Raw genomic sequence first — 446,029 nt, 5'->3', positions numbered from 1 at the left:
ATGCGGTCGAGGCGGCGGCGCCATTCGGCGAGCGTGCGAGTGAGAAAGGCGCGCTTCTGGCGGAGGATGCCCTCCGCAACCCATTCGTTGATCACGCTGCCGCAGATGCTGATCTGCTCCTTCGCGGCCAGGAATAGTTCCTGGAGCGCGGGGTCGGAATTGATGATCCAGCCGACCCGGATGCCCGGTGCGCCGAAGGCCTTGGATAGGGATGACACGCTGATGACGTGGCTGCCGAGGCTGGCGGCGATCGGGAGCGGTGTCGCCAGCGACAGGTCGCGGTAGGTCTCATCGACCAATAGCAAGACTCCGTGCCTGGCGGTGATCTCGACAATCCGCCGAAGCTCCGCCTCGGCGATGCTGGTGCCGGTCGGATTGTGCGGGCAGGTGATGCTGACGAGCTTGGTCGATGGCGTGATCGCCTGTTCGATCCGGTCGGGATCGAGTGCGAATCCATCCTCGAAGGCGAGGTCGATCAGCGCGATGCCGCAGCCGATGGCTCGCGGGGTCTCTAGGTTCGTCGCATAATTGGGACGCACAACGACCAGGTGATCGTCCTTTCCCAATACGGCCGTCGCAACGATGAAGAGGGCCCCTGCCGCGCCGCCGCAGATGAGGACATCATTGATGCCCAGCGACGGGTCGACCGACGCGATCAGCTCGCGCAGTCCGGGACTTCCGCGATGTTCGCCGTAGAGCAAAGTGAGGTCGGGTATCTCCAGCCCGAAGCTGGCCAGCGATTGGTCGGCGATCGAGCTTTCCGACAGGTTGAAGCGGATGTTGCCGTAGCCGTACTCTTCCGGGGATTCGACCTCGATCGGCATCCGGCTGTAGCGCATGGCCGGACTCATGAACCTTCGAGCGCTTCCCGCCGCATCTCCGCTTCATTGGTGAATTCGGATTCGGTTTCCTCGCCATCGACGACCGGCGCGCGAACGCATTCACCGTAGATGCCGCGCGCCTTATCGAGAAGTTCCGCCATCTCGCTTTCCGGCAAGGGCATGCCGTTCTTCTTCAGCCGAACGAGCACCAGCTTCGATTTTGAGGCGAGCTTTGCGTTCACCCGGCGAAGAGACGCGGCCGTGCGCTGAAACTGGTGCAGATCTTCCCTCGACAAGTCGCCCGAGATCGGAAGGCCCTCCTGCAATTCGGTGACCAGTTCGCTTTCGAGCTGGCTCCACTGGGTCATGATGGGGAAAAGGCGATAGGGCTCCGACCAGTCGACCAGCCGGGCGGGGTCCATGTGGCTCGCGACGTCGGAAGCGAGCAGCGCCTTCCAGGCTTCGGTGTCCCAGGTTCTGAAGGGCGGGGCGTAGGCATGAGCGAGCTTGCGGAGCTCGGGTGCCGAAGCCGTTTCCGCAGACTCGTGAATTCTCGAGATACTGCTGTCGAGGCATTTGGCGATCGCAACTCGGACGAACGCTTGCGGGCCATTGTCCGCGAGCAGCTCCAGCTTCATCTCCTCTTCGGCGTTCGTGACCTTCTCGCGCCAGCGATAGCCGTCGACGAGACTTTCGCCGATGAGCGCGATGCTGACGCCCAGCACGATGACCAGGATCTCGCGCGGGAGTTCCTTTATGCTTTGGATCGCCTTCGGCGGATGGAAATCCATCAACGTCCCCTGCCTACGAGAACAGATGCGAAGCATGCTGCGACAGCTCGTGCTCCACATCAACCGTAACGATACGCGGCGCGTTCGCATCGCAATTTCGGTCGTACGTCGAGTTTGCGTGGCACGCGCCGGAAGTAAGGCATACCCTCAAGTTCGTTTGAGGGGAGACGAATTGCTTGCGTACCGCCTCGCTATGATCGCCATGGCGTTTGCCGTCCCGACGGCAACGGCGCGGGAGGTCACATCGGCGGAGCCGGCCAAGGTCGGCAAGCCGCGCCCGGTTCCTGCGGACGTCGCGCCGAACGTGCTTCCGTTGCCGCCTGCGAAGTACGATCCGACGCTGGCCATCGAGGGGCAGGATCTCAAGGCGCGCAAAACGGAGACGCGGCTTAGCGTGCAGGTCTTCGTGAACAGCCGGGGTCCCTACAATTTCATCGTCGACAGCGGAGCAGATACTTCGGTGGTTGGGCTGCGCATCGCCAACAATCTTCAACTTCCACTCGGCGAACCGGCCATCCTCAACGCCATGACGTCGCGCAATATCGTCGACCGGGTGAAGGTGGAGCAGCTCACGCTTGGAACGACGACCTTCAACAATCTGCTGCTACCGGCGCTCGCCGAGAGCGACCTTGGCGGCGATGGAATGATCGGCATCGATGCTCTGAACGAGCAGCGGCTGATGATGGACTTCGAAAAGAAGATGATCAAGGTCGAGGACGCGCGGATTCCGTGGAAGCGAATCCCCGGCGAAATCGTCGTCGTCGCGCGAAGGCAGCGCGGCCAGCTGATCCTGACCCAAGTCCGCGCGGCCGGCCTTCCGCTCGATGCCGTGATCGACACCGGGTCCGAAATCACGATCGGCAACCTCGCGCTGCGCGACAAGCTGATCAAGCGCAACCGTGGAAAGTTCGTCACTGTTCCAGTGACCGGCGTCACCGGGGAGGTCGCCAAGCTTCAGATCGCGAAGATCGCGGAGCTTCGGCTCGGGCCGGTCGTGCTCCACGACGTCCCGATGGCCTTTGCCGACGTTCCGCCGTTCAAGGTGTTCGGGCTGCAGAATCAGCCGGCGCTTCTGCTCGGAACGGACCTGCTGGAATCGTTTCGACGCATTTCGCTCGACTTTCGTGCCCGAAAGGTCCGCTTCCAGCTCAGGAAATGCACCAGCCAGGGCATCATGATCCGAACATCGCCAGACAGCTTCACCCGCATCTCATCGACTGGCGGCGCCGATGTCTGTGGGCGATAGTTACAGTTGAGGGGGGCGACATGAAGAAGTCGACGCGGGCATTGGTGGGGCTAGTCGTAATCGATGCCGTGATCATTCTCGGCGCGGCATGGATGATCTGGCAGACCAAATCCGGCGCCTGGCGTGCTCCTGACGAAGCTGCGGCCATATCCGCAATTACGACGACGGCCGGCGGAGCGATCGGCATCGTGACCGTGCTGCTGCTCATGGCGTCGTGGATGCACCGCAAGCGGGGCAATTAGAAACTCCGAGGCTGCTGCCTGACACGAAAATGAAACGAGATTGGGGCCGCACCTCCTGACCGGCGCGGCCCCTACTGCCTTAGCAGTTGCAGGTCTTGCAGGTGCAGGGGCTGCAATGACATCCGCTCTTCTGGTCAGCTACCGCCTTGTCGTTGGTCTTTTTCATCGAGATTCTCCTCTTGCCCGTCATGGGGCTCATCACATATGGCATCCGTACCATGGTACGGAATCAAGCGAATAATTCGGACACGATCGGCGGGCTTGCGAAAGCGGCCGGAGTGGGCGTCGAAACGGTGCGCTATTATCAGCGCCGCGGGTTGCTGGCGGAGCCGCCAAAGCCGCACGGGGAGATCCGCCGCTACAGCGATGAAGACGTCAGGCGGCTTCAGTTCATCCGTTCGGCTCAGGCGGCGGGCTTCACTCTTGCGGAAATTGCCGAGCTGCTCGAGCTTAGTGAATCGGACGACAGGACCCGGATTCGCGCGCTGGCGACGGCCCGCGTGGCGGCGCTGGATGCGAAGATCGCCGAACTAAGCGATGCGCGGACAGCGCTGTCGGGTCTCGCAACCGCCTGCCAGAACAAGCGCGGCGGAGCTTGCCCGATCCTCTCGGCGTTCGACCGCGCATAACGAAAGGGCGCCGCCTTCCGGCGACGCCCTCTCCTGCTTTCCCCACTCTGGTTAGAACTGAGGCTCTGGTTGCTTCTGGTGGCTCGGGGCGCCGCTGAACATGAAGTTCTTGGACTGCGGCGCTTCCGCCCGAGGCAGCGTGGCCGGCCCAGCCGGAACGTTTCCGTTCAGCCGTTCGCGCCGATCCAGCTCACCTGCGATTTTCAGGCGCTTGCGGAGCGATAGCGAAGGGTTCTCGGGCGTCGGGCCCGCATAGGCGGCCTGAACGTGACGGCCAAACTTCGAGGTGTCGAAATCGTCCGACACTTCGGTGGTCGCGATGACCGGCGCCGCTTTGGGCTCAACAATGGGCGGATCCCAAACAGGCTCCGGCTCCTGCGCAACGTCGGCCTCCACCGCGCGCTCCTCGGTCCAGCTCTGCTCGAACTCTTCCTCGTCTTCACGGCGCTTGCGACGACGAACCGCCATCCCTGCGCCGGCAAGAGCCAGGATCACTGCACCGGCGCCGCCGGCGAGCGGGACGGCTTCGTCCAGGTTCGGCTTGTCGGCCGCTGTCGCATCGGCGACCTGAGCGCTCGGTTCGGCGACCGGCTCGGGCGCCGGAGCGGCGGGAACTGGAGCAGCCGCAATCTCGGCGGGCTCATCGACAGCGGTCACCGCCGGCGTCCTGACCGACGAGACCCTCGTCGAGGGCGCTGGCTTGGGCGCCGACTTCTTCGCTACCGTCTTCGCCGGAGCCGCTTCGGTAGGTTCAGCGGTCGAGGCCGCAGACTCGGTGTCGCTCGTGGTCACCTCAGGCTCCGCCGCCGGAGCGAGTGGATCCACAGTCGTCACCGGCTCGGTTGTCGTCGGGGCCGTCGTCGTGACCGTCGGCGTTTCGATGACTGGCGCCTCGGTGGCCGGAGCCTCCTGCGCAGCCACTTGGGTTGCAGAAAGGGCAAGGACCGCGGCAATCGCGGTGGTGCCCAGGCGATACGTCTTGCGTGTACTCATCATGCCAGACCAACCCGCAGTCCGGCTGTTTCGACGAACCGTTTCCGATGAGTTGAACTGTAACGGCGACGAATCGAAAAACGTCTACATTTTCCGATAGTTAACTGAGTTCCATTCATTGCGGGCTGGTAACCAGCCGCCACCCTACTCGCCGTTAGAGGTCTCGGCCGAGTTTGCCTCACCGGTCTCGTTCAGCTGGTTGAGCTGATTGCCAAGCGTGTCCGTCGCGCCGGTCGCTCCGGAAGCATTGGACGGTTCCGCTGCCGATGCTTCGGCGGTGGACTCGGCGCCCGCCGAGTTGTCCTGACCGCTCTGGCTGCAGGCCGCGAGTGCGGCGAATCCGACAGCAGCGCCGATCCTCATGGTGAGCCTCATCGCGCGTTTCCTCTTTGAATTGGTAACGAGCGGCAGAAGCGCTCGAGGGGCGGGCCGGGTTCCCTTACAACGAAGGGAAGCTCTGCTTCAGGCCGTCGATGATGAATTGCGCGGCCAAAGCGGCGAGAATGACTCCGAGGATGCGGGTAATCATCGCCTCCAGCTTCTCACCGATCAGCCGCATGATCGAGCCGGCGGCCAGAAGCGCCAGCAGCGTCAGGACCATGACACCCGTGATCGCGGCGAGGACCGCGAGGACCTCCACCGTGCCTTCGGTGCGAGAAACCCACAGCATCGCGCTCGCGATCGAGCCTGGTCCGGCGATCATCGGGATGGCCATCGGGAAGACCGAGATGTCCTCGGCCTCGGGCGTCCCCTCGATCGATTGCGCGCGGGACGAACGGCGCTCGGTCCGGCGTTCGAAGACCATGTCGAGCGCGATCATGAACAGCATCACGCCGCCAGCGATCCGAAAACTCGCTAGGCTGATGCCGAGCGCATTGAGCATCGGTCGCCCGAGGAGGGCGAAGAACATCAGGATCGACCAGGCGATCAGCGAGGAGCGGATCGCCATGGATCGGCGGAATGCGGGATCGTCCCCGCGCGTCAGGCTGGCGAAGATCGGGGCACAGCCGGGCGGGTCGATGATGACCAGGAAGGTGATCAGCGCATGGCCGAAGACCTCCATCATTCGGAGGGGGCGCTCACGTGCTGGTCGAGGATCGTGCGATAATCGCGCCCATTCCAGATCTTGGCTTCGAAGCGGCGCTCACCGCTTGCAGCGACGCGCCATTCGTAAATGAGAGTGCCGTCCGCCGACCGGCCCTGGCCGGCATCTGCGGGCGGCTTGCCAGCAATGCGCGCGGTGGGCTTCACCTCTTCGCGATATTCTCCCGGAATTTTCTCGCGGCCGGTGCAACTCGCGCGCTCGACCTTGGGCTGTTTCGGAAGCGGCATCGGCTTGGCCAGGCTGTCGCCGCCGTCATAGGTCCATTTCCAGCCCTTGCCGTCGCGCATCCAGACAGTCGTGAAGTAGCCGTGGGATTTCCCGGAAGCGGAGGTCCACGGCCCGCGATTGATCGCGGTTCGGCCGTCGCAGGAGACCCAGCTGTCGGACGGTCCCCAGCCGATGGCCTTGGGCGGGTCCTTGAGCGGTGCGAGGAATTCCGATGCCCAAACCGCCTGCGGGTTGAACATGACGGCGGTATCATCGGCGTATTTGCGAAACGCCGTCCACTGACCGAGCTTCTGCGCGTCGGCGGCGAAGGCTCGTTCGGCATCGACGGCGGTGACCGACGCGGCTGCAAGCAGGAGTCCAAGCATTACAAACCCTCCGGATCGGGCAGGCCCTCGCGGCGATGAGCCGCGACAACCGTGTTGCGAAGCAGACAGGCGATGGTCATCGGACCGACACCGCCCGGAACCGGTGTAATGGCTCCCGCCACTTCAGCCGCTTCGCCGTAAGCAACGTCTCCCAACAGCTTGCGGGTCCCATCCGGCTGTTCGACGCGCTCCTGGCCGACATCGATGACGATGGCTCCCGGCTTCAGCCAGCTGCCGCGAATGAGTTCGGGACGGCCGACGGCGGCGACGACGATGTCGTTGCGACGGACTACGCCGGGCAGATCCCTCGTGCGCGAATGCGCGACCGTCACTGTGCAATTTGCCTGCAGCAGGAGCTGCGCCATCGGCTTACCGACAATATTCGAGCGGCCGACGACCACCGCGTCCATTCCGCTGAGATCGCCGAGCTCGCCCTGAAGGAGCTTGAGGCATCCGAGCGGCGTGCACGGGACCAATGCGTCAAGGCCGATCGAGAGACGACCGACGTTGACCGGATGGAATCCGTCGACGTCCTTGGAGGGGTCGACGCGCGTCAGGACGGCCTGCTCGTCGACATGCTTCGGCAGGGGAAGCTGGACGAGGATGCCGTCGACCGTCGCATCCGCATTCAATTGGTCGATGAGGCCGATGAGATCGGCTTGCGAAGTCTCGGCAGGAATGCGGTGCTCGAAGCTTTCCATCCCGGCTTCAAGCGTGGCCTTGATCTTGGAGCGAACATAAGCGGCGCTTGGCGGGTGCTCGCCGACCAGCACAACCGCCAGGCCGGGTGCGCGGCTCCGGGTTTCGCGAAATCGTGCGGCGACCTGGCCGACCCGTTGCCGGAGGTCCGCCGCTGCGGCCTTTCCGTCAATGATCCGTGCGGTCATGCGCCCGCGTTGATCAGGTCCACCGCGACACCGCTCAGCAGCATGCGCAGGATCTGGATAACGAGCAGCAGCACGAGCGGCGAGAAGTCGATCCCGCCGAAGTCGGGCATCACCCGCTTGATCGGGCGATAGAGCGGCTCGGTAATCCGCTCGAGCGCTCCGACGAACGCGCGAAGGCCCTGCGAGCTGGTGTTGAGCACGTTGAAAGCGATCAGCCAGCTCAGGATGACCTGGATGATGACGATCCAGCCGAGCACCCGCAGCAGCAGGTCGGCGATCTGAAAGAGGGCGAGCACCATGGCTGGGGCTTAGCCGCAGGTCAGCCGGGCCGCAATCTACGGCGCAAAGCGGTTCGGAAGCGCCTCGGCGAGAATGACAGAGAAGTCGCCGGCGGGGTCGCTCCATTCGGCGAGGGGCGTCCATCCCCCGGCAAGGAGGAGCACACGGGAGCCCCGAGGGCCATATTTGTGGCTGTTCTCGGTGTGGATCGACGATCCTTCGGCAAAGGAGAAGGACTGCCCGCCAACGGTGAAGGTGACATCGCGAACCGCAACCAGATGCATTTCGATCCGGGAGAGGATGTCGTTCCAGCGCGCTTCGTGCCGGAACGCGTCGATCGGAATGTCGCCGTCCAGCTCCCGGTTGATGCGCTCGAGCAGGTTGAGATTGAAGGCGGCGGTCACACCCGTCGGATCGTCGTACGCTGCAATCAGACGCTCGACCGGCTTGACCTTGTCCATGCCGATGAGGAGCTGGGAGCTGCAGCCGAGCAAATCGCGGAAGCTGCGGAGCAGGTCCGTTGCGGTGCGCGGAACGAAGTTGCCGATCGTCGAGCCCGGGAAGAAGCCGAGCTTAGGATGGCTTGCGATGCTGTCCGGTAGGTCGAAGGGGCGCGCAAAGTCGGCAATCACGGGCTCGACCGCGATGGACGGGAAACGCTCCGCAACCTCCGCTGCGCTGTCGCGAAGATAGTCACCGGAAATGTCGACCGGGATGTAGGCGACGGGCTTCACCGCATCGAGCAAGAGCGGTGTCTTGGTCGCCGAGCCGGCGCCGAATTCGACCACTGCAGAGTTCGGGCGAACGCGCTCTGCGATTTCGGGCAGGACGCGCTCCAAGAGTGCGGTCTCCGTCCGCGTCGGATAATAATCGGGGAGACGGGTGATTTCGTCGAACAGCTCAGACCCACGCCGGTCGTAGAGCCAGCGGGCCGGCACCGCCGGGATCGGTGCGGACAGGCCAGCCAGGACATCGTCGCGGAAAGCGGGATCGGTCGCCTCAATTGTCTTTAGCAAGCCTCAACCCCGTGAACTGCCAGCGCGCGCTGGGCGGAAAGAAATTGCGATAGGAGGCGCGGCTGTGCCCGCGTGGCGTGGCGCAACTGGCGCCCTTCAGGACGAATTGTCCGCACATGAATTTGCCGTTGTACTCGCCGACCGCGCCCTCGGCGGGAGCAAAGCCGGGAAAGGCGAGATAGGCGCTGCCTGACCATTCCCATGCGTCACCGAAAATGTCGCCGCCGGGCGTTGGCAGGACGGCCCCGGCGTCGTCCAGCTGGTTACCGAGGAATGGATCGGCGCCAGCGGCGAAATCCTCCCATTCGGCCTCGGTCGGGAGCCTGGCGCCGGCCCAGCGAGCGAAGGCGTCGGCTTCGAAGAAGCTCACATGCGCAACGGGCGCGGCCAAATCGATCTCGCGGCGGCCGGCGAGCGTGAATTCACTCCCGTCGTCATGCCAGTACAGCGGAGCGCGGATGCCCTCACGCTGAACCCAGTCCCAACCTTCGCTGAGCCAGAGAGAGGGGGTCGAATATCCACCGCCGACAATGAAGTCCGCCCATTCGCCGTTGGTCACCTTTCGGCTGGCAATGGCGTGGCCTTGCAGGAAGACCCGGTGGCGTGGCCCTTCACTGTCAAAGGCAAAGCCCGAGCCGGTTGCGCCGATTTCGACGATTCCGGAGCGTCCGGGATGGAAGCTTAGAGGCTCGACCGCGTGGCACGCCGCCGGGTCGAGCTTCGCATAAGCAGGCTCAAGCGGGTTCTCGGCAAAGGTCGCGAGGATGTCGGTCAGCAGGAGCTCCTGATGCTGCTGCTCATGATTGATACCGAGCTCAACCAGCTCCAGTGCCTGAGTCGATAGGGTTGGAAATGCCTTTTCGAGTGCTTGATCGACGCTGGCGCGCCAATCGCGGATTTGATCGAGAGTCGGCCGGCTCAGCATTCCCCGCTTGGGCCGCGCATGGCGCTCGCCCTCGGCATTGTAATAGCTATTGAACAGGTACGCGAAGCGCTCATCATGGGCCTGATAGCCGGGCACATGGTCGCGAAGGATGAAGGTCTCGAAGAACCATGTTGTATGGGCGAGATGCCACTTGGCCGGAGACGCATCAGGGAAAGGCTGAACCGTCGCGTCGGCGTCGGAGAGGGGTAAGGCGAGGTCCAGGCTCAGCGCACGCGTGGCGCGCAGGCGATTGGCCAGCTCGTCCGGCCGGCCGGTGCCGTCAAGGATCGGCGCTGTGCTCACTTGGCTTGGTCGACTCCCAAATACCTCTCTTGCTTTAGCAGCTTTGCAAGGTGAGCGGCATTGGACGCAAGCATGGCCGCGCCCTGCCGAACGGCATCCGGGACGTTGGGGAGATCCTTGAAATCGGTCTTCTGCATCGCTTCGCCGACCCAATAGTTCGATGCCGAGGCGGGAATGGTCCAACCCACGTCATTGAGCGCCTGGAAGAGCCCGGCAGTAGTCGCATGGGTCCCGTCCTCATTGCCGACGATGGCGGCGACAGCGACCTTCCCGAAACTCGGCGTGCGTCCATTCTCGTCGGTTTCGCTGAGAAAGGCGTCCATCCGCTCGAGCACCTGCTTGGCAAGGCTCGACATTTGTCCCAGCCATATTGGCGTTCCGAATATCAGGATGTCGTGGTCCAGAATCCGTCGGCGGACGTCGGGCCAGGCGTCGCCACTCCCTTCGTCGGAGGTCACCCCGGGTCGAACATCGTGGTCCGCGATCCGGATCGTTTCGCCGAGCGTGACGTCATGTTTGCCCAGCTCGGTCCCAAGCAGCCGGATCATGGCGTCGGTCGAACTGGGCTCCGCCGAGCTGCGCTTGAGGCTGCAATTGATGGCGATGGCCTTGACCGACAACGAAAACTCCGAGTCTCTGGAGGTGAAGACAGAACGTCACCTGCCTCGGAAAGTGCCTTACCGACTTTGGTCTAGGTGCGAGTGGCGCCCGGCTTCCAGAGCACGTCCCCGCCACTGATCCTGGCGAGATAGCGACACGCGACGAACAGGTGGTCCGAAAGGCGATTGAGATAAATAAGGGCGAGCGGGTTCAGCAAATGCCGCTGCGACGCCTCGACCGCGCTGCGCTCGGCACGGCGAGCGATCGCACGCGCGAGGTGCAACGGGGCAGACCCACCCTGCCCGCCGGGGAGGATGAAGCTTCGCAAAGGATCGAGATCCTCGTTCATCAGGTCGATTTCCGATTCCAGCCGATCGATCTGCGACTGGACGACGCGCAGGGTCATTTCCCCAGGTGTGAAATCCGCGCCGGGAGTGGCCAGATCGGCCCCGAGATCGAACAGTTCGTTCTGAATGCGGCCGAGCATCGTCGTGACTGCGGTGTCCTTAATGGACTGGAGAGCGACCCCGATCGCGCTGTTCGTTTCGTCGACGTCTCCGATCGCCTGCGCGAGCGGGTCGTCCTTACGGATACGCGAGCCGTCGACAAGCCCGGTTTCTCCGGCATCGCCAGTCCTGGTGTAGATCTTGTTGAGCTTGACCACTCAGCCGCGCGAGGCGCCGGCGGCGGCCAGGATCAGGACAACGAGGATGATCGCGATCGCCTGGAACAGCACGCGCTTGCGCATGTAGTCCTGCTGCCGCTCACCGCTGATGTCCTTGCCGGAGGCCATGGCCATGACGCCGCGGACGAGGACGTAGGCGGTTGCGCCCATCGCGATGATCAGCAGAATGACGAGGATGATGCTCATGGGTGGGATTTAGGCTTCCGAGAATGCGAAACCAAGGGGAAGCTGGCCTTTAGCCAGTAAGGCGGCGAGCTCTTTTCCGCCCATGCCCGAAGTCCGCATCGCCAAGAGGGTCGGTGCCTGGTCGCGCTTGGCCAAGCGCCGGCCGCCCTGGTGAGTGACGAGCGGATGATGGAGATAGGTCGGCTCCGGCAATCCAAGCAAGGTCTGAAGCAAGCGCTGGACCGGCGTGGAGGACCTGAGATCGGCACCACGGACGACCAGTGAAACCCCGCTGGCGGCATCGTCCACGACGCAGGCGAGATGATAGCTCGCGGGAGCATCCTTCCTCGCGAGAATGACGTCGTCGACTTCGGCAATGGCGGAGGTGAAGCGCTGCCCGCCGTCTTCGCGCCAGGATGGGGGCCCGCCGATCCGGATCGCTTCCGCAGACCTGAGCCGCCAGCTGTGAGGCGTGGTCGCTCTGCGGTCCGGATCGTCGGGGAGTGACCGGCACGTGCCGGGATACGCTGCGTGAGCGTCCCCATGCGGGGCAGTCAGCGACTGCGCGATGTCGGCCCGGGTGCAGAAGCAGGCATAAACCAGACCAAGCTCCCGCAGATGGTCGAGCGCGGTTCGATAGGCTTCTGTCCGGCCGGACTGGAAGATCACCGGTTCCGACCAATCGAGACCGAGCCATGCCATGTCCTCGAAGATGCCGTCGACGAACTCGGGCCGGCCGCGTCCCTGGTCCAGATCCTCGATCCGGAGAAGAAAGCGATCACCTTTGTCGCGACCGAGAACTGCACTGAACGCGTGGCCGAGGTGGAGCCGTCCAGTCGGCGACGGTGCGAACCGCGTCACAATCATTTCGAGTGTGACTCAAAGGACTCTTGACGGCGATTCAGCAATCTTCGATTCTTCATGCTGTCACATCGGGTTGGCATCCGGTGGGCAACAAGGGAAGACGGGCCCGACGCGACCCATCTCCACCTTGAGTGCGACGGGGCCGGAGACTTGTTCGTTGCGGGCGGACAGGAAAGGCCATTGCCCGCGTCATGTATCACCCCGACATCATTCGCCATCCCGAAAGCTGCCCGGCGCTGGTCCTCAACGCCGACTATACGCCGCTATCTTATTATCCGCTGAGCCTGTGGCCGTGGCAGACGGCAATCAAGGCCATGTTCCTGGAGCGTGTGGACGTCGTCGCTCACTACGACCGCGAGGTGCACAGCCCGAGCATGGCGTTGAAGCTTCCGTCGGTGATCGCGCTACGGCAGTTCGTTCGGCCCAGCGAGTATCCGGCCTTCACGAGATTCAACCTGTTCCTCCGGGACAAGTTCAGCTGCGTCTATTGCGGTTCTCGCAAGGAGCTGACGTTCGACCATGTCGTGCCGCGCGCACAAGGCGGGCGGACCACCTGGGAAAATGTCGCGACCGCCTGTGCCCCGTGCAACCTTCGCAAAGGCGGGCGCACGCCGCGGCAGGCCGGGATGCACATCGAGCTGGAGCCGATCCGGCCCACCAGCTGGCAGCTGCAGGATCACGGTCGCAGCTTCCCGCCGAACTACCTGCACCAGAGCTGGCGCGACTATCTCTACTGGGACATCGAACTGGAGCCATGAGGCGTTGGGCGGGGCGTTAACCATTTTCCGGTAACCCCGGTCTCATGGAATTTGAGTTTCCGATTGAGGACGAAGCATCGCGTGCGGCTGCCCCGCGCGTCCTCATCGTGCAGCCGAAGAGCGCGTACCTCGGCGTCCTGGCGCGACGGATTTCGGAAGGTGGCTATCGCGTCGCCACGGCCGAGACCGTCAGCGCGGCCATTGTCGAGCTTCACCGGCTGCCTGTCGACCTGATCCTGTCCGAGCTCCGGATGCCGCAAGTCAGCGGACTGGAGCTGGTGCAAATGGTTCGCGACGATCCCGTTCATCGCGATGTCCCGATCTTCCTCTTGACCGGAAAGCATGACGCGGAGGGCGCAGTGCTCGCCTACCGGAGCGGAGCCGACACCGTCATTGCCAAGCCTTTCCACTTTGAAGTCCTGATCGCTCGGATCGGACGCGAAATCGAACGGTCCCGCGTGCTTGCCAGGTTACAGAGCGACAATGCGACGCTCGACGCACGCGTCGTCGGCCGGGCCATTGAGCTCGGAGAGATGCGCCAACGCTGGCTTGAGACTGAAGCCGAGCTCCGCCGCCTGCAGGCCCTCGTCGAGCCGTCGGAAAACTAAGCCCGGTCCAGATACTCGCGGATCTTGGGGCTGATGTCGTCGCGCTCCAAGGCCAGCGCCAGGTTCGCGATCACATAGCCCGCCTTGTCGCCGCAATCGTGTCGAACGGCGTCGACCTTGATGGCGTGGAATGGCTGCTTGCCGATCAGTTGGGCCATCGCATCGGTCAGCTGGATTTCACCGCCCGCGCCGACATCCCCACGGTCGAGGATACGCATGACGTCGGGTTGCAGGATGTAGCGCCCGATGACTGCGAGGTTGGATGGAGCCTCTTCGGGTTTCGGCTTTTCGACGAGACCGAGCACCTCGGTGACGGCTCCATCGGTCTTTCCAGGCGTAATAACGCCATAGCTGCCCGTCCGGTCCTGCGGCACCTCTTCGGTGGCGAGCATGTTGCCGCCGACCTTCTCCCAGGCCTCGACCATCTGCTTCAGCGCACCGGGCGTACCGGACATCAGATCGTCCGGGAGGAGCACCGCGAATGGTTCATTGCCAACGACTTCGCGGGCACACCAGACCGCATGACCAAGGCCGAGCGGCTGTTGCTGCCGGACGGAGACGAGCTCGCCGAAATGCACTCGCGACGGCTCCAGCGGGTCGAGGCTTTTGCCTTTCTCGCGCATCGTCGTTTCAAGCTCGAAGGCTGCATCGAAATAGTCGACCAGGGCAGACTTCCCTCGGCCGGTGACGAAAATCAGCTGCTCGATGCCCGCTTCGCGTGCCTCATCCACCGCATATTGGATCAAAGGCCGGTCGACGACGGTCAGCAATTCCTTCGGAATCGCCTTGGTCGCGGGCAGCAGGCGCGTGCCCAATCCGGCCACGGGAAACACGGCCTTTCGAACTCGATTGGTCATTGCGGTGTCGCTGGTCCTGTCTGGTTGGTGTCCTGGTCCGCGCCGGCAGGAGCTGCAGGTGCCGCTCCCCCGCCAGCAGGTGGAAGGTCGAACGGGTCGACCTGCCGCGGTTGCGATTTCTTGATCAGCTCATCGACGCGCTGGGGATCGGCGATGGCCGGCCTGGTCAGCAAATCGTCGGCCGTCGGTGTGGTTTGCGCCATCAGCGGCTTCACCGGTAGCGGCTTCCCCTGCGCCGGGGAGAGCGGCGACACGCGACCACAGGCGCCAAGCGCCACGATCGCCACCAAGACTGCGAGACGTCGAAGCATGATTTCCGCCTAGCCGCTGATCCCTGCGAGCGCCAGACGCTCGAAGGCCGTGGCGGTTGCGGGGACGGCGCCGAATTCCTATCCGCACGGGATGCGAGCCCTGCTTCCACTCTTTGCCATCGCTTTAGTCCTGCCTGCCTGCGGACAGCAGCAGGATGCCGCCAATAACGATGCGGCGGACGACGCCATCGGAATTCCGGTGAAGGGTGTCGATCGCGGCCAAAAGGGGCAGCCCGCACCGGATGCGAAGTTCCTTGATCCCGACGGCGGTGAAATTTCGCTGGCCGATTTCAAGGGCACTCCAGTCCTCGTCAACCTGTGGGCGACCTGGTGCGCACCGTGCGTCAAGGAACTGCCGACGATCAACGCGATCACTCGCGAGCATGACAAGGATGGGACTCTTGGCGTCATTGCCGTCAGCCAGGATATGGGCGAGCAAGGCTCGGTCGAGGCTTTCCTTGCCAAGCTGAAGGTCGACGACCTTGGCGCCTATCACGATCCAAAGATGGCACTTTCCGGCGCGCTGAACGCGCAGGTCCTGCCGACCACGATCCTGTACGACGCGGACGGAAAGGAAGTCTGGCGTTACGTCGGCGACCTCGACTGGACCAGCGACGAGGCTAGGAAGCTGCTCGCCGAGGTTCCGGCCGCCGGAAAAGGTTGAGGAGCCGCCCGTCGATGGCCGCCAGGCCCAAGGCGATGAAGCCGAGACCGGCGAAATCGCGCGGTTCGATCACTTCACCCAGGATCAGCGCGCCCATGACGATCGCGACGGGCGGAACCAGCAGGGTGACCAGTAGCGCATTGGTCGCGCCAGCCGAATCGATCAGGCGGAAATAGAGGATGTAGGCGTAAGCGCTGCAGATCACGGCCAGTACGGCGATTGCTGCGAGGGCATTGAGGGGCGGGATGGCTTGCACCCAAGGGCGATCGAAGATCAGTGCCACGGGCAGCATGACGATGGCGCTGGCGGTCAGCTGACCGGTTGTGACGGATAGGGGCGAGACGCCCTGCCGCTTGAAGCGGCGCGCCCAAACACCAGCCAGCGCATAGAGCAGCGCTGCCGTCACACATGCGAGCTGGGCAAGGACGTTGTTGCCGATCGAGCCGAGCAGGTCCGGGCCGATCATCAGTGCGACGCCCCCAAAGCCAAGCAAGACGCCGGCAATCTTCCGCGGGGTCATGCGCTCGTCTTGCGTGAAAACGTGGGCGACGATGACGCCCCAGATCGGCGTGGTGGCATTAAGGATCGAGGCGAGCCCACTGGCGATGTGGGTTTGCCCCCAGCCGAACAGGACGAACGGAATGACATTGTTGAGTAGTGCCAGGAGAATCATCGAACCCCAGACCGATTTCGGGAGGCCGGCCGGTTCCCTGCGCCAGGCAAGATAACCCCAAAGCGCGGCTGCCGCGATCGTGACACGCAGCCAGACGTAAGTGAGCGGCGGCACCGAATGCACGGCGACGTGGATGCAGAAGAATGCGCTTCCCCAGATGACCGCGAGGCCGATCAGGGTCATCCAGTCGCTACGATTCATGACGCTGCGGATCATCGGCTGATCATGCGATCCAGCCTGCTCCGCAGCTTCCCGGAGCTTGCTCTCAAACGCTTCCTGATCGAGCTTCGTCATCTCCGGATTCTGACTGACGCCGGGCCGGGCCGCCAACAAAAGGGCGGTTTCAGATCATAAGCTCAGCTTATCAGTCGCGGAGAAGCTCGTTGATGCTGGTCTTCGACCGCGTGCGCTCATCGACGCGCTTCACGATCACCGCGCAGGCCAGCGAGGGACCGCCGTCCTTGCCGGGCAAGGCGCCGGGTACCACAACCGAGTAGGCGGGAACGCGGCCGTAGACGACCTCGCCCGAAGCGCGATCGACGACTTTCGTCGAAGCGCCGAGGAACACGCCCATCGACAGCACTGCCCCCTGTTCGACGATCACGCCTTCTGCGACCTCGGAGCGAGCGCCGATGAAGCAGTCGTCCTCGATGATAACGGGCCCGGCCTGTAGAGGCTCGAGCACCCCGCCAATCCCCGCGCCGCCGGAAATGTGGACGTTCTTGCCGATCTGAGCGCAGCTTCCGACCGTCGCCCAGGTGTCGACCATCGTGCCTTCGCCTACGCGCGCGCCGATGTTCACGAAGCTTGGCATCAACACGGCGCCCGGTGCGATGTAGGCGCCACGGCGGACAATGCTCCCGGGCACCGCACGGAACGCCGCGGCTTCAAAATCCTTGTCGCTCCAGCCGACGAACTTCGACGGAACCTTGTCCCACCAGTTCGAGCCGCCGGGTCCGCCCGCAATATGCTCCATCGGATTGAGCCGAAAGGAAAGCAGGACGGCCTTTTTCAGCCACTGATTGACGACCCATTCGCCATCGACCTTCTCGGCGATCCTGCGGTCCCCGCTGTCGAGCGCGGCGATGGCGCCGTCGACCGCCGAGCGAATCTCGCCCTTCGTATCCGGTCCGACCGAATTGCGGTCTTCCCAGGCGGCGTCGATTGTCTGCTGCAGGCTGTCGCTCATCGATCGTCCTTCAAGATACTTTCGAGCCATTCGCCGACGTCTGTCACCCGAACGTCGACGATTGCGTCGTCATAACCGTGGTTGCCGCGCTCCGACCCATTGTCCACCCAGACTGTCGTCATTCCGAGCGATTTCGCGGGGCCCAGGTTGCGAACCATGTCCTCAACCATGACCGCTTGCGTCGGGTCGATCCCGAACTGGTCGAGCAATTTTTGATAGCCGTGTAGCTCGGGCTTGGGGGTCAGGTCCGCCGCGAAGATATCGTGCAGGTGATCGACGACAGCAGCGATGCCAAGGCGGTCGAGTACCTTCCACGCATATTCGGCATTGCCATTGGTGTGGATGAACTTGCGGCCGGGCAGCCGGCTCAGCGCCGTGACAAGCCGGTCGTCCCGGGTGAGACGGTCGAGCGGGATGTCATGTACGTCGCCCATGAAATGATGGGGATCGACGTCGTGATCTCTCATCAGTCCAGCGAGCGTAGTGCCGGATCCATGGAAGTGCATCTTCTGGACCCGTCGCGCTTCGATCGCATCGACGCCGAGAAGCCTTTCGATGTAGGCGGTCATCCGCTCGTCGATCAGCTCGAACAGCTGGCTCCCCGCTGGGTACAGGCAGTTGTCGAGGTCGAAGATCCAGTCGCGAATGTGGCTGAATTCGGCTGAGACGCTCGCGGGCATGGCGAGCGCCTAGCCCCTTTCCGCATTCTCGCAAATGGTCAGGGCCTGGGCGGCCGCACCTCACGAACGTCGCGGTAGAGAATGGGCACCGCACAACCGTCGACCAGGCGATAGACCGCGGCATAGGATTGTGCGTCGGGAAGCTCCGTCAGCTTTCTCGGCTTGGCTGGATCGCCTTTGAGAGCCGCCGGATCTCCGGCCTGGCGACTTGTGGCATTGGCGCATTTGTCCTTGCCCAGCGGACCGGGACTGAGCGGAGACGGCGGAGTGACGACGTGGGCCGAGGCGGCTATGCCGAGCAGGGCTAGCAGAGACATGGGCGCGCTCCCTTCATCGGGGAGAATAACGCCTTTGGATCAGACGGTGAAGCTTTCGCCGCAGCCGCACGCGCCCTTCGCATTCGGATTGTCGAACACGAAGCCGGCGGCAAAGTCGTCTTCGCGCCAGTCCATGACCGATCCAACCAGGTAGAGCACCGAGGCTCCATCGACATAGAAGGTCCCGCCGGGCGTCTCGATCTTCTCGTCCATCGCGCTGGCCTCGGTCACATAGTCGACCGAATAGGCTAGGCCCGAGCAGCCCCGACGCGGAGTCGAAAGCTTCACGCCGATGGCGTCCGCCGGTGCACGGCTCATCAGGTCGGCGATCCGGTCGCGCGCGGAATCCGTCAGTGAGATCGCGGCCGGACGCGGGGCGCGGACTTTCGTTTCCCTATCCATTACACATACCGCTCACAGCATACCCAGTTCTAGGCGGGCCTCGTCGCTCATCTTCGATGGGTCCCATGGCGGGTCCCAGACCAGTTTCACTTCCGCATCGCGGATGCCGGGCACCGAGAGCACGCGAAGCTCGACTTCGTTCGGAAGCGACTCCGCCACCGGACAATGCGGCGTCGTCAACGTCATGGTGACGACCGCATCGCCATCCTCGCTGATCACGACGTCGTAGATGAGGCCAAGCTCGTAGATGTCGACCGGGATCTCCGGGTCGTAGATCGACTTCAGTGCGTCGATGACGTTGCTCGTGAGATCCTCGTTCGCGGGCGGTTCGTCGACTGGCTTGGTCTCGCCAGACAGGAAGCCGGTCAGATAGTCGCGCTTGCGCTCGAACGTCTCGGTAACGCGGGCGCGCGGCGGCGGCGTTACCGCTTCCACTTCTTCCGCCTCGATCTTCCGTTCCTCGTTCACCCGAAAATCCGTTTCACCTGTTCGATCCCGCACACCAGTGCCTCGATGTCCGAGCTGTCGCTGTGCGCCGCGAAGCTCGCCCGAGCGGTCGCCGGAACGCCAAGGACATCCATCAGCGGCTGTGCGCAATGATGCCCGGCGCGGACGGCAACGCCCACGTCGTCCAATATGGTGGCGGTGTCGTGCGGATGCACCCCGTCGACGTTGAAACTGACGATTCCGGCGCTGTCCTCCGGTCCGTAAAGCGTTACGCCATCAATGCCGGACAGGGCCGCACGAGCCTCGGCGACCAGCGCCGATTCGTGCGCATGGATGGCCTCGAGCGAGAGACCCTCGACCCAGTCGATGGCGGCATGCAGCCCGACCGTTCCGACAATGTGCGGCGTCCCGGCCTCGAAGCGCATCGGTGCGTCGAGGAAGGTCGTTCGCTCGAAAGTGACCCGGTCGATCATCGATCCTCCGCCCTGCCAGGGCGGCAGCGCATTCAGCAGGTCGTACCGGCCCCAGAGGCAGCCGATGCCGGTCGGGCCGTAAAGCTTGTGGCCGGAAAAGGCGTAGAAGTCGGCGCCGATCGAAGCGACGTCGACAGGCAGTCGAGGGACGGCCTGGCAGCCGTCCAGCAGCAGCAGGGCGCCTTTCGCGTGGGCGATCTCCGCGGCGCGCTTCGCGTCGAGGATCGAGCCGAGCACGTTTGAGACATGTGCAAACGAAATCACGCGATGCTCGTCGGTGACCATCACTTCGGCAGCGTCGAGGTCGATGCAGCCGTCGGGAGTCAGCGGCACGGCATCGACTTCATATCCGGCGAGCTGCCACGGCACGATATTGCTGTGATGCTCGAGCTGCGACAGCAGCACGCGATTCCGGCCGTCCTTCGGCAACTGGCGAGCGACAAGGTTGATCGCTTCGGTTGCGCCGCGCGTGAAGACGAGCTCGTTCGGCTGACCGCCAACCAACTTCGACGCGGCCGTGCGCGCGGCTTCGTAGCGGCCGGTCATTTCACTCGACCGCTGGTACACGCCGCGATGCACCGTGGCGTAATCGCGCGCATATGCCTCGGTAATCGCGTCGATCACTGCCTGCGGTTTTTGTGCAGTCGCTGCGCTGTCGAGATAATGCCAATCGCCGACCGCAGGAAATTGCGATCGCACGTCCAATGCGCTGTTTGGCGAAAGACGCACTGGAGCAGTCACGCGACCCTCCGCAGGGCATCCCGAGCAGCGCAGCAAATCGCTTCATGCTGCGCAGCATTTTTTACGTTGTCCCAGAGGCCCATGACGAAGCCTTCGAGCAACAGTGCGCGTGCGCTTGCGGGATCGAGACCCCGCGATTGCGCATAGAACATCTGCATCGGATCGAGTTCACCGACGCTTGCCCCGTGCGCGCATTTCACGTCGTCCGCGTAGATCTCCAGCTCGGGCTTGCAGTTCGCCGTCGCGCCGCGGTCCAGCAGCATCGCCTTCACCGATTGTTCGCCGTCGGTCCGCTGCGCACCACGCGCCACCTCGACCTTGCCGAGATACGATCCCACGCCCTTGCCGCCGAGCACCGAACGAACCGTCTGGCGCGACCTCCCGCGCTCGCCGAGATGGCGCACGTTGGTGACGATTTCGTTGGTCGACTGGCCGTCTCCGATGTTCGCCGCAAACAGCTCGAAATTGGCGTCCGCTTCGAGGCTCACTTCGATTTCGACGCGACCGTAGACCGGCGCGGTGTTGAGCACGAAAATGCGTGCATCTGCACCCGCTCCCAGCGCAATCGCAAGGCGCTTCAACTGGACGTCGTCGCCGGAAGGAAGCCACACTTCTTCCGCGCTTTCGCCTGCAGCAATTGTCAGCGTGCGCGGCTCGGCGAACTGGTCCCAGACGGGCTTCAGCGCGTCGAGATCTGCGTAGCGCCATTCTTCCTGTTTGCGGGTGGGAAAGGGTGCCGTCATGCGCGCCTCTTCATCAACCGCCGCAGCTTCTTGTCGCGTCGCTTTTGCCGTTCGGGCGCAAGCAATCCGTACAGCGCGTCAAGCGCGAATGCTGCGGCAAACGCGATCGCAATCGACTTCGCAACGAAGCCCGTGTCGATGAATTGACCGAGCACGAAATGGACCAGCGCGATTGCTCCCAGGATCATCACCAGGATCGTCGTATCCGCAATCGCGCGGCCGGGATTGCCGCGCACGGACGCGACAACGATCATGAACACGATGCATCCCAGGATGATCGCGAAGCTGGTCACGCAACCGCCTCCGCATAGCCTTCGCGCTCAAGCTCGTGCGCAAGCTCGGGTCCGCCGCTGCGAACGATTTCGCCGCGATACAAAACGTGCACCTTGTCCGGCGTCACATAGTCGAGCAGCCGCTGGTAGTGCGTGATCAAAAGCACGCCCTTGTCGGGTGCGCGCATGATGCGGTTGATGCCTGCGCCGACGGCGCGAAGTGCGTCGATGTCGAGCCCGCTGTCGGTTTCGTCGAGCACCGCGAACTTCGGGTTCATGATGCCCATCTGGACCATCTCGGCGCGCTTCTTCTCGCCGCCGGAAAAGCCGACGTTGACGGGGCGCTTCAGCATCTCGACGTCCATGCCGAGCAGCGACGCCTGTTCGCGCGCAAGCTTGATGAACTCGCCGCCGGTCAGCTCGCTTTCGCCGCGCGAACGGCGCTGTGAATTGAGGCTTTCGCGCAGGAATTGCAGCGAGGAAACGCCGGGGATTTCGACCGGATATTGGAAGCCGAGAAACAGCCCCGCCGCTGCACGTTTGAACGGTTCCAGCGCGAGCAAATCCTGGCCTGCAAAGGTCACGCTGCCATCGGTTACGTCGTAGCCTGGGCGCCCCGCCAGGACGTAGCCGAGCGTCGACTTGCCCGATCCGTTCGGACCCATGATCGCGTGCACTTCGCCCGCCGGAACGGATAGCGAAATGCCGTTCAGGATCGGCTTGTCGGCGACGGTCGCGTGAAGGTTGGAAATCTCGAGCATATTACTTGTCGGTTCTTCCGGCCGGGCAATTCATGAGGAAGTAGCGGCGCATTGAATCCATAGTGTCCTGGCGAATGCCTTCGAGCATGCGCTGATCGTTGAGCGCGCGCTGGCGGTCCTCGATCGCCGCTTCTTCCAGCGACAGTTTCTTCTCGTCCGCGCTCTTGATCGCGCCGGCATCGCGAAGTGTGGCGCGGCGTTGAGAAAGATCGAGGCGCGCCGCTACGATCGCCTCCTGCTCTCGATACGTCTGAAGCAGGAACGCCGAGCGCCGACCAGCCTCCGCCGAGAATGCAGGATTGGCGGTGCCGCGATCGCAATGCGCGACTGCTTGGTCGAGCGCATCCAGGTCAGCGGACATCGCGGCGAGGAAGAACAGCGGCATCATTGAACAGGCTCCGCGCGATGTGGGGCATCCAAGACGTGGTTTTCCACGGCGATCAAAGTTCTCTCGACGTAGTCGGATCTTTCTGCCCGGCGGACATCGGAATTTCGTAGTGCCTTCACTGCTGCGGCTTTCGTTGAAGCCCGCGCAGTCTGACAACCTGCGATGGCGACTCTCTTGATTTCCGGAAATTTCTCTTCTGTGGCACCGCCCATCGCTTTTAACTGAGCGTTGGATTGCTCGATCAAGCAGTTGAGATAGGGCTGCATTTCCCAGAAGATTGGCTGCGGGATGGAAAGTCTCCTCGTAGTATCGACGAGTTCCACTGGATTTGGAGTGACCAAGGCTGCCACAAGAGCAAACGTCATCATCCGACACTGCCCTCTAGCGAAATCCCCAGCAATTTCTGCGCCTCAACCGCAAACTCCATCGGCAGTTGTTTCAGCACCTCGCGCGCGAACCCGTTGACGATCAGCGCGACCGCCGCTTCCTGATCGAGGCCGCGGCTCATCGCGTAGAAGAGCTGGTCTTCGCTGATCTTCGACGTCGTCGCTTCGTGCTCGATCGTTGCGGTTGGGTTCTTCACTTCGATGTATGGCACGGTGTGTGCGCCGCACTTGTCGCCGAGCAGAAGGGAATCGCACTGCGTGAAATTGCGCACGTTTTCCGCGTTCGGGAGGACCTTCACCAACCCGCGATAGGTATTGTTCGACTTGCCCGCGCTGATGCCCTTCGACACGATGGTCGAGCGCGTGTTGGCGCCGATATGCACCATCTTCGTGCCGGTGTCGGCCTGCTGGCGGTTGTTTGTCAGCGCGACGGAGTAAAACTCGCCGACACTGCCTTCGCCCTTGAGGATGCAGCTCGGATATTTCCAGGTGATCGCGCTGCCGGTCTCGACCTGGGTCCAGCTGACCTTCGACCGCGCGCCGCTGCAAAGCGCGCGCTTGGTGACGAAGTTGAAGATGCCGCCCTTGCCCTCGGCGTCTCCCGGGTACCAGTTCTGGACCGTCGAGTATTTCACCTCGGCGTCCTCGTGCGCGAAGATCTCGACCACCGCCGCATGCAGCTGGTTCTCGTCGCGCATGGGCGCAGTGCAGCCTTCGAGGTAGCTGACGTAGCTGCCCTTGTCGGCGACGATCAGGGTGCGCTCGAACTGGCCGGTATTCTCCGCGTTGATGCGGAAATAGGTCGACAGTTCCATCGGGCAGCGCACGCCCTCGGGGATGTAGACGAAGGTACCATCGGAAAAGACCGCGCTGTTGAGGCAGGCGAAGTAATTGTCGCGCTGCGGAACGACCGAGCCGAGATACCTCCTCACGAGCTCCGGATATTCGCGGATCGCCTCGCTGATGCTGAGGAAGATGACGCCCGCCTTCTTCAGCTCCTCGCGGAACGTGGTCGCGACCGAGACACTGTCGAACACCGCATCGACCGCCACGCGCGGCGCACCTTCGACGCCGGCGAGCACCTTCTGCTCTTCCAGCGGAATGCCGAGCTTCTCGTAGGTGCGGCGAATCTCCGGATCGAGCTCGTCGAGCGAGGCCAGCTTCGGCTTCTGTTTGGGCGCCGCGTAATAATAGGCGTCCTGGTAGTCGATTTCGGGGATCTCGAGCTTGGCCCAGTCGACCTCCTCCATCTCCAGCCAGGCGCGATAGGCCTTGAGGCGCCAGTCGAGCATCCATTCCGGCTCGTTCTTTTTGCCGGAGATGAAGCGGACGGTGTCCTCGTTCAGGCCCTTGGGCGCGAACTCCTGCTCGATCTCGGTGCTGAAACCCCACTCGTACTCGGCGAGCTTTTCAGCAGCCGCATGGGCTTCCTGGTTTCGGACGGCGGTCTGCTCGGTCATTGCGCGAGCTCCGTCAGGCTGACCGCGCCAAGCGCACCGCGGATGGCATTGCCAACGACGCCCATGTGCGGCTTGACCTTGCAATGAGCGTCGAGCGCGCAGTCCGATACGCCCTCGTGCCCGGAGCAGACGGTCATTGCGATCGGCCCTTCGACCGCCTCGACGACATCGGCGAGGGAGATCGCCTCGGCGGGCCGAGCGAGCGTGAACCCGCCGGCCGCACCTCGGACGCTGGTCAGCAGCCCTTCGGCAGCGAGGCGGCCCATCAATTTCTGGGTGGTCGGCAACGGAACTCCGGTCTCCTGAGCCAGCTCGCTCGCGCTCAGGCGCGCACCAGCCTCCCGGCGGGCGGCGGCAGTCATGATCACGACCGCATAATCGGCGAGATGGGTCAGGCGCATATCAATTCGGACTATTTGCGTCCGATTTAGTGCGTTGCGCGCGAAAACTCAACCGGATTGGTGACGATGCATCGGGGAGAGCCTAAGCAGCAAAGGTGCGCCTTTACCCTCTCATCAGGCCTTTGGCCTTCGCTCTCGATGCCGAGAGGGCCCACCGCCTCACCATTACCGCACTCAAGATGACGCCCAAGCTGGATCCGGCGCGCTTCCCGGATTCTCTGCGGACGTCGGTCGCAGGCCTCGATTTCCCGTCGCCGGTCGGGCTCGCGGCCGGCTTCGACAAGGACGGCGAGGTGCCGGAACAGATGCTTGGCTTGGGCTTCGGCTTCGTCGAGGTTGGAACGCTCACGCCGAAGCCCCAGAAGGGCAATCCGAAGCCGCGCCTGTTTCGGCTGGTCGAGGATCGAGCGGTGATCAACCGCATGGGCTTCAACAATGGCGGACAGCTCGCCGCGCTCGATCGGCTCCGGCACACGACACACCTTCACGGAGTGATCGGCGTCAACATCGGCGCGAACAAGGACAGCGAAGACCGCATCGCGGACTATGCCCTGGGCGTCCGGCGAATGGAGCCGGTTGCACGCTTTCTGACGGTCAATATCAGCTCGCCGAACACGCCCGGGCTGAGGGGATTGCAGGAAGAAGGCGAGCTCCGCGAGCTGCTGGCGGCGGTCGACGAGGTCCGAACGTCGAAGCCGGTCTTTCTGAAGGTCGCGCCCGATCTCAATACGGGCGATCACGAGCGCATCGTCCGCGCGGCACTCGACCATCATGTCGACGCGCTGATCGTGTCCAACACGACAATATCCCGGCCGGCGTTGAAGTCACGGCACGCGAACGAAACTGGCGGCCTGTCGGGCGAGCCGTTGAAGGGCCTCGCGCTTGCTGCGCTGCGCACGTTCAGCAATGCGAGCGGCGGTGAGATCCCGCTGATTGCGGTGGGCGGAATCGCCACTGCCGACGACGCGTGGGAGAGGATCGCGGCGGGGGCGAGCCTCGTGCAACTCTACTCGGCAATGGTCTTCGACGGCCCTGACATCGGCCGAGTCATTGCGGGCGGCCTGGCCGAACGGCTGCAGCGCGAAGGCTATTCCAGCATTTCCGAAGTGATCGGAACCGCCGCCTAGGGCTGTGGCAGGCTCAGGACCACGCCTTCGCGGCGCGGGTCTGCGGCGCCGTCGATTCGCCCATCGCGAATGATCACGCCGGTCAGTCCCGAATCCTCACCCTGGCCCGGCTTCAAGTCGATGCCGCGCTGGCGAAGTCCGTTGAGAATCTCGGGCGAAAACTTGGTCACCTCGCCCTGGAAGTTCGCGCCGCGGGCGACGAGGTTCGGCGCCGCGAGCGCTTGGCTCATCGGCATGTTCCACTCGATCGCGGCAACCAATGACTTGGCGACGTAGGCGATGATGGCATTGCCGCCGGCCGATCCAATCGCTCCGGCGAACTTGCCGTCAGGGGTCAGGAGGATGGTGGGCACCATCGACGAACGGGGTCGCTTGCCGGGCGCTACCGCGTTGACGGCTGGGCGCCCCTGATCGTCGACCGGCCTGAATGCGAAGTCCGTCATCTGGTTGTTGAGGAAGAAGCCGTCGACCATCCGGCCCGAACCGAAAATGCTCTCGACGGTGGTGGTCATCGATACGACATTCCCGGCGGCGTCGCGAACGATGAGGTGGGACGTGCCGGTCGGCTCATATGTACCGTCGTTCGCTGCAACCAGCGCGCCAGCCGGCATGCCGGCACGGGGCGGAGGCCCGGCGACCGGGCCGATCAGCTTTGCGCGCGACGCGATGTAGGCCGGGTCGAGCAATCCCTCGACGGGGACGTTTGGGACGTCACCGACATACCGGTCGCGATCGGCGTACATCAGCCGGCTGGCTTCGGCGAACAGGAACCAGGACTGGGGATCCGCTGGTCCGCGCGCGCCGATGTCGGTGAGTTCCAGCATCTTCATCAACTGGATCAGGCCGACTCCGCTGGACGGAGGTGGCGGAACGCACATTTCGTAAGCGCGGTAGGGGCGGCAGATCGCCACGCGCTTTACGGGACGATAGGCCGCGAGATCGGCCATGGTCAGCGACCCCGGCAAGGCGCCCTGCCGGACCTTTTCGACGATCCTGGCGGCGGTCGATCCCGAATAGAGAGCAGCGGGCCCCTGCGCCGCCAGCCTACTCAGGAAGTCGGCGTAGGACTTGTTCACCAGCCGGTCGCCCGCGTTCAGGAGCGTGCCGTCAGGCTTCGAGAAGTAAGCGATGACGTCTGGCGCGCGATTTTCGGCGAAGTTGGCGTGGATCATCCTCGCGAGCCTCGGGCTGACGATGAAGCCTCCGCTTGCAGTTCGCTCCGCATCGCCAAAGAGGCTGCTCCAGGGGAGCTTGCCGTGGTCGGCATGCGCGACGGACAGCATCTTTACCGCCCCGGGAACGCCAGTCGCCCGGCCGCTGACCACCGCCTCGTCGAAGGGTAGCGGCGTCCCGTCGGGGCGCAGGAACATGGTCGATGTCGCCTGCGCGGGTGCGACTTCGCGGCCGTCGTAGATAGTGATCTTGCCGGTGGACGCGTCGAAGTAGTTCAAGAATGCGCCGCCGCCGACTCCGGAGCTCTGCGGTTCCACCAGCGACAGCATGGCCTGGACGGCGATTGCCGCATCGACCGCGCTGCCGCCGCGCTTCAAGACGTTCAGTCCCGCCTGCGCCGCGAGGGGATTCGCGGCGATGACGAACGGCTCGGCCGTTTCCGCCTTTGGCTTGGCAGCCGCCTCGGCCACGGGAGCTTGCGCAGTGGTCGGAGTCGCGCACGCCGGAAGCCAGACGCAGGCGAGAAGCGGAAGTAACAGGCGGGTCAGGCGCATCGGGGCTCGCTAGCCGAACGACCGGGAATCGTCCACGCGCTGGCGCTCACGGCCGTTTCAGCTAAGAAGCGCTTCCGCAATCGTGAAGGGGAGTCATGGCGCGGCAGCTCGAACAGTTCCCGAACCTCGTGACGATGTTTCTCACGCGCGCTCGCGAGAAGGGCGACGCGCCTTTCCTGTGGGCGAAGCGAGAAGGCGAGTGGCGACCGATTAGCTGGAGCGACACCGCTCGCCAGGTCGGTGCGTTCGCCGATAGCCTCAAGCGCATCGGCGTCGAGCCTGGCGACCGGGTCATGCTGGTCAGCGAAAATCGTCCTGAGTGGTTGATTGCCGATCTCGGAATCATGGCTGCGGGAGCTGTTACCGTTCCGGCTTACACGACGAACACGACACGAGATCACACCCACATCCTTGGCAATTCCGGGGCCAAGGCGGCGATCGTGTCGACCCAGAAGCTTGCCCGCAATCTCATTCCCGCAGTGCTTTTCAGCTCCGAATGCCACCACATCATCGGCATCGAGGACCTTCGGACCGGGCAGGCGCCGGGGACGGTCGATTTCCATCACTGGGACGAACTCGTCTCCGGCGATGCCGACCTCCTGGCGCTTGAGAATGACATGCAGACGGTGAAGCGAAGCGACCTTGCCTGCATCATCTACACCAGCGGGACCGGCGGCGCGCCGCGCGGGGTGATGCAGCATCACGGCTCGATCCTCGCCAACATTGAAGGTGCGGCCGACGTCATCTCGACCGACTTCGGCTGGGACGACGAGATCTTTCTGTCGTTCCTTCCCGCGAGCCATGCCTACGAGCACACCGGCGGCCAGCACTTCCCCGTCGGGCTCGGGGCGCAGATCTATTATGCGGAAAGCCTCGAGAAGCTGGCGGCCAACATCGAGGAAGTGCGCCCGACCATCATGGTCGTTGTGCCGCGCCTATTCGAAATGCTGCGGGCGCGGATTCTCAAGACGATCGAGTCGAGCGGCAGCCTCTCCAATTATCTGCTGCGTCGCGCGCTTTCGATCGGTGCCAAGAGGTACGAGGGCCGCAGCAATCCGCTCGACCTGCCCATGGACGGCATCCTGTCGCTCACCCTGCGCAAAAAGGTGAAGGCACGCTTCGGCGGCCGGATCAAGGCGATGGTGTCCGGCGGCGCTCCGCTCAATCCGGAAGTCGGCCTGTTCTTCCAGTCGCTCGGTCTAACCTTCCTCCAGGGATACGGCCAGACGGAAGCCGGCCCGGTGATCAGCTGCAACCGCCCCGCCGCCGGAATCCGCATGGATAGCGTCGGACCGCCGGTGAAAGGCTGCGAAGTCCGCATCGCCGAGGACGGCGAGATCATGGTTCGCGGCGAACTCGTGATGCACGGCTATTGGAACAACCCCGACGAGACCAAGCGCGTGCTCGGTGAGGACGGCTGGTTGGCCACGGGCGACGTCGGCCATCTCGACGAGAAGGGCCGTATCGTCATCACCGATCGCAAGAAGGACCTGATCGTCAACGACAAGGGCGACAACATCTCGCCACAGCGCGTCGAAGGCATGCTGACCCTGCAGCCGGAGATTGCCCAGGCGATGGTCTACGGCGACCGCCGTCCATATCTGATCGCGCTGCTGGTTCCGGAAGCCGAATTCGCCAGGAAGGCGGATCTCCAGCAGATCCTGTCAAAGGCGGTCGACCGGGTGAACGGCGATACGTCGGTGATCGAGCGGGTTCGTCGGTTCATCATCGCGGACGAGCCGTTCACGACGGACAATGAGCAGCTGACCCCGTCGCTGAAGATCCGGCGCCATGTCATCAAGAAGGTGTACGGCGAGCGCCTCGACGCGCTCTACCACTGATCAGGGCCGGGGCGTGCTGTAGGGGATGAAATCCCCGAGTGCACAGGCGCCGACCGTAATTCCATTCGACAGGTCGCGAACCTGGGCGATGTCGCCGTTGCACAGTCCCATTCCGTTCCCTCGCGTGACGAGCGCGTAGAAGCTGCTCTTGAGGTTCGAGCATTCGCCGTTCAGATGGTTGACGAACACCGTGCTGCCTTGGCGGAACGCGATCGTGCGGTCGTCGATCCGCACCATGTCGTCGGCCCGATAATGCGGCAGGCACGTGATGGGCTTGCCGGCCACCTTGCCGCCGATCAGCTTCTGGAGCTCTGCCTGCGACTTCGCGATTTCCGTCGGGCTCGGCGGCTGGGCCGCGCAGGCGGCGAGGGTGGCGCAGGCGGCGATGGCGAGGACGCGCAAGTCGACCTCTCTACTGCTGCCTGTAGGGAACGAATTCGCCCAGCGCGCAGCTCCCGGCGGTCATGCCGGTGCGGACGTCCGTAACGTCGGCGATGTCTCCGCTGCACTGGCCCGATCCGCCGCTGCGGACGACCAATGTGTAAAATCCAGACTTCAGATTACTGCAGGAGCCGCGCAAATGGTTGACGTACAGGCGCGAGCCCTCGCGGTAGGCAATGGTGCTGTCGTCGATGATTTCCATGTTCGCCGAGCGGAGACCCGGCGGCAGACAGGTGAGCGGCTGTCCCGCAACCTTTCCGGCGGTCAGCGAGGCCAGCTTCGCCTGGGATTCGGCGGCCTCGGTCGGGGATGGCGGCTGCGTGGCACAACTCGCAAGGGCCGCGGCGGAAAGAAGGAGCGATAGTGCTCGCATGGCATGACTCCCCGAGAGTTTGTGTCTTCCTTGAGCGCCTGTCGAGCTTAACGGAAGCTGTCTTTGTCACCGCGGCGGCGTGCGAATTCTGCCACGTCTGATGCGCGAACGAAGGGGTTGGTGGCCCGTTCCTCGGCGACCGTCGTCGGGAGGGTGATGACGCCGCGCTCTCTGAGTGCCTCGACCGCCTGCAAACGCTGCTGGACGGCAGTATTCTCCGGTTCCGAATGCAACGCGAAGCGAGCATTGGCGAGCGTATATTCGTGGCCGCAATAGATGCGGACGTCATCGGGGAGCGAGGCGATCCGCTGCATGTTCGAATACATCTGCTCCGCCGTCCCCTCGAACAGGCGGCCGCACCCCATGGCGAACATCGTGTCGCCGACGAAGATCATGCCTTCGTCCTCGAAATAATATGCGATGTGACCGTTGGTGTGCGCCGGGATGTTCCAGACGACCGCCTCCGTTCCGGCAACCGTGACGCGGTCGCCTTCGGACACGATCCGGTCGAGCTTGCTCACGCGTTCGGCCTCGGCCGGACCGGTGACGGTGCAGCCGGTCGCGTCCCGGATGCCGTCGTTTCCTCCGGTATGATCGGGGTGCCAATGGGTGTTGAGCACCTGCGTGATCTTGAGGCCCGCTGCCGCAGCAGCATCCAACACCGGTTCCGAAACTGAGGGATCTACCGCAGCGGTCTCGCCGGTATCCGGATCGGAAATCAGCCAGACGTAATTGTCGTTGAGGACAGGGACTGCGGTGACTTTCAGACGGCCCATCACCACTCGCCCGTGTTCGGCATCGACGCCCACGGCTCTGCCGGTGCCAGGCGCTCGCCCTTCTGGAGCAGCTCGATGGAGATGTTGTCGGGCGAGCGGACGAAGGCCATGTGCCCGTCGCGTGGCGGACGGTTGATGGTCACGCCATTCTCCATGAGGCGCTGGCAGGTCTCGTAGATGTCGTCGACCTGATAGGCGAGGTGGCCGAAATTGCGGCCGCCGCCATAACCGATCTCGTCCCAGTTGTGAGTCAGCTCGACTTCCCCGCCGGGATCGCCCGGAACGCCGAGGAAGATGAGCGAAAAGCGCCCAGCCTCATTGTCCATTCGCCGGCGCTCCTCGAGTCCGAGCAGTTGGAAAAATGCAACAGTGTCGTCGGGATTCGACACGCGGATCATGGAATGGAGAAATTTCATTTTGGCCTCACTCAACTCATCGCTATAAAAGCACGGTTCGTCGACGATACTGACCGGCGATGGTGTCCGGTGATCGTCAGCTTTACGACGAACGCAGGGTAACTTTCCATGATCCAGAAGCTGCAGGACAGCCGCGCCGTCCTTTTGGGCGCGGTGGGGATATTTGCTTTGGGTTTGACGACTGCTGGCTACGCGTTGGGCGACGGCCTCCGCCGCTACAAGCTAGCGGAGCACCGGACGGTCACCGTCCGCGGCGTTTCCGAGCGCAACGTGACCGCCGACCTGGCTACCTGGTCGGTCAATTTTTCGCACCAAGGGACGGAGCTCGCGCCGGTCCAGCAGGCCGTAGATCAGCAAGCGCAGTCGGTGCGCGCCTTCTTCCAGCGCTCCGGGTTCAAGCCGCAGGAGATTACCGACTACGACGTGTCGATGAGCCGTGAGCAACCGACGGATCGCGACGGCGAGCCGGTCGGCCCGCAAAAGCTGACGGTCAGCCGCTCGATCCAGCTGCGAACGAACGACATTGCGAGGGTCCGCGCCGCCTATGCACGCCAGGCCGAGCTACTGCGCGACGGCGTCGAGCTGGTGGGCAGTGGAAGCAACGTCAGCTTCACATTCACCAAGCTGAATGACCTGAAGCCGGAGATGATTGCCGAAGCCAACAAGAACGCCCGCCAGAGCGCCGAACAATTCGCGCGCGATAGCGGTGTATCGGTCGGCAAGATGAAGACGGCCAGCCAGGGCTATTTCTCGGTCGGCGCCCGTGACGGCGAAGACTGCGATGACTGCGAATCGTCGGGCGGCAGCTCGCCGTTCCAGAAGGTCCGCGTGGTGACGACGATCGACTACGACCTCGGCTGATCGGGAACCTTCGTCACGGCCGGCGCGGGGAGCATCTTGAGCGCTTCCCGCGCCGCTTGTCCCGACTTGCCATTCGGGTCTACCGCCGACGCCCGCGACCAATAGTCGCGCGCAGCCGCAAGGTCCCCGGCGAACTGGTAGACATGACCGGCCTCGAACAGGATGGTCGGATTGTTCGGCTCGAGCGTGAGTGCTCTGCCGATCGCTGCCTTCGCGGTGACGGCGTCGTTCTCGCGGATTCCGAGAGCCGCGGAAAAGTACCACAGGAACGGGTCGTCCGAGATCGTTCGGGCCGCCTCGGTGACCTTCGAGCGAGCGGTTGGCAGGTCGTTCTGCGCTTCGGCAGCCCGCGCGCGATCAAGCAGCGCCTCGCCCCTCTGCTCGGCCTGGAGGCCAGTGCCCGTCAGAGCCTTGTCGAGCGCTAGCGCGGCCTTCCCCGGCTGATTCGCCGCGATCCACATATTCCCGGCCGCGGCCCAGGATTTCGCCTTTTCCGCCTCGTCGGTCTGGGCCGCCGCAGCCTGTTCGAACGCTTGCGCGGCCGCATCCGGATTGCCGGCATTGCTCGCCTGAAGCGCGCGGCAGACGAAAGCCTGCGGAGTCACCAGATTGGGACAAGCCGATGGCGCCTGGGCGGCAACGGCGGCAACGAAGGCGAGGATCATTGGGGGCGCTCCATCAAGGCGCCGACGGTCCGCAGGATCGCGTCGATCTCGTGCGGCTCCGACAGGCGATGGCCGCCGCCCTTGATGACGGTCACCTGCACATCACGTGAACGCAGCCGATCCTTGAGGCGGAACGCGATCTCCACAGGTACAACATCGTCGCAGTCGCCATGGATCAGCCGGACCGGACAATCGATGGCCAACTCGGACCCGAGCAATTGCATCTCCTGGCCGGATTGCCAGAAGCCCGCCGTCGTCACCTGGGCACTTCCGTCGGGAAGCTGACGCCTCAGCGTTTCGCCCGCAGACATTCGATCCTTCAGATGTTGGGGGAAGGCCCATTCCGTAAAGTCGGGTGCTGCGGCAATGCCGACCAGCGCAGTGACCCTCGTCGGCATCCGCAGCGCAAGATGAAGGCCGATCCACCCGCCCATGGATGAGCCGAGGACGATGATCGGCCCGTCCGTCAATCGGTCGATGACCAGCAACGCATCGTCGAGCCAGCGCGCAAGCGTGCCCCCTTCGAAAACGCCTTCGGACGCGCCGGTCCCGGAGTAATCGAAGCGAAGAAGGTCGAGACCTTGCTTCGCTGCGAAGGCGTCGAGCGCGACTGCTTTCGATCCTTCCATGTCCGAGGCATAGCCGGGCAGGAAGACAAGAGTCGGCCCGCGACCATCCCGCTTGCGGTACGCCAGTCGTTGGCCGTCGCCGGCATCGAGAAACTGAAGGTCTGCCATTGGCGCCGCCCTAGAGGGTAATGCGGTAGATGAGAAAGCCGGATCGCTCCGCGATGCGATCGTAAAGCGCCCTGGCGCGTTGGTTGTTCTCGTGTGTTTGCCAGTAGACGCGCTGCGCGCCCTGCTCCTTCGCTGCTCTTCCCACGGCATCGATCAGGGCCGAAGCGACCCCTCGTCCGCGCGCCTCCTCCAGGACGAACAGGTCCTGAAGGTAGCAGTTGGGTCCGATCGATGTCGTGCTCCGATGGAAAAGGTAGTGGGTGAAGCCGACGAGGCGGCCCTCGATTTCAGCCACAATTGCATGCACCGGTTCGTTCTCGTCGAAGGATCGGCGCCAGGTGGTTTCGGTGACCTCATCCGGCAAGGCGGTCGGTCCGTGCCTTTCGTAGAAGCGGTTGTAGCCGTCCCACAACGCAAGCCACTGCCGCTTATCGTCGGGCCTCGGGAGGCGAATGATCATGACCCTAACTCGCGGAAGGCACGGCGGCTTGCAACTTGAGCGACGTTCAAACGTCCCACTTTTCTTCTAAGGGAGCGACTGAAAGGACTCGGTCCATGCAATATCGGCAGCTTGGCGACAGTGACCTCAACGTATCGGAAATCTCCCTGGGGTCTTGGCTGACCTACGGGGTCGGCGTGGAGGCCGACAAGGCGCGCGCCTGCCTCGATGCCGCGTTCGACGTCGGCATCAACTTCATCGACACGGCCAACGTCTACGGCCGCGGCGCTGCCGAGACCTTCCTCGGCGAAGCACTGAAGTCGCGGCATCGCGACAGCTATGTGCTCGCAACCAAGGTCTATTTCCCGATGTCGGACACGGACTTCGGCCTGTCGCGGGCTCAGATCGAAAAGCAGCTCGACGCGTCGCTGCAGCGGCTGCAGACGGATGTGATCGATCTCTACCAGTGTCACCGCTACGACAGCGGATCGCCGCTCGACGAGACGATGGATGCGCTCAACCGTGCCGTCGAAAGCGGCAAGGTGCGCTACATCGGCTTCTCGGAATGGCCAGCCGACAAGATTCGCGAAGCCCTGGAGATTTCGAGTTCCCGCGGTCTCGCCAAGTTCGTGTCCAGCCAGCCGCAATATTCGCTGGTCTGGCGCGAGCCGGAGGACGAGGTCATTCCGCTCTGCGCCGACAATGGCATTTCGCAGATCGTCTGGTCGCCGCTCGGGCAGGGTGTGCTGTCAGGCAAATACGATCCGGACAAGCCGCCGCCCGCTGGCACTCGAGCGACGAGTGAAGAAATGGGTGGGTTCATCAAGCGCCTGATGGAGCCGGGCCTGCTGCGCGCCGTTCAGCGGCTGAAGCCGATAGCCGAGGAAGCGGGACTGACGCTGCCGCAATTTGCACTCGCCTGGATTCTTCGTGAGCCGAATGTCGCGTCCGCCATCATTGGCGCTTCGCGGCCCGAGCAGGTTCTCGAAAATGCTCATGCGTCGGGAGTCGTTGTCGATACGCAGCTTTTCCTCCGGGCCGAAGCGATCATCAACGAAGCGATGGCGGGCGCGAGCGAGCCCGCCTAGATCGCTCCCGAGCGCCGCCGGCTCGGGCTTTCGAACACCTCCTCGATCGTCAGGCCGAACAATTCGGCGATCCGAAAGGCGAGCGGAAGCGACGGATCGTACTTGCCCGTCTCGATCGCGTTGACGCTCTGGCGCGAGACGTCGAGCCGCTCGGCGAGGTCGTTCTGGCTCCAGTTGCGTTCGGCGCGGAGCACCTTCAGGCGGTTGTTCACGCGCCCCGGATCCTGGCAATGCAGGCACTGACGCCCTGCACGGCGATCCAGAGTACGGCGATCCAGTAGGTCGCGATCGGCGGCGCCCCACCAAGGTCGGTCAGGAAGCCCCAGAAGACTGCGCAGACCATCGACACGGTTGTCGCAACGAGAATCTGGTTCACCACCAGCATCCGCACGTACTCGTCTTTCTCCTCCGACAAGTAGCGAGCGTAGCTTCCGAACATGAAGGCGACCGGCATCGCCGGAAGAAGCGCGAGCGGTATGCGCCAACCGTCGGTGACGAGCCCGTGGCGCACCACGTACACGACCGGCAGAAGGGCGGCGACATAGGCCAGCGAAGCAATGATCACGCGGCGGTTGTGAGCGCGCTGGGCAGGCGTCCAACACGACGGAGAACGCTTTAACGAGTCGATCATGACAAGCATCCTTATCCTTAAGGCAAGGACGCTTTACTCACCTCAAGCCGGTAAGTCAATGACGCTTGACTACATGTCAAGCTCGCCAGACTACTGAAGGACGAGCTCTGCCTCCCGCTCGACGCCCGACAGGAAGTTCCACAATGCGCCGGCAAGTTCTTCGCCCGCAGCCACAGCCTCCTCACGCTCGCCCTGTGGCAAGCGGTCGAGGAGCTGGCGACAGACCTGACTGTGCTCGACGTCGGCGCTTTCATGGACGCGGAAGAAACGAAGCGTCTCCTCGTCCTTGATGTCGTAACGCTCGATCAGTCCCTCGATCTTGGCGCTGGCTACCCCCGGGAATTGGCTCTCGTAAGCATAAAGCGCGCCCAGGCCCGAGGCGTAGGACCGCTTTGTCAGAGCGCGGAAAGTCGTGATGAGCGCCAAGGTTTCCGGGTTGAGCTTCTGCCCGCGAACCGCTGTCTCGCCTTCGCCAAGTCCGCAGGCGAACATCAGCCACAGGCTGGCGTGATCCTGTTTGCCTGCTTCAAGACCTTCTTCCTCGGCGAGGTTCTCTGCCAGCATACGGCGACCGTCGCGATCGGGGCAGGCGCTGTGAACGGCGCTGACCGCGCGCGGAAAGGCTTCGACGTGGTGGAAATACTGCCGCGAATAGGCGCGCAGCGTGTCGAGCGGCAGCCGGCCCTCGGTCCAGGCCTGGTAGAAAGGATGGCTGAGCATAGCCCGCTCCGCGACCTTGGCATCGATTCGGGACGAAACGGTTTGGGTGGTCATGCTTGGCCTCCTGAAATGTGCGTTTCAGCCGATAGCTTGCGCTCCGAACGTCGGCAAGGCGACTTCAATTCAGACGAGCGCGAGCGCGGAGAGGCGCCCGTAAAGTCGTGGTGGAAGCTCGCCCAGGCCGGACTCGTCGGCGGCTTCCGAAGCATCCATCTCCAGGTAGCGCCAGCCCTGGTGTGCCCGGCGCGGCATCGGCACTACCGCTTCCAGCTCGCTTGAACAGACAATGTTGATGCGCGCGTCCTCGCGGTCCTCGAAGGCGAGGATGCGGTTGCTGCCGATGATCCGGTGCTTGACGATCCAGTAGAGATTGCCGCCGACCAACTCGGCCGCGCGCTTCGGCCGCATCCGCGTTGGCACGCGCAGCTCGCCGCCCTCCGACCGCGCCGATATGCGCGTCCGAAGCATGTCGAGGTCGCGGCAACCGAATGCGACCTTGGACAAATGAAGCTGCGGCATAGCCCGCATTAGCGCCTGAAACCGTGCCAGATCAACGACATCCGGGTGTAGGAAGCGGGCACGAAACGTTTCGACCCGCCGCAGGAAAATCCGCGGAACCTTGCCAAGAGGCGATGCATTTGCGAACGAACCGCCGGTTTCCCGCACGGAGCTTCATTTGCCAACCTCGACTGCCCGGACCCTTAAGGGCCCCCGCCGCCTCGCTCGCCGTTCCGCACGGCGCAGTCCAAGCCCGCGCTGGCAATTCCTCCGTGGCTTCCTGAAGCACCCGGTGATGGTCGGTTCGATCATTCCGTCGAGCAAGATCCTGATCGACAAGATGCTCGGTCGCGTGGACTGGGAAAACACGAAGCTGTTCGTCGAATACGGCCCGGGCGTCGGCACCTTCACGCGCCCAATTCTCGAGCGCATGGCGCCGGACGCGAAGCTGGTGACGATCGACACCAACCCGGAATTCACCAGCTACCTCAAGGAATCGATCGACGACGAAAGGCTGGTTCCGGTCACCGGTTCGGCCGCAGACGTCGAGAAGATCCTGTCGGATCGCGGCCTTCCCGATGCCGACTTCGTCCTTTCAGGCCTGCCTTTCTCGACCCTCCCCCCCGGTGTCGGCGACGCGATCGCCGAGGCGACGGCGCGGGTGATTCGTCCCGGCGGCGCCTTTCTCGTCTACCAGTTCAGCCCGAAGGTGCTCGACTTCATCAAGCCGCACTTCGACAAGATCGACCGCGGCTTCGAATGGATCAACGTGCCCCCCGCGACCCTTTTCTGGGCCTGGAAGAACGGGTCGGCAAACTAGCCTTCGTTGAAGTTCAGCCTCTTGGTGACGGTGTAGTCCATCGACGTCACCAGCCAGTGCGACACCGTCCACTTGAACCGCCGCCACAGCGTGGCCCGCTTGCGATGCAATGCGAGCGTGATCTGCTCGCTGTCCGCGCGCTCGCCATCGAAATAGCGCCGCATGCTGGCCGCGAAGTTCGCGTCGTCGATCCGCAGCATGATCTCGAGATTGATGTAGAGGCTGCGAAAGTCGAGGTTGGCCGAGCCGATGTGGACGACGTCGTCGACAATGGCGAGCTTGGTGTGGAGCTTGGCCGGCCGATACTCGAACATCTCGATCCCGCGCTTCAGCAGGCGTGAATAGGTGTGGCGTGCAGCACCGATCGTCGCAGTGTTGTCGGACTTGGACGCGGTGATGATCTGGACCTTGCCTCCGCCGCGAGCGATCCGGCCGAGCCGCCGCATCACCGACCAGGGCGGCGAGAAATAGGCGGCGATGATGCCAATCTCCTTGGCGCCCGACATCTCCCGCGACAGTGCGGCCGGCCAGCTATGCTTGCGGCTGAGTGGCCCGCTGAACTTCCACTGCAAAACGCCGCGGTGCTGCGTGTGCCGGGCAACGATCCGCCGTAATTGCCGTAGCTTCGCGTTCTTCCGCTTGGTCCAGCGGAAGACCGAATCGAAATATTCTCCCGCCGGTGCCATCGCCGGACCCTCGATCCGCACCCACAAGTCCCGCCAGCGCTTGTCGCCCTCGTCGGTGAGGTAGCTGTCCTGGATATTGGCCCCCCCGATCAGGCCGATCCGGTCATCGGCAACGACCAGCTTCTGGTGATTGCGGACGAGGTAGCGCGACCCGTATCGCGGGTTGAACACGCAGAAGTCGCCCCCTGCGTCCTTGAGCGGCTGGAAGAAGTCGGGTTCGGCCGTCGAGCAGCCGAAGCCGTCGACCAGCAGGTGGACGGTCGCTCCCCGCCCGGCGGCCTCGACCAGCGCGTCGCGGACGCGGCGGCCCGAATCGTCACTATCGAAGATGTAGAAGAGGATCCGGACGCTTTCCTTCGCTTCTGCGATGATCTGGAGAAGGGTCTCGATCCGCTCGGTGCCGGACTCGATCAGCTCTAGCTGGTCGCCGCCGACGGTCGCATGCACCCGGTCGGCGGTCGCGGTCGCGGGTTTGGGCTGGTCCGCCATGGCATCGCTGTGCCGGTGCGGCGGGGACGGCGCAAGCCGCGCCGACTCTGGAATCCTTGACTTTTGGACCCCCCAACCCCTAATCGCACCTCTCTTCCAACCCGCTTACAAGCACATTTCGGAGCGCACATGGCTCGCGTCACGGTCGAAGATTGCGTCGACAAGGTCTCGAATCGGTTCGACCTCATCCTTTTTGCAGCGCAGCGCGCTCGCCAGATCTCGTCGGGTGCCGACCTGACGATCGATCGCGATCGCGACAAGAATCCGGTCGTCGCTCTGCGCGAGATTGCCGAAACCACCATCCGTCCGAACGAGATGGAAGAGGCGATCGTCAATGGCCTGCAGCGCGTCCGCATCGACGAGGAGGACGAGACGGAAGAGCTGTCCTCGCTCAGCGACGCCGCCGAGGCTCTGCGCCTGACGGCAGCCGCTCCGCCCCGCCCGACTCCGAGCGGTGGCGACTACGAGTAAGGCTTTCAGCCGAACGAAATTGGGAAGGGCCGGTCCGCCGGCCCTTTTCTCTTAGGCCGCCTTACCCTTGCGGGCCGCGACCTCGGCTTCGCTGCGCGATGCCCAGACGATATCGTCATGGCGGAGCCGCTGGCCGTCTTGGGACTGAACGCAGATTTTTTGCACCGGAATGCCGGTGTTGCGGTCGACCAGCACGATGTCAGCCGGTCCACTTCCCCAATCTTCGCCCCATTGCCGAAGCGCCAGGACGACGGGCATCAGCGCTTCACCCTTGGGCGTCAGCGAATAGATGACCTTGCGCCGGTCGGAGGGGTCGGGCGTCCGCTGCATGATCCCGCCGGCGACCATCTTCGCGAGGCGATCTGACAGGATGTTGCGCGCGATCCCGAGGCCGGCCTGGAATTCCTCGAAATGCTGAAGCTCGTTGAAGGCGCCGCGAAGGATCAGGAACGCCCATTTCTCGCCGATGAGCTCAACGGCAGCAGGGAATGGACACTTTAGTGCCTGTTCGCGGAACTGATCGACCGCCGATACGACCTTACCCTGGGGCAATCCTCGCGCTCTCCCCTCAACGAATCCAAGTAAGCACAAACATTTGCAAAAGAATAGTTCTCGCCCCGACACATGAGAAAGCCCTTTCGCGCTTGCACAATAAGGGTGCCGTCGCCCATCTTAAGGCTGTGCTGAGGCAGTATGAGCTGATCGAGAAAGTCAGGTCCTACGATCCCGATGCGGACGAGGGCCTGATCAATCGCGCTTACGTCTTCTCAATGAAGGCGCATGGTACGCAGACGCGCGCGAGCGGCGACCCCTATTTCAGCCATCCGATCGAGGTCGCAGGCATCCTCACCGACCTCAAGCTCGACGACCAGACGATCGCGACCGCGATCCTCCACGACACGATTGAGGACACGATCGCGACCCCGGAGGAAATCGAGCGGCTGTTTGGCAAGGACGTTGCCCGTCTCGTCGACGGGGTGACCAAGCTCAGCAAGATCGAGGCGCAGTCGGAGAGCGAGCGCGCCGCTGAGAACCTGCGCAAGTTCTTCCTCGCCCTTAGCGACGACATCCGCGTCCTGCTCGTGAAGCTCGCCGACCGTCTGCACAACATGCGCACGCTCCATCACATCAAGAATGATGAGAAGCGCCGCCGCATCGCCCGCGAGACAATGGATATCTACGCCCCGCTCGCCGAGCGGATCGGCATGTACGAGATGATGAACGAGATGCAGACCTTGGCTTTCCAGGTTCTGGAGCCGGACGCCTACGCCTCGATCATGCGCCGGCTGAAGCAATTGACCGAGGTCGGCGGCGATCTCGTCAGCCGGATAGGGCTCGGCCTCCAGCTCTACCTTTCCGACCATGGCCTGAACGTCGAGGTCATGGGGCGGCAGAAGCACCCCTTCTCGATCTGGAAGAAGATGGCCGAACGGCACATCAGCTTCGAGCAATTGTCGGACGTCATGGCGTTCCGCGTGATCGTCGATAGCCAGGACGATTGTTACCAGGCGCTTGGCCTGATCCATCAGCGCTGGCCGATGGTTCCGGGTCGCTTCAAGGACTATATCTCGACGCCGAAGCGCAACGGCTATCGCTCGCTTCACACCTCGGTGATCCACGATTCCAAGATGCGGATCGAAATCCAGATCCGCACGAAGGAGATGCATGAGCAGGCCGAGCGCGGGCTCGCTGCCCACTGGGCATACAAGGAAAACAAACCGAGCGCCGACTTGAAGGTCCCGTGGATCGACGACCTCGTCGAGATCCTCGATCATGCCGCTTCGCCCGAGGAGCTTCTCGAGCACACGCGCATGGCGATGTACCAGGACCGGATCTTCGCCTTCACCCCCAAGGGCGAGCTGATCCAGTTGCCCAAGGGTGCGACGCCGGTCGACTTCGCTTATGCGGTGCACACCGATCTTGGCGATCGCACCGTAGGCGCCAAGGTCAACGGCCGCGTGGTTCCGCTGCGGACGATCCTGGAGAACGGCGACCAGGTCGAGATTCTCGCGTCCGAGGCCCAGCATCCGCAGCCGTCATGGCTCCGGTTCGTAGTGACCGGGAAAGCGCGCTCCGGCGTGCGCCGTTTCGTCCGCCACAAGGAGCGCGACGAGACTGTCGAGCTTGGCCGCAAGATCTACGACGAGATCGTCGAGCGGCTCCCGGCAGTGCTCGACAAGGACGCGCTGAAGCAGGCGCTGAAGCGGCTCAAGATCGAGAGCCAGGACGAGCTCATGATCGCCATCGCGCGCAAGCGCGTGACCGACGAGCAGGTCATGGAAGCGCTGATGCCCGGTTCCGCGGGCGGCGACGTTGCGCCACGACCTTTGGCTCAGCGCACCGCCATTTCGATCAAGGGCCTGACCCCCGGCGTCGCCTACCATCTCGCGCAATGCTGCCACCCGATCCCGGGCGATCGCATTGTAGGGCTGCGCCGCGAGGATGAGGAGATCGAAGTCCACGTGATCGGCTGCGACACGCTGGCGAGCGGAGTGGACGCGGACTGGCTCGACCTTGCCTGGGGCGAAGGTTCAGACGGCGGCGCGGCCCGGCTGACGGTTATCGTCCGCGATGTCCCCGGTGCGCTCGGCGCCATGGCTAGCGTGCTCGGCAACAAGCACGCCAACATCATCAACCTGCATCTCGTCCACCGCGACGGCAGCTTCATGACCTTCCAGGTCGATATCGAGGTTCACGACCTCGCCCACTTGCACGCAATCATTGCCGCGCTGCGCGAGAACGATCTCGTCAGCTCGGTCGAGCGGACCTAGCGCTTCTTCGCGCGACCGCGCTCGCGCACGCCTCGCGCCGCCAGCACCGCCAAGGTCACCAGGTCCGATGCCGTCGCCGTCATCGGCGCGATCTGCACCGGCTTTTCCAGCCCGAGCAGGTACGGCCCCATGATGCTCTCGCCGCCAAGCTCACGCAGCAGCTTTGAGGTCAGGCTCGCCGACTGAAGTCCAGGCATGACGAGCACGTTCGCGGGTCCGCTCAGGCGGCTGAACGGGTAGAAACGCTGCTGCATGTCGTGGTTGAGCGCGACGTCCGGCCCCATCTCGCCTTCGTACTCAAAGTCGACCTTGATGCTGTCGAGCAGCTTCACCGCGCCGCGAAGGTCCTCGATATGCACGCCGGGGGGATTGCCGAACGTCGTGTAGGAGATGAAAGCGATTCGGGGCTCAATGCCCATCCACCGCGCGAAGCCCGCCGACCGCAAGGCAATCGCCGCCAGCTGCTCGGCATCGGGCCGTTCGGTTACGGCGGTATCGGCGATCAGCACCGTCTGGTGTCGCGCGACCACCACGCTGATCCCGAACGGGGTGGCCTCAGGCTCATCGTCGATCACGATCCGGATCTGCCGCAACGACTGGCTGAACGGCCGCGTCGTGCCGGTGATCATCGCATCCGCTTCCCCCAGCGCCAGCATGGCCGCTGCGAAATAATTGCGGTCCTGGTTGACCAGCCGCTCGACCTCGCGGCGGAGCATGCCGTGGCGCTGGTGCTTCTTGTAGATGTAGTCGACCGCGCGCCCGACCAGCGGTGAGTTGCGGCTGTTGAGGACCTCATATTCGCGCGGGTTCTCGACGCCATGCTCCTTGAGCAGGTCATACGTTTCCTCGCGGCCGACGAGGACCGGCGTTCCGTAACCGGCCTCCTTGAACGCGATCGCGGCGCGAAGGACGTTTGGCTCTTCCCCTTCCGCGAACAGAACCCGCTTCGGGTTGGCCTTGGCCGCTTCATAGGCGAGGCTGAGTACCGATACGGTCGGATTCTGGCGAGCGCGAAGGGCGGCGCGATAATCGTCGATATCCGCGACTGGCTTCTGCGCGACCCCGGTCCGGCCGGCAGCCTCCGCAACGGCGGAAGCAACAACTTCCATCAGGCGCGGATCGAACGGAGCCGGGATGATGTAATCGCGGCCGAAGCTCTGCATGCGTCCCCCGTAGGCCGCCGCGACCTCGTCCGGGACCGGCTCGCGAGCCAGTTCGGCCAGAGCCTCCGCCGCCGCGATCTTCATCTCCTCGTTGATGCGCGTCGCACGGACGTCGAGCGCGCCGCGGAAGATGAAGGGGAAGCCGAGGACGTTGTTGACCTGATTCGGGAAGTCGGACCGGCCGGTGGCGACGATCGCATCGGGGCGAACGGCTTTTGCGTCCGGCGGCCAGATCTCCGGATCGGGATTGGCCATGGCGAAGATGATCGGCTCCTTCGCCATCTTCTCGACCATCTCCGGCTTCAACGCGCCGGCCGCGGAAAGGCCGAGGAAGACGTCGGCGCCAACCAGCGCATCGTCCAGCGTGCGCTTGTCGGTCTCCACCGCGTGCGCGGACTTCCATTGGTCGAGGTCGGTGCGGTCCTTGCTGATGACGCCCTTCCGATCGCACATGATGACATTGTCGCCGCGCACGCCCATCGCCTTGATCAGCTCGGTGCAGGCGATCGCCGCGGCGCCGGCGCCGTTCACGACCACGCGGATGTCCGAGAACTTGCGGCCGGTCAGGTGGCAGGCGTTGATGAGGCCGGCGGCGGTGATGATCGCGGTGCCGTGCTGGTCATCGTGAAAGACCGGGATATTCATCCGCTCGCGCAGGGTCTGTTCGATGACGAAGCAGTCCGGCGCCGCAATGTCCTCCAGGTTGATCCCGCCGAAACTCGGCTCGAGCAACTCGACCGCATCGATGAAGCGCTGCGCGTCCTCGGTCTTCACTTCGATGTCGATCGAATCGACGTCGGCGAAGCGCTTGAACAGTACGGCCTTGCCTTCCATCACTGGCTTCGAGGCGAGCGCGCCAAGGTTGCCGAGGCCAAGGATCGCAGTGCCGTTCGAAATCACTGCAACCAAATTGCCTTTCGCCGTGAGGTCGTAGGCTTTGCCCGGATCCTCGGCGATTGCGCGGACCGGAACGGCGACGCCCGGCGAGTAAGCAAGGCTGAGGTCGCGCTGGGTGGACATCGGCTTCGATGCGATGATCTCGATTTTCCCGGCGCGCCCGCGCGAGTGAAACTCCAGCGCTTCCTGATCCGAGAATGTGACGTTGCTCTCCGACATGGGATGGGCCTTAGCGGACGGGGTCGCGCCCGTCATCCTGATGAAAGCCAGGATCCATGGACACGGCTCTCGCCGAAAAATCAGGAAACCGTCGCGATGGATGCCGAAACAAGTTCAGCATGGCGTCTTTAGAGGTTACGGCTTCAGAATGGCGCGCGCGGACGCACCCACACCGATGATGCAGCAGTACCAGCGGCTCAAGGCCGAAGCTGGCGATGCCCTGCTGTTCTATCGGATGGGCGACTTCTTCGAACTGTTCTTCGAGGATGCAAAGGTCGCCGCCGGCTGTCTCGACATCGCGCTCACCAAGCGCGGGGAGTCCGAAGGCGAGCCGGTGCCGATGTGCGGCGTCCCAGTCCATGCCGCCGAATCCTATCTCGCCCGGCTGATCCGCGCAGGACATCGCGTCGCCATCGCCGAACAGACCGAAAGCCCGGCGGAAGCACGCAAGGCGCGCGGCTCCAAGGCCCTGGTCGATCGGGCCATCATCCGGCTCGTCACTCCGGGTACCCTAACCGAGGAAACCTTGCTCGAATCGTCCGCTGCCAACTGGCTGGCGGCCATCGGGCGGGCAGGGGAGGACTGGGCGATCGCCGCGGCCGACATTTCGACGGGCCGGTTCGAACTCATCGCCTGCGGCACCGGCGAACTCGCCGCGGAACTGGCGCGCTTGTCGCCGGCGGAGACGATTGCAGATTCATTTATCCCCGGCATCCGCACTTCCGCTGGCAAAGGGGGGTTTGACAGCATCGCAGGCGAGCGAGCGCTCAAGGCGCGTTTCGGTCTCTCGACGCTGGATGGCATCGGCAGTCCTAGCCGCGCCGAACTAGCGGCGGCAGGGGGATTGCTCGCCTATCTCGACGCGACCCAGAAGGACGCAGGCATCCTGCTCGATGCGCCGAAGCGGGTTTCGCGATCGGCCCACGTGGCGATCGATGCCGCGACCCGTGACAGCCTGGAGCTTTGCCGCTCGGTGTCCGGAAGCATAGCCGGCAGCCTGCTCGGCGAGATCGATCGTTGCCAGACGGCGGCCGGCCGCCGCCTTCTCGCATCCGACATTTCCGCACCGCTCACGGACCGCCAGGAGATCGAACAGCGCCTCGCGCTTGTCGCCTGGCTCCACGAAAATGCGCTCAGGCGCGAGCGCACCCGAGTCGCACTCAAGGCCATGCCGGACTTCGCGCGGGCGCTTGCTCGCCTCACGGCTGGGCGCGGCTCGCCGCGCGATCTTGCGATCCTACGCGACGGCTTGGCGGCCGCCGAAGCGCTGCGCCAGGAAATGCTCGGGGGGCCGGACAAACCGAGCCTTCTCGAAAGTCTGCTGCCGCTTCTCGGGGGTCATGATGCGCTGGTGGATCATCTCCGCCGCGCTTTGGTCGAGTCCCCGCCGATTGACGCAAGCAAGGGCGGCTACATCGCCGAGGGCTATGATGGCTCCCTGGACGCGCTGCGCTCCGCGGCTTCGGACGGCCGCCGGGCGATCGCCATGCTCGAAGCCCGCTACCGGGATGCGACGGGCATCTCGTCGCTGAAGATCCGGCACAATAATGTCCTCGGCTATCATGTCGAAGTCGCCGCGCGCCATGCCGATCGCCTGATGACGCCGGACAGCGGCTTCACGCATCGCCAGACGCTCGCCGGAGTCGTCCGCTTCAACTCCCCGGAATTGCACGACGAGGCGAGCAGGGTCGTCGAGGCGGGCGCGCATGCGCTGGCCGCCGAGGCCGCGCATGCGGAAGAGCTGACCCAGCTCGCCATCGCATCGACGGCCCGCATCGTCGCCACGGCGGAAGCGATCGCGCGGATCGATGTCGCTTCCTCCCATGCCCAGCGTGCGGCTGAAGGTGGCTGGACCAGCCCGAACATCACTGACCAGCCCTGCCTGGAGATCGAAGGCGGGCGGCATCCGGTTGTCGAGGCGGCTTTGTCCGAATCGGGTGAGCGCTTCATTGCCAATGATCTCAGTCTCGGGCCGGACGACCGGCTGTGGCTGATTACCGGTCCGAACATGGGAGGCAAATCGACCTTTCTTCGCCAGGCCGCGCTGGTTGCCGTGCTCGCGCAATCGGGGAGCTTCGTACCGGCCAGCAGTGCGAGGGTCGGCATCGTCGACAAGCTCTTCAGCCGCGTCGGCGCTTCCGACAATCTCGCCCGTGGCCGCTCAACCTTTATGGTCGAGATGGTCGAGACCGCCGCCATCCTCAGCCAGGCGACCGCGCAGAGCCTCGTCATCCTCGACGAGATCGGACGAGGCACCTCGACCTACGACGGCCTCGCCATTGCCTGGGCTGTGGTCGAGGCAATGCACGATCAGCTGAAGTGCCGGACCCTTTTCGCGACCCATTATCACGAGCTGACGCGGCTCGCCGGGCGGCTCGACTGCCTTTCGCTTCACCACGTCCGCGCGCGCGAGTGGAAGGGCGATCTCGTTCTTCTCCACGAAGTCGCCGACGGGGCGGCCGACCGCAGCTACGGCATCGCCGTCGCGAAGCTGGCAGGGCTCCCCCCGATGGTGGTTGCTCGCGCCAAGTCGGTGCTCGCCAAGCTGGAAGCGGGACGCGATGCCACCGGCGGAATCGCCGCCGGTCTGGACGACCTGCCCTTGTTTGCAGCGACGGCGGAGCCGGAGGTCGCGGCTGATCCGCTGGTGACGGCGCTCGAGGAACTCGACCCGGACCGCATGAGCCCGCGCGAAGCTTTAGAGTCGCTCTATCGCCTGAAGAGCCTCTTGCGACGTGACTGAGCCGCCGTCGGGCTGATCCAGCGCGGTCGCCTCACCCGCAGCTGGAAGCTCTTCCGTGCTCTCGACCCGCAATTTCTGAACCGCCAGCTCGTCGATCTCGATTCGCTTGAACCGGGCCTTGCCGACCGAGAGCCGGCCGATCGCAACGGCGCCGATGGCAACCGCCCCCATTGCGATGGCGCCGAGGGCGAACGAACCCAGTGCCAATGTGGCAATCGCACCGGCTCCGACTGCTCCTGCTCCAGCCGAGGCCGCCTTGGCGGAAACGCGTGCTTTGTCTTCAGTCATTCTCGCCTCGAACCTTGCCGCTGGCGTCATGCCGGACCGGCACTTAGATTAGCTCCATGCCGACCGACAGACATGTGAAATCGTGACGCGCAGCCTTCACGATAGCGTTCCGGACCGGCGCGCGATCATCGATCGCCGCGGGATTGCCGATGGCCTCGCCGCTTTGCCGGCGGGCAATGAGCGCAATGGCTTCGCGTTAAAAATCCTGCGCGGTGCATTGGAGCAGGGCCGCGCGGAGGTAGCGCGGCGGCTCTCGCTTGACCCGGATCGGGGACGGGCGGCTGCGCGGGCGACCGCTTATCTGCACGACCAGATCCTGCGCCTCGCTTTCGATTTCGTCACCAATGGCTCTGTGCCGGAACCGATGTCGATCGTCGGATTGGGCGGCACCGGACGCGGCGAGATGGCGCCGTTCAGCGATTTCGACCTGATGTTCCTGACCGCGGCGAAGCCGACCCAGAAGCAGGAAGCGACGGTTCAGGCCGTCCTTCACCTGCTATGGGACCTGAAGATCAAGGTCGGCAATTCGATCCGGTCGATCCCGGAACTCATGACTATCGCCAGAGCAGATATGACCGTTCGAACCGCCTTTCTGGAGGCGCGGCTGATCTGGGGCGAGCGATCTATCTTCGACGAGGCCGTCAAGCGCTTCCGAACGAAGATCGTATCCGGAACCGCCGCCGAATTCGTCGCGGCCAAGCTCGCCGAACGCGACGAGCGCCACCGGCGAATGGGCGATACGCGATACGTCGTCGAACCCAACGTCAAGGACGGCAAGGGTGGTCTGCGCGACCTCCACACACTCTACTGGATCGGCAAGTACGTTCACGGAGTCGAAGAGCCGTCGGACCTCGTCCGTGTCGGCTTGTTCACCGCCGCCGAGTTCAAGAAGTTCGAGCGCGCCGAGCGCTTCTTCTGGGCAGTTCGCTGCCACCTCCATCTCGCCGCCGGCCGGGCCGAGGAGAGGCTGGGCTTCGATCACCAGAAGCAGATCGCCGAAGTCATGCGCTACGCCGACCGGCCCGGAAAATCCGCGGTCGAACGCTTCATGCAATTCTATTTTCTGAACGCGAAGACCGTGGGCGACCTCACCGGCATCTTCCTTGCGCAGCTCGACGAGCAGCTTGCGAAGAAGGGGTTTCGCTTCGCCCTTCCCACCATTCGGCGAAAGCCGCGGCGGCTTTCAGGCTTCGTCGTTGACCGCGGAAGGCTGTCGGTTCCGGACGACCGCTTCTTCGCCGAGGATCCGTGCCGGCTGCTGGAGCTATTCGCTCTGGCGGCGCGCGAAGGCCTCGAGATCCACCCAGCCGCCATGCGGGCGGCCGCCCGGGACGCCAAGTTGATCGATGACGAGGTCCGTAAGTCGGCGCGCGCAAACGCCTTGTTTCTCGACGTGCTCACCTGCGTGAACTCGCCGGAGCTGGTGCTTCGGTGGATGAACGAGGCCGGCGTGTTCGGCCGCTTCGTTCCCGATTTTGGCCGCGTCGTCGCGCAGATGCAGTTCGACATGTACCATCATTATACGGTCGACGAGCATTCCATCCGGGCGATCGGCCTGCTGGCGGCGATCGAGCGCGGCGAGCTCAAGCAGGATCACCCGCTGTCCACCGCAATCATGCAGAAGCAGGTCGGTTCACGTCGGACGCTCTACGTCGCGGTCCTGCTGCACGACATCGCCAAGGGAAGGGGCGGCGATCATAGCGAGATCGGCGCTGCGATTGCGATGAAGCTCGGGCCTCGCTTCGGCCTTGATCCCGCCGAGACGGAGACGGTGTCGTGGCTGGTTCGACACCACCTGCTGATGTCTGCGACGGCGTTCAAGCGCGACCTTGCCGATCCCAAGACAGTCGAAGACTTCGTTCAGATGGTGCAGAGCCCGGAGCGGCTGCGTTTGCTGCTCATCCTGACTGTGGTCGACATTCGCGCTGTAGGCCCCGGCGTCTGGAATGAATGGAAGCGCGCGCTCCTCAGTACTTTGTTCGAAGCGGCCGAGGAGCGGCTTCGCCTCGGTCACAAGCAGCGGGGGCGGCAGGAGCTCGTCGACGAGCGGAAGCTCGAACTGGCTCAGGCGCTCGGCTGGAAGAGCAGCGCGGCGAAGGCCTATTCGAAGCGTTTGCCCGACAGCTACTGGCTCGCCGAACCGCCGGAGTGGCAGCTGTCGAATGCAAGGCAGGTTGCTTCCGCCGGAGCCCATATCGGCGATGCGGTTCCAAACGTCGTGATCGAGGACGACCCCGTCAGCCGCTCTTCGCGCGTCAGCGTGTTCACACCGGATCGGGAGGGGCTGTTCTACCGCATTTGCGCGGGCTTGGCGGCGGCGGGAGCGAACATCATCGACGCTCGGATCCACACGACGCGTGACGGCATGGCGCTCGACAATCTGCTCGTGAAGGACGGTCAGGGCCGCGCCTATTCTGACCGTCGCATGCGCACCCGGCTGATCCGGTCGGTGGAAGATGCCCTCGCCTCGCACTCGCCGCCGACCGTTCCTCGCGGAGCTGGTCCCGGGCGCGCCGCCGCCTTCCGCGTTGCCCCCTCGGTAGCGATCGCCGAGCGGGCTTCCACGCGAACGACGGTGGTCGAGGTCAATGCCCGCGACCGGCCCGCGCTGTTGGCGGGACTTGCCCGCGCAATCCATGATTGCGGCCACATCATCCACTCCGCTCATATCGCGACCTATGGCGAACGGGCCGTCGACGTTTTCTATCTGACCCGGGCCGACGGCAAGCGCCTGGCAAGCGACGAGATCGATCCGCTAAGGGCAGCACTGCTTGCCGCGGCGCGAGACACCGGCGAAGCGGCCGCCGCCGCATAGAAAAAGGGCCCGCCGTTTCCGGCGAGCCCTTCCCCCTTTTGACTGATGAACTGGCTTAGCCGCGTTCCGGCGCCGGCGGCGGCGGTGGCGGTGGCGGCGGCGGGGCCGGGCAGGCCTCGGTCGCCAGGATCACCGAACCGTCCGCGCAGGTCTGCGTGGCCGGCGGCGGCGGTGGCGGAGGCGGCGGGGGCGGCGGCTCGACAGCCGGAGCCTTGGACGCAGCGAACCGCCCGCGGAGGGTCACGCCGAAGGTGCGCGGCTCCGCAAGGTAGGACGAAAAGATCTGGCGGCCACCCGGGAACTGCGGGTCGGTGAACGGAGCACCGGTCGCGCCTTCCTGGAACGGCGAGTTGAACGCGACCTGCTGATAGTTCTTGTCGAACAGGTTCTGCGCCCACAGTTCGACTGCCCAATGGTCGCCCGGGCCGGAGATCCCGACGCGGCCGTTGACCACCGTGAAGCCGTCCTGTGACTTCTGCGGGAACAGGTCGGAGCCGGTGTTGTAGCCGCTGCTGTAGCGTGCATCGAGGTAGAACAGGCCGTGCACGCCGCCTCCGCCGATCGCCGGGGTCCAGGACGCGGATCCTGTGACGACCGTCGACGGTGCGTTCGATACGCGGCGGCCCGGCAGGCGGCGGAGCGCCTGGTTGAGCGGAGCGCCGTCGTCGGTGCCGACGAGGTTCTTGCGATATTTGGTGTCGGCGTAAGTGAAGCCGGCGGTCAGGTGAAGATCGCGAGCCATCCTGTATGACGCCTCAAGCTCGACGCCCTGAGAGCGGACACCCCAGCCCACGTCGTCCTTGTTGCACGAGCCGGTCGTCGAAGCGGCCGGATCGTAGTTGGGCGCGGTCGGGAACTTCGACTGGTCCTGGTCGGCACCGGCAAGATCCGTCTTACAGCCGTTGATGTTCTGCACGATGAAGACCGTGCCGTCGAACGTATTGAGCTGGAAGTTGCTGAAGTTCTGGCGGAACAGGGCGACGTTGAAGAGGAAGCCGCCGGCCGAGTATTTGCCGCCGAGTTCAAATGCATCGACGCTTTCCGGGTCGAACTGGAGCCGGCTGACGAGCGCCTGAGCACCACCCTGCGACGCGAAGGTGAAGATCGGGATCTTCAACGCCGATCGGTCGAGGTTGAAGCCGCCCGCCTTATAGCCGCGCGAGAAGCTGGCGTAGATCAGCGAGTCTTCGTTCGGCTTGTAGGACAGCACACCGGTTCCCGTCAGCTTGTGCTCGGACCGTTTGTCGCTGATCGACACGCCGTTGAGCTCTGCCGTGCTGTTGCCCTGGCAGCTGAGGCCGAGGATCGCCTGGATCGTCGGAGCCAGAGCGGCATTGCCGATCAGCGGAAGCAGCGACGCCTGGTTGAGCGTGCAGGCCGTGTTGTCGTTGCCGAAGGTCGCATCGAACTTCTTGCTCTCGTGAGTGTAGCGAAGGCCGATGGTCGCATCGAGATGGTCGGTGATATGGAAGATGTTGTGCGTGAACAGCGCCCAGTTCTTGCTGTTCTGCTTGTACGTATCCCCCGTCGAGCCCACGTCCGCCATCTGGTCGAGGCGATCAATCGCGGCGTAGATCAGCGGGCTCGCAGCACCGAACGCCGGTGGCCGTGCGGCCAGACAGCCGGCGGCGGCGGGGTTGAACAACGGTGACAGCGGGCTGCCAGTGACCAGGCGGCAGGTTGCGAAGCGGCCATACTGGTCGCCGAAGCGCAGCTGGTCCTTCAGCGTCAGGTCTTCGTTGGCGTAGTAACCGCCCACGAGCCAGTCGAGCTTGTCGTTGAACAAGGTGCCGTTGAGCCGAATTTCCTGGCTGAATGTCTCGAACTTGCGTGACGAGGTGCCGTCGTCCGGCCGGTAGAGGATATCGACCGTGCCGTAGTCGAAGTCGCCGCCCTGGTCGGCCTTGTAATAGCGCCAGCCGGTGATCGAGGTCAGTTCCGCTCCGCCGAGGTCGAACTTGCCCTCGAGCGAAACGCCGCCGTCCTTCGTCTTGCCGTTATAACCACGGCCCGGAGTGACCGATACGTTGCGGTTGAAACCGTCGGTGAAGCCGGCCGGATCCTGTCCGAGCGCTTCGAGAACGCGGATAATGTTGTTCTGGGTCGGGTCGAGCAGGCCGTCGACCTTGTCGTTCATCTTGTCGTTGACATAGACGGCGGCGCAGCAGCGCTCATCGCGCCAGGTGTAATCCCCGATCAGCCGGAAGCTGATGGCGTCGGTCGGCTCGAACAACAGCTGGCCGCGCGTGAAGATGCGGTTGCGATTGTTGATCGTCGTGTCGTTCGCAGCGTCGTCGTAGAAGCCGTCACGCTTGACGTAGACGACGTCCAGGCGGGCCGCCAACGTGTCCGTGAGCCCGCCGGTAACGCCACCCGCGAGGCGGCGCAGGTCGTAATTGCCGAGCGTCGCTTCGCCATAAGCCTCGAAATTGTACGAAGGCTTCTTGCTGATGATGTTCAGGAGGCCGGCGGAGGCGTTGCGGCCGAACAGGGTGCCCTGCGGTCCGCGAAGAACTTCCACGCGGTCGAGCTCGCCCATCTCGTTGAGGCCGATACCCGAACGCGAGCGGTAAACGCCGTCGATGAACACCGCGACCGAGCTTTCGAGGCCGGGGTTGTCGCCGACCGTGCCGATGCCGCGGATACGGGCGGAGCCGTTGGCTTCCGTACCGGTCGAGGAGACGAGCAGCGAAGGGGCAAGCTGGTTTAGCTGGCGGATATCGGTAACGCCTGAGTTCTGAAGCTCGCCGGCGCCGATCGCGGTCACGGCGATCGGAACGTCCTGGAGAACCTGGCGGCGGCCCTGCGCGGTGATGATGATCTCGCCCGAGTCGCCGGTGTCGTCGGCGGCAGCCTGAGCCTCGTCGGTGACGCCCGCCTGCTCGGTTGCTGACGGTTCGGTCGGCTGCGGTGCCGCCTGGTTATCCTGCGCGTAGGCGGGACATGAAAGGGCGACGAGGCCAGCCGATAGCAGCCACACGGACTTGCGCATGTATTTCCTCCCCTGTGCGCCGCTCTCCCTGCGGCGTGGATGGGGCAAGCTAATCCAGCAGCAATTGCAAGGAAAGCATGACTGCAACAATCACACGGCGTTGCTGCACAATTGCAACAGACCGGGTCGGTCAGCGAGGATGCCGTAGCGTAAGCTTAGCTTGGCAAATCCGAATCAGGCATAGCTTTCCAGGTAACCGCAACGCCTGCAGCGGTAGGTCGTCACCTCCAGCTTGTCTTTGCCGCGAATCTTGAGGCCCGTCCAAATGCTGGTCTCGGCTTCGCCGAGCACCCAGCGAGGGACGGTGCGCTTTCCATAGCCTTCGTCGATGATGAAGCCGCGCTCCATCGTCCCCTGGCAACGGATGCAGGTAAGCGAACCCGGCCCGGCCATGCTTATTTGGGCGCCAGCACCATCAGCATCTGGCGGCCTTCCATGCGCGGGTGCGCTTCGACCTTGGCCATTTCGGCGGTTTGCTCCTGGACCCGGCGGAGGACGTTCATCCCCAGCTCACCGTGCGCCATCTCGCGGCCGCGGAAGCGCATGGTAACCTTCACCTTGTCGCCTTCCTCAAGGAACTCGAACACCTTGCGCATCTTCACGTCATAGTCGTGATCGTCGATGTTCGGACGCATCTTGATCTCCTTGATCTCCTGCGTCTTCTGCTTCTTGCGCTGCTCGTTGGCCTTCTTCTGCGCTTCATACTTGAAGCGGCCGATATCGAGGAACTTGGCGACGGGCGGATCGGAATTCGGAGAAATCTCGACGAGGTCGAGGCCGACCTCTTGAGCCTGCTCGAACGCTTCGCGCGTAAACATCACGCCCAGGTTTTCGCCGTTTTCGTCAATCACCCGGACCTTCTGGGACTGGATGAATTCGTTGTAGCGAGGGCCGGTGAATTGCGGCGGGGTCTGCGCTCGGCGCGGATAGGGCGGGGGTATAGTCTAATCTCCGAATGTTGGTTGAATTCGCGCGACGTAAGCATTTCGCGCCCGCTTTGAAAGTGCGAGCGCCCGGAGCGCGTCATTTTTGCCGCCACCTGTGGCGAAGAGTCGTCAGGCGGCTCAACGCTTCAGATCGGGCGGAATCGCTTCTTCGGCGATCATCGCGATCGCCTCGTCGACAGACATGACAAGCTGCCTTTCCTCGGATCCTAGACGGCGAATGGCGACCGTTCCCTCCTCGGCCTCGCGCTTTCCGACGACTAACAGCAGCGGAACCTTCTTCAGCGAATGCTCGCGCACCTTGTAGTTGATCTTCTCGTTGCGAAGGTCGGTCTCGATCCGGATCCCAGCCGCTTCAAGCCGGGACGCCACCTGCTTCGCGTAATCGTCGGCGTCCGACACGATAGTTGTGACGACCGCCTGCACCGGCGCCAGCCAGAGCGGGAACTTGCCGGCATAATGCTCGATCAGGATTCCGATGAACCGCTCGTACGATCCGAAGATCGCCCGGTGCAGCATGATCGGACGATGCTTGGCACCATCCTCGGCAATGTAGGTCGCGTCGAGCCGCTCGGGCAGCACGCGATCCGACTGGATTGTCCCGACCTGCCAGGTCCGCCCAATAGCATCGGTCAGGTGCCACTCGAGCTTGGGAGCGTAGAACGCGCCTTCTCCGGGCAGCTCTTCCCAGCCGAATTCTTCGGTTGCCATGCCGGCCGCGACAACGGCGTCTCGAAGCTCGGCTTCGGCCTTGTCCCAGTCCTCGTCGCTTCCGAACCTCTTGTCTGGGCGTAGCGCCAGCTTCACGCCATAGCCTGAGAAGCCGAGGTCCTTGTAGACGCGGTCCGCAAGCTCGCAGAACGCGCGAACTTCCTCGACGATCTGGTCCTCGCGGCAGAAGATGTGCGCATCGTCCTGGGTGAATTGCCGGACGCGCATCAGCCCATGGAGCGCGCCGTGCGGCTCGTTCCGGTGGCAGCTGCCATTCTCATAGAAGCGGATCGGCAGCTCGCGGTAGCTGGTGATGCCCTGCTTGAAGACCAGAACGTGGCCCGGGCAGTTCATCGGCTTCAACGCCATCAGGTCGGCTTCGCCTGACAGGATCGGAGCCTCGTCCTCCTGTCCGTCCTCCGGCGCGTGCGGGATTTCGTCCGGCACGACGAACATGTTCTCGCGATACTTGCCCCAGTGACCGGAGCGCTCCCACTGCCTCGCGTCCATCAACTGCGGAGTCTTGATTTCCTGGTAGCCCGCCTCGTCGATGCGACGGCGCATATAGGCTTCCAGCGCGCGCCAGATGACGAAACCGTTCGGATGCCAGAACACGCTGCCGTGCGCCTCCGCCTGCAGATGGAACAGGTCCATCTCCTGGCCGATCTTGCGATGGTCGCGCTTAGCCGCTTCCTCCAGCCGGACCAGATAGGCATCGAGCTGCTTCTTGTTGAGCCACGCCGTTCCGTAGATGCGGCTGAGCATCGGGTTCTTGGGGTCGCCGCGCCAGTACGCGCCCGACACGCGGGTCAGCTTGAACGCGTTGGGATCGAGCTTGCCGGTCGACGCGAGGTGCGGCCCGCGGCAAAGGTCGATCCAGTCGGCCGGCCCATGTCCGGTCTTGTACATGGTGATCGGCTCGCCCTCGGGAAGCTCCATCACCCATTCGGCCTTGAACGTCTCACCATGGTCGATGAAGAACTGGCGCACACGTTCGCGGTCCCAGACTTCCCGGACGAGCGGCTTGTCGGCGGCAATCACGCGCCGCATTTCCTCCTCGATCGCGGGCAGATCCTCGTCGGTGAACGGCCCGCGCCCCGGCGCTGGAGCAAAGTCGTAATAGAAGCCGTCGTCGGTCGCCGGGCCGAAGGTAATCTGCGTGCCCGGGAAGATGTTCTGCACCGCTTCCGCAAGCACGTGCGCGAAGTCGTGCCGCACCAGCTCCAGTGCGTCCTTTTCATCCCGCGAAGTGATCAGCGCGAGGTTCGAATCTCCCTCGAACGGGCGCATGATGTCGCGCACTTCGCCATCGATCTTGGCGGCAAGCGCGGCCTTGGCCAGCCCCGGTCCGATCGCGGCAGCAACGTCCGCGGGCGTCGAACCCTCGGGCATCTCCCGCACCGAACCGTCGGGAAGCGCGATCTTGAACATCTTGGTCATGCGCCGTGCATGTAGCGATGCTGCGCTGCACCCTCAACCGCAGGCCAAAGTGCAACTTGCCAACCGGCGAAACTTGTTTCAGCTTGCCTGCGCTCGGGGGACAAACGGGGGTTTAGTTCCATGGACGCGCCGGCTTCTGCGGCGGCCGATAACGGCCGTGCGATTGAGTTTACTGGAACTCTTCGGGAGTTCATTCCGATCGCGGCGTCCAACGCCGCACTCACTATCGTCACTCTGTTCGTTTACCGATCCTGGGCGAAGGCTCGCGAGCGACGCTACCTTTGGAGCAGGACTCGTTTCATCGACGATCAGCTTCAATGGACCGGCTCCGGGTTGGAGATGTTCATCGGCTTCGTGATCATTGCCCTGCTGCTTGGCCTCGTTGGACTGCTTTTTGCGCTCGGCCTGCCGGCGATCGCCGTCCGTGTTGGGCCAGGCTGGATGTTCGCGGCCGTCCTCGCTCTATATATAGGGGTTTCTTTCTCTTTGGGCTCGCCCGGTTCCGGGCCATTCGGTACCGATTGTCGCGGACATGGTGGCGTGGAATTCGCGGAGGAAGCAACGACGGCGGGTGGAACTACGCCCGAAAGGCGATCGGATATTATCTCGTCACCTTTCTACTGGGCGGAATTTTCTACCCTTGGGCACAGGCCAAATTATGGAACGAGCGCTGGCGTAAGATGTCGTTCGGCCCCTACGACTTTCACTCCGATATGACTCCGGAAGACACGAAGGGACCATTCTTCATCTTCTGGGCGGTGATCGTGATCGGAAGCCTGATAAGCGGCTTCGCTGCGATAGCGACCGCGAGGGAAGGCACGCCTGGCGGCTCCCCGATTATTACCCTGTTGTTCTATTGCGCGGTGGGAGTGGCGTACGTCAACTTCCTTACGCACTATTACAAGGCCGCGGTCGAATGGATGAGCATTGGTGACATCACGTTCCAGTTCGACGCCGACTTCAAGGACTGGATGGGGTTCTACTTGCGGACGATCGGTCTCACAATCGTCACGATCGGCTTCGCCATTTTCGTCTACAATTTTCGCAAATGGCAGTTCATCACCAGCCATTTGAACGCGTTCGGTACGGTTGACGTGGACCAGTTGATCCAGTCGCAGACCGTCGCGCCGAGAGAAGCCGAGGGATTCCTCGACGCTCTCGATATCGGCGCCTTTTAGGTCCGGGGCGTGTCGCAGCAGGCGTCCCTGTTCGACGGGACGAGTGCTCGATCCTATGCGGTGACCGTGGCGGCGGGTGACGGCGTTCTCAAGCTAAGCCGCGATAGCGGATGGGACGACGAGGTCCCGCTTCGGCTTATCGGCAAGCTCAGCGAGGATCCGCAGCGCATCCGGCTTGGCCGGAATGACGCGCCCGGCTGGTCCCTGATCCTCGACAAACCGGTCGAAGACGACCTCCTTGCCCTTATCCCCAAGGGCGATGGCTACGGAAGATGGATCGATCGGATAGGGCTGATGCCGGCGATCGCCGTTTGCGCCGTTGTGACCGCGGTCGTTGTCGGCATCGGATACGTCGCCCCGCACTGGGTCGCTCCGTACGTTCCGATGAGCTGGGAGCGAAAGCTCGGCAATGCAATGGTTGGGGATTTCGGATCCAGCAAATGCGACGATCCGGCAGGTCAGGCAGCGCTCGAAAAGCTTGCGGAAACGCTGGAGCCGGGCGCTACTGAGGGGCCTGATCGGGTCAGGATTGTTGCGCTCGACTTTCCGATCTTCAATGCGGTGGCCTTGCCGGGGGGAAACATCGCCGTCTTCAAGGGTGCGCTTGATGATGTCGATGATCCTGATGCGCTCGCCGGCATCGTTGCCCACGAAATCGCTCACGTCCGCCGACGGCACGTGACGGAAGCGCTAATCCGCCAACTCGGCATCGAAGCCCTGATCAGCATGTTCGCTGGAACCACTGTCTCCAATGCCGAGCAACTGCTTTCGCTCAGCTATAGTCGTGCTCACGAGACGGAAGCGGACAGCGACGCCATTGCAATGCTCGGCAGAGCAAGCATTTCACCAGGGCCAACCGGCAATCTATTCCTGAAGCTCGCTAAGGAGCAGGGCGAGGAACCGGGCCTCACTGGCGAATTCCTTGACAGTCACCCGTTGAGCCGAACTCGGGCCAAGCGCTTCATCGATTCCGTGCGAAAAGAGACAACCTATCGTCACGTGCTGTCTGAGGAAGACTTCAACGTTCTGAGGAGGATGTGCGATCCGAAGGACGGCATTTCAAAGTGAAGGCACGGCCGTTACGAGACGGCCGCGCCTAAGTTTCCAGTCGAAATTCTGCGCTGTTCCCTAGAACAGGACGATCAAAAGGATGATCAACAGAATGAGACCGCCGATACCGATATACATCGCTTCGCTCCCATGTTCTTGGCTTGGGAGGGGTAACGAATTGCAGGCGAGTGAAGTTCCGGATCGGTTGAAGTCAGCAGCCTGAAATCACCGCCGAGCCCTGTGTCGTTACGGTGCATGCGGCGCCTCCCGACAAGTCGACGGTCGACACCCCGCGCGCGTCAATCTTGACGCTATTGCTGACGTTGACGCGGACCTGGGCGGGGCCTTCGGCGCCCACCGTCGCGTCCTTCACGGCGAGGCCGGAAGCGTCGAGCGATGAAGTTCCGCGGACGATGGCCGTCAGCTTCGGAGCCGTCCCGGCGAGCGAGACTGTGCCGACCCCGCTGATCCCGACCTTGAGCTGGTCGACGTTCGCGTTGGCGATGGCGGCCGATCCCGACCCCTGGATGGAAATGTCGAGGCTGAGGCCCTTGACCTTGTCGACCGAGAGCGCGCCCGGCCCGTTGACCCAGATCGCCGCGAGGTCCTGCGTCCCAACGCTGATCTCGACTGGACCTGTCCCCTTCCCGGGATAGCCGCCCCACGACGAAGGATTGCCGCGCACGACCAGGGTCTGCCCCTGTTGGTCGATGGACACGGCGTCGATCGCCGCTGCTGAACCGCTGACCGTCGCGAACGGCGACACGCCGGTAGTGAGCCGTACCTTGTACGGCCCGTCGATCCGGATCTTGTTGAAGCTGGTGACGCTGAGCGTCCGGTCCGCGGCCAGCGCCGGCTGGGCGATGGCTGCAGCGCAGATGGCGAGAATGGCGGTCTTCATGCCGCCACTCTCGCCCGACATGGTTAAGATGTCACTATGAGCAGCGAGCGTTTCCGGAACCCGCCTTGGAAATGGTGCACTTGGCGCCGCCAGTCAGGTCGACGTCGCCCGATCCCATGATGCTAACCGATGCGGTGCCGGTGGCTTGCGCCTGCACGCCGCCGGAGCCGGCGACGGAAACCGAAGCAGTTTCCGCGGCAACGCCTTTGGCGTCGATCCCGCCCGACCCGGCGATTCCGTAATCGGCACTTTTTGCGCGGCCGCCGCTGGCCCGTGCATTTCCCGACCCGGCAATGTCGAGCTTCAGGGTGCCAACCTCAACCTGGCCGACTTGCAAATTGCCCGAGCCCGCAATCGCGCCCGAGAAGCTGTCGCCGGCGACCTTGTCGATGTCGATGTTCCCCGATCCGGCAAGCTCTGCGGCGCGAAGGCTTGGGACCGTTACCGTCAGCGCAATCTTGCCATGATGCGATCCCCAGCCCCAGCTCATCTTCTGCTTGGGGCGGACGACGAGTGATCCGTTCTCGACGGTGATTTCGAGATTGTCGATGGCCTTCTGGTCGCCGCGCGCGTGTACGCTCGGCGCGCTGCCGGTCGTCACGCTAGTGTCGTACGAACCGGCCAACTCGATCCTGTCGAAGTTTCCGACCTGGTAATCGCGGTCGATGACCGGACCGCCGTCGGCGCTTCTCGCCGCGCTGCATCCGGCCGCTACCAGCGCCGAAGCCAAGACACCAAGAGCAATCGCGCGTCGCATCTGATCCTCCCATTTTTGCCGTGTTAGCGACCTAATACACCAATGCACGCCGATAGAGCAAGTCCAAAAGAAAAGGGCGCGCCCGGAAGGACGCGCCCTTGTTCTTTCAGCGGAAGCGAAACGCTTTAGGCGTTCGCGACTTCCTTCGGCTTGTGGTGGATCACCGCAGCTTTGTTGAGGATGTCGAGGATCTTCGCCAGCGCAGCCTTTTCATCGGTCTGCTCCATGGCGCCGAGCTCACGCGCGAGGCGCGAGGAGGCGGCCTCGAAGATCTGACGCTCGGAATAGCTCTGCTCCGGAGCATCGTCCGGGCGGAACAGGTCGCGGGTCACTTCCGCGATCGAGGTCAGGTCGCCGGAGTTGATCTTCGCTTCGTACTCCTGGGCGCGGCGCGACCACATGGTGCGCTTCACCTTGGGCTTGCCCTTCAGGGTTTCGAGCGCGTCCTTCATGGTCTTGTCGGACGACAGCTTGCGCATACCGACCGAGTCCGCCTTGAGGACGGGAACGCGGAGGGTCATCTTTTCCTTTTCGAAACGCAAAACGTACAGATCCAGCCGGGTGCCGGCGATCTCGGTGCTTTGCAGTTCGACAACGCGGCCAACACCATGCTTGGGGTACACCACATAATCGCCAACATCGAAGCTGAGCGCTTTCGCTGCCATTGCTATCCTTTCCGTTGCGACACTGTGAGCCGACACGTCTCTCTCGTATCGTCCCCCATAACGACCCGTCGCGGTCGCGGCTCCGTGCCTGATTTCGGTCCTGCAAAAATGGCCTCCGCCGGTCGCGGGGGCCTCTGTTACAATTTTATATCACAACTTATCTGGAAAAACCACCCCAACGCCTTTTGTTAACCCAATCTATCCCCAGCTAAATCGCCAATCCGAGCTGCCTAGGCGGTTCGACTTCTCCCTCGACAAGATTGTGTAGGCCAAGACCCAGTAACCGGATGCCTTTGGGCACGGGAAACAGGGCTGCCAGCAGGACCTGGCCGGCTTCAGTAAAGCTCGACAGTTCCTCGATCGGCGCTGGGAAGCTTTTCGAGCGAGTGATGTTGGTGAAGTCGCCGAATTTGACCTTGAGGGTCACCGTCCGGCCCGTGACATCGGCGCGCTCGACCCGCGCCCAGGCGTAACCGGCGATGCGCTCAAGCTCACTTGCGAGCCTATCGGGATCGGTCAAATCCTCGTCGAACGTTCGCTCCGCGCTGACCGACTTGTAGGGGCGGTCGGAGCAGACTTCGCGATCGTCGATCCCTCGGCTGATCCGCCAGTACCAGTGTCCCGAGCTGCCGAACCGCAGCTCCAGTTCGGCTAGGCTACGCTCCTGCAAGTCGGCGCCGGTCATGATGCCCATGCCTTCGAGCTTGCGTGCAGTCACCGGGCCGATGCCGTGGAACCGGGAGACGGGAAGCGCGGCTATATAGGCCTGTGCGCGTTCCGGCGTGATTACGCACAGGCCGTCTGGCTTGTTCTGGTCGGATGCGAGCTTGGCGACGAACTTGCAGTAGGACACGCCGGCCGAAGCCGTCAGCCCGGTCTCCTCGCGAATGCGCCGGCGAATTTCCTCAGCCGTCGCCCGGGCGGTGCCGAGACCTAGCCGGTCCGCGGTCACGTCGAGATAAGCTTCGTCGAGGCTCAGCGGTTCGATCAGGTCGGTGTAATCGGCGAAGATCGCGCGGATCTGGTGCGACACCTCGCGATAGACGTCGAAGCGGGGCTTCACGAAAATGAGGTCGGCGCACCGGCGTTTCGCCGTGACCGATGGCATGGCAGACCGAATGCCGAACTTGCGCGCCTCGTAGCTCGCCGCCGCCACGACGCCGCGATGCCCGCCGCCGACCGCCACCGGCTTGCCCCTCAGCTCCGGATTATCGCGCTGCTCGACCGACGCGTAGAAGGCGTCCATGTCGATATGGATGATCTTGCGGACGGGCTTGTCGGACTCGGACACGGCCGGAAACTTCTGTCTTACAGGCGCGACCTGAGTCTAGCGTGTCTTCACGTGCAAAGTACGGAACGACGAAAGCCAGAAACGACCGCCGTTACTGCGAACATTGGGAACATTCGGGCGAAAGGCCGACTTTGCATCGGCAGGCCCAATCTGCTTAAGGGCGGCGCGAAATGAACATCCACGAGTATCAAGCCAAAGAGCTGCTTGCGAAGTTCGGCGTGCCGGTTCCCGCCGGCTACGCCGCCATGTCCGTTGATGAAGCGGTCGATGCCGCGAAGAAGCTGCCGGGACCGCTCTGGGTCGTGAAGGCTCAGATCCACGCCGGCGGCCGCGGCAAGGGTAAGTTCAGCGAGCTCGGGCCCGATGCCAAGGGCGGCGTTCGCCTCGCCAAGTCGGTCGAGGAAGTCCGCGCCAATGCCGAGGAAATGCTCGGCAAGACGCTCGTCACCATCCAGACCGGCGCGCAAGGCAAGCAGGTCCAGCGCCTCTACATCACCGACGGCGTCGACATTGCGAAGGAATTCTACCTCGCTCTGTTGGTCGATCGTGAAACCGGCCGCATTGCCATCGTCGCCTCGACCGAAGGCGGCATGGACATCGAGAAGGTCGCTCACGACACGCCCGAGAAGATCGAGACGCTGACGGTCGATCCGGCGACCGGCCTGATGCCGCACCACGGCCGCGCCGTTGCTGCCGCGCTCGGGCTCAGCGGCGATCTCGCCAAGCAGGCGGGCAAGCTTCTTCCGCAGCTCTACAATGCGTTTATCGGCACCGACGCATCGCAGATTGAGATCAACCCGCTCGCCGTTACCGAGGACGGCAAGCTGTTGGTGCTCGATGCCAAGGTCGGCTTCGACAACAATGCCGAATTCCGCCACCCGGACATCCAGGAACTGCGCGACCTCACCGAAGAGGACCCGATGGAGATCGAGGCGTCGAAGTACGACCTCGCCTACATCAAGCTCGACGGGAACATCGGCTGCATGGTCAACGGCGCGGGCCTCGCCATGGCGACGATGGACATCATCAAGCTGAACGGCGCGTTCCCGGCAAACTTCCTCGACGTCGGCGGCGGCGCTTCGAAGGAAAAGGTCACCGCGGCCTTCAAGATCATCCTCAGCGATCCGGCCGTAAAGGGCATTCTCGTCAACATCTTCGGCGGGATCATGCGCTGCGACATCATCGCCGAAGGCATTGTTGAGGCGGCCCGCGAGGTCGACCTGAAGGTGCCGTTGGTCGTTCGTCTCGAGGGCACGAACGTCCAGCAGGGCAAGGACATCTTGGCGATGAGCGGGCTTCCGATCATCGCTGCCAACGACCTTGGCGATGCGGCGAGGAAGATCGTCGCCGAGGTCAACCAGGCGGTTCCCGCCTGAGCATTCTGGGAGAGTGAAGCGATGAAGGTGCTGGTCGCCGTAAAGCGGGTGATCGACTACAACGTGAAGCCGCGCGTCAAGATGGACGGCACGGGCGTCGATCTCACCAACGTCAAGATGAGCATGAACCCTTTCGACGAGATTGCCGTCGAAGAGGCGATCCGCCTCAAGGAAAAGGGCGTCGCGACAGAAATCGTCGCGGTGTCGATCGGTCCGGCCAAGGCGCAGGAAACGCTCCGTACCGCGCTGGCGATGGGCGCCGACCGGGCCATCCTCGTCCAGACCGACGAAGAGGTCGAGCCGCTCGGCGTCGCCAAGATCATTGCCAAGATTGCCGGCGAAGAGCAGCCGGAGCTGGTCATCCTCGGCAAGCAGGCGATCGACGACGACAATAACGCCACGGGCCAGATGCTGGCCGCGCTGCTTGGCTGGCCGCAGGGCACGTTCGCTTCGAAGCTCGATCCGTCGGGCGGCGAGGTCAGCGTCACACGCGAGGTCGACGGCGGTCTCGAAACCGACAAGCTGAAGCTTCCGGCGGTGATCACCACCGACCTTCGCCTCAACGAGCCGCGTTACGCCTCGCTGCCGAACATCATGAAGGCCAAGTCGAAGCCGCTGGCGACGAAGACGCCCGAAGAAATCGGCGTCGACATTGCGCGCCGCCTCGAAACGCTGAAGGTCGCCGAGCCGGCCAAGCGCCAGGCCGGCGACAAGGTCGGCTCGGTGGACGAGCTGATCGGCAAACTCAAGACGTTGGGAGTGGTGGCATGAAGACGCTCGTTTACGTCGAGCACGAGGGCGGCCAGATCAAGGATGCCACGCTCGCAGCCGTCACCGCCGCTTCGAAGCTCGGCGAAGTCCATGCGCTCGTCGCCGGCAGCAATGTCGGTGCCGTAGCAGAAGCAGCGACCAGGATCGCCGGCGTCGGCAAGGTGCATGTCGCCGACGGCGCACATTTAGACCACGGCCTCGCCGAGAACGTGGCGCCCGTCGTCGCAAAGCTCATGGAGACGCATGACGCGTTCGTTACTCCGGCTACGACCACGGGCAAGAACCTCGCCCCGCGCGTCGCCGCTTTGCTCGACGTGATGCAGATTTCCGAAGTGCTTTCGGTCGAGGACGAGAACACCTTCACCCGCCCGATCTACGCCGGCAATGCGATTGCGACCGTGCGGTCGAAGGACGCCAAGAAAGTGCTGACCGTGCGCGGCACCGCTTTCGAGAAGGCTGCTCGCGAAGGCGGCAGCGGCTCGGTCGAGAATGTCGACGCTGGCAGCGATTCCGGCTCCAGCAGCTTCGTCGGCGTCGAAGAGTCGAAGAGCGATCGGCCGGAACTGACCAGCGCCAAGATTATCGTCTCCGGTGGCCGTGCATTCGGTTCGTCGGAGCAGTTCCACGCTCTCCTCGATCCCCTCGCTGACAAGCTCGGCGCAGGAGTCGGCGCCAGCCGCGCGGCGGTCGACGCGGGCTATGCCCCGAACGACTATCAGGTCGGCCAGACCGGCAAGATCGTCGCTCCCGAGGTCTACATCGCGATCGGCATCTCCGGCGCGATCCAGCACCTCGCGGGCATGAAGGATTCGAAGGTCATCGTCGCCATCAACAAGGACGAGGAAGCCCCAATCTTCCAGGTCGCGGACATCGGTCTCGTCGGCGACCTCTTCAAGATCGTCCCGGAACTGACCGAGAAGCTCTAGAATCCGCTGAGGAACCCCCCGACGTTGTCGCCGAGCGCATCGACCGCGTAGCCGCCCTCCATCACAATGACGGTGGGCAGTCCGAGCGAAGCGATGCGTTGCGCCATCGGCGCATAGTCACTGGTCTTAAGCTTGAAATGACTGATCGGATCCTCCTCGTAGGTGTCGGCGCCATAGGAGACGACGAGCAGCCCAGGGTCGTGGCTCGCTATGCGTTCAAGCGCGGCGGCGAGCGCGGGCTGGTACCCACTCCATCCGGTTCCTCGCGGTAGCGGGAGGTTGAGGTTGGCGCCTTCGCCAAGACCCGATCCGGTCTCATCGGCGTGACCCCAGTAGTACGGATAGTCCATCACCGGATCGGCGTGGATCGAGACGTAAAGCACGTCGGATCGCTCGTAGAAAATGTCCTGCGAGCCATTGCCGTGGTGATAGTCGACATCGAGGATCGCCACGCGTGCCTCACCGGCCGCGATCGCATGCTCGGCGGCGATGGCGGCGTTGCTGAGGTAGGAATAGCCGCCAAGGTAATCGCGGCCGCAATGGTGACCCGGCGGGCGGCAAAAGGCGAAGGCCGAACGCTCGCCGCCGAGCACTGCCTCGGTTGCGGCAAGTGCGGTTTGCGCCGCCCAATAGGACGCCTCCCAGGTTCCCGGGCCGATCGGTGTCGACGTGTCGAAACTGTACCGCCCGAGCAGGGCATCGATGCGGCTGAGTTGAAGCGGCCGCCGCCGGACGACCGGGAAGGTGTAAGGAAAGGCGTCGCCTTCGCGGCCTGCCTGCAGCCACTGGTCATGGGCCGACTTCAGGAAGTCGACATAGTCGACGGAATGGACCCGCAGGATCGGATCGAGACCGAAATCCGCTGGCGCGCGGGTTGAACCGATGGGTCCCAGAATTGCGGTCACCCGTCCTTCGTGTTCCGCGGCCGGATAGACGGCGCCGTTGAAGAACTCCCCTGTCGGGACATGCGCGCGTTGCCGATCGTCCCAGATGCATCTCATTGTTCGTCCTCCGGCTGGTCGCCGCCGAAGATCTCCCGGGCTTCGGAGGACTCCGCTTCGTCGGCCGCCTGATGGGCGGTGAAATGCAGCACGGCGTAGCCGAGCAGGGCCGACAAGAGCGATCCGGTCAGCGTTCCGATCTTCGCTGCCTCGACCTCCGCAGGCGACGACGGGAAGGCGAGGGCGCCGATAAAAAGGCTCATCGTGAAGCCGATGCCGCAGAGTACCGAGGCCCCGTAGAGCTCGGACCAGCGGGCATGATCCGGCTTCGAGGCGGCGCCCGCCTTGATCGTGATCCAGATCGCGCCGAACACACCAATCTGCTTGCCGAGGAACAGGCCTGCGGCGATTCCGATCAGAACCGGGTTAGCAAGGTCGACGCCGCGCAGGGCTACACCCGCGCTGGCCAGTCCGAACAGCGGCATGATCCCGAACATCACCCATGGATGCAGCCCATGCTCGAGGCGCTTGAGCGGCGATCGCTTTTCGCCTCTGCCAAGCGGTATTGTAAGAGCCGCGAGCACGCCTGCGACCGTCGCGTGAATTCCCGACGCAAGCATGAAATACCACAGCAGCGCGAAGCCGATCAGGTAGGGCCAGAGCCTGCGCACGCCGAACAGGTTCATGGCGGCCATGCCTGCGAGGATAACCGCCTCGGTGCCGATTGCGATCGCGCTCAGGTCAGCGGTGTAGACGAGGGCGATGATGATCACGGCGCCAATGTCGTCGACGACGGCGATGGTGACGAGCAACAGCTTGACCGCTGGATTGGCCCGGGCGCCCAGCAAGGCAAGGGCGCCAACGGCAAAGGCGATGTCGGTTGCGGACGGGATCGCCCACCCGCGCATCAGCGCCGGCTCGAAGCCGGTGACCAAGAGGTAGATGAGAGCCGGAACCGCCATGCCCGCTGCCGCGGCAACAAAGGGGAGACGCCTTTGCGCAGCGGTAGCCAGGCGGCCATCGTACCACTCGCGCTTCACCTCCAGCCCGACGAGCAGGAAGAAAATCGCCATTAGCCCGTCTGATATCCAATGGTGCACCGACATCACGCCGACGTGCGGCATCGGCGGCCCGACCTTCGCATCGAGGACGGCATGATACGCATGGCTTGCGCCGGAATTGGCGAGGACCAGCGCCACCGCCGCCGCCGCGATCAGCAGCAGGCCGGCGAATTTTTCCTGTCTCTGGAGGGCACTCGGGTCTTCGGCCATCGCCGCTTAATGGGCGAGCGGCCGAGCCTTGGAAAGAGTCAGGCGAAGGCTACGGACTTGCGTAGAAGCTGGTAAGCCTCAATCACCTCGCCGAGCCGCGCTTCGTGGCTTCGGTCGCCGCCATTGCGATCCGGATGGAAGCGGCGGACCAGCCTCGAATAGCGGCTTCGAACCGACTTCAGATCGGCGTCCTCGCCAAGGCCGAGCACGGACAGGGCCCGCTGCTCGCCTTTCGTGAAACGTGACGCCGCTTGGGGCTGCGACCGGCGGAATCGCCCCGAAATGGCGTCGAGAGGGTCCGCGAAATCGCTCCACGACGGCGCCGGATCGGAACCGGCATGCGCGAAGGCCCTCGTCGCGCGTTCCCATCCCGCATACGGCGTCTGCGCCTCGGCGATCTCCTCGGCGCTCATCCCGTCGAAGTAATTGTACTTGGCGTTGTGCATGCGCACGTGCTCGAGGCACAGGAACCGCCAGGTCCCCGGACCGTCGAAATTGGCCGCTTGCAGCGGAGCCTTGAATTCGCCTGGCTGGTCGCATCCGGGAACCGCGCAACGGTCCCTCGCGCCTTCGACCCGGCCATGCATTCTGGGATGATTGGACGCCACTCACTTCCTCGTTCGATCAGCCGTCATATATAGGAGCGATGGACACGACCGCTACCGGACCCGTCGCAACTGAAATGCTGGCGCGGCTCAATTCGGCGCTTTCGCCGACTTTCATCCAGCTCACCGACTACAGCGAGAAGCATCGCGGGCACGGCGGCTACAATGCCGCGGGCGAAAGCCACTTCTCGCTTGAGATCGAAAGCGCCGCCTTCGCCGGCAAGTCACGGGTCGATCGGCAGCGGCTGGTCTACAAGGCGCTTGGCGACCTGATGCGGGAACGGGTGCACGCGCTCCAGATCAGAGCGCGCGCACCCGGTGAGGCTTGACGAAGGCTAGAAGCTGAACTGAAGCCCGAGCCGGCCGCCAAGCGAGACCTTGTCCTGCTGGTCCTCGGCGTTGAGTTCGCCGGTGACCGCCAGTCCGTCGCCGCCGCCCGTCAGCCTGAAGCCGGCCAGCCAGCCGCTGGTCCGATCTTCCGGAGTCAGCGTAAACGGCGTGCCATTGGCAAAGTGAGCGGTGGTCGCGCCGAGCTTGCCGCTCAGGATCTGGCGATGCCCGCCTTCCAGCTCGACACGGAGGAAGCCGTCGCCGGCTTCACGCGCCCGGACGATCTCATAGCCCAGCGCCACGGTTCCGCTGGCCGCGGTCTCGTCGCTCTTTCGGCTGTCCACGATCAGGTCGAACGCGGTTCCGCCGCCGGTCTCGGTGTAGCCCTTCTCGCTCAGCGAAAAATGCTCGATCGTTGCGGTTGGGCGGATCGAGAAATTGCCGAACCGGGCGTCGTAGGAGACGCCGGCTGCGACCGAGTAGAGGGTGCCCTTCCACTCGCCCTGCGCTTCACGTGTGACGGTCTGGCCATTTACCACACCGCTGAAGAACCGCGTCCCGTCGAAGTCCAGCCTGCCGAGCGTGCCGCGCGCATAGGCTCGGATCGGGCCCCAGGTGCCGCGCCAGTAGACGCCGCCTTCGTACTGGCTGCTGACCAGCTCGTCATTGGCAACGTCGCGCTTGTCCCTCCCGGCAAGGTAAGCGAGCGATCCTCCGACGTTCCCGAATGACCCAAGGCTCGTCTCGACTCCGCCCGATGCGCCCCAGCCGCTGACATCGTAGGACGACGTGGCGCCGATCGACTTGCTGCTGCCCCAGGCAACCTGCTGCAGCCAAAAGCCGAGTGCGCCGCGCTGAATGACAGGCGCTTCGGGGTCGGTGAAGATCTTGTTGGTCAGGCGCGAGCCCTTGGTCGCGGTCTCGAATGCACCGCCGCTGTGATCGGGCAACATCTGTTGAAGCGACGTCCGAAGCTCGGTGCTGTTGCTCGCTCCGAGGAAGACGCCGGCGACGCCCTGATCAGAGTCCGCTGCGCCAAGGACGGCGTTGAGCACCGAACCTTCCGACGCATTGAGGCCGAGCTCGCTCGCAGTCTTCTGGCGGATGGTCACTGACACTTCGTTGGGCGTCGTCGTGACCAGGCTGCTGTCGAAGAGGAACGGGATCGAGTTGACCGAAGTCACCAGATTGCCCGCGCCGGTCAGCGTGCCTGCCTGGATAACCTTGTATGTCCCCGCGACGCCGCCGAGCGACAGAAGCTTGACGTCGAGGGACGTGCCCGCGCCGAAGTTTGCTGCTCCCGTGATGTTGTAGAGGGTCGATTGGTGGGTGGAGGAATCGATCGTCACCCCGATCCCTGAGCCTGCACCGGTCGTCAGCGATGCCAGACCGACGGTCCCGAGGTTCGTCGCCTGCAGCTTGGTGCCCGCGCCGAGATTTACCGCGAGACCAGCGCTTCCGCTGAGCTGACCGGTGAAGATCGACGTGCCGGTGAGGGTCAGAGTATCGGCACCGCCACCGAAATTCACGTTGCCGTTGAAGGCCGACGTTCCGCTCAGCTGGAGCGTGTCGGAGCCTGCGCCAAAATCGACCGCCCCGTTCATGACCGCATCGCCCGACAGCAGCAGCTGATTATTGCCGGCGCCGAACTTCGCTGTGCCGTTGACCTTGCCGTCCGCGATATCGAAGACGTCGTTCCCATTTCCGAACAGCATGGTGCCGTCGATCGTCGGCGCGGACGCGGTGGCCGCGACGGCGAGCTGACGGACCGTCACGCCGGAACCATTCGCTCGAAGATCGAAGGCGATTGCCTTGTCGCCGAGCGTCGCCGCATTGCCGACGCTGATCGCGCCGCTGTTTTCGATCAGCGAGACGGTGCCTGCATTATCGATGATCGCGGTTGCCGTTCCGTCCGATCCGCCACGGCCGGCAAGGATCGCGCCGCTGTTTTTGATCGTGCTGACGTTGGCGCCGGCATCGATCGCGATCGCCGTTGCACCGGTGGATGCGGTGCCGCCGCCAGCCGCCGCGACCGATCCGGAAACCTCAATCACCGGCACCGTCGCTCCGGATCCGATGCGAATGCCGGTGGCATTGGCGTTGGTCGCGCTGGCACCGACCGATCCGGAGATGGTCATTCCGCCTGTGACGTTCACCGACTGGCCAAGTCCGCCGATCACGATGCCGTTGCCGGCGACGCCGCTGTAGAGGCCGTTTGCAGTCACGGAGCCCTTCATGACGAACCCGCGCCCGCCCGAATTCGCGACGGCGCCGATGGTCGTGGCCTGGGTCGACGATCCGACGACGACCGCCGGCGCCGCTCCGAGCGAAATGATCGTCGCGGTGGTTTCTTGCGCGTCGGGAACGCCGTCGGCGTCCTCGTCATCGTTGTTGGGGATGTTGTCGGCGGGCTTCTTGTCGAAGAGGATTCCACCCGCGACGTTGCCGCCAATGACGAGGGCCGACCCGCCCTGAAGCAGGTCGTCGGCATCGAGCTTCGACGTGTCGTTCGGAACGGTGGTGTAGCGGTAACCCGTGGTCTGGATCGTGTTCTGAATGACCAGCGCGCCGCCGATATTGCCGTTCAGCGCGACGCCGACGCTGTTGCCGCCCTGGACCGTGATCGTACCCTTCGAAAGGGTGACGTTGCCGCTGACGTTCCCAGCCTTGATGCCATAGCTGTCGTTGCCGAGGATGGTGATCGAGCCGCTGCTGACCAGGTTGCCTGTCAACGGGCCGTCGAGAGCGATGCCGGCCGACTGATTGCCTTCGATGGTGATCGATCCGCTATTGGTGATGTTGCCGGTGAAGGCGCCAAGCGCATGGATGCCGAAGCGGCCGGACCCTTGTGCGAACAGTCCGTCGATGTCGCCGTCATTGTCGGTGTCGGTCGCAGTGTACGTTTCGTCGATGGTGATCGAGCCGCTGTTGGTGATTTCACCAGTCACGCTCGGGTTGGCGACGATACCTGCGCTATTGTTGGCGCCAGTGATCTGGATCGTGCCTTCGTTGCGCACGTAATTGTTGCTGTTGAGTGTGACTCCGATGCCGCTGGTTGGCTTGACCGAACCGGTTGACGAGATGCGGATGTCGCCGGAAGCGCTGGTCGACTGCGGCGTCGTGACTGCAGTGGAGATGACCGTTTCAGCGTTGGCCGGGACTGCCGCCGTTGCGGCTGCGATTGCCCCCAGACCTGTAGTTGCAAGAAGAAGACGCATGCGGAAATTGCCCTTTTTTCTTGCCGCGGCGCACGAACCCCGGCGTGTCTTTCGAACGTGAGTCAGCGATCCGGGAAACGGGGTTTCCCGGCACGAGCCAAACGGAATGAAAGGGCCAAGCGGCGGCCGCCGCCTGTCGCCCCCCAAGCAGCGTGGGTCTAAGCCGTGGCCGCCTGAAGGCCACATGAACAATCGTTAAGGGTATGAAATGACTTGCAAAGTTGCGCGGGACTTCTCCGCGACGGCTTGGAAGCGTAGGGCGGGAGGCATGGACGACACGCTCGATTCAGCCATTGCGGCGACGATTGCCCCGGTCACCCACGACCTGGGCGGATTCAAGGTCCACCGGACGCTTCCGAGCAAGCAGCGGACGATGGTCGGGCCCTTTATCTTCTTCGACCAGATGGGCCCCGCACGGCTCGGCGTCGGGGACGGCATCGACGTTCGTCCACACCCGCACATCAACCTGGCAACGGTGACCTATCTCTTCGCCGGCGCGATCGATCACCGCGACAGCCTCGGCACGTTTCAGCGGATCGAGCCGGGCGCCGTGAACCTGATGACAGCCGGACGCGGAATCTCGCATTCCGAGCGGTCGCCGGCCGAGGAGCGGGCCGCCGGACCTTCGCTCGACGGGATCCAGACCTGGCTGGCGCTCCCGCAGGCGAAGGAAGAAGTGGACCCGGGTTTCGAACATACCGCCGCAGGGGCGCTGCCGGTCGCGGAGGGCGATGGCGTCCGCCTGCAGCTGATCATGGGCGAGGGCTTCGGCCTTGCGTCTCCGGTGACCCAGCATTCGCCGACGATTTACGCCGCGATCACTATGTCCCCGGGCGCGGCGCTGATGATCGATCACCCGGCGGACGAGCGCGGACTGTACCTGATCGAAGGCGACGCGACGATCGACGGAGAGCCGCTTTCGCAACGGTATATGACCCTGCTGCGACCAGGCATTCTTCCGCTGCTGACGTCGCAAGGCGGCGCGCGGCTGATGCTGTGCGGTGGCGCGCCGATGGACGGTGAGCGCCACGTCTGGTGGAACTTCGTTTCCTCGCGTCGCGACCGGATCAACGAAGCCAAGCGGGCCTGGCGAGCAGGCGAGTTCGCGCTTCCGCCCGACGACCACGACGAGTTCATTCCGTTGCCCGAGGTGCCGCTGACGGTCAGCTATCCGTGACGGAGATTCGGCGGGTCGGCCTGTCCACGGGCGTGACGCTCAACGTCGCTTTCGCGGGTCCGGAGGACGCGCCGGCGGTCATTCTGCTTCACGGCTTCCCGGAATCGCACCGGACCTGGCGCGAGGTCGCGCCACGGCTGGAAGACACATTCCGGCTGATCATGCCGGACCAACGCGGGTTCGCCGGGTCCGACCGGCCAATGGACGCAAGCGATTATGCGACCGACAAGCTGGTCGACGACATCTTCGCCCTTGCCGAGACGGTGGGGCTGGAGAGCTTTGCGCTCGTCGGTCACGACTGGGGTGGGGCAATCTCCTGGCCCGCGGCTCTGCGCAACGACCCGCGGCTGACCAAGCTCGCGATCGTCAACGCGCCACATCCCCTGATCTTCCAGAAGAGCGTGATCGAGGATGCCGGTCAGCGCGCCGCGTCCCAATACATCACCTGGTTCCGCACGCCCGGCGCGGAGAAGGCGATCGAAGCGATGGGCAACGAGGCGTTCTTCGAGAAGAGCTTCGCCAAGCACGCCGACCTTGGCCTGATTTCGGAGGAAGAGAAGCGGCGGTACATTGCGGATTGGTCGCAGCCGGGCGGCATGTTGCCGATGCTGAACTGGTACCGGGGCAGCAAGCTGATCATCCCGCCGACGGACGCTACGATGCCGGTGCCGGATTTCCTGCTCCGCGCGTTTCCGAAGATTCACGTTCCGACCTTGGTCATTTGGGGGATGAAAGACTCGGCTTTGCTTCCGCTGCAGCTCGAGGGGCTCGATGACCTCGTCGACGACCTGCGGGTCGTGAAGCTCCCCGAGACCGGCCATTTCGCGCCGTGGGAAGCAAGCGAGCAGGTGGCGGCCGCGCTTCGGGACTTTCTCGCCTGAGCCAGCACCGCTAAGCGCAAGAAATGAATACGACCGCTCGATCCCGTTCGCGCTCCGCTGCGCGCCTTGCCGCCGTGCAGGCCCTGTACCAGCAGGAGATGGAGGGTACCCCAATCGCGCGGCTGCTGCGCGAATTCCACGATCATCGCCTTGGTGCCACCATCGAGGACGCGGAATATTTCGAGGCGGAGCAGAGCTTCTTCGACGATGTCGTCAGCGGTGCCGATGCACGGCGCGAGGAAATCGACCAGGTCATCGCCGGCAAGCTGGCTGAGGGCTGGAGCCTTGAGCGGCTCGACCGTCCGATGCGAGCGATCCTGCGAGCCGGAACCTATGAGTTGCTGGCGAGGAGCGACGTGCCGGTCGGCTCGGTCATCTCCGAGTACGTTGATGTCGCCCATGCCTTTTACGACAAGCGCGAGAGCGGCTTCGTTAACGGGCTGCTGGATGCGGTGGCCAAGCAGGCACGGCCCGCTCGCGCGGAGTAAGCGCAAGTGCGTGAAGCCCAGGCGATCCAGCGGCTGCGGCGGATTGCAACCAGTCCCGCCGCGCTTGGCCTGAAGGACGACACGGCAGTCCTCGACGGCCTCGTCCTGACCCATGACAGCATTGCCGAGGGCGTTCATTTCCTGTCGACGGACACGGCGGCAAGCGTGGGTTGGAAGCTGGTCGCGGTGAACCTGTCCGACCTCGCCGGGAAGGGCGCCACTCCCGCTGGCGCGCTTCTGTCGTTGGCCCTGTCGGGAGACGATGCGTGGGACATGAGCTTCCTCGACGGTGTCGAGGCCGCTTGCGAAAGCTACGGCCTGCCTTTGCTCGGCGGCGACACGATCGCGCTCCCGCCGGGTGCGCCGAGGGTGTTCGGACTCACTGCAATTGGCCGCGCGGGTGAGCGGGTCCCGTTGCGGTCGGGAGGCAAGGCAGGCGATGTCTTGTGGGCGATCGGAACATTGGGAGATTCGGCGGCGGGCCTCGAATTGCTGCGCCTCGATCCGGCTTCGACCGGGCCGTTGGTGGACGTCTATCGTCGCCCCGTTCCATTGATCGCGCTTGGCCAGGCCTTGGCGCCGTTAGCCAACGCGATGATGGACGTTTCCGATGGCCTGCTGCTCGACGCGATGAGGATGGCTGAGGCAAGCGGACTCAGTGCGGAAATCGATATCGATGCGATCCCGCTGTCCAGGGCGTTCATCGCGGAACGGAGCGGCGACCTCACCGCACGCCTGTTCGCAGCGACCGGCGGTGACGACTACGCGCTCCTCGCGGCGATCCCGGCGGACATCGATCCCTTAAGACTTTCTTTACCTTCAGGAACGACGATTGCGCGCATCGGGTGCCTCGTCGCTGAAGGGCCGCGTCTTGCGCTTTCCAGCGGCGAATCCCCGGTCCCTTTGCCGGAGCATTTAGGCCATGAACATCGCAGCAATTCCTCTGCGCCAATGGCTGATCGCAGCTAGCGGTTTGCTGTCCGGCGCCTTCACCGCACTGCTGCTTCACTAGCATCCAGACCGAACGCGGTTGCCAGCCGCGGATTCGCTCCATAAACACCTGCCCCGTTCGCCGCCTGTGTCCTGCAGGGGGTTCGGCATAGCCGCGAAAACGGGGAAGAATTTTCGATGAACCTCATTCTTATCGCGATCGGGTGCGGCTTCATCGCCGTGCTTTACGGTCTCTTCACGAGCCGCCAGGTGCTTGGTGCGCCGGCCGGCAACCAGCGCATGATCGAAGTCGCTGGCGCCATTCAGGAAGGCGCTTCGGCCTACCTTCGCCGTCAGTATACGACGATCGGTATCGTCGGCGTCGTTGTCGCCGTGCTCGTGGGCGTGTTCCTTGGACTGACCCAGGCCGCCGGCTTCGTTCTTGGCGCCGTCCTGTCGGGCGCCGCCGGGTTCATCGGCATGAACATTTCCGTCCGGGCCAACGTGCGTACAGCTGAAGCGGCGCGAAGCAGCCTGCAGGGCGGTTTGACGATCGCGTTCCGCTCCGGCGCCATCACCGGCATGCTTGTTGCCGGGCTCGCTCTGCTTGCGATTTCAGCCTTCTTTTACGTTCTCGTTGACGTTCAGCACATCGCTCCCAACGACCGTCACGTGACCGACGCGCTTGTTGCGCTCGCGTTCGGCGCTTCGCTGATCTCGATCTTCGCGCGTCTCGGCGGCGGCATCTTCACCAAGGCCGCAGACGTCGGAGCCGACCTGGTCGGCAAGGTGGAAGCAGGAATTCCCGAGGACGATCCTCGCAACCCCGCCGTGATCGCCGACAACGTCGGTGACAACGTCGGCGACTGCGCCGGCATGGCCGCCGACTTGTTCGAAACCTACGTCGTCACTGTCGGTGCAACGATGGTTCTCATCGCGCTTCTGATCCAGGGCGCGGGTGACCGCATCGGCAGCCTGATGACGCTCCCGCTTCTGATTGGCGGCGTGTGCATCATCACGTCGATCATCGGCACTTACTTCGTTCGTCTCGGCAAGAGCGGCTCGATCATGGGCGCGCTGTACAAGGGCTTCTGGATCACGGCGATCCTGTCGGTCCCGGCGATCTACTTCGTCACGCAGTTGGTGCTCGGCGACCTCAACGCTCCTGTCGGGGGCGAACCCGCCGGGCTCGATATCGGCGCACAGGCAGGCGTTGGTGAATTCAGCGGCGCTTTCACCGGTTGGGACCTGTTCTACTCGATGCTCGTCGGCCTCGCGGTCACGGGCCTGCTCGTGTGGATCACCGAATATTACACCGGCACGAGCTATCGGCCGGTGAAGAGCATCGCCAAGTCGTCCCAGACCGGCCACGGCACCAACGTCATCCAGGGCCTGGCCATCAGCCTTGAATCGACTGCGCTGCCGACGCTTGTCATCTGCATCGGCATCATCGTTTCGTACCAGCTCGCAGGCCTGATCGGCATCGCCTTTGCGGCGACCGCCATGCTTGCCCTGGCCGGCATGGTCGTTGCGCTGGACGCGTACGGACCAGTCACAGACAACGCCGGCGGAATTGCGGAAATGTCGGGCCTCGAGGACGACGTACGCAACCGCACCGATGCCCTCGACGCGGTCGGCAACACGACCAAGGCCGTGACCAAGGGTTATGCGATCGGTTCGGCGGGCCTCGGCGCGCTGGTGCTGTTCGCGGCATACACGACCGATCTCCGCACATTCGCGGGCGACCTCGGCGTGGCGTACGAGAACATCAACTTCACGCTCGCCAATCCGTACGTGATCGTCGGCCTGCTCCTTGGAGCGCTGCTGCCGTACCTGTTCGGCGCGATGGGCATGACGGCCGTCGGACGTGCAGGCGGCGCGGTGGTTGAGGAAGTCCGTGAGCAGTTCCGCGACAATCCGGGCATCATGAAGGGCGAGTCCCGTCCGAACTACGCGCGGACCGTGGACCTCGTGACCCGTGCGGCGATCAAGGAAATGATCATTCCGTCGCTGCTCCCGGTGTTCGCACCGATCGTGGTCTTCTTCCTGATCCGCGCCGTTGCGGGTCCGGAGAACGGCTATGCGGCGCTTGGCGCACTGCTGATTGGCGTGATCGTCTCCGGCCTGTTTGTCGCCATCTCGATGACCTCGGGCGGCGGCGCATGGGACAACGCCAAGAAGTACATCGAGGACGGAAACTACGGCGGCAAGGGCTCTGAAGCCCACAAGGCCGCCGTGACCGGCGACACCGTTGGCGATCCCTACAAGGACACCGCCGGCCCCGCCGTGAACCCGATGATCAAGATCACCAACATCGTCGCTCTGCTTCTGCTTGCGGCGCTTGCTGGACATGGCGCTATCGGCTGATCCCGACGGCATCGAAAGATTGGCCCCGCCCGGCACTGCCGCGGCGGGGCTTTTCTTTTTATTGATGCGAATTAGGTTCGCCCCTCGGATTGAGAGGGGGACTCAATGCGTTTGATCGGGCTTGCCCTGGCCGCCACTATTGCCTGCGCGGCTCCCGTGCATGCCGAGCAAGCTGTCCCCAAACTCCCAACGACGGTGTTCGCGCAACTTCCCGCGATGCGGAAACCGGTGCTTTCGCCCGACGGTCATCGGATCGTTGCCCGGGCTACGACGAATGGGCGTGGACGGCTCGTTCTCCTCGACGCCGATCAGCCGGAGGCCAAGCCGAAAGTCATCGATATCGGCACTGCCAATGTCGCGGCCCTGCAGTGGGCCGGGAACAAGCGCCTGCTGATGCAGGTGCTGTCGACGGATTACATCTACGGTGTAGTCCCGGTTCCGATCCTGCGGCTGCTTGCGATCGACACCGATACCGGCGGCTCACGGGTCGTCGATAAGAAGAGCGACGGCCTCTACGCGGGCGACGTTCTTTACGCAGACCCGACCGGCAGCTGGGCGCTCGTCGCCAGCCAGGACGACATCTATTCCTATCCGTCGGTCAAACGAGTCGATCTCGCGACCGGCAATGCCACGTTGGTCGAGAAGGCGAGGCCCGACGTCTGGGACTGGTATGCCGATGACGAAGGCGTGGTTCGAGCGGGAATCGCTTACGAGGGGCGCAAGTGGACGGTCTGGTACCGTGACAAGGCCGGCGACCCTTTGAAGAAGACGCGCGGGAAGTTTGCCAAGGACGACGACAGCGCGGTCGACCGGGTCATGTTTGGGCCGAACAACAACGGCTGGATCGTGACCAACGAACGTACCGGTCGCTTCGGTCTCTACCGCTACGACTTCGTCACGGGTGCCGTCGGCGAGGCCATTTTCGAGAACCCCGAAGTCGATCTGGACGACGTCAGTTACGATCCGACCAGCGGGACGATTTACGGCATCAGCTATCAGGACGATCGCCCGCGGGTGAAGTGGATCGACCCTAAGTGGCAGGCGCTTCAACAGAAGCTCGACAAGGCTCTGCCGAACGCAACCAACTCGATCGTCGATACGTCGGATGACGAGAAACGGTACCTGATTTGGTCAGGTGGAGCTTCGGATCCGGGACGCTATTTTCTGCTCGATACCGCCAACTGGCGAATGCACCCGGTGGTGGAGCCATACTTGATGGATGCGTCGCAAATGGCGGAGGTCCGCTCTGTCCAATATCAGGCACGCGACGGTTTGAAGATTCGGGCTTACCTGACGACGCCGAAGGGTCGCGATGCGAAGAGCCTGCCGCTCATCATCCTTCCCCACGGCGGTCCATTCGCGCGCGATGACTGGACGTTCGATCCGATTGTGCAATTCCTCGCCAACCGCGGATACGCGGTGCTCCAGCCACAATTCCGGGGCTCCACCGGATACGGGAAGGACTTCGCGAGCAAAGGCTATGGAGAATTCGGCAAGAAGATGCAGGATGACCTCGACGACGGCGTCGACTGGCTGGTGAAGACCGGCCAGGTCGATGCCAAGAGAGTCTGCATCATGGGGATGTCCTATGGTGGCTATGCGGCTCTGTGGGGCGCCGTTCGCAACCCGGACCGCTATCGCTGCGCCGTTAGCTGGGCTGGCGTGTCCGATCTCGATGCCTTGATGAAGTATGACCGCAAGAGCTTCTCGGCGATCCGCTACTTTCGCGAGTGGCGAGCCAAGGTCGCAGGCGATGCCAAGGATCTGGGGTCGGTCTCGCCGATCAAATATGCCGACAAGGTGAAGATCCCGGTCTTCATCAGCCACGGCGAGAACGACGCCCGCGTTCCTGTGAAGCAAAGCCATTCGATGGTCGACGCGCTGACCAAGTCGAAGGCCGACGTCACGTCCGTTTTCTACAAGAGCAGCAGCCACGATTTCGACAGCGGCGCCGACTTCTACGATTGGCTTCAGCGGCTAGACGCGTTTCTCGCCAAGCATAATCCCGCCTGACCCCTTTCAATCCCGGATAACCGAGAGCAGAGGCCGTCGATGGCGCAGGCAATCCGAATCCACAAAACTGGCGGCCCCGAGGTTCTCAACTGGGAGGAGATCGAAGTCGGCGATCCCGGCCCCGGCCAGGTCCGTGTTCGGCACGAAGCGGTCGGACTAAACTACATCGACGTCTATCACCGCACCGGACTCTATCCTCAGCCGCTTCCATTCACGCCCGGCGTCGAGGGTGCCGGCACAGTCGAGGCGGCCGGAGAGGGCGTGGCCGGAGTCCGGATCGGCGATCGCGTCGCTTACGCCGGTCCCGTCGGCAGCTACTCGGAAGCGCGGCTGATCGATGCGGACCGCCTCGTGAGGCTTCCGGACGCGATCGACTTCGAGAGTGCGGCGGCGATGATGCTGCAGGGCATGACGGTCCGCATGCTGCTGCGCGCCGTCCATCGTGTCGAGCCGGGCGATACGATCCTCGTCCACGCTGCGGCTGGCGGCGTCGGGCTGATCATGTGCCAGTGGGCAAAGGCGCTGGGGGCGACGGTGATCGGAACCGTGTCGACCGAGGCCAAGGCCGAGCTCGCCCGCGCGCACGGCTGCGATCATCCGATCCTCTATACGGAGCAGGATTTCGTCGCGGAGGTCGGTCGCCTTACCGGCGGGGAGAAGCTGCCGGTCGTCTATGACTCGGTGGGCAAGGATACCTTCCTGAAGTCGCTCGACTGCCTTCATCCGCGCGGGGTGATGGTCAGCTATGGCAATGCGTCAGGTCCGCCGGACCCGATCCCGCCGGGACTGCTGGCGCAGAAGGGTTCGTTGTTCCTGACTCGCCCGACTCTTTACCATTACATCGCCAAGCGCGAGGAGCTGGAGCAATCGGCGACGGAGCTGTTCGACCTGGTGCTCTCGGGCAAGGTCAAACTCAAGATCGGCCAGGGTTTCAGCTTGCGTGAAGCAGCGGATGCGCACCGCGCGCTTGAGGCCCGCGAGACAACTGGCTCGACCGTTTTGACGGTCTAGGAGCGGCTGCTTCCCATTTTACTGCCCTGTGTTAGCTTCCGCCCGCCGGAAGTCAGGGGGGAGTGACATGGTTCGGTCGTACTTTTGGGGGGTGCTGGCGCTTGCCGGCGGCACTGCAGCCTTCGGCGCGACGCCGTTGCCCGATGCTGTTCCTGTCGAGGTTTTCGCCGCACTGCCGGGAATTGAGAGTCCCGAGCTTTCTCCCAACGGTGAGAAGGTCGCGGCGAAGATCGCCATCGATGGCCAGCAATATCTGGTCGTCCAGCCCCTCTTCGGCGGCAAGACGAGCGCCTTGATGGAGGACAAGTCCGACATCAACTGGTGGCAATGGGTCAACGACGACTGGCTGGTCGTCGGTGTCGGGGACAATGTCAGCCTTTACGGCATGGACTTCTACGCGACGGCGATCGTCGGCGTCAGCGCGGACATGAAGACGGTCAAGCGGGTCGACCCATTCCGCAACGGCGTCGAGGCCGACGACGTGATCTGGTACGCCAAGGACGGTTCGCCGAGGGTGCTGCTCTCCAAGGAGACAGGCATCGAGACTCCGATGGAATGGCAGCCGAGCGTCTGGGACGTCGATGTTTCGACCGGCAAGGGAAAGATGGTCACGCGGGCGATGGACGACGTCTGGGAGTGGGACGCCGATCCGTCAGGAATGGTTCGCTATGGGATCATCTGGCGCGACGGTAAGCGCGCCGGAATCTATTATCGCGGTCCCGATGGCGGCAACTTCCAGAAGATTTCCTTTGCCAAGCGCCAGGAAGCATCCGTGCCCCTGCCCGTGGCCTATCGAGCCGACGGCAATGCCATCGCGATCGACGACAGTGATGGACGGGACAGCGTCTACGAGCTCTCGCTGCCCAGTTTCACTCTCGGCAAGAAGCTGTTCGGCGATCCCAAGTATGACGTGGACGCCGTCATCCTCAACGTCGCACTCAACGACGCTGCGGGTTTCCGGGTCGTCGGCAAACGCTCTCGGATCGAATGGCTCGACGAAGACTTGAAGGACATCCAGAAGGGGCTCGACCAGACGCTGGGCAGCGGAAATGCCCGGATTGTCTCCTGGAGCCGCAACCGCAAGCAACTGCTGGTCGAGGTGGGCAAGCCGTCACAAGCCGGCGGTCTCTATTACTGGGATACCAACGGCGCGACGATGCAGCGGATCGGCTGGAACAACTCGGTGCTCAAGGACCGAAATCTCTCCGCCGTTTCGACAGTTCAATACAAGGCGCGGGACGGGGTGCCGATCGAGGCCGTCCTCACGCTCCCACGCGGCCGCGAGGCGAAGAACCTGCCGCTCATCATGATGCCGCACGGGGGGCCCGAGGCGCGAGACAGCGAGGAATATGACTGGTGGGCCCAGTATCTGGCGGAGCTTGGCTACGTCGTGATCCAGCCGAATTACCGCGGATCGAGTGGGTACGGGACCGAATTCGTCGACCGCGGACGGGGCGAATGGGGCCTGAAAATGCAAGATGACCTGATCGACGGAATCGATTGGCTCGCGGCGCAGGGGGTGGTCGATCCGAAGCGCGTGTGCATTATCGGCGCGTCCTACGGTGGGTATGCGGCCATGCGCGGAGCGCAGCGCGATGGCTCCCGCTACCGCTGCGCCGTGTCCTATGCAGGCGTCTCGGACCTCAACGTCATGCTCAAGTACGACCGGAGCATGATGGGGAAGGGCATGGTCGAATATTGGAAGGCCAGGGCCGCCGACCTCGATGCTGTTTCGCCCAGATATCATGCGGCAAGCTTCGGCGCGCCGATCCTGATCGCGCACGGGGTCGAGGACAAGCGCGTTCCGGTGAAGCAGTCTCGGATGCTGGTCAGCGAGCTACAGAAAGCCGTACGAATATCTTGAGCAGAAGAAGGGCGATCACCATTTCAGCAGGGCCGAGGATCGCCTGGAATTCCTGAAACGGATGAAGGCCTTTCTCGACAAGCATAATCCTGCTTGAGCCTATCCAGGGGACGCGCCTTTCATTTTAGGCAGCGCGCTTGTAAGGCCACGCGACTTTTAGCCGAAGGAAGAGAGAACGCTTGGCCAAGGAAGAATTGCTCGAGATGCGGGGGCAGGTTGTGGAATTGCTGCCCAATGCGATGTTTCGCGTGCGGCTCGAGAACGGCCATGAGATCCTCGGCCATACCGCCGGCAAGATGCGCAAGAACCGGATTCGTGTGCTGACCGGAGACGAAGTCCTCGTCGAGATGACTCCCTACGACCTGACCAAGGGCCGGATCACCTATCGGTTCATGCCAGGCCGCAGCGGGCCACCACCCCGCCCGTAGGGCGGCATGCGCCTGGTCCTCGCTTCCGCAAGCCCGCGTCGGCTCGACCTGCTGGCGCGCATCGGCGTCGTGCCTGATGAAGTGGCGCCCCCAGATATCGACGAACGTGTTCCGGCCGGAGAGCTGCCACGTGAGCACGCGCTTCGCCTGGCGGTCGAGAAAGCGGAAGCGGTTGCCGCAAGCCGTCCCGACGCGCTGGTCCTCGCCGCCGACACCGTTGTTGCCGTCGGGCGGCGGATCCTCCCCAAGGTCGAGGACGAAGCGACACTACGCGCCTGTATGAAGCTACTATCCGGTCGCCGCCACCGCGTCCTCACCGGGGTCGCGCTCGCCGCTCCCGGTCACGCAATCCGAACGCGGCTCGGAGAGACGATGATCGCCATGAAGCGCCTGTCCGATGAGGAGATCGACTATTACGCCGGTCATGGCGAATGGCGGGGAAAGGCCGGCGGCTACGCACTCCAGGGCTATGGCGAGGTCTACGTCCGGCAGATCGCAGGCAGCTACTCGAACGTCGTCGGCCTGCCGCTGGCGGAAACGCGCCTGCTGCTGAAGTCGGCGGGCTATCCGCTTGCCTGACTGGATCTGCGAGCGCGGGATCGGCGAGATCCGCTTCGCTCGGATCGTGGATGGCGAGATCGTCGAAGCGCGCATCCTGCTTGAAGGCACGGTCGCGGCCGGGACGGTCCTGGACGGCAGGCTGATCGAGGTCGGTATACCGGCGCTCGCTGATGCCGGCGGCCAGCAGTACTTGCTTCCCAGGGGCGCACCCGGAGTGACTCAAGGCGCCGCGATCCGGATCGAAGTGACGCGGGAGACGATTCCGGGCGCCGAACCGTGGAAGCGGCCGTTCGCCCGCATAGCGGAACGGGCGGAGGGCGTCTCGAATGCACTTGAGGCGGAGATCCTGCCGTTCCCAGCTCCAATTGATCGGCTGGAGCAGGCGGGATGGTCCGACGTACTCGAAGAAGCGCGGAGCGGGATCGTTCGTTTCGAGGGCGGTGAGCTTCGCCTTTCGCTGACCCCCGCGATGACGTTGATCGATGTCGACGGACGCCTTGCCCCTGCCGAGCTCGCGTTGAAGGCCGCAAAGGTCGCCGCGCGGACTATACTGCGGCATGCGGTAGGCGGATCGATCGGAATCGACCTCCCGACCATTTCCGGAAAGGAGCAACGGCAGGCTGTCGGGGCCGCCATCGACGCGACCCTGCCGCAGCCATTCGAGCGAACGGCAATGAACGGATTCGGATTCATACAGATCGTGCGTCCGCGCGCGCGCGCGTCTCTGTTCGAACTCGCGTCTGACCGACCGTCGTTCGAGGCTCGCAGCTTGCTTCGGAACGCCGCAATGTCCGTGTCGGGCGCCACAGTTCTCGTTGCTCATCCGTCCGTCTCGGCCGTCCTCGAACGCAATCCAGCGTGGCTGGAAGACCTCTCGCGGCAGGTGGGCGGCCCGGCCACCTTGCGGAGCGACCCGTCGCTCCCCATCCATGGGGCCTATGCGCACAACGCTTGATACCAAGTCCTGCCCCGTTTGCCGGAAAAAGCCGTCGGCCGAGCACGCTCCGTTCTGTTCGCGCGGGTGCAAGGACCGCGACCTGTTGCGCTGGCTCGACGAAGGCTATCGGATTCCGGGTCCGAAAGCCGATGCTGGGGTGGACAGCGAAGATAGCGGCGGTTAGTGAGCGCGGCGCCCCTCGACGTCGCTTTGCGGCGTCGCTCGGGACAGGCTTGGAGCGGGCGATCTGCCCGGCCCCGAGAGCCCAGGTAGCTCAGTTGGTAGAGCACGTGACTGAAAATCACGGTGTCGGTGGTTCGATCCCGCCCCTGGGCACCATTCCCATTCATCGCTGAAACCCGCGTTTCGACCGAGAGCGTTGCTTTCTTAGCTCCGCGAACCCCTTTGCTAGGGACACGCGACCGCGGCGGACCGGCAACTTTCCGTTAATCGCGCAATCCAGCCGTTAACTCTAAGCGTTCGTTTGGGCCTGCCTTAAGCTGCTGATTTGCGTCGAGCGAGCGTTCGGCGGCTCAGTCGAATCCGTTAATGGCACATGTTGTTTCGGCGCTACACTATGCTCAAAAAGCGGCTGAAAACCGTTGCGCAGCCTTGTTCTGTTTCAGTTATCGGACAATGAAAGCGCCCACGTGCACCCAGTAAATGGGCCGAAACGTGTGCCCGGAGTAGCGGGCCGAACAAGGGGACCAAAATGAAGACGAGCTTCCGTCAAAACCTGCTCGCATCGACCTTGCTGGTCGGTACGGCTGCGCTGGCAACGCCGGCGTGGGCACAGGACACGCAGTCAGCGGATCAAGCGGCCTCGACGCCGACCGGACCAGTCGAAGCTGTTGCGACTGACGAACCCGCATCGAGCGGACAAGACATTATCGTTACCGGCTCGCGCATTCCGCAGCCGAACCTGGAATCGGCCGCACCGGTCACGGTCGTGTCCGACCAGGACGTGAAGCTCTCCGGTTCGACCAGGATCGAAGACGTCCTCAACCAGCTGCCGTCCGTCGGCGCCGCGCAGACGTCCGGCGTGTCGAACGGCGCGACCGGTACGGCCGAAGTCGACCTTCGCTACCTCGGCTCCAAGCGCTCGCTGGTTCTGATCAACGGCCGCCGCATGATGCCGGGCGATCCGAACAGTGCGAACCTGTCGGCCGACTTGAACGTCATTCCAGCCGCGATCATCAAGCGGGCGGAAGTCCTTACCGGCGGCGCGTCGTCGGTGTACGGTGCTGACGCGGTTGCGGGCGTCGTCAACTTCATCATGGATACCCACTTCGAGGGCATCCGCTTCGACGGCAACTTCAGCATCTGGCAGCACAACCAGGACAATCCATTCGTCGGCACCTGCAATCGCGTGCAGGCAAGCTCCGGCTGTACGGCGGTGGATCAGCGTCTGCACATGAGCGACATCATCAACGCTCGTGGCTATCCGCTGCCCACTGGCAGCACGACTGACGGACGTTCGTTCGACGGCACCGTCACGATCGGCGCCGGCTTCGATGACGGCCGCGGCCATGCCGTTGCCTATTTCGGCTATCGCAACACCAAGCCGGTTCTCCAGCGCGACCGCGATTTCTCGCACTGCGTGATCCAGAACCAGACCAATCCCAATCCGCGTTGCGGTGGTTCGGCGACTGCGAACCCGGGCACCGCAATCATCTTCACGAGCGGAACCTCGACGGTCGCGGCACTTGGGCCGGGAACCATCACTCCGAACGCTCAGAACCTCTACAACTTCGCGCCGCTGAACTACTTCCAGCGGCCGGACGAGCGTTACATCGCCGGCGCGTTCGCCGATTACGAGATCAGCCCTGCGCTGAAGCCGTACCTCGAGTTCATGTTCATGGACGACCGGACGCTGGCGCAGATCGCTCCCTCGGGCGACTTCGGCAACACGCTGACCATCAACTGCGACAACCCGTTCATGTCAGCGCAGCAGTTCGCGGTCATTTGCGGCAACCCGCAGAACGTCATCAACGGCTTCGTGGGGAACTTCCCGCTGGCCCAAGGCGCTCCGTACAACCCGAACCCGGGTGCGGCGCCGCTGACGTTCTTCGACGCCCGCGGCAACACTTACAACAATGCGTTCTTCCAGCTTCTCCGTCGTAACACGGAAGGCGGCCCGCGTATTTCCGACCTTCGTCACCAGGCGTGGCGCGGGGTCCTTGGAACCAAGGGCGACCTGTCGAGCATCTTCTCGTACGACGCCTACTTCCAGTACGGCCGCACGAACTACACGCAGGTCTACAAGAACGAGTTCTCGATCGCTCGCCTGACCCGCGCGCTCAACGCCGTGAACGTCGATGCCAATGGCGTCGCGGTCCCGGTCGGAACGCCTGGTTCGTCGATCGTCTGCCGCTCGGTTCTCGACGGTAGCGACCCGAATTGTACGCCTTGGGATCCGTTCGGCGCAGCTCCGTCGGCCGCGTCGATCAACTACCTGAACGTCTTCGGCGTCATCCAGGGCATCACTTCGGAACAGATCGGCCACTTCGACATCACCGGCCTGCTTGGCGATGCCGGCATCAAGACGCCGTGGGCGGAAGATGGCGTGGGCATCAACGTCGGTGTCGAATACCGGCGTGAATCGCTCGAGCTGAACCCGGACACGTCGTTCCAGACGGGTGATCTTGCCGGTCAGGGTGCACCGACGCTTCCAGTCAGCGGCAACTTCCGCGTCTGGGACGTGTTCGGCGAAGCCCAGATTCCGATCATCCAGAACCAGGGGATCGAGGAGTTCACGATCGGTCTCGGTTACCGGAAGTCCTGGTACGACATCAGCAGCGGCGGTGGCTATGACACCGACACGTACAAGATCTCGGCCGAGTTCGCTCCGGTGAGCGACATCCGGTTCCGCGGCTCGTACAACCGTGCAGCTCGTGCCCCGAACATCCAGGAGCTGTTCGCTCCGCAGTTCGTCGGCCTCGATGGTTCGAACGATCCTTGCGCCACTGGCACGCCAATCACGGCGACCGATTATGGCTGCCTTGCGCAGGGCCTCGCCATCGGCCAGTCGCCGACTGCCAATCCGGCCGGCCAGTACAACGGCCTGCTCGGCGGCAACCCGAACCTCAAGCCGGAGAAGGGCACGACCTGGACGATCGGTACGGTCATCCAGCCGCGCTTCATCCCGAGGTTCGCGCTGACGGTCGACTGGTGGAACATCAAGCTCGAGAACGCCATCCAGGGCTATGGTGGAGATGCCATCATCAACACCTGCGTTGGTGACTCGACCGCGACGTTCACTTCGCCGGCCTGCGCTCTCATCCAGCGCGACCCTGCAGGGTCGATCTGGCTGACGTCGGGTGGCTACGTGATCGACCTTCCGCAGAACACGGCAACCATCAAGGAAGCCGGTCTCGATGTGGCGGCGTCCTACTCGCACCAGCTGTTCGGCCTCGGCAAGCTCGGCTGGAGCTTCGTCGGGACGTACATGGACAAGTACGACGTCAACAACGGCCTGTCGCAGCCTTACTCCTGTAAGGGCCGCTTCGGCCCGGTCTGCTCCGGCGGTACGGTTGCCGCCTCGGCGCCGATCCCCGAGTGGAGGCACAAGCTGCGGACGACCTGGACGTCGAACTTCGGCCTCGGACTGTCGCTGCAGTGGCGCTACATCGGCAAGGTCTCGGCTGAGACCCTCGATGCCAGCAACACCGTCAACGGCGCGTTCACCTACGACCCGGGTCTTCACGTGAAGGCGCAGAACTACCTCGATATCTCGGCGACCTACACGCTGATGGATCGGATCAACCTGCGTGCCGGTGTCAACAACCTGACCGACAACGATCCGCCGCTGATCACCAGCGGTAACGGCAACCGTCCGGGCTCGAACCTTTGCCCGGCTGGTCCGTGCAACGGCAACACGTACCCGGGCACCTGGGATGCGCTCGGCCGTCTCCTCTGGGTAGGCGCGACGATCGACTTCCTGCCGCCGAAGCCGGCTCCGGCTCCGGTTGCACCGCCGCCGCCGCCTCCGCCGCCGCCCCCGCCGCCGCCTGCCACGCAGACGTGCCCGGACGGCTCGGTGATCCTGGCGACCGAGGCATGCCCGGCTCCGCCGCCGCCGCCTCCGCCGCCGCCGCCGGCGCCAGAGCGCGGCTAAGCGGAAACGCTAGCTCGAAGAATGGGGCGGTGGACCGAATGGTCCGCCGCCCTTTTCTTTGTTCGCTCCGTCTGCCGCCAAGGCTGTCACTTGCCGGCAATTGCGCTAGACAGCCGCCATGACTGCCGTTTCGACCCTTGACGACCGCACTGTCGCTGCGATCCGCGACGCCATTTCCGCTGCTCGCTCGGGCCGTGTGTCGGAGGCGTTCAGCATCGGCGAGCGCGCGCTTGCAGAAGGCGGAGACACGGCCGCGCTGAGCGCAATGCTCGGCTCGATGTATTGCCAGAGCGGAAATCTGGAAGCCGGAGTCCGTCACCTCCGTGCTGCACGTGCAGCACGACCTGACGACGCCGTCATCGCCGGGAATCTCGCTTCGGCCCTGGCGCAAAGCGGCGATCATCCGGCAGCGCTCGACATCCTCACCGCAGAAGTCGCAGCCGCGGACCCATCGCTCAACATGAAACGCCTGCGGGCCTTTCTGGCGCAGGAGACGCAGCAATTCTCGATCGCCGTCCCGACCTACGAAGAGGTGGTCGCGGCGGCACCGGCCGACTGGGAGAGCTGGAACAACCTCGGCAATGCGCGGCGACTTGCGGGCGATATTGAAGGAAGTGTCGCAGCCCTCGAACGCGCTGCGGAACTCAATCCCAATTCCCCGCCCGTCCGTCTCAACCATGCGATGGCGCTCGCGGCGCTCGGTCGGGTCGATGAGGCAATCGAGAAGCTGCGCGGTATGGCCGACGAATTCCCGTCCGATACGCGGGCGTTGGCGGAGCTCCATGCCGTCCTTCGTGAACTGGGTCGCGAGGACGATGCTCTCGATGCAATCGAAGAGGCGTCCGCGAGAAGTCCGGATGACATCGAACTCCTGCTCGCAACGGCCAGCCAGCGCTTGAACCAGTTGAGGACCAGTCCTGCTGAAGATTCATACAGCCGGGTCGTTCAGCTGGAGCCCGGAAATGCACTCGGGAACCTCGGCTTGGCCGTGGTTTATGAACTCACCAACCGGACTGCCGAACTGGCTGAGCTGGTGACGAAGGCGCAGGAGCGAGGCGTTGGGGATGACGTTCTCAACTTCATCCGCGCATTCGATCATCGCCGAGGGAAGAGGTTCGCCGAAGGTGTCTCGGCACTCGACAAAGTGCCTGACGAACTGGAAACGCCGCGGCGCAGTCATCTGCTTGGACAGCTCAAAGAGGGCGTCGGGGCGTATGACGAGGCGTTCGCGGCGTTCAAGCGGATGAACGAAATCCAGTTGGGCGACCCGACGCGGCCGGGAGAGCGGGCCGAGGCATACCGAAACCTCGTTCGCACGCTTTCGGCGACGGTCACGCCGGAGTGGATTGGAAGCTGGCGGGAGGAGACTGAGCCCTATTCGGGACCGACGCCGGCATTTCTGCTCGGCTTCCCAAGATCGGGAACGACCCTGCTCGATACCATGCTGATGGGTCACGACGGCGTGGAGGTTCTGGAGGAAGAGCCGACGCTGCTGCGCGCATCGAAGATCCTTCCGTTCGAGGATATTCCAGTTGCAAGCGACGAGCAGATCCGACTGGCGCGCGAGGAATATTTCCGCGTCGCGAAGCTTCACGCTCCGTTGACGCCGGGCAAGCTCCTGGTCGACAAGAATCCGCTCTCGCTGAACGCACTGCCGATCATCAAGCGGCTGTTTCCGAAGGCGAAGATCATCCTCGCATTGCGGCATCCGTGCGACGTCGTGCTCAGCTGCTACATCACCAACTTCAAGCTGAACGATGCCATGTCGAATTTCCTTCGGCTGGATACGACGGCGGAGTTGTACGACCTGAGCTTCGACTTTTTCGAAAAGGCGCACCAGCTGGTCGACTTGCCGGTTCACACGGTGATCTACGAGAATGTCGTCGGCGACAGGGAAACGGAACTCCGGGCGCTTCTGGATTTCCTCGAACTCGACTGGAGCGACGAAGTCCTCGACCATGAGGCCACGGCGATGAATCGCGGGCGCATCAAGACCGCCAGCTATTCTCAGGTCGCGGAGCCGATCTACAATCGGGCGGCGGGACGTTGGCAGAACTATCGCAAGCACCTCGAGCCGGTCATTCCCGTACTTGAACCCTGGATCGCCAAGTTCGGCTACAGCTTGTGAACGCATGGCTGGCGCGGGGCTGATCAACGAAGCGGACCAGGCGGTTGCCCGTGGCGACCTTCGAACCGCGGTAGGCCTGCTCAGCCAGGCGGCAGAAGCCGAGCCCGGCAATGCCGACCTGTGGATGAAGGTCGCAGCCTTGCATCGCGCGACCGGTCATCCGCGCAATGCGCTTCATGCCGTCCACCGCGCGCTCGCCGTGTCGCCGCTGGATTTCACCATGCTGCTGATGAAGGCGAGCCTCATGCAGCGGCTCGGAGATCCGGAGGCGGGGCAAGCCTGGGGTCATGCCATTGCCCAGCGGCCAGACCACGAACTTCCGCCCCAACTCGCCGCCGTCATGGTCGAAGGAGAGCGCCAGCACGCCGCCTGGATCGACTCGCGCGAAACGCGGCTCAAGGCGGCCACGCAAGCGGCCGAGGCCGCGGCGGGCAAGGAAGAGCGCAAGCGGATCGAGCGTTTCCGCAACAATGCTCTCGGCCGGACGAAGGTCTTCCACAGCAGCCCGACCCACTTCCAGTTCCCGGAGCTCGCCGAGCGCGAGTTCCATCCGCGCAGGCTGTTCCCCTGGATCGCCGACCTCGAAGCGGCGACCGACATGATCGCGGAAGAGCTGCAGGCCGTGATGGCGGCCGAACGGGCCGAGCTCGTGCCCTACATCCAGTACGACGAGCACCTGCCACTCGCCCAATGGCGTCCGCTCAACCGTAACCCCGACTGGACCGCGATCCACCTGTGGCGGAACGGCGAGCGGGTCGACGCCAATGCGCGACATTGCCCCCGCACGCTGGAGTTGCTGAGCGGATTTCCGCAGCCGCAAGTGGGCGGCTCCGGCCCGAACGCTATGTTCTCGCTGCTCGCACCCAACACCGCGATCCCCCCGCACGTCGGTGTGAACAACGCCCGGCTCGTCTGCCACCTGCCGCTGATCGTGCCGGAGGGATGCTGGTTTCGCGTCGGCGCGGAGACGCGTTACTGGAAGCGCGGCGAGGCCTTCGTCTTCGACGACACCATCGAACACGAAGCAATGAACCCGAGCGATGAGCTTCGTGTCGTCTTCATCTTCGACGTCTGGCATCCCGATCTGACCGATACGGAGCGAGCCGCGGTTGCGGCCCTGATCGGAAGCGAAGGCGGGGTCGGGGCGCTGTGAGCCAAACGGCGGCGATGGCGGCGAACCTGTCGACGTCGTTCAATGCCGATACGCTTGCGGACCTTGCAGGCAAAGCGCTGGAGGAAGGCGAGGAAGAGCAGGCGCTGCCGTATCTGGAGCGTGGAGCGAAGCACTTCGCGAGCCCTTTGCTGTGGCAGTGGAAGGCACTTCTGGAGCGTTCACTCGACGAACATGAAGCCGCGTTGGCTTCGTTCGAGCAGGCGGCTCGGCAGGCGCCTGGCGACGTGAGCATTGCCCACGGCCATGCACGGACAGCCATGGAAGCAGGTCTCGACGCGAGGCCGATCTATGCCCGTGCCTTGGCCTTGGCGCCCCGCAACGGTCAGATCATGGTCGGCGCCGCTGCCGCCAGGGTGGCGATGGGGGAGGGCGAGCGGGCGATCGAAGATCTGATGGCGACGCTCCGCGGTGCTCCGGCCTGGATCTACGGTCATGAGCAACTTGCACAGATCATGGCCACGCAGGGCCGAGCCTCGGAAGCCACGGCGTCGCTGGACCAGGCGCTTGCGAGTTTTCCGAAGGCGCAACCGCTTTGGGAGGCGCTGCTGAACGTGCAGCTGCGGCGGGGCGCTTACGAGACGCTCCTGCCGATCGTCGCGAAGGCGAGGAGCGCGGGCGTCGATTCGCCAGAGTTCGCGATCTACGAGGGCATTCACGCCGCGGAGTTCGAGCAGGACGTGCGTCCGCCGGCCCTGTTTGGAGCGTTTCCGGAGGCGGTTGATCGCGCGCTTGGCCGCTGGCGGGTCCGTCACTTGCTTCGTGCCGGTGCCATCGACGCACTGATCCCGCTGATCCACGAAGAAATGCAGCGTGACCGGACGGCGGAGCTTTGGGCCTATGCGGCCACGGCCTGGCGCTTGGCCGGCGATCCGCGATCACAGTGGCTCGAAGAAGACGAGCGCCTCGTCAGTGTCGCCGACATCACGGCCGACCTGCCCCCGGTCGACAAGCTCACTGCGACGTTTCGTGCGCTGCACGTCGCCCGAGGAGAATATCTGGACCAGTCCGTTCGGGGCGGGACGCAGACCGACGGTCCGCTGCTCAGCCGGATCGATCCCACGATCCGTCACCTGCGCCGGGCCATTGTCGGTGCGGTGGAGCGTCACGTCGCGCAGCTTCCAGGCCCTGACCCGAGCCATCCAATGCTCGGTCCCCGACGCGACCGCCGGGTCCGGTTCTCGGGAAGCTGGTCGGTGCGGCTTCGCTCGCATGGGCATCATTCCAATCACGTCCACCCGCTAGGCTGGATAAGTTCGGCGCTCTACCTGGCGTTGCCCGAACGCGGGCACGAGGAACGCTCGGACGCGGGGTGGTTCACGCTCGGACAACCCGACGAGAAGCTCGGCATCGAGCTCGAACCCTGGCGAAAGATCCAGCCGAAGGTCGGCCAGCTCGTCCTCTTTCCGTCGTGGATGTGGCACGGGACCGTCCCATTCGAGGAAGGCGAGCGGATGACGGTGGCTTTCGATGTATCTCCACCGGTTTGAGCGTCTGTCGAAAATTCATTGCGCAGCAATCGCCAAGCGCCAATAATTGCCGCACTTCCGAGAGAGGTTTTCGTATGTTGAAGCTCATTCATGCTTGCGTGCCGGTTGCCCTAATCGCCGCGCCGGCAATTGCTCAGGCTCCTGCGGCGGCTCCGGCACCCGCCCAGACGCAAACGAAGCCGAACGACCCGAACGAAAAGGTCTGCGTCAAGCAGGAAGTCATCGGGTCGCGCCTCGGCAACAAGAAGGTGTGCATGACCCGCGCCGAATGGGCTGACCGGAAGCTTCAGGATCAGCAGGAACTGACCCGCGTTCAGACGCAGCGCAGCGGACCGACGGGCAACTAGGCCTCCCGCGGCGGGAGCCGCGTCAGCCTTTCCAATATTGCGGGTAAGCCCTCTTTAGCTTCGCCACCTTCGGCTCGTCGTTGATGACGATGTAGGGGTGCTGCGGATGTTTGCGGGCGAAGTCCTGGTGATAGGCCTCGGCTGCGAAGAAGGGGCCGCCTTCGATCTTCGTGGCAATCGGCCGCTGCGCGTTCAGCTGCCGGATGAAGCTGGCGGCGACCTGCTTCTGCGCCGGGGTCTGAGGGAAGATCGCCGACCTGTAGCTCGGCCCAACGTCGGGGCCCTGGCGGTTCACCTGCGTCGGATCGTGCGCCACGGAGAAATAGATTTTCAGCAGTTGGGCGTAGCTGACTTGCCGCGGGTCGAACGTGATTTTGACGGCTTCCGCATGTCCGGTCCGCTCGGTGCTGACCTTGTCGTAGCTCGCATCATGCGCCTGGCCGCCCGCATAGCCTGACACGACGTTGTGAACGCCCTTCACATGTTCAAAGACTGCTTCCATCCCCCAGAAGCAGCCGCCTGCCAGCACAGCCGTCTCTGTGGGCGCCTGGGCGGATGCTGTCGATGCCAGTGACAGGCAGAGGGCAGGAACGGTCAGGAAAGCGGTCAAGCGGCTACGCATCGGTATGGCTCCAAACGGGACTATGTCCTTTATCCGCGATCTGGACCGGTATGGTTACACGCCTAATCGCGGTCGGGCGCGCCGAGCGGAAAGTAATGCCGATACGGACGGCCCTCGTCGACCGCGCGCGCGACGACCGGGTGCGCCAGCAATCGGGAGCGATAGGCGGATAGCCGGGGACGGTCTGGTCCGATCTCTTCCACCCAATCCGCGTAAAAAAGGCTGGGGGCGGCCGCACAGTCGGCCATGGTAAAGCTATCGCCGGCCGCCCAAGGCCCGTCGCCGAGATTGGCTTCGAGCCAGTCGTAGGCCGTCAACAGGTCCTTGCGCGACTTCTGGACGCCGTAGGGGTCGCGGTTGGCGCCCTCCGGTCGAATGATGTCGGACACCGGCCTTTGCATATTACCCATGACGTAGAGGTCGAAGAAGCGGTCGAGGAAGCGAACCTGCCGGCCCAATTCTCCGTCGGGAATCCAGTCGTTTGGTCCCCGGTGATGCGCGTGCAGGTGCTCGATGATTGTCGAGCTTTCCAGAACCGGCCGGCCATCGTCGATCAGGACCGGAAAGAGCCCGTACGGCGAGTGCCGCTTGAGTTCTTCCATGTTCGCTGGATCCTCCACCATGAGATAGGCGAAGTCGGTGCCGTCGGCCCAAAGGGCGATGAGAACCTTCTGCGTGTAGCTGCTGAACGGATGGCCGAAGAACTGCAGGGTCATGCGTCCTCCCGCGCCCAACTTGCGCGGCGTTCGAGCTCGGCTTCGCTCGGCTCCGTGCTCGCGAAGTTGCCTGTCTGGACCTGCCCGTTCGGCTCGTAGGCGGCAATCACCACACCCTTGGGGGAAACGAAGCTCTCCACCATCTTGAGCGCACCCGGCTGCTGCGTGCCGTCGAAGATGCGCTTTCCGGTCCCAAGCACGACCGGAAAGGTGATCAGAACCAGCCTGTCGATCAACCCGGCCGCAAGCAGTGGCACGTACAGCGTGCTGCTGCCCTGAATGAGGAGATCGCGGCCGTCGCTGTCCTTGAGACCAGCGACCGCCTGCACGAGATCGCCGGATAGCTTCTCGCTATTCTCCCAAGTCAGCGGCGCATCCGAATGAGTGACGACATACTTGTTGATGCGCTGGAATTTCTCCCCGATCGGATTGTCCTGATTGTACGGCCAATAGGCGGAGAAGATGTCGTAGGTTCGCTTGCCCAGAAGCAGGTCATAATCCGCCATGATCAGCTTCTCGAACGGTCCCATGTCTTCGTCCCAGTAGGGCGCGACCCAGCCGCCAAAGCGGAAGCCGCTGGTCGGATCTTCCTCGGGACCGCCCGGCGCCTGCATGACGCCGTCCAGGGATACGAAAACCGAGCCGGTGAGCTTACGCATTGACCGGCTCTCCGCGAACGGCGGCTTCGATCGTCGCGATGTCGATCTTGCGCATCGTCATCATCGCCTGGAATGCGCGCTGGGCGACCGCCTTGTCCGGGTTGGTTGTTGCGTCAAGCAACGCCCTAGGGGTGATCTGCCAGGAAAAGCCCCACTTGTCCTTGCACCAGCCGCACATGCTTTCCTCGCCGCCGGTCTTGGTGATCGCGTCCCAATAGCGATCCGTCTCTTCCTGGCTTTCCGTAACCACCATGAAGCTGACGGCCTCATTGGCCTTGAAGTTCGGGCCGCCATTGAGGCCGACGAAAGACTGGCCAAGCAAGGTGAACTCGACCGTCAGCTCATCGCCCTCCTTGCCGCCGGGGTAATCGGACGCGGCCGAATGGGGCGCTCCGACATGCGTGTCGGGAAAGACCGAGGCGTAGAATTCCGCGGCCTTCCGAGCTTCGCCTTTGTCGAACCACAGGCAGGTGGTCAGCGTGTTACTCGCCATTGTCCTCTCCTCAGGCCTTGCCGACGAGCGCGAATTCCGCGCCCTGCGGATCGTTGCCGATGATGATGTGATCGCCGCCGGGAACTTCGTGCGGGCCCATCGCCACCTCGCCGCCGCCTGCCTTCACGGCCTCGACGGCTTTGGTGATGGACGGAACCCGAATGTAGAAACGCCATTTGCTGTTGCCGCTGCCCATTTCCTTGCAGACGGCGCCGAACGTCTCGCCGCTTCGGGCGAAGAAGCGATATTCGCCATTCTCGCCCATCGGCATGAAGTCGTCGCTCGTCCAACCGAACAAGTCGCCGTAGAATTGCCGGGCGGCCTCGGGGTTGGAGGTCATCAACTCGTTCCAGCCCACCCGCTGCTCGGCCTCCAGCGAAAAGACATCACTCTGCGCGTCCGGGTCGCCCTCGGGCGGAATGGGCGTCATCACGTAGAATGGAAGGCCTTGCGGGTCCGCGACCATCGCGATGCGGCCTTGCGGGATGTCGAAGGCGGGCATCAGGACCTTGCCGCCTTTTTCTTCTGCTGCGGCGACTGTCGCGTCGACGTCGTCGACGCCGAAATAGCCAAGCCAGATCGGCCGTGCGCCCTCCTGCCGCATGCCGTCGGTGAGGCCCAGCACGCCGCCGGCCGAGCCGCCGTCGCTACGGCCGATCATCCGATAGTCCTGCTCGCCGCCAATCGGATCGCTGATCGTCCATCCGACGACGGAGCCGTAGAATGCTCGCGCTCCGTCCGGATCAGGGGTCATCAACTCGTACCAAACGTTGCTTCCCTGCAGCGGGCGGCGGGTTGCGTCGGCCCGTGCGGGCGCGTCAGTCACTTCGGACATTCTGGTTCCTTCCGTTTGAGGCAGTTGCGCGGTTCAGGCGCTTGCCGGCGTCTTGGCGACTTCGTCGACGATCGGCTCAAACCCGCCCCAGAACATGCGCTGGCCGTTGAACGGCATGGGGTCGCTCGGCTTCATGCTTTCGTCCTGCATGATCTTCGCCCAGGCATCGTCGCGGGCCTGCTTGTCGGGCCATTCGATAAAGCTGAACACCACGGTTTCACCATCTTCCGCCTTCACCGCGCGGTAGTAATCGGTGACCTTGCCGTGCTCGATGTCGTCGGCGATCGCCTCGACGACCCGGCTGGCGCCATGCGCGCGGAAAACCTTGGCCATCTTGGCCGCGAGTTCGCGGTAAGCCTCCTTCTTGTCGTCCGGCACGGGGACGATGAAGCCGTCGGTGTAGCCACCGCGCTCACTGCCTTCCTCGACGATCGCCTTGAAGCCTCCGTAGATCATCCGCTTGGCATCGAACGGCATTGGCGATGCGGCCATTTCCGCCATGCGCGGATCGGACCGGAATTTCGCGTTGGCGGCATCGCGCGCGGCCCGGTCGGGGTATTCGAACCAGGCGAAGACGACTTTCTCCTCCGGCGTCGCATCGACGGCCTTGCGGAAGTCGGTGACCTTTCCTTCCGGGACATCGCTGTCCCAAGCTTCGACGTGGCGGCGAACGCCGAGTTCATGAAAGATCGGCGCCCCATCGGCAGCGTGCTTGCGATACTCTTCCTTCTTGCTCTCGGGCACCGGGACCAGGAAGCCTTCGAAATAGGTCATCGTCTTTCTCCTCCGGAATTCAGGACGTCGCAGGGTTCGCTCAGGCGGGCTGCGGCTCGTTTTCAGCGAAGACCGCAAGCTGGTCGGCCAGCGCGCGCTGGAAGGCGGGCCGGGCCTCGCCACGCGCGATGTGGGCCGCGAGATTGGGATACTGATCGACGACCTCGCCGCCGCGAAGCTGGCGAAGCACGGTCACCAGCAGCAGGTCCGCGATGGTGAAGCGGTCTTCCAGCCATTCCTTGTCCCCAAGCGCGTCGGACACGCACTTCAGTCGGCCGTTCAGGCGTTCCATGAATTTTGGCCGAGCTTCCTCGGTCCAGGGCTCGCCCTTGTTGAAGACGTTGATCATGAGCAACGGGAAAATCGCGGGCTCGACGCTGTTCAGGGCAGCGATGACCCAGGCGATCGCCCGCATCTGCCGCGCATGATCGGCCGGCATCAGGCGATCGTCCTGCATGCCGAGATGGATCAGGATCGCTCCACTCTCGAACAGCTGGACCTGGTCGTCGCGATAGGCGGGGACCTGGCCGAACGGCTGCTCGCAAAAATATTCCTCGGGCCGCGGCTTGGTCACGTCCAGCAGGCGGACGCGGTAGGGCCGTTCGATTTCCTCAAGCGCCCAGCGAACGCGAAGATCGCGAACCAGACCCTGCGCGAAGCCCGGGACCCAACGATAGGCGGTGACTTCGGCGGTTGCAGTCGAATCGACTGGCATGGCGTTCTCCTTAGTCTTTTCAGTTGGAAACAGCGGTGGCGGATTCGACAGGGTGTGCGCCCGCTTCGGCCATCTGCGGGTCCATCCACATCGGCTCCCAGTGGTGGCCGTCCGGATCCTCGAAGCTGCGACCGTACATCATTCCGCCGATGTCCTGCTTGGGGCCAGGATCGGCCTTGCCGCCATTGGCAGAGGCCGCTTCAACCAGCTGGTCTACTTCGGCCGGGCTCTCACAGGACAGGCAGAGCAAGACCTGGCTGCTGCTGTGCGCGTCCGCAATCCGCTTGCTGGTGAAGGTGGCATAGAACGGCTTGGTCAAGAGCATCAGGCTGATGGTGTCGGACAGGACCATCATCGCCGCGGCCTCGTTGGTGAACTTCGGCTCGTTCCGGGCACCGATGGCTTCGTAGAAACGCTTGGAGCGATCCAGGTTCTCCACCGGCAGGTTCACGAAGATCATTCGAGACATTCCACTCTCCCTACTAGCTCGATTCGCTTGCCTTTTGGCCTTAGCCGTCATAAATTACAACTGACTCGTTAGAAAAAATAACTTAGATGGCCAAGGTAGAGACAAAGAGACGCTACGATGATGCCTGTGGGACTGCTCATGGGCTCGAGCTGATCGGCGAGCGTTGGGCGCTCCTGGTCCTGCGGGAGCTGATGCTCGGCGCGCGCCGCTTCTCAGACCTGAGGGCGGACTTGCCCGGGATCAGCGCAAATGTGCTGACCCAGCGCCTGTCCGAACTGGAGGAGCGCGGGCTCGTTCGTCGCCGCAAGCTGCCGCCGCCTGCGTCCGTTCAGGTCTACGAGGCAACGGAGTGGGGCTTGGAAGCCGAACCGATCGTCCAGTCGCTGGGTCGCTGGGCCGCGCGTTCGCCCGCTCACGACCCGACCCTTCCGATCAGCGCTACATCGATGATGCTGAGCCTCAAGACGATGATCGACCGCAAGAAGGCCAAGAATTTCGAGGCGCGTATTGGCTTCAGGATCGGCAATGAGAGCTTCGTCGGCCGTCTGCGCAAGGGCCGGTTCAAGGTTGCCCGAGCGGAGCCCGAAGACGTGGATTTCGGTTTCAAATGTACCGGCGCACAGCTCGCGGCGGTCATCTACGGGGGTGCGCCACTCGAATCGGCGGGGTTCGAGGGCGACAGCAACCTCGCACGAAAGTTCGTGAGCTTCTACACGCTCCCCCAGAAAGCGGAGATCTCGGCTAATCCCTATTGTTGAGACGCTCGACGCCTTGCCTTAAGGCAATCCCGATGACCGAATTATCCAACGTGAACAGCGAGAGCCGCTCCGACACGGTTCTTTCGGCGCCCGACAAGATGGCCAAGATCCGCGACCTGTTCGGGATCGACAGCGACATGGAAGTCCCGGCGTTCAGTGAGGCGGACGAGCGCGTGCCGGATCTCGACCCGGCCTATGTGTTCGATCCGGACACGACGCTGGCGATTTGCGCCGGCTTCGCGAAGAACCGCCGCGTGATGGTCCAGGGCTATCACGGGACCGGCAAGTCGACCCATATCGAGCAGGTCGCGGCGCGCCTCAACTGGCCGCTGATCCGCATCAACCTCGACGCCCACATCAGCCGCATCGACCTCGTCGGCCGCGACGCCATCGTCCTCAAGGAAGGCCAACAGGTTACGGAGTTCCGCGAGGGCCTGCTCCCATGGGCGCTTCAGCACCCCGTCGCTCTGGTGTTCGACGAATATGACGCGGGCCGGCCGGACGTGATGTTCGTGATCCAGCGTGTGCTCGAGACGGAAGGCAAGCTGACCCTGCTCGACCAGAACCGGGTGATCCGCCCGAACCCCTTCTTCCGGCTGTTCGCGACGACGAACACGATCGGCCTCGGCGACACGACCGGCCTCTATCACGGCACCCAGGCGATCAATCAGGGCCAGATGGACCGCTGGAACATCGTTACGACGCTCAATTATCTGCCGGCGGCGGTCGAGGCGCAAATCGTCCTCGCCAAGTCGGGCGAATATGACGATCCCGACGGCAAGCAGACGGTCGAGAAGATGATCAAGGTCGCCGATCTGTCGCGGCAGGGCTTCATCAACGGCGACATATCGACCGTCATGAGCCCGCGGACCGTCATCAGCTGGGCGCAGAATGCGCTGATCTTCGGCGATGTCGGCTTCGCTTTCCGGGTGACCTTCCTCAACAAGTGCGACGAAGCCGAGCGACCGCTGATTGCCGAATATTTTCAGCGCGTCTTTGGCACGGACCTTCCCGAAAGCGTCGCCTCGAAGGCCAGCTGAAGGCCGATGCGTGAAATCGCTGTCCTACAGCGCCAGGCTCATGACAAAGGACAGGGAATGGCCCTGATTGGTGTGCGACGGCTGAGCCGGACTATCCCCGTCAGTGCGAACATTGGGAACATTCGGCTCCTCCGGTGTGCCCGTTTTGGCTGAGCCGATCGACCTCTTCCGACGTGCTCTGGCCGGGGCCGCGCGAGCGATTGCCCGCGACCCGGAAGTTGAGGTGGTCTTTGCGACGGAGACCGCACCGCCGTCCGGGAAGACGGCGCGCGTGCCTTCGCCCGGTGCCAGCCTGCAGCGAAAGCTGGTTGCCGAGGCGCGCGGTGCCTCCGATTCGCTGGCGCTTCGCCTCCGCTATCATGACGACTCGCTTCACGCCGCGGCGGCGCCTGTCGATCTGGAGGCGCGGGCCGTCTTCGATGCGCTGGAAACTGCCCGCTTCGAGGCGCTCGGCGCGCGCACCATGTCCGGTGTTCGCGCCAATCTCTCCGAGCTGACCGAGGCGCGCATTCGGGGCGACGCAATCCTTCGCGCCAGGAGCGAAGACGAGGTTCCCCTTGCCACGGCGATCGGTCTGCTGGCCCGGGAGCGGCTCACTGGCGACGCCCCGCCGCAGTCGGCCAAAGCAGGCCTCGACCTGGTTGCACCCTGGATCGAAGAAAAGGCCGGTGTCGATCTCGACGCCCTCGCCATGACCATCGACGATCAGGCTGCCTTCGCGAAGATCGCTCGAAGATTGCTGGAGGACCTCGATCTGGCGGCCGGCGCTGACGAGGCGCAGGAACCGCCAGAAGCCGGCGGCGATGAGGACGAGGGCGACGACGGCACTGGCGAGGACGGCGACGACGAGACTGAAAGCGGCGCCACATCCGATCAGACGGAAATGCGCGCCGAGCAAGTGGAAGAAGAGGGTGACGGCGACACCGCTCCGCAAGACATGGAGCTTGGCGAGGACGAGCTCTCCGACGGCGACGATACAGCCGAGGACGCCTTCTCGATCCCGGACCGGCGCAACTGGGATCTCTCTCCGCAGACCGACTACAAGGCGTTCACGACCCGCTTCGATGAGGTGGTCGAGGCCGAGGAGCTTTGCGATGAAGAGGAGCTGACGCGCCTCCGCGCTTATCTCGACCAGCAGATGGGCGGACTTCACAATGTGGTGACGCGGCTGGCCAACCGCCTCCAGCGCCGGCTGATGGCGCAGCAGGCGCGAAGCTGGGATTTCGATCAGGAAGAAGGGTTGCTGGACGCTGCCCGGCTGGCGCGAGTGATCGTCAATCCGATGCACTCGCTCAGCTACAAGATCGAGCGGGACACGGAATTCCGCGACACGGTCGTCAGCCTGCTGATCGATAACAGCGGGTCGATGCGCGGCCGGCCGATCGCGATTGCCGCAATCTGTGCCGATATTTTGGCGAGGACCCTTGAGCGGGTCGGCGTCGCGAGCGAGATTCTGGGCTTCACAACACGCGCCTGGAAGGGCGGCCAGAGTCGCGAGCTATGGCTTAGCGATGGCCGTCCGGCGACGCCCGGTCGCCTGAACGACCTTCGGCATATCGTCTACAAGCGCGCGGACGAGCCCTATCGCCATGCCAAGCGCCATCTCGGCCTGATGATGCGAGAGGGGCTCCTCAAGGAGAATATCGACGGCGAGGCGCTGCTGTGGGCGCATAATCGATTGATTGCGCGGCCCGAAGAGCGCCGGATCCTGATGGTGATTTCAGACGGCGCGCCGGTCGACGATTCGACCGCTTCGGCCAATGGCGGTGCCTATCTCGAGAGGCATCTGCGGCAGGTGATCGAATGGATCGAGCGCCGCTCCACGGTAGAACTGGTCGCCATCGGTATCGGCCACGACGTGACCCGCTACTACAGCAGGGCGGTCACCATCATGGATGCGGAGCAGTTGGGCGGGGCGATGATCGAGCAGCTCGCGAATCTGTTCGAAACAGCCTGAGGCTGAAAGAATTAGGGCCCGACGCGGTAAGGCGTCGGGCCCCCCTCGTAACGCGACGCGAGGGACAGTTGGTGACGAGGAAAAAGGGGGAAACCTCGGCACTTGTTGGGCTTATGTCCGATTCGCGCTTCACCGAAGCTGAATGACCCTGGCAACGTCTGTTCAGGAAACAGCATGACTATTGCGAACGCTTCGCAACAAGCTAATGGCGGTTCATGAGCCCGAAAATGATTCGCCTTCGCCGTGCGTGGTTCCAGTTGCACAAGTGGATCGGCCTGATCCTTGCGATCCTGATCATTCCGTTGTCGCTCAGCGGATCGGCGCTGGTCTGGCGCGGTTGGCTGGACGCGCAGGTCAACCCGCACCGTTATCCCGTCGTGAGTTCGCCTTTGGCCACGCCCGGCACCTACGCTGAAGCCGCCAACTCGCTTCTCAAGCCAGGTGATCGCATCGTGTCGATGGCATTTCCGGACAAGGCCGGAAGCGTCCAGGTCACGATCACCAAGGCGCCGCTTGGCGATTCCAGGCCGCAGCGGGCGTGGATCTGGCTCGACCCGACGAGTGCCGAACCGCTCGACCGCGCCAATATGAACGAGGGGGTCGTCCGCGTCCTCCACACCTTGCACGGGAACCTGATGTACCCCGGCGTCGGCCGAAAGGTCGTAGGCTGGATCGGCGTCGCGATGTTCATCTCGTCGCTCACCGGCATTTGGCTGTGGTGGCCGCTGAAAGGCAGCGTCACGCGGGGCCTGCGCTGGAACCGCCGGCCTGACTTCAACTCCAACCTTCATCATCTGGGCGGGTTCTGGATTGCGATACCGCTCGCGATCATGTCGGGGACGGGCGCCTGGATCTCATTCCCCGGCGCATTCAGCGTGCTCTCAGGCTCACCCGTCGGGCACGTCGGTCCCGGGTCCCAAGGCCAGCCGCTGACGCTCCCGCGCCAGAGCGTGGATCAGGCGGCGACCTCTGCCCAGAAGCTGGTGTCGGGCCGGCTTACGAACGTCGCCTGGCCGACCGACAAGTCGCCGGAGTGGACGGTAAAAGTCACCGCCAACGGGAAAGCATCTGAAATCAAGGTTCGCGACCTTGACGCAACGGCCACGTTGGCGCCGGAAAGGCCGCAGACGGTCGCGCGAACGATGGAACGGATCCACGATGGCAGCGACATGCCGCTCTGGTGGCAGATTGTGATGTTCATCTCGGGAATCCTGCCGGCCATCCTGGCGGTGACGGGAATCCTGATGTGGCTGCGCATGCGCCGGCGGCGCGAACGGCACCGTCGCGGCGCGGCGGCGATGGCGGAATCGGAAGCTTTGGAGAGCTAGCGGCCCGTTCGGGACCGCTGACGGGTCAGGCCGCGGCCTGACCCTTCTTGACGATCTCGCGCTTCAGCTTGCGGACCTTCGGCGACAGCTTGTCATCGCTGGTCTTCAGCAGCCAATTGTCGAGGCCGCCGACATGCTCGACCGAACGCAGGCCGTGCGTCGAAACGCGCAGCTTCACGCTCTGCCCAAGGGCGTCGGAGATCAAAGTCACGTTCTGCAGGTTCGGCAGAAACGTGCGCTTGGTCTTGTTGTTGGCGTGGGAAACATTGTGTCCCACCTGCCGGCCCTTGCCGGTCAGCTCGCAAACGCGCGACATGTTGTTCGTTCCTGATTCGTTGAAGCGGGCCGCTCGCGAGAGGGCCCGGAAAGCCGCAGCCCGATACCCATAAGGGTCTTGCGCGTCAACACTTGCGAGGAAACCTTGGCAGCCGCAATGACGTTATGTCGCTTGGACTACGTTAGATCGGAACAGGGATGCGCGCAGTTCTTTTACTTTTGATCCTCGCCGTGGTGGCGTTGATCGTACTCGTCGCCACCGGGCTCATCGACATCAATCAGACGCGACCGGCAGAAGTGCCGCAGGTGTCCGTGAACTCGAACGGCATTACGGCGACGGGCGGTCAGACCCCGGCTTTCGACGTCGAAACGGGAACCGTCAGCGTCGGCGCCAACCAGGCGAACGTCACGGTCCCGGTGCCTTCGCTCAAGGTCAATCCGGCCGACGGCAACCAGGCACAGCCGGCCACCAACACCGCTCAGTAATCGACAGGAGGAGCGGCCTGCACTAGCCGGCTGGTGTGAGCTTTCCGCTTCCATCGCCGATGCGTCGCGCGCTCGACCTTGCTAGAGAGGCCGCGGCCGATGGCGAGGTACCGGTGGGCGCCGTCGTGACCAAGGGCGAACAGATCATTGCCGAGGCCCGCAATGCGATGCGCGGAAGCCTCGATCCGACGGCGCACGCTGAAGTTGTCGCGATCCGGCATGCGGCCGTGACCCTGGGCCAGTCCCGGCTCGACGGCTGCACCCTCTGGGTGACGCTCGAACCCTGCGCCATGTGTGCGGGAGCGATCGCACTGGCGCGGCTGGATGGGCTCCGATTTGGAGCTGAAGATCCGAAAGGCGGCGGGGTCGTCCATGGCGCGCGCGTGTTCAACCAGCCAACCTGCCACCATCGCCCGGACGTTCTCGGTGGGATTGGTGAGGCGGAATCCGCGGAGCTTCTCCGCGATTTCTTCGGTGACAGGCGCTGAAATTGACCAACGCTTGTGAACAAATGCGCGCGCGGGCATTTAACAGCCTCACGCAATGAGCGATCCTTCCCCCATTCCCTGGTTCGACGTCGTCATCATCCTGGCCTTGGTGATGCTCAACGGCGTCCTGTCGATGAGCGAGCTGGCGATCGTGTCCTCCCGCGAAGCGCGGCTGAAGGCGATGGCCAAGACAGGCAGCGCCGGGGCGAAGTGCGCATTGCAGCTTGCCGCCAATCCCGGCCGGTTTCTCTCGACCGTCCAGATCGGCATCACCCTCGTCGGAATCCTTGCCGGTGCATATTCAGGCGCCACGCTCGGTGAGCCTGTCGGGGAGAGAATCACGCTGCTGGGCCTGGAGCCGGATACGGCGCAGACGGTCGGGTTCGCTATCGTAATTATTCTCACGACCTTCGCCTCGGTTGTGGTCGGCGAGTTGGTGCCGAAGCAACTTGCCCTGCGATCGCCGGAGCCCATTGCCGCAGCCATGGCGCGTCCGATGCGCTGGCTGTCAGCCTTGACGGGCCCGATTGTCTGGCTCCTAGACCGGACTAGTGGCCTTATCTTCAAGCTGTTGGGTCTCAACCGCGAATCCGAGAATACGGTGACCGCGGAAGAGCTTCATCTGGTGGTGGCCGAAGCACAGACTGCCGGAGTCCTCGAAGAAAGCGAGCGGGCGATCATTTCGGGCATCGTCCGTCTTGCCGACCGGCCCGTACGCGAGGTCATGACACCGCGGACCGATGTCGACTGGGTCGATGTGAGCGCGACCAAGGAAGAGTTCCGCAACGCGCTCAAGGAGACGCCGCACAGCCGGATCCCGGTGGCGGACGGTTCGGTCGATGACATCATCGGCGTGATCCAGGCACGCGACCTCCTCGACGCTGTGCTCGACGGCCGCGAAATCGATCTGCGCGAAATGACCCGCACGGCGCCAGTCATTCCCGATCTGATGGACGCGATGGACGCCCTTGTAGTGCTCCGTTCGGCCGAGGTTCCGCTGGCGCTCGTTCACGACGAATATGGTCACTTCGACGGTATCGTGACGCCCGGAAGCATCCTTGCGGCCCTGGCCGGCACGTTCGCCCACGACGTCGAGGAAGGTGATGAGCCCGACTTGTTCGAGCGTGACGACGGCAGTTGGCTGGTGTCCGGGGCGGCAAGCGCCGACCTGCTGGAAGACCGGTTAGGCGTGAACATGCCCAACGACCGCGATTATTCGACAGTTGCCGGCTTCGCGCTTTCGGTCCTGAAGCGGCTTCCGCAGACCGGCGAGACCTTCACGCACGATGGCTGGCGATTCGAAGTCGTCGACATGGACGGGCGCAAGATCGACAAGCTGATCGCGTCGCGACCGAAGCGCAGGTCTCGGGACAGCGAACCGGCAAAAGCCGAGGAAAATTGAAATCCACAGGGGGGACGATGCTTAGGACGCTGATCGCCGCGGTCGCAGCTTCATTGCTGGCTTTGGTTTCGCAAGCGCACGCGCAGTCTGCGCCCGCACCGGAGTTGAAGCGAGGCGTCAACGTCCTTGGCTACGACCCGATCTGGACCGATCCGGCGCAGGGCCGCTTCCAGGAGCGGCACTTCACGGAGATTCGCAAAGGCGGGTTTGACTTCATCCGCGTGAACCTCGCGGCGTTCCGGCACATGGATTCGAGCAACACGCTCAGCCCGCGCTTCCTCGATCGGCTCGACTGGATCGTCAACAAGGCCGGCGCAGCGGGATTGTCGGTCATCCTCGACGAGCATGATTTCAATGCCTGCTCCGAAGATGTCGATACCTGCCGGACGAGGCTTTCCGCGTTCTGGAGCCAGATCGCGCCGCGATACCGGAATGCGCCGCCGTCCGTGATATTTGAACTATTGAACGAACCGCATGCGAAGCTCGACGCCGACACGTGGAACGCCTTGTATCCGGAAATCCTCGCGGTGGTGCGCAAGTCCAACCCGACCCGAACGGTGATCATCGGCCCGACGCAGTGGAACAGCCGCGAGAAGCTCGACACTCTCAAGCTTCCGGCGAACGATCCGAACATCATCGTCACGTTCCACTATTACGATCCCTTCCGCTTCACCCACCAGGGTGCGGGCTGGGTGCCCGAAATGAAGGATGTTCGCGGAGTGACCTGGGGCTCGGATGCCGATCGGGCCACGATTGCCGCCGACTTCGGCAAGGTCGCCGCCTGGGCGAAGGCGAACAACCGGCAAATCCTGCTCGGTGAGTTCGGCGCATATGATCGGAGCGGCACTCCGATCGAGCTGCGCGCGGCTTACACGGACGCCGTTGCCCGTGAGGCAGAGCGGCACGGTTTCAGCTGGGCCTACTGGCAGTTCGACAGCGACTTCATCGCCTGGGACATGAAGCGGGACGGATGGGTCGAGCCCATTCACAAGGCCCTGATCCCGACCGCGCCGTAGCGCGTCAGAGGCGGCCGAAGCTGGCTTCGAACCCCGCGGTGTCGCCGCGGGCGAGAAGATCCGCCTGCTCGACGACGCGGTCTCGCTCCAGCCTGCCGGCGAACGCTCCGAGTTGCGCGTCGATCTTGCCGATGTCGGCCGGCGTCAGCCGCGCGAGTTGATCGAAGCTGTGGTAGCCGAGCCCGTTCAGCGTCTGCGCAAGCTTTGGGCCAACGCCTTTGAGCCTGGTCAGATCGTCCCGCTGATCACCCTCTGCCAATGCGCGGTGGACTGGTGCTCCAATAATCTCGCCGACGACGTCGCTGGCCGCTGCGGCTGCTTCTCCGTCCAGCCCTCTGCCTTCAGCCTCAGCCTTCGGGTTGGCCATGTGCGGGCGAATCGGCGTGGTGTCGGTCAGCTGCACGCGCTGCCTCGGGCGCAGCAGGAGGAAGGCGATCAGCGCGACAACGACGACCGCGACGATGATCAGGACGAGATTATTCTGAAGATCCATCACCAACTCCACTGCGCATTATACCGCCGCCGAAGCTCCAGCAGATAAGCCAACAACAATCCAAGGCCAAAGCTGATCAGGGCCGCAAGTTCCACTTCCAGAAGCAGGGGCAAGGCGAAGCCGGAGCCGCTATCCGCCCAGTGCACTTCGCCTACGCCCGGTACGTCATTCAGGATGCGCACAAGCTCGGATCGCTGGAAGGCGTCGGCCGGGCCTGACAGGACGAGGCTTCGCTTGAGCGGCGAGCGAACGACTGCCGCCTGAACTGGAGCCATTTCCCAATCGATGAGGACTTTGCGCGTGAACTGCTCGGTCGAGCTGGCGAAGCGCTCGCCGGTCCCGACCGGCCCGTGCCAGACCCACGCGATGATCAAGACGGCTGCGGTGGCAATGAGCACCGTCAGTGAGCGCTTTCGCTTGTAGGCTTCGCGACCAACGGCTTTGTCCTTGCGGAAGCCGATGCGTCCGGCGACGACTCCGATTACCACGGCGGCGGTGATGACGGGCCAGTAGAGATCCCAAAGAAAGTTCATTCGCCAGCCAAAGCGTTTTCACCGCTTCGTTCGAGTTCTCGCCAGCCGATGTCACGGCGATGGAAGCCGTCGGCAAAGTCGATCTGATCGACGGCCCGATAGGCGCGAGCCCGCGCATTGGCGAACGTGTCGGCAACTGCCGTCACTGCGAGCACGCGTCCGCCCTTGGCCACCAGCGTGTCGCCGCTGCGCGCAGTGCCCGCGTGGAAGACGGTTACTCCGGGCACCTGCTCGGCGGCCTCGATCTCGCGGATCAGGCCACCCGACGCGGGCGTACCGGGATAGCCCTGAGCGGCGACGATGATTGTCATCGAGTGGTTCGCGGACAGTTTCGGATGCGCCTCGCCGAGCCGGCCGGTCGCAACCGCGAGGAGCAACTCCGCGAAATCCCCCTCAATCAGCGGCATGATCGCCTCGCACTCGGGATCTCCGAAGCGGGCGTTGTATTCGATCAGCTTCGGGCCATCCGCGGTGAGCATCAGTCCCGCGTAGAGCACGCCGGAAAAGGGCGTGCCGGCATCGGCCATCGCCTTCGCCGTCGGGATCACGATTTCGTCCATGGCCCGCTGCTGCAGTTCGGCGGTGAGTACCGGGGCGGGGCAATAGGCGCCCATTCCGCCGGTGTTCGGCCCGGTGTCGCCTTCGCCGACCCGCTTATGGTCTTGCGCCGAGGCCAGGGGCACTGCGGTCACTCCGTCGACGAGAGCGAACAGGCTGGCCTCCTCGCCTGAAAGAAACTCCTCGATGACCATTGGCCCGTCGCCGGCGGCATCGATGGCCGCCTCGGCTTCCTCTCGCGACATGGCGACGGTCACGCCTTTGCCCGCCGCCAGTCCGTCCGCCTTGATCACCACGGGAATGCCGAACCCTTTCAGCGCGTCGTGCGCAGCGGCTACGGTCTCGACCCGAACGTATCCTGCGGTGGGGATAGCGTTTGCAGCGCACAGGTCCTTGGTGAAGCCCTTGGAACCTTCGAGCTGCGCTGCGGCGGCATTCGGCCCGAATACGGCGAATCTTGCATTGCGGAGGGCGTCGCCAACACCAGCGACAAGCGGAGCCTCCGGCCCAATCACGACGAGGTCGATGGCGCGCCCTTCGGCGAGCGCGATGACTGCAGCCGGATCGCAGGGATCGACCGGGACGCACTCGGCCCATCGCGCAATCCCCGGATTTCCCGGCGCGGCGATCAACGTTTCGCAGGTCGGCGATTGCCTCAGCCGCCACGCGAGCGCATCTTCGCGTCCACCCGAACCCAACAGCAGGACGTTCATGGATCTCCCCGAAGACAGCGGCGGTGGCCTGTTAGCCGAGGCCAAGGCTGGCGACAACGCGCCAGCGCTCACAGTGACCGAGCTGTCGATGTCGCTCAAGCGGACGATCGAGACGTCCTTCGGCCGGGTGCGCCTCCGTGGCGAGATTTCCGGGTTCAAGCGGCATGCCTCCGGCCACTGCTATTTCAGCCTGAAGGACGAGGGCGCCTGCATGGACGCGGTCGTCTGGCGGACCAGCGCCCAGACGCTGGCGTTCCGGCCCGAGGACGGCGCCGAGGTCATCGCGACCGGGAAACTCACCACATATCCGGGCCGGTCGAAGTACCAGATCGTCGTCGAGAGGATGGAGCTGGCGGGCGAAGGCGCGCTGATGGCGTTGCTCGACAAGCGCCGGCGAGCGCTGGCCGCCGAGGGACTCTTCGAGGGCTCCCGCAAGCGGAAGCTGCCGTTCATGCCGCGCGTGATCGGCGTCGTGACGTCACCGACCGGAGCGGTAATCCGTGACATTCTCCATCGTCTCGAGGACCGCTGCCCGACCCGCGTTATTGTCTGGCCGGTGCCGGTTCAGGGGGAAGGCGCGTCGACGAAGGTCGCGGCGGCCATCCGCGGGTTCGGAGCAATCGAAGCCCGCGGTCCTGTACCGCGTCCCGATCTCATCATCGTCGCGCGCGGCGGCGGCTCGATCGAGGACCTATGGGCTTTCAACGAGGAGGAGGTCGTTCGCGCGGCGGCCGAGTCGCCGATTCCGCTGATTTCCGCGGTTGGGCATGAGACCGACACAACCCTGATCGACTTTGCGTCCGACATGCGCGCGCCGACCCCGACAGCCGCGGCCGAGCTGGCTGTCCCGGTCCGCGCGGAGTTGATGGCCCTAGTCGACGATCTAGGACGCCGTTCGGCGTCGTGCCTAACTGTCCAGGCGAGGCGAGCGCGCGAGCGGCTCGACTTGACCCTCCACCGCTGGCCGCAGCCCGAGACCTTGTTCGCTCCAGCGACCCAAAAGGTCGATGACCTCACCGGCCGGCTGCCAAGGGCACTTTCCGCTCGTGCCGCCCATGCGCGGGCCGACCTGAGTGCCGTCGCTCCACGCCTCCGGCTCGAGCTGCTGAGCGACCGTGTGCAGCGGGCGCAGGATCAACTCGCGTCGCTGTGGCGGCTTGCCGAGCTCGCGCATCCAGACCGGCCGTTGAAGCGAGGCTTTGCGCGGGTCACCGATCGCGAGGGAAAGACACTGACGCACGCCGCGGAAGCCGTCGCCGCTCGCAATCTCCAGCTGCACTTCGGCGACGGTACGGTCGATGCGACGACGGGCCTGGAGCCGAAGGCACCGCAGCGGGTTGAGAGGAAGGCCAGCCGCCCTTATGTCGGCTCGCAACGGGGGCTGTTCGATGAGCCTGAGGAATAGCCAATGCTGATGAGCGGATCGGGTCGCGCCGCGCGCCTCCATTACCTTGCCGGGACCTTCCGTGTGCTGTCGAACGGCGACCACGTCATCTGTGCGGTGACGGGCACGCGCATTCCGCTCCATGAGCTCCGCTATTGGAGCGTCGATCGGCAGGAAGCTTACGTTGACGCCGATGCCAGCCTCCAGGCGGAGAAGAAAGCCGGCGCTTAGCGCCAGCTGGCCGTTGGTCGAATTGGCCTTGCGCCGGAGCTTGAGCCGGGTTCACAGACCATATTGGCGCGCTTGCGAGAGCGTTCGCGAGCGCAACGCGACAGAATGGAGGCGGTCCATGCATGTACGCCTGTTGATGTTGGCAATTGCCGCGACATTCCCGGCCCCTTTACTGGCAGCGCCTGAAAGCAAAGTGAGTTCGGCGACTGATGCCAATGAAAAGGTCTGCGAGAATGTGACGCAGATCGGCAGCCGGCTTGCAAAGAGGAGGGTCTGCGCGACTCGCGCCGAGTGGGAAGAGCGCAACCGGCAGGATCGCGAAGCGGTGTCCCAGGCGCAGAAGCAGATCGGCGGGCCCTGCTCCACGGTTTCGAACAAGACGGGTGGGGTCACATGCTGATGCGGGTAATCCCTGCGGCTGCACTTTTGGCGGTACTGGCGTCCTCGCCGCTGCTTGCAGGCGAGCCCGCTCAGAGCGTGCCAGCGACCAACACCAACGTCGGCCCCAAGGACGAGAAGATCTGCGAAAACATCACGCCCATCGGCAGCCGGCTCGCGACCAAGCGGTTCTGCGGCACTCGCGCCGAGTGGGAAGACCGCAAGCGCCAGGATCGCGAGGCGATCGAGAATGCACAAAGAAGCCCGTGCATGCTCACGCATAACAGCGGAACCGGGCGCCCTTCCTGTTAGAAACGGAGGCGATCATGCATACGAGTATCGTGCCGATCCTCACTCTGGTGCTCGCGGCCGCGGCGCCGGAAAGCGCTCCACCTCCGCCGGTTCCGGCGACGAACACCAACGTCGGCAATCCCAACGAGAAGATCTGCGAGAACATTACTCCAATCGGGAGTCGCCTCGCGACCAAGCGCTTTTGCGGGACGCGGGCGGAATGGGCCGACCGCAAGGCGCAGGAGAGGCAGGCGCTGGAGGACGCGCAACGCGCCCCTTGTGTCCACAAAGCCGGGTGCCCTTGACCGCCGCTGACAGGTAGGTCTCAATCCCCATGTGGACGGGGGCACCATCCAGCAACACCTCACGGAGGCAGATCGGGCGCTGAAGGCCGGCGCCAACGATGTCGCCCGCCACCATCTCGACGCCGTTCTCGCGTTCGACAGCAGCCATCCGGGCGCTCGCAACTGGCTTGGCCTGAAGGCGCTCGAACGGAATGACCCGCGCGCCGCCATCGAGCATTTCACGATTGCATGTGAGCGAGACCCCAAAGGGCAGCCGTTATGGATGAACCTCGCTCGCGCCTTTCGTGAGCTTGGCGACGCGGCTGGTGAGCGCAATGCGCTCGAGCAAGTCCTGGCGCTGGATCGCCGTGACCTGCTTGCGCTGATCCGACTCGCCGAGCTTCACGAGCGGCTGGGCGAAGCAACGCTCGCGGCGAAGCACTGGAGCGCCGTCATCGCGCTCTCGAAGAACATTCCCAACCGCTCTGCGGAGTTCGAAAAGCTGATCGAGCGTGGCACCGCCTATGTCCAGGATCAGCAGCGGAGGCTGGCGGACGCGATCGCTGCGGACATGGCCGATGAACTCGCTGTAGCCGGCACTCGCGACCGGAGGCGGATGGCGGCTGCCGCCGATCACTGGCTCGGGAAGCGGCCGATTTACGCCAATCATTGCGAGGGGCTGCATTACCCTTTCCTGCCTGCGGACGAGTTTTTCGACCGCGCGCACTTCCCGTGGCTCGAGCAGTTGGAGGCGGCGAGCCCCGCGATCCTCGCCGAACTGCTCGCAATCCTCGCTGATGGAGAGTCCGGTCTGGAGCCGTACATCGCGATGGAGGATGGCGTTCCGCAAAGTCAGTGGTCCGCGCTCGACAAGTCGCTCGACTGGGGTGCCTTTCACCTCTGGAAGGAAGGCGACCGGATCGGCGCCAATTGTGCCCGCGCGCCGCAGACCGCCGAGTTCGTTGAATCACTGCCGTTGTGCCGGATCCCCGGACGTGCGCCCGCCGTCTTCTTCTCCATCCTCAAGGCCGGAAGCCATATTCCGCCGCATACTGGCGCCACCAACGTCCGCAGCATCGTTCATCTGGGGCTGATCGTGCCCGACGGATGCGGATTTCGTGTCGGGGGCGAGACACGGGATTGGCGCGAGGGCGAGGCCTTCGTGTTCGACGACACCATCGAGCATGAGGCGTGGAACCGCAGCAACAAGGATCGCGCGGTCCTGATCATCGACACCTGGAACCCGCACCTCAGCGAGCATGAGCGGGAAATGGTCTGCCGCTTCTACGAGACGGCAGACCGGCAGCGCGGGATGGTGCTTTAGGGCCTACTCGGCGGCTTCGCGGACATTCTCGTCGGCAGGCAAGATGACGAGGCCGCCGTCGCCCTCGTCGACGTGCACCGCCTGTCCGTCCTTGATCTTGCCGGCGATGATCATGTCAGCGAGCGGGTCCTGCAGATACTTCTGGATCGCGCGCTTGAGTGGCCGCGCGCCATAGACCGGATCGTAGCCCACGCGCCCGAGCCAGGCACGTGCGGCAGGAGTCAGATCGATCCGGATCTTGCGGTCCTCAAGCAGCTTCTGGAGCCGCGCGACCTGAATATCGACGATCGGCCCCATGTGCCCTGCCGACAGGCGGTGGAACAGGATGATCTCGTCCAGCCGGTTGAGGAACTCCGGCCGGAAGTGAGCCTGGACGACCTCCATCACCTGCGGTTCGACCTTGTCGGCCGGTTCGTCCTCACCGAGGCCCGCCAGATATTGCGAGCCGAGGTTGGAGGTCAGGATGATGATCGTGTTCGAGAAGTCGACGGTGCGGCCCTGGCCGTCGGTCAGGCGTCCGTCGTCCAAAACCTGCAGCAGGACGTTGAACACGTCGCCGTGCGCCTTTTCGACCTCGTCGAAGAGAACGACCTGATAGGGCCGGCGGCGAACGGCTTCGGTAAGGACTCCGCCCTCTTCATAGCCGACGTAGCCCGGAGGAGCGCCGATCAGCCGCGCGACCGCGTGCTTCTCCATGAACTCCGACATGTCGATGCGGACCATTGCCGAGGCGTCGTCGAACAGGAATTCGGCAAGCGCCTTGGTGAGTTCGGTCTTGCCGACGCCGGTGGGCCCGAGAAACAAGAACGAGCCGAGCGGCCGATTGGGGTCTTGCAAGCCTGCGCGTGAACGGCGGACAGCGGCGGCCACGGCCTTCACCGCATCTTCCTGGCCGATGACTCGGGCGCCGATGAGCTTCTCCATCTGGAGCAGCTTTTCGCGCTCGCCTTCCATCATCCGTTCGACCGGAACGCCGGTCCAGCGGCTGACGACGGAGGCGATGTCCTCGGCGGTGACTTCCTCGCGAAGCATCGCGCCCTTTACGGCCGCCTGAGCTTCTGAAAGTTGCTTCTCCAGCTCGGGAATGCGCCCGTATTGCAGCTCACCGGCCTTGGCGAGGTCGCCGTTGCGTTGCGCCTGCTCCAGCTCGATGCGGACCGCGTCCAGCTGCTCCTTGATCTTCGCTTCGGCGCTGATCTTGTCCTTTTCGGCCTGCCAGCGCTGAGTGAGCTCCGCCGACTGCTGTTCTAAGTTCGCCAGCTCTTCTTCGAGCTTGCTCAGGCGTTCCTTCGAGGCCGCATCCTGCTCCTTTTTCAGTGCCTCGCGCTCGATCTTGAGCTGGATGATCCGCCGGTCGAGGTTCTCGATTTCCTCGGGCTTGGATTCGACTTCCATGCGGATCCGGCTCGCGGCCTCGTCCATCAGGTCGATCGCCTTGTCCGGTAGGAAGCGGTCGGTGATGTAGCGGTTGCTGAGCGTCGCCGCCGCGACCAGCGCGCCGTCGGTGATCCGCACGCCGTGGTGAAGCTCGTACTTTTCCTTGAGGCCGCGCAGGATCGAGATGGTGTCGGGAACGCTCGGTTCGCCGACGAACACGGGCTGGAAGCGCCGCTCCAGCGCCGCATCCTTCTCGATATATTTGCGATACTCGTCGAGCGTCGTCGCGCCGATGCAGTGCAGCTCGCCGCGGGCCAGAGATGGCTTGAGAAGGTTCCCGGCGTCCATCGCGCCTTCGGCTTTGCCGGCGCCAACCAGCGTGTGCATCTCGTCGATGAACAGGATGATCTCGCCCGCGGCCTGCTTCACTTCGTCGAGCACGCCTTTCAGGCGCTCCTCGAACTCCCCACGATATTTCGCGCCGGCGATCAGCGAACCCATGTCGAGCGACAGCAGCCGCTTGTCCTTGATGCCGTCGGGCACGTCGCCATTGGTGATGCGCAGCGCGAGACCCTCGGCGATGGCGGTCTTGCCGACGCCCGGCTCGCCGATCAGCACCGGATTGTTCTTGGTCCGGCGCGCGAGCACCTGGATCGTGCGGCGGATCTCCTCGTCGCGGCCGATGACCGGGTCGAGCTTGCCTTCGCGTGCTGCCGCCGTGAGATCGCGGGCGTATTTCTTCAGCGCGTCGTAGCGGTCCTCGGCGCCTTGCGTGTCCGCCGTTCGCCCGCCGCGCAGCTTCTCGATGGCGGCATTCAGGTTCTGCGGGGTAAGGCCCGCCTTCTGCAGGGCGTTGCCGACGTCGGTGCCCTTGGCGAGCGCCATCGCCAGCAGGATGCGTTCCACCGTGACGTAGCTGTCGCCGGCCTTCTGAGCGACCTGTTCGGCCTGGTCGAGGATGCGGATGGTGTCGCCATCCAGCGCGGGCGCCTGTGTCGCTCCGCTGCCGGTGACAGCCGGAATCTTTGAAACGAGGGCGTCCACCTCGCGCTGCGCGGTTTTCGCGTCTCCGCCTGCCGCGTTGATCAGACCCGCGGCCATACCCTGCTCGTCATCAAGCAATGCCTTCAGCAGATGCGCCGGCGCGATCCGCTGATGGTGCTCGCGAACTGCGATGGTTTGCGCCGCCTGAAGAAAGCCGCGGGCGCGGTCGGTGAGCTTTTCCAGATCCATTTCCTACCCCTGTTCAGCAGGCCGGATATGGTGTTGCTTCAGCGCAACACAAGGTGCCGCTCAATGCTGTTGCGGCTGTGAATCGGAAGAACCTGTCGGGGCGGCCGAAGGTGCGAAGACGACCTTCGGTCCGGCGGGCTCAACCGGTGTGGTTGCGATCACTGGCGCAGCGCCAGAGCTTGCGGCTGAAATGGTGGGAAGCGGCTGCGCGATGGTGGCGATGTCCGTCGACTTGGCGATCGGCGGGCAGAGCGAAGCCACGGTCGGATCCATGTTCCACCGGCGATACTTGGTGGTGTCCACGTGGAAACGCAGGAACGCGTAGAAGCCGAGCCCGACCTGGTAGTCGGGGCCGCGCCGCGCCTGAACTCGGCATAAGGTGCGCATCAGGTCTTCGCGCGTGGTCTGCCGCAGCGGAACCATGTCGATCGCGGAATAATGCTTGTGGGCGCTCTCCGGGGCACCACCCGCACAGGCGTTCAGCGCCGGGTTGCGATATGCGGACACCGGCTCGACCGGCCCGACCGCCGGGATCACGTAGTCGCGGACGTATCGCAATGTCTGCACGATGTGCGGCCACTCACTGGTGGGCGGAACCTCGAACGGCTGGCCGCCGCAACGTTGCCAGGACGTGGCAGTTCGAAGCAGCTGCCAGGTCGGAAAGACTCCGCCGACGTCATACTGCTCGAGGTAGGCATTGAACGCCCTTACGGAGTTTCCATGCGCCGGTGCCGCCGCATACCAGTTGCGGTAACCGGGCTCGTCCTGTCCGACCGTGATGTAGTCCGCCGCCGGATTGAACGTCGCGGCGCCGGGCGCGTACACGACGGAGCCCGACGGCGGAGCAGGAAGCACAACCTGGGCCGACGCCGAAGCGGCCAAACCAAGCAAGGGAAGCAAGAGCCAGCGCATCGGCGCATGATACTCCACCCCGGTGGGTTGAAAAGCTCGTCTTTCCCGCACACTGTCGCAGCCATGGAGCGCCCGATCGAAGTCGAGCTACCGCACAAGCTGGGCCGCGACGAAGCGCACCGGCGGATCGCGGACAACGTTCACAAGCTTCGCGACCATCTTCCGGGGGGCGCCGCGGCCCACGTCCAGTCGAATTGGTCGGGCGAGACGCTCAATCTCGATATCACCGCCATGGGCCAGACGGTCGCAGCGCGGCTGGATGTCGAGGAGACGAAGGTTCGCGTTCGGGTCGCCCTACCGGGCATGCTCTCCTTCTTCGCGGGACCGATCGAGGCAGCGTTGAAGGCGAAGGGCGGCGATCTTCTACTCGAAGACAAGAGCAAGAAGAGCTGATGCGCCACTTCGCCATCGTCGGATCGGGGCCTGCGGGCTTCTACACGGCGGAGGCGCTCGCCAAGGCCTATGGCGACCAAGCGCGAATCGACATCCTCGATCGCTATCCTGTGCCCTACGGCCTGATCCGCTTCGGCGTGGCGCCCGATCATCAGTCGCTGAAGGCGGTGAGCAAGCGCTACGACAAGGTGACGGACGAGCCCGGTGTCGACTTCATCGGAAACGTGACAATCGGCGGCGACGTCTCGGTCGAGGAACTGCTGGCCCTATACGACGGGGTCATCCTGGCGATCGGCGCTCCGCATGACCGCAAGCTCGGCATCCCGGGAGAGGACTTGCCGGGCGTGGTCGGTTCGGCGGAATTCGTCGGATGGTACAACGGCCATCCCGATTTCGCCGACCTCGACCCTCCGCTCGACGGGACGCACGCTGCCGTCATCGGCAATGGCAATGTCGCGCTCGACTGCGCGCGCATCCTGTCCAAGACCCAGCGAGAGTTCGAAGGCTCCGACATTGTCGGCCATGCCCTGCAGGCGCTTGAAAGTTCGGCGATCAGGACCGTCACCATCCTCGGCCGCCGCGGGCCGCACCAGATCGCCATGACGCCGAAGGAACTCGGCGAGCTTGGGCATCTGGAGGAGTCGTCGCCGGTGGTCGAGGCGGCAGACTTCCCGCCGGTCGAAGCAGACGATGCGCTCGAACCGGGCCATCGCAAGTCGATCAATATCCTCCGCGAATTCGCCGCCACGCCACCCGACGCATCCAAGCCGAAGCGCCTCGTCTTCGATTTCTTCGCCAAGCCGGTGCGGGTCGAAGGCGACGGCAAGGTGGAGCGGATCGTCGTCGAGCGGACCGAACTCGACGAAAATGGCGCCGCTCGGGGGACGGGCGAGAGATATGAAATCAAGGCCTCACTGGTCATTTCCGCCATCGGATATTCGACGCCGCAGATGGATGGCGTTCCTTACGATGAGCGTGGGGGCAAGTTTCAAAATAAGGGCGGGCTGATCGCCGATCGGCTGTACGCGGTCGGCTGGGCCCGGCGCGGCCCGACAGGCACCATCGGCACCAATCGGCCCGACGGCTACGAGGTTGCCGAGCAGGTCGCCGCCGCAATGCCCGCAGGAAGTGGCAACGACCGCGAAGGCGCGACCGGACTCAAGCGCCTGTTAGCCGAGCGCGGCGTGATGGCGACAGACTATGACGATTGGCGGAAAATCGAGGAAACCGAGGTCGGCCGCGCCCGTCCCGGCAGCCCCCGCGAAAAGTTCGTCCGCGTCGAGGAATGGCTATCCGCGCTCGGCCGCTGATTCGCGGGTTGCGCTTACAGGATACCCCATCTATCTAGCCGCGGCCTTGGCTCCCGCAGCGACCATTGGTTGCGGCAAAAGCGGGTTCCGGTCGGGGAGTAGCTCAGCCTGGTAGAGCACTGTCTTCGGGAGGCAGGGGCCGGAGGTTCGAATCCTCTCTCCCCGACCACTTACTTGCGCTAGCGACGATTAGTCCGCGCCCCCCGCCACATCATCAGAGCTCGCGTGAGTCCGCTTGACACCGACCGAATGGCTGGGATGTTAGCGCTCACAAAGAGGGACCGTGCATGGGGAGTATCGAGCGCGCGCGGGTCGTCGTTACCTGCCCCGGCCGCAATTTCGTCACGCTCGTCATCGAAACCAGCGATGGAGTTCGCGGGGTCGGCGACGCGACTCTCAACGGACGTGAGTTGTCCGTCGCAGCCTATCTCAACGACCATGTGATTCCGTGCCTGATCGGCCGCGATCCGCACCGGATCGAGGACATCTGGCAGTTTCTCTATCGCGGCGCCTATTGGCGGCGTGGCCCGGTCACAATGAGCGCAATCGCCGCGGTCGACACAGCCCTGTGGGACATCAAGGGCAAGGTCGCCGGCCTGCCGCTCTATCAATTGCTCGGGGGCGCAAGCCGTGAAGCTGTCATGGTCTACGGCCATGCAAACGGCGGGACGGTCGAGGAGACGGTCGATAGCGCGCTCGATTACCAGGCGCAGGGGTACAAGGCGATCCGCCTGCAGAGCGGTATTCCGGGCCTGGCCTCGACCTACGGCGTGTCGAAGGACCGATACTTCTACGAGCCGGCCGACGCCGACCTTCCGACCGAAAACCTTTGGTCGACGGAGAAGTATCTGCGGTCGGTGCCCGAGCTTTTCGCCGCCGCGCGCGAAGCTCTCGGCTGGGACGTCCACCTGCTGCACGACGTCCATCACCGCCTGACGCCCATCGAGGCCGCGCGCCTCGGAAAGGACCTCGAGCCGTATCGACCGTTCTGGATGGAAGACGCGGTCGTGGCCGACAACCAGGAGAGCTTCCGGCTCGTTCGGCAGCATACGACGACACCCCTCGCTGTCGGGGAGATCTTCAATAGTGTCTGGGATGCCAAGACGCTGATCCAGGAACAGCTGATCGACTATATTCGCGCGACTGTCGTCCACGCTGGCGGCATCACCCATCTGCGGCGGATCGCGGCCTTTGCCGACATGTTCAACGTGCGCACCGGCTGCCACGGCGCAACGGACCTGTCGCCGGTGACGATGGCTGCGGCTCTCCATTTCGACCTGTCCGTGCCGAACTTCGGCATCCAGGAATATATGCGGCACACCGAGGAGACAGACGCCGTCTTCCCGCATGCCTACACCTTCGAAAAGGGTGCAATGCATCCGGGCGATGCACCTGGCCTGGGCGTGGACATCGACGAGGAGGCCGCGGCGCATTTCCCCTACAAGCGCGCTTACCTGCCGGTGAACCGCCTCGAAGACGGCACGATGTTCAACTGGTGACCGAGGCGCTGGCCCTGCATCCAGACCGGTTGTTTCCGGCGGAAGAGCGAACGCGAGGAATAGCGCGCGACCTGTACGACAGTGTTCGCGACCTGCCGATCGTAAGCCCGCACGGGCATACAGATCCCGTCTGGTTCGCAAACAACGATCCGTTCGCCAATGCCGCCGAGTTGCTCCTCACGCCGGATCACTACTTGTTGCGGATGCTCTACAGCCAGGGCGTCCCGCTCGACCGGCTCGGAGTGGCCACGGTTGACGGTAAGACAGCATCTGACCCGCGCGAGGCTTGGCGCTGCTTCGCCGAACACTACTACCTGTTCCGCGGAACGCCCTCGAGGCTTTGGCTCGACTGGATCTTCGCCGAGATATTCGGATTGGAGATCCGGTTGTCGGCCGAGACCGCCGACCTCTATTTCGATCGTATCGATGCGGCGCTGCAGACGGCGGAGTTTCGGCCGCGCGCCTTGTTCGATCGCTTCAATATCGAAGTGCTGGCGACCACCGAAAGTCCGCTGGACACGCTCGAGCATCATCGCGCGATCAGGGAGTCCGGTTGGGACGGCAGGGTGATCACCGCCTATCGGCCGGACCCGGTGGTGGATCCCGACTTCCCTGGTTTCAGCGATAACCTTCGCCGGTTCGGGGAGATGACCGGCGAAGACGTCTCGAACTTTGGCGATTATCTGCGTGCCCACGAAAAGCGCCGCGCTGCCTTCCGGGAAGCGGGAGCGACCTCGACCGATCACGGCCATCCGACCCCGTTCACCGCCGACCTGTCGCGGCCGGAGGCGGAGTCGCTGTATTCGACGATCCTTGGCGGTGATTTCTCCGCGCAAGATGCAGAGCTGTTCCGCGGGCAGATGCTGACTGAAATGGCGCGGATGAGCCTCGATGACGGAATGGTCATGCAGATTCATCCGGGCGCCCATCGCAGCCACAATCCCTGGCTGCTGCAGGAATATGGACGCGACAAAGGCGCCGACATTCCGATCCCGACGGAATACGTTCGAAACCTGAAGGCGCTGCTCGACCGCTTCGGCAATGAGGCGCGGCTGACCATCATCCTCTTCACGCTCGATGAGACGACCTATTCCCGCGAGCTGGCGCCATTGGCCGGCCATTATCCGGCACTGCGGCTCGGGCCGCCCTGGTGGTTTCATGACAGTCCGGAAGGGATGCAGCGTTTCCGCGAGCAGGCGACGGAGACCGCTGGCTTCTACAACACGGCCGGTTTCGTCGACGACACGCGCGCGTTTCTGTCGATTCCCGCGAGGCACGACGTCGCGCGCAGGATGGATTGCGCCTTCCTTACCCGCCTCGTGGCCGAGCATCGGCTGGACGAAGACGAAGCGTTCGAAGTCGCACGGCAACTCGCCTACGATTTCGTCAAGCAGGCGTACGCGTTGTGACGGAGCGCCTTCGAAACGCCACGATCGCGAACCTGCCCGCTAGCATTCGTCGGCCGTCTTTCGATAGACGCGCGCTGAAGCCCGGCGTCGTCCATGTTGGCCTGGGCGCCTTCCATCGGGCGCATCAGGCGCCGGTGTTTCAGGCGCTTGCCGAAAGGGGCGACTTGCGTTGGGGCGTGGTCGGTGCGTCTTTGCGGTCGCCCGCAGTACGCGACACTTTAGTGCCTCAGGACTGCCTCTACACGCTGGCCGTCGACGATGGAGCTGAACGTGGGATCAGCGTCGTGAGCGTCATTCGCGATGTGATCGTGGCGCCCGAAGATCCGGCTCGGCTGGTCGAGGCCATTGCTGCGCCGGAGACCGGGATCGTGACGGTGACCGTAACGGAAAAGGGCTATGATCTTCCGCGGGCCACGCTCACCTCGCCGAAGACGACGCCAGAGCATCTCGCTGCCGGCTTGCTCAAGCGGCGCGAGCGGGGACTTCGTCCGCTCACGATCATCTCGTGTGACAATCTTGCGGGCAATGGCAGCAAGCTGAGGGCACTGGTTAGGGAAGCCGCAAACGCCAACGATCCGGCGCTCGGCGAATGGATCGAGCAGGAATGCGCGTTTCCAGCCACGATGGTCGACCGCATCGTACCGGCCACGTCCGAGCGCGACATCGAGCGAATATCGGCGGAGCTGGGCGTGCTCGATCGCGCCACGGTGCGAACCGACGGCTTCTGGCAGTGGGTGATTGAGGACCGCTTTGCCGGCGAGCGGGCCGACTTCGAAAGCGTCGGCGTGCAGGTCACCAAGGACATCGCGTCCTGGGAACAGGCAAAGCTCCGACTGCTCAACGGAGCGCATTCCGCAATGGCCTATCTCGGCGCTTTGGCGGGGATCGAGACGGTCGACCGCTTCGTCGCGGAGGGGTGGGGAAGGGCGCTGGTCGAACTGCTCTGGGATGAGGTGCAGCCGACGCTCAGCCCTTCGTCGGAAGTCGATCCGGCGGCTTATCGCGACAGCCTGATGGCGCGGTTTCGAAACGCTTCGCTTGGCCATCGGCTGATGCAGATCGCCATGGACGGATCGCAGAAGCTGCCTCAACGATTGGTCACTCCGGCCGTCGAGCTGATTGACCGCGGCAACCAGCCATCGGCGATCGCTCTTGTCCTCGCGGCGTGGATGCATTTCCAGTCTGGACGGAGCGACGCCGGTGAAAAGGTGCAGGTTGACGATCCGTTGGCTGCGACAACTTCGCGCCTGGTTTCCGAGGCGCGAAATTCGACCGACCAGGTCACGGCGCTTCTCGGTCTTGACGCTGTCTTTCCGCGCCGTCTCGTAGCCGATTCGCAATTCGCGGCGCTCGTGGCCAGCCATCTCGACAACATCCGGCATCTCGGCGCGCGAGCGGCAGTCGAGCATTTCGTGGAGGTCCGCGTATGAAGCTCGACCGTCCCGGCCCGATCCTGTGCTTCGGCGAAGTGATGCTTCGCTTGAGTACGGCGCCAGGCGTACGGCTCGCGAATGCGCAGTCTCTGGCAGTGCACGCTGGAGGGTCGGAGGCGAACGCCGGTGCCCTGCTTGCGCAACTCGGTCGTCAGGTGGAAATGATTACCGTCCTGCCGGCCTCACCGCTCGGCGACCAGTGTGAAGCGTCGCTTCGAAGCGTCGGGCTCGATACCCGGCACGTCAGGCGAAGCGATGGCCGCATGGGTCTCTACTTTGTCGAAGGCACCGCAGGCGCCGGCCGCATCGTCTATGACCGGGCGGTATCGGCCTTCGCCGAGAACGCCGATGCATCCGACTGGCCTGCCCTGGCTCGCGATGCCTCCTGGTTCCATATGTCCGGGATCAATCTCGCGCTAGGCGGAAAGCCCGCCGAAGCTGCGTTGGATGCTGCTCGGGCGATGGTGGATGCGGGTGTTCCGATCTCCTTCGACGTCAACCATCGCGCATCGCTGTGGGAAGATCGTTCGGAAGCGGATGTCCGCCGGGTCAACGACCTGTTGGGCCTGACGGACGTGTTGTTCACGAATCCGCGGCATATTGCTGGCCTCGCTGACGAAGATGCAATCGCTGGAGCCTTCGCCGCATTCCCCAAGATCGCCGTGATCGCCTGGACGGAGCGATCAGTCGAACACGGGCGATTGTCAGCCAACGTCACCACTCGTGACGAGTCTTTCGAGACTGATGCAGCGTCCCTCGCGAATGTCATCGATCGGATAGGATCCGGCGATGCGTTTGCCGGTGCAGTGATCGACGCGATCCTGCGCGGAGCAGCAGCCGAGGAATGCGTGAAGGTCGGTCTGGCCGCAGCAGTGATGAAGCACGGGATCGCGGGGGATCGCTGGATCGGCACGCGCGAGGACCTCGAGGCTTTCGATCCCTTCGCGCCGGAGGACGTCCGGCGATGATGGAGATCGGGGAAATCATGCGGCTGTCGCCGGTGATTCCGGTGCTGATTATTCACGATCCGGCACAGGCCCGGCCGGTCGGCGAGGCGCTCGTTCGAGGTGGCCTGCGGGTTCTTGAAGTCACATTGCGCACGCCTGCCGCACTCGACGTTATCCGGGAGCTGCGCGGGATCGATGGGGCGGTGGTTGGCGCCGGGACAGTCCTCACCGAAAAGCAACTGGACGACGCCCTCTCGGCAGGCGCGGAGTTCGCGGTCTCCCCGGGCATGACGGCGCCTTTGGCAACGGCCGCCATCACCCGCGGCATTCCTTATCTGCCGGGAATCGCGACCGCGGGCGAGATCATGCGCGGCTTCGAACTCGGGCTTCGTCATTTCAAGTTCTTCCCCGCGGAGGCCGCCGGAGGGAGGGCCGCGCTGAAGGCCCTTTCAGCTCCGTTCGGCGACGCGCGCTTCTGCCCGACCGGAGGTGTGACGGAGGAAACGGCGCCGCAGTGGCTTGCTCTCGAACAAGTACTTTGCGTGGGCGGGAGTTGGCTCGGTCCTAGCGCCTCGACCGACCTCGCCTCGATCGAGGCCGCGGCGCGGCGCGCCAGCACATTTCATTCCTCACCATCGGAGATCCAGTAGCCATGAGCGTCACTCGCCGACGAACCCTGCTTAGTGCCGCAATGCTTTTGGGCGCGGTCGTCGCTTCCGGAGGGAGCGCAGCAATTCCACCGCTGATCCCGGAAGGGAGCGAGCCGGCGGTCATCGCGAGCGGCTTCAAGTGGTCGGAAGGACCCGTCTGGATTGCGGACGGCGGCTACCTTCTCTTCAGCGACGTTCCGAACAATCGCATCCATCGCTGGTCGGGTGGGACAGAAGCCAAGATCTTTCTCGAACCATCGGGCGGAACGGCGACGACGGGGTTCCGCGAACCCGGCTCGAACGGCCTCAAGCCGGGCCCGGCCGGCTCGATCATCATCGCCGACCAGGGCAACCGGGGCGTTGCCCTGCTCGACCTGAAGACTCATGCGAAGCGGGCGCTTGCCCAACAATATGGCGGGAAGAAGCTCAACAGCCCGAACGATGTCGCGGTCGGGCCTGATGGGGCGATCTGGTTCACCGATCCGCCCTATGGCCTCGAAGGCATCAACGATTCCCCGCTGAAGGAGCAGCCCGCGAACGGCGTTTACCGCATCGGGATGGACGGCACCGTTACGCTGATCGACGGCGAACTGACATTTCCGAACGGACTGGCTTTCTCACCCGATGGACGCACCCTGTACGTGTCCAGCTCCGATCCGGAGAAGGCCGTGATCATGAAGTATGCCGTCGGGCCGGACGGGAGCGTCAGCGGCAAGACCTTGTTCGCGGACTTCACGTCGGACGCGAAGGCCGGCAAGCCCGGCTTGCCCGACGGAATGACCGTCGATGAGCATGGTAACCTGTGGGCGACCGCTCCGGGCGGTATCCGGATCCTGAGCCCGGACGGAAAGGCGATCGGCCGGATCGACCACGACAAGCCAATCTCCAATGCCGCATTCGGAGGACCAGACGGACGCACTCTATTCATGACCGCGTCTGACCAGATCCTTGCATTGAAGACCAACGTTCGCGGAGCGCCGGCTCGAATGCCGGTCCTGCCAAGTGGGAGCAACAAGCCATGACGATCGAGTTTTCCAGGCGCGACCTGATTGGCGCGGGCGTCGGTGCCGCACTGCTCCCATCGATCGCAAGGGGGCAGACCCCGCCCGCCAAAGGTAGCGTCGGCTTCGCCATCGTTGGCCTCGGGAAGCTTTCGCTGGGCCAGCTCGTGCCCGGTTTTCGGAACTGCAAGAAGGCGTATCTCGCGGCTCTCGTCAGCGGAAGCGAGGAGAAAGCGAACCGTGTCGCCGCCGAACAGAAGCTGCCGTCGCGCGCGATCTACAATTACGCCGATTTTGACCGCATCGTCGCCGATCCCGGCATCGAGGTTGTCTACATCGTGCTGCCGAACTTCATGCACGCGGAATATACGATCCGCGCGCTGAAGGCTGGAAAGCATGTGCTGTGCGAGAAGCCGATGGCGACGACCATCGAAGACGGCCAGCGGATGATTGCAGCCGCCAAAGCGGCCAACCGGCACCTGATGATCGCCTATCGCTGTCATTATGAGCCGATGAACCTGGTGGGTATGCGGCTGCTGCGTTCGGGCAAGCTCGGCAAGCCGCGCATCGTCGTGACCGACATGGGGCGTCAGTCGGATCTGTCGGATCCCTCAGATGCCTGGCGCCTGGACATGAAGAAGTCGGGCGGCGGGGCTCTCACGGACATGGGCGTGTATGGCGTCAATGGCGCACGCTATCTGCTCAACGAGGAACCGACCGAGGTCCAGGCCTGGTCGCGTACCGACCGCAACGATCCTCGCTTCAAGGAAGTTGAAGACCTCTACGCCTGGCAATTCCGTTTCCCGTCCGGCGCGATCGCCAACGGCTCGACGTCGTTCAGCTACGCCGGGACGATGTCGTGGCACGTCATGTGCGAGAACGGGAAGATGACGGCCGATCCGGGCTGCTTCTACGGAGGCAACCGGCTGACGGTGACCGGCAATGGCGTCGAGACTCCGCAAATCACGGAGATCGACCAGTTCGCGCGGGAGATGGACTGGATGGCCGACGTCGTGCGCGGCCGGGCGCCGATGGTCTCGACCGCTGAAGAGGGCGTTCAGGACATGCGCCTGATGGAAGCGATCATGGAGTCTGCCGCGAAGGGCGGCGCGACCGTTGCAACCAATTTCGGGTTCCGCAGGCCGGTCGATCCGGCGGCGGTCGTGGACGTGCCAGCAGCCTGAATTCGATAGGGGGCTAAGATGCGTGTTGTAAGTGCTTTGATGTTTGGCGCCATGACGGCGCTTGCTGCTGTTCCGGCCTCGGCGGACGAAGTCGATGCGCTCATCGCCAAGATGACGCTGGAGGAGAAAGCGGCGCAGCTGCAGGATAGCGCGCCTGCGATCCCGCGGCTCGGCCTGCCCGCTTACACCTATTGGAACGAAGCGCTCCACGGCGTCGCTCGCGCAGGCGAAGCGACCGTCTTTCCGCAGGCGATCGGGATGGCGGCGACCTGGGACAAGTCACTCCTTCGAGCCGAGGGCCAAACCATCGGCATCGAAGGCCGGGCGAAATACAATCAGGCGCAGAAGGAAGGGCGCACCGGCCGCTATTTCGGCCTCAACTTCTGGTCTCCGAACATCAACATCTTCCGCGACCCGCGCTGGGGCCGGGGTCAGGAAACGTTGGGGGAGGATCCATTCCTTACCGGCGTGCTCGCCACCGAATTCATTCGCGGCGTGCAGGGAAACGATCCGAAATATCTGACTGCGGCGGCGACAGCCAAGCACCTGGCGGTGCACAGCGGCCCCGAACAGGACCGCCACCATTTCAACGTCAATCCGTCACGCCAGGACCTGACTGAAACCTATCTTCCGGCGTTCCGGCGCACGATCATCGACGGCAAGGTCGAGATCGTGATGTGCGCCTACAATGCGGTCGACGGAAAGCCGGCGTGCGGGAGCGAGGAGCTGGTCAACCAGACCCTTCGCAAGGACTGGAAATTCGCGGGCCACGTGACATCCGATTGCGGGGCGATCGACGACGTCACCACCGGCCACAAGTTCACCAAGACGAACGTCGAGGCGGTCGCGGTTGCCGTGAAGGCCGGCACCGAGATGAACTGCGGCTTCAAGAACGAATATCTTGACCTGCCAAAAGCCGTCGCTGCCGGGTTGATCACGGAGAGCGAGATCGACGTAGCGTTGAAGCGCGTGCTCGGCACCCGCGCCAAGCTCGGCATCCTTCCGGCGGGAACCATCACTCCGTGGTCGGACACGCCTTATTCGGCGAACCACTCGGCGGCGCATATCGATGTGGCATTGCGCGCCGCCCGAGAATCGATCGTCTTGCTCAAGAACGACGGGATCCTGCCGCTGAAGGCTGCTCCGGCGCGCATTGCTGTCGTAGGACCGGGTGCAACGTCGCTTATTTCGCTGGAGGGCAATTACAACGGAACGCCGACGGCGGCCGTTCTTCCCCTGGATGGCCTGAAGCAGGCCTATCCCAGTTCGAATATTAGCTATGCGCAAGGATCCGCATTCGTCGAAGGGGCCTCCGTCCATGTCCCCCGCACGGCGTTCACCGACGGGGTGACCGCCCAGTTCTTCAACAACACTACGTTCGAAGGGCCAGTGGTCGCGACCCGGCGCTACGACGAGCTCGACCACAATTGGAACTGGATCGCACCGGCCGAAGGCGTGAACCCGCGTGATTTCTCCGTGCGATGGACGGCGTCACTCAAGCTTCCGGCGGCGGGCGATTACCGCTTCGAGCTTCAGCGCCGCCGTTGCGACGCCACCTCGGATGTCGAGCGCTACGTCATCACGATCGAAGGCGCCGAGCCGCTCAAGGTGGAAACGCCATGTTCGGCCCGCGACGCTGGTGAATCCCCGGCGGTCGTCATCCATGCCGCCGACACCAAGCCGAGAAAGCTTGTGGTCGAATATGCTCATCGGTCGAAGGATTACGCGCCGGTCGTGACGCTCGCCTGGCAGGCTCCGTCGCAGGCCCTGCTGGACCAGGCATTGGCGGTTGCAAAGCCAGCCGACGTCATCCTCGCTTTCGTGGGGCTGAATGCCTGGCTCGAGGGCGAGGAAATGCCGGTCGCGGTGCCGGGCTTCTCGGGAGGCGACCGCACGGACATCGGCCTGCCTACCACGCAGCGAAGAATGCTTCAGGCTCTTCAGGCGACCGGCAAGCCGGTTGTGGTCGTGCTTCAGACGGGCTCCGCGGTGTCACTGGGCGACGACGGCCAAAAGACCCGCGCGATCCTCAACGCCTGGTACGGCGGGGAGCAGGGCGGAAAGGCCATCGCGGATGTGATCTCGGGCAAATACAACCCGGCCGGGCGGCTTCCGGTGACCTTCTACACCGCCGGTGAAAAGCTGCCTGACTTCGCCGATTATTCGATGCGCGGGCGCACCTACCGGTATTTCTCCGGCACCCCCGAGTATCCGTTCGGTTACGGGCTAAGTTTCACCAGGTTCGGTTATTCCGACGCCAAGGTCGAGGCTCCCGCAGTCGCCGCAGGTGCGAAGCAGCGGGTAACCATCAAGGTCCGCAACGACGGCAAGGCTGCGGGCGACGAGGTCGTCCAGCTCTACATCTCGCCGGAGCGGCGGGATGCACCTTTGCGCTCGCTCAAGGGTTTCGAGCGAATCCACCTCGCTCCGGGCGAAGAGCGCACGGTGGCGTTCGATCTCGTCCCGCGAGACCTCGCCTTCGCCGATGCAAACGGCGTGATGCGGATCGTGCCGGGGACCTACAAGGTGTGGGTCGGTGGAGGTCAGCCAGGAACTGTGGCGCCCGGCCAGGCGACGGCCTTCCAGGTGACCGGCGAACTCACGCTGGATCCCTAGGCTTCTGCGGGTGGCGCGAACTTGGTGACCGGCTGATAGCGCGGATTGATCAGGTGCACGACGAGGAGGGCGATCAGATAGGCTGAGCCTGCGATGACGAAGATCGGCGTGTAGCTGCCGAATTTCTCCAGCACCCAGCCCGCATATTTCGCCATCAGCATCCCGCCGAGCGCGCCCGCGAAGCCTCCGAGGCCGACCACCGATCCGACGGCCCAGCGCGGGAAGAGGTCGGCGGGCATGGAGAAGAGGTTGGCGGAGAAACCCTGGTGGCCGGCGCAGGCGAGACCGATCAGAAGAACTGCGATCCACACGCTTGGTGCCGATACGGCGAAGGTTACCGGGACGACGATCAAGGCGCAGAAAAGCATCGCCCGCTTGCGCGCGCGACCGACGTCGATTCCGCGTCCCAACAGCTTCGAGCTGTACCAGCCGCCAAGGACCGACCCGACGTCCGCCAATATGTAGACCGCGACCAGAGGAGGGCCGAAGGACTTGAGGTCGAGGTCGTACCTCTTGTGGAAGAAGTCCGGCAGCCAGAACAGGAACGTCCACCAAATCGGGTCGATCAGAAAGCGTCCGCTCATGTAAGCCCACGCTTGGCGCGTGGTGAGCAACCGCCTCCACGCGACCGGCTTCTGCGGCTCCACCTTGTCGGATTCGATGTACGCGAGCTCCGCGGCGCTGACGCTCTTATGCTCTCGCGGGCTGCGGTAGAACAGGAACCAGGCCGCGATCCAGACGATGTTGATGAGGCCCGTCACGACGAAGGCGGACTGCCAGCCCATCGCCAAGGCGATGGCCGGAACGATCATCGGGGTCAGGATCGCTCCCAGATTTGCGCCGGCGTTGAAGATGCCGATCGCCAATGCTCGCTCGCGGCGTGGAAACCACTCCGACGTTGCCGCGAGGGCGGCGGGATACGTCCCGGACTCGCCGAGCGCGAGCACGATACGCGCAATCGCAAAGCCCCTCGTCGACGTAAAAAATGCGTGCGCAATATGCGCAACCGTCCATACGCCCATCGCCAGCAGATATCCGGCGCGGGCGCCGATGCGGTCGATCAGGCGCCCGAAGAAGAGGAAGCCAATTCCATAGGCGGCCTGGAACCAGAAAACGACGTCTCCGTACCCGCTCTCCGACCAGCCATAGAGTTCCTGAAGCGTCGGCTTGAGGACGCTAAGGACAAGCCGGTCGATGTAGCTGAGGACGACGGCAGCGAAGAGCAGGCCGCAGATCAGCCAGCGTACGCGTGCGCCCTTACCCGGGGGCGCAACCACGTCGACTGCCGCGACGTCGCTCAACTGATCCGAAGCCAACCGCTCATGATAGCGTTAACAAAGCTGTTGCTGCCGCATTGGTCAAGCTGACTGACGGTTCGCCCCATCTAACGTTAGCGCCGGTCGATGATCGCCCGACCGATGTCCGTGATTTTCGTGCAGCCGGTCAACGCCATCGCGACACGCATTTCCGCTTCGAAGAGCTTCAGGACATGCGCGACACCCGCCTGGCCGCGGCCTGCCAACGCGTAGGCCCAGGCGCGGCCGACCAGGACGAAGTCGGCCCCGAGCGCGAGCATGCGCACGACGTCCAGCCCTGAGCGCACTCCTCCGTCGACGAGGACAGGAAGCTTGCCGTCTACCGCATCGGCAATCGAGGGAAGGGCGCGAGCGGTGGACGAAACGCCATCGAGCTGACGGCCGCCATGGTTCGAAACGACGATGCCATCCACACCGTTGGTCACGGCCGCTCTGGCGTCATCTGGTTCGAGGATACCCTTGATGACCAGTGGCCCATCCCAATTCTCGCGGACCCAGGCGACATCGTGCCAAGTGATCGATGCATCGAAATTGGAGCCGATCCAGCCGAAATAATCCTCCAGGCCGGTGTTCTTGCCGAGCACCGGTTCGAGGTTGCCGAGGCTGTGCGGACGGCCGTTCAATCCGACATCCCACGCCCAGCCTGGCCGAGCCAAAGCTTGAAGACCCCTCTGGAGACGGGTGCCGCCCGACAGTCCGGAACGGTAATCGCGGTAGCGGCTGCCCGGGACGGGCAGGTCTACCGTTAGCAGCAGGGCATCGCATTTGGCCTCGCGCGCCTGCGCGAGGAGGTCGCGGACGAAGCCGCGATCCTTGATGATGTAGAGCTGGAGCCAGAACGGCGATTGCAGCTTGCGAGCGATTTCCTGCACCGGGCAGACGCCGAGCGAAGACAAGGTGAAAGGGACGCCGGCGGCACGCGCCGCCCTCGCCGCCTGAACCTCGCCGCGGTTGGCGTACATGCCGGCCAGCCCGATCGGGCCAAGTCCGATGGGCAACGACCACGTCTTGCCGAACAGCTCGGTTGAAAGATCGAGCGTCGAAACGTCGCGCAGGACCTGCTGCCGAAGCTTGACCTCCCGAAGGTCGCCCACGTTCGCGGCCAGCGTAACCTCGTCGTAAGACCCGCCGTCGAGATACTCGAACAGGAAGTGCGGGAGCCGTCCGCGTGCAAGCTCGCGATAGTCGCTGACGTTCGCCGCTTTGCGCATTCAGCCTTCAGGTCGCGAAGCTGGGGTCGAGGCGATGCGCCTTCCGCTTGAGCGCCGGCCACGCGAGCAGGTTCGCCGCGAGCGGAAGTCCGACCTCGCCCTGCTGGGCAGTGATTTCAGGCGCGCCCTGTGGCGGGTGGCTAAGATTGGTGCCCGCCGACAGCGCCATGATCTGCGCCTGGCAGGCACGCTCCAGGAAGTAGAGGCGGATGAAGCATTCGCCGACGTTTTTGCCGACGGCCAGCGTACCGTGATTGCGAAGGATCATGGCGCTCTTGGTACCAAGGTCCGCAACGAGCCGTTCGCGTTCCGCGAGGTCGACGGCCACACCTTCATACTCGTGGAACGCAATCTCGCCGCGGATCAGCATCGCCGTTTGGGTCAGCGGCATCAGTCCTTCCGAATGTGCGGAGACCGCCTGCCCGGCGGGCGTGTGGACGTGCATCACCGCATGCGCATCGTCGCGCGCCATGTGGATTGCGGAATGGATGGTGAAGCCCGCCGGATTGGTGATGAACGGCGTCGGCTCAACCGGGTTGCCCGTGACGTCGACCTTGACCAGTGAAGAGGCCGTCACCTCTTCGAACATCAGTTGGTAGGGGTTGAGCAGGAAGTGATGCTCCGGTCCGGGAATGCGCGCGGACAAATGCGTGAAGATGAGGTCGTCCCAGCCGTAATAGGCGACCATCCGATAAGCGGCGGCGAGGTCTTCTCGGATTGCCCATTCTTCGTCGCTCACCTTACCCTTCAGAGAGGGGATTTCGACCGAGTCCAGGCGGGTAGTTTGTGTCATTCCGCGGTTGATCGCATCGACGCGGCTCATTGTGGAATCTCCTGCCGGTCCGGATGGGCGGCTGCGAAGGCCTCCAGCCGGTTCGCATTTTCCTCGGCTCGCATCAGCGTTGGGTAGTCGTCAAGCGGGACGTTGAACCGGCGCGCATTGTAGAGCTGCGGGACCAGGCAGATGTCCGCTGCAGTTGGAGCATCGCGGAACAGAAATTTGCCGGCTCTTGGGGCTGCCATGTCCTCGAGCGGACGAAGCCCTTCCGTGATCCAGTGCACGTACCAGGCGTCGACCTCTTCCTGCGAATGTCCAAGCTCGCTCTTGAGATATTTGAGGACCCGCAAATTGTTGATGGGATGGATGTCGCAGGCGATCAGCATCGACATCGCAACGACGTGCGCCCGTTCCGCAGCCGAGGCCGGAATCAGCGGTTGGGTCGGAAACCGGACGTCGAGGTAATTGAGGATAGCGAGGCTCTGCGTCAGCCTGTGCCCGTCAATCTCCAGCATCGGTACCAAACCCTGCGGATTCAGGGCCCGATATTCGTCAGATTTCTGCTCGCTTTCCAGCACGTTCACCTGCCGGGTCTCGTAGTCGACCCCCTTCATCTTGAGGGCGATGCGGACCCGGTAGGCAGCGGACGATCGCCAATAATCGTAGAAGATGGCTTGGGGCATCGTGCGGGCTTAGCTGCTGAGCCGAGGATGCGGCAAGGTCGCGATTTGATGCGTTACCGCTGAATGCCTTCAACCGTCATCCGCCGGTTCCTCTATGTGCCCGAGACGAGGGAGCTGACGATCGAGTTCGTGACTGGGCGGCGCTACCTCTATTCCGACGTTCCGGACGAGGATGTGCAGGCGTTCCGCGCAGCCTTCTCCAAAGGCGTGCACTTCAACCGGCACATCCGCGACCGCTTTCGCTGTCGCGAGCTGACACCCGCGATCAGTTAAGGACTATTCGCCTTCCTCGGTCTGGAAGATGCTTTCCACGGCATCGATCCGGGCCGACAGGCGGACGGTCTCGCCCTCGACATCGGCGACGAGGCCGGCCGGGATGAAATGATGGTGGCCTTCGTGCGACCCTTCACCGCTGCTGTCGCGAGTCAATTTGATGCGGTCGCCTTCAACTCGATCGACCTTGCCCAGCGGCGTGCCTTCGGCGTCGATGACCTGCATATGCTCGCGGACGTTTTCCAGGCTGCTCATTCTGATCTCCTCTTGGCGGGACTCGAACGGATGGACCGATATACGCCGGTCCGCATGTCGTGTCTGTGACTGCTGAATGCCGAAGCCGCGGGTGGGACAAAGGTTCCGCGCGCCGGAACCGCATTCGCGAAGCTTCGTTCGTTACGCCACGACAACAGGTGCCAACAGGGAGTTCAGAGTATGGCCGACGATCGTGAAACCGTAGACCGGACCACCATCGTGGAAACCAACGGCGGTGGCGGAGGCGGCGGAGTCCTTGCCGTCGTGCTGCTCATCGTCGTGATTCTCGTCCTCTTGTTCCTCTTCCGCGACCAGCTCGGCTTTGGAAGCAGGACCACGGAGGTCAAGGTCCCGGACAAGATCGAAGTTAACGTCAACTAATCGGCTCAAACGCGCGGTAGGCGAGTCCCGCGCGGTTCGGGCGCAGTTCCAACAGGGGCTGCGCCCGTTTGAGTTTGTGGCGTCCAGGTTCTAACGCGGCGGCATGCAGGGAACCGAACTTCGCTACATGAGCGGCTTTGGCGGTCATTTCGAAAGCGAGGCCGTCGACGGCGCGCTTCCCAAGGGCCGAAACAGTCCGCAGCGGCCGGCTTTCGGGCTGTACGCCGAGCAGCTCTCGGGCTCCGCATTCACCGCTCCTCGGCATGAAAACAGGCGCAGCTGGCTCTACCGGTTGCGCCCGACCGCGGACCATCGGCCATTCGTCCGGTATGAAGGCGCCAGGCTGTTTGCGCCGGGTACAGTGAAGGAGCCGCTTGCTCCCAATCGGCTGCGCTGGAATCCGCCGTCCGATATCCCCTCCGGGGCAGACTTCGTCGACGGCATGGTGACCATGCTCGCTAATCGCGACCCTGCCGACCTCGAAGGCGTGGCTGTGCATCTGTATCGCGCGCAGAAAAGCATGGAGAACCGCGTCTTCGTCGACGCGGACGGCGAATTGCTGATCATCCCGCAAGACGGCGCAATCGAAATTCAGACCGAGCTCGGCCGGATCGAAGCAGGGCCCGGCGATGTCGCCCTCGTGCCGCGCGGAGTGAAGTTCCGGGTCAACCTGATTGCAGGAGAAGCTCGCGGTTATGTTGCGGAAAACCACGGCCTGCCGTTCCGCTTGCCCGACCTCGGTCCGATTGGCGCGAATGGCCTCGCCAATCCCCGCGATTTCGAGGTTCCGATGGCTGCTTACGAGGATCGGGACGACAAGACCGAGGTCATCCAAAAGTACCTCGGCAGCTTGTGGACAACGACGCTCGACCATTCGCCGCTCGATGTCGTCGGCTGGCATGGCAACTACGTGCCTTGGCGCTACGACCTTAATCGCTTCAATACGATCGGGACGGTCAGCTTCGACCACCCGGACCCGTCGATCTTCACTGTCCTGACCAGTCCGAGCAACGTGCCGGGCCGGGCCAATGCCGACTTCGTCATCTTCCCGCCCCGCTGGATGGTCGCTGAAGACACGTTCCGCCCGCCCTGGTTCCACCGCAACGTGATGAGCGAGGCGATGGGCCTGATCCACGGCGCTTACGATGCCAAGGCGGATGGCTTCGCTCCCGGCGGCCTTAGCCTTCACAATCTGATGAGCGGGCACGGTCCGGATGTCGAAAGCTGGCAGAAGGCGAGCTCGGCTGACCTGAAGCCGCACAAGATCGAGAACACGCTCGCCTTTATGGTCGAAACCTGCTGGCCGTATCGTCCCACCCAGTTCGCGCTCGACCGCGCGCAGCCTGACTACGACGAAGCCTGGGCCGGTTTCCCGAAGGCAAAGCTCCCCGAATGACGCTCGACGAAACGCACAATCCCGATCGAATCTCCTGGGTCGATGGCTCTGAACCGGGCAGCGATTTCCCTGTCCAGAACTTGCCTTTGGGGATCTTCTCCGAAGGGAGGGGCCTGAGGCGGCCGGGTGTCGCAATCGGCGACTACATCCTCGACCTTTCCGCCGTGGCCGATCTTCTCGACGAAGACTGGCGCGAGGATCTGTCGCAACCCATCCTCAACGCATGGCTCTCGCGCGGGCCGGACCTTCATCGCGCCTTGCGGGAACGATTATCCGAAATCCTGACTGACGTGCGCTACCGCGACGCCGTCGAAGTCTGCCTGATCGGGCAAAGCGAAGTGCGGATGCACGTGCCTTGCCTGATCGGCGACTACACGGATTTCTATGTCGGTATCCACCATGCGACCAACGTCGGCAGGCAGTTCCGGCCCGACAATCCGTTGTTGCCGAACTACAAATATGTGCCGATCGGCTACCACGGCCGCGCCAGCTCGGTCCGCCCCTCGGGAGAGCCTGTCGTGCGGCCATCGGGCCAGCGGAAGGCTCCAGATGCCGAGCTGCCTGAATATGGGCCGAGCCGCCGTCTCGACTACGAGCTCGAACTGGGCATCTGGATCGGTCGCGGCAATGAACTTGGGCAGCCGATTCCGATCGGCGAGGCAGGCGATCACATCTCCGGTTACTGCCTGCTCAACGACTGGTCGGCCCGCGACCTGCAAGCGTGGGAGTACCAGCCGCTCGGGCCGTTCCTCGCGAAGAATTTCCTGACCAGCGTTTCGCCATGGGTCGTCAGCGCGGACGCCCTGGCGCCGTTCCGCTCGCCGATGCCGCCACGCCCGGAAGGCGATCCACAGCCCCTGGCTTATCTCACTGATCCGGTGGACCGGCAGTCGGGCGCCCTCAACATCCAGCTCGAGGTGACGCTCCTGACGGACAAGATGCGGGAGGCGGGACTCTCTCCGCACGTGCTCTCGCAGGGTTCAGCCGACGCCGCGATGTATTGGAGCGCTGCCCAGATCGTCGCTCATCACAGCAGCAACGGGTGCAACCTCCAGCCCGGGGACCTCATCGGCACCGGCACACTCTCGACTGAGAGCGATCAGGGATTGGGTTCGCTGCTCGAAATCAGCCGCGGGGGGAAGCAGCCGATCCAGCTCGCAAGCGGCGAAACTCGCAGCTTCCTGGAGGACGGCGACGAGATCGCCTTGCGGGCGTGGTGCGAGCGGAAAGGCGCGGTTCGAATCGGTCTTGGCGAATGTACGGGGCGGGTTGTCTCAGGCGGCGCTTGAGCAGGGCTTTGAATGGCGCCGGACGTGTAACCATCTTGGGCTGCCCTGCGAATGATGGTCCATGACGAACGAAACCAGTAGCCGCCGCAGTTTCCTCGCGCTTGGTGCCGGGTGCCTTGCCACCGCACTGATCTTCTCGCGCACGGGGAAGGCAAGCGCCGAACCGCAATTCGAAATCCGCAAGGCACCCGCGCAATGGCGTCAAAGCCTGGGCGATCAGCGCTATCATATCCTGCGTGAGGCGGGGACGGAGCGTCCATACTCCAGCCCGCTCAATTCCGAGCATCGCCGCGGCATATTCTCGTGCGCCGGCTGCGCGCTGCAATTGTTCAACTCGTCGACCAAGTTCGATAGCGGAACCGGCTGGCCAAGCTTCTATCGCCCCCTGCCCAAGGCAGTCGTCACGAGAGAAGACAATTCGCTGCTGATGCACCGCACCGAGGTGTTGTGCCGCCGGTGCGGAGGGCATTTGGGACATGTCTTCGACGACGGCCCGAAACCGACCGGGCTTCGCTACTGCATGAACGGCCTCGCGCTGACCTTCCGGGCGGCCTGAGCCCATGCTGATCGCGCTGCTCGCCTACCTTGGCGGTATGCTGACTATCGTCAGCCCCTGTATCCTGCCGGTCCTGCCCTTCGTGTTCGCCAACGCGGGCCGCAGCTTCACGCGCGGTGCTTTGCCGATGCTTGCGGGAATGGCGCTGACCTTCGCGATCGTCGCGACATTAGCCGCGATTGGCGGAAGCTGGGCGGTTCGCGCGAACGAGATCGGACGGTGGGTCGCGCTCCTGCTGCTCGCCTTGTTCGGGCTCGCGCTGATTTTCCCGGCGCTGTCGGACCGGGCCACCCGGCCTCTCGTTGCACTGGGCTCACGTCTGTCGGAACGCCAGGGACAGGATTCGATCTGGTCGTCAGTAGTTCTCGGTATCGCGACCGGCCTGCTGTGGGCGCCCTGTGCCGGGCCCATCCTCGGCATCATTTTCACTGCTGCTGCCCTTCAAGGGGCGACGCTCGGAACATCCCTGCTGCTCCTCGCCTACGCACTCGGCGCTGCGACCTCGCTTGCACTTGCACTGCTTGTCGGTGGGAAAGTGTTTCAGCGCATGAAGGGCTCGCTTCACGCCACCGAGCAGGTCAGGCGCGTCCTTGGCGTTCTCGTCATTGCTGGCGTGGTCGCGATCGCGCTCGGTCTCGACACGCGCGTGCTGTCGAAGGTCTCCAGCGCGCAGACCGCCTCGCTGGAGCATGGAATTGCGCAGAAGCTCGGCCTCGGCGGTACGGACCAGGTCACGAAGATCGGCCCGGGTGGGAAGCTTCCCGTCGAAGGCGAGATGCCCTCGCTGGACGGCCTCGGTCCGTGGATCAACAGCGGGCCGCTCACGCGCGAGCAGCTCCGCGGGAAGGTCGTGGTGATCGATTTCTGGACCTACAGTTGCATCAACTGCATCCGCTCAATCCCCTACGTCCGCGCCTGGTATGAGACGTACAAGGACGACGGCTTGGTCGTGATCGGGATCCACGCGCCGGAATTCGCTTTCGAACGCAGTCCCGAAAACGTCCGCAAGGCGGTCGCCGATCTCGGGATCAAGTATCCCGTGGCGCTCGACAACAAGCTGGTCGTATGGTCGGCGCTCAAGAACCGCTACTGGCCCGCACACTACTTCTTCGATGCGCAAGGGCGTCAGCGCTATCACCACTTCGGCGAAGGCCGGTACGGCGAATCCGAGATGGTTATTCGCCAGCTTCTGGCGGAGGCCGGGCGCGCACCCAAGGCGGGCGGGATGGCCAAGGCCAATGCGCAGGGCGCTGAAGCGGCTGCGGCGCTAGCCAGCATCGGTTCGCCGGAAACCTACATCGGATATAGACGGGCGGACCGCTTCGTCTCTCCAGGCGGGCAGGCCCACGATGCCGCAAAGACCTATGGGCCAGCAGCGTTGAAGCTCAACGACTGGAGCCTCGAGGGCAATTGGACGGTTGGGCGGCAGAGCGCGACGCTGAATGCGGCGCCCGGCGCGATTGCCTATCGCTTCCATGCTCGCGACCTGCACCTCGTGCTCGGGTCGGCCAAGCCGGTACGTTTCCGGATTACGATCGACGGCAAGGCGCCGGGCCCGGACTCGGGCGTGGACGTGAAGCCCGACGGAAGCGGCGTCATTCAGGAACAGCGGCTGTACCAGCTGGTCCGGCAGCAAGGCGACATTCGCGACCGCACCTTCCGGATCGAGTTCATCGATCCCGGTGTCGAGGCGTTCGCCTTCACCTTCGGCTAGGGCTCGCAGCCTCGGCAGTTTCCTCGCTGACTCGTGTCATGGCCAGCGCTGCCAGCGCCATGACGGCGGCCGCGAATGCCATGGTGTAGATCGGCTCGTCGGGGAAAAAGGCCTTCATGATCGAACCCATCACCGTTGCAACCAGAAGCTGCGGGACGACGACGAAGATGTTGAACAGGCCCATGTAGATGCCAAGCTTCTTCTGCGGGAGGTTTGATGCGAGGATCGCGTAGGGCATGGCCAGGATCGAAGCCCAGGCGATGCCGACGCCGATTTCCGCGATCAGCAAATGGTTGGCGTCCTTGAACAGGAAAAAGCTCGCGTAGCCAACCGATCCGCAGAGCAAGCCGACGATGTGCGTTCTCACCTTGCCGATACGCTTTGCCAGGAACGGCAGAAGCGTGAGCGCGGCAATTGCCGCAACGCCGTTGTAGGTGGCGAAAAGGACGCCGACCCAGTTGCCGCCCTCCTGGTATGCGGCGCTGGTCGCATCCGCGGAGCCGAAGAAATACTGGGCGACCACCGGCGTCGTGTTGATCCACATGATGAACAGAGCGGACCAGCTGAAGAATTGCGCCAGCGCGAGCTTCTTCATCAGGGGCGGCATTCCGGAAAAGTCACCGACGATGCTCGAAAGCATGTTCGACGATTTGCCACCCTTGGCCATCTGAATGCCGGCGACGGAGGCGAGGCCATAGGCGATCAGCAGACCGCCGAGCAGGTAAACCTCCTTCTCGAGGCCGAAAGCGTCGGTTCCCGCGACGACCGCAGCGCCCGCCGCAATCCAGGCGAAGCTGGAAGTCAGGGTGCGCGCTGCCAATGCGCGGATGGTGACCGTCCCGTCGTCCTCGGCTGAGTCGCCGCCGAACGCTCCAACTTCCTCGGGCGAATATTCGCGGGTTGTCAGGATGGTCCACATCACGGCAGCGAACAATGCGAGACCGCCTGCCCAGAAGCTGTAACGGACCGTATCGGGAATGTTACCAGCGGCCGCTTCGTTGGCGACGCCCCAATGTTCTAGCAGGTAGGGGAAGATCGACCCGACGACGGCTCCGGCGCCGATGAAGGCGGTCTGCACCGCATAGCCAGCGGTGTGCTGGTCGCGCGGGAGCATGTCGCCGACGAAGGCTCGAAACGGCTCCATCGAAATGTTGAGGCTCGCGTCGAGCACCCAGAGCAGAAGGGCCGCCATCAGCAAGACGTGCGATAGAGGCATGATGAGTAAAGACAGTGCAGCGAGGATCGCTCCGGTCAGGAAATAGGGCCGGCGTCTGCCGAGCCTTCCTAGCCAGGTCCTGTCCGACATGTGTCCGATGATGGGCTGCACCAGAAGGCCCGTCAGCGGCGCGGCCACCCACAGCGCCGGCAGGTCGTCGAGGCTCGATCCGAGCGACTGGAAAATCCGCGACATGTTCGCGTTCTGAAGCGCGAAGCCGATCTGGATTCCGAAGAAGCCGAACGAAATATTCCAAAGGCCGGCAAGACTTTGCCGAGGTTTCTCACTGACGGGCATGCTCTCTCCCCCATGCGCTCGCGCGCAAGCTGGCAGATCGAATCACGTTGGACAATTCGCCTGTCAGGCGGGAAGGCTGGACTCGCGGACGACCAGCTTGACCGGAAGAAGCATGGTCTGTGCACTGCCATATTCGATCGCTTCAACGGCGGCTTCGACCAGTGCTTCGCCTGCCCGGCGCGAATCCTGGCGGACCGTGCTCAGCGGTGGGCTGGACAGGCTGGCAGCCGGAATATCGTCGAAACCGACAATCGCGACTTCCGATGGAATTGCCCGGCCGAGGTGCTGAAGCGCGTGCATCGCGCCGATGGCGGCAACATCGCTTGCCGCGAATACGGCGTCGAACTCCGCGCCCCTTCGAGCCAACTCCTCGATCGCTTCGCGACCGTCCTGCTCGCTTGGTTCGGCCTTCACGCAAAGGCGGTCGTCAGGTTCGATTCCGGCAGCGCGCAGGGCGCGGCAATAACCCCGCCAGCGGTCGTAGACTTCCTGGTAGCCTGGCTCCGCCGTTCCGATAAACGCAATGTTCCGACGGCCCGTTTGCAGCAAGTGCTGCGTGGCATCGAACCCGCCTTGTTCATTGTCCGATCCTACCGAGGCCCCGAGCTGGCCATCCGGCCCCGGGCAGCCCCAGCGAACGAAATGCGTGCCCCGCTCGACCAGTCGCCGCAGGGCGGGCTCCGACTGGAAGAAGTCGCCATAGCCGAGGAGGATGATCCCGTCGGCCTTGTGCGTGTCGGCATAGTCGACGTGCCAGTCTGACGAGAGTTGCTGGAACGAGATGAGGAGGTCGTAGCCGGTGTCGGCGCACTTGCGGACCATCGCGCCCAGCATCGACAGATAGAACGGATTGATCAGGCTGGCGTCTGCCGATGCTTCTTCAAACAGCAATGCCAGGGTTCGGGAGCGGCTTCGGCGCAGCCCGGACGCATTCTTGTCGACCTTGTAATTCAGCTGTTCGGCCGCAGCGAGAACACGCGCCCTCGTCTCCGCGCTGACCGACGGGCTGTTGTTCAGCGCGCGGGACACCGTCGGCTGCGAAACGCCCGCCAAAGCAGCGATATCGAATGAGGTCGGCCGCCTCTGCATCTCTCCCAATGCGAGATTAAGGCTCCTGAATACGTATGTATAGCCGTTCACCCCCATTCCGCCCGCGCCGAGGACTGATATTCGTAAGTCCATTGAGGAGAGAGACGCCCGCGCTGCTTGGGGCACTTGCCGGCCGGGTGTGAAATAGGGGAACACAAATGGCAAAGTTGACTACGCGTTCGCGGCTGGCGGCAGCGGTGAGCCCGCTCGCGTTCGGTATCGCATTATTCGCCGGTTCGAGCGCGGCATGGGCGCAGGATGCTGCAGCTCCAGCCGATCCGAACGCCGCGGCCGCAGCTGCCGCGGCACAGGATGCCGCCGATGCTTCTGGCGACCAGGCCGATGCCCAGCCGAGTGAAGGCACGATCGTCGTCACAGGCTTCCGCGCCTCGCTCCAGAACGCGGTCAACACGAAGAAAAGATCCGAGCTCGTCGTCGAGTCGATTTCGGCCGAAGACATCGGCAAGCTACCCGATGCATCGATCGCAGAGTCGATCTCGCGTCTGCCGGGCCTGACTTCGCAGCGACTTTCTGGTCGTAGCAACGTCATCTCCATTCGCGGCTTCTCGCCAGACTTTTCGACGACTCTCTTGAATGGTCGCGAGCAAACCTCGACCGGCGACAATCGCGCGGTCGAATACGATCAGTATCCGTCGGAAATCATCAACCAGGTGAACGTCTACAAGACTCCGATGGCGAGCCTTATTGGACAAGGCCTCTCCGGCACTGTGGATCTCCGGACCATCCGTCCGCTCGACATCAAGGAGCGGATCATCTCGGTCGGTGGCCGTGGCGTCTATACCGACGGCAAGCGCCTCAACCCGGACGTCGATCGGGTCGGCTGGCGCGTCAATGCGCTTTACGCGGACAAGTTCGGCGATGGGAAGTTCGGTATCGCCCTTGCCGCGTCCTACCTGAACGAGCCCTTCCAGACGGAGGAGTTCAACGCCTGGGGCTATCCGGGAACCGGTGCGGGCGGCAGCGCCCCCTACGTGATTGGCGGGTCGAAATCGTACAACACGTCGACGAATCTCAAGCGCCTCGGCTTGATGGGCACCCTGCAGTTCCGCCCGACGCCGAACTTCACGTCGAGCCTCGATGCGTTCTACTCCGACTTCAAGGACGACTCGATCAAGCGCGGCGTCGAGCTTCCTTTGTACTGGGGCGGCGTTCCGCTCCTTAATCCAGTCGCGAACGGAAGCCTGGTGACGTCCGGCACTTTCGGAGACGATCCGGCCACGACGCCCGTTGAAGGCGTGAAGGGCGTCGTTCGCAATGACGTTTTCCAGCGCCACGCCAAGCTTTACGCCTTCGGCTGGAACAACGAATGGCACAGCGATGACGGCTGGCGTGTGTCGACCGACATTGCGTTCTCCAAGACGGATCGCAACGAGCTCAACATCGAGAGCTATGCGGGCACAGGCCGCGCCGGAGTTGGCGCCGTCGACGACATCGGCTTCACCAGTGGAAACAACGGAAGCCGCTTCACCCACAATCTGGATTACTCCGACTGGAACACGATCCTGCTGACCTCGCCGCAAGGCTGGGGCGGCACGCAGATCGCAGTCGATGGAACCACCATCGTCGGGGGCCAGGACGGCTATTATAACAACCGCATCATCGAAGATAAGCTTTGGCAGCTGCGCGGTGACGTAGGAAAGGAATTCGAGAACAGTTTCATCAGCGGTGTCCAGGCCGGCATCAACTACACGCATCGTTCGAAGGATCTCGTCCCCGACGAATACTTCCTCGGTCTGGCCGCGAACACGACCGGCACGGTCAGCATTCCGGTGCCTGACCAGTTCCGCCTTGGAACGGCCAACACGTTCTTCGGCCTCGGTCCGATGATTGCGTACAACCCGCTCGATCTTATTGCCGCCGGCATCTACAACCTGGTTCCCAACCCGTACGGCGACGTGGTCGTTAAGAGTTACTCGATCGACGAGCGGCTAATCACGCCATACATCCAGGCGAACATCCGCGCCGATCTCGGAGCAACCCAACTCACGGGCAATGTCGGCGTGCAGGCTGTTTTCACCGAGCAGCGATCGGTCGGTGCGTCCGCAGTGTTCCTCGGAACGAATCCGAACGGCTCCCCGAACATCGGTGCCAACGTCAACGATACGAAGGCGACCTACACCGACGTTCTACCGAGCTTGAACCTGTCGTTCCGTATGCCGAACGATTTCGTCATTCGCTTTGCGGCGGCACGCGAGATCATTCGGTCGAGGCTCGACGATCTCAAGAACTCGCTGAGTTGGAGCTACACGCTCATCACGCCTCCGGGCGGCTCGAGCGTCGCGTTCGTCACAGGCTCTTCGGGGAATCCCAACCTGCGCCCATGGCGCGCGAACGCCCTCGACCTGACGTTCGAGAAGTACTTCGGGATCAAGGGTTATTTGGCGGCACAGTTCTTCTGGAAGGACCTCAAGAGCTACGTCTATAATCAGGACGTTCTCATTCCGGTAACGGATCTTGCTCTCTCGCCACCGGCGAACAACGTGCCGTTCGCTCCGCTTGCGCAGCTCAATATTCCGATCAACGGCAAGGGCGGCAAACTGTACGGTGTCGAGCTTGCGGGCACACTTCCATTCGAAACCTTCACGCCGGCCCTGGAAGGCTTCGGCCTTACCGGTGGTGTCAGCTATACGAAGTCCAGGATCCGGCCGAATCCTGGAGCTCCAACATCTGCGTTGCCGGGGTATTCGAAGTGGGTCGTCAACGGCACGGCGTACTACGAGCGGAATGGCTTCAACCTTCGCGGAAGCATGCGCTATCGCTCGAGCTTCATCGGCGAGGTTTCCGGGTTCGCCGCAAACCGCGTTCGCCGAAACGCAAGGGCCGAGACGATCTTCGATGCTCAGGTTGGGTACGACTTCCAGCCGGACAGCTTCCTGCGCGGACTGTCGGTCTATCTTCAGGGCCAGAACCTGACGAACGAGCCGTTCGTCACAACCAACCCAGGAGCGAACGACCAGATCATCGATTACCAGACGTACGGCCGGCGCTTCCTGCTGGGTGCGACGTACAAGTTCACGCCGCCGCCGGCCCCGCCAGCGCCGCCGCCGCCACCTCCGCCGCCGCCTCCGCCGCCTCCGGCGACGCAGACCTGCGCGGACGGATCGGTGATCCTGGCAACCGAGGCCTGCCCGGTTCCGCCGCCGCCTCCGCCGCCACCGCCGCCGGCGCCGGAACGCGGCTGATCTGGAAGCGGACCCGGCGACGCGATGATGGCGCCGCCGGGTCCCGCCTCGTAAGAGATCGATATGAGTGAGGGACCTCAGCGCCGGATCGTCGTCGTAGGCGGCGGCACGGCCGGGTGGATGACGGCTGCGGCGCTTGCGCGTTTTTGCGTTCCGCAATTTTCAGTGACGCTGGTCGAATCCGACGAGATCGGCACTGTCGGCGTCGGCGAAGCCACGATTCCGCACATCGTCCTGTTCAATGAGGCGCTGGGCATCGATGAGGCCGAGTTCCTCGCTGCGACGGGCGCGACGTACAAGCTAGGCATCGCCTTTGAAGGTTGGGGCGCGAGCGACCAGGCCTATGTGCACGCATTCGGTCAGGTCGGACGCGGCATCGGCCTGCTCCCGTTCCATCATTACTGGCTGAGAGCCCGGTCACTCGGGTTCGCCAAGCCGTTCGGTCATTATCTCCTCAACACCATCATCCTTGCCGGGGATCGCTTCGCGCACATCAGGCGCGAGCCAGGCAACCCGCTGCCGCCCGTGCCATACGCCTTCCATTTCGATGCCTCGCTCTATGCCCGCTTCTTGCGTGGTTATGCCGAGCAGCGCGGCATCACCCGCCAGGAGGGGCGGATCGTTGCCGTCAACCGGCATCCAACCAGCGGCGACATCAGCTCGGTGACTCTCGCGAACGGCGCGCAGATCGAAGGCGATTTGTTCGTCGATTGCTCTGGCTTCCGGGGTTTGCTGATCGAGCAGGAACTGGAAGCGGGATTCGACGACTGGACCCAATGGCTCCCATGCGATCGGGCAACAGCGGTCCCCTGCAGCAGTGTTCAGCCGGTCACGCCCTACACCAGGGCGATCGCTCGCAAGGCAGGATGGCAATGGCGGATTCCATTGCAGCACCGGATCGGAAATGGCCACGTACACTGTTCGCGCCACATCAGCGAAGATGAGGCGACTGCGATCCTCTTGTCCAATCTCGACGGAGAGCCAATGGCCGAGCCGCGCACCTTGCGGTTCACGACCGGGCGCCGGCGCAAGGCATGGGTCCGAAACGTCGTCGCCATCGGTTTGTCTTCAGGCTTCATCGAGCCGCTGGAGTCCACCAGCATCCATCTTATCCAGACGGGAGTGAACCGCCTTCTGGAACTGCTTCCGGCCGGCGAGATCAGTGAGACCGCGAGGGACAGCTTCAACGCGCGCTCCGCGTTCGAGATGGAGCGGCTGCGTGACTTCGTCATCCTCCATTACCATGCCAACGGACGCCAGGACGAACCGTTCTGGGACGAGCTTCGGACCATGGAGCTCCCTCAAAGCCTGCGGCAAAGGATCGACCTGTTCCGTCAGTCTGGCGGGGTCTTTCCCAGTCTCGACGAGCTGTTCGATCTTCGCGGTTGGGTTCAGGTGATGATCGGTCAGGGCATCATTCCCGAGCGTTGGCATCCGCTGGCCAATCAGATCGAGGAAGAGAAGCTTCGCCAGTTCCTCGAAATGACCGAACAAGCCTACATCCGCGAGGCCGAGGGACTGCCGGATCATGGCGCCTATGTGTCAAGATTCGCGCCTATGGCATCCAATGAAATTCCTGCAGGAGCAAACGCGTGAAGAGGAGTTTGTTGCTTCTATGCTTCGGAATCGCCGGGCTTTGCGGCGGCCAGGCCCAAGCCCAGACATATCGTGACCGCTTGCCAGAGGACGAGGTCATCTACTTCGTCCTTCCCGATCGGTTCGAGAACGGTGACACGACCAATGACAAAGGCGGTCTCAAGGGCGATCGCCTGGCGACAGGTTTCGATCCGGCCCACAAGGGCTTCTTCCACGGGGGTGATCTCAAGGGGCTGATCAAGCGGCTCGATTACATTCAGGGGCTCGGGGCAACCGCGGTCTGGGTTGCGCCCATCTTTCAGAACAAGCCGGTCCAAGGCCCACCGGGGCAGGAAAGCGCCGCTTACCACGGCTATTGGATCACTGATTTCACGCGGGTGGATTCTCATCTTGGCAGCAACGCCGACTTCAAGGCGCTGGTCGACGCAGTCCATGCGCGCGGGATGAAATTCTACATGGACATCGTCGTGAATCACACGGCCGACGTCCTGTATCCGGCCGAGTGCGCGGGGCAGGGGCAATGCCCGTATCGAAGTATCGCTGATTATCCCTACCAGCGGCGCGGCGGCATCGCTGGCGCAGCGATCAACTCGGGCTTCGACGGGATCAACTTCGATGCCCTGAAGGATCCGAACTACGCCTACACGGTCCAGGTGAAACCGGCGGAGAAGGACATCAAGGTTCCCGCCTGGCTGAACGACCCCATCTATTATCACAATCGTGGGGACACGACGTTCAGGGGCGAGTCCAGCCAAATGGGCGACTTCGTCGGTCTCGACGATGTCTTCACCGAGCACCCGCGCGTCATCGATGGCATGATCGAGATCTACGGCGCCTGGATCGACAAATATGGCGTCGACGGATTCCGCATCGATACGGCGCAGCACGTCAATCCGGAATTCTGGCAGAAGTTCGTGCCGGCGATGCTCGAGCGCGCAAAGGCGCGAGGCATTCCGAACTTCCACATCTTCGGCGAAGTCGCGACGAGCGAAATGGACCCGGCTCATACCGCAGTGAACACGCGCGTGGACAGGTTGCCGAGCGTCCTCGATTTCCCGTTCGCGCGTGCCGTCGTCGATACGGTTGCAGGCAAGGCCGGAACCGACGAACTCGCCAGGCTATTCCGGGGCGACGCGCTCTACGAAGGCGGGCCTTCGGCAGCGCTGCAGCTGCCGACGTTCCTTGGCAATCACGACGCCGGCCGGTTTCCGATGCTGCTCAAGATGTTTGGATACCAGGGCAGTGACGATGAGCTTCTGAAGCGCTCCATGCTCGGCCATGCGATGCTGCTGACCCTGCGCGGCGTTCCGACCATCTACTCAGGCGACGAGCAAGGGTTCGTCGGGAAGGGTGGCGACCAGGATGCTCGGCAGGACCTGTTTGCCTCCAAGGTGACGACCTACAACGAGGGTAAGCTTCTTGGCACGGCCGCGACGACTGCGCAGGTGAACTTCAATACCGATCACCCGATTTACCGAGAGATCGCGACACTCTCGCGCATCCGGACCAGCAACGCCGCGCTGACCCGGGGGCTGCAGACGATCCGTTATGCGCAAGAGAAGCCAGGGCTGTTTGCCGTGTCCAGGTTCGATCCGGCCTCCGGCCGCGAGATGCTGCTTCTGTTCAATACATCGAACGAGCCCGTGGAGCAGAATGTTCGCGTCGAAACCCGGTCGGCGGAGTTCGAAACACTGGCCGGAACATGCGCTCCCAAGGCATCCGCGCCCGGAAGCGTTCGCGTGACCCTGCCTGCACTCGGCTATGCGGTGTGCAATGCTCGCTGACGAGGCGCGTACCGAAAATCGGGTTGCAACGTCGCAGCCGTGGTGGCGCGGCGCCGCGATCTATCAAATCTATCCGCGCAGCTTCGCGGATTCGAACGGTGACGGTGTCGGCGACCTGCCGGGCATCGCGGCCAAGCTCGACTATGTTCGCGATCTCGGCGTCGATGCGATTTGGCTGTCGCCCTTCTTCACCTCGCCGATGCGCGACTTCGGATATGACGTTGCCGACTATTGCGATGTCGATCCGGTGTTCGGGACTCTTGAGGACTTCGACGATGTCGTCGAGCGGGCGCATTCGCTTGGCCTGAAGGTCATCATCGACCAGGTCTATTCGCATACGTCCGACCAGCACGGCTGGTTCAAGGAAAGCCGGTCGAGCCGCGAGAATCCGAAGTCCGACTGGTACGTCTGGGCCAACGCTAAGCCCGACGGTTCGCCTCCGAGCAACTGGCAGTCGGTGTTCGGCGGGCCGGCGTGGACCTGGGACGGTCGCCGCGGTCAGTATTACCTGCACAATTTCCTGACCGAGCAACCGGACCTGAACCTGCACAACCCGGCGGTGCAGGATGCCATTCTCGATGCCGCGCGTTTCTGGCTCGATCGAGGGGTCGACGGCTTCCGCATCGACGCAATCAATTTCGCGATGCACGATCCCGAGCTACGCGATAACCCGCCAGCGCCGAACGGCACGAAGCGGACGCGGTCGTTCGATTTCCAGCAGCACCTCTACAACCAGTCTCACCCGGACATCGTGGGCTTTCTCGAGCGCTTGCGCCGGCTGACCGATGGATACGGTGACCGCTTCACGCTTGCTGAAGTTGGCGGCGATCACGCATTGTCGGAAATGCGCGCATTCACAGAAGGCGATGCGCGTCTGAACAGCGCTTACGGCTTCGACTTTCTCTATGCCGAAGCGTTGACCCCCGAACTCGTCGCGCACGTCGCCCGGGACTGGCCGGAGGGCGCGGGCTGGCCAAGCTGGGCCTTCGAAAATCACGATGCTCCGCGCGCCATCTCACGCTGGGCAACGGACGAAAACCGCGACCAGATCGCCCGCTTGAAGATGCTGCTCCTCGCGACGCTGCGCGGATCGATCATCCTGTACCAGGGTGAAGAGCTGGGACTGCCGCAGGTCGACGTCCCGTTCGAACGGCTTCAGGATCCGGAAGCCATTGCCAACTGGCCGAACACGCTTAGCCGCGACGGCGCGCGGACACCGATGCCCTGGACGTCGAACGCACCGCAGCTCGGCTTCTCGACGGGTGAGTCTTGGCTTCCAGTGGGCGATGCACATCGTGAGCTGGCCGTCGATCGGCAGGAATCGAACAGGGGATCGCTTCTTCAATTCACCCGCGACTGCCTGAAGCTCCGCCATTCCCATCCGGCGCTGCGCCATGGGTCGATGAAGATACTGCGGGCGGACGAGCAACTGCTTGTATTCGAGCGAGCGAAGAATGGTTCGCATATCCGCTGCACTTTCAACTTGTCTGAAAAGGAATTGAGCCACGCTTCCGCCGGCAAGGGGATTGCGCTCGCTGGCCATCTCGACGCCGGAACCCTTGGTGCTTACTCGGGGGTGGTCGAGGAGATTTCATGACCCTGTTCCGTCTGGCTTTTGCGTTCCTTCTCTGCCTCATCGCCATTCCAGCCGCCGCTCAGGACGTGGCCCAGGCCGCGTCAGGTTCAAAGATCGTCGCCAGTGCGACGTCTCCGTCCAAAGTCCTGCAGGTCGACGTGACGCTGAGCCCGGAGGGCCGCGTCGGCTATGTAATTTCGCGGTCGGGCAAGCCGGTGATTTCCGACAGCCGGCTCGGCTTTCTCTTCACCGATGCACCCGAGATGCTGCGCAACTTCGTGTTTGCAGGGCAGTCGTCGCGAAGCTTCGACGAGACTTGGGAGCAGCCGTGGGGCGAGTACCGGACGATCCGCAATCGCTACAACGAACTCACAGTCAGCTTCGATGAGAAGAACTGGGACAAGCGGCGCATGAGTGTCGTGTTCCGGGTCTTCGACGACGGCGTCGGCTTCCGTTACGCACTCCCGCAACAGGCGAAGCTCACTCGCGCGAACATCGCCGAGGAGCTCACCGAGTTTACCATCGCCGAGCCGGGCGAGGCCTGGTGGGATCCCGCGTTCGAATGGAACCGCGAGGAATATGTCTACAACCGAACGCCGATCGAGCAGATCGGTACGGCGCAGACCCCGTTGACGATCCGCACTGCGAGCGGGCTGCACTTGTCGTTCCACGAAGCCGCGCTGGTCGACTATTCGGCGATGAACCTGCGCCGCGTTGGCGGCCGTACGCTGAAAGCGGTGCTGACGCCGTCCTCGATGGGTCCAAAGGTCAGCCGCGACACGCCGCTTGCGACGCCTTGGCGGGTGATCTTGATCGCACCCGACGCTCCGTCGCTTTATCGCTCCGCGCAGATCATCCTGAACCTCAACGAGCCCAACAAGATCGGCGATGTCAGCTGGTTCAAGCCCGAGAAGTATGTCGGCATCTGGTGGGACATGCATCTCGACCGGAAGACCTGGGAGTCCGGTCCCAAGCACGGCGCGACGACCGAATATACGAAGCGCATGATCGACTTCGCCGTCAAGAATGGCTTCGGCGGCGTCCTCGTCGAAGGATGGAACAAGGGGTGGGACAAGAACGGCGACTATGAATGGTTCGCCAACGGGTCGGAATTCAGCTTCACCGAGGCCTACCCCGATTTCGATATCGAAGAGCTGGCGCGATACGCGAAGTCGAAGGGCGTCGGTCTGATCGGTCACCATGAAACCGCCGGCAATATCGTGAATTACGAGAAGCAACTCGGGCCGGCGCTCGACCTCTACCAGCGCCTCGGCATTCACGCGGTGAAGACCGGCTACGTCGCCGATGCGGGCGGCATCCAGGCGCTTGGGCCCGACGGCAAGACCCACTTCGAATGGCACGAAGGCCAGACGATGGTGAACCATCACCTGAAGGTCGTCACCGAAGCCGCCAAGCGGCAGATCGCCGTCAATCCGCACGAGCCGGTCAAGGACACCGGCCTTCGCCGTACCTATCCCAATTGGGTCTCCCGCGAGGGCCAGCGCGGCATGGAATACAACGCCTGGGGCGAGCCCAAGAACCCGCCGGAGCATGAGGCGAACCTGGTGTTCACGCGGCTGATCGGCGGACCGATGGATTTCACGCCGGGCGTGCTGAGCCTGACCGGCAAGAACAACACGCCGATCCTCTCGACGCTGGCGAAGCAGCTGGCACTGTATGTGGTGATCTACTCACCGATCCAGATGGCGCCGGACCTCATTGAGAATTACGAGGCCAATCCAAAGACCTTCAAGTTCATCAAGGACGTCGCTGTCGACTGGGACGACACGCGGATGCTTGCAGGCGAGGTCGGGGATCTCGCCGTGTTCGCCCGCAAGGCGCGGGGCTCGGACATGTGGTTCATCGGAGCGGTCGGCGATGAGCAGGAACGCCGCTTCGACGTTGCGCTCGATTTCCTGAAGCCAGGCAAGACGTACCGCGCGGAAATCTACCGCGACGGTGACGATGCCGATTATCGAACGAACCAGCGTTCGATCGCGATCGAACAAAGAATTGTCACAGCCAAGGATCGCATGGCACTGCGGCTCGCCCCGGGCGGCGGCGCGGCAGTCCGGTTCGTCCCGCTCCGCTGATGCTCCGCGTTCTTGCCACGGCATTGCTATTGCTGGTTAGCGCGCCGGCGATCGCGAAGGTCGGTGCAGGGACTCTCGTCGAACTGGGCAGCGTTCAATCCCGATATTCCGACCCTCGCCGAGTCACCGTCTGGCTGCCAGACAGCTACCGTCCGAACGGCCCCCGCCATGCTGTGCTCTACATGCACGACGGTCAGAACCTGTTTGATCCGGAAACCGGCTACGGCGGTTCGGAGTGGAAGGTTGACGAGGTTCTCGATCGCCTGATCCGGGAGAAGAAGGTTCGCCCGACCATCGTCGTCGCCATCTGGAACACGCCGAAGAGGCTGCGCGAATATGTGCCGTCCAAAGCGTTCGGACGCCTGCCGGCGCAATATATGGACCGGGTTCGCGGCCTCTACGGCGGGGATCCTCTGTCGGACGGCTACCTGCGATTCATCGTCCAGGAGTTGAAGCCGGCGATCGACAAGAGATTCCGCGTGAAGACCGACCGCGTGAATACGGCGATCATGGGGTCGTCGATGGGAGGGCTGATCTCGCTCTACGCGATCGACGAGTATCCCAAGGTGTTCGGCGGAGCTGGAATGCTGTCCACGCACTGGCCGCTGTTCCTGCCCGCCGATGGCGGCAAGTCGATCAGCGATGACGAGTATGAGATCGTCTCGTCAGCCTTCGAAGGCTATCTCGCGGCCGCTTTGCCGAACCCGAATACGCATAGGCTGTACTTCGACCATGGCAGCGAAACGCTCGATGCCATTTATGCGCGCTATCAGAAGCGCATCGATGCAGTCGTCGCCAAGCGCGGCTACCGGCGTGACCGCAACTGGATCAGCAGGAACTTTCCCGGCCAGGCGCACAACGAGGCCAGCTGGGCATCCCGCGTGGAGATTCCTCTCCAGTTCCTTTTGCCAGCGGAGAAATGAAGGCTGGTGCCGCTTGGGGGACTCGAACCCACGACCCCATCATTACGAATGATGTGCTCTACCAGCTGAGCTAAAGCGGCATGCCGTCTCGTCAGGCCGAACCCGGCCTCGGAAGCGGCGCTCGCCCTAACAGCGCGTTCCGAGCGCGGCAAGCCCGAAGCGCCCGGCGCTTACCTGAACAGATAGGGTTAACGTTTTCTTCAAGCTTCACCCGCATTTTCCGCCTTGCCGAATTGTGGGGAGTAGGCCGAGGGGCATGGACAGTTATCGCGAGCATCCGAGCGACTTCGACACTTCGTCGATGTCCGAGGACTCATCGTCCGATCAGGCGAACGTCGACATCGGTTCCGATGAGCGGCGGATGCACGTCCGCGCTTACAACTACTGGGTCTCCCTGCTCGACGGCCGTGACTATCCTTCCATCGAGGACCTCGAGCCGGGCGAAGTCAGCGACTTTGCCGCCAATAGCGTCCTCCTCGATTTCACCGCTGGCCGCGACAACCCGGCGACTCCCTACATTGGCGCTGCCGTGCGCGAGGAGTGCGGGCTTGGCGAGGGCATCCAATCGATCTCTGAGGTTCCCAGCCGCTCCCTGCTGTCGCGCCTGACCGATCATTACCTTCAGATCATCGCCAACCGCGCGCCGATCGGCTTCGAGGCCGAGTTCGTGAACCAGCGCGAGGAGCCGATTTGCTATCGCGGCATCTTGATGCCGTTTTCATCCGACGGCGACACGATCGACTTCATCTACGGCGTCATCAACTGGAAGCGCGCTGCAATCGCGTTGGACAAGCAGCCGATCGCAGCCGCCGTTGCAGCGAACGACTTCGACCTGGAAGAGGACGACGAGCTCCTCCTCGAAGAAGCTGTCGAGAGCGACGAAGAGCTGGTTCTCGAAGAGACTTATAGTCCGGGCGAGGAGCCTGCTCCGGAGGCGCCGACCGGCCGAATCCATTTCGCCTGGGAAGACGGCCCGCTCCATGATCCGGATTCGGACGAGGACATGCCGGAGATCGTCCTCGACGAAAATGCAGGGCTGGCCGATCGCCTGTGGGCCGCGCGCGAGACCGCCGATGCGGTTAAGGCCGCGGACGGCCGCAGCCGCTCCGCGCTCTATCAGGCGCTGTCGAAGGCCTACGACTTTGCCCTGGCTGCCGAGCGCGAACCGGACGACTATGCCGAGCTGCTGGAGGAATCCGGCATGAAGGCGCAGGCGCGGGCGCCGATGACGCCGATCGTGAAGCTCGTCTTCGGAATCGACTACGACAAGGCGCGTCTGACGGAGTTCGCCGCAGCCCTGGCCTACGGCCGCCGGCAGGACGTCGAGCAGGGAGGCTTCCTCAAGTTCATTGAGAGCCAGGTCGGCGGCCTCAAGGCCCTCGTTGCCGCCGAACGCCAGGCGAAGCGTCCGGAGCCGAAAGTGGACACCAGGTCCGAAGCGGCGAAAGCGAAGCTTCGCGAAGCCACTCCGATTGCGCTCGAGACCGTCGCGTCCGAATCCGAGTTCGCACTGGTGCTCACCCGTCGCCGCGTCGATGGCGGCGTCGATCCGGTGGCGTTGGTCGACGACGAAGCGATGGTCGAAAAGGCCATTCGCCGCGCCGGCCTCTGATTTTCCAGACTTAGTTCAAGATCAGGACCAGCCGGGGTTGTCCCCCTTGGAAGGGCAGGTCTATAGGCCGCGAGCATCGCACGTCTGCGGAGCCAACCGATTTCATGACCGCCCATATGCGCCTCGCGAGGCCTCTTGTTTCGTCCATTCGTAAGGCGCTGACGCAGAATGCGTTGCCGGAGGAAACGGAGGGCCTGACCTCCGCGACAGAGCGGGATGCTGCCGAGTTCCTCGCCGCCGTGGGGGCGCGCCGCAAACGCGGCGAAGTCGCGATTTCCATCGAATCGACGGGCGGTGAAGCTGGGCACAGGCGGATGCGGATCGGCATCGTCAACGACGACATGCCGTTCCTGGTCGATTCGGTCGCCAACGCGATTGCGCGGCAACAGCTGACCATTCACCGCTTGTTGCATCCCGTCGTCTGTGTGGAACGCGACAAGGACGGAAAGCTGAAGTCGGTCGAGCCGCTGTGCGGCGACAAGGATCGCCGCGAATCCCTGATGTATATTGAGCTCGACCGTACCCACGCGCGCGGCCGGCGCGAGCTTGTCGATGACCTCAAGACCGTGCTGTCGGACGTCAAGGCCGCAGTCCGCGACTGGCCGAAGCTACAGGCCAAGATGCGCGAAGACGCGGCGAAGATCGAAGAGCCGGAAGGGCGTGCGCTCCTCGAATGGTTCGCCGACGGAGCCATGACTTTGCTCGGCTACGAGGTCGAGCGCGCGACGGGACAGCCGACCGATGTGCTCGGCATCTTCAGCATCCCCGGCGCGCCGACCGATGAAGGCGGCGCGCTTGGTGCAATGCGCTATTTCGAGGCCGGCGGCTCCGTTCCCCTCATGGCGAAGGCCGAGCGCAAGTCGAGCGTGCACCGCCGCGTACCATTGGACCTGGTTGTCGTGCCGATCCGAGAGAAGGGCAAGGTCGCGGGAATCGGGGTCCATGCCGGCTTATGGACGAGCCAGGCGCTGACATGGCCCGCCGAAGAGGTGCCGCTGGTCCGTGAACGGCTGCTGCAGCTGGACAAGGACTTCGGCTTCGATCCCAAGGGGCATAGCGGCAAGGCCCTGCGTCATGCCGTATCGTCGCTCCCGCGCGACCTCCTCGTCAGCGTCGACTGGGACTCGCTTCGAGCGCTGGTGATGATGGCCATGTCGCTGGCCGATCGGCCGCGGCCTGCGCTGCTGCTGGTCCGGAGCATCCTTAAGGGACAGCTGTTCACCTTCGTCTGGCTGCCCAAGGAAGACCTCAACACCCAGCGCCGCGAAGCGATCGCCGCGATGATGGAGGAAGTGGTCGGCCGGGCGATCACCAGCTGGTCGTCGGAGACGGGGGAAGGCGACCTCGCCCTGATCCGCTACACCCAGTACATCGACAATGACGCCCCGACGCCGGACGCGCGAGCGCTCGACGACCGGCTCAACCAGATGGTGCGCGGCTGGGCGCCGGCGGTCGAAGAGGCGCTCATCGCAAGCGTTGGAGCGCCCAGGGCGACCCGGCTCACGCTGACCTATGCCGGTGGATTCTCCGACAGCTATCGAACGCGCACGCGCCCGGAGGAGGGCGCGGAGGACATCATGCGCCTGGCGGCGCTTGGCGGTTCCGACGATCGCGGCGTGCGCCTGTTCCGCCGGCCGAACGACGAGCCCGGCCAGCTGCACATCAAGACCTACCGCCGCGGGTCATTGATTCCGCTTTCGGAAGCCGTGCCCGTGCTGGAGAATTTCGGCTTCCGGGTGCTCGAGGAAATGCCATCCCAAGTCGGCACCGAAGGGTCGCTCAGCTTCATCCACGACTTCCGCCTGGAACTGCCCGAGGGCGATATCGACGCGATCCTGGCAAGGGCGAGTGAGATCGAAGCCGCAATTTCCAGCGTCTTTAGCCGGGAGGCGGAGGACGACGAATTCAACCAGCTCGTCCTCTTTGCCGGCCTCGATACGCAGCCGGTGGTCTGGCTCCGATCCTGGTTCCGCTATCTGCGCCAGACGGGGAGCTCCTTCGGCTTGGTCACGGTCGTCGATGCGCTTCGCCGCGCGCCCCGAGCGACAGCCGCGCTGGTCGGTCTCTTCACCGCGCTTCATGACCCGACCGCCAAGCGGAATCGTGTCACCAAGGCGGACAACCTCCGTCAGCAGTTCGACCAGGCCCTGACCGCGGTGCGCTCGATCGACGACGATCGCATCCTTCGCCGCCTGCGAGCGCTGGTGGAGGCTGTCCTTCGCACCAACGCCTTCTCGCAGAAGGCCGACGAGGCGCTGGCGTTCAAGATCAACTCGTCGTTGGTCCCCGGACTTCCTCGCCCGGTGCCGTGGCGCGAAATCTGGGTGTACAGCCCACGCGTCGAGGGCGTTCACCTGCGCGGCGGCCCGGTCGCCCGCGGCGGTCTTCGCTGGTCCGATCGCCGCGACGACTTCCGCACGGAAATCCTCGGCCTGATGAAGGCCCAGGTGGTGAAGAATGCGGTCATCGTTCCGACCGGAGCGAAGGGCGGCTTCTATCCCAAGCAGCTGCCGCCCGCTTCCAACCGAGACGCCTGGTTCGCGGAAGGGACGGAGAGCTATCGGATCTTCATCCGGTCGCTTCTGTCGATCACCGACAACATCGTCGAAGACAAGGTCGTTCACCCTGAAGGCGTGGTCATCCACGACGGCGAGGATCCATACTTCGTCGTCGCGGCCGACAAGGGAACGGCAACCTTCTCCGACGTCGCCAACGCGCTTGCGCTGGAGCGCGGCTTCTGGCTCGGCGATGCCTTCGCGAGCGGCGGCTCCTATGGCTACGATCACAAGGCGATGGGCATTACGGCCCGCGGCGCATGGGTGTCGGTCCAGCGCCACTTCCTCGAAATGGGAATCGACGTCCAGACTGATCCGATCACGGTCGCTGGAGTCGGCGACATGTCGGGCGACGTGTTCGGCAACGGCATGCTGCTGTCGAAGGCGATCAAGCTGGTGGCGGCCTTCGACCACCGCCACATCTTCATCGACCCCGACCCCGACCCGGCGTCGAGCTGGGAAGAGCGCGACCGGATGTTCAAGCTGCCACGGTCCAGCTGGGACGATTACGACCGCAAGAAACTCTCCAAGGGTGGCGGAATCTACCCGCGCACCCAGAAGTCGATCGAGCTCAGCGCGGCGGCCAGGCAGGCCATCGGGATCGATTCTTCGATTACCGACCCCGCCGCGATCATGAACGCGATCCTGAAGGCGCAGGTCGACCTGCTGTGGTTCGGCGGCATCGGCACCTATGTGAAGTCGTCGCTGCAATCGAACGTGGATGTCGGCGATCCGGCTAACGACGCGATCCGCGTTGATGGCATCGAAGTGCGGGCAAGGGCGATCGGCGAGGGCGCCAACCTCGGCATCACGCAGGCCGGACGCATTGAATTCTCGGAGAAGGGCGGCCGGATCAACACCGACTTCATCGACAATAGCGCGGGCGTCGACTGCTCCGACAAGGAAGTGAACATCAAGATCCCGCTCAACCGGGAGATGAACGAAGGCCGGCTGGCGTTTGAAAAGCGCAACGCCCTGCTCGTGAAGATGACGGACGATGTCGCCGAGATCGTGCTGGAGGATAACCGCCTCCAGACGCTGGCGCTTTCGATCGCCGAAAGCGGCGGCGCTCGCGCGCTGCCCGGTTACGTGCGGACGATCGAGTTGCTGGAGTCTGCCGGCCGCCTCGATCGCAAGGTTGAGGGCTTGCAGGGCAGCGAAGAGTTGCTCCGTCGCGGCCAGGAGAACCGCGGCCTGACGCGGCCGGAGTTGGCCGTCGTTCTGTCGATGTCGAAGCTGGCGCTCCAGGACGCCGCAGAAAAGCTCAAGCTCGCTGACGACAAGGTCGTCGAAGGAGAGCTTTACGAAGCCTTCCCGGCACCGATGCGCAAGGCGCACGCCAGCGCCATTCGCGCTCACCGGCTCCGCAACGAGATCCTTGCGACCCGGGTCGCCAACCGGCTCGTCAATCGCCTTGGCCCCAGCGCAGCGCTCGACCTCACCGAGGAAGAGGGCGCGTCGCTTGCGCAAGTGGTCGCGGCTTTCCTGGTTGCCGAGAAGCTTCTCGATCTGCCCAAGCTGTGGGCCGAGATCGAGGAGACGCCTTTGCCGGAGATGGTTCGCGTCGAACTGTTCTCGATCGCGGCAAGCAGCGTCCGCAATCACATTTCGGACATCCTCCGCTCGGTCGGTGCGGAGACAAGCGTGTCCGCCATGTGCAAGCTGCTCGAACCGGGGGTTCGCAAGATCTCCGCGGCGGCGGCAAAGCTGATCCGGTCGGAGGTGCGCAACGAAGCGGCGGCGCGGCGCGAGCGGCTGCTTTCGCTTGGCGCGACCGATGACATCGTGAAGGGTCTCGTTCGCCTGTTCGAGCTGGACGGCATCTTCGGCCTGGCCGCGCTCGCTGCGCGCAAGAAGCTCGACGAGCTTGCCTTGGCCCGGGCTTACACCACGCTCGGTGAAGCGTTGGGGATCGACTGGGCGCAGCAGCAGATCGCGCGGTTCATGCCCGCCGACCAGTGGGAGCGCTTGCTGACGGCCGGGCTGGCTCGCGACTTCGAGCAGCTTCGGATCGACTTCCTGTCACGCATGCGCAGCAAGGATTCGGATGCGGCGGTCGAGGAATGGGTCTCGGCTCAAGGCGCCAGGCTGGAGCAGTTCCGCAACCTGATCGCGCGTGCTCGGACCGAGGGCTCTGTCAGCGCGTCCATGCTGGCGCAGATTGCGTCCCAGGCGCGGATCCTGCTCGCCCGCTAGCGAGCGTTGACGAACAGCCATTGCCTGACCGCCGAGGTCAGGTTCGGAATGGGCCGCGTTTCCAGCCGCGAAGAGTCGATCTCGGCGATCAAGGCGCTGAGCGGCTGTCCTGCCTCGGCCGCGGCTTGCTCCAGCGCGGCCCAGAACATGGGTTCGAGGCTGATGGAGGTCTCGTGCCCGGCGATCGTGACTGATCGTTTGACGGGGCGACCGAAACCTCCCGCCTCGGCCATCAGTACATGTGCTGCCCGCCGTTGATCGACAACGTCGATCCGGTGATGAAGCCGCCATTCTCGTCGACCAGGAAGGACACGCCGCGAGCAATTTCGTCGGCGCGGCCAAGCCGGTTCACCGGGATGCGGGCGACGATCTTCGCAAGCACGTCCTCGGGAACCGCAGCGACCATGTCGGTGTCGATATAGCCAGGTGCGATGGCGTTCACCGTCACACCGGAGCGCGCGCCTTCCTGTGCCAGCGCCTTGGTGAATCCGTGAATGCCCGACTTGGCGGCGGCATAATTGACCTGCCCGTACTGGCCGGCCTGCCCGTTGATCGAGCCGATGTTGACGATGCGGCCGTAACCGCGGCCGGTCATGCCTTCCCACACGGCCTTGGCCATGTTGAAGCAGCCGCCGAGGTTCGTATCCATCACCTCCTGCCACTTCTGGTGGTCCATGCGCTTCATCGTTGTGTCGCGGGTGATGCCGGCGTTGTTGACGAGCACGTCGACCGGGCCGACCTCGGCCTCGACCTTGGCGACGCCTTCCTGGCAGGCTGCGTAATCGGAAACGTCCCATTTGTAGGCGGGGATTCCGGTGCGCTCCGTAAACTCGCGAGCGCGCTCTTCATTGCCCGCATAATTGGCAGCGACTTTCATGCCCTGGTCGCGAAGCGCGACGCTGATCGCCTCGCCGATGCCACGGGTACCGCCGGTCACAATTGCAACGCGCGCCATCTATCTCTCCCTGTCTCTCTCCGGGACCGGGCTTATGATTCTACGGTCCAGCCTGCAAGTTCACGGCGGACCAGCGCTTCGAGCATGTCCATCGATTCAGGCGCATCGTTGAGGCAGTCGAGCCGCGCGAAATGCTCTCCGCCCGCGGATAGGAACGTCTCCCGCCCCCGGATTCCAAGCTCTTCGACCGTCTCTACACAATCGGCGGCAAAGCCCGGCGCTGCGATCGCGATCCGCGTGACGCCCTCCTTCGGATAGTCGGCGAGCACCTTGTCCGTTGCGGGTTCAAGCCACTTCGCGCGCCCGAATCGCGACTGGAAAGCAATGTCGGTCGGGATGCCCAGTTGCTCGCTCAGGAGACGCGCGGTCTTCTGGCAATGACAATGATAGGGATCGCCGCGCTCGAGCGTCCGCTGCGGCATTCCATGAAAGCTGAGCAACAGGCGCTGGGGTTCGAAACCCAGGGCGGCAAGCTGACGTTCGAGGCTGGCTTTCAGCGCATCGATGTGGAGTGGATCGTCGTAATAGGGCGGTAGCGTTCGCAGGGCCGGCTGCCGCCGCATCGAGGCGACCTTGCCAAACACCGCGTCGAGCGCGCTGGCCGTCGTTGCTGCGCAATATTGCGGGTAGAGCGGCGCCGCGAGAATTCGCTCGCAGCCGAGCGCGGCCAAATTCTCGATGGCCTTGCCGATTCCGGGATTGCCGTAGCGCATCGCGAAATCGACAATGACGTCCTCGCCGAGGCGCTTCGCCAAGGCCTCTGCCTGGCGCCTGGTAATGGCCGCGAGCGGTGACCCTTCTTCAGTCCAGACCTGCTTGTACGCGTGCGCGGACTTCTTCGGCCGGGTGCGCAGGATGATGCCGTGAAGGATCGGTAGCCAGGCAATGCGCGGTATCTCGATGACCCGCGGGTCGCTGAGGAACTCGGCGAGGTAGCGGCGCACGGCGGCTGCTTCCGGTGCATCGGGTGTGCCGAGATTGATCAGCAGTACGCCGACGCGGCCGTGTGCAACTTGCGGGTGATTGGCAGGCTTCAACGGCGGTACTGCGCCTTGATGGCAACGCGGTCGATCTTGCCCGTCCCGAGCTTCGGCAGCGGATCGTCGACAAAGATGAACCGGGCCGGGATCTTGAATGCGGAAATGCGCGGCTCAAGGAAAGCCCGAAGCTCGGCATCGTCGAGCTGGTTGCCCTCCTCCACATAAACGACCGCGACCGGAACCTCTCCAAGCCGTTCGTCAGGCATCCCGAACACGCTGGCTTCGGCGACGGCCGGGCAGGCGTAAATTTCCGCCTCGACTTCGGCGCAGGGGATGTTCTCACCGCCCCGGATGATGATGTCCTTCTTGCGGTCGACGATAAAGAGGTAGCCGTCTTCATCGAGATATCCGATGTCGCCGGTCCGCACGTAGCCGTCGTCCGTAAACGCCGCCGATGTCGCTGCGGGGTCATCCCAATAGCACTTGATGTTGGCGGCCGAGCGAATGGCGACTTCCCCCCGCTCGAAAGGCGGCAGATGCGCATCGCCCGCTCCGAGGATCGCAAGATCGACGAATGGCTTCTGCGCCCGTCCGGTGGAATCCGGCTTGGCCGCGTAATTGCCCCAGAAGTTGGAGCAACCGACGGCATTGGTCTCCGTCAGTCCATATCCGAGCGCAGGCTGCGCCTTCGGGAATTCTTTGCCCAACCGCTCGACATGACTCACCGGCCGCGGTGCGCCGCCCGCCGCGATGTCTGTCAGTGACGACAAATCGTATTTGTTGCGGTCGGGGTGATTCATCAGCTCCAGGCTCATTGTCGGCACACCGACGAAGTAGGTGATGCCTTCCTTCTCGATCAGCCGGAGCGCCTCGCCCGCATCCCACTTCGCCATCATCACCATCGTCCGGCTGATCACGAAGCTGTTGAGCATCACCGGGACTTCGCCAGTGACGTGGAAAAGCGGGACGTTGATCAGGGTCCGCTTCGATGTCGGCGCGCGGTTTTCCTCGGTCATGATGCCGAGGAGCACGATCAGGCCAGTCGCATAGGCATAGACGCCAGTCGTAACGGCCCGGTGGGTGGAAAGCGCACCCTTGGATTCGCCCGTCGATCCCGACGTGAACAGGATCGTCGCATCGTCGTCGGGCTCGACCTCAGGCAGGCTAGCCCCGGCCTCGACGCCATCGAGGAGCGGCGTCAGTGCAGCCGAGAGCGGCTGTTCGATCGGCAGCGTCACCAGCTTGCACGATCCGCAAACGCCTTCGATCCGCTTCGCGCGCGGCGCGTCGGCGATGATCAGCTTCGGGCTGACCATGTCGAGCGCATGTTGCATCTCGTGCGGCTGCCACCAGCCGTTGAGCAGGGTCGCAATCCCTCCGGCCTTGGCGATGGCCATGTAGCTGACGACCCAGGACGGGCAGTTGCGCATCGCAATGCCGACGCGGTCGCCTTTCGCGATACCGCGCGACGCGAGTGCGTGGGCTAGCTGTTCGGACCACTGGTCGAGATCGGCGAAGGTCAGTCGCTCATCCCCTGCGACGATCGCTTCGACCTGGGCATTGAGTGCGCAGAACGTTCGGAAGAAGGACGGCAACGTTGCCGGGAAATTTGTGACGATCGACCGGCCCTTTTGGTCTTCGCCAATGATCAGCCGCCCGCCGGGCCCGACGACCCTCGCCAACATGTCATCGAACTTAAGGTCGAGCTCCGACGGCATCCCTTCTCCTTTGCCTTTCCGCTTCGCAACCTTATGAGGCGCTGTCCATAATCGGGGAAGACCTTGGCGATACAATCCGTAATCGGCGCAATCGTTTGGAACGATCTCGGCCTCAATCCAGTCGCGCTCGACCTCGGGTTCTTCCAGCTGCGCTGGTACAGCCTCGCCTATCTGGCCGGCATCTTCCTTGCCTATTGGTACCTGCTGAAGCTGATCAAGCAGCCCGGCGCGCCAATGGCGCGGCGTCATGTCGATGATCTCGTCTTCTACGGCGCCCTTGGCGTCATCCTCGGCGGCCGCATCGGCTACGTGCTGTTCTACAACCTCAGCTATTACCTTCAGCACCCTCTCGACATCTTCAAGCTGTGGGACGGCGGCATGTCCTTCCACGGTGGGATGATCGGGACGGTGCTCGGCATTCTCTATCTCAGCCGAAAGGAGAAGCTGCAGTGGCTTCGCGTGCACGATTATGTTGCTTGCTGCGTGCCGTTCGGACTGTTCTTCGGCCGGCTCGCCAATTTCGTGAATCACGAATTGTGGGGCGCACCGACCGACGTGTCTTGGGCAGTACGCTTTCCCGAGGTGGTTGCAGGGGTGACGGTTGATGGCCCGCCGCGCCATCCGAGCCAGCTATACGAAGCGGGCCTGGAAGGAATCGTCCTGTTCCTGATCCTCTGGGTCATGTTCTGGAAGACCAAGTCGCGATACGAACCGGGCAAGCTCGTCGGTGCCTTCACCTTCTTCTACGGCTTGTTCCGTTTCCTCGTCGAATTCGTGCGCGAACCCGATGCGCAGCTCACCGGATTTGCGCAGGCAACTGGCCTGCACATGGGACAGTGGCTGTCGCTGCCGATGATCATTCTCGGCGCGTGGCTGATGTGGACCGCGAAGGGCCGACGCGAGCGTGTCGAACCCATCGCCGGGTCGGAGAGCGTGGCCTGACTCCGCTGGAGCGGGCGCTTCGGGAGCGAATCCAGGCTGAGGGCCCGATTACGGTCGAGGCCTACATGGAAGCCTGCAATTCCTATTATTATGCGACGCGCGATCCGCTCGGCCGCGACGGCGATTTCACGACCGCTCCGGAGATCTCCCAGATGTTCGGAGAGATGGTCGGCGCGGCGCTTGCGGACGTCTGGGTGAATGCCGGGAAGCCTGCCGATGCGATCTACGCCGAGCTCGGCCCCGGCAGAGGCACGCTGGCGGCGGACGCGCTTCGTGTCCTTCGCGGTGCAGGCTTTTCCGGCGAGGTCCACCTCGTTGAGATGAGCCCCATTCTGCGGGATCATCAGGCACGAAACGTCCCGGATGCCCAGTGGCACGACTCACTACAGGATCTTCCTGCCGCTCCCCTCCTCCTCGTCGCCAACGAGTTCTTCGATGCGTTGCCGGTGCGGCAGTTCGTGTCGGGCGTTGAACGGAAGGTGACGATTGCGGCGGGCGGCCTGGCATTCGACCGCGACGGGGAAATCGTCGAAGACTCGCCGGTGCAGGAGGCTGCCGTTTCGGCGATCGCCACGTGCCTGACGCAATGTGGCGGTGTCGCTCTGGTCATCGACTACGGCCACGACCGCAGCGCTCCTGGCGATACGCTGCAGGCCGTTCGTGGCCATCGCTATGTGCCCACGCTGGTCGACCCGGGTGAGCAGGATCTGACCGCCCACGTCGATTTCGAAGCGCTCGGCCGCGTTGCAAAGGATGCGGGGGCGGCCGTGACGAAAGTCGTCACGCAGGGTAGCTGGCTGAACAGTCTCGGCATCGGCGCGCGCGCGGCAGCTCTTGCAACCGCGAACCCCCAGCGCGTCGAGGAGCTCGAGATCGCGGTCGACCGGCTTTGCCACGAGGAGCAGATGGGGCAGTTGTTCAAGGTCATGGCAATCCGTTCACCGGACTGGCCAGTGCCTGCAGGATTCGGGGAATGAACCTTAGCTATCGCAGCGCCGGGCTCGAAGATGCGGAAGCGGTGGACCGCGTTTTCCGCGCAACGTTCATCGATACGTTCGCGCACCTTTATCGGCCGGAAGACCTGGAAGCGTTCCTCGCCAAGTTCACCCTCGAGGCGTGGAGGGCGGAGCTTGCCGACGACCGCTTCGTCTTCCGTCTTGCCGAATCCGACGGCCAGCCGATTGGCTTTGCGAAGATGGGGCCGCCCGAACTTCCGGTCGACACGAACGAGCCCTGGGTCGAGCTGCGTCAACTCTACGTCATGAACGAATGGCGCGGGGCGGGGGCGGCGCGGGAGTTGATGGACTGGGTTCTGGCCGAAGCGAAGGCGCGCGGGGCAACCGACCTCTATTTGACCGTCTACACCGACAATCACCGGGCCCGCCGCTTCTACCAGAAGTACGGCTTCGTCGAGGTCGGGCCCTACGCGTTCATGGTCGGCGAACAGGCCGACGAAGACCTCATCATGCGCAAGAGCCTGTGAGCGTCGAACCCTTCCGGTCCGAACTGCTCGCCGGCATTCCGCACGGCTTTCTCGGGCGCCAGGGCGGCGTCTCGGAAGGCGAAATGTGGGGCCTCAACGTCGGTTATGGCAGCGGCGACGTTCCGGAGCACATCGCGGAAAACCGCCAACGAGCCATCGAAGCGGTCTTCCCGTCGGCCGCTCTGGCGACCGTCCATCAAATCCACTCGCCGACAGTCGTGTATGCCGCCGAGCCATGGCCGCAGGACGAGCGGCCTCATGCCGATGCCATGGTGACCGACCGGCCCGGCTTGCTGCTCGGCGTGCTGACCGCCGACTGCGCGCCGGTTCTGTTCGCGGACGAAGCCGCGGGGATGGTGGCCGCCGCGCATTCCGGCTGGCGGGGTGCATTCGGTGGGGTGAACGAAGCGACCATCAACGCGATGGAGTCACTGGGCGCGAGCCGCGACCGCATCGTCGCGGCGATCGGGCCCACCATCGCGCAGTCATCGTACGAGGTCGACGAGGCTTTCCGGGAACGCCTCGCAAAAGATGACGGCGAGAATGCGCGCTTCTTCGTTGCGGGGCCTGGCGGAAAGCCGCATTTCGATCTGCCCGGCTATATCCTCCATCGGCTTTCGCGGACCGGCATTGCACGGTCGGAGGCGCTTGCGCTCGACACGTACGCCGATCCGGAACGCTTCTTCAGCTATCGCCGTTCGACGCACCGGAATGAGCCATCCTACGGGCGCCAGATCGCCCTGATCGGCCTTCCGACGAAAAGCTGAACTTATGGGCAGGCTCCGCGGACTTGATTGGCCTCTTGCGCGGTGACGCGCTAAGGCCCGCCGCGAACAGGAGACGAATTTTGCCTACCGAAGACGAGATTAGCGGAACGTCCAAGCGCCGCCCGAAACAATCCCCCACCAGCATCGGCAATCACAAGCTGAAGCCCTCGACCCTGATGCTCGGCTACGGCTTCGACCCGGCCTTGAGCGAAGGCTCGCTGAAGCCGCCAGTGTTCCTGACCTCGACCTTCGTGTTCGACAGCGCCGCGGACGGAAAGCGGTTCTTCGAAGGCGTCACCGGCAAGCGCCCGGGTGGCGCCGAAGGCCTGATCTATTCGCGCTTCAACGGGCCGAACCAGGAAATCCTCGAAGACCGCCTCGCCGTCTGGGAAAGCGCGGACGACGCGCTCGCTTTCTCCAGCGGCATGTCGGCCATCGCAACATTGCTCCTGACCTTCGTCCAGCCCGGAGACGTCGTCGTTCACTCCGGCCCGCTCTACGCGGCGACCGAGACTTTGATCGCCAAGATCCTCGGCCGTTTCGGCGTGTCTTACCTCGACTTCCCGTCGGGTGCGTCGCGCGAAGAAATCGATGCGGTGATCGCCAAGGCGAAGGAAAAGGGCCGGGTCGCGCTCATCTACCTGGAGAGCCCGGCCAACCCGACCAACGCGCTCGTCGACGTCGAGGCGGTTGCTGCTGCCCGCAACGCCGCTTTCCCTGAAGCGCAGCGCCCGCCGATCGCGATCGACAATACCTTCCTCGGTCCGCTTTGGGCGCATCCGATCCAGCAGGGTGCGGACATCAGCGTCTACAGCCTCACCAAATATGCCGGCGGCCACAGCGACCTCGTCGCGGGCGGCCTGGTCGGGCGACAGGGCCTGATCGACCAGATCCGTATGATGCGGAACACGATCGGCACCATCTGCGACCCGAATACCGCCTGGATGCTGCTGCGCAGCCTTGAAACGCTCGAACTTCGCATGGAGCGTGCGGGTGAAAATGCCGCCAAGGTCTGCGCCTTCCTGCGTAATCATCCGAAGGTGGAAAGCGTCGGTTACCTCGGCTTCCTGGACGAGGGCTCGAGCCAGGCGGACATCTATCGGCGTCACTGCCTCGGTGCCGGCTCGACCTTTTCGCTGTACCTCAAGGGCGGCGAGAAGGAGGCCTTCGCGTTCCTCGATGCCTTGAAGATCGCGCATCTTGCCGTCAGCCTCGGCGGGACCGAGACGCTGGCCAGCGCTCCGGCCGCCATGACCCATTTGTCGGTTCCGGACGAGCGCAAGCAGGCGCTCGGCATCACCGACAATCTGGTCCGCATTTCCATTGGCGTTGAGGATCCCGACGATTTGATCGCCGATTTCGAGAACGCGTTGCGCTCGGTCTAGCGGGCGTCGAGCTCGCTCAGCAGGGTGTTGGCATAGCGGATCGCGACGGTAATCGCGGTCCCGAAGACGAAGCCTTCGAAGGCGCCAAAGCCCATTTGAGCGATGATCCCGAAGTGCGTCTCGCCGAACCATCGGCCTAGTGCATCGATGTTGAGCGGCGACTCCGGAAAGGTCGCCGCCAGCGAGTCCAGGCTGGCGCCCATCAGCCTGCCGCCAATGAGGGGAAGAACGGCGCCCATCGCGCCACCCGCCAGCGCCGCTCCCGAGATCGACGGCCACGACCGGACGCGTGCGAGCGAGAGGTGCGACCCAAGGCCGACCGCGCCGCCGAGGAGCATCCCCTCGAACCCGCCGGCGATTCCGCCTGGTGTCTTGCCGAGCAGCACGCTGAAGGCGTCGGCGCCAACCATCTTGACCGCGCCGCCGATCACGAGGCCACCGATCGCAGCTCCAGCGGTCGTCGAGATCCAGCTCCTGCCGGCAGCGCGGTGGGCCGCGGCCATACCGCAACCGATCGCGAAGCCGCCGATGGCGCCGGCCAGGATGTTGATCGAGAGCATGACCATCAGGAACGATGCTGCGCCGACTGCAGGCCGGAGCGGGTCGGGCGTCGCTCCAAGCCCGTAGACAAAACCACCAACGACGCCAGCGAGCGCGCCCCCGATGGCGCAGGCTGCAATCAACGAAGCGCCGCCCAGCCAGTCCGCCGGGAAGGTGATCTGGCGCCCGATGCGAGTCTCGACATGCTTGCCCTCGACGGGCGCGATGAAGCGGTAGCCGTGCTTCGGAACCGTCTCGATGAAACGCGGCTTGCTCGCCTCGTCGCCAAGCAATCGGCGAAGGTTGGTGATGCACTGGCTGAGCGCTTCATCGGTGACCGGAACGCCCTTCCAGACGTCGTCGAGGAAACGATCGCGCGTGATCAGCTGCCCAGGATTGCGAAGCATCAGGATCAACGCATCCAGGTAGCGGCTGTTGACCTCGATCGGATCGCCGCCGTTGGTCAGCCGTCGCTGATTGGCGTCGACCTCAAATCGGTCGAACTTGAACCGCGTGCTCACCTCAGTTCCAGTCCTCGATGGCCCAACCGCGCGTTTTCGCGAGCTTTGCCAATCGGTCGTGCGGGTTCACCGCGACAGCCTCGTCGGACCATTCGAACACCGGCGCGTCGCTGGCATGGTCCGAATAGAAGCGCACATGACCCCGCTCGAAACCGCTCTTCGATAGCCAGTCGGTCACCATCCGCAGCTTCGCCGGACCGTAGCAATTCTCGCCGTCAATCTTGGCGTGGACGCGTTCGTCGAGGCCGATGATCGAGCCGGTGCCGATCACATCGTCGAAGCCAAGACGGTCCCCGATCGCCTGTGCGTAAAGGCGATAGCTGGCGGTTGCCATGACCACACGCCGTCCTTCCGCCTTGTCTCGTGCGATCGCCGCGCGCGCCCCGGGTCGGACATTCGATGCGGCGGTCTTTTCGGCGAAACTGTCGACGAGCGGCTTCAACTCGTTCGGATGCCGCTTCGACCCAAGCAGCAAGCGATGATTGATCTCCTTCAGCCGGCCGCGATCGATCAGCTTCAGGACGTAGGCGAGCATCGACGCGATCACGAGCGGGATGAGCACCAGCCGCCACGGCGCGCGATGCAGGGCGCAATGGATCAGGAATGGCGTGTAGGTCGCGTGGCGCGTGACGGTCCGGTCCATGTCGTAGATCGCGAAGTCGGTCATGCGCGGCCTTCGAGGATCGCCGTGACCAACTCGTGATCGGCGGGCTTGTCGACGTCGACTGCCGCCAGCGGGTCGGACAGTTCGACCGCTTGGACGTTGAGGCCGAGCTTGCGCCCAACGCCATCAAGTGTCTGCTGCAACGTGCGGAGACGGAACAGCGCTCCGAGGAACCCGAAGACGCCGAGCGTCAGCAGCATCCGGATGGCCTTCTTCCGGTTCTGCTCGTTGGAGCCCCATAGCTGCAGCGTCGAACGAATCTTCGGACTGCCGAGCAGGAACAGGTTCGCCCCGCTGTAGGCACCGCCGCGGAATTTCAGCCACGTGCGCTTGGTCTGCGGAAGGCGCTTCAGCAGCGCGGCCTGTGAAACCAGGCCGATCGCGACGTCCGCCCCCGCAGCCTTGCCGAGGAAGTCTGCGATCATCGCGGGCGTCAGCAAGGCGTGATCGGCAGTGGTCACTAGGATCGGCCAACGCACACTCGGATCGACGCACATCTTTTCCAGCGTAGCGGCAATCGTGTCGCCGGACGCCTCAACCGAAATGCGGGCGTCCTCGGGGAGCACGTCGCGAATTCTTTCGGGCTGCTGGGCGAGAACGCGCACCAAGGTGATTCCCTCGCTTTGCAGCAAGGCCTCGACCGGCCGGCGCACCATGGGTTCGCCGCCGACCGGTATGAGCGCTTTCAGGTCGGTGCCGTAGCTTTCGGCGAAGGGGTCCTTGCCTGGCCGCGATCCGGCCAGGACGACCGCGGTCGCCGCGCTCATGCCAGCCAGGACACGATTTTCTGGCCGCGATCGTGGGCGGCATTCGCCTGCGCCAGCCGGACGGCGTGGAAGATGAGGGAGACGAGCGTCCACAGCGCGACCAGCTCGATGCCGGTATCGGGCCGCTGAAACAGCAGCGCGAAGAACAGGATGACCATGTTCGGATTACGCCGCGCAGTGATCAGCCGGAACTTGCTGTCGATCGGACGCCACACGTGAATGTGCATCCGCCCGAACCTGCGCATGAAGACGCCTTCGATGATCCGCTGCGCAACGTAGCCGCCGACGATCGCCCACAGCAGCATCACTGCATAAACCGGCTCGATGGGCGTGCCGTAGGCATCGAGCCCGTGGATCCAGGCCCACCACCAGAACGGTGGATGGATGAGGTCGATGCCGTGATCGAAGACGTTGCCCCACTTCGACGAAGCGCCGGTGCACCGCGCCAGCTTCCCGTCGACCGTGTCGAGCACCATGAACACGAACCCGGCGGCGATCCCCAGCCAGTAGCTGCCGATCCAGAACAGATAGAATGCAAGCACGCAGCCGACCGCGCCAATCAAGGTCACCATGTTTGGCGTCATGCCCGCCTGCGCGGCCCAGCGAGTCAGGTGGAACGCCGGCTTTCGCCACAGGTACAGTGTCAGGATGTCGGTCACACCCTTGTAGGCGCCGTCGTACGCCGCCTTCTCGACGAGGATGGGATTGGCCGGATCGAGGGGCATGACGAACGGCCGCTCGCGTTTGCGGAGCTGCTCGTTGTTCAACTCGCCGGTCTCGGCGTCGATCAGCTCGTATCCGGCCAGCGTCTCGCCGCTTTCGATTGCCGCTATTGCGGCCCCCGCATCGCGATCCGCCGGCACATTCACGAGCACCGGCGTCCCGCTTAGGGTCAGTGCCGCGCCGGACCGGTTCGAAATCTCGCGAAGCCACGCCGGGTCCCATGCAAAGTCCATGTTTGCGAGCACGACGTGGCGGCTGGGACGCGCACTGTCGGAAGCTTCCAGCCCGATGTTCTCCGCGATCCGGCAAGCGCGAGTCTGCGCATCCATCCCGAACAGCTGGGCGGGGTTGTTGCCGACAGGGACGAAAAGGGTGCGCTGATCGGTTGCCATTACCGCCCGGCTTAGAGGCAAGAATCCGGGCAGAAAAGTGGCGTTAACTGGCTCCCCTTGCCCGTAAGTTTGATTGAGGGCAGTGTCCGCGCCGAATGGTCGCCTCAGCCGCATCCACCGCCGAGGGCGGGAATCCGACACTACGGATCAGAGGAACGCTGACGATCACGCGCGCGGCGAGCATCCAGCGAGAGATCGATGCGGAAGCCGACCCGTTGACGATCGACCTGTCCGGCGTCGAGCGGATGGACACGGTCGGCGCCTGGCTGATCTACCGCGCGGTTCGCGACCGTCACGTCAAGGTCGTGGGCGCGAGTGCGGAGACCGAAGGCCTGCTTCACGAGGTCGCGGAATACGACAAGCCCGTGCAGGTCCGGCCGGAGGAAGGCCCAGGCTTCACGCGCGCCATCTCCGAACTTGGCGAGTGGATCGCCGAGACCGGGCGCACCTTGGTCGGCCTGCTCGGCTTCTTCGGCGCGACCCTGATCGGCCTTGCCAACGTGACCACCCGGCCCAAGCGCTTCCGGCTCAATGCCGTGGTTCAGCGCTTCGACGTCGTCGGCGTGAGAGCGCTCGGAATCATCGGGCTGATGAGCTTCCTGATCGGAATCGTGATCGGCCAGCAGGGCGCCGTCCAGCTCCAGCAGTTCGGAGCGGAGATTTACACCATCAACCTGATCGGTCGCATCACCGTCCGCGAGCTGGGAACGCTGATGACCGCCATCATGGTCGCGGGCCGGTCCGGCTCGGCCTTCGCGGCCCAGCTCGGCACGATGAAGATCACCGAGGAAATCGACGCAATGAAGACGATCGGAGTCTCGCCGATCGAAGCGCTGGTCATTCCGCGCCTGATCGCCGCCGTCATCATGATGCCGCTGCTGGCATTCTGGGCGATGCTGATGTCGCTGCTCGGCGGCGGAATCTTCGTCTGGCTGTCGCTGGGGATCCCGCCGCTGACCTACGTTCAACGCCTCCAGGAAGTGATTCCGATCACCGACCTCTGGGTCGGCCTGATCAAGGCTCCGGTGTTCGGGTTCATCATTGCTTTGGCCGGCTGCTTCCAGGGCATGCTGGTCGAGGGCAATTCCGAAGAGGTCGGCCTGCGGACGACGACCGCGGTGGTGCAGTCCATCTTTCTCGTGATCGTGCTCGATGCAGTCTTCGCCGTCTTCTTCAGCTCGATAGGTTGGGGATGAGCATCGAAACGCCAAAAGGCTGTGTGCCGGTCATCGAGGTTCGGGGCCTTTCCAACCACTTTGGCGACCAGGTGATCCACGAGGATCTGGACCTGACCGTATGCCGCGGGGAGATCCTCGGCGTGGTTGGCGGGTCCGGCACCGGCAAGTCCGTCCTGATGCGGTCGATCATCGGACTTCAGACCCCTGCGGCGGGCGAGGTGGAGGTGCTCGGCGAGAACATGGTCGGCCGCGAGGAGGATGAAGCGAAGAACATCCGCCGCCGCTGGGGCATCCTGTTCCAAAACGGCGCCTTGTTCTCGACCTTGACCGTGGCCGAGAACGTCGAAGTCCCGATCCGCGAGTATTTTCCCTACATCAAGGCGCCGCTGCTCGACGAAATCGCGTCCTACAAGATCGCGATGGGTGGGCTGCCGCCAGATGCCGGACCCAAATATCCGTCAGAGCTGTCGGGCGGCATGGTCAAGCGCGCTGGCCTGGCCCGCGCTCTGGCGCTCGATCCTGAGCTCCTCTTCCTCGACGAGCCGACGGCCGGCCTCGACCCCATATCGGCGGCGGCTTTCGATGACCTTATCCTTGGGCTGCAGAAGCGGCTGGACCTGACGGTCTTCCTCATTACGCACGATCTCGATACGCTTTACGCGATCTGCGACCGGGTCGCCGTACTCGCGGACAAGAAGGTCATTGCGGTCGGAACGATACCGGAACTCTTGGCTTTGGATCATCCTTGGATACAAGAATATTTTAACGGGCCGCGCGGTCGGGCCGCGGCGGATACGGCGAAGGAGCACGCGCAGGCCTGATGGAAACGCGTTCGAACTATGTGATGGTCGGCGCTGTGACCCTTGCGATGCTCGCGGGGCTGTTGCTGTTCACCGTCTGGATCGCCGGTCTGAATAGCAAGCAGACCAAGTGCTACGATATTTACTTCGCCCAGGGCGTGAGCGGACTCAACAAGGGTTCCAGCGTGTCCTTCTCGGGTGTCCCTGTCGGGCAGGTCGGCAAGATCTCGCTCCTTCCGAATCGTCCGGAGTTCGTCTGGGTCAGGATCGAAGTCGATAATGAAACCCCCGTGCTTCAGGGGACGACCGCCCAGATCAAGGGTGTCGGCTTCACCGGTGTGAGCGAAATCCAGCTCGGCGGCGCCGTAAAGGGCGCACGCCCGATCACGCAGGCGGGACCACAGGGCTGCCCGGTCGTGCCGGCCAGCTCGGGGGGTCTCGGCGCCTTGCTGAACAGCGCTCCGGAACTGATCGACCGGATCCAGCGGCTGACGGAGCGGCTGACCGAGTTGCTCAGCGACAAGAATCAGAACGCCATTTCCGACATCCTCGAGAACGTCGACCGCACCACCAAGGTCCTCGCCGATCGCGCGCCCGAGCTTGCGGACGCCATCGGCGATGCCCGCATCGCGGCTCGCGAGGCCGGCGTCGCCGCGCAGAAGTGGGGCGAAGTCGCCAACACGACAAACGGTATCCTGCAGGAAGATGCGAAGCCGGCGATGGCCAACCTCAACCGGGCGATCGCCTCGGTCCAGAGCGCTGCCGACAATCTCGACAAGGTGCTGGGCGACGCACGCCCCGGCGTGCAGAACTTCAGCAAGTCGACCTTGCCCGAAGCCAACCGCCTGATCCGCGACCTTCGCGATCTGACGCAATCGCTGAAGGGCGTGTCCGAGCGCGTCGAGCAGGGTGGAATCGGCGGCACATTGGGTCCGCAAAAGCTGCCCGACTACAATCCGAGGAAGCAGAAATGAGACTGGCGGCGCGTGTTCTGGGTCCGTTGACGCTGGCGCTAGCTGTCGGCGCATGCTCGCTGAGTGGAGCTCTTGGCGGCGGCGGGAAGGCCCCCGCATCGCTTTTGACGCTGACGCCGGATGCCGCGCCGACGGGCGAGTTCACGCGTGCCGCAAATGCCGGTCAGTCGGTGACCGTAAGCACACCGGTGGTGTCCAAGGAGCTTCGGACGACGCGCATCCCCGTCCGGGTCAGCCCGACCGACGTTCAATATGTGACCGATGCGCAGTGGATCGACACACCGGACCGCCTGTTTGCCAACCTTGTTGCAGAAACAATTCGGCGGACGACCAACCGCGTGGTGCTCGATCCGGGAATGACTGGTCTCGATCCGGGGCTGATCGTGTCAGGAGAGCTCCAGGAATTCGGTTTCGACGCCGGCAGCGGCCAAGTAGTTGTCAGGTTCGATGGCGCGCTGTCGACGGCTGGCGGAACGCGGGTCGAGACGCGACGCTTCGAGGCTACCGTGCCCTCGGATGGCTCATCAACAGGCGTTGGACCCGCGCTTAACCAGGCCGCCAACAAGGTTGCGCACGACGTCGCCGGCTGGGTCGGGAACCGGCAGGCTCCCTAAACCAGGCTCTTGCTCGCCTGCTCGTAGACGTCGCGGGAAAGACCGCGCGAGTTCGCGACTCTCTCCAGCTGCTCCCGCATCAGTTCCGACCTTTTCGGTTCGAATCTCCGCCAGCGTCCGAGCGGAGGAACCAGGCGCGCTGCAATCTGTGGGTTGATCTTGTCCGCTGCGATGACGAGGTCGGCAAGGAACCGGTAGCCTCGCCCCGAGGCGTCGTTGAACACCCAGTGGTTCGCTCCAAAACTTCCGCCGAGCGCGCGAAGCCGGTTCGGGTTCTGGATCGTGAAAGCCGGATGGGACGCCAGCCGCTCGACCTCGTCCAACGTTCCGGGCCGCTGCGCCGCCGCCTGCAGCGCGAACCACTTGTCGATGACCAAGGGGTCGTTTTCGAAGCGGTCATGGAACGCCTTCAAGGCGTCCGCCCGCTCCGGACCATCGAGCGACACCAGAATTCCAAGCGCTCCCTGGCGATCGGTCATGTTGTCGGCTGCGTCGAATTGCGCCTTCGCGAGGCGAGCGCCCTCGGCCGGATTGCCGCCAGCGATCAGTCCAAGCGAAACGGTGCGGAGCCGGCGCGTACCCTTGGCCAATGGCGAAAGGTCGGCCCCCGACCCGCTCACCGCCGATTGCGCCTTCGACAGTTCGTCGAACAGCGCCATCCCGAGCGCTGCCCGCAATTGCTCCCGCGCCGCGTGGATGGCGTCGGGATCGACCACCTCCAGCCGCTCGGCCACAACCGCTTCCTGGGGAAGCAGGATCGCTTCGGCCTTGAACGCTGGATCGAGTTCGTTCGACTGCAGAGTGTTGCGGACGGCCCGGATCAGCGGCTCGAAGTCCGGCTGTTCGCCCCTCGCTCCGTCGAGCAAGGCGGTGAACGCCAGTTCCTGCATCGCTTCGTAACGGGCGAAGGGATCGGTGTCGGTCTGGGCAAGGCGCTCCAGCTCCCCGTCGCGCCGGGAGCCGTGGATCACGACGGGCGCCGAAAAGCCGCGATTGATCGACAGCAAGGGCGCTTCCTTCAGCCCCTCGAACTGAACCTCGCGGCTAAGGCCGTCGACCATCACCAATTGCTCGGGCGCAATTTCGGTGCCGCTCTCCTCGCCGATCAGCGCCGTCCTCAGCGGAATCGGCATCGTCTGCTTGCTTGGCTGCCCCGGCGTCGGAGCGACGCGCTGGTCGAGCAGGAGTGTGGCCGTTCCTGCGTCAGGGTCGTAGTCCAGACGCGCTCCGATCTGGGGCGTGCCGGCCTGGCTGTACCAGATCTTGAACGCGGACAGGTCGACACCGCTCGCATCCTCCAGCGACTTGACGAAGTCGTCGCAGGTCGCCGCCTGACCGTCGTGACGTTCGAAATAAAGGTCGGTGCCGGCCCTGAACTTCTCGGGTCCCAGCACGGTGCGAAACATGCGGATCAGCTCGGCGCCCTTGTTATAGACGGTCGCCGTGTAGAAGTTCGAAATCTCGATGTAGCTGTCGGGACGGACAGGATGGGCAAGCGGCCCCGAATCCTCCGGGAACTGCACCATGCGCAGGATCCGCACATCCTCGATGCGCTTGACCGCCGCGCTGCCCATGTCCGCCGAGAAGCCCTGGTCGCGGAAGACGGTGAAGCCTTCCTTGAGGCTCAATTGGAACCAGTCCCGGCACGTGACGCGATCGCCGGACCAGTTGTGGAAATATTCGTGCGCGACCACCCGCGAGATATTGTCGAAGTCGACGTCGGTGGCAGTGTCCGGATCGGCAAGGACGTAGGCCGAATTGAAGATGTTGAGGCCCTTGTTCTCCATCGCGCCCATGTTGAAGTCAGACACGGCGACGATGTTGAACAGGTCCAGATCATATTCTCGGCCGTAGACACGTTCGTCCCAGTCCATGCTTGCCTTGAGGCTGCCCATCGCATGCTGGGTCTTGGGCAGGTCCGCTTCGCGCACCCAGATCGCAAGATCGACCTTGCGCCCCGACATGGTGGTGAAACTGTCGCGGTTGGCCTTGAGGTCGCCCGCAACCAGGGCGAACAAATAGGACGGCTTCGGAAACGGGTCTTCCCATTCTGCCCAGTGGAGCCCGCCATCCAACTTGCCGGTGGCGATCGGGTTGCCGTTGGTCAGCAGGATCGGGAACTTGGCCTCGTCGGCCTCCATCCGCACCCGATACTTGCTGAGCACATCCGGGCGATCCGGGAAAAAGGTAATGCGCCGGAATCCTTCCGCCTCGCACTGCGTGCACAGCATGCCGTTGGAGGCGTAGAGCCCCATCAGCTTGCTGTTGGCGGCGGGATTGATCTCGGTTTCGATCGCCACCTCGTGCGCATCGCCATCAAGCGTCACGACCAAGTCGCCGCCGTCCATCTCCCAGGCGTCGGACGTCTGGCCATCGACCCAGACCCCAAGCGGCTTCAGGTCGTCACCGTTGAGACGAAGAAGAGCGCCGCCAGACGCCGCTGGATTGCGCATCACGCTGAGCTTCGACTGGACGCGCGTCCGCTCGATTCCGAGAGTAAAGTTCAGCGCGATTTCCGGCACCAGCCAATCGGGCGGCCGATAATCTTCCCGGCGAATGGTGGCGTGGGTCGGCGAGGGCGGGGCCTCGGGTGCTGTCTCCGCGTCCGGGAGGGTTCGTACATCGGCCATCGCCGCGACTTAGGGCGACGGCCATTGCTAGGCAATGAGGCTAAGTCCCTGTTATAGGCGGTCGGACCTGGACGTAGCACCATCCGCAGCAGGAGCAGCCGATGATTCGATCCGCGTATATCCTCATCCCACTTGCGGCCCTTTCAGCGCTTGCCGCCGCGTGCGCCCAGCAGGACGCCGCGGGCGGTACGGCTTCCGCAGCCTCATCCAGTTCGGGCCGTGACTGCTTCAACGCGCGAAACGTGAGCAGCTTCACGCCTCATGGGACCGATGCGGTCGATATTCAGGTGGGCGTTCGCCGTTATTATCGGCTCACGTTTGCCGGGGCCTGCCAGAACATCAACTGGGTCAATCGCGTTGCACTGGTCTCGCGCAGCGGTAGCTCGTTCATTTGTTCGGGGATGGACGCCGAGCTGATCGTCAAGGACTCGCCGATGGGCCCGCAACGTTGCCTGGTGAACTCCGTCACCCGCATCAGCGACGAGGAAGCCAAGACCCTCAAATACTATAAGTGATCAGGCCGCGTCTGGCGGGACCACCACGTTCCGCCCGCGCGTAAGGGCACCCAGCATCCCAGCAAGCGCCAGCACAGCGCCGGCAATGGCGATCGGCGTCCAGCGATAGCCCTCCAGTACGGTCGAAAAGGCCATGGCAATGATCGGGACAAGAACGCTGGAATAAGCGGCCTTCGCCGGCCCGATCTTCCGCACGACCGGATAGTAGAGGCTGAACGTCAGCACTGACGCGGGCAAGGCAAGGTAGAGGACACCGAGCCAATAGCCCGGCCGGTCCTCGAAGACCGGCGGCCCGGCCATGAAGAACGCAATCGCGGCGTCTATGACCGCTCCAGCCGCCATCGACCAGGCTAGCATCGAAAACAGCGGGAAGCGGCGAACCTCCTTTCGCGCCTGGAACACGTTCGCGGCTGAGGCCGAGACCATCCCGAGGAGAGCCAGGCCGATGCCGACTGAAATCTCATCGGCCCTTACCGAATGCTGCTCGAACTCGTGTGCGAACAACAAGACGATGCCCGCAATCGCCACCAGCGAGCTCCAGACGAAGCGTCCGCTCGGCCGATGTCCGAGGAATGCCCAGGCCATCAACGTGCTGGGGATCAGCAGCAGCGCGAAGATGATGGCGACCACTCCCGACGTGATGTGTCGCTCCGCCAGGTAGACGGCGTTGAAGTTGATGCAGAACTGCGCGAACCCGAGGAACAGCGCAGGCAGGATGGCGGCGCGTCCGAGGTTCAGGCTCTCGCCCCTCCATCGCGCAACCATTGCCATCGCCACTGCCGCGATGGTGAACCGATAGGTCACCGACCATTGCGCCGGCACCGTCCCGAGCTGGTCGCGGATGACGATCCAGGTCGATCCCCAGATCGCCGTGAAGATGATGAACGGCAGGCCGACCTCGGCGAAGGTCGATCGCGGTTGGCTCACAGCGCGGCGATGGCCGCGGCGAGTTGCTCGACCGGCTCGCCGCCCTGGTCCCAGCTCGTCACCAGCCGGATTTCGTCCGGCCCCCAATCATAGAAATCGAAGCCCTTTGCTCGAAGCGACTCAGCCTCTGCCGGCGTTGCCCGAACGAAGATCTCATTGGCTTCGACGGGGTAGATCAGCCTCTCGCCTGTCGCCTTGGCGATCGTTTGCGCGATCGCATTTGCCGAGCGCGCATTGGCGAGCCACCGGTCGTCTTCCAGCAGTGCCAGGATCTGGGCAGCGAACATGCGGCCCTTGGACGCCAGATGCCCGGCGCGCTTGCGACGAACGGCAATCTCGTCCGCGAGCTCCGGCCGGAAAAGGATCATTGCCTCTGCGTTGAGGCCGCCGTTCTTCACGAACCCGAAGCTCAAGGCATCCACGCCGGCGCGCCACGTCAGGTCGGCCGGCGAGTCGCCGGTGCTGACGACAGCATTGGCAAAGCGAGCGCCGTCCAAGTGGAAGTTGAGGCCGTGTCGCCTGGCGACTTCGCCGAGAGCGCCAACTTCATCCGCCGAATAGACGAGCCCGTATTCCGTCGCGTTGGTGACCGAAAGCGCCTTGGGCTGTACCTGATGCACGTCCTTGCGAACGCGGCCGATCGCCCCATCGACGGATTCGACGGAGAGCTTCGCGCCGGGTCCGTCGACCAGAATCAGCTTGGCCCCATCGGCGAAGAATCCCGGAGCGCCCGCTTCGTCGACTTCGATATGCGCGTCGCGATGGCAGACGATGCCGCCATACCCCGGGCATAGCGCCGCCAGCGCCAAGCAATTCGCCGCCGTACCTGTCAGCACCCAGAAAGCGCGAACCTCGGTCTCGAAAACCTCGGAGAATGCGCGGTCGAGGCTCTGGCTCAGCGCGTCGCCGTCATAGGCCGTGTCCAGCCGGTTCGAGCGCGTGATCGCCTCGATCACAGCCGGGTGCGCGGCCGCCGCATTGTCGGAGAAAAAGCGCATGTCTCAGCCGCATGGCGGCCGCTTCAGCGCGCGTCAATCTGGGGAAATGGTGCTGCCGGTGAGGATTGAACTCACGACCTCAGCCTTACCAAGGATGCGCTCTACCACTGAGCTACGGCAGCACTGACCGGAGGAGCGGGCGCTATGGCCAAGCGACCCGCGCCCGTCAACCCGACTTGCCCGCCTCAACAGCGAACGCGTAGGTGGGCCGCATGTCGGGCAAGGACAAGGAACGCGAGGAACGGCTCGCCGCGGCGCTACGCGAGAACCTGCGGCGCAGGAAAGCGCAGGCGCGAGAATTGAAGCCGGGCGAGCCGAAGCGCGATTAGATCGGCGCGCAGGCCTTTTCGAGCCAGCCGAGGTCGTCCCCGGTCAGCCGCGCCCCGATCTTCTCCAGCACCTGCGCGTGGTAGGTGTTTACCCACTCCACCTCTTTCGCGCTCAACATCTCTTTCTTGATCAGCCGCCGCTCGATCGGGGCGAAGGTCAGCGTCTCGAAGCCGAGGGTCTCCTTTTCCGCGCCCTCGACTGGATGCTCGACGACCAGCACCAAATTTTCGATGCGAATGCCGTACTCGCCGGTCTTGTAGTAGCCGGGCTCGTTCGAAAGAATCATGCCCGCCCTCAGCGGCTCATCGCCGCCGGCCTGGGCGCTTCCCGCGGGCGAAATGCGCTGCGGCCCCTCGTGGACCGAGAGGAAGCTTCCGACGCCGTGGCCAGTGCCATGGGCGTAGTCCAAGCCAGCTTCCCACAGCGGCCGACGCGCGAAGCTGTCGAGCTGAGTCCCCCGCGTACCCTTCGGGAAGATGGCGGTGGCAACGGCAATGTGCCCTTGCAGCACTCGCGTGAAGCGGTCGCGCTGCTCGTCGGTCGGCTCGCCGACGACGACAGTACGGGTGATGTCGGTGGTGCCGTCAAGATACTGCCCGCCTGAATCGATCAAGTAGATCGAGTTCATCTCGAGCTTGCGGTTGGTCTTCTCACTCGACCGGTAGTGGACGATCGCCCCGTTTGGGCCGGCGCCGGAAATACTGTCGAACGACAGATCGCGAAGCTCCGGGTCCTCGCGACGCAGCGCTTCCAGATGGTCAGACGCCTTCAGTTCGTCGACTTCGCCCTTCGGTGCTTCGGTCTCGACCCAGCGAAGGAACCGCGAGATCACTGCGCCGTCGCGGTGCTGCGCCGACTTCTGGCCGGCGATCTCGACCGCATTTTTGATCGCCTTGGGGAGGATGGTCGGATCGCGGACCGGGATGATCTTCGCGCCGGCCTTGTCGAGCGCCTCGAAGATTGCCGCCACTGCGCGCTCCGGATCGACCGCGACGGTCTGACCCTTCAGCTCGCCAAGCGCCGCCTCGAACGCGTTGCGGTCGTGCAGCCGAACGCCGTTTCCGAGATGCTGCCGGACCTCGGCGCTGATCTTCTCCGGATTGACGAACAGGTCCGCGGTGCCATCGGAACGGACCAGCGCAAACGCCAGCGCCACCGGCGTCCGCGAAACGTCCTGCCCACGCACGTTGAACGCCCAAGCAATCGAATCCAGCGCCGACAGCACAGCCGCATCGGCGCCCTGCTCGGTCAACCAATCTGCGATTTCCTGGCGCTTATCGGCGGAAGAGCGGCCGGTGTATTTCTCGGGCTGCACCGCCAGATGCGCTTTCGACGCCTCAGGCCGATCCGACCAGACCTTGTCGATCGGGTTCTGCTCGACCGCGATCAGCTCCGCGCCGCGCGCCGCCAGCGATTCCGTCGCTTTCTTCACCCAGTCCCGGCTGTGCAGCCAAGGGTCGTAACCAATCCGCGCACCTTGCGGCGCATGGTCCTTCAGCCAATCGGCGACGCTGGTTTCCGGCACTGACTGGTACGACCAGTCCTTGCCGTCGACCTGCTGCCGCACCTGCAGAGTATACCGCCCATCGACGAAGATCGCGGCTTCCTGCGGCAGGACGACTGCCGAACCCGCGGACCCCTCGAAACCGGTCAGCCACGCTAGCCGCTGGGCATAGCTGCCGACATATTCGCTCATATGTTCGTCGGTCAGCGGAACGACGAAGCCGTCGAGCTGGTCGGCCGCAAGCTGCTCGCGAAGGGCCTTTAGGCGATCTGCATAGCTGGACATGCCAGCTCACTAAGCCCGTCGGACCATCGCAACAAGCTCCTCTGCCGACCTAATCCAGGTTAGGCTGGGGAACCCCTTCGAAGCTGGACCGATATGTCGTCAGGCCGACACATGCTAGCGTCTGCTGGACTGCCCCGAATGTAGGACAAAGTGAGGAACAGGACGGCACGTTCTCCTGACGGTTCCGTTGGTTCGATTGGGTTCTCAGTGCCGAGGCAAATGAATGCAAGTGCTCAACACGCTTTGGGTTGGCGATCAGCTGGGTAAACTGGAGCAGCTTTGCGTGCTCTCCGGGCTTGCTGCCGGCCACCCGTACCACGTTTACTCCTACGAACCCGACAAGCTGCGCGGCGTGCCGGATGGCGCGGAAGTTCGCGACGCGGCGGAGGTTATGCCGCGTCACCGCCTGCTCGCCTACGCCGAGTGCAATTCCTATGCCCTGGGTGCAAATTTCTGGCGCTACGAAATGCTTCGGCAGGGGCGCGGCTATTGGGTCGACCTCGATGTGCTCGTGCTGCGTCCGTTCGATCTCGATCAGCCCTATGTTTTCGGAACCGAGGAGCAGGGGACCGTCAACAATGCGGTGATGCTCGCGCCGCCGGACTCCCCGCTGGTCGAGGATCTCGTCTCGCTTCCCGAGCGGATCGGTTGCCCGCCCTGGTACGGCCCGCGTCGGTCCGCCCAATACTTCCTGCGACGCCTGAAGGAAGGACGCCTGCGCCTCCAGGATTATCCGTGGGGGACGTTTGGGCCGGGCATGCTTGGCTATCTCGTCGGCAAGCACCGGCTGAGCGAGTTCGCGGCGGCGCCGGAGGTCTTCTATCCCTTAAGCTGGAGGGACGTCACCAAGCTCTACGGGCCGGCGGAAGAAGTGGATGCGCTGCTCACGCCGGCAACGCGCGGGATCCACCTCTACAACTCGCAACTCCGCGAGCTCGCCAAGTCGCGGCCTCCGGCCGGGAGCTATATGGCGAGGCAATTCGACAGGTTCGGGCTGAATTGAGGGCAGAAACGCCAGCGGGGGCGAGTGGCTACGGCCTGGTCGTGTCCGCGCTCAGGCCGATCATGAGGACCGGGTTCCCGGGCCGCGGCGCGATCCTTCGCAACTTCATCAACGATCCTGCTCACGAAGACTATTGGAGCAAGGCTGGCCTGCGCTGGGTCAAGGGCGACGTCCACGGCTATGACATGCCGTGCGACCTTTCGATCTTCACTGGCCGCATCGCCTTTTTCCTGCGCCGTTGGAACGAGGCGGATACGCAGTCGATCCTGCTGACCCTCCTGAAGCCTGGCGACACCTTCGTGGACATCGGTGCCAACGTCGGAATGGCGACGCTTACCGCTGCGCGCGCCGTCGGGCCTGCGGGCAGGATCGTCGCATACGAACCCAATCCAGAAGTGGCCGCCATCCTCGATGCAGCCGTGCGACGGAACGGGCTTGAAAATGTCGATGTGCGCCAAAGCGCGATCGGCCCGAAAGCGGGCCGGACAAGTTTGTTTGTGCCGGAGGCCAATCACGGAGAAGCGAGCCTGGGAGCAGCCTCAGGATCTACGGCAGGACGATCGTTTGAAATCGCGATCGAGGATGGCAGCAGGCTCGCCGAACTGGACCGCTGCGATTTCATCAAGATCGACGTCGAAGGCTATGAGGCTCACGTTGTCGATGCCATTTCCGAAACGATCGCGACTTTGCGCCCGCTGGTGTCGACTGAAGTGATCGCGCGGCATCTTGAGCGCTGCGGCTCGACCGTCGAGCATCTCGCCAGGTCTTTCGACCGGCTTTCCTACACAGGCTTTCGTTACTTCAATCAGGCTGCGGGCCTGAGGCACTTTCGAGCGAAGCTAGAGCCATTCGAAGTCGGTCGCCTGGACAGCGACACGAACGTCCTTTGGGTGCCGTCGGAGCGGAGTGCCGCAGTCCGCGACACGGAATTCGTCAGAATACGGAGATAAAGTATCGGAACTTTCTCAGCCAAACTGTGTTGCGCATCCGCGCGTTCGGCTCTGTTAGTCCGGTCGCCGGCTCTGTCAGAGCCGAGCGCGCAAACCTGTCTTAACGGTGCGCTTGGTCCTTGAGCATCGCCGCGCGCTTGGCATCGCAATTGCGCATCTCGGCCTTACCCGGCGTGCTGGGGTTCAGAACGTCGAGGATTTGCCCGGCGATTGCGGATAGCCGCGAAACCGGCTTCGCCTGCGCCGCGGCCGGACCGCGAACGACATCAAATTCGTTGGCCGCGGCCGAGGCCACGGACGAAAGATTCCGACTCACAAAACGCTCCCGCTCATTAACTTTGGCTTTAATATCCTATTGCGACGCCTCTGTTAACGAGTCCGTTACGGCGCTGTCCCGTTTTGACGAAATTTTTTTCGAGCTCGGTTCCACTTCCCGTGGCGCACCACCGCGCTAAGAGCCTGGGCATGGACCAAACCGTCGCATCCTTGCCGCCCCAGGCCGAACAACGGCCCTACAGCTACGAGCGCCACGGCGTGACAGTGGAGGATCCGTGGCACTGGCTCCGCGACCAAGGATATCCGCAGGTCACGGACACCGACGTGCTCGCCTATCTCACGGCCGAGAACGACTATTTCGAACAGTGGCGGGAGCAACACCAGGCCCTCCTCGATCAGCTGTTCGAGGAGATGAAGGGGCGAATCAAGGAAGACGAATCCTCGGTCCCGATCCGCGACGGCGACTATTTCTACTGGTGGGCGTTCAGACCGGGCGCGCAATATCGCACGTGGTACCGGAGGCCTGTCGCGGGCGGCGACGATCAGGTCATCTTCGACGAACCCGCGGAGGCGGAAGGCAAGGACTATTTCCGGCTCGGCGCGTTGGAGGTCAGCCCGGACGGCCGGCTTGCCGCAGTCTACGTCGACGACAGCGGCGCGGAGCGCTTCGCCATCCGCATCCGCGACCTCGCGACTGGCGAGGACCTCGAAACCGTCACCGACGTCGGCATCGGTTCCGCCGTCTGGACGAGCGGTTCCGACGGCATTGTCTTCACCGAGGTCAACGAGAACTGGCGCAGCTACCGCGCCCGCTTCCACCGGCTAGGCACGCCAGCCGACCAGGACGTCACGCTCTACGAGGAGACAGAAGAACTCGGCTTCTCGGTCGGCGTCGGCCATTCGCAGGACCGCAGCCTGATCATCATCGCCACCGGCGACAATGCGACCAGCGAAGTCCGGTTCGTCGGCGCGGACGATCCGACGCAGCCACTCACCCTCGTTTCACCGCGCCAGGAGAAGCGCCAGTACGAAATCGATGCTGCGCACGGGAAGCTGTGGATCCTCACCAACGACGAGCATGTGAACTTTCGCCTCGCCGAGGCCGACCTGGCCAACCCTGGGGACTGGACGATCGTCATTCCGGGATCGGACCGCGTCTACCTTCGGCACGTCACATCCTACCGCGACCACCTTGCGATCCAGCAGCGCGTGGACGGCCTCGATCAGCTGATCCTTCGCACCTATTCGGGCGAGGAGCGCCGCATCCCGTTCGAGGAAGCGAGCTACAGCGCGGCATTCCTCGGCAATCCCGAATTCGCTCCGGAGGCGTACCGGCTGGCCTATTCGTCGCTGGTCACGCCCGCCACCATTTACGACTATCACCCTGCCGACGACCGGCTTGAAGTCCGCAAGATCCAGGAGATCCCGTCCGGCTACGATGCCTCGAAATATGGGACCGAGCGGCTGATGGTCACCGGTCGCGACGGCGTGAGGATCCCGGTTTCCGTCGTCTATCCGAAGGGCTTCAGCAAGGACGGCAGCGGCAAGCTCTTCCTCTACGCTTATGGCGCCTACGGCCTCGCTATTCCGCCCGCGTTCAACACCAATCGCATCAGCCTGCTCGATCGCGGCTGGGCCTATGCCATCGCCCACATCCGCGGTGGCGACGACCTCGGCTACCAATGGTTCCTCGACGGCAAGCTCGAGAAGCGTACCAACACCTTCAATGACTTCGTCGATGTCGCCAAGGGCCTGATCGCGGAAGGCTTCACCCACAAGGGAGGGATCGGCATCAACGGCGGCTCGGCCGGCGGCGAGCTGATGGGCGCGGTGGTGAACTCCGACCCTGACCTGTGGGGCGCGGTCGTTGCCGACGTTCCCTTCGTCGACGTGCTCAACACCATGCTCGACGATACGCTGCCGTTGACGCCCGGCGAATGGCCGGAATGGGGCAATCCGATCACCGACAAGGCCGCGTTCGACCTGATCCGCAGCTACTCCCCCTACGACAACGTCCAGCGCCAGGCTCATCCCCCGATGCTGATCACCGGCGGCCTCAACGACCCGCGCGTGACCTATTGGGAGCCCGCGAAATGGGCTGCCAAGCTTCGCGCCAGCAAGACCGACGACAATCGCCTGATGCTGAAGATCAACATGGGGGCGGGGCACGGCGGCAAGTCCGGCCGCTGGGAGCGCCTGCACGAGATTGCCGAGACTTACGCCTTCGTCCTGACAGAGGTTTGCGAATGAGGCTTGTGCTGGCGCTGCTCGCGCTGGTCCTCCTGCCTGTAACGGCCGCCACGGCGCAGCCGGTCGAAGTCACGGTCCAACGCGACGGCGACGCTTTCCTGGCCGAATTCACTTTGCCACGAGCGGCCCCGGCGTGGGGCTTTTTCCGCTCCTCGCCCGATGCTGGGACCCAGCAATCGTGGCGCCTGCAAAGCTGGCGAGTGCTGACGCCTGGTGTCGCGCTGCAGCGCCGCGGCAGCTTCGACGCCTTCGTCTCCACCAATGCCCGGCCCGTTCCGCTCAAAGTCCGCGTCCGCTTCGATCCGTTCACGGGCGACTTGCTGGCGGACTACGTGCCGGCGCTTCGCCTCGGCGGACGAAGCGTCGCAGTATTCGACGGGCACTTCGCGCTTTTTTCGGTCGGCCGAGCCGATGTGCTGGACCGGCTGAGCTCCAGTGGCGATCCGCGGCTCATGACCGACACCGGCACCGGCGTCCGCTTCCGCGGCGGCAATCTGCGCCTCGCCGGCGATGTCGAAGGATACCGGCGCGGCAACAGCGAAGGCACATACGGCCTCTACGACGTTCCCAAGGCGGTTGTCCGCAACGGCGTCGCGACGGTCCTCGACGGCGACCTGCCGCAATGGATCGCCGACGACCTTGCATCCTATTCGCCGCGCGTCATGCAGTCGCTCACCGCCCGACTGGGCCCGCCCGGGATCACGCAACCGACCATCCTGGCCGCCTGGGAAGGTTCCCAGCGCGACGGCGTCAGCATGAACGGCGGAACACTGAAGGGCCTGATCCTGATGCGCTTCGAAGGCCGCCAGGCGCTCCAGCCGATTCCGGCGCTGGCGGATATGGCCCACTGGTTCATCGCGCACGAAGCGTCGCACTTCTGGCTCGGGCAGAGCATTCACTATGCGTCCCAGCGCGACAGCTGGATCATGGAAGGCGGCGCGGATTTGCTGGCGACCCGCACCGTGCAGAGCCTCAATCCGGCCTTCGACCCGCGGACCAAGCTCAACGAGGGCCTGCGCGATTGCGTGCAGCTCGCGAACCAGCCGATCGCTACGGCGATCGATCGCAACCAGGTTCGTGCAAACTATGCGTGCGGAGTCCTGTTCGCCCTGGTCGCCGAGAAGGTCAGCCGCGGCGACTTCTACGCTTTCGTTCGCAACCTGATCGCCGCCAATCGCGCGGATCGCGAAGTCAGCCTGGACGAATGGCTCACGGCCCTCGCTCGGGCGGGCGGCACCCAGGCCCAGGTCACCACGATCCACGCCATGGTCGAGCGTGGGACACCGCAACCGAAAGCGACCATCGCGAACCTGTTGCGCGGTTCTGCTATTCCCTTCGTCCTCGACCAGAACGGAGTGCCGCAACTGCAATGACGAAACCGGTCTTCGAGCTCGAATTCCTGGCTGCGCCCGAGCACATCGACGAGCTCGGGCACGTCAACAATGCAGTCTGGGTGCAGTGGATCCAGGAGATTGCGGTCTCCCATTGGTATTCGGTTGCTGACCCGCAGCATGACGCCGCCTACTTCTGGGTCGTGGTGCGGCACGAAATCGACTATCTCCGCGCCGCTGTCGAAGGCGATCGCGTGCTTGGCCGGACCTGGGTTGGAGAAGCACCCAAGGGCGCCCGCTTCGACCGCCTGGTCGGGTTCATCGGACCGGACGGCAAGACCTGCGTTCGTGCGCGCACCAGCTGGGCTATCATCGACCGTGCAGCGGGCCGGCCGATCCGGGTTCCGCCAGACGTGATCGCCCCCTTCCTCGACTGATCAGCCGAGCTTTGCGGTCGCCTCCTGCACGGATTCCGACCAGCTACCGCAAGCCAGGACGATAATCCGGAACAAGGGGTAGGCCACGATCAACGCAATGACCGTCGCCAGCGCTGATAGAGTCAGAAGGATCGCAATCACGAGCATTGTTCCGTCCCCCTCGGCCGAAGGTTCGGCCACCGAGGGCTATCCAACAGTACGATGACAGCGTCATGTCGCGCACGCGACCGTTCCGATGCTGTTGAGCGCTTCCTGCAGGGCCTTCTGATCGGCGTCGGTCACCGGTGCGCCGCTGACGTCGGTCACGTTGGTCTCGCCATTGGATTGCGTGTCATCGGGACCGGCGACATCGTAGGCGAGCCACAGGATACCGGCGGCCCACAGCAACGCCATCCAGCGGCTCCTGAAGATCGTGCTGCCTCGCATCGGTACCATGCGCAAAGTATCGCGCAGCGCCGGTTAAGGACGAATTGCGCGCGCCTTCACTTTTTCCGGCCTCGTCCCGCCGAATTGCCTCTTTCCACGGCGATGCATCCGTTGCTTGGCTCCGTTCGTTGACGGAGCGATTCGCGGGAAGACCAATTGGCGAGGCGCAGAGACAATCTCGTACCCGATGAGCCGCAGGACTCGCGGCGATGGACGCGTTTTGCCGACTACTGGCCGAACGCCGACGACCATATTCGCGAAGCCGCAGCCACGGCTCCCGGCAAGCTTGCGGCCTACGGGTCTCGACCCCGTCATGACGCGCCAAGGCCGAAGCGACGCGGTTTCCTCATCCCGATCCTCGCTGTCCTGGTCGCGATTGGAATCAGCCTGTGGGCAAGCGGGTGGCTCCAAGGCGGCATCGGCCGCCCGTCCGAAGCCTCTTCAAGGAGCCGTGGTCTTGTCTTCGGCTCCTGCGGCGAAGGCGGAGTGACCAATTGTGTCGTCAGCGGCGACACCTTTTACCTCGGAGGCAAGACGGTCCGGATTGCCGGGATCGAAGCGCCTCAGGTCTACGGCGCGACTTGCCCGAAGGAAGCGGAGCTAGGTCGCGCGTCCGCCAGGAGGCTGCAGGCCCTGCTGAACTCCGGTGAGATCGAAATGACGAAGGTCGCCCCGGACCTCGATCGCTACGGCCTGCTGCTGAGGACCGTCTCGATCAATGGCAGGGAAGTCGGCCGGGAGATGGTCGAAGCCGGGTTCGCGCGGAACATCGGGGACATGACCCGCAGCTGGTGCTGACCGCCCTTAGTATGTGACGGGGACGTAGAACTGGCCGCGGCTGTCGTAATGCTTGCCGTCAATCGTCAGCATCCAGTCGCCCCACGGGTCTTTCGGTCCGATCGAAAGCTTCGATCCGCAAACCGGCTTCTCGAAGAAGCTGTACCAGGATCCCGCGTTCGAACGCTCGTAGACGTCGATGGCCTTGCCGCCCGGACACGATGTCGAGGGCGCGACTACGACGAACTGACGGTTCGGGCCATCGTAGATCTGCATCCGGCCAAAGCAGGCCTTGGGGTTCTGTCCATGTTTGAGGTCGTTGTCCTTCGCGACTTTGCGGCCTTCGGTCACGACCGCGCCCGCACAGGCAATCGCAATCACTTGCCCGCGTGGGGTCGGCGCGGCGATAGCGGTCGACGGCGGGAGCACTGCAAGGCTGAGGAGTGTCAGGCAGGCTGTCTTGCGCATCACGGACTCCCTGTTTCCGATCACTGACGTTAGGCTGGCTTTCCATCTGGGGAAAGGCGGCGAATGTCGAACCTCAAGCGCAAGAAATACGAGAAGCTGCTGGAGCCCATGCAGGAAGAGCTGGTCGGCATGGCGCATTGGGTCGCGGCGACCGGCCAGCGCGTCGTGGTCCTGTTCGAAGGCCGCGATACCGCCGGGAAGGGGGGTGCGATCCAGGCGGTCGCTGGCCAGCTCAATCCCCGTCAATGTCATGTCGTCGCTTTGGCCAAGCCGAGCGAGGAAGAACGCAGCCAGTGGTACTTCCAGCGCTACGTCGCCCATCTGCCCTGTGCCGGGCAGATCACTCTCTTCGACCGCAGCTGGTACAACCGAGCAGGGGTCGAGAAAGTCATGGGCTTTGCGACCGAGGAGCAGGTCGCGGCCTTTCTGAAAGCCGTCCCGCAATTCGAGCGGATGCTCGTCGCCGACGGCATCCTGTTCTTCAAATATTGGCTGACTTGCGATCAGGAGAAGCAGGAAGAACGCTTCGCGGAACGGGTCGAGGATCCGCTGAAGCGCTGGAAGCTCTCGCCGATCGACCAGGCTGCGCGGGAGAAATATGACGACTACACGCGGGCGCGGGAGGCGATGCTGAAGGCGACCCACACGAAAGAGGCGCCGTGGACCCTGGTCGATTTCAACGACCAGCGTCGCGGCCGGCTGACTCTCGTCCGCGACCTTCTCGATCGCCTGCCGGACACCAAGTGCGAGGATGCCAAGCTCGATTGGCCGGCGCTCGGGCACAAGCCGGCGAAGGAGACGTTTGGCGTCCTGAAGCCGATTCCCAACACTCCGGTCGCCTGATGCGATTTCGGCGGCGTTCGCAGGCGCCGCGCTTCTGGCCCCGCAAACGCCAAAGCCGGCTTGGGCGAATAGCTTTCGTCGCCCGGCCGTTCGGGCTGGCAGCTGTGCTCGCCGTGATCTGGGCGGGTGCCGACCCAATGCTGATCGACCCGCCGGGCTTCCTGTCGAGTGAGCCGGAGCGCGTCTCGGAGACTTTCTCGCGGTGCGGGCCCGGGCGTTCGCACGCCTGCGTGATCGATGGCGACACCTTCAAGCTTGGCCAGCGCAAGGTCCGGATCATCGGCATCGACGCGCCTGAAACGCATGAACCGAACTGCCCGGAAGAAGCGCGGCTTGGCGAACAGGCGACGGCAAAGCTCCGGCAACTGCTCAACCAGGGTCCGTTCGAGATGATCGCGCCGGTCTACGGCAAGCAGGACCGCTATGGCCGCGATCTCCGTACGATCCGGCGGACCTTGCCCAACGGGACCGAGCAGTCCATCGCCGACGACATGCGCGAAAGCGGCCTCGCGCATCGCTACCTCGGAGGGATCAAGCCGGGCTGGTGCTAAGATGTGCCGACCCGGAAGAATGCACTCCAGGTGCAACTTCTGTTCATCTTCCCTCCGGCATTGCCCGGCGGGGCATCGTTGAAGCAGGATGGCGTTATGTTGAGTGCCCTGCCGATATTCCTCGCCGCGGCTGCAGCCCAGCCCGCAGCGGAGCAGGCGACCGAGGCCGCGGCCGCGCAGTACGGGCCGGCGCTCCCTGCCGTGCCCAAGCCGAAGGTCGTGCCTGCGGCGGCGGCAGTCGATCCATGCAAGCCGGTCGAGACCAAGGACGTCAAGGGCGATACGCAGGAAATCGTCGTCTGCGCGCCGCGGGTGGAAGGCTATCGCATCGACCCCGACGTGCTGGAAGCGCAGCGCATCAAGAAGAATCTGGTGAAGCGCCGGCGGCCCGAGCGGCTGGTGGACACGTCGTGCCAAGCGGTAGGGCCCATGGGCTGTCGGAACGGGGCCGGGATCAACCTGCTCGCGGCGGCTGTCACGGCAGCGACGATGATCGAAAAGGCGGTGAAAGGCGAGAACGTCGGCGAGATGTTCATCACCGATCCGCAGCCGGACGAGTATCAGCTCTACAAGGAAGCCAAGGCCGCCCGCGAGGCAAAGGAGGCCGAGCAGGCCGCGGCGCTGAAGGCCAAGGCGGCGGCACAGGCGGCCGCCACAGCGGCTCCAGCTCCGTCGGCCCAATAGAAGCTAACTTCGCGGTAAGCATCGCGGGTTAGACTGCGGTGCATGACCGGATCGATCATCATCCGTTACGTAAATCCGTGGAAGTTCCGGCGCGATCAGAACGCGCAGCGGCTGACGGCGATTCGCGGCCGCGACGGGGACAATTGCCGGCGCTGCAAGCGGCCGATGCAGTTCGACCTTCCGACCGGCCACGACATGCTGCCCAGGGTGGAAATGATCGTTCCGGTGTCGGCGGGCGGCAGCGAGGAGCTCGACAACCTCTGCCTGACTCACGTCCGCTGCAACGCGAAGCACGGCTGCGACACCGCCGAGGTCAAGGAGCGCGCCCGGATCAAGAACGAATCCGACCTGTTCGCCAAGTCGAAGCAGAAGAGGCGGCGGCGCGCCTAGCCGCGGCGAATCGGTTCGCAGGCGACTCCGTCGCCGTCGCCATCCATCTCGACTCGATAACCTGGATCGCCGGCGTAGAGCGGGGCCTTGCCGAGCGCGCGCACCTCGTTGCAACCGGCGTAGAACACGCTCCTCTCGGCCGCATGGCGCTCCTGCGCGGCGGAGGCGGATTCGCCGGCCGACCAGGCGCTGTCGGCAACGTCCTGCTCTTCGGTCTGCGGGACCTGGACGAGCGCGGGCGACTTGGCCGTCTGGCGCACCTTGGCGTCCGCGGACGGCTTGGGACCGTAGGTCGGCGCGCTGGTCAGCAGTGAGGGGCCGACGAAGCCCGCCAGTCCGCCAATTACGATCGCGCCGATGAGAAGACCTCTCATTTCCATGCGACGATGATCGCACGGGCGGGTTTCGAAGGCGTAAAGGCTACTTCACGGGATCCGCGCTGGCGAGGACGGCGAGGGTCTGGCCGGTGGTGGTCGGCAGCACCTTGGCCTCGGTGACCAGCGCGGTCGTCCCCGGAACGATCGCAGCGCGCAGCGCCTGCTGGAACGGCGCGGGCATATGGACTTGAGACAGAATGGTGATGTCGGCGGGCTTGCCCTGATCGCCGTCGTGGCCGGGCACGGCGACGTACATCCAGCGCAGCCCGCCGGGCGCGGCGGCGGCCGTCAGGACGTGGGTCTGGAAGTCGGCGTTCGGCACCGTGATCCGCGCACGCCCGATCTCGACTCCGTTGCGAAGAACGATAGCGCGCTGGTCGCTCTTGGAGACGATGATGGTCAGCGGCCCGCTCGGTGACGCCTGCGGAGTCCAGCGATAGTCCTCGCCCGAGGCCAGCGGCGTATTGTTGCCGAGGCCCGCGGAGTCCGGCTCGAGCACGCCAGGCGACGGCGCGACGACGGGCTGTCCGTAGTTGTTGGCGATGATCACCGTTCCGCCCATGTGGGTGATCCCGAACAGCAGCTTCGAGAATTCCAGCGGCAAGTGCACGCAGCCGTGGCTTTCGGGATAGCCCGGGAGGCCGCCGGCGTGGAGCGCGACGCCCTGCCACGTGAGCCGCTCCTGATAGGGCATCGGCGCGTCGTTATACTTGCTCGAATGGTGGTTCGGATCCTTCTGCAGGATCGTGAACACGCCGGTCGGAGTTTCGTAGCCGGGCTTGCCGGAGGAGACGGTGGAGACCGCGATGCGGACGCCGTTGCGGTAGACGGTGGCGATCTGCGCGGCGAGGTCGACGTAGACCAGGACCGGACCGTCGGGAGCGACTTCCGGAGCCCAGACCCACTGGCCGGGCTTCAGGTCCTGGGCCAGCCGGGCGAGCTCGATCGGCGAAGTCACCGTCGATCCCTGCGCGAAGGCCGGCGAGGCGGCGACGGAGGCGAGGGCAAGCGAAGCGGCGGCGATGCGAAGGGCGAACGGCAGGCGCGGATGGATCATGGTCAGACGCTCCACTTGGCGGAGTTCGGAGCGCAACGCCTAACATATGATAATGACCTGCTAAAGCATGCCATTGCGCATCAGCGCTAACCCAATGCTAACCACGCGGCTGTAGCATCCGGCGCATGGCCAGTCCGCTCAAGCCCGGGAAGCAGTCCGTCGATCTTGCGGCGCCCGTGCGCGTATCCAAGATCCGTCGCGACCCGCCACCGCCGGTCAAGAAAACCGTCGTCCGCGACCCCGACGAGCGAGAAACACGAACGGTGGTGTTCGGCGTGGTCGCCTTCGCGGTCGCGATCTTCATCGTCACCCTGGGCTTCAGCGCCTATTCGGGCTGGTCGCCGGGCGATGTGACGGTCAACGGCACGCTTGATTGAGTTGTCGGCGGCCGCGCTGCCGCCTCGCGAAAGTTGACGATGTTGGATTTCCCTTGAGGGGAAGTTGACCAAGTTGACCGTGTTGCATGCTTTTCGCGAAGCATGGAAGTTCGCCAAGTTGACCCCTCTACGCGCATGTGCGGGCATCCGCGTGCACGTGTGGAATGGCGTTGAGAGAGACAGGCCTTCAAAGGTTTGCGGATGCATCCGCACGATAGGACACAAGTAGGGGCCTGTAGGACAGCAAAATCACGAACCGGCGGGTATGGGACAGTTGCGTTGGGGCTGGCGCGCATTACGCTCAGGTAAGCTCGGGGAGGATATTGCCGTGCGCCAACTCGCCGTCCGCTTGTTAATCGGACTCGCGCTCGTCTCGATCTGTCTTGAAGGGCCGGCGCCCGGTCAAGCCGCGGCGCCATCGGCTCCCGTCGTCTGGAACGCGGATTTCGAAGATAACCACTGCACGATCACAACCGGCAGCATTCATACGCTTGGCCTTTCGCTTTGGATGACTCCGGGCGATTTCGAGCCCGAGCTTTATGTCGTCGGTCCTCCCGATAGGGTCCCGAGATTGGAAGGCTCCATCCGTGTGGAAGCCGGTTCGGGCGGCCAAAGTTTCGATGCGATTTCATCCGTAGAAACGCGAGGCGGCGCGCGCGTCCTGCACATCGTTCAACTTCCGTACGAGTTCACGGCAGCATTCGCTTCTTCGAGCGAAATTCGCTTGAAGTTGCCCGGTCGAAGTCTGGTCGTCCCCATAAAGGAGCAGGGAAGGCAGTGGTCGCCCTTCGAAAGTGCGTTGACGAGATGCTTCCCGGCTGGGGCATCGATCCCAAGACTTTCGCAGCATTACAGAAGCCTCCCACGGAGATCAGGGGGAAATACTGGATTAGCGGCGAAGATTACCCTGCGGACGCGCAAAGGGCGGATTGGTCTGGCTATTTAGTCGTCAGATTGGACGTAGAGCGCGAGATCCGCTATCTCGACAAGCTCATCGACGAGCTCGCCAAGGGAAAGGCGATGGGTGCGATCCTCCGAGCGTAGGTGAGCGAATTCGCAGAATTCGGGAGCCAACGCGAAGAGCTGGAGAGCGGCCGGCGGGTCGGCAAAGCCGAACCTGTTCGACGTCACGAATTTACTTCGGGACGGCTTCTTCCAACCAATCAGGCAATTCGAACCAGCCTGTCGGCGACATGCGTGAGGCGGTACAGGAAGCCCTGCCACCCCGCACGCCTGGCTGTAGCGCTTAGCGGATTCCGGGCGTCGAAGATCGATGCATCCTGAAGGTCGGCGGAGAGGTAGTAGATTGCCTTTCGCTTGTCCGTCTTTCCCACCGCAACAATGAACAGGGGAAAGTAAATTCCGGAATCCATGCGCTCCTTTTGGGGCGCCCAAGCTGCTCCTAGGATTGTGTCCGGCTTCCGATCGACATCATCGACCCGTGTGGCCTTCACCTGAGCGAGATAGCCGCAGAAGTCGCAGATTAAGTCGGCGCAACGGAAGTTTGTTGGAAGGCGCTTGAGTGTTTTCGTGCGCTTGCATTGGGGGCAATCGCAGGTTGCGGCGACGAGCTTTTCGCCTAGCTCGCCGAGGTCTTGCTTGTCGGTCGCCACCCGAATCTCCCGCTTTTCCAGCGGTAGATCTGAAAAGGCTTCGTTCCACAAGAACGGTCGGCTAGCAATTTCATGTGGGACGGGGACCGCAAGACCGACAAGGTGAGTGGCTTAGCCCGGACGCTTATGACGCACTCAGCCCGAAGGAAAAGCGCGACCTTTGGGCACGTCGGCAGATCGAGCGAAAGTATGGTCGCCGTAGGCAATCGCATAGCAGGCGTCGGAATAATCCTCTGGCCGAGACGTTGGTTGGCTTCGCCATTTTCGGCGCGTTGATCGCCGGGGTGTTCGCTTGGCAGTCGAAGCCCATGTCGTGGTTCAGTTCTCCCGCGCTGACTGCCAGCGGGGAGAAAGCCGTCACGGCAAACTTTCGGCTTTGTCACATCGGCGGCGGGACGAATTGTGTCGTGGATGGCGACACGATCTGGCTGGAGGGGCAGAACATCCGGATTGCCGACATCGATGCGCCGGAAACGCATGAGTTCGATTGTCAGGAAGAGAAAGCCCTTGGCGACCGAGCGACGCTAAGGCTGCAAGAGGTGGTGAGCCACCACACAAGTACCCCAGAAATGATGGCCACGAGCAAAGCCGTAGCTGTCGTGACTGAGAACTTTCGCCAATCCATAGGGCCCCCGTAAATTCATCGCACCTTATGGCGCGATAAGTTCCGGGGCAATTAGTCAGGTCGCGCTTCCGTCGCCGCAGCAACTACAGCAAGTGCGTGCGCCTTTATTCATCCTAGGCCGTGATGAGAAACTAGGGGCACCAAGCACTAGTCACTCCGCCGCCACTCCAGCCTTTTCGAACATGTCGCCAGTCTCAGCACTGTCAGCCGCCGCCTCAGCCGCCTCGCCGCCTGACCCATCGTTCGCGGCCGCCTTCGCCTTCTGCCGGCGATCGAAATTGTCCCACACCTCGCCCCAGTTCCCACGCGTCGCCGCCTTCGAATATTCCGTCGCGCGGGTTTCGAAGAAGTTGGCGTGCTCGACGCCGTTCAGCAGCGGCGCGAGCCACGGCAGCGGGTGGTCGTCGACCATGTAGATCGGCGCGAAGCCGAGCTGCCCCAGCCGCCAGTCGGCGATGTAGCGGATGTACTTCTTGATCTGCTTGGGCGTCATGCCCTCCACCGGGCCCATCTCGAACGCCAGGTCGATGAACGCATCTTCCAGCCGAACCGTCTTCTGGCAGGCGTCGATGATCTCTTCCTTCACCGACTTGGTCAGGCAGTTCCGTTCCTTGGTGAAGGCGTGGAACAAACGGATGATGCCTTCGCAGTGAAGGCTCTCGTCGCGGACCGACCAGCTGACGATCTGGCCCATGCCCTTCATCTTGTTGAAGCGCGGGAAGTTCATCAGCATCGCGAAGCTGGCGAACAGCTGCAGCCCCTCGGTGAAGCCGCCGAACATCGCCAGCGTCTTGGCAATGTCCTCGTCGGTGTCGACGCCGAAGTGCTGCAGGTAATCGTGCTTGTCCTTCATCTCCTTGTACTGGAGGAAGGCGCTGTACTCGCTCTCCGGCATGCCGATGGTGTCGAGCAGGTGCGAGTAGGCCGCGATGTGCACCGTCTCCATGTTGGAGAAAGCGGTCAGCATCATCTTGATCTCGGTCGGCTTGAACACGCGGCCATACTTGTCGTGGTAGCAGTCCTGCACCTCGACGTCGGCCTGCGTGAAGAAGCGGAAGATCTGCGTGAGCAGGTTGCGCTCATGCTCGGTGAGCTTCTGCGCCCAGTCGCGACAATCCTCGCCGAGCGGCACTTCCTCCGGCATCCAGTGGATCTGCTGCTGACGCTTCCAATATTCGAACGCCCAGGGGTATTCGAACGGCTTGTACGCTTTGTTGGACTGCAGCAGGGGCATCAGTTGGCTCCTTGGGAAAGTGGTGCGCGACCGGCGATCGCGAAGGCGGTGAGCATCAGTCCGAATGCGGCCGCCATCATTCCGGCGATCAGCATTGCGGTGCTCCGAGGGTTCTGGCCGACGCCGCCGCGGACGGCGACGGTCATCGTGGCCACGCCCGCCAATATGGCGATCGGGCCGAGGATCATGAAGAGGGCGAGGGCGCTCATCAGCCGATGTCCTCGACGCGCTTGGCCTTGACGTCGATGACGTTGCGGTCGCGGTAGACGACCTGGCCCTTGCGGGCGCCGACGCCGAACACGACGATGCCGAGGAAATAGCCGAAGTCGTACCAGCCGCCGTTGTTGGGGACGGCGTAGATCGCGACCTTGCTGAAGAAGAGCGAGAATACCCAGGCGACCGGGAAGATGAAGCCATGCCACAGGCCCAGCAGGAAGCCGGGCGAGCCGGATGCGACGGCGGCGCTGTCCTGCGTCGCGGCGCAGGCGGATAGGGCTAGGGCGGCCGCGGCGGCTGCGGCAAATCGAGGCCGGAACGCGCGCGACACCCCGCCGCGCGGGCTCCGGCCTCTTTCCCCCACCCGGGGACTGGTGAACTTATGCGCGGTCACTGACCAAGCTCCGCCGGTGACGGCTGGTAGTTGAGCAGGCCGAGGCCGTGGATCACGAGCAGCAGCGCGATAACGAACAGGATCACCGCGCCCTGGCTGCCGTACTGGTCGCCGCCGCGCGGCCGCCGGTACATCCAGACTCCGCCCGCGAAGATCGCGGCCGCGGCGGCAAGCTCGACGATCTGCGCGGTGGTCATCGCTTGAGCAACTCCCCAACGCCCGCCTTCTGCGCATACTGCAGCAGCTCGGCGCTGAAATAGACGGTGGCAAGGAAGCCGATCAGGTCGAGCAGGAGGAGCCCGCCGACGACGGAGCCGGCGACCGTGGCGACCTTGCGCGTCCGCGGCGAGATTACTGGCAGGCGAGACATTCGTCATAGTCCGTGGTCGTGGTGACCTGGATTTCGCGAAGCTCGGGCGTGTTGTCCGCCTCGACCCCGCCGGCGAAACCGGCGCGCTGCACCGACTTTGAGCGGAGGTAATAAAGCGACTTGATACCCAGCTCCCACGCGCGGAAGTGGAGCATCAAGAGGTCCCACTTGTCGACGTCGGCCGGGATGAACAGGTTCAGCGACTGCGCCTGGTCGATGAACGGCGTGCGGTCGCCCGCAAGCTCCAGCAGCCAGCGCTGGTCGATCTCGAAGCTGGTCTTGAACACGTCCTTTTCTTCCTGGGTCAGGAAGTCGAGGTGCTGCACGGAACCGCCCTGCTCGAGGATCGAGTTCCACACCTTGTCGGTGTCCTTGGCCTTGTCCTTGAGCAGCTTCTCGAGGTGCGGATTGCGGATCGAGAAGGAGCCCGACAGCGTCTTGTGCGTGTAGACGTTGGCCGGGATCGGCTCGATGCAGGCCGAGGTGCCGCCGCAGATGATCGAGATCGACGCGGTCGGCGCGATCGCCATCTTGCAGCTGAAGCGCTCCATCACGCCCATGTCGGCGGCGTCCGGGCACGGCCCGCGCTCCTTGGCGAGCATCATCGAGGCTTCGTCGACCTGCGCACGGATGTGCTTGAAGATCTTCATGTTCCACGACTTCGCCATCGCGCCCTCGAACGGGATCGAGCGGGCCTGGAGGAAGGAGTGGAAGCCCATGACGCCGAGGCCGACCGAGCGCTCGCGATCGGCGCTGTACTTGGCGCGCGCCATCTCGTCCGGCGCGCGGGCGATGTAGTCGGAAAGGACGTTGTCGAGGAAGCGCATGACGTCCTCGATGAAGGTCTTGTCGCCCTTCCACTCGTCCCACGTCTCGAGGTTCAGCGAGCTGAGGCAGCAGACGGCGGTGCGGTCGACGCCGAGGTGGTCCTTGCCGGTCGGAAGCGTAATTTCCGAGCAGAGGTTCGAGGTCGACACCTTGAGGCCGAGATCGCGGTGATGCTTCGGCATCGTCTTGTTCACGGCGTCGATGAAGATGATGTACGGTTCGCCCGTCGCGAGGCGGGTCTCGACCAGCTTCTGGAACAACGTGCGGGCATCGACCTTGCCGCGAACGCTGCCGTCCTTGGGGGACTTCAGCTCGAACCCGGCGCCGTCGCGGACCGCTTCCATGAACTCGTCGGTGACGAGCACGCCGTGGTGCAGGTTCAGCGCCTTGCGGTTGAAGTCGCCCGACGGCTTCCGGATTTCGAGGAATTCCTCGATCTCCGGGTGGTTGATGTCGAGGTAGCAGGCAGCCGAACCGCGGCGGAGCGAGCCCTGCGAAATGGCGAGCGTCAGGCTGTCCATCACTCGGACGAACGGAATGATGCCGCTGGTCTTGCCGTTGAGGCCGACCGGCTCGCCGATGCCGCGGACGCTGCCCCAATAGGTGCCGATGCCGCCGCCGCGCGAGGCGAGCCAGACGTTTTCGTTCCAGGTGCCAACGATGCCGTCGAGGCTGTCGGACACACTGTTGAGGTAGCAGCTGATCGGGAGGCCGCGGCCAGTGCCGCCATTCGAGAGAACAGGCGTAGCCGGCATGAACCACAGCTTCGAGATGTAGTCGTAGATGCGCTGGGCGTGCTCGGCATCGTCCGCGTAGGCTGCAGCGACGCGGGCGAAGAGGTCCTGATTGGTCTCGCCGGGGAGCAGATAACGGTCCTTCAGCGTCTCCTTGCCGAATTCCGTCAGCAAGGCATCGCGCGACTCATCGGTGGTCACGTCAAACGCCCGGGCGTCGACCGTCTTGCTGGTGCGGACCGCGGTTGCGGTGTCGTCGCTCGGTACTTCTGAGCCGGTTGAAAAATCCATCACGCTTCCCCGTCCGCTGCCGACCTCCGAAGAGATCCTTTGTTCACCAATTGTTCGACTCGGAGCCATGCCGGCGACCCTAGCCGTTTTCGGCGCGTCGCGGGGCATTTTCACCACCGTCCCCTGTGGAAATCGGGGACGATTCGGGTCGGCCGCTGGAATAGCATATTCCAGCGTCAGACACCAGTAATTGGGTGTACCCCCCTAATCGCTACAACCTATAGTGCCTCAACTGGCGTGGGACGCAAGCGGATAAATCGCAAGTGAACCAAATATCCTGTGGATGAGTCTTCGCCGCAACGATCGTCCCAAATTGAATCACTGGCGGCCCCGGTTCTGCGTCCGGACTTCGCGCGTCAGAAGGGGAAAAAGATGGGGATGGCGACGATTGCGGCGGTCCAGGTGATCAGGTTCAAGGGGAGGCCGACCTTCACGAAATCGAGAAAGTTGTAGCCCCCCATTTGATAGACAAGGACGTTGGTCTGATAGCCGAAAGGTGTCGCGAAGGCGGCGCTCCCCGCGATCATGACCGCGACCAGAAATGGACGCGGACTGACGTGCAGCGCCTCGGCCATGGACACTGCCACTGGGGTGAACAGGACGGCGACGGTGGCATTCGACAACAGTTCGGTGGCGAACAGAGTTGCCCCGTAAATGACGATGAGGGCTAGCAGGGGGCTGAGCTGCTCGAGGTTGCCCACCAGCAAGGCTGTGGCGGAATCCGCAACGCCCGAGACCCGAAGCGCAATCCCGAGAACCAGCATCCCGGCGATCAGCATCAGGACATCCGGGCGCAGTCCGCTATAGGCCTCGTCGGCCGTGATCACCCGAATGAGGATCAGCAAAACTGCCCCGGCGAACGCACAGGCCGCAATCGGGGCAAAGTTGAGTGCCGAAAGCACGATCACCGAGATGAAAACGGTCAACGACGCAAAAGCCTTCAAGAGACGCAACGGTCGTTCCGATGCGAATGCGGTTGCCGTGCCGACCTGACCCCCCATGAGGCCAAGACTCGTCGATTCCGTCGATTCCAGCGCCACGGGTTCGCCGTTGCGCCCGTTGCCCCGAATCAGCCTGCCGCTGAAGAACATCAGGTAGATCCCGCCCGAGATGGCCACCACGAGACCGACAGGGGTGATTTCGAATATGCCGAACTTGGGCTGCCCGGCGACGCCGGCCATGTCGTTCACAAGCAGGTTGGTCGACGTTCCGATGAGCGTGCAGCAGCCCCCAAGCACCGCTGCGTAGGACAACGGCATGAGGAAGACTTTGGGAGACAGCCCAAGCGATCTTGCCGCATCGCGGATTACCGGCGCGCCGAGTACGACGATTGGTGTGTTGTTGAGGAAGGATGAGGCTACTCCGCAAGAGCAATGACGATCCACAGGCCCGCTTTGCCGATCCGGCGGCACAAGCTGGCGAGCCCTCTGATCGAAGCATCCAGCAACCCCGACAGTTCCATCGCGTAGGCAATCACGAAGAGCGACGCGAGCGCGATGATCGCCGGGCTGGCGAAGGCACTCTGCACCTGGATCGGCCGGACCACGCCGGTCAGCAGCAAGATGGCGGCTCCCGTCAACGCAACGACGTCTGATCGAAGCTTGTCCCAAATCATGGCGAGAACGACCGCGGCCAGGACGACGAGGGTGATGGCTTGGGGATTGAGACCGTGCATTTGGCACGACAACCCTCTCGGAATGGCAGTGGTTCAGATTTGGGTCTCGACCCCGCGGCATCAACTGTTTGACGCCGATTGTTTCAGGCGTATCGGCGTCGGGTGCGCAAACGAGTGGGTTTCGGCGGCGCCGTTTTCGGCGCGGCCATTGCTGTGCTGTGGTATCAGCAGGTTCCGGCCAGGCCGACTTCGAACGACCTGACGGCGGTGCGGCAGCTATTGCCCGAACACGTGCCGTTAGAGCGAACATTCGATGAGCAGGTCGCGTTCATCCTCCGCGTGCAGAATCGCGTGCTTGCAGCGTCGCCGGAGGAACGCGGCATTCCGCTCGGCCGCTCGCGGGAGATCGTGGACCTCTTGCGCGCCGGTCACGGTGCGTGCTTCGATCGCAGCCGCGCGATCGAGACGGCGCTGAAGGCCAACGGCTTCCGGACCCGCCATGCGTCCATGTACAGCACGGCGAAATCCGGATCCGCACTACGCTCGCTGCTGACCCCGGACACGACATCCCATGCGCTGACCGAAGTCGAGACCAGCCGCGGCTGGATGATCGTGGATTCGAAGACCCATTGGGCGGGGCTGACTGCCGATGGCAGGCCCGTCGATCTGGAAGCGGTCCGCGCCAATCCCAAGCTGCGGTGGAGCAGCGCAGTCAAAGATCCGCTGCCGGAGATTTACGGCGGTCCGCTCACCTGGGTTTACGGCCTCTACAGCCGCCACGGGCGCTTCTATCCTCCCTACGATCCGGTGCCTGACGTGAACTGGGGCGAACTTGCGCAGAATTTGAACATATAAAGATTTCCTTATATGTCGGTTTCATGGATGTGGAGCATGCCCGCTGGGAGGAGCTCACGGCGGCCGAGGACCGGGCGCTGGCGATGCTCGACGCGATTGAGCGCGAGGGGCTGATCGCTCCGGGCCGCAGCGAGATCGAGGTCAACCGCGCTATCGCCGAACTGGCCGAACGCGAATTCGGAATCACCCGCAACTGGCACAAGAGGATCGTGCGGGCGGGTGCGAACACAATCTGCGTCTTCAGCGACAATCCGGCCGACCGCGTCATCGAGGCCGACGACATCGTCTACCTCGACCTCGGTCCCGTGTTCGAGGATTGGGAGGCGGACGTCGGCCGCAGCTATGCGGTTGGCGACGATCCTGCGCGGCACGCCTTGGTTGCGGCGCTGCCAGAGGTTTTCGAGCAAGTGCGCGCCCATGCGCTGGCGGATCCGGATATTACCGGCGCAGCGCTTTACGACTTCGCGGTCTTGGCGTCGGAAGAGCGGGGCTACATCTTCGGGGGCTCCATTGCCGGCCATATCGTCGGCGAGTTTCCGCACGCGCATCTGCCGGATACGAAGGACAGCCAGCGCATTGCCCCAGCGAACGGCGGGCGATTGAGCGACTGCGACGGGCTTGGCCGCAAGCGGTTCTGGATCATCGAGGTCCATCTGCTGGCGCCGGACCGATCCTATGGCGGCTTTTATGAAAGGCTGCTGCGGCCCGTCTGATTGCCGGGCGCAAAAAGACTATGGGCGGCCCGGACACGATCCGAGCCGCCCACGTCTGGTCCAGCCGGAAAATGTCGAAAGCAACCGGACTAACTTATGTTAGGTCAAGATGACTTAACATCCGGTTACCTTTGATTTTCAATTCTTTCAGCCACTTCGCGCCGGTCTCGATTCAAGCCGGGAAGACGGTCAGCCAGTCCATTCTCATGCTTGCGATCGTCCAGCCTCGCCCGGGCCCTTCGTCCAGCCCGCGGACGAGGGGGGCGAGGCCTGCGTCCCTGTCATAGGCAAACTCGCGGTCAGCGTCGTCGTGATGAACGATCAGGCCGAACCTCGGTCCCGGACCGCTGGTGACCCATTCCAGCATGGCGAAGTCGCCGTCGGAATTACCGAAGGCGGCAATGGGCCGCCGTCCGGTATGAGCATTGATCGCGACCGGCTTGCCTTCCTTATCGTTGTAGAAATGGAGGCTTGCCTCGCGCATCAGTGCCGGTTCGCCGTCCTTCACGACGTAGCGCGTGACGTTGCTGCTCCCGATGACCTGCTCCGGAGGAACGCCGTAAAGCTCCTCGCTGAACGTGCGCATGAACTCGATGCCGCCGCCCGAGACGATGAAGATCTTGAACCCGTTCTCCCGAAGCAGTGCGAGGACGCCGAGCATGGGCTGGTAGACGAGTTCGGTGTGCTTCTTGCTGAGTCGCGGATGTTCCGCCTCCGCGATCCAGTCACGCACCAATGCCGCGAAGGCGTCGGTGGACATGCCGGCGTGAGTGGCCATCACCAGTTCGGTCAGGCCTTCCATGCCCGAACCCATGACCGTTGCCAGGCCGTTCTCGATGGCAGCCTTGAAGGGTTGCCGCTCCCGCCATTCAGGGTGCTCCGCGGCAAGCGCCTGAATCTGGTCGATGACGAAGCGGGCCTGAACCGGCACGGGCTGTTCGGCCCACAAGGTGCCGTCATTGTCGAACACGGCAATGCGCTCGCTCGGCCCTATGAAATCGGAACTCCCATCCGTGCTCACCCGGGCAACGAAGTCGATGATGGAGCGCTTCGCCGGACCGTCCGCCCAAGACGACAGCCGCGGATTGCCGGCCGCGGTCATGCAGTCAGATCCCATCGCCGGATCAGCCGGGCCGCAGTTCCAAATGGGCCGAGCTGGTAGATCGCGGCCGACGCAAGCCCATATTCGAAAGGCTCGAAGGGCTCGGCGACCATCCTGTCCAGATAGTCGGTGGGCGCGATCCCCGTGCTGACGTGCGGATTGAAGCGGGCGCCCGCCTGTTCCTCGGAAAAGGTCGACACGTAATTGATCAGCGCCGCATCGAAGGCCGGATTGCCATGACCCCCGGTAAAGGCCTCGATCGTGGCAGTCGGCACGGTGAAGGGCGCGGCTGCTGCAATGACCGCGGATTGGAGAGCCTCGAGCTCCGGCGTTAGCGGAGAGCAGATCCCGGCGACGCCCGCTCCCGGTCCTGGTGCATAATAAAAGCGATCGGCATCGAGCTGCAGATCACCCAGGTTTGCGTCGCGGACAACCTTACCCATTGCTTCGCCGATGGCATCGAGGTCCTCGCTGCCAACGAAGCATTGGAGCAAGGTAATATGCGGGCGGTGCTGCTCGTCGAGGGCGAAGCCGTCCGGGTACGCTTCGCGGAAGCGTGCGTTGTTACGCTCCGCCTGAGCCAGCATTCGCTCGTCCGGCTCCAGAAGCACATCTATCGCAATGACGGACTGTGGCATGCTCTATCTCCCGATTGCTTCCAATCGGTTGGTAGGTCACCGCAAAAGGGGCGCCTATCAGGTGAACGACCGATTTCCTACTCGGATTCCGGAGCATCCACGAAAATCCGTTTACAACTGTAATCGATTCGTTTACAGATGTAGACGAAATGCCGATCGACAAGAGAATCAGCGATGCCGAGCTCGACCTCATGGAGGTGCTTTGGGCCGACAGCGAGCCGCTCACGTCGGGGGAGGTGGCGGAGCGGTTGGAGTCGCGCGGCTGGTCGCTAGCGACGATCAAGACCATGCTTGGCCGCCTCGTCGCCAAGGGCGCGATCTCGCACCGCGAGGACGGGCGACGCTTTCTCTATTCTCCGGCAATCGAGCGCGAAGCCTATGTCGGAAGTGAGTCGCGGCGGTTCGTCGAACGGCTGTTCGGCGGTCGTCTATCGCCGCTGGTCGCACGCCTCGCCGAAGAAGATGCGCTTTCCGACGAAGACATTACCGCAATCGAGGCCCTGTTGAAGGAGCTGAAGTCGTGACGGACTGGCTGCTTGGTACTCTGTTCGCCACTTCCGGACTGGTCGTCCTGGTCCTGTTGATCCGTGAGCCGGTGCGGCGCGCATTCGGCGCCCGCGTCGCCTACGGCCTTTGGTTGATTCCCGCCGCTCGGTTGTTGATGCCGACACTGACGCAGACCGTCGAGCGTCCGGTCGGCGCCGCCGTGTCGCCGCAGATGTTCAGCTCCCAGAGCATGGCCGAGCCCTTGCTTCTGAGCAGCGTCACTCCGCCCGAGCAATCGCTGATCGAGCAGGCCGGCGGATGGCCGACAATCCTGATGGTACTGTGGCTGGGCGTCGCGGCCGGCTTGTTCGCGGCGCGCATCCTCGCCTTCCGCGCCCAGCGTGCGGCAATCCTCGAGAACGCGACAGAGATCGGGCGCGTCGGATCGATCCGCCTGGTGCAGACCCGCGAAGTCAGCGGTCCGTTGGCGTTCGGAATCTTCGACCGCGTGATCGCCGTGCCCGCCGATTTCGAGAGCGTCTTCGCGCCGCATGAGCGTCGCCTCGCGCTCGAGCATGAGCTGGCGCACCACCGTTCGGGCGACCTCATCGCCAATCTTTTCGCCTTCACCTTGCTCTGCCTGCAGTGGTTCAATCCGCTCGCGTGGTTCGCTCACGCGGCCTTCCGCTTCGACCAGGAAGCGGCCTGCGATGCGCGCGTGCTGGACAAGAACGAGGGCAGCAACCGCGCCGATTACGGACGCGCGATCGCCAAAGCCACGTCGGGGCGAGCGCTGCTGTTTGCCAGCGCGCTCGATAGTCGAACCACGCTCCACAGGAGATTGAAGTCCATGCTCAGCAACCCCACTGCCGGTCGCCGACTGACCGGCCGGGTGATGGTCCTCGCAACCATCGCCGTCGTCCTCCCGCTGACGGCGACGCAGGCGATCCAGTACGTCGATCCTCCGGCGCCTGCCGGCGACAGCGTTGCTCCCGTTGCCCCGGCTGCACCGGTCAATCCGACAACAACCGTGGCGCCTGTCGCGCAGGTCGCCGTTGTGAAACCCCTTGCAATCCATGAGCACGGTACGGTCATGATCAACGGACACGAGAAGGATTGGAAAGACCTGACGGCAGCCGAGAAGGCGGAGATCCGCCGTTCGCTCGACGAAGCGCGGGCGGAGATCGCGAAGGTCAACAGCGAAGAGATCCATCGCAACGTCCAGGAGGCGATGCAGGAGGCGCGACTCAACCAGGACGAGTTCCGCCGCGAAATGGCTGAGGCCCGCGCCGAGGTCGACCAGGCAATGCGCGAAATCGATGCGCACTCCGCCGAGCTTCGCCGCGCTGGACAGGACCCGGAGCAGGTCAAGGCGACGGTTCGCGCCTCACTGAAGGCGGTAGAAGCGATCGACGTCGAAAAGATCACGCGCGAGGCCATGGCTTCGGTCGATCCCAAGGTGATGGAATCGGCAATGCGCGCCGCCCAGGAAGGGCTGCGGAACGCCGAGGCCGAGCTCGACCGGCTCGATCGCGAACTCGACCGCGCCGACTGAGTTCATCTCTCCGCCTTTCTCGACAATAGCGGGCTCCGGTCGAACCGATTAAGGCGCCGACCGTTGCTGACGCATCGGTCGAGGGAAGTAGTGATATGAGAGTTTGGCGGCTGGCTGCGGCCCTATCGCTCGCGATTGTCGGCAACGGATGTGTCACCGCTCCGCCGCCACCTCTACCCGCTGATCATAACGGACCGCCCGCCGTTCCGCCGCCAGTGCCGCAAATCAGTGCCGAACGCATGTCGGAAATCACCCGCGTGCTGGCGTCCGACGAATTCCAGGGTCGCTCGATGGGTGGAGAGGGCGAGGCGAAAACGGTCGCCTACCTGATCGACCAGTTCAAGCAGGCCGGGCTCGAGCCTGGGGGCGAAAATGGCGGGTGGACGCAGACGGTGCCGATGATCCGCACCAAGCTGCAAGAGCCAATGACTTTCTCGGTCAGGCAAGGCGGCAAGACGCTCCCGCTCAAGTTCCCCGACGACATTTATCTCAGCACGGTTCGCGACACGGAGCAGGCAAAGATCGTAAACGCGCCGATGGTCTTCGTCGGCTACGGCGTGACCGCGCCCGAGCGAGGTTGGGACGACTTCAAGGGCGTCGATCTGCACGGCAAGGTCGCAGTGTTCCTGGTCAACGACCCGGACTTCGAAGCGGCGGCCGGCGATCCGGTGGCCGGCAAGTTCGGCGGCCAGGCGATGACGTTCTACGGACGCTGGGTCTACAAGTTCGAGGAAGCCGCGAGGCGCGGTGCCATCGCGGCGCTGATCGTCCACGATACGCCGGGCGCAGGCTACGGCTGGAACGTCGTCCAGAGCGCATCGGGCGAAAACTTCAACATCGTCCTGCCGCCCGAGGCGCAGCAGCCGGTCCTCCTGCAGGGCTGGATCCAGGGGTCCGTCGCCGCTGAAATGTTCAAGCGCGCCGGCTACGACCTCGCGGAGCTGCGGAAGAAGGCGCGGACTGCGGAGTTCCGCCCGGTCGACCTCAAGGCGACCTTCTCCGCCAGCGTTTCCGTCCAGCTGGAGCGGATCACCAGCCATAATGTGCTCGGAAAGCTGACGGGGTCGAAATATCCCAATGAGACCGTCAGCTATGGCGGGCATTGGGACGCTTACGGGATCGGTCCGGCCGACGCGCAGGGCCGGACGGTTCGTCCGGGCGCGGCCGACGATGCCCTTGGGCTCGCGGCGATGATCGAAATTGCGCGCAAGTTCGCCGCGGGGCCGCGACCGGAACGGACCTTGGTGTTCGCGGCATGGACGTCGGAAGAGCGCGGCCTGCTCGGGTCGGAATATTACGCTCAGCACCCGCTCTATCCGCACGAGACGATGGTCGCGAACCTCACTCTCGACACGTTGCAGTTCGCGGGCCCGGTCAAGGACGTCGTCCTGATCGGCAAGGGGCAAAGCGAGATGGAGCAACTGCTCGCGGAGGGCGCGCAGGCCCAGGGGCGGTACGTCACGCCGGAAGGACATCCGGAGCGCGGACTCTTCTATCGCGCCGATCACTTCACGCTGGCGAAGCGGGGCGTCCCGGTGCTGCTGAACATGGCGCTGGCGGGAGCTTACGACCTCCAGGCCGGCGGGCGCGAGGCCGGCGAGCGCTGGCTCTCCGAGTTCACTGGCAAGTGTTACCACCAGACCTGCGACGCCTGGTCCGCCGATTGGAACCTCGGCGGCGCGGTGCAGGAAACAGAGCTGTTCTACGACATCGGCGAGCGGCTTGCGAACAGCCGGCGCTGGCCGCAGTGGCTGCCGTCGTCGGAATTCGCGAAGGTGCGGGAACAGAGCGCGTCGGCTCGCAAGTAAAATGGCGCGCCCGGTAGGATTCGAACCTACGACCTCAAGCTTAGAAGGCTCGCGCTCTATCCAACTGAGCTACGGGCGCCCGCCGATCCCGTCCTAGCGGGATTGCGGCCGATGAAAAACCACTAGTGCGAATGCGCGGGTCGGCTTAGCTGTCGTTCGATCAAGGCCAGCAACGGGGACGGGGATGCTCAAGAAAATTCTGTTTGGCGCGGTCGCGATGGCTGCCTTGCTTCCCGCCCAGTCTCACGCCCAGGATCAAGAACAGTCGAGCGAGCTGGTGCTTTATCCCAAGGGCCATTTCAAAGGAGGCGGCTACGCCATTGCAGGCGCGTCGCAGTCCATGCGCGTCTTCACCGTCAAGAGCGTGAAGATCCCCGAAGGCCAGGCGTGGGAGCTGTGCAGCGGGAATACGTTCACCGGCTGCAAGGAGTTCAGCCAATCGGACGAGGCGATGGTCTTCAACGTCCGCTCCGTGCGGCCAGTGGCGCCCAAGATCACGACCGTCGGCGCCACCGTCGGCGCCGTGGTGACCGGTCCCAACCCGTCACTGCGCGGAATGGCCAGCGAATATTTCGTCGCTCCCGACGACCGTGGCGCCCGAATCGAGGTACCTGAGGGTACCGGCGAAGCCATGTCGAAGCGCGCCGAGACTTTCTGCCGCTCGCGCGGATGGCGGACGCAGGTCTATGCGCGCCTGCAGACGTTGGAAGGTCGCAGCTTCCTTGCCGACGTCCTTTGTTCGGACAACCGCTAGCGGGTTGATGCTATTGATTAACTTGCCGGCTTAGCTAGGAAGTCGAGCCTCAGGGACCGCGTTCCCTTTGCAATCATTCAATTTTAGGGAGCCTCCCATGTTCATCCTTTTCGCGTCCGTTTTGGCCGCCTCCGCTTCGACGCCGGCGCAAGAGCCGGCAGCCCAGGCAAAGCCGCGCAAGAAGTGCGAATATGTCAGCGAAGTCGGCAGCAATCGCCCGCGCCGTGTTTGCCAGGTCATTGCGCCCAAGGCGCCGGAAACTCCGGTCGAAGCCGACGCCAAGCAGAAGGCGGCCGAGGATCAGAGCGGTCACCAAGCTGGCGCGGAAGAATAATCCGTTTCGGTCTAAATAACCTATGTTATCTGCGGATTTCGCCGTTTCGCTCTAAGACCGGGCATTGCGAGCCGCGCCAGAGCGACGTGTTGCGGCTCGACTGTAAGCGTATCGAGAAGCGGTCGGGCCCCGAGCGGCTGGCCGCTTCTTTCGTTTGTGGCTTGAGTCCGCCCCGCGACGGGCTTGCTGACAATCGCGAGCGCTCCTAAGCCGCCGCCCATGCACCAGTTCGAGCTCACCGAGGACCAGCTCCAGATCCAGGAGATGGCGAGAAAGTTCACTGCGGACGCGATTACGCCGTTCGCGGCGGAATGGGACGAGAAGCATATCTTTCCGCGCGACACGATCCGCGAGGCTGCGGAGCTTGGCTTTGGCGCCATTTACGTCAGCGAGGAAAGCGGGGGCATCGGTCTCGGCCGCCTCGACGCGGCGCTGATCATGGAAGCGATGGCTTACGGCTGTCCCTCGACCAGCGCCTTCATTTCGATTCACAACATGGCGTCGTGGATGATCGACCGCTTCGGCAGCGACGAGGTGAAGCACAAATATCTGCCGGCGATGATCGCGATGGAGAAGATCGGCAGCTATTGCCTGACCGAGCCTTCGTCCGGTTCCGACGCGGCGGCGCTCAAGACCAAGGCGGTGCTCGACGGGGATCATTACGTCGTCAGCGGCTCCAAGGCTTTCATATCCGGCGGCGGGGAGAACGAGGTCTACGTAACCATGGTCCGGACCGGCGAGGACGGACCGAAGGGAATCACCTGCCTGGTCATCGACAAGGACATGCCCGGCGTCAGCTTCGGTGCGCAGGAAAAGAAGCTCGGCTGGCATTCGCAGCCGACCGCGCAAGTCAACTTCGACGAAGTCCGCGTGCCCGCAGCCAACCGCGTCGGCGGCGAGGGCGAGGGCTTCCGGATCGCGATGATGGGCCTCGACGGCGGCCGCCTGAACATCGGCGCTTGCTCGCTCGGCGGTGCCCAGCGCTGCCTCGATGAGGCAGTTGCCTACACCAAGGAGCGCAAGCAATTCGGTCAGGCGATCGCCGACTTCCAGGCGACCCAGTTCACGCTCGCCGACATGGAGACGGAGCTGCAGGCGGCGCGCTATTTGCTCTACGTCGCGGCCGCCAAGGTCACCGCGAACGCGCCCGACAAGACGCGGTTCGCGGCGATGGCCAAGCGTCTCGCCACAGACACGGGATCGTCCGTGGTCGACCGCGCTTTGCAGCTGCACGGCGGCTACGGCTACCTCATGGACTATCCGATCGAGCGCTTCTGGCGCGACCTCCGCGTTCACTCGATCCTTGAGGGCACCAACCAGGTCATGCGCGTGATCGTCAGCCGGGACATGCTGCGCCAGTGACCGATGATGTCCTGACATCGGTCGAGCGCAATGTCGGCCGGATCCGCCTCAACCGCCCCAAGGCCATTCACGCGCTGACGCGCGAGATGTGCGAAGCGATGAGCAAGGCGCTGCTCGCATGGCGCAACGATCCATCGGTGCAGATGGTCGTTATCGACCATGCCGAGGGCCGTGGCTTCTGCGCCGGGGGCGACGTGGTGATGCTGGCGCGCAGCGGGGCCGGCGACGCAGAGGACGCCCGCAGCTTCTTCTTCAGCGAATACCGGCTCAACCACCTGCTTTTCACTTACCCGAAGCCGACCGTCGCGATCATGGACGGCATCACCATGGGTGGCGGAGTAGGCATCTCGCTGCCCTGCGAATATCGCATCGCGACAGAGGCGACACGCCTAGCAATGCCGGAGACCGGGATCGGCCTGTTCCCGGACGTCGGCGGCGGCTGGTACCTCTCGCGCCTGCCCGGACGGGTGGGCCAATTCATGGCTCTGACCGGTGCCCGCCTTGACGCAAGCGAATGCGTCTATCTCGGCCTCGCGACCAATTACGTCGAGCAGTCCAAGCTGGTGGAATTGCACGACCGCATCCTCAAGGCGCCGAGCCGGTTGAAAGGGACATTGGGATCGGTTTCCTCGACACCGCCCGACGCGAAGATCGAGGCGAACCTGGCCGCGATCACGCGACTGTTCGCGTCTGACCTGCTCGAAGAGGTGCTTGCCGCGCTCGAGGCCGACGAAAGCGAGTGGGCGACGACGGAGCTGGCGACCTTGCAGTCGAAGAGCCCGCTGTCGTGCAAGGTTTCGCTGAAACTGCTGGCGGATGGCGCGAACCGCTCCAGCTTCGCTGATGAGATGCGCGCGGAATATGCGCTGGCGGGCCGGATTGTCCGCACGCACGACTTCCGCGAGGGCGTTCGCGCGCTCTTGATCGACAAGGACAATAGCCCGCAGTGGGACCCTCCGACGCCCGAAGGTGTCGACGAGGAAATGCTCGACGTCCTCTTCGAGCCACTGCCGACCCACGAACAATGGACCCCGTTCCCGGAGACCGGAGAATGACCGACTACAATAGTGTCCTCGTCGAGAAGAGGGGCGCAGTGACGCTCGTCACCTTGAACCGCCCGCAGGCGCTCAATGCTCTGAACAGCGAAGTCCTCCGCGAGCTGATCGAGGTGTTCGCGGCTTATGACGCGGACGATAGCCAGCACTGCCTGGTCCTGACTGGTTCGGAGAAAGCGTTCGCGGCGGGCGCGGACATCAAGGAGATGCAGAGCCAGGGCTTCGCCGAAATGTATTCGGCGAACTTCTTCGGAGGCTGGGAGCAGGTGACCTCGACCCGCAAGCCGTGGATTGCGGCGGTCGCTGGCTATGCGCTCGGCGGCGGCTCCGAAGTGGCGATGATGGCCGACTTCATCATCGCTGCCGACACGGCCAAATTTGGTCAGCCGGAGATCAAGCTCGGCGTCACGCCGGGCATGGGCGGCTCGCAGCGGCTCGCGCTCGCGGTCGGCAAGGCCAAGGCGATGGAGATGTGCCTCACCGGTCGCATGATGGACGCCGCCGAGGCCGAGCGTTCGGGTCTCGTCGCCAAGGTCGTTCCTGCCGAGGGTTTCCTCGATGAGGTGATGAAGACCGCGGAGGCCATTGCCGGAATGGCTCCGCTGGCAGCGATCGCGAACAAGGAAATGATCAACGCAGCGTTCGAAATGCCGCTGAACCAGGGCATCCGTTTCGAGCGCCGCCTGTTCCATGGGCTGTTCGGCACCGAAGACCAGAAGGAAGGCATGACCGCCTTCGTCGAGAAGCGGCCGGGTAACTGGAAGGGCCGATGATAGGTTTGTTTCGTCATTGCGAGGAGCGCAGCGACGAAGCAATCCATGTTGGCGCGAGGCTGGATTGCTTCGCTCCGCTCGCAATGACGGGAATAGAGTAATGGCGAAGATCGCATTTATCGGCCTCGGCCACATGGGCGGAGGAATGGCGCCCAACCTCGCCAAGGCGGGGCACGAGATCCACGCGTTCGACCTCAGCGAGGAAGCGCTCGCCCGCGCGGTGGAGCAGGGATGCAAGCGTGCTGGCTCGACTGCCGAAGCGGTCAGCGATGCGGACGTTGTCGTCACCATGCTCCCGGCAGCGCAGCACGTGCTTGGCGTCTATCGCGATCAGGTGTTCGGCAAGGCACCGAAATCAGCGCTGCTGATCGACTGCTCCACCATCGACGTCGCCTCGGCTCGCACCGTTGAGGAAGAAGCGTCAGCGCAGGGCTATACGATGGTCGATGCGCCGGTGTCGGGAGGGATTGCGGCTGCCGCTTCGGGCAATCTCGCCTTCATGGTGGGCGGATCCGACGAGGCGTTCGAGCGCGCGAAGCCCTTCATCGAGCCGATGGCCAAAGCGGTCATCCACGCCGGCGGAGCGGGCGCGGGGCAAGCGGCGAAGATCTGCAACAACATGATTCTCGGTGCGACGATGATCGTCACCTGCGAGGCGTTCGCGATGGCGCAGAAGCTGGGGCTCGACCCGGCGGTGTTCCACGAAATCGCGTCGAAAGCGTCAGGCCAGAGTTGGTCCATGTCGGTTTATACCCCGATCCCCGGCGTCGGGCCGGACACCCCCGCCGACCACGATTACGACGGCGGCTTTGCGGCGGCGTTGATGCTCAAGGATCTCAAGCTGGCGATGGACGCGGCGCAGACCGCCGGCGCCTACACGCCGCTAGGCTCCGAGGCGGAACAACTGTACCAACGGTTCGTCAATCTGGGTGGCGGGTCGAAGGATTTCTCGGGCATCATCAAGATGCTCGACGACAGCTGGAAGGCTCCCGAAAACACATAGGAGATTTCATGCGCATTGCCGTGTTGACTGCCCTTGCAAGCGTTTCGCTGGCCGCGTGCGGCCAGGAGGCCGCGCCGACCAACACTGTCGCCGCGAGTGAGACCAATGCCGCGGAAGCGACACCGACCGTCGCGACTCCGGCCGCCGCGCCCGCGACCAAGGAAGAGGCGCTCAAGGTCATGCATGAGCGCCACGAGGGCATGGAGGACATCGGCAAGGCGACCAAGACGATCAAGCGCTCGCTGGACTCCTCGGCTCCCGACGTCGCGGAAATCCAGAAGTCGGCGGCGACCATCGCGGCGCTGGCAGCGAAGTCGTCGACCTGGTTCCCGCAGGGGACCGGCCCGGATGTCCGCAAGACCGGCGCCAAGCCCGAGATCTGGCAGACCTATCCCGACTTCGCCGCCAAGGATGCTGACTTCGCAAAGGCTGCGCAGGCCTTCGATGCGGCGGCGAAGACGGGCGACCTGAACCAGATCAAGTCGGCGTTCGGCGACCTCGGCAAGAGCTGCAAGGCCTGCCACGACAAGTATCGCTCGGAGATGCACCGCTGAACGGGGAGCGGCCGGCCAAGGTCGCCATCTGGGACCTCCCGACGCGCCTTTTCCATTGGACCCTCGCTGGGCTGATCGCCTTCAGCTGGTGGTCTGCGGAATATCATCACGACGACCTCCACGTCTGGTCGGGGATGGCGGTGCTTAGCCTCGTACTCTTCCGGATCCTGTGGGGAATCTTCGGGAGTTCCACCGCGCGCTTCGTCAACTTCGTGCGGGGGCCGAGAGCGGTGTTTGGTTATCTGCAGGGCGCGTGGCGCGGGATCGGGCACAATCCGCTGGGCGCCGTCAGCGTCGTCGCGCTGCTGGGGCTGGTCCTGCTGCAGGTCGCGCTCGGCCTGTTCGCGAGCGACGAGGATGGATTGATGCAGGGACCGCTCGCCAACCTTGTCAGCATGAGCGCATCCGACACCGCGAAAGAGCTCCACGAGGGACTGTTCAACGTGCTGCTGGCCTTCATCGGCCTGCACGTTGCGGCGATCGCGTTCTACAAATGGCGTGGCAAGCCCCTGCTCGGGGCCATGATCATCGGCAAGGGCGAAACGGAACCTGGGGTCGAGCCGATGCGTCCCGGCAAGTGGTGGGCCGCGCTCCTCTGCCTCGTCGCCGCCATCGCCATCACCCGCTGGATCATCGCCGGGGCGCCTCCCTTCAGCTGATCGGCCGAGGAAGTCGGACCGGAATTCGAAAGGCCATTCTTATGACGACCGTGGTCCTGCTCGTGATCTCCAACATCTTCATGACCCTGGCCTGGTACGGTCATCTGAAGTTCCCGCAGATGACGATCGTCGCTGCTGTCTTCGTGGGCTGGGGCATCGCCCTGATCGAATATTCCTTCGCCGTCCCAGCGAACCGTATCGGCTATGCCAGCGGAATGACGGGCGGACAGCTCAAGATCACGCAGGAAGTCATCACGCTCGCCGTCTTCGCAGTCTTTGCCGTGGTCGTACTGAAGGAGCCGATCGGCTGGCGATATGTCGGCGCCTTCGCCTGCCTGATGGGCGCGGCGGCCTTCATGTTCGCGGGGCGGCCATAGTCTTCGGCTTGAACCTGGGTTCAATCGAAGCCACATGGCGCCCATGCTGATCCACACCGAGCAGACGCCGAACCCCGCAACGCGCAAGTTTCTTCCGGGCCAGACCGTCATGGACGCCGGGACGCGCGACTTCGCCGAGGCCGAAGCTGCCGAGGCTTCGCCCCTGGCGTCCGCCTTGTTTGCCAGCGGGCTGGTCGAAGGTGTGTTCTTCGGCCGCGACTTCATTTCGGTGACGGCTGCCCCCGGCGTGTCCTGGGGCGATCTCGAGCCGCTGGTGCTCGAGACTTTGCTCGACCATTTCGTCAGCGGCGCGCCGCTGTTTGTCCAGGGAACGGCGGCCGAAATCCAGATCGACGATCTACCTGGCATCGAGGAAGATCCAGCGGACGCCGACATCATCGACCAGATCAAGGAGCTGATCGAGACGCGAGTTCGCCCGGCGGTCGCTCAGGATGGCGGCGATATCGTCTATCGCGGCTACAAGGATGGGCGGTTGTACCTGGCGATGCAGGGCGCCTGCTCGGGTTGCCCGTCGTCCGCGATCACGCTGAAGCGCGGCATCGAAAGCCTCGTCCGCCACTACGTTCCCGAAGTGGAGTCCGTCGAGGCGGTCTGATCCGTTTTCGATTCTGGACTTGCCGCCCGCGGACTCTTGTGAACACAATCTCCCCAACGCGAGTTGAGGACGATAGGTGATCCTGGCCATCGACACATCGACTGCAGCATGCAGCGCCGCGCTGTTCGACAGTGACGGGCGGTGCATTGCGCAGCGCGATGAAGTGATCGGCCGCGGCCATAGCGAACGGCTGGTGCCGATGCTCGATGAGATGCTGGAGGGCCGCCGCGCCGACCGCATCCTCGTTGGTGTGGGACCGGGGAGCTTCACCGGTATCCGCGTCGGTATTGCCGCTGCCCAAGGCCTGGCGATCGCGTGGAATTGCGAGCTTGCCGGCATGTCTTCGCTGGCGCTGATTGCCGCCGGCGTCGAGGGAGCGGATCACATCGGCGTGGCCGTCGACGGCGGCCACGGCGAGCTATTCGTGCAGCAGTTCGACGGTGCGACCCTCAAACCGGAGGCGCAGCTCTTCAATCTCCCACCGGAGGAGGCTTCGGCCGTAATCAACGCCGAGGCAGTCGCTGGTACGGCCGCCGCAAAGCTCGTGAACCCTCGCGGCCATGGGCGCGCGCTCGAAGCCTGGCCTTCGGCAAGCTTTGCGCTGCGACTTCCGGAGAGCCTGCGCTCGCTCGCGCCGAAACCCCTCTATGCCCGCGCGCCCGATGCCCGGCCGAAGGTCGCCGCATGAACGCGACCGCGACATCCGGCTTCGACCTTTCGCTGACTCAAGGCAATTCCGCCGACCTCGATTCCGTCGTCGAAATCATGGATTCGGCCTTCGACGATCGCTTCGGCGAAGCTTGGACCAGGTCGCAATGCGCCGGGATCCTGCCGATGCCGGGCGTGAAGCTGATGGTCGCGCGCTTCGCTGGCCGGCCCTCAGGCTTTTCGCTTCACCGAACCATCGCCGACGAAGCCGAGCTGCTTTTACTGGCGGTTTCGCCTGAACATCGCCGCCGCGGTATTGGCCGAATGCTTCTGGGCGACTTCCTCGACAATTCGCGGAAGCTTGGGGTGGGCCGCGTTCATCTTGAGGTTCGCGAAGGCAATCCGGCAGTCATCATGTACCGATCCGCAGGCTTCGCGCTCGTTGGTCGCCGCCGCAAATATTACCGAGGGCGTTTTGGGGGCGAATTCGATGCCCTGACGCTTAGCCGCGAGTTGTAAATCAATTAACCCAAAGCAATAGCGGCTGATTATTGTTACCCCGTGAAAGATACCGTAGTGCCCGTTTGGGCCCACCGGAGTAAAACCGGCGCGGACTGCTTGCTCGGGGAGACAGCGTAAAATGAACGGGAACGAAAGTGCCGATGATACCCTGTTGACATTGACTGCGGACATTGTTGCCGCGCACGTCAGCAACAACAGCGTGGCCGTAAACGACCTGCCTCATCTTATTCAAAACGTCCATTCCGCACTATTGGGTATTTCTTCGGTTGCTGCTGCGCCAGAAGCGCGGCCTGAGCCGAAGGTCTCCGTGCGATCTTCAATAAAGCCCGATTATATCGTTTGCCTGGAAGACGGCAAAAAGCAGAAGATGCTGAAGCGGCATCTGATGACCAATCACGGAATGACGCCCGACGAATACAGGCAGAAGTGGGGACTGGCCGCCGATTATCCGATGGTCGCGCCCAATTACGCCGAACAGCGCCGGACGCTTGCCAAGTCGATCGGACTTGGGACGAAGCGTCGCAAGCCGCGGGGAGGCAAGGGCGCCAAGTAAGCTCCCCACCCGTCATACTGAACGCAATTCAGCATCCATGAGCACCGTCGTCGGGAACTTGATGGACGCGGTGTTCATGGATCCTGACTTTCGTCAGGACGACGCAGGCCTTTGACGCTGCGTTCCGCGCACCTTACCTAAGCGATCATGCATCGAACGATCGACATCGAGGCCCTGTGTGCCGACAAGGGCCTTCGAATCACCGAGCAGCGCCGGGTCATCGCGAAGGTGCTGGGCGAGAGCGAGGATCATCCCGACGTGGAGACGCTTCACGAGCGCGCTTCCGCCGTCGATCCCAATATCTCGATCGCGACCGTCTATCGGACCGTGCGGCTGTTCGAGGAGGCCGGAATCCTGTCCCGGCACGAGTTTGGCGACGGCCGCTCGCGGTATGAGGCCGCTTCGGATGCCCACCACGACCACCTGATCGACGTCGAGACGGGCAACGTCATCGAGTTCGTCGATGAGGAGCTCGAGATGTTGCAGAAGCGGATCGCCGAGAAGCTGGGCTTCCGGCTCGTCGATCACCGCATGGAGCTTTACGGCGTCGCCCTCGACCGCAACCGCTAAAGCCGGGTCCAACAGCTCGCAGCTCCGCGCAGCGCTGCGGAGCCTGCTCCTGCTCCTGCTTTTCGCCCTGATTGCGCCGATCCACGTGCTGACCAAGCTGTTGACCGGACGGTCCGGCTGGCCGCGACGATTCCTATCTGCGGCAGCCTGGGCAGTCGGGGTTCGCCCGAAGGTGGTCGGCGGGCCGCTCAATCGGCACACATTGCTGATCAGCAATCACGTCAGCTGGCTCGACATCCTGATTCTTGGCGGGGCCACCGGGACCGCGTTCGTATCGAAGGACAATCTTGGCCACGGCGTGATCCATTGGCTCGCCGACCAGAATCACACGCTTTACGTTCGCCGCGAGGACCGGAAGGGATCGATGAAGCAGGCCGAGGCGATCGCCCGCGCCGCCGAACGCGAGCAGCCGATCGTCCTGTTCCCGGAAGGGACCACTGGCCCCGGCGATCACCTGCTTCCGTTTCGATCCTCGCTGCTGGAAGCCGCGGCTTATGCTCGGGGGGACGTGGAAGTGCGGCCGCTGGCGCTCGACTATGGCGCCGCCGCAACCGAGGTCGGCTGGCACGGCGAGAGCGGCAAGGACAATGTCCTGCGGATTCTCGGCCGCAAGGGTACGCTTCCGGTGACCGTGCATTTGCTTCCGAAGCTCGATCGGACTAGCGACCGCAAGGCGCTGGCCCATGCGGCACGCGAGGCGATTGCGGAAACGCTCGCTTCAAGTCGCGGCGCCGCTCCCTTATACCCGGCACAAAGATGACCTCCGCTCCAAAAACCTTTCGCGTCAAATCCTTCGGCTGCCAGATGAACGTCTACGACGGCGAGCGCATGGCCGAGCTGCTGGGCGCCAATGGCATGAGCGCGGCAGGCGAGGGCGAGGATGCCGACCTGGTCGTTCTCAACACGTGCCACATCCGGGAGAAGGCCGCCGAGAAGGCTTACTCGGATGTCGGGCGCCTGCGCCGGGAGGACGGATCGAAGCCGCTGATCGCCTTGGCGGGTTGCGTCGCGCAGGCCGAGGGCGCGGAAGCGCAGAAGCGCTCACCAATGATCGACGTCATCGTGGGTCCGCAGGCTTATCATCGGTTGCCGGAAATGGTGGCGCAGGCGGTCCGCGGCGGGCGGCCGGTCGACACCGACATGCCGGCAATCTCCAAGTTTGATGCCTTCCCGAAGCGCAAGCGTGCGAACCCCAGCTCCTTTCTCACGATCCAGGAAGGCTGCGACAAGTTCTGCACCTATTGCGTCGTGCCCTACACCCGCGGCGCCGAGGTATCCCGGCCGTGGGGCGATATCGTTGCCGAGGCGTATGAGCTGGTAGAGACCGGAGCGCGCGAGGTCGTGCTGCTGGGTCAGAATGTGAATGCATGGTCGGAAGACGGACGCGGCTTCGCCGACCTGATCCGCGAGTTGGCTCAGATCGATGGCCTGGAGCGCATCCGCTACACGACCAGCCATCCCGCGGACATGACCGACGCCTTGATCGCGGCCCATGCCGAAGTCGGGAAGCTGATGCCCTACCTGCATCTGCCGGTGCAGTCGGGAAGCAACCGCATCCTCAAGGCGATGAACCGCAGCCATACGGTTGAAACATATCTGGCTACGCTGGCGAAGATGCGCGAAGCCCGCCCTGACATCGCCTTGTCCGGTGACTTCATTGTCGGGTTCCCGGGTGAGACCGAAGAAGATTTCACGGCGACGCTGAATCTCGTTGACGAGGTCGGCTACGCATCGGCTTATTCGTTCAAGTACAGCCCGCGGCCGGGAACTCCCGCCGCAACCATGGAGGACCAGATCGCGCCCGAGGTGATGGACGAGCGGCTTCAGCGGCTCCACGAACGGATCAACACTCACCAAACCGCGTTCAACCGGGCGACAGTGGGTAAGGAAACCGAGGTCCTCATCGAACGGAAAGGCAGATATCCGGGCCAGATGATCGGGCGGACGCCATGGCTTCAGTCCGTTCACGTCGAGACGGACGCGGTTCCAGGCGACATCGTTTCGGTCAGTCTGGTATCGGCCGGTCCGAACAGTCTTGCCGGCGTGATCCCGGCCAAGGCGGCCGCCTGATGGCCAAGCGCGACCTCGCCCCCGCAAACGATCCCGCCCGCCTGGAGCTGGAGTTCGAGCAGCCGTACCTGCTCGGCCCGCTGTTCGGCGATTACGACCGGCACCTGATCACCATCGAGCAGAGGCTGGGCGTGCACATCGCGGCGCGCGGCAATCGCGTGCAGATCGAAGGCGACCCGGACTCGGCGGCGCGAGCCCGTGAAGTGCTGATCGGCCTCTACAACCGACTCGACCAAGGGCATGACGTCGATGCGGAAGCGGTCGAGGCCGTTCTCGGCATGGCCGTGCAGCCGAACCTCGACGGTATCATCAACGAGCAAGTGGCATCGCCTCCAGGGGTGATGATCCGCACGCGCAAGAAGACGATCGTCCCGCGCTCGACGACACAGACGGCTTACATGGAGGCGCTGTCACGCGACGACATGATCTTCGCGCTCGGGCCTGCGGGCACCGGCAAGACCTATCTTGCCGTCGCGCAGGCGGTGTCGCAGCTGATCACCGGCTCGGTCGATCGCCTGATCCTGTCGCGACCTGCGGTCGAGGCCGGCGAGCGGCTCGGCTTCCTTCCGGGCGACATGAAGGAGAAGGTCGACCCCTATCTCCGCCCGCTTTACGATGCGCTTTACGATATGCTTCCGACCGAGCAGGTCGAGCGTCGTATCGCCTCCGGTGAAATCGAAATCGCGCCGATCGCTTTCATGCGCGGCCGTACGCTCAACGACGCCTTCATCATCCTTGACGAAGCGCAGAACACCACGCCGCAGCAGATGAAGATGTTCCTGACCCGCTTCGGCATGCGCAGCCGCATGGTCATCTGCGGCGACCCCAACCAGACCGACCTTCCGAACGGCGTGAAGTCCGGTCTCAACGATGCTGTCGGTAAGCTCGAAGGCATTAAGGGCATCGACACGATCCGCTTCTCGGCCGCCGACGTCGTCCGCCATCCGCTGGTCGGGCGCATCGTCGACGCCTATGAGGGGCCCGGGGCTCAACAATGATGCTCGAGATCGACGTCGAATCCGATGACGAATGGGACAGTAGCACCGACTGGTCCCTGCTCGTCCGTCGCGCCGCTGAATCCGCCGTTGCGGAGAGCGCTTTCCCGCAGCTCGCGAGGGGCTCCCGCGCCGTGGAATTGTCGGTTCGGCTGACCGGCGACGAGGAAGTCCGGGCACTCAATTCCGAATGGCGCGGCAAGGACAAGCCGACCAACGTCTTGTCGTTCCCGATGTCCGAAGCCGAAGAGCTCGCAAGCGCGGACGGCGATGGGCCGGAACTGATGCTCGGTGACATCGTCCTCGCTCGCGGCGTTTGCGAGCGGGAAGCGGCCGAGAAGGCGGTCCCGGTCGAGACCCATGCGACCCACCTGCTGGTGCATGGAACGCTTCACCTGCTTGGCTACGACCACATGGCCGACGACGAGGCCGCCGACATGGAGAGCCGCGAAGTTCGCGCGTTGGCGAGGCTCGGCATTTCGGACCCTTACGCGGTGAGGGACTGATGGCCACGCGTCACGACGAAGGCGGATCCCGCCTGTGGCGCGGCATGCGCTCCTTGCTTTTCGGCGAGGATAGCGAGCAGACCCTTCGCGACGAGATCGAGGAAGCGATCGACGACGCCGAGGATTCGCGCCCGGTCGCCGGCGACCTTAGCCCGACCGAGCGGCAGATGCTCCGCAACCTGCTGCACTTCGGTGAGCGCAATGCCGGCGATATCTGCGTCACCCGTGGCGAGATGATTGCAGTGCCTTCGACCCTGTCGTTCGAGGACCTCGTCAGCGCGTTCGCCGACGCCGAGCACAGCCGCCTTCCGGTCTATGGCGATGGTCTCGACGAGGTCATCGGCATGATTCACATCAAGGATGTGTTCAAGGCGCTGGTCGATCCCGGCCGCGGCCGAACCATCCAGGAATTGCTCCGCACGCCATTGTTCGTCCCGGAATCGATGGGGGTTTTGGATCTGCTCGCGCGGATGCGCACCGAGCGCGTCCACCTCGCCATCGTCGTCGATGAATTCGGCGGCACCGAAGGTCTCGTCACCATCGAGGACGTGGTCGAGGAGATTGTCGGGGACATCGAGGACGAGCACGACATCGAGGAAGCGGGAATGCTGACCCTGCTCGACGACGGCGTGTGGGAAGCCGACGCCCGCATCGAGCTCGAGGAGCTGGCGAAGACGGTCGATGCACGACTGGTCTGGGAAGAGGACGAAGTCGACACGCTAGGCGGGTTGGTCTTCCTGCTGGCCGGCCACATCCCCGCGCGCGGCGAGTGCGTGGAGCATCCGTCAGGATGGAAGCTCGAAGCGGTCGATTCCGACCCTCGCAAGATCCTCCGCGTCCGGCTTCATGCGCCGGACGTCGGCGCTCAGGACGGCTAGCTCTTCGCGAACAGCTTGGCCGGGTCGGCCATCGCCTTGAATTCGAGTGCGTTGCCGGCGGGATCGAGCAGGAACATGGTCGCCTGCTCTCCCGGCTCCCCTTCAAAGCGGACGGTTGGCTCCATCACGAACCGGGTGCCTGCCGTCCGGAGGCGCTCCGCCAGTGCCTTCCAGTCCTCCATGTCCAGCACCAGCCCGAAATGCGGAACCGGCACGTCGTCGCCGTCGACGGGATTGGTGGCTCGCAACCGAACGGCATCGGGTGCGAGGTGGGCAACGATCTGATGCCCGCGCAGGTCGAAGTCGACCCAATGATCCGCGCTGCGCCCTTCCGGGCAGCCGAGAAGGTCACCGTAAAACCGCCGCGCGGCGGCGAGGTCGTCGACAGGGAATGCGATGTGAAACGGAGGCAAGGACATGGCACCGCACTGATGTGCGCCGCTCAGGCTGTCCACCTGTTTTCCGCGTTCATGCGCTGACGGCTTGAGGGGCACGGAAGGGGATGTTCAACGTCATCCGCGTCGCTGCGCGCCAGGCCCATTCGAGCGGGCCATAACGGAAGGCGCGGAACCACAGGTGCGCCGCCACGATCTGCACGCCGAACGCAACGATGCCGATCCACAGGCACTGCGCCAGCGTCACCTTGTCCCACAAGCCGAGGCCGAAGCCGTAGAACACCGGGACGAAGATGACGGACTGCAGCACGTAGAGCGTGAGGGTCATGCGTCCGGGAGCAGCGAGAGCCGCTAGGACGGGCCGCGCTCCAGTCTGAAAGATCGCCACGAACAGCAGCACCTGCACGGTCATGATCGACAATGCGGTCCATGCGTCCAACGCCCACTGCAGGTGAGGCCGCCCGGGGGCGTCCGGGCCTGCAATCTTCTCGAGCAGGACCGGACCCGCAAACCAGAACAGCAAGGATGCGGCGATGGCCAGCACGAGGGCGGTCCGTCTCACTCGACGATACCGATCCAGTTCTCGAAAGAAGCGACTGCGCCCCAACACAAGACCGACGAGGAAGAGCCCGATGATTTGCGTCAGCCGACCGGTCTCCGCGTAGAAGCTCCACTTGCTGACCTGCCCAGTCACGAGATTGGCGCGGACGACGTCCATGAAACTGCCGCCGGTCAGCGCCGGCATGGTCGTGTCGAGCGTAAAAAGCGGCGGTTGCAATGCCCAGGGCGCACCGTTCGCAGCGGCTATCGCCCGGAAGAGCAGCGGAAGCTGCAGGAAGCACAGGCCGGCCAGGACAAGCAAAAGCCGGTTGCTGCGGACGCGATCGAACAGCGGCATCAGCAACCCAAGCGTTGCCAGCACGACGAGGATGTCCCCTCGATACAGCAGCCCGTGAACGAACCCGATGAACAGCAGCAGCACCAGCCGCCACACGAACCGGCCCCGGAAATCTTCCCCGCGCCGCGCCGCACCATCCATGATCAGGAAGAAGCTCAGGCCGAAGCACAAAGCGAAGAGGGCGTAGGACTTGCCGGCAAAAATGCCGAACACCCAATCGAACACGGGACCGCCCGTCGGGTTCGCCCAATAGAGTTCGAATTTCTCAACGCAGTGTACGAGGAAGAGACCGAGCAAAGCGAAGCCCCGCAACGAGTCAACGAGCTCCAATCGTCGCGTGTCGTGAGTGCTCGCCATGGTCCCCCCGGCCTAGCTGGCACACGCGCCTCGAATAGACAATCAGGCGGCCGACGGTCGAATGTCAGCTTTCGACTCATTCTTGGCGGAAGCTAGCGTCCGCTTTCGACCCATTGCGGACGCTAGATGTGGCTCGCTCTAGACCGCGGCAGACCTATTTTGGCAACGCATCTGGATTTCGCGTGGCGGCGAACCAACCAATGATCACCGGCACGAGGAAAATAAATCCGCTAGGATAGAAGGTGATTGAGCCCCACGCCCATGAGCCTAGTTCCCACCGTGGACCGACATGGAAAACCAAGATCATTGGCAAGAGCCACCAACCCGAAAGCGATGCATCTTGAAGGCGGAAATAGGTAAGTAGGACCAGCGCGACATAAGAAAGCCCGCCTATCGCAAATGCCAACAAGGCCCAGCTCTGCGAAAGGTTAAGCGATAGAATGAGTCCGGAAATGAGCGCGAAGCTCGCCAATCGATATTCCTGCCGCCCACCAAGTCCTTCAATGAGGTCGCGCATACTTCAAGCTAATCCGGCTAGCGTTCGCTTTTCACCCAAACCTGCCGCTAGATCGCTGGTGTCCTTTTCGACCCATTGCGGACTTTAGGGCTTCAAGGCAGATGAGACTTTAAGGCACCTTCGCGTTCCGGAGGGTATCAGTGGCGTCAGTTGAGCTTCATCCAGATATTCCGGTGAATATCGTGCTCCTTTCTATTCGCGAGCCAAGGCGGATTCGTAAACATTATGAACGTGGGGATCTGATCATCCTCTCGGACGTCAGGATCGATGCCGACTTCGATTCCATCGCCGCTGCCGAGCCAAGCGGCGGGGTCGAGGTCAGAAGGCAAAAGTTCGTTTTTCGGAAGAGCGTCAAAGGAAAACCCGCCAATCGGTCCACGATCTGGCAGCGCTTCTTTGGAGGACGGCTGGAAAATGAACCGGAGGCTTGCCGACAAATCCAGAACGCGATCAGCGCGGTCGATACACAGATGGACCGGTTGGTTCGGAAGATCTTCAGTCGCCAGAGGTTCATCATCGATTTCACGGCTTGGAAATTCCAGAGGATCGTGGGCGAGAACTTGCACATCGACAATCTGCCAAACCTCAACGATTCCACACAGGTGCGTCTTTTTGCCAACGTGGACAATAAGCCGCGCCGGTGGAGCGTCGGCAGGCACTGGCGTCACTACGCGGAGCGGTACTTCATCTCCGCGAAGCTATTCGAAGTCGCGGACGATGCTCCGGAATTCAACGGGCGTCTAAATCACGCGGCGTTCGGGCAGAGCCACATGAGTTGCGATGAACCTAGGCATCTGCTCGAGTTCGAGGTTGGCGAAGTCTGGCTCATCAATTCGGCCATAGTTGCGCACCAGGTCAGGGGTGGAGACCGGCTTTGCAGTGCCAATTACGAATATCCATACGGGCAGTGCATGAGCCGCAGGGAAACGTTGCCGTACATGATCCGCGAGATTGCCAGTCGGCACGGCTTCCCCCCTCTTCAGGCGAAGCAGTCGCTTCGCAGACTCCTTCCATTTCTGCGCAGCCGGGCAGCATGAACCTTGGCGAAGATCGTTCTCAATCCCAGGGTACCTAACCGCATCCGCAAGATCGACTTCCGCCAATATGCAAACGGCTCAGCGACGGACACTCACGAGCTCACGCGTTGGTACGAGAACGGTGATCTCATCATTCTGTCCAACTACCGATTTCAGGCAGGCCGCGAGGTCTTTCATCGCGTGCCTTTCCCCAACAAGCGAGAAAAGAACAAACTGATACTCACGCTCGATGAAGCCCGCCACGGCGAAGCTCCGCGTGACGACGAATGGGCAGCGGCTCTGGAGAATCTGGAGGCGACTGACGTCAGCACGGAGGAATTTCGGGAGACGGTTCGTCAAGCCAATGATGAGTTGCTTCGCCTATCGGATCAGCTGTTCCCGCACTACCGCTACTCCAAACGATTCTGCATCTACAACCTGACCGAAATGCTCGCGCACAACATGCATTTCGATAGTCCTCAGCATGCCGCCGACTTTACGCAATTGCGCGCCTTCGTGAACATCGACACCTTCCCGCGAATATGGCGCATCGGAGGCACGCTCGAAGAGATGGTTGGCGACTGCTATCATTCAGCAGACCTCAAGAAGACGATCGGCAAGCACCCTCGGATGTTCTCCCGGCAAACGACATTGTCGGCGTTCGGTGACCGCTATGAAAGCGGAGCACATCCCTATCCGATGCACTCGATAGCATTCCAGCCTGGCGAGGTTTGGTTCCTGAATCCGAACATGCTTGCACATGAGGTCGTCTACGGCCGTCGGATCATGGACGGAGTGTTCCTGTTCGAAGCGTCCGGGCTTCAGAATCCCAAGCGATTTTATCCGGCCATTGTCGACCGTCTTCACCGGAAACATCTCGGCCCGCTTCAGCATTGTTGGCGGAGATGGAGAAGCCATGAATGGCTTCAAGCCCTGCGACGGAGACTAGCGAACGCTCGCCTCCGGCCGCCGACGTAGTGGCAACTTCCCACCCATTCCCGACAGGACGATAAAAGGACTGTCCTAGCTACCCGCACTGCGGGCATAGGCGGCTGCATGACCGTTCCCGCCTTCTCGTGCCTTCCACGACCGTCTCGCGTGCGGGGGTCGATGCGCGCGTTGAAGCGTGGACTTGGCGACCTTCAGCCGCGGAGCGCAGCGTGAAATTCGCGCGTTCGCCATTCCTCCTCGCTTTCGTTGCCGGGGCGGTGTCCGCTTTTGCGTTCCAGCCGGTCGGGCTGTGGCCGCTGATGCCGCTAGCTTTTGCGGCGCTCTGCGAACTGCTGACGCGGACGCGGAGCCTGAAGGGGGCGCTGGCGACCGGATGGCTCTTTGGGCTCGGCCAGTTCGTCATCGGACTCAACTGGATCGCGACCGCTTTCACTTACCAGGCCGCGATGCCGGCCTGGCTGGGCTGGATCGCGGTGGTGCTGCTCTCGCTCTACCTCGCCGTCTATCCCATGCTTGCGGCGGGGATTGCCTGGACGTTTGGGCGTCACCGGCCGATCGCGATGGTGCTCGGGCTGGCCGGAGCCTGGGCGATCGCCGAGTGGCTGAGGGCGGGCATCTTTACCGGCTTCGCGTGGAATCCGGTCGCGGCGACCTTCGACAACACGCACCTTCTGAATGCGGCTGCCACCGTCGGAACCTACGGGCTGTCCGCCATCGTGGTGCTGGCCGGAGGATTGATCTTCCTGCTGGTCCGTCGGGACTGGCGATGGGCGGGGGGAGTCGCGGTTTCGCTTCTGCTGCTCCACTTCCTTCCGCGAGCGGAGCTTGCCGCAGATTCCGGTCTCGCTATCCGCGTCGTGCAGCCCAACATCGGGCAGCAGGACAAGTGGCGGCCGGGCTATTCCGAAATCGCCGCGCAGCGCCTCGCGCAGCTTTCGATGGAGCAGCGTCCCGACGGCCCACGGCTGCTGTTCTGGCCGGAAGCGGCGGTGACCAATCCCATGCTGGACGAGAGGTCGCAGCCCTACGGCGCCTATGCCGACTTCGAGCGGGCTCGCGCGGCGTCGCTGGTCGGGCCGGGCGATTATTTGCTGACCGGCGGGATCGCTCTGTTCTCGAAGGACAAGATCGCGGTCAGCGGCGCGGCCAACAGCGTGTTCGTCTTCGGCCAGGGCGGGCGGCTGGTCGGGCGCTACGACAAGGCGCATCTCGTGCCGTACGGCGAATATCTGCCGATGCGTCCGCTGCTTTCCTCGATCGGCCTGTCGCGGCTGGCGCCCGGCGATGTCGATTTCCTGCCGGGCCCCGGTCCGCGGACGATCGAGCTGCCGGGGTGGGGCAAGGTCGGCTTCCAGCTTTGCTACGAGATCATATTTTCCGGGCAGGTCGTCGATCGCCGCAATCGGCCGGACTTCATCTTCAATCCGTCCAACGACGCCTGGTTCGGCGCGTGGGGGCCGCCGCAGCACCTCGCGCAGGCGAGGCTGAGGGCCGCGGAGGAAGGCATTCCAGTGATCCGCTCGACACCGACGGGAATCAGCGCGGTGATCGATGCGCACGGGCAAGTCGTCCAGTCGCTGCCGTGGCGAACCGCCGGCTATTTTGACGGCACGCTCCCACCGCCCGCCGCGAAGCCGACCCTTTTCGCCCGATTTGGCAATGTCCTACCTTTGGGCATCGGCTTCCTACTCGTCATCGCGGCCATTGCCCTCGGACGGACGGGACGCTATCGGCGGAACACATAAAGCATTCTTTATATGAGGTTCCGGCCACGCCGGATCAGATCGCCAAGGACTTCAGCCCAACCATGCGCAACTCGTATCTCTTCACGTCCGAATCCGTTTCCGAAGGCCACCCGGACAAGGTCGCCGACCAGATCAGCGACGCCATAGTCGACCTGTTCCTGTCGAAGGACCCGGAAGCGCGCGTTGCATGCGAAACCATGACGACGACCAACCGCGTCGTTCTCGCCGGCGAAATCCGCGGCCAGGGCATCATGGACGAAGAGGGCAATTGGGCTCCGGGCATCCGCGAGGAAATCGAGTCCGCGGTCCGCGGCGTCGTGAAAAAGATCGGTTACGAGCAGGAAGGATTCCACTGGGATCGCCTCGACTTCGCCAACCACCTTCACCCGCAGTCGGCGCACATCGCTCAGGGCGTCGATGCCGGCGAGAACAAGGACGAGGGCGCGGGCGACCAGGGCATCATGTTCGGCTTCGCCTGCGACGAGACCCCGGACCTGATGCCGGCGACGCTCGATTACAGCCACAAGATCCTCGCCGAGATGGCTGCCGACCGCCACGCCGGCCGCGCGCCGTTCCTCGAGCCCGACGCCAAAAGCCAGGTCACGTTGCGCTTCGAAGAGGGCAAGCCGGCCAAGGCAACCGCCATCGTCGTCTCGACCCAGCATGCCAAGGGCTACGACCAGGGTGAGAAGCAGGCCGAGCTTCACGCCTACGTGAAGGGCGTCGTCGCCAAGGTCTTGCCGGCAGAGCTGCTCGGCAACGAGACCGTCTATCACATCAACCCGACCGGCAGCTTCGAGATTGGCGGCCCGGACGGCGACGCTGGCATCACCGGCCGCAAGATCATCGTCGACACCTACGGCGGTGCCGCTCCCCACGGCGGTGGCGCTTTCTCGGGCAAGGATCCGACCAAGGTCGATCGCTCGGCCGCCTATGCCGCGCGCTACCTCGCCAAGAACATCGTGGCGGCCGGCTTTGCCAAGCGCTGCACCATCCAGCTCGCTTATGCGATCGGCGTGTCCAAACCGCTGTCGCTGTACGTCGACACGCACGGCACCGGCACGGTTGGCGACGAGCAGCTGGAGCAGGCGATCGGCAAGATCGAGAAGCTCGGCGGCCTGACCCCGCGCGGCATCCGCACGCACCTCGCGCTCAACAAGCCGATCTACCAGGCGACCGCGGCCTACGGTCACTTCGGCCGCAAGGCGGAGGGCGAGTTTTTTCCATGGGAGAAGACGGACCTGGTCGAGGATCTGAAGGCGGCCGTCGCCGCCTAAGGCCGATGACCGCGCACAAGGCTGGCGATCCGACCACTCTCAATCGCCTTTACGGGCGGGCGAGCGGGCACAAGCTGCGCAAGGGCCAGCAGGATCTGGTCAACAGCCTGCTTCCGCAGATCGAAGTGCCGGCCGAAGGCGATGTCACCGCCGCAGGCCTTTTCGGCGAGGACCGGCCGCTTCATTTCGAAATCGGGTTCGGCTCGGGCGAGCACCTTGCCTACCGCGCGGACCTGCTGCCCGACCATGCCTTAATCGGGGCGGAGCCGTTCCTCAACGGGGTCGCAACGGCGCTCGGGCATATCCGCGAGAAGCATTTGCCCAACATCCGCTTGTGGAAAGGCGATGCGCTGGAGGTGCTGCGCCGTGTGCCGGATGGCTCTCTGAGTTTCCTCTACCTGCTTCACCCGGACCCGTGGCCAAAGGCGCGGCACGCGAAGCGGCGGATGGTCAATGACGGGCCGGTCGACCTGTTCGCGGCCAAGCTGAAGCCCGGCGGCGAGTTCCGGCTCGCGACTGACGATCCGACCTATCTGAACTGGGCGCTGATGGTGATGCAGCGGGAGCGCCACCTGCGTCAGTTCGAATGGTTGGCGAAGACGCCGAAGGACTTCCTCGAACCGTCCGGTGGCTGGATCGAAACGCGCTACGGTGCCAAGTCGCGGCGCGAGGGGCGCCGGCCTTATTATCTGCGCTACCGCCGCATCGCCTGATTCTGTACAGGCGCGGCATGGATATCCGCGACACCGTCCTTGCCGCGATCGGCAATACGCCGTTGATCAAGCTCCGCCGCGCCTCGGAAGAAACCGGCTGCCTCATCCTGGGGAAAGCGGAGTTCATGAACCCCGGTCATTCGGTGAAGGACCGGGCGGCGCTCGGCATCGTCACCGATGCGATCGACAAGGGGCAGCTGCGACCGGGCGGGATCATCGTCGAGGGTACGGCCGGGAATACGGGCATCGGCCTCACCGTCGTCGGCAACGCGCTGGGAATGAAGACGGTCATCGTCATCCCGGAAACGCAAAGCCAAGAGAAGAAGGACACGCTGCGCTCGCTGGGAGCGACGCTCGTCGAAGTGCCGGCTGTTCCGTACCGCAACGACAACAATTACGTGAAGGTCGCCGCGCGCATGGCCGAGAAGCTGGCGCGGGAGCATCCGGAAGGCGCGATCTTCGCCAACCAATTCGACAATGTCGCCAACCGCAATGTCCATGTCCGCACGACCGGGCCGGAGATCTGGGCGCAGACCGACGGCAAGGTCGACGGCTTCGTCAGTGCGGTCGGCACTGGCGGGACGCTCGCCGGCACGGCGATTGCCCTTCGAGAACGCAAGCCGGACGTGGCCATCGCGATCGCCGACATCCCGGGGGCCGCCCTCTACAGTTACTACACGACCGGTGAGCTGAAGTCGGAAGGGAGCTCGATCACGGAAGGGATCGGGCAGGGCCGGATCACCGGCAACCTCGAAGGTCTTTCCGTCGACGATGCTTTCCTGATCGAGGACCAGGAAAGCCTGGAGACGACACTCGGCCTGATCCGCGACGAGGGCCTGAGCGTGGGGCTTTCGACCGGCGTGAACGTCACCGGAGCGACGCGGCTGGCGCGCAAGCTGGGGCCGGGCAAGGTGATCGTCACGATATTGTGCGACCCCGCGACCCGCTACCAGTCGCGCCTTTTCAACCCGGAGTTCCTGCGGTCGAAGGCGCTGGTGGCGCCGGAATGGCTCGAACGTCCGGAGAGTCTCGAACCCGCCCTGGTCTGAGACTATAGGGGCATCGCGAATCAGCGGGAGGCAGACATGACTTTGTCCATTGGCAGCATTGCGCCCAACTTCACTGCGGAAACCACGCAGGGACCGATCAACTTCCACGACTACATCGACGGCGGGTACGGCATCCTGTTTTCCCACCCGAAGGATTACACGCCCGTCTGCACGACCGAGCTCGGCTACATGGCCGGCCTCGCCGACGAATTCGCCAAGCGCAACACGAAGGTCATCGGCCTGTCGGTCGACCCGGTCGGCGCTCACGAAGGCTGGGCGCAGGACATCAAGGATGTCACCGGGAACGAGGTCAACTTCCCGATGATTGGCGACCACGACCTTGCCGTCGCCAAGCTCTACAACATGCTTCCGGCTGACGCGGGCGAGACGTCCGAAGGCCGGACGGCCGCGACCAACGCGACGGTGCGCACCGTCTACATCGTCGGGCCAGACAAGCAGATCAAAGCCATGCTGATCTATCCGATGAGCACCGGCCGGAATTTCGACGAGGTGCTCCGCCTGCTCGATTCCATCCAGCTCACCGCCAAGCATTCGGTGGCGACGCCGGTGAACTGGAAGCAGGGCGAGGACTGCATCATCGTCCCATCGCTCAACGACGAAGCGGCGCGGGAGAAATTCCCGGGCGGCTGGAAGACGCTGAAGCCCTACCTGCGCACCGTGCCGCAGCCTCAGGAGCAAGCGGCGGCCGAACCGGCTCCCGCCAAGTAGCTCAGTTGGCGGGCGTCAGCTTGAGCAGGCGTCCGCCGCTGTCACCGTCCTCGAGCAGATAGACTTCGCCTTCCGGCCCCTGGTCGACTGCACGAACGCGGGCACCCATGTCCCACTGATCGGCCTTCCGGGCCTGATCCCCATCGATGTCGACGCGGATCAGCGCCTGACCTGAAAGCGCGGGAATGAGCGCGTCGCCTTTCCACTGCGGAAAGAGATCGCCGGCGTAGATCAACAACCCACCCGGCGAGATCGATGGGTTCCACCACACCTTCGGCTCCTCGAATCCGCGGCCCTTGTGATCGTCGGGAATGTCGCCGCCACCGTAATGCGAGCCGTAGGACGCCCGTGGCCAGCCGTAGTTCTTGCCCTCCACGATCAGGTTAACTTCGTCGCCGCCCTGCGGACCCATCTCGGTCTCCCACAAGCGGCCGTCGGGCGCGAAGGCAAGGCCGAGAACGTTGCGGTGACCCATCGAATAGTGATGGCCGCCGATGCGCTGCCCTTGGTCGGTCATGTGAATGATCTTGCCGAGGTCGCTCGCCGCATCCTGCGCCGGGTCGAACTTCTGCCTGTCGCCCGACGAGATGAACATGCTCCCGTCGGGCGCGAAGGCGATCCGGTGCGAGAAGTGGCCGTTCCCGGTGACTTTCGGCGACTGGCGCCAGATGACCTTGAAACCCTCCAGCCGCGGCTGCCCCTGGCCCAGCAGGAGCCGCCCATAGCCAATGACCGCTCCGCTCGTTCCGCCCGGCCCCGGCTCGATGTAGCTCAGGTAAACGCGCTGGTTCCCGGCGAAGCCCGGATGCGCGACGACATCGCCGAGCCCGCCCTGGCCGGCGACATGGACCGAGGGCACTCCCGCCACCTCCTGCTTGCGGCCGGTCGCCGTGTCGAGCAGCCACAGCTTGCCGCCTTTTTCCGTCACCAGCGCCATCTTGGTCGTGGCCACCCCACTGCCCGGTAGAAAGTCCATGGCCCAAGGTGCCTCGAAGCGCGTTACCTCGGTTTCAGTGAAGGGCTTGGTCGACGAAGCCTGCTGGGCGGAGGACTGGCTTGGAGCGGTACCACAGGCGGCGAGAACCAGGATTGCCGCGACTTGCATTAAGCGTAGGGTCATCCGATCTGTTCCTTAAGCGTAACGGTTGTCCATTGCGGCGACCAGGACAGGCCGGCCATGCAATCCTGTAGCCTACTCTCGCTCGCCACCGCGGTTCCTCCGCACGTCGTCGAACAGCACGAGGCGAAGGCCCGGGCCAGAGAGGCCTTTGGCGGTAAGAAGGCCCTGTTCGACCGCCTCTCCGGCGTGTTCGACAATGCCGGAATTGCCAAGCGCCACATCGTTGCTCCCCAGGATTGGTATCTCGCCGAACATGGCTGGCATGACCGCAACAGTCTCTATCTGAAAGCCGCCGAGGACCTGTTCGTCGAGGCTGCGAGTACTGCCATCGAAAAGGCCGGGATGGCGCCGGACCAGATCGACGGGGTCGTTGCGGTTTCCACGACGGGCATCGCCACGCCCAGCCTGGAGGCACGCGCTGCGCCACGCGTCGGTTTCCGTGACGACATCCGCCGCGTTCCGCTCTTCGGGCTTGGCTGCGCGGGGGGCGTGAACGGGCTGGCGACGGCCGCTCGCATGGCGACTTCGGAACCAGGGACGAACTGGCTGTTCGTGACCGTCGAGACCTGCTCCATCTCAATCCGCCTGGACAGTGCCGATCCGGCCGCGATCGTGGCCACCGCCTTGTTCGGCGACGGAGCGGCCGCGGCAGTGGTGACGAGCGGCGAGCACAGCCTCGCTCGCATCACCGGGGCTTCGGAGAAGCTTTTTCCGGACACGCTGCGGATCATGGGCTGGGACGTTGAGGATCCGGGACTGGCCGTGGTGTTCGACCGCGCCATTCCCCCTTTCATCGAACAGCATCTCGCGAAAACGGTCGACGAGATGTGCGTGAAGCTCGGTGTCGACTTCGAGGATGTCGATCGCCTTTGCTGTCACCCAGGCGGCGTGAAGGTGATCGATGCAATCGAGACCGCGCTGAAGCTCAATCAGGGCGAGCTCAATATCGAGCGGGAAGTCCTGCGCGACTTCGGCAACATGAGCGCTCCAACCGTGCTGTTCGTGCTTGAACGGCTGCTGGCGCGGGGCCTGCCGGACCGCGTGCTGATGACCGCGTTCGGCCCCGGATTCACCTGTGCGGGCCTCATGCTGGAGGCGGCGTGACGGAGCCATTGTGGCCGTCGATCGCGATTCTGGCGTTCGTGACTCTTCAGCGCCTCACCGAGCTTCCGATCGCCGCAGCGAACACCAGGCGCCTCCTGGCGCGGGGCGGCACGGAAGTCGGTGCGAGCCACTACCCGCTGATCGTTGCGCTCCACGCTGCCTGGCTCGGTGCACTCTGGTGGTTCGCGCTTGGCCGCCCGATCAACTTCGCCTTCCTCGCGCTGTTCGTCCTGGTCGAACTGGGCCGCGTATGGGTGTTGCGGACGCTAGGCCCGCGATGGACGACGCGGATCATCGTCGTCCCCGGCGAAGCGCTGGTTGCTGCCGGGCCCTATCGCTTCGTGAATCACCCCAATTATCTCGTGGTCATCGCCGAAATCGCCGTTCTCCCGCTGGTCTTCGGCCTGTGGCAAATCGCGCTGGTCTTCTCCCTTCTCAACGCGGCCGTCCTGGCGATCCGCGTCAGGGCCGAAAATCGCGCGCTCGGCGCCGCTCAGCGGGGGTAGACGTAAACGTCGTAGGCCTCGTCCGTGACCGCGGGGCGGAACGTCGCGATCAGGCGCGTCTGCGCCTTGAACCGCTCCAGGTCTTCGGGCGTGACGGTGGTCGTGCTCTCGTACATCACCTTCTTGGCGGGCCTCGGCTTTAGCGGGAGTGGAGCGAGAAAGACGATCGGCCGGCCCGTTTGCCGGTGCAGCAACTCGGCGTCGGCCAGGACATCGGCGAGCCGCAGGTCCTGCCGCCCCTCCCGGTTCAGCCTGACGACCTTCCCGAACTTGCGCTCGCGCAAGAACCAGAGCGGATTGTCGGCATAATAGGGCAAGGCTTCAAGGAACGGATCCGGGTCGCCCATCACGATGGCGTTTCGCAGATCCGGCCGCTGCAGCAGCTTGCCGACGTCCGCAGACCGGCTGTACTTGAGACCGCCGAATTCGACGCTGACTGGACCCATGAGTTGCAGCGTCTGCAATGCCAGCAAAGCTACGAACCCGTATTCGCCGGCAATCCGGGCGCGATCGACCCACGGGTTCTTCGACGACCAGCTCCCGCCAGCCCCTTCCGCGCTCATCCAGTACAGCGCGATGAGGAAGCAGAGGTAGAGCGCTTCATGCCGGTAGGACGACGGGTAAACGAAATAGAAGAAGTATTTGAAGCCGATGAAGCCGGCGATCGAGGCGCACAAGGCGGCAGGCTTCCGGATCAGGCCGAGGCAGCTGAGGCCGATCAGAAGCAGTGGAAGTGGCGGCCAGAGGATCGAGCCGAGCCCGCTGAACCCGCTCTTCAGCTCGAAGATCGCCGGGATGAGGGTGGCAGGCCCAAAGATTCCCAGACGGTTCGAGACGGCGCCGTCATTGAACGTCGGATAGATGGTTCGGAAGCAAAGATAGGCTCCAAGAGCGGCGAGCAGCGCATTGCCAACGAAGATCAGCCAGTCGCGCTTCTCGACCGGCCTTGTCGCGACCATCTCGACAAAGCGGAACAGCAGGAACGAGGCTGCCAGGAAGCCGCTCGGGACGTTGGTGTTGGTCAAGATCGCGATCAGCAGTCCCAACCACAGGCTGTTCTTCACTCGCGGGTAGAGCGCCGCGATGGCGAACATCACGACGGCCGACATGCCGTAATTTCTCGCGACGGCGACGAATTCGAAGGCGCCGTACAGGCTGAACAGGATCAACGCGACGACAAGTGGCCGGAACGGTGCCTTGAACGCCACCAGCGCCATGGCTGCGAAGCCGAGCAACGCGGCCGCAATTGGTAAGACTTCGCGATAGGGGAAGATGTCGTGAAGGCCGCGGAGGATGATGTACCAAAGCGCCGGATGCCCTTCGCCGTGGACATTGCCGAGCATTTCCAGCGGGTTGGACCCCGACAAAGCGAGCGAGAACGCCCGCACCTCGTCGCGCCAGAAGACATGATTGACGCAGAACCAGACGGCCAGCGCGATCCAGGCGAGCAAGAGGATGAAGCGGAGGCGCCTGTCTTGCGCCGTCACCGGACCGCCAAACAGCGGCGACGCCGAATTCTCCAACGCTCCCCCCACGATACCCAGTCCGGTGCCGGAGTATCGCGTTGTTCATAGTTTAAAAAGGAGTTTGCTTCATTGCCTCAGGACTACGGCCCCAGTGGACATGAGGCGTGTCATGATCGACGGTTTGAAAGTTGCGGTTGTCTTGCCCGCATATAATGCAAGCGAAACGCTCGAGAGAACTTACGCTGAGCTCCCGAAGGACGTCGTCGACGACGTCATTTTGGTCGATGATGCCAGCACCGACGCCACTGCAATCGTGGCCGACAGGCTCGGGATCCACACCGTGATCCACGCCCGCAACGGCGGCTACGGCGCCAACCAGAAGTCCTGCTATTCGATCGCGCTGGCGCGGGGAGCGGACATCGTGGTGATGGTGCACCCCGACTATCAATATTCGCCGCGCCTGGTGACTGCCATGGCCGGCATGATTGCGTCCGGCCATTACGATGCGGTTTTTGCGTCGCGCATTCTGGGCAACGGAGCGCTTGCTGGCGGCATGCCGAAGTACAAATATGTGGCGAACCGGCTTTTGACGGCTTTCCAGAACCTTCTGATGGGTGCGAAGCTCAGTGAATATCACACCGGCTATCGTGCCTGGAACCGCAAGTCGCTTCAGCAGCTGCCTTTGCTCGCTTGCTCCGACGACTTCGTCTTCGACAATGAGATGATCGCGCAGGCCAAGTGGGCCGGCTTCCAGATGGGCGAGATTTCCTGCCCCACGAAATATTTCCCGGAAGCGTCGAGCATCAACTTCCGCCGCAGCTGCATCTACGGCTTGGGCGTTGTGAAGACGGCCGTGACGTATCGCCTTTGCAAGTGGGGCGTCCTCAGCTCCAAGCTGTTCGCTTCGGACTCGCCGCGCCTGCCGCGATCGGTCCCGGCCATGATGCCGAGAATGGCCGTCGCCGAGCCGCTTTCGTGGGCAGCCTGATCGCCCGGGGATCGGCAACTCTTCATTCGATCCCCTTCATCGCGGATATCCTGGCACGGCCCGCCGCTCGGCAGCTGCTTCGCTATGCGTTCGCCGGGTTGTGCGTAACGCAATTGGCCGCGCTGGTTTACTCCGCCGTGGTCCTGCTCTTGTCGGCGCATCCCTTGTTCGCGAATGCGGTCAGCACCGCCTTCGGGCTTTGCGCGGGCTATCTGGTGCATAGCCGCTGGAGCTTCGCCGTCGATGGCGCGGGCGGAGAGGGCCTGCAGGTCGCTCGCTTCCTGACCGCGTCGTTCGTCGCCTTCCTGATCAACAGCTTCTGGGTCTGGCTGCTCGTCATGATCCTGCATCTGCCGGCTCTGGCACCGGTGCCGATGATGATGCTTGTAACCCCGTGGATCAGCTTCCTGCTCAACCGCTATTGGGTATTCAAGGCGGCCTGATCTAGTCCGAATCTCGGGCGTTCGCCGCAGCTTGCGCGGCTTGCTGTTCAAGCCTATATCGCACTCCTCTCCTCGACATCGTTAGATGCCTGAGGCTGGGGCCAAGCGGCTCCGGTCCGAGAGACTTTGTAAGCTGTTCGCAGGATATTCGTGGCCGACATCGCCGCACTGAACCGATTGCTGGAGCCCGAGGTGGAAAGCCTCGGCTATCGCCTCGTTCGCGTCGCGTTCCTCGGCGGGAAGTCGGACCCGACGCTGCAGGTCATGGCCGAGAAGCCGTCGACGCGTCAGCTCGATCTCAGCGATTGCGAAGTCATTTCGCGCAAGCTGTCCGAGACGCTGGACGCGCTCGAAGCCGACGGCCGCGACCCGATCGAGGGCGGCTACCGCCTCGAGGTCAGCTCACCCGGAATCGACCGGCCGCTGACCCGGCTTGCCGACTTCGACGACTGGAAGGGCCACGATGCGCGGGTCAACCTCGCCGACCAGCAGAACGGCCGAAAGCAGTTCAAGGGCAGCGTCGCCGGTACTGAAGGGGCTGACATCCTGCTGCATCTCGACAATGGCGAAGGCGTCGCCATCCCGTTCGCTTCGATCCATTCGGCCAAGCTGCTGCTGACCGACAAGCTCATCAACGCAACCGCGCCGCTCAGCACCGAGGGCGCCGACACCATTCAGACTGTAGAGGACTAGAACCATGGCCACTGCCGCCCCGCCCGTCGCATCCGCGAACAAGGCCGAGCTGCTTGCAATTGCAGACGCCGTCGCTCGCGAGAAGCTGATCGACCGCGGCATCGTCATCGAGGCGATGGAGGACGCGATCCAGCGCGCCGCTCGCGCCCGCTACGGCGCCGAGAACGACATTCGCGCCAAGCTCGACCCGAACACCGGCGACCTTCGCCTGTGGCGCGTCCTCGAAGTGACCGAGGAGGTCGAGGATCACTTCAAGCAGATCGACCCGAAGGGCGCCCAGAAGCTGCAGAAGGACGCGGCCGTCGGCGACTTCATCGTTGATCCGCTGCCCCCGATCGAGTTCGGCCGCATCGCCGCCCAGGCCGCCAAGCAGGTGATCTTCCAGAAGGTCCGCGATGCCGAGCGCGAGCGCCAGTATGAAGAGTTCAAGGACCGCGCGAGCGAAGTCATCACCGGCGTCGTCAAGCGCGTCGAGTTCGGCCACGTCGTCGTCGACCTCGGCCGCGCCGAAGGCGTCATCCGCCGCGACCAGCAGATCCCGCGCGAGATGGTTCGCGTCGGCGACCGCATCCGCTCGCTGATCCTTCGCGTCGCCCGCGAAGCCCGCGGCCCGCAGATCTTCCTGTCGCGCGCTCATCCGGACTTCATGAAGAAGCTGTTCGCGCAGGAAGTCCCGGAGATTTACGACGGCATCATCGAGATCAAGGCCGCCGCCCGTGACCCGGGCAGCCGCGCCAAGATCGGGGTCATCAGCCACGACAGCTCGATCGACCCGGTCGGCGCCTGCGTCGGCATGAAGGGCAGCCGCGTGCAGGCCGTCGTCCAGGAACTCCAGGGCGAGAAGATCGACATCATCCCCTGGTCGGAGGACACCGCGACTTTCGTGGTCAACGCGCTTCAGCCGGCCACCGTCAGCCGCGTCGTCATCGACGAGGAAGAGAGCCGCATCGAAGTCGTGGTCCCCGACGACCAGCTCAGCCTCGCGATCGGCCGCCGCGGCCAGAACGTGCGCCTCGCGAGCCAGCTGACCAGCTCGCAGATCGACATCCTCACCGAGGCCGACGCGAGCGAGAAGCGCCAGCGCGAGTTCGTCGAGCGCACCGAGATGTTCCAGGGCGAGCTCGACGTCGACGAGACGCTGTCGCAACTACTCGTCGCCGAAGGCTTCACCAGCCTCGAGGAAGTCGCTTACGTTCCGCTCGACGAAATCGCGTCGATCGAGGGTCTCGACGATGAAATCGCCGGCGAGCTTCAGAGCCGCGCCGCCGAAGCGCTCGAGCGCCGCGAAGCTGCAGCTCGCGAGGAACGCCGTGGTCTGGGCGTCGAGGATGCTCTCGCCGAGCTCCCGCACCTCACCGAGGCGATGCTGGTCACGCTTGGCAAGGCCGGCATCAAGACGCTCGACGATCTCGCCGATCTCGCGACCGACGAGCTGATCCAGAAGAAGCGCCAGGAGCCGCGCCGCCGCGCCGAGAACGCTCCCAAGCGGGCCGAGGACAAGGGCGGGATCCTCGCCGACTACGGCCTGAGCGAAGAGCAGGGCAACGAGATCATCATGGCCGCCCGCGCGCACTGGTTCGAGGACGAGGACGCCGGCGCGCAGACCGAGGAGGCCGCCGATGCGGAATCCTCCCAATGATCCGCTAGACGCGCACGTACCGGAGCGCACCTGCATCCTCTCGCGGCGGACGGCGCCGAAAGAGGAATTGATCAGGCTCGCGCTCGGTCCCGATGGCGAGGTCGCTCCTGACGTTCGTGCCCGGGCGCCGGGCCGCGGCGCCTGGATCGGCGTGTCGCGCGCCGAATTCGACGAGGCGCACGCCAAGGGCAAGCTCAAGGGCGCCCTCCAGCGCGCGTTCAAGACGAACGCTGTGGAGATCCCTGACGACCTTGGCGAACGCATTGCGCAGGCGCTTCGCCAGGCCACGCTCGACCGTCTCGGCATGGAAGCCCGCTCCGGCAATCTCATCAACGGTGCCGACCGGGTCGAGACCGCTGCCCGCAACGGCAACGTCTATTTGCTGATTCATGCCGCGGATGCTGGCGAAGACGGCAGGAAAAAGCTCGATCAGGCGTGGCGCGTGGGAAGCGAGCCCGAAATCCTTGCGAACAGCGGGGGCCAAGGTCTTCTATTTCCCGAGGAACGCACCATCTTGTCGATGGCCTTGGGGCGCGAGAATGTGGTACATATCGCGCTGACCGATCGTGCCGCCGCAGCGCGTGTTCTCCACGCGCTTTCCCGGTGGCGCGCTTTCATTGATCCCCGTGCGGGTCTAGAGGGCGGCGACCCCGCTTCTGGCCGCGGCTCGGCTGATGCAGATTTGACGAAGGAATAGGATGACAGACCAGACCGACAAGCCGAAGCTTGGAACCCGGCCGCCGCTGGGCCTCAAGCGCACGGTCGAGACCGGCAAGGTGAAGCAGAGCTTCAGCCATGGCCGTTCGAACACCGTGGTGGTCGAGGTCAAGAAGCGCCGCATCCTTGGACGCCCGGGCGAAGCTCCGCCCGTCGAGGCGCCCAAGCCCGAGCCCGTTGCCGAAGCGCCCAAGCCGGCACCGAAGCCCGTTGCCCCGCCTCCCGCGCCGAAGCGCACCGCGCCTGTCGACGACATCACCGCGCGCAAGGAAATGCAGGCTCGCCTGCTGCGTGAGGCCGAGGAAGCGCGTCTCGCCTCTCTGGAGGAGGCGCGCCGACGCGACGACCGCAAGCGCACGGAGCAGAGCGAGGACGAGAAGCGCCGCGCCGAAGAGAATCGCAAGGCCGAGGAGGCTGCCGCCGAGCAGGCGCGCATCCAGGCCGAGGAAGAGGCTCGCGCGGCCGCTGAACCCGCCGCTGCGCCCGAGCCGGTCGCCGCCGATGATGAAGACGACCGTGCGGCTCGCCGTCCCAGCGGCGGTCATGCGCCAACTCCACGCCGTCCCGAGCCCGCTCGCCCGAGCCGCGGCCGCGGCGACGACCGCCGTCACCATGGCAAGCTGACCGTCACCCGTGCCCTTTCCGGCGAGGACGACAGCCGTGCCCGTTCGCTGGCCGCGCTCCGCCGCGCCCGTGAAAAGGAAAAGCGCGCTCACCAGCAGCAGGGACCCGCCGCCAAGCAGTATCGCGACGTTGACGTTCCCGAGGCGATCACCGTCCAGGAGCTCGCCAAGCGCATGGGCGAGCGCGGCGCCGACCTGGTGAAGGCGCTGTTCAAGATGGGCACGCCGGTCACGATTACCGAGACGATCGACCAGGACACGGCCGAGTTGCTGATCGAAGAGTTCGGCCACCGCATCAATCGCGTCAGCGAGGCTGACGTCGACATCGACACGTCGACCGACGTCGATCCCGCGGATACGCTAAAGCCGCGTCCGCCGGTCGTCACGATCATGGGCCACGTCGACCACGGCAAGACGTCGCTGCTCGACGCCATCCGCGGCGCCTCCGTCCAGTCGGGCGAGGCCGGCGGCATCACGCAGCATATCGGCGCCTATCAGGTTCAGCTGCCCGACAAATCGAAGGTCACCTTCCTCGACACGCCGGGCCACGAAGCCTTTTCGGAAATGCGCGCCCGCGGTGCGAACGTCACCGACATCGTCATCCTCGTGGTCGCGGCCGACGACGGCCTGCGCCCGCAGACGATCGAGGCGATCAATCACACCAAGGCGGCCGGCGTCCCGATGATCGTTGCGATCAACAAGGTCGATAAGCCGGAAGCCAAGCCGCAGAAGGTCCGCGAGGAGCTGCTGCAGCATGAGATCATCGTCGAGGACATGGGCGGCGACGTTCAGGACGTCGAAGTCTCCGCGACCAAGAAGACGGGCCTCGACAAGCTTCTCGAGGCAATCCAGCTGCAGGCCGAAATCCTCGAGCTGAAGGCCAACCCCGATCGTGCCGCCGAAGGCACGGTGATCGAGGCCAAGCTCGACAAGGGCCGCGGTCCGCTCGCGACCGTCCTCGTCCAGCGCGGCACGCTGCGCGTCGGCGACGTGTTCGTTGCCGGTGCATCGAGCGGCAAGGTCCGCGCGATGATCAACGACAAGGGACAGCAGATCAAGGAAGCCGGTCCGTCCTTCCCGGTCGAAGTGCTCGGCCTGTCGGCGGTGCCGTCGGCCGGCGACCCGTTCACGGTCGTCGAGAACGAGGCCCGCGCGCGCGAAGTCGCCGACTACCGCAAGGGCGTCCTCGACAAGAAGCGCACGACGGCCGCTCCGGTCAGCGTCGAGAACATGTTCGCGACGCACGCTTCGACGATCAAGGAAGTGCCGGTCGTCATCAAGGCGGACGTGCAGGGCTCGGTCGAAGCGATCGTTCATGCCCTCAATCGCCTGTCGACCGACGAGGTGCGCGTGCGCATCCTCAACTCGGGCGTCGGTGCGATCACCGAGAGCGACGTGACCCTTGCGTCCGCGAGCGGCGCACCGATCATCGGCTTCAACGTTCGCCCGAACGCCAAGGCGCGCGAGGCCGCGAACCGAACCAAGGTCGAGTTCCGCTACTACGACGTCATCTACCACCTGACCGATTGGGTGAAGGGCGCGATGGAAGGCGAGCTCGGACCGGAGATCATCGAAACGGTGGTCGGCCGCGCGAAGGTCCAGGAAGTCTTCCCGGCCGGGAAGCGCGACAAGGCCGCCGGCCTGCTGGTCCTCGAAGGCATCATCCGCAAGGGCCTCAACGCCCGCCTCACGCGCGAAGACGTCATCGTGTCGAAGACGACCATCAGCTCGCTCCGGCGCTTCAAGGACGACGTGGCGGAAGTCACTTCGGGTCTCGAGTGCGGCGTGCTTCTGGCCGATACGAACGACATCAAGCCCGGTGACGCGCTTGAGGTCTTCGAGGTCGAGGAGCGCGCGCGGACGCTCTAATGCGCCGTCAGGAAACAACAGAAGGTCGGTCGGTCCGCCTGCTCCGCGTCGGGGAGCAGGTGCGTCACATCCTGAGCGAGCTTCTCCAGCGTGGCGACGTGCATGACGACGTGCTCCAGTCGCACCTCGTCAGCGTCACGGAAGTGCGTATGTCGCCCGACCTCCGCCACGCGACGGTGTTCGTGAAGCCATTGCTTGGCCAGGACGAAGAGGCCGTGCTCAAGGCTCTCCGGCAGAACACGGCGTTTCTCCAGCGCGAGGTCGCTCACCGCGTGCGCATGAAATATGCGGCCAAGCTGAAGTTCATCGCCGACGAAAGCTTCGACGAAGGCACGCACATCGACCGCATCCTCCGGTCGGAGCATGTCGCGCAGGATCTCGAAGAGGAATGATCGAGGGTCTCGATGCGCACATGACCGGCGATGGGTGCCGCGCCGAGTTCATCACCGACGGTCATCTGGAAGCGCTAAAGTCCGCATGTGCCGAGGACCGCGAGATTTGGGCGATCTATGCGAACAACTTCGGTCCGGACGGTTTCGACCAGAGCATCGCCCTCTACCGGTCCAATCCGCGCAATCGGACCTTCGTCCTCTACGACGGTGACGCGCTTGCCGGTATGTCAAGTTATCTTGGCATTGACGACGGACGCCAGTGCCTGGAAATCGGTGGCACCTATTACCGTCCACACCTTCGTGGCAGCGGGTTCAACCGTCGCGTGAAGGACATGATGCTGAAGCGGGCATTCGACAGCGGAATCCGCCGCGTCGAGTTCCGCGTCGACCGCCGCAACGCGCGGAGCCAGGCAGCAATGAAGAAGCTCGGCGCCGTCCGCGAAGGCATTCTTCGCGCGGACCGCATCACCTGGAACGGCCACGTCCGCGACACGGTGCTGTTCGCGATCCTCAAGGACGAATGGCCGGTATGAAACTGCTTGTCGCCCTGAGTTTGCTCCTCGCCGCGTCGCCCGCGCAGGCGACTGGGCTGACCGTGAAGATGGGTGAAACCTGGCTGTTCACGCTCAAAAACGGTGAGCCGGCGAACGCTCGGAAAGTGCCTGCGTCCGCCACCATTCCCAAGGGCCAGATCAAGGTCGCGGTGCGCGCGATGCTGGGGACGGGCATGACCATCACCAACAACAGCCCGATCGCCTACACCTTCCGCGCGGAGCTGATTTCCGGCGGCAAGGCAACGCTTGCGCGATCCTGCACGCTTCCGTCGAAGGCCCGCCCGGCGTTCGAACAATGGCCACAGAAGGCTGACGCGATCCGTATTGGGGCCTTCAAGGTCGCCGACGAAGACGGGCACTGCTGAGCCGATGGCCAAGCTCTATTTCTATTATGCTGCAATGAACGCGGGGAAATCGACGACCCTGTTGCAGGCCGACTTCAACTATCGCGAGCGTGGCATGGAAACGATGCTGTGGACCGCGGCGCTCGACGATCGCCTGGGCGTGGGCGCGATCGGCTCCCGGATCGCCTTGTCGGCTCCGGCGCATACCTTCGATGAGGGCGTCGACCTTTTCGACGCCATCAGCAATGAATTGAGGAAGCGGGACCTCGACTGCATTCTGGTCGACGAAGCGCAATTCTTGTCGCAGCCGCACGTGCTGCAACTCTGCGAGGTTGCCGACCAGCTCGATATTCCGGTCCTTTGCTACGGCCTTCGCACCGACTTTCAGGCCAAGCTGTTTCCCGGATCGGCGGCGCTGCTCGCGCTGGCGGATACATTGGTCGAACTGAAGGCCGTCTGCGAATGCGGACGCAAGGCGACGATGAACCTCAGGGTCGATGAGGACGGTCACGCGATCGTTCGTGGCCAGCAGACCGAGATCGGCGGGAACGACCGCTATATCGCGCTCTGCCGCAAGCATTTCTTCGAACGGCTGAACGAGAGCCGGGCGCGACAGCTGAGCCTCGGCCTCCCGCGCAACCCGTGATCAATGGCTGGCTGATTTTGGACAAGCCGGTCGGGCTTGGCTCGACGCAGGCCGTGTCGGCCGTGAAGCGAGCGCTCCGCGAAGCCGATGAGCCGAAGACCAAGGTTGGCCACGGCGGCACGCTCGATCCGCTCGCCAGCGGCGTCCTTCCCGTCGCGATCGGCGAAGCGACCAAGGTGTCTGGGCGGATGCTGGACGCGACCAAGTCCTACGAATTCACCGTTCGCTTCGGCGAGGAGACCGATACGCTCGATCTCGAAGGGAAGGTGGTGGCGACGAGCGACATTCGGCCTTCACGAGAGCAGATCGAGGCGGTGATCGGTACCTTCACCGGCCCGATCGAGCAGGTCCCTCCGGCTTATTCGGCGCTGAAGGTCGACGGCAAGGCCGCCTACACCCGGGCGAGGGCAGGCGAGGACGTGAAGCTTGCGGCGCGCGAGGTCATGATTTTCGAGCTCGAACTGCGCGAGAATACGCCCGACAGCGCGACATTCTCAGCGACCGTATCCAAGGGCACCTACGTCCGCTCCGTCGCCCGCGACATCGCCAGGGCGTTGAACACCGTCGGCCACGTCACCATGTTGAGGAGGACCCGCGCTGGCCCGTTCGGTCTCGAAAGGGCCATTTCGCTGGACTTTCTCGCCGAAGCCGCTAAGGCGCGGCGGCTGATTGGGGCGGTACTTCCGCTGGAAGCGGCGCTGGACGACATCCCGGCCCTCCCCATCACTCCCGACCAGGCACAACTGCTCCGCTTCGGACAGCGCCTTGTCGGTTTCCCCGAAAAGCCGGGGCTTCAACTGGCGACAGAGGGCGGACGCCCGGTCGCATTGGTCGAAGCTTTGGCCGACGGCCTGAAGGTCGTCCGGGGCTTCAACGTCTAGAAATAAGGAGTTTGTCGATGTCGATTACTGCAGAGCGCAAGACCGCGCTGATCAACGAGCACGCCCGCGGTTCGGGCGACACCGGTTCTCCCGAAGTGCAGGTCGCGATCCTGACGGAGCGCATCAACAACCTGACCCAGCACTTCAAGAGCCACGCCAAGGACAACCATTCGCGCCGCGGCCTTCTGATGCTGGTCAATCAGCGCCGTTCGCTCCTCGACTATCTGCGTCGCAAGGACGAAACGCGCTACACCGACCTCATCGCGAAGCTCGGCCTGCGCAAGTAACTCTCTGGAGCGGCCCCAAGCGGGCCGCTTCGCATATGTTCAGTCCCGCAATTCGGCGGGGCGTCCATGGGGCTCATCAGACGCCCCGACCGCTGACGGACCGGCTGTCCGTCAAATGATGACCCCGGCAGGCATTCGGCCGCCGGGCGAAGGGACAATAAATGTTCAAAATCCATACTGTTGAAACCGAGATCGGCGGCAAGACGCTGAAGCTCGAAACGGGCCGCGTGGCCCGCCAGGCCGATGGCGCCGTTCTCGCGACCATGGGCGAAACCGTGGTGCTTTGCGCGGTCACCGCCGCAAAGTCGGTCAAGCCGGGGCAGGACTTCTTCCCGCTGACCGTCCACTACCAGGAAAAGTTCTCGGCCGCCGGCCGTATCCCGGGCGGTTTCTTTAAGCGCGAGCGTGGAGCGACCGAAAAGGAAACGCTGACCAGCCGCCTGATCGACCGTCCGATCCGCCCGCTGTTCCCGGAAGGCTTCTACAACGAAGTCCTCGTGATCGCGCAGGTCCTCTCCTACGACGGCGAGAACGAGCCCGACATCCTCGCGATGATCGCCGCCTCAACCGCACTGACCATTTCCGGCGTGCCCTTCATGGGCCCGATCGGCGCCGCCCGCGTCGGCTTCGTCGACGGTGAGTACGTCCTCAACCCGACCCAGGCTCAGATCGCCGAGGGCGACCTCGACCTCGTCATGGCCGGCACTCCGAACGCCGTGATGATGGTGGAGTCCGAGGCCAAGGAATTGAGCGAAGAGCAGATGCTCGGCGCCGTCATGTTCGGCCACGCCGCCAGCCAGAAGATCTGCAACCTCATCATCGACCTCGCCGAAAAGGCCGCCAAGGACCCGTGGGAGCTCGCTCAGAGCGACGACAAGTCGGCGATCAAGGCGAAGCTCAAGGACATCATCGGCAAGGACGTCGAGGCTGCCTACAAGCTGACCAACAAGTCGGAGCGTTCCGCCGCTCTCAACGCCGCCCGCGACAAGGCCAAGGAAGCCTTCGCCGAAGCCGAGCCGCAGGAGCAGCTGGTCGCCTCGAAGGCCGTCAAGGGCCTCGAAGCCGACATCGTTCGCGGTGCGATCCTCAAGGAAGGCCGTCGCATCGACGGCCGCGACACCAAGACGGTCCGCCAGATCGAAGCGATGGTCCACTTCCTTCCGCGCACGCACGGCTCGGCCCTGTTCACGCGCGGTGAGACGCAGGCGATCGTGACCACGACGCTCGGCACCAAGGAATCGGAGCAGATGATCGATGGGCTGGAGGGTCTCTCCTACCAGCGCTTCATGCTGCACTATAACTTCCCGCCCTACTCGGTCGGTGAAGTCGGACGCTTCGGCGCTCCGGGCCGCCGCGAAGTCGGCCACGGCAAGCTCGCATGGCGCGCGCTGCACCCGATGCTGCCGTCGATCGAGGAATTCCCGTACACCATCCGCGTCCTGTCCGACATCACGGAGAGCAACGGCTCCTCGTCGATGGCGACGGTCTGCGGCGGCTCGCTTGCCCTCATGGACGCCGGCGTTCCGCTGAAGCGTCCGGTGGCCGGCATCGCCATGGGCCTGATCCTCGAAGGCAAGGACTTCGCGGTGATCAGCGACATCCTTGGTGACGAGGACCACCTCGGCGACATGGACTTCAAGGTCGCGGGCACGTCGGAAGGCGTCACCTCGCTGCAGATGGACATCAAGGTCGCCGGCATCACCGAGGAGATCATGAAGACCGCTCTCGCCCAGGCGAAGGACGGCCGTGCTCACATCCTCGGCGAGATGGCGAAGGCGCTCGATCACACGCGCGAAGAGCTGTCGGCTCACGCGCCGCGCATCGAGACGATGCAGATCGCCAAGGACAAGATCCGCGAAGTCATCGGCACCGGCGGCAAGGTCATCCGCGAAATCGTCGCGGAGACCGGTGCCAAGGTCGACATCGACGACGACGGCACGATCAAGATCGCGTCTTCGGACCCGGCCAAGATCGAAGCCGCCCGCAACTGGATCCGCGGCATCGTCGCCGAGCCGGAGCCGGGCACGATCTACACCGGCAAGGTCGCGAGCCTCGTCGACTTCGGTGCATTCGTCACCTTCATGCCGGGCAAGGACGGCCTCGTGCACGTCTCGGAAATCAAGAACGAGCGTGTCGAGAACGTCCGCGACGTCCTGACCGAAGGCCAGGAAGTGAAGGTCAAGCTGCTCGAGGTCGACCAGCGCGGCAAGGTTCGCCTGTCGATGCGCCTCGTCGATCAGGAGACAGGCGAAGAGCTTCCGGACACCCGCCCGCCGAGGGAGCCGCGTGAAGGCGGCGACCGTGGCCCGCGCGGTGACCGTGGCGATCGCGGCCGTCATGGCCGTGGCGGCGGACGCGACGATCGCGGCCCGCGCCGTGACCGTGGAGACCGTGGTGACCGTGGTCCTCGCGGTGAAGGCGGCGACCGTGGCCCGCGCGGCGAAGGACGCGGCGACCGCGGCCCGGGCCGTGAGCGCGAAGGCGGAGAAAACGAAGGCAACGCGCCCGAGTTCGCCCCGGCCTTCCTGACGGGCGGCAACGACGAGGACTAAAATCCTCCCCGGAACGGGGAGGGGGACCAGCGTAGCTGGTGGAGGGGTCCCTTCACCGCCACGCCGGTCACTCAGCAGTGCCAAGAAATGAGAAGGCCCCGGAGCGATCCGGGGCCTTTTTGTTGGGGGTCGCCTCCTACGAGCGACTGCCGACGCAGTACAAGGGCATATCGACGCGAAGGCGGCTGAACGCTATTTTGAGTTCTTCAGGTCATCAAACATGGATTTGATATCTTCATCGGATATCTCCGATGAGACCGAAGGCCGTGGCGGAGCGGAACCGGAGTAGGCCGCTTACTCGCGCGCCGGCCGGCACTCTCTGGCTCTTCGCCCAAGCTCCCGAATGCTTTGCATTCGCTCCCTTGCGCTCGGCAGTTCGTGCTGTCCTACAACCCCCTTTTTGTGCCTTACCCTGCCAGATGAGCAGGAAGTACAATCGCAACGAGTTCAACCGGCAGCTGGTCGAGCGCTTTCCCGTGACTTTGTCCGCCGCCGATCTCCTCGCCGCCAACGCGGCGGCGGAGGACTATGTGTCCGAACAGATCCCCTTCGATCCCGTCCCGCGCGCGCGAAACAGCCCCGTTACTGCGAACATTGGGACCATTCGCACTCCGCACCGGCGTGCGCGGCACAGTCAATTTGGTCAACTTGCCCTCGGGAGAAGTCCTACAGCACCCCGAACGTCCACCCCTCCGTCAGCGCAATCTCCGGAGTCAGCCCCTCCGGCGCAAACGCCCGCGGTTCCTCTCGCGCCAATGCCCGCATTCCCGCCGCGGTGACCAGCGCGTCCGTCTGGTGGTCGTTTGGTTCGAAGCCAAGGCGGACTCGCCGGCTGCCAAGCCCGTCCAGCGCCGCATTGAGCTCGGCGCGGGTGCGGAGCTTGGTGCCGCTCATGCCCGCACGGCGAAGGTAGATGCGCGTGTAGATCTCGACCACCGCGCTCCCGCTTTCCGGCAGCGGGTCCATCGGGAAGATCGCAACCTTGCCGTCCAGGCGGTGAAGCAGCCGCATGCCGGAGAAGCTTGCCTTGGCGACCTGCGCCGCGCCGATCGCGTCGTATGCGCTGGCCGTCTTGCGGCCGCCTTGCGCGTTCAATCGGGCGTCGCATTGGCGGAAACGGACGAAGTCGGCCTTCACCCCGTCGGCGATGCCGAAATAGAAATGCTTGCGGTGGACGTGCTCGAGGAAGCTCGCGGCGCCGAGGTCTTCGTCGTCGCAGCGGGCATCGACATAGGCCCAGAACTCCCGCGCGGTGTCCGGCACGCCGGGCTCGTCGATCAGATATTCGCCGCGCTCGACGATGGGTGGAGCGAAGCTGAAGTCGAAGCCGAACAGGGTCGGCTCCCTGGCCGCGCGCTTGATCAGCCAGCGGAGCACTTCCTCCCGCGACCAGATGTGCCCCGGCCGGATCAGCCGCGGCGGCGCGTCATGCCGCGCTTCGGCAATCGCGATCCCCTTGTGCCGTCGCCCCTTCGCGCCCGACCAGTCGATCGCGATGTAACTTTCGAACCGGCTCACTTGCGCTTGCGCGGCTCCGCTTTCGGGCGCGCGGCCGACCAGTCCCGCGAGCGGGTGATGACCTCGCGGACCCGCTCTTCATCCGCCGCGGCATATCGCACCAGCACGGCGGGCCAGCCTTCGTAGTGCGGCGTCTGGAAGTAGGTCTCCGGCTCGGTCTCCTTCAGCACCTCGATGCCGTCGAGATCGAGCGCGACGCCGAACGCGGTGTCGCTTTCGCGGCCCGGAAAGAGGAAGGCGCGTCCGTTGGAGGCGACCTTGACCGCCGGCTGCCCGTAGCTCGTCGACAGCTCGGTATCGGGCAGGCCGAGCGCATATTCGACCGCCTCCTCCCAGGTCATGGCCTCATACCAGCGGTGGCTGGCGGTCGTCCTCCGGGGCAACCTCGGCCGGCTTCTTCAGCCGCGGTGGCGGGGCAGGGCGACGGGTCTGCGGCATCTGCTGGTCGGTCCACTGCTCGAGGATCCTCGCCGCCGTGTCGCGGCCCCCGAGGCCGAAGGCGATGGCACAGGCGACCGCCGCGGAGCCGAGGATCAGGCCGAACGCCATCATCACGATCTGGTCGGCAAGCCCCATGAAGGTGAGGCCGATCGCGGTGAACAGGGCGATGATCGCATATTTGATGATCGTCTCCGCGTAGCTCGACTCCCCGGTCGAGCTGCCGACGAGGTTGGAGAGGATACGGGCGAGGAAGATGCCGACGACGATGATGACCGTGCCGAAGATCACCTTCCCGCCGAGCGCCGTCACCTGGAACAGCAGCGCCGCGGTGGAATCGCCGCCGATCTTGTGGGCAGCCTCCATGATTCCAACGATCAGAGCAGCAGTCATCGCGATATTGCCGACGACCCGGGACGGCACCGACGACACCGGCATGATGCCAAGCGCTCGCAAGGCATTGTCGAAGCCGAGACCCGGAAGCACCGTCTCCAGCACGCTCTTGCCCCAGCGGCCGATCAGGAACGCGATGGCGAGGATGATCAGCGCCGCGAGCACATTCGGGATCGACAAGGCGATCGACTGAAGCATCGCCGTCGCGGGCTCGGAAATGGTCGCGATGTTCAGCGCACCGAGCGCACCGATGGCGGCGAAGATGATGATCACCGCCGATACGGTCATTCCGACCGCCTTGGCGATCGAGCCGCGGGCCGGCGCTACCCCATCCTGAGCAATGCCGCTTTCGTCGACGGCCAGCGGCGCATCGCCGATCGGGATGCCTGCGCGGCTGAACAGCCGTTCGAGGTTGAGTGCGCCGAGCGCCGCCTCGACGATGTGGCGAACGATCCGCGCCAAGATCAGCCCGGCGAAGAACAACAGTCCCGCACCGATCAGCCGTGGGATGAAGGCGAAGACCTCGTTGGTCATCACGGTGACCGGGGTAAGGACTTCGTTGAGACCGAGCGGCTGCAGCGCCGCGACCAGGCCGACAAGCCAGACCAGCCAATAGGCCAGCCGCCCAAGCTCGGTTCCGACCGAGTCGACGCCGGCCTGCGGATGACGCTTCAGGACCGGCATGCGGTCGATCAGCTTGGCGACGCCCCATTGGACGCCCTTGGCGACGAAATGCGTCGCGACGAGGATCAGGATCGCGAAGACGACGCGCGGTCCCCACTGGATCAGCTGGTCGCGCCAATAGGCTGCCGGCGCTTCGGTCTGGTACATGGTCACCCCTCCTTATTCGTCGTCCTTCATGCGCTTCTCGCGAAGCTCGTTCCAGTAGGCGATGCGCTCAGCGATACGGGCTTCGAAGCCGCGCTCGCTAGGCTCGTAAAACGTCTGCGCATCCATTTCCTCAGGCCAGTAATCCTGCCCGGAAAAGCCCTGGTCGGCGTCATGGTCGTAGGCATAGCCCTTGCCGTAGCCGATGTCCTTCATCAGCCGCGTCGGCGCGTTCAAAATATGCGAGGGCGGCATCAGCGAGCCGGTGTCCCTGGCACTGCGGTAGGCCGACTTTTGCGCCATGTAGGCGGCGTTCGATTTGGGGGCTGTCGCCAAATAGAGGCAGGCCTGCACGATCGCGAGCTCGCCTTCGGGTGAGCCGAGAAAGTCGTAGGCGTCCTTGGCGGCGAGGCACTGAGCCAGCGCCTGAGGGTCCGCCAAGCCGATGTCCTCCATCGCCGCGCGGGTGAGGCGGCGGAGCACGTAGAGCGGCTCCTCACCCGCCACCAGCATGCGGGCGAGATAATAGAGCGCGGCCTGCGGGTCGGAGCCCCGGATCGTCTTATGGAGCGCGGAGATGAGGTTGTAGTGACCCTCCCGGTCCTTGTCGTAGACCGGCACTCTCCGGTGAAGCAGAGCGGCCATTCCGGCCGGATCGAGCGGCTGGTCGAGATCGACGTCGTAGAGGGTCTCGACCTGGTTGAGCAGGAAGCGCCCGTCTCCGTCCGCGCTGGCGACCAGCGCGTCGCGGGCATCCTTGGTCAGCGGTATGGCGCGGCCCGTCTCGGCCTCCGCGCGCTGGATGAGCGTGTCGAGTGCCTCCTCGTTCAGCCGGCGCAGGATCAGTACCTGGCAGCGCGAAAGCAAAGCGGCATTGAGCTCAAAGCTCGGATTCTCCGTGGTCGCGCCGACGAGAGTGACAGTGCCGTCCTCCACGTAAGGCAGGAAGCCGTCCTGTTGGGCGCGATTGAAGCGATGGATCTCGTCCACGAAAAGCAGAGTGCGTTGCCCCGCTCGCGCGGCGGTCTTCGCTTCGGCGAAGATCTTCTTGAGGTCCGCGACCCCTGAGAAGACCGCGGAGATGGGGACGAAGCGAAGGCCGACCGCGTCCGCGAGTAATCGCGCAATACTGGTCTTCCCGGTCCCAGGCGGACCCCAAAGGATCATCGACGACAATTTACCGGCTGCGACCATTCGCCCGATCGCGCCGTCGGGTCCGGTCAGATGTTCCTGGCCAACGACCTCGCCGAGATTTTGCGGCCGGAGGCGATCCGCAAGCGGTGCGTTCGCAGCCGCGGAGGGCTGCGCGTCCTCAAGCTCGGTGTCGCTGAACAGGTCGGCCATCTCCGGCACGCTTTGGAGCAGCGGCCAAAAAAATGCATCACCCGATCTTGTCGAAGATGTTACTAAGATATATCTCAGATGCATCGAAAGGAAAGATATGAGACATCACCGACATCACGGGTGCCACCCTCGAGGCCGCTTCCAGATCAATCTGCCGGAGGGCCTGATCGCCATGGGCCGCCGTTCGGGCGGTTGGGGACCCTTCCACTTTGAATTCGACGACAATGGATTTCGCGGTCGCCACGGCGGCGGACGCGCTCGCAGGCGCATGTTCGAGTCCGGCGAGCTTCGGCTTGTCCTCTTGAAGCTGATCGCCGACGAGCCGCGCCATGGCTACGACCTCATCCGCGCGATCGAGGAACTGACCGGCGGCGAATACGCGCCGAGCCCGGGCGTGGTCTACCCGACCCTGACCCTGCTCCAAGACATGGGCCTGATCGAGGAAGCTACCGGCGAAGGACCGCGCAAGCCGTTCCAGGTCACCGACGAAGGCCGCGCGCATCTCGACGAAAAAGCCGACGAGATCGAAGCGCTTCTGGATCGCCTGAAGGACATCGCCCCCAAGGAATCCCACGGCGGCGGAGCGACGATCGGCCGGGGCATCCAGAACCTGATGGCGGCCGTTCGCAACCGCGTGTCGCGCGTCGGCTGGGACGAAGACCTCACGCACGAAATCACGGCGATCCTCGACGAAGCCGCCCAGCGCATCGAGCGCCTGAAGTAAGCCGGATTACCGCCGCGTGAGCCGGGCGTGACGTTTCTTGCGCTCGATCACGCGGCTGTACGTTCGCAGCACCGCCGAGTTGATCTGGTCCCAATCGCGGCCCTGGGCGACCTTGATCCCCGCCTGGCCGTGCTTGCGCCGTAGCTTGGGGTCGGCGGCATAGGTCGCCAATTCGTCGGCGATCGTTTCATAGTCGCCCGGTTCGGCAAGGAAGCCGGATTGGCCGTGGATGACGAGATTGGTCGCCCCGGTCGCGTTGACGGCGACGACGGGCAGGCCGGAGGCCATCGCCTCCAGTGTCACGTTTCCAAATGCTTCCGTGACCGATGGATTGAGCATCACGTCCGCACTCGCCACGGCCCGCGCAAGGTCGTCGCCGGCGAGATGGCCGGTATAGATCGCATCGGGCAGGCGTTCCTCGAGCCAGCCTCGCGCCGGACCTTCGCCCACGATCAGGACGCGGTGCTTCACGTTTTTCTCGCCGAGCTCGTCCATCGCATCCGAGAAGACATCAAGCGCCTTCTCCATCACCAGTCGCCCGAGAAAGAGGACTACGAATTCATCGTCCGCGATCCCGATGCTCCGCCGCCATGCCATGTCGCGCCGGCCCGGATTGAAATGCTCCCGGTCGACGCCCCGGCTCCAGATCGAAATGTCGCGGTTCATGCGCTGCGCGCGAAGGACGGCCGCCATGGATTCCGATGGCGCGACCAAGGCATCGCACCGCAGGTAGAGCCGGCGGAGAATGGCGCGAACCATCGGTTCGAGGTTCCCGAGCTTGTAGTAAGCGAGATAGGTGTCGAAGCGGGTGTGGACGGAGGCGATGGCCGGGATGCCGCGCGCCCTCGCCCAGCTTACGGCGCGATGCGCGGAGAAGTCCGGGCTCGAGACGTGAACGACGTTGGGCGCGAACTCGGCGAGGTCCTTGCGGACATGTGGCGGCAGGCCAAGCGAGATCCGATATTCGGACCGTCCGGGGATCGGCACTGAAGGAAGGCTGACGAGGTCGCCGGTCGGCTCGAACGCCGGGTGCTCGACCGTCGGGGAATAGATGCGCACGTGCACGCCCTGCCGCAACAGATAACCGACAAGGCGGTTGAGCGCCTTGTTGGCGCCGTCGCGAACGCAGTTGTAATTGCCCGAAACCAGGGCAACTCGGATCTCGTTGGGCTCCACGGGCAGCAGCACTTAATGGTGGGAGCCATAAAGGCAATGCAATCAGGCGGAATGAAAGTCGGTCTCGGACCAATTGCGAGGTCCGATGCGCGGCTGTTCGTCCTCGGCAGCCTGCCAGGCGACGCGTCGCTCGCTGCCGGGCAGTATTACGCCCATCCTCAGAACCAGTTCTGGCGATTGCTTGGACAGGTCATCGGAGAAGCCTTGCCCGAGCTTTCCTATCAAGACCGGCTCGATTGTCTTGCGGATCATCGCATCGGGTTGTGGGACGTCATCGGCTCCGCGCAACGGCACGGGAGCCTCGACCAGGCAATCCGCCTTGCCAATCACAATGGCATCGAGCGGCTCGTGGAGAAATTTCAGCATCTCGAAGCGATCGCCTTTAACGGCGGAACATCGGCCGCGATCGGCCGGAAGCTCATCGGTCACGGCCAACGCGTAGGCTTGATCGATCTGCCTTCGTCCAGCCCGGCCAACACCCGGCCATTTCAGGAAAAGGCGGCTGTCTGGGCTCAGCTACGGCCATTCTGCGGGGCGCCCCCTTGTGCGCGCGGGCAATCGGGCCAAAAAGGGAATCGATGACCACCGATATCGAAGACGACGAAGACCAGCTGGACAGCGACAAGAGGCTGTCGATGGTCGACGAGGCCCTGGTCGCCGGCACCATAGCCAACACCAACGGCCTGCTGGTGATCCTCGCGAAGCTGGTCGCGCGCGGCGTTTTCGACCGCGAGGATCTGAAAGCGTTTTCCGACAGCTACTCCAAACCGCTCGACCATGTCGGCATGCGTGAGAACGAGCTGGTCACACAGATGCAGGACCAGATGGAAGCGACTCTGGCCGAGCTGATGCGCTACCTCAGCGAGCGTGACGCCTAGGCGAGATTGACTCGGTGGGCGCAAGCCCACATATGCCCGACGCCTCTCGCGAAGGCCCCTTCGTCTAGCGGTCTAGGACGTCGCCCTCTCACGGCGAAAACACGGGTTCGAGTCCCGTAGGGGTCACCAGCAGCGTCTAGAACCGCCACCCGAGAGTTGGTCCCACCTGCAATGCCGTGAATCGCGAACGCTCGCGGTTCGAGAAGCGGTGGTTGAGCGATGCCGCGAACGACAGCCGCATGCCGTTCGGCAAGCTCCAATTCGGTGTCAGTAACAGTTCGCTTAATGAAAGCAGGTCGGTCCGGCCGTCGTTCGACCCGCCGGTAAACCGGGAGAATGCAAGCTCCTGGAAGAAGCCGAGCCGCAGGCCTTTGCTTTCGACTAGCGTTACGTCGATGTTCCCGGTGCCGACGAAGCGCCGCTCACGGGCTTCGGGAGAAGCCCGATATTCGGCGCTCACCGATGCGCCGACCTTGTCCGAAATATTCGGAGCAAATGACACCGTGTAGCGCTGCTGCGCATGATCGAATTGGCTGAAGTCCTCGCCGACGTAGGTCCAGCGCGACATGATCCGCAAAGAAAACGTGCCTGTGTCCTCAAGCTCGTGAAACAGCGTCGCCCTTGCGGTGAGACGCGCTTCGTTCACCTCATCGGGATCTTTCGAGAAAAGGTCGGCGTCCGCGCTTGCGTCAAGCTGCAAGTCCCAGCCGGGCATCAGGCCCGGATGGGAATATCGAACCGCCACGGAAGGTGCGAACAACAACGCGCTCGACGAACCGCTCGACGCCCAGGCCGGGTTGGTGTCGAACAGAAGCGGCGCACTGATGTTGAGTGACCGCGACGGCTTCGGCATTCCATCCAGCCCATATTCGTATGGCTCGGGCTCGCCGTCCTCATCATGCTCCCGGAAATCGGCGGCGTCGCCCCTGTCCGAAGGGTCTGCGGTCTGGGCCAATGCATTCGCGGGCACGACCAGCATCGCGCCCGCGAGAAAGGTCACTGCCGCGATGCGCACGGCAATGGCCGTTCAACCGCCAGCGAAGCGATCACGCACTCGCTGGAGCGGGGGTGTGATCGTCCGCCTTGCGGCGCATCAGCAGGAATGCCCATCCCTCGAAGATCAAGGAGATGCCGAGGATGAAGCCGGGCATTGTGAAGGCGAAAATTGGCCAGCGCATCAGCAGCCACAGGCCGGCGAGGAAGGCCACGATTCCCGAGACCAGCAGCCATCCCCAATTGTGGGCGGGCCGCGCCGTGAAAGCGAGCCAGGCCTGGCTCACGCCCTGGATGAGGAGCAGCCACGCAAGGAACTTGGTCAGGACAACCGCCCCCCCGATCGGGTCGAACAGGAAGATGGCTCCGACAAGGGCGTAGGCGAGGCCGAGGATGATGTGGAGGATCAAGCTTCCCCAACTCTTCGAAAACGCATGCGCAATCTGGGCGCCGCCGGCAATGAGCAATGAGGCACCGATGAACATCGTCATCAGCATTGTCGAATGAACCGGGGTGGAGAGCGCCACGACTCCGGCGACGATGAACAGCAAGCCCATCAACCTGCTTATGATCGGCGACGGGCCCTTCGATGCAACGGGCGGAGCCGATGCGGCGGGTTCTGCTGATGCTTCTGCGGTCTGCTCCATGTGCTCAATCCTCCATCGCGTCTCGAATGATGGGACACGTCATGCAGTGGCCCCCACCGCGGCCACGTCCAAGCTCGGCGCCGCCGATGGTGATGACTTCGATGCCCTCGCGGCGGAGGAGCGTATTGGTGTATGTGTTGCGGTCGTAAGCGAAGACGACCCCCGGGGAGACGCACACCAGGTTGGCGCCGCTGTCCCACTGGGTCCGCTCCCGCATGTAGGCGTTTCCGCCAGTCTCGACGACGCGCATGCGGCTGACCCCGAGCGCCTCGCTGACGGTTTCGACCATCGAGCCTGAGTCCTGCCGGAAGTCGAGCTCGCCGCCCTTGCCCGGACGGTACGAGAAGGTCCGAATGCTGTTGACGATATCGGGGTAGAGGAGGACGCAGTCGCGGTCTGCGAAGGTGAACACCGTGTCGAGGTGCATGGCGGCGCGCAGTTTCGGCATTGCCGCCACGATGACGCGTTCCGCGGCGCCGCGTTCGAACAATGTCGCTGCCAGTTGCCCGATAGCCTGACGCGAGGAGCGCTCGCTCATTCCGATGAGGACGTTGCCTTTGCCGATGGGCATGACGTCGCCGCCCTCGAGCGTGGCCAGTCCGTGTTCTTTCAGCGGGTCTCCCCACCACACGTTGACCTTGCCGGCGAAGTCGGGGTGGAAACGGTAGATGGCTGCCGTGAGGATCGTCTCCTCGTGGCGGGCGGGCCAGTAAAGCGGGTTGAGCGTGACGCCGCCGTAGATCCAACAGGTCGTGTCGCGGGTGTAGAGCGTGTTCGGAAGCGGCGGCAGCAGATATTCGGAAACGCCGGCCGCATCGCGCACGAGCTTCAATTTGTCGCCGCCGATAGCCTCGGGAAATTCTTCCGTCGAAAGGCCGCCGATCAGCGTTTCCGCCAGCTCGCGCGCTGGCATTTCGTCGAGGTACGCCCGGACTTCATTGAGCAGTTCCAGCCCGACTTCGTTCGCGACGACTTCGTTGTCGAGGATCCAGGCGCGTGCTTCCGGAATCGAGACCGTCTCTGCGAGCAGGTTATGCATCTCGACCACATCGACACCGCGGTCGCGCAACTTGGACATGAAATCGAGGTGGTCGCGCTTGGCAACGTCCACCCACATCACGTCGTCGAACAACAGAGTGTCGCAATTGCTCGGCGTGAGCCGCATGTGCGCCCGACCAGGGGAGCAAACCATGACTTTCCGAAGTTGCCCAACCTCCGAGTGAACACCGAATGCGGTCTCGTTCATAACGACCCCTTCTGACGCGCCAACGGCCCGGCTGCGCGCGATCGAATAGCGATCGGAAAAGGCGCAGCGGAACAGCCTGCCTACGGAGCGAAGGCGGCTGGGGTAATCAGGGAAACTACCGACGCAGCCGGCCTACCCAATTCGCCTATTTGGCCGGTTCCCAGACATAGTCACCGCTGCTCATCTTCAGGTTGAGATGAAGCTTGCCGTCGGCAATCACGAACGTCCGCACATGCGCGAAATCGTCGCCGAGCCGTTCGAGCGGGCTCGGCGGACAGGCCGCGAGGGTCCTGATGCCGGGCTCGATCGTCAGGCTGCCCATCTTGGCCGTGGAGTCAGGCGATTTCCATTGGCCGGTGCCGCGGTTGCAGAACAGAGTCATCACGGCATTGCCGCCGGGCTCCAGCCGAAGGGTGTAGACCTCGTCAACGCCCGGCCGGATCGCTCCAATGGAATCGTCGGACGACCGGAACTCGACCAGCTTCCACTCGGTCCCGACGAGCGCCGGTCCGGCCGCCGAAGCCGGAGGTGACGGCTCGTTTGTGGCACAGGCGACCGTGACTGCGCACAGCAAGCTGAGGGCGGCCGCAGAGCGAATTGAACGTCGGTTCGAAATCATGGTGACCTCCAAGCCTCGGGTGGAAGCGAGCATGTGCAGTAGGAGCAGCCGGAGGCCCGGGGCATCGGGATAAGTTCGGATGCCCAGTCACTTAGCGTCGTCCGGCGAATGAGCGACGGAGGCAGCCGTGACGCGAGGATGACCGTAGTGTAGAAAACGGGACGAAAGGACGAAGCATGACCGAGCGTCCCGATCCCCGAGCACAGCGTGACCACGGACCAGCCAAGGCCCGCCGCAAGCGCAGATTCAGTTCGCCTTTATTGCTTGCCGCGCTGGTCTTCGGCTTTGCGCAGCCCGCGGCAGCGCAGCAGAACACGCCCGCGCAAACCGGCGCGACCCTGTTCCAGAACGTCCGCGTCTTCGACGGCAAGAGCGCGGTGCTTTCGCCACCGTCCAACGTCCTCGTCCGCGGCAACCTGATTGAGCGCGTCTCGGCCAGTTCGGTGCCAGCCGATGCGAACACGCGTGTGATAGACGGCGGGGGGCGGGTTCTGATGCCGGGCCTGATCGACGCGCATTGGCACGCGATGCTGATCGCCCTGCCGCCTGCGGATACGATCACCGGCGACGTCGGCTACAGCAATCTCGTTGCTGCCGACGAGGCGAAAGCGACGCTGCTGCGCGGTTTCACCACGGTCCGCGATGTGGGCGGCCCGGTGTTCGGGCTCAAGCGCGCGATCGACGAAGGATACTATACGGGACCGCGGATCTATCCTTCGGGGGCGATGATCACGGTGACCAGCGGCCACGGTGATTTCCGTTCATTGTCCGACCTTCCCCGCCAAATCGGCGGGCCACCGACGCGCGGCGAGCAGATCGGCGGCTTTGCGATCGCCGACAGTCCCGACGAGGTCCGGGTTCGAGTCCGCGAGCAGCTCATGCAGGGGGCATCCCAGATCAAGCTGACGGGCGGCGGCGGTGTCTCGTCACCGTTCAGTCCGATCGACGTCGTCACCTTCACGGAGCCGGAGCTTCATGCGGCGGTCGAGGCGGCGCACAATTGGGGGACCTATGTCGCCGTCCATGCTTTCACTCCCGAGGCAATCGAAGTCGCTGTCGCCGCTGGCGTGAAATGCATCGAGCATGGGTTCCTGATGAACGAGGCGGACGCGAAGCTGATTGCGTCCAAAGGCATCTGGCTGAGCATGCAGCCGCTCCCCGAGGAGATGCGGACGGGCCTTCCCGAAGGATCGGTTCAACGCGCGAAAGCAGAAGAGGTCTGGCCGGGGATCGCGCGCTCCTACGCGCTCGCGAAGAAGTACAAAATCAAGACGGCCTTCGGCACCGATGTCCTGTTCTCGCGTGCGCTCGCAGCGCGGCAGGGCGCGATCCTGGCATCGCTCACGCGCTGGTACACGCCGGCCGAGACCTTGATCATGGCGACCTCGACCAATGGCGAGTTGCTGCGGCTCTCGGGCCTGCGGAACCCGTATCCCGGAATGCTCGGAGTGGTTCAGGAAGGCGCCTACGCCGACCTTCTCCTTGTCGATGGCAATCCGCTGGTCGACATCAATCTCATTGCCGACCCAGCCAAGAATTTCCGGATCATCATGAAGGACGGCAAGATCTACAAGGATACCTTGTCGCAGTAGCCGCTACGACGCGGCTTGGACCGGGGTGGGTGTGAAGGGGCATTGCGCCTGCGCGCTCGCTGCCACCGGCCAGCTGAACTCGTACACGACTCGGAAGCCGTTGTGGTCGGACAGGACCGGCCCGCTCGGCCCTCCATCGAACATTCCTTCGACCCGGATGGGGCGCACCTTCACGACGCTGCCCGAGGTAAAGAGCTGCAGGTTCTGGACGCGCCGCCATTGGTCATCGTGCGGCCATTCCTGCCGGACGTCGCACCGGTCGGGATGCTCGCTGCAATAGAAATGGACGTTCTCCAGCGGGACCTTCTTGGAAAAGGTGTAATGGCGCGCGTCCGAGTTGCGCATGTTGAAGTCGCCCGCCGCGATCGTGACGCTGTCGTCCGTCCCGTAGGATCTTGCGAATTCCGCTAGCTCGGCCGTCTGCCGCGCATGGGCGGGAATGTGTCGCTCCGCCTCCACGCCCGAAGCGCGCTGGGCATTCATGTGCGTGGTGTAAAGATCGACCGTCCCAGGCATGCCCGGAATGGTCAGCTCGGCGAAGACGACGCCCTTGTTCGAAAGGCAATCGAACCCGGCGCAGCTTCCGCGAGCGAACGGCCTGTAAGCGACCCTGGTCATCGGAAAGTCGGTTGCGATGGCGAGGCCGCTCGACAGGAAATTGAACCGAACTTCGCCCTTGAGGATTCGCCGCCTGCCGGGCAGCGGGCCCTCGGTATTGGCCGCCTGCCGCGACCGTGTGCTCGGGCCCGTCGTGATGCTTCGATAGCCGGTGGCCGTCACTGCGCGCGACGCAGCGTTGGTAAACACTTCCTGGAACACGATCATGTCGGGCCCGGTACCAGCCGACCGGAATGCGGCGAGGCGGGAGCCGATTTCTTCAAGGAATGGCGTCCGGTTGTTGCGCGCCGGCCAGGGCAGGCCTTCGATATTGTAGGTCAGCACATCGATTTCAGTGAAGGCGGTCTTGCCGTTTGCGCTGTGGCGGATGTGGGGGCGCGATGCGTCCTCGCAGCTGACCCTTCGCTCGGGCGGCAAGGTCATGCATCCGGCCATCAAGGGAAGGGCGCCAAAAACGCCGTAAGCGAGCAAGCTACGAGACATGACGGCCCCCTTCCGGGTGAGAGGCGGAACCAGGACGGATCCCGGCCCCGTTAAGTCAGGGCATTCCCTGAACGCGACTATGCCAACCGAACCTGACGGAAGGATCGGCCGGTCGTCGCGATCAGGATCTGGGAGATGCCTTCCATGATGAGCTCGAGTGCGATGAACAGGCCGATGATCCATCCCCATTGGCGCGCCCAATCCGGGTTTGCCACCGCGGTCGAAAGAGCTTCACCCTCTGGCAGGGCCAGGATCCGAAAGACATAGGCCGCCATTCCAAGGCCAATGAGACCCGAAACGAGGAGCAAAAGTTGCAGGCCTCGATAGCCGCGGAACTGGAACATGATCAGGAGGCGCATCAGGCCCGCGAGTGCAAAGCCGACGCCAATCAGCATGGTCAGCCAATATGCTGATTTCACCGGCATCAAAGTGAGCGCGAGTCCGATCGCGAGGTAAAGCAAGCCGATGATCACATGCCACATCAGGCCGCCCCAACCCTTGTGATGGAACGCGTCCAACAGCTGGCCCACTCCGGCGATGAACGCCAATACGCCGATCCAGAATATGGCGATCGTCGTCAGGCGGTATGTCATTCCCAGGCCAATCAAGCCCATTGCGACCAGTGCCACCCCCAGCGCCAGCAACCAGCCGCGCCGGATTCCCGCAACTTCCAATTCCTGGCCGGAAGCGGTCAAAGCATTGCCCATAGATTCCCCCATTCCTGCGGAGGCCGGCCTGCACTGGGTCGTCGTACGAGTTGCTACCGCGACCTCGGTCGGTCCTGTCATGAGACGCGATCTCGTGCATCGGCGCAAAGGCGCAAACGCGCGACTGGATCAGCGCGGCGATGGTGCATTCTAAGCACGCCAATAGCAAATCGCCGACCGCGAAGCTTCGGCCCCGGGCTTCCTACGGCCGTTTGACTCGCCGCCGATTGCTCCTACTGTATTGGGCGTGCGCGACCGATGGAGGACCGCATCTTCGTCGACGCCATCATCCTCACAATCGGCGCGTTGTTTCCGGTGATGAATCCGATGAGCGTTGCTCCGGTGTTTCTGTCGCTGACAGCCGCGATGGATGAGCAGACGCGAAACCGGCAGGCTCGCCTCGCATGCATCTATGCGTTCGCGATCCTCGCGACTTTCCTTTTGCTCGGCGCAGCGATCATCAGCTTCTTCGGGATTTCGGTTGCGGGAATTCGGGTGGCCGGCGGGCTCATCGTTTCCCTGATCGGCCTGAGGATGCTGTTCTCCGAGCCCCCGGAGCCCGACTCGGCCAACTCCGTCCCAGCGCCGGCGGGCGGGATTGCTTTCACTCCGCTCGCCATGCCCGGCCTTGCGGGGCCCGGATCCATTTCCGTTGTTGTGGCGACTGCCTCCCAGATTGGCGGGCGCACCGCGGAGAGTTACCTCGTTTACAGCGGCACGATCATCGGGATCGCCATTACCGTCCTCATCGCTTGGCTGGTGCTCCGCACAGCTACGACGCTTGGCAAGCTGATGGGTCCATCCAGCATCGATGCGATGACCAGGATCTTTGGATTCCTTCTCGTCTGCATTGGAGTGCAGTTCCTGCTGACCGGCATTGGAGATTTCTACGGTCTGAGCATCGCTTGATCGGGAACGATCGACAACCGGGCCGAGCGGAAAAACCCTGATCCCATGTAGCCTGCGCGGAGCATCGAAGCCTTCCGAGGGATGCCGGGACTAACCCTGATATCGCGGGAGCGTTTGTACGCATATCTGGGCTGCTGGGGCCCTTCGCCTAAAATGGCGGAGTGACCGCAACGAGCCATCTTTTGGGTCGGGGGGAGCGCATGGCTAGTCCTTCGAAAGCAGTCGGCCGCACGCAGGCCCGCGAGCCCACCTACCTCGAAGCGCTGATCCCGCTGATCCTCCTGTCGGCGCTGGTAGGCGGCTCGGTCGCGCTCTTCGGCCTCGACGCCATGAGCGGGCCCCTGCAAGCGGGCATGATGCTCGCGGCAATGGCTGCCTCGCTCATCATCATGCGGCTGGGCCATTCGTGGGACGAGGTTGCGGAGGCCGGCCGCAGGGGCGTTTCTTCCGTCGTCAGCGCGATCTTCATCTTGCTGGCCGTCGGGGCCTTGATCGGCACCTGGAACATGGCAGGGACCATTCCGACGCTGGTGTACTACGGCCTGCTGCTCATGCAGCCGCACTGGTTCTATCCGGCCAGTCTCGTGCTTTGCGCACTGGTCTCTATCGGGATTGGCAGCTCCTGGACAACGGTGGGCACGATCGGCGTCGGCCTCATGGGCCTGGCAAGCTTCACCGGAGTGTCTCCGGTAATCACGGCGGGAGCCATCGTTTCGGGCGCCTATACGGGCGACAAGCTGTCGCCGCTTTCCGAAACCACGATCCTCGCGGCTCAGCTCACCGGCAACGATCTTTACAAGCATCTGAGATATCAGGCTTGGGTCAGTATCCCGGCGTTTCTCATCGCGGCAGCCGTTCTCCTGTTGCTCGGGCTGTCCAACACCAATGTCGCGAGCGATGCGATAATCGATTCAGAGCTGATGGCACTCGACCGGATCTTCTGGATCACGCCCATCAACCTGCTGCCGCTCGTACTGCTGATCGGTATGTCGATGCGCAGGATGCCAGCGTCGCTGGCCCTGATGACCTCGGCGATCTTCGCTGCTGTTCTTGGCTGCCTGACGCAGCCGCAAGCCGTCCTGTCGGTGCTGCCGACGGACGGAGTGACCGGAGGACTCGGGTCGTTCATCAAGGCGTCTTGGCAAGTGATTGCGAACGGCTTTCATTCAGAGAGCGGAATTCAGCAGGTCGATGACCTCCTGTCCCGGGGCGGAATGGCGAGCATGCTGCTGACCATCTGGCTGATCATCGCGGCGCTCGCATTCGGGTCAATCCTCGACGAGTTCGGATTTCTCTCGAAGCTGATTGCGCCCGTCCTTCTGCGCGCGAAGCAAACCGGAAACCTGATTGCGACGGCCGTCCTGACGCCAATCGGGCTGAACATCATTACGGCCGACCAATATGTCGCGATGGTACTTCCGACGCGGCTCTTCGGCGAAGAGTTCAAGAAGCGCGGGCTGGCAAGCAAGAACCTGTCCCGTGCGGTTTCCAACGGTGGGATCGTGACGGCGCCGCTGGTGCCGTGGAATTCGTGCGGTGCCTACATGTCCGCAGTGCTTGGTGTCCCGACCTTTGCCTATCTCCCGTTCGCGGTTTTCAATTACATGAGCCCGCTGCTGGATGTTACCTACGGCTATACCGGCTTCAAGATCGCGACGACGGACGGAAAGCCGGACGGCGACCCCAGCGATGCCCAAGAGCCGGTGGCCGCCAGGCTGGATTTGACGAGGCCGTGAGTCTCGATGACACCAAGCACGTGAGGTTTAGGGCTCAACTGCACGATTGCCTGCCGTGACGCTGAAGCTGAAGCTTCCGCGGAAGCTGGTCGATACGATTGCGTCATTGGTGTCGCGCACCACGCCGTCGCTGTCCGGCCTAATCGCCGGCAGCCTCTTTGTCGCATTGTCGCTGACGCCCTCGCTGCTCCCGCGCACATGGGTCGCGCAGGGGGTCCTGTCGGGTGTCAGCTTTGCTGTCGGATACTTCCTCGGCCTGTTCGCGGACTGGCTGTGGCGGGCGCTTCATCTTCCCCGGCGATCGGTGATGGATTTGCCTAATGGCCGCGCGATTGTCGCAGCAATCTGCCTCTTGCTCATATTGCCTTTCGCCTGGCGCGCTGCCGCGTGGCAGAATTCCACCCGCGTGCTCATGGACCTGGAGCCCGTCCGAACGATCCATCCGGCGGGCGTACTGGTCGTTGCGTCAATCACGATGCTGGTGATTGTCGCGTTCGTTCGGCTGGCGAAGATCACGATCCGCGCCTTGTCCCGATCGGCGGCCAGGGTGATGCCCGAACGGACGGCGACAATCCTCGGGATGCTTGGCGCATTCCTGCTATTCTGGGTCGTTGCGACGGGGATCGTCATCCGCTTCGGAATGCAGGTCGTTGACTCGTCGTACCGGACGTATGACGCGTTTGTTGAGCCGGACCTCAGCCCGCCGTCGGATCCGCTGAAGTCGGGCAGCGCCGCATCGCTGCTGAACTGGCAGGAGCTTGGCCGCCAGGGGAGGCGGTACATTTCGTCTGGCCCGAGCGCCGCGGAGATTGGCGCAGTCCTAGGCCAGCCGGCGCGCGAACCGCTCCGTGTGTACGTCGGCATGCGATCGGCGGCCACTCCAGAGCAAAGGGCAATGCTCGCACTGCGCGAGCTTGAGCGGACCGGAGGTTTCGACCGTGCGGCGCTGGTCGTCATCACCCCGACGGGGACAGGCTGGGTCGATGAGGCCGGAATCGACCCGATCGAGTTCCTCGAGGGCGGCGATATCGCGAGCGTCGCGATGCAATATTCGTATCTGTCGAGCCCGCTATCGCTGATCGCCGAGCCGGATAACGGCAATGAATCGGCTCGCGCTTTGTTCAATGCGATCTACCGGCACTGGACCAGCTTGCCAGAGGACAAGCGGCCCAGGCTGTATCTCTACGGCCTGAGCCTCGGAGCGCTCAACTCTTCGCGTGCGGCCGATCCATTCGAACTGGCGGGAGAGCCGATCCAGGGGGCGCTGTGGGCGGGGCCGCCGTTTGCAAGCCGGATCTGGCGATCCATCACCGATGGCCGCAACCCGGGCTCGCCCGAATGGCTGCCCCAGTTCCGTGATGGCCGGGCGGTTCGCTTCATGAACCAGCAAAGCGGCCATGGACAACGCAGCAAGGCTTGGGGCCGAATCCGGATCGTCTACCTGCAATACGCCAGCGACCCGGTAACCTTCTTCGAATTCAGTTCGATCTACCGGCGTCCGGATTGGACCAGGGGGCGTCTTGGACCCGACGTATCGCCGGAGCTTCGCTGGTTCCCGATCGTCAGCTTCCTGCAACTTGCCGGCGACATGGCAACGTTCACCAACACGCCGACCGGCTTCGGCCATTCCTTTGCCGTTGATCATTATATCGATGCATGGATGGAGGTCGCCGACGTCCAGGGTTGGCCGCCCGAGCGGGTGGAGCGTCTTAAGCGGCATTTGCAGAAATTGCCCGCGGAGCCGTCGGAAATCTGATCGTTTCGTGTGATAGCCGCGTCAGGCGGGCTTTGGCGGTTTCCCAAACAGTTCGACGACCCATTGGCTGCGGGGGTTGAGACCACAGAACGCAAAAATCGCGACCGTGATCGGCATCGCCAGGAGCGTTCCCAGGATTCCCCACATGAAGGTCCAGAAGAAAATTACGAAGAGCACCAGCGTTGGCGAGATCGATAGCATCGTTCCGGCGACGCGGGGCTCGATGTAGCTGCCAACCATAAACTGGATCACGTTGAGGCAGACAAAGACGAGAAGCACTTCGCCCCACGTGTCGAAAGTCGCCATGGCAAGCAGTGTCGGCATCACGGTTGCAAAGAACGGCCCGATAAAGGGCAGATAGTTCAGCGCGAACGCCATCACTCCCCATTCGAACGCAAACGGGAGGCCGACCAAACGCGCAAAGAGCCAGACGAGCGAGCCGGTCAGGAGGCTGACTCCGGTGCGGATTAGGAGATAGCGGCGATATTGGCTCGCAACGACGCTGCAGCCTTCGAGAAGAATGCGTGATGCATTGCGGTTGCTCATCGCCTGCATCTTCGTCCGAATGTCGTCGACCTCGAGCAGGCCGAGCATGAGATAGGTGATGGCGATCAGCCAGAAGGTGAAGGTCGTCTGCAAATGGCCGCCGAGCCTGCTGATGGCACTGAACAGCCAGGCGACTGTGAAATGCTCGGCTCCCAAGGCCGCGACGGAAACGCCTTGTGCGTCCAGCCAGTCCTTCGTGCTGGCGAGGAAGAAATTGTAGCGTGCGCTGTCGAGCACCACTGAGCGGCCGACGCGCCCCACTGCCCAACTGATGATCCATGCGAAGGCCACGCAAACGGCGATCGTCGTGAGCAAGGTGAGGGCCAGAGCCACCAGCTTGTGCACGCGGGCCTGAAGCGTGCGCTGCAACGGCCAGACCAGAGCCATGATGAACAGGGCGACCGCGAGCGGCGCGAATACGCTGGCGGCATAGTAAGCGGCGACCGTCATCACCAGGATCGCGATGATGTATACGGGCGCGCTGCTGGCGCGGTCGGTCATGCCGGGTTGCGCCTCGGCAGGGTTGAGATCCCCGGCGCTCAGATCAGGTCCCGGTTCAGAACGGGGTTCGCGCGCATAGCACGTCCGACACCATGCTCCGGCCAGCCACGGTTTCCAGGGCCTGGCTTCGAGCAACGATCCAGCCGACCGAGCGGCAGAATGCATTCGCTTCCGATCGTGCACAGCTCGATCCGTTGCATTCGATCCTTCGCCCGAAACGCTTGGGTGCCGGGAAAAACTCGGCGGTGGCGCCACGCAGGGACTCGCCGACGCCGGTGCCGAAGCCGCCAGTGGGCCGCATGGACTGAATCCGCCTTACCGAACCCGTGAGATGGGTCTGATCGCGATCGATGGTCCGGCACGTACCGGTGTAGTTGCGACCGCTGCAGATCTGCCATTCGCCGCTGCGGACGCGGACCGATCGGGCGTCCCACGGAAGGTTGAGGTTCGGCGTCGGGGCTCGCACCGAATGGAAGTGCCCCCTGAGTAATGTGTCGCTGTAAAGGATGGCTTCGAGGCCGCCCTGGTTCGGTGCCCGCGACATTGCTTCCGGCTGCGCGGCGCTCGTCGGGGCAATGCCTTCTTGCTGTGCGCTCGCGGCGGTCGTTGCCGCCAGCACCACCGCCGCTGTTCCGGCGGCGATCCGAATGATCGTCTTCATCCCAGCGCCTCCCTATGTTCTTCCTTGTCCCGATCGCGGAATGCGAAGGCGGCGAGATATGCCGCGTCCGCGATGAGCTCGAGCCCCAGAACCACGCCCAGAAAACCGGCGGAGACCGCGGACCAGTTGAACATCACGATGAGGCCCATCAGCACGGAGATCACGCCCGCACCTACGAAAACGAGGAAGTAGCGTGACTTGCGCACGTCGAGCGTGGTGAGGAGCTTGGCGATGCCGCCTCCCAGCAAGACCAGCGCGAACAGGAACGGGAGGCCGATCGGGCCAACTGTGCGCGGGTCGCCGAACTTCATGCTGAGCCCCGCGTAAACAAGCAACAGGCCGACGATGGCGGGCAGGATCATCGTGATCGGGCGCCGCCATTTTCGCATCACCACCGCGATCAGGTAAACCGCACCGGCGGTGAGCAAGAGCCACGGGACCGTCCCGACGACCAGCGTCGTCACTCGCAACGGGTTGAAGATTACGTAGAGTCCGAGGGCAGCCAAAATACCTGCGAGGACCGTGCGTATCTGCCAGTTCATAGGGGCTTTCCCTTCATCAGGTCCCGGCAATAGCGAGACCGTGCAAAGCCTTCGTCAGCCGAGGATGCGCGCCTTCTGGGTCGCGAACTCCTCGTCGGTCAGGATCCCGGAGCTGTGCAATTCTGCGAGCTGCTTGAGCTGGTTCATCGCCTCGCCGGAAAGTCCGGCCGGCGTCTGCGGCTCGGCCGGTGCGGGTTGGGCGGGTTGGGCGGGTTGATTTGAACGGCCTGCAACCTTGTTGGAAACCGCTGTGGCAGTGCCGGCGATAACTGCAGTGCGAGCTGCCGTACCGGCCGCGCGTCCAAGCAAGCTGGGTCCGCTGCGCCTTCTGATCATTCAGGCCTCCTTAGTTTCAGGCTCACTGATCTGAACACCGACCAGGCCGGTTATTGTCAGGACGCGACTCGCTCTTGGCGGCTGGCACGCTACTCAAGCCCTGAAGCGTTCCAAATAGGGGTAAGTCCCTATTGGGGGCCGCCGGAGTTCTGAATTCGAAAAGTGTCGAAACCTGAACCGACGCAGCCGGACGCGGCGCTAAAGGTATCGGGGTTTCACCTGACTCCACGAGGTCGCCTTGAGCCTTAGATGCAGGACGGGGGCATCGGATCGTTCGGTCGGCTTTGTGCCGCTCACCGCCATGTCGCCGTTAGAACGGGGGAACAGTGGGGCAGTCAGCGCAGCCTTCGAAGCTATCACTCCGTGCCCTCACGGCGATGGTCGTTGGATCGATGGTGGGCGCCGGGATCTTCAACCTCCCCGCGAGGTTCGGAAGCGCCACCGGCCCACTTGGTGCAATCATCGCCTGGACTATCGCCGGGACCGGCATGTACATGCTTGCTCGAGTATTCCAGGCGCTGGCCGAGCGCCGGCCGGACATCGATTCCGGTGTCTTCGCATATGCGAAGGCCGGCTTCGGCGACTACATGGGTTTCCTGTCCGCCTTCGGCTACTGGCTCGGAAGCTGCCTTGGGAACGTTTTCTATTGGGTGTTGATCGGCTCGACGCTGGGCGCTTTCTTCCCCAGCTTTGGCGACGGCAACACATTCATTGCGATCGCGGTATCGCTGATCGGTATTTGGACCTTCCACGCGATGATCCTGCGCGGAGTCGAGCAGGCGGCCTTCATCAACTTCGTCGTCACCATCGCCAAGATCGTGCCGATCATCGTCACGATCATCGCACTCATCGTCGTCTTCAACTTCAGCCAGTTCGCCGACAATTTCTACGGCGGGGCCGATATGCCTCCCAAGCCGCTGATCTCGCAGGTCCGGGATACGATGCTGATCACCGTCTTCGTCTTTCTCGGCATCGAAGGCGCGAGCGTCTATTCGCGGTTCGCGAAGAACAGGTCCGACGTCGGTCGAGCGACCATTCTCGGATTCGTCGGCGTGACCGGCTTGATGGTTGCGATAACGTTGCTCGCCTACGGGTCCCTGCCCCAATCGGCGATTGCGGGCCTTCGGCAGCCCTCACTCGCAGGCGTGTTCGAATCCATCGTCGGTCACTGGGGCGCCGTGTTTATTTCCATCGGAGTGCTCGTCTCCGTCCTTGGCGCCTATCTCGCCTGGTCGATGATCTGTGCGGAGGTCATGTATTCCGCGGCACAGTCGGAGGACATGCCGAAGCTGTTTGCCGCGCAGAACGGCAATCGCGTACCAGCCAATGCACTGTGGCTAACGAACAGCGTCGTCTCGCTGTTCGTCATCTCGACCTACTGGTCGCAGGACGCGTTCAACTTCATGCTCGACATGACGAGCGTCACGACGCTTCTGCCCTACTTGCTTGTCGCAGGGTACGGCGTGCTCGTGGCCCGAAGCGGCGAGGGGTACGAGGGGGTCGAGAACCAAAGAGGCCGGGACCAGATCATTTCCTGGCTCGCGGTTGTCTACACCATCTTCATGTTCGTCGCGGCTGGTCCGAAGTACATTTTGCTCGTCGCCGTCCTGCTGGTGCCGGGAACAGTATTGTACGTATGGGCGCGTAAGGAGCGGGGCATGCCGGTGTTCGTGCCACGCGACCTCGTCATCTTCCTGATCGCTGCGGTCGCCGGCCTTATCGGGTTCTACGGCTTGGTCTCGGGGACCATCACGCCCTGAGGAGATGCCGCCCTAATTGGGCGGTGCTGGTGGAGGGCGTGAAAGACTGCCGTCGCGATCCGCATCCATTATGCCGACGACATCCAGGATCGGCTGCTGCGAGATCTTGATCATGCCTTCCTGAGGACGGTCGAGGTCGATGATAACGATCAGCGCGGCTGTGTAGAGCACCAAGAGTGCCGTGCTGGCGTGGCGGGCCCCACGTCGCTCCGGCCCGACGATGTAGCCGAGCACGCCTGCCGCGACGATCGTGTAAACGAGCAGCAGGTCGAGGATCAGTACGGGCAGGTGCGTGCGGCCGAGGATTTCGCGATGCCGACCCTGGCTGATCGCCTCGTTCGTTGTTTCGACTAGATACGTTGCCAAATCGGTGTCACGGATCGGCAGGATCGCGGCCCGAATTTCCTGCCAGGCCCGGAGGCCGAGCGCGTGGCTTTCATTGAGCGCGGCTTCGGTGCGGTCGTTCCACAGTCCCTCCGGAGCGATCCGGCTGTGCGCATATTGGCGGACAGCGTATTGGGTCCGCGAGGCGGAGGGCTGATCGAGGACGCTCGCGGTTAGATAGGTCGTTCGCAGGGCATCGGCCTCTTCCCGGACCGCGGTCCGGCGATCGCTGTAGCGATCCATCGCCATGGCGAAGGTGAAGCCCATCATGAAAGCCAGCAGGCCGAAGATGGCGCCGACGATATAGTCGCTGGGATCGGAGCCGGCCGATTCCGGAGGGGCCGGAGACTGGGGATGAAAACGCTGGCGAACCCAGACGCCCGCTCGGCGGGCGGCGAGGCACAATAGGATGAGAAGGATCGCCACGCCCCACAGCGGCACTTTCTCCAAAACGAAATCGACGAACCCATCCAGCATGGCGCGCAAATTAGGGGTGGATCAGGGCGCGCCTATCCGAAGATTTCCTGATGCCGGCGCGATCGGCAGCGCGCCTACTCGAGGATACGAAAATCTTCGGGGAAGGTGGAAGAGACGGTCTCGGGACTGCGGGATTCCCCCGGAGCATCGGCAGCGACGCGATAACGCGCGGCCAGTTCTTCATGCAGTTCGCGGGCCTTCGCGCAAGAAGCGCGGCCGGCGGCCTCGTCTTCTTCTCTGGCCCTGCGCTGCAGATAGTGTTCGCGCGTTTCCATGAGGGCGATTTTACGCGCCTATTGTTACATCTACACTGATCCAGATTAACAGGCGTCAGGCCGCGATCGGGAACCTCAAGATCCGGTCGTCGAGTGGGACGAGGGCCGATGCGGACGGTCCGACCTGCTTGAGGATTTCGGGGTGCGAGGCGTCGAGGCCGCCAGTCAGCGAGCCGAAAGCCGGAAGGATCAGCTTCGTGTTGGAGGCGACGAAGCAGCGGCGGGATACGCGGCGGCCGCGGACGTTCACCCGATACTTGGGATGATAGTGGCCGGAGATTTCCGGACGGCTGTCGGCGCGGTCGGCCTCGTGGCGGAGAATGATTCTGCCAATCTGCGCTTCTTCAATCAGCACCCCGCCGCAGTGATCCGCAAATCCCGGGTCGTGGTTGCCGAGGATCCACGTCCATTCGAGCGTGGACGTCAGCGCCAGGAGCATTTCACGCGCTTGTTCGGGAAGGCGGTCGCAGCCGAAGCGGTCGTGGAAGCTGTCGCCAAGGCAATAGAGTCGCCGGATGCCGGAGGTGCGGACCAGGTCGGTCAAGGCGGAGAGAGTTGCAACCGAGTCATACGGAGGCAGGAACTGTCCCAGCCGCGCATACCAGCTCGCCTTTTCGAGATGCAGGTCGGCGACCAGCAACGCTTCGCGGGCGGGCCAGAAGAGCGCGCCTTCGGGCGACGCAACGAAAGTTTCGCCTGCGAACGAAAAGGGAACCATCGCTCTGGCTTAAACGAGCGGCGCTAGGGCTCAAGTCCCAAAATATGGTCACGAAGCGAACGCGCGTCGTGAAGGGCGTTATGCGGCACCTTGCTGTTCGCAGCCGTGCTGAAATTGCTGAGCGGCAGCAGGCGGAAGGACAGATGCCGGAGGTCGATCATCTTACCCTCGCCGGTGATCAGCAGGTTGCAGAAATGGGCGATATCCTCCGGCCAGTCGGCATGGATGATGGGCTCGGGATCGTGACGAAGATAGCGCTCCAGCGCGTGAGCTGCATCGGGACGACTGAGCCGGGGGCAGGACAGCTGCTCAGGCACGGTGTCCAGATAGGGAATGACGTGACGCTGGACCCATTCGACGATCGGCTCATCCAGCCGGAACGTCAGATACAGCTCTTCGCCATCATCGGGAACGAGGGCGAGGCTGAGAAGGCCGCCGCCGAGGCCGTTGTATTCGGTGTCTAGGAAGTAGCGCACGCGAACTCGGTACCGGAAGCGGCGCCGCTTGGCCAATGCTGGACAGGCGGGAATTCTGCGGCAATTCTCCGATCAGAAAATGGGGGAGAGATTCGATGCGCCTGGGTTTTTCGACTGCCTTTGTCGCTGCCTTGCTTGCGACGACCGCGCCCGCCGCCGCTGAAACGCCGAATCGGGCGCAGCTAGCGGCGTCGGTCAAGTCCAGCCACGATGCGAACCTCAAAAGGTTGCAGGACTGGATCGCGCTGCCGACCATCGCCGCCGAGAACCGCAACACGCCGCAGGGCGCGGAGCACATGCGGCAGATGTTGCTTGATGCCGGATTCCAGAAAGCGAAGGTCGTCCATACGAGCGGCGTACCCGGCGTTTTCGCGACCTTGGACGCGGGCGCGCCGACGACGCTTGGCATCTACTTCATGTACGACGTGAAGCAGTACGTGGACTCGGAATGGTCGTCCCCGCCGCTTGCAGGCCAGCTGGTCGATCGGCCGGAGGGCAAGGCGATCGTCGGGCGCGGGGCCGTCAATCAGAAAGGGCCGGAAGTGGCGTTCCTCGCCGCGCTCCATGCGTTCAAGGCGACTGGGCGCAAGCTGCCGGTGAACCTCGTCCTGGTGGCCGAGGGAGAAGAGGAAATCGCTTCTCCCCACTTCAAGCAGCTCGTCTCAGACCCGGAAGCGGCTGCCGCGCTCGAAAAGACTATCGGCGTGATCATCCCCGGCGCCGGTCAGGAGAGCAATGGCGCGACGTCCATCGATCTTGGCGCCAAGGGTGTGATCGAGGTCCAGCTGATTTCCAGCGGCGAGAATTGGGGAAGGGGGCCCGCTAAGGACGTTCATTCGAGCCTTAAGGCCATCGTCGACAGCCCGGCCTGGCGGCTTGTGAAAGCGCTCAACACACTGGTTTCGGAAGACGGCCAGACGCCCGCAATTGACGGCTGGTTCGAGAATGTGAAGCCGCTGACCCCACGGCAAATCGAGCTGATCGACCAAGGCACGGCCAATTCCAACGAAGCCGACGTGAAGAAGCAGCTTGGCGTCAAGCATTGGTACAAGGACGAGGATTACGCGACGGCTTCGCGTCGCCTCGCGGCGCAACCGACCGTGAATATCGAAGGCCTGGTCAGCGGCTATACGGGGCCGGGTGGAAAGACAGTCTTGCCGGGCCGTGCCGAGGCCAAGCTGGACTTGCGGCTGGTTCCTGACATGACGCGCGAGGAAGCGGAGGCGAAGCTGAAAGCGCACCTTGCGAAGCGCGGCTTCTCCGACATCATCGTCAATGTCAGCGGCGGCTACAGCCCGACCGAGACGGATGAGAACAGCCTGCTGGTCCGCTCGCAAATCGCGGCGCTCAAGAAGGTTGGGGTCGAATATGCGCTCAACCCGCGCACGGCCGGATCATGGCCGGGCGTGACCTTCACCGGCCCGCCGCTGAAGCTTGCAGCGGACGGCTTCGGGCTAGGTACGGGCGGCGGAGCCCATGCGCCGAACGAGTGGTATCTGATCGACAGCGCCAATCCGAAAGTCGCGGGGCTCGATGAGTCGGCGATGTTCTACGTCGATTATCTCTACGACCTTGCCGCCATGGCGAAGGCCAGGAACTAGTTCGGCTGAACGCCGCAAGTGTCGGTCGGAAGCGGCCGGCCCTTGCGGCATCGCTCGGCCATGGCGCGTGCCTGCTTGCCGCGCTCCTCGTCCTGCTTGCGAAGCTCGCGGCCGCGCTTCTCATCGGCTTCGGACTGGCTGGTCGTCGCGGCATCGACCCCGGCCGAGGCGACCTTCACGGGCAGGGTGACAACATCGACGGCCGTCTTGGCAACGGTGCCGACAACGCATCCGGACAGGAGCGGGACGAACGCGACGAACAGGACAGGGTTACGCATGATCTGTTTCTCGCGGTCGGACACGGGTGTGGCAACCTCAAAGCGACGAAAAGAAGCTCCACATCAGGTCGTTGGCGTTGATCGCCATCGACGGCTGCTTGCGGCCCTGCTGGTTGCCCCCGCCGGGCCAACTGTGGCCGCCCGATTCGGTGACGCAAAGCTGGACCGGCGCGCCGCCGGGCATCGCAGGATGAAGGTCGCAGTGGGCGCCGCTGACGCTCACCACACGGCGGGCCTCCGGAGTGGCGCGATTAAGCGCAACCCACTTTGCGAGTGTGGACGGGACAGAGGTGAAGTCGACCTGGGTGAACGAATTCGGTCCTGGGCCGCCGTTGAAGTTGACCATTTCGTCGTTGACGGCGTGAAAGTGGATGACGGGGACGGGCTTGGCCGGCTTGCAGTTTGACGTGTTGTCGGTGCCCGCGACCGGCGCAATTGCGCGGACGATATCGGATGCTTCGCAGGCCATGCGATAGGACATCATTGCGCCATTCGACATGCCCGTCATGAAGACGCGGCTGCTGTCGACCCTGGCTTGCCGCTCGACGCGCCGGATCACTTCGCGAAGGAAACCGACGTCGTCGACCTTGTTGCGTACCGCCGCGGCACAGCATGAGCCCGCATTCCATGTCGCCAGCACCCTGCTTCGAAAGCGGCTGTAGCCATTGGGGAAGACGGCGATGAAGCCGGCTTGCTCTGACTTCGAGATGAGGCGGTACTTGTCGTCGCTCGCCTGATAGTCCGCGTCTCCGCCGCCGCCATGCAGCGCCACCAGCATCGGCGCCGGGCGCTTGGGATCGTAGCTTCGGGGAACATGGACGAGATACTCGCGGCGCAGTCCGCCGTGGTCGAAAGTAAAGCGATAGTCGCCGGGGGCGGTGATAGGCGTGGCGTTTGGATCGGCGACTTTGGCGGACCGCTCGGCCGAACGTTCCTGAAACCGCTCGAACATGCGGGTGCGTTCCACGCTTTGTTGAGCGATGGCTGTGCCCGTGATCAGCGTGAGCATCAGCGCTCCGGCGACAAATCGCGACATCTCCGGCCTCCCTGAATTGGCGGTCCAAGATTTCATTACGCTTGATGAACGAACGATGAGGCGGTTCGTCGTGCGACGTTCAGAACGTTTGATGCCCGCTAACCAATCCGCATGGCCTCGTCGGCAAGCTCCTGCGCGTGGATCAGCAGGCTGGTATCGGCCTCAGCCCCAGGCGGCAGGGATTCGCGACCGATAATGACCATGAGCGGGATCGCCATCGGCGTGATGCGGCCGGTATCGACGTGCAGCATGGTCGCGGATGCTCGATCGACCAGGCGGACGAGGCGCCCAAGCTCGGTCATACGCGCGCGGGCGTCGTCCCAGGCTGCACGAAGCAGGAGGTGGCCGGGCTCATAGCGGCGGAGAACGTCGTAGATTAGGTCCGTCGAGAAGCTGACCTGCCGTCCCGACTTCTTCTTGCCAGGATGATGGCGCTCGACGAGACCGCCGATGACCGCGACCTCGCGGAAGGCGTTTTTGAGCAGCAGGCTTTGTTCGACCCAGTCGACGAACTCTTGCTCCAAAATATCGGGTGAGAAGAGCGTCTGCGGGTCGCTGATTGGCTCTAGCCCGTAGCATGCAAGAGCGTAATCGTTCGCGACGAAGCCGAGGGGCTTCAGGCCCTTGCTCTCCATTCGTCGCGTGATGAGCATTCCCAAGGACTGATGCGCGTTCCAGCCTTCGAAGCTGTAGGCGACCATGTAGTGCAGTTTCTCATGCTCGAACGTCTCGACGAGCAATTGCTGTGGTTCCGGGATGACCGACTTGCGATCCTGCACTTCAAGCCATTCGCGGACGTCATCGGGAAAGCGGTGCCAGTCGTTGCGGTCGGCGAGCATATGGCGGACGCGGTTGGCGAGGTGCGTCGACATCGACATGCGCTGCCCGCCGTAGGTGACGATGCGGCCTGACTCTTTCGAGGCATGGACGATAATGTCCGCGTCCTTGAACTGCTCCACCTCGAGGCTGAGGCCGGCGAAGAAGAAATGATCCCCGGGCGCGAGGGTTGAGGCATAGCCTTCCTCGATGGTGCCGAGCTTGCGGCCGTTGCGAAAGCGAACCGTGAGTAGCGGCTGCTCGACGATGACGCCGGCGTTGAGGCGATGCTGGCCGGCGATCTGCGGCCGAGCGATGCGCCAGCGCCCGTCGCCTTCGGGCACGAGGCGGCGGAAGCGGTCGTAGGCCTTGAGCGCGTAGCCGCCGGTCGCGATGAAGTTGAGGACCTCGGTGAAGGTCTCGTCCTTCAGGCCCGCGTAGGACGCTGACGAGCGGATTTCCCGGAGCAACTCCTGCTCCTCGAATGGCGCCGCGCAGGCGACGCCGAGGATATGCTGGGCGAGGACGTCGAGCGTGCCAGGGCGGAAGTTCTCGGGATCGAGTTCGCCGTCGTCGATGGCGTCCAGCGCGGCCCGCGCCTCCAGATATTCGAAGCGGTTGCCGGGGACGACTTCGCCTTCGCTCGGCTCGTCGAGCCGGTGGTTGGCGCGGCCGATACGCTGCAGGAGGCGTGAGGAGCCCTTGGGCGCACCCATCTGAACGACCAGATCGACGTCGCCCCAGTCGATGCCGAGATCGAGGCTGGCCGTCGCAACGAGCCCGCGCAGCTTGCCCGCCGCCATCGCTGCCTCGACCTTCCGGCGCGCCTCCTGCGCGAGGCTGCCGTGGTGGATGCCGATCGGCAGGCCCTTGTCGTTGGCGGTCCACAGGTCCTGGAAGATCAATTCCGCCAGCCCGCGCGTGTTGCAGAAAACGAGCGTCGTTTTGTGCCGTTCGATCAGGTCCATGATCTCGCGGACGGCGTGGCGGCCGGAATGCCCGCCCCACGGGATGCGGCCTTCGGGAATCAGGATCGAGAGATGCGGTTCGGCGCCGGGGTCTCCCTGAACGACTTCGACCAATTCCATGTCCGCATCGGGCGCGAGCCAGCTTCGGTAGGCGTCGGGATCGCTGATCGTCGCTGACAGGCCGACGCGCCGGAGGTTGGGCGCGATCTTGTTGAGCCGCGCCATCGACAGCGACAGCAAATCGCCGCGCTTGTCCTTCGCGAAGCCGTGAAGCTCGTCGATGACGATCGTCTTCAGATTCTCGAAGATCGTGAAACTGTCCGGATAGCTCAGCAGCAGACTCAGAGATTCCGGCGTCGTCAGCAGGATCTGCGGCGGCCTGACCCGCTGGCGCGCCTTGCGATCCGACGGCGTATCACCGGTCCGCGTCTCGACGCGGATTGGCAGCCCAATCTCCTCGATCGGGCCGAGGAGGTTGCGCTGAACGTCGACCGCCAGCGCCTTCAGCGGCGAAATGTAGAGGGTGTGCAGCCCCTCGCTTGGCTGCTCCGCCAATTCTGCAATCGTCGGCAGGAACCCCGCGAGCGTCTTGCCCGATCCGGTTGCTGCGACCAGCAGCGCATTCTTCCCCGCGCGCGCGCGCCGCAGCATGTCCATCTGGTGCCGGCGCGGCTCCCAACCGCGCTCGGCAAACCAGTTCCGGATGACGAGTGGGAGATCCGGTTCGTTGCTCAGCGGTCGTCAGTCCCCTCGCGGCGGCGCCGCTCTTCATCGGCATATTCGTCGCGCGTCGCCTGTTCGGTCACGCTCATCGGCGCTTCGCCCTTGGCGCGCCGGTTGCGCAATACCACCCAGACCAGAATCACCAACAGGATGATCGGGCCGACGATCTCCATCAATCCAAGCAGCGTTTCGTCCATCTAGCTTCCTCCGCGACCGGGAACTCTCCCGTCTTTCAGCCTATATAGCTCTCGATGGCACGCCTCGGTTCCTGGATAGAGCCTTTTGACGAGGGCATTTACGTGCGGCCCGCGGACGCGTGGATCGATCCTTCGCAGCCGAAGGAGCGCGCGCTCGTCACCCACGGTCATGCCGATCACGCGCGGGGAGGGCACAGCGAGGTGTGGGCGACGCCGGAGACGCTGGCGATCATGGGCGTCCGCTACGGCGAGCAGAACGGCAATCCGGTCGCGTACGGAGAAGGCTTCCGCGTTGGTGAAGTCGATGTTCGGTTCGTGCCGGCCGGTCACGTGCTGGGATCGGCCCAGATCGTGCTCGAGCACGCGGGGGAGCGGATCGTCGTGTCCGGCGACTACAAGCGCCGCGAGGATCCGACCTGCGCTCCGTTCGAGCCGGTGCCGTGCGACATCTTCATCACCGAAGCGACGTTCGGGCTCCCCGTCTTCCGCCATCCCGACACAGGCAGCGAGATCGACCGACTGCTTCACCGACTGCATTCCGATCCATCGCGGTCGGTGCTGGTCGGGGCCTATGCGCTCGGCAAGGCGCAGCGGGTGATAACCGAGCTTCGTCGGCGAGGGCACGAGCAGCCGATCTACTATCACGGCGCAGTCGAGCGGCTGTGCAATCTCTACGAGGAGCTCGGCGTGTCGCTCGGTGAAATGCGGCATACTGCAGGCGCCAAGAAGGAAGAGATGGCCGGCCATATCGTCATGGCACCTCCCTCGGCACTCAACGACCGTTGGTCGAGGCGGCTGCCCGATCCGGTGACGGCGATGGCCTCCGGCTGGATGCGCATCCGCCAGCGTGCTCGGCAGTCGAATATCGAACTGCCGCTGGTCATCTCCGACCATGCCGACTGGGACGAACTCACCTGCACCATCCGCGAGCTAAAGCCGCGCGAGGTCTGGATCACCCACGGCCGCGAGGAAGCGCTCAAACACTGGTGCATGCTGCATCAAATCAAGGCGCGCGAATTGAACCTCGTCGGTTATGAAGACGAGGATGATTGATCTTCGGCTATTGCTGGTCATGGCGCTTGGCGCTTGCGGCAACGGCAGTGAGCAAACCGAACCGCCGATACAGAATCGAACCGTTGCCACGGTGCCCGTCCCTTCGCCGAGACCGCCTGCAAAGACCATGGCCAGGCAAAGCAAATTCACGGACCTTCGCATGGACCTCTGCCGAACCATCGAGGAAAATCCTGATGAAGGTCCCTATTGGCGGGGTGCTTGCCCCGGTTACCCGGGATGGCGGATCGAATGGTACGAGAGCGATCTTCGACAGGGCCTCGAATTGATCGACAAGTCGGGCCGGAAAACTGACCTCCATTTGTCAGAGGTCGTCGCGCATGGAGCTTTCAACAATCTCTTGGGTGCGCCGGTGGAGTGGCGCGGGCCCAGCACGAAGGCGCCGGACACGCTCATCGTACGAATGGGCGTGGATCAGGAGGAGGAAGGCCGGCCGCAAATTAGCCGCCTGGCCGTCGTCCGCCTCTCACCGACGCCGTGCATCATCGGCGTCGTTGAACCATCGTCGGCTCAAAATGCAAAAGCGCGCGCCATCGCGGACGGAACGAAGCGCGACTGTCTCACCGAATAGCTAGGCTGCGGGCCGCCGAAGCGAGCGCACCCGCGCTGGGCCCTCATCCGCTGCGAAATCCGAATGTCCGGGGAGCGGCTCGTGCATCTGCATCAGCGAGTTCATCAGCGCGTCGTCGTCGCTGGAGCAAACGCCCAGCACCAGCGCTTCGTCACAGTCCTCGGCGGCGACGTAAGCGTGGCCCATCTTCGAATCGATGTAGATCGCCTCGCCGGCCTTCAGCGTGACCGGATCGTAGAATTCGGAGTGGACGACGATCGTGCCTTCCAGGACGTGGATATATTCCTCGCCCGAGTGTGAAACGAGTTCACCGAACTCGCTCAGGGACTTGGCCCGGATGCGGGTGAGGATGGGGATCATCCGCTTCCTACGAAGCTCGGTGCACAAGTAGTAGTAGTCGTAATTGGGAGTGGTGACGCGGATGGCGTCCTCCAGCTTCCCGATGCTCCGGCGGGCAGTCACCGCCTCAACCGACTCCGTCTCCGCGAATAGCTCCGAGATCGGAATTTGCAGCCGGTGACTGAGCTGGGCGAGCTTGTCGTAGGTCAAAGTGAGGCGATCGTTTTCGACCTTGGACAGGGTCGAAACAGGTATGCCGCTGCGCTCGCTCATCTCGCGCAGCGTCCAATTCCTGTGGGCTCTCAGCTCTTTCAGAATGCGGCCGAGAGTAGGGCGCTGGCTCAATGCTGCCGCCTCCGTAATGAGTTTGACATTTTTCCAATCAGGCTCATTATGACCTCATTCGAGACAGGTTGGCATGATAAGGTGATTTCGCTCCTTTGGGCAAATCGCTGAAAAGGGGAGAGGAAAATGCGTAAAGCGGCTGCATTCGTTGCTGCGATTCTTGGGGCTGCTGTCTTGTCTGGCGCTTCCGCCCAGACCGTTCAGCCAACGCTCGTACCCAAGCCGGCGCCTGTCAATTCTCCAAAGGTCGATACGCCTCCCGCCAATCCTGCCTTAGGAGCCCAGCCGCTCACGGCCGAGAACGTCAACGCCTGGCTCGACGGCTACATGCCGATCTCGATCGGGAAGAGCGACATTCCGGGAGCGGTCGTGGTCGTCGTCAAGGACGGGCAGATCCTCACCAGTCGCGGCTACGGATTTTCCAATGTGGAAAAGCGTACGCCGGTCGATCCTCACACGACGCTCTTCCGCCCCGGCTCGATCTCCAAGCTGTTCACCTGGACCGCCGTCATGCAGCTCGTCGAGCAGGGCAAGCTCAACCTCGACGAGGACGTCAACAAATACCTCGATTTCAAGATTCCGCCGCGCAACGGCAAGCCGGTCACCCTTCGGAACATCATGACCCACACGTCGGGTTTCGAAGAGCAAGTGATGGACCTGATCGCAGTCGATCAGAAGAAGTACGTCCCCTACGATCAGATCCTGCGCCGCTGGGTCCCGAAGCGGGTCTATGATCCAGGCACGACCCCGGCCTATTCGAACTGGGCGACCGCTCTTGCCGGCTACATTGTCAGCCGCGTCTCGGGCGAACCGTTCGAAGCTTACATTCAGCGCCATATCTTCGCACCCGCCGGTATGGGCCTGGCGTCGTTCCAGCAGCCGCTGCCAGCCAACCTCAAGCCGCACATGTCGGAAGGGTATCAGCCCGGAAGCAACAAGCCCTATGGCTACGAATATGTCGGCGTGGGCCCGGCGGGCAGCCTTGCGGCCAGCGGCGACGACATGGGCCGCTTCATGATCGCCCACCTCAACAATGGCGGGCCACTGCTGAAGCCGGCGACTGCGCAGCTTATGCATTCGACTGCGAATGATCCGATCCCAGGCCTGCAGAAGATGTCGCTCGGCTTCTATCAGTCGAACATCAACGGCCGTCCGGTTGTTTCGCATGGCGGCGACACGGTCGCGTTTCACAGCGACCTTCACTTGTTCCTGAACGACGGCGTCGGACTCTTCGTCTCGTTCAACAGCCCGGGCAAGGAAGGCGCTGCCCACGCGCTTCGCAATGCGTTGCTCGAGCAGTTCGGCGATCGCTATTTCCCGGCTCCGGCCGACGCTCGCAAGATCGACGCCAAAGCAGGCAAGGAGAATGCCGAGAAACTGGCCGGCACCTGGTCAACTTCGCGGCGGTCATTCTCGACTTTCCTCAGCATCACCGACCTGATCGGCCAGACCAAGGTTGGCGTCGGCGAGGACGGCCAGCCGCTGATTTCCGACGGTCTGTTCGCCGGCCTCAACGGCCAGCCGCGCAAGTGGATTCCGGTCGGACCGATGCTGTGGCGCGACGCCGACAGCCATGAAATGCTTGGCGCCAATGTGGTCGATGGCAAAGCGGTTCGCTTCAGCCTCGGCAGCGTCGCGCCGATCATCGTCTGGGATCGGACGCCCTGGTATCAGGATTCCGCTTGGCTTCTTCCGCTGACCTACCTCAGTCTCGCGGTCCTATTCCTGACCATGCTGTTCTGGCCGGTGCGGGCGATCGTTCGCCGCCGCTACGGGGCCGCTATCGGCGTCGAGGGAAGAGAACTGCAGGCGTATCGTGCGAGCCGCCTCGGCGCGACCGCGATCTTCCTGACCATCGTCGGCTGGATCTTCATGATTTCGACAATGTTCGGCGATCTGAACTACCTGAGCGCAAGCTTCCTGCCGGTAGTGCTTTCGTTGCAAGTGATCAGCTTCATCACCTTCATCGGAGGTGCCGCGGCGATTGTCTGGTACGCGGTCACGGTCTGGCGCCGGAAGGGCGGCTTTAGGGCGACCTGGAAGGCCAAGCTGTGGAGCCTGTTGCTGGTGGTCTCCGCCGCGACGATCCTGTGGATCGCGATTATCTATCATCTGCTTGGCTTCGCGACGAAGTACTGATGCCTCAAACGCTCTCGTATCGCGTCGAGACGCATCGTCTCGCGGCACCGTTCCGAATTTCCGGATACGTGTTTGAGGCTTCCGATGTCGTCGTCGTCGAACTCGACGACGGCCGGAATCGGGGCCGGGGCGAGGCCGCCGGAGTGTACTATCTCGGCGACGAAGCTCCGCAGATCGTGGAGGCTCTCGAACAGAACCGCGCTGCCATCGAAGCGTGCGGGAGCCGGGAGGAGGTCAGGCAGATCCTCCCTCCCGGCGGTGCCCGCAACGCCGTCGACTGCTCGATGTGGGAGCTTGAGGCACTCCGTTCGGGCATTCCCGCTCACCGCCTCGCCGGAATCGACGCGCCGCGCCCGTTGGTGACAACCTTCACGCTCGGCGCCGACGAGCCGTCGAAGATGGCCGAGGGCGCCCGCAATTATGCAAGCGCAAAGGCGATCAAGATCAAGCTGACCGGGAGCTTCGAACTCGACATCGAACGGGTCCGTGCGATCCGTGAAGCAAGGCCGGACGTCTGGCTCGGGGTCGACGCCAACCAGGGTTTCGACCGCTCGGTGCTGCCGGCACTGGTGCAGGCGATGGCCCGGCAGAATGTTTCTTTGATCGAACAGCCGCTGGCGCGTGGTTCGGAGGCGGACCTCGAAGGCTTCGAGAGCCCCATCCCCATTGCGGCCGATGAGAGCGTCCTCGACTTGGCCGATGTGCCTGGCCTCGTCGGCCGCTTTCAGGTCGTGAACATCAAACTCGACAAGTGCGGCGGCCTGACCGAGGCGCTGCTGATGGCGAAGGAGGCTCGCCGCCTCGGCCTTGGCGTGATGGTTGGCAACATGGTCGGCACCAGCCTCGCCATGGCTCCTGCGTTCATCCTCGGCCAATTGTGCGACTACGTCGACCTCGATGGACCAACCTTCCTCAAGGAGGACCGGGTTCCTAGCGTCCAGTACAGCGACGGCGAAATATGGTGCCCGGATGACGTCTGGGGCTCGCAGTCGGCGGTGCTCGCGGCGTGAATCAGCCGTCGAACTGGTTTGGTCAGCCGCGCGGACTGACCATCCTGTTCCTCACGAACATGTGGGAGCAATTCTCCTACTTCGGAATGCGGGCGCTGCTCGTCTATTACATGACCACGACGCTGGTCTTCGGGCAGGAGAAGGCGTCCAGCATCTACGGTTTCTATACGGCATTCGCTTACTTCACGCCGATCATCGGCGGGACGATTGCCGATCGCTGGCTGGGCAAGCGCCGCGCAGTGATCATTGGCGCGACGATCATGGCCGCGGGCCACTTCATGATGGCATTCCAGCCGGCCTTCTATTTCGCGCTGGCCACGATCGCGCTGGGCAACGGTCTATTCCTGCCGACGCTGCCGAGCCAGATCAACGACCTCTACAAGGCGGATGATCCGCGACGGCCGTGGGCTTACAACGTCTATTATGTCGGCGTGAACCTCGGCGCATTCCTGGCGCCTCTCATCTGCGGCTTCCTTGGCGAGACCTACGGCTGGCACTGGGGCTTCGGAGCGGCCGGTGTCGGAATGCTCGCCGGCCTCCTCATCTATTTGTGGGGCCAACCGTACCTACCCGTGGAGCGGAGCGAGGAAGGGAACACGGCTCCGGCAGCGAAATCGCATCGCGGGCGGGACACGGTGCTGCTCCTGCTCGGCATCGGCCTCGCGGTGACCATCTTTCGCGGCGCCTATGAGCAGATCGGCAATACGTTCGCTCTTTGGATGCGCGACGACGTCGACCGCACGATCGCCGGCTTCGAAGTCGGTGCGGCGATGTTCTTCTCGCTCAATCCCCTGCTGGTGATGATCATGACCCCGTTCCTGCTCGCGCGATGGAAACGGCAGGCCGCACGCGGGCGCGAGCTTTCGCCGACGCAGAAAATGGCGACCGGCGCACTGATCGTGGCGGCGTCATATCTCGTCGTTGCCGCAGCCGAGGCGCTTAGCGGGGGCGGACGCGCGCACTGGATCTGGCTGCTCACCTATTTCGTGATCTTCACCTTGGGCGAACTGTACATTCTGCCCAACGGCCTCGGCATTTTCGCTCGGCTCGCACCGCCCAAGCTCGGCGCAACCACCGTTGCATCCTGGTACCTCGCCATCTTTACCGGCAGCCTTGCGGCCGGCCAGGTGGGCAGGTTGTGGAGCCACCTCGGCCATGTCGAATTCTTCGTGCTGCTCGCGGCGATCGCGAGCGTCGCAGCAGTCCTCCTCTACAGCCTGGACGGAGCGACCAAGCGTGTCCTTGCCCAAGTCGCCGGACCCAAGCCGCGGGATGACCTGACCGACGTCCCGGAAGGCATTGCGAGGCCGCAAAATGCTTGAGGCCCGTGTCAACAGGCGAGGCGTTTTGCTCGGCGGCCTGGCGGTTGGAGCGGCCGCTTTCCCGATGATCAATCGTGGCAGTTTCGCCTTCGCGGCGGCGCCGGGAAAGACCTACTCGGCGCGGACGATCAAGCTCGTCCGCGAATCCCTGGTCATCGACATGCTCGCCCCGCTGAAGCTCGACTTCGATCCGAAGTTCTACGACCAGCCGTTCAGCGCGGCCGACCTGGCCGACTACAAGGCTTCGGGCATCACCGGCTTTCATCACAGTGTCGGCATGGGCGGTCCGGGCGCAAAGGAACAGGCGCTCGAATATCTGGCCACCTACCAGGGCTGGGTTGGCCGCCAGGCCGATCACTTCACCCTGGTCGGAACCGCGCGGGACCTCGATCGCGCCAGGGCCGACGGCAAGTTCGCAATTATCATGGGCATCCAGAATGCCGAGCATTTCGAGAAGCCGGAGGACGTCCAGGCGTTCTATCGCGCCGGGCTTCGCTGTTCCCAGCTAACCTACAACAGCCAGAACCTGATCGGCGCGGGGTCGACCGACCGCGTCGACGGCGGGGTCAGCGACTTCGGCGAGGCGATCATCAAGGAAATGAACGAGGTCGGGATGCTGATCGACACGTCGCATTGCGGCGAGAAGACCACGCTCGATGCGATCGAGCTATCGCCCAAGGCGATCGCGATCACGCATTCGAACTGCAAGGCGCTGAACCCGCATCCGCGTAACAAGTCCGACGAAGTGATCAGGAAGCTCGCCGCGAAGAGCGGAGTGATGGGCGTCACCGGTGTTCGCATGTTCGTGAAGGACCGCGATCCCACGACGGTTTCGGCTCTCGCCGATCACATCGACCATGTCGTGAAGCTCGTTGGCGTTGAACATGTCGGCATCGGCTCGGATGCCGATCTCAACGGCTACGATGACATGAAGCCGGACCAGTACAAGGCGCTGAAGGCCTCCTACAAGGCCAGCTACGCATTCCGCGACAAGATCGACATCGACGGCTTCGACCATCCCCGGAAGGTTTTCGACCTGACGGAAGAGCTCGTCCGCCGCGGCTATTCGGACTCAAGCATCAAGTTGGTTCTCGGAGGAAATTTCAGGCGCCTTCTGGGCGCAACGTGGGCCTGACGGTGGGACGCAGGCTTTGAAACAAAGGGGAATGACGATGAAAAGGCTCGGACACACTTCACGAATTGCACTGTTGGGCTCAGTCGCGGTTGTTTGCGCAGCAACGCCGTCGGTGGCTTTGGCACAGGACGCTCCCGCCGCTGCGCCGGAGGCAGCAGCACCGGCTCCGGAACCGCAGGGCGACGAGATCATCATCACTGCGCAGAAGCGCTCGGAAGCGATCCTCGACATTCCGCAGTCCGTGACAGTTGTCGGAGGCGACACGCTTGAGCGGCAACACTCCGTCACCTTCTCCGACTATTTGAGCCAGGTTCCCGGCCTTAGCCTTGAGCAAAGTGAGCCTGGCGTCGGTCGCCTGGTCCTTCGCGGTGTCAACACCGGCGGCGTTAGCTCGACCGTTGCGATCTATGTCGACGAAACGCCGTTCGGATCGAGCACGGGTCTCGTCAACGGCGCGATCCTCGCGGGCGACTTCGACACGTTCGACGTTTCGCGCATCGAGGTGCTGCGCGGGCCACAGGGTACGCTTTACGGCGCGAGCTCGCTGGGCGGTGTCTTGAAGTTCGTGACCAATGCGCCGGAGTTCGACGCATTCCATGCTCGCGGCCGCGCCGGCCTGGAGTTCGTCGATGGCGGCGGCACCGGCTACAATTTCAGCGGAATGGTCAATGCGCCGCTGGGTGACGTCGCCGCAGTTCGCGCGTCGGGATTCTATCGCAAGAACGCCGGCTGGATCGACGGTAATGGCTCCGACGCGACGTTTTTCGGCGTCGACTCGCTCGGCGGAAAGGACATCAACAAGGGCGAGAGTTACGGTGGCCGCGCCTCGGTGCTGTTCAAGCCGACATCGGAGCTTTCGATCCGGTTGACCGGCATCACCCAGCGCATTCAATCGGACGCCTCCAGCGACTCCGAGGTCGACCAGGTCAATTACAACCCGATCGGCGGGAAGCTTCGCCAGAGCCGGTGGTTCAAGGATCCCAACGAGCTCAAGTATCGGGTGCTAAACGGCGTCGTCGAATATGACTTCGGTTTCGCCTCGCTGCTGTCGTCGACCAGCTTCAGCAAGCAGGATCAGACCTTCAATATCGACGCAGTACCAATTCTTGGAACCGCACTTAATGTCCTCGTCGGGGCGCTGGTACCTGGCCAGGTCATCGGTCCGTTCCAGGATCAGCAGACCGACCTCAAGAAGTTCACGCAGGAAGTCCGCCTGGCTTCCCCGTCGAGTAACAAGTTCGAGTGGATGATCGGTGCCTACTACACGCACGAAAAGGGCAAGATCGACCAGTTCATCGGCTCGGTCGATCTGCTGACAGGGCAGTCTTTCGGGATCCCGCTGCTCGACGATCTGGCCACCGCGCGGATCGATTCCAAATATAAGGAAGTCGCAGGTTTCGCGAACGTGACCTGGCACGCGACCGACCAGTTCGACATCACCGCCGGCGCGCGTCTTGCGAAGAACGATCAATCTGCGCATCAGGTTACGGCAAGCGCGCTGGGCCTGGTCGGCGCGTCGGACTTCGTCACCAAGTCAGACGAAAGCGTGTTCACCTACGCCATCTCGCCGCGATACGAGATCAATGACCGCATGGCTGTCTACGCTCGAATCGCGAAGGGCTATCGACCCGGCGGCCCGAACGTCGTTGCGCCTCCGGTCCCGCCGGGCGTTCCGCGGACCTATTCGTCGGATACGCTGACCAGTTACGAGATCGGTCTGAAGAACAATCTCGGGCACGGGGCCTCGTTCGACATCGCCGCCTACCACCTCAAGTGGAAAGACATTCAGCTGTTCAGTGTGGTCAGCGGCGTTGGCGTGAACGTCAACGGCGGAACCGCGGCTAGCAACGGCATCGAGGCCTCGCTCCTGCTGAAGCCGGTTCCGGGAATGACGCTGGGCGTGAACGGCGCGTGGATCGATGCGCACCTGACCGAGGATACGCCTCCGCTCGCCGGCGGGTTCGACGGTGACCGGCTGCCTTACGTTCCAAAGGTCAGCTTCAGCGTGAACACCGACTACGAATGGAAGCTGTCCGGTTCGGCAACGGCCTTTGTCGGCGGCACGATCGCCTACACCGGTAGCCAGCGCGACAACTTCAACATCTCCGACATCGTCGGAGTGAATCCGGACGGAAGCTTCATCTTCGCGTTCACGCCGCAGCGGCACATCAGCGATTATGCGACGATCGACTTGCGAGCGGGGATCGAGATCGACCGCTTCACGATCGAGGCCTACGTCAAGAACCTCACCAATTCGGAAGGCGTGAACTCGCTGGCATTGCTGGAGGATCAGCTGATCGGAAACAATGTGTTGCCGGGCAACGCGATCCGCGCGGCGTTGACCCGTCCGCGGACCATCGGACTCTCCCTCACGGCAGGGTTCTAAAGGCGCGATGATCCAGGCGATGGGAACAGCGTCGGCGAGCTTGCGGGCCGGGAAGGAGGGGGAGACCTCCCGGCTCGCATTACCGCAGCCGTACCTGCTTTTCCTGGGAGACACGGTCGAAGCGGGCTTTGCGAAGACGGCATTCGGACTTCGCGACTGGGCGCCGGATTTGTGCGTTGGCGAATTCGCATTGCCGTCGGCGCGGATCGATCTCGGCCTGCCCAAGCTTTCGCCGGCCGAAGCGGCCGACCGGGGCGCACGCTCCTTGGTCATTGGCGTCGCGAACTCCGGGGGGTTCATCGCTGAGTCCTGGGTTCCGGCCTTGGTCGAGGCACTGGAGGCCGGGCTGGATATCGTCAGCGGGATGCATTCGAAGCTGATCCAGGTCCCGGAACTTCGCTACGGGGCTGAACGGCTCGGCCGGCAGCTGATCGACATCCGAACGCCCCCTGCGAACCTGCCAATTGCAACTGGGCTGAAGCGAAGCGGGAAGCGACTGCTGACGGTCGGCACCGACTGTGCGCTTGGCAAGAAATACACCGCACTATCCATTGCGCGCGGGTTTGCTGGTCGTGGCGTCGATGTTGATTTCAGAGCGACCGGCCAGACGGGAATCATGATCTCAGGAGGCGGAATCCCAATGGATGCCGTCGTATCCGATTTTGCCGCCGGCGCCGCCGAAGTGCTCAGCCCGGCTGCGGACCCGGGCCATTGGGACGTGATCGAAGGGCAGGGCTCGATCCTGCATCCCGCGTACGCAGGTGTTTCCCTAGCCCTGCTTCATGGGAGCCAGCCGGACGTTTTCGTAGTCTGTCATGACCCTGGCCGCACCCGGCTTCTTGGCGATGAGGAGTTCGCGGTACCAAGCGTTGAAGAGATCATCGATCTGACGACGCACCTCGGATCGCGGACGAACCCCAGGATCCGTTGCGGCGGTGTGTCATTGAATACATCGGCGCTTGGTTCGGAAGAGGCTGCCGGTCACTGCGCCGCAGAGTCCGCGCGGCTGGGGCTTCCGGTTTGCGATCCCATCCGTGGCGGCGAGGCGTTCGACGCCCTCATCGAGGAGTGCCTGCGCTCATGAGTTCGGCCGCGGCGCCGGATTCTGAGCACAGCTGGTTCAAGCGAATCCTACTGCCGGGGCTTGGACTCAAGGCTTTCGTCATTGGCGGGGGGTATGCGACGGGTCGCGAGCTGGCGGAATTCTTCCTGCCATCCGGCCCGCGCGGCGGCCTGCTGGCGATCGGCTTCGCGACCGTAGTGATGAGCCTCCTATCCATAGTGACCTTCGTCGTCGCGAGGCGGCTACAGGCATTTGATTACCGGACATTCTTCAAGCGGCTGCTCGGCCCCGGATGGATTGCCTTCGAGCTCGCCTACCTGCTGCTCGTGATCCTGATCCTCGCCGTCTACGGCGCCGCGGCAGGAGCGATCGTGGCTGCCGTGTTCGGTGCTCCCGAATGGGTAGGAACCGTCGCTTTGATGCTCGGCATCGCCAGCGTGGTGACCTTCGGCAATACGGCGGTCGAGCGCCTGTTCCGTGACGTCTCCTACCTGCTGTACGGCGTGTACGTGCTGTTCATCATCCTGGCGCTTTATGCGTTCGGTCACCTGATCGGCCCTGCCTTTTCCGCGCATCCGGAAACCAGCGGATGGGCGATGAACGGCCTGACTTACGCCAGCTACAACACGGTCGGCGCGGTCATCATCCTGCCGGTCCTTCGTCACCTCGTTACCGATCGCGACGCCGTCATCTCCGGACTGATCGCCGGCCCTTTGACGATGCTTCCGGCGCTCTTGTTCTTCATTCCGATGGTGGCCTTCTACCCCGCCATCAAGGACGCGCCTTTGCCGTCCGATTTCCTCCTTCAGCAGATGGGAATGCCGTGGTTCCACCTGCTGTTCCAGGCGATGATTTTCGCCGCTTTGCTCGAAAGCGGGACAAGCGCGGTGCATGCCGTCAACGAGCGCATCGATGGCGCATGGGAAGCGCGCAAGGGCGTACCTCTGACGCATCGGGCCCGGCTCGTCATCGGCCTCGCCTTGCTAGCGCTTTGCATGTTCGCGGCTGGCCGCTTCGGTTTGGTCGCGCTGATCGCGAACGGATACCGGGCGCTCGCCTACATTTTCCTCGGCGTCTTCGTTCTCCCACTGCTGACCATCGGCGTTTGGAAGATCTACCGCAACGAACGGGCGGACGAGCCGGCACTCGAGGTTTGATTGAAGGGGATTGAAATGAAGCCACGTGTCGCGTTGCGCGGGTTGTTCGCAGCAGCGTCCTTGCTTGCGCTGGGAGCCTCGGCGGATGCCGCTCCCCCGGCCGGCTTCGAGCAGCGGGTCGAGCAGCTTCGCAAGGACATTGGCGTTCCCGGTGTCAGCATCGCGATCGTCGAGGACGGGAAAGTCACGCTGGCGCACGGATGGGGCGTTCGCGACATCTCGACCAACACACCCGTCGATGCCGACACGATCTTCTTTACCGGGTCGACCGGCAAGGCGTTCACCAATGCGGCGCTGGCAACGCTGGTGGATGAAGGGAAGATCGGCTGGGACGACAAGGTCATCGATCACATGCCGGATTTCCGGATGTACGATCCGTGGGTCACGCGGGAAATGACCATCCGCGACCTGCTCGTTCATCGTAGCGGCCTCGGCCTCGGGCAGGGCGACCTGCTGTTCCTTCCGAATAGCACGCTTTCGCGCAAGGAAACCGTCCGGCGGATCCGCTACCTCAAGCCCGCGACCAGCTTTCGCAGCGGCTATGCCTACGACAACATCCTCTACATGGCGGCCGGCCAGCTGATCGAGGAGGTTAGCGGGAAGACGTGGGAGCGCTACATCCACGATCATGTCTTCGGCCCGCTGGGCATGAAGAATTCGACGGACACCGACAGGGACTTCCAGGCAAACCCGAACCACGCGCGACCGCACAGCCGCAACGATGGCCCGATTCACGGCATGGGCACGCAGGCTCCGCTCGATGAGAATGCGACGATCTCGCAGAACGCAGCACCGGCGGGCGGTCTCGCAATCAGCGCCAATGACATGAGCCGGTGGCTGCTGACCCAACTCGCACGCGGCAAGATTCCGGGCAGCGACAAGCGCCTGTTCTCGCAGGAACAATCGGAGCAGATGTGGACGGGCGTGGTGATTACCCCGGTGCCGCAATATCCGGCCGAGTTCGCGGCCGCTCAGCCTCACTACGATCTCTACGCCTTGGGCTGGGGCCTGTCCGATTATCGCGGCGCGCAGGTTGTCGGGCACGATGGTGCCGTGTTCGGGTCGCAGGCGACTGTCGCCCTGCTACCGGGGAAGAATGTCGGGATCTTCATTGCCGCCAACAGCGAGGACGGCGAGATTATCCGGGGCCTGCTATTCGAGCTGCTCGACCATTATCTCGGCTACCCCCAGGCTCAGTGGCCCGAGAAGTGGCGCGCGTTCAAGCTGGCACGGCTGAATGCGGCGGCGAAGGCGGTCCAAGCCGCCGAAGCGAAGCCTGCCAGGATCGGTCCGTCGCTGCCGCTCGCGAACTACGTCGGAGACTTCACCGACCCCTGGTACGGCACGATCAAGGTGCGCCAGGCCGGCAAGACTCTCGCCATCGAATTCCCGCACTCGACGGGAATGGAGGGGCCGTTGACGCACTACCAATACGACACGTTCAAGATGAACCCGAAGCTCGACTGGGTCGAACCGGCGTATGTCACGTTCGCGATTGGCGCCGACGGCAAGGTCGACCGCGTGACGATGAAGGCCGTTTCACCGCGTGCAGACTTCAGCTGGGACTATCACGACCTGCTGTTCACGCCCGAGTCGGCCGGGAAATAGCCTAGTGGCCGTCGCCCTCGGTCCGCTCGACGCCTGACTGCGCAAGCTGATCGTCGATCTGGGCGAGGAGGCGGTCCAGCCCTTCCTGATCGCGAGCTTCGGCCCGCGCGACCAACACGTCCTGCGTGTTCGACGCACGGAGGAGCCACCAGCCATCGTCCGTCTTCACGCGTGCACCATCCGTCGAATTGACCTCGGACCCGTTGGCCGAGACGCGCTGAAGCACTTCGGAGACGACGGCGAACTTGCGGCTTTCGTCGACCGGGAAGCGCATTTCCGGGGTGACGATGGACTTGGGCATCGCGTCCATGATCTCGGTCAGCGACCTGCCGGACTGAGCGATCGCCTCGATCAGGCGGACGGCGGCGTAGAGCGCGTCGTCGAAGCCGTACCAGCGGTGCTTGAAAAAGATGTGACCGCTCATCTCACCCGCGAGCGGAGCGCCGGTCTCCTTCATCTTCGACTTGATGAGGCTGTGACCCGTTTTCCACATCAAAGGCGTACCGCCGATCGACGCGACATGGTCGAACAGGATCTGGCTAGCCTTCACGTCGGCGATAATTGTTGCGCCCGGCTGCTCCTTGAGCACGGGTTCGGCCAGGATCATCAGCAGCTGATCGCCCCAGACGACGCGGCCTTTGCCGTCGACGGCACCGATGCGGTCGGCGTCGCCGTCGAAAGCGATGCCGAAGTCGAGGTTCTTTGCCGCAACCAAGGCCTTGAGATCGGCGAGATTGGCTTCGACCGTCGGGTCGGGGTGATGGTTAGGAAAGCGGCCGTCGACCTCGGTATGGATCGTGAAATGCTCGCCGGGCAGCTTCTGGATCAGCTTCTCCAGCGTAGGACCTCCGGCGCCATTTCCGGCGTCCCAGCCAATCCGGAACGACCCGCCTTGAAAGCCCTGGACCAAGCGATCGACGTAGCTGTCGAGGATGTCGACCTGATCGACATGCCCAAGGCCGTCGGTCCAGTCGCCGTCGGCAGCCCGACGGCCGATCTTCTGGATTTCGTCGCCGAAGACCGAGCGGCCGTTCAGCAACATCTTGAAGCCGTTGTAGTCGGACGGATTGTGGCTTCCGGTGACCTGGATGCCGCCCTGCACGCTCAGCGTCGACACGGCGTAATAGAGCATCGGGCTTGGTCCGACGCCAATGTTGTCGACGTTGATCCCGCCTTCGATCAGGCCCCTGATGAGTTCGGCCTGCAGAATCGGGGAATGCGTGCGTCCGTCGCGGCCGACCGCCAGGCGGGTCGCACCTTCGTCAGTGGCCAAGGCGGCAAACGTCCGGCCCAGCGCGTAAGCGTCAGCCTCGTTAAGCGTCTTTCCGACGATTCCGCGAATGTCGTATTCGCGAAGGATGGTGCGATCGAAGGTATGGGTCATGGAACTCACTGATTTGATTACCTGCTTGTCATTGCGAGGAGCGCAGCGACGAAGCAATCCAGGAAAGCGAGTGTGGATTGCTTCGTTGCGTCCGCAATGACGAACTAGGCGACTTTTTGTTCGATTTCGCTAACGTCCGGAATGCCGAGACCCGCGATCATCTCGCGCAACTCCTGCCGTGCGGTGATGTGGCCGATGCCGACTTCGCCTAGATGCTCATAGTCGAGCAGGGTCAGGCCCTTCGGAAAGAGCTCACGATAGATCACGCGCTCGCCGAGACCTGGAATGACGCGGAAGCCGACGCGGCGGGCCAGTTCGTCCAGCGCAGCGCCCACGCGCCGGAGGTTATGGCTCTCGATATGTTGGAGGCGATTGCGCAGAACCACCCAGTCCACGCTCTTGCCGGTGTTCTTGGCGCGCTGGGTTCGGCTGTTCCAGATCAGCTCCGCGTAAAAGCTCGGCCGCGTGATCTTGAAGTTCTCCGGGTGGACCTGGCCGATGAGGTCGAGGTCGACGAAGCTGTCGTTCATCGGCGTGACCAGAGTGTCCGCCTTGAGGATGGCGGCGCGAGCGATCGGATCGTCGCGGCCCGGCGTATCGACAACGACGACGTCGACGTCCTCGCTAAGCTCTCGCAGGGCCAGATCTAGGCCTTCGACGCTGTCGCCTTCGAATACGCGATAGCGTGCCTGGGGCAGCCTCACGTCGAGCCGCCGCATTGTGGCGTCGCGGTTCTCGAGATAGCGGGTCATGGTGCGCTGACGGCTGTCGAGGTCGAGCGCTCCGACATTGTGACCCGTCGCTGCGAGGGCGATTGCGGTGTGAACGGCGGTCGTCGACTTGCCGGTACCGCCTTTTTCATTGGCGAAGACGATGAAATGTGGCTGGGCCATGATCCCCACCCCCCTTGCACTTTTCCCACGCGGCTCCAAGAACCGCGCCCCGGTTAACGGTTTACCGAAGGGTCTGAATCCTTGCAAATAATCCGTGAAGCAAATCAGCTGCCGGCAGCCCTTATCGCCTTGAGGGCCGGGGGAAAGAGTCTTGCGCTGGTCCCGACCATGGGGGCGCTCCATGCCGGGCACCTGACGCTCATCACTGAGGCAAGGCGCGTTGCCGACCGCGTTGCCGCGACGATTTTCGTTAATCCGCTCCAGTTCGCCGCGAACGAGGACCTCGACCGCTATCCTCGACAGGAGGAGAAGGATGCGGCGCTGCTGGAGGCCGCCGGTTGCGACCTGCTGTGGCTGCCGCGGCCCGGCGAAATCTACCCGGCGGGCTTTTCGACAACCGTCAGTGTAAAGGGCGTGAGCGAGCGCTGGGAGGGCGAAGCGCGGCCGGGCCATTTCGATGGCGTCGCGACAGTGGTGGCCAAGTTGCTCTGCGCGGTGGGGCCGGACGTCGCCTTGTTCGGCGAGAAGGACTTTCAGCAGCTCGCCGTCATCCGGCGCATGAACCGGGACTTGCAGCTGGGGATCGAGATCCTTGGCGTTCCGACGGTCCGCGATGATGACGGCTTGGCTCTCTCGTCGCGCAACGCGTACCTTTCGCCGGATGAGCGGCAGCGGGCCCTGGCGTTGCCTTGGGCTCTTAACGCGGCGGCGAAGCGAATTCTGGACGGTGAAGACGTCGGTGCGGTCCTTGTCGAGGCACGCGAAGAACTGCTCACCGCAGGCTTTTCGCGTGTCGATTATTTCGCTTTGGTCAATGCGTTATCGCTGGAACCACTCGACCGCGCCGGGGGTCCGATGCGTCTGATTGCAGCAGCCACGATCGGCCGCACGCGCCTGATCGACAACATCGCCGTGGGGGTGTGACTTTGGCGTCACGACGCCGTTAACCATTTGTTTGCCATCCCGGTCCGAAAGTCGCCTCATCCAAGGGGGAGACTTCAAGTGGGTGCAGTTAGCCAGAAGAGTGCGGAGTTCCTGATCCGTAGCCGCCTCGCCGATGCCGATCGTGGCAACGTCGATGCATTGTTCGAACTTGGCGTGACCTATTCGACCGGCCGTGGGGGCATCGAGGTCGACCTTATCGAAGCACACAAGTGGTTCAATCTCGCCGCGCTCAATGGTTGCACTCGGGGGCAGCAGTGCCGCGCGGAGATCGCGATCGAAATGACCGCTCGCGAAATTGCCGAAGCCCAGCGTCAGGCACGCGCCTGGCTCGGCTCGCACCAGCGTTACGCCGCCTAACGATATCCCGGTTGCGGCTGCGGAATGGGTTGCGGCTGCATCCAGGGCTGAACCGGCTGCGGGGGCGGCTGCTTCAGGACCAGGACCACGCGGCTGTTCTGCAACCATGTGGCATCGTGGACCGCATCGCCGGTCGGTCGTTCCCGGCCCCAACTGACAATCTGGAGTTGTTCGGGCGGGACGCCTGAAGCGATCAGATAATTCCGGACTGCGGCTGCGCGCCGCTCACCAAGCGCCAAAGCATAGTCGCGGGTTTGCCGGACGTCGGCGTGACCCTCGATGCTGGCATTCACAAACGGATGCTGGATCAACCACTGCGCCTGAGCCGTCAGTGTCGCCTGCGATTGCGGCGTGAGCACATAGGTGTCGCGGCCAAACCGAACGGTGTCCGAGCCAGCCTTCATCCTCAAATCTTGCTCCAACACGGGGATGGCCAACACAGGGCCCGCGGGATAGCCGGGGCCCGGCTGCGGATATCCCTGCTGCGGGGCAGGCGGATACGGATAGGGCTGATATCCCTGGGCCGAAGCCACGCTCGGGAAGAGAGCCGAGCACAAAAGCAACGCACGCATCATTGGACCACTCCCGACCAGCTCGGGTCCGCCGCAGCTTGCGGCGTGGCGACCGCCTTTGGCTCTCCTCCGGCGGTCGATACCATCTGCAGCGAGCCTATCCCGGAGCCCTGCAGCGTGCGCTGGAACATCACCCATTCGCTGTCGGGCGACCAGGTTGGCGCCTCATCCTGCCAGCCGTTGGTGAGAATCTTCTCGTCGCCGCCGCTCGCGTTCATGATCCCTATATTGATGTTGGCGCCGGTCCAGCGGGCGAAAGCGATGCGCTCCCCGTCGGGGCTCCAGACCGGCGAGGAGTTCGATCCGCCGCCGAAGCTCAGCCTGCGCTGGCCCGACCCGTCCGAGTTCATCACATAAACCTGCTGCGTGCCTGAGCGGTCGCTTTCGAAGACGATCTGCCGTCCGTCGGGCGAAAAGCTCGGCGAGGTATCGATTCCCGGCGTAGTGGTCAGCCGTCGCGGCATCCCGCCGTTCGCATCGGCCACGTAGACGTCGCTGTTGCCGTCGACGGCGATTGAAAAGACGATTTGCCTGCCGTCCGGCGAATAGCGGGGGGCAAAGCTCATTGCACCGGACTGTACGAGCGGACGATCGTTGCCGCCATCCGCGTCTGTGATGCGCACGTTGGGCATCCCACCGGCGAAGCTCATGTAAACGACATGCTCTCCGTCCGGGGACAAGCGCGGGCTGGTAACCGTGACTTCGCCCTGGGTCAGGTAGCTGTGATCGGTGCCGTCCCAATTCATCACGGCAATGCGCTTGACCGGCTTCGTCCGCGATCCCGTCGCTGCGACGTAAGCGATACGGCTGTCGAATAGCCCAGGCCGGTTGGTGACGGCGGTGTAGAACGCGCCGGCGCAGCGGTGCGCGGCACGCTTCCACTCTGTGGCAGCCACGGCAAATCCCTTGCGGGTCATCTCGCGGCGGGACTTCAGGTCGTAAAGGTAGCAGACGACGTTGATACGGCCGTCGTCACGTGCCTGCACGTAGCCGGTGACCAAAGCACCCGCGCCGATGCCTGCCCAGTTCGGGTACAGTGGGGCGCCCGCCTCCGTCGGCGTGTAGTGCCGCAGGCCGTCGGGACCCATTGGATAGATCGCCCGGGTGGTCCGCAGGTCGGATGCGATTTGCTGCGAAATCTGAATGCCGATGACGCCGGTCTCGCCGCCGTCGGTCTTCACGTTCTTCGGTGTGGGAAACTGCGGGACCGCAAGGACGATCTGCCCACCGGACTGCGCTTGCGCGGCGCTGGTCGGCCCCAAGGCAGCGGCAGCGAGCAGGAATGTCGAACTCAATAAACGCATCACATCCCGGTCGTTATTCTGTTGAACCGCTCGACCCAGTCGCGCGGCTGGCGTTGCGGCCGGCCATCGCGGTCGAGGTAGGCGGCTGTCACCCTCGCATCCGTCAATTGTTCCGTTCCGCGGATGACTCGCTGCTGAATGTCGACCGAGGCGGCGCGAACCGCTTCGACCGTGCTGACAACGACCAGATCGTCGCCAAGCCGCGCGGGCTTGCGATATTTGATGGCGACCTCGGTGACGAAATAGGCGCTTCCGTCTCCTCTGAGTGCGGCCGCCTGGTCGACGCCGACGGCACGGATCATGTCCGACCGTGCCCGCTCCATGAACTTCAGGTAGTTTGCGTAGTAGACGACGCCGGCCGTGTCCGTGTCTTCGAAATAGACCGTCAGCGCGAAGTGATGCTCCGGTCCGACGAAACCGCCGCGATAGGGGATATCGAGCTCTGTAATGCTCATGCCATTCGCCTAACGGTGCAGGCCGCTCGGGGCAAATGCGGGGGTTGACGATCGTGTAACGCTAAGGTTACATGTAACTCATAGGTTACTTCAACAGGGGCAGTGCAGTGGCGGAGACCAGCAATCAGATCGCCGAGAGGCTTAGCGGAAAGCGGGCGCGAGTCCTTTTCGTGCTCACAATCGTCTTCCTCTCGCAGCAGGCGTCATACTTTTCGAGCCGTCACGACGCAGCCAGCGCCGTCGGTCATTTCAAGATCGCTGCATGGCTGGTGCTTTCCATCGTCCTTTTGGCGATGCTTGCCACGGGCGGCGCATGGTTGCGGTCGGCGGAAGTCCGTGCACTGCTGAATGACGAGACGACGCGCGAGCATCGGAAGACCGGCTTCGTCAACGGCTTTTGGGCGGCCTGCGTGACGGCGATCGTCATCTACGCGGTCGACCTCTTCGAGCCGGTGTCTGGCCGGGACACCGTGCACATCATTCTCACGATGGCTATCGCGGTTGCCATGCTCACGTTCGCCCGGCTGGAGCGGCACGCGCTTCGGGATGCCTGAACGGCTCGCCAACAGCCTTAAGGATCATCGCGGCCAACTCGGATTGACCCAGGCCGAGCTGGCGGAGCGCGTCGGCGTGACTCGCAAGACCATCAACACCGTCGAAAACGGCGTGTTCACGCCATCGGCGCTACTGGCGATCAAACTCGCCGAAGCGCTCAGCGTGCCTGTTGAGAAACTGTTCTGGATCGAGCGCTGAGGTCGCCGACAATACGGATCATGTCCCCTTGCGCCTCTGCGACGTCGGCGAGGTGCATGCCCCATCCGGGGATGAACATGCCCAGCACGCCCACCTCGCCGTAGACTCGATCGGTGCGCTTGCCGTTCGGCGTCGGATTGGTCCGGATCGAGAGGTAGCCGAGCTGGCCGTTATTGACGCAGCGCGCCGAGACCAGGCCGTCGGTGCGCACGAATTGCGTCGGCGGCGCTCCGTCGGACGACCAGCTGATGGGCCCGCCCGGGATCGGAAGTCCGAACCGGGTGTTCCAGTAACTGTCCAGGTTTTCCCAAGCCGTCGAGCCGGGCTTTGCGGGGTTGGTGCAGGCGACGGTCATGCCGGGAGCCGGAGCGAACCCGAAAATCGCGCCGGCGGGCGGTACGTTCTTCTCGCGGAAGCTGACCCAGCTGAGGGCACAGCCGGTTTCCGAAGGCGAGCTGCAGACGGGCGTCGACTTGAAGGTGCCGCCAACCCGCTTCCCCTGCGGAACGTAGAGATTGAAACCCGGAAGGATGGCAAGACGCATCTGACGCGTGATCGGCTTGCCCTCGATCTCGTGCTTGATCAGTTCCTGGAGCATCAGCGACCCCTGGCTGTGTCCGATCAGCACGAAGGGCCGGCCCTGGTTGTACTTGGCGAGATAGGTACGCCAGGCATTGGAGACGTCCGAATAGGCCAGCATGGCTGGCTTCGTGACATCCGCTCCGGCAGCGGCCGCGGCGACTGCCCCCAGAGTCATCTGGCGGTAGATGGGAGCAAAGGTGCGGCACACTCCGGCGAAGCGCGCGAATTGCACTTGCGCTGCGCTGCGCTCGCTATTGTCGACATTGAGGTCGCTGTTGAGACCACGGTCATTCGACACCGTGGGATAGACGTAGAAGCAGTCGAGCCGCGGGTCTTTGGCCACCTCGCTTTGGCCGACCGAGCCATAGCCGTTGGCGTTGAGGGCCGTGGTTGGCAGCGGCGTCGAGCAGGTGTCGGCTCGGCCAGGGAGGCAAAGCCAGTTCGTTCCGCTCGAATAGTCCACGGTTGCGGAAGGGGCGGTTTGCGCCGAAGCGGGGGTCGTCGCCACAAAGGCGGCGGCTGTCAGCAATGCGGTGCGGATCACTTGGGGGCAGCTCCCGGATCGAACAGGCCGGCTTGTGCGCCGGCGGGTGGGTTGAGGCCAAGGTGGGTGTAGCCGCGGCCATTCAAGCAGCGCCCCCGTGCCGTACGGGCGATGAGGCCAAGCTGAATGAGGTAGGGCTCGATCACATCCTCAATCGTGTCGCGCGGCTCGGAGAGGCCCGCCGCGAGCGTTTCCACGCCAACCGGCCCGCCGCCGTAGAGATCGGCGATCATCGTCAGGTAACGGCGATCCATCGCGTCGAGGCCGAGCGCATCGATCTCGAGCCGTGACAGAGCCTTGTCGGCAACGCCGGCATCGATCGAATCCGCACCCACGGCATGGGCAAAGTCCCGCACGCGGCGGAGCAAGCGGCCGGCGATGCGCGGAGTTCCCCGGGACCGGCGCGCGACCTCGCGGGCACCGTCGTCGGTGATGCCGACGATGAGCAGGCGCGCGGCGCGGCGGATGACGTGCTCCAATTCTTCGACGGTGTAGAAGTTGAGGCGGACGGGGATGCCGAAGCGATCACGAAGCGGCGTCGTCAGAAGGCCCTGTCGTGTCGTCGCTCCAACCAGCGTGAACCGCGGAAGGTCGATGCGCACCGATCGCGCCGAAGGCCCTTCGCCGATCATCAGGTCGAGAGCGCGGTCCTCCATCGCCGGATAGAGCACTTCCTCGACTGCCGGATTGAGCCGGTGGATTTCGTCGATGAACAGGACGTCGCCGTCCTCCAGGTTGGTCAGCAGTGCGGCGAGGTCTCCGGACTTCGCGATGACCGGCCCCGAGGTTGCCCGGAATCCGACGCCCATCTCCCGCGCCAGGATGCCGGCGAGGGTGGTTTTGCCCAGGCCCGGCGGCCCGTGGAACAGCACGTGATCAAGCGCCTCCCCCCGGCTCTTCGCGGCATTGACGAACACGCGCAGGTTTTCGCGGGCCGCCTGCTGCCCGATGAACTCGTCGAGGCTCTTCGGCCGAAGCGCTGCGTCCGCATCCTCGGTCGTGCGCTCAGGCGTCGTGATTCGGGCTGGATCGGTTGCCATCTCGGCAATTTGATTCGCAGATGGACGGGCTGCCGACAAGGCGCTTACTGTCGCTTCCGACACAAGCTTGCGGGGGGAATATGCAGGTCGATCGACGGACTTTGCTCGCGACGGGCGCAGCGGCATTGGTCGCGGGGCCAGCACTTGCGCAAAAGCGCTCGGCCAGCAGCTGGTACGACCGCGCGATCATCATCGACGGGCTGGGCGGAATTGGCGATCCCTATGGACCCGAAGAGCAGCTCCGCCTGACCGACCGCGCCTGGAAGGAAATGCTCGCAACCGGCGTGACCGTCGTCCGCGATACTGTGATGCCGGTCGGCAACGTCGCGGACCCGTGGTCCGACTATCAGAAGGACATTTCCACCAAGCAGGACATCGTCAACGCCAACCCCGATCGCCTGATCCTGATCCGCAGCGCCGCCGACATCCTGAAGGCCAAGCGCGAAGGCAAGTTTGGCATGCTCATCGGCACGCAGGACACCTCAATGGTCGGGCCGGAGCTGGATCGGCTGGCGCAGATGAAGAAGGACGGCGTGATGACCGTCCAGCTGACCTACAACAACCGCAACCTGTCCGGCGACGGCTCTCTCGAACCGGCCAATGCTGGCCTGTCGAAGCTCGGCAAGGCGACGATCGAGCGGATCGAGGCGGAGAAATTGCTGCTCGACCTCAGTCATGGAGGCGCGCGGACGATGGCGGAAGCGGCGGCGCTGGCGAAGCGGCCGCTGGTCATCAGCCACACTGCCTCACGCGCCCTGACCGACCACCCGCGCAATACGGCGGACGAGACGATCAAGGCGGTTGCCGACAAGGGCGGGGTTGTCGGCGTCTATTTCATGCCCTTCCTGACGCTCGACAGCCATCCGAAGGGCGACGACCTGCTCCGGCATATCGAGCATGTCGCAAACGTCGCCGGTGAGGATCACGTCGGCATCGGCACCGACAATGGTCCGCTGCCGCAAGTGATCGACGCGGAATCGACCAAGAAGCTGAACGAATGGGCGGCTGCGCGGATCAAGGCCGGCATCGCGGCCCCCGGTGAAGGGCTCAACGTCTGGCCGATGGTTGCCGACTACAACAGCATCGACCGATATCGCCGCGTCGCGATGGACCTGCAGAAGCGGGGGTGGAGCGAGACCCGGCTGGAGAAGCTGATGGGTGGCAATTTCCTGCGCGTTTATCGCGAGGCCTGGGGCGGCTGACCTTCACAGGATGCGATCGACGGCCTCGCAGGCTGTCCGCAGCGGCATGAGCCGGTTCTGCTCGTCATGCGCGAATCTCCACCGGCGTTCCATCCGCGACTGCTCCGTAGAGCCAGTCCATTTCGCGGTTGGTCACGGCAACACACCCGTCGGTCCAATCGACAGCCGCGTGGCGCGCGCCGATCCAGCCGCGATCGTTGGGAAGCCCGTGGATCATGATGTCGCCACCAGGATTGACACCCCGGCGCGCGGCAGCGGCGACTTGCTCGGGCGTCGGATATCCGATGCGCAGCGATAGGTGGTAGGCGCTGTTCGGGTTGTGCGCTGTAATCCGGTAGGCGCCCTCCGGGACGCGCCCATCGCCCTGCTGTTGCTTCGGCCCAGGATCGCCGCGACCAATTGCGACGCGGAATTCGCGGATTGCGTGACCGTCGCGATAGACGGTCATGAGATGCTCGGACTTGTCGACGCGGATGAGGTCGACGGGTCCATCCGCGGCCTGTTCGCAGCGTGCCGACCGGTAATTCCAGGCCTTGCCGCCATTGAGGCAGGTGTCGATCGCCGAATATTCGGTCGACGTCACCGCGCAGGAACCGAGGGGCAGCGCGAAAAGGATTGCGAGCGGCGCGGACCGCGTCACTTCGACGCTTTGCGAAGCGCAAGGCGCACCAAGGCGTCGAGGCTTGCATCTGGGCCGAGTTCGTCCTGCGCGGCGTTTACCGCCGAGCTTGCTTCCGCCGGCTTGAAACCGAGATTCGCGAGAGCGGACAAGGCGTCGGAGGCGGCGCCTGCCCTTGGGGTCGGCGCGAGCGAAGCGCCCAGACCGGCGACGCCCAGTTTGCCCTGCAGTTCGTTTGCAATGCGGGCGGCGAGTTTCGGACCGACGCCGTTGGCGCGGCCGATCATTGCCTTGTCGCGCTGGCTGACGGCGCGGGCCAGCTCATCCGGCGAGAGAACGGACAGGATCGCCAGTGCTAGCCGTCCGCCAACACCCTGAACCGAGGTGAGTGCGCGGAAGGAATCGCGTTCGACTGCGGAGCCGAAGCCGAACAGGGTCCAGGCGTCTTCGCGAACCTGAAGTTCAGTCAGGATCAGGATCTCTCCGCCGATCGGGCCGAGCGCATCGAGCGTCCTCGCGCTGACGTGAACCAGATATCCCACTCCGCCAACGTCGATGATCGCCGTGTCGGCACTGGTTTCAACGAGCTTTCCGGTGAGGCGGGCGATCATGTCCGCATAGGCTTAAGCGATACGGCGTGCGCTCGCCAAGTGATGGGCATGCGTGATTGCGACCGCGAGCGCGTCGGCGGCGTCCGGGCCGGCGATCTTTGCTCCCGGAAGCAGGCGCGAGACCATCGCGTGGACCTGAACTTTCTCGGCGTTGCCGTTGCCGACCACCGCCTTCTTCACCAGCCGAGCGGCATATTCGGCGACGGGGATACCGCCTCGGGCCGCGGTCATCAGGACGACGCCGCGTGCCTGGCCGAGCTTCAAAGTCGACTGCGGGTTCTTGTTGACGAAGACCTCCTCGACCGCGGCGCCGTCGGGACTGATTTCGGAAATCAGCGTATCCAGCTGGCGCGACAGATCGGCAAGCCGGTCCGGCAGCGGCGCCGTGGAGTCGGTCTTCAACTGCCCGTTGGCGATGTGGGAAAGGCGGTTGCCTTCAGCCTGAATCAGGCCCCAGCCCGTCGTTCCGAGGCCGGGGTCGAGTCCGAGGAGCTTAGGCAAGCTTCTCCAACTCCTCGTCGGGAACGTCGTAATTGCCCCAGACGGTCTGGACGTCGTCGTCCTCTTCGAGCGTATCGATCAGCTTCATGAGGTTGGCGGCGTCGTCGCCGCGAACCTCGACTTCGGTGCCGGGCTTCCAGCCGAGCTTGACCGCTTCCGCTTCACCAAGCGCGCTTTCGAGTGACTTGGCGACTTCGTGAAGCGTATCGACCGATGTCCAGATCTCGTGGCCGTCTTCGTCCGAGCGGACGTCTTCGGCGCCGGCCTCGATCGCCGCTTCAAGCACCTTGTCGGCGTCGCCGGCACCCGCGCCATATTCGATCAGGCCGAGCCGCTCGAACCCATGGCTCACGGAGCCCGAAGCCCCAAGATTGCCGCCGTTCTTCGAAAATGCAGTCCGAACGTTGGTCGCGGTGCGATTGCGATTGTCGCTGAGAGCTTCGACGATGATCGCGACGCCCCCGGGGCCGAAGCCCTCGTAGCGGATCTCCTCGTAATTCTCGGCATCTGAGCCTGACGCCTTGTCGATGGAGCGCTGAATATTGTCCTTCGGCATCGACTGCGCCTTGGCCGCAAGGACGGCCGCGCGAAGCCGGGCGTTCATTTCCGGGTCGGGCAGGCCCATCTTGGCCGCGACAGTGATTTCGCGGCTGAGCTTCGAGAACATCGCCGAGCGCTTTTTGTCCTGCGCGCCCTTGCGATGCATGATGTTCTTGAACTTGGAATGTCCTGCCATTTTTACCCCAAGAGTGGTACTTTTCGGGGACCCCGAAAGGTCCCGCCTGTTCCTTACGCGAGACCGAGGGCGGCGCGATAGGTTTCGAGTACCGCGTCCTGTTCTTGCCGCGTGTGCGTTTCCATTCTTCGGAGACGAACGATCATCCGCATGATCTTGGGGTCGTATCCGTTGGACTTGGCTTCGGCGTAGACGTCCTTCACGTCGTCCGCGATGCCCTTCTTTTCTTCCTCAAGCCGTTCAATTCGCTCGATGAATAGCCGCAGCTGATCGGCCGCGACGGTACCTTCCGCCATCTGTCACTTGCCTCCGTTCAGGGATTCGCAGTGGCTGTAAGCGAGCCAAAGCAGTCGCTCAAGCCGGTTGAACGTCGGGCGCGAGGCGTTATTGCCCTCGCCATATGAGAGGATGCCAGTGACCGACCAGCTTCGACCGCGCGCCCGAAAGGTGAAGATCCTTGCGACGCTGGGACCCGCGTCCAGCAAGCCGGAAATGATCAAGAAGCTGATGATCGCCGGGGCCGACGCTTTCCGGATCAATATGAGCCACGGCGACCAGAAGTCGAAGGCCAAGCTGGTGGACGCCATCCGCGACCTGGAGAAGGAGCTGAAGCGCCCAACGACGATCGTATTCGATCTTCAGGGGCCAAAGCTTCGCGTCGGCAGCTTCGAGGGCGGCTCCGCTGTTCTCGAGAAGGGGGCAGAGATCGTCCTCGACCAGGAGAATAAGCCTGGCAACGCCAAGCGGATGGAGCTCCCGCATCCCGAGCTGTTCGCGGCGATCGGTCCCGGCGACCGCTTGTTGATCGACGACGGCAAGGTGCGGCTGAAGGTGGTCAAATGCGGCGAGACCAGCATCACCGCCGAGGTCGTTGTCGGCGGGACCGTCTCCAACAACAAGGGCGTCAACGTCCCCGACGTCGTCGTCCCGATCCCGGCACTGACGGAGAAGGACAAGTCGGATCTCGAATTCGCGCTGGAGCAGGGCGCCGACTGGATTGCGCTTTCTTTCGTGCAGCGCCCCGAAGACGTCGCCGAGGCGCGCTCGCTGATCGGCGAGAAGGCCAATTTGATGGCCAAGATCGAGAAGCCGGCCGCGATCGACCGTCTGACGGACATCATCGCACTGGCCGACGGCGTCATGGTCGCCCGGGGCGATCTGGGCGTCGAGCTTCCTCCCGAGGACGTTCCGCCGCTGCAGAACCGCATCGTCGCGACGGCTCGTCAGTTCGGTAAGCCCGTCGTCGTCGCGACGCAGATGCTGGAATCGATGATCACTTCGCCGACGCCGACGCGGGCAGAGGTCAGCGACGTTGCAACGGCAATCTATGACGGCACCGACGCGGTGATGCTTTCGGCGGAAAGCGCCGCCGGCAAGTATCCGATCGAGGCGGTGTCGATGATGGATCGCATCGCAACGAGCGTCGAGTCCGACCCGGTTTACTCGTCGCGCATCCACTTTACCGAGACGCGGCTCGAACCGACGATCGCGGACGCCTTGTCCGGTTCGGCGCGCCAGATCGCGGGGACGGTCAACGCCAAGGCAATGGTCGTCTTCAGCAAGTCGGGGTCGACGGCCCGCCGCATTGCTCGCGAACGGCCTCCGGTCCCGATCCTGGCGATGAGTCCGTCGCAAACGACCTCCCGCCGCATGGGCTTGATGTGGGGTGTCCACTCCGTCCACTCACGCGATGTGTCGGCGTTCGAGGAAATGGTCGGCAAGGCCAAGCGCATGGCCTTGCGCCATCATCTGGCGACCGGAGGCGATCGCATCGTGATTATGGCCGGCATTCCGTTCGGCACAGCTGGGTCGACCAACGTGTTGCACGTCGTTCGCCTGATCGGTGACGAGTTGGAGCGCCACTCGACGCCGGAATAATCAGCGGGCGAGCAACTCCGGGATTTCGTCCGGGATTTCGCGGGCGAGAAAGCCAATCGGTCCGACCTTTCGCGACAGTACTTCGCCCGCCTCTCCGTGCAGGAGGACGCTCCAAAGCAGAGCGGTGAGGGGATCCGCTCCGCGCGCGAGCAAGCCGCCAACAATGCCCGCCAGCGTGTCGCCACTTCCGGAAACACCGAGTCCCGGCGCGCCGCCTTCGTAGGTCCAGGCCTTGCCGTCCGGGGTGACGACATGGCTGGTCACACCCTTGACGAGAACGATGGCCGCATGGCGTTGGGCTGCCCGAACGCCGCAACCGATGGGGTCGGCTTCGATTTCCTCTTCCTCACATTCGAGAAGGGACGCCAGCTCTCCTGAATGAGGAAGCAGGATGGGTGGCAGGCGGCGCCGGTCCGACTCCACGGCCTTGAGGCTATGCAAAAGCGCAGCGTCCAGAACGACCGCCGCCGAGCTCTCGATCAACGCTTCGGCAAGCGCGGCGCATGTCTGGGCGACTGCCATGCCTGGCCCAGCGACGACGACGTCGACACTGTCGGCTTGCTCGCGAAGCTGGCGCACCGCCCTCCGGGTGAAGCCGCCGTCGCGCGCTTCCGCCAGTCCGACGACCATCGCTTCGGGCATTGCCAGTGAAGTCGGCACTGCAACGCTATCGACTGTGGCCATGCGAAGCTTGCCGGCGCCTGCGCGCATCGCCGCGGTCGCTGTCAGTAGCGCCGCTCCCGCGACCTCGCGGCTGCCGGCCACGACGAGGATGCGACCCTTCGTCTCCTTGTCGCCGTCGACGACGGGAGGCAGCGCAAAGCCCTTGAGGGTCGATCGATTGAGCGGCTTCCCGCGAGCTTGCCTCATCGAGTTCCCGTCATCGCATCCGGCTCGGCGGTTTTGGCGGCGCCTTCCGCTTCGAGCGGAGCGCCGTGATTCCAGACCTCCAATTTCGGAACGCAGACGCCGGTGGCATCCGGCTCGAAGTCGTAGCGGACAATGCCGCAGTTCAGGATTTCAGCCTTCTTGTCGATCGCTAGAATCTCCGGCTCGGTCAGCTCCTCCAGGATGTAGCGCATGCACAGCACGACGACCTGGTGGCAGACGATCAGCACGCGCCGGTCGCAATAGTGCAGGTTGATCGTGTTCATCGCCGAGCGGAGCCGAAGGATGACGTCGGCCCAGCTCTCGCCGCCCGGGGGCCGATGGTAGAATTTTCCAAGCTTCGATCGGTGCGCCGCTTCCTCCGGAAATTTGTCGCGAATCCCGAGGCTCGTCAGGCGATCGAAAATCCCGAACTCGCGCTCGCGCAGCCGCTCGTCGATGACAAGCTTCACCGGCCCGCTCATGCCGCCCGCCTTGCAGATTGCTTCGGCGGTCTGCCGCGCTCTCAAATAGGGCGACGTCAGGATGACTTCCGGCCGCTCCGCCGCAGGCAAAGCGGCGAACCAGCGGCCGGTCGCCTCCGCCTGGCTGTGGCCGAGGTTCGATAGTGGAACGTCGACATCCCGCACGTCGATATCGATCTCGTGAAGTCCAGCCTCGTCGGCCGCATCACGAGCAACGTTCCCTTGGCTCTGCCCGTGACGTACCAGCCAAAGCGCTTCGGGCCAATTCTGACGCATCCGCATCTCCTGACGGCATTAAGCACGAAGCGCTGCTAGGTTCCTGCGAGCCATTGCGGCAAGCGCCAGGTTCGTGAACAAGACACGGACGGAGGGGGCATGCAATCGGACCTGACGACTGCTGACGAAATAGGGCTTGAGCCGGTTGAGCCTGGCTACAAGAACGTGCTGCGAGTTCGGATGTCCGTCTTCTGGCTGATCCTCTGGGTTATCGGCGGGATACTGGATCGGGCCTTTCTGGAGCTTACGCCGGTAGCGAATCTCCCGACCTTCGGAGTCCCGATCATCGCTCTGGCCTTCCTCTCGACCGCTCCGCAGCGGATCTACCGGCGCCTGCATTACCGGCTAACCGAGCGACTTCTTCAAGTAGTGCGCGGGTGGCTCTTCCACGTGGACACCGTCGTCCCGCTGGTGCGGGTGCAGCATATCGATGTCACCCGCGGACCCCTCGAAAAGATGTTCGGAGTTGCGACCCTCGTCGTGCACACCGCCGGCACTCACAACAGCATTGTCACCCTACCAGGCCTCAAACCCGAGCGCGCGGCCGAGATCCGCGACATCATCCGCGAACATGTCCGAACCGACTTCGCGTGACGATGCGGCGGTCGGCCCGCCGGAGCATCTCCATCCGCTTTTCCTGCTGACCGGCCTCGGCAAGTCGCTCCGCGGGATGGCCGGCGGCTATGCGGCTATTGGTTATCTGGCGGTGTCCGGCAGGTTGGGATCGGCTCTCGTCACCATTGCCATCCTGCTCGCTTTCATGGCGATCAGCGTCTTCGTCTATTGGCAGCGATTCCAGTTCCGCGTCGGCGAGAATGAGATCCGCATCGACAGCGGGATATTGAGCCGGACGCACCGGTCGATCCCGTTCGATCGCATCCAGGATGTCGACATCACCCAAGGTCCGCTCGCCCGTGTGCTGGGACTCGCGCGCGTCCAGTTCGAAACCGGCGGGTCTGGCGGAAAAGAAGAGGGCGTTCTGCATTCCATCAGTCTCGAACGGGCGGAGGAGCTACGCGCGCTCGTCCGGTCGCGGAGAGGTCAGGCATCGACCGTTCGAGACGTGCCTGAAGCAAGCGCGGAGCCAGTCTATTCGATGGGGTTCGGACGCCTACTTCTTGCCGGGGCGTTCAACTTCTCTCTCGCGATCTTCGCCGGCCTGTTCGGCCTGACGCAGACGTTCGGAGACGTTCTCGGCTTCAACCCGTTCGATCCGGATTTTTGGATGGGCTTGCTCAGCGCCAGCGACCCTCTTCGTGATTTTATTTTCGCCCACCGGGTGGCTGCTGCCATCGCCGGCGCCGCCGTTCTGGTTTTGGTCGGCGCGGCGACAGGCATCGTCCGGACCGTGCTGACCGATTTCGGCTTTCGGCTCGACAAGACCGGAGTCGGATTGCGCCGGCGGCGAGGCCTGCTGACCCGCACCGACGTGACTTTACCGATTAGCCGCGCTCAGGCTGCCGTGATCGCGAGCGGTCCGGTGAAGGATTGGCTGCGCTGGCGGGAGCTTCGCGTTCAGAGCCTCGCCAAAGACGAGAGCAGCCGCGGCTCGCACGTACTCGCTCCGTTGGCGCGTGACGGGGAAGTGAGCCTGATCCTAGGCGAAATGGCATGGGCGCCGGTTCCTCGACGACCTGGCTGGATCAGGGTTTCGAGCGCATTCGTCGTCGCTTTCGCGATCGCTCTTTCGCCGCTTCTGCTGGTTGCCCTCGTCAACTTCATCTTCCAACCGTTGGTCGGAGTGGCAATCCTGGCGGGTCTGGGAGGCTTTCTCGCCATGCGCTGGCTAGCGTGGTCTCGAACGGCCTATGCCCTGGATGGCGACCGGATCCTGGTGCGCACCGGATGGTGGAACCGGCGGACGACCGTGTTGCCGGCACGCAGGATCCAGAGCGTCGACCTGCGCGAGAATTTCATCACCCGCGCTTTCGGCATCGCCTGGCTCCAGTTCGGCGTCGCGGGTGGAGGCATGACAGGCCATTCCATCCCCGCAATCCCCAGGGGTGAGGCGCGCAAGTTGCGCGATCTGCTGCTAGATATGGGCTCATGATGTTCGCGCTTGGGGTGGAGCGCTCGGCCGCAGGGCAGCCATGGAAGTGGCGCCGCTCGGGCGAGCCTGGTTTGACGATGGATGCGCTGGTGGACGAGCTTCTGCTCGCACGCGGCGTTCCGCGCGACGACCTCGAGCGCCACCGCAAGCCGACCATCCGCGACTTCTTGCCCGATCCCTCGGCGTTTCAGGACATGGACAAGGGCGCCGCGAGGCTCGCCGACGCCGTCCAGTCAGGCGAGACGATCGCAATCTTCGGCGATTACGATGTCGATGGCGCGACTAGCTCGGCGCTCCTGGTCCTGCTTCTACGCCAGCTCGGTGTCGAGCCAATGGTCTACATTCCGGACCGGCTGATGGAGGGATACGGCCCGTCGGGCAGGGCGCTAGTCGAACTGAAGCAGCGCGGCGCAAGTCTCGCCGTCACCGTGGATTGCGGCGCTCAGGCCTTCGAGGCCCTGCAGCAGGCGAAAGACGTTAATCTCGACGTGGTCGTGGTCGATCACCACCAGTGCGCAACCCTGCTTCCGGTCGCACATGCCATGATCAATCCGAACCGGCTGGACGAGGGTGACGTTGGAGCGGCCCATGGCCACGTCGCTGCGGTCGGAATGGCGTTCCTCCTGGCTGTATCGCTCGTTCGCGAGCTGCGCGGGCGCGGCTTTTTTGCTGACCGCGAAGAGCCCAGGCTGATCGACCTCCTCGATCTCGTCGCGCTTGGAACGGTCGCGGACGTGGCGCGCCTCCACACGCTCAATCGGGCCTTCGTCACGCAGGGCCTTAGGGTCATGGCCGCTCGCCAGAACATCGGCATGACCGCCCTCGCCGAGGCGGCGCGGCTGGTGAAGCCGCCGAGCTGCCGCGATCTCGGATTCGCGTTAGGACCGCGAATCAATGCCGGCGGGCGCGTCGGCAAGTCTGACCTCGGCGTTCGATTGCTCACCTCCACGGATCCGGAAGAGGCGCGGACCATCGCTGCAGAGCTGGACCGCCTTAACGAGGAACGCCGAGCCATCGAGATGCAGGTTTGCGAGCAGGCGCTCGAGCAGGCCGACAAGTTGAACGGCGCCCCCGTACTGACCGTCATGGCGCCAGGTTGGCACCCGGGCGTGATCGGCATCGTGGCCGGACGCGTGAAGGAGCGTTTCGGCCGCCCCGCGATCGTCATTGCCGAGACCGAGGACGGCACTGGAAAGGGCTCCGGCCGGTCCATTGGTGGAGTCGATCTCGGTGCGGCGGTACTTGCGGCGAAGGACAGCGGCCTGCTGGTCGCGGGCGGCGGTCACGCGATGGCAGCAGGATTGACGCTTGCGCCCGGGGGCCTTGAAGCCTTTCGCGACTTCATCAGCGAACGCCTGGCGTCAGATGTGGAGCGTGCTCTCGATGGGCGGGCACTCCTGCTGGATGCGATCCTGGCGCCCGGCGGCGTCGTTGCGAATCTCTGCGATGCCCTGGACGCGGCGGGTCCCTATGGTGCCGGATGGCCCGCTCCCCGCGTTGCGGCCGGCCCTGCGCGGCTGTTGAAGACGGGCGTCGTCGGCGACGGCCACGTGCGTGGATTCGCCTGCGGCGACGATGGGAAGAGCTTCAAGTGGATCGCTTTCCGGATCGCGGAAACCGAGCTCGGGCAGGCGTTGCTGTCGTCGTCGGGCGACCGGCGCTGGTGGCTCGCGGGAACCATCAAGCGCGACGAGTGGAACGGGGGCAATTATGCCGAGATGCACCTTGAGGATGCAGCCGTGCTTGACCCCAGCGGACGGCTCCCTTAACGCGCACTCCGCTTCTTGGAGCGGCCCCATCGTCTAGCGGTCTAGGACGTCGCCCTTTCACGGCGAAAACACGGGTTCGAGTCCCGTTGGGGTCACCAACCATTTCAATGCGCTGGTAGCGCTGGGTCAGTGGCCCTATAAAACTTACTGCAATTTCACTGCAAAACTGGGTGCGAACAAACGCGAACATATGCGGACAATTCCGCGACAAGGCCCCCGCCGTTGCTTTTACGAATCCAGCTCCGGATATCCGATCGACGCGCGTCTATCCCAATGAATGGATAGTTTAGAGCAGACTGATTGGATCAGCGCAGGCGTCGCGCTTGACCGGGTGGCGACCGCGATTCGTAGCCCCGCCCAAGCCAAGTTCGAGCTCCTCGACTGGCTTGTGGATGGAAGGGTGACCGCCATGTTCGACACGAGCTGGCTCGTCATTGGTCGCGTCAATTTTCAACTGCCGGCAAAGCCCAGGGGTCTCCGATCGTCCTGCAATGTCCCGCGCAGCGAATGGCGCAGCCGGGACCCTGCCACCGATCTCCAGTTCTGGGATTGGGGACAGGGGCGCGCAGTCATTACCCGGTCAGGCGGGGGTCCGACGAAGCGGCGGCTTTTTGACGGCCTTAAATTCTCAGCGGCGGATCTCGATCGGGAGCTTGCTAAGCTGGGCGCCGGCTCCGCCGAGCTGTTTCCCGACGACTCTTTCGTCTCCGTCAACGACGCCATGGCGCAGCTGGGGATCGGCCGGACGAAATTGTATGAGCTGATCGGCGCTGAGCAACTGGCGACCATGTCGATCGGCTCGCGAAGGATGATCAGCCGGAACAGCATCAACGCGTTCATCGCCGGCCGCCCCGGTTCGCCGCCATTGTCCAACTGATACGGCGCATTGACCCGCCGCACCTTTCCGCGCGGAATAACCATGGCCGAGGCCGCGAGGGGAATCGCCCAGTCCCGCTTCCTCTTTCGCCAGGCCGACTTTCTCGGCGCATTCAGCCGCGACACCATCCGTTGGAAGCTTGCTGACTCCAGTCAGGTCAGATTCCTCCGGACCATCGTTCATGACCGGCCCGAGGGGCGAAAGCTCTGGAGCAACAAGCACGTCCGGGCTGCGGCATTCGACGGTTTCGTCGAAGCATTCCTCCGAGACTTCGCGGCGGACGAGGAGCGCAAGCGGTACTTCCTCACCTTTGCATGGGATGCGGGCTTCACGTGGGAACGGGAGCCAGTGCTCGACCTGGTTTCGTTGAAAAACGCCGTCCGTCTCTGCATCGGGCGGCTTGGCCTCCACGGCATCGGGATCGTTGAAGTGGATCTCCTGAGGAACCTCACCGGTGAACCTGGGCGGCGGCTGGCAGGGCACGTTCACGTCTACGCCTGGGCGCAACCAGGGACAAAGTTTCGGTCAAAGACAGTGCAGGACAAGCTTTGCGAGTCCCGGGCCTTCCCGAACTTCCTCAATGCCCGCAGCGTGGTCATCAAGCCCATCCGCCGGACCGAAGTCTCCGTCGCGAGGGTGGCCGGGTACCTCGTAAAATATCCCTCCCGCGCCAAGCGCGTCCTGCCCGATCCGAAAGGGATCAGCGAGCGCGTTTTCCGGGACTCAAAACTGCCGCGAGGGTCGGCGTCCCGGTTGGCCGAGCTTTTGTCGCATGTCGAATTCGGGGACGTGCTGTTCACCGTCGGGCCGCCGGGGCGGCACCTCAAAAACCAGATCCTGGCCCGGATGAAGCGCCAGTTTGCGTCGTGGGCGCGGACAGAGACGGCACCGTCGTCCGCGGATGTCCGGATGACCTGGCGGCTGCTCAGGATGATGAACGGCAGCAGGCATTTTCGACCCTGCAAGGTCGTGGTGAAGCAAAAGCGCTGACAATGTGCTTGTCTATGTCACTTCATTCATAGCAACCTCATCATCCCCGGCATCCTTGGCAGGGACTGACACAGTCTACGGGCTCAATCCCCACTATTCGTTTTTTCAAACGTGTCGCGCTGCGCCAATTTTGTGGCGCGGCTTTCCACCGACCCGAAACAGGGTCGTTGCGCTATATGTTCAAAGTCAAATGTTTGGTCCGTCAATCCGCACTGCGGTTGTACTGAGCAGTCGGCTGGCCCGTCGTGGGCACGGTGACAATGACACTGTCGCAGCCGCCGGGGCTTTCATCATTGTCCGGGCCGATCTTGGTTTCATCCGCTTCGCACGCATCGTCATCGATGTCCGTTTGGAACAGGGACCCGCGGGCGCGAAGCGCGTCCTCCACCTCGGGATCGGGCAGGACCTTCTTGCTGTAAGGGTGCGGACCCGAGGAAATGACGTAGATCGACGCCCCCACTGCCTCCAGGAAGGGCTTCCGCGACGAGGTCAAACTGCCGTGATGGCCGACGATAAGAACGTTGGCCTTGAGCATGGCGGCGCAGCAGTCGAGCAGCTCCTTTTCGATCGTGCCGTTGGATGGCGGGGACGGCGGCATCACGCTTTGGCCAGCAGCGTTGATCACTGGCGTGAGGCGGCCACCACCCTCTGCGTCGCCCGCGAGCAAGACGCTGTTGTTGCCGTGATCCAGCCTGACCACCACGGTATTTTCATTGGGGTCGGGGTGGGGATCGGCGTTGCGATAGAGGATCGTCATCGTCGTGCCCGGGCCGATGGTGACGGGCTGGTCGGTCATTTTGGCCGCTTGCGGGATGCTCACGGTGCCGGAGCAGTTCTTGCCAGTGAACGCGACGGAGTGAATGCCGCCAGTGGCGAGGGCGTCATGATACTGAACGCCCTGCTCGGCTTCGACTTTCTTCAGGAACCGGCAGTAGCCACGCGTCCTGTTCACGGTTCCAGAGTCCCACACGTTTCGAACCACGAAGCGGTCGAATAGGTCCGGCATCAGCTCGAGGTGATCCTTGTGCGGATGGCTCAGCACCAGGTGGTCGATAGCGACCACGTCCGGTCTGACTGACTTGATGTAAGCCAGCACCCGGTTGTCGGGGCCATCCGCTAGGTCGTCCTGGCTGCCCGCGTCATACAGCATGGTGAAGCCGGGGCCTTCGATGAACGTTGCCAACCCTGTGCCGATGTCGATGACATGCACTTTCACTGGCCCGGTGGTGGCAGCCAATGCAGGGGGCGGCACGTCACCGGAAAGAATGGTCCAGGACTTGCTGACGTAGCCCGTGCGGCCGTCCGACAGCCGGACGTGATACCAGCCGGGAATTTCGTCGATCAGCTCGGCCGTGTCGCCTGGAAACAAGCCGGCGACTTTGTCATCGCTATCGGGAGCGGGGCGAACGACAACATTGCGCTTGACCCGCTCGCTCGGCGTCACCGACGGCGCCGCGAAAGCGGGGACGGCCAGCCCCATGGCCAAGAGGGCAGCGACGCACCCTCGCGAAGCGCGCGCGACACGCTGCACCATGCATTTCGTCCAAGCCCGAGTATTCGCCATCGCTGGCCCCCCTGTTTCCGAGCCCGCGCATATTAACCCAGGATCGTTGCTGCGTACACTGGCGCAAGCGGCGGCGGGGGCCGTCGTTCACCGCCTAAACCGTCCTTGAAGCTCGCAAGGGCCGTGAAGGTCTTCACGCGACAAAAAGCCGAGTTTTCCGCCAATATTTTGACCCGCAGCGCATTTTTTGCTATGATTTGACTGTCGCTTTTCATGGCTGCCGCTTGAGCGACGCGGCTTCACAACATGCGAGGATCTATGGTCACGCCAGCTAAGGTGCTGGCGCCCGTCGACGCGCGCCGCTTGACGGTGCGCGCTGGCAAGGGGCGTCAGGGAACGAGGGACAAGGTCATTGTGCTGCTGAGCTTTCGCGCCGGCATGCGCGCTTGCGAAATTGCCGGGCTCGACTGGCGCATGGTCATGACCCCGAGCGGCAGGATCAGCACGACGGTCGCCATCAGCGGTAGGATCGCCAAGAACGGGCGGGGGCGGCACGTACCAGTTCACCCTGAGCTGAAGCTGGCGCTCGAGGTACATCATGCTCACTGTGGCGGCCCGCGCTTTGGTCCCGTCGTCCAGTCGCGCCGCGGCAGCCACTTGAAGCCCCGCTCAATCGTCAACTGGTTTCGACAAGTGTATGACGAGCTGGGGCTGACGGGCTGCTCCTCCCATTCCGGCCGGCGCACGTTCATCACGGGGGCGGCGCGGGCAGTGCACAGGGCCGGGGGCAGCTTGCGCGACGTCCAGGAGCTGGCCGGCCACCGAGCGCTGACCACGACGGAGCGCTACATCGAGGGCGACCGTGACGCGCAGCACCGCCTGATCAAGCTGCTGTAGCTTTCTGCACTGCCCGAACGCCGAGGGCCTCCGCACGCCCATGTGGGGCCCTCGGCAGCGCAAAATGCGCAGCTACCAATGTGGTATATACTCAACATAAACGTCATTGCTGTGAGGGGCTGACTCGCGTCAGCCCCAGGAGAGGAACCCCATGCCCAACCATTACGAAGTCCTGGGGGTCGACCCCGCGTCCGAGCAGGAAGTGATCGAGGCAGCGTACAAGGCGCTCATTCGAAAATACCATCCTGACCGTGCCGGCGATAACCAGCGCATCCGGGACATCAACGCTGCTTATGCCGTGCTCAAAAGCCCGGTGAAGCGACGCGCGTATGACGCCAAGCTGAAACTGTTTCCGTCGCGGGAGTTGGCGCGCGCCGATGACGTGCCAGTCAGGCCGGCGCCAGGATCAAAGCCGCGCGCCGGGCAGCCAAAGGCAGCGCCGAGCGAGCCGCTCAAGACCTGCCCGGAATGCCACGCCGACGTACGCCGGAGTGCCAAGCGTTGCCGTCACTGCGGCTTCCAGTTCTGGAGCGGGATCCTCGGTACGCAGTCGAGGGACATTGGCTGCGCGTCGGTGGTCATTCTGCTGCTGGTCCTAATGCTGATGTATTGCAGTGGACCAGGCGCAACCGGTGACGCCGTGACCGACACGGGCAACCAGGCGGAAACCACGGGCGAAGCTTCGATCCCCGGCCCCTTCCAGGGCGTGTGGGGCCTCTCCCAGCAAGAGTGCGGCCGGGGGATTACGACGAAGACGGTGACCGCAAACGACATCGACGGCGGCAAGGTGGTCAAGGTCGAGGAACTGAGCGACCAGCAAATCAAGGTCGAATACGAGTTTACCGAGGGGCGGTTCGTGGAGACTTGGACATTGGGTGACGGCACCCTGGCAATCGACCGACCGGGCGAGGATTACACATTGGAGCGTTGTCCACAGGGACAGTTGTCGGGCACGGCGCAAGGGGCGGCGTCACCGCCCGGGCCACGGAATGCTGCGCTTGCCGCGGCGGGCCGGGACGCCCTCGACGCCGACTGGACTTTCGCCACGACGGTCAACGGTCCAGACGGAAATGTCGACCTGTATGTGAACTTGGCCGCGATGACCCGCAACGGCGCTGTCGCAACGACTTGGGTCAAGGGCGTGAACGCCGACACGGTCGAGCTCGGGGATCATGGTCGCGAGTTGCCCGGTCCGTTCACCTTGTTCAAATTCCAAATGGACTGCGACGCGCGCACGGTCGCGGTGCCTATGATTGGTAATTTCGCAGCCGACGGCCGCCTGCTCGCGGAGATCCCCATGAACGGCGGCGAGGAGCCGTTCAGCTCTGTCGGAGCCGCAGACGGCCTGGTGGCACTTTGTGCCAGTCGGGGCGAGTGACCGCGAGGATGATGGCCATTCCATACGTCACTGGGCCCGGCGGTCGAGGATGCTGAGGCCCTGACCCGCGGAGAGTCACGCAAAGCGCGGCGCAGCGCTAAAGCAAAAGACTAGCGGCGTAGCAATAACTCGACGGGATCGACGTCGAGCGCCCGGGCCAGCCGCTCAACCATGTCGATGCTGGCGCTGTAGCGTGAATGTTCCAGAGCGCTGACATAGGTCCGGTCGATGCCGCACGCGTCAGCCAGCGCTTCCTGGCTGAAGCACCGCTCCAGGCGAAGCCGCTTCAAGTTGTGCGCAAAACGGTCGCGGAGGCCCATCGGAGGGACCATCCGTCAGCATGGAGTATTTCACCACGGAGTATACTCGACGTAGTGAAAAGTGCGCATGGGTAGCGGCGAAAGGCACGGGGCCAGGAGACGCCCATCCCCTGGTATCAAAACTCATTGCTTGCTGTGTCGAGAGGAGAGTTGAAATGCCCCCGTGCCTGAGCCCCCATACAGGCTCATGATGGTAGACGCGCGGGGCGCGCGTTTCCGCGTCATTGCCGCTGAATGCCGTGAGCGCGGTGCTGACGCGGAGGGGGCTGAGGCGGCGCATGGCATTGGGTGCTTGGGGGCCATTGGCGCCATGCGCGCGCCTCGATCAACAGGGACGGCTGGGCGGCGAAATGCCGTAACGGCAGTGGCGTTTCGAAGCGGCGTTTGGCGCGCGGTGGGTGGCGCGCGGCGAGCGCGGCGCGGCAGTAAAAGTACGAAAGTGTGAAAAGTGACTTTGGGCTGGCGCGCGGGAATTTCGAGGAGCGTTGTCGCGGTGGCCATGCTTTGGGGGGCCACTGAAGCCCGACGGGCGGGTGCGGTTGTGCCCGTTGATGGGTCTCCACTCTTTGCGGCGGGGGCGGCCACAGGAGGGTGGCCACGGCGGTGGTCAGCGTCCCGCCGGGACCCGTCTTCAGCCAGCGAAGTAGCGGTGCGATCGAGCTTGCCGGGGATCGTGAATGACGGGCAAAGTCCGTCACTCGGCCGAGCTGGTTCTCCAGGAACCGCCCGCCGGTTCGCAGGAAGTCTGCCCGTTATTCATCCCTTGAGGACACTAGCGACTACGGCAGTTCAGCCCGCCCGCGATCAAGGCCGCGGGACGTAGCCCCATCCTGGCCCATGCTGCTCAGGGGCGCCTTTCGTCAGCTTCGCGCCCAACTGACGCCGGATTTGCGAGGCGCCATAGACGCTCATGCAGACGAGCCGAGTGCCGCCGCTTGCGGCTGGGCCGATGCACGAGATCCCGATCTGTTCAGCTTTGCAGTGAGCGATGATTGCCTTCTCACTCATGTCCAGGAAGACGGCGCGGCTCACCGGTTTTCCGCTCTCTTTGCGGCGGCAATCGCATCTTCTGGATTGCCGTACCGGTAGCCACCCCATTCGTAGACGGGCCTGGGGACCATGACGATGCCGTATCGCTTGAGTTGCTCCGCGGTCGTCGAGGCCGCCCCCGCTTTCGCAGTGTTCGGCTCTCGGCCCTGTTTATTTTTTTCTGGTTCCGGCACTCTTGGCTCCCTCTGGTCAGCGGGAGCTTGGTGTCTCTCTGTCGCCGAAAAGCTGGAAAACGTGCCCGGCGATAACCGGCCTTAGCAGACCTTCCCGGCCAGCACTATGGCTAGACGGATTGACAGTAACCCAGCACCGTTGAGCCGGGCTGCCCGATCGTCCCTGCCGGATTTTCCGGCTGCCTCAACCCTGGTGGTCGTAAGTCGTGTCTCGCTCGGGCGGCCGTGGGGTATTGCGCCTGACGAATGCCTCCGCTTCCGCCATCGTTGCGAACAGGTGCTCGGACGGTTCACCGTCGCCATGCGACATGATGGCCTTGAACTGCGCACGACCATCCTGAACGGCGACGATCCGGCCCGATGTGCAACTCATGTGCCCACCCTCATTGAGCTCGCGTTGTTTTCCCCGCTTGATTTCGGCTTCCTCCGCAGAGGAACGAAAGGCGGTGAACCCGCGCGACTTTTGCTTGGCTCGATCAGCCATGGCTCCTTCCCCGCTCATGCGCTCTGAATGAGCCAAACGGCGCCCGCCAGCATCGAGACGATCCCCGTGAACGCAGCGGTGCCGGCGAGGACCTTCGCCCCCTGGCGCGTGTTCAACCGGTCGCCTCGACGCGCATACAGACCCCCACCGATGATCAGCAAGCCGGCCACCAAAGCGCTCAAGCCAATCGCCTGGTCGGGGCCGAAATGGCTCATTTCAAAGTGCCCCGCTCAGCATCTAGGAGCAGGCGCTGGGCTAACCGGAGCCCATCGTCACTTTGAAGTGCGAGCGTCAGTGGTCGGCCACCGATTTTGTCGTTCGCGGTATTCAGGAAGGCAATGACGGCCCCTTTGGAGGAAAGGCTTTGCCAGGCGCTCCGGATCAGTTCATTTTGCCGTCCCGACTGGATCGGGGTGAAGCGAACGCCCTGTGCGGATTTGCGAAAAACCTGCGTTATCTTTGCCGGCAGCTTGCCGTCATTCGCTGCGTTTTTTTCAGCCATTGCGTATCCCCATCTCGTGTAAGCGGGAGCGCAAGCGAGCTCTCAGTCGTCGGCGCTTACGAGTGCAATGCCGGCGATCATTGCGATATGGGGTTTCGTCGGCGGATTACGAGGGTGCGCCAGACTTCCCCGGCACGTGTACCGGCAATCCGCCGCTCTCGAGTTCAGCCGAATTCCTTAATCGCTGCGGATCCGTGTCGATCGCTCCAAGATTGACGTTGGCTTCCTAGCCCTGTCCGCCCTCTTCGCGGTGATCGGGAGCGCGAGATGTTTTTCGCATGGCTTTCGCGAGTTGCTTGCCTTTCTCACCAGTGTCGGATGCCACTTTCAAACGCAGCGCTTCCCTTTGCTGCCTTATGACTCGCGCCCGGTGAGCATAGGTCCTGGGGCTCAATCCCTTATTCGCGGAATCGCTTTGCAGGTTCCGGACAAGCAAGCCCACGCTCGCGTCGCTTGGCTCGTCGATGATGTGGAATGCGTGTTCCAAATAGCGAACTCCTTCATGAGCGGGAGTTGCTATCTCTCATGCGCAAAAAGCTCGGGCAGGACATTGCGCTGCGTCCGACATGGCGACTGGGGTTGTAAACGGCAAGGGCGGGAACCTGGGGCTCCGGTGGCGCCTACTCTTTCGGCCCCAAGCCGCCGCTCGCCTTTAGAGAGGGCGCAGATGCGTTGGATTTCTTGGGTGAGTTAGCCTTGGGCTTTCGCACTTCCTTGTTAGACCGCCTTTGTCCCTTCGCCACGTCGACTTCTCCTTATATCGAGTTACCCCCACAGCGCTTGAGAGACCTGATGTTTCCAGTCCTGAACTGGACCAGCTCCAACGCGGGACCGTGGAGCCTCGCATTCGGACGACTTGATCCCATCCCTCGATGGTTCGGGCCGGTTGCCTGCCTGCAAAGGAAGCCATTGGTAAACAGCACGCTACTGGACATGCCCCGTTCATCAGCACGCGGTACCAGGGATGCATCACCTGAGGTTCGCACCGAGCGCTCCGTGACTGAGAGACCCTATTGTGCTCTCCGCTCGCAAAAGGGGTGATTTATGGACAAGACGTATTGGCTGGGCCGCAAGAGGGCGTCGCTAACGGCAGCGCGGGCCGCGACCTGTTCCGAGGCCCGACTGATCCATTACGAGTTGGCAGGTCGTTACAGCCTCAATGCGATTACGATCGCGAATGATCTGGAATCCTTGGCACCATTCGGTGCCGACCCACAAACCGAGAGGCGGGCTTAGCGATGGCATCGATCAGAATGCATCGTGATCTGCGTCGAGCGATCCGAAGCTCCGAATTGTCCGGCCCTTTTAAGTGGCGTTTCTGCTCGGAGACGGACGTGGCCGTCAGCGTTGAGACTGAGGCAGATGCCGCGAAGGTCATCGCGATGACCCTCGGATCTTGGAACGGTCGCACAGTCCGGCCCCATCAGATCGAGGAGTTGCCCAAGCCTCAAACTGAGCCGCTGGGTAACCAGGCCCAATGACCGGGCCGTCACCCTCGACCCGGGTCGAGCAATTCCATGACGCGGACACCCGCGTACTCGACATTTTTCGCCTGAATCCGCGGCATCGGCATCCCGCCACGCTCGTACGAAGCGATGGATCTGAGGCCCCGGTGCTGCTGACGGAATACACCAAGCGAGGTTTTCGCTTGACGCTCAGTTTCAGGCCAGAGCTCGGCGAGAACATACAAATCCGTCTGACTGGCCAGCGGGGTCTCCCTGGAAAAATCCGCTGGGCGCACGGCTCAGAAGCTGGTGGGTCCTTCTGATCCTGGGCCGGAGGCGTCCTCACTCTACTGTGCCGACCATTTTTTGATGGCTGCAACGTCTTCAACCAGTCGTCGCGGCAGGCTGGAGTGATTCAGCGGTCGGGCAGCCGTTCAGTCGCTGACGTGGATGATGTTCTTGGTTGCAGCGTCAAGGGTGACGTGTGAGATCAGTGAGAAACTCGCAGGTGTCCTTGATCTCCTGTCGCAGATCAGTTCGCTCCTCGGACGAGAGAAGGACGCCGCGCTCATTCCATGCGGTGACGATCTGATCGCTAAGCAGGCGCAAGGCCTTGCGGATGCGCTCCGCTTCAGACCCGTGGATGCTGAAGACGTTGTCGGTGGGTTGGTCGTTTGGAGTCCCGGACATAGTTAGCCCCTGATTGCAAGCGGGAGCCTACCAGTTACTCTCGGTCGGCGCGGTGCTTGGATATCCAATCGCGCCGATGTGAGCCTTGTAGCACGATCCGGAATGTTTCCGAGTCTGCTAGCAGACATATCGATTCTTTCTGAAGCGGCTGGCGTCCCGGCGACCGCTGTCTTCGAGAGGCCGACATCTCACCGCCTCCCGCACCACGGCGATCGCCTCGGGTGTTAGATTGCGTCGAAGGTCACGGGTTTGCGGTTCGTTGGCGTGAAAGCGGCGATGGGACCGACGGCGGCGAACCGGCTCATTTGGCCGCGATGCGCCGTGGCTGTCTTTAAGGAGCGATGGCAACTTTCCAGCGATACTTGCCGCGCAGTTGGCGACCCAAGCTGCGATCAGCATCGGCATTCGAAACCCCGTGTCTTCCTGCGCGTCAGTGAGAACGCGGACGCCGTTATGGCACAGACTCGACATCGGATCGTTGGCTTCAGCTTGTAACGGCGAGAAAGGACGCGCTTGGCTGTCCAAGCCTATCTTTACGATGCCGATGGCCGTGACCGCGAAGTAGCGCTGAAGGACGTCGCCCTCGACGATCTCGGGCCGGAAGACCTGCTTTGGATCGACGTTCAACAGCGCGATTCCGGAACTCTCGAAGAGGTTCGGTCTTTCCTTGGACTGCATCCGGAAGTGTGGGGTTCAGCCGACTCCGGGCGATCTCAGCTGGAGAACTATCGAGATTACGTCCGCTTTTCGGTCACCACCGCTCCCAGCCCGGAAAGCCGGAGTGACTCCGCCGAAAGAGTCATTCCGCCGGACGGCGGATCGGAAAATGGGGTGTCGGGCAGCGTTTGTCTGGACTTCGTGGTCGCCGAACGCTGGCTCGTCACAGTCCACGACCGCGATGTCCCGTGCCTGCGACAATTCCGAGAGCAGGACAAAGCTGACACGTTAACGGGTCTCCTATCTGGTCAGGCGTTGGCAGCGTCACTCCTCGACTGGCACCTTGGCGAGTATTTCCAGGAGGTGTCCCGGATCGAGGAGGCGGTTGATCGGCTCGATGAGCGGGTGCTGCGCGAAACCACGTCACGTTCATTGTTGGGCCGAATGGTGGCGCTCCGTCGCCGAGTGTCCAAGCTGAGAGGTTTGCTCGTCGCGCAACGCGAGGTGTTCTACGGCCTGTCCCGACCGGACTTTGCGCTTGTCACAGAGTCGGGCGCGGCCCCATTCTACGAGAGCTTGGTGGGCCGTTTCGAAAGGGCGGTCGATGAAATTGAGCGCACCCGCGACGTGGTGGTCGGCAGCTTTGAACTCTTTACATCACGCACCGGCCAACAAACCAATGATCTCGTGAAGGTACTGACCTTCCTGACTGCCATTGTCGGGTTTTGCGCGGCGATCGCGGGCCTGATGGGAATGAACTTCAAACTGGCGTTCTTTGACACAGGCTTAGCCGGTTTTTCTGTCGTCACCGGCGGCCTCGTCTTCATAGCGCTCGTCTCGGTGATCTACGCCCGTCATCGAGACTGGATATGACGCTGCACGCGCCGGCCCTGCCTTCGTGGTAGAAAAAAGTTACAACGACCCCGTTCGAACTAACGAGCGACCGGGTGATGGGGCAGCTCGGAGTACCGCGCGGATGGAGGCATTTGCAGACGCGGTGTTCGCCATCGCCTTCACTCTCCCCCTCGTGGAAATTGTCTTGCCACATGGGGGGCCGGGGTTCGGCGAGCGTCTAATCGGGCTTTGGCCAGCATATCTTGGCTACGCCTTGGCTTCCCTCGTTATCGGCATTTACTGGGTGCACCACCATTTTTCCGGCGCGATTTACCGAACGACCGGGCACTACTTCAATTTGGCGACCGTCCTGTTCCTGGCCTCAATCGGTTTCATCGCATTCCCTTCACGTGCCTTTGCGGAGAACATCGCTGACCCGGCAAGTCGGGGCACAGGTGCCCTTTTCTTTGCGATCGGGTTGTTCGTGACGTCTCTCGCCTGGCTCATCAAATGGACGGTGGGGAGGAGAAGCGGCCACGTGGATGGCCGTTTAGAAGAGGCGTACGTTGCCAGCCTTGATCGGAGATACCGCATCTCGACAGTGGCAACGGGCGTAGGTGCGGCCTTAGCAATCCTCGAATGGCGAGCCGGTCTCGCCGTGGCACTCATTGTATCGTTCGGGTTCCTCCGAGCTCCCAGGACGCCGACCTATCGCTCTGTTGCACCCGTGATCGAGGGGGAGGCCTGAAGCCCCGCCGCGAGCGCTGGCCCCGTGCGTGACCGGTCGGTGTAACCCATGCAACTCGACGGAACGGCAACAGAAGCGATTGGTTCAGTCAATACGGGGACCAGGAGCAGGCTGAGCCCGCCGCTCCCAGAAGATGGATCGGAAGACGATGTTTCGGCGAGGCCAACAAACGAACGAGACGACAACCGAAGCGCGCGGCTCGGTTAATGTCAAAGGCATGACCACCGTTTTGGCGGCGGCATAGTGCTGGCGGCCGTCGCATTCATATTGATTATCGCGTTGACGTGAGCGCTCGGCCTTACGACATTCGAAGGGCGATCAACGAGCTTCCTGGCTCTCGTCGGCGATCTCTAGCAATTGCATAGCCCATCGTGCGCCCCGCTTCTCGATCCGTGGACAACCCGACCGGGGTGCCGATCTTCGAGGGCGATTTATTCATTTAACTCAGGAACTTACACACGGAGCTGCTGGTTGGGAGGTGGCCCAGCTCGGGCGTGGAGTTTCACTCATGTTCATGCACAACAAGCGCCTTCAATATACCGTCAGGGTTGCCGAACCCAATCCTGCACTCGCCTCTCTTCTACTTGAACAGTTCGGGGGCCCCGACGGTGAGCTCGCTGCGGCGATGCGATATTTCACGCAGGGTCTCGGCGAGCTTGATCCTGGCCGTAAGGACTTATTGCTCGACATCGCGACCGAGGAGCTCAGTCATCTTGAGGTGATCGGCTCGATTGTCGCGATGCTAAACAAGGGCGTGAAGGCAGAACTTTCGGAAGCCGCAATGGAGGAAGCTGATCTTTACCTCTCGATCAACGCTGGTGGTAACAGCCATACCCAGTCCATTCTCTATGGCGGCGGACCAGCGTTAACTAACTCGTCGGGTGTTCCATGGACGGCCGCCTACGTCGACACGAAGGGCGATCCGACCTGCGACCTTCGCTCGAACATTGCGGCCGAGAGCCGTGCGAAAGTCGTCTACGAACGACTGATCAATATTACGGATGACCCGGGGATTAAGGAAGCGCTTGGGTTCCTCATGACGCGCGAGATTGCCCACCAAAAGTCCTTTGAGAAAGCACTTTACGCGATCGAGGACAATTTCCCATCCGGCAAGCTCCCTGGAATTGAGCGGTATGCCAACATTTACGTCAATACGTCTCAAGGAGATGGTGACATGGAGGGCTCGTGGAACACGGGCGAACAGTGGGACCGCATTGACGATCTCGAAAAGACCATGCCGATGGACAACGGCGATGGTTCCGCAACGGTGAACCTCGACACCGCAATGACTTCGGCGGTTGAAAAACTGTCCATTCGCACTGCTTCCGATCCGTCCACCGACTTCACTACGGGCGCGGATCTGGGGGCCGGCCCCGGGGCAGGCTTGATCACAGACGATGACAAGGGTGGCGCAAAGGATATCAACAACGCGGTCGAGCTGGCGGGGGTGCTTTAGTCACCTCACGAGAATCGGCTTTGAAAGGGACACGATGCCGCCTGTAATGAGTAGGCACGCTGATTTATCCAAGACGATCACATACCTCGCGATCCACCTAACGATTGGATTCAGCGTCGCGTATTTGTTCACAGGATCAATTGCGGTTGCTGGCGGCATCGCCCTAGTCGAACCCATGATCAATGCTGTCGCATTCTTTTTCCACGAGAGGATTTGGAGAGGCGCTCTCTGCCGCGACGTTTCACGAAAATCGCCAAGGGGGTCTCTTCCTTGTCACTAGAACTGGGGCGACACCTGTCGCCTTTTACTGTCCTGAGTCAGGTTCCGCCGTGAGTTGGCGATATTCTGCCTGTATTCCGTGCCCGAAGTTAAGGTGGAGTGCGTTGTTTTAGGTTCATGCGTCTTTCTTTGTACACCTTCGTTGTACTTCTGAACTTGCCAGCGATTTCTGCGCGAGATGAGGAAGTCAAATGACCATTTTAAGAAGCGTCCTGCTTGCTGCTGCTGTGATCAGCCTTGCCGGTCCCGCCGCGGCGCAATACCAGGGCCAGGTTCCAGAACCCGCCCCCGGTCAGCCCGGATATGGCTACTATCCGCAGCAGGCCCACCCGCAGCAGCCGGTCTACGGTCAGCCAGGTTACGGCCAGCCAGGTTACGGGCAGCCAGGTTACGGTCAGCCGGGTTACGGTTACAACCAGCAGGGTGATATCGGTTCGGTCATCGGCCAGCTTTTGGGCAACCGCTACAATGTGCCGGACCGCACCGCGATCCAGCAGTGTGCGAGCGCGGCCATGGCCCAGGCGTCGAGCCGGTATCGCCAGCAGCCCAATGGCAACGCCTACGGCTACAACGCCAATCGCGGCTATAACCAAGGCTACGGCATGAATATGCGCGTCACTGCCATCACCAACGTGGAACGCCGCCCGAATGGCTTGCGCGTGTCCGGCCTGCTCGACAGTCGCAACGGCTATCGTCCCAACGACCGGGCGTATGGCCAGAACCCGGGCTATGCGACGAACGGCGACCTAAGCTTCCGCTGCAACGTCGACTATCGCGGCGCTGTCACCAACATCCGGATCAGTCGCGCCAACGCCTATCGCGGGTGAGGAAGATCGATCCGTTCGACGACCCGGTCTCGAATTGAGGCCGGGTCGCGTGACGCGAACGGATACCGCAGGGGTCGAAGGCAAGCTCGGTAGCGGCGGCAAAATGAAGTCGCGATCACGTTGAGACTTGTTGAGTTGGGTGGACAATTTCCCCGCCGGGCCGGACGCGGTTTCAGGGACTGGTCGACTGCAAAAAAAGGTCGCGACGGTCTGTCAGCGAACTACTTTTCGATGCTGCTTGCCCGCGTCTTGATAGAATAGAGCTGGGTCATTTCTGCCTGCGCTCCAGTCCGTCACGGAAGTGAAGCTGCGTCGAGCTTTCCCGTGACGAGATCGACCATGACTTCAGTTCCGTAAGGTTTTGGCAAGAACGTGCCATGATCGGGCAAGTCCGCATCGGCGATTCTCACTGCGCCGGACGTCACGACCAACTTTACGTCCGGGCGGATCACACTCACTTGGTTTGCCAAACCAAGACCATTCATCGCGCCAGGCATGTTCACATCCGTAAAGACGACGCTGATCCCCGGATGTCTATGAAGGACATCCAGCGCCTCTTCGGCGTCACGGGCCTCCCACGTCCTGATGCCTCGGTCAGTAAGGGCGCCGGCCGCGACCATTCGAACGAGCGGCTCGTCCTCAACAACAAGGACTTCTTTTGGAAGGGTGTTGCTCATTTTTGATAAGCGATCTCACTTCAGCAACGTTCCCAAGTGCGCGCGTGGCGCGGGCTGCGGACGATTGATTTCGCGTCGTCGTTCCAGCCAGCTTCATTGTTTTGACGTTCAGCGGACCCATATTGTGCAGTGCAGCATTCCGACGCTGTTGCCATTAGCTCCGGAGTTGCCGCATGCGAAACCTGTCCGACACCCTCGTCCGTCTCAAGCGCTTCCGTACGGTCCCGCCCGCGTCGACACCAACGAACAGTCGGCTCGAGCTCTTCGCCGGCTTCGGGTCGAACCCTGGCCGGCTGAAGTCCTGGATTTATGTACCTGAAACGGTCGATGTCGGTGCACCGCTGGTCGTCGTTCTCCACGGATGTACGCAGAATGCGAGGAGCTACGACGAGAGCTCCGGCTGGTCCCGGCTTGCCGATGAGTTCGGCTTCGTCGTTCTTTACCCGGAGCAGCAGCGCGCGAATAATCCCAACCTCTGCTTCAACTGGTTTTCTCCGGCCAACACCGCCCGCGGCCAGGGCGAGGCGCTGTCGATCCAGCAGATGATCACGGCGGTGCAGACACGTCACCATACGCACGCCGACAAGGTTTTCGTTAACGGGCTGTCTGCGGGCGGCGCGATGGCCGCAGTCATGCTGGCGACCTATCCGGAGGTCTTCGCTGCGGGCGCAGTCATCGCTGGCCTTCCGTATGGCGTTGCGAGCACCGTTCCAGAAGCGTTCGACCGAATGAGAGGCCACGGCGGCCCCGCACTCGAAGCGCTTGCAGAGCTAGTAAAGAATGCTTCCACCCATAGCGGCCCTTGGCCCCGCCTGTCAGTCTGGCATGGCAGCGCCGACAGTACGGTTGACCAGCTGAATGCGTCAGCGTTGATCAACCAGTGGCTCCCGCTACACGGCGCCCCAGCTGCCCCAAACGAAGTTGATACCGTCAATGGTTATCCGCACCGCGTTTGGCGCGATGCGAGTGGTCGCGCCGTTGTCGAAGAATATAGCGTTACTGGGCTTGGACACGGCACTCCGCTCGACGTCATCGGCAGCGACCATGGCGAGACGGCAGCGCCCTTTATGCTCGATGCCAGCATCTCTTCCACCCGGCTGATCGCCACCTTCTGGGGGATTGCCGCCGAACAGAACAAGGCGAGCACGCCAGCTTCTCCGAAAGCCTCGTCGGCGACAATCGAGCGAGCGCCTCCTCGCGCTCAAGCCGTCCCGTTGTCACAGGGGTCAGGAATCCAGCGTACCATTGAAGATGCGCTGCGAAGCGCAGGATTGTTGAAATAGGCAGCCGCGCTCTCGCCGCCGATTAGCTAGTCCGCCTTGAGTGGAAACCTGCGACTCCGTCGAACTGGATTGCGGCTTAGTGGGTGCTGGCCAAAGGAGAAGTTCCGAACGATGTCATTGTCACGCACGGCCATGACGGAAGGGGTCTTTTCGGGCGTCGACGCGTTGAAGTCGTCGCACAATGAATAGGTACGGTCTCGCGCTTCTCCTTCTCACCCTCGCCGTGGTGCCATTATTCTTCGTGAGCGGATGGCTGGGCCTGACAACTGTCATCGTAATCTATTGCCTTCTCGCAAGGCTAGCGAACAGGGATTTAGACCGGCGGCATGAACGCGGCAGGCCGCCGACGGTCGTTTCGAGGCGGCAAGAGACTGCCAAGCCTTAGCCGGCCGCGCCGTTCCAGCAGAATGCGGACGGTCCCGAAGTGGGGACGCTCGCCAAGCGTTGTTGCCGCGCCGCGGAGGCGCCGCCTTGGAGTATCTGATGAATTATTTTCGCCCGCTTATCGCCAGATGGAGCAACGGCCTTCGCGGCAAAGGCTTTCCGCGCCGAGTCACGGCTGTGAACGGAACACGACGATGGCAGGCTGCCACCGGCCGGAGCTACCTGACATTCGATGAAGCCAGTGACCCTTAGGCCGTAGTCTCGTTGGATCGAAGACTGCCCCTGGCCTCTCCATCGCTGATCCCAGTAAACTTTGCCGATCCGTCTGCCTGAACCGACGTTTTGAGCCGTCGTTGCCGTTGCGCGATCGCCGTAACGCGATTTGCCAGCGGGCGTGTCCGGGTCAACGTACTGCTCATTGGACCGTCGCGTACAGAATGACTGCTTTGCCGGCCGTCGGACGTCGATCATCGGCGTCGTGGCAAACATCGACCACGCTTACCGGCTCCGTAATTGAGCGGCTCGCCCAAGATCCCGCACGAGACGCTCCGATAGCGCAAACCCTGGAAATTCTAGCGCGAGGCTGACCCCTCCCGTAAACGGTCGCATCTGAAAAAAAGCGGCCCAGTCCCTCAGGAGACTGAGCCGCTCAGAACGCGATCACCTTCTTACGCACAGCCGGGGCTGCAGAACGCGGACGAAGGTTCTCAGCAGCAGAACCGCTGGTCACCAAAAGTGTTCCTCAAGCGACCCGGAACCTTCGAGGGGGAAAGCCCGAGCCGCCCGATTCAGGCTTCCGTCCAAATGGGGATGACGGAGCCTCGCTTACGGAATGACTGGTGAGGCTAAGCGTTCCGCCCTTATCGTGGCTGCCCGCTCACGATTGTCCATGGCCACATCAGTCATCTTGCCTCTCAATGCCTTCCCAGTGGCAAGCTTGACAGAAGAAGAGCGCTGGTGCGTGGGCAGTACGTTTCCCTGTGGGACTTCGATCCACGGGGGAAAGTCGAACGAGCTTCCAGAGAGCCTGCGACGCTTGGGGCTCTGCCGCAGCATCCCACCCCGGCAACTTTTGTTAGGGCTCGATCGAGATTTGGGAGCGGGTAGAGAAGGAGATCTTCTCTAGTGACCGCGCGTCTCGAACTATGGGCCGTGTTGCTCAATACTCCGCTTCACCATCTCGTCGATCTCGTCATCGTACGAACGAACATCATTTCGCATCCCAGCCGAGACCTCCGATCGAGGCTCAGCTTTCGCAAGCTTGATGCCACGAAACCTCGCTTTGAGCCTGATGGCCTCTTCGGTTCGTCCAGTCTGATCTGCTATTTCGCGTGCCGTCAGGCACTGGCTCGCGAGGCGCTCCAGTTCGTCGACTGCCTCAGCCGTCCACGGTGCGCGATGATTGCGTTTCACTCCCTCACCCCCGCCCTGCGGTGGAACACTTCCACCTGATCCGCTATTCGCCGTCACAGACACGGCCCTCGGACGATGCGGGACCCGATTGCCCGAGGCCGAGGAAGCCGTAGACCGGAAACACCCTGTCTCTCAAATGCTGGGAGAATACTCGGTTTAGGAGACGTCAAATTGGGCGTAAGGTTAAAGCAGTCGAACAAGGACGTGCGAAAGCCCTTAAAGTCCGCAATAGGTGGATAGCCGCATTTCGGGCGTGAGTGGAGGCGCGATGCGCTGGCTCTTGAGTCTGCGGAGTGGCTTGGACGCCTTAACGCTGAAACCATCCGACGATCCCCGCGACGGCAGCAAACGCGCTTAGAAAAAACGCGCAGACGAGGACCATTGAGGCCGAGTTTCCGCGCCTGATATTCTTCTTGGACGGCGGCTGGCGATCGGGTTTCTGGATGATCCGCAGCCATGCCACACCTGCGACGACGAGAAACAAGGCTGCGATCATTCCGACAATATAACTGGTGTCGCGCATTGCTTTGATCGTCCTGCTCTGTCTTCAGCGTCCCGAGGTAGCGCAGCTTTCAGGCGCAAGCTGGTTGACTGAAGGCCAGTCAAACGGCTCGAACCTGTCGAGGGAGAGGTCCGAGCCGCCCTATGCGAGACCCCACGTCTGAAGGTGGGTGCATGGGACCTCACTTACCGAATGATTGTTAGAGGCAACCGTTCCGCACCGGGCCCTGAAAACGGCTTGGCAAGTCGTCAGGCTAAAAACACCGGCTTGTGCCGAAAGAGCAACAAACTGCAGGATTGGGTCGAAGTTTGACTCACGCCACTGAGGCCCTTCCGGGAGACCACGAACAAGCACGTGAACGGTCCGAAGATGGACACTTGCGAAATCGGGCTATCAACTCAGCGCCACGCACAACTATAGACGAAATTCGGATGCTAAGGCTTTGTCTGCGTGCCGCATGTGGCGCAGGTGAAGTGGAGCAGAGACCCTACCTCGCGTCCTGCGTGATCTTGATCCAGCAAATGTTTGCCGCCGGGATCCTTTGGACACCGCCCGGCGTCAGCGCGCCTCATCGCTGGGGTCTCGTTTTTGACGCAGGGATGATCCGCCGTTTCGGCAATCCCATTCGCCCAAGACATTAAGGATAACTCGCTTGAACGTGCTGCCCGTGTCGAGAGCACTCACGCAACGCTGTCTGATTTCTCACGATCGGGATTCTCGGACGGCTCTTCGAGCTGCCGATTAGAGTCCTGAGCGAGGGCGTCTTCGAGCTGTGCTGCTGGAATTTCACGGCATCGAAAGCCGGTGGCGGTCGGAATGATCAAGGTAGTGCTTTTGCGCACATGAACAGTCCCTTGTGCCGCATCCATGGACTGCTCGACCGTCTCTACTTGATAGTCGCCGGCAGGCAGAATTTCGTCCGAATTGCCGACCTTGAAAGGCCGCGCGAAGCGGACGGTGCGCATGGACGTTCGCTCGGCTCCAAAACTTGACCCCTGCGGCATCATCGGGCTGCGCGTTTCGCAGCGGCGATGGCGTCGCCGGCATTGGAATAGCGATAGCCGTTCCAGAGGTAGCTAACGCGCTCCTCGGTGGAGATTCCATAGCGGCGAAGATCGTCTTCGCTGCTTTCGGGGGCGGTAGCTGCCCCAGCTCTTGTCGAATGACCGGTCACTTCGGACTCCTGCTTCAAGCGGGAGCACAAAGTCTCTCAGTCACAAGATGCTTAGGGGAAAGCCTGCGATGGGAGAGCTTACCACAAGAGTGCGGAATTACCTATTCAAAGGTGAAAGCCTGCATGCTTCCAACCCTAGCTCCACTCACAGAGTATGGACTCGTCGCCGATGAGTGCAGAGCAAATGCCTAAGGAACCACGGTTGTAAACAGATAGACTGCGAAGATCACCAGGTGCACCGCTCCCTGAAGGACTGTGGTCCGGCCAGTCCCGAGCGTCAAAGTTGAGACGACCAACGTCAAAAAGAGCAGTACGGCACTCTTGACGTCCAGGCCAAGGGCAATCGGTAGACCTATCGCAAGCGACAAGGCGGCGACTGCCGGGATCGTGAGCCCGATGGTCGCCAAAGCCGAACCCAGGCCCAAGTTGAGGCTGGTTTGGAGGCGGTTTGCGTGCGCGGCCCGCACTGCTGCCACGCTCTCTGGCAAGAGAACCAGGCCGGCAATGATGACACCAACGATGGCAATCGGCGCACCGGCGGCCGCGACGGCACGTTCGATTGGCGGAGCAAGTGCCTTGGCCAACAGCACTACGGCGCCAAGGCAGGAAATCAGCAAGACCGCGGAAATAAGGGTCACCCCATTCGACGGGGGCTCCGCGTGAATCTCGTTATTCGCGATGACGGCCAGATCCGGAAGGAAATAGTCACGGTGCCGAACTGTCTGTACCGCAACGAAGGTGATGTAGAGGAGAAACGATACGACTGCGACGAAGCCCAGTTGCGAGGGGGCGTAGACGGGACCCGGCTCACTGGTGGTGAAGTTGGGCAGGACAAGGGTAAGCACCGTCAAAGCGCATATCGTGGCAAGCGACGCGCTGACCCCCGTTTGCTGAAAGACCTGCTCTTTGTGTCCGACAGCTCCGATCAGGATGCAAAGACCCACCAGGCCGTTGAGGATGATCATAACGGCAGCGAACACTGTGTCCCGCGCCAATGTGGCCGCGCTCTCGCCGCCCGAAGCCATCAAGGTGATGATCAGCCCAAGCTCGATAATGGTCACAGCGATCGCCAGCAGGAAAGTCCCGAAAGGCTCGCCAACGCGATGCGCAATCAATTCGGCATGATGGACAGCGGCCAGCACCGCACCAATCAGGCCCACCCCAATCAGTGGTGGCGATAGGGTGGCACCGGCATTGATTCCAACAAGGAGCAAGGCGAGTGCGGGCGCTAGCCACGTCCAGTGTCTCAAGGTTTTTGGCACACGCTCCGTCTAGGCGGATGAGAAATGTGCGCAATGGGTCGACGACTGTCGCGGCAGGAACTGGTGGAAAGCGAACGCTAGAAGCACGCGCTCTTGATGGTCGACTTCCGCCGCATTGCAACGATCAGCGGTCCAATCCGTTGAGGCCATATCACCAGTCATTCAGTGGGGCTTTGGTGCTGGAGCCGTGGCGCGTTCCCCTCAAGGAGCGCGGCAATGCACGCACTGATCATCGAAGATGAAACACTGATCGCGATGTCCATCCAGGACATATTGGAAGAATGCGGGTTCACCTCGTTTGACGTCGTGAATTCGACGGAGCAGGCGATTGTGGCCGCGCAGCTAAAATGCCCAGACCTTATTACCGCGGATGTGCAATTGAATCCCGGCAGCGGGATCGATGCGGTGGACCAGATATGTGGCGGCCCACCCATTCCCGTCATCTTCATCACCGGTAGCCCAGCCGATGTGGTAAAGCGCATGCCTCACCATCCGCTGATCGTAAAGCCATTCACCAACGAACTTGTCGCCACAGCCGTTCGATCGGCGTTGGCGACAGCGAAAGAGGCATAGACAATGTCGCAGGCCATCCCCGTGTCGAACACTGTCACTGCTCTCGGCACAGCCTTGATTGTTTCATCGAAGGCTCCATTGCTGTTGCTCGCCGATGACTTGACCGTAATCGGAGCAAGCGGATCGTTTTGCAGTGCGTTCGGGATCGATCCATCGACGGTAAACGGGACGAAGCTCGCGGCTTTGGGGGACGGGGAATGGGATGTGCCGCAGCTCAATTCGCTGCTCCGCGCCACATTCGACGACGCCGCTTCGATCGACGCTTACGAGATGGACCTCAAACGCAAGGGGCACGAACCTGCCTGCCTGGTGCTCAACGCACACAAACTCGAGTATGGCAACGCTGAGCAGCCCAGGATTGTTCTAGCCGTGACGGACATCACGTCCGCGCGCTTGGCCGAGAGACTCAAGGATGAACTGGTGCAGCGAAACCAGATCCTCCTACAGGAGCTTCAGCACCGCGTAGCGAACAGCCTCCAGATCATCGCCAGCGTCCTCATGCAGAGCGCTCGCCGAGTGCAATCCGAAGAGACCCGGACCCATCTCCAGGACGCACATCAGAGGGTCATGTCGATTGCCACGCTGCAAAAGCAGCTGGCGATGAAGAGTGCCGATAAGGTCGAACTGAAAAAATACCTGAGTGACCTGTGCGCCAGCATCGGCGCGTCCATGATCGACGATGCAAACCGGATCTCCCTATCGTCGAAGGTCGACGAGACGGTCACAAATGCCAATGTTTCGGTCAGTCTTGGCCTGATAGTCACCGAACTTGTCATCAATGCGCTCAAGCACGCGTTCCCCGGCCCGAACCGGAAGGGCCAGATTGAAGTCGACTACTCATCGAACGACGAAGGATGGTCGCTAACGGTCGGTGACGATGGGGACGGAATGGCAGCAGAGAGTGGCGCGAAGCCAGGACTCGGCACAGGGATTGTCGAAGCGCTTGCGAAACAGCTGGATGCCACCGTCGAGGTGGCTGACCAAAAACCGGGTACCAAAGTGATAGTGGCTCACGTCTCTTAGGTGCGCCGGCGCCAGCCACGCACGCTCTGGTGACCGCTTTACGTCGAAAGCTTCCACTTGCCACAATCCGCAGGCGCCCGTGCTCGCGGTTCGGTCTCACCACGCTAGCGGCGGAAGGATTCCGCACAACGAGGGACTTCGTCCGCTTCGGGCTCAAACTGTCGGTCGAATGCGCGACCGAGGGGAGGAAGAACGTTCTGACCAGCGCCGAGGCGGCAGTAGCGCTCGCCGTCCTGAAAAACTTTGGGGGCTCCGGGAGCGACTTCGCTGCTCAGAGTGCGGCAAGCGGGCGGCGGAGATTTGACGGCTTTAGACCTGTTCGCCCTTTTGCCCTTCCATGGCTTCCATTTGACAGGCCTTACAGAAGTAGAGCGTCAGCCCCTGAGAGGTATGCTCCCTCGTGGAACTCACGATCCAGAGGTGACGGCCAGACGAGTTCTCGGAACAGAGACCTGCTTGGCTCCTGCGCATTAGCGATTCTCAACCTGACAGAGGCTCGCGAACCACTGCGGCAGTGCCGCAGTTGCCCCGGCCGACGGACCTAAGCTTTGACGCCACGCGTCACGACTGGCGAGCGAGCAGGTCAGCACGCATCCCCCTCGTTCGGTATTTCGGAGAGCGCCTCTTGCTCGGGCTCGGTCATCAGCGTCCGCCATTCCCAGCTCTCAACCACCCATTTCGACATTGAAAAACTATGCACCATGGAGCGCAATGTTTCCGCGGATCATCGCGTCAATCTGTTCTTCGGTGAGGAGTGCAGCAACCAATGCCTTTTGGTTTGTTTGTTTTATGCGATCCGCGCGCTCTTGCTTGGATTCGGTCCTACGAGCCTTCGGAATGATTTTTGTCATGCTCTCACAACGCACTCGAGTGGAGAAAGTCGCACGAGACGGGTCTTAGCCCTTCGGGAACATTGCTTTTGCTGCAGGTGCATCAACGGCGATTGCGACGAAGGTGAACAGGATGAGTTGTTTTTCGTCGGTCACTTCGACGCGATACTCGTCGCCAAGCCATGTTAGCTCCGGCCGGTCGCGCAGCGCCTCGCCGGCAAATTTCACGGCTTGAATGCGGGCGTCAGAAATGGTCGCCAGTTCAATGCCCTCGACATCGGGGTCGTAGATCGCACCGGCTTGATTGAAGAAGAATAGCGGCATCACGGCCAAACGGACTGTACCGAAGAACCGTTCCTACGGTTGTTCGTTGGGAGAGCGTGTCGAAGAGGGCGCCAGCCTGAAGCGCACGAGGTTCAAGACAGCAACGCCCATCAGGGCGCCCAGTCCTCCGGCGAGCAGACTGTCGAGAATGAAGTCGTGCCCCAAGAGTGACGCTGCCGGAAGAGAGCCAAGGAAACCCGCCGCAACGTCCAGCAAAATCCCCTCTGACGTTGAGGTCCTCAACAAGACGCTCGCGCCCCAGCCAATGACTGCGCCAAACACGACCGCAACAAGAATGCCCATATCGGCTTAGCTTTCTTTCTCAGCAGTTTTCATCGTGGTCGATCGAGGCAAGCCACTGCGGCAGGACTTCGGCCACCGTCTTTCGGTCCGACGTCCGCGCACCAGATCGCGCGACCTTTCGCTGAGCGGATCCAGACGCAGCCGTCTTGGTCGAGGTTTTATTTTGAATAGTCTTCTGGTCAGGATTGTCGTCCATCAGGCAATAACCGACGAGGCCGCACGAAGTTCTAGCGGCAGTAAGTGGTCGGACCCGGTCGCGGCAAGTTGGGTCGGAACCCGTTCCGCGGCAAGGCAAAGTCTCACCACTTCGGAGCGGTGGTTTAGGTCAAAGTAACCCTTCCCCTGCTCTGCGTTGGCGATGCCCGAGTACATCGCTGATTATCGTAGACGAGCAGCGTATTTCCGGGAGCTTGCAACCAATACCGCCGATCATCAGGTCGTCGCCGATCTTTTGTTCCTGGCAGACGACTGCGAGCACGAGGCGAACAAATTGGAGGATGCGTTCGGCCTGGTGGGGGACTGCCAGTTTGGGTCGACGGGTAAACTTTAGGACCGTAACCGTTTCGTCTTTCGAGCAAAGGGAAAAGCGTAAACCGGGAAAAGCAAGATCAACACTTTGATCGCAAGTTCAGCCCAGTAGCCAGGACCATCGAGAGGCAAGATGGCATCAAAACCGTAATCGTGGATTACTGCGATCCCCAAAAGCATGATGAGCGCCCAAGGAAGCATGAACACCCAGTACCAAAGCTTCACAGCTCCGCCCCCCGCAAAACTCTGAGTTCCAGTCTCGAAGATTATTGCAATTCTAACAAGCGGTCGACAACGCGCGCGCCAAGCGCACAAAATAAAGCTCCCGACAACAAGCCATTCATTCGCAATTAACCGCGACTCGCTGAACGCAAGTCTTTGAGTTTGTTGAGTAGGTTGGCGAATGAGAATGATGACATGCATCGCAGCGGCGGCCTTGTTCGCGTGTAGCTGGTCCGCGGTTTCCGCACAGCAATCCCCATCAACCCTGCAGGCTGGGCCTGCGTATCGGATCAATCCAGGCGACGAGCTGGAAGTGATGGTTTGGGGCGATGAGCGCCTTCAGCGCACGGTCAGGGTGCTGCCTGACGGCTCGTTCGCTTTCCCCCTTGCCGGCCAAATCGTAGCTGCAGGGCAACTTCCTGCTGACCTTGAGCGGTACATCACCGCCGCCTTGCGCCCCCAGTATCGCGGCGAAGTGCCTCAGGTCACGGTGAGCGTGAAGAACCCCTCGGGCTATCAGTTTTCCGTGATCGGCAAGGTGAAGAGCCCGGGTACTTTTACGCCGGGAAGGTATGTGAATGCCCTCGAGGCAATTGGTATTGCTGGCGGACCAACGGAATTTGCGGACGTCTCGAGTGTCACGATCCTGCGGAAGAATGGCCAGCAGATGCAATTTCTTCGGCCGAAGCTCGGCGCTGCCCTCAAAGGCGATGTATCCCACCTCTCCGGACTGAACGCGCCCTTGATCCAGAGCGGGGATACACTCGTGATGCCGTAGGAGCGCGATTGGGCTGAACGGGTGCCAGCAACGGCGCGGCTATGATGACGGCACGGTCGTGCTGGTCGCGCCAAATGAACGCAGAGTCCGGATCGCGACGGGCGACGGCGCGCGGGCAATTTTGACGGACGCGCGCTGCAGGCAATGCTCGCGGAAAAAATCCTGCCCGAGTTTCGCAATGCCAATTTGCCGGACGGCGCCAAGGCTGGCGCCGACGCCATTGTGGAAGCGTTGGGGACGCGGCGGGTGAGCGCCAAACAGCGGGCCACGGCCAATAGTAACTAAACGCACTTTTGTGCTGGCTACCCCCGCGCGGCAGTCTCAAATTTTGAAAAAGAAAAGCGACGCGACGGCGGTGGCATGTGTTTCAAACAGCCGCCAGCGCAATAATGTGAAAAGTGACTTTGAACGCGGCGGGCCCAATTGGCCGCGCATGCCTGTGCGGCGCGGCCCTGCCTGGAGGGCCCGCATAAGCGCATTTGCCAATGCGGCTTTCGCCGGGTGGGACGTCTCCATGGGGTGAGGCGGGGGCGGCCACGGGAGGGTGGCCATGGCGGTGGCCAGCTTCGCGCCGGGAGACCTGCCTGGAGACCCAACATGGCCGTTTACAAACACCAGCAATTCCTGACCCACAGCAACAGCGCAGCGTTCGACCAACTGCACGCCCCGGCGACTGCGGCGCCCCATTCAGGCATTTACCGCTGCCATGGGTGCGGCACGAATATTGTGTCGACGGCGGGCCATCACTTGCCGCCGCACGTCTTTGGGTGGTTTCGTGGATCTTCGCGACAAGCGCTGCGTGCCAGGCCTCCGATCGGCAACAGAATGACTTCGCGAGCCATGTCCTTCGAGCACCGCCATCAACGTGCGATGCGGGAACGGCCCGTGGCTGATCCGCGCTACGCCGACACTGGCCCATTCCGATTTTGAGGGCGCTCCTGGAAAGGCGATTATCTTGAGCGGCAATCGTACATTGCGAGCCATGCGCTCGATCTGCCGCAACTCGGCGAGGCGCGTGACGACAAGCCGGAAGCGCCGGCATCGGCAAAAGCCTTGCCGCGCTCGATTACCTGATCGATCACCGCATCGTCATGCGTCTGGAACGTGTGGGAACCGGGTCCACGTTTATCTAACTAACCCCAGCTCGAAGAGCGTCACCGGGCGCGATATCGAGTCCGCACAGAATATGGACGCGATTGCTGACCGCCATTCGCTGCAGTGCGAGATGGCCCCCGAGTGTCCTCAGGCAGGCGGACCGGCAGATCAGGATGAAAGTGTCAAACGTCCGGCTGAGAAGGCGGTTAGCCTTCGTGAGCGATTGAACTGGCCTACCGGAAGCGTGTCCCCTCAAGGCCGCCTGGCCCTACGGCCACGTCAATTTCGCAACCCGCCGCAATTCATTATTGCGGAAAGCGCGCCATCGTGCGTCTATAGTTGCAAGCGAGCTTCGCGAGGCCATGAACGGGAGAGACGACCCCGCCACCCTGGAAGGAGACGTCGCACGACTGACCGGTTGCTTCTGCCGAGCAAGGAAACAAACCACGCGTGCCTCATGCCACGGGGAGCCGCCCGCTCGTGACCGGAAGGGGCATGGCACAACCGGCGCACGGCGGCATCATCCGGACCAGCCGGCATGCCGGCTTCGAAGCGGTCCAGGAGTTCGCGACCGCGGTCGCATCGATCAGCGACATGACCGCTTTACGGGACGCCGTGTCGCAAACGACGCGCCAGCTCGGCTTCGATTACTTTGCCATTGTCCACCACATTCGGTTCGGGCGCCCGTCGAACGACAAGGTCCGCCTGTCCGACTACCCCATCGAGTGGCTTGCCAAGATCCGGGAAGACGAAGCCTTCCGCGAGCCCGTGCTGCGCGCTGCGGAGCGGGCGTCGTCGGGTTTTCTGTGGAGCGACCTCGACCGCCACGTGCCGCTTGGGGCGCGCGAGAGGGCCTACATGCTGGGGGCTGCGCGCCACGGCCTGGCCGAGGGATACACGGTCCCCAATCACGTGCCCGGCGAAACATTCGGGTCATGCCACTTTGCCGTCAGGCGGCGGGAGTCCCTGCCGGTCCGGAACCTGCCGGCGGCGCAGGCGCTCGGGTGCTTTTCATTCGAAGCCGCCCGCCAGATCCTCCTTCGCGACACACGGTCGAGCGAGGAGTACGTGGTCCCGGCGCCGCTGACCGACCGCCAGCGCGACTGCGTGCTTTTTGCAGCGCGCGGGAAAAGCGACAGCGTCATTGCCGAGCTGCTCAGCATCAGGCCCAAGACGGTCAATGAGCACATGGAAGCGGCCAAGCGCCGCTACTCCGTCGCGACGCGCACCCAGCTGATCGTGCGCGCTCTGTTCCAGAGCGAGATCTGCTTTTCGGAAGTGATCGACTAGAGCGGGCGCAGCGCCAGGCGCATGCCGCCCACCGGGCGGCAGTTTGGCCAATGGTACCATTGCTGCGGGCGGTCGTCGGCGGGCCGAATTTCGAACCGCTCGAGCAGCGTACGTAGCAGAGCCCGGACCTGGAGAGACGCGAAATTGGCGCCGAGGCAGCCGTGAGCGCCACCGCCAAACGGCACGTAAGCGTAGCGATGACGGAGCCGGCTTGGCTCGGGGCCAAAGCGGTCCGGGTCGAAGCGGTGAGGATCCGCCCACAGGCCGTCCAGCAAGTGGGTCAGCATGGGGTTGACGCCGACGACCGTGCCGGCGGGCAGCGCGTGCCCCTCGAACTCGACGTCACGCACCGCGCGGCGCCACAGCACGGGGGCGGCGGCATTGAGCCGCAACGCTTCCTTGAATGCCCATTCGCTCAGCTGGCACGCTTGCAGCTGGACAATGGTGATGGCGGCAGGCGACGGGATCGCCGCGCAAAGCTCGTCGCGGACCCGCGCCTGCCACTGAAGGTCGCGGGACAGGTAATGGAGTGTCGAGACGGTCCCCGACGACAAGGCATCGAACGAGGCCGCGATGGTGAACGTCAAGTGGGCCAGGACCTCGCGGCGGTCGAGCAGCCCGGAGCGGTACATTCGCACTAGCGCCGCCGCCAGGTCCGTCCGTTCCGGGCTGGGCTCGGTGTCGAACAGAGGCTCAAGCAGCCGCGCGATGTGACGCTTTGCCCAATTGGCGCGCGCATGCGCCGTCCCGGGCAACGCCCAGGGCGACACGGCCGTCGCTGAGCGCATCATGTAGCGAAAGGCGAGCAGGTCATTGCGGGTGGCATCACGCGCGTCACGGCCGAGGAAGGCGGAATAGCCGTTGGCGAAGGTCAGCTGTTGCGCAAACTCGTAAGCCTCGAGCACCGGGGTCGAGGCGCCGGGCGCCAGCTGCGCGATGTTGCCGGCGAACGTCGACAAATAGGATTGAAGCTGGTCCTGCTTGAACGCCGAGGCAATCAACTTGCGGTGCCAGCGATGATCATCGCCATCGCGCAGCAGCAGGCCGCCGTCGAAGTGGCGGCCGAACACGGGCTGCCAGCCGCCGAACGCGGAAAAATTGGCGTCGCGGTCGAACAGGACAAACTCGTTGGCCTCGGGGCCGACGAGCTGAACGTTCCAGTTGCCGCAGGCGTAGAAGCGATGAATGGGCCCAAAGCGCTCATACATGGCTTTGCTGAACGCGTAGGGGTTGCTGACGGCTTCGGGCAGGACGCCGAGGAACGGCAGGCCCTTGCGGCCGGGGATGCCCGCCAGCCGGTCACGCGATACCGTGGGAAAGTCCGGGCGGAGGCGCACCGGGTCAGGCCGTGTCACCGCAAGGTTGAGGTTCGGGGCGTTCATCGACTGGTCTCCGGTGATGCTGGGTCAGACCCTAACAGGCGCACGCGCGTCACGCGGACCCGGTAACTACCGGGGATGATCATGTGCCGCTGGCGGGGCATTGACGGTGTCGTGAAAGTCGAACTTGTCCTGCCCGAGCAACGGCTCAATTTCGCGGCGCCGCTGATGCAGATGCACCAGGACCGCAAGCGCGTGTTTGTCGATACTCTGGGGTGGAAATTGGCGTCAGCGTGCAGCTGGCTGGAGGTCGACGACTTCGACGATCACCGCGCCGTCTACTTGCTGGTGCGGTCGCTCGAAAACGGCGACCACGAGGGGTCGGTGCGGCTACTGCCCACCGTGGGCCCGCACATGCTGTCGGATCTGTTCGGCGAGCTTTGCGCGGGGCCCGTGCCGCGTGGCGACGACTGCTGGGAGATCTCGCGGCTGGTCAGCCGTCCAACGGCCATTGCCGGGACGTCGGTGGTCAGGGTCCACCGGCTGCTGTCGCTCGCGCTGGTCGAGTTTGCGCTCCTCAATGCCATCACGCGCTATACTTTGGTGACCGAGGCGCAACGCGTCCCGGCGCTTCTCTCCGTCGGCTGGCCCGTCACTCCGCTGGGCCTACCCACCCCGTGGATGGGGCAGCAGCTGCAGGCGCTGCAGATTAACGTGTCGCCGGCGACGCTTTCGACAATGCGCGCGCGGCTCAAGATCGGCTGTGCCGTGCTCCAGGCGCCCGAGCCGGAACGGCAAGCCGCATGACGGCGGGGCCGGAATGACGCGTCGCGCCGCCTCCAGGACCGCACGCGCATTCGGGCGGTTGTCACTCGTCCGCAAGCACTCGGACGGGACGCACGAGGGGCCACTGGTCAGGCGGGCGAGGCAGATCCTCGAACATAGGCGCAAGCGGACGGACATGTTCGGAAGGGACCTGTTCGGGGAGCCGGGCTGGGAGATATTGCTGGCCATTTACATTGGCGAGCAGCACAACGACGGCCCGACCATCACCAACTTGACGGGGCTGTCGGGGGTGTCGCCGAGCGTCACGTTGCGCTGGCTGAACGTTTTGACGGACGAGGGGCATGTCGAGCGCGTTGCGCATTCGACCAGCCCGGACCGCATGCACGTTCACTTGACCGCCGCGGCGCGTGACGCGCTTGAGCTTTACCTGTCGGAGACCCTTGCCGAAACGCATTGACTGGCACGGCCCGGCCAGGCGGCGCTGCTAGTCCGCGGCGGTCTTGCCGATCTCTTCGCGAAGCACTTCGATGGCATGGTCGAGGCGGGCCCCGGCAATGGCGGACAGCTTGCAGTCGTCGAGGATTTGCAGGGCGGCTTCCATGTGCTCGAGCGCCTTGGCCGCCTGCTCAACGGGTAGCGGGGGCAAGTCGTTTTGCTCACCCCCGGCGGATGCACCAGGATACACGCCGACCTCCAGACTTGAACGCGCGCAGTTACGCTGGAAAACATAACTTGTCATCCGGCCTGCCGATTGTTCACGGGGGCAAGCGCCGCCGGCGAGGGTGGGTGCGACACGCGCGCGGGCAATGCCGGGGTCGCGCCGGCCCTGTTTTCGTGCGTCATGACGTGGCTGGCACCCGGTAACTACCGGGAATGACCGGGCGCTCAACGCGGGTCAAAGTCCGTTCACGACCGAGCGGTTCGGCAGCGGTCGTGCAGGGGAGCAAAGAGGGACTGGTCCCACCGAGCAGGAACCAACCCTACAGTCTTGCTCCCCTGCAGTTTCTCCATGTCAAGGTGGGCACTTTCGGAGCGCCAATGCCGCTCTGACCGACAAGCGGCGCAGTCAGCGCGGCGGCAAAAAGCACAAAAGTGTGCAAAGTGACTATTGGCGCTTTCGCGCCGCCGTCGCCGCCGCCAGCAGCCCTAAAAACCCCGCCGCGCCGCGCCGCCAAACGCTGGCGCAGCAAAGTCCCGCATGCCTCATTCGCCAGCCGCGCGTTACCGCCCAAGCAGCGCCCGCATCACCGCCCACGTCACGTCGCTTTGCGTCACGGCCATGCCCATGACGAAAATGACCAGCGTCGCAATGGCCGTCAGCAGCACTGTGCCGACCAGCGCCCGGCGTGCCCGCTCCCGCTCCCGGCACGCCGCTTCGAACAACGTCGACTGGCCATCGCCTGGGGCTTTGAAATTGGCGTTCACCGCGACTGCGCCCCGCCCGCCGGCAGCTTGCCCATAGCATCCATGCGCGCGCACAGCTGGCGTGACCCCGTGTCCTGCAAACATTGCTCCATGCGCGCACGGCGGCCAGCGCCTTGCCAGGCCAGCAGCGCTGCCATGACCAGCAACGCCGCCATGACCAGCAGCGCCGCCATTGTCCCTTGCAACGTCAATCCCGACACCCGTCCCGCCACCATGCTTTCGGCGGCAAAGTTGCCTCATTTTGTTGTAAAGTAAAGTTCACATGAGGGTGCGAATCTCGTATCGGAATATTGGGCGCCTCGTCCCGGCGTCGAGCGACGTGGACGGCGTGCCCAGGGCCCCTGGATCAAGGCACCCCAATGCCTCCAGGGGTGGGGGCGGTCCGGACAAGAGCACCCACTCGGCGCCTGGACCGCTCCCGTCTGGCCCGGCTTGGCGGCACCCCTCCAAGCCCGGCGCAGCGCCAGCACCTGCCCGGCCCAGTCGCGCCCTTCTGGAGTTCACGGCGACGGTTGGTCTAGCGGCGTAACGCGGGGGCGCGTGCGCAGCGCTTAGCCAGGCTCAGCGGCGGCGCATGGTGGCGGCCAAGCCGTAGACACTCAGGCCGGCGAGATAGCCAAACACCAGGATCACGATGGCCGCGTAAAGCAAGCGTTCGTCCATGCTCGGCTCCTCGGTCGCCGGTTCGACACATGACTGGCGTGTAGTAAAGCAAACTTTACGTAAAGTCGAGCACCAGACATCCAGTGCGTTCGCCGCCGCGTTGCAAAGCCACGTCAGCCGCCACCCCCAAGTGCCGCGATGTACGGCGTGCTTCGACACGCTGAAGCCCGGCTACCGGGCCCCCGAGGTGGATCAACCTTGCTGCCATTGGACCAGTTCGAAACAGCATCACGGCGCGCGGAACCTCGACCCGCAGACGCGGTTCAGGGACAGGTTCGTTCCGCTCGCTTCGCCCCCCAACCCTTTCCGAAAAGACCAGTGGTGTACGTCAAACCGGATTACTATCGCCGCAAGGCCGACCATGTGCGTGAATTGGCCCAAAGGGTGACGGACCAGGCGCTGCGCAGGCACTTGAGGGTCGTCGCTTTGCACTATGAAAAGCTTGCCGCTGAGGCGGCCCTGGCGCGTCGGTAATGCTCATGCGCTTCAGCGCATGACGCGCCAGCCGTTAGGCCTGGTGGCTCGACGGCGCGGCACCCGGCGCGGCTTCCCGGTGCGCCTGGATCCAGTGCGCCAGCTTCTCAAATGCAACGCATTCATTGAACGACACGCCGGCCGTCGCGCCCGACGTCCACCGCACCACGCCGGACACGGGCGGCAAGTCGGGGAGCAGCAGCTGGACGTTCGCCGACGGGTCGATGGGACCGTCAATCGCCAGGCTCGCACCGCCTTGCGAAATATCCTGCAGCGTCACGGCAATGGACCGCAGCCGCGTGGAAAGCCGCCCCCGGCACTCGACCTTGATCCGCGGCAATGCGCGCCGCTTCGACGGCTCGAGGGTGCGCGTGTTGGAAAGCACGGCGGCGACGTCGATGGGCTCGGGGAAGGCGACTCCCACGTCCCGCTCGCGCTCCCACACCACCGTGCCGGAAAGGCGCTCGCCGGAGCGAAATTCAATGTCCACGGCTTCGCCGATCTTGAGCGGTCGATAGGCCCGCGCCGACAAGCCGCTGGCCGAGATGTTGCGGACAACGCAAATGTCGCTCACGCCGCCAGCATGAAGCAAAGCGACGCGCAGCAGCGCCAGCTGGCGCTCGTGTCGGCGACGCTCGGACGGCGTGCCGACGCGGTGATGGGCAAGTTTGCGTGGGGTCGTCATGACGCGTCCATGCTCCACACAGCCGGCGCTAAACTGTCGCCGGCTCATAAGGTGACTGCAGTTCGACGGCGCCCTGGCGCTCGACGCGGCCGAGGATCACTGGCGAAACGGCCTCGTCGAAGCGAATGCCGCAAAGCTCACCCTCGACCCACATGACTTTGCAGAGGACTTCGAGGGGCCCTGTCTTGAGCAAGGCCGTCGCCCCTTTCGGCGGCAGCCTCAAGCCCTTGAGCTTGGCGCCGGTCTTGGAAATGTCGATGAGCTCGGGAAACTGGTAAGCGCTCATCGTCGTGATCGACGCCGGCATCGAAACGGCGGTGCGCTGGCCTCGCGGAAGCCGGGGGCGGGCACGGTTGGTGAAGCTACTCATGACTTGCCGTCGCCTCCGTTTGAGCGGCCCGGAATGACCCAGACCGCCCGAATAGGAAAAGTGTCCGCCGGGAAATGTCGAGTAAACCGGCGGGACGCCATTGACCTATGTCAAGAAAGCTTACCGCTGGCTTTCCTGTTGATCCGGAACGGTTGGAATTGCGACGCTCGAGGGGCAGGGGCCAGGGCTGTCTGTACGGGGCGCGCGCGTCCTAGCGCCTCTGTGCCCGGGCCAGCTTGGCGTCAAACGCGAACCGCGCGGACCGCGTGACGGCCGCATAGCTTGGCGCCAATTGGTCGGCCCGCTCGGCCACGTCGACGACGGCGCCAATGATGGCGTCCGCTTCCGCGTCGGACATTGCGAAATGGAAGTTGACCCGGGTCCAGCCAGGCTTTTCCATTTCATTGCCGGTCCGGACCGCATCCCAGATCCCGGCCGACTGCTCCTCGTCGATGTCCAGCAGCCGGTGCGCGTAGGGCCCGGCGCAAGCGCAGCCGCCCCGCGCCTGGACGCCGTGCCCGTCGCTCAGCAGCCGCGTCACCAGTTGCTGGTGAATGAAGCCGCCACGGCCGTCGCGAACGCGGAATGAGAAAATCGGGATCCTGGGCGCGTGCAAATTGCCCAGCAGCTCAATCCGGCCATGCCGCCTCCACGCCCCAAACGCCCGAAAGGCGAGGGCGGCTTCGCGCTCGTGGATCGCCTTCGCCCTGCCATGGGACGCGGAAAAGCCACTCGCTTGCCGCTACTGAAGGCGCCCCCAGGCGCGTCCCTTAGGACTTGGGCGGACGCCCGCGGCGCTTGGCTGGGGCCTTGCCAGTGGCTGGCTTGGGCGCGGCTGGCTTGGGCATGGCCGGCTTGGCGGCAACTGTCTTGGGCGCGGCTGAGAATGGTGTAAAGTCAATTTAACGTTGAGATTTGTTGCGCGACCGTCATGTTCCCCCGGCTTTTGCGAATGGGATCGTTCAGCGACGCTCGAGTCATCGCAAGAGCCCGCCCTCCGCGGCGGGGAGCGGTCCGGCCAGAGCACCCAAATTCGAACCGGACCGCTCAGCCCGCCTGGCAACCGTTGTCAACTCGGCTTGTCACGAATAATCGGGCGGGAAAGCCCCGGGAGGCGTGCATGGTGAAAGTCGCCAGCTTCAGCAGATACGACATGCGGACGGATCGTATGATTCAGCCAACTTACAAGAAGCGCGTCGAGTTGCTGAGACCGGAAGAAGGGTACGTGCCGATCGAGGGGTCGGAGGAAGAGGTCGCTGTGGACTCCATCGACTCTGAAGGACGGTATTTTCCGGATCGCCCCACGGGGCGCTGAACCTAGTCGAATCCGCCCGGCCGTGCGTCGGTGCGACAAAGGGACATTGGCAGCGAGATCACCAAGTCGAGACGCGTTGGAGCCCGCCCTGAGTTTGCGCATCGAAGCGGGCTCCGCAGCGACAATATGTAAAACCTAGTTTACATTCCCTTACTGCGCGAACTATAGCTAGAGACCGGTGTTGAGTGGGTCTCGAGCCAGGCCGTCCCTTTGGAACTGCCCGGTGGCATTGGCCGCAGCCCGGTTTGGCTAGCATCCGCAAAATGGACTGTAGGGCGAGCTCATCGCGAGGCGATGGCGCGCGTTCAGACCTCACCGTTCCGGATGAGTTGTTAAGAGTAACTTGGTCGGAGGCTGTGCAGATGGAGCGTCCAAGGGGAGCGCCACATGTATCACTCGGATCCGAGCACCTGGTTCACATCAACGGAAAACCGCCGCCGCTTCCCGCGTCTCGATGTCCAGTGCCGCGCTCGTATCCGGATCGGTAAGCGGCAATATGCCGGCTTCCTCGACAATATTTCGGAGGGCGGAGCGAGGCTGCGGACCCTGACGCCCATTCGCCGGCTGGGCAAAGTCATTTTGCGGCTGCCCGACCTGCCGCCGCTGCACTATACCCTCCGATGGACCAATTCATTCCACGCGGGGGTCGCATTTGAGCTGCCGTTGACGGCCGCAGCGCTTGCACGCTGGACAGCCGCCAGGTCGAGTACTCCCGATCTGGATGCGTTGGGCGAAGCCGAGATCGTAGAGCGTTACCCGACCGCATCGGATCACGAGACAGCTGGCTAGTCAGCATCATCGCTGCACGTCCCAGGCACCGGTTGATCGCGCTTAGCACTTGCGCCGGGGTTCATGTCGCGGAGGTTCGCCGGGCTGATCGCGTGGCACGGAGGAAAGGGTGAATGCGTTACACCCTTTTCGTCATTGGGGTACTTCGGGGACCTTGACGCCTCCGTGCCGAGCCGAGGGGCTCAATGGTCCAGACGTTTGAAGGGCAATATTCCGCACCGATAGATTGACAGGCGAACGAGGGACTTGGCGGCCTGGTGATTTAGGCCGCGGCGCTATCCTGCGAGTCCAGAAAGGCCGCGAAGGCCGTTGCGGTCATTGGCGCGGCGTAGAAATTGCCTTGCACCGCGTCACACCCGGCCTCGAATGCGACGCGCTCCTGAAGCTTAGTTTCAATCCCTTCGGCGATGACGTCGAGCCCGAGCGAATGGGCGAGGCCGACAGCCGCGCGGACAATGGCCACGCTTTCGTTGATCTCGGCATTGAGCGCGAACGTGCGGTCGAGCTTGAGGCGGTCGACTTTGAACCGGCGCAGATAATTCAGGGAGGAATAGCCCGTACCGAAATCATCGAGCGCAACCCTGAAGCCCAGGTTACGCAGGGAGGCGATCTGCTTTTCGCAGTCATCCTCGTCGGTGACCAGCAAACGCTCCGTGATCTCGAGCTCAATCTGCGATGGGCTGACGCCCTCCTCACTGACAATGCGGCCAAGCTCAGCCGCCAGGTCCCGCGAGCCAGTGAATTGCGCCGGCGACATGTTCACCGCGACCGACAGCGATGGCCAGCTGCGCGCAAACCGCGCCGCGTCGCGCAGCACGCGCTCCGCCAGGATATCAATGAACCGGCACTCCTCGGCGATCGCAATCGCTTCGACTGCCGCAATGTCGCCGAACTCGGAATGCGTCCAGCGGAACAGGGCTTCGGCCCCGACCACCTTGCCGTCTGCGGCGAGCTGCGGCTGGAAATGAACATTGAGCCCTTCACCCGTCGCCAGGGCTAGCTTCAGATCTGTCTCGAGACGGTCGCGGCGCTGCAGCAGCGCGTCCATCTCTTGCGAAAAGAAGCGGGAGCAGTTTTTGCCGCCCGCCTTGGCGGCATAAAGCGCCATGTCCGCGGCCCGGACATAGTCCGCCGCGTCACCCAGGTCGTCATTGGCCAGGACGGCGCCAATGGTCACAGGCAAGCGGACGTCCCGGTCACCCACGCGGTAAGCGCGCTGCATGTCCTCGTTGATGCGAGCGCAGAGACGGCGCACGTCCGTTGGGCGATCAACAGTGGACTGGAGGATCAGGAATTCGTCACCACCGAACCGCGCCACCGTGTCTGTGTCGCGCACGAGGCTCGCCAGTCTGGCCGCCGCTTCACGGAGCAATTCGTCACCCGACTGGTGGCCGAGCAAGTCATTGACGCGTTTGAAATCATCGAGATCCAGCATCAGTACGGCAAACTTTTCCCGGCCGCGGTTGAACCGACTGATGGCTTGGTCGACGCGCTGCTGAAGCAGCCGTTTGTTGGCAAGCCCGGTGAGGGGGTCGTGCTGTGCCTGTGACAAGGCATCGAGCCGCCCGCGTTCGAGCTCCCCGATCACCTCCTGGAGCGCGTGGTACAGCGACGACATGACCAGGATAACGACGATGGTCGTCGGCAATGCGATGGGCAAAAGCAGCCACGCCAGCTCGCTCGCGGATGCGTCGGGCCGGCCGGCGATATGCAGAATGAGGTAGTTCGTGACAACGATCAGGACGATCGCTGCCGAAACCATCGGCGACAGGAGTTTCCATCGGTATGCCATCCCGTCGCAAGTGATACGGTACAACGGTTAAGCTTTTTCTGCAGAATCCATCCGTTTCGGAGCAAACGGCTTTCGCATTCGCGCTGGTCGGAGAGCAATGCTAGCGTCGTCTGGGGCCAGCCGCCAGGCCGGGTACGCGACACCTCTGGGAGCTTCATCCAGCGGAGCGTGGATCGGCAATCCCGGGCGCTCATGCGCTGACCGGGGTCGAGCGGCGGAAAGCCGTGTCCGTCTCGACCAACACTGTCCAATTTCGCTCAGCTTTCTTGGTTCGTAACTCACGAGGGCCGGGGGCACGGCTTGGCGAAGACAGGAGAGCCTGTTTTCATTCACTCGCGCCGCCCGGCCAACGCTTCGCTGAGGTTGCCGCCCTCCCCTCGGCAGTGGCTCAGAACACTCATAACAAGGGCACTGCCCATCTCTCCAGACGCGCGGGAATGCCGTTTCCGGATGTTTGATGTTTGCGGCCGCGGCACGCGCGCTGCTTGTCCGAGCGTGCGTCGGGACGGCGACCTCCCGTCGAAGGGATCATGTCGTTCGTCGTTGCCTCCGACCAAGCGCTGCGGAAACAGCGCTGTCCAGCGTCATCCTTATAGAGCCGCAAATCGCGGCGAGTGGGGAGCCGTCATGAATTCCTTCAATGTTTCCGCCGCCACGGTCGCCCTGGCCGTCGCCTTGTCGCCCGTTACGGCCAGCGCGCACTCAGCGGCTTCACAGACCGTCTCGGTCCGGCCGCTGATTGAAAAGGCACCTCTGCAATATGAGCGTTTCACGTTGGTCAACGGCCTTCGCGTGCTGGTTCATACCGACAGGAAGGCGCCCGTCGTTGCGCTCTCCGTTTATTACGATGTCGGGTCGAAGCATGAGCCGAAGGGCAAGACGGGCTTTGCGCATCTGTTCGAGCACTTGATGTTCAACGGTTCCGAAAACGCCGACGGTGACTGGTTCGAGCCGATGGCCCAGATCGGCGCAACGGCGCTGAACGGCTCAACCTGGTTCGACAGGACCAACTATTTCGAGACGGTGCCGGTCGGGGCCCTTGAACGGGCGCTCTACCTGGAGTCCGACCGGATGGGCCACCTGCTGGGCGCCGTTACTCCAGACAAGCTCAGCAATCAGATCGGAGTCGTTCAAAACGAGAAAAGGCAGGGTGACAACAAGCCGTTTGGGCTGGTCAGCTACAAGCAGACGGAGCTGCTGTTCGCGCCCGGCCATCCCTACGGGCACTCGACGATCGGCTCGATGGCCGATTTGAGCGCCGCCAGCCTCCAGGACGTGAAGCAATGGTTCAAGGACCATTATGGACCCAATAACGCGGTGCTTGTGCTGGCTGGCGACATTGACGCGGCGACGGCAAGGCCACTCGTTCAGAAATACTTTGGCGATATCGCCCGGGGTCCGGCGACGACGACGATCGCCGCGCCGGTGCCGACGCTTTCGAAGCGCCTGAAGGTTGTCCTCAAGGATCACGTCCCTGTCACGCGGCTGTACCGCACTTGGGTTGTCCCGGGTCTGAACGACAAAGACAGCGTGCCGCTGTCGATGGGGGCGGCAGTGCTCGGCGGGCTTGCAAGCTCGAGGCTTGATAATGCGCTCGTGCGTGACGAGCAGCTCGCGGTGCGGGTCACGGCGTCGCTTGAAAGCTATGCGGAGGTGGGCCAGTTCGAAGTCACGGTGGACGTGAAGCCGGGCGCTGATCCGGATGCCGTCGGCCGTCGTCTCGATGCCATCATCGATGAATACATCTCGCGCGGGCCCACTGCGGCGGAGCTTGAGCGCGTCGTCGTGGGCAATGTCCTCGATACCGTCAACGGACTCCAGACGGTGGGCGGCAAAGCGGCAACACTGGCGGAAGGAGAGCTGTATTCGCGGGACCCGAACCACTTTGCCAGGGACATGCGGGCCATGGCTGCAGCAACGCCCGCCGGGGTCCGGACGGCGCTGGCCAAGTGGCTGAAGCGCCCCGTCCTGGCCCTGAGCGTGGTCCCCGGCGAACGGGAGCCCTATGTCGAAGCGTCAGCTCCTGTCATCCGGAAGGCGGCTGACCCATCAGCCCCGGAAAAAATCGTCAAGCGCGGGGCGTTGCCTCCGGTGACCGGGCTGAGCGAACTGGCGTTTCCGTCAGTATCGCGCATCACCTTATCGAACGGCATCGGCGTCTTTTACGCACGCCGCACCAATGTGCCGCTGACGCAAATGGCGCTCAGCATCGATGCCGGCTTTGCAGCAGATCCGAAAGCCAAGCTCGGGCTGGCGGCCCTGACGACCGCGATGTTGAAGGAGGGGACGACCAGCCTGTCGTCGAGGGACATTGCGCAGCGGCAGGAGCAGCTCGGAGCGTCGATCGGGATTGGGTCGAATGCTGACAGGACCACGGCCAGCCTGGGCACGCTGTCGTCGAGCATCGTCCCGGCGCTGGCTCTGTTCGCCGATGTCATCGAGCGGCCCGCGTTTGCGCCACGTGAATTCGAGCGCATGCGCGCCCAGCAACTTGCCCGCATCGCAAGCGAGGGGAGTGATCCCGGGGCAATGGCCGCTCGGGTGCTTGCGCCGGCGCTTTACGGCCAAGGATCTCTTTACGGTTTTCCAGCCACGGGATCCGGGACGGCGGAGACGGTCAAGTCGCTGACCAGGGACGACCTGGTCCAGTTCCATTCGCAGTGGCTGCGGCCCGACAAGGCGAAATTGTTCATCGTCAGCGACATGCCGCTAAGCACGCTTACCCCGCTGCTCGAGCAAACGCTGGGCACGTGGCAACCAGTGGGAATGAGCGGGATCAAGCCGCCCGTCTCGGCCGTGACGGCAACGTCGCGCATCCTCCTCGTCGATCGCAAGGGGTCTCCCCAGTCCCAGATCATTGGCGCCCAGCTGCTCGCCGTCGATCCCAAGGCGGAGATCCTGTCACTCGACGTGGCCAGTGACGTCGTCGGCGGTTCCTTCCTGTCGAGGATCAACATGGACCTCCGCGAAACCAGGGGCTGGTCGTACGGAGTCCGCGCCGGCATCGGCCGCCGGGAACATGCCGTCGTCTACCAGGTCAGCGCACCGGTCCAGGCCGACCGGACCGGAGAGTCGCTGGCGGCGCTGCTGTCCGACTACCGCGACTTCCTCGGCGCCAAGGGGGCGACGGCGGCAGAGCTGGAGCGGACGGTCAACGACAATGTGAAGTCATTGCCCGGGTCGTTCGAGACGACGGCGTCGGTGCTGGGGGCGCTGCAGTCAAATGACTTTTACGCGCGCCCCGATGACTATTACGAGCAATTGCCGGCGAAGTACCATGCGCTGACAGCAGCGGCGGTGAACCAGGCCGCGCGCCAAGCGATCAACCCGGAAAAATTCCTGTGGGTGGTCGTCGGGGACGCTGCAAAGCTGAAGCCACAGCTCGACCTCATCGGGCTTCCCGTCGAGCTGGTGCCCGCAGGCTGAGGAGCGTCAGGACAGGCTCTTCACTGGCGCGGCAATGTCGGGCCAGACGCAGAAGGTGGAGGGGTTGATGCCGTGCTTCTCAAGCACCTCGATGATTGCGGCTTGCAGCGCATTACGAAGTGTTCTGTCGCGGGGTGACACGTCGTTGCCCGTGGCAATCAGGAACGCGTAGAGAAACCCGGCTGCATCGTAAGCCAGGAAGACGAGCAGCGCTTCATGGCTTTCTTCCGCCAACATGTCCCGCTTCAGCCTGTCGATGGCCGCGCCATGGCGCGCAATCATCGAATAAACCAGCAGTCCGCTCGGCACCGTTCGACTCCCTTCCAGCTCAATTTGCTCCTGGACGCTCCTGTCCCGGTTGGGGGCGCTGTTCCCGAAACGCGCTCGTGACCGGCCCTTAGAGACGGTCCGCCAGCCGGCTTGCGTCATTCGCGATGGCGACAAGGGCAGCACGCCAGGGCTCATCAACCGCGCCGAGGTCGCGGATGAGCTTCAGCTTGATCGCCAGCTCGACGATTGACGGCGAGGGGGCGGCCAGGAGCCGGTGGAGCCAGCCGTGCAGGCGCGCGCCCAGCTCATCTCCGCGATCCTCGATGGCGGCAATGCAGTGCTTGTCGAAAAGCATGCGCCGCACCCTTTCGGTCGCGACTGCCCCGAGGCCATTCGACATGGTCGCAAGCTCCCGGTCCATCGTGGCGAGCGCCGGGCGGTAATGATCTTTGTCGTGCTGGCGCAGCAACGCGCAGGCGGCGCGATAGTCATGCCAGCAGCTGTCCCATTCGGACCGGTCGAATTCGGGCTCAACCAGGGCTGCCGAGGAGCGTAACACCTTGGCGAGCAGACGCCTTGGCCGTAAATGCCATGTAGCCATTTTCGTCTCCACGAAGACGGTGATGGTCAGGGCCAGGCAGGAGTGTCCGCTCCTGTTTGGTCCGCCCCATTTTAGGGAAGGCGGCAGCAACGCTGCAGCCATCATACTATAGCAAAATGCGCTTGCCGGGTCAAAGAAACGGCTAAAATCCGCGACTTTTTGACGTGACAGAGCGGGCAGCATTTGCAGTGGTTGTGGGCATTCGTGCAGCCAGAAAAAGTCAGCAGTGCGCAAAGTCACCGTTAGCGTGACGCCGGCAGTGATCAGCCCTCAGCGGCGCCGTGCAGCAGCGCTCCGGTCCCGCCCGAACCGTGCTTCGAAATCCGCCCGGCACATCGCGGTGAGCTCATTCAGTCCGGCGCGGGCGGCGTCCGGCGCATCCAGGCTGGCAAGCGCGCTCGACAGCTCCGCCATCATGTTCAACGCCGCGAAATAGTGACTTTGCTCGTCGCTCCGTGAGCGCGCACTCATACTCATCGCGGCAGCATACGCGCTCGCCGTCGCGCGCGCATGTCCTTTTTGGACACGCAGTCGCTGGCATGGCGCACCCTCAGCTCGTCAATATGCTGACCGCCGTGCGTTCGACGCGTACCGCGCTCAGCTCGCCCGTCAGGTAGCAGCCGGTGTCCACCGCCACCCGGTTCGTCCTGACCTGCACCCTCGGCACGATGGTGTGGCCGTGAATGACCGTCACGCCGTGATCGCTTGCATCGCCGAGGAATTCCTTGCGGATCCAGTGCAAGTCCGCCGGCACCTGCTGGTCGAGGGGGATGCCTGGCCGGATGCCGGCATGAACAAACAGGCAGTCACCAATCCGCACCTGGTCCTTGAACTTGCGAATGAAGTTGCGGTGGGACGCGGGGACGGCCGCCTTGATCGCCGCGCCGACATCGAACCCCTCGGCGAGGATATCGTGGCTGTCCAGCCCGTAGCTTTGCAGCGTTTCGACACCGCCGTAGCGCAGCCATGGTTCGTACGCGCGGATATCGCCCGCCAGGCAGTTCAGCATCGACTCTTCGTGATTGCCCATTACGAAATGGACCCGGTCCACCGGCGCCGGGGCATGGCGGAGCCGCTCGATCACTCCGGCAGACTGCGGCCCGCGGTCGATCAAGTCGCCGAGAAGGACCAGGTGCGACTGGAAGTCGTGAGTCCGCAAGTCGCGCTCAATTTTCTCCAGCAGCCGCTCCAGCGGCTCCAGGCAGCCATGCACGTCGCCAATCGCGTAGACGCACACCCCGCGGGGCACGCCGTAGCGCAGCTCGGGCCGCGACCGTCGCAGTCTGGGAAAGATGGGCATGAACAACGCGGACTCGGTGATGGAGGACCGCCACAGCCCATAGCCGTCAAATCATGCTTTAGGCTTAACGGCAGCGCGTTTTGCAAGCGCGGGCAAAACGAACGGGTTCAAGGCCGAAGTACAGTTTGCCGTCGCCGCTTTACAAGGGCCGGCAGGTCCCGCGTTTCTGCGCCGGTTGCCCGCTGCCGTCGAGGGGTTCGAAGTACCAGCCAAAGTCGCCGTTCACCCGGTCGCCCTCGATGATGACATAGCGCGGCTGTCCCTGGTCGTTGTCCAGCCGCCACGCCAGGAAGCGGCCGTCGGGTGCGACGCTGTATGTCGCAATGCCCTCGCGGCTAGCCACTGACGCGCGTGACGACTCTGCATCGAACGTCACGGTGAAGCGCACGTCGCCGCCCGCACACGTCAGGCTTTGCACCTCCTCCAGACCCGCTGCAGCTGGCGCGGAGACGATCAGCAGGACGGACGCGACTATTCGAAACATCACTGGTTCCACGGGCAGCGGGCGACGACGAAGGCTCCGGCGGGCGCTCACCCTGTGACGCCATCCGGCTAACCATATCAACGGTCGATACACCAATTGCCGTACATTGGGCGATCCCGCTGTCCCAATGCAAGGACGCTGCTCGGTCCTCGCGATCAAAAGCGCCCTCGCGCCTGCCGCCTATTCTCAACCTCCGAGGCCGGCGTCAGAGGGACTTGCGAAGCAGTCGCCTCCGCAAGTCCTCCATCCCAATCGCGGACACCGTCTGCTCGGGATCGTCCGACAGGATGATGGCGCCGAGGTGCCCGAGGATCTGGGTCGCCCGGTCGAGACGCTGAAGTGGCAGGCCGTGCCGGGCCACGACATAGGGGTCGCCGATGAGCTCATCACCCAGTGCGTCAAGCAGGCGCGCGACATGGTCCAGCTCCTCGACGATTCGGGGCGCAAGGCGCCCAAGCGGATCGTGATCCCCGCCGCGGACGGGACGAGGTACGGCCTTCGGTTCGTTAGCGGCCGGCTCGGCTTCGGCGTTCGGGAGCCAGGCGGCAAGCTCGATGGGCTTCAAAAATTGGACGCCACACTCGGTGGAATTACGCCACATGACCGAGCCGGCGGCGCAAAGCTCTCCCCGGACCAACTCGATCTCCGTCGCAATCCTGGGAGGCACGTCGCATTCTATCAGGGCGCCGGTGACCGACATGTTCCTGATCGTGACATTCCGGACGGGGGCGCCAGGCGCGCGCAGCTTCGCCGCCAGCAGACTTCTGGCCCGTCGGCTCGAGCGTAGGTCGTCAACCATCGGCGTCCCAATGCAACGCGTATGAGTCAGGAGTATAAGGCTTTTTCCGGCTCCGTCAGCAATGGGCGAGGCCGATGGTTGGCGAGCCAGGGCGAAACTCGATTATGCTCCGTTTCGGATCGACCCCTCGGATAGCGTTAACCAACATTTCCGTAATCCGGCGCGGATGAAATGGTCCCTGACTTGCTCCCGCGAGCTTCTGCCGGCACTGGCTCGCGCCGTTGTCCTTCCCGCAGCGCTGACGCTTGCCTTGTTGGCCGCGATGGTTGGAACGATCCTCCACTTTTCAACCTCGGAATCGGACCGGATCGCGCTCGAGCGGCAGGACCGGCTTGTTCGCATTGCCGTCCGGGAAACCATGGACGACGTGGCCGTCGACCAGGAAGCCTCGACGTTCTGGGACGACGCCGTCGTGCAGGTGCGAAAGACACCTCTCGACCCTCTGTGGCTGGATAATAACCTCGGGATCTGGTTCCACACGTACTACAGGCACGACGAAACCTATTTGCTCAATGCCCAAGACAAGGCCGTTTACGCCATGCAGGCGGGACGGCGCGCGAGACCGGCGTCTTTCGCCAGGGTTGCCGGCCCCGTACTCAAGCTCGCCGATGGTCTCCGCCGGAAATTGACGACGGGCTACCTCGCGCCCGAAGGGAGCCGCGGAAAAACAATCGGAGCGACCGACTTCGCGCTGGTCGCCGGCCATCCCGCCATCATCAGCGTCAAGCCAATCGTGTCGGAGACGGGCAATGTTCCCCAGCGCCCCGGCTCGGAATTTCTGCACGTGTCGGTGCGCTACCTCGACGGCAGTTTTCTCAGCGAGCTGACCGAGCTTTACGGCATTGATGCGCCGCGGTTCACGTCGGAGCGCGCCGAGACCGCCTCGTTGCCGATCGCCGGGCGAGGCGGCGCGGTCATCGGTTACCTCGACTGGGCGCCGTTCGAACCGGGCGAAGAGGTCGAGGACAAGATGAGTCCCGTGCTCATCGTCGCCCTGGGACTCATTGGCGTCCTGATCGGCCTGCTCCTGCTCAGGCTGTTTCGAAGCCGCCTCGAGCTCGAAGCAAGCCGCGCGCAAGCTCAGCACCTCGCCTTCCATGACAGTCTCACCGGACTTCCGAACCGGGCCCTGTTTGAAGATCGGCTCGACCATGCGCTCGCCAAGCGGGACTGCAAGCTGGCCGTAATGCTGCTCGATCTTGACCGCTTCAAGAACGTCAATGACACCCTGGGTCACCAGGCAGGCGACGCCCTCATTCGCGAGCTTGGCGTTCGTCTCGCCGGCTTGACCCGCGAAGCCGACACAGTGAGCCGCCTCGGCGGGGATGAATTCGCGATCCTCATCGAGAATTGCCGGCCCGCAGACCTTCATAGGCTGGCGCGGCGGATCCTCACCGAGATCAATCAGCCGTTCACGCTCATCGGCAACACGGTGCACGTTGGCGTCAGTATCGGGATCGTCATCAGCTCCGTTGAGAAGAATGACCGTCTCGAGCTCGTCCGCAAAGCCGACATTGCACTTTACAATGCGAAGGACGCAGGCCGGAATACCTACTGCCTGTTCGAGCCGCACATGGATGATCATGTCCGTCTGCGCGGGCGCATCGAAGAGGATCTGCGGGCGGCGCTTGCGAGCGGACATGGGCTTTGCCTGCATTACCAGCCGCAGGTCGCGAGTGACGGGAAAGTCATCGGCTTGGAAGCGCTGGTCCGATGGGACCATCCGCAACGGGGCATGATCGCGCCCGAACAATTCGTCCCGGTCGCTGAGGAGACGGGCCTGATCCTCCCCTTGGGTGAGTGGGTTTTCCGCCAGGCGTGCGTCCAGTCACTGCGCTGGCCTGGCCTGTTCATCGCCATCAACCTGTCGCCGCTCCAGATCCGCTCGAACGGCTTTTACGACACGCTTGCGGGCATCATTCGATCAACGGGAGCAGATCCCAGGGTCCTCCAGCTCGAAGTCACCGAGCGCGTCCTTCTCGACGATGACGACAAAGTGCGGGAGACGTTGGCGAAACTCCGCAAAGCCGGGTTCACCATCGTCCTCGATGACTTCGGGACCGGCTATTCATCCCTGAGCTACTTGCGCAAGTTCGAGGTCGACAAGATCAAGATCGACCGCAGCTTCATTCAGCACCTGGGCGAAACCGCGGACTCGGCAAACATCATTTCGGCAGTCCTGGCCCTGGGTCACGTGATGGGTCTCGAAGTCGCTGCCGAGGGCGTCGAAACGGCCGAGCAGCAAGCCTTTCTCAAGGTGGCTGGCTGCAAGGAAATGCAGGGCTATTATTTCTCGCGGGCGCTTCCCGCCATCGAGCTTGGCGAGTTTCTTCCGGCCAACTCACCTAAACCCATTTCCAGCGCGGCTTGAGCCATGCGCCGCGGCATCATTGCCATCGCCTTCGGCCTGGCCGCGGTGGGCAACGGGCAACGCGCAGAGGCGGCGGACTGGTCGGCGGAGGCCGGTATCGTCAGCGACTATCGCTACCGTGGTGTGTCCTTGTCGGGTGGCAAGCCGGCGTTCCAGGCCTCGCTGAGCGCGCAGCTTGAGAGCGGTGCCTATGGTGAACTTTGGACATCGACGATCAAAGGCGCCGGCAAGCTCGAGTTGGATGCTACCGTGGGCTATGCTGTCCAGCTTTCCGACAAAGTCGGCCTCGACTTGTCGAGCACGTTTTATTGTTATCCCGGCGACAGCAGCACCAACGCGTTTGAGGCAACGGCGTCCGTCGAAGCGAACGTCGGACCGCTGACGGGAAAAGCCGGGGCGAGCTTTGCGCCGTCGCAACGGGGCACCGAGGACGACCTTGGACGGCGAACCAGCAATCTCTACCTTTTCACGGCAGCCCAATATACCGTCCCCAAGTCACCTATCTTCCTCAACGTCGAGCTCGGGCGCGAACGCGGCGCCTGGGATACGCTTGATGGTCGATCGAAGTGGAGCTGGACAATGGGCCTTGGCGCCGAGTTGCCGAATGCGCGCATCGGCCTTGACTATGTCGGCACCAACGCGGGCTCGAATGGCTTGATCGCATCGCTCTTCATGCAATTTTGAAAATCCTCGGCGTTCGCTCAAGGCCAGCCTACGCTCTCGCCTAAGACTCTGGATAGGCAACCGAATCCTCTCCGTTTCGGAGCTTTGGTTAAGGCGCTCGATGAGGTGCGGGTGGTAAATCCAGCTCCCTGGAAGCCGACCGATGTTGGGCCGGCCGTTGCGTGGAAGCCGGCGTTGAAACCTCGCGAGAACAGAGAGAAAGTAATGATCAGGGCGCGCATGCGGAGCTCTTCCGCTTGGCATGACGTCTGCATCCTCAACGTGTCGCTTCATGGCCTCGGGGTTCAGAGCGCCGAGCCACCTGCCCGCGGGACTTATGTCGAAATCCGGCGCGGCCGCCAGACGATCGTGGCACGCGTCGCCTGGAACAAGGGCCATCGCGCCGGGCTCCGCTCGCAGGACCCTATATTCCTCACTGCCCTGCTCAACGACACTTCAGGCGAGGCCCCGGCGGCGGGTAAGGTGCAGGGGCCTGTCGAACGCCGCCACGCGCCACGACCGTCCGATACTCATGCCGCGAGCCGCCTTGCCGGCCGGGCAATCGAATTTGCAGGAATTGCGACCGTAGCGGCGGCAATCGCCCTGGCGGCGTTCGGCGCCGTGGCCCAGGCTTTCAATGCGCCCATGGCGGCGGTCCGCGAAGCGCTCGGGGAATCAAACGCGCAACCAACTCGGGGTTAGCGAATTCTAGGAGTGCAGGGAGTTGCGACGCCCGTCGCTTGAAACTACCGTCGCATCGCTCGGTTTATCATGGTGCGCCCGTCATGCCGTGTGGCAGGCGAGTGGACGGAGGAGCGACCGACGTCATGAACAGGGAACGGCCGCGCCCAACCAGCGATGAGCACCGGCTCATCTCGCTGGATTCCCGTGACATCGACGATCTTCGGCGTCTCCTCGCCAAGCTCCACCCCTCCGGCCGCGGGGACGACGTTTCGGATGCTGGAGACCACGGCCCCGAGCGGAATGACCTGGTCGACAAGGCGCGGGTTGAACTCGATAACCGGCGAAAACGCGTTGCGATCTTTGGTAGCCAGATGTTCGCCGAACCCGCGTGGGAAATGCTGCTTCTATTGTTTCTGAGTGAGGGACGGCAGCGGATCACCCAGTCGAGGCTTGGCGAGCTTTCAGGGGCTTCGCGGTCGACTGGCCTCAGGTGGATCGACTATTTGTCAGATCACGGGCTCGCGGAGCGGCGCGAGCATCCTACCGACAAGCGGCAGAATTTCGTCAGCCTCACCGAGAAGGGCCGAGCGCTCCTGTCCGTGTATCTTTCTGAGACAAAGTAAGGTTTACACAATTGTAGCCTTTTTTGGGCTAAGGCATTATCGGGCGGTTCGATCGGCGCGCACTTTGGGCCTCAGCGCGCTCGTCTGCTCGGGGGTTACGTGTATGCCTGCAGTCAGTCAGGAAGCCGACGATCCGTCGGAGGACTGGACGATGCAACGCGCGCTTGCGCTGCTTGAACAAGCACTCGTCATCATCGATCGTTGGGACGCCAGCCCCGCCGTCGGGGCCCGCCTCCAGCAAGTGATCGAAGACGTGCAGGAGCTGAGCGCTCAAGTCGACGGCTAGGATTTCGGTGACGAGCCGGATCCGTTCAAATTGGATCAAAACTCTCCCCAAAATGGGCCGATCGTTAAGCGAGGGCCTACCCAACGTGGTTAATCAACACCCCGGTCTTAAACGGTCGAGGGAGTTCAATCATGACCGCGGTTGCAGCACGGAAGGAGTTCAATCCCGCCACCCTGTTTCCCACGGCGGCGCCGGACGTCCTGAAGGAACATTACGTGTCGACTCCACCGGGAAGTCGGCCCACCCGCGCAAGCAAGGTCCGGCAGATTCTCCAGGCCCGCCTCCGCCGCGACCAGCACTTCAGCAGCAAGCTTTTCTCCGACCCGGCCTGGGACATGCTGCTTGAGCTTTACGCCGCCGATAGTGGGGACCGGCGCCTCTCCATTTCTCGACTGTCCGAACGGACTCAGACGGCACTGACTACGACCCTGCGGTGGATCCAGGCGCTAGAGAGTGAAGGCCTGGTCGAACGCGCACGTCACCCGCTCGATGGACGCCAGGTCTTCATCGTGCTGACCCATTCTGGCCGGCAAGCAATTGATGGCTATTTCGACGATATTGACCGCCTATCCGTCATTTGATTCATATATGTCATTGATCCGCCGAGCTCTGCGGCCCTAAGTCAGTCCTACAGCGATGCCGAATCGCGGGTGCCAGCTCGGGGCACCCGTTTTTCTTCCGCGGGTCCCCGATCGCGCTCCAGTCTGCGGCTCCTGAACTCGTCACGGCATTGTTCGAATTGCTTCCGATCCGGATCAATGGACAGGGTTTGGGAAAGCCGCCTGACCCGATAGCAATGCGGTGTTTCTGCTGCTCCTTCTTGCTGAAAGCGCCGCACCGCCGCCACGCGTGGCGCCGCAGGCCAAGGCGGTCGTCCGGATAGAGCGAAGTGTCCAAGTGCGCCGTGAAAATTGGACCGCGCCAAGCGATCTGCAGCGGCGCGAAGTGGTGAGGAAGGACGACACCGGACGCCCGGTTCTCCTGCGCCTCGTCGAGCATCAATAGCCGCGCGGCCGACCAAGTCCGCCTTGGCCGGCCGACCGGCTGGGCTTAATTGAGGGACTTGGTCAAACCGATCCGGGCCATGACATAATCATAATTGCCCGATCCACTGATCGAATTGTTTGAATATTGCGCCTGGGCAAAAGCCCTGAAAGCGTGCCGTCCACGCGGGCTTTCCACGCGGACTTCGGCCAGGCGGGCCGAGGCCCAGCCCCCGCCGGTTGCGCGCTGAGCGCCATATCCGACGGCGCCCAGGAGCATCCAGCCGGACGTGGTGAACCGGCGCATCTGCACCACGGGCAACAGCTGGAAGAAGTTCTTGGGAGAGTAATAGTCATACTCGCCAGGCGCCGTGGAATGAAAAAAACGGGTCCGCAGCTGGGCACTGAGCCCAATGTCCGCCTTGATGACGTGGACATAACTCGCCCGTGCGTGAAGCCTTTCGTTCCGCCCCGTGAACGCCTGAACCGCGCCGGTGAACGTCAGCGTGTCCTTGGCCACGGGCACGTCGAAGCTGGCGCCCAAGAACGTGTAATACAGGCCCTCGTCGACGCCGCGGGGTGTTTCAATGATCTCGCGTTCGAGGAACACTTCCTTCGACCAATCCTTGGACCGCAGGTTGGCGGAGCCGAGCCAGGTCTTGCCATCTGTTCCGAGACGCGCCTTCCACAGCCAGTCCTTGCCCGCCTTTCCGGCAAGATCCGCATAGACGCGCTGGTCCTTGCGGGTTTTCTGCCCAAGCGGCGAAAACCAGGCTTGCTCGATGGCGACGCCGAAATAGCGATCCGGACCGGCGTCGAGGATTGCGCCACGCCCAAGGAGCTTGACCACGTCCGTATGGTCGGAGTCGGTGCTTGCAAACAGCTCCACGCCAACGGCGGGCCCGGTGGCCTGGTCGCTTGCCTGGGCGGCCGCGGGCGAGGGGAGGGAGGCCAAGCCAGCCACGAGGAGAAGAGAGTGGAAGCGGGTCATCATTTGGTTCCCCAGGTTTTGCGGCGGCCCGTCAGTTCGGACACGTATCCCCACAGGCAGACGGGCTGCATGACGATGGCGTAGACAAGGACGTAGAAGAGGAGGCCGGCCACGTTGCGGCGTACTTTCAGGCCCTTGGATGCGAACATCCGGCGCTGGATCCTGAAAATGACCCCGTTCCACACCACCGCGAGCGGGAGCAGCAGCAGCGTGAGGGGGCCGGCGATCCAGTAATAGCCGAGCGCAGCGGCAAGAAGACCCGGAATGAAAATGAACGTGAACGTCAGGTCGAGCGGCAGGAACAGCATGTTCCACCACACGAAGAGCGTCGATAGCCGGGGTTTGAACAGCAAGCTCTTGTGCCGTTGCAGGGCCTCGATCAGGCCACGCGACCAGCGCTTTCGCTGCTGATAGAATTGGCGGAACGAAGCGGGGGCGTCGGTGAAGACGATGGCGTCCTCGGCGTAGCCGATGCGATACCCCTTCGCGAGCATCGCCCAAGTCATGACGATGTCCTCGCCGACCGATTCAGGCCAGCCACCGACCGCTTCAAGCGCCGACTTGCGGTACAGGGAAAAAGCACCCTGCGCGACAAGCGTGCCGTGATACATGCTCTGCATGCGCTTCACTGCAGAGATGCCGTGGAAGTAGTCCCATTCCTGCGCGGCGGTGACCAGGCTGGCGCGGCTGTTTCGCACCAGGACCGCGCCGGCGACAGCCATCGTCCCGGGCGGGTCCGACAAGTACCGCTCCACGATCTCCTTCAAGCTGTCGGAGCGGAGGCGGCTATCGCCATCAATAGTGCAGACAAGGTCGTGGCGAGCGGCGGCAAGGCCGTCATTGAGGACAGCCGCCTTGCCCCGGTTCTGTTCAAAGTCGAGGAGGCGAACGTCAATATTCTCGGGAAGCTGGAGCGACTTGCGGGCAGAATGAAAGGTTTCGACGGTGCGGTCTTTGGAGCCGTCGTTGAGGACGAGTGCTTCGACCTCGCCGACATAATTGAGGTTGGCAATGCTTTCGAGCGTGGCTGCAAGCCCGGCTTCCTCGTTGTAGGCGGCGATGAGGATGGTCACGCCGGGATAGGAGAGGGGCGTTCGTCGCGGCGGCCTGCGGTCGAGAAGAAGGGACGTCGCCAGGAATGCGTTCATGAACCCCGGTACGAACGCGACGAATGTGAGCGTCCAGAGCGCGAGGAACGGGTTCGTGAGCTCGGCGAGATCGCGCATCCAGGCCGACGCCACGCTGACGCTGAACGCCGTCCACGCGATGGCGATCGTCAGGGCGACGCCGAATTTGATCCGCACTGACAGATAGCGTCGCCGGTACGGGACCGCAGTCTTCAGGAGGTCGGTTGATACTGGCGCGTTCATCGAAACCTTCAGCAATTCCTCAAGGCTCGCGAACACGAAGCGCCTCGATGGGCTTCGCGCGGCGGCGCCATCATTCACGGTCAACCGGGGCCGCGTCGCGCAACCGGTTGAAAAACCCTCAACAGGTTGAACTATCCGGAGAAGTGCCCGTCATCCGGACTAGGATCAGATGGTGAAGATTGCGTTTACTACGCTTCCGAACCGGAAGGATTCTCGGCCACTGCGCAGGGCCCCCGAAGCGTCAGTGGAGGTTGGGTGAAGCCATCGAGGAGGGGACCTCGGGGGTCAGGGCCGAATGCGGCCACCGGTATCAATTGCGTCAAGCAGGTCCTTGAAAGCACCCGAGCGGGGCAGGGGAAAGGCCTCACGCACGGCACCGGACAGGCATTCTCGATTGGTCAAATCGGCGCTCGGGACGTCGGCAAGATCACCCGGATCGAAGCGCTTCGGCGGTCGCAAACCTTGGTCGCCCATCAGTGTTGAAGCTTCCCGATCGCCGCAAGCTCCTGGGCAAGGATTTCAAGACGGAGGATCTCCTCGGCGAGTGCCGGGGACTGGTCGGACTGATCCGCGAGGCGCCTGGTGATCTGCAGCAGGGTCGCACTCAGGCCGGACAATTGTTGCCCGCACAGTGCCGCGGCAGAGCCCGCCTCCAGTGCCGTCCCGTTGCGGTACTGGGCAATGGTGGCATCGATGCGCTGCTGGTCGAACGGGCCGGCCAGGTCCATCCAGTCGGCAACGTCGATGGCCTCCGCAAATTGCACGCCGCATTGACGATCCGTTGCCCAGGCGATCTCACCGGACACGGATCGGCTGCCGCGGCGAAGGAGGACGGCGTGGCCCGCCGCAGGAAAATGGCTTCCCTCCAGCAGCGCCCCGCTGGGCGAGAGATTCCGAACGCGAACCGGGCAATTCTCAGTCGCGGTCCGCAGCACGGCCATGAGAAAAACGTGAGATCGCAGTTCAGATCTTGGATCGCTGATGGCGGTATTGGACAGCACTGGAGCCCCTTGGTGACGACACGGCCCCAATCTGCGGTCTCAATCTTGGAGAGATGGTGAATCAAAGCTCCGAAACGGATCGATATCAAATGCGGGAGTTTTCGGTATGGCCAGCACCCCTTTTTGAAAGGCGGCAACGCCTTCGAAATTTCTTCAGGCCCGCGATCATTGCGAATCTCAATGATCCCCTCGCTGGGTGATGCGTCAGTCTGGGCAAGTCCGGAAGCGCTTCGTCTCGCCTCGTGGGCGGGGAGGTATGTGCGAATTCCATCCACTATGGAGCAATGGTTAGGCTCCGAGCAATCGGCCTTCGCCAGGGTCCTGATCCTCGCGATCAAAAGGACCGCATGCCGACATGTCTCGATCACGTTTGCAATTGTGGACAAAAGCGCTCCTCGTCGTGCTGGCGCTGCCCGCCGGCGCGTCCGCGACAGCCGGACCACAACCCTCCACCATTGGTCCGACTTCGCGCTCGAGCATTCGCCTCAGCGTCAGTGTCCGGCCGCGGACGGGCGTGTCTCTCGCACGCGGATCGGCAGGGCAGGGCGTCCGCTCCTCGGACCACGGTATCTGCATTTGGTCGACCATGGCCTCTCGGACATTTTCGATTGCGCTGCTTCCACCAGGCGAACTTCCTGGGCCGGCTACCACGCTGGAACACGCCGGTTCACCGATGGCGTTGAAGCCGGGCCAGGCTGTCGACGTTCAAGCCCTGGGCTCGGCCGCTGACTGTGAACGCGAACAGGCCCGGATTGTGCTCCCAGCAGGGCCTGAGATCGAGTGGCCCTCAGCGTCGCTCCTGATTGTTTCACCCCAATAGAACATGACGGCTTTCGAGCTCGAGCAATTTTCCCGATTGCCGTCCCCGCTTTGTAAACATAACTTCACGAGGGTGGGGAGCGTTTACGCTGGCGGCGGGGCAGGCAAATTGACGGTCTGTTAACTTTGTTGGTTGTATCCCGTGCCGATTAATCGATCCGTTTCGGATGAATTTTGCTCGGTGGGGGTCAGTTCATGGTCAGAAAGTATATTCCGTCGGTCATGGCCGCGCTCGCGGTGCTTGCATCAGCAGGCACGGCTCAGGCGGCGACACAAGGTAGTCTCGGCGCAACCTCGACGGGCTCCGTCTCGATTTCGGCCTCGGTCCCGAACCGCGTCCGTATCAGCGGCTTGAGCGACGTCGCGTTCACCAACGCCGATCCAAGCTTGAACGCGTCCAACGCCCAGAACGTCTGCGTCTGGAGCAACACGAGCACCAAGGGCTACCGCGTGACGGCGACCGGAAGCGGCGCGGCCAATGCGTTCACCCTGGCCAATGCGAGCCTGACAGTTCCCTATACGGTCGAGTGGAGCGCGTCGTCCGGGCAGACCAGCGGCACGGCCCTCGCGGTCGGAACGCCGCTCACGGGTCAGACTTCGCTCGCAACGAATTCAAACTGCGCGTCGGGCCCGTCCTCGAGCGCGAGCCTCATCGTCAAGATCGCTGCAACCGATCTCCAGACGATGACTGCTGCGACGAACTACACGGGCACGCTCACCCTCCTGGTCGCGCCCGAATAAGGCCCGCAAATCGTGGCGCCGTCGCCTCCTGCCGTCGTTCCCATGACGACGCCAAGCGGCGCGGCGCCCGTTCGCGCCATGCGGCTTCTCCTCGTGCTCGCCGTCGGCCTGCTTGCCGCTGCCGTTGCGCCAAGTCCCGCCGCCGCCCAGCGTGTCCGGATCACCAAGCTGAGTGATGTCGCGTTCGGGTCCCTGACGAACCTCGGCGTTGACGCCGTTCGCAATCAAAGCGTCTGCGTCTTCTCGCAGGCGGCGACCAGGGGTTATCATGTTACGGCCACGGGGTCGGCGCCAGGCGGCAGCTTTGCGCTGCTGTCCGGCGGTAACCAGCTTGCCTATGACGTCCAGTGGAGTCCTTCGGCTGGCCAGTCCTCTGGCACCCAGCTCAGCCCGAACGTCACCCTGACCGGGCTCACCAGCACCGCGACGCAGCAATCCTGCAACAGCGGCCCGGCGACGTCGGCGTCGCTCATCGTTGTCCTGCGCTCGACGACGTTGTCGAATGCCCGGGCGGGGTCCTACGCCGGCACGCTCACTTTGGTCATCGGACCCGAATAAGCCCAAATGCGGAAGCGCTGCAAAATTCGCGCCGCCATGTTGCTGGGCTGTAGTGGCGTCATGACGGCAACTTTGCCGATGGCCGCGCTTGCCAATTCAAGCGTCATCAAGGCCGTCGGCCCGCCCGCCGGCTTCGGTGAGCTCGAGCAGCCCCGCGAAGTTGTCGCGGATCTCTACTTCGGCAACCGCAAAGTCGGCGAAGCCTGGCTGATTGCGCAGCCGGGTTCGGTGACGTTCAAGGATCCAGCGCAGCTGTTCAAGGTCCTGCCCGAGTTACGTGCGTCGCCCGAGGTCATGGCTCGACTATCGGGCAAGCTGCCCGATCACGTCGCCCAAGTCTGTCCGGTTCCGGGCTCGACAAGCTGCAAGCCGCTCGAGACCCAAGACATCGACGTCATTTACGACGCGGACCGGTTCAGGCTCGACCTCTTCGTCAACCCGCGCTTCCTGAACGTCGTGGGGTCAAGCGATGCGTATTTGCAGCCGCCCACCACGCCCTTGTCTTTAACCAGCTCGATCGGCGGGGCGATTGCCGGCTCGACGCAAGGCGAGACGGTCTACAACTTCCAGAACCGAACGATCCTGGGTTTTCGCAACGGCAGGATCAGGAGCGACAGCGCTTACGCCTCGGACCTGGGGTTCATCGTCGACGACCTCGTCGCCGAGGTCGACACCCGCCAGCACCGCTACGCGGCCGGCCTGTTCTGGGCGCCCGGGATCGACTTCACCGGACGGCGGCGGATTGCCGGCGTGGGCTTTACAACGCAATTCGATACGCGCGTTGACCACGAAGCGCTGCAGGCAACGCCGCTCATCCTGTTCCTCAGCCAGCCTTCCCGAGTGGAAATCCTCATCGACGGGCGGCTCGTGACGTCCGGCAGCTATCCCGCCGGAAACCAGGCCATTGACTCGTCAGCGCTGCCCGACGGCTCCTACACATTGCTCCTGCGCATTCGGGCACCCGACGGAAGCGTGCGCGAGGAGCGCCGCTTCTTCGTCAAAAGCTCCGCCATCGCGCCGCTGGGCAAGCCCGTCTATTTCGCCTTCGCGGGGCTGCTTGCCAATACGCGCGCGGACCGAGCGATCAGCGTTTCCAACACGGTCTACTACCAGGTCGGCGCGGCCTATCGCTTGAACGAGAAAGTCGCGGTCGATGCGGCCATCCTTGGCACCGAAGACAAGCCCATCGCGCAGCTTGGGGGATGGCTGATCACCGACGTCGCCAGGGTGCGGGCTGCCGCGCTGATTTCCGGAAAGGGCGACAAGGGCGTTCTTCTCCAGTTGGGGTCGTCCGGCATGAGCAAGTTGAACTTTAGCCTCGACGTTCGCCGGGTGTGGAGCAAGACCGGCGAGCCGCTTATCCCGCTGCCGACCTATGTCGACAATTTCGGATCGGTCCCGCCATTAGGGGCACAGTCGCTAAGCGGCTCCTATGCGCAAGCGACGGGCAGCGTGACCTACTCCATCGGCTCTGCGTTCCTCAGTCTTTCCGGGTCCTACCGGCACGACGAGGGGTATCGCTCCGACTACAGCATCGGGCCCGCCATCAGCTGGCCGGTCCTTAACCGCGGCGGCTTCCAACTGATCCTGAACGCCGACGCGCAGCGCAGCAGGAGCACGGCCGCAGCATTCGCGGGGGTCCGCCTTCTATACACCGATGGCGGCAAGTCCGCCGTTGCGACCGCGGGCTATGCCAGTCTCAAGGACCGCGACGATGGGCGCCGATCCGCCCGTGCGGTGGGGAGCCTCAGTGCGCAGTGGTTCAACGAAACCGAGGACCACACGCAGGTTGCGTTAGAGGCAGCCATCCAGCGCGACGTCGAGACAACGACGGCTAGGGCCAATGCCGAGATCGGCAGTCAGTTGGGCAGCGCGCGGGTCGAAGTCCTGCAGGGCATCGAGGGGGGAAGCGCGACGCAATATGGCTTTAACTTCCAGACCGGCGTCGCGTTCGGGTCGAGCGCGCTCAAAGTCGGCGGGCGTGACCTCAACCAGAGCGCAGTCATTGCAACACTGGCCGGAAGCTCAAGCAATACGGCGTTTGACGTGCTGATCGACGACGTGCCGAGGGCGCGATTGACTGCTGGATCGAGCGTTCCAATTTTCCTGGAGGCCTATCACGCCTATCAGCTCCGGCTGCAGCCAGTCGAGGCAGTCCCGGTCGCTTACGACAGCCAGTCACGCACCATCACTTTGTATCCAGGGACAGTGCAGCACCTTCGCTGGAGCGCGGACCGTCTCGTTACCGTGTTCGGCAAAGCCGTCGCGGCCAATGGGTCACCGTTGGTGAACGCCGCCATCAAATCATCCACCGAAACCGGACAGACCGATGAAAACGGCTATTTCCAAGTCGATGCGGCGCCGGGCGAAACGCTCGAGTTTCAGGCAGGGGGATCGCCTCCCTGCACGGTGTCGCTTGCGGGTGTTCATTTGGAGGGTGACTATGCCCGCCTTGGAGAGGTGATTTGCAAATGACCAAGACCTTCGCGCTTTCGCGCTTTGCGCGTCACGCCGTGTTGGCTGCCACTTTGTTGTCGGTGACGAGCGCCGGTCGCGCCGAGCTGGTCTTGAGCCAGTTGATCATCGACCTGGCGAAGACGGACGAGACGCGCGCCGATATCGAAATTTGGAACAACTCGGATGAGCGCTCCTACATTCTGGCTGAACCGAGCGAGATCGTCGGCGCCGGGTCGAGCGAGGAGCGGAGGGTCACCGAGCCGGATCCCGAAAAGCGCGGCCTGCTCGTGTCCCCGGCGCGAATGATCCTTGAGCCCGGGCAGCGCAAGTTGCTTCGGGTGGCCGCGATCGGCGCGCGTTCGGACCGTGAGCGCGTGTACCGAGTGACCGTCAAGCCGGTGACTGGTGAACTGAGCGCCGCTGAATCGGGCTTGAAGCTGCTTGTTGGCTATGACGTCCTGGTGCTGGTGCGGCCAACGGCGCCGCTGCCGCGGCTGGCGGCCTCCCGCGACGGCAGGCAATTGGTGTTTCGCAACGACGGTAACGCAAGCCTCGAGCTGGTCGACGGCAGCCAGTGCACGTCGCCCAAGACCAATTGCGTCCCGCTCCCGGGAAAGCGACTCTATGCCGGCGCCCGTTGGGCTGTCCCCCTGAAGTCGGATGGAGCGGTTAGCTATACCGTGGTCGTCAATGGCAAGGCGACCAAGCAAAGCTTTTGACAGGGTGTGAGTCAACGGCACGGGGCCGGAATGGAAAGCGCGCCGCGCTGGCAAGCGTCGTGGGCAAACTTGAACGGGCGACGCCGGGCAGCGTTCGCTGGTCGACAACAGCCTTTGTCGTTCGCAACACTGGCGTTATCTGGGCACAGCCATGGATCTCGCCGGACTCAACAAGGAGGATGTCCATCCTCGCCGCCTCAAGCAGGTGTGGCCCGCCTTGGCCCTGTCCCGTCACGTCGACCTCGCAAGCCTGCTCAATTGCGCAGCGATTGATGCCGTCTCTCCGTCAGTCGTCGGGGCCGTCAGCAATCACCACGTCGGCGCGTTCCAGTGCGACCTTGAGAATAACGCTTTGACCTGGTCGGGCGGAGTGTACGACATTTTCGGCTTTGCGCGCGGGCAAGCCGTTTCGCGCGCGCAGTGCGTCGCTTGTTACACCGGACAATCGCGTTTCGAGCTTGAGCGATTGCGGTCCTACGCTATCGACCACCGGCAGGGATTTTCGCTCGACGTGGAAATTCGTGCCGCCGTCGGAGAAACGCGAAGGGTCCGCCTCGTTGCTGCGCCGCATTGCGAGGATGGAAGGGCAAAAATACTGAGCGGCATCAAGATCCTCCTCCCATAGTCCCGAGTCTCTGAACGCAGCACGGGTCGCCGTGTCCCTTGCGGGGACCTCGTGCCCCCGCTAGCGTCGTCCCGCTCGGTGAAATGATCACGGCGCATGTATCGTTTGCGCGGGAGTAACGGGGTTGAGGGATCCGGGTCACGAGCGTTTCAAGCGGGGCGGGCAGCTGCCGGCGTCTCCGGATGATCCCTCGCCCAACCTGCCCGAACAGCTTTTTTCTCGCATCGAAAGCGACCGACGGGCACTCAAGCACGAAGCCCGGCGCATCCTCACGCTGCGACAGCGGCGGGCCAAGCATTTCGGCGCGGCGACCTTCGGTGAGCCCGGCTGGGAAATGCTCCTGCTGCTGTACGTGTCGACCGGCAGTGGGCTTGGCGTTGATCAGCTGGCGATGTTGTCGGGAGTGTCTGAAGGCATTGCGCGGCGCTGGCTTTCGCATCTGGCCAGTGAGAAACTCGTCCAGGTCAGTGGGCTGTCTTCCAGCGCTACGGTCATTTTGACCCCGAGGGGACGGGCGGGCCTGGACGCTTTTCTCAGCGACGCTTTGGCCGGCGACCGCCAGCGACGTTAGCCGCCGAAAGTAGCGTGCTGTGCTGGTCGCCGGGGAAGCCCCGGAGTCTTCCGCGACAGCCTGGGGCTTGCCCTCATTGACGGGAATTGGGGAGGCCCGAGGAATTGGACATCGGGCCTCCCCTTTTTGGTTCGTCACGTTCGCCGTGGGGGACGAACGTGCTGGTTTCCATCTAGGCGGCGTGCCTTACCGCAACCTTGCCTGTCGAACCGGATCGGAGGGAATTCGGCAGCGCTGGCGAAAGCCGCAGCGCCCCTCAAGTAGGGAAGGGGCAAGTGACGGACCGGCGCCCTGGGCATGCCCATTTCGACAAAAGTGGAAAGGCCCGGTCCGGCGGCGCTTGCAGTAACTTTTGTCACTTTTGTAGTGACACATGCCGCGCACCCGCTTGGCATGGCCTAGCGTCGCGTCAAGGCGGCGACGCCCATGACATTTTCTTAGCCACGGTCATGGGATAAAACGCGTCAAAAGCGTGGCCGACGCGTCCTCCACCGTCAAGGCTGCTGGATCCCATATTCCCATTGCCACGGCACGCCGGTGTCGCCGAGGACGGCCTTGACGATCGCCGGGAACGCCCGCTCGGCGCGCACGTCATTGCCAAGGAGGACGACGCACCGCTGCCCCTGGCGAAGGCAAACCATGACGTTCCCCGTCTGGTCATCGTGGCCACCCTTGTAAAAGCCTCGCCCCTGCGGCCCGTCAAAAACGACAACGCCCAAGCCGGCCGCCAATCCTGCGACACGCCGGGCTTGCGGGACTTCACTTTGCAAGGTTGGAAACTGCGTGGCCGTCGTGATTGGGAGTTGCGGCGCCAGCATGGCCTGGTGACTTGCCTGGCTCAGGCCAACCCCCGTGACGAGCGCCGATGCGAACTTCGCCATGTCGGCAATCGTCGTGTCCATGGAGCCCGCCACCCTGACGTTATCCCGTCGGTCATGGAGGATGGCCGTACCATCGACTTGCCAGCCGTCGGCGAGGCGCCCGGCAAAGCGGTCCTGCCAGTGCAAGCTTGAATCTGTCATGCCAAGCGGGCGGAACGCCAGGCGCTGGGCGTCCTCCTCGAAGCCGTGGCCAAGCCTCTGCTCAATCGCGAATTGGAGGAGGATGAGGCCTTCGCCCGAATAGGCGTAGCGACCCCCTGGCTCGAAATGGAACCTCAGCTTCTGGTCAGGCTCCAGGAACGAAAAATTGGCGAAGCCGCCGGCGTGAGAGAGCAGGATGCGGGGCGTCAGTTTCCGCCAGCGGCTGTCACCAGCGAGGTCGCCCCAATTGCCGTATTTGTCGAGGTTGCCGTAGTCGGGGAGCGGCTTCGACAGCATTGCGGCAATCGGTTCATCCTGTGCGACTTTGCCTTCGTCCGCAAGTCGCATCACCGTATATGCGAACACGGCTTTGGTCAGCGAGGCGCCGTACATGATGGACTGCGGGGTGAGCGGGTCGCCGCGAACGTTGCGGGTGCCGTAACAGCGCACCCGCACGACTTGGCCGTGTTCGACGATGGCGACGGCAAGGCCGTTGGCCTTGGCCTTGCCAAGCTCCGCCTCGACGACCCTGTCGATGGCGGCTGCCCGTCCGGGCGTCGTGGCGGGAGCCGAGGCTGGCGACAAAACCGGCGCCAGGACCAGGATGGCGAACAGGCGAGCAAGGATCCGCATCCGCAGGATCCTAGCGACGGGGCCGTTGCTGCCAAGCGCCGCTTTGTTGGGTCAGGCAGGAAAATCAGGGTCACGCGGCCCTCAGCTGCGACTGGTGGCTGGAGTCGAGCAGCAGTCGCTGGACTTCGTCGCGTCCAACCGCCCGGCCAAACAAATACCCCTGTCCGAATGAGCAGCCGTGCTCGAGCAGGGCCATCTTCTGCTCGAGGGTTTCGATACCCTCCGCGACGACAGCGATGCTCAGGCTTTTCGAGAGACCGATCACGGCTTTCACGATCGACTCGATCTCGGCATCATCGTTCATCCTGCGGATGAACGACTGGTCGATCTTGAGGACATCCACCGGGAAGTCGCGCAGGTGGGAGAGGGATGAATAGCCGGTCCCGAAGTCATCCAGCGCAACGCTGACCCCGGCCTTGCTCAGCGCTTTGAGGGCGCGACTGACATATTTGGCGCCGCGGTCGATGAACGCATGCTCGGTGACTTCGATCTCGATCGAGGCCGGGTCGATGTCGTAATTGTCCATTTTTCTGAGCAAGCGCTCCGCAAAGTCGTCCCTCAGGAATTCCGCGGGGGACGCGTTGATCGCGATCACGCCGTGCGACAGCCCAAGCCGTGACCACTCCCGCATGTCCTCGAACACGTGGCGCTGCATGAGCTCGCCAATTTTCGTCGAGAGCTCGTAATCCTCGAACGCTTCCGAAACGCTGCTCGGGAGCTGGATTCCGAATGACGGGTGCCGCCACCGCAGCAAAGCTTCAAACCCGACGATTGCCCCCGAGCTCAAGTCGACTTTCTGCTGGTAGTGAGGCTCGATCGACCGCTCTGAAATGCCGGTCCGGGCCATGCTGAGCTGGGAGGCGACGCGCTGTGCTTGCTCGCGCATCCTGGGGTGGAACATGGCGGTCCCGCCTCGCCCCGCCGCCTTGAGTGAGTACAAAGCCGTATCGGCATTGTTGAAAAGCGCGTGGGCGCTTTCCGCATCGGTTGGGAAGACGGCGCCGCCGATGCTCGCCCCGCTGCTGATGACCCTCCCGTTGTATCGGATCGGCTTGCGCAACCGGTCAAGGATTGAATTTCCGATTTCGACGAGGCTCCCGTCGGCCGGGCTGTTCTCGATGATCACTGCAAACTCGTCGCCTCCGAGCCGGGCTACGAAATCATCAGCCCTCACGCTCTCGTGCAGTCGCTTCGCGAATTTCTGCAGCAAGTAGTCGCCAGCAGCATGCCCAAGCGTGTCGTTGACGTGCTTGAAGTGATCAAGGTCGATGAGCAACAGGCTGACCGAGCTGCCCGCTTCCATGGCGCGAAGCGTTGCTCCCTGGAGGCGGTTTTGGAATGCCCTTCGATTAGGCAGCTCCGTGAGGGCGTCATGCTCGCTCGCCCAGCGCAACTGCTCGTCAGTCTGGCGCTGTGCGGTGATATCGCGGGAGATTGCGAGGAGGTTTGTGATGTCGCCGCCGTCATTGAACATGGGCGTGACGACAACATCCCACCACTTGCGCGTACGCTGCAGAGTCGGACAGTAGCCAGTGAAGCGCGCCACCCGGCCGTCGCGGGCCTCGTCCATCGCCCGTCGGAGCGCGGCCCGACTTTCCCTCGGCCACATGTCCACCCACTTCTTGCCCCGAACTTGCTCGAACGTGTCGAGGTCAAGTGCACGCTGCCCAGGTGTGTTCATCAGCTTGATGCAGCCATCCAGACCGATGATCTTGATGCAGTCAGCGCTCGCTTCCAGAACACTTCGGTATAGCAATTCGCTATCACGAATGGCCTGCTCAGCGGCTTTTTGGTTCGTAATGTCGCGCGAGACGCCGATGACGCCGTGGATTTCGCCGTCGCGGATCCAAGGGACCTTCGCCGTTTCGAACAGTCGGGGGTTGCCGCCAATCGGGATCCATTCGTCGACCATGAGCGATCGACCCGTTCGAATGACGTCCCTGTCGGCTTCCTCGTAAGTGGGAGTGAGATCAGCGTCGAACAGGTCCGTTGTCTTCCACCCGACAATGTCACCACAGCCCTCGATGAGAGCGCGGTTGGCGAGGATGAAGTTGCCTTCCAGGTCCTTGACGAAGATCAGGTCGGCGACGCTGTCGACGACATTCTGAAGCAGGCTGGATTGCTCGGCCAAGGCGGCCTCGGCTTTCTTCCGCGTCGTGATATCCTGGGCGACCGCGATCGACGTTTCGACACCACCATCGGCGTCTTTCACGAAGCTGACGCTCACTTCGCACCACACGCAAGTGCCATCTGGGCGAAGGTAGCGCTTCTCGATCTGGTAGGCTTCGCCCGCCATGCGGGCACGCTCGTAAAGCGACTTGGTCCAGTCCGCATCGTCGGGATGGGTGAAGTCCCAGACGCGGCATTCGCGCACCTCGGTTTCGTGTCGGCCCAGGATTTCGCAGAAGCGGCTGTTGACCATGATCGGGGCGCCGCTGGCGTCGACGTGCATGATCCCGACCATGGCCTGGCCAAACACGGTTGACAGCTGCGTGCGGTGTTCGCTCAGCTGTCGGAAAGCTGCGTCGCGCTCCGTGTTGTCCTGCATTGCTCCAACCATGCGGATGGGCACCTGGTCGGCGTCCCGAATGACGAAGCCGCGGTCATAAATGGACGCATAGCTGCCGTCGGCCGTCATGAACCGGTATTCACATTCAAACCGGCCCGAGCTTCCGACGATGCAATTGTCGAGTTCCGCTTTCACCCGCTCAGCATCGTCGGGGTGCACGCGGCTAAACCACCAGGCGCCACTCGTGCCCAAATCATCACCCGAGAACCCGAGGCGGTTTTCGAACGCCTCGTTCCACTCGATGCCGTCGGTGACGAGGTCCCAGTCCCAGACCAGATCATTCGTCGCCCTGGCCGCCAATCGGTAGCGTTCCATCAGGGTTGCCAGCGCCCGGTCGAGGTTGTCCGCGGACTGGGAGGCGTTGGCTGACTGTGACCGCTTTGAGATAATTTTGGGCATTTAGGTTTCAAGCCTCACGCAACTGGAGCGACCGCCTAGCCCGGCAACAGTTAACCCGTGTCTACCCTTTGCTTCATTTTGGTTGCTCTAAGCAACCGTTCGCCAGCGGTGAGACCTGGCCGTCTTGCGGCGTGATGCGGCCGAGCGAACAGTTCAGTCCGTGGGAGTCTCGAAATGGCTGGGACGTTCTTGTTCGGATTGACGTGGGCAGCACGTTTTGGGGTCACCCCTGGGTTCGTTATCCATTCGTCGCTTTTGGGTAATCTGCCTCAAAGGTCTGCTATGGTTTGATCGCGGCGCGGTGGGACTGGCGGACGTAGAGATCGCGCTTTCCACTTCGAGCCCGTCGATGTGAAAGTCGTTATTCGCTGATGAGTGACAAGCGCGAAGCCGGCGAAATGCGCGTTGTTGTCAACGCGGCCGAAGCTGCCCCTCAGAGCCGGCTGTCGGCCATCCGCCTGGTGTCGATGACTTTGCGCATGGTGGAGCAATGGCGCGCTCTCATCGGCGACCAGGATTGCGTCATGATCATGTTGGCAGTCGCCGTGATCAACACCGAGAGTCTCGACCGCGCCACGCTGTTCAAGCATGGAGTCGCCGATCTCAGGAGCGCCGTTCCGCCCCACATGCTGAGAAGGTGCACTATCAGCTCCGTTGCCCTCGCGACCGGGTTGAACCGGGAGACGACGCGACGAAAAGTTACGCGCCTGGTCGAGCACGGGTTCCTGGCCAGGGAAGCTGACGGCCATGTCTACCTTCATCCGAGCCTAGACATCCGGAACGAGCTTGTCGGAACAATTGCGTCGCAGCTTGAGACATTTGCAAAGACGGCGAACGAGCTTCTGCGGGATCGGACTCTCATCATTCGACCCGGCTAGGACCGAAAGTTCACGCGTCCTTCGAACAGACAGCCGCGTACCTGGCCGAAAGCGTTTTGTTGCAAGCGCCTGGAAGGCTTTGGCGAGCGAATGCCGACCACAGCCTTGGTACGGGGCGTTTGTCGCGGTCTGCGGCGGGACGCTAGTCCGTGAGGTACCCCGGATGGAACTCACCCAAGCGGGCCAATGCGGACCAGTCCCCGATCTCAAATGTCTTCCTGCGGCGGCGGATGAGGCCGCTCTGGTCCAGCTTTCCCAGCACTCTGTTCACGTGAACGCTCGTCTGCGCCGTGATCTCGGCGAGTTGCCATTGATTGAACGGCAGGGCGAGCGCGGACGGGTCAGCATTCAATCGAACACAGGTCTCGCACAAGAAGTGGGCCAGCCGCTCCATGGAGCTGCGCAAACCGATCCTTGCCAGCCATTCGTAGGCAATGGCCCGCTCCCGGTTCAAGGTTTGATTCAAGGCGAACAACATGTCTGGGGCGGCTGAAATGGCCGCGTCAAAATGGGACTGCGGAGCAAGCTCCAACACGCTGTTTGAAACGGCCTCCAGGACAACCGGCCCGCAGGCTCGAACAGGATGGAAAAGTTCACCCGGGTAATGAAGGCTGATCGTCCGCCGCGTACCCGATGCTTCGAACCTGGTAACGGCAATCAGGCCGGACTGAACGAGCACCGGCCCGTCGACCTTCGCAAGCGATCGGCGCGCCATCACATTGACGGCCTTCTCCACGGCCACTTCACCGCGGAACCAGCCGGCAAGCTTTGATACGTAACCGGGCAGCGCTTCCATGGGGTTCAGTTTGCCTGAGAAGCGTTCGCTTCGAGGAGCTGTGCGGCCATTTCCAGTTTGTGGATGGCAATTTGCAGCCCCGTACGCTTGTCGTGAGACAAGTCGGCGTACTGCAGCTGACCGCGGCAATCGGCGACAAGGCCCCGAATCTGTAGGGCGATGTCACAAAACAGGCGGACTGGCCGCTCGACCATGACTTACGCTACCTACGCTGGAGGCCCGGGAAAGATTTGGCCGGACCATTCAGAGTCGCAGCGGCGGCCGCCAGCGGCCAAGCGCACAATTTGTGCCCTTTCGGCATGGCTCCGGTCCTCAAATCGATCGAACGTTCGATCTCGCGATCGTTCATCCTGTCGCCCGATCCGGTGGGACGCGCGCTCTCGTCGATGCGCTCACGGCCCACCAGCATTGGAAATTGAGGACGACCCTTTGTTGGATCCCATTTGCGGATCTTATGGTCGACCGGATCTGAGCGATGCGACGCCATGCTACAGTCCTCTAGGTGGCTCATTCACTGCACGAGTGTCGTGATTTCCGAGCAATCCTCAGCATTTGATACGGTCTGTTAACCACCTTTTTGGCAGCTAGAGCGTGCTCGATGTGCGGTGCTTTCAAGGAGGTGGCGACAATGCTTCATCAGGCGTGTGACAATCCCAACGTCCGTTGCAAACGTAATGTTTCCCTTCGTTCGCCGTTGATTTGCGGCGCTGCTGGCAAGTCGGAGAGGGTCGCCGAAACCATTCAATCGGAGCGGGAACAGGTTCGGGGTTACATCCGAGCCCGCTCCGAAGCTCGCGAACGATTCGGCTCGGCTCTGTTCTCCGATCCAGCGTGGGAAATGATAGTTCATCTCTATTCGAGAAGGCTGTCGCGAGAACGAACGTCAGTCAGGCGCCTGTGCGAGCTTTCCCATGTTGCCGCCACGACCGGCAAGCGCTGGCTCGAGGCGCTTGAGCGGCAAGGGGACGTTAAACGTGTGGGCGACCTCCTCGACCCACAGCGGACATTCGTGGAGCTGACCTCTTCAGGTTCTGAGAAGATGAGAACAGTCTTGCAAACACTGTTTTCGCATTGAAGATCTGAGATATACACAAGTTGGACCCGTCGCTTGAGTTTCGATCGGGGAGGAATCCGTGTTGGCGTACAGGGGCACTGACGCTGACGGGCGACGGGGCGCATCCTACCCGCATCGAGCTGCCTTGATTCAATCGCTTAACGGGTTGTGCGACTGGCTTGACTTAAGTTGTCCAAGGCCCGCCGCTGTTTCGCCGCCAATACATATAGAAGGTGTAGCCGCTTCAAAGTGAGACGAGCGGAACCCAGCGCGATGAACTGATGGTACTTCATCCTCGGAGTATTCCTGGCGCTTCTATTCTCGGTCCTCTTCTCAGCAAGGCTTATCCGATTGGCGACGGAAGGAGGCCCTGACACCGAAATGGCCGGGATGGGTGGGTTAGCGTCCTGCTAGTTCGCTTCCAGCCTTCACGCTGAGCGATGCAGAGATAGGCCGAAATGAGCGGCCCGAGCCTTCGCCCGAGCCGCTCAAGACGGAGATCGACCCGGGATGTCGAAGGCCCGAGAAGACATTGAAGCCTTACGAGCGACGATGTTAATACTTGTTTACGCTGCACTGAAAAAATATAGCAAACTCATTGATTTGAGGGTGCCGCGGATGTCGCGGATTCACGTTGAAGGCCCGGATGAAGAAGCAAACGTATCACTGGGGACCCGCGCCTCCCAAGACGCCGGGCCGGCGCATTTCCCCCTTTGCTGTGACGGTCCTGCTCGCGAGCTTAGCCGTCGCCCTAGCCGCATTTTACCTGAGCTGATCAAACTGGCCGCATCGAGTGGAAGTGGATCATCCGGCTGACGGCAGGAATGATCGGAAAATGTCGCGGCAATTCGAGCCGCAGGCTGTCACGGCAGGTTTGGGTCGAACGCGGACGCTATCGATGGGCGGCTTGCACTTTCAGCAGTCCGGCAGGAGCTGGCCCGATGATCTCTGGCGCGGGAACGGAGGGGTCAAGCCATTGTTGCCAATGCTGCTGGCATACTACTGCAACTTGACGTTGGTGGTATGGCGCAACGTCGGGACCAGGTTGCGTTGTCAGCATCGTAAAGCGTTCGCCCAGCCCAGGAACGGCGCGGACAATGCCAGCAATTGCGGTCATTCCGCCAGCCGGGTCTGAAAACAACCAGCGATCCTTCCGCTTCTGCTTTGGATCAGCGGGCTTCGTAAACTCGTAGAAGCCGTCGGTCAGGATCAAGACCCGTCCGTCCGGGAACTCACGCCCGTCCGACCGAAAGTTGTAGGCTGGCTTGCCAGTGGGACCTGGCCAGCTCCAATTGCGCATGACCAGGTCGTATCCTCCGGTGCTGCGGAGGATCGGGGCCGAGTCTGTGATCGCGACATCTCGAGGCTGAAGGTTTGGAATTCCTTCCGGAAACGAGAGCGGAATCTGCGCTGCGGTGAGAGCCTCGCGATCTCATCGGGAGACCTGCTCTGCGTGTAGAGATTGCACATGACTCGAACGGTCTAGCGCATGTTCCCGTCGCGGGGTGGAGAGTCTGAAACAGCCGAAGACTTTCGCGGCAAGTTTTGCTGGAATGCGGACACCGCGATTACTGGTAGAAGGTGCCGCCAGGCTACTGACGGCACTGTCTACAAGCTGAACTAGGCGATCTGCCGGCGTGCGATTGCGATCGCTTTACGCCGCCTCATCGAGAGGCCGACCGCACCGAACCCGAACAGCATCATTGCCCAGGTCGCGGGCTCCGGAACGGCAGCGATTTGCGAGGTCGTGAACTGCGTTATCGCCCCCGCCGTTGACTGCGTTCCGGTGGTGGCTGCACCATTGAAGATGTCGACAAGGCTGTAGATGCCGTCGTCAAGCGTGTTCACCGTATCAAACGTCAGGAAGCCGAACCCGGAGCCCGAGACCGTCGCGTCGGTCGGGATCAGGAAGTCAAGAATCAGGCCCCCCATGGCCGGGTCGTAGAGGAAAGCAGACACTCCGTAGCCTCAGCGCGTCCTCGTTCAATAAAGGCAAACGTCCAGCGCAATCCCGCCCTTCTCAGCGAACTTCCGCTCGGCCCCAACCACTTGAACCAACAAACGAGCGATGACGATTAAATCGAGCGTTTCCGTGACATGATTGCAGCAACACGCTCGGCACAGCGTCGCAGCAACGCCACTGTTTCCAAGCCGCTCAGTGCACGTGGCTCAGGATCGATCGCGCAAAGAGTCCCATAGAAGCTCCCATCCTCCAAAAGGACAGGCAGCGAGGCATAACTCTCGAAGCCGTAGAGCATGGGTACCGGGTGCATGCGCCATTCGGGATCTTCAGCAATCCGATCAATGATGATTGCTTGGCCGCACTCGCGGATGTCGTCGCAGATAGTCTTTTTAACGTCCAGCTCCTCGCCCGGGTCCAGTCCAAACTCGATCCGATCAAGGACTTGTGCGGCAATCCACCGATCCTCGGTTACCCGTGCAACCGCCACGAAGCCCATGTGCGTCGCGTTGCCGACTTCCAGCAGGATCGAACGGATTTCTTCGTCGTCACCCTCGGCGGCGACTCCCGCTGCGAAATCGTCCTTCATTGGGGTCCCGCAGTCTCCAAGTGGCTTCCAATTGACAATCCTATCGAGGCCGCGATCTCCGCAATGGTAACGCCGCAACGAGACGTATTCTATGGGTTTGTCGCGGGCGGACTTCGCACCGATGACGGTCTCAGGGTGCCGCGCCCTTCTACGATAGGCTCGTCCACGGCTTTCAGCGTGCTCTCGACGACGTTGAGCGTTCGCGAGATGTCGTCGCAGAAGGTTCGAGCTTTCTACATCTAGGACAATTCAGCAAACCAATGTCTTGGTCAAAGTTCGGATAGTCTGACCGCAATCCTGGACCTCTGTGCAGCCATCGCGGGGCTCGTGGGGAGACTGGAATTAGGGGGCATACGATCGTCATCGATAGTTTGGCGGCTATTGCCCTTGGCGCAGTCTCTACGCCCGAGAGTGGATCTAATCGCGATCGGGTTTAGGGGCGAGAGTCATGCCCGTCGGGAGTTCCGACTGATCAAAGAGCTCGTGGAGTTGGGTCTTTGCCGGAACAGATCGGCGGTGAAATGGTTCGCCGTAGGTAAAAATAAACGTTCAGGAGAACTGCAGTGGTCGGGATCTTAATCTGGTTGATTGTTGGCGGAGTTGTCGGCTGGCTCGCCAGCTTGATCATGAAGACGGATGGCCAACAAGGCATCATCCTCAACATAGTCGTCGGTATAGTTGGCGCATTCCTAGCCGGATTCCTTATCGGCGGTGGGAGCATTAATGAGCAGGTTACGATTGAGAGCTTCCTGTACTCGCTTCTCGGAGCCGTGGTGCTGCTGGCAATCGTGAACCTCATCCGACGCGGAACGGTCCGCTAAGCAAGTTGAATTCGACCCGCAGAAACGGAGATACTGCCGCCCGCATTCTGTCTGGCCGGGTTTCGCAACCTTCGGGCGCACGGACCTGTCGAAAGCCGGACGCAGCGGAACGTGGAAGAGCAGGAAACGTTAGGTCAATTCGCGTAGAGTTCCCCCTGTTCACGCGTGAAATCGGCCCGTTCTCGGTCACTGAGAACGGGCCGTAATGTCATTCCGGGTCAGCCCCAGGTCAGACGGCGAACTGGGGGATTTTTCGAGGAAAGCGTGTCAACCCGTCCCAAGGATTGTCCGGCGGTAAGACGGACCGCTAATACTGAGACCGGCGGCTGCGATCTTACGTCCGAAATGGGTCGAAACGATCGCGGCGGGTTTGGGTCAAAACCTGCCATTACTAGGAAACGGCGCAGCGGCTCAGTTTCCTGTGCTCTCCTGGTCCGCGTAATACGGCCAAACTTTTCGACGATCTGACTTCAAATAATGATCTTCTAAGCGAGCTTCTGACTGGTCATAGTAGAGGTCGTAAATCCCCGGGCCACCGTTGAGAATCATCCGACTTCGTTCGCCCACACGTTCCAGCGCAATCGAGCAGTCTCCTCCGGCGCCCTCACCGCCCACTTCGATGATCTCTTCAACGTCGCCCTTCAGGACATGATGGACACGGACCAACGCAGGAGTTTCGTGCGTCCAAGGCCGAATGACTTCTCCGTCAACAATTGCACTTGCCTTTTCGATTTCAAGTTTGATGTTGCGTCGTTGCGCAGAACTGCCTTCGTAGTCAGGCGGAAGGACTATCGAGCAAGCGAATGCTGGTGCAGATGGTAATGCCGCGACCGCCAAGCTTAGAGCGACTAACAGCGGCGATCTCTCACAATACGAAATCTGGCGCATGATAGTTTGGTTGAAGCATCGCCTGCTGGTGTCCGCAATAGGGCTGAGGCCGTCGCGGCAGGTTTGGGTGGAAAGCTGCCATTGACCAAGGCCCCTTCAAATGTAGCATCGCGCAATGCGTATTGGTTATCTCCTCCCACTCATTCTCTTACTGACAGACGGTAGCGCGACGGTCGCTCGTCCGACGAAAGCACCGAAGCTCGAAGGCATGGGTTACGACAAAGCTCGCGACCTGATTTTGCGATACGGGTGGAAGCCGTTCCCCGGCGAGTGCACAGGCGTCGCTAGGGCTACCTGCGCACGATATCCCGAACTGGGGAACTGTCAGGGGGTCAGTCCCGGTTACTGCGACATGAGTTTTTCGAAGGACAATCGCTGCCTCATCATCGTGACGCTAGAGAGCCCGCCCGGCACCTCCAAAGATGATACGTGGATCAAGGACGTGACATTCCGCCGTGAGCCATGTCGAAAGGACCCAACCTAGCGCCCGCTCGTAGGCGCTAATGGCAGGAATGGGTCGAAAGCTGACACTAGCCTCGAGCATCCTGGGCAATGAAGGTATTGCTCGAGTGGTCCGCCCAATTCACAAGTGACCAATGGCCACCGAGCAAGACGCAAGTCCGGCGCTTAACCGCCGCATCGCCCTTCTAATCGATGCCGACAACGTCTCTCAGGCGAAGATCGGAACGATCCTTGCCGAGCTGTCGAAGTACGGCACGGCGAATATCCGCCGAGCCTACGGCGACTGGACCAGCTCCGCTCTGAAGGGGTGGAAGGATAGACTCCATTCCTTCGCGATCCGACCCGTCCAGCAGTTCAGTTACTCGGCCGGGAAGAATGCGACCGACATTGCGCTGGTCATCGACGCGATGGAGTTGCTCTACACGCAGGAGCTTGATGCGTTCTGCATCGCGTCAAGCGATGCCGACTTCACTCCGCTCGTTATGCAACTGAAGGCCAATGGACTGGAGGTCTACGGGTTCGGTGAGCGGAAGACACCCGAGCCGTTCGTGAACGCTTGCACGACATTCCTTTTCCTTGAAAGCCTCGGCGAAACGGAAGCGGCTGCACGCAGTGTATCACACGCGGGAATTGGTAGATCCGATGAAAGCGTTCCGAAGATGGTCGCTAAATCGGGCCGGCCGCTCGCGCAGGACGCCACCCTAGTCACAGCGCTCCGTGGTGGGGTGGAAGCAGCCGCCCGCGAGGATGGCTGGGCATTGATTTCAACCGCAGGCAGTGCGGCGAAACGCCAGGCACCAATCGATCCGCGCAACTATGGCGTGAAAAACTTTCCGGCTCTCTTCGAAGCCACGGGGTTGTTCGAGATTTTGAAGCCGGAAAATGGCCAGACATACGTCGCCGATAAACGCAATAAGGATCGCACACCGAAGCCGACTCTTTGACAGCGACTTTTGACGCTTGCAGTCAATGTCTGAATGGGTCGTGAGCTGCCATTAGCTTGGGTCGAACAATCGCCCGCCGGTACCCGGCCGTATCGCTCATGGCTGGCGGGCTAGGTCCAATGGACCTCGTCATCTTCTCCATCGTTGCGATGGCCGGGAACGCCAGCTTGGTCGGCCCTTCGCGCGGCGGCTTCTTTCTGCCGAACTTTCAGCTTCGCCGCAGCTACTTCCTCACGATCTGCGGCGGCTTCGTGCGCCTCCGCAGATCGTATGTGGCGGGCTCGTACGTTTGGCAGATCAGTCTCGTCGGCAGCTGCGCGAGCGGCCTCGGCACTGCTGCGGTGTCCTCTATTCTTCACGATGGCCTCTCCCTAATTGGCGAAAGCCTCCCAACCCAGCGTGGCGTGTTAGTACCCGATCTGAACAATGTTTGCTTGGGGTCGAAGGCCGCCACGGCAGGAATGGGTCGAAAGACGTCGCGGCAGGTTCGGGTGGAAAGCAGACACCAGGCGGCTCTCAGTGAACAAGCCCTGCTTCAGGCCTCATTACAGAAACCGAAGGATCCAGCGGCCGGTATCGATTGCCTAGATCGTTGCGAGGTTCACTGCGCTGGGCAGCCCATTCGTGTGGTGCAGATCGTATGACAGGCGCTGGCCGGGCCGCGGCGGGGCGACATGCGTCCAGGAGCCCGCGCCTTGAGCGAAGCGGAGAGCCTCGCCCCCGATTTCCGGCAGGATGAAGCCGTGACCCGACTTCTCGTCAAACGACTTGACGGTTCCAAAATATTTCATCGAAAAATTCCATTAATATTGAAACATCCCGATTCGAATGTCTCGCTTTTCAGAAATGCGTAAGGAATATAACGTTTAGATTTGCTTATGCTACTTAATTACATTCTCCTATATTACAAGCTAAGACTTTCTGGAATTATTTTAATGTGCCCTTGCTATCGGTCCAATAATAGCCCACTTGGATGAAACTACCAGTCGTGATCGGCGGTCTTTGGCGCTAAGTCGCACCTTTCTCCCTCTTTTCCGCCTTTTAGTCGGCACTGCCAATTTGGGCGCGTGCCCATAAAGGAAATCATCATGAAGCTATTTGGAACCGTACAGTCGTTCGACGCGATCAAGGGCCAGCGCGAAATCAAGCCAGAAACGGGCATTGATCCTATTCGTTTCGAAAAGAACGCGGTTTTGTGGGACAAGAATGTCCTTCCGACGGTCGGCCAGCGCCTTTCGTATGAAGAAGGCACGAACGAAACGCACCAGCCGCGCGCTCTGAATCTTCGGACGGTCTAATCATTGCGGGCGCGGCATGTATTTCTTCGCCCGTCTTCCCTGACCGCAGGGGCGCCGATCCCGGGCAGCAGCTGAGAGACACCTGTCTTCGCCGCTGTCCGGGATTGTTGTTTTAGGTTCATGCAGCGAAAGCCTGGCTGAAAAAGGTGGGGCCGAGTTTTGCCATGTCTGCCTTGAGCCAAAACTTGCCACGACGCTAGAGGCAGGTTTGGGTCGAAAGCGGCAATTAGCGGCCAGCATCAGCAGGAGATCGACTGGTGGCGGCGATGGGCTCACTTCACCGATCTGCGAACACGCAAGCCTTTGATTGTCATTAACTTCGGTTCGCTATGGTGTGAGAATGTTCCATCGGGCAATCACCGGACCGACGAAATTCACGTCCGTCTCGCTTGCCGAGCTGGTCGGTGCATTCAGCTATGCCTTGGATATCACCGAAGGCCAGCCGCCGGGACACTGCGTGCGGGCGTGTTGGATCGGAAGCCATATCGGGCGCGCCCTAGGCCTCTCATCGGCTGAGCGACACGACCTTTACTACACGTTGCTACTCAAGGATCTTGGCTGCAGCAGCAATGCGGCGCGAATTTGCGAACTTTATGAAGCCGACGATCTTGCGTTCAAGAAGGGTTTCAAAACTGTTGGAACGAGCCTGGCGGCGACGCTCCATTTTGTCTTCGCCAAGACTGCGCGCGGAAGCAGTTTTGGACAGCGCGCAACTGCGGTAGGCAACATTCTAAAGAATGGCGTCGCGATCGCCGACGAGATGATCCACTCTCGTTGTACCCGCGGTGCTGACATCGCACGAACGTTGCGCTTTTCAAGCGCCGTCTGTGACGGCATCTACCATCTCGACGAGCATTGGGATGGGTCGGGCCGCCCGGGTCATCTGCGCGGGGACGCGATCCCCTTGTTTTCGCGGATCGCCCTGCTCGCCCAGGTCGCGGACGTATTCCACACCCATGCCGGCCGCGACGCGACGATCGAAGAGGTCCGACGCCGATCCGGAACCTGGCTTGATCCGACCTTGGCCGACTTATTCGCACGATTGGCCGAAAATGAGGATCTGTGGCGCGGCCTCGAATCGAAATTCCTGGATGCCCGATTGGTGGCGCTAGCTCCCGCCGAGGCGTCGGAACCGGTCGATGACGATTATCTTGATTCGATCGCTGCCGCCTTTGGCCAAGTCGTGGATGCCAAAAGCCCCTTCACTGCCGGCCATTCTACCCGGGTTGCCGAGTTCGCAATGGGTATCGGAGGAAAGATGGGCGTTCCCCAAGCGCGCACGCGCTGGCTCCGCCGGGCCGCTTTGCTTCACGACATCGGTAAGCTGGGCGTCTCAAACAAGATCCTCGATAAGCCTGGAAAGCTTGATGAAACCGAATGGGAAGTGATGCGCACGCATGCATCTCATACCCAGGAAATCCTTGGCAGGGTCGGCGTCTTGGCCGACTTGGCGCCCGTTGCTGCGGCACACCATGAGCGGTTGGACGGCAGCGGCTATCCGCTAGGCCTGCAAAAGCACCAGATCGGTCGGGAAACGCGGATCATTACGATCTGCGACTTCTACGACGCCCTCACCGCCGATCGACCGTACCGATCGGCAATGCCATCTAAGGAAGCGCTCAGCATCATCGAAGGCGAAGTCGGTCGAGGGGTTGACGGCGACTGCTTCGAAGTACTGCGAACGCATGTGGCGAGCTCGCAGTAGCTCAAGGCGCGAGGCAGCATTCCTGTCGGCTTCGAGCGGCAGGGATGGGTCGAAATCTGCCATTAGCACGTCAGCAGAACCGGGTCGGACTTTTCGTAAAGTTCGGCCGGCCGTGGAAACATCAGGCGGTCATTGCTGCGGCAATATAGAGGCCAACCATCAACCTTAATGAATAAGCGGCACACGCTTTGGTTTGGTCGAAAGATGAAGGTAGCGATCGTCGAAATCAGCTGCGGCTACCAAGCCGCCCCAATCGTTGATCTTCACGTTCTTCCCGATGTCTACGAGGCCCTCGCGTCGTAGCGCTTGCACCGTTCGATTCACGTGGACGGGCGTTAGAGCCGCCGCGTCCCCAACATGCGTTTGAGTCAGCGGGAATGGAAACATGATCATGCCATTCGCAGGTGCGGCTCCGACCCTAACTGCGATCTCACAAATCAGATGAGCGATTCTCTTCTTGGCATCTCGCCGGCCGACGTTGAACACCCATTCCGCAAGGATCGCAGAGTCCGCCATGCAATCCCGCCAAAGAGCCTCACCTAGCGTTGGATAAGTCCTGGCCGCACTAAGAATGGCGCTGTGAGGGATGCGAACGATTGTGGTTGTTGAAAGCGCCTGGAGCGCCGAAGTCACCTCCGGCTGAACCGCCGAGTGAAGATCGGCCATGTCTCCTGGTATATGCAGCGCGATTATCTGGCGATTGCCCTGCGAATCCTGATCAAACCTACCGACGACGCCCGCCACGATCAGACATGAATGATCAACACGCTCTCCCAGCTTCACGAAGTCGTGGTTGGATCGAACTTGCTCCGCGTAACCAGGGAGGTTGAGCACGGCGTTCCGCTCGTCCTCCGAAAGGACTGAGCGATTGGTAAGTCTGGTCAAAAATGCTTCAAGATCTGGGCGCCTCGGCATGGACATCGTTGTGTCTCCGTCTCGCAAGCGGGAGCACGTACGATCTCTCAGTCACCAGGCGCCTGCATGCAGAATGGACGGTGATCGTGAAACTACTAACCTGCGTCGCAATGGTTCCTAACCGAAGATGCCTATCTCCGGTGGCTCGATTGTCAGTGCGTCGCGGAAACTGGCTCTTGAGATCTCTACCCCGTACTTAGTGGCAGGTTTGGGTCGAAGGCTGTCGCGGCAAGTTTGAGTGGTGAGAGTGAGCTAACCTAACTCAGTCCATTGTAACATCGGCTACAATGTCGGTGATGACACCCGCCATTCAACGCTGGACCGCGTTTGCTTCGCTCCTTTTCTCCTGTAATTTGGGCCTTGCTCACGGGTTGGAGTTTAAACAATGTCGAAGCGTCTGTTTCCACCGTTCGCGCTCTGTGTCGCTTTGCTTGCGACGCCCTGTTTTAGCCAGTCTCAAACCACCGCGGACGCGGAGTCGAAGCCTGTTCAAACCGTACCTGCTAGCAACACGAACGTCGGTCCCAAGGACGAGAAGATCTGCGAAAACATCACTCCCATCGGTAGCCGGCTCGCGACCAAGCGGTTCTGCGGCACTCGCGCCGAGTGGGAAGACCGCAAGCGCCAAGATCGGGATTTCACTGAGCAGGTTCAGAAGGGTAGACATTGTCAATCGCAAGGCGGCGCGCAATGCTGAAAGCATATTGGGCTTCGGGCCACGAATCGTCATAGCCCAGTGGCGACAACGGGTCGAAAGATACCCACACGCTGCTAATGGCAGGAATGGGTCGAAAGCTGACCTAAGCCGCCAATCTCCGGAAGGGCGGGAAAGGCGGACATTTGCGAGGGTCAGCCGCCTCCAGGCCCCTTGGCTTTCATCGCTCGGGGTTCGGGCAATGTCGCCTCGGCGCGGATACCGCGGTTCCAATCAACCCGGTAGAGGTCGAAACGGCGGTCGGCCAGGTTGCGCACGGTTCCCTCCGCGCGTGCCCACGTAAGATCCGCAAGGTTCACATCGGCAATCGTCAGGGTTTCGATATTCTCGCTTGCCTCTGCTGCAATGCCGTCCCTCGCGAATGGAAAATCGCACGGCGTCAGAATACAGGATTGGGCATACTGCACGTCCATGTTGTCCACGCCTGGCAGGTTGCCGACATTGCCTGACAGCACCACGAAGCACTGGTTCTCGATGGCTCGTGCTTGGGCACAGTAGCGCACGCGCATGTAGCCCTGACGGTTGTCGGTGCAGAACGGGACGAAGATGATACGCGCGCCCTCGTCGACCAAGCGTCGCGCCAGCTCCGGAAACTCACTGTCATAGCAGATGAGCACGCCGATCGGGCCGATGTCCGTTTGTATGACGTCGACCGAGCTACCGCCCTTGATCTTCCACCAATAGGCCTCGTTAGGAGTGGGGTGAATCTTTTCCTGGGCATGCACGGATCCGTCGCGCAGGCACACGTAGGCCACGTTTTGGATACTGCCGTCGTGCGTGCGCGTCGGATGTGATCCACCAACGATATTGATGTTGTACCGCAGTGCCATCCGAGAAAGCTCGGCCACAAACGGGGCGCGATGCTCGGTCATCCGGTCGATCGCAGCCATGGGCGACAGCGTCTCTGTCTCGAACGACAGAAGAGACATGGTGAACAGTTCGGGGAAAACAACGAAATCGGCGCGATAGTCGGCGGCGACGTCCACGAAGTATTCGACCTGTTTCACGAACTCGGCGAAGTTGCTGACAGCCCGCGCCTGAAGCTGTACCGTGGCAAGCCGGACGCTTTCAACTCCTCGCGGCACGCGGAACGCCGGAGGTTCATTGGGATCCACGTAAGGGTTGCGCCATACCATGTGCGCAGCGAACCCGTCAGATTCCTTGTCGAACGGCAGGTAGTTGCGGAGGATGCCGATTGGCTGGAAGCCGTTCGCCAGCTGAAAGCCGATCACTGGGTCGCGTAGCCGGCCTTGCTGGACCTGCTCTAGATAAAGCTTTGGATCACCGACCTTGGATTTTGCGCGTGCGTAATTCGGAAGCCGACCACCGAAGACGATTCCACGCAGTTCCAACCGCTCGGCAAGGGCTCGACGTGCTTCATAAAGGCGTTTGCCGATCCGAAGGCCTCGCTGCCTGTCATCGACCGCCATTTCGATCCCGTAGAGCCAGTCACCGGTGGGATCATGGCGACTCCCGAACCCATTGCCCGTGATGGTCGTCCAGTCATGCGGCGCGAGGGCGACAGCTTCGTCGATCCGCGACGATGCACAATAGCCGACGATAGTGCCCTCAAGGACGGCCACGAACTGGCCCTCCGGAAAGTTGTTGATCTGGCCAAGGACCTGGCCTGCGCTGTAGTTACCAAAGCCTGGGTAAGCACGGCTGATGAGAGCGAGGATGGCGTTGACGTCGTCTGGGACGGCGACCCGCACCTCCAATTTGGCGGGGCTATTCCTGGGCACTCATGCCGCTCCTCTTCGGTTCATTCGGTCCGACGGTCTTAGGCGGGGGCCTCGCAACGTCTGGCGGCACCCTTAAGGACGCTGATTTCTGGCTTACTTTCGTGCCTTCCGAGCCGCATACCGCGCATCTCGTGCTGCCTTCATTTCTTCCGCACTTGACGGCTTCAATCTGGCCGCCTTCAGCGCCGCAGCGGCATCCGTTGCTGCCTGCTCGGCCGCTTTGAGAGAAGCTTTCTGGGCTTTGGCGGCTGCCTTTTCTTGAGCTTTGGCAGCCCGCTCCTCCTCCAAAGCTTGCTCCCGTGTTTCACGCTTTTGCCGCCGCGTTGCCATCAGTGCCTCGTCGACCGAGGGCCTTGCCTTCAGTTGATCCAAGGCCTTCTGCTTGGCCTTGCTGGCTGATGCGACACGATCCTGAAAAGAAGGGTCTTTAAACGAAGCCAAGAGCTATTTTCCTTAGTTAGGGATGTGGGCGACCTAAGTCGCTAATTGTTTCTTCTGCGAAGACGTTTCCTGCAACGGTGGCAGGAGAAGGATGGCGCCAAAGCGCAGGTGGCCTCCGCAAAGGAGCGCGCAGCTCCATCAGAGCGGCTTGCTCAGACGATGCTTCTGTAGCTGGAATCGGAAGCAGGATTGTTGGGCGGAAAGCGCGTAGCTGTATAGCCCTATCCCCGCTCGACGATGAGTGCGAAAAGCTGATCGAGATTCTGTTGAGCATCCTGGACAACGGGATTGTCAGCATTGCCCGCCAGCGAAAGCGGCTGGCTCATGATATCGTGCAAGCTCTTCGTTTCAGCGTCGGTGAGCAGCTTTCTCTTTCGCAAGACGATGGCCAGGCTTAAGATCCCATTGAACGCAGCCACGTCGAGCGCTTGCTGAGCCTCGAGCAACTGCTGGGCCGTAAGGTCATGTTCGCCTTCAGTCGATGAGCGCACTTCGGGAGCCTACTTCGACGCGAACTGCCCAGGTTCGGCGCCAAACTCGCGCTTGGCATGCGCACGAGCAGCGATTGCGCTCCTAAAAAGCTCGGGTTGCAAACTCGATGTTACGAGTGGGTAGTTCCAGGAGTTGAAACGGGTGCTGCGGATCGTGATCCGAAATTGCCCTTCGTCATCCTTGGTGATCAGGTAGGGGGCGACGGCGGTTCTTGTCATGGGGGCCTCTCATGCTCGGCGGGGCACATCGATCCAGAGCTCGATCGTCCCGGCTAAAGCCTGTGCTCGAGTGGAAATAAGCGGCGGATGGGTTAGCATCCGCCACTGACTTTTAGGCGCCTTGCAGGTTCACCGCGGAGGTCTTGCCACGACCATCCGTCTCGAGCTCATAGGACACACGTTGGTCCTTATTGAGCGTGGACATGCCGGCGCGCTCTACGGCCGAGATGTGAACGAAAGCATCGCTGCTGCCATCTTCCGGCGCAATGAAGCCATAGCCCTTGTCATTATTAAAGAATTTAACGGTTCCGGTGATCATGATGGGTATCCTTTTCCCACGGGTGACGGGCATGCGCTAACACAGCACATCCCGGCGTCTTGAAGCTAGAAAGGGACAAAGGGAGGAGCCGAAGCGGCCCATCATCCGTCGCAGGCGACGATCAGCGCGATCCTATATAGCGACGTGCGCGTAAAAGGAAAGGACGGCTCACGTTGCGAACCACTGCGCGTGGTCGGAGTGGATCCGATTTTTGATCCATCGGCGCAATGTCCGGTTTGGGTCGAGAGCGGCCGTTTTCGATTAGACACCTAAACGGCGAGTGCCGTTGTCCGCGTCAGCGCCCCGTTGGACGGTGGCTGCCCTGACGCGGCAACGCAACAATCTACTTTGCGGCAACCATTCGCTCGCCTCGCGCGAGCCGGGCGGCTTCCGCGATTGCAACGTCCTCGACGAACGGGTCGGCATGACGGTGCGCAAGCTTCCATTGCGCCCCTTCGCGCTTGAACACGGACGTTACTCGAAGCGCCCAGTTCTGCTTTGGCAAACCGCCGACGCTGACGTTCGCCCGCTCGATCGTCGCAAGCACGATCATGTCATCGCTCTTGAACGCCTGAACGATCTCCTGCTCAAATTCCCCTTCCTTGAAAAGGCGGCCCATCCGCTCGATCCGTTCGGGCGTATAGTCTGCGAAGCGCGATGGCTTCCCGCCGAAGGGCGACACCAGAACGCCGTCTTGGGTGAGCGGCACAAGTTCGTGCCAGGTCTTGGAATCTCCGCGCATCAAAGCGGCATTGGCTTTCGCGTAGGCGCTTTCGATCGCCTGAACTGCATCGGTGGCAAATGCTTCGCTCGGCAAGGCTACAGCGGTGGCCGCGAGGACCGCCGCAGCGGCACCCACGAGCGTCGTGATCATTGGAATGTTCATTCGGCGTCCTTCTTTATTCAGGACGCCCCAATTCGCTGCAGACCGCTTTTGATTCAAATGGTATTAATTCACTCTTATGTTGAATCATACTCAACTCGCTCGAACAGACGTCAACCTATTGCTGGTGTTCGATCTGCTGTTCGAGGAACGGAATGCCGGACGCACAGCGACGCGGCTCCACTTAAGCCCCTCCGCGATCAGTCACGCCCTTCGCCGGCTCCGGACGACGCTCAACGATCCCTTGTTCCTTCCCACCGCCAGGGGGATGGTGCCGACCGCTCGCGCTGAGGCGCTGGCCCCGGCGATCCGAGACATCGTGGAGCGCATCAGTGGCGTGATCTCATCGGCCGAACATTTCGACCCTACGACAGCAACCCGCCGCTTCAGGCTCGGCGCTCCGGACGGAGCGGTTTCCATCCTTGTGCCCGTATTGATGAAGCGGCTGGAGAAAGAAGCTCCGGGAATAGACTTTGCAATGCTCCAGGTTCTCCCCCGGCCCGGCTCCAACTCTCATGACCAAGCTTGGCGCGATGCTCTGGCCGATCTCGATGCGGGGAGGCTCGATCTCGCGATCCTTCCTCACCGACCCGCGCAGGCCCGGTTTCACGCAACGACGCTGTACCCGGAGGATTTTGTCTTCGTGACGCGCAGCGGGCATCCGCTGGGGCGCAAGCCAACGGTGATGGCTATCGCGAATGCCCGCCACGTCCTGGTCTCGGCCACGGGCGACACATCCGGCAATGTCGATCGCTTGCTCGCCGAGCGCGGCCTTGATCGGCGGATCGCCTTGACCGTGCCAAGCTTCCTAATGGCCGTTTCCGCGATCGCCTCATCCGACCTCATCGGAGCCTTGCCGCGGGGCTTTGCGAAAGAGGCTGCGCGAACCTACGATCTGCAAATCGTCAACGCGCCATTTGAGATGATGTCTTCAGATCTCATCGCGATCGTTCCCGAGGCAGCGATGCTGGATCAGAGCATCGCCTGGCTCGTAGAGACCGTCGCGAGTTGCTTCTGCTAATCCCGAATATTCATTGTTCGAAAACGGGCGTTCCCTGCTGCAGAAAACAAACCGCAGCCCAGCCTGAGCAGCTTCGGTCAGCCAGAACCGAATGGCGACGGCTCCTACGACATTTACTTCGGGCCAGCCGCACCTATCGGCAAGGAGGAAAACTGGGTCCAGACCGTGCCGGGGAAAGGCTGGTTTACCTACATCCGCCTCTACGGACCTCTGGAGCCCTTCTTCGACCAGACTTGGAGGCCCGACGACATCGCTAAGGCCTGATCCACCGCAGAAGCAAAGCAGCGAGACGGATATTCGCATCATCTCGCTCTACGGCGCAGCGGCCAGCATTTACCTAGTGTCCGCAATGGGTCGAAAGCGGACGCTACTTTACGGCAAGTTTGGGTGGAAAGCTGTCATTAGGCTTTCGGTTTGGAGCCGGCGGGAAAACTTGCTGAGCAGGGGCGAAGATGAACAGCAACGAAGGCCGGTAGAGATATCGATTAGTGAGCGTTACCTCTCAGGAACCAGAGAGGCTTCTAATGTCGTTCTTCATGAATCATCGAGCGCCGTGGACGACCGATCAGATTGGTGAGCTACGACGGTTAGCCAAAGGGGGGCTTCCCGCGCGGGCTATAGCGCGGGAAATGGGTCGTACTTCGGACGCGATCTACCGGGTGGCGGCTGCGAACAAAATCCAGCTTCGTCGGTCCTAGCGACCTCGCTTGCGTCCGCAGCGGGTCGAAACCTGCCACTAGTCTCCTCGTAGTCGCGCCTTCACCGTAAAGGCGGGAGCGGCCCGGTGCCGAGTGTGGGTAAGCCAAACCGCTCCCTCCCCTTGGAGGCGTTGGGGCGCAATTCGCCAAGGGGATGCCTCAAGCTCCGAGCGATCTAGAGACGGCGTACGTAAAGCGCGCTTTACATCAATTGTAAAGCGCCCTCAGGCGGCTTCTAGTGGTCTAACGTCCAACCGTACGTTGAGCGCCTTTAGCACGGGCAGAAGCGTCTCAAGGTTGGGTTCCACTCGCGTCAGCGGAGCATCCGAAGCATCACGTCGCCGGACGACCGAGATCCCTGTCAGAGAATAGCTCGGGCCAGAATGCGTAGGCCAGTTGGCCGACCCCATAGGCCAAAGAGCACGATGCTAGAGTGAAGTGCAGGACGAGCAGGAGGAGGGAATTAGTCGAGAAGACGCCCGCGTAATCCAAGCGCGTTACGCCACATATGGCGAATATGGCCATGAGTAACCAGGGCCAGAGCAACCTCGCTCTCGTCCCTTCCAGCATGTTCCGCAGGCCGAAGCCGGCAAGAATCATTAGATAAGACACGCCAGTGACGAGTTCTAAGCCGCTGCTCGCGCCGTAATGCATCATGCCCGCCTCCGATTGCGATTGTAACGAGGATAAATCATGATCGCGAGGGGGAAACCCGATGACAAACACTGAACGCTGTTTTGCATTCGCCCAAGGAGACTGCCGTGTTTCGCCGCGCGTTAATGGGCGTCGATGAAGCGCCCGTCCCGTTCGATGTCGCAACTGGCTTCAATGAAGCGCAACCCACGAGGGGACTGGACAATTCATGACGTCGTTTCCCTATGCCAGAGTTTCGGCATCAAGGGTGATCTACCGTCAAACGGATCGAACTATGTCGTGTGGCATCCGGAGATCGATGGGCAGCTGACTATCCCCGCGAAACGCCCGATCAAGCCCATCTACATCCAGCTGCTGGTGTCGCTGGTTGAAGGCGCAATAAAGCTGGAATGATGATCGAAGGCCGTCTTGTCGAAGTGAGCAAGCTCAGCGAGCAGCTGGGTGGCGGCTTTGTCGCTTTCGCGCCGGCCTTGAAGGGATGTGTCGCCGATGGCGAAAGCCGTGCGATCGCTCTTCTCAACCTCGAGGATGCGATCGGCTGCTGGCTGGAGGCGGCGCGGGCCAGAGAGCGGGAAGAGGCTCAAGATTAACAGCCTGGTTGTTCGACGACGATCTTCTCGGCCGTGTTCTTGATCCTGCTGGGCTGGTTTCAGGGCAAATGGGGATGGAAGCGGAATGGCTTACCGAAACAGTCGCGGCCGATTTGGGTCGAATACGGTCGCGGGCGACGATGGACCACACATCAGATGCCATCCTAAGCACATACTTTCGGTTCTACGAGAGATTGCCGGACGCGGTGCCGCGGTAGACGCTGATATGCTTATCGGCGCGGAACTTTGCATTACCGGCTGGGACAGCATCGACCTTCTTGAACGGCTGGAAGGGGACTACAGCATCGAGCTGCGTCCATTTGCTGATGCGCGGTCGACGACACGGCAGGGTTGGTTTCGAACTCTGACTATTGGCGGTGATGCGACCGCTCGGGAGCTTGCCGACCACATAGTCTCGCTGCTTGGGGAACGTTCCTAGGGGTACGAATGGGTCGAAGACGGTCGCGGCAGGTGTGGGTGGAGAAGTGCCGCTAGTTAGCTCAGGGCTCTCCCACCGACCCGCCGAACGCTGCCCATCTTACGCATGGCGCCACCGACAATACCAAATCCCAGAAGCATCGTCAGCCAGGTCGCGGGTTCTGGAACAGCCGAGGCCCTGATATTTCCGGAGCCGGAGAGTAGATCAGCGACTTCGGAATTGAGACCGTCAGCGGCTGGATTGACCCTGACCCGAGACCACAAGCTGAACGTGTAGTCGCTGGCGGCAAACCCGGTCGAAGGCAGCATCGAGGAAAGAACGGATCCAGAAAGCTCGTTTCCAAGTACTGCCGTAGCTCCAACGAGGTTAGCGATCGATGGCGGCCCCGCTTGAGGGAACGTTACCACTCTCAGGGTGCCGTCTGGAAACATCACAACGACAGCATCCCAGAGCAGCGATGCGCCGTCCGGAGGCGCCAGCCCAGGTCGCGAGACGCCGCTCCCACGATTGATAGCCCACACAAAAAGCGAATTAGGCGTCGTGCCAACCTGACCGGCTGTTGTGACGTCGAAAATAAAGTTCGATCCGTCGAAATTCACATTCGCGCCGATCAAGTCGAGATCGCTGCTGGAGGGTCCCGTGTAGCTAGCTAGGAAGTCCCCCGTTCCGTCGGCAATCTCGGTTGCAGCCGCGGCCGAGGCGCCGAGTGAAATGAGCGCTCCGCAAGCCGCGAAATGCCATACTGATGCTCGCATTTTATTGCTCCTTGGATCGGATGGTCGTTGAATCGAGTGGATGGCGGGGGCCTGCGTCGGCTACCTGGCTAGGACCAGGATTGACGAACTGGGGAAAGTCGCGGGATGGAGCGTTCGCAGCTCTTTGAGTTGCGCCACGGCATCGTCGAGTGCTCCAGAATAGCAAGCGTGCCAGTACAACTGGATCGCATCATTCCGGAGCTCGGCCTTGCAGACCTGTCGGGCAGATCTCTTCAGCTTCAGGTGAAGGCTCTCAACCGCAAGATCGGTCGCCAGATCCGCAGGAGCTACCTGAATCCTGATGGAGGGGACCTTTCCCGTCGAAGCTGCCTGCGCCGGCATGCTCAGCACATTTGCAACTAAGCAGGTCGTTGCAGCCCGCAGTAGAAATCCCCGCACAGAAAACTCCCGCAACGATCCGCTTCTTCGCGGCTCTCAGGATCACAAAAGCGCCTTGGCGCTGCGCGGAGGAAAAGCCGATTTTTTGCCGATGATTTGCCGATCTGCGGGGTAATTCAGGCGATTAAATTCATTGGAGAAATCGTCGAAGCTCGGCCTGGATTTGTTTCCAGGCTACATCTTCGGGCTGAGGCAGGTGATTTCGCCCGTCCAGAATAACAAATTCGGCGCCGGGTATCTTGGAAGCAATGAACCGCCCGCGCTCAAGTGAAATTAGCTGATCGCGGTTGCAGTGCATGACGAGTGTCGGAGATCGAACCTTGGTTAGCAGATCGGCAACATCGACATCACCAAACATCTGCAGGATGCGGTAGGCGGACTCAGGTGCCGCACTGACTTTCTGGAAGTCGTTCCAACTCGCCCATTGTTCACCTGTCCCGTCTGGAAGAAATTGGCTGGTGTAGACTTGCCGGAGCGCAGGACTGTCTTTGCCCCATCCTGCGCGGATCAGCGTGCACATGGCTTCCCAGCTGTCGACATGATCGGGGTCGGGAGAGTGACGCCATCCCGACGAGAAACCGTTGATTAAAACGAGTCTCCTGACCCGCTGCGGATGGCGAGCAGCGAACGCAACCGCGAGAAGTGTGCCCTGCGAGATGGCGAGGAGGTCGAAACACTCTAGACCAGCCGTATTGACGACGGTGACCATGTCTTCCAGCAACCTATCGAAGTTCAAATTCGATATGCATCGGTCGGACATGCCGGTCCCGCGCTGATCATAGCGAAGAAGCGTGCTGCGGCTCGACAACTCGGCAACCCAATGGCGCCACAACGGATTCTCGATCTCTTGTTCGAGATGACCGTGCCAGTTGGGGGTCTTGACCAACGGATAGCCTTCGCCAAGTCGGCTGTAGGCTAGGGTAACGGCATCACTGGTGCGGCAGAACTCGATTTTCTGATGCTCGCGTAGACGATCGACCAGTTCGCGTTGGTTTGAATTTGCTGGCCCGAATGCTCTTCCGAACTCGCCATGCAAACGGTAGCCCACACTCCGAATGGTTTGGACTGAGAACTCGCCCTGGCAAAATTCACTACCCACACGCCGAATCTGCGCGATCACGCGGTTAATCGCGTCATCGGTGACGATCCGTCCGCCCCAACATTGGTCGATCAAATCGTCCCGGCTAACGACCTCGCCGTGTGCACGCCCCAAGACAACCAGCACCTGCATGGCTCGGGGCTCGACGACTTTGCTCTGATCGCCGCACCGGACGTGACGCGTGGAGGGAAGAATTTCAGCTCGTCCGAGTTTGAAGCTCGCTTCATGTGCGAGGTCGACCCCGCCGCTGAATGATCGACGTGCGTCCAAGTCCTTTTCTCCGATACCCGCGGTGCGATCTTACCCTCGGCAACGGCGATAAATCAAAAACAGCCGCGGCGGGGTGTGTCGAGGGTCGTCGCGTCCGCCCAAATCGGCTCCATGGCATGCGCTCGGCGCCTGGACTTCGAGAACCGAGGCTAGCGGCAGGTTTGGGTCGAAATCGGTCGCGGCGGGAATGGGTGGGAAACGGACACAAGGCCTGATGGCGGATTGGGGCAGGGCAGGGGCTCTTGATGGCGAACTTCAATCAGAGCTGTGCGTTTGCCTGATCTTGCAGACCAATAGGAGATGTAGCCGTGGCCAAACTCAGCGCCGATGAACGTAAGAAGTTGGACAAGAGCGCGTTCGCCTTTCCGAAAGAGGAAAAGGAGCCGCTCGAAAATGCGAGCCACGTCCGCAACGCCATCGCACGCTTCAAGCAGGTCAAAGGTGTCAGCGACAGCGAGCGCGATGCCGCCTGGAAGAGGATCAAAAGCGCAGCCAAGAAATTCAATGTCGAGGTGACGGAGAAGAGTTGGCGGGACATCGGCAAAGATTGAGGCGCCGGCCTCGCTGCCCGTTTCATGTCCGCACTGGGTCGAAAGCAGACGCCCAGGCGATTTAAGCGGCGGGAATAGCTGGAAAGCGGACGCCAGCAGTCCAGCGTCGCTGACGGGGCATGTAGCACGGCCATTCGCGCGTCTACCCGTTACGACTGGCAAGTTCATGGGAGTTGCGTACGATGATGATGGTTAGAACAGAGCTCAGAGCCAGTCCCATCCACGGAATAGGCGTCTTTCTTTCCGAGCACGTTCGAAAGGGGCAGCTTATCTGGCGGTTCGATAGTCGCATCGATCAAGTCTTCTCCGATGCCGAGCTGAGCGAATTACCGACCATTCTCCATGAGTTTCTGCGGACCTATTCCACGCTGCACGGCGACCTGCGGATTTGGGTGCTGTGCGGGGACAATGGTCGGCACTTCAACCACTCTGACTACCCGAACACGACGTCCCTCGGGATTGCATTCGGCGATGACGTCGCGGCGGAGGATCTTCCGGCCGGAACCGAACTGACCAGCGATTATCGGACGATCTGCGACGCCATGAGGCTCGAAGGAACGGATTTCATCCAGCCCCAATCGGCCAATTGCTGAAGCTGCCAACGGGCAAGCTTATTGCCGATATCCTGCCGGTAACGCATGTTGGGGGTGACAACCTTGCGGACGCGGTCATAGGCAGCGCGCTGCGCCTGATCGACGGTTGAGCCTGTGCCGGTCACGACCGCCGTCCATCCATAGAGTCCCGACGTCACCAATTGCTCCTTATCGATACCAGCTTCTCCTAGATGCAGGTGCTCATCGTCCAAATCATCGACCACGATCGGCAACCCAATCGCAGAATCGACTTCTGCACGCGACAGCGGAAACGGCGGCGTACTGATCACGACGCCCACTGAAAATCCTGGCCTCGTCGGGAGGCAGCTCAACGAGCGGTTGCACAATCCGTGAAGCAGATCGCCCCAGTTAATGCCTTGCAGAGGTTCGAGCACTGCAAAACCAGGATAGCCGAAGCGACACGTGAACTCGAGCGGCCATATTCCTTGCTCATTGATGATGAGGTTCAGGTTCACCCAGCCCACGTGGCTCGCACTACGCAGTCCGCTTTCGAGCTTTGCCAGCGTCGCGTTGAAGATCGCATCGGACCACTCGAAGGTTGCGACCGTGCCCATTTCGCCCGTCAGTTCGCCGAGATCGCCCGGAAAGAAATGCTTGTGCTCCCAGTCGAGACAAGCTGGCCGAAGGAAATTAGTGCCGTTGAAGAAAGCCCCGACGCCTACCTCAATACCTTCAACATAATCCATCAGGATGAACGGGGCGACGGGTGGCTTCACGCGAAGCAAGGCGCTTACGTCTCGACCGTCGGGAAGCACGCCGACAAAAGTGTCTCCGGCCGATGCGCTCATCTTCAAAACGCAGCGTCGGGGGCGTATCGCCAAATCCGAGAAAGCTTCTTCGGCGTCGGCGAACTCGGTCGTGCTTGCCGTATTCAATCCGAGTTCAGCGAGCTGCCGCTGGGCAGCGGCACGGTCGTTCTCCAGGCGGTCGCCGAAAGCGCTGCCGCCTACAACATTAAATCCCGCGCCGCGGAGTTTATCCTGAAGTTCGCCGAAGCCGATCGCTTCGAAGACGATGATCCCGTCGTCCCCGGCTTCGCGAATCCAGCCCAGCTCTGAACGCCAATCCGATGACCTGGGCACCAGTCCCGCCATGGTTCCACTGGCGAGGGGATTGCTGATGGAAGCACGGACCTGATGACCTTCGGCAAGCAGCCGCCGATACATGGAGCCGAGGTCACAGGTTTCGGTGATACCAAGTACGCGCACTATCATATGCTAGCGCACGGAACTGACTGATACGCAACGATGTTTTGGCGCCATGGCAAGCGTCTTCAAGTGGCGTGGTGAAGAGGCCGGCGTCTTCACTGATAATGTGCAGCAACGGCTTGCGCATTGGAACCGGCATCGGCTTGCGCCGAGGCTTCCGGACAACGATTGGGAATCCGCATTCGCCTCCGATCATGAAACACTCGTCCTTGAGAGCGCGCTCTTGAGTATGCTTCGTAAAGAGGTCGCTGCAACCGCCGCGATCGCTCCAAACGATGCGGACGGCTTTGTCCGCTGGTTCGAGGCACTGAAGGAAGTTGGCCCGGGCCAAGGCGATCCTCTGTTCCCTTGGCTCGAGAAGACGGCGACACTGGACGAGATGCGCTGGTACCTGCTCCAAGAGGCGGCAGGCGAAGCAGGCTTCGATGATCTTACGGCTCTGACCCAGATCCGATTGCCGACGCGTATCAAGCTGGAGCTCGCCCGCAACTACTGGGACGAAATGGGTCGCGGCAACGAGAAGGGCATGCACGGGCCGATGCTTGAGCGGCTGAGCGTCGCCCTCGGCATTCGCCCGACGATCGAGCAGACCGTCTGGGAGAGCCTCGCGCTCGCGAACGCAATGACCGCCATGGCCACGCGCCGCGACTTCGCATGGCATGCACTGGGAGCTCTTGGCGTGATCGAACTCACTGCCCCGGACCGATCGGCTGCGGTCGCTTCGGGGCTGCGCCGGCTCGGGATCGCTCCCAAAACGCGGACATATTTCGACCTTCACGCCACGCTCGATGTGAAGCACAGCCTGGCGTGGAACGCCGAAGCGATCGGGCCGGCGGTAGCCGAGGACCCGGCGCGTGCTCGGGCGATTGCCGAAGGCGCACTCATCCGCCTGACCTGTGGCGCGCGATGCTTCGACCGTTATCGTAGCGAACTGTGGTGAAGGCTGACGCAGCGCTCGTCGAGCTGTTGCACTTCCTTCGACTATACGAATACCGATTCACGACGGTGACACCGACAACCCATTCGCGGGTGCTAGCGCGAGGAGAAGTTTCCGATACCGGTCTTCGTGACATTTTCGGATGGAACAGGCCCTTTTCGAGCGACCAGATCGAGCCTGTTCTGCTCGGGCTGCTCGGTCGGGCAGGTGCCATCTCTACCGGTGAGAATGACAAGTTCATCAGTCGCGTTCGCGTGGCGAGCCTGGGCGACGATCTGCTCGTTCATTCTGGCTTTCCTACGAACGATCGCGACGCCGTCTTCTTTGGTCCGGATAGCTATCGGTTCGTGAACTTCGTTAAACGGGAGGTGCCGAGCCTTTCGAACGTGCGGAGCATCGTGGACATGGGTGCGGGCAATGGCGCAGGGGGCATTGCCGTGGCCCGACTGCTCGACGGCGCCAGGATCACGCTCGTTGACGTCAATGCTGTCGCACTCGCGATGGCGGCCACGAATGCTGCGGCGGCCGGCGTTGACGCGAATCTGTTGGAAGCGGATTGCATTCCTGACAACGTGGACCTTGTCATGGCCAATCCGCCGTACATCGTCGACGACAAACGGCGCCAATACCGGCACGGCGGTGAGATGTTCGGAGGAGCTGTCGCGCTGGGTTGGGTGCGCCAGGCGCTCGAGAAGCTGTCGCCCGCGGGAGTGATGTTGCTGTACACCGGCGTCGCTTTTGTGGATGGGCGATCTCCGTTGCTTGCGGAAATTGCACAAGAATGCAGGGCAGCGAGGGCCGACGTGACGCTCACTGAACTGGACCCCGATGTTTTCGGGGAGGAGTTAACGAAGGAGCCCTACCGAGAAGTTGAGCGGATTGCCGCGTTCGGGATCAAAATCATTCGGTCAGCTTAGTCCGTTTGGGCTAGGAACAGTTTGCTCGACTAGGCGGGTACTCTCAGACGCGGTCCGCGGATGAACTCGCCCGTATCTTTGCGAGGCTTCAAATGCCCGTAAGGTTTCCCGAGGGCGCGCCGAACCTTGAGGCCAGCCACAACTAGCGCGAGAACTAGAAAGGGCACCAGCGGCCCCAGAGACACGACCAAGAGAGTGACGAGAGAAACGCCGAGTAGCGTGATAGCTATTTGCCAGCGCCTCAAGCGAAGCATTCCAAGCCCAGGCGCGAGTATGTTGAGCAATACGATGCCCAATCTGGAAGCTACGCCGCGCTTTGTTTCCATACTTGCTCCCGACAGCATCCTAACGTCGGCGCAAAAGGAGCATCGCAACGACAGTGACGCAAGAGCAGGGCCAGAATTGTCCGCATTAGGGCGAAAGCTGCCACTAGCGCTCTAGCGGCGGGAATGTGGACAGCTGCCATAACGTCATTTCGATTGTATTCGAAATATAATTGACTGGACATCGTGATTCTGTCATTTCGAGTTTCATCGAAAGGACGGCTCATGGCTGCTCTATCCAGTCTTCTCCGCTCCCTGCTGACCGCGATCACCGCGCTCCCGCCGGTTCCGTGCTGCGCCTCCGCCATCAACTGGGCGAGCTTCCGCTAAGATGCGCGCGGAAAACGCTGTCGAGGCGCTCGCCGCGCTCGCGCAGGAACATCGGCTCGCTCTGTTCCGCTTGCTCGTCCAGGCCGGAGACAAGGGCATGGCGGCGGGCGCGATCGCCGATGCACTTGGCGTCCCAAACAGCTCGCTGTCGTTCCATCTCGCGCAGCTCCGGAATGCCGGACTGATCCTGCAGGAGCGGCAGCACCGCTCGCTCATCTACCGCGCCAACTATCCGGCGATGAACAAGCTCGTCGGGTATCTCATGGAAAACTGCTGTGCCGGTGCCGACTGCGGCGCGGATACAGCCTGCGAAATTCCCGCCCAGGAAAGGAAATCCGCTTGAAGCGCCTGCACGTCCACGTCGGGGTCGAGAACCTCGCCCACTCCATGAACTTCTACTCGACGTTGTTCGGATCCGAACCGACCGTCGTGAAGGACGATTACGCCAAGTGGATGCTCGAAGATCCGCGCGTTAACTTCGCCATCTCCGCGGGCAATCATGCTCGCAAGGGCATCGAGCATCTCGGCATCCAGGTAGAAAGCCCAGACGAACTCTCCGAAGTCTACGGACGCCTGAAGGCCGCCGACCGGCCAGTCCTCGAAGAAGGCCAGACGACCTGTTGCTACGCCAAGTCCGAGAAAAGCTGGATCAGCGATCCGGACGGCGTCGTCTGGGAAGCCTTTTTCACCAACGGGGAAGCGACGACCTACGGCGACAGCCCCGCGCTCGACACGCTGAGGCCTTGCGAAGCTAAGTGCTGCGCACCGAGGGCAGCGGCATGACCCGTCCCTACAACGTGCTGTTCCTGTGCACCGGGAACTCCGCCCGCTCGATCCTCGCCGAAGCGATCCTCAACAAGGACGGCGCAGGACGCTTCAACGCCTTTTCGGCCGGCAGCTTTCCCAAGGGCCAGGTCCATGCCGAGGCGCTCAAGCTCCTGGACGAACTCGGCTATCCGTCGGAGGGCTTCCGCTCGAAAAGCTGGGACGAGTTCGCCGCCGATGGCGCACCGCTGCTCGATTTCGTCTTCACCGTTTGCGACAATGCAGCGGGCGAAACCTGTCCATTCTGGCCGGGCCAGCCGATGACGGCGCATTGGGGCATCGAAGACCCAGCCGCAGTCCAGGGCGAGCGCCAGCCGCAAGCCTTCCGCAATGCCTACTATGCGCTGCAAAGACGGATCGGGTTGTTCCTGTCGTTGCCCTTCGAAAGCAGCGACGAACTGAGCCTTCAGACGAGGCTGCGGGAGATAGGGCGAACCGGCGACCAGGATGCCGCCTGACGCTCCGCCGCTCGGGCGGCGCATTGCGGCGGAAGGTATAGGCTCGTTCCTCCTGTTCGCGTGCGTGATCGGTTCGGGCATCATGGCCGCGAACCTATCCGGCGGAAACGACGCAATCGCCTTGCTCGGAAACACGCTTGCAACCGGCGCGATTTTATTCGTGCTGATCACCATGCTTGGGCCGATTTCCGGAGCGCATATGAACCCGGCGGTCAGCCTAGTCGCCGCTTCGCGGGGCGATCTGCGGTGGACCGATGCAGGAGCCTACATTCTCGCGCAAATGGCGTTCGGAATCCTTGGCGCCTGGGCGGCGCATTTGATGTTCGATCTTCCGACGCTCCAGCTGTCGGTGAAGGCCCGAACCGGCCTCGGCCAATGGACCGGCGAGGCGGTAGCCACCTTCGGCTTGATCTTGACCATTCTCGGCACCGTGAAGCACCGCCCGCAGTGGGTCCCCGCCACCGTCGCGCTCTACATCACCGCGGCTTACTGGTTCACTTCGTCAACTAGCTTTGCGAATCCCGCGATTACCGTCGCTCGAAGCCTGTCCGATACGTTTGCCGGAATTGCTCCTGCCGATGTTCCGCTGTTCATCGTTGCTCAGCTGATTGGAGCGATGGCGGCTGCATTGACTGCGAAGTGGCTCTTCTCTGACAGGGCGGCCTAGTGGCGGGAATGGGTCGAATGCCGCCACTAACCTAATGGCAGCAATGGGTCGAAAGCTGCCACTACGTCAGCTAACTTATGGCGGGGGAGCCTCAGGCCGCGTGTGTGACTCGTGATTCAAACGTGGCCTTAGTGACCGTGACGGCTAGTCCCCCCATGGATGACGTTTCAGATACCTGAGCGTTCAGCTGTTTCGCTAACGCAGCCACTAACGCCGTGCCAAGCCCGGTTGATGCACTTGGTTCGTTTGTCTCGCTTCTCCCGATACCGTTGTCCGCCACAGTGAGCTTCCAATCCGACTTTGCCATCTCGAAGGTCACTCGGATTCGGGCGGACGAATTGGGCAAAGGAAATGCATATTTGACTGCATTGATGATCAGTTCGGTGACAATCAAGCCGATGCTTACCGCGTGGCTCGTTTGGAGCACGCCAGGGTCAGCACGGACAGTGATGTCGATGTCCTGACGGGGGTCCACCATGGACGCGGCAAGGCCCGAGCTGAGCTTCGCAAGGTATGGACCAATCTCAATTTGCTCGATGCCATCAGACGCATGCAAGTGGCCCTGCACCGCCGCCACGGACATTACCCTCTGATGGGCAGCACGGAGCTCATTCTTGGTTTCTTCTGAGGTCACTGCTCCGGCCTTCAACAGCAAGATGCTGGCAATGATCTGCAAGCTGTTTGCAATGCGGTGCCGCATCTCGCGAAGAAGAGTCCGTTGCTGCTCTAACAGCTCCTCCGTATGCTCCAGTAGTTTCTGTTTCTCCTGTTCGGCGATCCGACGTTCGGTGATGTCCTTGATCGCCACCAGTACCATCCTGCCCGACCCGTCGCCGTCACGGATCGGAAGAGCATTTAGACATAAGGTTCGCCGCCCGACCTTGCCGAAATCGCGCTCGAACTCGAAGCTTTCGATAGTCCCGCGATCGTCGACAACCGCGGCTAGCAGCTGTCGCAGGCCCGGTATGTCCCATGCGCCACCCGAAAGCTCGAACAACGAATTGCCGTGCACAGCGGCCGGAACCTCGCCGAAGACCTCGTAGAAGCAACGACTAGCCGCGAGAAGACGCAACGTGTCATCCAAGACCAGGAAGGGTTCGGGCAGAGTGTCGACGATTGCCAGCGCCAAGGCTTGCGCTTGCTCCCTATCGTCTAACTCTTTCATCTTGGTAGCTCCAATCGGGCGGGAGCTTCGCATCTCTCTGTTGCCGGCACGCGATTCGCCTGTCCGGTAATGAGATGGTTATACTCTACTTGGGATAACGATCCCACTACCGATTAGTTCGCTGCCGGCGGAGGATCACATGGAATGCTGGACGCGGCTCGGTTGGCATCTGCGGTAGTAATCAGGGCTGAGATTGCTGCCAACAACTGTGCCGGAGCGTACGGCTTTTGCACAAGTTGGCTGTTCGGAACTCCGTGTGTGGGCCACTCTCCGGCACTCAACGCAGTCATGTACACGATCGGAATGTCAGCCTGATGCTCCCGCGCATATCTGGCGACTTCCCAGCCATCGGGGCCACCACCCAGGCCAATGTCGGTGATCAGTCCCGCGAACCCCGCCCCCGGTGCGTCGAGCGCGTCCAGAGCCTCGGCACCGGTCATGGCTACTCTAACGGCATAACCACCCAGCTCGAGGGCATCCTCGGCAACCATGACAACCAGTGCGTCATCTTCGACCAGCAGCAACACAGGCTCTTCCAAGTTTGCCCCCCGCAGCCGCGGCGGCGATGCCGCACTGTGTTTTCTGACAGAGACTGAACAAGACGGGGAGCAATGAGTTCCGGAAGGTGACCACGCGTGAAATGGTCGGCGTGATTGGGCTCAACGTCAAAACCTTCCGACCTAGTTCAAACGTCTCTTTAAGCACGGGATCTCGTCGTTGAAGAAGCTGCCACGGCAGTTTGAGCGGGAAACTTCCCGCATACCGAGGTTAGCCCGTTGTTGGGGTCTCGGACGTTTGCTGCACGGCTGTCATGAGCAGTTCGTATGATTTGAGACGTGCTTCGTGATCGAACACCTGAGAGGTTACCATGAGCTCGTCGGGCTTGGTGCGATCGACGAACTGTTGAAGCTGGTGGCGCGCCGTCTCTCGGCTGCCGATTGCGGATACAGACAGGATTGACCGGAGAAGCGCACGGCCTTCGAGCGGAAGCTCTTCGAGGTAGCCTGCCTTTGGGGGTGGAAGCTGGATCGGACGTCCGGTTCGAAGCGCGACAAACGCCTGCTGTACCGAGGTGGCTAGCCGCTTTGCTTCCTCGTCAGTGTCCGCAACGATCGCGTTGAAGCCCAGCATGACGTACGGCTTCGCAAGTTGTTCAGATGGCTTGAACCGCTCTCGGTAGACCGAGACGGCTTCCATCATCATTTGCGGCGCGAAGTGAGACGCAAAGGCATAGGGAAGCCCCAGCATCGCCGCTAACTGAGCCCCGAACAGGCTAGATCCGAGTATCCAAAGCGGAATGTTGAGCCCCTCGCCCGGAACGGCACGCACCCCGCCACTTTCACCGCGGAAGTACTCTTGAAGCTCGACGACGTCTCGCGGGAACTGGTTTTCGTCGGACGCGAGATTGCGTCGGAGAGCGTGAGCCGCGGCTTGGTCTGTTCCGGGAGCACGCCCCAATCCAAGATCGATCCTGCCGGGGTATAGAGACTCAAGTGTTCCGAACTGCTCAGCGACGGTCAGCGGGGCATGATTTGGGAGCATGATGCCTCCCGCACCGATGCGAATGTTGGAGGTCTGCGAACCGACATAAGCAAGCACAACGGCCGTGGCGGCACTGGCAATACCGGGCATTGAATGGTGCTCGGCCATCCAGAAGCGCCTGTAACCCAACCGCTCCGCAAGCTGTGCAAGCCCTGCGGAATTGCGAAAAGCTTGGCCAGCAGTTGCTCCCTCTACAATGGGTGCGAGATCTAGAACGGACAAAGGGATCATTCGCACGAGATGGTCGTCCGAGTGACGAGATCAACCCGTACCGTCTGAAGTACATGCTCCCGATCAGCTGTGATCCAAGTCGCATTGACGTCAAAGCGCACAAAACGAGGAATCTGCCGATGTCGAAGGTGGGTCGCGACTTATGTCTGCTTTGAGCGGAAAGCGGACACTATGAGCTCGCGATCAAGTGGGCTTCACCGGTCTGCGGTCCAACTGTTCTTTCTCGACGGCAGGTGAACGCGATCCTCACGGGGCATTCACTTGAAGGGGCGCTCTGTCTCTCATCGGCTTCGGAACTTCCGAGCCAATCTCACCGAGGGTACCTCCAGATCAGTGACAAATGTTTAGGGAATTGCGCCTTGGCACAATGAAGGGAGAAACGCGTTGGAGTCTCACTTCGTCATGAGGTGCTGAATGCGTCCGCTACTTGCTGCTATCATTGTTTTTGCCGCGGCCGCTTGCCAACGCACAGCTGAGCAGCGGGCTGCAGACGAGTTACGGAACGATGCCCAACAAGAAGGCGCGTCAGTCGAGAAACGGGCGGCTAGCGAAGCAGATCGACTAGAGCAGCAAGCCTCTGATCTGGGGAACGAAGCAAATCAGGCGGGTGGCATGACCGGGAAGCGTTTGAATGTACGAGCGCAGGCCTTGAATGATGAAGCCAAGATCGTCCGGAAGCAGGCGGATATGAAAGCTGATGCGATCAAAGAAAGCGCAGATGCGAGAATAAAGGCGTCAAAAAGCCGTTGAGAAGTCCTTGGCTCAGTCGGTGCCGGACGAAGGAAGCAATTCCGAACCAATGCAAATGCTACACTCGGCCGTGAATGGAAGGTCTTACGCGTGGGGACGAGCCGTCCATTGCGTATCGAGTCAGCCCCGAAGAAGGCGCCGTCCAACTCTTCAAGCTTCTTGCCGAAACTTCTGTCGACCGAAAACTCAGCAGCCGGCCCGTCAGCCTCGCCCCGTGGTTATCGTTGAAGAGATGAAAATGGACCTCGGCATTTCATCCGAGCGCAGCGATTTGATTTCTGTTCCGCCCCAAACGTGCGGCCAGCTAGCGTAGTCGGACGTGTAGTGTCCGCTCTAGGTCGACAGCGGACGCTACTCGAATGGGTTGAAACCGAAGTAGACAAGCTCCTGCGTTTCCTTGCCGATGCGCGTTCCACACCATGGGCAGAACTGGATGAAGCAGTCGTAGCGACCGCTCGACGTTAGCAACATCGTCGCCGCTCCCGCAGTCGGATGTAGCTCGACAAGTGCGTCCGGTAAGTCGATCTCAGTGACGCGCTTATAATAGTCGCGTCCCTTCGCAGCTCTTCACAGCACGGATTCAGCATCACGCCGGCGTCTCATGGTGCGCTAGTGTACGCAATGGGTCGAAAAGCGGTCGTTGGACGATGCCCGTGGCCTAGCTGCGCTGGAGTCCGCCATGCCAACGATCACCGCTTTCGAATCTTCCCCGGGGTAAGGGGCAGGGCCACGCCCGTGACATGCGCCTTAGCTGGGCCTTTGAGGAGGTCGGTCGGCCCTACGGAGCTGCGTTCGTTGGAAGTCCTCAAACAGCCATGCTACCTCTCGCTCAACCCCTTTGGCAGCATCCCCACCTACGAGGAGGGGCGACTCGTCCTTTTCGAGTCAGCGCGGCCTCCTCATGGTCACTGTGCTTCGGCGCTGGAGCCGTCGAACTTTCCTGGCACCCGCAACATCGTGGAGGAATCCTCAAACCTCGCCGATTACGTTGAGCGGGGAAAAAGTCGACCAGCGTTCCAGCGAGCGTTTGAGGCGCAGTTTGCGGTGTTTCAAGGCGCCAAAAATTGATTGCATCGGTGTCGTGCACAGCGCCGAAGCTGCGAAGCCTGCTGACCAGTGATTACGCCAACTCGGTGATGGCAGGAATGGGGCCAAGGCTGTCGCGGCGCGAAAGGGTAGAAAGCCGCCACTTCATTGTCACGCCGCACTTTAAGCGTCGTCGGTAGGAGTCCGTTTGGCGCTGGCGCTGAAGGCAAGCGCCAAAGCAACACCCACTCCGATCCCTATGGCGACATTCTTCAAGGCAAAGCCAACCGCGACACCTATGAAGATTCCAGCGATAAACCCATTGCCTCTGTTCATGCCGCCTCCGTGCTTAAGTGAATCTATCGCCGTTGGGCGATTGGCTGCAATGGGTCGAAAAACGTCGCGGCAAGTTTGGGGGAAAGCGGACACTCTGCTTGAGCCGACTCTCGTGGAGCAGACTTGGATAAGTCGAGCGTTCGCTTCCATTCGGTGCTACGAGACGGCAATTGGGCGGCTTCCCTCCCGTAAGCATACGCCTGGCAGAGAGACCATCGAGCTCCCGCTTGCCAATCAAGGAGCCAAGTTGTGAATCAACAGCCGGAGCCGAAGAAGATCCTTCTTCAAACGACCATCCCGACAACCGAAGACGATTGGTCGATCGCGCGCTTCAGCAGCCTTGCTGCGCTGCTTCGCGATGCGCGCGATGAAAGCGGCAACACTCTCTACGAAGTGACCGCGCGCGATCGCGATCCGCCCGGGAGGCCGGACCCGGTGCTATCGACCATCGATGGAAGCGACTTCGACGAGCTTTGGCTGTTCGCAGTTGATACCGGGAACGGTCTCACAGAGGAGGATTGCGCTGCCATCTCCCGCTTCAGAAAGAATGGCGGGGGACTGCTCGTGACGCGCGACCACATGGACTTGGGGTCATCAGTCTGCACCTTAGGCGGCGTTGGAAAGGCGCATTACTTCCATTCCAAACAGCCGGATCCGGACGTCAGCCGTCGCAAGCGCGACGACCCTTATACGGCCGACATTGATTGGCCGAACTTTCACTCCGGGGCGAACGGCGATTTTCAGGAAATCGAGGTTGTCGGGGAGGCCCATCCCGTGCTCGCCAACGAACGATCACCTATGGGCTCGATCCACTTCCTGCCGTCTCACCCTCACGAGGGCGACATCGGCGCTCCGAAAGGAGAGGATGCGCGGGTTATCGTGAAAGGGAAGAGCAAGGCGACCGGCGTCGACTTCAACATCGCTGTCGCCTTCGAGCCTGGCAAGCATGGCGGCGCAGCGATTGCCGAAAGCACCTTCCACCACTTCGCCGACTATAATTGGGACCCGCAGGCCGGCTGCCCAAGCTTTGTCAGCGAAAAGCCGGGTGACGGCCTGCTGCGAGTGCCACAAGCGATGGCGGACACGCACTGTTACGCGCTAAACATCGCAAGCTGGCTGTCCGGCGCCTTGCGGACACAGCAGAAGACAACACGCGCCGCCGCGCTGGCGGGCGCCATTCCGGCAGACTAACTCGGCGGCTGCTCGGGACGCGCCGTCCTCAGTTCTTGTGCTGGCAGGGCTTGAGGAGGCTCTCGATCGGGCGCTCACAGAGATGCTAACTGCGCTTTAGCGGCAGAATCGGCGAAAAAGACGTTCGCTCTGCTCAGCTAATGAAGCCACCAATCTGGAAACAGTCGGCATTCCGACCAACTGATCGAACCTCCCTGGGGAGGGGGTTTGTGGTGGTCGTTGGTATCTGAACCAGTGCAGCTTATGCGGGTCGCACAGTAACTCCACGATATCGCGCAGATTGCTTCCCACGGAGCGTCCCCAATCGTCGCTCAGGCCGCGCTTGCGACCGGCTCCTCTCCCAGCGCGCGCCGTAGATAGGTTGCGGTGCAGCTGGTCTTGAACGACGCAATTCTTGCCGGCGGGCCTGCGATGACAATACGGCCGCCATCTTCACCGGCACCGGGGCCGATGTCGATCACCCAGTCGCTCGCCGCTGCGAGCTTCATGTCGTGGTCGACGAGGATGACGCTGTTCCCGGTGTCGACCAGGGTCTGCAGCTGGTTGAGCAATCGCTCGACATCGGTCGGGTGGAGTCCGGTGGTCGGCTCGTCGAGCACATAAAGCGCGCCGCCGCGCTGCGCGCGCTGCAATTCGGTGGCGAGCTTGACCCGTTGCGCCTCGCCGCCGGAAAATTCGGTCGCGGGCTGGCCGAGACGCAGATAGTCGAGCCCGACCTCGCGAAGCACTTTGAGCGACCGGCAGACATTGGGCGCGTCGGCGAAGAAATCCCACGCTCCCTCGACGGTGAGGGCGAGCACATCGGCGATGGACTTGCCGCGATAGATGATTTCGAGCGTCTTCGGATTGTAGCGGGTGCCGTGACAGACCGGGCAGGGCGCGTAGACGCTCGGAAGGAAGAGTAATTCGACCATCACGAAGCCCTCGCCTTCGCAGCGCGGGCAGCGGCCCTTGGCGACATTGAACGAGAATCGGCCGGCGTCGTAATGCCTGGTCCTCGCCTCGGGAGTCGCCGCGAAAAGGGCGCGGACATGGTCGAACAGCCCCGTGTAGGTGGCGAGGTTCGAGCGCGGGGTGCGTCCGATCGGCTTCTGGTCGACCTCGATCAGGCGCCTGATGTCCTCGATTCCGCCGACGATCCGGCCCTCGCTGGGAGCGGCTGGACGGTCCTCGAGCAGGGCTTCGGCATCTTCCGGCTCCTCAACCGGTGCCGCAGCGCCGAGGGCTTCGCCGACCAACTCAACCAGCGCCTGGCTGACCAGGCTTGATTTGCCAGATCCGGAGATCCCCGTGACCGTCGTCAGCACGCCGAGCGGAAAGGCGCAGTCGAGCGCCTTGAGATTGTTGCGCGTCACCCCTTCCAGCCGAAGCCACCCCGCCGGTGCACGCAGCCGGCTCGGCACGCCGCCCCCCTCGGCGAACAGATGACGGCGCGTCTCCGAGGCCTCGACGCTGCGCAGTCCCTCGATCGGGCCGCTATAGAGGATCTCGCCGCCATGCTCGCCGGCGGCCGGGCCGACATCGACGATCCAGTCGGCACGGCGAACGACGTCCATCTCATGCTCGACGACGAACAGCGAATTGCCGACCGCCTTCAATCCGTCGAGCGCACGCAGCAGAGCCTCGGTGTCGGCGGGATGGAGCCCAGCCGAAGGTTCGTCCATCACATACACGACCCCGAACAGGTTGGAGACCACCTGGGTCGCCAGCCGCAGCCGCTGGAGTTCGCCCGGCGACAAGGTCGGGGTGCTCCGCTCCAGCGTCAGATAGCCGAGGCCGAGATCGAGCAGTACCGACAGTCTGCGGCACAGATCGCCGGCGATGCGCTCGACCACCAACGCCTTCTCGGGGTGCGTCTTGCGCAGCGCCTTCAGCTTGCCGGCTTTAGCCTCGGCATAAGGCGCGAAGATCTTAGAGAAGCGGGCCATGGGCAGGCGGCCCATCTCGGCGATGTCCAGCCCTTCGAACCGAACCGACAGGGCTTCCGGCCGCAGCCTTTTGCCGTGGCAGACCGGGCAGGCGCGGCCGATCATAAAGCGGGCCGCTCGCTTCTTCATCATCGCGCTCTGGGTGGTCGCATAGCTGTGGGTGACATGGCGCTTTGCGCTTGAGAACGTGCCCATATAGGCCGGCTCGACTTTCCGGCGGATCGCGCGCTGGATCTCGTCATGGCTCCAGCCGGGATAGACGGGCACCTGCGGCTGCTCGTCAGTGAACAATATCCAGTTGCGCACTTCCTTCGGCAGGTTGCGCCACGGCGTGTCGACGTCAATCCCTAGACTGATCAGAATGTCGCGCAGATTCTGGCCACCCCAGGCCGTCGGCCAAGCGGCGATGGCGCGCTCCCGGATGGTTTTCGAAGGTTCGGGCACCATCGAGGCTTCCGTCACCTCGTGGATCCAGCCGAGACCGTGGCAGCGCGGACAAGCCCCTTCGGGCGTGTTGGGCGAGAAGGATTCCGCATCGAGATGCGGCTGTCCGCGCGGATAGTCGCCGGCGCGCGAGTAAAGCATGCGCAGCAGATTAGAGAGGGTGGTGACGCTCCCGACCGATGATCTCGTCGTTGGCGATCCGCGCTGCTGCTGAAGCGCCACCGCCGGGGGCAGGCCCTCTATCTCGTCGACCTCGGGCACCTCCATCTGGTGAAAGAGACGGCGGGCGTAGGGCGAGACCGATTCGAGATAGCGGCGCTGGGCCTCGGCATAGAGAGTGGAGAAAGCGAGCGACGACTTGCCCGATCCCGACACGCCAGTGAACGCGACGAACGCGTCGCGTGGGATTTCGACATCGACATTCTTGAGATTGTGTTCCCGTGCACCGCGCACACGGACGAAGCCGGAGACCTTAGCATCTGTCACGCGGACCACTCCTCTTCGGATTGAGCGACCGAGCCCGTCGTGCTGCGTTGAAGGGGGCGATCATCTTTGACACCGGATTACGGAAATCGGACGCGGGTCTCGTGGCTAAAATGCTTCCGCCACTGCTTCCTTGGACGCCAGCAGCTCGGCATGCTCGATTTGGGGGACGTTGCTGAGCAAATTCGGGGCGTGGGCAATCAGCGCCTGGCCGACCTTTCCGGCCAAATGCGCCAGCCGATCCTTCTCGCTTCCGAACGTGTCGAAGATCGCGAAGTCACGCGGGCCGAACTTGACGGCATACCAGTCGATCGTTCCCTCCTCCTCCATGACGTTGTCAAGCGCGCTCCTGAGGAACTCTTCGACCTCGTCCTCCTTGCCTTCCTTCGCCTTGAGGCGAACGAACAATGCACGGTCAATCATCAGCTTTCTCCTTCTTCGATAGATGGGAACTTGAAGCTACGAATCCTCTTTCTCTTCGCGGCGCGGTTCCTGCCCGGGCCGATAGCGCGGGCTGGGCTGCGGAATGAGGAACCAGGCGACTGTAAGCATGGAAAGTCCGGCGCCGATCTGTGGCGCCGCTGCCGCCACGGGCACCGCTGCGATCAAAATCAGCGTCGCGATGCCGTAACGTCGCGTCATCTGCTTCAGAAAGTCTGGCGCAAGGCGATCGTCCATCACCCTACGCTCGCCCGACATTCCGTAGAACCATTTCATCATCCAGACGACCGCCGTGGCGGCCATCCCGACGGTCAGCGTCACCGCCGCCGCCGGCTCGGACGGGGTGCCGAATTGATAGCACCAAACCCGGATCGGATAGGGGGTCACCACGATCGCCAGCAGGAACAGAAGGTTGATCAGCCCGAAGACATGATCGCTGCGCGCGTAGATCCGGCCCGTATAATGGTGCTGCAACCAAAAGGCGCCGATGGTGATGTAGCAGAGTAGCAAGGCGAGATGCTCGCGCCATTGCTCCGCCATGGCGATGCCGAGGCTCGTATAGCCGTGTGGCCCATCGGGAGCGCCCGGCGGCTTGATCTCGACGATTAGCAGGGTGAGCGCGATCGCAAACACCCCGTCCGTGAAGCCTTCGAAGCGAGCAAGGCCCCGAATCGCGCCGTAATTCTTCGCCATGAGGCTATCCCATCTGTAGGCCAACAGATGGGACGGCATGAAGTTGCCAATGCCGTTCAAAACCGCACGCTCCAAGTGCTGGTCATCGCCGGGGATGTTCGCGGCGAGCCGGATCGGAGACGCATTCGGAACGAAGCCCACTCACCACGGATTTAGTGAAATGATCGCTGTCAACGACGGCGAAACTTCCGTCGAGGCGAGCCTCAGGGCAACATCAGGAGTCGAGGATGCAGTTTCGGCAGTTTGGCCTAACCGCGCAGGACCTTCCGATCGTCGGCCAGGGCACTTGGGAGATCGATGAGAGTAAGCGGGAGCTTGCCATTGCAGCGCTCCGCCGCGGCCTCGACGAGGGCATGACACACATCGACACCGCCGAAATGTACGGCGACGCCGAATTGCTGATCGCGTAAGCGATCGACGGCCGACGCGACGAGCTGTTTCTCGTCTCGAAAGTCCTTCCCCAGAATGCGATGGCCGATAGGGTAATCGCGGCGTGCGAACGCTCGCTGTCACGCCTCGGGACGGATCGTCTCGACTGCTACCTGCTGCACTGGCGCGGCCGGATTCCGCTGAGTGAAACATTCGCGGGATTCGAGCAGTTGACGCGTTCAGGTAAGATTCTCGCCTGGGGCGTCAGCAACTTCGACGTTCCCGATCTCGACGAAGCGCTTCACATTGCAGGCCCGGGCAAGATCGCCTGCAACCAGGTCCTCTACAATCTCGAAGAACGGGCAATCGAGCATGAAGTCATCCCGTGGTGCGACCGGCACGGGACGGCAGTGGTCGCCTACAGCCCGTTCGGGCACGGGAACTTCCCCGGCGAGCATTCGCCGGCAGGACGAGTGCTCGCGGAGATTGCGGCGGCCCACGATGCGACGTCCCGCCAGGTCGCGCTCGCCTTTCTCGCTCGCTTGACGTTCGTGATTCCTAAGGCGTCGAGTTCAAAACATGCCGGCGAAAACGCCGCCGCAGGCGATCTCAAGCTGTCCGACATCGAACTGGCGCGTATCGACGCTGCCTTCCCTCGCGGGCCAAAACCCGCAGGTCTGCCGATGCTTTAGCAGCTCATCGCGGTTTGAAAGGGCTTCGGAATTTATTTTCGGTGATCCGCCGTTCCGCAACTGTCTGCACTTGGTGGGAAGCGGACATTGCTTCTAAATACAGTATTGCGCGTTGGTAAGCTGTCGCGTCCATGGTACATGAATACATCGCGCGGAATTCCCTCTTTGTAGGCGTGCGCGACTGAGAGTCGAAGTGCTCCCGCTTACAAGTCGGGAGTCGGCCATGAATGAAGTTGCCTCCGATAACGGCAGCGCGGAGGCAAATGGAGCGGGTACCTTTATTCCAGCGCAAGTGACGCTATCGCCGCAGCGAAGCATGGATCTTCAGCGGGGCGGTGCAGTGTGATGTCCAGCACGAGTAGTAGCGATGAAACGTCAATTGTCGACTACTGGCATGAATGGGAGATCAAGGGCGCTGAGAGGCAAGTCGTCCTTTGCGTCGAAACCGACCTCGAACTCGATCCGGGTCGCGACGGCTTTGACCGGGTGCAGCTCGATGCATTGCTCCACCAGGCCTCCGAGCTCATGAAAGCCAGCCCCAGTCCGATCGATTTCATCCGTATCGTGCAAGCCGAGAATTAGGGCGGTCGGCACCATGTACCGACTGAATCTCTACAGCGGAAACAAGCTCACCCGCACAGAGCTCCTAGAAGCGCCGCTGGAAGAAGCCAAGGAGTTGGCGGTCGCGGCGATCGGCCTCGAAAAAGCGCATCGGGTAGAATTGGTGAACCGGGCCGGGTCGGTCATCTTTCAGCGCTGGGCTGTCTTGTAGGTCGCGCTCGCCGGGCGATCTCCAGCTCCAGCTCCGAAATCAGGTGCTTCAGCCCGTTCGACGGCAAGGCCACGCAGGAGGACAATTCGGTCCGTGCGTGCGATACGAGGTCTGACCAGAACTTTATGGTGTCCGCGTGAACCGGACGTTGCCGCAAGCGACCGGCGCTGCGAATTGCCGAGATGAGGTTTCCCTCGGTGCTGCCGTGTAACTTCATGTTTCCCACCTTAGAATGGCCGAGATCCCGACATTCGCTTCGACGCATTGGGCGGGCGACGAACTTCTCGCTGAGGTTCGGAAAAATCTCGCGCGTCAACTTGGGCGATCCTTCGCCTGAGGCCATGGGACTTACCATGCGGGCGTCGTTCCTGTTCTTCGCTACGGAGATGAGCGCGGCGTAGGCGTCGGCCAACTACTGATGTGCAAGGCGCGACCTGCCGCAGGCAGCATTGTCGGCGTTGAACAAGGAGACTTGTTGCCTTCTGTAAGATAATTGAGGTCCATAAGACGCTCCCAAAACGCCAGCGGGAACGCGATCGGTCTCTCAGCTGCGCAAGCCTGTCGAAGAAATCGCGCGATGAGGGCCATTAACACGATTCAACATCTAAACCTAAACATCGGAATGACTTTCGTTCCCGGCTTACAAAGCTGCCCATTGGCTGCTACATATTTGAGGCTACCAGTCTACAACTGACGGTTTTTGGCGCTTAGCGGCCCTTTTTCCTTCTCACGCAGCTTCTAGCAGAGGTCGCCGATGTCCGGCGCCCAAAGGAAGGGAAATCAAAATGCCGATCGGCACCGTAAAATTCTTCGATACCACCAAGGGCTTTGGGTTCATCCAGCCCGACGACGGCAGCAGGGACGCGTTCGTGCACATCAGCGCCGTCGAGCGGGCGGGCATGAGTGGGCTCTGCGAAAACCAGCGCATTTCCTATGATCTGGCCGAGGAACGCCCGGGCAAGATGAGTGCGATCAACCTGAAGGTGGGGGACGAGACGGCCAGTTCGGACCAGCCGTCTCCTAAATCGGACGGAGTATCAACCGAACAGGACTTACTTTCGAAAGGCTCCTAGCTTGGCCAAGCGTCCCAGGCGGGTAAAGCCGCACCGACGGCCTCCAGCAGCTCCAAACGAGTTCCGCCAGGTCGGTGACGCGCAATCGGACGGCACTGATGATTGGATCGATACGATGGTTCGACGCAGCATCGGCCTGCACGGCCCATAATGTTGGCCAGACTGCTACTCCGTCTTCGAAAGGCTTCAAATGGTTTCCTCTCACAGCAACATTCATCAGCTTCGGCCAAGGCTTCGTCTAGTCTCAGCGACAGAGACACCGCGAATTGCTTCGCGGCCGCGCTTCACCTGCCTGAGCGTCGCGGCGGATGAAACTGATCACGAGCAAGGATCTTCGCTCACGACTTCGCCAAGTCATTAATCCGTGGCGAAAGAAGAGCTGCTTACAGTCGAAGGCGTAATCGATGAAATTCTACCCGACGGGCGCTTCGGTGTTTTGTTGGATAACGAGCATAAGATCATTGCTTACACGGCAGGGAAGATGCGCCGTTTCCGGATACGGTCCATCGTCGGGGATCGAGTCCATGTCGAGATGACTCCCTATGACTTATCGAAGGGACGAATCGTCTATCGGGAGAAGGTGGTTGGGCACCAACCCGGTCCCCGGCGGCGGCAGTTCCGACGATGAGCGCGATAGTAAGCCTAAGGTTCTGTTCCCGATGAACCGTCTCACCAATTCAACCAGATGCGATCCAGGCATCCTAGAGGCACTTATAGCCGATAGGGCTCCGCCACAGGTCGTTTATGCCTACCGCAAAACAGGTTTGATCGTGACGGTAGAGTCTCGGGAGACGCTCGACGAGCACGACCGCAAGATATGGGACGCCGCGATGGTTGAATTTGCCAATCTCGAATGGGATGGGCAGCATTCAGATACTCACTGACGAGGGGACCCAATACAATTCAGGTTAATGACGGAAGTGCAGGTAGGGACTACCCAAATCCCGGTGGACCAAGAAGAGCTCTTTCGTGACGCCTATCTGCGCGGCGTTCGCGCTGCGATCGAAGAGACCTGCCCGTATATCCCCCAGCCCATACTTTTGGCGATCCTTCAGTGGTCGTCGGATCTGGATTGTTGGAAGACTGGCGAGCCGCCGCCTCCACCGTCCGAATGGGTCATCGAAGATTAGTTGATTGTTCAACGATGCGGATCAATAGGAAAGCCTGTGAGCCGTCCTCCGGCGGGACGCCAATTCCACATTGAGCGGTCGGGCAAGAGAGGCCTGTTCTCGGACCTGAACTGCTCTGAGTTTTGCCAAGCCAGCAGCTCCCGCAATTGACGGGCTTCCGCGTCCTCAAAAATCGTTCTCACCAAACTCGCTACCAAAATTGTCCACGATGCACGTTGGAACAACCTGACGACCGAATGCAGCACGTGCGGAAACCGCTGGGGCAGGTGTCAGGATCTATAGATGCGACGATGGGCGAGCGATTGAGCGTCGATCAACTTTTGGGTCACGGCGTTCCAATCCTGATCTAACAATCAAGGCTACACTGATTATGGTCGTGCTGAGCGCGAAAATTGTCGCGGCGATCGCAAACCAAAAATGCATCTTGGAGTCCTGATGACAGTGGTCCTTAACCGCGCGGCTTAGCGATGCAGTCGGCCCGGTGCGACGACCTGATTAGCGAGCATCCCAAATAGAGACTACGGGCGGTTCGGATTTGATGGTTAATAATCGGCCATTGAGGTACGAGCCCGATAGCCGCTGCTCTCGATCGAGGAGGGAAGAATGCGCGTCGCCGTGCTCGCTTTGGCAGTACTCTTCGCTGCTGATCCCGCCTATGCTTACATGGGTCCAGGAGCCGGACTTGCTTTCATCGGCTCGTTATTCGCGCTCATCGCCGCCGTGGGAATCGGAGCCTTGGGGCTGATCTGGTATCCATTGAAGAAACTCTTTCGATCTAATCGGGGTAGCGAAATGCCGGACCGCGACGCCTGAGCATGGGCAAATCCGACAAGGGACAATGACGGTCTGCGATTGTCGCTTACGAGTGATTCGAAGCACTCCCTCAGGCCCCTATATCGACGACTTTCTGGCGTCGCACTCTGCGCCTTTCCCAATCACCGACTCGGTGGTGACCTTTGCTCGCCTTGGCAGGTGCCTTTGGGTATTTTGATAGTCGGTGGCGCGGTCTTTTCTGGCTGATTCGAACCGGCATTACCGTAGCCTCAAGCTACCCAAGCAATGTACGATCGAGATCATCCAACACTGGCGCGCCGGGCGCGAACTTTCTTGCGAAATGTGCGCCGGACGCGAGAATCGGCGGCAGCTCTGCCTCGCCAAGCATCATCGGGTGGGCTCCTCCGCCATTCCACACTGCGAAGCGCCTGTTGTCGCGACAGATGGTAAGGCGGGGGGAATTGCAGAGGACTGTCTGATAGTAGCACTCTTCGGGAAATACTCGCCGAGTAAGATGGCGTGCCAATTTTCGGTGATTGGCCGTCGGTGAGAGCAGGACGTCGGCTGCCCGGCGGTTTGCCGTGAACCAATGATCGCCCCAGAACAGGCCAAAGTGGCTTGAGTATGGATGCCTCCCATCAATCGGCAGATGGAACGTGTGCCGACCTAGTCGGAGCCTGGGACGCGTCCTCAGCAAGGGTACCCACAATTGGCCCTTGTTATAGAACCGGTCCTTGGCTCTGTACTGCTCGGACGTTTCCAAGTGAGCGAGCGAAGGATTCCAGTCCCCGACAATTTGCGCCCTCGGTCGCGTCGGACCAAGCTGATGGACGTCGAGGAACGCATCGCATTCTGCAGCCTCCAACTCCTGCAGTACGGCATCGGCGCTGGATGTCGGGTAGTCGGCGCCGCTCAGAAGGCAGAACCAATCCGGATCATCCGAGGTGTAGAGAAGTTCCAGAGCAGCAAGGAACGCGCGGACCACGCTAAACTTTCCCCAGCCAGTGCGCAGAGACGGCGTGACCAGGCGTACGTTCGGGAGCACCTTCGCCACATCGAGCGGCGACTGTGACAGATCGTGGTGCCACGCGATGGGAGGGAAGTGATACATTCGGTTCAATGTATCCACGAGCCGAAGCGCTTGCTCGGGGTGGGCGTGCGAAAGAATAACGAACCCAACGGACGCTCCGGAACTCACTGACAAACTTGCCCTCCGGCACCACAACAGCAGGAACGGTACTCAATGCTCCGATGCTGTCCAGCCGGCTTGCGGGGCCAAGTACCGCGACAGGTCGGCCTCGACCTCTCAAAGGCCAATTTGAGGAGAAACCTCACGACGGGCTCAGACGCCTTTTGTTTTAGGCGCTCATCGCCAGGAACGTCGCCGGGTAGAACACGTGGCGAGCATCTCCTGAATCTCCGCAGACGCCCGTGACATTCTTCATCATCCACCAGGAACCACCACTATCGAACAAGGAAAAGCTCGAAGGCGAGTAGCCTTTGATGACGGAGTATCTGCCGCCTCGCATCAGCAGAAGCATGGCCCGTCTTTCCAGAACGGTTTGGTGGATGACATTGAATGCGTCACCTCGATCGGCGAGCGGCGACATCATAATTCGCTCAACTCGGACGAGGTGGCCCAAGTTACGCCTGGCGTGATCGCACAGTGAGTGAGCGAGCGAATGCCAAAGCGTCTTCCGCAGCCCGCAAATCACGGCTTGCTCAGGCGTGAGCCGACCGTTCAGGAATTGCAGGCCTATCCTCAAAAGTGCATGCTGATCGGCGGCGCTTATTCCTCGTGCAGGTGCCAGGAGTAGCCTGATGGCGTTTACAATGGCGAAGAGGCCGCTCAAACCCAGACAATCGTCGCCGTGCCAAAGCGGTTGAATCAGGCCCGATCCCGGGAGCTTTGCCGACGGAGGAGGGGCGCACTGGCCCCTCCCATCAAGACTGACAAACACCTCAGTATTCCTCGGCGAGCATTACGGTCAGGACGCGGTGGGTCTTGGTCGGGTCGGCTGGATCTTCTGAACCGAACATCAGATCCGGTGCGTAATAGTCAATTTTCCAAAGGAGCTCCGCTGACCAGAGGTCCATTGCTCCGAAGTCGCGCTCGCCATGAGGGTCGCTATCGGCATCAAAGTCCTGATACGCTGCCAGCCGGTGCAGTAGCTCGAGCGGATTGAATTCCCCCAGGTTCCTGATGCCACTAGTAATGAGCACGGTCCCGCCAGTCGCTGTCGTGCGGAGCTTGTCGTTCAGTCGTGCGATCTGTTCGGCTCGAGGAACGTTCGGAACGCAACTCGACTGTGCAGTGCAGTTCATTCTGACCTCCTTCGCTTGGTGGAATTTGGACGCGCAGCGTCGCCGGCACGCGTGCCGTTGAGTGGAGCCAACGGTGATGAAGCCGGCGCCGCAGCGCCGCGGAACTAGTGGTTTACGATTGGGTGGCCGCGGAATGCCGCAAGCCAGCCTTCACCGTCATACCGGTCAGAATCCAGAATGCCGGTGGCACAGGCTCGCCAAAGGATTGTGTCGACGGTGGCCACTCTAAGGTTCGCCTGGCGGGCCAGTCTCGAGCACATTCTCTGGACGGAGATCCTGTCTCGCCGTGCGAGCCTCGCCAAATGCACGTCGGGCTTGGCGACATCTAGGCCGAGGTCCTTAGCCAGGTGATACTTCGTGATCGGCCCAACCCAGGGAAGAGCCTCGCAGAAGGCGAGCTTGTCTTCTGCAGCGTGAAACTGGTCGAACAAGCACTGCCGCTCTGACCAAATGACCTCGATTGCTTGGGCCTTGCCCGGGTGGCCGAACACGCCCCGGACCGAACCGGACTGCTCCAGCGCCGCCATGCATCGACCAAAAATCTCTCGAGCGATCGAGAACTTCATTCCTGAATTGCAAACGACGTTGATGGCGATCCCGGCGAATTCACGGGCGTCAGCAGGCTGCCCGATCTGCTCGGCCCATTGAACATCCTCACCATGACCAGCTCGGACGACTGCCGCCTCGATCCTACGAAACCGAGACAGGGTAATCATGGGTGCCGCCCTCGGGCACCACGGCAATGACGCACGCGGTCTGGCAGGGAAGGGTCACTGACTTCGCCAGCCATCTCGTCCCCCTTGCCAAGTAAGCCAAGGCGCTGCGCTACAGCGTTGTGCAGGCTTAGCACAAAAGGTGAACAAATGTCAAGTTTTGGTTTTAATTGGTGGTGACTGATTTTCAGAAGCGTGTCACGGAGACTTAACATCGACGTGGAAAAGCTCGTGGAACTTCACGCCACGGCAGTTTGATTGCTTCTCAACAGCTGTGCTCTAAACCGCGGCCGTGACAGAGGTTCGGCTCGATCAGAAAAAACTCCGGCCGCATAAGGCGATCGTCACTGCACGCTTCGACATGCCGAACGTGCTCACGAATGACCCGTTCGTGTACGTGGACCTTTGGCTGCGCCGTGAGCACGCAGATGACGCTTTGTTTTTCTGGCGTCAGTCGGCGTCGTTCTACCGAAGCGCCGAGTCACTGCCGATCGAGGCCAAGCCGGTTGTTCTCTACTACTCGTTCATGAATGCCATAAAGGCGCTGTTGACTGCTCGCGGCATCACCTTTGCACCAAAACACGGGGTTGGTAGCCGCAATATGCGTCGGCCTGGCGGCAAGATCGTACTGAGCAATGAAGGCATTCGGATTTTCAACAGCGGCGTGCTTCCCGCGCTCTCAACCTACTTCGGTGAGACAGAGACCCGACAGGTCCACAGCTTGGAGGAGCTCCTATACAATCTCGTCCATATTCACCGGACGTATTGCCTCACATATCCCACCCGCAGGGACATCTTCCTGCCGCTCGTGGAACCTGTTTTCACCCGTGACGACATCACAGGAGAAACCAGATTCGAGGCGTACGTTGCCAACGATGTCGATTGGGAGGCTTACCGGCGGTATCTGCCCGCGAATTTCTTACATTATCCGCGTGGCGTGAAACGAGTAATCCAGTCCGTGGACTTTGTGGTAACCACCACCGCGACCAATCCTCAAACCGCCGATCTAGGCCATCTCCGCGATCTAAATCGCATCGTTAGGGGTCGCCTCAAGTACATCAAAGGAGCCTCAACCCTTTGGTATCTCAAAGTTGATACGCCGTCCGACATCGCGCGCGAACAGCTGACCATCACGCTGGCGGCGATGCACAGGTTGAGCGAACTCAGCAGATACCACCCAGCTCACTTGAATTCTTTGCTTAACGGGCAACGGAACTGGCTCCTGACGGAATTCATCCAGATGTCGCCGCCGCAGTTTATCGATGAAGTCGCCGCGGAAATGACGGGCTACCAGATACTAGTGCCCAACGTGCGACTACCCGTATAGCTGGGCATATGAAGGTCTATGTTGCGTGCGGGCTGACACATGTTCCGGCCGAGCATTTCGAACGGTACGTCGGCTACATCCATGCTCTCGCCTCGGCGCTTCAAGCAAGCGCCTCCGTCGAACAAGTGAGGTACGCTCTGGTCGATAGTGATCCGCAGTTAGAGACCAAGCCTCAAAACGAGCAGCCGGCGCTTTGTTACGATTGGGATCGTCGGATGGTCGAGGAATCGGACATCGTGGTGGCGGACGCGAGCTTCCCGTCCACTGGGATGGGCATTGAACTCCAGCTTGCCGACAATTCTGACACTCCGATCATCCTTCTAATCGGCGACTATGCGAACAACCGAGTACCCAGCCGCCGCTATCGCAACCCTGATCACAGTGAGCACCATCTACAGGTTGGCGCGGGCATCGTGACATTGATGGCGCTCGGAGTACCCTCAATCCGGCGGACCATCGAGTACGCGGAACAATCTGACGCGATCAGGGCCGCTGTAGAGGCCGTCGAACTTTACGATCAGGGTTGATTGCGCCTGCCCACATCAAAGCCTGCGGCCATAGCGGGTCAGCGTGTTGTATTGCCCGAGGCACTTCTTACAGATTTTGTGTTCGTCGGGTTCCTTCTCCGCAGCGAGAGCAGTTGCCTCCTCAAGAGTAGGAAGGCCGCACCAAAAGGTTATCTTCGAGCTTCCATCCATCCTGCCCAAACCGCCTTTGCAGGATGAACATTCAGCTTTGTGGATCATGGCTTTCTGGTGGTACGGCTGATGGACCACCCAAAAGCGCTTTTCCTGATCGCGCGCCGTCGGCTGTTCCAGCGACGGTTCGCTCTTCCCCTGGCGAGCAATGAACTCATCGGCGGCGACAATCATGTCTTCCGGAGTCCAGACACGATCAGTCAGGCCACACTCAATTGCTGCGGGAACCCGCTTGACCCAACTGGATGATCCATCGGTCGGACGCTTCGGCCGGGGAATCCAGCAGTAGTTCCGAAACATGATGGAAATTGCGAGCTGGCGCTCGTGATATTCCAAAGCCTTGGAGAATGCGTTCGTCTTACGTGTGAGGCGGCGGTTTGACTGCCGAACGAAGCCGTTCTCTCGTTCCACTCGCCAGGTCGTGATGTCTTCCAAAGCGGGTTGGCCGATAACAATCAGCCGATGCGCGCCTGCGAACTTGCTTCTCGGCGTGGGCTCCTCGTTATCATCAGTGTCGGTGTAGATTTTCGAATACTGACCGAAATTCACTCGATCCGCGAAAACGATCTCCGCCGCGTCACGGTACGCTTTCATTCCGTCCGACGCGATTGTCGGCCGACAAATGAAATCTCCTGAAGCGTCCTTTGCGAGACTGTTATCGAGCTTCCGAAAGAACTTCGTCGCATCGACCTTGCCACGAAGGCCGATGTGGTAGGTGATTACGAGGCTCGTGCGGCGATCTACTCCAAGATAGACCCAGCTGACCCCGCCATCGCCCCTCTTAAGGGCTGAACGACGATCGTTTTCGCCGACAAATGACCAAAGCTCATCGACCTGGATACGATCGCACGTGACGGGCGCGAGGTTTCGTTGATGGTCGATTGCCCAGTCCCCAACCTCACGCACAATCCGACTGATCGTCCCAAACGGCTTCCTAAAAACTCGCTCGCACGAGCGCATGGACATGCCCTCGCACAGCGAGTGCAAAATCAATGCCCGTTCACCAACCGATAATCTGTTCACCACCTCTCCGTGCCCTGTTGAACTCACAGGCTCTTTGACAACAGTTCCAAACCGGGTCAACACTCACGGTTTACTCGTGTTTTGCGAATCGACAGAACAAAACAAGAATAGAGGTTCGAAATGGGACGATTCACAATTTATCTGACGGGACATCCGAGCGGCCTGCCGGTCGAGATGGCTGCTGCATCCGTGAACGAAGTTGAACGGCTTGTCGGGTCAGGCAGGTTTGTCGCAGGCGAGTTGATCGACGTCCCCGACGAGTTTGGCGTCTGCTCAAACAGATCGGCACTCATCCCGCTTTCCCGAATCCAGATGATTGTGGAGTCCGACTGATGAGCGCTGCGCTTCAAGATCGGTTGGCCCGCGCGACACTCACCAAGGCCGAATATACGCCCGGCGAACTGGCTCGCATCAGCGCGCTCAGCACAGACATGCAGCGCGTGTGGAGACGACGGGGCCAGCTGCCGACTCGCAGCGCGGGGCACGCGCGCTTCAGCATCGCCGAAGCGATCGAGACGACTTTTCGCTACGCGCTAAGCAAAGTCGGAATTCCCCCAAGCGAAGTGCAATTGGACCTCTCGGCTGCCGCCTCCGCCGCGATGTTACACGCGGTCTTCACTCACGGAGGGTGTGAAGTGATCGGACCGGCAGATGAAGTCGATGAGTTCCTCACCACCTTCGCGGAGGACAGCGGTCAGCTTGGGAGCCTCCTCGTTGGTTGCCCAACGGCTTCACACTACCTGGTCCTAGATGAGTGGCACCAAGCGCGGATCGTTGACGATCCGTATCACCTCATCGCTGACACTGAAGAACTGAACGTCGTCTTTAATCTCGCCTTGATCGGTGCGCGCTTAGTCGAACGCGGACGCAAGCCGATCATCACCGTCGAGTTTCCTCAACGTCCGGGCCAACGCACCGTTCGGCGTCTTACGGGTATTGGCTCAAATGATAGCTGAGCGCTCAATTAGTAGCTGCTTGGGAAGCGCTTGTGATTGTTGAACTAAACAGCCATACCCGCCTGGCTCGGGGGGAGGCTAAATGGACCAAGTTACGAAGTTCGTGTCCGAGCATTGGGCAGCCATCTTGGCAGCAGTGCTTGCCATCATCGGCGGCGGTTTCGCGTTACGCTTCCGTTCGCACCGCCAGTCTGGCCGCAGCAACTATGTGGATCAGACAAAGGCCAAGGCCGGCGGCGATATCGTCGGCCGAGATAAGGTCACTCGGATCAACGACTAAGTCAGTGTCGGACAGCGTCAATCAGGGCGGCGCGAACGCCGGCGGCGACATCGTTGGCCGCGACAAGATCACGAACGTCCATATGATAAAGCATCAACAAGTTCGTGAGCTTGTTGAGCGCCTCACCAAGGAGATGGAAAAGGACGAGATTCAGCAGCAGTGGATCGACAATCTCGCCTTCTTCGAAGAACCTTATGCGCCTGACGGTGTCATCGGACTGGAAGCCAAGCTTGAGAAGTGCGGGCGGCCCGACAAAATTCCCTTGGCGATCAGGCACAAGGAACTCTTCGTAAAATTCCTGACGAAGTACTCGCTCTACGGAGCGGCACAGGAGCTATTGGCGCTGTGTTTGCACCGAATCCACTGCGAGTTTGAAGCACACGTGCATCCGGTCTGCGGTGAGGCCACTGTCACCAAGCTGGATCAGATCATCAGTGGTCAAATCATCCAGAAGGTCGTCGAAGAGTATGGCCTCGGCGCTTTCGCACTAAATCATGGCTTGGTTCTGGGCATGACGTACTGGCTTGCAGAGCGATGCTACGTCCGGTGGCACGCATGACTCAGCTCGTTTATCATCCCGCATTCGATGCGTACCACGCGTTCCTGAGGTCGGTTCGGATTCTGCTCGCATGTCCAGACGGCTTGGATCCGATGGCACTACGCATTCTCGATTTTTTCCTTCTTTTTCCCGAACGGATTGAGAGCGCTCGCCTGACGCCAGCTCTGCGATCGTTGGTGAAACGAACCCCCATTGAACCGCGATTTCCCTATGACACGCTCCCAGCCAGCCGGCCTCTCTTTGCACGAATGGCGGAAGCTCAGACGGCAGCGAGCCAGACGCTCCTCGCGAAAGGATTAGCCAACGCCGACGGCGAAAAGCTGCGGCTCAGCCGCGACCGTGTACCGGCTCCGCTACTTGACCTCTGTGAGGAACAGAACGAGAACGAGCGCTCCCTGATGGATACGTTGAAAGCCCTGGGGGCAGCGTTTCCGACTCAGGGCGCAAACGGGCTGAAAGATCGGTCTGGTTTGGCGGAGTTTCGATACGATGTTGTTTGAGCCGACGCTGCTGGTCCGTGAGCTGGCGATCTATCGCGGCGCTCAACACGCCTATCGTGCGTCATTTCACAAGGGCGTGAATATCATCAGCGGTGAGAACAGCTCAGGCAAATCGACCATTCTAAACTTGCTTGCGTACGGGCTGGGCGCAGACATCTCGACCTGGAGCGAGCACGCGAAGCTGTGTGACCGGGTTGCGGTTGAGGTGTCGCTGAACGGCAGTATCGTCACCCTTTCGAGAGCGATTTCAGAGCAAAGCGGTCAGCCGATGGACATCTTCATCGGGGATTTGGCCCAGTCTGAGCAAGCGCCGACCGCTGCTTGGACGAGGTACCCCTACAGGACGTCTCAGTCGAAGGAGAGTTTTTCCCAAGCTGTATTCCACTTGTTGAATGTTCCTGAGCTTGAGACAGAGGCGTCGGGGAAGTTGACCCTCCACCAAATTCTCAGACTTCTCTACTCTGATCAGCTGAGCCCAGTCGAAAAGATATTCAGAGAAGAGAGGTTTGATACTCCAGCACTTAGGGAAGCCGTAGGTAGACTCCTCTTCGGGGCATACGATGCTGATATATATCTAAATCAGCTTCGCATACGTGAACTGGAGAAGGAACTTCAAAGCATAGATGCTTCACTGCGAACGATTTACGCTCTCCTATCGGGAGTTGAACATAGTCTAACACTGAATTGGCTGGACGAAGAAAGGCGTAAGGTCGAAGCTGAGCTGGAAGCAGTAAGCGTAGAGATCGCGAAGACTGAGGAGCGAGCTTATCTAGGAGAAGCTTCGAGCGATCTTAGCCTCGCGCCTCAGGAGCGCGCATTTACAGAAGTACAGCGGCTGCAAGCAGAGCTGTCAGAGCTAGAAGATCGAGAACAAGCGCTGCGATTGGACTTCGCCGATTCCGAGGTTTTCATCACGACCTTGGAGAGGAAAGTTCAGGCACTTCAGAACTCCTCGACCGTCGCGGCAACAATCTCGGAGGTTCAATACGAGTGGTGTCCGGTCTGTTTCGCGCCACTCGCGGCCGAAAATAATCCGCATGCGTGCCGGCTCTGCAAAGAGCCATTCGATGAGGAACGCCTTCGCAAGAGAATGGTCAGCCAAATCAGCGACATGATCGTTCAGGTGAAACAGTCGAAGGCGTTGCAGGGCGATCGTTCAAAGGCTCTTGAGGAAGTCGCTCAGCGGAAGTCAGAACTCAGAGCGAAGTGGGATGCGGCCAAGAGCGAGCTGACACGAGTTCGCCGGTCCCCAATGTCCGAAGACAAGGATCGGCTCAGGGCTCTGAATGAGCGATTTGGATATCTAAAGCGCGAGCTCGAAGGAGTAGATGAAAAGGCTGCGCTGATCGGTCGCTTAGACGAAATGTCGCGCCAGAAGGCAGAATTGGCAGCCAACATTACCGAGCTGGTCGATACGAACCAGCGATTGAAGGCTTCCGAGGCCCAGAGGTTGGCAAAAGCATATTCGGAAGTGGCAACGGAGACGGTACATTTCCTGCACCATGATCTGCCGAGGCAGGACTCTTTCCAGAACGCCGAAACCGTCACGTTCAGTTTCGGGGAAGACAAAATCTCAGTTGATGGGGAAAGCTACTTTTCGGCATCTTCCAAGGTCTACCTGAAAAACTCATTCCTCGCGGCATTCCTATTTTCTGCCGCTCGGGACGGCCAGTTCCGTCACCTTCGATTCCTCATTCTGGACACCATCGAGGACAAGGGTATGGAACCAGCGAGGAGCCAAAACTTCCAGCAACTCTTGGTCGACAGATCGTCGAGTATCGAAGCCGACCACCAGGTCATCTTCGCGACGGCCATGATCAATCCCGCGTTGGATACTGACGAGTTCGTCGTAGGTCGCAGATCGACCCACGACACACGAACGTTGTTGATCGCTGGCTGATCAGAGATGTCGCGGCATCGGCACGGAAACGTCAAACAGGTCGCCGCCGCGATTGTTTTCCATGAGGGTTGCGTGTTGGTTGCTCGTCGCGCTCCCGGTCAGAACCTTGAAGGACTGTGGGAATTTCCGGGCGGAAAGCTGGAACCTGGCGAAACTCCGCAATCCTGCGTTGTACGGGAGTTAGATGAGGAATTGTCGCTGGCAGTAGAGCCGGGTCCGACACTCATTGAATCGCTTTTTAGGTATCCCGGCGGTGCAATAAATTTGATCGCAGTGGTAGCGGAGGCAGCCAAACGTGACGTGTTCTTGACCGTTCACGACGAGGTCCAATGGCTCGCACCAATCGATTTGCTTACAGCGGAACTCGCGCCAGCCGATATTCCGATCGCTGAGGAGATCAGTCGAAGGTTTAGTTAGTGCAGAGTTGGGGGTCGGCGATGCGTTATTGGTGGGTCAATCAAAATCAGACATATAAACACGAGGTGCCAGGAGGCTTCCTGTGGTCTCCGAAGGTCAATCGAAACGGCTCCCGAAACCAGTTCTATGTGAACATGACTGAGGTCGCGCCCGGAGACCTCATACTGTCGTTTTGCGATACCCGGATCAAAGCGATCGGCATCGCGACAGGTCCGGCAGTGTCTGCGGACAAACCCGATTTCGGCAGCGCCGGAGCCTACTGGGAAAAAGAAGGCTGGTTCGTGCCGGCTGAATTTGAGGTGGTGAGCGACCCTGTCCGTCCGAAGGATTTCATTGCTGATCTCCTGCCTCACCTCCGAGGGAAATATGATCCTCTCCAACGATCTGGCGACGGAAACCAAGGCGTATATCTCGCCGAGGTCTCCGAGGGCTTCGTGCGGGTTATATTGGGCCGAATGGGCACAACTTTGGAGGCCGTCGTCGCAAATGAGGTGAACATTGGAGATGCGGACGACGACCGGGAAGAGGTTGCGCTCGAAGGTAGGACCGACATCGGGGAGACCCAAAAGAGGCAACTTGTACAGGCGCGACGAGGACAAGGAATCTTCAAGGCGAACGTTCGATTGAACGAGAAGAGATGCCGGTTGACCGGCATCACCGATCAGACGCTCTTGATCGCGAGTCACATCAAACCCTGGTCGAAATCGTCAGACTTTGAAAAGCTAGATGGGTGTAATGGCCTGCTGCTGTCCCCACACGTCGATCGCCTTTTTGACCGCGGGCTGATCAGCTTCGATGATGATGGGACTGTATTGCGATCCCGATTGGTTGCTGCGGATATCTGGCCTGCCTGGGGGCTCCACGCCGTCGCTAACGTAGGAACCTTCTCATCGAAGCAGAGCAGCTATCTGGCATACCATCGGAAGCACCTCTTTAAGCCTGGCTAGCGGCACCTCGGCGATGCGGATGTCAACTCAAACTAACTCGAAATGCTGCATTGTTGAGTTTCCGTGACGTCGGACGCGAAAATCCGGCACCACCTTTTAATTCCGAGCTTTACGCGACAAGCGGAGCGACGTTGTCGCTTTCGAATATGCCCATTCGGCCAAGCCCCGCTCGGATTGCGTCGCGCACATAGGATGGCGACAGGTGCGCATAGTGGCGGCGTGTGATCCGTTCGTCGGCGTGACCCAGCGCTTCTGCAATGACCGCAATAGGCACGCCTGCCATCGCCAAGCGGGACGCGTAGGTGTGGCGTAGAATGTGGAAGCCAACCCCTTCGAGTCCAGCCGCGGTAATCGCCTCCTTCATCGGGCGGACTTGATGACTTGCGCCGTACTGGCGCCCATTCTCATTGGTGAACAGGACGTCATCCGGTTTCTTCGCCAAGCAGTGACGCCGAAAAAACTCGATGCCCTCGTCGGTCAGGTGGACCCAGCGCGGCTTGCCGGACTTGGTGTCCGGGAAGTGAATCGCGCCCGCGGTAAGATCGACGTCAATCGCCCGGATCTTGTGAATTTCGGACTAGCGGCCGCCCGTCAGGAGCGCGGCCTGGATCATCGGCCTGAAGGTCGGGGACGCCGCGTTGACGACACGTATCGCCTCTGTGGGATTCAGGTATCGGATCCGGGGAGCATCGACCTTCGGAAACGGCTTCACTCGGCGCCAGGCGAGGTCGGAGCCGACCTTCCCGTCGTTGAATGCCCGGTTAAGAGCAGCGCGAAGGACGGTCAGCATCCGGTTGGCTGTCGCTCGGCGAGGGCGGCCGTTGCTTTCGGTCACCGGTCGCATCTTCCTGAACCCTTTCTTGGTCGGCCGATAGCCGGCGGGTGCTTCGGCGAGACCGCGGTGAAACCGAAGGATCGTGTCTGTTGTCAGCGTACGGACCTGGTGGTCGCCGAGCACTGGGCGGATGTAACGATCGGCGACCCAGCTCGTCTTGTCCTTTGAGCGCCCGGTGAAGGCGAACAGATAATCGTCGAGAGCGTCGTTCACTGTGTAGGGGCCGACACGGCGCCCTTCGTTGATCTCAATCTCGCCAAACCATTCGCGCGCCTTTTCCTGAGCTTGCGAGAAGCTCAAGACGGCATTGGCGTGATCGTCGAGGTGATCGTCAGCGTCGCCGAGCGCGATTTGAAATCGATCGCCACCCGGCGCCCGGTACTTTGCAACCCAGGACCCGCCGTTCCGCCCTTTGCGATAGCCAAGGGTCCGGCCCTTCGAGATGGCGCACCAATAGGGCGCGTTTCGGATCGGCAGCGCGGCGCGTGCGCTGCGGCTGTCAAGCTTCCGGTCTCGAGCGGTCCTGGCCATGCGAATGCCCCAAAATTTTCACTGCAATTTCACTGCAAAACCATAGCCGAAAGGCCGCGAACGGCCAAGAACAAGTTTTGCAGTGAGACTTAAAAAATCCTGTGTTCGCAGATGTTTATCATTGTTCGCAACTGTTCGCGACACCCTCTGTCGCCGCTGCTTTCACGGCGAAAACACGGGTTCGAGTCCCGTTGGGGTCACCAGCGCTCAATCAAAATTGTGGCTAAGCCGGTTGCGAGACGTTCTCGGGGCCGGGCGTAGCATTGTTGTAACCAACGAGAAATTGACGTTAGTACGAAACGCACTAATATATGCTCAGGTTTGAGGATATTGCCGTGCGCAAAGGTGACAATCCGGGTGGAGCACAAGCACTGGGGCCAATTCCGCCTCAGGTGCTGAATCTCGCGCGATGCGAGCGCGAGGTTGCAGTCGTCATTTATCTCGAAGGAGGGATGACCGCGAAACTCCTCGAGGCCCGGCTTCCACGCAAGATTTCGAACAGCGCGTTGCGCGCAATGCTCCAGCGCCTGTGCACCAAAGGCATCTTGCGTCGGCACAAGATCGACGGCTCGCACAGCTCGACCGATCGCCGCATTCCCTATGTCTATACACCTGCGATCACGCCGGAACTTGTCCGGATTCGTGCGCTCCAGCAGGTCGCGCGAGACTATTTCGGTGGATCGCTCCTGCGCGTTGCGGAGGAAGCGGCTAAGGCATCCAAGGTCGGGGCCGAAGCCCACCAGCTCGAAGACGGGCTCAACATCGCGGCCTGATCTCGCGCGGGAATTCATGGTCCGCGAACGTCGTGCCTTCTCCTTCACCAACGCTCCGGCGCGAAGCGCTCGAAGCTGCTGCCAATCGCAATTTCCGGCCTGCTGATTCAGCGTCATCAGCCTGTCCGAAACACTGTGACCATGATGTCACAATGCGCGGTAAAGTACGTATCGTACCAAAATTTGTCTTCTCATTAATGGTCTGATTCGCACTACAGGACCCCGATATCGAATTGTTTCGGGGAAATCGGGGTTATGCGAATTTCAAAGACGTTGGCGCTGTCGTCTGTTTCGGCAGCAGCGCTTTTTGCTCTCTCTGCTGCAGCGCCTGCGAATGCGCAGACTCCGGCGCCGGCCGTTCCGGGCGGCGATCCGTGTCAGGCTCCTGCGGATCAGCGTGACCCGAGTGCCAATTGCCCTACCGCCGATTCTCCGGCGGGAGAAGCGATTGCCCAGGGCGCGACCACGACGACTGCTGAAGACCAGGGCGTCGTTGTCGTTGGTTCGCGCATCCGCCGCGACCGTTTCAACAGCGCTGACCCAGTCACCGTCATCAACCGCGACGCCGCGGTCGATGCCGGCTTCAACTCGACCGCTGAAGTGCTTCAGAGCGTCGGCGTCACCGGCGGCACGGGCCAGATCACCGACACCTTCGGCGGCCTGGTCGTCGAAGGCGGCCCGGGCGTGAACACGCTGTCGCTGCGCGGCCTTGGTGCAACGCGTACGCTGATCCTGCTCAACGGCCGCCGTATTGCTCCGGCCGGTACCCGCGGACAGGTCGGTGCCACCGACTTGAACGTTCTGCCGACCTCGATCCTCGACCGGATCGAAGTGCTGAACACCGGCGCGTCGTCGATTTACGGTTCGGACGCCGTCGCCGGCGTCGTCAACATCGTGACGCTGAGCAAGTTCAACGGCCTTGCCGTCGAAGCCGACATCACTGCGCCGGAAGTCGGCGCGGGCACGTCGCAGCGTTACTCGATCACCGCCGGCACGTCGGGCGAGCGTTTCTCGATCCTCGGCTCGATCGAAGTGTTCGACCGCAACCGCATCACGCAGGGCGACCTGCCCTGGACCCGTTGCCCGCAGCAGCGTCGTCTGAGCCCGCTCGGCTTCAACGATTCGAACAAGTGTTTCCCGCTCGAAGAGGGCGGCGTCACGGTCAACACGATCGGAACTGGCTTCTACTTCGTCGACAATCCGGGCAGCGACATTGCTCCCGGCTTTGAAGCAAATCCTCCGGGCTACTATCTCTATTGTAACCGTTGGCGTCCAAACGCCGGGGCTGGATCGACGCTTCCGGGGTTCGAGTGCGTGGGTGGCCTGATCTACAACCCGACCACGGGTGGTGGCTTCGGTAGCAACACCAGTCAGCCGCGCGACACCTTCGCGCCGTCGATGTTGAAGCAGGACGTCATCTCGCCGACCCGCAACTACACGGGCTATCTCTCGGCGACCTACGACACCGGCTTCTTCGGTGACGGCCAGCTCTATTCGGAACTGCTGATCACCCGCCGCAAGTCGCAGCAGAATGGCCAGCGCCAGCTGACGCTCGACTATGCCCCGAACAGCCCGTTGCTGCTCTCAGCCAATGGCGGTCTGTTCACAACTCAGCCGCGCCGGGTGAACTCCGCCATCGGCGTTCGCGTGTTCGCGGACTACGGCATCTACGACAGCAGCCAGACGCAGGACTTCGTGAAGTTCTCGGCCGGCTTCCGTGGCGACCTGCCGTTCCTGCCGACGTGGCGTTACGACTTCTACGCCAACAAGAGCTGGGCTGACGGCACCTACAGCTATGAGCAGATCCTCGCGGATCGTCTCGCCCAGAGCTTGAACGTTCGCCTGGTCAACGCCGATGGCTCGACCATCGTGGTTCCTCCGACGGCGCCTGTTGGCTTCGTCCCGACGATTGCGAACACTCCGGGTGCGCGTTTCGTCTGCGTCGACACAACCGGCAGCTGCGTTGCCGCGCCAGCGATCAGCAATGCGATCATCGGCGGTCAGGCTCGCACGGCCGCGGCGGCATGGTTCGACTACATTACTGACGACGTCGTCGGTCACACGGCATTCCGTGAAACGACCTTCAACGCGACGTTCGACGGACCGCTGTTCCGCCTTCCGGGTGGCAACGCGCAGGCTGTGGTCGGCTTCGAATACCGCAAGTCGAGCATCAACGACGTCCCGTCGTCCGATGCGCAGCGCAACAACCTGTACAACTTCACTTCGGCGCCGATCACCAAGGGCTCCGACAGTGTGTGGGAAGCATTTACCGAGCTTGAGTTCCCGGTCCTGCGCAACGTTCCGTTCGCCGAGGAACTGACCTTCAACGCTTCGGGCCGCTTTACCCACTACGATTCGTACGGTTCGGACACGACTTACAAGATCGGCGGTATCTGGTCGCCGGTTCGCTGGCTGTCGTTCCGCGGCAGCTACGGCACCTCGTATCGTGCTCCGGCGCTGTACGAACAGTTCCTGGGTTCGACGACGGGCTTCCTGTCGGCTCAGAGCACCGATCCGTGCACCAGCCTCTTCAACGTCACCAACCAGACGATCGTCGCCAACTGCCTTGCCGATGGGTTGCCCAACAACTTCATCAACAACGGCAGCACGACGGTTCTTCAGCGTGGTGGAGCGGACTCGGGTCTTGAGGCGGAGACGTCGAAGAACCTGACCTTCGGGACGGTGATCCAGCCGACCTTCGGTCCGGCCTTCGGCAACCTGTCGCTCGCCATCGATTACTTCCGCATCGAGGTGAACAACGGCGTGTCGCAGCTTGGTGCGGGCAACCTCGCCCGTGGCTGCTACGACGGAACGCGGCCTGAGTATTGCCAGTTCGTCACCCGTGATCCGTACACCGGATCGGGCACCGGCCAGCTGACGATCGTCCAGTCGTACATCAACGTCGCGACGGACATGGTGAAGGGTATCGATTTCACCCTCCGCTACGACCGCGAGCTGGGCCCGGGCAAGCTCGACCTCGGCATCAATGCGGTTCGCATTATCGATCGTGTCAACCAGAACGATCCGGCGTTCGCGGCAACGCACTTCGAAGGTTCGATCGGCAATCCGAAGTGGTCCGGCACGGGTCACGTCGGATACGACTGGGGTCCGTGGTACGCTCGCTGGGGTGTCGATTACATCGGCCACACCAACGACGACTTCCTGGTCGATCCGGCCGACTTCCCAACGAACGTCTACGACTTCTCGGTCAAGGACTACTGGCTGCACACGGCGGCGCTTCGGTACGAGCCGAACAACCGTTACAGCCTGACGGCCGGTGTTCGGAACGTCTTCGACAAGAAGCCGCCGAAGATCACTGCCGAGGATCCGTTCGTGAACACCATCGCGAACATTCCGCTGCAGTCCGGATGGGACTTCCGTGGCCGGACGTTCTTCATCAACGCACAAGCCAAAATCTTTTGATCAATTTGGGAGCCCGGGCATCCGCCCGGGCTCCCTCAGTTAGTTGAATGCACCTGAGAAATAGGGGACCAAAATGAAGACGAGCTTCCGTCAAAACCTGCTCGCATCGACCTTGCTGGTCGGTACGGCTGCGCTGGCAACGCCGGCGTGGGCACAGGACACGCAGTCAGCGGATCCAGCGGCTTCGCAGCCAACCGGACCGGTTGAGGCGCAGCCGACTCCAACGGTCGCCGCCGATGGGGATGCCGTTGAGTCCGGACAGGACATTATCGTTACCGGCTCGCGCATTCCGCAGCCGAACTTGGAATCGGCTGCACCGGTCACGGTCGTTTCCGACCAGGACGTGAAGCTCTCCGGTACATCCAGGATCGAAGACGTCCTCAACCAGCTCCCGTCCGTCGGCGCCGCGCAGACGTCCGGTGTGTCGAACGGCGCGACCGGTACGGCCGAAGTCGACCTTCGCTACCTGGGCGGCAAGCGCTCGCTGGTTCTGATCAACGGCCGCCGCATGATGCCGGGCGATCCGAACAGCAGCAACCTGTCGGCCGACTTGAACGTCATCCCCGCAGCGTTGATCAAGCGGGCGGAAGTCCTGACCGGCGGCGCATCATCCGTGTACGGTGCTGACGCGGTCGCAGGCGTCGTCAACTTCATCATGGATACCAGCTTCGAGGGCATCCGCTTCGACGGCAACTACAGCATCTGGCAGCACAACCAGGACGATCCAAGCGTCAGCGGCGGCCTTCACGTGAGCGACATCATCAACGCTCGCGGCTTCCCGCTTCCGACCGGCAGCACGACTGACGGACGTTCGTTCGACGGCACGGTCACCATCGGCGCCGGCTTCGACGACGGCCGCGGCCATGCCGTTGCCTACTTCGGCTATCGCAACACCAAGCCGGTTCTTCAGCGCGACCGCGACTTTTCGGCGTGCGTGCTGCAGAACACCGGCGGTGGCGTTCCCCGTTGCGGTGGTTCCGCCACTGCGAACCCGGGCACTGCGGTGATCTTTGCGACCACGACGACCAATGGCACGGCCATTACGTCGACGGTTGCGGCACTCGGGCCGGGAACGATCACGCCGTTCGCCCAGAACCTCTACAACTTCGCGCCGCTGAACTACTTCCAGCGGCCGGACGAGCGTTACATCGCCGGCGCGTTCGCCGATTACGAGATCAGCCCTGCGCTGAAGCCGTACCTCGAGTTCATGTTCATGGACGACCGGACGCTGGCGCAGATCGCGCCCTCGGGCGACTTCGGCAACACGCTGACCATCAACTGCGACAACCCGCTGATGTCGGCTGCGCAGCTGGCGGTGATCTGCGGCAATCCGAACAACGTCATCAACGGTTTCGTCGGGAACTTCCCGCTGGCGACCGGCGCTCCGTACAATCCGAACCCGGGTGCGGCGCCGATCAATTTCTTCGACGCCCGCGGCAACACCTATAACCAGGCGTTCTTCCAGCTTCTCCGTCGTAACACGGAAGGCGGCCCGCGTATTTCCGACCTTCGTCACCAGGCGTGGCGCGGGGTTCTTGGAACCAAGGGCGACCTGTCGAGCATCTTCTCGTACGACGCCTACTTCCAGTACGGCCGCACGAACTACACGCAGGTCTACAAGAACGAGTTCTCGATCGCTCGCCTGAACCGCGCGCTCAACGCCGTGAACGTCGATGCCAATGGCGTCGTCGTCCCGGTCGGAACGCCCGGTTCGTCGATCGTCTGCCGCTCGGTGCTCGACAACAGTGATCCGACTTGCGTCCCGTATGATCCGTTCGGCGCAGCTCCGTCGGCGGCGTCGATCAACTACCTGAACGTCTTCGGCGTCATCCAGGGCATCACGTCGGAACAGATCGGCCACTTCGACATCACCGGCCTGCTTGGCGATGCCGGCATCAAGACGCCGTGGGCGGAAGATGGCGTGGGCATCAACGTCGGTGTCGAGTACCGGCGTGAATCGCTCGAGCTGAACCCGGACACGTCGTTCCAGACGGGCGATCTGACGGGTCAGGGTGCACCGACGCTTCCAGTCAGCGGCAACTTCCGCGTATGGGACGTGTTCGGCGAAGCCCAGATCCCGATCATCCAGAACCAGGGGATCGAGGAGTTCACGATCGGCCTCGGTTACCGGAAGTCGTGGTACGACATCAGCAGCGGCGGTGGCTATGACACCGACACGTACAAGATCTCGGCCGAGTTCGCTCCGGTGAGCGACATCCGGTTCCGCGGCTCGTACAACCGTGCGGCTCGTGCCCCGAACATCCAGGAGCTGTTCGCTCCGCAGTTCGTCGGCCTCGATGGCGCCAACGATCCTTGCGCCAAGGTCATTACCGCGACCGACTATGGCTGCCTTGCGCAGGGCCTGGTCGTCGGCCAGTCGCCGACTGCCAACCCGGCCGGCCAGTATAACGGCCTGCTCGGCGGCAACCCGAACCTCAAGCCGGAGAAGGGCACGACCTGGACGATCGGTACGGTCATCCAGCCGCGCTTCATCCCGAGGTTCGCGCTGACGATCGACTGGTGGAACATCAAGCTCGAGAACGCCATCCAGGGCTATGGTGCGGACGCGATCATCAACACCTGCGTTGGTGATACGACCGCGACGTTCGTGTCCCCGGCCTGCGCTCTCATCCAGCGCGATGCCGCCGGCTCGATCTGGCTGACGCCGAACGGTTTCGTGGTCGACACGCCGGTCAATACGGCGACGATCAAGGAAGCCGGCCTCGACGTGAACGCGTCCTACTCCCATGGACTGTTCAACCTCGGCAAGCTCGGCTGGAGCTTCGTCGGGACGTACATGGACAAGTACGACGTCAACAACGGCCTGTCGCAGCCTTACTCCTGTAAGGGCCGCTATGGTCCGGTCTGCTCCGGCGGCACGGTTGCCGCGTCGGCGCCGATCCCGACCTGGAGGCACAAGCTGCGGACGACCTGGACGTCGAACTTCGGCCTCGGGCTGTCGCTGCAGTGGCGTCATATCGGGAAGGTCAAGGCGGAAACGCTGGATCCGAGCAACACCGTCAACGGTGCGTTCAACTTCGATCCGGGCCTGCACGTGAAGGCGCAGAACTACCTCGACCTGTCGGCAACCTACACGCTGATGGATCGGATCAACCTGCGTGCCGGTGTCAACAACCTGACCGACAACGATCCGCCGCTCATCACGGGTGGCAACGCAGGTCGTGCCGGCTCGAACCTTTGCCCGGCTGGTCCGTGCAACGGCAACACGTACCCGGGCACCTGGGATGCGCTCGGCCGTCTCCTCTGGGTAGGCGCGACGATCG

Annotated in this window: 462 protein-coding genes, 7 tRNA genes and 6 pseudogenes (1 of these 475 cut by a window edge); 255 read left to right on the top strand and 220 right to left on the bottom strand. The window is 62.8% G+C overall.

What is annotated here, in order from left to right:
- Both ABD928_RS07795 and ABD928_RS07790 read right to left on the bottom strand, forming a co-directional pair.
- Positions 1-851 carry the 5' portion of a pyridoxal phosphate-dependent aminotransferase gene (locus ABD928_RS07795; RefSeq protein ID WP_345167673.1) on the bottom strand. Its footprint begins 262 nt before the window's first position, so only the first 851 of its 1,113 coding nucleotides appear in the window; its start codon is at positions 849-851; its stop codon lies off the left edge, out of view.
- The gene (locus ABD928_RS07790) at positions 848-1,612 is read right to left on the bottom strand and encodes a hypothetical protein (protein WP_187715613.1); all 765 of its coding nucleotides are present in this window, start codon (positions 1,610-1,612) and stop codon (positions 848-850) included. Before ABD928_RS07790 ends, ABD928_RS07795 begins: the two co-directional genes overlap by 4 nt.
- 202 nt (positions 1,613-1,814) lie before the next feature.
- Between ABD928_RS07790 and ABD928_RS07785 the strand changes: the two genes are divergently transcribed.
- The 3 genes from ABD928_RS07785 (at position 1,815) to ABD928_RS07775 (ending at position 3,729) form a co-directional block, all read left to right on the top strand.
- Positions 1,815-2,858 (top strand): retroviral-like aspartic protease family protein, encoded by a 1,044-nt coding sequence (locus ABD928_RS07785; RefSeq protein ID WP_345167670.1) that lies wholly within the window; start codon positions 1,815-1,817, stop codon positions 2,856-2,858.
- 20 nt (positions 2,859-2,878) lie between these two features.
- The gene (locus ABD928_RS07780; RefSeq protein ID WP_187715615.1) at positions 2,879-3,100 is read left to right on the top strand and encodes a hypothetical protein; all 222 of its coding nucleotides are present in this window, start codon (positions 2,879-2,881) and stop codon (positions 3,098-3,100) included.
- Positions 3,101-3,288: 188 nt separating this feature from the next.
- Positions 3,289-3,729, top strand: coding sequence for a MerR family transcriptional regulator (locus ABD928_RS07775; protein ID WP_345167667.1), 441 nt, complete (start codon positions 3,289-3,291; stop codon positions 3,727-3,729).
- A 51-nt stretch (positions 3,730-3,780) separates the two neighbouring features.
- Here the strand turns inward: ABD928_RS07775 and ABD928_RS07770 are convergent, their stop codons facing one another.
- From ABD928_RS07770 to gluQRS, 12 genes are all read right to left on the bottom strand, one after another.
- The gene (locus tag ABD928_RS07770; RefSeq protein WP_345167663.1) at positions 3,781-4,722 is read right to left on the bottom strand and encodes a hypothetical protein; all 942 of its coding nucleotides are present in this window, start codon (positions 4,720-4,722) and stop codon (positions 3,781-3,783) included.
- Positions 4,723-4,866: 144 nt separating this feature from the next.
- A complete protein-coding gene (locus ABD928_RS07765) occupies positions 4,867-5,097 on the bottom strand; it encodes a hypothetical protein (protein ID WP_223276578.1) in 231 nt (76 codons plus the stop codon).
- A 64-nt stretch (positions 5,098-5,161) separates the two neighbouring features.
- Positions 5,162-5,788, bottom strand: a complete 627-nt coding sequence (locus ABD928_RS07760; RefSeq protein WP_187715618.1) for a MarC family protein — start codon at positions 5,786-5,788, stop codon at positions 5,162-5,164.
- Positions 5,785-6,420, bottom strand: a complete 636-nt coding sequence (locus tag ABD928_RS07755) for a hypothetical protein (protein WP_187715619.1) — start codon at positions 6,418-6,420, stop codon at positions 5,785-5,787. The genes ABD928_RS07760 and ABD928_RS07755 overlap by 4 nt, the downstream gene beginning before the upstream one ends.
- The gene (folD, locus tag ABD928_RS07750) at positions 6,420-7,307 is read right to left on the bottom strand and encodes a bifunctional methylenetetrahydrofolate dehydrogenase/methenyltetrahydrofolate cyclohydrolase FolD (RefSeq protein ID WP_187715620.1); all 888 of its coding nucleotides are present in this window, start codon (positions 7,305-7,307) and stop codon (positions 6,420-6,422) included. The genes ABD928_RS07755 and folD overlap by 1 nt, the downstream gene beginning before the upstream one ends.
- Positions 7,304-7,606: a YggT family protein gene (locus ABD928_RS07745; RefSeq protein WP_187715621.1), complete on the bottom strand. Its 303-nt coding sequence runs from the start codon at positions 7,604-7,606 to the stop codon at positions 7,304-7,306. The genes folD and ABD928_RS07745 overlap by 4 nt, the downstream gene beginning before the upstream one ends.
- 36 nt (positions 7,607-7,642) lie before the next feature.
- Entirely contained in the window at positions 7,643-8,602 is a 960-nt protein-coding gene (gene egtD / locus ABD928_RS07740) for an L-histidine N(alpha)-methyltransferase (RefSeq protein ID WP_345167656.1), read from the bottom strand.
- Positions 8,586-9,830 (bottom strand): ergothioneine biosynthesis protein EgtB, encoded by a 1,245-nt coding sequence (egtB, locus tag ABD928_RS07735; RefSeq protein WP_425569695.1) that lies wholly within the window; start codon positions 9,828-9,830, stop codon positions 8,586-8,588. The genes egtD and egtB overlap by 17 nt, the downstream gene beginning before the upstream one ends.
- Positions 9,827-10,450: a flavodoxin family protein gene (locus ABD928_RS07730; RefSeq protein WP_187715622.1), complete on the bottom strand. Its 624-nt coding sequence runs from the start codon at positions 10,448-10,450 to the stop codon at positions 9,827-9,829. The genes egtB and ABD928_RS07730 overlap by 4 nt, the downstream gene beginning before the upstream one ends.
- A gap of 71 nt (positions 10,451-10,521) precedes the next feature.
- Positions 10,522-11,094 carry a cob(I)yrinic acid a,c-diamide adenosyltransferase gene (locus ABD928_RS07725; RefSeq protein WP_187715623.1) on the bottom strand — a complete coding sequence of 191 codons (573 nt, stop codon included), beginning with the start codon at positions 11,092-11,094 and terminating at the stop codon, positions 10,522-10,524.
- Positions 11,095-11,301, bottom strand: a complete 207-nt coding sequence (locus ABD928_RS07720) for a twin transmembrane helix small protein (RefSeq protein ID WP_187715624.1) — start codon at positions 11,299-11,301, stop codon at positions 11,095-11,097.
- Positions 11,302-11,310: 9 nt separating this feature from the next.
- On the bottom strand, positions 11,311-12,147 hold the full coding sequence (gene gluQRS / locus ABD928_RS07715; RefSeq protein WP_345167652.1) for a tRNA glutamyl-Q(34) synthetase GluQRS: 837 nt from the start codon (positions 12,145-12,147) through the stop codon (positions 11,311-11,313).
- 188 nt (positions 12,148-12,335) lie between these two features.
- Between gluQRS and ABD928_RS07710 the strand changes: the two genes are divergently transcribed.
- Complete coding sequence (locus ABD928_RS07710) at positions 12,336-12,902, top strand: HNH endonuclease (protein WP_345167649.1); 567 nt, start codon at positions 12,336-12,338, stop codon at positions 12,900-12,902.
- Between the two features lie 44 nt (positions 12,903-12,946).
- A complete protein-coding gene (locus ABD928_RS07705) occupies positions 12,947-13,510 on the top strand; it encodes a response regulator (protein WP_187715625.1) in 564 nt (187 codons plus the stop codon).
- Here the strand turns inward: ABD928_RS07705 and ABD928_RS07700 are convergent.
- Both ABD928_RS07700 and ABD928_RS07695 read right to left on the bottom strand, forming a co-directional pair.
- Complete coding sequence (locus tag ABD928_RS07700) at positions 13,507-14,367, bottom strand: UTP--glucose-1-phosphate uridylyltransferase (protein ID WP_187715626.1); 861 nt, start codon at positions 14,365-14,367, stop codon at positions 13,507-13,509. The genes ABD928_RS07705 and ABD928_RS07700 overlap by 4 nt on opposite strands.
- Entirely contained in the window at positions 14,364-14,678 is a 315-nt protein-coding gene (locus tag ABD928_RS07695; protein WP_187715627.1) for a hypothetical protein, read from the bottom strand. The genes ABD928_RS07700 and ABD928_RS07695 overlap by 4 nt, the downstream gene beginning before the upstream one ends.
- A gap of 91 nt (positions 14,679-14,769) precedes the next feature.
- Between ABD928_RS07695 and ABD928_RS07690 the strand changes: the two genes are divergently transcribed.
- A complete protein-coding gene (locus tag ABD928_RS07690) occupies positions 14,770-15,342 on the top strand; it encodes a TlpA family protein disulfide reductase (RefSeq protein WP_187715628.1) in 573 nt (190 codons plus the stop codon).
- Here ABD928_RS07690 and ABD928_RS07685 read toward each other — a convergent pair.
- From ABD928_RS07685 to ABD928_RS07620, 14 genes are all read right to left on the bottom strand, one after another.
- Entirely contained in the window at positions 15,299-16,309 is a 1,011-nt protein-coding gene (locus ABD928_RS07685) for a DMT family transporter (protein WP_345167641.1), read from the bottom strand. The genes ABD928_RS07690 and ABD928_RS07685 overlap by 44 nt on opposite strands.
- A gap of 70 nt (positions 16,310-16,379) precedes the next feature.
- A complete protein-coding gene (dapD, locus tag ABD928_RS07680) occupies positions 16,380-17,204 on the bottom strand; it encodes a 2,3,4,5-tetrahydropyridine-2,6-dicarboxylate N-succinyltransferase (RefSeq protein ID WP_345167638.1) in 825 nt (274 codons plus the stop codon).
- A complete protein-coding gene (locus ABD928_RS07675; RefSeq protein WP_345167635.1) occupies positions 17,201-17,884 on the bottom strand; it encodes a pyrimidine 5'-nucleotidase in 684 nt (227 codons plus the stop codon). The genes dapD and ABD928_RS07675 overlap by 4 nt, the downstream gene beginning before the upstream one ends.
- A gap of 38 nt (positions 17,885-17,922) precedes the next feature.
- Positions 17,923-18,201, bottom strand: coding sequence for a hypothetical protein (locus ABD928_RS07670; RefSeq protein WP_187715629.1), 279 nt, complete (start codon positions 18,199-18,201; stop codon positions 17,923-17,925).
- 39 nt (positions 18,202-18,240) lie between these two features.
- The gene (locus ABD928_RS07665; protein WP_345167632.1) at positions 18,241-18,603 is read right to left on the bottom strand and encodes a HesB/IscA family protein; all 363 of its coding nucleotides are present in this window, start codon (positions 18,601-18,603) and stop codon (positions 18,241-18,243) included.
- 12 nt (positions 18,604-18,615) lie between these two features.
- Positions 18,616-19,071 (bottom strand): SUF system Fe-S cluster assembly protein, encoded by a 456-nt coding sequence (locus tag ABD928_RS07660; RefSeq protein WP_187715630.1) that lies wholly within the window; start codon positions 19,069-19,071, stop codon positions 18,616-18,618.
- The gene (locus ABD928_RS07655) at positions 19,068-20,264 is read right to left on the bottom strand and encodes a cysteine desulfurase (RefSeq protein WP_345167629.1); all 1,197 of its coding nucleotides are present in this window, start codon (positions 20,262-20,264) and stop codon (positions 19,068-19,070) included. Before ABD928_RS07655 ends, ABD928_RS07660 begins: the two co-directional genes overlap by 4 nt.
- Positions 20,261-21,007, bottom strand: a complete 747-nt coding sequence (locus ABD928_RS07650) for a SufB/SufD family protein (protein ID WP_345167626.1) — start codon at positions 21,005-21,007, stop codon at positions 20,261-20,263. The genes ABD928_RS07655 and ABD928_RS07650 overlap by 4 nt, the downstream gene beginning before the upstream one ends.
- Positions 21,004-21,300 carry a hypothetical protein gene (locus ABD928_RS07645; protein WP_187715631.1) on the bottom strand — a complete coding sequence of 99 codons (297 nt, stop codon included), beginning with the start codon at positions 21,298-21,300 and terminating at the stop codon, positions 21,004-21,006. Before ABD928_RS07645 ends, ABD928_RS07650 begins: the two co-directional genes overlap by 4 nt.
- Positions 21,297-22,040, bottom strand: a complete 744-nt coding sequence (sufC, locus tag ABD928_RS07640) for a Fe-S cluster assembly ATPase SufC (RefSeq protein ID WP_345167623.1) — start codon at positions 22,038-22,040, stop codon at positions 21,297-21,299. The genes ABD928_RS07645 and sufC overlap by 4 nt, the downstream gene beginning before the upstream one ends.
- Position 22,041: 1 nt before the next feature.
- The gene (locus ABD928_RS07635; RefSeq protein WP_187715632.1) at positions 22,042-22,428 is read right to left on the bottom strand and encodes a hypothetical protein; all 387 of its coding nucleotides are present in this window, start codon (positions 22,426-22,428) and stop codon (positions 22,042-22,044) included.
- On the bottom strand, positions 22,425-22,793 hold the full coding sequence (locus tag ABD928_RS07630) for a hypothetical protein (protein ID WP_345167621.1): 369 nt from the start codon (positions 22,791-22,793) through the stop codon (positions 22,425-22,427). The genes ABD928_RS07635 and ABD928_RS07630 overlap by 4 nt, the downstream gene beginning before the upstream one ends.
- Entirely contained in the window at positions 22,793-24,274 is a 1,482-nt protein-coding gene (sufB, locus tag ABD928_RS07625; protein ID WP_187715634.1) for a Fe-S cluster assembly protein SufB, read from the bottom strand. The genes ABD928_RS07630 and sufB overlap by 1 nt, the downstream gene beginning before the upstream one ends.
- Positions 24,271-24,675: an SUF system Fe-S cluster assembly regulator gene (locus ABD928_RS07620; protein WP_187715635.1), complete on the bottom strand. Its 405-nt coding sequence runs from the start codon at positions 24,673-24,675 to the stop codon at positions 24,271-24,273. Before ABD928_RS07620 ends, sufB begins: the two co-directional genes overlap by 4 nt.
- Positions 24,676-24,770: 95 nt before the next feature.
- Between ABD928_RS07620 and ABD928_RS07615 the strand changes: the two genes are divergently transcribed.
- On the top strand, positions 24,771-25,802 hold the full coding sequence (locus ABD928_RS07615) for a quinone-dependent dihydroorotate dehydrogenase (RefSeq protein WP_345167617.1): 1,032 nt from the start codon (positions 24,771-24,773) through the stop codon (positions 25,800-25,802).
- Here the strand turns inward: ABD928_RS07615 and ABD928_RS07610 are convergent.
- The gene (locus ABD928_RS07610; RefSeq protein ID WP_345167615.1) at positions 25,799-27,529 is read right to left on the bottom strand and encodes a gamma-glutamyltransferase family protein; all 1,731 of its coding nucleotides are present in this window, start codon (positions 27,527-27,529) and stop codon (positions 25,799-25,801) included. The genes ABD928_RS07615 and ABD928_RS07610 overlap by 4 nt on opposite strands.
- A 95-nt stretch (positions 27,530-27,624) precedes the next feature.
- Between ABD928_RS07610 and ABD928_RS07605 the strand changes: the two genes are divergently transcribed.
- Entirely contained in the window at positions 27,625-29,370 is a 1,746-nt protein-coding gene (locus ABD928_RS07605) for an AMP-dependent synthetase/ligase (RefSeq protein ID WP_187715636.1), read from the top strand.
- Here the strand turns inward: ABD928_RS07605 and ABD928_RS07600 are convergent, their stop codons facing one another.
- From ABD928_RS07600 to ABD928_RS07585, 4 genes are read right to left on the bottom strand one after another with little or no spacing between them, the layout of a single operon-like run.
- Positions 29,371-29,772 (bottom strand): hypothetical protein, encoded by a 402-nt coding sequence (locus tag ABD928_RS07600; protein WP_187715637.1) that lies wholly within the window; start codon positions 29,770-29,772, stop codon positions 29,371-29,373.
- Positions 29,773-29,782: 10 nt separating this feature from the next.
- The gene (locus ABD928_RS07595) at positions 29,783-30,184 is read right to left on the bottom strand and encodes a hypothetical protein (protein ID WP_187715638.1); all 402 of its coding nucleotides are present in this window, start codon (positions 30,182-30,184) and stop codon (positions 29,783-29,785) included.
- A 47-nt stretch (positions 30,185-30,231) separates the two neighbouring features.
- Positions 30,232-30,960 (bottom strand): hydroxyacylglutathione hydrolase, encoded by a 729-nt coding sequence (gene gloB, locus ABD928_RS07590; RefSeq protein WP_187715825.1) that lies wholly within the window; start codon positions 30,958-30,960, stop codon positions 30,232-30,234.
- A complete protein-coding gene (locus ABD928_RS07585; protein WP_187715639.1) occupies positions 30,960-31,376 on the bottom strand; it encodes a VOC family protein in 417 nt (138 codons plus the stop codon). Before ABD928_RS07585 ends, gloB begins: the two co-directional genes overlap by 1 nt.
- A 108-nt stretch (positions 31,377-31,484) precedes the next feature.
- On the opposite strand from ABD928_RS07585, the gene ABD928_RS07580 reads away from it, so the two are divergent.
- Positions 31,485-32,237 carry an SIMPL domain-containing protein gene (locus ABD928_RS07580; RefSeq protein ID WP_187715640.1) on the top strand — a complete coding sequence of 251 codons (753 nt, stop codon included), beginning with the start codon at positions 31,485-31,487 and terminating at the stop codon, positions 32,235-32,237.
- Here ABD928_RS07580 and ABD928_RS07575 read toward each other — a convergent pair.
- From ABD928_RS07575 to ABD928_RS07565, 3 genes are read right to left on the bottom strand one after another with little or no spacing between them, the layout of a single operon-like run.
- The gene (locus tag ABD928_RS07575; protein WP_187715641.1) at positions 32,222-32,902 is read right to left on the bottom strand and encodes a tetratricopeptide repeat protein; all 681 of its coding nucleotides are present in this window, start codon (positions 32,900-32,902) and stop codon (positions 32,222-32,224) included. The genes ABD928_RS07580 and ABD928_RS07575 overlap by 16 nt on opposite strands.
- Positions 32,899-33,639, bottom strand: coding sequence for an alpha/beta fold hydrolase (locus ABD928_RS07570; RefSeq protein WP_345167610.1), 741 nt, complete (start codon positions 33,637-33,639; stop codon positions 32,899-32,901). The genes ABD928_RS07575 and ABD928_RS07570 overlap by 4 nt, the downstream gene beginning before the upstream one ends.
- 10 nt (positions 33,640-33,649) lie before the next feature.
- On the bottom strand, positions 33,650-34,099 hold the full coding sequence (locus ABD928_RS07565) for a GNAT family N-acetyltransferase (RefSeq protein WP_187715642.1): 450 nt from the start codon (positions 34,097-34,099) through the stop codon (positions 33,650-33,652).
- 95 nt (positions 34,100-34,194) lie between these two features.
- Between ABD928_RS07565 and ABD928_RS07560 the strand changes: the two genes are divergently transcribed.
- A complete protein-coding gene (locus tag ABD928_RS07560; RefSeq protein WP_187715643.1) occupies positions 34,195-35,166 on the top strand; it encodes an aldo/keto reductase family protein in 972 nt (323 codons plus the stop codon).
- On the opposite strand, the gene ABD928_RS07555 is transcribed toward ABD928_RS07560, so the two are convergent.
- The 4 genes from ABD928_RS07555 to ABD928_RS07540 form a co-directional block, all read right to left on the bottom strand.
- Positions 35,163-35,378 carry a helix-turn-helix transcriptional regulator gene (locus ABD928_RS07555; protein ID WP_187715644.1) on the bottom strand — a complete coding sequence of 72 codons (216 nt, stop codon included), beginning with the start codon at positions 35,376-35,378 and terminating at the stop codon, positions 35,163-35,165. The two genes, ABD928_RS07560 and ABD928_RS07555, sit on opposite strands and share 4 nt — an antisense overlap.
- The gene (locus ABD928_RS07550) at positions 35,375-35,797 is read right to left on the bottom strand and encodes a hypothetical protein (RefSeq protein ID WP_187715645.1); all 423 of its coding nucleotides are present in this window, start codon (positions 35,795-35,797) and stop codon (positions 35,375-35,377) included. The genes ABD928_RS07555 and ABD928_RS07550 overlap by 4 nt, the downstream gene beginning before the upstream one ends.
- A 90-nt stretch (positions 35,798-35,887) precedes the next feature.
- The gene (locus ABD928_RS07545) at positions 35,888-36,571 is read right to left on the bottom strand and encodes a CADD family putative folate metabolism protein (RefSeq protein WP_345167603.1); all 684 of its coding nucleotides are present in this window, start codon (positions 36,569-36,571) and stop codon (positions 35,888-35,890) included.
- A 69-nt stretch (positions 36,572-36,640) separates the two neighbouring features.
- The gene (locus tag ABD928_RS07540) at positions 36,641-37,036 is read right to left on the bottom strand and encodes a DUF1489 family protein (protein ID WP_187715647.1); all 396 of its coding nucleotides are present in this window, start codon (positions 37,034-37,036) and stop codon (positions 36,641-36,643) included.
- 274 nt (positions 37,037-37,310) lie between these two features.
- On the opposite strand from ABD928_RS07540, the gene ABD928_RS07535 reads away from it, so the two are divergent.
- Positions 37,311-37,835 carry a class I SAM-dependent methyltransferase gene (locus ABD928_RS07535; RefSeq protein WP_345167600.1) on the top strand — a complete coding sequence of 175 codons (525 nt, stop codon included), beginning with the start codon at positions 37,311-37,313 and terminating at the stop codon, positions 37,833-37,835.
- Here the strand turns inward: ABD928_RS07535 and ABD928_RS07530 are convergent.
- A complete protein-coding gene (locus tag ABD928_RS07530; protein ID WP_345167597.1) occupies positions 37,832-39,010 on the bottom strand; it encodes a phospholipase D-like domain-containing protein in 1,179 nt (392 codons plus the stop codon). The two genes, ABD928_RS07535 and ABD928_RS07530, sit on opposite strands and share 4 nt — an antisense overlap.
- Positions 39,011-39,139: 129 nt before the next feature.
- Here ABD928_RS07530 and rpoZ point away from each other — a divergent pair, with 129 nt between their 5' ends.
- A complete protein-coding gene (gene rpoZ, locus ABD928_RS07525) occupies positions 39,140-39,481 on the top strand; it encodes a DNA-directed RNA polymerase subunit omega (RefSeq protein WP_345167594.1) in 342 nt (113 codons plus the stop codon).
- A gap of 51 nt (positions 39,482-39,532) precedes the next feature.
- Here the strand turns inward: rpoZ and ABD928_RS07520 are convergent, their stop codons facing one another.
- Positions 39,533-40,033, bottom strand: a complete 501-nt coding sequence (locus tag ABD928_RS07520; protein ID WP_187715651.1) for a winged helix-turn-helix transcriptional regulator — start codon at positions 40,031-40,033, stop codon at positions 39,533-39,535.
- 128 nt (positions 40,034-40,161) lie between these two features.
- On the opposite strand from ABD928_RS07520, the gene ABD928_RS07515 reads away from it, so the two are divergent.
- On the top strand, positions 40,162-42,252 hold the full coding sequence (locus ABD928_RS07515) for a RelA/SpoT family protein (protein WP_345167591.1): 2,091 nt from the start codon (positions 40,162-40,164) through the stop codon (positions 42,250-42,252).
- Here the strand turns inward: ABD928_RS07515 and ABD928_RS07510 are convergent.
- The gene (locus tag ABD928_RS07510; RefSeq protein WP_345167588.1) at positions 42,249-44,531 is read right to left on the bottom strand and encodes an NADP-dependent malic enzyme; all 2,283 of its coding nucleotides are present in this window, start codon (positions 44,529-44,531) and stop codon (positions 42,249-42,251) included. The two genes, ABD928_RS07515 and ABD928_RS07510, sit on opposite strands and share 4 nt — an antisense overlap.
- Before the next feature lie 148 nt (positions 44,532-44,679).
- Here ABD928_RS07510 and mutS point away from each other — a divergent pair, with 148 nt between their 5' ends.
- Positions 44,680-47,274 carry a DNA mismatch repair protein MutS gene (mutS, locus tag ABD928_RS07505; protein ID WP_345167585.1) on the top strand — a complete coding sequence of 865 codons (2,595 nt, stop codon included), beginning with the start codon at positions 44,680-44,682 and terminating at the stop codon, positions 47,272-47,274.
- Here the strand turns inward: mutS and ABD928_RS07500 are convergent.
- Positions 47,230-47,562 (bottom strand): hypothetical protein, encoded by a 333-nt coding sequence (locus ABD928_RS07500; RefSeq protein ID WP_345167584.1) that lies wholly within the window; start codon positions 47,560-47,562, stop codon positions 47,230-47,232. The genes mutS and ABD928_RS07500 overlap by 45 nt on opposite strands.
- Before the next feature lie 82 nt (positions 47,563-47,644).
- On the opposite strand from ABD928_RS07500, the gene ABD928_RS07495 reads away from it, so the two are divergent.
- Positions 47,645-50,377 carry a [protein-PII] uridylyltransferase gene (locus ABD928_RS07495; protein ID WP_345167581.1) on the top strand — a complete coding sequence of 911 codons (2,733 nt, stop codon included), beginning with the start codon at positions 47,645-47,647 and terminating at the stop codon, positions 50,375-50,377.
- A gap of 55 nt (positions 50,378-50,432) precedes the next feature.
- Here the strand turns inward: ABD928_RS07495 and ABD928_RS07490 are convergent, their stop codons facing one another.
- The 4 genes from ABD928_RS07490 to thrS all read right to left on the bottom strand — a co-directional run bounded on the left by ABD928_RS07490 (position 50,433) and on the right by thrS (position 56,464).
- Positions 50,433-53,369, bottom strand: a complete 2,937-nt coding sequence (locus ABD928_RS07490; RefSeq protein WP_345167579.1) for a TonB-dependent receptor — start codon at positions 53,367-53,369, stop codon at positions 50,433-50,435.
- A gap of 174 nt (positions 53,370-53,543) precedes the next feature.
- Positions 53,544-53,762 carry a hypothetical protein gene (locus tag ABD928_RS07485; RefSeq protein ID WP_187715652.1) on the bottom strand — a complete coding sequence of 73 codons (219 nt, stop codon included), beginning with the start codon at positions 53,760-53,762 and terminating at the stop codon, positions 53,544-53,546.
- 2 nt (positions 53,763-53,764) lie between these two features.
- Positions 53,765-54,310: a translation initiation factor IF-3 gene (infC, locus tag ABD928_RS07480; protein WP_187715826.1), complete on the bottom strand. Its 546-nt coding sequence runs from the start codon at positions 54,308-54,310 to the stop codon at positions 53,765-53,767.
- 123 nt (positions 54,311-54,433) lie between these two features.
- Positions 54,434-56,464 (bottom strand): threonine--tRNA ligase, encoded by a 2,031-nt coding sequence (thrS, locus tag ABD928_RS07475; protein ID WP_345167576.1) that lies wholly within the window; start codon positions 56,462-56,464, stop codon positions 54,434-54,436.
- 120 nt (positions 56,465-56,584) lie between these two features.
- On the opposite strand from thrS, the pseudogene ABD928_RS07470 reads away from it, so the two are divergent.
- The 3 genes and pseudogenes from ABD928_RS07470 to ABD928_RS07460 form a co-directional block, all read left to right on the top strand.
- A pseudogene (locus tag ABD928_RS07470) lies at positions 56,585-56,923 on the top strand (DUF898 family protein); the annotation flags it as partial.
- Positions 56,924-56,985: 62 nt separating this feature from the next.
- Positions 56,986-57,642, top strand: coding sequence for a DUF898 family protein (locus ABD928_RS07465; protein WP_345167573.1), 657 nt, complete (start codon positions 56,986-56,988; stop codon positions 57,640-57,642).
- Between the two features lie 9 nt (positions 57,643-57,651).
- The gene (locus ABD928_RS07460) at positions 57,652-58,710 is read left to right on the top strand and encodes a M48 family metallopeptidase (RefSeq protein ID WP_345167570.1); all 1,059 of its coding nucleotides are present in this window, start codon (positions 57,652-57,654) and stop codon (positions 58,708-58,710) included.
- 193 nt (positions 58,711-58,903) lie between these two features.
- Here the strand turns inward: ABD928_RS07460 and ABD928_RS07455 are convergent, their stop codons facing one another.
- The 4 genes from ABD928_RS07455 to dinB form a co-directional block, all read right to left on the bottom strand.
- Complete coding sequence (locus ABD928_RS07455) at positions 58,904-59,593, bottom strand: GIN domain-containing protein (protein WP_345167567.1); 690 nt, start codon at positions 59,591-59,593, stop codon at positions 58,904-58,906.
- Positions 59,594-59,627: 34 nt separating this feature from the next.
- Positions 59,628-60,350: a head GIN domain-containing protein gene (locus ABD928_RS07450; RefSeq protein WP_345167564.1), complete on the bottom strand. Its 723-nt coding sequence runs from the start codon at positions 60,348-60,350 to the stop codon at positions 59,628-59,630.
- Between the two features lie 125 nt (positions 60,351-60,475).
- Positions 60,476-61,015, bottom strand: coding sequence for a CarD family transcriptional regulator (locus ABD928_RS07445; protein ID WP_345167560.1), 540 nt, complete (start codon positions 61,013-61,015; stop codon positions 60,476-60,478).
- Positions 61,016-61,223: 208 nt separating this feature from the next.
- Positions 61,224-62,306 (bottom strand): DNA polymerase IV, encoded by a 1,083-nt coding sequence (gene dinB, locus ABD928_RS07440; protein ID WP_223276583.1) that lies wholly within the window; start codon positions 62,304-62,306, stop codon positions 61,224-61,226.
- Between the two features lie 170 nt (positions 62,307-62,476).
- On the opposite strand from dinB, the gene sucC reads away from it, so the two are divergent.
- From sucC to ABD928_RS07425, 3 genes are read left to right on the top strand one after another with little or no spacing between them, the layout of a single operon-like run.
- Positions 62,477-63,682: an ADP-forming succinate--CoA ligase subunit beta gene (sucC, locus tag ABD928_RS07435; RefSeq protein WP_187715659.1), complete on the top strand. Its 1,206-nt coding sequence runs from the start codon at positions 62,477-62,479 to the stop codon at positions 63,680-63,682.
- Between the two features lie 21 nt (positions 63,683-63,703).
- Positions 63,704-64,453, top strand: a complete 750-nt coding sequence (locus ABD928_RS07430; RefSeq protein WP_187715660.1) for an electron transfer flavoprotein subunit beta/FixA family protein — start codon at positions 63,704-63,706, stop codon at positions 64,451-64,453.
- The gene (locus tag ABD928_RS07425; protein WP_345167553.1) at positions 64,450-65,379 is read left to right on the top strand and encodes an electron transfer flavoprotein subunit alpha/FixB family protein; all 930 of its coding nucleotides are present in this window, start codon (positions 64,450-64,452) and stop codon (positions 65,377-65,379) included. The genes ABD928_RS07430 and ABD928_RS07425 overlap by 4 nt, the downstream gene beginning before the upstream one ends.
- Here the strand turns inward: ABD928_RS07425 and ABD928_RS07420 are convergent.
- From ABD928_RS07420 to ABD928_RS07410, 3 genes are read right to left on the bottom strand one after another with little or no spacing between them, the layout of a single operon-like run.
- The gene (locus ABD928_RS07420; protein WP_345167550.1) at positions 65,376-66,380 is read right to left on the bottom strand and encodes a histone deacetylase family protein; all 1,005 of its coding nucleotides are present in this window, start codon (positions 66,378-66,380) and stop codon (positions 65,376-65,378) included. The genes ABD928_RS07425 and ABD928_RS07420 overlap by 4 nt on opposite strands.
- Positions 66,377-67,591: a Na+/H+ antiporter NhaA gene (nhaA, locus tag ABD928_RS07415; protein WP_345167547.1), complete on the bottom strand. Its 1,215-nt coding sequence runs from the start codon at positions 67,589-67,591 to the stop codon at positions 66,377-66,379. Before nhaA ends, ABD928_RS07420 begins: the two co-directional genes overlap by 4 nt.
- Before the next feature lie 38 nt (positions 67,592-67,629).
- Positions 67,630-68,178: a J domain-containing protein gene (locus ABD928_RS07410; protein WP_345170168.1), complete on the bottom strand. Its 549-nt coding sequence runs from the start codon at positions 68,176-68,178 to the stop codon at positions 67,630-67,632.
- 59 nt (positions 68,179-68,237) lie between these two features.
- Between ABD928_RS07410 and ABD928_RS07405 the strand changes: the two genes are divergently transcribed.
- Complete coding sequence (locus tag ABD928_RS07405) at positions 68,238-68,525, top strand: BolA family protein (RefSeq protein WP_187715662.1); 288 nt, start codon at positions 68,238-68,240, stop codon at positions 68,523-68,525.
- 6 nt (positions 68,526-68,531) lie between these two features.
- Here ABD928_RS07405 and ABD928_RS07400 read toward each other — a convergent pair whose 3' ends face one another.
- Positions 68,532-71,744 (bottom strand): autotransporter outer membrane beta-barrel domain-containing protein, encoded by a 3,213-nt coding sequence (locus ABD928_RS07400; RefSeq protein WP_345167544.1) that lies wholly within the window; start codon positions 71,742-71,744, stop codon positions 68,532-68,534.
- Positions 71,745-72,012: 268 nt separating this feature from the next.
- Here ABD928_RS07400 and ABD928_RS07395 point away from each other — a divergent pair, with 268 nt between their 5' ends.
- The 18 genes from ABD928_RS07395 to ABD928_RS07310 all read left to right on the top strand — a co-directional run bounded on the left by ABD928_RS07395 (position 72,013) and on the right by ABD928_RS07310 (position 93,654).
- Positions 72,013-72,921 (top strand): pirin family protein, encoded by a 909-nt coding sequence (locus ABD928_RS07395; RefSeq protein ID WP_187715663.1) that lies wholly within the window; start codon positions 72,013-72,015, stop codon positions 72,919-72,921.
- Positions 72,918-73,802, top strand: coding sequence for an alpha/beta fold hydrolase (locus ABD928_RS07390; protein WP_345167541.1), 885 nt, complete (start codon positions 72,918-72,920; stop codon positions 73,800-73,802). The genes ABD928_RS07395 and ABD928_RS07390 overlap by 4 nt, the downstream gene beginning before the upstream one ends.
- 23 nt (positions 73,803-73,825) lie before the next feature.
- Positions 73,826-74,290, top strand: coding sequence for a transcription antitermination factor NusB (gene nusB / locus ABD928_RS07385; protein ID WP_187715664.1), 465 nt, complete (start codon positions 73,826-73,828; stop codon positions 74,288-74,290).
- A 6-nt stretch (positions 74,291-74,296) separates the two neighbouring features.
- The gene (thiL, locus tag ABD928_RS07380; protein WP_187715665.1) at positions 74,297-75,259 is read left to right on the top strand and encodes a thiamine-phosphate kinase; all 963 of its coding nucleotides are present in this window, start codon (positions 74,297-74,299) and stop codon (positions 75,257-75,259) included.
- Positions 75,260-75,418: 159 nt separating this feature from the next.
- Positions 75,419-77,587 (top strand): sodium-translocating pyrophosphatase, encoded by a 2,169-nt coding sequence (locus ABD928_RS07375; protein WP_345167537.1) that lies wholly within the window; start codon positions 75,419-75,421, stop codon positions 77,585-77,587.
- A 105-nt stretch (positions 77,588-77,692) separates the two neighbouring features.
- A complete protein-coding gene (locus ABD928_RS07370) occupies positions 77,693-79,600 on the top strand; it encodes an alpha/beta hydrolase family protein (RefSeq protein WP_345167534.1) in 1,908 nt (635 codons plus the stop codon).
- Between the two features lie 39 nt (positions 79,601-79,639).
- Positions 79,640-80,611, top strand: coding sequence for a quinone oxidoreductase family protein (locus ABD928_RS07365; protein ID WP_345167531.1), 972 nt, complete (start codon positions 79,640-79,642; stop codon positions 80,609-80,611).
- A gap of 67 nt (positions 80,612-80,678) precedes the next feature.
- A complete protein-coding gene (locus tag ABD928_RS07360; RefSeq protein WP_345167528.1) occupies positions 80,679-82,475 on the top strand; it encodes an alpha/beta hydrolase family protein in 1,797 nt (598 codons plus the stop codon).
- A gap of 179 nt (positions 82,476-82,654) precedes the next feature.
- The gene (gene infA / locus ABD928_RS07355) at positions 82,655-82,903 is read left to right on the top strand and encodes a translation initiation factor IF-1 (protein WP_187715669.1); all 249 of its coding nucleotides are present in this window, start codon (positions 82,655-82,657) and stop codon (positions 82,901-82,903) included.
- A gap of 6 nt (positions 82,904-82,909) precedes the next feature.
- Positions 82,910-83,482: a Maf family protein gene (locus ABD928_RS07350; RefSeq protein WP_345167525.1), complete on the top strand. Its 573-nt coding sequence runs from the start codon at positions 82,910-82,912 to the stop codon at positions 83,480-83,482.
- Entirely contained in the window at positions 83,475-84,419 is a 945-nt protein-coding gene (locus ABD928_RS07345; protein WP_345167522.1) for a ribonuclease, read from the top strand. Before ABD928_RS07350 ends, ABD928_RS07345 begins: the two co-directional genes overlap by 8 nt.
- The gene (locus ABD928_RS07340; protein ID WP_345167519.1) at positions 84,403-84,585 is read left to right on the top strand and encodes a DNA gyrase inhibitor YacG; all 183 of its coding nucleotides are present in this window, start codon (positions 84,403-84,405) and stop codon (positions 84,583-84,585) included. Before ABD928_RS07345 ends, ABD928_RS07340 begins: the two co-directional genes overlap by 17 nt.
- A gap of 79 nt (positions 84,586-84,664) precedes the next feature.
- Positions 84,665-84,740 (top strand) — tRNA-Phe (locus tag ABD928_RS07335).
- Between the two features lie 373 nt (positions 84,741-85,113).
- On the top strand, positions 85,114-88,518 hold the full coding sequence (locus tag ABD928_RS07330) for a TonB-dependent receptor domain-containing protein (protein ID WP_345167516.1): 3,405 nt from the start codon (positions 85,114-85,116) through the stop codon (positions 88,516-88,518).
- Positions 88,519-88,636: 118 nt separating this feature from the next.
- Positions 88,637-90,646 carry a tetratricopeptide repeat-containing sulfotransferase family protein gene (locus ABD928_RS07325; protein ID WP_187715672.1) on the top strand — a complete coding sequence of 670 codons (2,010 nt, stop codon included), beginning with the start codon at positions 88,637-88,639 and terminating at the stop codon, positions 90,644-90,646.
- Positions 90,647-90,650: 4 nt separating this feature from the next.
- A complete protein-coding gene (locus ABD928_RS07320; protein ID WP_345167512.1) occupies positions 90,651-91,799 on the top strand; it encodes an aspartyl/asparaginyl beta-hydroxylase domain-containing protein in 1,149 nt (382 codons plus the stop codon).
- Positions 91,796-93,307, top strand: coding sequence for a putative 2OG-Fe(II) oxygenase (locus tag ABD928_RS07315; RefSeq protein ID WP_345167509.1), 1,512 nt, complete (start codon positions 91,796-91,798; stop codon positions 93,305-93,307). The genes ABD928_RS07320 and ABD928_RS07315 overlap by 4 nt, the downstream gene beginning before the upstream one ends.
- Before the next feature lie 74 nt (positions 93,308-93,381).
- Entirely contained in the window at positions 93,382-93,654 is a 273-nt protein-coding gene (locus ABD928_RS07310; protein ID WP_187715675.1) for a hypothetical protein, read from the top strand.
- 22 nt (positions 93,655-93,676) lie between these two features.
- Here the strand turns inward: ABD928_RS07310 and msrA are convergent, their stop codons facing one another.
- The 8 genes from msrA to ABD928_RS07270 form a co-directional block, all read right to left on the bottom strand.
- Complete coding sequence (gene msrA, locus ABD928_RS07305; RefSeq protein ID WP_345167504.1) at positions 93,677-94,276, bottom strand: peptide-methionine (S)-S-oxide reductase MsrA; 600 nt, start codon at positions 94,274-94,276, stop codon at positions 93,677-93,679.
- A 62-nt stretch (positions 94,277-94,338) separates the two neighbouring features.
- A complete protein-coding gene (locus ABD928_RS07300; RefSeq protein WP_345167501.1) occupies positions 94,339-94,992 on the bottom strand; it encodes a glutathione S-transferase family protein in 654 nt (217 codons plus the stop codon).
- On the bottom strand, positions 94,989-95,651 hold the full coding sequence (locus ABD928_RS07295) for a dihydrofolate reductase family protein (protein WP_187715676.1): 663 nt from the start codon (positions 95,649-95,651) through the stop codon (positions 94,989-94,991). The genes ABD928_RS07300 and ABD928_RS07295 overlap by 4 nt, the downstream gene beginning before the upstream one ends.
- A complete protein-coding gene (locus tag ABD928_RS07290; protein ID WP_345167497.1) occupies positions 95,644-96,144 on the bottom strand; it encodes a VOC family protein in 501 nt (166 codons plus the stop codon). Before ABD928_RS07290 ends, ABD928_RS07295 begins: the two co-directional genes overlap by 8 nt.
- 10 nt (positions 96,145-96,154) lie before the next feature.
- Complete coding sequence (locus ABD928_RS07285; protein ID WP_187715677.1) at positions 96,155-96,979, bottom strand: VOC family protein; 825 nt, start codon at positions 96,977-96,979, stop codon at positions 96,155-96,157.
- Positions 96,980-97,012: 33 nt separating this feature from the next.
- Positions 97,013-97,753 (bottom strand): DUF1428 domain-containing protein, encoded by a 741-nt coding sequence (locus ABD928_RS07280; RefSeq protein ID WP_345167493.1) that lies wholly within the window; start codon positions 97,751-97,753, stop codon positions 97,013-97,015.
- Positions 97,754-97,793: 40 nt separating this feature from the next.
- Complete coding sequence (locus ABD928_RS07275) at positions 97,794-98,468, bottom strand: glutathione S-transferase family protein (RefSeq protein WP_187715679.1); 675 nt, start codon at positions 98,466-98,468, stop codon at positions 97,794-97,796.
- 19 nt (positions 98,469-98,487) lie between these two features.
- Positions 98,488-98,937 (bottom strand): VOC family protein, encoded by a 450-nt coding sequence (locus tag ABD928_RS07270; protein ID WP_187715680.1) that lies wholly within the window; start codon positions 98,935-98,937, stop codon positions 98,488-98,490.
- A gap of 86 nt (positions 98,938-99,023) precedes the next feature.
- Here ABD928_RS07270 and ABD928_RS07265 point away from each other — a divergent pair, with 86 nt between their 5' ends.
- The 4 genes from ABD928_RS07265 (at position 99,024) to ABD928_RS07250 (ending at position 104,020) form a co-directional block, all read left to right on the top strand.
- The gene (locus tag ABD928_RS07265) at positions 99,024-99,695 is read left to right on the top strand and encodes a winged helix-turn-helix transcriptional regulator (protein WP_187715681.1); all 672 of its coding nucleotides are present in this window, start codon (positions 99,024-99,026) and stop codon (positions 99,693-99,695) included.
- 32 nt (positions 99,696-99,727) lie between these two features.
- The gene (cobS, locus tag ABD928_RS07260; protein ID WP_187715682.1) at positions 99,728-100,735 is read left to right on the top strand and encodes a cobaltochelatase subunit CobS; all 1,008 of its coding nucleotides are present in this window, start codon (positions 99,728-99,730) and stop codon (positions 100,733-100,735) included.
- A 103-nt stretch (positions 100,736-100,838) separates the two neighbouring features.
- Positions 100,839-102,692, top strand: coding sequence for a cobaltochelatase subunit CobT (cobT, locus tag ABD928_RS07255; protein WP_425569693.1), 1,854 nt, complete (start codon positions 100,839-100,841; stop codon positions 102,690-102,692).
- Between the two features lie 215 nt (positions 102,693-102,907).
- A complete protein-coding gene (locus ABD928_RS07250; protein WP_345167486.1) occupies positions 102,908-104,020 on the top strand; it encodes a PepSY-associated TM helix domain-containing protein in 1,113 nt (370 codons plus the stop codon).
- A gap of 25 nt (positions 104,021-104,045) precedes the next feature.
- Here the strand turns inward: ABD928_RS07250 and rpmB are convergent, their stop codons facing one another.
- Positions 104,046-104,336, bottom strand: coding sequence for a 50S ribosomal protein L28 (gene rpmB, locus ABD928_RS07245; RefSeq protein ID WP_187715683.1), 291 nt, complete (start codon positions 104,334-104,336; stop codon positions 104,046-104,048).
- Positions 104,337-104,494: 158 nt separating this feature from the next.
- On the opposite strand from rpmB, the gene ABD928_RS07240 reads away from it, so the two are divergent.
- Genes ABD928_RS07240 through ABD928_RS07225 form a run of 4 tightly spaced genes read left to right on the top strand, consistent with a single transcriptional unit; the run spans position 104,495 to position 107,688 of the window.
- The gene (locus ABD928_RS07240; RefSeq protein WP_187715684.1) at positions 104,495-104,782 is read left to right on the top strand and encodes a hypothetical protein; all 288 of its coding nucleotides are present in this window, start codon (positions 104,495-104,497) and stop codon (positions 104,780-104,782) included.
- A 59-nt stretch (positions 104,783-104,841) separates the two neighbouring features.
- Complete coding sequence (locus ABD928_RS07235) at positions 104,842-105,270, top strand: nucleoside deaminase (protein ID WP_187715831.1); 429 nt, start codon at positions 104,842-104,844, stop codon at positions 105,268-105,270.
- Between the two features lie 55 nt (positions 105,271-105,325).
- Positions 105,326-106,672 carry a hemolysin family protein gene (locus tag ABD928_RS07230; RefSeq protein ID WP_187715685.1) on the top strand — a complete coding sequence of 449 codons (1,347 nt, stop codon included), beginning with the start codon at positions 105,326-105,328 and terminating at the stop codon, positions 106,670-106,672.
- Between the two features lie 17 nt (positions 106,673-106,689).
- The gene (locus tag ABD928_RS07225) at positions 106,690-107,688 is read left to right on the top strand and encodes a glycoside hydrolase family 5 protein (protein WP_187715686.1); all 999 of its coding nucleotides are present in this window, start codon (positions 106,690-106,692) and stop codon (positions 107,686-107,688) included.
- A gap of 4 nt (positions 107,689-107,692) precedes the next feature.
- On the opposite strand, the gene ABD928_RS07220 is transcribed toward ABD928_RS07225, so the two are convergent.
- Genes ABD928_RS07220 through purD form a run of 3 tightly spaced genes read right to left on the bottom strand, consistent with a single transcriptional unit; the run spans position 107,693 to position 109,985 of the window.
- Positions 107,693-108,181 (bottom strand): hypothetical protein, encoded by a 489-nt coding sequence (locus ABD928_RS07220; RefSeq protein ID WP_187715687.1) that lies wholly within the window; start codon positions 108,179-108,181, stop codon positions 107,693-107,695.
- A complete protein-coding gene (locus tag ABD928_RS07215; RefSeq protein ID WP_345167481.1) occupies positions 108,181-108,714 on the bottom strand; it encodes a hypothetical protein in 534 nt (177 codons plus the stop codon). The genes ABD928_RS07220 and ABD928_RS07215 overlap by 1 nt, the downstream gene beginning before the upstream one ends.
- Positions 108,711-109,985 carry a phosphoribosylamine--glycine ligase gene (gene purD, locus ABD928_RS07210; RefSeq protein ID WP_345167478.1) on the bottom strand — a complete coding sequence of 425 codons (1,275 nt, stop codon included), beginning with the start codon at positions 109,983-109,985 and terminating at the stop codon, positions 108,711-108,713. The genes ABD928_RS07215 and purD overlap by 4 nt, the downstream gene beginning before the upstream one ends.
- Here purD and xseA point away from each other — a divergent pair.
- From xseA to ABD928_RS07180, 6 genes are all read left to right on the top strand, one after another.
- Complete coding sequence (gene xseA, locus ABD928_RS07205) at positions 109,984-111,390, top strand: exodeoxyribonuclease VII large subunit (RefSeq protein ID WP_345167475.1); 1,407 nt, start codon at positions 109,984-109,986, stop codon at positions 111,388-111,390. The genes purD and xseA overlap by 2 nt on opposite strands.
- 3 nt (positions 111,391-111,393) lie before the next feature.
- On the top strand, positions 111,394-111,600 hold the full coding sequence (locus tag ABD928_RS07200; protein ID WP_187715689.1) for a DUF2093 domain-containing protein: 207 nt from the start codon (positions 111,394-111,396) through the stop codon (positions 111,598-111,600).
- 193 nt (positions 111,601-111,793) lie between these two features.
- Positions 111,794-112,000, top strand: a complete 207-nt coding sequence (locus tag ABD928_RS07195; protein ID WP_187715690.1) for a hypothetical protein — start codon at positions 111,794-111,796, stop codon at positions 111,998-112,000.
- Positions 111,994-112,290, top strand: a complete 297-nt coding sequence (locus ABD928_RS07190) for a hypothetical protein (RefSeq protein ID WP_187715691.1) — start codon at positions 111,994-111,996, stop codon at positions 112,288-112,290. Before ABD928_RS07195 ends, ABD928_RS07190 begins: the two co-directional genes overlap by 7 nt.
- A 14-nt stretch (positions 112,291-112,304) precedes the next feature.
- Complete coding sequence (locus tag ABD928_RS07185; RefSeq protein ID WP_187715692.1) at positions 112,305-112,574, top strand: hypothetical protein; 270 nt, start codon at positions 112,305-112,307, stop codon at positions 112,572-112,574.
- A gap of 31 nt (positions 112,575-112,605) precedes the next feature.
- Positions 112,606-113,877, top strand: a complete 1,272-nt coding sequence (locus ABD928_RS07180; protein WP_345167469.1) for an aspartyl/asparaginyl beta-hydroxylase domain-containing protein — start codon at positions 112,606-112,608, stop codon at positions 113,875-113,877.
- Between the two features lie 3 nt (positions 113,878-113,880).
- Here the strand turns inward: ABD928_RS07180 and clpB are convergent, their stop codons facing one another.
- Both clpB and ABD928_RS07170 read right to left on the bottom strand, forming a co-directional pair.
- On the bottom strand, positions 113,881-116,487 hold the full coding sequence (gene clpB / locus ABD928_RS07175) for an ATP-dependent chaperone ClpB (RefSeq protein ID WP_345167466.1): 2,607 nt from the start codon (positions 116,485-116,487) through the stop codon (positions 113,881-113,883).
- A 60-nt stretch (positions 116,488-116,547) separates the two neighbouring features.
- Positions 116,548-117,399, bottom strand: a complete 852-nt coding sequence (locus ABD928_RS07170; RefSeq protein ID WP_187715693.1) for a D-Ala-D-Ala carboxypeptidase family metallohydrolase — start codon at positions 117,397-117,399, stop codon at positions 116,548-116,550.
- Between the two features lie 63 nt (positions 117,400-117,462).
- Here ABD928_RS07170 and ABD928_RS07165 point away from each other — a divergent pair, with 63 nt between their 5' ends.
- From ABD928_RS07165 to ABD928_RS07115, 11 genes are all read left to right on the top strand, one after another.
- Positions 117,463-117,792 carry a polyhydroxyalkanoic acid system family protein gene (locus ABD928_RS07165; protein WP_187715694.1) on the top strand — a complete coding sequence of 110 codons (330 nt, stop codon included), beginning with the start codon at positions 117,463-117,465 and terminating at the stop codon, positions 117,790-117,792.
- Positions 117,792-119,102, top strand: a complete 1,311-nt coding sequence (locus ABD928_RS07160) for an FAD-dependent oxidoreductase (RefSeq protein WP_345167461.1) — start codon at positions 117,792-117,794, stop codon at positions 119,100-119,102. Before ABD928_RS07165 ends, ABD928_RS07160 begins: the two co-directional genes overlap by 1 nt.
- Before the next feature lie 92 nt (positions 119,103-119,194).
- Positions 119,195-119,271 (top strand) — tRNA-Pro (locus tag ABD928_RS07155).
- Between the two features lie 118 nt (positions 119,272-119,389).
- Positions 119,390-120,601 (top strand): D-mannonate dehydratase ManD, encoded by a 1,212-nt coding sequence (manD, locus tag ABD928_RS07150; RefSeq protein WP_345167458.1) that lies wholly within the window; start codon positions 119,390-119,392, stop codon positions 120,599-120,601.
- The gene (uxaC, locus tag ABD928_RS07145) at positions 120,598-122,010 is read left to right on the top strand and encodes a glucuronate isomerase (protein WP_187715695.1); all 1,413 of its coding nucleotides are present in this window, start codon (positions 120,598-120,600) and stop codon (positions 122,008-122,010) included. Before manD ends, uxaC begins: the two co-directional genes overlap by 4 nt.
- Positions 122,007-123,440 (top strand): mannitol dehydrogenase family protein, encoded by a 1,434-nt coding sequence (locus tag ABD928_RS07140; RefSeq protein ID WP_187715696.1) that lies wholly within the window; start codon positions 122,007-122,009, stop codon positions 123,438-123,440. The genes uxaC and ABD928_RS07140 overlap by 4 nt, the downstream gene beginning before the upstream one ends.
- A complete protein-coding gene (locus ABD928_RS07135; RefSeq protein ID WP_187715697.1) occupies positions 123,437-124,411 on the top strand; it encodes a sugar kinase in 975 nt (324 codons plus the stop codon). Before ABD928_RS07140 ends, ABD928_RS07135 begins: the two co-directional genes overlap by 4 nt.
- Complete coding sequence (eda, locus tag ABD928_RS07130) at positions 124,408-125,040, top strand: bifunctional 4-hydroxy-2-oxoglutarate aldolase/2-dehydro-3-deoxy-phosphogluconate aldolase (RefSeq protein WP_425569691.1); 633 nt, start codon at positions 124,408-124,410, stop codon at positions 125,038-125,040. Before ABD928_RS07135 ends, eda begins: the two co-directional genes overlap by 4 nt.
- A gap of 2 nt (positions 125,041-125,042) precedes the next feature.
- Positions 125,043-126,062, top strand: a complete 1,020-nt coding sequence (locus tag ABD928_RS07125) for an SMP-30/gluconolactonase/LRE family protein (RefSeq protein ID WP_345167449.1) — start codon at positions 125,043-125,045, stop codon at positions 126,060-126,062.
- Positions 126,059-127,225, top strand: coding sequence for a Gfo/Idh/MocA family protein (locus tag ABD928_RS07120; protein ID WP_223276594.1), 1,167 nt, complete (start codon positions 126,059-126,061; stop codon positions 127,223-127,225). The genes ABD928_RS07125 and ABD928_RS07120 overlap by 4 nt, the downstream gene beginning before the upstream one ends.
- An 18-nt stretch (positions 127,226-127,243) precedes the next feature.
- Positions 127,244-129,841, top strand: coding sequence for a glycoside hydrolase family 3 C-terminal domain-containing protein (locus ABD928_RS07115; protein ID WP_345167445.1), 2,598 nt, complete (start codon positions 127,244-127,246; stop codon positions 129,839-129,841).
- On the opposite strand, the gene ABD928_RS07110 is transcribed toward ABD928_RS07115, so the two are convergent.
- From ABD928_RS07110 to maiA, 4 genes are all read right to left on the bottom strand, one after another.
- The gene (locus ABD928_RS07110; protein ID WP_345167442.1) at positions 129,838-131,142 is read right to left on the bottom strand and encodes an MFS transporter; all 1,305 of its coding nucleotides are present in this window, start codon (positions 131,140-131,142) and stop codon (positions 129,838-129,840) included. The genes ABD928_RS07115 and ABD928_RS07110 overlap by 4 nt on opposite strands.
- A gap of 89 nt (positions 131,143-131,231) precedes the next feature.
- Positions 131,232-132,368: an FMN-dependent L-lactate dehydrogenase LldD gene (lldD, locus tag ABD928_RS07105; RefSeq protein WP_345167439.1), complete on the bottom strand. Its 1,137-nt coding sequence runs from the start codon at positions 132,366-132,368 to the stop codon at positions 131,232-131,234.
- 7 nt (positions 132,369-132,375) lie between these two features.
- A complete protein-coding gene (locus ABD928_RS07100; protein WP_187715835.1) occupies positions 132,376-133,161 on the bottom strand; it encodes a class II aldolase/adducin family protein in 786 nt (261 codons plus the stop codon).
- 26 nt (positions 133,162-133,187) lie between these two features.
- Positions 133,188-133,829, bottom strand: coding sequence for a maleylacetoacetate isomerase (gene maiA, locus ABD928_RS07095; protein ID WP_187715700.1), 642 nt, complete (start codon positions 133,827-133,829; stop codon positions 133,188-133,190).
- A gap of 63 nt (positions 133,830-133,892) precedes the next feature.
- Between maiA and ABD928_RS07090 the strand changes: the two genes are divergently transcribed.
- On the top strand, positions 133,893-134,102 hold the full coding sequence (locus ABD928_RS07090; protein WP_187715701.1) for a KTSC domain-containing protein: 210 nt from the start codon (positions 133,893-133,895) through the stop codon (positions 134,100-134,102).
- A gap of 3 nt (positions 134,103-134,105) precedes the next feature.
- Here ABD928_RS07090 and ABD928_RS07085 read toward each other — a convergent pair whose 3' ends face one another.
- Positions 134,106-134,357 carry a DUF2171 domain-containing protein gene (locus ABD928_RS07085; protein WP_187715702.1) on the bottom strand — a complete coding sequence of 84 codons (252 nt, stop codon included), beginning with the start codon at positions 134,355-134,357 and terminating at the stop codon, positions 134,106-134,108.
- A gap of 180 nt (positions 134,358-134,537) precedes the next feature.
- Between ABD928_RS07085 and ABD928_RS07080 the strand changes: the two genes are divergently transcribed.
- From ABD928_RS07080 to ABD928_RS07060, 5 genes are all read left to right on the top strand, one after another.
- On the top strand, positions 134,538-134,738 hold the full coding sequence (locus ABD928_RS07080; protein WP_187715703.1) for a hypothetical protein: 201 nt from the start codon (positions 134,538-134,540) through the stop codon (positions 134,736-134,738).
- 103 nt (positions 134,739-134,841) lie between these two features.
- Positions 134,842-136,134: a homogentisate 1,2-dioxygenase gene (gene hmgA / locus ABD928_RS07075; protein ID WP_345167433.1), complete on the top strand. Its 1,293-nt coding sequence runs from the start codon at positions 134,842-134,844 to the stop codon at positions 136,132-136,134.
- Complete coding sequence (gene fahA, locus ABD928_RS07070) at positions 136,131-137,423, top strand: fumarylacetoacetase (protein WP_345167430.1); 1,293 nt, start codon at positions 136,131-136,133, stop codon at positions 137,421-137,423. The genes hmgA and fahA overlap by 4 nt, the downstream gene beginning before the upstream one ends.
- A gap of 61 nt (positions 137,424-137,484) precedes the next feature.
- Positions 137,485-137,979: a peptide-methionine (R)-S-oxide reductase MsrB gene (gene msrB, locus ABD928_RS07065; protein WP_345167427.1), complete on the top strand. Its 495-nt coding sequence runs from the start codon at positions 137,485-137,487 to the stop codon at positions 137,977-137,979.
- Positions 137,980-137,983: 4 nt separating this feature from the next.
- On the top strand, positions 137,984-139,693 hold the full coding sequence (locus ABD928_RS07060; RefSeq protein WP_187715704.1) for a cytochrome c biogenesis protein DipZ: 1,710 nt from the start codon (positions 137,984-137,986) through the stop codon (positions 139,691-139,693).
- Here ABD928_RS07060 and ABD928_RS07055 read toward each other — a convergent pair.
- Positions 139,680-141,206, bottom strand: coding sequence for an MFS transporter (locus tag ABD928_RS07055; RefSeq protein WP_187715705.1), 1,527 nt, complete (start codon positions 141,204-141,206; stop codon positions 139,680-139,682). The genes ABD928_RS07060 and ABD928_RS07055 overlap by 14 nt on opposite strands.
- A 63-nt stretch (positions 141,207-141,269) precedes the next feature.
- Positions 141,270-142,295 carry a LacI family DNA-binding transcriptional regulator gene (locus ABD928_RS07050; protein ID WP_425569736.1) on the bottom strand — a complete coding sequence of 342 codons (1,026 nt, stop codon included), beginning with the start codon at positions 142,293-142,295 and terminating at the stop codon, positions 141,270-141,272.
- Between the two features lie 158 nt (positions 142,296-142,453).
- On the opposite strand from ABD928_RS07050, the gene ABD928_RS07045 reads away from it, so the two are divergent.
- The 6 genes from ABD928_RS07045 to ABD928_RS07020 all read left to right on the top strand — a co-directional run bounded on the left by ABD928_RS07045 (position 142,454) and on the right by ABD928_RS07020 (position 153,470).
- On the top strand, positions 142,454-145,498 hold the full coding sequence (locus ABD928_RS07045; RefSeq protein ID WP_345167418.1) for a TonB-dependent receptor: 3,045 nt from the start codon (positions 142,454-142,456) through the stop codon (positions 145,496-145,498).
- A gap of 63 nt (positions 145,499-145,561) precedes the next feature.
- Positions 145,562-147,094, top strand: a complete 1,533-nt coding sequence (locus tag ABD928_RS07040; RefSeq protein WP_187715706.1) for a tryptophan halogenase family protein — start codon at positions 145,562-145,564, stop codon at positions 147,092-147,094.
- Positions 147,091-148,878: an alpha-amylase family glycosyl hydrolase gene (locus tag ABD928_RS07035; protein ID WP_425569690.1), complete on the top strand. Its 1,788-nt coding sequence runs from the start codon at positions 147,091-147,093 to the stop codon at positions 148,876-148,878. The genes ABD928_RS07040 and ABD928_RS07035 overlap by 4 nt, the downstream gene beginning before the upstream one ends.
- Positions 148,868-150,475 carry an alpha-amylase family glycosyl hydrolase gene (locus ABD928_RS07030; RefSeq protein WP_345167415.1) on the top strand — a complete coding sequence of 536 codons (1,608 nt, stop codon included), beginning with the start codon at positions 148,868-148,870 and terminating at the stop codon, positions 150,473-150,475. Before ABD928_RS07035 ends, ABD928_RS07030 begins: the two co-directional genes overlap by 11 nt.
- Entirely contained in the window at positions 150,472-152,547 is a 2,076-nt protein-coding gene (locus ABD928_RS07025) for a glycoside hydrolase family 97 protein (RefSeq protein ID WP_187715707.1), read from the top strand. The genes ABD928_RS07030 and ABD928_RS07025 overlap by 4 nt, the downstream gene beginning before the upstream one ends.
- A gap of 23 nt (positions 152,548-152,570) precedes the next feature.
- Positions 152,571-153,470 carry an alpha/beta hydrolase gene (locus tag ABD928_RS07020; protein WP_345167411.1) on the top strand — a complete coding sequence of 300 codons (900 nt, stop codon included), beginning with the start codon at positions 152,571-152,573 and terminating at the stop codon, positions 153,468-153,470.
- Between the two features lie 4 nt (positions 153,471-153,474).
- Here ABD928_RS07020 and ABD928_RS07015 read toward each other — a convergent pair.
- A tRNA-Thr gene (locus ABD928_RS07015) sits at positions 153,475-153,550 on the bottom strand.
- Between the two features lie 176 nt (positions 153,551-153,726).
- On the opposite strand from ABD928_RS07015, the gene ABD928_RS07010 reads away from it, so the two are divergent.
- Positions 153,727-155,082, top strand: a complete 1,356-nt coding sequence (locus ABD928_RS07010; RefSeq protein WP_187715709.1) for a PAS domain-containing protein — start codon at positions 153,727-153,729, stop codon at positions 155,080-155,082.
- Positions 155,083-155,186: 104 nt separating this feature from the next.
- Positions 155,187-159,833 (top strand): NAD-glutamate dehydrogenase, encoded by a 4,647-nt coding sequence (locus ABD928_RS07005; RefSeq protein WP_345167408.1) that lies wholly within the window; start codon positions 155,187-155,189, stop codon positions 159,831-159,833.
- Here ABD928_RS07005 and ABD928_RS07000 read toward each other — a convergent pair.
- Genes ABD928_RS07000 through ABD928_RS06985 form a run of 4 tightly spaced genes read right to left on the bottom strand, consistent with a single transcriptional unit; the run spans position 159,830 to position 163,486 of the window.
- Entirely contained in the window at positions 159,830-160,066 is a 237-nt protein-coding gene (locus ABD928_RS07000) for a ribbon-helix-helix domain-containing protein (RefSeq protein ID WP_187715710.1), read from the bottom strand. The two genes, ABD928_RS07005 and ABD928_RS07000, sit on opposite strands and share 4 nt — an antisense overlap.
- The gene (phbB, locus tag ABD928_RS06995) at positions 160,066-160,788 is read right to left on the bottom strand and encodes an acetoacetyl-CoA reductase (protein WP_187715711.1); all 723 of its coding nucleotides are present in this window, start codon (positions 160,786-160,788) and stop codon (positions 160,066-160,068) included. The genes ABD928_RS07000 and phbB overlap by 1 nt, the downstream gene beginning before the upstream one ends.
- Before the next feature lie 32 nt (positions 160,789-160,820).
- Positions 160,821-161,825 (bottom strand): ferrochelatase, encoded by a 1,005-nt coding sequence (gene hemH, locus ABD928_RS06990; RefSeq protein WP_345167403.1) that lies wholly within the window; start codon positions 161,823-161,825, stop codon positions 160,821-160,823.
- Entirely contained in the window at positions 161,822-163,486 is a 1,665-nt protein-coding gene (locus ABD928_RS06985; protein ID WP_345167400.1) for a class I adenylate-forming enzyme family protein, read from the bottom strand. Before ABD928_RS06985 ends, hemH begins: the two co-directional genes overlap by 4 nt.
- A 63-nt stretch (positions 163,487-163,549) precedes the next feature.
- Here ABD928_RS06985 and lgt point away from each other — a divergent pair, with 63 nt between their 5' ends.
- The 5 genes from lgt (at position 163,550) to ABD928_RS06960 (ending at position 168,063) form a co-directional block, all read left to right on the top strand.
- Positions 163,550-164,428: a prolipoprotein diacylglyceryl transferase gene (gene lgt, locus ABD928_RS06980; protein WP_187715712.1), complete on the top strand. Its 879-nt coding sequence runs from the start codon at positions 163,550-163,552 to the stop codon at positions 164,426-164,428.
- Complete coding sequence (locus ABD928_RS06975; protein ID WP_345167396.1) at positions 164,365-165,405, top strand: class I SAM-dependent methyltransferase; 1,041 nt, start codon at positions 164,365-164,367, stop codon at positions 165,403-165,405. The genes lgt and ABD928_RS06975 overlap by 64 nt, the downstream gene beginning before the upstream one ends.
- A complete protein-coding gene (locus ABD928_RS06970) occupies positions 165,402-165,911 on the top strand; it encodes a GNAT family N-acetyltransferase (protein WP_345167394.1) in 510 nt (169 codons plus the stop codon). Before ABD928_RS06975 ends, ABD928_RS06970 begins: the two co-directional genes overlap by 4 nt.
- The gene (gene pgeF / locus ABD928_RS06965) at positions 165,908-166,678 is read left to right on the top strand and encodes a peptidoglycan editing factor PgeF (RefSeq protein ID WP_187715713.1); all 771 of its coding nucleotides are present in this window, start codon (positions 165,908-165,910) and stop codon (positions 166,676-166,678) included. Before ABD928_RS06970 ends, pgeF begins: the two co-directional genes overlap by 4 nt.
- A gap of 80 nt (positions 166,679-166,758) precedes the next feature.
- Positions 166,759-168,063, top strand: coding sequence for a cystathionine gamma-synthase family protein (locus ABD928_RS06960; RefSeq protein ID WP_187715714.1), 1,305 nt, complete (start codon positions 166,759-166,761; stop codon positions 168,061-168,063).
- Here ABD928_RS06960 and ABD928_RS06955 read toward each other — a convergent pair.
- The 4 genes from ABD928_RS06955 to ABD928_RS06940 are packed head-to-tail and all read right to left on the bottom strand — an operon-like array spanning position 168,060 to position 171,670.
- Positions 168,060-169,124, bottom strand: coding sequence for a winged helix-turn-helix domain-containing protein (locus ABD928_RS06955; RefSeq protein WP_345167391.1), 1,065 nt, complete (start codon positions 169,122-169,124; stop codon positions 168,060-168,062). The genes ABD928_RS06960 and ABD928_RS06955 overlap by 4 nt on opposite strands.
- 1 nt (position 169,125) lies before the next feature.
- Complete coding sequence (locus ABD928_RS06950) at positions 169,126-169,791, bottom strand: HAD family hydrolase (RefSeq protein WP_187715717.1); 666 nt, start codon at positions 169,789-169,791, stop codon at positions 169,126-169,128.
- Entirely contained in the window at positions 169,788-170,555 is a 768-nt protein-coding gene (locus tag ABD928_RS06945; RefSeq protein ID WP_345167388.1) for an NTP transferase domain-containing protein, read from the bottom strand. Before ABD928_RS06945 ends, ABD928_RS06950 begins: the two co-directional genes overlap by 4 nt.
- Positions 170,552-171,670 carry a CDP-alcohol phosphatidyltransferase family protein gene (locus ABD928_RS06940; protein ID WP_187715720.1) on the bottom strand — a complete coding sequence of 373 codons (1,119 nt, stop codon included), beginning with the start codon at positions 171,668-171,670 and terminating at the stop codon, positions 170,552-170,554. Before ABD928_RS06940 ends, ABD928_RS06945 begins: the two co-directional genes overlap by 4 nt.
- Before the next feature lie 95 nt (positions 171,671-171,765).
- On the opposite strand from ABD928_RS06940, the gene ABD928_RS06935 reads away from it, so the two are divergent.
- From ABD928_RS06935 to ABD928_RS06920, 4 genes are read left to right on the top strand one after another with little or no spacing between them, the layout of a single operon-like run.
- Positions 171,766-172,866, top strand: a complete 1,101-nt coding sequence (locus tag ABD928_RS06935) for an ABC transporter permease (protein ID WP_187713689.1) — start codon at positions 171,766-171,768, stop codon at positions 172,864-172,866.
- On the top strand, positions 172,863-173,669 hold the full coding sequence (locus ABD928_RS06930; RefSeq protein ID WP_345167384.1) for an ABC transporter ATP-binding protein: 807 nt from the start codon (positions 172,863-172,865) through the stop codon (positions 173,667-173,669). The genes ABD928_RS06935 and ABD928_RS06930 overlap by 4 nt, the downstream gene beginning before the upstream one ends.
- On the top strand, positions 173,669-174,622 hold the full coding sequence (locus ABD928_RS06925) for an MlaD family protein (RefSeq protein ID WP_345167381.1): 954 nt from the start codon (positions 173,669-173,671) through the stop codon (positions 174,620-174,622). The genes ABD928_RS06930 and ABD928_RS06925 overlap by 1 nt, the downstream gene beginning before the upstream one ends.
- Positions 174,619-175,236, top strand: a complete 618-nt coding sequence (locus ABD928_RS06920; RefSeq protein ID WP_345167379.1) for an ABC-type transport auxiliary lipoprotein family protein — start codon at positions 174,619-174,621, stop codon at positions 175,234-175,236. Before ABD928_RS06925 ends, ABD928_RS06920 begins: the two co-directional genes overlap by 4 nt.
- Here ABD928_RS06920 and pepN read toward each other — a convergent pair.
- Entirely contained in the window at positions 175,233-177,866 is a 2,634-nt protein-coding gene (gene pepN / locus ABD928_RS06915) for an aminopeptidase N (RefSeq protein ID WP_345167377.1), read from the bottom strand. The genes ABD928_RS06920 and pepN overlap by 4 nt on opposite strands.
- 101 nt (positions 177,867-177,967) lie before the next feature.
- Between pepN and ABD928_RS06910 the strand changes: the two genes are divergently transcribed.
- Complete coding sequence (locus tag ABD928_RS06910; protein ID WP_345167375.1) at positions 177,968-178,381, top strand: DUF6491 family protein; 414 nt, start codon at positions 177,968-177,970, stop codon at positions 178,379-178,381.
- On the opposite strand, the gene ABD928_RS06905 is transcribed toward ABD928_RS06910, so the two are convergent.
- From ABD928_RS06905 to ABD928_RS06890, 4 genes are all read right to left on the bottom strand, one after another.
- Entirely contained in the window at positions 178,382-179,308 is a 927-nt protein-coding gene (locus ABD928_RS06905; RefSeq protein ID WP_187713692.1) for a DMT family transporter, read from the bottom strand.
- Entirely contained in the window at positions 179,305-180,306 is a 1,002-nt protein-coding gene (locus ABD928_RS06900) for a threonine aldolase family protein (RefSeq protein WP_345167372.1), read from the bottom strand. Before ABD928_RS06900 ends, ABD928_RS06905 begins: the two co-directional genes overlap by 4 nt.
- A 47-nt stretch (positions 180,307-180,353) precedes the next feature.
- A tRNA-Thr gene (locus tag ABD928_RS06895) sits at positions 180,354-180,428 on the bottom strand.
- Positions 180,429-180,631: 203 nt separating this feature from the next.
- Positions 180,632-182,425: an aminopeptidase P family protein gene (locus ABD928_RS06890; protein ID WP_345167369.1), complete on the bottom strand. Its 1,794-nt coding sequence runs from the start codon at positions 182,423-182,425 to the stop codon at positions 180,632-180,634.
- A 223-nt stretch (positions 182,426-182,648) separates the two neighbouring features.
- Here ABD928_RS06890 and ABD928_RS06885 point away from each other — a divergent pair, with 223 nt between their 5' ends.
- Both ABD928_RS06885 and ABD928_RS06880 read left to right on the top strand, forming a co-directional pair.
- Positions 182,649-183,428 (top strand): hypothetical protein, encoded by a 780-nt coding sequence (locus tag ABD928_RS06885; RefSeq protein WP_345167366.1) that lies wholly within the window; start codon positions 182,649-182,651, stop codon positions 183,426-183,428.
- A gap of 62 nt (positions 183,429-183,490) precedes the next feature.
- Positions 183,491-184,378, top strand: coding sequence for an FkbM family methyltransferase (locus ABD928_RS06880; protein ID WP_187713695.1), 888 nt, complete (start codon positions 183,491-183,493; stop codon positions 184,376-184,378).
- 100 nt (positions 184,379-184,478) lie between these two features.
- Here ABD928_RS06880 and ABD928_RS06875 read toward each other — a convergent pair whose 3' ends face one another.
- Positions 184,479-184,694 carry a hypothetical protein gene (locus ABD928_RS06875; protein ID WP_187713696.1) on the bottom strand — a complete coding sequence of 72 codons (216 nt, stop codon included), beginning with the start codon at positions 184,692-184,694 and terminating at the stop codon, positions 184,479-184,481.
- Positions 184,695-184,843: 149 nt separating this feature from the next.
- Here ABD928_RS06875 and ABD928_RS06870 point away from each other — a divergent pair, with 149 nt between their 5' ends.
- Genes ABD928_RS06870 through ABD928_RS06860 form a run of 3 tightly spaced genes read left to right on the top strand, consistent with a single transcriptional unit; the run spans position 184,844 to position 188,672 of the window.
- A complete protein-coding gene (locus tag ABD928_RS06870) occupies positions 184,844-186,904 on the top strand; it encodes a S9 family peptidase (protein WP_345167362.1) in 2,061 nt (686 codons plus the stop codon).
- Positions 186,901-188,277, top strand: coding sequence for a hypothetical protein (locus ABD928_RS06865; protein WP_187713697.1), 1,377 nt, complete (start codon positions 186,901-186,903; stop codon positions 188,275-188,277). The genes ABD928_RS06870 and ABD928_RS06865 overlap by 4 nt, the downstream gene beginning before the upstream one ends.
- Positions 188,274-188,672: an acyl-CoA thioesterase gene (locus ABD928_RS06860; RefSeq protein WP_187713698.1), complete on the top strand. Its 399-nt coding sequence runs from the start codon at positions 188,274-188,276 to the stop codon at positions 188,670-188,672. Before ABD928_RS06865 ends, ABD928_RS06860 begins: the two co-directional genes overlap by 4 nt.
- Here ABD928_RS06860 and ABD928_RS06855 read toward each other — a convergent pair whose 3' ends face one another.
- Complete coding sequence (locus ABD928_RS06855) at positions 188,673-188,852, bottom strand: hypothetical protein (protein ID WP_345167358.1); 180 nt, start codon at positions 188,850-188,852, stop codon at positions 188,673-188,675.
- Positions 188,853-188,882: 30 nt separating this feature from the next.
- Complete coding sequence (locus ABD928_RS06850) at positions 188,883-189,098, bottom strand: hypothetical protein (protein ID WP_345167355.1); 216 nt, start codon at positions 189,096-189,098, stop codon at positions 188,883-188,885.
- Between the two features lie 156 nt (positions 189,099-189,254).
- Here ABD928_RS06850 and ABD928_RS06845 point away from each other — a divergent pair, with 156 nt between their 5' ends.
- On the top strand, positions 189,255-189,896 hold the full coding sequence (locus ABD928_RS06845; protein WP_187713701.1) for a thermonuclease family protein: 642 nt from the start codon (positions 189,255-189,257) through the stop codon (positions 189,894-189,896).
- Positions 189,897-189,902: 6 nt separating this feature from the next.
- On the opposite strand, the gene ABD928_RS06840 is transcribed toward ABD928_RS06845, so the two are convergent.
- A complete protein-coding gene (locus ABD928_RS06840; RefSeq protein ID WP_187713702.1) occupies positions 189,903-190,343 on the bottom strand; it encodes a hypothetical protein in 441 nt (146 codons plus the stop codon).
- 63 nt (positions 190,344-190,406) lie between these two features.
- Here ABD928_RS06840 and ppk2 point away from each other — a divergent pair, with 63 nt between their 5' ends.
- From ppk2 to ABD928_RS06820, 4 genes are all read left to right on the top strand, one after another.
- Positions 190,407-191,186 carry a polyphosphate kinase 2 gene (ppk2, locus tag ABD928_RS06835; protein ID WP_345167350.1) on the top strand — a complete coding sequence of 260 codons (780 nt, stop codon included), beginning with the start codon at positions 190,407-190,409 and terminating at the stop codon, positions 191,184-191,186.
- Positions 191,186-191,737 carry a thermonuclease family protein gene (locus ABD928_RS06830; protein ID WP_345167347.1) on the top strand — a complete coding sequence of 184 codons (552 nt, stop codon included), beginning with the start codon at positions 191,186-191,188 and terminating at the stop codon, positions 191,735-191,737. Before ppk2 ends, ABD928_RS06830 begins: the two co-directional genes overlap by 1 nt.
- 96 nt (positions 191,738-191,833) lie before the next feature.
- On the top strand, positions 191,834-192,421 hold the full coding sequence (locus ABD928_RS06825; RefSeq protein ID WP_345167344.1) for a hypothetical protein: 588 nt from the start codon (positions 191,834-191,836) through the stop codon (positions 192,419-192,421).
- A gap of 42 nt (positions 192,422-192,463) precedes the next feature.
- Positions 192,464-192,811, top strand: coding sequence for an HNH endonuclease (locus ABD928_RS06820; RefSeq protein WP_187713705.1), 348 nt, complete (start codon positions 192,464-192,466; stop codon positions 192,809-192,811).
- On the opposite strand, the gene ABD928_RS06815 is transcribed toward ABD928_RS06820, so the two are convergent.
- The gene (locus ABD928_RS06815) at positions 192,808-193,185 is read right to left on the bottom strand and encodes an excalibur calcium-binding domain-containing protein (RefSeq protein WP_223276092.1); all 378 of its coding nucleotides are present in this window, start codon (positions 193,183-193,185) and stop codon (positions 192,808-192,810) included. The two genes, ABD928_RS06820 and ABD928_RS06815, sit on opposite strands and share 4 nt — an antisense overlap.
- Before the next feature lie 46 nt (positions 193,186-193,231).
- Complete coding sequence (locus ABD928_RS06810) at positions 193,232-194,260, bottom strand: L,D-transpeptidase family protein (protein ID WP_223276093.1); 1,029 nt, start codon at positions 194,258-194,260, stop codon at positions 193,232-193,234.
- A gap of 110 nt (positions 194,261-194,370) precedes the next feature.
- Between ABD928_RS06810 and ABD928_RS06805 the strand changes: the two genes are divergently transcribed.
- Both ABD928_RS06805 and ABD928_RS06800 read left to right on the top strand, forming a co-directional pair.
- On the top strand, positions 194,371-194,622 hold the full coding sequence (locus ABD928_RS06805) for a hypothetical protein (RefSeq protein WP_187713707.1): 252 nt from the start codon (positions 194,371-194,373) through the stop codon (positions 194,620-194,622).
- A 777-nt stretch (positions 194,623-195,399) separates the two neighbouring features.
- Positions 195,400-195,666 (top strand): DUF2200 family protein, encoded by a 267-nt coding sequence (locus tag ABD928_RS06800; RefSeq protein ID WP_345167336.1) that lies wholly within the window; start codon positions 195,400-195,402, stop codon positions 195,664-195,666.
- A gap of 119 nt (positions 195,667-195,785) precedes the next feature.
- Here ABD928_RS06800 and ABD928_RS06795 read toward each other — a convergent pair whose 3' ends face one another.
- Complete coding sequence (locus ABD928_RS06795; protein WP_187713708.1) at positions 195,786-196,235, bottom strand: DpnI domain-containing protein; 450 nt, start codon at positions 196,233-196,235, stop codon at positions 195,786-195,788.
- A 245-nt stretch (positions 196,236-196,480) separates the two neighbouring features.
- On the opposite strand from ABD928_RS06795, the gene ABD928_RS06790 reads away from it, so the two are divergent.
- A complete protein-coding gene (locus ABD928_RS06790; RefSeq protein ID WP_345167334.1) occupies positions 196,481-196,873 on the top strand; it encodes a thermonuclease family protein in 393 nt (130 codons plus the stop codon).
- Between the two features lie 138 nt (positions 196,874-197,011).
- Here the strand turns inward: ABD928_RS06790 and ABD928_RS06785 are convergent, their stop codons facing one another.
- The 7 genes and pseudogenes from ABD928_RS06785 to ABD928_RS06755 all read right to left on the bottom strand — a co-directional run bounded on the left by ABD928_RS06785 (position 197,012) and on the right by ABD928_RS06755 (position 202,602).
- Entirely contained in the window at positions 197,012-198,094 is a 1,083-nt protein-coding gene (locus ABD928_RS06785) for a ribonucleotide-diphosphate reductase subunit beta (RefSeq protein WP_345167331.1), read from the bottom strand.
- A complete protein-coding gene (locus tag ABD928_RS06780) occupies positions 198,094-198,303 on the bottom strand; it encodes a hypothetical protein (protein ID WP_187713709.1) in 210 nt (69 codons plus the stop codon). The genes ABD928_RS06785 and ABD928_RS06780 overlap by 1 nt, the downstream gene beginning before the upstream one ends.
- Complete coding sequence (locus tag ABD928_RS06775; RefSeq protein ID WP_345167327.1) at positions 198,303-198,704, bottom strand: hypothetical protein; 402 nt, start codon at positions 198,702-198,704, stop codon at positions 198,303-198,305. Before ABD928_RS06775 ends, ABD928_RS06780 begins: the two co-directional genes overlap by 1 nt.
- Positions 198,701-198,901, bottom strand: a complete 201-nt coding sequence (locus ABD928_RS06770; RefSeq protein ID WP_187713711.1) for a hypothetical protein — start codon at positions 198,899-198,901, stop codon at positions 198,701-198,703. Before ABD928_RS06770 ends, ABD928_RS06775 begins: the two co-directional genes overlap by 4 nt.
- Positions 198,898-199,074, bottom strand: coding sequence for a hypothetical protein (locus ABD928_RS06765; protein ID WP_187713712.1), 177 nt, complete (start codon positions 199,072-199,074; stop codon positions 198,898-198,900). Before ABD928_RS06765 ends, ABD928_RS06770 begins: the two co-directional genes overlap by 4 nt.
- Entirely contained in the window at positions 199,056-200,927 is a 1,872-nt protein-coding gene (locus tag ABD928_RS06760) for a ribonucleoside-diphosphate reductase subunit alpha (protein ID WP_345167324.1), read from the bottom strand. The genes ABD928_RS06765 and ABD928_RS06760 overlap by 19 nt, the downstream gene beginning before the upstream one ends.
- A 356-nt stretch (positions 200,928-201,283) precedes the next feature.
- A pseudogene (locus ABD928_RS06755) lies at positions 201,284-202,602 on the bottom strand (SLC13 family permease).
- Between the two features lie 102 nt (positions 202,603-202,704).
- Here ABD928_RS06755 and ABD928_RS06750 point away from each other — a divergent pair.
- Together ABD928_RS06750 and ABD928_RS06745 are read left to right on the top strand one after the other, a co-directional pair.
- On the top strand, positions 202,705-203,397 hold the full coding sequence (locus ABD928_RS06750) for a transglutaminase domain-containing protein (RefSeq protein ID WP_345167321.1): 693 nt from the start codon (positions 202,705-202,707) through the stop codon (positions 203,395-203,397).
- A gap of 23 nt (positions 203,398-203,420) precedes the next feature.
- Entirely contained in the window at positions 203,421-204,110 is a 690-nt protein-coding gene (locus tag ABD928_RS06745; protein WP_345167318.1) for a M24 family metallopeptidase, read from the top strand.
- Between the two features lie 172 nt (positions 204,111-204,282).
- Here the strand turns inward: ABD928_RS06745 and ABD928_RS06740 are convergent, their stop codons facing one another.
- Positions 204,283-205,212 carry an HAD family hydrolase gene (locus ABD928_RS06740; RefSeq protein WP_345167315.1) on the bottom strand — a complete coding sequence of 310 codons (930 nt, stop codon included), beginning with the start codon at positions 205,210-205,212 and terminating at the stop codon, positions 204,283-204,285.
- On the bottom strand, positions 205,209-205,850 hold the full coding sequence (locus ABD928_RS06735) for a 2'-5' RNA ligase family protein (RefSeq protein ID WP_187713714.1): 642 nt from the start codon (positions 205,848-205,850) through the stop codon (positions 205,209-205,211). Before ABD928_RS06735 ends, ABD928_RS06740 begins: the two co-directional genes overlap by 4 nt.
- 155 nt (positions 205,851-206,005) lie before the next feature.
- On the opposite strand from ABD928_RS06735, the gene ABD928_RS06730 reads away from it, so the two are divergent.
- The 3 genes from ABD928_RS06730 (at position 206,006) to ABD928_RS06720 (ending at position 209,699) form a co-directional block, all read left to right on the top strand.
- The gene (locus ABD928_RS06730; protein ID WP_345170163.1) at positions 206,006-206,374 is read left to right on the top strand and encodes a BlaI/MecI/CopY family transcriptional regulator; all 369 of its coding nucleotides are present in this window, start codon (positions 206,006-206,008) and stop codon (positions 206,372-206,374) included.
- The gene (locus ABD928_RS06725) at positions 206,371-207,891 is read left to right on the top strand and encodes a M56 family metallopeptidase (RefSeq protein ID WP_187713715.1); all 1,521 of its coding nucleotides are present in this window, start codon (positions 206,371-206,373) and stop codon (positions 207,889-207,891) included. Before ABD928_RS06730 ends, ABD928_RS06725 begins: the two co-directional genes overlap by 4 nt.
- Positions 207,892-207,986: 95 nt before the next feature.
- Positions 207,987-209,699 carry a M28 family metallopeptidase gene (locus ABD928_RS06720; protein WP_187713716.1) on the top strand — a complete coding sequence of 571 codons (1,713 nt, stop codon included), beginning with the start codon at positions 207,987-207,989 and terminating at the stop codon, positions 209,697-209,699.
- A gap of 2 nt (positions 209,700-209,701) precedes the next feature.
- On the opposite strand, the gene ABD928_RS06715 is transcribed toward ABD928_RS06720, so the two are convergent.
- A tRNA-Arg gene (locus tag ABD928_RS06715) sits at positions 209,702-209,778 on the bottom strand.
- Between the two features lie 105 nt (positions 209,779-209,883).
- Between ABD928_RS06715 and ABD928_RS06710 the strand changes: the two genes are divergently transcribed.
- The 19 genes from ABD928_RS06710 to ABD928_RS06620 all read left to right on the top strand — a co-directional run bounded on the left by ABD928_RS06710 (position 209,884) and on the right by ABD928_RS06620 (position 223,928).
- Positions 209,884-210,453, top strand: a complete 570-nt coding sequence (locus ABD928_RS06710; protein WP_345167310.1) for a hypothetical protein — start codon at positions 209,884-209,886, stop codon at positions 210,451-210,453.
- A gap of 97 nt (positions 210,454-210,550) precedes the next feature.
- Positions 210,551-210,787 (top strand): hypothetical protein, encoded by a 237-nt coding sequence (locus ABD928_RS06705; protein WP_187713718.1) that lies wholly within the window; start codon positions 210,551-210,553, stop codon positions 210,785-210,787.
- 219 nt (positions 210,788-211,006) lie between these two features.
- Positions 211,007-212,149, top strand: a complete 1,143-nt coding sequence (locus ABD928_RS06700; protein ID WP_345167305.1) for an acyl-CoA dehydrogenase family protein — start codon at positions 211,007-211,009, stop codon at positions 212,147-212,149.
- Complete coding sequence (locus ABD928_RS06695) at positions 212,146-213,204, top strand: enoyl-CoA hydratase/isomerase family protein (protein ID WP_345167302.1); 1,059 nt, start codon at positions 212,146-212,148, stop codon at positions 213,202-213,204. Before ABD928_RS06700 ends, ABD928_RS06695 begins: the two co-directional genes overlap by 4 nt.
- A complete protein-coding gene (locus ABD928_RS06690) occupies positions 213,201-213,977 on the top strand; it encodes an enoyl-CoA hydratase-related protein (protein WP_187713719.1) in 777 nt (258 codons plus the stop codon). Before ABD928_RS06695 ends, ABD928_RS06690 begins: the two co-directional genes overlap by 4 nt.
- A gap of 100 nt (positions 213,978-214,077) precedes the next feature.
- The gene (gene mmsB / locus ABD928_RS06685; RefSeq protein WP_345167298.1) at positions 214,078-214,980 is read left to right on the top strand and encodes a 3-hydroxyisobutyrate dehydrogenase; all 903 of its coding nucleotides are present in this window, start codon (positions 214,078-214,080) and stop codon (positions 214,978-214,980) included.
- Positions 214,981-214,988: 8 nt separating this feature from the next.
- Positions 214,989-215,534: a c-type cytochrome gene (locus tag ABD928_RS06680; RefSeq protein ID WP_187713720.1), complete on the top strand. Its 546-nt coding sequence runs from the start codon at positions 214,989-214,991 to the stop codon at positions 215,532-215,534.
- Complete coding sequence (locus ABD928_RS06675; RefSeq protein WP_345170161.1) at positions 215,531-216,193, top strand: cytochrome b/b6 domain-containing protein; 663 nt, start codon at positions 215,531-215,533, stop codon at positions 216,191-216,193. Before ABD928_RS06680 ends, ABD928_RS06675 begins: the two co-directional genes overlap by 4 nt.
- Positions 216,194-216,234: 41 nt before the next feature.
- Complete coding sequence (locus ABD928_RS06670; protein ID WP_187713722.1) at positions 216,235-216,570, top strand: DMT family protein; 336 nt, start codon at positions 216,235-216,237, stop codon at positions 216,568-216,570.
- Between the two features lie 43 nt (positions 216,571-216,613).
- Positions 216,614-217,186: a NifU family protein gene (locus ABD928_RS06665; protein WP_187713723.1), complete on the top strand. Its 573-nt coding sequence runs from the start codon at positions 216,614-216,616 to the stop codon at positions 217,184-217,186.
- A gap of 76 nt (positions 217,187-217,262) precedes the next feature.
- On the top strand, positions 217,263-217,874 hold the full coding sequence (gene tsaB / locus ABD928_RS06660; RefSeq protein WP_223276096.1) for a tRNA (adenosine(37)-N6)-threonylcarbamoyltransferase complex dimerization subunit type 1 TsaB: 612 nt from the start codon (positions 217,263-217,265) through the stop codon (positions 217,872-217,874).
- Entirely contained in the window at positions 217,871-218,353 is a 483-nt protein-coding gene (locus ABD928_RS06655; RefSeq protein WP_187713724.1) for a GNAT family N-acetyltransferase, read from the top strand. The genes tsaB and ABD928_RS06655 overlap by 4 nt, the downstream gene beginning before the upstream one ends.
- A 121-nt stretch (positions 218,354-218,474) precedes the next feature.
- A complete protein-coding gene (locus ABD928_RS06650) occupies positions 218,475-218,909 on the top strand; it encodes a Ros/MucR family transcriptional regulator (protein ID WP_345167291.1) in 435 nt (144 codons plus the stop codon).
- A 147-nt stretch (positions 218,910-219,056) separates the two neighbouring features.
- Positions 219,057-219,479: a Fur family transcriptional regulator gene (locus ABD928_RS06645; protein WP_187713725.1), complete on the top strand. Its 423-nt coding sequence runs from the start codon at positions 219,057-219,059 to the stop codon at positions 219,477-219,479.
- Positions 219,480-219,564: 85 nt separating this feature from the next.
- Positions 219,565-220,239, top strand: coding sequence for a lysophospholipid acyltransferase family protein (locus ABD928_RS06640; RefSeq protein ID WP_345167288.1), 675 nt, complete (start codon positions 219,565-219,567; stop codon positions 220,237-220,239).
- Positions 220,236-221,549: a tRNA (N6-isopentenyl adenosine(37)-C2)-methylthiotransferase MiaB gene (miaB, locus tag ABD928_RS06635; RefSeq protein ID WP_187713727.1), complete on the top strand. Its 1,314-nt coding sequence runs from the start codon at positions 220,236-220,238 to the stop codon at positions 221,547-221,549. The genes ABD928_RS06640 and miaB overlap by 4 nt, the downstream gene beginning before the upstream one ends.
- Complete coding sequence (locus ABD928_RS06630) at positions 221,549-222,547, top strand: PhoH family protein (RefSeq protein WP_345167284.1); 999 nt, start codon at positions 221,549-221,551, stop codon at positions 222,545-222,547. Before miaB ends, ABD928_RS06630 begins: the two co-directional genes overlap by 1 nt.
- A complete protein-coding gene (ybeY, locus tag ABD928_RS06625; protein WP_223276662.1) occupies positions 222,547-223,050 on the top strand; it encodes an rRNA maturation RNase YbeY in 504 nt (167 codons plus the stop codon). The genes ABD928_RS06630 and ybeY overlap by 1 nt, the downstream gene beginning before the upstream one ends.
- On the top strand, positions 223,050-223,928 hold the full coding sequence (locus tag ABD928_RS06620; RefSeq protein WP_345167281.1) for a hemolysin family protein: 879 nt from the start codon (positions 223,050-223,052) through the stop codon (positions 223,926-223,928). Before ybeY ends, ABD928_RS06620 begins: the two co-directional genes overlap by 1 nt.
- On the opposite strand, the gene ABD928_RS06615 is transcribed toward ABD928_RS06620, so the two are convergent.
- The 4 genes from ABD928_RS06615 to ABD928_RS06600 all read right to left on the bottom strand — a co-directional run bounded on the left by ABD928_RS06615 (position 223,925) and on the right by ABD928_RS06600 (position 226,661).
- Positions 223,925-224,347: a VOC family protein gene (locus ABD928_RS06615; protein ID WP_187713728.1), complete on the bottom strand. Its 423-nt coding sequence runs from the start codon at positions 224,345-224,347 to the stop codon at positions 223,925-223,927. The two genes, ABD928_RS06620 and ABD928_RS06615, sit on opposite strands and share 4 nt — an antisense overlap.
- Before the next feature lie 49 nt (positions 224,348-224,396).
- On the bottom strand, positions 224,397-225,578 hold the full coding sequence (locus ABD928_RS06610; RefSeq protein ID WP_345167277.1) for a DUF418 domain-containing protein: 1,182 nt from the start codon (positions 225,576-225,578) through the stop codon (positions 224,397-224,399).
- A gap of 154 nt (positions 225,579-225,732) precedes the next feature.
- On the bottom strand, positions 225,733-226,095 hold the full coding sequence (locus ABD928_RS06605; protein WP_187713729.1) for a hypothetical protein: 363 nt from the start codon (positions 226,093-226,095) through the stop codon (positions 225,733-225,735).
- 146 nt (positions 226,096-226,241) lie between these two features.
- Positions 226,242-226,661, bottom strand: a complete 420-nt coding sequence (locus ABD928_RS06600) for a hypothetical protein (RefSeq protein ID WP_187713730.1) — start codon at positions 226,659-226,661, stop codon at positions 226,242-226,244.
- Between the two features lie 36 nt (positions 226,662-226,697).
- On the opposite strand from ABD928_RS06600, the gene ABD928_RS06595 reads away from it, so the two are divergent.
- The 7 genes from ABD928_RS06595 to ABD928_RS06565 all read left to right on the top strand — a co-directional run bounded on the left by ABD928_RS06595 (position 226,698) and on the right by ABD928_RS06565 (position 233,575).
- Positions 226,698-227,132 carry a hypothetical protein gene (locus tag ABD928_RS06595; protein WP_345167275.1) on the top strand — a complete coding sequence of 145 codons (435 nt, stop codon included), beginning with the start codon at positions 226,698-226,700 and terminating at the stop codon, positions 227,130-227,132.
- A 3-nt stretch (positions 227,133-227,135) separates the two neighbouring features.
- On the top strand, positions 227,136-228,089 hold the full coding sequence (locus ABD928_RS06590) for a hypothetical protein (RefSeq protein ID WP_187713732.1): 954 nt from the start codon (positions 227,136-227,138) through the stop codon (positions 228,087-228,089).
- Positions 228,090-228,271: 182 nt separating this feature from the next.
- The gene (lnt, locus tag ABD928_RS06585) at positions 228,272-229,807 is read left to right on the top strand and encodes an apolipoprotein N-acyltransferase (RefSeq protein ID WP_345167273.1); all 1,536 of its coding nucleotides are present in this window, start codon (positions 228,272-228,274) and stop codon (positions 229,805-229,807) included.
- Between the two features lie 62 nt (positions 229,808-229,869).
- The gene (gene metK, locus ABD928_RS06580) at positions 229,870-231,084 is read left to right on the top strand and encodes a methionine adenosyltransferase (protein ID WP_345167271.1); all 1,215 of its coding nucleotides are present in this window, start codon (positions 229,870-229,872) and stop codon (positions 231,082-231,084) included.
- 5 nt (positions 231,085-231,089) lie between these two features.
- A complete protein-coding gene (gene trmB, locus ABD928_RS06575) occupies positions 231,090-231,797 on the top strand; it encodes a tRNA (guanine(46)-N(7))-methyltransferase TrmB (RefSeq protein WP_345167269.1) in 708 nt (235 codons plus the stop codon).
- Positions 231,798-231,814: 17 nt separating this feature from the next.
- Positions 231,815-232,846, top strand: a complete 1,032-nt coding sequence (locus tag ABD928_RS06570) for a cysteine synthase A (protein ID WP_345167266.1) — start codon at positions 231,815-231,817, stop codon at positions 232,844-232,846.
- Positions 232,847-232,882: 36 nt separating this feature from the next.
- Positions 232,883-233,575, top strand: coding sequence for a peroxiredoxin (locus ABD928_RS06565; protein WP_187713733.1), 693 nt, complete (start codon positions 232,883-232,885; stop codon positions 233,573-233,575).
- A gap of 1 nt (position 233,576) precedes the next feature.
- Here the strand turns inward: ABD928_RS06565 and ABD928_RS06560 are convergent, their stop codons facing one another.
- Entirely contained in the window at positions 233,577-234,695 is a 1,119-nt protein-coding gene (locus ABD928_RS06560) for a PQQ-dependent sugar dehydrogenase (RefSeq protein WP_345167261.1), read from the bottom strand.
- 57 nt (positions 234,696-234,752) lie between these two features.
- Between ABD928_RS06560 and ABD928_RS06555 the strand changes: the two genes are divergently transcribed.
- Together ABD928_RS06555 and ABD928_RS06550 are read left to right on the top strand one after the other, a co-directional pair.
- Positions 234,753-235,799 (top strand): type III polyketide synthase, encoded by a 1,047-nt coding sequence (locus ABD928_RS06555; protein WP_345167258.1) that lies wholly within the window; start codon positions 234,753-234,755, stop codon positions 235,797-235,799.
- Positions 235,796-236,305: an isoprenylcysteine carboxyl methyltransferase family protein gene (locus ABD928_RS06550; RefSeq protein ID WP_345167255.1), complete on the top strand. Its 510-nt coding sequence runs from the start codon at positions 235,796-235,798 to the stop codon at positions 236,303-236,305. The genes ABD928_RS06555 and ABD928_RS06550 overlap by 4 nt, the downstream gene beginning before the upstream one ends.
- On the opposite strand, the gene ABD928_RS06545 is transcribed toward ABD928_RS06550, so the two are convergent.
- Positions 236,293-237,792 carry a hypothetical protein gene (locus tag ABD928_RS06545; RefSeq protein WP_345167252.1) on the bottom strand — a complete coding sequence of 500 codons (1,500 nt, stop codon included), beginning with the start codon at positions 237,790-237,792 and terminating at the stop codon, positions 236,293-236,295. The genes ABD928_RS06550 and ABD928_RS06545 overlap by 13 nt on opposite strands.
- A gap of 136 nt (positions 237,793-237,928) precedes the next feature.
- Here ABD928_RS06545 and ABD928_RS06540 point away from each other — a divergent pair, with 136 nt between their 5' ends.
- The 13 genes from ABD928_RS06540 (at position 237,929) to pnp (ending at position 250,399) form a co-directional block, all read left to right on the top strand.
- Positions 237,929-238,759, top strand: a complete 831-nt coding sequence (locus ABD928_RS06540; RefSeq protein ID WP_223276099.1) for a glycosyltransferase family 2 protein — start codon at positions 237,929-237,931, stop codon at positions 238,757-238,759.
- Positions 238,747-239,202 (top strand): GtrA family protein, encoded by a 456-nt coding sequence (locus tag ABD928_RS06535; protein ID WP_187713736.1) that lies wholly within the window; start codon positions 238,747-238,749, stop codon positions 239,200-239,202. Before ABD928_RS06540 ends, ABD928_RS06535 begins: the two co-directional genes overlap by 13 nt.
- Before the next feature lie 150 nt (positions 239,203-239,352).
- Positions 239,353-239,895, top strand: coding sequence for a ribosome maturation protein RimP (gene rimP, locus ABD928_RS06530; RefSeq protein WP_187713737.1), 543 nt, complete (start codon positions 239,353-239,355; stop codon positions 239,893-239,895).
- Positions 239,896-239,899: 4 nt separating this feature from the next.
- Positions 239,900-241,534, top strand: a complete 1,635-nt coding sequence (gene nusA, locus ABD928_RS06525) for a transcription termination factor NusA (RefSeq protein ID WP_187713738.1) — start codon at positions 239,900-239,902, stop codon at positions 241,532-241,534.
- Positions 241,515-242,231 carry a DUF448 domain-containing protein gene (locus tag ABD928_RS06520; protein WP_345167245.1) on the top strand — a complete coding sequence of 239 codons (717 nt, stop codon included), beginning with the start codon at positions 241,515-241,517 and terminating at the stop codon, positions 242,229-242,231. Before nusA ends, ABD928_RS06520 begins: the two co-directional genes overlap by 20 nt.
- 1 nt (position 242,232) lies before the next feature.
- Positions 242,233-244,743, top strand: a complete 2,511-nt coding sequence (infB, locus tag ABD928_RS06515; protein ID WP_187713739.1) for a translation initiation factor IF-2 — start codon at positions 242,233-242,235, stop codon at positions 244,741-244,743.
- Complete coding sequence (gene rbfA / locus ABD928_RS06510; RefSeq protein ID WP_187713740.1) at positions 244,743-245,135, top strand: 30S ribosome-binding factor RbfA; 393 nt, start codon at positions 244,743-244,745, stop codon at positions 245,133-245,135. Before infB ends, rbfA begins: the two co-directional genes overlap by 1 nt.
- Positions 245,132-245,668, top strand: coding sequence for a GNAT family N-acetyltransferase (locus ABD928_RS06505; protein WP_187713741.1), 537 nt, complete (start codon positions 245,132-245,134; stop codon positions 245,666-245,668). The genes rbfA and ABD928_RS06505 overlap by 4 nt, the downstream gene beginning before the upstream one ends.
- On the top strand, positions 245,665-246,054 hold the full coding sequence (locus tag ABD928_RS06500) for a hypothetical protein (RefSeq protein ID WP_187713742.1): 390 nt from the start codon (positions 245,665-245,667) through the stop codon (positions 246,052-246,054). The genes ABD928_RS06505 and ABD928_RS06500 overlap by 4 nt, the downstream gene beginning before the upstream one ends.
- Before the next feature lie 4 nt (positions 246,055-246,058).
- A complete protein-coding gene (locus ABD928_RS06495) occupies positions 246,059-246,679 on the top strand; it encodes a thymidine kinase (RefSeq protein WP_187713743.1) in 621 nt (206 codons plus the stop codon).
- On the top strand, positions 246,676-247,560 hold the full coding sequence (gene truB, locus ABD928_RS06490) for a tRNA pseudouridine(55) synthase TruB (RefSeq protein WP_187713744.1): 885 nt from the start codon (positions 246,676-246,678) through the stop codon (positions 247,558-247,560). The genes ABD928_RS06495 and truB overlap by 4 nt, the downstream gene beginning before the upstream one ends.
- Positions 247,561-247,577: 17 nt before the next feature.
- Entirely contained in the window at positions 247,578-247,847 is a 270-nt protein-coding gene (rpsO, locus tag ABD928_RS06485) for a 30S ribosomal protein S15 (protein ID WP_187713745.1), read from the top strand.
- Positions 247,848-248,008: 161 nt separating this feature from the next.
- A complete protein-coding gene (pnp, locus tag ABD928_RS06480; RefSeq protein WP_345167236.1) occupies positions 248,009-250,399 on the top strand; it encodes a polyribonucleotide nucleotidyltransferase in 2,391 nt (796 codons plus the stop codon).
- Between the two features lie 666 nt (positions 250,400-251,065).
- Here pnp and ABD928_RS06475 read toward each other — a convergent pair.
- Genes ABD928_RS06475 through ABD928_RS06460 form a run of 4 tightly spaced genes read right to left on the bottom strand, consistent with a single transcriptional unit; the run spans position 251,066 to position 254,920 of the window.
- On the bottom strand, positions 251,066-251,917 hold the full coding sequence (locus tag ABD928_RS06475; protein WP_187713747.1) for a hypothetical protein: 852 nt from the start codon (positions 251,915-251,917) through the stop codon (positions 251,066-251,068).
- The gene (locus tag ABD928_RS06470) at positions 251,914-252,258 is read right to left on the bottom strand and encodes an MmcQ/YjbR family DNA-binding protein (protein WP_187713748.1); all 345 of its coding nucleotides are present in this window, start codon (positions 252,256-252,258) and stop codon (positions 251,914-251,916) included. The genes ABD928_RS06475 and ABD928_RS06470 overlap by 4 nt, the downstream gene beginning before the upstream one ends.
- Before the next feature lie 4 nt (positions 252,259-252,262).
- Positions 252,263-253,579: a mechanosensitive ion channel gene (locus tag ABD928_RS06465; protein WP_345167231.1), complete on the bottom strand. Its 1,317-nt coding sequence runs from the start codon at positions 253,577-253,579 to the stop codon at positions 252,263-252,265.
- 12 nt (positions 253,580-253,591) lie between these two features.
- Positions 253,592-254,920, bottom strand: a complete 1,329-nt coding sequence (locus tag ABD928_RS06460) for a replication-associated recombination protein A (protein WP_187713750.1) — start codon at positions 254,918-254,920, stop codon at positions 253,592-253,594.
- Between the two features lie 97 nt (positions 254,921-255,017).
- On the opposite strand from ABD928_RS06460, the gene ABD928_RS06455 reads away from it, so the two are divergent.
- Positions 255,018-255,644, top strand: a complete 627-nt coding sequence (locus ABD928_RS06455; protein WP_345167228.1) for a PadR family transcriptional regulator — start codon at positions 255,018-255,020, stop codon at positions 255,642-255,644.
- A gap of 6 nt (positions 255,645-255,650) precedes the next feature.
- On the opposite strand, the gene ABD928_RS06450 is transcribed toward ABD928_RS06455, so the two are convergent.
- The gene (locus ABD928_RS06450) at positions 255,651-256,820 is read right to left on the bottom strand and encodes a glycosyltransferase family 4 protein (RefSeq protein ID WP_187715842.1); all 1,170 of its coding nucleotides are present in this window, start codon (positions 256,818-256,820) and stop codon (positions 255,651-255,653) included.
- A 51-nt stretch (positions 256,821-256,871) separates the two neighbouring features.
- On the opposite strand from ABD928_RS06450, the gene ABD928_RS06445 reads away from it, so the two are divergent.
- The 3 genes from ABD928_RS06445 (at position 256,872) to ABD928_RS06435 (ending at position 257,827) form a co-directional block, all read left to right on the top strand.
- Positions 256,872-257,402: a DNA-deoxyinosine glycosylase gene (locus tag ABD928_RS06445; protein ID WP_187713751.1), complete on the top strand. Its 531-nt coding sequence runs from the start codon at positions 256,872-256,874 to the stop codon at positions 257,400-257,402.
- Positions 257,399-257,698: a hypothetical protein gene (locus ABD928_RS06440; RefSeq protein ID WP_187713752.1), complete on the top strand. Its 300-nt coding sequence runs from the start codon at positions 257,399-257,401 to the stop codon at positions 257,696-257,698. Before ABD928_RS06445 ends, ABD928_RS06440 begins: the two co-directional genes overlap by 4 nt.
- A 53-nt stretch (positions 257,699-257,751) precedes the next feature.
- A tRNA-Glu gene (locus ABD928_RS06435) sits at positions 257,752-257,827 on the top strand.
- A 7-nt stretch (positions 257,828-257,834) separates the two neighbouring features.
- On the opposite strand, the gene ABD928_RS06430 is transcribed toward ABD928_RS06435, so the two are convergent.
- The 4 genes from ABD928_RS06430 to ABD928_RS06415 all read right to left on the bottom strand — a co-directional run bounded on the left by ABD928_RS06430 (position 257,835) and on the right by ABD928_RS06415 (position 261,203).
- Positions 257,835-258,713, bottom strand: a complete 879-nt coding sequence (locus ABD928_RS06430; RefSeq protein ID WP_345167224.1) for a hypothetical protein — start codon at positions 258,711-258,713, stop codon at positions 257,835-257,837.
- Positions 258,714-258,744: 31 nt separating this feature from the next.
- A complete protein-coding gene (locus tag ABD928_RS06425) occupies positions 258,745-259,338 on the bottom strand; it encodes an HdeD family acid-resistance protein (protein ID WP_345167221.1) in 594 nt (197 codons plus the stop codon).
- Positions 259,339-259,342: 4 nt separating this feature from the next.
- Positions 259,343-260,584, bottom strand: coding sequence for an arginine deiminase (locus tag ABD928_RS06420; RefSeq protein WP_345167218.1), 1,242 nt, complete (start codon positions 260,582-260,584; stop codon positions 259,343-259,345).
- 145 nt (positions 260,585-260,729) lie between these two features.
- Complete coding sequence (locus tag ABD928_RS06415; protein WP_345167215.1) at positions 260,730-261,203, bottom strand: META domain-containing protein; 474 nt, start codon at positions 261,201-261,203, stop codon at positions 260,730-260,732.
- A gap of 176 nt (positions 261,204-261,379) precedes the next feature.
- Between ABD928_RS06415 and ABD928_RS06410 the strand changes: the two genes are divergently transcribed.
- A complete protein-coding gene (locus ABD928_RS06410) occupies positions 261,380-262,795 on the top strand; it encodes a metal-dependent hydrolase family protein (protein WP_345167212.1) in 1,416 nt (471 codons plus the stop codon).
- A 3-nt stretch (positions 262,796-262,798) separates the two neighbouring features.
- Here the strand turns inward: ABD928_RS06410 and ABD928_RS06405 are convergent, their stop codons facing one another.
- Positions 262,799-263,896 (bottom strand): endonuclease/exonuclease/phosphatase family protein, encoded by a 1,098-nt coding sequence (locus tag ABD928_RS06405; RefSeq protein ID WP_187713758.1) that lies wholly within the window; start codon positions 263,894-263,896, stop codon positions 262,799-262,801.
- Between the two features lie 77 nt (positions 263,897-263,973).
- Positions 263,974-264,684 carry an HdeD family acid-resistance protein gene (locus tag ABD928_RS06400; RefSeq protein ID WP_345167207.1) on the bottom strand — a complete coding sequence of 237 codons (711 nt, stop codon included), beginning with the start codon at positions 264,682-264,684 and terminating at the stop codon, positions 263,974-263,976.
- 177 nt (positions 264,685-264,861) lie between these two features.
- Here ABD928_RS06400 and ABD928_RS06395 point away from each other — a divergent pair, with 177 nt between their 5' ends.
- From ABD928_RS06395 to ABD928_RS06385, 3 genes are all read left to right on the top strand, one after another.
- Positions 264,862-265,512, top strand: a complete 651-nt coding sequence (locus tag ABD928_RS06395) for a MarC family NAAT transporter (RefSeq protein ID WP_345167204.1) — start codon at positions 264,862-264,864, stop codon at positions 265,510-265,512.
- Between the two features lie 200 nt (positions 265,513-265,712).
- A complete protein-coding gene (gene nhaC / locus ABD928_RS06390; RefSeq protein ID WP_187713760.1) occupies positions 265,713-267,248 on the top strand; it encodes a Na+/H+ antiporter NhaC in 1,536 nt (511 codons plus the stop codon).
- A gap of 55 nt (positions 267,249-267,303) precedes the next feature.
- Positions 267,304-269,004 carry an alpha/beta hydrolase gene (locus ABD928_RS06385; protein ID WP_345167200.1) on the top strand — a complete coding sequence of 567 codons (1,701 nt, stop codon included), beginning with the start codon at positions 267,304-267,306 and terminating at the stop codon, positions 269,002-269,004.
- 21 nt (positions 269,005-269,025) lie between these two features.
- On the opposite strand, the gene ABD928_RS06380 is transcribed toward ABD928_RS06385, so the two are convergent.
- From ABD928_RS06380 to ABD928_RS06365, 4 genes are read right to left on the bottom strand one after another with little or no spacing between them, the layout of a single operon-like run.
- Positions 269,026-270,051 carry an AI-2E family transporter gene (locus tag ABD928_RS06380; protein WP_187713761.1) on the bottom strand — a complete coding sequence of 342 codons (1,026 nt, stop codon included), beginning with the start codon at positions 270,049-270,051 and terminating at the stop codon, positions 269,026-269,028.
- A gap of 55 nt (positions 270,052-270,106) precedes the next feature.
- The gene (locus tag ABD928_RS06375; RefSeq protein ID WP_345167196.1) at positions 270,107-270,712 is read right to left on the bottom strand and encodes a beta/gamma crystallin-related protein; all 606 of its coding nucleotides are present in this window, start codon (positions 270,710-270,712) and stop codon (positions 270,107-270,109) included.
- Positions 270,709-271,254 carry a DUF308 domain-containing protein gene (locus ABD928_RS06370; protein ID WP_187713763.1) on the bottom strand — a complete coding sequence of 182 codons (546 nt, stop codon included), beginning with the start codon at positions 271,252-271,254 and terminating at the stop codon, positions 270,709-270,711. Before ABD928_RS06370 ends, ABD928_RS06375 begins: the two co-directional genes overlap by 4 nt.
- 54 nt (positions 271,255-271,308) lie before the next feature.
- Positions 271,309-271,590, bottom strand: a complete 282-nt coding sequence (locus ABD928_RS06365) for an SHOCT domain-containing protein (RefSeq protein ID WP_187713764.1) — start codon at positions 271,588-271,590, stop codon at positions 271,309-271,311.
- A 326-nt stretch (positions 271,591-271,916) separates the two neighbouring features.
- On the opposite strand from ABD928_RS06365, the gene ABD928_RS06360 reads away from it, so the two are divergent.
- Positions 271,917-273,350, top strand: coding sequence for a basic amino acid/polyamine antiporter (locus ABD928_RS06360; RefSeq protein WP_223276103.1), 1,434 nt, complete (start codon positions 271,917-271,919; stop codon positions 273,348-273,350).
- A 12-nt stretch (positions 273,351-273,362) separates the two neighbouring features.
- Here ABD928_RS06360 and ABD928_RS06355 read toward each other — a convergent pair whose 3' ends face one another.
- The 4 genes from ABD928_RS06355 to ABD928_RS06340 form a co-directional block, all read right to left on the bottom strand.
- Positions 273,363-274,211, bottom strand: a complete 849-nt coding sequence (locus ABD928_RS06355; RefSeq protein WP_187713766.1) for a bestrophin-like domain — start codon at positions 274,209-274,211, stop codon at positions 273,363-273,365.
- Positions 274,212-274,285: 74 nt separating this feature from the next.
- Positions 274,286-274,486, bottom strand: a complete 201-nt coding sequence (locus ABD928_RS06350; protein WP_345167191.1) for a hypothetical protein — start codon at positions 274,484-274,486, stop codon at positions 274,286-274,288.
- A 55-nt stretch (positions 274,487-274,541) separates the two neighbouring features.
- Positions 274,542-275,204 carry a ligase-associated DNA damage response endonuclease PdeM gene (gene pdeM, locus ABD928_RS06345; protein ID WP_187713767.1) on the bottom strand — a complete coding sequence of 221 codons (663 nt, stop codon included), beginning with the start codon at positions 275,202-275,204 and terminating at the stop codon, positions 274,542-274,544.
- Positions 275,205-275,227: 23 nt separating this feature from the next.
- Positions 275,228-275,680 carry a hypothetical protein gene (locus ABD928_RS06340; protein WP_187713768.1) on the bottom strand — a complete coding sequence of 151 codons (453 nt, stop codon included), beginning with the start codon at positions 275,678-275,680 and terminating at the stop codon, positions 275,228-275,230.
- A 95-nt stretch (positions 275,681-275,775) separates the two neighbouring features.
- On the opposite strand from ABD928_RS06340, the gene ABD928_RS06335 reads away from it, so the two are divergent.
- Positions 275,776-277,281 (top strand): M20/M25/M40 family metallo-hydrolase, encoded by a 1,506-nt coding sequence (locus ABD928_RS06335; RefSeq protein WP_345167187.1) that lies wholly within the window; start codon positions 275,776-275,778, stop codon positions 277,279-277,281.
- Here the strand turns inward: ABD928_RS06335 and ABD928_RS06330 are convergent.
- The 4 genes from ABD928_RS06330 to ABD928_RS06315 all read right to left on the bottom strand — a co-directional run bounded on the left by ABD928_RS06330 (position 277,278) and on the right by ABD928_RS06315 (position 281,299).
- Entirely contained in the window at positions 277,278-277,559 is a 282-nt protein-coding gene (locus tag ABD928_RS06330) for a hypothetical protein (protein WP_187713769.1), read from the bottom strand. The genes ABD928_RS06335 and ABD928_RS06330 overlap by 4 nt on opposite strands.
- 37 nt (positions 277,560-277,596) lie before the next feature.
- Complete coding sequence (locus ABD928_RS06325; protein ID WP_345167180.1) at positions 277,597-278,595, bottom strand: extracellular catalytic domain type 1 short-chain-length polyhydroxyalkanoate depolymerase; 999 nt, start codon at positions 278,593-278,595, stop codon at positions 277,597-277,599.
- A 98-nt stretch (positions 278,596-278,693) separates the two neighbouring features.
- Entirely contained in the window at positions 278,694-281,114 is a 2,421-nt protein-coding gene (locus ABD928_RS06320; RefSeq protein ID WP_187715843.1) for a ligase-associated DNA damage response DEXH box helicase, read from the bottom strand.
- Positions 281,111-281,299: a hypothetical protein gene (locus ABD928_RS06315; RefSeq protein ID WP_187713771.1), complete on the bottom strand. Its 189-nt coding sequence runs from the start codon at positions 281,297-281,299 to the stop codon at positions 281,111-281,113. Before ABD928_RS06315 ends, ABD928_RS06320 begins: the two co-directional genes overlap by 4 nt.
- A gap of 54 nt (positions 281,300-281,353) precedes the next feature.
- On the opposite strand from ABD928_RS06315, the gene ABD928_RS06310 reads away from it, so the two are divergent.
- On the top strand, positions 281,354-282,352 hold the full coding sequence (locus tag ABD928_RS06310) for a ligase-associated DNA damage response exonuclease (RefSeq protein ID WP_345167176.1): 999 nt from the start codon (positions 281,354-281,356) through the stop codon (positions 282,350-282,352).
- Between the two features lie 160 nt (positions 282,353-282,512).
- Positions 282,513-282,941 (top strand): hypothetical protein, encoded by a 429-nt coding sequence (locus tag ABD928_RS06305; RefSeq protein ID WP_345167173.1) that lies wholly within the window; start codon positions 282,513-282,515, stop codon positions 282,939-282,941.
- On the opposite strand, the gene ABD928_RS06300 is transcribed toward ABD928_RS06305, so the two are convergent.
- The gene (locus ABD928_RS06300) at positions 282,942-283,553 is read right to left on the bottom strand and encodes a helix-turn-helix domain-containing protein (RefSeq protein ID WP_262984969.1); all 612 of its coding nucleotides are present in this window, start codon (positions 283,551-283,553) and stop codon (positions 282,942-282,944) included.
- 198 nt (positions 283,554-283,751) lie between these two features.
- Between ABD928_RS06300 and ABD928_RS06295 the strand changes: the two genes are divergently transcribed.
- From ABD928_RS06295 to ABD928_RS06260, 8 genes are all read left to right on the top strand, one after another.
- Positions 283,752-285,764, top strand: coding sequence for a serine hydrolase domain-containing protein (locus ABD928_RS06295; RefSeq protein WP_345167171.1), 2,013 nt, complete (start codon positions 283,752-283,754; stop codon positions 285,762-285,764).
- Positions 285,764-286,774: a dipeptide epimerase gene (locus ABD928_RS06290; protein WP_345167169.1), complete on the top strand. Its 1,011-nt coding sequence runs from the start codon at positions 285,764-285,766 to the stop codon at positions 286,772-286,774. The genes ABD928_RS06295 and ABD928_RS06290 overlap by 1 nt, the downstream gene beginning before the upstream one ends.
- Positions 286,771-288,096, top strand: coding sequence for a peptide MFS transporter (locus ABD928_RS06285; RefSeq protein WP_223276107.1), 1,326 nt, complete (start codon positions 286,771-286,773; stop codon positions 288,094-288,096). The genes ABD928_RS06290 and ABD928_RS06285 overlap by 4 nt, the downstream gene beginning before the upstream one ends.
- Entirely contained in the window at positions 288,089-289,231 is a 1,143-nt protein-coding gene (locus ABD928_RS06280; protein ID WP_187713773.1) for a dipeptidase, read from the top strand. Before ABD928_RS06285 ends, ABD928_RS06280 begins: the two co-directional genes overlap by 8 nt.
- 112 nt (positions 289,232-289,343) lie before the next feature.
- Positions 289,344-291,617: a TonB-dependent receptor gene (locus ABD928_RS06275; protein WP_223276108.1), complete on the top strand. Its 2,274-nt coding sequence runs from the start codon at positions 289,344-289,346 to the stop codon at positions 291,615-291,617.
- A 19-nt stretch (positions 291,618-291,636) separates the two neighbouring features.
- Positions 291,637-292,701: an N-acetyltransferase DgcN family protein gene (locus ABD928_RS06270; RefSeq protein ID WP_345170157.1), complete on the top strand. Its 1,065-nt coding sequence runs from the start codon at positions 291,637-291,639 to the stop codon at positions 292,699-292,701.
- The gene (locus ABD928_RS06265; RefSeq protein WP_345167166.1) at positions 292,698-293,837 is read left to right on the top strand and encodes a YkvI family membrane protein; all 1,140 of its coding nucleotides are present in this window, start codon (positions 292,698-292,700) and stop codon (positions 293,835-293,837) included. The genes ABD928_RS06270 and ABD928_RS06265 overlap by 4 nt, the downstream gene beginning before the upstream one ends.
- 15 nt (positions 293,838-293,852) lie before the next feature.
- Positions 293,853-295,445, top strand: coding sequence for a serine hydrolase (locus ABD928_RS06260; RefSeq protein WP_345167163.1), 1,593 nt, complete (start codon positions 293,853-293,855; stop codon positions 295,443-295,445).
- Between the two features lies 1 nt (position 295,446).
- Here ABD928_RS06260 and pgmG read toward each other — a convergent pair whose 3' ends face one another.
- Together pgmG and ABD928_RS06250 are read right to left on the bottom strand one after the other, a co-directional pair.
- Positions 295,447-296,829: a phosphoglucomutase/phosphomannomutase PgmG gene (gene pgmG / locus ABD928_RS06255; protein WP_345167160.1), complete on the bottom strand. Its 1,383-nt coding sequence runs from the start codon at positions 296,827-296,829 to the stop codon at positions 295,447-295,449.
- 104 nt (positions 296,830-296,933) lie between these two features.
- Complete coding sequence (locus ABD928_RS06250; protein WP_187713775.1) at positions 296,934-297,722, bottom strand: division plane positioning ATPase MipZ; 789 nt, start codon at positions 297,720-297,722, stop codon at positions 296,934-296,936.
- Positions 297,723-297,803: 81 nt separating this feature from the next.
- On the opposite strand from ABD928_RS06250, the gene panC reads away from it, so the two are divergent.
- The gene (panC, locus tag ABD928_RS06245) at positions 297,804-298,646 is read left to right on the top strand and encodes a pantoate--beta-alanine ligase (protein ID WP_345167156.1); all 843 of its coding nucleotides are present in this window, start codon (positions 297,804-297,806) and stop codon (positions 298,644-298,646) included.
- A 78-nt stretch (positions 298,647-298,724) separates the two neighbouring features.
- On the top strand, positions 298,725-299,024 hold the full coding sequence (locus tag ABD928_RS06240) for an SEL1-like repeat protein (RefSeq protein ID WP_345167153.1): 300 nt from the start codon (positions 298,725-298,727) through the stop codon (positions 299,022-299,024).
- Here the strand turns inward: ABD928_RS06240 and ABD928_RS06235 are convergent.
- The 3 genes from ABD928_RS06235 to ABD928_RS06225 are packed head-to-tail and all read right to left on the bottom strand — an operon-like array spanning position 299,021 to position 301,355.
- Positions 299,021-299,599, bottom strand: a complete 579-nt coding sequence (locus ABD928_RS06235) for an OmpA family protein (RefSeq protein WP_345167150.1) — start codon at positions 299,597-299,599, stop codon at positions 299,021-299,023. The two genes, ABD928_RS06240 and ABD928_RS06235, sit on opposite strands and share 4 nt — an antisense overlap.
- Positions 299,596-300,900: a Tol-Pal system beta propeller repeat protein TolB gene (gene tolB, locus ABD928_RS06230; RefSeq protein WP_345167147.1), complete on the bottom strand. Its 1,305-nt coding sequence runs from the start codon at positions 300,898-300,900 to the stop codon at positions 299,596-299,598. Before tolB ends, ABD928_RS06235 begins: the two co-directional genes overlap by 4 nt.
- On the bottom strand, positions 300,900-301,355 hold the full coding sequence (locus ABD928_RS06225) for a YbgC/FadM family acyl-CoA thioesterase (RefSeq protein ID WP_187713779.1): 456 nt from the start codon (positions 301,353-301,355) through the stop codon (positions 300,900-300,902). Before ABD928_RS06225 ends, tolB begins: the two co-directional genes overlap by 1 nt.
- A gap of 107 nt (positions 301,356-301,462) precedes the next feature.
- Here ABD928_RS06225 and ABD928_RS06220 point away from each other — a divergent pair, with 107 nt between their 5' ends.
- A complete protein-coding gene (locus ABD928_RS06220; RefSeq protein ID WP_187713780.1) occupies positions 301,463-301,909 on the top strand; it encodes a hypothetical protein in 447 nt (148 codons plus the stop codon).
- Positions 301,902-302,108: a helix-turn-helix transcriptional regulator gene (locus ABD928_RS06215; protein WP_187713781.1), complete on the top strand. Its 207-nt coding sequence runs from the start codon at positions 301,902-301,904 to the stop codon at positions 302,106-302,108. Before ABD928_RS06220 ends, ABD928_RS06215 begins: the two co-directional genes overlap by 8 nt.
- Here ABD928_RS06215 and ABD928_RS06210 read toward each other — a convergent pair.
- Together ABD928_RS06210 and ruvB are read right to left on the bottom strand one after the other, a co-directional pair.
- Positions 302,068-303,234 carry a DUF3089 domain-containing protein gene (locus ABD928_RS06210; RefSeq protein WP_345167139.1) on the bottom strand — a complete coding sequence of 389 codons (1,167 nt, stop codon included), beginning with the start codon at positions 303,232-303,234 and terminating at the stop codon, positions 302,068-302,070. The genes ABD928_RS06215 and ABD928_RS06210 overlap by 41 nt on opposite strands.
- The gene (gene ruvB / locus ABD928_RS06205) at positions 303,231-304,274 is read right to left on the bottom strand and encodes a Holliday junction branch migration DNA helicase RuvB (protein WP_345167136.1); all 1,044 of its coding nucleotides are present in this window, start codon (positions 304,272-304,274) and stop codon (positions 303,231-303,233) included. The genes ABD928_RS06210 and ruvB overlap by 4 nt, the downstream gene beginning before the upstream one ends.
- 80 nt (positions 304,275-304,354) lie before the next feature.
- Between ruvB and ABD928_RS06200 the strand changes: the two genes are divergently transcribed.
- Entirely contained in the window at positions 304,355-305,476 is a 1,122-nt protein-coding gene (locus tag ABD928_RS06200; protein ID WP_345167133.1) for a dipeptidase, read from the top strand.
- A 64-nt stretch (positions 305,477-305,540) separates the two neighbouring features.
- Here ABD928_RS06200 and ABD928_RS06195 read toward each other — a convergent pair whose 3' ends face one another.
- Genes ABD928_RS06195 through ABD928_RS06175 form a run of 5 tightly spaced genes read right to left on the bottom strand, consistent with a single transcriptional unit; the run spans position 305,541 to position 308,239 of the window.
- Positions 305,541-306,116 (bottom strand): L,D-transpeptidase family protein, encoded by a 576-nt coding sequence (locus ABD928_RS06195; protein WP_223276110.1) that lies wholly within the window; start codon positions 306,114-306,116, stop codon positions 305,541-305,543.
- The gene (gene ruvA, locus ABD928_RS06190; RefSeq protein ID WP_187713785.1) at positions 306,113-306,706 is read right to left on the bottom strand and encodes a Holliday junction branch migration protein RuvA; all 594 of its coding nucleotides are present in this window, start codon (positions 306,704-306,706) and stop codon (positions 306,113-306,115) included. Before ruvA ends, ABD928_RS06195 begins: the two co-directional genes overlap by 4 nt.
- Before the next feature lie 12 nt (positions 306,707-306,718).
- On the bottom strand, positions 306,719-307,207 hold the full coding sequence (ruvC, locus tag ABD928_RS06185) for a crossover junction endodeoxyribonuclease RuvC (protein WP_187713786.1): 489 nt from the start codon (positions 307,205-307,207) through the stop codon (positions 306,719-306,721).
- Entirely contained in the window at positions 307,200-307,943 is a 744-nt protein-coding gene (locus ABD928_RS06180) for a YebC/PmpR family DNA-binding transcriptional regulator (protein WP_345167127.1), read from the bottom strand. The genes ruvC and ABD928_RS06180 overlap by 8 nt, the downstream gene beginning before the upstream one ends.
- 53 nt (positions 307,944-307,996) lie before the next feature.
- A complete protein-coding gene (locus ABD928_RS06175) occupies positions 307,997-308,239 on the bottom strand; it encodes a DUF2312 domain-containing protein (RefSeq protein WP_187713787.1) in 243 nt (80 codons plus the stop codon).
- A gap of 112 nt (positions 308,240-308,351) precedes the next feature.
- Between ABD928_RS06175 and pyk the strand changes: the two genes are divergently transcribed.
- On the top strand, positions 308,352-309,821 hold the full coding sequence (gene pyk / locus ABD928_RS06170) for a pyruvate kinase (protein WP_425569684.1): 1,470 nt from the start codon (positions 308,352-308,354) through the stop codon (positions 309,819-309,821).
- On the opposite strand, the gene ABD928_RS06165 is transcribed toward pyk, so the two are convergent.
- Both ABD928_RS06165 and ABD928_RS06160 read right to left on the bottom strand, forming a co-directional pair.
- The gene (locus ABD928_RS06165) at positions 309,822-310,691 is read right to left on the bottom strand and encodes an NAD(P)H-hydrate dehydratase (protein ID WP_187713788.1); all 870 of its coding nucleotides are present in this window, start codon (positions 310,689-310,691) and stop codon (positions 309,822-309,824) included.
- A complete protein-coding gene (locus ABD928_RS06160) occupies positions 310,688-311,449 on the bottom strand; it encodes a histidine phosphatase family protein (protein ID WP_345167119.1) in 762 nt (253 codons plus the stop codon). Before ABD928_RS06160 ends, ABD928_RS06165 begins: the two co-directional genes overlap by 4 nt.
- Before the next feature lie 99 nt (positions 311,450-311,548).
- Between ABD928_RS06160 and ABD928_RS06155 the strand changes: the two genes are divergently transcribed.
- The 6 genes from ABD928_RS06155 (at position 311,549) to ABD928_RS06130 (ending at position 317,135) form a co-directional block, all read left to right on the top strand.
- A complete protein-coding gene (locus tag ABD928_RS06155) occupies positions 311,549-312,043 on the top strand; it encodes a PH domain-containing protein (RefSeq protein WP_345167116.1) in 495 nt (164 codons plus the stop codon).
- Entirely contained in the window at positions 312,021-313,499 is a 1,479-nt protein-coding gene (locus ABD928_RS06150; RefSeq protein ID WP_187713790.1) for a PH domain-containing protein, read from the top strand. Before ABD928_RS06155 ends, ABD928_RS06150 begins: the two co-directional genes overlap by 23 nt.
- Positions 313,496-315,268, top strand: a complete 1,773-nt coding sequence (gene recJ / locus ABD928_RS06145; protein ID WP_345167112.1) for a single-stranded-DNA-specific exonuclease RecJ — start codon at positions 313,496-313,498, stop codon at positions 315,266-315,268. Before ABD928_RS06150 ends, recJ begins: the two co-directional genes overlap by 4 nt.
- 22 nt (positions 315,269-315,290) lie before the next feature.
- Positions 315,291-315,366, top strand: a tRNA-Glu gene (locus ABD928_RS06140).
- Between the two features lie 179 nt (positions 315,367-315,545).
- Entirely contained in the window at positions 315,546-316,145 is a 600-nt protein-coding gene (locus tag ABD928_RS06135; RefSeq protein WP_345167109.1) for a helix-turn-helix domain-containing protein, read from the top strand.
- Positions 316,146-316,187: 42 nt separating this feature from the next.
- Complete coding sequence (locus ABD928_RS06130) at positions 316,188-317,135, top strand: hypothetical protein (protein WP_345167106.1); 948 nt, start codon at positions 316,188-316,190, stop codon at positions 317,133-317,135.
- Between the two features lie 202 nt (positions 317,136-317,337).
- Here ABD928_RS06130 and ABD928_RS06125 read toward each other — a convergent pair whose 3' ends face one another.
- Positions 317,338-318,699 (bottom strand): MBL fold metallo-hydrolase, encoded by a 1,362-nt coding sequence (locus tag ABD928_RS06125; RefSeq protein ID WP_345167103.1) that lies wholly within the window; start codon positions 318,697-318,699, stop codon positions 317,338-317,340.
- Between the two features lie 258 nt (positions 318,700-318,957).
- Here ABD928_RS06125 and ABD928_RS06120 point away from each other — a divergent pair, with 258 nt between their 5' ends.
- Positions 318,958-319,536, top strand: a complete 579-nt coding sequence (locus ABD928_RS06120) for a tyrosine-type recombinase/integrase (protein ID WP_345167100.1) — start codon at positions 318,958-318,960, stop codon at positions 319,534-319,536.
- 151 nt (positions 319,537-319,687) lie between these two features.
- Positions 319,688-320,914 (top strand): DnaJ domain-containing protein, encoded by a 1,227-nt coding sequence (locus tag ABD928_RS06115; RefSeq protein ID WP_345167097.1) that lies wholly within the window; start codon positions 319,688-319,690, stop codon positions 320,912-320,914.
- 110 nt (positions 320,915-321,024) lie between these two features.
- Here the strand turns inward: ABD928_RS06115 and ABD928_RS06110 are convergent, their stop codons facing one another.
- From ABD928_RS06110 to ABD928_RS06080, 7 genes are all read right to left on the bottom strand, one after another.
- The gene (locus ABD928_RS06110) at positions 321,025-321,204 is read right to left on the bottom strand and encodes a helix-turn-helix domain-containing protein (protein ID WP_262984755.1); all 180 of its coding nucleotides are present in this window, start codon (positions 321,202-321,204) and stop codon (positions 321,025-321,027) included.
- A gap of 834 nt (positions 321,205-322,038) precedes the next feature.
- Positions 322,039-322,266 carry a hypothetical protein gene (locus ABD928_RS06105; RefSeq protein WP_187713800.1) on the bottom strand — a complete coding sequence of 76 codons (228 nt, stop codon included), beginning with the start codon at positions 322,264-322,266 and terminating at the stop codon, positions 322,039-322,041.
- A complete protein-coding gene (locus tag ABD928_RS06100; RefSeq protein ID WP_345167094.1) occupies positions 322,263-322,457 on the bottom strand; it encodes a hypothetical protein in 195 nt (64 codons plus the stop codon). The genes ABD928_RS06105 and ABD928_RS06100 overlap by 4 nt, the downstream gene beginning before the upstream one ends.
- A gap of 184 nt (positions 322,458-322,641) precedes the next feature.
- On the bottom strand, positions 322,642-322,941 hold the full coding sequence (locus tag ABD928_RS06095; protein ID WP_345167091.1) for a hypothetical protein: 300 nt from the start codon (positions 322,939-322,941) through the stop codon (positions 322,642-322,644).
- Between the two features lie 14 nt (positions 322,942-322,955).
- Positions 322,956-323,156: a hypothetical protein gene (locus ABD928_RS06090; protein ID WP_345167088.1), complete on the bottom strand. Its 201-nt coding sequence runs from the start codon at positions 323,154-323,156 to the stop codon at positions 322,956-322,958.
- Positions 323,153-323,443, bottom strand: a complete 291-nt coding sequence (locus ABD928_RS06085) for a hypothetical protein (protein ID WP_187713802.1) — start codon at positions 323,441-323,443, stop codon at positions 323,153-323,155. The genes ABD928_RS06090 and ABD928_RS06085 overlap by 4 nt, the downstream gene beginning before the upstream one ends.
- Positions 323,444-325,359: 1,916 nt before the next feature.
- A complete protein-coding gene (locus ABD928_RS06080) occupies positions 325,360-325,578 on the bottom strand; it encodes a hypothetical protein (RefSeq protein WP_187713803.1) in 219 nt (72 codons plus the stop codon).
- A gap of 513 nt (positions 325,579-326,091) precedes the next feature.
- Between ABD928_RS06080 and ABD928_RS06075 the strand changes: the two genes are divergently transcribed.
- From ABD928_RS06075 to ABD928_RS06055, 5 genes are all read left to right on the top strand, one after another.
- On the top strand, positions 326,092-327,108 hold the full coding sequence (locus tag ABD928_RS06075; RefSeq protein ID WP_187713804.1) for a CorA family divalent cation transporter: 1,017 nt from the start codon (positions 326,092-326,094) through the stop codon (positions 327,106-327,108).
- Between the two features lie 103 nt (positions 327,109-327,211).
- Entirely contained in the window at positions 327,212-327,817 is a 606-nt protein-coding gene (locus ABD928_RS06070) for a TMEM175 family protein (RefSeq protein ID WP_187713805.1), read from the top strand.
- 478 nt (positions 327,818-328,295) lie between these two features.
- Positions 328,296-329,273 (top strand): manganese catalase family protein, encoded by a 978-nt coding sequence (locus tag ABD928_RS06065; protein ID WP_345167081.1) that lies wholly within the window; start codon positions 328,296-328,298, stop codon positions 329,271-329,273.
- Between the two features lie 46 nt (positions 329,274-329,319).
- Positions 329,320-329,553, top strand: coding sequence for a DUF2061 domain-containing protein (locus tag ABD928_RS06060; protein WP_187713806.1), 234 nt, complete (start codon positions 329,320-329,322; stop codon positions 329,551-329,553).
- A gap of 190 nt (positions 329,554-329,743) precedes the next feature.
- Entirely contained in the window at positions 329,744-330,379 is a 636-nt protein-coding gene (locus ABD928_RS06055; RefSeq protein WP_345167077.1) for a hypothetical protein, read from the top strand.
- 293 nt (positions 330,380-330,672) lie between these two features.
- Here the strand turns inward: ABD928_RS06055 and ABD928_RS06050 are convergent, their stop codons facing one another.
- Entirely contained in the window at positions 330,673-331,056 is a 384-nt protein-coding gene (locus ABD928_RS06050) for a response regulator (RefSeq protein ID WP_187713807.1), read from the bottom strand.
- A gap of 173 nt (positions 331,057-331,229) precedes the next feature.
- Here ABD928_RS06050 and ABD928_RS06045 point away from each other — a divergent pair, with 173 nt between their 5' ends.
- Positions 331,230-332,339 carry an extracellular catalytic domain type 1 short-chain-length polyhydroxyalkanoate depolymerase gene (locus ABD928_RS06045; RefSeq protein ID WP_187713808.1) on the top strand — a complete coding sequence of 370 codons (1,110 nt, stop codon included), beginning with the start codon at positions 331,230-331,232 and terminating at the stop codon, positions 332,337-332,339.
- A gap of 1,509 nt (positions 332,340-333,848) precedes the next feature.
- Positions 333,849-334,175, top strand: coding sequence for a hypothetical protein (locus ABD928_RS06040; protein ID WP_345167073.1), 327 nt, complete (start codon positions 333,849-333,851; stop codon positions 334,173-334,175).
- A 268-nt stretch (positions 334,176-334,443) separates the two neighbouring features.
- Here ABD928_RS06040 and ABD928_RS06035 read toward each other — a convergent pair whose 3' ends face one another.
- The 4 genes from ABD928_RS06035 to ABD928_RS06020 all read right to left on the bottom strand — a co-directional run bounded on the left by ABD928_RS06035 (position 334,444) and on the right by ABD928_RS06020 (position 337,026).
- Positions 334,444-334,659 (bottom strand): hypothetical protein, encoded by a 216-nt coding sequence (locus tag ABD928_RS06035; RefSeq protein WP_187713809.1) that lies wholly within the window; start codon positions 334,657-334,659, stop codon positions 334,444-334,446.
- Positions 334,660-335,318: 659 nt separating this feature from the next.
- A complete protein-coding gene (locus ABD928_RS06030; protein ID WP_187713810.1) occupies positions 335,319-335,603 on the bottom strand; it encodes a hypothetical protein in 285 nt (94 codons plus the stop codon).
- A 38-nt stretch (positions 335,604-335,641) separates the two neighbouring features.
- On the bottom strand, positions 335,642-335,812 hold the full coding sequence (locus tag ABD928_RS06025) for a hypothetical protein (protein ID WP_187713811.1): 171 nt from the start codon (positions 335,810-335,812) through the stop codon (positions 335,642-335,644).
- A 188-nt stretch (positions 335,813-336,000) separates the two neighbouring features.
- Positions 336,001-337,026, bottom strand: a complete 1,026-nt coding sequence (locus ABD928_RS06020) for a calcium:cation antiporter (RefSeq protein WP_223276113.1) — start codon at positions 337,024-337,026, stop codon at positions 336,001-336,003.
- 264 nt (positions 337,027-337,290) lie between these two features.
- Here ABD928_RS06020 and ABD928_RS06015 point away from each other — a divergent pair, with 264 nt between their 5' ends.
- Positions 337,291-337,647 (top strand): response regulator, encoded by a 357-nt coding sequence (locus ABD928_RS06015; RefSeq protein WP_187713813.1) that lies wholly within the window; start codon positions 337,291-337,293, stop codon positions 337,645-337,647.
- A gap of 3 nt (positions 337,648-337,650) precedes the next feature.
- Positions 337,651-338,670: a sensor histidine kinase gene (locus tag ABD928_RS06010; RefSeq protein ID WP_187713814.1), complete on the top strand. Its 1,020-nt coding sequence runs from the start codon at positions 337,651-337,653 to the stop codon at positions 338,668-338,670.
- A gap of 896 nt (positions 338,671-339,566) precedes the next feature.
- On the opposite strand, the gene ABD928_RS06005 is transcribed toward ABD928_RS06010, so the two are convergent.
- A complete protein-coding gene (locus tag ABD928_RS06005; RefSeq protein WP_345167065.1) occupies positions 339,567-339,824 on the bottom strand; it encodes a DUF6894 family protein in 258 nt (85 codons plus the stop codon).
- 33 nt (positions 339,825-339,857) lie between these two features.
- Complete coding sequence (locus tag ABD928_RS06000; RefSeq protein ID WP_187713816.1) at positions 339,858-340,127, bottom strand: GlsB/YeaQ/YmgE family stress response membrane protein; 270 nt, start codon at positions 340,125-340,127, stop codon at positions 339,858-339,860.
- Positions 340,128-340,485: 358 nt separating this feature from the next.
- Between ABD928_RS06000 and ABD928_RS05995 the strand changes: the two genes are divergently transcribed.
- The 4 genes from ABD928_RS05995 (at position 340,486) to ABD928_RS05985 (ending at position 344,040) form a co-directional block, all read left to right on the top strand.
- Entirely contained in the window at positions 340,486-340,677 is a 192-nt protein-coding gene (locus ABD928_RS05995; RefSeq protein WP_187713817.1) for a hypothetical protein, read from the top strand.
- Between the two features lie 390 nt (positions 340,678-341,067).
- Positions 341,068-341,655 (top strand): polysaccharide biosynthesis/export family protein, encoded by a 588-nt coding sequence (locus ABD928_RS05990; RefSeq protein ID WP_187715850.1) that lies wholly within the window; start codon positions 341,068-341,070, stop codon positions 341,653-341,655.
- A gap of 7 nt (positions 341,656-341,662) precedes the next feature.
- Positions 341,663-341,905 carry a TPM domain-containing protein gene (locus tag ABD928_RS15405; protein ID WP_187715851.1) on the top strand — a complete coding sequence of 81 codons (243 nt, stop codon included), beginning with the start codon at positions 341,663-341,665 and terminating at the stop codon, positions 341,903-341,905.
- A 1,340-nt stretch (positions 341,906-343,245) separates the two neighbouring features.
- Positions 343,246-344,040 (top strand): LuxR family transcriptional regulator, encoded by a 795-nt coding sequence (locus ABD928_RS05985; RefSeq protein WP_187713818.1) that lies wholly within the window; start codon positions 343,246-343,248, stop codon positions 344,038-344,040.
- Here ABD928_RS05985 and ABD928_RS05980 read toward each other — a convergent pair.
- Positions 344,037-345,422 (bottom strand): cytochrome P450, encoded by a 1,386-nt coding sequence (locus tag ABD928_RS05980; RefSeq protein ID WP_345167057.1) that lies wholly within the window; start codon positions 345,420-345,422, stop codon positions 344,037-344,039. The two genes, ABD928_RS05985 and ABD928_RS05980, sit on opposite strands and share 4 nt — an antisense overlap.
- A gap of 111 nt (positions 345,423-345,533) precedes the next feature.
- On the opposite strand from ABD928_RS05980, the gene ABD928_RS05975 reads away from it, so the two are divergent.
- Together ABD928_RS05975 and ABD928_RS05970 are read left to right on the top strand one after the other, a co-directional pair.
- Complete coding sequence (locus ABD928_RS05975) at positions 345,534-346,166, top strand: acyl-homoserine-lactone synthase (protein ID WP_345167053.1); 633 nt, start codon at positions 345,534-345,536, stop codon at positions 346,164-346,166.
- A gap of 13 nt (positions 346,167-346,179) precedes the next feature.
- Positions 346,180-346,602, top strand: a complete 423-nt coding sequence (locus ABD928_RS05970; protein ID WP_345167049.1) for a MarR family winged helix-turn-helix transcriptional regulator — start codon at positions 346,180-346,182, stop codon at positions 346,600-346,602.
- Between the two features lie 27 nt (positions 346,603-346,629).
- Here ABD928_RS05970 and ABD928_RS05965 read toward each other — a convergent pair whose 3' ends face one another.
- From ABD928_RS05965 to ABD928_RS05940, 6 genes are all read right to left on the bottom strand, one after another.
- Positions 346,630-346,884, bottom strand: a complete 255-nt coding sequence (locus ABD928_RS05965; protein ID WP_345167046.1) for a hypothetical protein — start codon at positions 346,882-346,884, stop codon at positions 346,630-346,632.
- 482 nt (positions 346,885-347,366) lie between these two features.
- Complete coding sequence (locus ABD928_RS05960; protein ID WP_187713822.1) at positions 347,367-347,570, bottom strand: hypothetical protein; 204 nt, start codon at positions 347,568-347,570, stop codon at positions 347,367-347,369.
- Complete coding sequence (locus ABD928_RS05955) at positions 347,567-347,785, bottom strand: hypothetical protein (protein WP_345167041.1); 219 nt, start codon at positions 347,783-347,785, stop codon at positions 347,567-347,569. Before ABD928_RS05955 ends, ABD928_RS05960 begins: the two co-directional genes overlap by 4 nt.
- A gap of 956 nt (positions 347,786-348,741) precedes the next feature.
- On the bottom strand, positions 348,742-349,392 hold the full coding sequence (locus ABD928_RS05950) for a PilZ domain-containing protein (protein WP_345167038.1): 651 nt from the start codon (positions 349,390-349,392) through the stop codon (positions 348,742-348,744).
- 28 nt (positions 349,393-349,420) lie between these two features.
- Positions 349,421-349,762, bottom strand: a complete 342-nt coding sequence (locus ABD928_RS05945) for a PilZ domain-containing protein (protein ID WP_345167035.1) — start codon at positions 349,760-349,762, stop codon at positions 349,421-349,423.
- 211 nt (positions 349,763-349,973) lie between these two features.
- Positions 349,974-350,378 (bottom strand): hypothetical protein, encoded by a 405-nt coding sequence (locus ABD928_RS05940; RefSeq protein ID WP_187713828.1) that lies wholly within the window; start codon positions 350,376-350,378, stop codon positions 349,974-349,976.
- A gap of 504 nt (positions 350,379-350,882) precedes the next feature.
- Between ABD928_RS05940 and ABD928_RS05935 the strand changes: the two genes are divergently transcribed.
- Together ABD928_RS05935 and ABD928_RS05930 are read left to right on the top strand one after the other, a co-directional pair.
- On the top strand, positions 350,883-351,077 hold the full coding sequence (locus ABD928_RS05935) for a hypothetical protein (protein ID WP_345167031.1): 195 nt from the start codon (positions 350,883-350,885) through the stop codon (positions 351,075-351,077).
- Positions 351,078-351,464: 387 nt separating this feature from the next.
- Entirely contained in the window at positions 351,465-351,866 is a 402-nt protein-coding gene (locus ABD928_RS05930) for a PilZ domain-containing protein (protein ID WP_187713829.1), read from the top strand.
- A 262-nt stretch (positions 351,867-352,128) separates the two neighbouring features.
- Here ABD928_RS05930 and ABD928_RS05925 read toward each other — a convergent pair whose 3' ends face one another.
- Positions 352,129-353,682 (bottom strand): putative bifunctional diguanylate cyclase/phosphodiesterase, encoded by a 1,554-nt coding sequence (locus ABD928_RS05925; RefSeq protein WP_345167028.1) that lies wholly within the window; start codon positions 353,680-353,682, stop codon positions 352,129-352,131.
- 603 nt (positions 353,683-354,285) lie between these two features.
- Between ABD928_RS05925 and ABD928_RS05920 the strand changes: the two genes are divergently transcribed.
- Positions 354,286-357,084, top strand: coding sequence for a M16 family metallopeptidase (locus tag ABD928_RS05920; protein WP_345167025.1), 2,799 nt, complete (start codon positions 354,286-354,288; stop codon positions 357,082-357,084).
- A 6-nt stretch (positions 357,085-357,090) separates the two neighbouring features.
- On the opposite strand, the gene ABD928_RS05915 is transcribed toward ABD928_RS05920, so the two are convergent.
- The 6 genes from ABD928_RS05915 to ABD928_RS05890 all read right to left on the bottom strand — a co-directional run bounded on the left by ABD928_RS05915 (position 357,091) and on the right by ABD928_RS05890 (position 360,538).
- Complete coding sequence (locus ABD928_RS05915) at positions 357,091-357,393, bottom strand: hypothetical protein (RefSeq protein ID WP_187713831.1); 303 nt, start codon at positions 357,391-357,393, stop codon at positions 357,091-357,093.
- An 88-nt stretch (positions 357,394-357,481) separates the two neighbouring features.
- Positions 357,482-357,955, bottom strand: a complete 474-nt coding sequence (locus ABD928_RS05910) for a hypothetical protein (RefSeq protein ID WP_345167022.1) — start codon at positions 357,953-357,955, stop codon at positions 357,482-357,484.
- A 270-nt stretch (positions 357,956-358,225) separates the two neighbouring features.
- A complete protein-coding gene (locus ABD928_RS05905) occupies positions 358,226-358,432 on the bottom strand; it encodes a hypothetical protein (RefSeq protein ID WP_345167019.1) in 207 nt (68 codons plus the stop codon).
- Positions 358,433-358,505: 73 nt separating this feature from the next.
- Complete coding sequence (locus ABD928_RS05900; protein WP_345167016.1) at positions 358,506-359,255, bottom strand: metallophosphoesterase family protein; 750 nt, start codon at positions 359,253-359,255, stop codon at positions 358,506-358,508.
- A 139-nt stretch (positions 359,256-359,394) separates the two neighbouring features.
- On the bottom strand, positions 359,395-359,739 hold the full coding sequence (locus ABD928_RS05895) for a hypothetical protein (protein WP_187713833.1): 345 nt from the start codon (positions 359,737-359,739) through the stop codon (positions 359,395-359,397).
- 205 nt (positions 359,740-359,944) lie between these two features.
- A complete protein-coding gene (locus tag ABD928_RS05890; RefSeq protein ID WP_345167012.1) occupies positions 359,945-360,538 on the bottom strand; it encodes a PilZ domain-containing protein in 594 nt (197 codons plus the stop codon).
- A gap of 166 nt (positions 360,539-360,704) precedes the next feature.
- On the opposite strand from ABD928_RS05890, the gene ABD928_RS05885 reads away from it, so the two are divergent.
- The 6 genes from ABD928_RS05885 to ABD928_RS05860 all read left to right on the top strand — a co-directional run bounded on the left by ABD928_RS05885 (position 360,705) and on the right by ABD928_RS05860 (position 365,746).
- Positions 360,705-362,909 (top strand): putative bifunctional diguanylate cyclase/phosphodiesterase, encoded by a 2,205-nt coding sequence (locus ABD928_RS05885; protein WP_187713835.1) that lies wholly within the window; start codon positions 360,705-360,707, stop codon positions 362,907-362,909.
- A gap of 3 nt (positions 362,910-362,912) precedes the next feature.
- Positions 362,913-363,593 (top strand): TorF family putative porin, encoded by a 681-nt coding sequence (locus ABD928_RS05880; RefSeq protein WP_187713836.1) that lies wholly within the window; start codon positions 362,913-362,915, stop codon positions 363,591-363,593.
- Positions 363,594-363,797: 204 nt separating this feature from the next.
- Positions 363,798-364,274 (top strand): PilZ domain-containing protein, encoded by a 477-nt coding sequence (locus ABD928_RS05875; protein ID WP_345167006.1) that lies wholly within the window; start codon positions 363,798-363,800, stop codon positions 364,272-364,274.
- Positions 364,275-364,399: 125 nt separating this feature from the next.
- Positions 364,400-364,879 (top strand): MarR family transcriptional regulator, encoded by a 480-nt coding sequence (locus ABD928_RS05870; protein ID WP_187713838.1) that lies wholly within the window; start codon positions 364,400-364,402, stop codon positions 364,877-364,879.
- A gap of 103 nt (positions 364,880-364,982) precedes the next feature.
- Entirely contained in the window at positions 364,983-365,165 is a 183-nt protein-coding gene (locus ABD928_RS05865) for a hypothetical protein (protein WP_187713839.1), read from the top strand.
- Between the two features lie 131 nt (positions 365,166-365,296).
- Positions 365,297-365,746 (top strand): MarR family winged helix-turn-helix transcriptional regulator, encoded by a 450-nt coding sequence (locus tag ABD928_RS05860; RefSeq protein ID WP_187713840.1) that lies wholly within the window; start codon positions 365,297-365,299, stop codon positions 365,744-365,746.
- A 469-nt stretch (positions 365,747-366,215) separates the two neighbouring features.
- Here the strand turns inward: ABD928_RS05860 and ABD928_RS05855 are convergent, their stop codons facing one another.
- From ABD928_RS05855 to ABD928_RS05840, 4 genes are all read right to left on the bottom strand, one after another.
- Positions 366,216-367,139, bottom strand: a complete 924-nt coding sequence (locus tag ABD928_RS05855) for a hypothetical protein (protein ID WP_345166999.1) — start codon at positions 367,137-367,139, stop codon at positions 366,216-366,218.
- A complete protein-coding gene (locus tag ABD928_RS05850) occupies positions 367,139-368,545 on the bottom strand; it encodes a glycosyltransferase family 2 protein (RefSeq protein WP_223276117.1) in 1,407 nt (468 codons plus the stop codon). The genes ABD928_RS05855 and ABD928_RS05850 overlap by 1 nt, the downstream gene beginning before the upstream one ends.
- Positions 368,546-368,794: 249 nt before the next feature.
- Positions 368,795-368,983 carry a hypothetical protein gene (locus ABD928_RS05845; RefSeq protein WP_345166996.1) on the bottom strand — a complete coding sequence of 63 codons (189 nt, stop codon included), beginning with the start codon at positions 368,981-368,983 and terminating at the stop codon, positions 368,795-368,797.
- Positions 368,983-369,510 carry a PilZ domain-containing protein gene (locus ABD928_RS05840; protein ID WP_345166993.1) on the bottom strand — a complete coding sequence of 176 codons (528 nt, stop codon included), beginning with the start codon at positions 369,508-369,510 and terminating at the stop codon, positions 368,983-368,985. The genes ABD928_RS05845 and ABD928_RS05840 overlap by 1 nt, the downstream gene beginning before the upstream one ends.
- A gap of 1,014 nt (positions 369,511-370,524) precedes the next feature.
- Here ABD928_RS05840 and ABD928_RS05835 point away from each other — a divergent pair.
- The 6 genes from ABD928_RS05835 (at position 370,525) to ABD928_RS05810 (ending at position 376,000) form a co-directional block, all read left to right on the top strand.
- The gene (locus ABD928_RS05835; protein ID WP_187713844.1) at positions 370,525-371,070 is read left to right on the top strand and encodes a hypothetical protein; all 546 of its coding nucleotides are present in this window, start codon (positions 370,525-370,527) and stop codon (positions 371,068-371,070) included.
- A 42-nt stretch (positions 371,071-371,112) separates the two neighbouring features.
- Positions 371,113-371,628, top strand: a complete 516-nt coding sequence (locus tag ABD928_RS05830) for a hypothetical protein (RefSeq protein WP_187715973.1) — start codon at positions 371,113-371,115, stop codon at positions 371,626-371,628.
- Positions 371,629-371,688: 60 nt separating this feature from the next.
- Positions 371,689-374,103: a TcfC E-set like domain-containing protein gene (locus ABD928_RS05825; protein ID WP_345166986.1), complete on the top strand. Its 2,415-nt coding sequence runs from the start codon at positions 371,689-371,691 to the stop codon at positions 374,101-374,103.
- Complete coding sequence (locus ABD928_RS05820; RefSeq protein WP_187715976.1) at positions 374,100-374,804, top strand: fimbrial biogenesis chaperone; 705 nt, start codon at positions 374,100-374,102, stop codon at positions 374,802-374,804. The genes ABD928_RS05825 and ABD928_RS05820 overlap by 4 nt, the downstream gene beginning before the upstream one ends.
- Positions 374,805-374,955: 151 nt before the next feature.
- Positions 374,956-375,429, top strand: a complete 474-nt coding sequence (locus ABD928_RS05815) for a hypothetical protein (RefSeq protein ID WP_187713849.1) — start codon at positions 374,956-374,958, stop codon at positions 375,427-375,429.
- Between the two features lie 124 nt (positions 375,430-375,553).
- Positions 375,554-376,000 carry a hypothetical protein gene (locus tag ABD928_RS05810; protein WP_187713850.1) on the top strand — a complete coding sequence of 149 codons (447 nt, stop codon included), beginning with the start codon at positions 375,554-375,556 and terminating at the stop codon, positions 375,998-376,000.
- Between the two features lie 494 nt (positions 376,001-376,494).
- Here the strand turns inward: ABD928_RS05810 and ABD928_RS05805 are convergent, their stop codons facing one another.
- Together ABD928_RS05805 and ABD928_RS05800 are read right to left on the bottom strand one after the other, a co-directional pair.
- On the bottom strand, positions 376,495-377,655 hold the full coding sequence (locus tag ABD928_RS05805) for a serine hydrolase domain-containing protein (protein WP_345166977.1): 1,161 nt from the start codon (positions 377,653-377,655) through the stop codon (positions 376,495-376,497).
- Between the two features lie 70 nt (positions 377,656-377,725).
- Positions 377,726-380,623 carry an EAL domain-containing protein gene (locus ABD928_RS05800; protein WP_345166974.1) on the bottom strand — a complete coding sequence of 966 codons (2,898 nt, stop codon included), beginning with the start codon at positions 380,621-380,623 and terminating at the stop codon, positions 377,726-377,728.
- 371 nt (positions 380,624-380,994) lie between these two features.
- Here ABD928_RS05800 and ABD928_RS05795 point away from each other — a divergent pair, with 371 nt between their 5' ends.
- Positions 380,995-381,501, top strand: coding sequence for a hypothetical protein (locus ABD928_RS05795; protein WP_345166971.1), 507 nt, complete (start codon positions 380,995-380,997; stop codon positions 381,499-381,501).
- Positions 381,502-381,643: 142 nt separating this feature from the next.
- Here the strand turns inward: ABD928_RS05795 and ABD928_RS05790 are convergent, their stop codons facing one another.
- A complete protein-coding gene (locus tag ABD928_RS05790) occupies positions 381,644-382,426 on the bottom strand; it encodes a Crp/Fnr family transcriptional regulator (RefSeq protein ID WP_345166968.1) in 783 nt (260 codons plus the stop codon).
- Positions 382,427-382,925: 499 nt separating this feature from the next.
- Here ABD928_RS05790 and ABD928_RS05785 point away from each other — a divergent pair, with 499 nt between their 5' ends.
- Complete coding sequence (locus tag ABD928_RS05785) at positions 382,926-383,372, top strand: hypothetical protein (protein ID WP_223276745.1); 447 nt, start codon at positions 382,926-382,928, stop codon at positions 383,370-383,372.
- A gap of 871 nt (positions 383,373-384,243) precedes the next feature.
- Here ABD928_RS05785 and ABD928_RS05780 read toward each other — a convergent pair.
- The 3 genes and pseudogenes from ABD928_RS05780 to ABD928_RS05770 form a co-directional block, all read right to left on the bottom strand.
- A complete protein-coding gene (locus tag ABD928_RS05780) occupies positions 384,244-384,651 on the bottom strand; it encodes an SOS response-associated peptidase family protein (RefSeq protein ID WP_223276746.1) in 408 nt (135 codons plus the stop codon).
- 320 nt (positions 384,652-384,971) lie between these two features.
- Positions 384,972-385,088 (bottom strand): annotated as a pseudogene (locus tag ABD928_RS15400) (PEPxxWA-CTERM sorting domain-containing protein); the annotation flags it as partial.
- A 338-nt stretch (positions 385,089-385,426) separates the two neighbouring features.
- Positions 385,427-385,900: a GAF domain-containing protein gene (locus ABD928_RS05770; protein ID WP_187715984.1), complete on the bottom strand. Its 474-nt coding sequence runs from the start codon at positions 385,898-385,900 to the stop codon at positions 385,427-385,429.
- A gap of 626 nt (positions 385,901-386,526) precedes the next feature.
- Between ABD928_RS05770 and ABD928_RS05765 the strand changes: the two genes are divergently transcribed.
- Positions 386,527-386,721, top strand: coding sequence for a GlsB/YeaQ/YmgE family stress response membrane protein (locus ABD928_RS05765; RefSeq protein WP_187716058.1), 195 nt, complete (start codon positions 386,527-386,529; stop codon positions 386,719-386,721).
- Positions 386,722-387,132: 411 nt separating this feature from the next.
- On the opposite strand, the gene ABD928_RS05760 is transcribed toward ABD928_RS05765, so the two are convergent.
- Positions 387,133-387,609, bottom strand: coding sequence for a hypothetical protein (locus ABD928_RS05760; RefSeq protein WP_345166956.1), 477 nt, complete (start codon positions 387,607-387,609; stop codon positions 387,133-387,135).
- Between the two features lie 596 nt (positions 387,610-388,205).
- Here ABD928_RS05760 and ABD928_RS05755 point away from each other — a divergent pair.
- Positions 388,206-389,015, top strand: coding sequence for an NYN domain-containing protein (locus ABD928_RS05755; RefSeq protein ID WP_345166953.1), 810 nt, complete (start codon positions 388,206-388,208; stop codon positions 389,013-389,015).
- 584 nt (positions 389,016-389,599) lie between these two features.
- On the opposite strand, the gene ABD928_RS05750 is transcribed toward ABD928_RS05755, so the two are convergent.
- A complete protein-coding gene (locus ABD928_RS05750; RefSeq protein WP_345166950.1) occupies positions 389,600-389,806 on the bottom strand; it encodes a cold-shock protein in 207 nt (68 codons plus the stop codon).
- Positions 389,807-390,103: 297 nt separating this feature from the next.
- Between ABD928_RS05750 and ABD928_RS05745 the strand changes: the two genes are divergently transcribed.
- Together ABD928_RS05745 and ABD928_RS05740 are read left to right on the top strand one after the other, a co-directional pair.
- Positions 390,104-390,313 carry a hypothetical protein gene (locus ABD928_RS05745; protein ID WP_187715987.1) on the top strand — a complete coding sequence of 70 codons (210 nt, stop codon included), beginning with the start codon at positions 390,104-390,106 and terminating at the stop codon, positions 390,311-390,313.
- Between the two features lie 340 nt (positions 390,314-390,653).
- Entirely contained in the window at positions 390,654-392,018 is a 1,365-nt protein-coding gene (locus tag ABD928_RS05740) for an HD-GYP domain-containing protein (RefSeq protein ID WP_345166947.1), read from the top strand.
- Positions 392,019-392,183: 165 nt separating this feature from the next.
- Here ABD928_RS05740 and ABD928_RS05735 read toward each other — a convergent pair whose 3' ends face one another.
- The 7 genes from ABD928_RS05735 to ABD928_RS05705 form a co-directional block, all read right to left on the bottom strand.
- Positions 392,184-392,903 (bottom strand): Crp/Fnr family transcriptional regulator, encoded by a 720-nt coding sequence (locus ABD928_RS05735; RefSeq protein ID WP_345166944.1) that lies wholly within the window; start codon positions 392,901-392,903, stop codon positions 392,184-392,186.
- Between the two features lie 879 nt (positions 392,904-393,782).
- Positions 393,783-395,390, bottom strand: a complete 1,608-nt coding sequence (locus ABD928_RS05730; RefSeq protein WP_345166941.1) for a GNAT family N-acetyltransferase — start codon at positions 395,388-395,390, stop codon at positions 393,783-393,785.
- Between the two features lie 93 nt (positions 395,391-395,483).
- Complete coding sequence (locus tag ABD928_RS05725) at positions 395,484-395,831, bottom strand: DUF6481 family protein (RefSeq protein WP_187715990.1); 348 nt, start codon at positions 395,829-395,831, stop codon at positions 395,484-395,486.
- A 221-nt stretch (positions 395,832-396,052) separates the two neighbouring features.
- Positions 396,053-396,322 carry a hypothetical protein gene (locus ABD928_RS05720; RefSeq protein ID WP_345166937.1) on the bottom strand — a complete coding sequence of 90 codons (270 nt, stop codon included), beginning with the start codon at positions 396,320-396,322 and terminating at the stop codon, positions 396,053-396,055.
- Between the two features lie 9 nt (positions 396,323-396,331).
- Entirely contained in the window at positions 396,332-396,541 is a 210-nt protein-coding gene (locus ABD928_RS05715) for a hypothetical protein (protein WP_345166934.1), read from the bottom strand.
- A gap of 112 nt (positions 396,542-396,653) precedes the next feature.
- Positions 396,654-396,860 carry a cold-shock protein gene (locus tag ABD928_RS05710; RefSeq protein WP_187715992.1) on the bottom strand — a complete coding sequence of 69 codons (207 nt, stop codon included), beginning with the start codon at positions 396,858-396,860 and terminating at the stop codon, positions 396,654-396,656.
- Positions 396,861-397,203: 343 nt separating this feature from the next.
- Entirely contained in the window at positions 397,204-397,746 is a 543-nt protein-coding gene (locus ABD928_RS05705) for a YybH family protein (RefSeq protein WP_223276748.1), read from the bottom strand.
- A gap of 76 nt (positions 397,747-397,822) precedes the next feature.
- Here ABD928_RS05705 and ABD928_RS05700 point away from each other — a divergent pair, with 76 nt between their 5' ends.
- The 4 genes from ABD928_RS05700 to ABD928_RS05690 all read left to right on the top strand — a co-directional run bounded on the left by ABD928_RS05700 (position 397,823) and on the right by ABD928_RS05690 (position 400,706).
- A complete protein-coding gene (locus ABD928_RS05700; RefSeq protein ID WP_345166929.1) occupies positions 397,823-398,764 on the top strand; it encodes a LysR family transcriptional regulator in 942 nt (313 codons plus the stop codon).
- 6 nt (positions 398,765-398,770) lie between these two features.
- Positions 398,771-399,028 (top strand): DUF1214 domain-containing protein, encoded by a 258-nt coding sequence (locus ABD928_RS15395; protein ID WP_187716060.1) that lies wholly within the window; start codon positions 398,771-398,773, stop codon positions 399,026-399,028.
- A gap of 1,262 nt (positions 399,029-400,290) precedes the next feature.
- Positions 400,291-400,509, top strand: a complete 219-nt coding sequence (locus ABD928_RS05695; RefSeq protein WP_345166926.1) for a type II toxin-antitoxin system HicA family toxin — start codon at positions 400,291-400,293, stop codon at positions 400,507-400,509.
- Positions 400,509-400,706: a type II toxin-antitoxin system HicB family antitoxin gene (locus ABD928_RS05690; protein WP_345166923.1), complete on the top strand. Its 198-nt coding sequence runs from the start codon at positions 400,509-400,511 to the stop codon at positions 400,704-400,706. The genes ABD928_RS05695 and ABD928_RS05690 overlap by 1 nt, the downstream gene beginning before the upstream one ends.
- Positions 400,707-401,201: 495 nt before the next feature.
- Here ABD928_RS05690 and ABD928_RS05685 read toward each other — a convergent pair whose 3' ends face one another.
- The 3 genes from ABD928_RS05685 to ABD928_RS05675 form a co-directional block, all read right to left on the bottom strand.
- Positions 401,202-401,900, bottom strand: coding sequence for a PEPxxWA-CTERM sorting domain-containing protein (locus ABD928_RS05685; protein WP_345166920.1), 699 nt, complete (start codon positions 401,898-401,900; stop codon positions 401,202-401,204).
- 60 nt (positions 401,901-401,960) lie between these two features.
- Positions 401,961-402,242, bottom strand: coding sequence for a UrcA family protein (locus ABD928_RS15390; RefSeq protein WP_187715995.1), 282 nt, complete (start codon positions 402,240-402,242; stop codon positions 401,961-401,963).
- Between the two features lie 187 nt (positions 402,243-402,429).
- Entirely contained in the window at positions 402,430-403,668 is a 1,239-nt protein-coding gene (locus tag ABD928_RS05675; protein WP_345166916.1) for an alpha/beta hydrolase, read from the bottom strand.
- A 308-nt stretch (positions 403,669-403,976) separates the two neighbouring features.
- Here ABD928_RS05675 and ABD928_RS05670 point away from each other — a divergent pair, with 308 nt between their 5' ends.
- Together ABD928_RS05670 and ABD928_RS05665 are read left to right on the top strand one after the other, a co-directional pair.
- Positions 403,977-404,219 carry a DUF6582 domain-containing protein gene (locus tag ABD928_RS05670; RefSeq protein WP_187715997.1) on the top strand — a complete coding sequence of 81 codons (243 nt, stop codon included), beginning with the start codon at positions 403,977-403,979 and terminating at the stop codon, positions 404,217-404,219.
- Between the two features lie 188 nt (positions 404,220-404,407).
- Complete coding sequence (locus tag ABD928_RS05665; RefSeq protein WP_345166913.1) at positions 404,408-404,812, top strand: SET domain-containing protein; 405 nt, start codon at positions 404,408-404,410, stop codon at positions 404,810-404,812.
- On the opposite strand, the gene ABD928_RS05660 is transcribed toward ABD928_RS05665, so the two are convergent.
- Positions 404,740-406,041, bottom strand: a complete 1,302-nt coding sequence (locus ABD928_RS05660; RefSeq protein ID WP_345166910.1) for a phosphoribosylglycinamide synthetase C domain-containing protein — start codon at positions 406,039-406,041, stop codon at positions 404,740-404,742. The two genes, ABD928_RS05665 and ABD928_RS05660, sit on opposite strands and share 73 nt — an antisense overlap.
- Positions 406,042-406,093: 52 nt before the next feature.
- Here ABD928_RS05660 and ABD928_RS05655 point away from each other — a divergent pair, with 52 nt between their 5' ends.
- Positions 406,094-406,981, top strand: coding sequence for an iron-containing redox enzyme family protein (locus ABD928_RS05655; RefSeq protein WP_345166907.1), 888 nt, complete (start codon positions 406,094-406,096; stop codon positions 406,979-406,981).
- Between the two features lie 92 nt (positions 406,982-407,073).
- Here the strand turns inward: ABD928_RS05655 and ABD928_RS05650 are convergent, their stop codons facing one another.
- Positions 407,074-407,265 carry a hypothetical protein gene (locus tag ABD928_RS05650; RefSeq protein WP_345166904.1) on the bottom strand — a complete coding sequence of 64 codons (192 nt, stop codon included), beginning with the start codon at positions 407,263-407,265 and terminating at the stop codon, positions 407,074-407,076.
- Here ABD928_RS05650 and ABD928_RS05645 point away from each other — a divergent pair.
- The 5 genes from ABD928_RS05645 to ABD928_RS05625 all read left to right on the top strand — a co-directional run bounded on the left by ABD928_RS05645 (position 407,233) and on the right by ABD928_RS05625 (position 410,498).
- Entirely contained in the window at positions 407,233-407,895 is a 663-nt protein-coding gene (locus ABD928_RS05645) for a methyltransferase (RefSeq protein ID WP_345166901.1), read from the top strand. The two genes, ABD928_RS05650 and ABD928_RS05645, sit on opposite strands and share 33 nt — an antisense overlap.
- A 654-nt stretch (positions 407,896-408,549) precedes the next feature.
- Positions 408,550-408,891, top strand: coding sequence for an ArsR/SmtB family transcription factor (locus tag ABD928_RS05640; protein ID WP_345166898.1), 342 nt, complete (start codon positions 408,550-408,552; stop codon positions 408,889-408,891).
- The gene (locus ABD928_RS05635; protein ID WP_187716061.1) at positions 408,888-409,331 is read left to right on the top strand and encodes an ArsI/CadI family heavy metal resistance metalloenzyme; all 444 of its coding nucleotides are present in this window, start codon (positions 408,888-408,890) and stop codon (positions 409,329-409,331) included. The genes ABD928_RS05640 and ABD928_RS05635 overlap by 4 nt, the downstream gene beginning before the upstream one ends.
- Positions 409,328-409,831 carry an arsenate reductase ArsC gene (locus tag ABD928_RS05630; protein WP_187716002.1) on the top strand — a complete coding sequence of 168 codons (504 nt, stop codon included), beginning with the start codon at positions 409,328-409,330 and terminating at the stop codon, positions 409,829-409,831. The genes ABD928_RS05635 and ABD928_RS05630 overlap by 4 nt, the downstream gene beginning before the upstream one ends.
- Positions 409,821-410,498, top strand: a complete 678-nt coding sequence (locus ABD928_RS05625; RefSeq protein WP_345166893.1) for an MIP/aquaporin family protein — start codon at positions 409,821-409,823, stop codon at positions 410,496-410,498. Before ABD928_RS05630 ends, ABD928_RS05625 begins: the two co-directional genes overlap by 11 nt.
- Before the next feature lie 91 nt (positions 410,499-410,589).
- On the opposite strand, the gene ABD928_RS05620 is transcribed toward ABD928_RS05625, so the two are convergent.
- The 3 genes from ABD928_RS05620 to ABD928_RS05610 all read right to left on the bottom strand — a co-directional run bounded on the left by ABD928_RS05620 (position 410,590) and on the right by ABD928_RS05610 (position 413,436).
- Positions 410,590-411,663 carry a sensor histidine kinase gene (locus ABD928_RS05620; protein WP_345166890.1) on the bottom strand — a complete coding sequence of 358 codons (1,074 nt, stop codon included), beginning with the start codon at positions 411,661-411,663 and terminating at the stop codon, positions 410,590-410,592.
- 113 nt (positions 411,664-411,776) lie between these two features.
- Entirely contained in the window at positions 411,777-412,202 is a 426-nt protein-coding gene (locus ABD928_RS05615; RefSeq protein ID WP_345166887.1) for a response regulator transcription factor, read from the bottom strand.
- Positions 412,203-412,431: 229 nt separating this feature from the next.
- Positions 412,432-413,436, bottom strand: a complete 1,005-nt coding sequence (locus ABD928_RS05610) for an LLM class flavin-dependent oxidoreductase (RefSeq protein WP_187716005.1) — start codon at positions 413,434-413,436, stop codon at positions 412,432-412,434.
- 414 nt (positions 413,437-413,850) lie between these two features.
- Here ABD928_RS05610 and ABD928_RS05605 point away from each other — a divergent pair, with 414 nt between their 5' ends.
- From ABD928_RS05605 to ABD928_RS05595, 3 genes are all read left to right on the top strand, one after another.
- Entirely contained in the window at positions 413,851-414,186 is a 336-nt protein-coding gene (locus ABD928_RS05605; protein ID WP_187716006.1) for a hypothetical protein, read from the top strand.
- Between the two features lie 795 nt (positions 414,187-414,981).
- Complete coding sequence (locus ABD928_RS05600; protein WP_345166883.1) at positions 414,982-415,254, top strand: thioredoxin domain-containing protein; 273 nt, start codon at positions 414,982-414,984, stop codon at positions 415,252-415,254.
- A 543-nt stretch (positions 415,255-415,797) separates the two neighbouring features.
- A complete protein-coding gene (locus ABD928_RS05595) occupies positions 415,798-416,739 on the top strand; it encodes a hypothetical protein (protein WP_345166880.1) in 942 nt (313 codons plus the stop codon).
- A gap of 311 nt (positions 416,740-417,050) precedes the next feature.
- Here the strand turns inward: ABD928_RS05595 and ABD928_RS05590 are convergent, their stop codons facing one another.
- The 3 genes from ABD928_RS05590 to ABD928_RS05580 form a co-directional block, all read right to left on the bottom strand.
- A complete protein-coding gene (locus ABD928_RS05590; protein ID WP_345166877.1) occupies positions 417,051-419,597 on the bottom strand; it encodes an excinuclease ABC subunit UvrA in 2,547 nt (848 codons plus the stop codon).
- A 105-nt stretch (positions 419,598-419,702) separates the two neighbouring features.
- Positions 419,703-420,017 (bottom strand): putative quinol monooxygenase, encoded by a 315-nt coding sequence (locus ABD928_RS05585; RefSeq protein ID WP_187716008.1) that lies wholly within the window; start codon positions 420,015-420,017, stop codon positions 419,703-419,705.
- Positions 420,018-420,053: 36 nt separating this feature from the next.
- Complete coding sequence (locus ABD928_RS05580) at positions 420,054-420,869, bottom strand: TMEM175 family protein (RefSeq protein WP_223276752.1); 816 nt, start codon at positions 420,867-420,869, stop codon at positions 420,054-420,056.
- Positions 420,870-420,955: 86 nt separating this feature from the next.
- On the opposite strand from ABD928_RS05580, the pseudogene ABD928_RS05575 reads away from it, so the two are divergent.
- From ABD928_RS05575 to ABD928_RS05540, 8 genes and pseudogenes are all read left to right on the top strand, one after another.
- Positions 420,956-421,789: pseudogene (locus ABD928_RS05575) on the top strand (aldo/keto reductase).
- A 345-nt stretch (positions 421,790-422,134) separates the two neighbouring features.
- Positions 422,135-422,371 (top strand): hypothetical protein, encoded by a 237-nt coding sequence (locus ABD928_RS05570; protein ID WP_187716009.1) that lies wholly within the window; start codon positions 422,135-422,137, stop codon positions 422,369-422,371.
- 13 nt (positions 422,372-422,384) lie between these two features.
- Complete coding sequence (locus tag ABD928_RS05565; protein WP_187716010.1) at positions 422,385-422,561, top strand: hypothetical protein; 177 nt, start codon at positions 422,385-422,387, stop codon at positions 422,559-422,561.
- A 785-nt stretch (positions 422,562-423,346) separates the two neighbouring features.
- Positions 423,347-423,544 (top strand): annotated as a pseudogene (locus ABD928_RS05560) (cold-shock protein); the annotation flags it as partial.
- A gap of 454 nt (positions 423,545-423,998) precedes the next feature.
- Positions 423,999-424,262 (top strand): translation initiation factor IF-1, encoded by a 264-nt coding sequence (gene infA / locus ABD928_RS05555; RefSeq protein ID WP_187716012.1) that lies wholly within the window; start codon positions 423,999-424,001, stop codon positions 424,260-424,262.
- The gene (locus ABD928_RS05550) at positions 424,219-424,518 is read left to right on the top strand and encodes a hypothetical protein (RefSeq protein ID WP_187716066.1); all 300 of its coding nucleotides are present in this window, start codon (positions 424,219-424,221) and stop codon (positions 424,516-424,518) included. The genes infA (ABD928_RS05555) and ABD928_RS05550 overlap by 44 nt, the downstream gene beginning before the upstream one ends.
- Before the next feature lie 63 nt (positions 424,519-424,581).
- Entirely contained in the window at positions 424,582-424,764 is a 183-nt protein-coding gene (locus ABD928_RS05545) for a hypothetical protein (RefSeq protein WP_345166869.1), read from the top strand.
- Between the two features lie 603 nt (positions 424,765-425,367).
- A complete protein-coding gene (locus ABD928_RS05540; protein WP_187716013.1) occupies positions 425,368-425,577 on the top strand; it encodes a hypothetical protein in 210 nt (69 codons plus the stop codon).
- Positions 425,578-425,812: 235 nt separating this feature from the next.
- Here ABD928_RS05540 and ABD928_RS05535 read toward each other — a convergent pair whose 3' ends face one another.
- The 4 genes from ABD928_RS05535 to ABD928_RS05520 all read right to left on the bottom strand — a co-directional run bounded on the left by ABD928_RS05535 (position 425,813) and on the right by ABD928_RS05520 (position 428,579).
- Complete coding sequence (locus tag ABD928_RS05535) at positions 425,813-426,667, bottom strand: beta-1,6-N-acetylglucosaminyltransferase (RefSeq protein ID WP_345166866.1); 855 nt, start codon at positions 426,665-426,667, stop codon at positions 425,813-425,815.
- A 229-nt stretch (positions 426,668-426,896) separates the two neighbouring features.
- Positions 426,897-427,079, bottom strand: coding sequence for a hypothetical protein (locus tag ABD928_RS05530; RefSeq protein ID WP_187716015.1), 183 nt, complete (start codon positions 427,077-427,079; stop codon positions 426,897-426,899).
- Positions 427,080-427,500: 421 nt separating this feature from the next.
- A complete protein-coding gene (locus tag ABD928_RS05525) occupies positions 427,501-427,863 on the bottom strand; it encodes a DUF3768 domain-containing protein (RefSeq protein WP_187716016.1) in 363 nt (120 codons plus the stop codon).
- A gap of 104 nt (positions 427,864-427,967) precedes the next feature.
- Positions 427,968-428,579, bottom strand: coding sequence for a hypothetical protein (locus ABD928_RS05520; RefSeq protein ID WP_187716017.1), 612 nt, complete (start codon positions 428,577-428,579; stop codon positions 427,968-427,970).
- Between the two features lie 289 nt (positions 428,580-428,868).
- Here ABD928_RS05520 and ABD928_RS05515 point away from each other — a divergent pair, with 289 nt between their 5' ends.
- Together ABD928_RS05515 and ABD928_RS05510 are read left to right on the top strand one after the other, a co-directional pair.
- Entirely contained in the window at positions 428,869-429,903 is a 1,035-nt protein-coding gene (locus ABD928_RS05515) for a YaaC family protein (RefSeq protein ID WP_187716018.1), read from the top strand.
- Positions 429,904-429,911: 8 nt separating this feature from the next.
- Positions 429,912-430,430, top strand: a complete 519-nt coding sequence (locus ABD928_RS05510; RefSeq protein ID WP_187716019.1) for a hypothetical protein — start codon at positions 429,912-429,914, stop codon at positions 430,428-430,430.
- A 15-nt stretch (positions 430,431-430,445) separates the two neighbouring features.
- Here the strand turns inward: ABD928_RS05510 and ABD928_RS05505 are convergent, their stop codons facing one another.
- Positions 430,446-431,624: an IS1 family transposase gene (locus tag ABD928_RS05505; RefSeq protein ID WP_187716020.1), complete on the bottom strand. Its 1,179-nt coding sequence runs from the start codon at positions 431,622-431,624 to the stop codon at positions 430,446-430,448.
- A 120-nt stretch (positions 431,625-431,744) separates the two neighbouring features.
- On the opposite strand from ABD928_RS05505, the gene ABD928_RS05500 reads away from it, so the two are divergent.
- From ABD928_RS05500 to ABD928_RS05465, 8 genes are all read left to right on the top strand, one after another.
- Positions 431,745-431,957 (top strand): hypothetical protein, encoded by a 213-nt coding sequence (locus ABD928_RS05500; RefSeq protein ID WP_187716021.1) that lies wholly within the window; start codon positions 431,745-431,747, stop codon positions 431,955-431,957.
- On the top strand, positions 431,957-432,580 hold the full coding sequence (locus tag ABD928_RS05495) for a hypothetical protein (RefSeq protein WP_187716022.1): 624 nt from the start codon (positions 431,957-431,959) through the stop codon (positions 432,578-432,580). The genes ABD928_RS05500 and ABD928_RS05495 overlap by 1 nt, the downstream gene beginning before the upstream one ends.
- An 82-nt stretch (positions 432,581-432,662) precedes the next feature.
- Complete coding sequence (locus ABD928_RS05490; RefSeq protein ID WP_187716023.1) at positions 432,663-432,860, top strand: hypothetical protein; 198 nt, start codon at positions 432,663-432,665, stop codon at positions 432,858-432,860.
- 4 nt (positions 432,861-432,864) lie between these two features.
- Positions 432,865-433,419 carry an ABC-three component system protein gene (locus tag ABD928_RS05485; protein ID WP_345166859.1) on the top strand — a complete coding sequence of 185 codons (555 nt, stop codon included), beginning with the start codon at positions 432,865-432,867 and terminating at the stop codon, positions 433,417-433,419.
- Positions 433,416-433,919, top strand: a complete 504-nt coding sequence (locus tag ABD928_RS05480; protein WP_345166856.1) for an ABC-three component system middle component 5 — start codon at positions 433,416-433,418, stop codon at positions 433,917-433,919. The genes ABD928_RS05485 and ABD928_RS05480 overlap by 4 nt, the downstream gene beginning before the upstream one ends.
- A complete protein-coding gene (locus tag ABD928_RS05475) occupies positions 433,909-435,819 on the top strand; it encodes an AAA family ATPase (RefSeq protein WP_345166853.1) in 1,911 nt (636 codons plus the stop codon). Before ABD928_RS05480 ends, ABD928_RS05475 begins: the two co-directional genes overlap by 11 nt.
- A gap of 6 nt (positions 435,820-435,825) precedes the next feature.
- Positions 435,826-436,236: a (deoxy)nucleoside triphosphate pyrophosphohydrolase gene (locus ABD928_RS05470; RefSeq protein WP_187716027.1), complete on the top strand. Its 411-nt coding sequence runs from the start codon at positions 435,826-435,828 to the stop codon at positions 436,234-436,236.
- A gap of 20 nt (positions 436,237-436,256) precedes the next feature.
- Positions 436,257-437,183 (top strand): HNH endonuclease, encoded by a 927-nt coding sequence (locus ABD928_RS05465; protein WP_187716028.1) that lies wholly within the window; start codon positions 436,257-436,259, stop codon positions 437,181-437,183.
- A 109-nt stretch (positions 437,184-437,292) separates the two neighbouring features.
- On the opposite strand, the gene ABD928_RS05460 is transcribed toward ABD928_RS05465, so the two are convergent.
- Entirely contained in the window at positions 437,293-437,754 is a 462-nt protein-coding gene (locus ABD928_RS05460) for a tyrosine-type recombinase/integrase (RefSeq protein ID WP_187716063.1), read from the bottom strand.
- Positions 437,755-437,760: 6 nt separating this feature from the next.
- Positions 437,761-438,549 (bottom strand): hypothetical protein, encoded by a 789-nt coding sequence (locus tag ABD928_RS05455; protein WP_187716029.1) that lies wholly within the window; start codon positions 438,547-438,549, stop codon positions 437,761-437,763.
- A gap of 335 nt (positions 438,550-438,884) precedes the next feature.
- Here ABD928_RS05455 and ABD928_RS05450 point away from each other — a divergent pair, with 335 nt between their 5' ends.
- From ABD928_RS05450 to ABD928_RS05440, 4 genes and pseudogenes are all read left to right on the top strand, one after another.
- Positions 438,885-439,322: a BlaI/MecI/CopY family transcriptional regulator gene (locus ABD928_RS05450; RefSeq protein ID WP_187716030.1), complete on the top strand. Its 438-nt coding sequence runs from the start codon at positions 438,885-438,887 to the stop codon at positions 439,320-439,322.
- 255 nt (positions 439,323-439,577) lie between these two features.
- A pseudogene (locus ABD928_RS15385) lies at positions 439,578-440,195 on the top strand (TonB-dependent receptor plug domain-containing protein); the annotation flags it as partial.
- Positions 440,196-440,720: 525 nt separating this feature from the next.
- On the top strand, positions 440,721-442,745 hold the full coding sequence (locus ABD928_RS15380; protein WP_425569735.1) for a TonB-dependent receptor: 2,025 nt from the start codon (positions 440,721-440,723) through the stop codon (positions 442,743-442,745).
- Positions 442,746-442,818: 73 nt separating this feature from the next.
- The coding region (locus ABD928_RS05440; RefSeq protein WP_345166841.1) for a TonB-dependent receptor domain-containing protein at positions 442,819-446,029 on the top strand (3,211 nt) is incomplete at its 3' end.

The sequence above is a fragment of the Sphingomonas daechungensis genome (genome assembly GCF_039543105.1).
In the GTDB taxonomy this organism is placed as follows: Bacteria; Pseudomonadota; Alphaproteobacteria; order Sphingomonadales; family Sphingomonadaceae; genus Sphingomicrobium; species Sphingomicrobium daechungense.
The sequence above is the reverse complement of the archived record's forward strand: the minus strand, read 5'-3'. Positions and strand labels throughout refer to the sequence as shown.

Excerpts from the sequence above, each read along its gene's own strand:
- ABD928_RS06420 (WP_345167218.1), bottom strand. The coding sequence starts at position 260,584 with ATGAACGAGACCGCATTCGGTGTTCACTCGGAGGTTGGGCAACTTCGG.
- ABD928_RS07620 (WP_187715635.1), bottom strand. The coding sequence starts at position 24,675 with ATGCGCCTGACCCATCTCGCCGATTATGCGGTCGTGATCATGACTGCC.
- ppk2 (WP_345167350.1), top strand. The coding sequence starts at position 190,407 with ATGTCGAACCTCAAGCGCAAGAAATACGAGAAGCTGCTGGAGCCCATG.
- ABD928_RS05585 (WP_187716008.1), bottom strand. The coding sequence starts at position 420,017 with ATGATTGACCGTGCATTGTTCGTTCGCCTCAAGGCGAAGGAAGGCAAG.
- ABD928_RS06830 (WP_345167347.1), top strand. The coding sequence starts at position 191,186 with ATGCGATTTCGGCGGCGTTCGCAGGCGCCGCGCTTCTGGCCCCGCAAA.
- ABD928_RS06295 (WP_345167171.1), top strand. The coding sequence starts at position 283,752 with ATGCGTAAAGCGGCTGCATTCGTTGCTGCGATTCTTGGGGCTGCTGTC.
- ABD928_RS06930 (WP_345167384.1), top strand. The coding sequence starts at position 172,863 with ATGAGCATCGAAACGCCAAAAGGCTGTGTGCCGGTCATCGAGGTTCGG.
- ABD928_RS05795 (WP_345166971.1), top strand. The coding sequence starts at position 380,995 with ATGAGTGACAAGCGCGAAGCCGGCGAAATGCGCGTTGTTGTCAACGCG.
- ABD928_RS06460 (WP_187713750.1), bottom strand. The coding sequence starts at position 254,920 with ATGGCCGACCTGTTCAGCGACACCGAGCTTGAGGACGCGCAGCCCTCC.
- ABD928_RS07420 (WP_345167550.1), bottom strand. The coding sequence starts at position 66,380 with ATGAGATGCATCTGGGACGATCGGCAACGCGCGCATGTCCCGACAGGG.
- ABD928_RS06540 (WP_223276099.1), top strand. The coding sequence starts at position 237,929 with ATGAGGCGTGTCATGATCGACGGTTTGAAAGTTGCGGTTGTCTTGCCC.
- ABD928_RS05765 (WP_187716058.1), top strand. The coding sequence starts at position 386,527 with ATGAAGACGGATGGCCAACAAGGCATCATCCTCAACATAGTCGTCGGT.
- ABD928_RS06060 (WP_187713806.1), top strand. The coding sequence starts at position 329,320 with ATGAGTAGGCACGCTGATTTATCCAAGACGATCACATACCTCGCGATC.
- ABD928_RS06225 (WP_187713779.1), bottom strand. The coding sequence starts at position 301,355 with ATGAGCATTACAGAGCTCGATATCCCCTATCGCGGCGGTTTCGTCGGA.
- ABD928_RS06215 (WP_187713781.1), top strand. The coding sequence starts at position 301,902 with ATGCCTGAACGGCTCGCCAACAGCCTTAAGGATCATCGCGGCCAACTC.
- ABD928_RS07115 (WP_345167445.1), top strand. The coding sequence starts at position 127,244 with ATGCGTGTTGTAAGTGCTTTGATGTTTGGCGCCATGACGGCGCTTGCT.
- ABD928_RS05875 (WP_345167006.1), top strand. The coding sequence starts at position 363,798 with ATGATCAGGGCGCGCATGCGGAGCTCTTCCGCTTGGCATGACGTCTGC.
- ABD928_RS07705 (WP_187715625.1), top strand. The coding sequence starts at position 12,947 with ATGGAATTTGAGTTTCCGATTGAGGACGAAGCATCGCGTGCGGCTGCC.
- ABD928_RS06970 (WP_345167394.1), top strand. The coding sequence starts at position 165,402 with ATGAACCTTAGCTATCGCAGCGCCGGGCTCGAAGATGCGGAAGCGGTG.
- ABD928_RS05805 (WP_345166977.1), bottom strand. The coding sequence starts at position 377,655 with ATGCGGATCCTTGCTCGCCTGTTCGCCATCCTGGTCCTGGCGCCGGTT.
- ABD928_RS06740 (WP_345167315.1), bottom strand. The coding sequence starts at position 205,212 with ATGACCGCGGCCGGCAATCCGCGGCTGTCGTCTTGGGCGGACGGTCCG.
- ABD928_RS07675 (WP_345167635.1), bottom strand. The coding sequence starts at position 17,884 with ATGCCCGCGAGCGTCTCAGCCGAATTCAGCCACATTCGCGACTGGATC.
- ABD928_RS05955 (WP_345167041.1), bottom strand. The coding sequence starts at position 347,785 with ATGGTGGCGGGACGGGTGTCGGGATTGACGTTGCAAGGGACAATGGCG.
- ABD928_RS07485 (WP_187715652.1), bottom strand. The coding sequence starts at position 53,762 with ATGGCCGGGCCGGGTTCGCTTACCTGCATCCGTTGCCAGGGGACGATG.
- ABD928_RS06770 (WP_187713711.1), bottom strand. The coding sequence starts at position 198,901 with ATGACCACCGCGCAGATCGTCGAGCTTGCCGCCGCGGCCGCGATCTTC.
- ABD928_RS05800 (WP_345166974.1), bottom strand. The coding sequence starts at position 380,623 with ATGCCCAAAATTATCTCAAAGCGGTCACAGTCAGCCAACGCCTCCCAG.
- ABD928_RS05655 (WP_345166907.1), top strand. The coding sequence starts at position 406,094 with ATGGCAAGCGTCTTCAAGTGGCGTGGTGAAGAGGCCGGCGTCTTCACT.
- ABD928_RS07425 (WP_345167553.1), top strand. The coding sequence starts at position 64,450 with ATGAAGACGCTCGTTTACGTCGAGCACGAGGGCGGCCAGATCAAGGAT.
- nusB (WP_187715664.1), top strand. The coding sequence starts at position 73,826 with ATGAATACGACCGCTCGATCCCGTTCGCGCTCCGCTGCGCGCCTTGCC.
- ABD928_RS05825 (WP_345166986.1), top strand. The coding sequence starts at position 371,689 with ATGACGGCAACTTTGCCGATGGCCGCGCTTGCCAATTCAAGCGTCATC.
- ABD928_RS05870 (WP_187713838.1), top strand. The coding sequence starts at position 364,400 with ATGAACAGGGAACGGCCGCGCCCAACCAGCGATGAGCACCGGCTCATC.
- ABD928_RS06745 (WP_345167318.1), top strand. The coding sequence starts at position 203,421 with ATGGATGTGGAGCATGCCCGCTGGGAGGAGCTCACGGCGGCCGAGGAC.
- ABD928_RS06425 (WP_345167221.1), bottom strand. The coding sequence starts at position 259,338 with ATGGAGCAGACCGCAGAAGCATCAGCAGAACCCGCCGCATCGGCTCCG.
- ABD928_RS06940 (WP_187715720.1), bottom strand. The coding sequence starts at position 171,670 with ATGGCAACCGATCAGCGCACCCTTTTCGTCCCTGTCGGCAACAACCCC.
- pnp (WP_345167236.1), top strand. The coding sequence starts at position 248,009 with ATGTTCAAAATCCATACTGTTGAAACCGAGATCGGCGGCAAGACGCTG.
- ABD928_RS05715 (WP_345166934.1), bottom strand. The coding sequence starts at position 396,541 with ATGACAAGAACCGCCGTCGCCCCCTACCTGATCACCAAGGATGACGAA.
- ABD928_RS07200 (WP_187715689.1), top strand. The coding sequence starts at position 111,394 with ATGCTGATGAGCGGATCGGGTCGCGCCGCGCGCCTCCATTACCTTGCC.
- ABD928_RS06395 (WP_345167204.1), top strand. The coding sequence starts at position 264,862 with ATGGAGGACCGCATCTTCGTCGACGCCATCATCCTCACAATCGGCGCG.
- msrA (WP_345167504.1), bottom strand. The coding sequence starts at position 94,276 with ATGCGTAGCCGCTTGACCGCTTTCCTGACCGTTCCTGCCCTCTGCCTG.
- ABD928_RS05690 (WP_345166923.1), top strand. The coding sequence starts at position 400,509 with ATGATCGAAGGCCGTCTTGTCGAAGTGAGCAAGCTCAGCGAGCAGCTG.
- ABD928_RS06080 (WP_187713803.1), bottom strand. The coding sequence starts at position 325,578 with ATGTCCGGGACTCCAAACGACCAACCCACCGACAACGTCTTCAGCATC.
- ABD928_RS07780 (WP_187715615.1), top strand. The coding sequence starts at position 2,879 with ATGAAGAAGTCGACGCGGGCATTGGTGGGGCTAGTCGTAATCGATGCC.
- ABD928_RS07585 (WP_187715639.1), bottom strand. The coding sequence starts at position 31,376 with ATGAAATTTCTCCATTCCATGATCCGCGTGTCGAATCCCGACGACACT.
- ABD928_RS06655 (WP_187713724.1), top strand. The coding sequence starts at position 217,871 with ATGAACGCGACCGCGACATCCGGCTTCGACCTTTCGCTGACTCAAGGC.
- thrS (WP_345167576.1), bottom strand. The coding sequence starts at position 56,464 with ATGACCAAGATGTTCAAGATCGCGCTTCCCGACGGTTCGGTGCGGGAG.
- ABD928_RS06130 (WP_345167106.1), top strand. The coding sequence starts at position 316,188 with ATGGCCGAGGCCGCGAGGGGAATCGCCCAGTCCCGCTTCCTCTTTCGC.
- ABD928_RS07010 (WP_187715709.1), top strand. The coding sequence starts at position 153,727 with ATGGACAGTTATCGCGAGCATCCGAGCGACTTCGACACTTCGTCGATG.
- ABD928_RS05760 (WP_345166956.1), bottom strand. The coding sequence starts at position 387,609 with ATGCGCCAGATTTCGTATTGTGAGAGATCGCCGCTGTTAGTCGCTCTA.
- ABD928_RS06030 (WP_187713810.1), bottom strand. The coding sequence starts at position 335,603 with ATGCGCACCGTCCGCTTCGCGCGGCCTTTCAAGGTCGGCAATTCGGAC.
- ABD928_RS07550 (WP_187715645.1), bottom strand. The coding sequence starts at position 35,797 with ATGATCGACTCGTTAAAGCGTTCTCCGTCGTGTTGGACGCCTGCCCAG.
- nusA (WP_187713738.1), top strand. The coding sequence starts at position 239,900 with ATGGCCACTGCCGCCCCGCCCGTCGCATCCGCGAACAAGGCCGAGCTG.
- ABD928_RS07570 (WP_345167610.1), bottom strand. The coding sequence starts at position 33,639 with ATGGCAGACCTTCAGTTTCTCGATGCCGGCGACGGCCAACGACTGGCG.
- ABD928_RS06470 (WP_187713748.1), bottom strand. The coding sequence starts at position 252,258 with ATGACCTGGGAGGAGGCGGTCGAATATGCGCTCGGCCTGCCCGATACC.
- ABD928_RS05685 (WP_345166920.1), bottom strand. The coding sequence starts at position 401,900 with ATGCGAGCATCAGTATGGCATTTCGCGGCTTGCGGAGCGCTCATTTCA.
- ABD928_RS07285 (WP_187715677.1), bottom strand. The coding sequence starts at position 96,979 with ATGTCCGAAGTGACTGACGCGCCCGCACGGGCCGACGCAACCCGCCGC.
- ABD928_RS06615 (WP_187713728.1), bottom strand. The coding sequence starts at position 224,347 with ATGTCCTTGCCTCCGTTTCACATCGCATTCCCTGTCGACGACCTCGCC.
- ABD928_RS07400 (WP_345167544.1), bottom strand. The coding sequence starts at position 71,744 with ATGCGTCTTCTTCTTGCAACTACAGGTCTGGGGGCAATCGCAGCCGCA.
- ABD928_RS07080 (WP_187715703.1), top strand. The coding sequence starts at position 134,538 with ATGGCCGACGATCGTGAAACCGTAGACCGGACCACCATCGTGGAAACC.
- ABD928_RS07610 (WP_345167615.1), bottom strand. The coding sequence starts at position 27,529 with ATGCGCCTGACCCGCCTGTTACTTCCGCTTCTCGCCTGCGTCTGGCTT.
- ABD928_RS07000 (WP_187715710.1), bottom strand. The coding sequence starts at position 160,066 with ATGGCCGAGGCGGGAGGTTTCGGTCGCCCCGTCAAACGATCAGTCACG.
- sufC (WP_345167623.1), bottom strand. The coding sequence starts at position 22,040 with ATGCTCGAGATTTCCAACCTTCACGCGACCGTCGCCGACAAGCCGATC.
- ABD928_RS06260 (WP_345167163.1), top strand. The coding sequence starts at position 293,853 with ATGAAGCCACGTGTCGCGTTGCGCGGGTTGTTCGCAGCAGCGTCCTTG.
- ABD928_RS07710 (WP_345167649.1), top strand. The coding sequence starts at position 12,336 with ATGTATCACCCCGACATCATTCGCCATCCCGAAAGCTGCCCGGCGCTG.
- ABD928_RS06050 (WP_187713807.1), bottom strand. The coding sequence starts at position 331,056 with ATGAGCAACACCCTTCCAAAAGAAGTCCTTGTTGTTGAGGACGAGCCG.
- ABD928_RS06305 (WP_345167173.1), top strand. The coding sequence starts at position 282,513 with ATGGACCTCTGCCGAACCATCGAGGAAAATCCTGATGAAGGTCCCTAT.
- ABD928_RS05895 (WP_187713833.1), bottom strand. The coding sequence starts at position 359,739 with ATGTTTCGAATAGTCGCGTCCGTCCTGCTGATCGTCTCCGCGCCAGCT.
- ABD928_RS07770 (WP_345167663.1), bottom strand. The coding sequence starts at position 4,722 with ATGAGTACACGCAAGACGTATCGCCTGGGCACCACCGCGATTGCCGCG.
- ABD928_RS07040 (WP_187715706.1), top strand. The coding sequence starts at position 145,562 with ATGAGTGAGGGACCTCAGCGCCGGATCGTCGTCGTAGGCGGCGGCACG.
- ABD928_RS07595 (WP_187715638.1), bottom strand. The coding sequence starts at position 30,184 with ATGCGAGCACTATCGCTCCTTCTTTCCGCCGCGGCCCTTGCGAGTTGT.
- gloB (WP_187715825.1), bottom strand. The coding sequence starts at position 30,960 with ATGGGCCGTCTGAAAGTCACCGCAGTCCCTGTCCTCAACGACAATTAC.
- sufB (WP_187715634.1), bottom strand. The coding sequence starts at position 24,274 with ATGACCGAGCAGACCGCCGTCCGAAACCAGGAAGCCCATGCGGCTGCT.
- ABD928_RS07405 (WP_187715662.1), top strand. The coding sequence starts at position 68,238 with ATGGACACGACCGCTACCGGACCCGTCGCAACTGAAATGCTGGCGCGG.
- ABD928_RS05475 (WP_345166853.1), top strand. The coding sequence starts at position 433,909 with ATGTTGTTTGAGCCGACGCTGCTGGTCCGTGAGCTGGCGATCTATCGC.
- ABD928_RS06135 (WP_345167109.1), top strand. The coding sequence starts at position 315,546 with ATGGATAGTTTAGAGCAGACTGATTGGATCAGCGCAGGCGTCGCGCTT.
- ABD928_RS05605 (WP_187716006.1), top strand. The coding sequence starts at position 413,851 with ATGCGTCCGCTACTTGCTGCTATCATTGTTTTTGCCGCGGCCGCTTGC.
- eda (WP_425569691.1), top strand. The coding sequence starts at position 124,408 with ATGATGGAGATCGGGGAAATCATGCGGCTGTCGCCGGTGATTCCGGTG.
- ABD928_RS06250 (WP_187713775.1), bottom strand. The coding sequence starts at position 297,722 with ATGGCCCAGCCACATTTCATCGTCTTCGCCAATGAAAAAGGCGGTACC.
- ABD928_RS07160 (WP_345167461.1), top strand. The coding sequence starts at position 117,792 with ATGCGCCACTTCGCCATCGTCGGATCGGGGCCTGCGGGCTTCTACACG.
- ABD928_RS07250 (WP_345167486.1), top strand. The coding sequence starts at position 102,908 with ATGAGCCCGAAAATGATTCGCCTTCGCCGTGCGTGGTTCCAGTTGCAC.
- ABD928_RS05470 (WP_187716027.1), top strand. The coding sequence starts at position 435,826 with ATGTCGCGGCATCGGCACGGAAACGTCAAACAGGTCGCCGCCGCGATT.
- ABD928_RS07005 (WP_345167408.1), top strand. The coding sequence starts at position 155,187 with ATGACCGCCCATATGCGCCTCGCGAGGCCTCTTGTTTCGTCCATTCGT.
- ABD928_RS07775 (WP_345167667.1), top strand. The coding sequence starts at position 3,289 with ATGGGGCTCATCACATATGGCATCCGTACCATGGTACGGAATCAAGCG.
- ABD928_RS06910 (WP_345167375.1), top strand. The coding sequence starts at position 177,968 with ATGATTCGATCCGCGTATATCCTCATCCCACTTGCGGCCCTTTCAGCG.
- ABD928_RS05900 (WP_345167016.1), bottom strand. The coding sequence starts at position 359,255 with ATGCCCATCTTTCCCAGACTGCGACGGTCGCGGCCCGAGCTGCGCTAC.
- ABD928_RS05500 (WP_187716021.1), top strand. The coding sequence starts at position 431,745 with ATGGGACGATTCACAATTTATCTGACGGGACATCCGAGCGGCCTGCCG.
- ABD928_RS05880 (WP_187713836.1), top strand. The coding sequence starts at position 362,913 with ATGCGCCGCGGCATCATTGCCATCGCCTTCGGCCTGGCCGCGGTGGGC.
- ABD928_RS05945 (WP_345167035.1), bottom strand. The coding sequence starts at position 349,762 with ATGAGTAGCTTCACCAACCGTGCCCGCCCCCGGCTTCCGCGAGGCCAG.
- ABD928_RS07650 (WP_345167626.1), bottom strand. The coding sequence starts at position 21,007 with ATGACGGCACCCTTTCCCACCCGCAAACAGGAAGAATGGCGCTACGCA.
- ABD928_RS07185 (WP_187715692.1), top strand. The coding sequence starts at position 112,305 with ATGCATACGAGTATCGTGCCGATCCTCACTCTGGTGCTCGCGGCCGCG.
- ABD928_RS06015 (WP_187713813.1), top strand. The coding sequence starts at position 337,291 with ATGCACGCACTGATCATCGAAGATGAAACACTGATCGCGATGTCCATC.
- ABD928_RS07350 (WP_345167525.1), top strand. The coding sequence starts at position 82,910 with ATGCGCCTGGTCCTCGCTTCCGCAAGCCCGCGTCGGCTCGACCTGCTG.
- ABD928_RS06900 (WP_345167372.1), bottom strand. The coding sequence starts at position 180,306 with ATGCGCTTTTTCTCCGACAATGCGGCGGCCGCGCACCCGGCTGTGATC.
- ABD928_RS06310 (WP_345167176.1), top strand. The coding sequence starts at position 281,354 with ATGGCACGCCTCGGTTCCTGGATAGAGCCTTTTGACGAGGGCATTTAC.
- ABD928_RS06700 (WP_345167305.1), top strand. The coding sequence starts at position 211,007 with ATGCACCAGTTCGAGCTCACCGAGGACCAGCTCCAGATCCAGGAGATG.
- ABD928_RS07635 (WP_187715632.1), bottom strand. The coding sequence starts at position 22,428 with ATGATGCCGCTGTTCTTCCTCGCCGCGATGTCCGCTGACCTGGATGCG.
- ABD928_RS06115 (WP_345167097.1), top strand. The coding sequence starts at position 319,688 with ATGCCCAACCATTACGAAGTCCTGGGGGTCGACCCCGCGTCCGAGCAG.
- ABD928_RS05990 (WP_187715850.1), top strand. The coding sequence starts at position 341,068 with ATGACATGCATCGCAGCGGCGGCCTTGTTCGCGTGTAGCTGGTCCGCG.
- mmsB (WP_345167298.1), top strand. The coding sequence starts at position 214,078 with ATGGCGAAGATCGCATTTATCGGCCTCGGCCACATGGGCGGAGGAATG.
- ABD928_RS06000 (WP_187713816.1), bottom strand. The coding sequence starts at position 340,127 with ATGGGCATTCTTGTTGCGGTCGTGTTTGGCGCAGTCATTGGCTGGGGC.
- ABD928_RS05935 (WP_345167031.1), top strand. The coding sequence starts at position 350,883 with ATGGTGAAAGTCGCCAGCTTCAGCAGATACGACATGCGGACGGATCGT.
- ABD928_RS06650 (WP_345167291.1), top strand. The coding sequence starts at position 218,475 with ATGAACGGGAACGAAAGTGCCGATGATACCCTGTTGACATTGACTGCG.
- ABD928_RS05835 (WP_187713844.1), top strand. The coding sequence starts at position 370,525 with ATGGTCAGAAAGTATATTCCGTCGGTCATGGCCGCGCTCGCGGTGCTT.
- ABD928_RS06325 (WP_345167180.1), bottom strand. The coding sequence starts at position 278,595 with ATGTCGCGATTTGTCGCCGGAGCGCTGATGCTCACGCTGATCACGGGC.
- nhaA (WP_345167547.1), bottom strand. The coding sequence starts at position 67,591 with ATGGCCGAAGACCCGAGTGCCCTCCAGAGACAGGAAAAATTCGCCGGC.
- ABD928_RS06735 (WP_187713714.1), bottom strand. The coding sequence starts at position 205,850 with ATGCCACAGTCCGTCATTGCGATAGATGTGCTTCTGGAGCCGGACGAG.
- ABD928_RS05965 (WP_345167046.1), bottom strand. The coding sequence starts at position 346,884 with ATGACAAGTTATGTTTTCCAGCGTAACTGCGCGCGTTCAAGTCTGGAG.
- ABD928_RS06265 (WP_345167166.1), top strand. The coding sequence starts at position 292,698 with ATGAGTTCGGCCGCGGCGCCGGATTCTGAGCACAGCTGGTTCAAGCGA.
- ABD928_RS07410 (WP_345170168.1), bottom strand. The coding sequence starts at position 68,178 with ATGCATGGCCGGGTCGAAGGCGCGAGGGACCGTTGCGCGGTTCCCGGA.
- ABD928_RS06985 (WP_345167400.1), bottom strand. The coding sequence starts at position 163,486 with ATGCCGTCGGAGCTCGACCTTAAGTTCGATGACATGTTGGCGAGGGTC.
- ABD928_RS06505 (WP_187713741.1), top strand. The coding sequence starts at position 245,132 with ATGATCGAGGGTCTCGATGCGCACATGACCGGCGATGGGTGCCGCGCC.
- ABD928_RS07510 (WP_345167588.1), bottom strand. The coding sequence starts at position 44,531 with ATGTCGGAGAGCAACGTCACATTCTCGGATCAGGAAGCGCTGGAGTTT.
- ABD928_RS05710 (WP_187715992.1), bottom strand. The coding sequence starts at position 396,860 with ATGATCACCGGAACCGTTAAATTCTTTAATAATGACAAGGGCTATGGC.
- ABD928_RS07455 (WP_345167567.1), bottom strand. The coding sequence starts at position 59,593 with ATGAAGACCGCCATTCTCGCCATCTGCGCTGCAGCCATCGCCCAGCCG.
- sucC (WP_187715659.1), top strand. The coding sequence starts at position 62,477 with ATGAACATCCACGAGTATCAAGCCAAAGAGCTGCTTGCGAAGTTCGGC.
- ABD928_RS06925 (WP_345167381.1), top strand. The coding sequence starts at position 173,669 with ATGGAAACGCGTTCGAACTATGTGATGGTCGGCGCTGTGACCCTTGCG.
- ABD928_RS06820 (WP_187713705.1), top strand. The coding sequence starts at position 192,464 with ATGACCGGATCGATCATCATCCGTTACGTAAATCCGTGGAAGTTCCGG.
- ABD928_RS05970 (WP_345167049.1), top strand. The coding sequence starts at position 346,180 with ATGACGCGTCGCGCCGCCTCCAGGACCGCACGCGCATTCGGGCGGTTG.
- mutS (WP_345167585.1), top strand. The coding sequence starts at position 44,680 with ATGGCGCGCGCGGACGCACCCACACCGATGATGCAGCAGTACCAGCGG.
- ABD928_RS06690 (WP_187713719.1), top strand. The coding sequence starts at position 213,201 with ATGACCGACTACAATAGTGTCCTCGTCGAGAAGAGGGGCGCAGTGACG.
- ABD928_RS05950 (WP_345167038.1), bottom strand. The coding sequence starts at position 349,392 with ATGACGACCCCACGCAAACTTGCCCATCACCGCGTCGGCACGCCGTCC.
- ABD928_RS05930 (WP_187713829.1), top strand. The coding sequence starts at position 351,465 with ATGTATCACTCGGATCCGAGCACCTGGTTCACATCAACGGAAAACCGC.
- ABD928_RS05755 (WP_345166953.1), top strand. The coding sequence starts at position 388,206 with ATGGCCACCGAGCAAGACGCAAGTCCGGCGCTTAACCGCCGCATCGCC.
- ABD928_RS06055 (WP_345167077.1), top strand. The coding sequence starts at position 329,744 with ATGACCATTTTAAGAAGCGTCCTGCTTGCTGCTGCTGTGATCAGCCTT.
- ABD928_RS07785 (WP_345167670.1), top strand. The coding sequence starts at position 1,815 with ATGGCGTTTGCCGTCCCGACGGCAACGGCGCGGGAGGTCACATCGGCG.
- pdeM (WP_187713767.1), bottom strand. The coding sequence starts at position 275,204 with ATGGTTCCCTTTTCGTTCGCAGGCGAAACTTTCGTTGCGTCGCCCGAA.
- ABD928_RS06175 (WP_187713787.1), bottom strand. The coding sequence starts at position 308,239 with ATGGCGGAAGGTACCGTCGCGGCCGATCAGCTGCGGCTATTCATCGAG.
- ABD928_RS06085 (WP_187713802.1), bottom strand. The coding sequence starts at position 323,443 with ATGGCTGAAAAAAACGCAGCGAATGACGGCAAGCTGCCGGCAAAGATA.
- ABD928_RS05980 (WP_345167057.1), bottom strand. The coding sequence starts at position 345,422 with ATGAACGCCCCGAACCTCAACCTTGCGGTGACACGGCCTGACCCGGTG.
- ABD928_RS06865 (WP_187713697.1), top strand. The coding sequence starts at position 186,901 with ATGAGGCTTGTGCTGGCGCTGCTCGCGCTGGTCCTCCTGCCTGTAACG.
- ABD928_RS07240 (WP_187715684.1), top strand. The coding sequence starts at position 104,495 with ATGCGCGCAGTTCTTTTACTTTTGATCCTCGCCGTGGTGGCGTTGATC.
- ABD928_RS05770 (WP_187715984.1), bottom strand. The coding sequence starts at position 385,900 with ATGAAGGACGATTTCGCAGCGGGAGTCGCCGCCGAGGGTGACGACGAA.
- ABD928_RS07270 (WP_187715680.1), bottom strand. The coding sequence starts at position 98,937 with ATGTCTCGAATGATCTTCGTGAACCTGCCGGTGGAGAACCTGGATCGC.
- ABD928_RS06180 (WP_345167127.1), bottom strand. The coding sequence starts at position 307,943 with ATGGCAGGACATTCCAAGTTCAAGAACATCATGCATCGCAAGGGCGCG.
- ABD928_RS05890 (WP_345167012.1), bottom strand. The coding sequence starts at position 360,538 with ATGGTTGACGACCTACGCTCGAGCCGACGGGCCAGAAGTCTGCTGGCG.
- ABD928_RS07580 (WP_187715640.1), top strand. The coding sequence starts at position 31,485 with ATGATCCAGAAGCTGCAGGACAGCCGCGCCGTCCTTTTGGGCGCGGTG.
- ABD928_RS05780 (WP_223276746.1), bottom strand. The coding sequence starts at position 384,651 with ATGCGCAATTGGAGCTGGCCAGGTCCCACTGGCAAGCCAGCCTACAAC.
- ABD928_RS07530 (WP_345167597.1), bottom strand. The coding sequence starts at position 39,010 with ATGGCGGACCAGCCCAAACCCGCGACCGCGACCGCCGACCGGGTGCAT.
- ABD928_RS06945 (WP_345167388.1), bottom strand. The coding sequence starts at position 170,555 with ATGAGCGCGGCGACCGCGGTCGTCCTGGCCGGATCGCGGCCAGGCAAG.
- ABD928_RS06825 (WP_345167344.1), top strand. The coding sequence starts at position 191,834 with ATGTTGAGTGCCCTGCCGATATTCCTCGCCGCGGCTGCAGCCCAGCCC.
- ABD928_RS06415 (WP_345167215.1), bottom strand. The coding sequence starts at position 261,203 with ATGATTTCGAACCGACGTTCAATTCGCTCTGCGGCCGCCCTCAGCTTG.
- ABD928_RS07300 (WP_345167501.1), bottom strand. The coding sequence starts at position 94,992 with ATGACCCTGCAGTTCTTCGGCCATCCGTTCAGCAGCTACACGCAGAAG.
- ABD928_RS07090 (WP_187715701.1), top strand. The coding sequence starts at position 133,893 with ATGCCTTCAACCGTCATCCGCCGGTTCCTCTATGTGCCCGAGACGAGG.
- ABD928_RS07760 (WP_187715618.1), bottom strand. The coding sequence starts at position 5,788 with ATGATGGAGGTCTTCGGCCATGCGCTGATCACCTTCCTGGTCATCATC.
- ABD928_RS06890 (WP_345167369.1), bottom strand. The coding sequence starts at position 182,425 with ATGTCCAGCTATGCAGATCGCCTAAAGGCCCTTCGCGAGCAGCTTGCG.
- ABD928_RS07085 (WP_187715702.1), bottom strand. The coding sequence starts at position 134,357 with ATGAGCAGCCTGGAAAACGTCCGCGAGCATATGCAGGTCATCGACGCC.
- ABD928_RS05860 (WP_187713840.1), top strand. The coding sequence starts at position 365,297 with ATGACCGCGGTTGCAGCACGGAAGGAGTTCAATCCCGCCACCCTGTTT.
- ABD928_RS07025 (WP_187715707.1), top strand. The coding sequence starts at position 150,472 with ATGACCCTGTTCCGTCTGGCTTTTGCGTTCCTTCTCTGCCTCATCGCC.
- ABD928_RS07445 (WP_345167560.1), bottom strand. The coding sequence starts at position 61,015 with ATGGCAGCGAAAGCGCTCAGCTTCGATGTTGGCGATTATGTGGTGTAC.
- ABD928_RS07165 (WP_187715694.1), top strand. The coding sequence starts at position 117,463 with ATGGAGCGCCCGATCGAAGTCGAGCTACCGCACAAGCTGGGCCGCGAC.
- ABD928_RS05540 (WP_187716013.1), top strand. The coding sequence starts at position 425,368 with ATGCGCGTCGCCGTGCTCGCTTTGGCAGTACTCTTCGCTGCTGATCCC.
- ABD928_RS06465 (WP_345167231.1), bottom strand. The coding sequence starts at position 253,579 with ATGTACCAGACCGAAGCGCCGGCAGCCTATTGGCGCGACCAGCTGATC.
- ABD928_RS06805 (WP_187713707.1), top strand. The coding sequence starts at position 194,371 with ATGGCCAGTCCGCTCAAGCCCGGGAAGCAGTCCGTCGATCTTGCGGCG.
- ABD928_RS06445 (WP_187713751.1), top strand. The coding sequence starts at position 256,872 with ATGAAAGTCGGTCTCGGACCAATTGCGAGGTCCGATGCGCGGCTGTTC.
- ABD928_RS06045 (WP_187713808.1), top strand. The coding sequence starts at position 331,230 with ATGCGAAACCTGTCCGACACCCTCGTCCGTCTCAAGCGCTTCCGTACG.
- ABD928_RS06720 (WP_187713716.1), top strand. The coding sequence starts at position 207,987 with ATGAGAGTTTGGCGGCTGGCTGCGGCCCTATCGCTCGCGATTGTCGGC.
- ABD928_RS06555 (WP_345167258.1), top strand. The coding sequence starts at position 234,753 with ATGCAATCCTGTAGCCTACTCTCGCTCGCCACCGCGGTTCCTCCGCAC.
- cobS (WP_187715682.1), top strand. The coding sequence starts at position 99,728 with ATGACCGAATTATCCAACGTGAACAGCGAGAGCCGCTCCGACACGGTT.
- ABD928_RS15380 (WP_425569735.1), top strand. The coding sequence starts at position 440,721 with ATGTTGAAGCAGGACGTCATCTCGCCGACCCGCAACTACACGGGCTAT.
- ABD928_RS07545 (WP_345167603.1), bottom strand. The coding sequence starts at position 36,571 with ATGACCACCCAAACCGTTTCGTCCCGAATCGATGCCAAGGTCGCGGAG.
- ABD928_RS05465 (WP_187716028.1), top strand. The coding sequence starts at position 436,257 with ATGCGTTATTGGTGGGTCAATCAAAATCAGACATATAAACACGAGGTG.
- ABD928_RS07365 (WP_345167531.1), top strand. The coding sequence starts at position 79,640 with ATGGCGCAGGCAATCCGAATCCACAAAACTGGCGGCCCCGAGGTTCTC.
- ABD928_RS06070 (WP_187713805.1), top strand. The coding sequence starts at position 327,212 with ATGGAGGCATTTGCAGACGCGGTGTTCGCCATCGCCTTCACTCTCCCC.
- ABD928_RS05640 (WP_345166898.1), top strand. The coding sequence starts at position 408,550 with ATGCGCGCGGAAAACGCTGTCGAGGCGCTCGCCGCGCTCGCGCAGGAA.
- miaB (WP_187713727.1), top strand. The coding sequence starts at position 220,236 with ATGACCTCCGCTCCAAAAACCTTTCGCGTCAAATCCTTCGGCTGCCAG.
- ABD928_RS06005 (WP_345167065.1), bottom strand. The coding sequence starts at position 339,824 with ATGCCGCTATTCTTCTTCAATCAAGCCGGTGCGATCTACGACCCCGAT.
- ABD928_RS07565 (WP_187715642.1), bottom strand. The coding sequence starts at position 34,099 with ATGATCATTCGCCTCCCGAGGCCCGACGATAAGCGGCAGTGGCTTGCG.
- ABD928_RS05745 (WP_187715987.1), top strand. The coding sequence starts at position 390,104 with ATGAAGCTATTTGGAACCGTACAGTCGTTCGACGCGATCAAGGGCCAG.
- ABD928_RS07275 (WP_187715679.1), bottom strand. The coding sequence starts at position 98,468 with ATGCCAGTCGATTCGACTGCAACCGCCGAAGTCACCGCCTATCGTTGG.
- ABD928_RS05625 (WP_345166893.1), top strand. The coding sequence starts at position 409,821 with ATGCCGCCTGACGCTCCGCCGCTCGGGCGGCGCATTGCGGCGGAAGGT.
- phbB (WP_187715711.1), bottom strand. The coding sequence starts at position 160,788 with ATGGCGCGCGTTGCAATTGTGACCGGCGGTACCCGTGGCATCGGCGAG.
- ABD928_RS05520 (WP_187716017.1), bottom strand. The coding sequence starts at position 428,579 with ATGATTACCCTGTCTCGGTTTCGTAGGATCGAGGCGGCAGTCGTCCGA.
- ABD928_RS07125 (WP_345167449.1), top strand. The coding sequence starts at position 125,043 with ATGAGCGTCACTCGCCGACGAACCCTGCTTAGTGCCGCAATGCTTTTG.
- pyk (WP_425569684.1), top strand. The coding sequence starts at position 308,352 with ATGCCAGTGACCGACCAGCTTCGACCGCGCGCCCGAAAGGTGAAGATC.
- ABD928_RS06290 (WP_345167169.1), top strand. The coding sequence starts at position 285,764 with ATGCCTCAAACGCTCTCGTATCGCGTCGAGACGCATCGTCTCGCGGCA.
- ABD928_RS07500 (WP_345167584.1), bottom strand. The coding sequence starts at position 47,562 with ATGACTGAAGACAAAGCACGCGTTTCCGCCAAGGCGGCCTCGGCTGGA.
- ABD928_RS06365 (WP_187713764.1), bottom strand. The coding sequence starts at position 271,590 with ATGATCAGAAGGCGCAGCGGACCCAGCTTGCTTGGACGCGCGGCCGGT.
- ABD928_RS06300 (WP_262984969.1), bottom strand. The coding sequence starts at position 283,553 with ATGAGCGAGCGCAGCGGCATACCTGTTTCGACCCTGTCCAAGGTCGAA.
- ABD928_RS05665 (WP_345166913.1), top strand. The coding sequence starts at position 404,408 with ATGGTTAGAACAGAGCTCAGAGCCAGTCCCATCCACGGAATAGGCGTC.
- ABD928_RS07280 (WP_345167493.1), bottom strand. The coding sequence starts at position 97,753 with ATGACCTATTTCGAAGGCTTCCTGGTCCCGGTGCCCGAGAGCAAGAAG.
- rpmB (WP_187715683.1), bottom strand. The coding sequence starts at position 104,336 with ATGTCGCGCGTTTGCGAGCTGACCGGCAAGGGCCGGCAGGTGGGACAC.
- ABD928_RS06630 (WP_345167284.1), top strand. The coding sequence starts at position 221,549 with ATGGCCAAGCGCGACCTCGCCCCCGCAAACGATCCCGCCCGCCTGGAG.
- ABD928_RS05525 (WP_187716016.1), bottom strand. The coding sequence starts at position 427,863 with ATGAACTGCACTGCACAGTCGAGTTGCGTTCCGAACGTTCCTCGAGCC.
- ABD928_RS05815 (WP_187713849.1), top strand. The coding sequence starts at position 374,956 with ATGGATCTCGCCGGACTCAACAAGGAGGATGTCCATCCTCGCCGCCTC.
- ybeY (WP_223276662.1), top strand. The coding sequence starts at position 222,547 with ATGCTCGAGATCGACGTCGAATCCGATGACGAATGGGACAGTAGCACC.
- ruvB (WP_345167136.1), bottom strand. The coding sequence starts at position 304,274 with ATGGCAACCGATCCAGCCCGAATCACGACGCCTGAGCGCACGACCGAG.
- ABD928_RS05650 (WP_345166904.1), bottom strand. The coding sequence starts at position 407,265 with ATGAACGAGCAGATCGTCGCCCAGGCTCGCCACGCGAACGCGACTGAT.
- ABD928_RS06150 (WP_187713790.1), top strand. The coding sequence starts at position 312,021 with ATGTCCGAACCGACTTCGCGTGACGATGCGGCGGTCGGCCCGCCGGAG.
- ABD928_RS07790 (WP_187715613.1), bottom strand. The coding sequence starts at position 1,612 with ATGGATTTCCATCCGCCGAAGGCGATCCAAAGCATAAAGGAACTCCCG.
- ABD928_RS06860 (WP_187713698.1), top strand. The coding sequence starts at position 188,274 with ATGACGAAACCGGTCTTCGAGCTCGAATTCCTGGCTGCGCCCGAGCAC.
- pepN (WP_345167377.1), bottom strand. The coding sequence starts at position 177,866 with ATGGCCGATGTACGAACCCTCCCGGACGCGGAGACAGCACCCGAGGCC.
- ABD928_RS06520 (WP_345167245.1), top strand. The coding sequence starts at position 241,515 with ATGCGGAATCCTCCCAATGATCCGCTAGACGCGCACGTACCGGAGCGC.
- ABD928_RS06120 (WP_345167100.1), top strand. The coding sequence starts at position 318,958 with ATGGTCACGCCAGCTAAGGTGCTGGCGCCCGTCGACGCGCGCCGCTTG.
- ABD928_RS06705 (WP_187713718.1), top strand. The coding sequence starts at position 210,551 with ATGTTCATCCTTTTCGCGTCCGTTTTGGCCGCCTCCGCTTCGACGCCG.
- ABD928_RS07215 (WP_345167481.1), bottom strand. The coding sequence starts at position 108,714 with ATGAACTTTCTTTGGGATCTCTACTGGCCCGTCATCACCGCCGCCGTG.
- ABD928_RS06370 (WP_187713763.1), bottom strand. The coding sequence starts at position 271,254 with ATGAACTGGCAGATACGCACGGTCCTCGCAGGTATTTTGGCTGCCCTC.
- ABD928_RS05855 (WP_345166999.1), bottom strand. The coding sequence starts at position 367,139 with ATGACCCGCTTCCACTCTCTTCTCCTCGTGGCTGGCTTGGCCTCCCTC.
- ABD928_RS07120 (WP_223276594.1), top strand. The coding sequence starts at position 126,059 with ATGACGATCGAGTTTTCCAGGCGCGACCTGATTGGCGCGGGCGTCGGT.
- ABD928_RS07575 (WP_187715641.1), bottom strand. The coding sequence starts at position 32,902 with ATGATCCTCGCCTTCGTTGCCGCCGTTGCCGCCCAGGCGCCATCGGCT.
- nhaC (WP_187713760.1), top strand. The coding sequence starts at position 265,713 with ATGGCTAGTCCTTCGAAAGCAGTCGGCCGCACGCAGGCCCGCGAGCCC.
- ABD928_RS05820 (WP_187715976.1), top strand. The coding sequence starts at position 374,100 with ATGACCAAGACCTTCGCGCTTTCGCGCTTTGCGCGTCACGCCGTGTTG.
- ABD928_RS07265 (WP_187715681.1), top strand. The coding sequence starts at position 99,024 with ATGGCCAAGGTAGAGACAAAGAGACGCTACGATGATGCCTGTGGGACT.
- ABD928_RS07560 (WP_187715643.1), top strand. The coding sequence starts at position 34,195 with ATGCAATATCGGCAGCTTGGCGACAGTGACCTCAACGTATCGGAAATC.
- metK (WP_345167271.1), top strand. The coding sequence starts at position 229,870 with ATGCGCAACTCGTATCTCTTCACGTCCGAATCCGTTTCCGAAGGCCAC.
- ABD928_RS07220 (WP_187715687.1), bottom strand. The coding sequence starts at position 108,181 with ATGGATCTTCAGAATAATCTCGTCCTGATCATCGTCGCGGTCGTCGTT.
- rpsO (WP_187713745.1), top strand. The coding sequence starts at position 247,578 with ATGTCGATTACTGCAGAGCGCAAGACCGCGCTGATCAACGAGCACGCC.
- ABD928_RS05905 (WP_345167019.1), bottom strand. The coding sequence starts at position 358,432 with ATGAGTATGAGTGCGCGCTCACGGAGCGACGAGCAAAGTCACTATTTC.
- ABD928_RS07690 (WP_187715628.1), top strand. The coding sequence starts at position 14,770 with ATGCGAGCCCTGCTTCCACTCTTTGCCATCGCTTTAGTCCTGCCTGCC.
- ABD928_RS06330 (WP_187713769.1), bottom strand. The coding sequence starts at position 277,559 with ATGCGTAACCCTGTCCTGTTCGTCGCGTTCGTCCCGCTCCTGTCCGGA.
- ABD928_RS06155 (WP_345167116.1), top strand. The coding sequence starts at position 311,549 with ATGCAATCGGACCTGACGACTGCTGACGAAATAGGGCTTGAGCCGGTT.
- rpoZ (WP_345167594.1), top strand. The coding sequence starts at position 39,140 with ATGGCTCGCGTCACGGTCGAAGATTGCGTCGACAAGGTCTCGAATCGG.
- ABD928_RS05695 (WP_345166926.1), top strand. The coding sequence starts at position 400,291 with ATGAAGCGCAACCCACGAGGGGACTGGACAATTCATGACGTCGTTTCC.
- ABD928_RS07540 (WP_187715647.1), bottom strand. The coding sequence starts at position 37,036 with ATGCCGCAGCTTCATTTGTCCAAGGTCGCATTCGGTTGCCGCGACCTC.
- ABD928_RS06880 (WP_187713695.1), top strand. The coding sequence starts at position 183,491 with ATGAGGACCGGGTTCCCGGGCCGCGGCGCGATCCTTCGCAACTTCATC.
- ABD928_RS06160 (WP_345167119.1), bottom strand. The coding sequence starts at position 311,449 with ATGCGTCAGAATTGGCCCGAAGCGCTTTGGCTGGTACGTCACGGGCAG.
- ABD928_RS07330 (WP_345167516.1), top strand. The coding sequence starts at position 85,114 with ATGAAGACGAGCTTCCGTCAAAACCTGCTCGCATCGACCTTGCTGGTC.
- ABD928_RS15390 (WP_187715995.1), bottom strand. The coding sequence starts at position 402,242 with ATGCCGGCGCAGGCAGCTTCGACGGGAAAGGTCCCCTCCATCAGGATT.
- ABD928_RS06815 (WP_223276092.1), bottom strand. The coding sequence starts at position 193,185 with ATGAGAGGTCTTCTCATCGGCGCGATCGTAATTGGCGGACTGGCGGGC.
- recJ (WP_345167112.1), top strand. The coding sequence starts at position 313,496 with ATGATGTTCGCGCTTGGGGTGGAGCGCTCGGCCGCAGGGCAGCCATGG.
- ABD928_RS06950 (WP_187715717.1), bottom strand. The coding sequence starts at position 169,791 with ATGACCGACTTCGCGATCTACGACATGGACCGGACCGTCACGCGCCAC.
- hmgA (WP_345167433.1), top strand. The coding sequence starts at position 134,842 with ATGCAGGGAACCGAACTTCGCTACATGAGCGGCTTTGGCGGTCATTTC.
- pgmG (WP_345167160.1), bottom strand. The coding sequence starts at position 296,829 with ATGACCCATACCTTCGATCGCACCATCCTTCGCGAATACGACATTCGC.
- ABD928_RS07310 (WP_187715675.1), top strand. The coding sequence starts at position 93,382 with ATGTTGAAGCTCATTCATGCTTGCGTGCCGGTTGCCCTAATCGCCGCG.
- ABD928_RS06200 (WP_345167133.1), top strand. The coding sequence starts at position 304,355 with ATGCAGGTCGATCGACGGACTTTGCTCGCGACGGGCGCAGCGGCATTG.
- tolB (WP_345167147.1), bottom strand. The coding sequence starts at position 300,900 with ATGCGTTTATTGAGTTCGACATTCCTGCTCGCTGCCGCTGCCTTGGGG.
- ABD928_RS06010 (WP_187713814.1), top strand. The coding sequence starts at position 337,651 with ATGTCGCAGGCCATCCCCGTGTCGAACACTGTCACTGCTCTCGGCACA.
- maiA (WP_187715700.1), bottom strand. The coding sequence starts at position 133,829 with ATGCCCCAAGCCATCTTCTACGATTATTGGCGATCGTCCGCTGCCTAC.
- ABD928_RS05705 (WP_223276748.1), bottom strand. The coding sequence starts at position 397,746 with ATGAACATTCCAATGATCACGACGCTCGTGGGTGCCGCTGCGGCGGTC.
- ABD928_RS07340 (WP_345167519.1), top strand. The coding sequence starts at position 84,403 with ATGCGCACAACGCTTGATACCAAGTCCTGCCCCGTTTGCCGGAAAAAG.
- ABD928_RS07295 (WP_187715676.1), bottom strand. The coding sequence starts at position 95,651 with ATGCGTAAGCTCACCGGCTCGGTTTTCGTATCCCTGGACGGCGTCATG.
- ABD928_RS06610 (WP_345167277.1), bottom strand. The coding sequence starts at position 225,578 with ATGGCGAGCACTCACGACACGCGACGATTGGAGCTCGTTGACTCGTTG.
- ABD928_RS07755 (WP_187715619.1), bottom strand. The coding sequence starts at position 6,420 with ATGCTTGGACTCCTGCTTGCAGCCGCGTCGGTCACCGCCGTCGATGCC.
- ABD928_RS05785 (WP_223276745.1), top strand. The coding sequence starts at position 382,926 with ATGCTTCATCAGGCGTGTGACAATCCCAACGTCCGTTGCAAACGTAAT.
- ABD928_RS06400 (WP_345167207.1), bottom strand. The coding sequence starts at position 264,684 with ATGACAGGACCGACCGAGGTCGCGGTAGCAACTCGTACGACGACCCAG.
- trmB (WP_345167269.1), top strand. The coding sequence starts at position 231,090 with ATGACCGCGCACAAGGCTGGCGATCCGACCACTCTCAATCGCCTTTAC.
- ABD928_RS05985 (WP_187713818.1), top strand. The coding sequence starts at position 343,246 with ATGGCACAACCGGCGCACGGCGGCATCATCCGGACCAGCCGGCATGCC.
- ruvA (WP_187713785.1), bottom strand. The coding sequence starts at position 306,706 with ATGATCGCCCGCCTCACCGGAAAGCTCGTTGAAACCAGTGCCGACACG.
- ABD928_RS07745 (WP_187715621.1), bottom strand. The coding sequence starts at position 7,606 with ATGGTGCTCGCCCTCTTTCAGATCGCCGACCTGCTGCTGCGGGTGCTC.
- ABD928_RS06605 (WP_187713729.1), bottom strand. The coding sequence starts at position 226,095 with ATGCGCGACCTCATTGAAGGACTTGGTGGGCGGCAGGAATATCGATTG.
- ABD928_RS06680 (WP_187713720.1), top strand. The coding sequence starts at position 214,989 with ATGCGCATTGCCGTGTTGACTGCCCTTGCAAGCGTTTCGCTGGCCGCG.
- purD (WP_345167478.1), bottom strand. The coding sequence starts at position 109,985 with ATGAACGTCCTGCTGTTGGGTTCGGGTGGACGCGAAGATGCGCTCGCG.
- ABD928_RS06165 (WP_187713788.1), bottom strand. The coding sequence starts at position 310,691 with ATGAGGCAAGCTCGCGGGAAGCCGCTCAATCGATCGACCCTCAAGGGC.
- ABD928_RS07100 (WP_187715835.1), bottom strand. The coding sequence starts at position 133,161 with ATGACACAAACTACCCGCCTGGACTCGGTCGAAATCCCCTCTCTGAAG.
- ABD928_RS07490 (WP_345167579.1), bottom strand. The coding sequence starts at position 53,369 with ATGCGCAAGTCCGTGTGGCTGCTATCGGCTGGCCTCGTCGCCCTTTCA.
- ABD928_RS07360 (WP_345167528.1), top strand. The coding sequence starts at position 80,679 with ATGGTTCGGTCGTACTTTTGGGGGGTGCTGGCGCTTGCCGGCGGCACT.
- infB (WP_187713739.1), top strand. The coding sequence starts at position 242,233 with ATGACAGACCAGACCGACAAGCCGAAGCTTGGAACCCGGCCGCCGCTG.
- ABD928_RS06455 (WP_345167228.1), top strand. The coding sequence starts at position 255,018 with ATGAGACATCACCGACATCACGGGTGCCACCCTCGAGGCCGCTTCCAG.
- ABD928_RS05995 (WP_187713817.1), top strand. The coding sequence starts at position 340,486 with ATGCCCGAGTACATCGCTGATTATCGTAGACGAGCAGCGTATTTCCGG.
- ABD928_RS06235 (WP_345167150.1), bottom strand. The coding sequence starts at position 299,599 with ATGATGCGTGCGTTGCTTTTGTGCTCGGCTCTCTTCCCGAGCGTGGCT.
- rbfA (WP_187713740.1), top strand. The coding sequence starts at position 244,743 with ATGCGCCGTCAGGAAACAACAGAAGGTCGGTCGGTCCGCCTGCTCCGC.
- ABD928_RS05920 (WP_345167025.1), top strand. The coding sequence starts at position 354,286 with ATGAATTCCTTCAATGTTTCCGCCGCCACGGTCGCCCTGGCCGTCGCC.
- ABD928_RS07670 (WP_187715629.1), bottom strand. The coding sequence starts at position 18,201 with ATGTCTCTGCTAGCCCTGCTCGGCATAGCCGCCTCGGCCCACGTCGTC.
- clpB (WP_345167466.1), bottom strand. The coding sequence starts at position 116,487 with ATGGATCTGGAAAAGCTCACCGACCGCGCCCGCGGCTTTCTTCAGGCG.
- ABD928_RS07695 (WP_187715627.1), bottom strand. The coding sequence starts at position 14,678 with ATGCTTCGACGTCTCGCAGTCTTGGTGGCGATCGTGGCGCTTGGCGCC.
- ABD928_RS05740 (WP_345166947.1), top strand. The coding sequence starts at position 390,654 with ATGTTCCATCGGGCAATCACCGGACCGACGAAATTCACGTCCGTCTCG.
- ABD928_RS06840 (WP_187713702.1), bottom strand. The coding sequence starts at position 190,343 with ATGCGCAAGACAGCCTGCCTGACACTCCTCAGCCTTGCAGTGCTCCCG.
- ABD928_RS06315 (WP_187713771.1), bottom strand. The coding sequence starts at position 281,299 with ATGGACGAAACGCTGCTTGGATTGATGGAGATCGTCGGCCCGATCATC.
- ABD928_RS05700 (WP_345166929.1), top strand. The coding sequence starts at position 397,823 with ATGTTGAATCATACTCAACTCGCTCGAACAGACGTCAACCTATTGCTG.
- ABD928_RS06335 (WP_345167187.1), top strand. The coding sequence starts at position 275,776 with ATGCGCCTGGGTTTTTCGACTGCCTTTGTCGCTGCCTTGCTTGCGACG.
- ABD928_RS06870 (WP_345167362.1), top strand. The coding sequence starts at position 184,844 with ATGGACCAAACCGTCGCATCCTTGCCGCCCCAGGCCGAACAACGGCCC.
- manD (WP_345167458.1), top strand. The coding sequence starts at position 119,390 with ATGGGGAGTATCGAGCGCGCGCGGGTCGTCGTTACCTGCCCCGGCCGC.
- ABD928_RS06375 (WP_345167196.1), bottom strand. The coding sequence starts at position 270,712 with ATGAAGACGATCATTCGGATCGCCGCCGGAACAGCGGCGGTGGTGCTG.
- ABD928_RS06760 (WP_345167324.1), bottom strand. The coding sequence starts at position 200,927 with ATGGATTTTTCAACCGGCTCAGAAGTACCGAGCGACGACACCGCAACC.
- ABD928_RS06125 (WP_345167103.1), bottom strand. The coding sequence starts at position 318,699 with ATGGCGAATACTCGGGCTTGGACGAAATGCATGGTGCAGCGTGTCGCG.
- ABD928_RS06035 (WP_187713809.1), bottom strand. The coding sequence starts at position 334,659 with ATGCGCGACACCAGTTATATTGTCGGAATGATCGCAGCCTTGTTTCTC.
- ABD928_RS07765 (WP_223276578.1), bottom strand. The coding sequence starts at position 5,097 with ATGAGGCTCACCATGAGGATCGGCGCTGCTGTCGGATTCGCCGCACTC.
- ABD928_RS06500 (WP_187713742.1), top strand. The coding sequence starts at position 245,665 with ATGAAACTGCTTGTCGCCCTGAGTTTGCTCCTCGCCGCGTCGCCCGCG.
- ABD928_RS06380 (WP_187713761.1), bottom strand. The coding sequence starts at position 270,051 with ATGACCGACCGCGCCAGCAGCGCGCCCGTATACATCATCGCGATCCTG.
- ABD928_RS06350 (WP_345167191.1), bottom strand. The coding sequence starts at position 274,486 with ATGGAAACGCGCGAACACTATCTGCAGCGCAGGGCCAGAGAAGAAGAC.
- ABD928_RS06090 (WP_345167088.1), bottom strand. The coding sequence starts at position 323,156 with ATGAGCCATTTCGGCCCCGACCAGGCGATTGGCTTGAGCGCTTTGGTG.
- ABD928_RS07685 (WP_345167641.1), bottom strand. The coding sequence starts at position 16,309 with ATGACGAAGCTCGATCAGGAAGCGTTTGAGAGCAAGCTCCGGGAAGCT.
- ABD928_RS05630 (WP_187716002.1), top strand. The coding sequence starts at position 409,328 with ATGACCCGTCCCTACAACGTGCTGTTCCTGTGCACCGGGAACTCCGCC.
- ABD928_RS05495 (WP_187716022.1), top strand. The coding sequence starts at position 431,957 with ATGAGCGCTGCGCTTCAAGATCGGTTGGCCCGCGCGACACTCACCAAG.
- ABD928_RS06785 (WP_345167331.1), bottom strand. The coding sequence starts at position 198,094 with ATGCCCCTGCTGCAGTCCAACAAAGCGTACAAGCCGTTCGAATACCCC.
- ABD928_RS06570 (WP_345167266.1), top strand. The coding sequence starts at position 231,815 with ATGGATATCCGCGACACCGTCCTTGCCGCGATCGGCAATACGCCGTTG.
- ABD928_RS06405 (WP_187713758.1), bottom strand. The coding sequence starts at position 263,896 with ATGTCTCGTAGCTTGCTCGCTTACGGCGTTTTTGGCGCCCTTCCCTTG.
- ABD928_RS07060 (WP_187715704.1), top strand. The coding sequence starts at position 137,984 with ATGCTGATCGCGCTGCTCGCCTACCTTGGCGGTATGCTGACTATCGTC.
- ABD928_RS07430 (WP_187715660.1), top strand. The coding sequence starts at position 63,704 with ATGAAGGTGCTGGTCGCCGTAAAGCGGGTGATCGACTACAACGTGAAG.
- ABD928_RS06410 (WP_345167212.1), top strand. The coding sequence starts at position 261,380 with ATGACCGAGCGTCCCGATCCCCGAGCACAGCGTGACCACGGACCAGCC.
- ABD928_RS06710 (WP_345167310.1), top strand. The coding sequence starts at position 209,884 with ATGCTCAAGAAAATTCTGTTTGGCGCGGTCGCGATGGCTGCCTTGCTT.
- ABD928_RS07135 (WP_187715697.1), top strand. The coding sequence starts at position 123,437 with ATGAAGCTCGACCGTCCCGGCCCGATCCTGTGCTTCGGCGAAGTGATG.
- ABD928_RS07325 (WP_187715672.1), top strand. The coding sequence starts at position 88,637 with ATGACTGCCGTTTCGACCCTTGACGACCGCACTGTCGCTGCGATCCGC.
- ABD928_RS06850 (WP_345167355.1), bottom strand. The coding sequence starts at position 189,098 with ATGCGAGGCAGCACGATCTTCAGGAGCCGCTGGATGGCGTTGCTGTGG.
- ABD928_RS05610 (WP_187716005.1), bottom strand. The coding sequence starts at position 413,436 with ATGATCCCTTTGTCCGTTCTAGATCTCGCACCCATTGTAGAGGGAGCA.
- ABD928_RS06920 (WP_345167379.1), top strand. The coding sequence starts at position 174,619 with ATGAGACTGGCGGCGCGTGTTCTGGGTCCGTTGACGCTGGCGCTAGCT.
- ABD928_RS06565 (WP_187713733.1), top strand. The coding sequence starts at position 232,883 with ATGACTTTGTCCATTGGCAGCATTGCGCCCAACTTCACTGCGGAAACC.
- ABD928_RS06440 (WP_187713752.1), top strand. The coding sequence starts at position 257,399 with ATGACCACCGATATCGAAGACGACGAAGACCAGCTGGACAGCGACAAG.
- ABD928_RS06780 (WP_187713709.1), bottom strand. The coding sequence starts at position 198,303 with ATGAGCGCCCTCGCCCTCTTCATGATCCTCGGCCCGATCGCCATATTG.
- gluQRS (WP_345167652.1), bottom strand. The coding sequence starts at position 12,147 with ATGATTGTGACGCGGTTCGCACCGTCGCCGACTGGACGGCTCCACCTC.
- ABD928_RS07395 (WP_187715663.1), top strand. The coding sequence starts at position 72,013 with ATGGACGACACGCTCGATTCAGCCATTGCGGCGACGATTGCCCCGGTC.
- ABD928_RS05885 (WP_187713835.1), top strand. The coding sequence starts at position 360,705 with ATGAAATGGTCCCTGACTTGCTCCCGCGAGCTTCTGCCGGCACTGGCT.
- ABD928_RS05455 (WP_187716029.1), bottom strand. The coding sequence starts at position 438,549 with ATGGCCAGGACCGCTCGAGACCGGAAGCTTGACAGCCGCAGCGCACGC.
- ABD928_RS07190 (WP_187715691.1), top strand. The coding sequence starts at position 111,994 with ATGCTGATGCGGGTAATCCCTGCGGCTGCACTTTTGGCGGTACTGGCG.
- msrB (WP_345167427.1), top strand. The coding sequence starts at position 137,485 with ATGACGAACGAAACCAGTAGCCGCCGCAGTTTCCTCGCGCTTGGTGCC.
- ABD928_RS05510 (WP_187716019.1), top strand. The coding sequence starts at position 429,912 with ATGAAGGTCTATGTTGCGTGCGGGCTGACACATGTTCCGGCCGAGCAT.
- ABD928_RS05865 (WP_187713839.1), top strand. The coding sequence starts at position 364,983 with ATGCCTGCAGTCAGTCAGGAAGCCGACGATCCGTCGGAGGACTGGACG.
- ABD928_RS06560 (WP_345167261.1), bottom strand. The coding sequence starts at position 234,695 with ATGACCCTACGCTTAATGCAAGTCGCGGCAATCCTGGTTCTCGCCGCC.
- ABD928_RS05490 (WP_187716023.1), top strand. The coding sequence starts at position 432,663 with ATGGACCAAGTTACGAAGTTCGTGTCCGAGCATTGGGCAGCCATCTTG.
- ABD928_RS07630 (WP_345167621.1), bottom strand. The coding sequence starts at position 22,793 with ATGACGTTTGCTCTTGTGGCAGCCTTGGTCACTCCAAATCCAGTGGAA.
- ABD928_RS05620 (WP_345166890.1), bottom strand. The coding sequence starts at position 411,663 with ATGAAAGAGTTAGACGATAGGGAGCAAGCGCAAGCCTTGGCGCTGGCA.
- ABD928_RS06495 (WP_187713743.1), top strand. The coding sequence starts at position 246,059 with ATGGCCAAGCTCTATTTCTATTATGCTGCAATGAACGCGGGGAAATCG.
- ABD928_RS07235 (WP_187715831.1), top strand. The coding sequence starts at position 104,842 with ATGCGTCGCGCGCTCGACCTTGCTAGAGAGGCCGCGGCCGATGGCGAG.
- ABD928_RS07170 (WP_187715693.1), bottom strand. The coding sequence starts at position 117,399 with ATGCGCTGGCTCTTGCTTCCCTTGCTTGGTTTGGCCGCTTCGGCGTCG.
- ABD928_RS07290 (WP_345167497.1), bottom strand. The coding sequence starts at position 96,144 with ATGGCGAGTAACACGCTGACCACCTGCCTGTGGTTCGACAAAGGCGAA.
- ABD928_RS06665 (WP_187713723.1), top strand. The coding sequence starts at position 216,614 with ATGCTGATCCACACCGAGCAGACGCCGAACCCCGCAACGCGCAAGTTT.
- ABD928_RS05830 (WP_187715973.1), top strand. The coding sequence starts at position 371,113 with ATGACGACGCCAAGCGGCGCGGCGCCCGTTCGCGCCATGCGGCTTCTC.
- ABD928_RS06355 (WP_187713766.1), bottom strand. The coding sequence starts at position 274,211 with ATGCTGGATGGGTTCGTCGATTTCGTTTTGGAGAAAGTGCCGCTGTGG.
- ABD928_RS07370 (WP_345167534.1), top strand. The coding sequence starts at position 77,693 with ATGCGTTTGATCGGGCTTGCCCTGGCCGCCACTATTGCCTGCGCGGCT.
- fahA (WP_345167430.1), top strand. The coding sequence starts at position 136,131 with ATGACGCTCGACGAAACGCACAATCCCGATCGAATCTCCTGGGTCGAT.
- ABD928_RS06885 (WP_345167366.1), top strand. The coding sequence starts at position 182,649 with ATGCAAGTGCTCAACACGCTTTGGGTTGGCGATCAGCTGGGTAAACTG.
- ABD928_RS05570 (WP_187716009.1), top strand. The coding sequence starts at position 422,135 with ATGTCCAGCACGAGTAGTAGCGATGAAACGTCAATTGTCGACTACTGG.
- folD (WP_187715620.1), bottom strand. The coding sequence starts at position 7,307 with ATGACCGCACGGATCATTGACGGAAAGGCCGCAGCGGCGGACCTCCGG.
- ABD928_RS06095 (WP_345167091.1), bottom strand. The coding sequence starts at position 322,941 with ATGGCTGATCGAGCCAAGCAAAAGTCGCGCGGGTTCACCGCCTTTCGT.
- ABD928_RS07320 (WP_345167512.1), top strand. The coding sequence starts at position 90,651 with ATGGCTGGCGCGGGGCTGATCAACGAAGCGGACCAGGCGGTTGCCCGT.
- ABD928_RS07230 (WP_187715685.1), top strand. The coding sequence starts at position 105,326 with ATGAGCGATCCTTCCCCCATTCCCTGGTTCGACGTCGTCATCATCCTG.
- ABD928_RS07605 (WP_187715636.1), top strand. The coding sequence starts at position 27,625 with ATGGCGCGGCAGCTCGAACAGTTCCCGAACCTCGTGACGATGTTTCTC.
- ABD928_RS05845 (WP_345166996.1), bottom strand. The coding sequence starts at position 368,983 with ATGGGCGACCAAGGTTTGCGACCGCCGAAGCGCTTCGATCCGGGTGAT.
- ABD928_RS07665 (WP_345167632.1), bottom strand. The coding sequence starts at position 18,603 with ATGGATAGGGAAACGAAAGTCCGCGCCCCGCGTCCGGCCGCGATCTCA.
- ABD928_RS07375 (WP_345167537.1), top strand. The coding sequence starts at position 75,419 with ATGAACCTCATTCTTATCGCGATCGGGTGCGGCTTCATCGCCGTGCTT.
- ABD928_RS05565 (WP_187716010.1), top strand. The coding sequence starts at position 422,385 with ATGTACCGACTGAATCTCTACAGCGGAAACAAGCTCACCCGCACAGAG.
- ABD928_RS07045 (WP_345167418.1), top strand. The coding sequence starts at position 142,454 with ATGGCAAAGTTGACTACGCGTTCGCGGCTGGCGGCAGCGGTGAGCCCG.
- ABD928_RS06620 (WP_345167281.1), top strand. The coding sequence starts at position 223,050 with ATGGCCACGCGTCACGACGAAGGCGGATCCCGCCTGTGGCGCGGCATG.
- ABD928_RS07450 (WP_345167564.1), bottom strand. The coding sequence starts at position 60,350 with ATGCGACGCGCGATTGCTCTTGGTGTCTTGGCTTCGGCGCTGGTAGCG.
- lldD (WP_345167439.1), bottom strand. The coding sequence starts at position 132,368 with ATGCGCAAAGCGGCGAACGTCAGCGACTATCGCGAGCTTGCACGCGGA.
- ABD928_RS07055 (WP_187715705.1), bottom strand. The coding sequence starts at position 141,206 with ATGCCCGTCAGTGAGAAACCTCGGCAAAGTCTTGCCGGCCTTTGGAAT.
- ABD928_RS06645 (WP_187713725.1), top strand. The coding sequence starts at position 219,057 with ATGCATCGAACGATCGACATCGAGGCCCTGTGTGCCGACAAGGGCCTT.
- ABD928_RS07050 (WP_425569736.1), bottom strand. The coding sequence starts at position 142,295 with ATGCAGAGGCGGCCGACCTCATTCGATATCGCTGCTTTGGCGGGCGTT.
- ABD928_RS06935 (WP_187713689.1), top strand. The coding sequence starts at position 171,766 with ATGGTCGCCTCAGCCGCATCCACCGCCGAGGGCGGGAATCCGACACTA.
- ABD928_RS06670 (WP_187713722.1), top strand. The coding sequence starts at position 216,235 with ATGACGACCGTGGTCCTGCTCGTGATCTCCAACATCTTCATGACCCTG.
- ABD928_RS05530 (WP_187716015.1), bottom strand. The coding sequence starts at position 427,079 with ATGCTTCTGCTGATGCGAGGCGGCAGATACTCCGTCATCAAAGGCTAC.
- ABD928_RS07700 (WP_187715626.1), bottom strand. The coding sequence starts at position 14,367 with ATGACCAATCGAGTTCGAAAGGCCGTGTTTCCCGTGGCCGGATTGGGC.
- xseA (WP_345167475.1), top strand. The coding sequence starts at position 109,984 with ATGGATCTCCCCGAAGACAGCGGCGGTGGCCTGTTAGCCGAGGCCAAG.
- dapD (WP_345167638.1), bottom strand. The coding sequence starts at position 17,204 with ATGAGCGACAGCCTGCAGCAGACAATCGACGCCGCCTGGGAAGACCGC.
- ABD928_RS06765 (WP_187713712.1), bottom strand. The coding sequence starts at position 199,074 with ATGTCTCGCCTGCCAGTAATCTCGCCGCGGACGCGCAAGGTCGCCACG.
- ABD928_RS07535 (WP_345167600.1), top strand. The coding sequence starts at position 37,311 with ATGGTCGGTTCGATCATTCCGTCGAGCAAGATCCTGATCGACAAGATG.
- ABD928_RS07720 (WP_187715624.1), bottom strand. The coding sequence starts at position 11,301 with ATGAGCATCATCCTCGTCATTCTGCTGATCATCGCGATGGGCGCAACC.
- ABD928_RS06280 (WP_187713773.1), top strand. The coding sequence starts at position 288,089 with ATGCTTGAGGCCCGTGTCAACAGGCGAGGCGTTTTGCTCGGCGGCCTG.
- ABD928_RS05910 (WP_345167022.1), bottom strand. The coding sequence starts at position 357,955 with ATGGCTACATGGCATTTACGGCCAAGGCGTCTGCTCGCCAAGGTGTTA.
- ABD928_RS05750 (WP_345166950.1), bottom strand. The coding sequence starts at position 389,806 with ATGAAATATTTTGGAACCGTCAAGTCGTTTGACGAGAAGTCGGGTCAC.
- ABD928_RS07225 (WP_187715686.1), top strand. The coding sequence starts at position 106,690 with ATGCTTAGGACGCTGATCGCCGCGGTCGCAGCTTCATTGCTGGCTTTG.
- ABD928_RS05480 (WP_345166856.1), top strand. The coding sequence starts at position 433,416 with ATGACTCAGCTCGTTTATCATCCCGCATTCGATGCGTACCACGCGTTC.
- ABD928_RS07030 (WP_345167415.1), top strand. The coding sequence starts at position 148,868 with ATGCTCGCTGACGAGGCGCGTACCGAAAATCGGGTTGCAACGTCGCAG.
- ABD928_RS06270 (WP_345170157.1), top strand. The coding sequence starts at position 291,637 with ATGGGAACAGCGTCGGCGAGCTTGCGGGCCGGGAAGGAGGGGGAGACC.